This is a genomic window from Frigoribacterium sp. PhB118 (assembly GCF_003751725.1).
Taxonomy (GTDB): Bacteria; Actinomycetota; Actinomycetes; order Actinomycetales; family Microbacteriaceae; genus Frigoribacterium.
The window spans coordinates 1-461373 of record NZ_RKID01000001.1; the positions used below are offsets into that span (position 1 = coordinate 1).

403 protein-coding genes, 7 tRNA genes, 1 rRNA gene and 6 pseudogenes (1 of these 417 only partly in view) are annotated in these 461373 nt (G+C 70.2%); 192 read left to right on the forward strand and 225 right to left on the reverse strand.

Annotated elements, in window-relative coordinates:
* The first annotated feature begins 154 nt into the window (after positions 1–154).
* The 21 genes and pseudogenes from rrf to EDF21_RS00105 all read left to right on the forward strand — a co-directional run bounded on the left by rrf (position 155) and on the right by EDF21_RS00105 (position 21783).
* Positions 155–271: ribosomal RNA gene (gene rrf / locus EDF21_RS00005) — 5S ribosomal RNA — on the forward strand.
* 788 nt (positions 272–1059) lie between these two features.
* Complete coding sequence (locus tag EDF21_RS00010; RefSeq protein ID WP_199736164.1) at positions 1060–1911, forward strand: hypothetical protein; 852 nt, start codon at positions 1060–1062, stop codon at positions 1909–1911.
* Positions 1904–2908 carry an HAD-IIA family hydrolase gene (locus EDF21_RS00015; RefSeq protein WP_233568298.1) on the forward strand — a complete coding sequence of 335 codons (1005 nt, stop codon included), beginning with the start codon at positions 1904–1906 and terminating at the stop codon, positions 2906–2908. The genes EDF21_RS00010 and EDF21_RS00015 overlap by 8 nt, the downstream gene beginning before the upstream one ends.
* Positions 2909–2956: 48 nt before the next feature.
* Positions 2957–3175 carry a hypothetical protein gene (locus EDF21_RS00020; protein ID WP_123569907.1) on the forward strand — a complete coding sequence of 73 codons (219 nt, stop codon included), beginning with the start codon at positions 2957–2959 and terminating at the stop codon, positions 3173–3175.
* Entirely contained in the window at positions 3172–3987 is an 816-nt protein-coding gene (locus EDF21_RS00025) for a TlyA family RNA methyltransferase (protein ID WP_123570738.1), read from the forward strand. Before EDF21_RS00020 ends, EDF21_RS00025 begins: the two co-directional genes overlap by 4 nt.
* 5 nt (positions 3988–3992) lie before the next feature.
* On the forward strand, positions 3993–4976 hold the full coding sequence (locus tag EDF21_RS00030; RefSeq protein ID WP_233568379.1) for an NAD kinase: 984 nt from the start codon (positions 3993–3995) through the stop codon (positions 4974–4976).
* Positions 4973–6694 carry a DNA repair protein RecN gene (recN, locus tag EDF21_RS00035; RefSeq protein ID WP_056044880.1) on the forward strand — a complete coding sequence of 574 codons (1722 nt, stop codon included), beginning with the start codon at positions 4973–4975 and terminating at the stop codon, positions 6692–6694. The genes EDF21_RS00030 and recN overlap by 4 nt, the downstream gene beginning before the upstream one ends.
* 51 nt (positions 6695–6745) lie before the next feature.
* Complete coding sequence (locus tag EDF21_RS00040; RefSeq protein WP_123570739.1) at positions 6746–8455, forward strand: CTP synthase; 1710 nt, start codon at positions 6746–6748, stop codon at positions 8453–8455.
* The gene (locus EDF21_RS00045) at positions 8452–9024 is read left to right on the forward strand and encodes an NUDIX hydrolase (RefSeq protein WP_123569909.1); all 573 of its coding nucleotides are present in this window, start codon (positions 8452–8454) and stop codon (positions 9022–9024) included. The genes EDF21_RS00040 and EDF21_RS00045 overlap by 4 nt, the downstream gene beginning before the upstream one ends.
* A gap of 49 nt (positions 9025–9073) precedes the next feature.
* Complete coding sequence (gene xerD, locus EDF21_RS00050) at positions 9074–9997, forward strand: site-specific tyrosine recombinase XerD (protein ID WP_123569910.1); 924 nt, start codon at positions 9074–9076, stop codon at positions 9995–9997.
* A 197-nt stretch (positions 9998–10194) separates the two neighbouring features.
* Positions 10195–11094: a ParA family protein gene (locus EDF21_RS00055; RefSeq protein ID WP_056044876.1), complete on the forward strand. Its 900-nt coding sequence runs from the start codon at positions 10195–10197 to the stop codon at positions 11092–11094.
* On the forward strand, positions 11078–11932 hold the full coding sequence (locus EDF21_RS00060) for a ScpA family protein (RefSeq protein WP_123569911.1): 855 nt from the start codon (positions 11078–11080) through the stop codon (positions 11930–11932). Before EDF21_RS00055 ends, EDF21_RS00060 begins: the two co-directional genes overlap by 17 nt.
* Positions 11922–12560 carry an SMC-Scp complex subunit ScpB gene (gene scpB / locus EDF21_RS00065; protein WP_056044874.1) on the forward strand — a complete coding sequence of 213 codons (639 nt, stop codon included), beginning with the start codon at positions 11922–11924 and terminating at the stop codon, positions 12558–12560. Before EDF21_RS00060 ends, scpB begins: the two co-directional genes overlap by 11 nt.
* A pseudogene (locus tag EDF21_RS16930) lies at positions 12550–13344 on the forward strand (pseudouridine synthase); the annotation flags it as partial. The gene scpB and the pseudogene EDF21_RS16930, both read left to right, overlap by 11 nt.
* Positions 13345–14930: 1586 nt before the next feature.
* Positions 14931–16028, forward strand: a complete 1098-nt coding sequence (locus EDF21_RS00075; RefSeq protein WP_123570740.1) for a prephenate dehydrogenase — start codon at positions 14931–14933, stop codon at positions 16026–16028.
* A gap of 134 nt (positions 16029–16162) precedes the next feature.
* Positions 16163–16840 (forward strand): (d)CMP kinase, encoded by a 678-nt coding sequence (cmk, locus tag EDF21_RS00080; RefSeq protein WP_056044916.1) that lies wholly within the window; start codon positions 16163–16165, stop codon positions 16838–16840.
* A gap of 48 nt (positions 16841–16888) precedes the next feature.
* Entirely contained in the window at positions 16889–18358 is a 1470-nt protein-coding gene (gene der / locus EDF21_RS00085) for a ribosome biogenesis GTPase Der (protein ID WP_369794368.1), read from the forward strand.
* Positions 18359–18523: 165 nt separating this feature from the next.
* The gene (locus tag EDF21_RS00090) at positions 18524–18832 is read left to right on the forward strand and encodes a hypothetical protein (protein ID WP_148053604.1); all 309 of its coding nucleotides are present in this window, start codon (positions 18524–18526) and stop codon (positions 18830–18832) included.
* A gap of 86 nt (positions 18833–18918) precedes the next feature.
* The gene (locus EDF21_RS00095; RefSeq protein WP_148053605.1) at positions 18919–20622 is read left to right on the forward strand and encodes a hypothetical protein; all 1704 of its coding nucleotides are present in this window, start codon (positions 18919–18921) and stop codon (positions 20620–20622) included.
* On the forward strand, positions 20615–21163 hold the full coding sequence (locus EDF21_RS00100) for a hypothetical protein (RefSeq protein ID WP_148053606.1): 549 nt from the start codon (positions 20615–20617) through the stop codon (positions 21161–21163). The genes EDF21_RS00095 and EDF21_RS00100 overlap by 8 nt, the downstream gene beginning before the upstream one ends.
* A 53-nt stretch (positions 21164–21216) precedes the next feature.
* The gene (locus tag EDF21_RS00105; RefSeq protein ID WP_233568299.1) at positions 21217–21783 is read left to right on the forward strand and encodes a hypothetical protein; all 567 of its coding nucleotides are present in this window, start codon (positions 21217–21219) and stop codon (positions 21781–21783) included.
* 358 nt (positions 21784–22141) lie between these two features.
* Here the strand turns inward: EDF21_RS00105 and EDF21_RS00110 are convergent, their stop codons facing one another.
* The gene (locus EDF21_RS00110; RefSeq protein WP_123569915.1) at positions 22142–22594 is read right to left on the reverse strand and encodes a helix-turn-helix domain-containing protein; all 453 of its coding nucleotides are present in this window, start codon (positions 22592–22594) and stop codon (positions 22142–22144) included.
* A gap of 54 nt (positions 22595–22648) precedes the next feature.
* On the opposite strand from EDF21_RS00110, the gene EDF21_RS00115 reads away from it, so the two are divergent.
* The gene (locus tag EDF21_RS00115) at positions 22649–23872 is read left to right on the forward strand and encodes an MFS transporter (protein WP_123569916.1); all 1224 of its coding nucleotides are present in this window, start codon (positions 22649–22651) and stop codon (positions 23870–23872) included.
* 520 nt (positions 23873–24392) lie between these two features.
* Here EDF21_RS00115 and EDF21_RS00120 read toward each other — a convergent pair.
* Genes EDF21_RS00120 through EDF21_RS00130 form a run of 3 tightly spaced genes read right to left on the reverse strand, consistent with a single transcriptional unit; the run spans position 24393 to position 27510 of the window.
* Entirely contained in the window at positions 24393–25415 is a 1023-nt protein-coding gene (locus EDF21_RS00120) for an ABC transporter permease (protein ID WP_233568300.1), read from the reverse strand.
* Positions 25412–26476 carry an aliphatic sulfonate ABC transporter substrate-binding protein gene (locus EDF21_RS00125; protein WP_123569917.1) on the reverse strand — a complete coding sequence of 355 codons (1065 nt, stop codon included), beginning with the start codon at positions 26474–26476 and terminating at the stop codon, positions 25412–25414. The genes EDF21_RS00120 and EDF21_RS00125 overlap by 4 nt, the downstream gene beginning before the upstream one ends.
* Positions 26473–27510 carry an ABC transporter ATP-binding protein gene (locus tag EDF21_RS00130; RefSeq protein WP_123569918.1) on the reverse strand — a complete coding sequence of 346 codons (1038 nt, stop codon included), beginning with the start codon at positions 27508–27510 and terminating at the stop codon, positions 26473–26475. Before EDF21_RS00130 ends, EDF21_RS00125 begins: the two co-directional genes overlap by 4 nt.
* Before the next feature lie 180 nt (positions 27511–27690).
* Here EDF21_RS00130 and EDF21_RS00135 point away from each other — a divergent pair.
* The 4 genes from EDF21_RS00135 to EDF21_RS00150 all read left to right on the forward strand — a co-directional run bounded on the left by EDF21_RS00135 (position 27691) and on the right by EDF21_RS00150 (position 34549).
* A tRNA-Pro gene (locus EDF21_RS00135) sits at positions 27691–27767 on the forward strand.
* Positions 27768–28492: 725 nt separating this feature from the next.
* Positions 28493–29368 (forward strand): HEPN/Toprim-associated domain-containing protein, encoded by an 876-nt coding sequence (locus EDF21_RS00140; protein WP_123569919.1) that lies wholly within the window; start codon positions 28493–28495, stop codon positions 29366–29368.
* Positions 29369–29429: 61 nt separating this feature from the next.
* Complete coding sequence (locus EDF21_RS00145) at positions 29430–31724, forward strand: hypothetical protein (RefSeq protein ID WP_199736168.1); 2295 nt, start codon at positions 29430–29432, stop codon at positions 31722–31724.
* Positions 31725–31975: 251 nt separating this feature from the next.
* Positions 31976–34549, forward strand: coding sequence for an AAA family ATPase (locus EDF21_RS00150; RefSeq protein WP_199736170.1), 2574 nt, complete (start codon positions 31976–31978; stop codon positions 34547–34549).
* Positions 34550–34605: 56 nt separating this feature from the next.
* Here the strand turns inward: EDF21_RS00150 and EDF21_RS00155 are convergent, their stop codons facing one another.
* From EDF21_RS00155 to EDF21_RS00170, 4 genes are all read right to left on the reverse strand, one after another.
* Complete coding sequence (locus tag EDF21_RS00155) at positions 34606–34884, reverse strand: transposase (protein WP_123569921.1); 279 nt, start codon at positions 34882–34884, stop codon at positions 34606–34608.
* A 529-nt stretch (positions 34885–35413) separates the two neighbouring features.
* Positions 35414–36256, reverse strand: coding sequence for a hypothetical protein (locus EDF21_RS00160; protein ID WP_199736172.1), 843 nt, complete (start codon positions 36254–36256; stop codon positions 35414–35416).
* Positions 36257–36307: 51 nt separating this feature from the next.
* Entirely contained in the window at positions 36308–36832 is a 525-nt protein-coding gene (locus tag EDF21_RS00165) for a GrpB family protein (protein ID WP_148053607.1), read from the reverse strand.
* Between the two features lie 134 nt (positions 36833–36966).
* The gene (locus EDF21_RS00170; protein ID WP_199736174.1) at positions 36967–37455 is read right to left on the reverse strand and encodes a GNAT family N-acetyltransferase; all 489 of its coding nucleotides are present in this window, start codon (positions 37453–37455) and stop codon (positions 36967–36969) included.
* Positions 37456–37632: 177 nt separating this feature from the next.
* On the opposite strand from EDF21_RS00170, the gene EDF21_RS00175 reads away from it, so the two are divergent.
* Complete coding sequence (locus EDF21_RS00175) at positions 37633–37986, forward strand: hypothetical protein (protein ID WP_123569924.1); 354 nt, start codon at positions 37633–37635, stop codon at positions 37984–37986.
* A 21-nt stretch (positions 37987–38007) separates the two neighbouring features.
* On the opposite strand, the gene EDF21_RS00180 is transcribed toward EDF21_RS00175, so the two are convergent.
* The 7 genes from EDF21_RS00180 to EDF21_RS00215 all read right to left on the reverse strand — a co-directional run bounded on the left by EDF21_RS00180 (position 38008) and on the right by EDF21_RS00215 (position 51061).
* Positions 38008–38451, reverse strand: a complete 444-nt coding sequence (locus tag EDF21_RS00180) for a hypothetical protein (RefSeq protein ID WP_148053608.1) — start codon at positions 38449–38451, stop codon at positions 38008–38010.
* Positions 38452–38621: 170 nt separating this feature from the next.
* Positions 38622–44444 carry a DUF4011 domain-containing protein gene (locus EDF21_RS00185; RefSeq protein ID WP_233568381.1) on the reverse strand — a complete coding sequence of 1941 codons (5823 nt, stop codon included), beginning with the start codon at positions 44442–44444 and terminating at the stop codon, positions 38622–38624.
* A gap of 112 nt (positions 44445–44556) precedes the next feature.
* A complete protein-coding gene (locus EDF21_RS00190) occupies positions 44557–46704 on the reverse strand; it encodes a nuclease-related domain-containing DEAD/DEAH box helicase (RefSeq protein ID WP_123569927.1) in 2148 nt (715 codons plus the stop codon).
* 8 nt (positions 46705–46712) lie between these two features.
* Positions 46713–48077 (reverse strand): exonuclease domain-containing protein, encoded by a 1365-nt coding sequence (locus EDF21_RS00195; protein WP_158612817.1) that lies wholly within the window; start codon positions 48075–48077, stop codon positions 46713–46715.
* Between the two features lie 114 nt (positions 48078–48191).
* Positions 48192–49652 carry a hypothetical protein gene (locus EDF21_RS00200; protein ID WP_123569929.1) on the reverse strand — a complete coding sequence of 487 codons (1461 nt, stop codon included), beginning with the start codon at positions 49650–49652 and terminating at the stop codon, positions 48192–48194.
* Positions 49645–50622, reverse strand: a complete 978-nt coding sequence (locus tag EDF21_RS16605; protein WP_158612818.1) for a hypothetical protein — start codon at positions 50620–50622, stop codon at positions 49645–49647. Before EDF21_RS16605 ends, EDF21_RS00200 begins: the two co-directional genes overlap by 8 nt.
* A 127-nt stretch (positions 50623–50749) precedes the next feature.
* Positions 50750–51061 carry a hypothetical protein gene (locus EDF21_RS00215; protein WP_123569931.1) on the reverse strand — a complete coding sequence of 104 codons (312 nt, stop codon included), beginning with the start codon at positions 51059–51061 and terminating at the stop codon, positions 50750–50752.
* 515 nt (positions 51062–51576) lie between these two features.
* Between EDF21_RS00215 and EDF21_RS00220 the strand changes: the two genes are divergently transcribed.
* Genes EDF21_RS00220 through EDF21_RS00245 form a run of 6 tightly spaced genes read left to right on the forward strand, consistent with a single transcriptional unit; the run spans position 51577 to position 60334 of the window.
* The gene (locus tag EDF21_RS00220; RefSeq protein ID WP_123569932.1) at positions 51577–53271 is read left to right on the forward strand and encodes an ABC transporter substrate-binding protein; all 1695 of its coding nucleotides are present in this window, start codon (positions 51577–51579) and stop codon (positions 53269–53271) included.
* Positions 53268–54341, forward strand: coding sequence for an ABC transporter permease (locus tag EDF21_RS00225; RefSeq protein WP_123569933.1), 1074 nt, complete (start codon positions 53268–53270; stop codon positions 54339–54341). The genes EDF21_RS00220 and EDF21_RS00225 overlap by 4 nt, the downstream gene beginning before the upstream one ends.
* On the forward strand, positions 54338–55369 hold the full coding sequence (locus EDF21_RS00230; RefSeq protein ID WP_233568301.1) for an ABC transporter permease: 1032 nt from the start codon (positions 54338–54340) through the stop codon (positions 55367–55369). Before EDF21_RS00225 ends, EDF21_RS00230 begins: the two co-directional genes overlap by 4 nt.
* Complete coding sequence (locus EDF21_RS16940; protein ID WP_158612819.1) at positions 55366–57459, forward strand: ABC transporter ATP-binding protein; 2094 nt, start codon at positions 55366–55368, stop codon at positions 57457–57459. Before EDF21_RS00230 ends, EDF21_RS16940 begins: the two co-directional genes overlap by 4 nt.
* Entirely contained in the window at positions 57456–59684 is a 2229-nt protein-coding gene (locus EDF21_RS00240; RefSeq protein WP_233568302.1) for a CocE/NonD family hydrolase, read from the forward strand. The genes EDF21_RS16940 and EDF21_RS00240 overlap by 4 nt, the downstream gene beginning before the upstream one ends.
* Positions 59681–60334 carry a TetR/AcrR family transcriptional regulator gene (locus tag EDF21_RS00245; RefSeq protein WP_233568303.1) on the forward strand — a complete coding sequence of 218 codons (654 nt, stop codon included), beginning with the start codon at positions 59681–59683 and terminating at the stop codon, positions 60332–60334. Before EDF21_RS00240 ends, EDF21_RS00245 begins: the two co-directional genes overlap by 4 nt.
* Positions 60335–60351: 17 nt before the next feature.
* Here EDF21_RS00245 and EDF21_RS00250 read toward each other — a convergent pair whose 3' ends face one another.
* Both EDF21_RS00250 and EDF21_RS00255 read right to left on the reverse strand, forming a co-directional pair.
* The gene (locus EDF21_RS00250; RefSeq protein ID WP_123569934.1) at positions 60352–61662 is read right to left on the reverse strand and encodes an ABC transporter permease; all 1311 of its coding nucleotides are present in this window, start codon (positions 61660–61662) and stop codon (positions 60352–60354) included.
* Entirely contained in the window at positions 61659–62354 is a 696-nt protein-coding gene (locus EDF21_RS00255) for an ABC transporter ATP-binding protein (protein ID WP_123570745.1), read from the reverse strand. Before EDF21_RS00255 ends, EDF21_RS00250 begins: the two co-directional genes overlap by 4 nt.
* A gap of 180 nt (positions 62355–62534) precedes the next feature.
* On the opposite strand from EDF21_RS00255, the gene EDF21_RS00260 reads away from it, so the two are divergent.
* Together EDF21_RS00260 and EDF21_RS00265 are read left to right on the forward strand one after the other, a co-directional pair.
* Positions 62535–63788 carry a sensor histidine kinase gene (locus EDF21_RS00260; RefSeq protein WP_123569935.1) on the forward strand — a complete coding sequence of 418 codons (1254 nt, stop codon included), beginning with the start codon at positions 62535–62537 and terminating at the stop codon, positions 63786–63788.
* The gene (locus EDF21_RS00265) at positions 63785–64507 is read left to right on the forward strand and encodes a response regulator transcription factor (RefSeq protein ID WP_123569936.1); all 723 of its coding nucleotides are present in this window, start codon (positions 63785–63787) and stop codon (positions 64505–64507) included. The genes EDF21_RS00260 and EDF21_RS00265 overlap by 4 nt, the downstream gene beginning before the upstream one ends.
* A gap of 98 nt (positions 64508–64605) precedes the next feature.
* On the opposite strand, the gene EDF21_RS00270 is transcribed toward EDF21_RS00265, so the two are convergent.
* Genes EDF21_RS00270 through EDF21_RS00280 form a run of 3 tightly spaced genes read right to left on the reverse strand, consistent with a single transcriptional unit; the run spans position 64606 to position 70792 of the window.
* Positions 64606–68061: an ATP-binding protein gene (locus EDF21_RS00270; RefSeq protein ID WP_123569937.1), complete on the reverse strand. Its 3456-nt coding sequence runs from the start codon at positions 68059–68061 to the stop codon at positions 64606–64608.
* A complete protein-coding gene (locus EDF21_RS00275) occupies positions 68058–69062 on the reverse strand; it encodes a DUF4194 domain-containing protein (RefSeq protein WP_123569938.1) in 1005 nt (334 codons plus the stop codon). Before EDF21_RS00275 ends, EDF21_RS00270 begins: the two co-directional genes overlap by 4 nt.
* Positions 69059–70792 (reverse strand): DUF3375 family protein, encoded by a 1734-nt coding sequence (locus EDF21_RS00280; RefSeq protein ID WP_158612820.1) that lies wholly within the window; start codon positions 70790–70792, stop codon positions 69059–69061. The genes EDF21_RS00275 and EDF21_RS00280 overlap by 4 nt, the downstream gene beginning before the upstream one ends.
* Before the next feature lie 144 nt (positions 70793–70936).
* Between EDF21_RS00280 and EDF21_RS00285 the strand changes: the two genes are divergently transcribed.
* Positions 70937–72400, forward strand: coding sequence for a hypothetical protein (locus EDF21_RS00285; protein ID WP_158612821.1), 1464 nt, complete (start codon positions 70937–70939; stop codon positions 72398–72400).
* 45 nt (positions 72401–72445) lie between these two features.
* Positions 72446–73420, forward strand: coding sequence for a RimK family alpha-L-glutamate ligase (locus EDF21_RS00290; protein WP_123569941.1), 975 nt, complete (start codon positions 72446–72448; stop codon positions 73418–73420).
* A 216-nt stretch (positions 73421–73636) separates the two neighbouring features.
* Here EDF21_RS00290 and EDF21_RS00295 read toward each other — a convergent pair whose 3' ends face one another.
* The 3 genes from EDF21_RS00295 to EDF21_RS00305 all read right to left on the reverse strand — a co-directional run bounded on the left by EDF21_RS00295 (position 73637) and on the right by EDF21_RS00305 (position 76592).
* Positions 73637–74053 (reverse strand): hypothetical protein, encoded by a 417-nt coding sequence (locus tag EDF21_RS00295; protein WP_123569942.1) that lies wholly within the window; start codon positions 74051–74053, stop codon positions 73637–73639.
* 181 nt (positions 74054–74234) lie between these two features.
* Positions 74235–76028 (reverse strand): DEAD/DEAH box helicase, encoded by a 1794-nt coding sequence (locus EDF21_RS00300; protein WP_056044815.1) that lies wholly within the window; start codon positions 76026–76028, stop codon positions 74235–74237.
* A 60-nt stretch (positions 76029–76088) separates the two neighbouring features.
* Complete coding sequence (locus tag EDF21_RS00305; protein ID WP_123569943.1) at positions 76089–76592, reverse strand: hypothetical protein; 504 nt, start codon at positions 76590–76592, stop codon at positions 76089–76091.
* A gap of 107 nt (positions 76593–76699) precedes the next feature.
* On the opposite strand from EDF21_RS00305, the gene EDF21_RS00310 reads away from it, so the two are divergent.
* On the forward strand, positions 76700–77554 hold the full coding sequence (locus tag EDF21_RS00310) for a site-specific DNA-methyltransferase (protein WP_123569944.1): 855 nt from the start codon (positions 76700–76702) through the stop codon (positions 77552–77554).
* On the opposite strand, the gene EDF21_RS00315 is transcribed toward EDF21_RS00310, so the two are convergent.
* Complete coding sequence (locus EDF21_RS00315) at positions 77551–79287, reverse strand: threonine/serine exporter ThrE family protein (protein ID WP_233568304.1); 1737 nt, start codon at positions 79285–79287, stop codon at positions 77551–77553. The two genes, EDF21_RS00310 and EDF21_RS00315, sit on opposite strands and share 4 nt — an antisense overlap.
* A 130-nt stretch (positions 79288–79417) precedes the next feature.
* Complete coding sequence (locus EDF21_RS00320; protein WP_056044812.1) at positions 79418–79966, reverse strand: hypothetical protein; 549 nt, start codon at positions 79964–79966, stop codon at positions 79418–79420.
* A 113-nt stretch (positions 79967–80079) separates the two neighbouring features.
* Between EDF21_RS00320 and EDF21_RS00325 the strand changes: the two genes are divergently transcribed.
* A complete protein-coding gene (locus tag EDF21_RS00325; protein ID WP_123569946.1) occupies positions 80080–81201 on the forward strand; it encodes an SDR family oxidoreductase in 1122 nt (373 codons plus the stop codon).
* A 61-nt stretch (positions 81202–81262) separates the two neighbouring features.
* Here the strand turns inward: EDF21_RS00325 and EDF21_RS00330 are convergent, their stop codons facing one another.
* Positions 81263–82735, reverse strand: a complete 1473-nt coding sequence (locus tag EDF21_RS00330; RefSeq protein ID WP_123569947.1) for an APC family permease — start codon at positions 82733–82735, stop codon at positions 81263–81265.
* A gap of 192 nt (positions 82736–82927) precedes the next feature.
* On the opposite strand from EDF21_RS00330, the gene EDF21_RS00340 reads away from it, so the two are divergent.
* Together EDF21_RS00340 and EDF21_RS00345 are read left to right on the forward strand one after the other, a co-directional pair.
* On the forward strand, positions 82928–84583 hold the full coding sequence (locus tag EDF21_RS00340; RefSeq protein WP_370274411.1) for a molybdopterin-dependent oxidoreductase: 1656 nt from the start codon (positions 82928–82930) through the stop codon (positions 84581–84583).
* Positions 84584–84681: 98 nt separating this feature from the next.
* Complete coding sequence (locus tag EDF21_RS00345; RefSeq protein WP_056044807.1) at positions 84682–84981, forward strand: putative quinol monooxygenase; 300 nt, start codon at positions 84682–84684, stop codon at positions 84979–84981.
* A 28-nt stretch (positions 84982–85009) separates the two neighbouring features.
* Here EDF21_RS00345 and EDF21_RS00350 read toward each other — a convergent pair whose 3' ends face one another.
* Complete coding sequence (locus EDF21_RS00350; protein WP_158612822.1) at positions 85010–88453, reverse strand: DEAD/DEAH box helicase; 3444 nt, start codon at positions 88451–88453, stop codon at positions 85010–85012.
* Positions 88454–88794: 341 nt separating this feature from the next.
* On the opposite strand from EDF21_RS00350, the gene EDF21_RS00355 reads away from it, so the two are divergent.
* Entirely contained in the window at positions 88795–89637 is an 843-nt protein-coding gene (locus EDF21_RS00355; RefSeq protein ID WP_233568305.1) for an HAD family phosphatase, read from the forward strand.
* Positions 89634–92141 carry a glycoside hydrolase family 65 protein gene (locus tag EDF21_RS00360; protein ID WP_056044802.1) on the forward strand — a complete coding sequence of 836 codons (2508 nt, stop codon included), beginning with the start codon at positions 89634–89636 and terminating at the stop codon, positions 92139–92141. Before EDF21_RS00355 ends, EDF21_RS00360 begins: the two co-directional genes overlap by 4 nt.
* A gap of 89 nt (positions 92142–92230) precedes the next feature.
* On the opposite strand, the gene EDF21_RS00365 is transcribed toward EDF21_RS00360, so the two are convergent.
* Positions 92231–93763 carry an MFS transporter gene (locus EDF21_RS00365; protein ID WP_123570747.1) on the reverse strand — a complete coding sequence of 511 codons (1533 nt, stop codon included), beginning with the start codon at positions 93761–93763 and terminating at the stop codon, positions 92231–92233.
* A 75-nt stretch (positions 93764–93838) separates the two neighbouring features.
* Here EDF21_RS00365 and EDF21_RS00370 point away from each other — a divergent pair, with 75 nt between their 5' ends.
* Both EDF21_RS00370 and EDF21_RS00375 read left to right on the forward strand, forming a co-directional pair.
* Positions 93839–94495 (forward strand): TetR/AcrR family transcriptional regulator, encoded by a 657-nt coding sequence (locus EDF21_RS00370; protein ID WP_056044801.1) that lies wholly within the window; start codon positions 93839–93841, stop codon positions 94493–94495.
* A gap of 97 nt (positions 94496–94592) precedes the next feature.
* Positions 94593–97127, forward strand: a complete 2535-nt coding sequence (locus EDF21_RS00375; RefSeq protein WP_123569951.1) for a carboxylate--amine ligase/circularly permuted type 2 ATP-grasp protein — start codon at positions 94593–94595, stop codon at positions 97125–97127.
* 52 nt (positions 97128–97179) lie between these two features.
* Here EDF21_RS00375 and EDF21_RS00380 read toward each other — a convergent pair whose 3' ends face one another.
* The gene (locus EDF21_RS00380; protein ID WP_123569952.1) at positions 97180–97536 is read right to left on the reverse strand and encodes a hypothetical protein; all 357 of its coding nucleotides are present in this window, start codon (positions 97534–97536) and stop codon (positions 97180–97182) included.
* A 146-nt stretch (positions 97537–97682) separates the two neighbouring features.
* Between EDF21_RS00380 and EDF21_RS00385 the strand changes: the two genes are divergently transcribed.
* A complete protein-coding gene (locus EDF21_RS00385) occupies positions 97683–98450 on the forward strand; it encodes a hypothetical protein (protein WP_056044796.1) in 768 nt (255 codons plus the stop codon).
* 21 nt (positions 98451–98471) lie between these two features.
* On the opposite strand, the gene EDF21_RS00390 is transcribed toward EDF21_RS00385, so the two are convergent.
* Together EDF21_RS00390 and EDF21_RS00395 are read right to left on the reverse strand one after the other, a co-directional pair.
* Positions 98472–99185: a response regulator gene (locus tag EDF21_RS00390; protein WP_056044794.1), complete on the reverse strand. Its 714-nt coding sequence runs from the start codon at positions 99183–99185 to the stop codon at positions 98472–98474.
* Positions 99182–101020 (reverse strand): sensor histidine kinase, encoded by a 1839-nt coding sequence (locus EDF21_RS00395; RefSeq protein WP_123569953.1) that lies wholly within the window; start codon positions 101018–101020, stop codon positions 99182–99184. Before EDF21_RS00395 ends, EDF21_RS00390 begins: the two co-directional genes overlap by 4 nt.
* 173 nt (positions 101021–101193) lie before the next feature.
* Here EDF21_RS00395 and EDF21_RS00400 point away from each other — a divergent pair, with 173 nt between their 5' ends.
* The 3 genes from EDF21_RS00400 to EDF21_RS00410 all read left to right on the forward strand — a co-directional run bounded on the left by EDF21_RS00400 (position 101194) and on the right by EDF21_RS00410 (position 105591).
* On the forward strand, positions 101194–102768 hold the full coding sequence (locus EDF21_RS00400; protein ID WP_123569954.1) for a cation:dicarboxylate symporter family transporter: 1575 nt from the start codon (positions 101194–101196) through the stop codon (positions 102766–102768).
* 205 nt (positions 102769–102973) lie between these two features.
* Positions 102974–103975: a zinc-binding dehydrogenase gene (locus tag EDF21_RS00405; RefSeq protein WP_056044789.1), complete on the forward strand. Its 1002-nt coding sequence runs from the start codon at positions 102974–102976 to the stop codon at positions 103973–103975.
* Positions 103972–105591 (forward strand): NAD(P)/FAD-dependent oxidoreductase, encoded by a 1620-nt coding sequence (locus tag EDF21_RS00410; RefSeq protein WP_123569955.1) that lies wholly within the window; start codon positions 103972–103974, stop codon positions 105589–105591. Before EDF21_RS00405 ends, EDF21_RS00410 begins: the two co-directional genes overlap by 4 nt.
* 74 nt (positions 105592–105665) lie before the next feature.
* On the opposite strand, the gene EDF21_RS00415 is transcribed toward EDF21_RS00410, so the two are convergent.
* Both EDF21_RS00415 and EDF21_RS00420 read right to left on the reverse strand, forming a co-directional pair.
* Positions 105666–107789: an ATP-dependent DNA helicase RecQ gene (locus EDF21_RS00415; protein ID WP_123570748.1), complete on the reverse strand. Its 2124-nt coding sequence runs from the start codon at positions 107787–107789 to the stop codon at positions 105666–105668.
* A gap of 102 nt (positions 107790–107891) precedes the next feature.
* Complete coding sequence (locus EDF21_RS00420) at positions 107892–108413, reverse strand: DoxX family protein (RefSeq protein WP_056044783.1); 522 nt, start codon at positions 108411–108413, stop codon at positions 107892–107894.
* An 80-nt stretch (positions 108414–108493) separates the two neighbouring features.
* Between EDF21_RS00420 and EDF21_RS00425 the strand changes: the two genes are divergently transcribed.
* On the forward strand, positions 108494–109525 hold the full coding sequence (locus EDF21_RS00425) for an alcohol dehydrogenase catalytic domain-containing protein (protein WP_123569956.1): 1032 nt from the start codon (positions 108494–108496) through the stop codon (positions 109523–109525).
* A 6-nt stretch (positions 109526–109531) separates the two neighbouring features.
* Here EDF21_RS00425 and EDF21_RS00430 read toward each other — a convergent pair whose 3' ends face one another.
* Positions 109532–109723: a hypothetical protein gene (locus EDF21_RS00430; protein ID WP_123569957.1), complete on the reverse strand. Its 192-nt coding sequence runs from the start codon at positions 109721–109723 to the stop codon at positions 109532–109534.
* 60 nt (positions 109724–109783) lie between these two features.
* Here EDF21_RS00430 and EDF21_RS00435 point away from each other — a divergent pair, with 60 nt between their 5' ends.
* The gene (locus tag EDF21_RS00435) at positions 109784–110167 is read left to right on the forward strand and encodes a cupin domain-containing protein (RefSeq protein ID WP_123569958.1); all 384 of its coding nucleotides are present in this window, start codon (positions 109784–109786) and stop codon (positions 110165–110167) included.
* On the opposite strand, the gene EDF21_RS00440 is transcribed toward EDF21_RS00435, so the two are convergent.
* The 3 genes and pseudogenes from EDF21_RS00440 to EDF21_RS00450 form a co-directional block, all read right to left on the reverse strand.
* Positions 110168–110782 carry an NAD(P)H-dependent oxidoreductase gene (locus tag EDF21_RS00440; protein WP_123569959.1) on the reverse strand — a complete coding sequence of 205 codons (615 nt, stop codon included), beginning with the start codon at positions 110780–110782 and terminating at the stop codon, positions 110168–110170.
* A pseudogene (locus EDF21_RS00445) lies at positions 110779–111033 on the reverse strand (alpha/beta hydrolase); the annotation flags it as partial. The gene EDF21_RS00440 and the pseudogene EDF21_RS00445, both read right to left, overlap by 4 nt.
* A 123-nt stretch (positions 111034–111156) precedes the next feature.
* Positions 111157–112698 carry a PucR family transcriptional regulator gene (locus EDF21_RS00450; RefSeq protein WP_158612823.1) on the reverse strand — a complete coding sequence of 514 codons (1542 nt, stop codon included), beginning with the start codon at positions 112696–112698 and terminating at the stop codon, positions 111157–111159.
* A gap of 120 nt (positions 112699–112818) precedes the next feature.
* On the opposite strand from EDF21_RS00450, the gene gabT reads away from it, so the two are divergent.
* From gabT to EDF21_RS00480, 6 genes are all read left to right on the forward strand, one after another.
* Positions 112819–114174 carry a 4-aminobutyrate--2-oxoglutarate transaminase gene (gene gabT, locus EDF21_RS00455; RefSeq protein ID WP_123569962.1) on the forward strand — a complete coding sequence of 452 codons (1356 nt, stop codon included), beginning with the start codon at positions 112819–112821 and terminating at the stop codon, positions 114172–114174.
* Positions 114175–114299: 125 nt separating this feature from the next.
* Positions 114300–115724, forward strand: coding sequence for an NAD-dependent succinate-semialdehyde dehydrogenase (locus tag EDF21_RS00460; RefSeq protein ID WP_233568382.1), 1425 nt, complete (start codon positions 114300–114302; stop codon positions 115722–115724).
* A 92-nt stretch (positions 115725–115816) separates the two neighbouring features.
* Positions 115817–117256: an aminobutyraldehyde dehydrogenase gene (locus EDF21_RS00465; RefSeq protein ID WP_123569963.1), complete on the forward strand. Its 1440-nt coding sequence runs from the start codon at positions 115817–115819 to the stop codon at positions 117254–117256.
* 53 nt (positions 117257–117309) lie between these two features.
* Complete coding sequence (locus tag EDF21_RS00470; RefSeq protein WP_123569964.1) at positions 117310–118719, forward strand: NAD(P)/FAD-dependent oxidoreductase; 1410 nt, start codon at positions 117310–117312, stop codon at positions 118717–118719.
* Positions 118716–119651 (forward strand): universal stress protein, encoded by a 936-nt coding sequence (locus EDF21_RS00475; RefSeq protein ID WP_123569965.1) that lies wholly within the window; start codon positions 118716–118718, stop codon positions 119649–119651. Before EDF21_RS00470 ends, EDF21_RS00475 begins: the two co-directional genes overlap by 4 nt.
* Positions 119648–121201, forward strand: a complete 1554-nt coding sequence (locus tag EDF21_RS00480) for an APC family permease (RefSeq protein ID WP_056258763.1) — start codon at positions 119648–119650, stop codon at positions 121199–121201. The genes EDF21_RS00475 and EDF21_RS00480 overlap by 4 nt, the downstream gene beginning before the upstream one ends.
* A gap of 43 nt (positions 121202–121244) precedes the next feature.
* Here EDF21_RS00480 and EDF21_RS00485 read toward each other — a convergent pair whose 3' ends face one another.
* Positions 121245–121898: a TetR/AcrR family transcriptional regulator gene (locus EDF21_RS00485; RefSeq protein WP_123569966.1), complete on the reverse strand. Its 654-nt coding sequence runs from the start codon at positions 121896–121898 to the stop codon at positions 121245–121247.
* Between the two features lie 110 nt (positions 121899–122008).
* Here EDF21_RS00485 and EDF21_RS00490 point away from each other — a divergent pair, with 110 nt between their 5' ends.
* The 4 genes from EDF21_RS00490 to EDF21_RS00505 are packed head-to-tail and all read left to right on the forward strand — an operon-like array spanning position 122009 to position 128413.
* On the forward strand, positions 122009–123346 hold the full coding sequence (locus EDF21_RS00490; RefSeq protein WP_056044890.1) for an extracellular solute-binding protein: 1338 nt from the start codon (positions 122009–122011) through the stop codon (positions 123344–123346).
* On the forward strand, positions 123343–124305 hold the full coding sequence (locus tag EDF21_RS00495) for a carbohydrate ABC transporter permease (RefSeq protein WP_056044767.1): 963 nt from the start codon (positions 123343–123345) through the stop codon (positions 124303–124305). Before EDF21_RS00490 ends, EDF21_RS00495 begins: the two co-directional genes overlap by 4 nt.
* Positions 124302–125273, forward strand: a complete 972-nt coding sequence (locus EDF21_RS00500; RefSeq protein ID WP_082059946.1) for a carbohydrate ABC transporter permease — start codon at positions 124302–124304, stop codon at positions 125271–125273. The genes EDF21_RS00495 and EDF21_RS00500 overlap by 4 nt, the downstream gene beginning before the upstream one ends.
* The gene (locus EDF21_RS00505) at positions 125270–128413 is read left to right on the forward strand and encodes a glycoside hydrolase family 2 TIM barrel-domain containing protein (RefSeq protein WP_123569967.1); all 3144 of its coding nucleotides are present in this window, start codon (positions 125270–125272) and stop codon (positions 128411–128413) included. Before EDF21_RS00500 ends, EDF21_RS00505 begins: the two co-directional genes overlap by 4 nt.
* Before the next feature lie 123 nt (positions 128414–128536).
* Here EDF21_RS00505 and EDF21_RS00510 read toward each other — a convergent pair whose 3' ends face one another.
* Both EDF21_RS00510 and EDF21_RS00515 read right to left on the reverse strand, forming a co-directional pair.
* Positions 128537–129250, reverse strand: coding sequence for a bifunctional 2-polyprenyl-6-hydroxyphenol methylase/3-demethylubiquinol 3-O-methyltransferase UbiG (locus tag EDF21_RS00510; RefSeq protein WP_123569968.1), 714 nt, complete (start codon positions 129248–129250; stop codon positions 128537–128539).
* Complete coding sequence (locus EDF21_RS00515; RefSeq protein WP_123569969.1) at positions 129247–130266, reverse strand: NAD(P)/FAD-dependent oxidoreductase; 1020 nt, start codon at positions 130264–130266, stop codon at positions 129247–129249. The genes EDF21_RS00510 and EDF21_RS00515 overlap by 4 nt, the downstream gene beginning before the upstream one ends.
* 80 nt (positions 130267–130346) lie before the next feature.
* On the opposite strand from EDF21_RS00515, the gene EDF21_RS00520 reads away from it, so the two are divergent.
* A complete protein-coding gene (locus EDF21_RS00520) occupies positions 130347–130964 on the forward strand; it encodes a helix-turn-helix domain-containing protein (protein WP_123570750.1) in 618 nt (205 codons plus the stop codon).
* Between the two features lie 76 nt (positions 130965–131040).
* Positions 131041–134556, forward strand: a complete 3516-nt coding sequence (locus EDF21_RS00525) for a TM0106 family RecB-like putative nuclease (RefSeq protein ID WP_123569970.1) — start codon at positions 131041–131043, stop codon at positions 134554–134556.
* 31 nt (positions 134557–134587) lie between these two features.
* On the opposite strand, the gene map is transcribed toward EDF21_RS00525, so the two are convergent.
* Positions 134588–135364, reverse strand: a complete 777-nt coding sequence (map, locus tag EDF21_RS00530) for a type I methionyl aminopeptidase (RefSeq protein ID WP_123569971.1) — start codon at positions 135362–135364, stop codon at positions 134588–134590.
* A gap of 80 nt (positions 135365–135444) precedes the next feature.
* Here map and EDF21_RS00535 point away from each other — a divergent pair, with 80 nt between their 5' ends.
* The gene (locus EDF21_RS00535; RefSeq protein ID WP_123569972.1) at positions 135445–135744 is read left to right on the forward strand and encodes a helix-turn-helix transcriptional regulator; all 300 of its coding nucleotides are present in this window, start codon (positions 135445–135447) and stop codon (positions 135742–135744) included.
* Positions 135745–135819: 75 nt separating this feature from the next.
* Here EDF21_RS00535 and tmk read toward each other — a convergent pair whose 3' ends face one another.
* Positions 135820–136476, reverse strand: coding sequence for a dTMP kinase (gene tmk / locus EDF21_RS00540; RefSeq protein ID WP_123569973.1), 657 nt, complete (start codon positions 136474–136476; stop codon positions 135820–135822).
* Between the two features lie 291 nt (positions 136477–136767).
* Positions 136768–137232 (reverse strand): DIP1984 family protein, encoded by a 465-nt coding sequence (locus tag EDF21_RS00545; RefSeq protein WP_123569974.1) that lies wholly within the window; start codon positions 137230–137232, stop codon positions 136768–136770.
* Positions 137233–137416: 184 nt separating this feature from the next.
* Here EDF21_RS00545 and EDF21_RS00550 point away from each other — a divergent pair.
* Positions 137417–137989 (forward strand): annotated as a pseudogene (locus tag EDF21_RS00550) (recombinase family protein); the annotation flags it as partial.
* Between the two features lie 49 nt (positions 137990–138038).
* Here the strand turns inward: EDF21_RS00550 and EDF21_RS00555 are convergent.
* From EDF21_RS00555 to EDF21_RS00565, 3 genes are all read right to left on the reverse strand, one after another.
* Positions 138039–140354: a P-loop NTPase fold protein gene (locus tag EDF21_RS00555; RefSeq protein WP_158612824.1), complete on the reverse strand. Its 2316-nt coding sequence runs from the start codon at positions 140352–140354 to the stop codon at positions 138039–138041.
* A gap of 167 nt (positions 140355–140521) precedes the next feature.
* Positions 140522–140920 carry a hypothetical protein gene (locus tag EDF21_RS00560; RefSeq protein ID WP_123569976.1) on the reverse strand — a complete coding sequence of 133 codons (399 nt, stop codon included), beginning with the start codon at positions 140918–140920 and terminating at the stop codon, positions 140522–140524.
* Positions 140921–141046: 126 nt separating this feature from the next.
* Entirely contained in the window at positions 141047–141700 is a 654-nt protein-coding gene (locus EDF21_RS00565; RefSeq protein WP_158612825.1) for a DUF2625 family protein, read from the reverse strand.
* A gap of 357 nt (positions 141701–142057) precedes the next feature.
* On the opposite strand from EDF21_RS00565, the gene EDF21_RS16455 reads away from it, so the two are divergent.
* On the forward strand, positions 142058–142324 hold the full coding sequence (locus EDF21_RS16455) for a hypothetical protein (RefSeq protein ID WP_137847065.1): 267 nt from the start codon (positions 142058–142060) through the stop codon (positions 142322–142324).
* 140 nt (positions 142325–142464) lie between these two features.
* Positions 142465–143526 (forward strand): hypothetical protein, encoded by a 1062-nt coding sequence (locus EDF21_RS00570; RefSeq protein WP_148053610.1) that lies wholly within the window; start codon positions 142465–142467, stop codon positions 143524–143526.
* A 43-nt stretch (positions 143527–143569) separates the two neighbouring features.
* Here EDF21_RS00570 and EDF21_RS00575 read toward each other — a convergent pair whose 3' ends face one another.
* A complete protein-coding gene (locus EDF21_RS00575; RefSeq protein ID WP_148053611.1) occupies positions 143570–144268 on the reverse strand; it encodes a hypothetical protein in 699 nt (232 codons plus the stop codon).
* 234 nt (positions 144269–144502) lie between these two features.
* On the opposite strand from EDF21_RS00575, the gene EDF21_RS16615 reads away from it, so the two are divergent.
* A complete protein-coding gene (locus EDF21_RS16615) occupies positions 144503–144652 on the forward strand; it encodes a hypothetical protein (protein WP_158612826.1) in 150 nt (49 codons plus the stop codon).
* 964 nt (positions 144653–145616) lie between these two features.
* Here EDF21_RS16615 and EDF21_RS00580 read toward each other — a convergent pair.
* Positions 145617–146084, reverse strand: coding sequence for a hypothetical protein (locus EDF21_RS00580; RefSeq protein WP_199736176.1), 468 nt, complete (start codon positions 146082–146084; stop codon positions 145617–145619).
* A gap of 99 nt (positions 146085–146183) precedes the next feature.
* On the opposite strand from EDF21_RS00580, the gene EDF21_RS00585 reads away from it, so the two are divergent.
* From EDF21_RS00585 to EDF21_RS00600, 4 genes and pseudogenes are all read left to right on the forward strand, one after another.
* On the forward strand, positions 146184–146681 hold the full coding sequence (locus EDF21_RS00585; protein ID WP_123569981.1) for a helix-turn-helix transcriptional regulator: 498 nt from the start codon (positions 146184–146186) through the stop codon (positions 146679–146681).
* A 35-nt stretch (positions 146682–146716) separates the two neighbouring features.
* Positions 146717–147124, forward strand: a pseudogene (locus EDF21_RS00590) (GNAT family N-acetyltransferase); the annotation flags it as partial.
* A gap of 131 nt (positions 147125–147255) precedes the next feature.
* Positions 147256–147780, forward strand: coding sequence for a DUF427 domain-containing protein (locus EDF21_RS00595; RefSeq protein WP_123569982.1), 525 nt, complete (start codon positions 147256–147258; stop codon positions 147778–147780).
* 33 nt (positions 147781–147813) lie between these two features.
* A complete protein-coding gene (locus tag EDF21_RS00600) occupies positions 147814–148254 on the forward strand; it encodes a membrane protein (protein WP_043594883.1) in 441 nt (146 codons plus the stop codon).
* A 47-nt stretch (positions 148255–148301) separates the two neighbouring features.
* Here the strand turns inward: EDF21_RS00600 and EDF21_RS00605 are convergent, their stop codons facing one another.
* The gene (locus tag EDF21_RS00605) at positions 148302–148892 is read right to left on the reverse strand and encodes a hypothetical protein (RefSeq protein ID WP_056044955.1); all 591 of its coding nucleotides are present in this window, start codon (positions 148890–148892) and stop codon (positions 148302–148304) included.
* Positions 148893–149179: 287 nt separating this feature from the next.
* Here EDF21_RS00605 and EDF21_RS00610 point away from each other — a divergent pair, with 287 nt between their 5' ends.
* Complete coding sequence (locus EDF21_RS00610) at positions 149180–150778, forward strand: MFS transporter (RefSeq protein ID WP_123569983.1); 1599 nt, start codon at positions 149180–149182, stop codon at positions 150776–150778.
* On the opposite strand, the gene EDF21_RS00615 is transcribed toward EDF21_RS00610, so the two are convergent.
* The 8 genes from EDF21_RS00615 to EDF21_RS00650 form a co-directional block, all read right to left on the reverse strand.
* A complete protein-coding gene (locus EDF21_RS00615) occupies positions 150775–151317 on the reverse strand; it encodes a hypothetical protein (RefSeq protein ID WP_123569984.1) in 543 nt (180 codons plus the stop codon). The two genes, EDF21_RS00610 and EDF21_RS00615, sit on opposite strands and share 4 nt — an antisense overlap.
* A 20-nt stretch (positions 151318–151337) precedes the next feature.
* Positions 151338–151817, reverse strand: coding sequence for a heme-degrading domain-containing protein (locus EDF21_RS00620; protein WP_123569985.1), 480 nt, complete (start codon positions 151815–151817; stop codon positions 151338–151340).
* A gap of 124 nt (positions 151818–151941) precedes the next feature.
* Positions 151942–153165 carry a glycosyltransferase gene (locus tag EDF21_RS00625; protein WP_123569986.1) on the reverse strand — a complete coding sequence of 408 codons (1224 nt, stop codon included), beginning with the start codon at positions 153163–153165 and terminating at the stop codon, positions 151942–151944.
* A 47-nt stretch (positions 153166–153212) separates the two neighbouring features.
* Positions 153213–154088 (reverse strand): patatin-like phospholipase family protein, encoded by an 876-nt coding sequence (locus EDF21_RS00630; RefSeq protein WP_123569987.1) that lies wholly within the window; start codon positions 154086–154088, stop codon positions 153213–153215.
* A 104-nt stretch (positions 154089–154192) separates the two neighbouring features.
* The gene (locus EDF21_RS00635; RefSeq protein ID WP_123569988.1) at positions 154193–155242 is read right to left on the reverse strand and encodes an MBL fold metallo-hydrolase; all 1050 of its coding nucleotides are present in this window, start codon (positions 155240–155242) and stop codon (positions 154193–154195) included.
* A gap of 109 nt (positions 155243–155351) precedes the next feature.
* A complete protein-coding gene (locus EDF21_RS00640) occupies positions 155352–156383 on the reverse strand; it encodes an NADPH:quinone reductase (protein WP_123569989.1) in 1032 nt (343 codons plus the stop codon).
* Between the two features lie 124 nt (positions 156384–156507).
* The gene (locus tag EDF21_RS00645; RefSeq protein WP_123569990.1) at positions 156508–157470 is read right to left on the reverse strand and encodes an acetylxylan esterase; all 963 of its coding nucleotides are present in this window, start codon (positions 157468–157470) and stop codon (positions 156508–156510) included.
* 61 nt (positions 157471–157531) lie between these two features.
* Positions 157532–158575, reverse strand: coding sequence for an LLM class flavin-dependent oxidoreductase (locus tag EDF21_RS00650; protein ID WP_123569991.1), 1044 nt, complete (start codon positions 158573–158575; stop codon positions 157532–157534).
* Positions 158576–158641: 66 nt separating this feature from the next.
* On the opposite strand from EDF21_RS00650, the gene EDF21_RS00655 reads away from it, so the two are divergent.
* Positions 158642–159043, forward strand: coding sequence for a hypothetical protein (locus EDF21_RS00655; RefSeq protein WP_123569992.1), 402 nt, complete (start codon positions 158642–158644; stop codon positions 159041–159043).
* Between the two features lie 254 nt (positions 159044–159297).
* Positions 159298–159915 carry a TetR/AcrR family transcriptional regulator gene (locus tag EDF21_RS00660; RefSeq protein WP_123569993.1) on the forward strand — a complete coding sequence of 206 codons (618 nt, stop codon included), beginning with the start codon at positions 159298–159300 and terminating at the stop codon, positions 159913–159915.
* A 12-nt stretch (positions 159916–159927) separates the two neighbouring features.
* Here the strand turns inward: EDF21_RS00660 and EDF21_RS00665 are convergent, their stop codons facing one another.
* Positions 159928–161250, reverse strand: coding sequence for an MFS transporter (locus EDF21_RS00665; protein ID WP_123569994.1), 1323 nt, complete (start codon positions 161248–161250; stop codon positions 159928–159930).
* Positions 161251–161391: 141 nt separating this feature from the next.
* On the opposite strand from EDF21_RS00665, the gene EDF21_RS00670 reads away from it, so the two are divergent.
* The 4 genes from EDF21_RS00670 (at position 161392) to EDF21_RS00685 (ending at position 164946) form a co-directional block, all read left to right on the forward strand.
* Positions 161392–162249, forward strand: coding sequence for a LysR substrate-binding domain-containing protein (locus EDF21_RS00670; protein WP_043594893.1), 858 nt, complete (start codon positions 161392–161394; stop codon positions 162247–162249).
* An 82-nt stretch (positions 162250–162331) separates the two neighbouring features.
* Positions 162332–162736 (forward strand): hypothetical protein, encoded by a 405-nt coding sequence (locus tag EDF21_RS00675; protein ID WP_123569995.1) that lies wholly within the window; start codon positions 162332–162334, stop codon positions 162734–162736.
* 113 nt (positions 162737–162849) lie between these two features.
* Complete coding sequence (locus tag EDF21_RS00680; RefSeq protein ID WP_199736178.1) at positions 162850–164319, forward strand: NCS2 family permease; 1470 nt, start codon at positions 162850–162852, stop codon at positions 164317–164319.
* Between the two features lie 144 nt (positions 164320–164463).
* Positions 164464–164946 carry a VOC family protein gene (locus EDF21_RS00685; protein ID WP_123569996.1) on the forward strand — a complete coding sequence of 161 codons (483 nt, stop codon included), beginning with the start codon at positions 164464–164466 and terminating at the stop codon, positions 164944–164946.
* A 31-nt stretch (positions 164947–164977) separates the two neighbouring features.
* Here EDF21_RS00685 and manD read toward each other — a convergent pair whose 3' ends face one another.
* From manD to EDF21_RS00700, 3 genes are all read right to left on the reverse strand, one after another.
* Entirely contained in the window at positions 164978–166216 is a 1239-nt protein-coding gene (gene manD / locus EDF21_RS00690) for a D-mannonate dehydratase ManD (RefSeq protein ID WP_123569997.1), read from the reverse strand.
* A 136-nt stretch (positions 166217–166352) separates the two neighbouring features.
* Positions 166353–167213: an aldo/keto reductase gene (locus EDF21_RS00695; protein ID WP_123569998.1), complete on the reverse strand. Its 861-nt coding sequence runs from the start codon at positions 167211–167213 to the stop codon at positions 166353–166355.
* Between the two features lie 11 nt (positions 167214–167224).
* The gene (locus EDF21_RS00700) at positions 167225–168073 is read right to left on the reverse strand and encodes an EI24 domain-containing protein (protein ID WP_199736180.1); all 849 of its coding nucleotides are present in this window, start codon (positions 168071–168073) and stop codon (positions 167225–167227) included.
* A 121-nt stretch (positions 168074–168194) separates the two neighbouring features.
* Here EDF21_RS00700 and EDF21_RS00705 point away from each other — a divergent pair, with 121 nt between their 5' ends.
* A complete protein-coding gene (locus tag EDF21_RS00705) occupies positions 168195–169199 on the forward strand; it encodes an aldo/keto reductase family protein (protein WP_056044991.1) in 1005 nt (334 codons plus the stop codon).
* 94 nt (positions 169200–169293) lie between these two features.
* On the opposite strand, the gene EDF21_RS00710 is transcribed toward EDF21_RS00705, so the two are convergent.
* The 3 genes from EDF21_RS00710 to EDF21_RS00720 form a co-directional block, all read right to left on the reverse strand.
* Positions 169294–169842: a YbhB/YbcL family Raf kinase inhibitor-like protein gene (locus tag EDF21_RS00710; protein ID WP_123570000.1), complete on the reverse strand. Its 549-nt coding sequence runs from the start codon at positions 169840–169842 to the stop codon at positions 169294–169296.
* Between the two features lie 73 nt (positions 169843–169915).
* Complete coding sequence (locus tag EDF21_RS00715; protein ID WP_123570001.1) at positions 169916–170779, reverse strand: aldo/keto reductase; 864 nt, start codon at positions 170777–170779, stop codon at positions 169916–169918.
* A gap of 13 nt (positions 170780–170792) precedes the next feature.
* On the reverse strand, positions 170793–171764 hold the full coding sequence (locus EDF21_RS00720) for an aldo/keto reductase (protein ID WP_123570002.1): 972 nt from the start codon (positions 171762–171764) through the stop codon (positions 170793–170795).
* 62 nt (positions 171765–171826) lie between these two features.
* Between EDF21_RS00720 and EDF21_RS00725 the strand changes: the two genes are divergently transcribed.
* The 4 genes from EDF21_RS00725 (at position 171827) to EDF21_RS00740 (ending at position 174915) form a co-directional block, all read left to right on the forward strand.
* A complete protein-coding gene (locus tag EDF21_RS00725; RefSeq protein ID WP_123570003.1) occupies positions 171827–172234 on the forward strand; it encodes a TIGR02611 family protein in 408 nt (135 codons plus the stop codon).
* A 70-nt stretch (positions 172235–172304) separates the two neighbouring features.
* A complete protein-coding gene (locus EDF21_RS00730; RefSeq protein WP_123570004.1) occupies positions 172305–173252 on the forward strand; it encodes a J domain-containing protein in 948 nt (315 codons plus the stop codon).
* An 89-nt stretch (positions 173253–173341) separates the two neighbouring features.
* Positions 173342–173728, forward strand: a complete 387-nt coding sequence (locus EDF21_RS00735; RefSeq protein WP_123570005.1) for a VOC family protein — start codon at positions 173342–173344, stop codon at positions 173726–173728.
* 209 nt (positions 173729–173937) lie between these two features.
* On the forward strand, positions 173938–174915 hold the full coding sequence (locus EDF21_RS00740; protein ID WP_123570006.1) for an NUDIX domain-containing protein: 978 nt from the start codon (positions 173938–173940) through the stop codon (positions 174913–174915).
* A 60-nt stretch (positions 174916–174975) separates the two neighbouring features.
* Here the strand turns inward: EDF21_RS00740 and EDF21_RS00745 are convergent, their stop codons facing one another.
* Complete coding sequence (locus tag EDF21_RS00745; protein ID WP_123570007.1) at positions 174976–176466, reverse strand: S1C family serine protease; 1491 nt, start codon at positions 176464–176466, stop codon at positions 174976–174978.
* Positions 176467–176698: 232 nt separating this feature from the next.
* On the opposite strand from EDF21_RS00745, the gene EDF21_RS00750 reads away from it, so the two are divergent.
* From EDF21_RS00750 to EDF21_RS00760, 3 genes are all read left to right on the forward strand, one after another.
* Positions 176699–177187 (forward strand): FHA domain-containing protein, encoded by a 489-nt coding sequence (locus EDF21_RS00750; protein ID WP_056045006.1) that lies wholly within the window; start codon positions 176699–176701, stop codon positions 177185–177187.
* 2 nt (positions 177188–177189) lie between these two features.
* On the forward strand, positions 177190–177888 hold the full coding sequence (locus EDF21_RS00755; RefSeq protein WP_056045008.1) for a MerR family transcriptional regulator: 699 nt from the start codon (positions 177190–177192) through the stop codon (positions 177886–177888).
* A gap of 154 nt (positions 177889–178042) precedes the next feature.
* Positions 178043–178591 carry a MerR family transcriptional regulator gene (locus tag EDF21_RS00760; RefSeq protein WP_056047373.1) on the forward strand — a complete coding sequence of 183 codons (549 nt, stop codon included), beginning with the start codon at positions 178043–178045 and terminating at the stop codon, positions 178589–178591.
* Between the two features lie 91 nt (positions 178592–178682).
* Here EDF21_RS00760 and EDF21_RS00765 read toward each other — a convergent pair whose 3' ends face one another.
* Positions 178683–179495 (reverse strand): ParA family protein, encoded by an 813-nt coding sequence (locus EDF21_RS00765; protein ID WP_054146774.1) that lies wholly within the window; start codon positions 179493–179495, stop codon positions 178683–178685.
* Between the two features lie 160 nt (positions 179496–179655).
* Here EDF21_RS00765 and def point away from each other — a divergent pair, with 160 nt between their 5' ends.
* Positions 179656–180153 carry a peptide deformylase gene (gene def / locus EDF21_RS00770; protein WP_123570008.1) on the forward strand — a complete coding sequence of 166 codons (498 nt, stop codon included), beginning with the start codon at positions 179656–179658 and terminating at the stop codon, positions 180151–180153.
* On the opposite strand, the gene EDF21_RS00775 is transcribed toward def, so the two are convergent.
* Complete coding sequence (locus EDF21_RS00775; protein WP_123570009.1) at positions 180154–181992, reverse strand: long-chain fatty acid--CoA ligase; 1839 nt, start codon at positions 181990–181992, stop codon at positions 180154–180156.
* 101 nt (positions 181993–182093) lie between these two features.
* Here EDF21_RS00775 and EDF21_RS00780 point away from each other — a divergent pair, with 101 nt between their 5' ends.
* The 3 genes from EDF21_RS00780 (at position 182094) to EDF21_RS00790 (ending at position 185191) form a co-directional block, all read left to right on the forward strand.
* Positions 182094–183047: an ROK family glucokinase gene (locus EDF21_RS00780; RefSeq protein WP_123570010.1), complete on the forward strand. Its 954-nt coding sequence runs from the start codon at positions 182094–182096 to the stop codon at positions 183045–183047.
* A 30-nt stretch (positions 183048–183077) separates the two neighbouring features.
* Positions 183078–183767 (forward strand): 1-acyl-sn-glycerol-3-phosphate acyltransferase, encoded by a 690-nt coding sequence (locus EDF21_RS00785; protein ID WP_123570011.1) that lies wholly within the window; start codon positions 183078–183080, stop codon positions 183765–183767.
* A 95-nt stretch (positions 183768–183862) separates the two neighbouring features.
* Entirely contained in the window at positions 183863–185191 is a 1329-nt protein-coding gene (locus EDF21_RS00790) for a class II 3-deoxy-7-phosphoheptulonate synthase (protein ID WP_056047376.1), read from the forward strand.
* A gap of 112 nt (positions 185192–185303) precedes the next feature.
* Here EDF21_RS00790 and pknB read toward each other — a convergent pair whose 3' ends face one another.
* Both pknB and EDF21_RS00800 read right to left on the reverse strand, forming a co-directional pair.
* Positions 185304–187262, reverse strand: coding sequence for a Stk1 family PASTA domain-containing Ser/Thr kinase (gene pknB, locus EDF21_RS00795; RefSeq protein ID WP_123570012.1), 1959 nt, complete (start codon positions 187260–187262; stop codon positions 185304–185306).
* Positions 187263–187349: 87 nt separating this feature from the next.
* Positions 187350–188696 (reverse strand): LysM peptidoglycan-binding domain-containing protein, encoded by a 1347-nt coding sequence (locus EDF21_RS00800; protein WP_233568308.1) that lies wholly within the window; start codon positions 188694–188696, stop codon positions 187350–187352.
* Positions 188697–188889: 193 nt separating this feature from the next.
* Between EDF21_RS00800 and EDF21_RS00805 the strand changes: the two genes are divergently transcribed.
* Complete coding sequence (locus tag EDF21_RS00805; RefSeq protein WP_123570013.1) at positions 188890–189246, forward strand: Rv2175c family DNA-binding protein; 357 nt, start codon at positions 188890–188892, stop codon at positions 189244–189246.
* 56 nt (positions 189247–189302) lie between these two features.
* Here the strand turns inward: EDF21_RS00805 and EDF21_RS00810 are convergent, their stop codons facing one another.
* Positions 189303–190424, reverse strand: coding sequence for a polyprenyl synthetase family protein (locus EDF21_RS00810; RefSeq protein WP_056045023.1), 1122 nt, complete (start codon positions 190422–190424; stop codon positions 189303–189305).
* Positions 190425–190534: 110 nt separating this feature from the next.
* Between EDF21_RS00810 and EDF21_RS00815 the strand changes: the two genes are divergently transcribed.
* The 21 genes from EDF21_RS00815 (at position 190535) to dnaE (ending at position 214847) form a co-directional block, all read left to right on the forward strand.
* Positions 190535–190933 carry a DUF3040 domain-containing protein gene (locus tag EDF21_RS00815; protein ID WP_123570752.1) on the forward strand — a complete coding sequence of 133 codons (399 nt, stop codon included), beginning with the start codon at positions 190535–190537 and terminating at the stop codon, positions 190931–190933.
* A gap of 274 nt (positions 190934–191207) precedes the next feature.
* Positions 191208–191639 carry a division/cell wall cluster transcriptional repressor MraZ gene (gene mraZ, locus EDF21_RS00820; protein WP_055973040.1) on the forward strand — a complete coding sequence of 144 codons (432 nt, stop codon included), beginning with the start codon at positions 191208–191210 and terminating at the stop codon, positions 191637–191639.
* 101 nt (positions 191640–191740) lie between these two features.
* Positions 191741–192691, forward strand: coding sequence for a 16S rRNA (cytosine(1402)-N(4))-methyltransferase RsmH (gene rsmH / locus EDF21_RS00825; protein ID WP_123570014.1), 951 nt, complete (start codon positions 191741–191743; stop codon positions 192689–192691).
* A complete protein-coding gene (locus EDF21_RS00830; protein WP_056045028.1) occupies positions 192688–193341 on the forward strand; it encodes a hypothetical protein in 654 nt (217 codons plus the stop codon). The genes rsmH and EDF21_RS00830 overlap by 4 nt, the downstream gene beginning before the upstream one ends.
* A gap of 74 nt (positions 193342–193415) precedes the next feature.
* Positions 193416–195182 (forward strand): penicillin-binding protein 2, encoded by a 1767-nt coding sequence (locus EDF21_RS00835; RefSeq protein WP_233568309.1) that lies wholly within the window; start codon positions 193416–193418, stop codon positions 195180–195182.
* 14 nt (positions 195183–195196) lie between these two features.
* Complete coding sequence (locus tag EDF21_RS00840) at positions 195197–196747, forward strand: Mur ligase family protein (RefSeq protein ID WP_056045031.1); 1551 nt, start codon at positions 195197–195199, stop codon at positions 196745–196747.
* Positions 196744–198150 (forward strand): UDP-N-acetylmuramoyl-tripeptide--D-alanyl-D-alanine ligase, encoded by a 1407-nt coding sequence (gene murF, locus EDF21_RS00845; protein WP_123570015.1) that lies wholly within the window; start codon positions 196744–196746, stop codon positions 198148–198150. Before EDF21_RS00840 ends, murF begins: the two co-directional genes overlap by 4 nt.
* Positions 198147–199250 (forward strand): phospho-N-acetylmuramoyl-pentapeptide-transferase, encoded by a 1104-nt coding sequence (gene mraY, locus EDF21_RS00850; protein ID WP_043594922.1) that lies wholly within the window; start codon positions 198147–198149, stop codon positions 199248–199250. The genes murF and mraY overlap by 4 nt, the downstream gene beginning before the upstream one ends.
* Positions 199247–200812 carry a UDP-N-acetylmuramoyl-L-alanine--D-glutamate ligase gene (murD, locus tag EDF21_RS00855; protein WP_123570016.1) on the forward strand — a complete coding sequence of 522 codons (1566 nt, stop codon included), beginning with the start codon at positions 199247–199249 and terminating at the stop codon, positions 200810–200812. The genes mraY and murD overlap by 4 nt, the downstream gene beginning before the upstream one ends.
* The gene (gene ftsW, locus EDF21_RS00860; RefSeq protein ID WP_123570753.1) at positions 200769–202076 is read left to right on the forward strand and encodes a putative lipid II flippase FtsW; all 1308 of its coding nucleotides are present in this window, start codon (positions 200769–200771) and stop codon (positions 202074–202076) included. The genes murD and ftsW overlap by 44 nt, the downstream gene beginning before the upstream one ends.
* Positions 202073–203188 (forward strand): glycosyltransferase, encoded by a 1116-nt coding sequence (locus tag EDF21_RS00865; protein WP_123570017.1) that lies wholly within the window; start codon positions 202073–202075, stop codon positions 203186–203188. The genes ftsW and EDF21_RS00865 overlap by 4 nt, the downstream gene beginning before the upstream one ends.
* Positions 203185–204615: a UDP-N-acetylmuramate--L-alanine ligase gene (gene murC / locus EDF21_RS00870; protein WP_056045036.1), complete on the forward strand. Its 1431-nt coding sequence runs from the start codon at positions 203185–203187 to the stop codon at positions 204613–204615. Before EDF21_RS00865 ends, murC begins: the two co-directional genes overlap by 4 nt.
* 367 nt (positions 204616–204982) lie before the next feature.
* Positions 204983–205804, forward strand: a complete 822-nt coding sequence (locus tag EDF21_RS00875; protein ID WP_233568310.1) for an FtsQ-type POTRA domain-containing protein — start codon at positions 204983–204985, stop codon at positions 205802–205804.
* Between the two features lie 138 nt (positions 205805–205942).
* Positions 205943–207103, forward strand: coding sequence for a cell division protein FtsZ (gene ftsZ, locus EDF21_RS00880; protein WP_043594926.1), 1161 nt, complete (start codon positions 205943–205945; stop codon positions 207101–207103).
* A gap of 6 nt (positions 207104–207109) precedes the next feature.
* The gene (locus EDF21_RS00885; RefSeq protein WP_123570019.1) at positions 207110–207808 is read left to right on the forward strand and encodes a YggS family pyridoxal phosphate-dependent enzyme; all 699 of its coding nucleotides are present in this window, start codon (positions 207110–207112) and stop codon (positions 207806–207808) included.
* 37 nt (positions 207809–207845) lie between these two features.
* Complete coding sequence (locus tag EDF21_RS00890; RefSeq protein ID WP_123570020.1) at positions 207846–208370, forward strand: cell division protein SepF; 525 nt, start codon at positions 207846–207848, stop codon at positions 208368–208370.
* Between the two features lie 93 nt (positions 208371–208463).
* Positions 208464–208766 (forward strand): YggT family protein, encoded by a 303-nt coding sequence (locus tag EDF21_RS00895; RefSeq protein ID WP_056045042.1) that lies wholly within the window; start codon positions 208464–208466, stop codon positions 208764–208766.
* Positions 208767–208911: 145 nt separating this feature from the next.
* A complete protein-coding gene (locus tag EDF21_RS00900) occupies positions 208912–209688 on the forward strand; it encodes a DivIVA domain-containing protein (protein WP_123570754.1) in 777 nt (258 codons plus the stop codon).
* 4 nt (positions 209689–209692) lie between these two features.
* Positions 209693–210364, forward strand: a complete 672-nt coding sequence (lspA, locus tag EDF21_RS00905) for a signal peptidase II (RefSeq protein WP_123570021.1) — start codon at positions 209693–209695, stop codon at positions 210362–210364.
* A complete protein-coding gene (locus tag EDF21_RS00910) occupies positions 210361–211284 on the forward strand; it encodes an RluA family pseudouridine synthase (RefSeq protein WP_123570022.1) in 924 nt (307 codons plus the stop codon). Before lspA ends, EDF21_RS00910 begins: the two co-directional genes overlap by 4 nt.
* 98 nt (positions 211285–211382) lie before the next feature.
* Positions 211383–214847 carry a DNA polymerase III subunit alpha gene (gene dnaE, locus EDF21_RS00915; RefSeq protein ID WP_123570755.1) on the forward strand — a complete coding sequence of 1155 codons (3465 nt, stop codon included), beginning with the start codon at positions 211383–211385 and terminating at the stop codon, positions 214845–214847.
* Positions 214848–214912: 65 nt separating this feature from the next.
* Here the strand turns inward: dnaE and EDF21_RS00920 are convergent, their stop codons facing one another.
* A complete protein-coding gene (locus tag EDF21_RS00920) occupies positions 214913–215431 on the reverse strand; it encodes a flavin reductase family protein (protein ID WP_123570023.1) in 519 nt (172 codons plus the stop codon).
* A 33-nt stretch (positions 215432–215464) separates the two neighbouring features.
* Here EDF21_RS00920 and hisD point away from each other — a divergent pair, with 33 nt between their 5' ends.
* The 3 genes from hisD (at position 215465) to EDF21_RS00935 (ending at position 218390) form a co-directional block, all read left to right on the forward strand.
* Positions 215465–216775, forward strand: coding sequence for a histidinol dehydrogenase (gene hisD, locus EDF21_RS00925; protein ID WP_123570024.1), 1311 nt, complete (start codon positions 215465–215467; stop codon positions 216773–216775).
* 83 nt (positions 216776–216858) lie between these two features.
* Positions 216859–217341: a transcriptional regulator NrdR gene (gene nrdR, locus EDF21_RS00930; protein ID WP_054146163.1), complete on the forward strand. Its 483-nt coding sequence runs from the start codon at positions 216859–216861 to the stop codon at positions 217339–217341.
* The gene (locus EDF21_RS00935) at positions 217338–218390 is read left to right on the forward strand and encodes a quinone-dependent dihydroorotate dehydrogenase (RefSeq protein WP_255416424.1); all 1053 of its coding nucleotides are present in this window, start codon (positions 217338–217340) and stop codon (positions 218388–218390) included. Before nrdR ends, EDF21_RS00935 begins: the two co-directional genes overlap by 4 nt.
* A gap of 87 nt (positions 218391–218477) precedes the next feature.
* On the opposite strand, the gene EDF21_RS00940 is transcribed toward EDF21_RS00935, so the two are convergent.
* Entirely contained in the window at positions 218478–219056 is a 579-nt protein-coding gene (locus tag EDF21_RS00940) for a DUF3043 domain-containing protein (protein ID WP_056045052.1), read from the reverse strand.
* Between the two features lie 41 nt (positions 219057–219097).
* On the opposite strand from EDF21_RS00940, the gene EDF21_RS00945 reads away from it, so the two are divergent.
* From EDF21_RS00945 to EDF21_RS00965, 5 genes are all read left to right on the forward strand, one after another.
* Positions 219098–220513 (forward strand): dipeptidase, encoded by a 1416-nt coding sequence (locus EDF21_RS00945; protein ID WP_056045053.1) that lies wholly within the window; start codon positions 219098–219100, stop codon positions 220511–220513.
* 131 nt (positions 220514–220644) lie between these two features.
* Positions 220645–221007 (forward strand): iron-sulfur cluster insertion protein ErpA, encoded by a 363-nt coding sequence (gene erpA / locus EDF21_RS00950; RefSeq protein WP_043594936.1) that lies wholly within the window; start codon positions 220645–220647, stop codon positions 221005–221007.
* A 282-nt stretch (positions 221008–221289) separates the two neighbouring features.
* Positions 221290–222147 carry a cytochrome c oxidase subunit II gene (gene coxB / locus EDF21_RS00955; RefSeq protein ID WP_082460210.1) on the forward strand — a complete coding sequence of 286 codons (858 nt, stop codon included), beginning with the start codon at positions 221290–221292 and terminating at the stop codon, positions 222145–222147.
* Positions 222148–222158: 11 nt separating this feature from the next.
* On the forward strand, positions 222159–223904 hold the full coding sequence (ctaD, locus tag EDF21_RS00960) for a cytochrome c oxidase subunit I (protein ID WP_082460211.1): 1746 nt from the start codon (positions 222159–222161) through the stop codon (positions 223902–223904).
* A gap of 5 nt (positions 223905–223909) precedes the next feature.
* Positions 223910–224326: a cytochrome c oxidase subunit 4 gene (locus EDF21_RS00965; protein WP_054146161.1), complete on the forward strand. Its 417-nt coding sequence runs from the start codon at positions 223910–223912 to the stop codon at positions 224324–224326.
* 1502 nt (positions 224327–225828) lie between these two features.
* Here the strand turns inward: EDF21_RS00965 and EDF21_RS00975 are convergent.
* From EDF21_RS00975 to EDF21_RS00990, 4 genes are read right to left on the reverse strand one after another with little or no spacing between them, the layout of a single operon-like run.
* Complete coding sequence (locus tag EDF21_RS00975; protein WP_043595069.1) at positions 225829–227439, reverse strand: cytochrome bc complex cytochrome b subunit; 1611 nt, start codon at positions 227437–227439, stop codon at positions 225829–225831.
* A gap of 47 nt (positions 227440–227486) precedes the next feature.
* Entirely contained in the window at positions 227487–228554 is a 1068-nt protein-coding gene (locus EDF21_RS00980) for a ubiquinol-cytochrome c reductase iron-sulfur subunit (RefSeq protein WP_123570025.1), read from the reverse strand.
* Positions 228555–228591: 37 nt separating this feature from the next.
* Entirely contained in the window at positions 228592–229407 is an 816-nt protein-coding gene (locus tag EDF21_RS00985) for a c-type cytochrome (RefSeq protein WP_056045057.1), read from the reverse strand.
* Between the two features lie 21 nt (positions 229408–229428).
* Positions 229429–230073, reverse strand: coding sequence for a heme-copper oxidase subunit III (locus EDF21_RS00990; RefSeq protein WP_082460212.1), 645 nt, complete (start codon positions 230071–230073; stop codon positions 229429–229431).
* Positions 230074–230179: 106 nt separating this feature from the next.
* Between EDF21_RS00990 and trpD the strand changes: the two genes are divergently transcribed.
* Entirely contained in the window at positions 230180–231235 is a 1056-nt protein-coding gene (trpD, locus tag EDF21_RS00995) for an anthranilate phosphoribosyltransferase (RefSeq protein ID WP_123570026.1), read from the forward strand.
* Positions 231236–231314: 79 nt separating this feature from the next.
* Here trpD and glpK read toward each other — a convergent pair whose 3' ends face one another.
* The gene (gene glpK / locus EDF21_RS01000) at positions 231315–232835 is read right to left on the reverse strand and encodes a glycerol kinase GlpK (protein ID WP_056045060.1); all 1521 of its coding nucleotides are present in this window, start codon (positions 232833–232835) and stop codon (positions 231315–231317) included.
* Between the two features lie 157 nt (positions 232836–232992).
* Positions 232993–233730 (reverse strand): MIP/aquaporin family protein, encoded by a 738-nt coding sequence (locus EDF21_RS01005; RefSeq protein ID WP_123517649.1) that lies wholly within the window; start codon positions 233728–233730, stop codon positions 232993–232995.
* 198 nt (positions 233731–233928) lie between these two features.
* On the opposite strand from EDF21_RS01005, the gene dhaK reads away from it, so the two are divergent.
* From dhaK to dhaM, 3 genes are all read left to right on the forward strand, one after another.
* Positions 233929–234930, forward strand: coding sequence for a dihydroxyacetone kinase subunit DhaK (gene dhaK, locus EDF21_RS01010; RefSeq protein WP_056045061.1), 1002 nt, complete (start codon positions 233929–233931; stop codon positions 234928–234930).
* A 79-nt stretch (positions 234931–235009) separates the two neighbouring features.
* Entirely contained in the window at positions 235010–235660 is a 651-nt protein-coding gene (gene dhaL / locus EDF21_RS01015) for a dihydroxyacetone kinase subunit DhaL (RefSeq protein WP_056045063.1), read from the forward strand.
* Positions 235661–235662: 2 nt separating this feature from the next.
* Positions 235663–236349: a dihydroxyacetone kinase phosphoryl donor subunit DhaM gene (gene dhaM, locus EDF21_RS01020; protein WP_123570027.1), complete on the forward strand. Its 687-nt coding sequence runs from the start codon at positions 235663–235665 to the stop codon at positions 236347–236349.
* 48 nt (positions 236350–236397) lie between these two features.
* Here dhaM and EDF21_RS01025 read toward each other — a convergent pair whose 3' ends face one another.
* The 5 genes from EDF21_RS01025 to EDF21_RS01045 all read right to left on the reverse strand — a co-directional run bounded on the left by EDF21_RS01025 (position 236398) and on the right by EDF21_RS01045 (position 243185).
* Positions 236398–237162, reverse strand: coding sequence for a pyrimidine reductase family protein (locus tag EDF21_RS01025; RefSeq protein WP_199736182.1), 765 nt, complete (start codon positions 237160–237162; stop codon positions 236398–236400).
* Positions 237159–238100 carry a dihydropteroate synthase gene (folP, locus tag EDF21_RS01030; protein ID WP_233568311.1) on the reverse strand — a complete coding sequence of 314 codons (942 nt, stop codon included), beginning with the start codon at positions 238098–238100 and terminating at the stop codon, positions 237159–237161. Before folP ends, EDF21_RS01025 begins: the two co-directional genes overlap by 4 nt.
* A complete protein-coding gene (gene folE, locus EDF21_RS01035; protein ID WP_123570028.1) occupies positions 238093–238680 on the reverse strand; it encodes a GTP cyclohydrolase I in 588 nt (195 codons plus the stop codon). The genes folP and folE overlap by 8 nt, the downstream gene beginning before the upstream one ends.
* A gap of 12 nt (positions 238681–238692) precedes the next feature.
* Entirely contained in the window at positions 238693–239193 is a 501-nt protein-coding gene (locus EDF21_RS01040; RefSeq protein ID WP_123570029.1) for a hypothetical protein, read from the reverse strand.
* 395 nt (positions 239194–239588) lie between these two features.
* Complete coding sequence (locus EDF21_RS01045; protein ID WP_123570030.1) at positions 239589–243185, reverse strand: P-loop NTPase fold protein; 3597 nt, start codon at positions 243183–243185, stop codon at positions 239589–239591.
* A 330-nt stretch (positions 243186–243515) separates the two neighbouring features.
* Here EDF21_RS01045 and EDF21_RS17200 point away from each other — a divergent pair.
* Positions 243516–243677: pseudogene (locus EDF21_RS17200) on the forward strand (MerR family transcriptional regulator); the annotation flags it as partial.
* A 235-nt stretch (positions 243678–243912) separates the two neighbouring features.
* On the opposite strand, the gene EDF21_RS01055 reads toward EDF21_RS17200, so the two are convergent.
* Genes EDF21_RS01055 through arsB form a run of 5 tightly spaced genes read right to left on the reverse strand, consistent with a single transcriptional unit; the run spans position 243913 to position 247978 of the window.
* A complete protein-coding gene (locus EDF21_RS01055) occupies positions 243913–244428 on the reverse strand; it encodes an N-acetyltransferase family protein (RefSeq protein ID WP_370274416.1) in 516 nt (171 codons plus the stop codon).
* On the reverse strand, positions 244425–245768 hold the full coding sequence (locus EDF21_RS01060; RefSeq protein ID WP_123570031.1) for an FAD-dependent oxidoreductase: 1344 nt from the start codon (positions 245766–245768) through the stop codon (positions 244425–244427). The genes EDF21_RS01055 and EDF21_RS01060 overlap by 4 nt, the downstream gene beginning before the upstream one ends.
* Positions 245765–246436: an arsenate reductase ArsC gene (locus EDF21_RS01065; RefSeq protein ID WP_123570032.1), complete on the reverse strand. Its 672-nt coding sequence runs from the start codon at positions 246434–246436 to the stop codon at positions 245765–245767. Before EDF21_RS01065 ends, EDF21_RS01060 begins: the two co-directional genes overlap by 4 nt.
* Before the next feature lie 23 nt (positions 246437–246459).
* Positions 246460–246870: an arsenate reductase ArsC gene (locus tag EDF21_RS01070; RefSeq protein WP_055811500.1), complete on the reverse strand. Its 411-nt coding sequence runs from the start codon at positions 246868–246870 to the stop codon at positions 246460–246462.
* A gap of 22 nt (positions 246871–246892) precedes the next feature.
* Entirely contained in the window at positions 246893–247978 is a 1086-nt protein-coding gene (gene arsB, locus EDF21_RS01075) for an ACR3 family arsenite efflux transporter (RefSeq protein ID WP_123570033.1), read from the reverse strand.
* A gap of 85 nt (positions 247979–248063) precedes the next feature.
* On the opposite strand from arsB, the gene EDF21_RS01080 reads away from it, so the two are divergent.
* From EDF21_RS01080 to EDF21_RS01095, 4 genes are all read left to right on the forward strand, one after another.
* Positions 248064–248414 (forward strand): metalloregulator ArsR/SmtB family transcription factor, encoded by a 351-nt coding sequence (locus EDF21_RS01080; RefSeq protein WP_123356741.1) that lies wholly within the window; start codon positions 248064–248066, stop codon positions 248412–248414.
* 82 nt (positions 248415–248496) lie between these two features.
* A complete protein-coding gene (locus EDF21_RS01085) occupies positions 248497–249612 on the forward strand; it encodes a DUF3644 domain-containing protein (protein WP_123570034.1) in 1116 nt (371 codons plus the stop codon).
* A 368-nt stretch (positions 249613–249980) separates the two neighbouring features.
* Positions 249981–250157 carry a hypothetical protein gene (locus tag EDF21_RS16620; RefSeq protein WP_158612827.1) on the forward strand — a complete coding sequence of 59 codons (177 nt, stop codon included), beginning with the start codon at positions 249981–249983 and terminating at the stop codon, positions 250155–250157.
* A gap of 63 nt (positions 250158–250220) precedes the next feature.
* Positions 250221–251057, forward strand: coding sequence for a type IV toxin-antitoxin system AbiEi family antitoxin domain-containing protein (locus tag EDF21_RS01095; protein WP_123570036.1), 837 nt, complete (start codon positions 250221–250223; stop codon positions 251055–251057).
* A 515-nt stretch (positions 251058–251572) separates the two neighbouring features.
* Here the strand turns inward: EDF21_RS01095 and EDF21_RS01100 are convergent.
* Positions 251573–252424, reverse strand: coding sequence for a metallophosphoesterase (locus EDF21_RS01100; RefSeq protein ID WP_123570037.1), 852 nt, complete (start codon positions 252422–252424; stop codon positions 251573–251575).
* Entirely contained in the window at positions 252415–253086 is a 672-nt protein-coding gene (locus EDF21_RS01105) for a hypothetical protein (protein WP_123570038.1), read from the reverse strand. Before EDF21_RS01105 ends, EDF21_RS01100 begins: the two co-directional genes overlap by 10 nt.
* A 96-nt stretch (positions 253087–253182) precedes the next feature.
* Between EDF21_RS01105 and EDF21_RS17205 the strand changes: the two genes are divergently transcribed.
* A complete protein-coding gene (locus tag EDF21_RS17205) occupies positions 253183–253419 on the forward strand; it encodes a helix-turn-helix transcriptional regulator (protein WP_123570039.1) in 237 nt (78 codons plus the stop codon).
* A gap of 197 nt (positions 253420–253616) precedes the next feature.
* On the opposite strand, the gene EDF21_RS01115 is transcribed toward EDF21_RS17205, so the two are convergent.
* The 5 genes from EDF21_RS01115 to EDF21_RS01135 all read right to left on the reverse strand — a co-directional run bounded on the left by EDF21_RS01115 (position 253617) and on the right by EDF21_RS01135 (position 258193).
* Positions 253617–254615 (reverse strand): hypothetical protein, encoded by a 999-nt coding sequence (locus tag EDF21_RS01115; RefSeq protein WP_233568312.1) that lies wholly within the window; start codon positions 254613–254615, stop codon positions 253617–253619.
* Between the two features lie 532 nt (positions 254616–255147).
* Positions 255148–255495 carry a helix-turn-helix transcriptional regulator gene (locus EDF21_RS01120; protein ID WP_123570041.1) on the reverse strand — a complete coding sequence of 116 codons (348 nt, stop codon included), beginning with the start codon at positions 255493–255495 and terminating at the stop codon, positions 255148–255150.
* Positions 255492–256625: a site-specific integrase gene (locus EDF21_RS01125; protein WP_123570042.1), complete on the reverse strand. Its 1134-nt coding sequence runs from the start codon at positions 256623–256625 to the stop codon at positions 255492–255494. The genes EDF21_RS01120 and EDF21_RS01125 overlap by 4 nt, the downstream gene beginning before the upstream one ends.
* A 322-nt stretch (positions 256626–256947) precedes the next feature.
* The gene (locus EDF21_RS01130; protein WP_233568313.1) at positions 256948–257412 is read right to left on the reverse strand and encodes an NUDIX hydrolase; all 465 of its coding nucleotides are present in this window, start codon (positions 257410–257412) and stop codon (positions 256948–256950) included.
* A 13-nt stretch (positions 257413–257425) separates the two neighbouring features.
* Entirely contained in the window at positions 257426–258193 is a 768-nt protein-coding gene (locus tag EDF21_RS01135) for an SDR family oxidoreductase (RefSeq protein WP_056045077.1), read from the reverse strand.
* Between the two features lie 123 nt (positions 258194–258316).
* Between EDF21_RS01135 and EDF21_RS01140 the strand changes: the two genes are divergently transcribed.
* The 4 genes from EDF21_RS01140 to EDF21_RS01155 all read left to right on the forward strand — a co-directional run bounded on the left by EDF21_RS01140 (position 258317) and on the right by EDF21_RS01155 (position 261210).
* The gene (locus EDF21_RS01140) at positions 258317–258796 is read left to right on the forward strand and encodes an NfeD family protein (protein WP_123570043.1); all 480 of its coding nucleotides are present in this window, start codon (positions 258317–258319) and stop codon (positions 258794–258796) included.
* 4 nt (positions 258797–258800) lie between these two features.
* On the forward strand, positions 258801–259940 hold the full coding sequence (locus EDF21_RS01145) for an SPFH domain-containing protein (protein WP_123570044.1): 1140 nt from the start codon (positions 258801–258803) through the stop codon (positions 259938–259940).
* Positions 259940–260728 carry a glycerophosphodiester phosphodiesterase family protein gene (locus tag EDF21_RS01150; RefSeq protein ID WP_233568314.1) on the forward strand — a complete coding sequence of 263 codons (789 nt, stop codon included), beginning with the start codon at positions 259940–259942 and terminating at the stop codon, positions 260726–260728. The genes EDF21_RS01145 and EDF21_RS01150 overlap by 1 nt, the downstream gene beginning before the upstream one ends.
* Before the next feature lie 116 nt (positions 260729–260844).
* Positions 260845–261210 (forward strand): RNA polymerase-binding protein RbpA, encoded by a 366-nt coding sequence (locus tag EDF21_RS01155; protein ID WP_043594952.1) that lies wholly within the window; start codon positions 260845–260847, stop codon positions 261208–261210.
* A gap of 84 nt (positions 261211–261294) precedes the next feature.
* Here the strand turns inward: EDF21_RS01155 and lnt are convergent, their stop codons facing one another.
* The 9 genes from lnt to EDF21_RS01200 all read right to left on the reverse strand — a co-directional run bounded on the left by lnt (position 261295) and on the right by EDF21_RS01200 (position 271607).
* On the reverse strand, positions 261295–262923 hold the full coding sequence (gene lnt / locus EDF21_RS01160; protein ID WP_123570045.1) for an apolipoprotein N-acyltransferase: 1629 nt from the start codon (positions 262921–262923) through the stop codon (positions 261295–261297).
* 74 nt (positions 262924–262997) lie between these two features.
* A complete protein-coding gene (locus EDF21_RS01165; protein ID WP_123570046.1) occupies positions 262998–265493 on the reverse strand; it encodes an RNA helicase in 2496 nt (831 codons plus the stop codon).
* A gap of 4 nt (positions 265494–265497) precedes the next feature.
* Positions 265498–266253 (reverse strand): twin-arginine translocase subunit TatC, encoded by a 756-nt coding sequence (gene tatC, locus EDF21_RS01170; protein WP_056047397.1) that lies wholly within the window; start codon positions 266251–266253, stop codon positions 265498–265500.
* Positions 266254–266331: 78 nt separating this feature from the next.
* Positions 266332–266625 carry a twin-arginine translocase TatA/TatE family subunit gene (gene tatA, locus EDF21_RS01175; RefSeq protein ID WP_123570047.1) on the reverse strand — a complete coding sequence of 98 codons (294 nt, stop codon included), beginning with the start codon at positions 266623–266625 and terminating at the stop codon, positions 266332–266334.
* Between the two features lie 104 nt (positions 266626–266729).
* On the reverse strand, positions 266730–267722 hold the full coding sequence (locus EDF21_RS01180) for a YafY family protein (RefSeq protein WP_056047399.1): 993 nt from the start codon (positions 267720–267722) through the stop codon (positions 266730–266732).
* The gene (locus EDF21_RS01185; RefSeq protein ID WP_123570048.1) at positions 267715–268737 is read right to left on the reverse strand and encodes a YafY family protein; all 1023 of its coding nucleotides are present in this window, start codon (positions 268735–268737) and stop codon (positions 267715–267717) included. The genes EDF21_RS01180 and EDF21_RS01185 overlap by 8 nt, the downstream gene beginning before the upstream one ends.
* A gap of 24 nt (positions 268738–268761) precedes the next feature.
* Entirely contained in the window at positions 268762–269691 is a 930-nt protein-coding gene (locus EDF21_RS01190; RefSeq protein ID WP_056045089.1) for a hypothetical protein, read from the reverse strand.
* A 106-nt stretch (positions 269692–269797) separates the two neighbouring features.
* Positions 269798–270847, reverse strand: a complete 1050-nt coding sequence (locus EDF21_RS01195; RefSeq protein ID WP_056045090.1) for a tRNA (adenine-N1)-methyltransferase — start codon at positions 270845–270847, stop codon at positions 269798–269800.
* Between the two features lie 67 nt (positions 270848–270914).
* Positions 270915–271607: an HAD family phosphatase gene (locus EDF21_RS01200; RefSeq protein ID WP_233568315.1), complete on the reverse strand. Its 693-nt coding sequence runs from the start codon at positions 271605–271607 to the stop codon at positions 270915–270917.
* Positions 271608–271728: 121 nt separating this feature from the next.
* On the opposite strand from EDF21_RS01200, the gene EDF21_RS01205 reads away from it, so the two are divergent.
* Positions 271729–272640, forward strand: coding sequence for a proteasome assembly chaperone family protein (locus tag EDF21_RS01205; protein ID WP_056045092.1), 912 nt, complete (start codon positions 271729–271731; stop codon positions 272638–272640).
* Positions 272641–272698: 58 nt separating this feature from the next.
* On the opposite strand, the gene EDF21_RS01210 is transcribed toward EDF21_RS01205, so the two are convergent.
* The 5 genes from EDF21_RS01210 to EDF21_RS01230 form a co-directional block, all read right to left on the reverse strand.
* Complete coding sequence (locus EDF21_RS01210) at positions 272699–273394, reverse strand: response regulator transcription factor (RefSeq protein WP_123570049.1); 696 nt, start codon at positions 273392–273394, stop codon at positions 272699–272701.
* Positions 273391–274737: a sensor histidine kinase gene (locus tag EDF21_RS01215; RefSeq protein WP_158612829.1), complete on the reverse strand. Its 1347-nt coding sequence runs from the start codon at positions 274735–274737 to the stop codon at positions 273391–273393. The genes EDF21_RS01210 and EDF21_RS01215 overlap by 4 nt, the downstream gene beginning before the upstream one ends.
* A gap of 130 nt (positions 274738–274867) precedes the next feature.
* Positions 274868–276130: a cysteine--1-D-myo-inosityl 2-amino-2-deoxy-alpha-D-glucopyranoside ligase gene (mshC, locus tag EDF21_RS01220; RefSeq protein WP_123570051.1), complete on the reverse strand. Its 1263-nt coding sequence runs from the start codon at positions 276128–276130 to the stop codon at positions 274868–274870.
* Complete coding sequence (locus EDF21_RS01225; RefSeq protein ID WP_056045103.1) at positions 276127–276969, reverse strand: undecaprenyl-diphosphate phosphatase; 843 nt, start codon at positions 276967–276969, stop codon at positions 276127–276129. The genes mshC and EDF21_RS01225 overlap by 4 nt, the downstream gene beginning before the upstream one ends.
* A gap of 28 nt (positions 276970–276997) precedes the next feature.
* The gene (locus EDF21_RS01230; RefSeq protein ID WP_123570764.1) at positions 276998–278326 is read right to left on the reverse strand and encodes a M20/M25/M40 family metallo-hydrolase; all 1329 of its coding nucleotides are present in this window, start codon (positions 278324–278326) and stop codon (positions 276998–277000) included.
* Between the two features lie 109 nt (positions 278327–278435).
* Between EDF21_RS01230 and EDF21_RS01235 the strand changes: the two genes are divergently transcribed.
* Positions 278436–278520 (forward strand) — tRNA-Leu (locus tag EDF21_RS01235).
* 129 nt (positions 278521–278649) lie between these two features.
* On the opposite strand, the gene EDF21_RS01240 is transcribed toward EDF21_RS01235, so the two are convergent.
* Positions 278650–279600 (reverse strand): ferritin-like domain-containing protein, encoded by a 951-nt coding sequence (locus EDF21_RS01240; RefSeq protein ID WP_043594964.1) that lies wholly within the window; start codon positions 279598–279600, stop codon positions 278650–278652.
* Positions 279601–279777: 177 nt separating this feature from the next.
* On the opposite strand from EDF21_RS01240, the gene EDF21_RS01245 reads away from it, so the two are divergent.
* From EDF21_RS01245 to EDF21_RS01260, 4 genes are all read left to right on the forward strand, one after another.
* Positions 279778–280707 (forward strand): alpha/beta hydrolase fold domain-containing protein, encoded by a 930-nt coding sequence (locus EDF21_RS01245; protein WP_123570052.1) that lies wholly within the window; start codon positions 279778–279780, stop codon positions 280705–280707.
* Positions 280708–280762: 55 nt separating this feature from the next.
* Entirely contained in the window at positions 280763–281740 is a 978-nt protein-coding gene (locus tag EDF21_RS01250) for an aldo/keto reductase (RefSeq protein ID WP_056045111.1), read from the forward strand.
* Between the two features lie 97 nt (positions 281741–281837).
* Positions 281838–282125, forward strand: coding sequence for a BatC protein (locus EDF21_RS01255; RefSeq protein WP_123570053.1), 288 nt, complete (start codon positions 281838–281840; stop codon positions 282123–282125).
* Between the two features lie 120 nt (positions 282126–282245).
* Positions 282246–283577 (forward strand): NAD(P)/FAD-dependent oxidoreductase, encoded by a 1332-nt coding sequence (locus EDF21_RS01260; RefSeq protein WP_123570054.1) that lies wholly within the window; start codon positions 282246–282248, stop codon positions 283575–283577.
* A 90-nt stretch (positions 283578–283667) separates the two neighbouring features.
* Here the strand turns inward: EDF21_RS01260 and EDF21_RS01265 are convergent, their stop codons facing one another.
* Positions 283668–284240, reverse strand: coding sequence for a TetR family transcriptional regulator (locus tag EDF21_RS01265; protein ID WP_123570055.1), 573 nt, complete (start codon positions 284238–284240; stop codon positions 283668–283670).
* Positions 284241–284320: 80 nt separating this feature from the next.
* Here EDF21_RS01265 and EDF21_RS01270 point away from each other — a divergent pair, with 80 nt between their 5' ends.
* The gene (locus tag EDF21_RS01270; RefSeq protein WP_199736184.1) at positions 284321–285778 is read left to right on the forward strand and encodes an MFS transporter; all 1458 of its coding nucleotides are present in this window, start codon (positions 284321–284323) and stop codon (positions 285776–285778) included.
* Here EDF21_RS01270 and EDF21_RS01275 read toward each other — a convergent pair whose 3' ends face one another.
* Complete coding sequence (locus tag EDF21_RS01275) at positions 285779–286990, reverse strand: MFS transporter (RefSeq protein ID WP_233568316.1); 1212 nt, start codon at positions 286988–286990, stop codon at positions 285779–285781.
* An 82-nt stretch (positions 286991–287072) separates the two neighbouring features.
* On the opposite strand from EDF21_RS01275, the gene EDF21_RS01280 reads away from it, so the two are divergent.
* From EDF21_RS01280 to EDF21_RS16625, 11 genes are all read left to right on the forward strand, one after another.
* Positions 287073–288461: an LLM class flavin-dependent oxidoreductase gene (locus EDF21_RS01280; RefSeq protein ID WP_056045128.1), complete on the forward strand. Its 1389-nt coding sequence runs from the start codon at positions 287073–287075 to the stop codon at positions 288459–288461.
* 242 nt (positions 288462–288703) lie between these two features.
* Complete coding sequence (locus tag EDF21_RS01285) at positions 288704–289354, forward strand: ABC transporter permease (protein ID WP_233568317.1); 651 nt, start codon at positions 288704–288706, stop codon at positions 289352–289354.
* On the forward strand, positions 289341–290603 hold the full coding sequence (locus EDF21_RS01290) for an ABC transporter ATP-binding protein (protein WP_056045134.1): 1263 nt from the start codon (positions 289341–289343) through the stop codon (positions 290601–290603). Before EDF21_RS01285 ends, EDF21_RS01290 begins: the two co-directional genes overlap by 14 nt.
* Positions 290604–290677: 74 nt before the next feature.
* A complete protein-coding gene (locus EDF21_RS01295) occupies positions 290678–291388 on the forward strand; it encodes an ABC transporter permease (protein ID WP_249407948.1) in 711 nt (236 codons plus the stop codon).
* Positions 291385–292398, forward strand: a complete 1014-nt coding sequence (locus tag EDF21_RS01300; RefSeq protein ID WP_123570057.1) for a glycine betaine ABC transporter substrate-binding protein — start codon at positions 291385–291387, stop codon at positions 292396–292398. Before EDF21_RS01295 ends, EDF21_RS01300 begins: the two co-directional genes overlap by 4 nt.
* Before the next feature lie 695 nt (positions 292399–293093).
* Positions 293094–294665, forward strand: coding sequence for a sugar transferase (locus EDF21_RS01305; protein ID WP_123570058.1), 1572 nt, complete (start codon positions 293094–293096; stop codon positions 294663–294665).
* A gap of 77 nt (positions 294666–294742) precedes the next feature.
* Positions 294743–296005 carry a glycosyltransferase family 4 protein gene (locus tag EDF21_RS01310; protein WP_056045142.1) on the forward strand — a complete coding sequence of 421 codons (1263 nt, stop codon included), beginning with the start codon at positions 294743–294745 and terminating at the stop codon, positions 296003–296005.
* On the forward strand, positions 296002–296799 hold the full coding sequence (locus tag EDF21_RS01315) for a CDP-alcohol phosphatidyltransferase family protein (RefSeq protein WP_233568318.1): 798 nt from the start codon (positions 296002–296004) through the stop codon (positions 296797–296799). Before EDF21_RS01310 ends, EDF21_RS01315 begins: the two co-directional genes overlap by 4 nt.
* Complete coding sequence (locus EDF21_RS01320; RefSeq protein WP_158612830.1) at positions 296796–298244, forward strand: hypothetical protein; 1449 nt, start codon at positions 296796–296798, stop codon at positions 298242–298244. Before EDF21_RS01315 ends, EDF21_RS01320 begins: the two co-directional genes overlap by 4 nt.
* A 146-nt stretch (positions 298245–298390) precedes the next feature.
* The gene (locus EDF21_RS01325) at positions 298391–298831 is read left to right on the forward strand and encodes an adenylyltransferase/cytidyltransferase family protein (protein ID WP_056047412.1); all 441 of its coding nucleotides are present in this window, start codon (positions 298391–298393) and stop codon (positions 298829–298831) included.
* Between the two features lie 91 nt (positions 298832–298922).
* Entirely contained in the window at positions 298923–299489 is a 567-nt protein-coding gene (locus tag EDF21_RS16625) for a hypothetical protein (RefSeq protein ID WP_158612831.1), read from the forward strand.
* On the opposite strand, the gene EDF21_RS01335 is transcribed toward EDF21_RS16625, so the two are convergent.
* The 4 genes from EDF21_RS01335 to EDF21_RS01350 all read right to left on the reverse strand — a co-directional run bounded on the left by EDF21_RS01335 (position 299438) and on the right by EDF21_RS01350 (position 304143).
* The gene (locus EDF21_RS01335) at positions 299438–299692 is read right to left on the reverse strand and encodes a hypothetical protein (RefSeq protein ID WP_056045153.1); all 255 of its coding nucleotides are present in this window, start codon (positions 299690–299692) and stop codon (positions 299438–299440) included. The genes EDF21_RS16625 and EDF21_RS01335 overlap by 52 nt on opposite strands.
* Positions 299693–299710: 18 nt before the next feature.
* Positions 299711–301567, reverse strand: coding sequence for a DEAD/DEAH box helicase (locus EDF21_RS01340; RefSeq protein WP_056045156.1), 1857 nt, complete (start codon positions 301565–301567; stop codon positions 299711–299713).
* An 11-nt stretch (positions 301568–301578) separates the two neighbouring features.
* Entirely contained in the window at positions 301579–302862 is a 1284-nt protein-coding gene (gene dinB, locus EDF21_RS01345) for a DNA polymerase IV (protein ID WP_056045159.1), read from the reverse strand.
* Between the two features lie 78 nt (positions 302863–302940).
* Complete coding sequence (locus EDF21_RS01350) at positions 302941–304143, reverse strand: acyl-CoA dehydrogenase family protein (RefSeq protein ID WP_233568319.1); 1203 nt, start codon at positions 304141–304143, stop codon at positions 302941–302943.
* A gap of 22 nt (positions 304144–304165) precedes the next feature.
* Between EDF21_RS01350 and EDF21_RS01355 the strand changes: the two genes are divergently transcribed.
* Entirely contained in the window at positions 304166–304954 is a 789-nt protein-coding gene (locus EDF21_RS01355) for an SGNH/GDSL hydrolase family protein (RefSeq protein WP_056045163.1), read from the forward strand.
* A gap of 8 nt (positions 304955–304962) precedes the next feature.
* Here EDF21_RS01355 and EDF21_RS01360 read toward each other — a convergent pair whose 3' ends face one another.
* The gene (locus tag EDF21_RS01360; protein WP_158612832.1) at positions 304963–306195 is read right to left on the reverse strand and encodes a D-alanyl-D-alanine carboxypeptidase family protein; all 1233 of its coding nucleotides are present in this window, start codon (positions 306193–306195) and stop codon (positions 304963–304965) included.
* 8 nt (positions 306196–306203) lie between these two features.
* Positions 306204–307031 (reverse strand): RNA methyltransferase, encoded by an 828-nt coding sequence (locus tag EDF21_RS01365; RefSeq protein WP_123570062.1) that lies wholly within the window; start codon positions 307029–307031, stop codon positions 306204–306206.
* Positions 307032–307134: 103 nt separating this feature from the next.
* Between EDF21_RS01365 and EDF21_RS01370 the strand changes: the two genes are divergently transcribed.
* On the forward strand, positions 307135–307977 hold the full coding sequence (locus tag EDF21_RS01370) for an NAD-dependent protein deacetylase (protein ID WP_056045171.1): 843 nt from the start codon (positions 307135–307137) through the stop codon (positions 307975–307977).
* 28 nt (positions 307978–308005) lie between these two features.
* Positions 308006–308653 carry a histidine phosphatase family protein gene (locus tag EDF21_RS01375; RefSeq protein ID WP_123570063.1) on the forward strand — a complete coding sequence of 216 codons (648 nt, stop codon included), beginning with the start codon at positions 308006–308008 and terminating at the stop codon, positions 308651–308653.
* Positions 308654–308701: 48 nt separating this feature from the next.
* Here EDF21_RS01375 and EDF21_RS01380 read toward each other — a convergent pair whose 3' ends face one another.
* Positions 308702–309790, reverse strand: coding sequence for a glycosyltransferase family 1 protein (locus EDF21_RS01380; protein WP_123570064.1), 1089 nt, complete (start codon positions 309788–309790; stop codon positions 308702–308704).
* Positions 309787–310692, reverse strand: coding sequence for an alpha/beta fold hydrolase (locus tag EDF21_RS01385; RefSeq protein ID WP_233568320.1), 906 nt, complete (start codon positions 310690–310692; stop codon positions 309787–309789). The genes EDF21_RS01380 and EDF21_RS01385 overlap by 4 nt, the downstream gene beginning before the upstream one ends.
* A 70-nt stretch (positions 310693–310762) precedes the next feature.
* Here EDF21_RS01385 and treS point away from each other — a divergent pair, with 70 nt between their 5' ends.
* Together treS and EDF21_RS01395 are read left to right on the forward strand one after the other, a co-directional pair.
* A complete protein-coding gene (gene treS, locus EDF21_RS01390; protein WP_056045180.1) occupies positions 310763–312502 on the forward strand; it encodes a maltose alpha-D-glucosyltransferase in 1740 nt (579 codons plus the stop codon).
* A gap of 54 nt (positions 312503–312556) precedes the next feature.
* Positions 312557–313279, forward strand: coding sequence for a 3'-5' exonuclease (locus EDF21_RS01395; RefSeq protein WP_052505248.1), 723 nt, complete (start codon positions 312557–312559; stop codon positions 313277–313279).
* 182 nt (positions 313280–313461) lie between these two features.
* Here EDF21_RS01395 and EDF21_RS01400 read toward each other — a convergent pair whose 3' ends face one another.
* The 3 genes from EDF21_RS01400 to glgA form a co-directional block, all read right to left on the reverse strand.
* Positions 313462–313710 (reverse strand): type B 50S ribosomal protein L31, encoded by a 249-nt coding sequence (locus EDF21_RS01400; protein ID WP_043594989.1) that lies wholly within the window; start codon positions 313708–313710, stop codon positions 313462–313464.
* A gap of 118 nt (positions 313711–313828) precedes the next feature.
* Positions 313829–314614 carry an ABC transporter ATP-binding protein gene (locus EDF21_RS01405; RefSeq protein WP_056045184.1) on the reverse strand — a complete coding sequence of 262 codons (786 nt, stop codon included), beginning with the start codon at positions 314612–314614 and terminating at the stop codon, positions 313829–313831.
* A gap of 10 nt (positions 314615–314624) precedes the next feature.
* On the reverse strand, positions 314625–315809 hold the full coding sequence (glgA, locus tag EDF21_RS01410; protein WP_123570768.1) for a glycogen synthase: 1185 nt from the start codon (positions 315807–315809) through the stop codon (positions 314625–314627).
* A 47-nt stretch (positions 315810–315856) separates the two neighbouring features.
* On the opposite strand from glgA, the gene EDF21_RS01415 reads away from it, so the two are divergent.
* Complete coding sequence (locus EDF21_RS01415) at positions 315857–317098, forward strand: glucose-1-phosphate adenylyltransferase (RefSeq protein ID WP_054146106.1); 1242 nt, start codon at positions 315857–315859, stop codon at positions 317096–317098.
* Between the two features lie 53 nt (positions 317099–317151).
* On the forward strand, positions 317152–317790 hold the full coding sequence (gene serB, locus EDF21_RS01420; protein ID WP_123570066.1) for a phosphoserine phosphatase SerB: 639 nt from the start codon (positions 317152–317154) through the stop codon (positions 317788–317790).
* Positions 317791–317848: 58 nt separating this feature from the next.
* Here serB and fabG read toward each other — a convergent pair whose 3' ends face one another.
* Positions 317849–318559, reverse strand: a complete 711-nt coding sequence (gene fabG / locus EDF21_RS01425) for a 3-oxoacyl-ACP reductase FabG (RefSeq protein ID WP_056045191.1) — start codon at positions 318557–318559, stop codon at positions 317849–317851.
* 205 nt (positions 318560–318764) lie between these two features.
* Here fabG and EDF21_RS16950 point away from each other — a divergent pair, with 205 nt between their 5' ends.
* From EDF21_RS16950 to EDF21_RS01440, 3 genes are read left to right on the forward strand one after another with little or no spacing between them, the layout of a single operon-like run.
* Positions 318765–319139 carry a DUF3099 domain-containing protein gene (locus EDF21_RS16950; RefSeq protein WP_233568321.1) on the forward strand — a complete coding sequence of 125 codons (375 nt, stop codon included), beginning with the start codon at positions 318765–318767 and terminating at the stop codon, positions 319137–319139.
* Positions 319139–319375: a hypothetical protein gene (locus tag EDF21_RS01435; RefSeq protein WP_056045199.1), complete on the forward strand. Its 237-nt coding sequence runs from the start codon at positions 319139–319141 to the stop codon at positions 319373–319375. Before EDF21_RS16950 ends, EDF21_RS01435 begins: the two co-directional genes overlap by 1 nt.
* Entirely contained in the window at positions 319372–320223 is an 852-nt protein-coding gene (locus EDF21_RS01440; protein WP_123570068.1) for an SURF1 family protein, read from the forward strand. Before EDF21_RS01435 ends, EDF21_RS01440 begins: the two co-directional genes overlap by 4 nt.
* An 89-nt stretch (positions 320224–320312) precedes the next feature.
* On the opposite strand, the gene EDF21_RS01445 is transcribed toward EDF21_RS01440, so the two are convergent.
* Positions 320313–321911 (reverse strand): ABC-F family ATP-binding cassette domain-containing protein, encoded by a 1599-nt coding sequence (locus EDF21_RS01445; protein WP_056045204.1) that lies wholly within the window; start codon positions 321909–321911, stop codon positions 320313–320315.
* Between the two features lie 148 nt (positions 321912–322059).
* Here EDF21_RS01445 and EDF21_RS01450 point away from each other — a divergent pair, with 148 nt between their 5' ends.
* Entirely contained in the window at positions 322060–322665 is a 606-nt protein-coding gene (locus EDF21_RS01450; RefSeq protein WP_056045207.1) for a biotin transporter BioY, read from the forward strand.
* A gap of 100 nt (positions 322666–322765) precedes the next feature.
* Here EDF21_RS01450 and EDF21_RS01455 read toward each other — a convergent pair whose 3' ends face one another.
* The 5 genes from EDF21_RS01455 to sufB are packed head-to-tail and all read right to left on the reverse strand — an operon-like array spanning position 322766 to position 326877.
* The gene (locus EDF21_RS01455) at positions 322766–323098 is read right to left on the reverse strand and encodes a metal-sulfur cluster assembly factor (RefSeq protein ID WP_043594998.1); all 333 of its coding nucleotides are present in this window, start codon (positions 323096–323098) and stop codon (positions 322766–322768) included.
* 2 nt (positions 323099–323100) lie between these two features.
* Positions 323101–323886, reverse strand: coding sequence for a Fe-S cluster assembly ATPase SufC (gene sufC / locus EDF21_RS01460; RefSeq protein WP_056045210.1), 786 nt, complete (start codon positions 323884–323886; stop codon positions 323101–323103).
* A gap of 13 nt (positions 323887–323899) precedes the next feature.
* On the reverse strand, positions 323900–324232 hold the full coding sequence (locus EDF21_RS01465; RefSeq protein ID WP_123570069.1) for a non-heme iron oxygenase ferredoxin subunit: 333 nt from the start codon (positions 324230–324232) through the stop codon (positions 323900–323902).
* Entirely contained in the window at positions 324232–325458 is a 1227-nt protein-coding gene (gene sufD / locus EDF21_RS01470) for a Fe-S cluster assembly protein SufD (protein WP_123570070.1), read from the reverse strand. The genes EDF21_RS01465 and sufD overlap by 1 nt, the downstream gene beginning before the upstream one ends.
* Positions 325459–326877, reverse strand: a complete 1419-nt coding sequence (sufB, locus tag EDF21_RS01475) for a Fe-S cluster assembly protein SufB (protein ID WP_056047429.1) — start codon at positions 326875–326877, stop codon at positions 325459–325461.
* Positions 326878–327176: 299 nt separating this feature from the next.
* Between sufB and EDF21_RS01480 the strand changes: the two genes are divergently transcribed.
* Positions 327177–328145, forward strand: coding sequence for a heme A synthase (locus EDF21_RS01480; protein WP_233568322.1), 969 nt, complete (start codon positions 327177–327179; stop codon positions 328143–328145).
* Between the two features lie 17 nt (positions 328146–328162).
* On the opposite strand, the gene EDF21_RS01485 is transcribed toward EDF21_RS01480, so the two are convergent.
* Positions 328163–328597 (reverse strand): GNAT family N-acetyltransferase, encoded by a 435-nt coding sequence (locus EDF21_RS01485; protein WP_123570071.1) that lies wholly within the window; start codon positions 328595–328597, stop codon positions 328163–328165.
* A 4-nt stretch (positions 328598–328601) separates the two neighbouring features.
* The gene (locus tag EDF21_RS01490) at positions 328602–329525 is read right to left on the reverse strand and encodes a heme o synthase (protein WP_123570072.1); all 924 of its coding nucleotides are present in this window, start codon (positions 329523–329525) and stop codon (positions 328602–328604) included.
* A 281-nt stretch (positions 329526–329806) separates the two neighbouring features.
* Here EDF21_RS01490 and tkt point away from each other — a divergent pair, with 281 nt between their 5' ends.
* From tkt to pgl, 6 genes are all read left to right on the forward strand, one after another.
* Positions 329807–331900: a transketolase gene (gene tkt / locus EDF21_RS01495; RefSeq protein WP_043595005.1), complete on the forward strand. Its 2094-nt coding sequence runs from the start codon at positions 329807–329809 to the stop codon at positions 331898–331900.
* A 28-nt stretch (positions 331901–331928) separates the two neighbouring features.
* On the forward strand, positions 331929–333056 hold the full coding sequence (tal, locus tag EDF21_RS01500) for a transaldolase (protein ID WP_056045222.1): 1128 nt from the start codon (positions 331929–331931) through the stop codon (positions 333054–333056).
* Positions 333053–334648 (forward strand): glucose-6-phosphate isomerase, encoded by a 1596-nt coding sequence (locus EDF21_RS01505; protein ID WP_123570073.1) that lies wholly within the window; start codon positions 333053–333055, stop codon positions 334646–334648. Before tal ends, EDF21_RS01505 begins: the two co-directional genes overlap by 4 nt.
* Before the next feature lie 113 nt (positions 334649–334761).
* Positions 334762–336297, forward strand: coding sequence for a glucose-6-phosphate dehydrogenase (gene zwf / locus EDF21_RS01510; RefSeq protein WP_123570074.1), 1536 nt, complete (start codon positions 334762–334764; stop codon positions 336295–336297).
* A complete protein-coding gene (locus EDF21_RS01515) occupies positions 336294–337247 on the forward strand; it encodes a glucose-6-phosphate dehydrogenase assembly protein OpcA (RefSeq protein WP_123570075.1) in 954 nt (317 codons plus the stop codon). The genes zwf and EDF21_RS01515 overlap by 4 nt, the downstream gene beginning before the upstream one ends.
* A gap of 15 nt (positions 337248–337262) precedes the next feature.
* The gene (gene pgl, locus EDF21_RS01520; RefSeq protein WP_123570076.1) at positions 337263–338033 is read left to right on the forward strand and encodes a 6-phosphogluconolactonase; all 771 of its coding nucleotides are present in this window, start codon (positions 337263–337265) and stop codon (positions 338031–338033) included.
* Positions 338034–338144: 111 nt separating this feature from the next.
* On the opposite strand, the gene EDF21_RS01525 is transcribed toward pgl, so the two are convergent.
* The 20 genes from EDF21_RS01525 to polA all read right to left on the reverse strand — a co-directional run bounded on the left by EDF21_RS01525 (position 338145) and on the right by polA (position 362414).
* A complete protein-coding gene (locus EDF21_RS01525; RefSeq protein WP_043595011.1) occupies positions 338145–338501 on the reverse strand; it encodes an RNA polymerase-binding protein RbpA in 357 nt (118 codons plus the stop codon).
* A complete protein-coding gene (secG, locus tag EDF21_RS01530) occupies positions 338501–338752 on the reverse strand; it encodes a preprotein translocase subunit SecG (RefSeq protein ID WP_043595012.1) in 252 nt (83 codons plus the stop codon). Before secG ends, EDF21_RS01525 begins: the two co-directional genes overlap by 1 nt.
* A gap of 106 nt (positions 338753–338858) precedes the next feature.
* The gene (gene tpiA, locus EDF21_RS01535) at positions 338859–339647 is read right to left on the reverse strand and encodes a triose-phosphate isomerase (RefSeq protein ID WP_123570077.1); all 789 of its coding nucleotides are present in this window, start codon (positions 339645–339647) and stop codon (positions 338859–338861) included.
* Positions 339641–340852: a phosphoglycerate kinase gene (pgk, locus tag EDF21_RS01540; RefSeq protein WP_123570078.1), complete on the reverse strand. Its 1212-nt coding sequence runs from the start codon at positions 340850–340852 to the stop codon at positions 339641–339643. Before pgk ends, tpiA begins: the two co-directional genes overlap by 7 nt.
* Before the next feature lie 63 nt (positions 340853–340915).
* The gene (gap, locus tag EDF21_RS01545) at positions 340916–341920 is read right to left on the reverse strand and encodes a type I glyceraldehyde-3-phosphate dehydrogenase (RefSeq protein ID WP_043595015.1); all 1005 of its coding nucleotides are present in this window, start codon (positions 341918–341920) and stop codon (positions 340916–340918) included.
* A gap of 170 nt (positions 341921–342090) precedes the next feature.
* Positions 342091–343071, reverse strand: coding sequence for a DNA-binding protein WhiA (whiA, locus tag EDF21_RS01550; RefSeq protein WP_123570079.1), 981 nt, complete (start codon positions 343069–343071; stop codon positions 342091–342093).
* A 68-nt stretch (positions 343072–343139) separates the two neighbouring features.
* Positions 343140–344021: an RNase adapter RapZ gene (gene rapZ, locus EDF21_RS01555; protein ID WP_056045245.1), complete on the reverse strand. Its 882-nt coding sequence runs from the start codon at positions 344019–344021 to the stop codon at positions 343140–343142.
* 40 nt (positions 344022–344061) lie between these two features.
* On the reverse strand, positions 344062–345984 hold the full coding sequence (gene uvrC / locus EDF21_RS01560) for an excinuclease ABC subunit UvrC (RefSeq protein WP_123570080.1): 1923 nt from the start codon (positions 345982–345984) through the stop codon (positions 344062–344064).
* Positions 345981–348932 (reverse strand): excinuclease ABC subunit UvrA, encoded by a 2952-nt coding sequence (gene uvrA / locus EDF21_RS01565; protein WP_123570081.1) that lies wholly within the window; start codon positions 348930–348932, stop codon positions 345981–345983. The genes uvrC and uvrA overlap by 4 nt, the downstream gene beginning before the upstream one ends.
* A 70-nt stretch (positions 348933–349002) precedes the next feature.
* Positions 349003–349917: an SDR family NAD(P)-dependent oxidoreductase gene (locus tag EDF21_RS01570; RefSeq protein WP_056045248.1), complete on the reverse strand. Its 915-nt coding sequence runs from the start codon at positions 349915–349917 to the stop codon at positions 349003–349005.
* Positions 349907–351973 carry an excinuclease ABC subunit UvrB gene (gene uvrB / locus EDF21_RS01575; RefSeq protein WP_043592809.1) on the reverse strand — a complete coding sequence of 689 codons (2067 nt, stop codon included), beginning with the start codon at positions 351971–351973 and terminating at the stop codon, positions 349907–349909. The genes EDF21_RS01570 and uvrB overlap by 11 nt, the downstream gene beginning before the upstream one ends.
* Before the next feature lie 10 nt (positions 351974–351983).
* Entirely contained in the window at positions 351984–352634 is a 651-nt protein-coding gene (gene coaE, locus EDF21_RS01580; RefSeq protein ID WP_056045251.1) for a dephospho-CoA kinase, read from the reverse strand.
* A gap of 78 nt (positions 352635–352712) precedes the next feature.
* The gene (rpsA, locus tag EDF21_RS01585) at positions 352713–354161 is read right to left on the reverse strand and encodes a 30S ribosomal protein S1 (protein ID WP_043592805.1); all 1449 of its coding nucleotides are present in this window, start codon (positions 354159–354161) and stop codon (positions 352713–352715) included.
* A 168-nt stretch (positions 354162–354329) separates the two neighbouring features.
* The gene (locus EDF21_RS01590) at positions 354330–356021 is read right to left on the reverse strand and encodes a DUF885 domain-containing protein (protein WP_123570082.1); all 1692 of its coding nucleotides are present in this window, start codon (positions 356019–356021) and stop codon (positions 354330–354332) included.
* Between the two features lie 125 nt (positions 356022–356146).
* Complete coding sequence (locus tag EDF21_RS01595; protein WP_043592801.1) at positions 356147–356416, reverse strand: HPr family phosphocarrier protein; 270 nt, start codon at positions 356414–356416, stop codon at positions 356147–356149.
* 26 nt (positions 356417–356442) lie between these two features.
* Positions 356443–356907, reverse strand: coding sequence for a PTS sugar transporter subunit IIA (locus EDF21_RS16955; protein ID WP_056045258.1), 465 nt, complete (start codon positions 356905–356907; stop codon positions 356443–356445).
* A 2-nt stretch (positions 356908–356909) separates the two neighbouring features.
* Positions 356910–357218, reverse strand: coding sequence for a PTS lactose transporter subunit IIB (locus EDF21_RS16960; protein WP_054146078.1), 309 nt, complete (start codon positions 357216–357218; stop codon positions 356910–356912).
* A gap of 47 nt (positions 357219–357265) precedes the next feature.
* Positions 357266–358462, reverse strand: a complete 1197-nt coding sequence (locus EDF21_RS16965; protein ID WP_056045261.1) for a PTS mannitol transporter subunit IICB — start codon at positions 358460–358462, stop codon at positions 357266–357268.
* Positions 358463–358575: 113 nt separating this feature from the next.
* Positions 358576–359337, reverse strand: coding sequence for a DeoR/GlpR family DNA-binding transcription regulator (locus EDF21_RS01615; RefSeq protein WP_056045263.1), 762 nt, complete (start codon positions 359335–359337; stop codon positions 358576–358578).
* 404 nt (positions 359338–359741) lie between these two features.
* Positions 359742–362414, reverse strand: coding sequence for a DNA polymerase I (polA, locus tag EDF21_RS01620; RefSeq protein WP_056047436.1), 2673 nt, complete (start codon positions 362412–362414; stop codon positions 359742–359744).
* A gap of 186 nt (positions 362415–362600) precedes the next feature.
* On the opposite strand from polA, the gene EDF21_RS01625 reads away from it, so the two are divergent.
* The gene (locus EDF21_RS01625) at positions 362601–362954 is read left to right on the forward strand and encodes a PaaI family thioesterase (RefSeq protein ID WP_233568385.1); all 354 of its coding nucleotides are present in this window, start codon (positions 362601–362603) and stop codon (positions 362952–362954) included.
* Positions 362955–363012: 58 nt separating this feature from the next.
* Here the strand turns inward: EDF21_RS01625 and EDF21_RS16630 are convergent, their stop codons facing one another.
* Entirely contained in the window at positions 363013–363618 is a 606-nt protein-coding gene (locus EDF21_RS16630) for an ANTAR domain-containing response regulator (RefSeq protein WP_043592796.1), read from the reverse strand.
* Positions 363619–363657: 39 nt separating this feature from the next.
* Between EDF21_RS16630 and EDF21_RS01635 the strand changes: the two genes are divergently transcribed.
* Positions 363658–363743: transfer RNA gene (locus EDF21_RS01635), tRNA-Leu, on the forward strand.
* Between the two features lie 292 nt (positions 363744–364035).
* On the forward strand, positions 364036–364239 hold the full coding sequence (locus EDF21_RS01640; RefSeq protein WP_043592793.1) for a cold-shock protein: 204 nt from the start codon (positions 364036–364038) through the stop codon (positions 364237–364239).
* A 124-nt stretch (positions 364240–364363) separates the two neighbouring features.
* Here the strand turns inward: EDF21_RS01640 and EDF21_RS01645 are convergent, their stop codons facing one another.
* The 40 genes and pseudogenes from EDF21_RS01645 to EDF21_RS01840 all read right to left on the reverse strand — a co-directional run bounded on the left by EDF21_RS01645 (position 364364) and on the right by EDF21_RS01840 (position 409515).
* Positions 364364–364990 (reverse strand): hypothetical protein, encoded by a 627-nt coding sequence (locus EDF21_RS01645; RefSeq protein ID WP_123570083.1) that lies wholly within the window; start codon positions 364988–364990, stop codon positions 364364–364366.
* A gap of 85 nt (positions 364991–365075) precedes the next feature.
* Positions 365076–366524: a pyruvate kinase gene (pyk, locus tag EDF21_RS01650; protein WP_056045267.1), complete on the reverse strand. Its 1449-nt coding sequence runs from the start codon at positions 366522–366524 to the stop codon at positions 365076–365078.
* A 78-nt stretch (positions 366525–366602) separates the two neighbouring features.
* Entirely contained in the window at positions 366603–368060 is a 1458-nt protein-coding gene (locus tag EDF21_RS01655; RefSeq protein ID WP_123570084.1) for a glutamate synthase subunit beta, read from the reverse strand.
* Entirely contained in the window at positions 368053–372630 is a 4578-nt protein-coding gene (gene gltB, locus EDF21_RS01660) for a glutamate synthase large subunit (protein ID WP_056045274.1), read from the reverse strand. The genes EDF21_RS01655 and gltB overlap by 8 nt, the downstream gene beginning before the upstream one ends.
* Positions 372631–372918: 288 nt before the next feature.
* Positions 372919–373920, reverse strand: coding sequence for a prolipoprotein diacylglyceryl transferase (gene lgt / locus EDF21_RS01665; RefSeq protein WP_233568323.1), 1002 nt, complete (start codon positions 373918–373920; stop codon positions 372919–372921).
* Between the two features lie 86 nt (positions 373921–374006).
* On the reverse strand, positions 374007–374822 hold the full coding sequence (gene trpA, locus EDF21_RS01670; protein ID WP_056045280.1) for a tryptophan synthase subunit alpha: 816 nt from the start codon (positions 374820–374822) through the stop codon (positions 374007–374009).
* Positions 374819–376027, reverse strand: coding sequence for a tryptophan synthase subunit beta (gene trpB / locus EDF21_RS01675; protein ID WP_056045283.1), 1209 nt, complete (start codon positions 376025–376027; stop codon positions 374819–374821). The genes trpA and trpB overlap by 4 nt, the downstream gene beginning before the upstream one ends.
* Before the next feature lie 2 nt (positions 376028–376029).
* Positions 376030–376803, reverse strand: a complete 774-nt coding sequence (gene trpC, locus EDF21_RS01680) for an indole-3-glycerol phosphate synthase TrpC (protein ID WP_123570085.1) — start codon at positions 376801–376803, stop codon at positions 376030–376032.
* Positions 376804–377019 (reverse strand): annotated as a pseudogene (locus EDF21_RS01685) (DUF6704 family protein); the annotation flags it as partial.
* Positions 377020–377163: 144 nt separating this feature from the next.
* A complete protein-coding gene (locus EDF21_RS01690) occupies positions 377164–377808 on the reverse strand; it encodes a Trp biosynthesis-associated membrane protein (RefSeq protein ID WP_123570086.1) in 645 nt (214 codons plus the stop codon).
* Positions 377808–379340, reverse strand: coding sequence for an anthranilate synthase component I (locus tag EDF21_RS01695; RefSeq protein WP_369794370.1), 1533 nt, complete (start codon positions 379338–379340; stop codon positions 377808–377810). Before EDF21_RS01695 ends, EDF21_RS01690 begins: the two co-directional genes overlap by 1 nt.
* Entirely contained in the window at positions 379333–379749 is a 417-nt protein-coding gene (gene hisI / locus EDF21_RS01700; protein ID WP_123570087.1) for a phosphoribosyl-AMP cyclohydrolase, read from the reverse strand. Before hisI ends, EDF21_RS01695 begins: the two co-directional genes overlap by 8 nt.
* An 81-nt stretch (positions 379750–379830) precedes the next feature.
* The gene (gene hisF / locus EDF21_RS01705; protein WP_123570088.1) at positions 379831–380637 is read right to left on the reverse strand and encodes an imidazole glycerol phosphate synthase subunit HisF; all 807 of its coding nucleotides are present in this window, start codon (positions 380635–380637) and stop codon (positions 379831–379833) included.
* Positions 380638–380639: 2 nt separating this feature from the next.
* Positions 380640–381479 carry an ATP phosphoribosyltransferase gene (hisG, locus tag EDF21_RS01710; RefSeq protein ID WP_123570089.1) on the reverse strand — a complete coding sequence of 280 codons (840 nt, stop codon included), beginning with the start codon at positions 381477–381479 and terminating at the stop codon, positions 380640–380642.
* A 64-nt stretch (positions 381480–381543) separates the two neighbouring features.
* Entirely contained in the window at positions 381544–381807 is a 264-nt protein-coding gene (locus EDF21_RS01715) for a phosphoribosyl-ATP diphosphatase (RefSeq protein WP_043592769.1), read from the reverse strand.
* Positions 381804–382469: a ribulose-phosphate 3-epimerase gene (rpe, locus tag EDF21_RS01720; RefSeq protein WP_056045300.1), complete on the reverse strand. Its 666-nt coding sequence runs from the start codon at positions 382467–382469 to the stop codon at positions 381804–381806. The genes EDF21_RS01715 and rpe overlap by 4 nt, the downstream gene beginning before the upstream one ends.
* 9 nt (positions 382470–382478) lie before the next feature.
* On the reverse strand, positions 382479–383849 hold the full coding sequence (locus tag EDF21_RS01725; protein ID WP_123570090.1) for an RsmB/NOP family class I SAM-dependent RNA methyltransferase: 1371 nt from the start codon (positions 383847–383849) through the stop codon (positions 382479–382481).
* Positions 383846–384835 carry a methionyl-tRNA formyltransferase gene (gene fmt / locus EDF21_RS01730; protein ID WP_123570091.1) on the reverse strand — a complete coding sequence of 330 codons (990 nt, stop codon included), beginning with the start codon at positions 384833–384835 and terminating at the stop codon, positions 383846–383848. The genes EDF21_RS01725 and fmt overlap by 4 nt, the downstream gene beginning before the upstream one ends.
* A gap of 15 nt (positions 384836–384850) precedes the next feature.
* Entirely contained in the window at positions 384851–386926 is a 2076-nt protein-coding gene (locus EDF21_RS01735) for a primosomal protein N' (RefSeq protein ID WP_233568324.1), read from the reverse strand.
* 2 nt (positions 386927–386928) lie between these two features.
* Positions 386929–388161 (reverse strand): methionine adenosyltransferase, encoded by a 1233-nt coding sequence (metK, locus tag EDF21_RS01740; protein ID WP_123570092.1) that lies wholly within the window; start codon positions 388159–388161, stop codon positions 386929–386931.
* 120 nt (positions 388162–388281) lie between these two features.
* Positions 388282–388548, reverse strand: a complete 267-nt coding sequence (gene rpoZ, locus EDF21_RS01745) for a DNA-directed RNA polymerase subunit omega (protein ID WP_056045308.1) — start codon at positions 388546–388548, stop codon at positions 388282–388284.
* Positions 388549–388625: 77 nt separating this feature from the next.
* On the reverse strand, positions 388626–389540 hold the full coding sequence (gene gmk, locus EDF21_RS01750; RefSeq protein WP_056045311.1) for a guanylate kinase: 915 nt from the start codon (positions 389538–389540) through the stop codon (positions 388626–388628).
* Positions 389528–390382, reverse strand: coding sequence for an orotidine-5'-phosphate decarboxylase (pyrF, locus tag EDF21_RS01755; protein WP_056045314.1), 855 nt, complete (start codon positions 390380–390382; stop codon positions 389528–389530). The genes gmk and pyrF overlap by 13 nt, the downstream gene beginning before the upstream one ends.
* Positions 390379–393654 carry a carbamoyl-phosphate synthase large subunit gene (gene carB, locus EDF21_RS01760; RefSeq protein ID WP_123570093.1) on the reverse strand — a complete coding sequence of 1092 codons (3276 nt, stop codon included), beginning with the start codon at positions 393652–393654 and terminating at the stop codon, positions 390379–390381. The genes pyrF and carB overlap by 4 nt, the downstream gene beginning before the upstream one ends.
* Entirely contained in the window at positions 393654–394838 is a 1185-nt protein-coding gene (gene carA / locus EDF21_RS01765) for a glutamine-hydrolyzing carbamoyl-phosphate synthase small subunit (RefSeq protein ID WP_123570094.1), read from the reverse strand. The genes carB and carA overlap by 1 nt, the downstream gene beginning before the upstream one ends.
* The gene (locus EDF21_RS01770) at positions 394831–395352 is read right to left on the reverse strand and encodes a hypothetical protein (protein ID WP_123570095.1); all 522 of its coding nucleotides are present in this window, start codon (positions 395350–395352) and stop codon (positions 394831–394833) included. Before EDF21_RS01770 ends, carA begins: the two co-directional genes overlap by 8 nt.
* Entirely contained in the window at positions 395349–396719 is a 1371-nt protein-coding gene (locus EDF21_RS01775) for a dihydroorotase (protein WP_123570096.1), read from the reverse strand. The genes EDF21_RS01770 and EDF21_RS01775 overlap by 4 nt, the downstream gene beginning before the upstream one ends.
* The gene (locus EDF21_RS01780; protein ID WP_123570097.1) at positions 396716–397672 is read right to left on the reverse strand and encodes an aspartate carbamoyltransferase catalytic subunit; all 957 of its coding nucleotides are present in this window, start codon (positions 397670–397672) and stop codon (positions 396716–396718) included. Before EDF21_RS01780 ends, EDF21_RS01775 begins: the two co-directional genes overlap by 4 nt.
* The gene (pyrR, locus tag EDF21_RS01785) at positions 397669–398262 is read right to left on the reverse strand and encodes a bifunctional pyr operon transcriptional regulator/uracil phosphoribosyltransferase PyrR (RefSeq protein WP_123570098.1); all 594 of its coding nucleotides are present in this window, start codon (positions 398260–398262) and stop codon (positions 397669–397671) included. The genes EDF21_RS01780 and pyrR overlap by 4 nt, the downstream gene beginning before the upstream one ends.
* 121 nt (positions 398263–398383) lie before the next feature.
* Positions 398384–398794, reverse strand: coding sequence for a transcription antitermination factor NusB (nusB, locus tag EDF21_RS01790; RefSeq protein WP_043592748.1), 411 nt, complete (start codon positions 398792–398794; stop codon positions 398384–398386).
* A 3-nt stretch (positions 398795–398797) separates the two neighbouring features.
* Positions 398798–399361 (reverse strand): elongation factor P, encoded by a 564-nt coding sequence (gene efp, locus EDF21_RS01795; RefSeq protein ID WP_043592746.1) that lies wholly within the window; start codon positions 399359–399361, stop codon positions 398798–398800.
* An 85-nt stretch (positions 399362–399446) separates the two neighbouring features.
* A complete protein-coding gene (gene aroB, locus EDF21_RS01800) occupies positions 399447–400535 on the reverse strand; it encodes a 3-dehydroquinate synthase (RefSeq protein WP_056045338.1) in 1089 nt (362 codons plus the stop codon).
* Positions 400532–401011 (reverse strand): shikimate kinase, encoded by a 480-nt coding sequence (locus EDF21_RS01805; RefSeq protein WP_123570772.1) that lies wholly within the window; start codon positions 401009–401011, stop codon positions 400532–400534. Before EDF21_RS01805 ends, aroB begins: the two co-directional genes overlap by 4 nt.
* A 32-nt stretch (positions 401012–401043) precedes the next feature.
* A complete protein-coding gene (aroC, locus tag EDF21_RS01810; RefSeq protein ID WP_123570099.1) occupies positions 401044–402249 on the reverse strand; it encodes a chorismate synthase in 1206 nt (401 codons plus the stop codon).
* A gap of 98 nt (positions 402250–402347) precedes the next feature.
* On the reverse strand, positions 402348–403691 hold the full coding sequence (gene mltG, locus EDF21_RS01815) for an endolytic transglycosylase MltG (RefSeq protein ID WP_123570100.1): 1344 nt from the start codon (positions 403689–403691) through the stop codon (positions 402348–402350).
* Between the two features lie 3 nt (positions 403692–403694).
* Positions 403695–404204, reverse strand: coding sequence for a Holliday junction resolvase RuvX (gene ruvX, locus EDF21_RS01820; protein ID WP_123570101.1), 510 nt, complete (start codon positions 404202–404204; stop codon positions 403695–403697).
* A gap of 8 nt (positions 404205–404212) precedes the next feature.
* Entirely contained in the window at positions 404213–406885 is a 2673-nt protein-coding gene (gene alaS / locus EDF21_RS01825; RefSeq protein WP_056045351.1) for an alanine--tRNA ligase, read from the reverse strand.
* 56 nt (positions 406886–406941) lie between these two features.
* A complete protein-coding gene (locus EDF21_RS01830) occupies positions 406942–407133 on the reverse strand; it encodes a hypothetical protein (protein WP_056045353.1) in 192 nt (63 codons plus the stop codon).
* Positions 407134–407256: 123 nt separating this feature from the next.
* Positions 407257–407886, reverse strand: a complete 630-nt coding sequence (gene rpsD / locus EDF21_RS01835) for a 30S ribosomal protein S4 (protein WP_043592736.1) — start codon at positions 407884–407886, stop codon at positions 407257–407259.
* A 219-nt stretch (positions 407887–408105) separates the two neighbouring features.
* Complete coding sequence (locus EDF21_RS01840; protein WP_123570102.1) at positions 408106–409515, reverse strand: replication-associated recombination protein A; 1410 nt, start codon at positions 409513–409515, stop codon at positions 408106–408108.
* Between the two features lie 65 nt (positions 409516–409580).
* Between EDF21_RS01840 and EDF21_RS01845 the strand changes: the two genes are divergently transcribed.
* The 3 genes from EDF21_RS01845 to EDF21_RS01855 all read left to right on the forward strand — a co-directional run bounded on the left by EDF21_RS01845 (position 409581) and on the right by EDF21_RS01855 (position 412435).
* Positions 409581–410372: a peptidylprolyl isomerase gene (locus EDF21_RS01845; protein ID WP_123570103.1), complete on the forward strand. Its 792-nt coding sequence runs from the start codon at positions 409581–409583 to the stop codon at positions 410370–410372.
* 89 nt (positions 410373–410461) lie between these two features.
* Positions 410462–411691 carry a DUF349 domain-containing protein gene (locus EDF21_RS01850; protein WP_123570104.1) on the forward strand — a complete coding sequence of 410 codons (1230 nt, stop codon included), beginning with the start codon at positions 410462–410464 and terminating at the stop codon, positions 411689–411691.
* A gap of 102 nt (positions 411692–411793) precedes the next feature.
* Positions 411794–412435 (forward strand): hypothetical protein, encoded by a 642-nt coding sequence (locus EDF21_RS01855; protein WP_123570105.1) that lies wholly within the window; start codon positions 411794–411796, stop codon positions 412433–412435.
* Here the strand turns inward: EDF21_RS01855 and EDF21_RS01860 are convergent.
* The 15 genes from EDF21_RS01860 to EDF21_RS01930 all read right to left on the reverse strand — a co-directional run bounded on the left by EDF21_RS01860 (position 412414) and on the right by EDF21_RS01930 (position 427562).
* A complete protein-coding gene (locus tag EDF21_RS01860) occupies positions 412414–414558 on the reverse strand; it encodes a bifunctional (p)ppGpp synthetase/guanosine-3',5'-bis(diphosphate) 3'-pyrophosphohydrolase (protein ID WP_233568386.1) in 2145 nt (714 codons plus the stop codon). The genes EDF21_RS01855 and EDF21_RS01860 overlap by 22 nt on opposite strands.
* A 237-nt stretch (positions 414559–414795) precedes the next feature.
* Positions 414796–415146: a rhodanese-like domain-containing protein gene (locus tag EDF21_RS01865; RefSeq protein WP_123570106.1), complete on the reverse strand. Its 351-nt coding sequence runs from the start codon at positions 415144–415146 to the stop codon at positions 414796–414798.
* Positions 415143–416153: a protein translocase subunit SecF gene (gene secF / locus EDF21_RS01870; protein WP_123570107.1), complete on the reverse strand. Its 1011-nt coding sequence runs from the start codon at positions 416151–416153 to the stop codon at positions 415143–415145. The genes EDF21_RS01865 and secF overlap by 4 nt, the downstream gene beginning before the upstream one ends.
* Positions 416153–417916 (reverse strand): protein translocase subunit SecD, encoded by a 1764-nt coding sequence (secD, locus tag EDF21_RS01875; protein WP_056045374.1) that lies wholly within the window; start codon positions 417914–417916, stop codon positions 416153–416155. The genes secF and secD overlap by 1 nt, the downstream gene beginning before the upstream one ends.
* A 96-nt stretch (positions 417917–418012) precedes the next feature.
* The gene (gene yajC, locus EDF21_RS01880) at positions 418013–418426 is read right to left on the reverse strand and encodes a preprotein translocase subunit YajC (protein ID WP_123570108.1); all 414 of its coding nucleotides are present in this window, start codon (positions 418424–418426) and stop codon (positions 418013–418015) included.
* Between the two features lie 79 nt (positions 418427–418505).
* Positions 418506–419531, reverse strand: coding sequence for a Holliday junction branch migration DNA helicase RuvB (gene ruvB / locus EDF21_RS01885; RefSeq protein WP_056045381.1), 1026 nt, complete (start codon positions 419529–419531; stop codon positions 418506–418508).
* A complete protein-coding gene (gene ruvA / locus EDF21_RS01890; RefSeq protein WP_123570109.1) occupies positions 419528–420142 on the reverse strand; it encodes a Holliday junction branch migration protein RuvA in 615 nt (204 codons plus the stop codon). The genes ruvB and ruvA overlap by 4 nt, the downstream gene beginning before the upstream one ends.
* Positions 420139–420714, reverse strand: a complete 576-nt coding sequence (gene ruvC / locus EDF21_RS01895) for a crossover junction endodeoxyribonuclease RuvC (RefSeq protein ID WP_043592720.1) — start codon at positions 420712–420714, stop codon at positions 420139–420141. The genes ruvA and ruvC overlap by 4 nt, the downstream gene beginning before the upstream one ends.
* 9 nt (positions 420715–420723) lie before the next feature.
* A complete protein-coding gene (locus EDF21_RS01900; RefSeq protein ID WP_056045387.1) occupies positions 420724–421485 on the reverse strand; it encodes a YebC/PmpR family DNA-binding transcriptional regulator in 762 nt (253 codons plus the stop codon).
* A 38-nt stretch (positions 421486–421523) separates the two neighbouring features.
* On the reverse strand, positions 421524–422129 hold the full coding sequence (gene pdxT, locus EDF21_RS01905; protein ID WP_123570110.1) for a pyridoxal 5'-phosphate synthase glutaminase subunit PdxT: 606 nt from the start codon (positions 422127–422129) through the stop codon (positions 421524–421526).
* Positions 422130–422151: 22 nt separating this feature from the next.
* The gene (pdxS, locus tag EDF21_RS01910; RefSeq protein WP_123570111.1) at positions 422152–423066 is read right to left on the reverse strand and encodes a pyridoxal 5'-phosphate synthase lyase subunit PdxS; all 915 of its coding nucleotides are present in this window, start codon (positions 423064–423066) and stop codon (positions 422152–422154) included.
* Positions 423067–423089: 23 nt separating this feature from the next.
* Positions 423090–423674, reverse strand: coding sequence for an HIT domain-containing protein (locus EDF21_RS01915; RefSeq protein WP_370274424.1), 585 nt, complete (start codon positions 423672–423674; stop codon positions 423090–423092).
* Positions 423675–423676: 2 nt separating this feature from the next.
* Positions 423677–425614 (reverse strand): threonine--tRNA ligase, encoded by a 1938-nt coding sequence (gene thrS, locus EDF21_RS01920; RefSeq protein ID WP_199859613.1) that lies wholly within the window; start codon positions 425612–425614, stop codon positions 423677–423679.
* Between the two features lie 194 nt (positions 425615–425808).
* Positions 425809–426258, reverse strand: a complete 450-nt coding sequence (gene sufU, locus EDF21_RS01925; RefSeq protein ID WP_123570113.1) for a Fe-S cluster assembly sulfur transfer protein SufU — start codon at positions 426256–426258, stop codon at positions 425809–425811.
* Positions 426255–427562, reverse strand: a complete 1308-nt coding sequence (locus EDF21_RS01930; protein ID WP_123570774.1) for an aminotransferase class V-fold PLP-dependent enzyme — start codon at positions 427560–427562, stop codon at positions 426255–426257. Before EDF21_RS01930 ends, sufU begins: the two co-directional genes overlap by 4 nt.
* Before the next feature lie 222 nt (positions 427563–427784).
* Between EDF21_RS01930 and EDF21_RS01935 the strand changes: the two genes are divergently transcribed.
* Positions 427785–429011: a cobalamin-independent methionine synthase II family protein gene (locus EDF21_RS01935; protein WP_123570114.1), complete on the forward strand. Its 1227-nt coding sequence runs from the start codon at positions 427785–427787 to the stop codon at positions 429009–429011.
* Between the two features lie 78 nt (positions 429012–429089).
* Here EDF21_RS01935 and EDF21_RS01940 read toward each other — a convergent pair whose 3' ends face one another.
* The 4 genes from EDF21_RS01940 to EDF21_RS01955 form a co-directional block, all read right to left on the reverse strand.
* Complete coding sequence (locus tag EDF21_RS01940; RefSeq protein ID WP_123570115.1) at positions 429090–429893, reverse strand: amino acid ABC transporter ATP-binding protein; 804 nt, start codon at positions 429891–429893, stop codon at positions 429090–429092.
* Positions 429883–430548, reverse strand: coding sequence for an amino acid ABC transporter permease (locus EDF21_RS01945; RefSeq protein WP_056045410.1), 666 nt, complete (start codon positions 430546–430548; stop codon positions 429883–429885). Before EDF21_RS01945 ends, EDF21_RS01940 begins: the two co-directional genes overlap by 11 nt.
* Before the next feature lie 2 nt (positions 430549–430550).
* A complete protein-coding gene (locus EDF21_RS01950; RefSeq protein WP_123570775.1) occupies positions 430551–431405 on the reverse strand; it encodes an amino acid ABC transporter substrate-binding protein in 855 nt (284 codons plus the stop codon).
* Positions 431406–431557: 152 nt separating this feature from the next.
* Entirely contained in the window at positions 431558–432304 is a 747-nt protein-coding gene (locus tag EDF21_RS01955) for an NRDE family protein (RefSeq protein WP_158612833.1), read from the reverse strand.
* A gap of 178 nt (positions 432305–432482) precedes the next feature.
* Here EDF21_RS01955 and coaBC point away from each other — a divergent pair, with 178 nt between their 5' ends.
* Positions 432483–433820, forward strand: coding sequence for a bifunctional phosphopantothenoylcysteine decarboxylase/phosphopantothenate--cysteine ligase CoaBC (gene coaBC / locus EDF21_RS01960; protein WP_123570776.1), 1338 nt, complete (start codon positions 432483–432485; stop codon positions 433818–433820).
* Positions 433817–435316, forward strand: coding sequence for a serine/threonine-protein kinase (locus tag EDF21_RS01965; protein ID WP_123570117.1), 1500 nt, complete (start codon positions 433817–433819; stop codon positions 435314–435316). The genes coaBC and EDF21_RS01965 overlap by 4 nt, the downstream gene beginning before the upstream one ends.
* Before the next feature lie 147 nt (positions 435317–435463).
* Here EDF21_RS01965 and EDF21_RS01970 read toward each other — a convergent pair.
* The 3 genes from EDF21_RS01970 to EDF21_RS01980 form a co-directional block, all read right to left on the reverse strand.
* Positions 435464–435535: transfer RNA gene (locus EDF21_RS01970), tRNA-Val, on the reverse strand.
* An 81-nt stretch (positions 435536–435616) separates the two neighbouring features.
* A tRNA-Cys gene (locus EDF21_RS01975) sits at positions 435617–435690 on the reverse strand.
* A gap of 66 nt (positions 435691–435756) precedes the next feature.
* Positions 435757–435828, reverse strand: a tRNA-Gly gene (locus EDF21_RS01980).
* A gap of 174 nt (positions 435829–436002) precedes the next feature.
* Here EDF21_RS01980 and EDF21_RS01985 point away from each other — a divergent pair.
* Positions 436003–436075 (forward strand) — tRNA-Val (locus tag EDF21_RS01985).
* Positions 436076–436198: 123 nt separating this feature from the next.
* Positions 436199–437893 (forward strand): glycoside hydrolase family 13 protein, encoded by a 1695-nt coding sequence (locus EDF21_RS01990; RefSeq protein WP_123570118.1) that lies wholly within the window; start codon positions 436199–436201, stop codon positions 437891–437893.
* A gap of 144 nt (positions 437894–438037) precedes the next feature.
* Here EDF21_RS01990 and EDF21_RS01995 read toward each other — a convergent pair whose 3' ends face one another.
* The gene (locus tag EDF21_RS01995; protein ID WP_123570119.1) at positions 438038–439318 is read right to left on the reverse strand and encodes an ammonium transporter; all 1281 of its coding nucleotides are present in this window, start codon (positions 439316–439318) and stop codon (positions 438038–438040) included.
* 221 nt (positions 439319–439539) lie between these two features.
* Positions 439540–440556 (reverse strand): cell division protein ZapE, encoded by a 1017-nt coding sequence (gene zapE, locus EDF21_RS02000; RefSeq protein WP_123570120.1) that lies wholly within the window; start codon positions 440554–440556, stop codon positions 439540–439542.
* Between the two features lie 176 nt (positions 440557–440732).
* Between zapE and EDF21_RS02005 the strand changes: the two genes are divergently transcribed.
* Genes EDF21_RS02005 through EDF21_RS02015 form a run of 3 tightly spaced genes read left to right on the forward strand, consistent with a single transcriptional unit; the run spans position 440733 to position 442824 of the window.
* Entirely contained in the window at positions 440733–441632 is a 900-nt protein-coding gene (locus EDF21_RS02005; protein ID WP_123570777.1) for a sulfurtransferase, read from the forward strand.
* Positions 441629–442072: a SufE family protein gene (locus EDF21_RS02010; RefSeq protein WP_123570121.1), complete on the forward strand. Its 444-nt coding sequence runs from the start codon at positions 441629–441631 to the stop codon at positions 442070–442072. Before EDF21_RS02005 ends, EDF21_RS02010 begins: the two co-directional genes overlap by 4 nt.
* Complete coding sequence (locus EDF21_RS02015) at positions 442069–442824, forward strand: dihydrofolate reductase family protein (protein WP_123570122.1); 756 nt, start codon at positions 442069–442071, stop codon at positions 442822–442824. Before EDF21_RS02010 ends, EDF21_RS02015 begins: the two co-directional genes overlap by 4 nt.
* Here EDF21_RS02015 and EDF21_RS02020 read toward each other — a convergent pair.
* The gene (locus tag EDF21_RS02020) at positions 442782–444026 is read right to left on the reverse strand and encodes a S9 family peptidase (protein WP_233568326.1); all 1245 of its coding nucleotides are present in this window, start codon (positions 444024–444026) and stop codon (positions 442782–442784) included. The genes EDF21_RS02015 and EDF21_RS02020 overlap by 43 nt on opposite strands.
* Positions 444027–444135: 109 nt before the next feature.
* Between EDF21_RS02020 and EDF21_RS02025 the strand changes: the two genes are divergently transcribed.
* The 4 genes from EDF21_RS02025 to EDF21_RS02040 all read left to right on the forward strand — a co-directional run bounded on the left by EDF21_RS02025 (position 444136) and on the right by EDF21_RS02040 (position 449509).
* The gene (locus EDF21_RS02025; protein ID WP_123570123.1) at positions 444136–444732 is read left to right on the forward strand and encodes a DUF3000 domain-containing protein; all 597 of its coding nucleotides are present in this window, start codon (positions 444136–444138) and stop codon (positions 444730–444732) included.
* Between the two features lie 43 nt (positions 444733–444775).
* Positions 444776–446110: an HRDC domain-containing protein gene (locus tag EDF21_RS02030; protein ID WP_123570124.1), complete on the forward strand. Its 1335-nt coding sequence runs from the start codon at positions 444776–444778 to the stop codon at positions 446108–446110.
* 73 nt (positions 446111–446183) lie between these two features.
* The gene (locus tag EDF21_RS02035) at positions 446184–447389 is read left to right on the forward strand and encodes a thiolase family protein (protein WP_123570125.1); all 1206 of its coding nucleotides are present in this window, start codon (positions 446184–446186) and stop codon (positions 447387–447389) included.
* Positions 447386–449509, forward strand: coding sequence for a 3-hydroxyacyl-CoA dehydrogenase NAD-binding domain-containing protein (locus EDF21_RS02040; RefSeq protein WP_123570126.1), 2124 nt, complete (start codon positions 447386–447388; stop codon positions 449507–449509). The genes EDF21_RS02035 and EDF21_RS02040 overlap by 4 nt, the downstream gene beginning before the upstream one ends.
* A 79-nt stretch (positions 449510–449588) precedes the next feature.
* On the opposite strand, the gene dxs is transcribed toward EDF21_RS02040, so the two are convergent.
* From dxs to dut, 5 genes are all read right to left on the reverse strand, one after another.
* Positions 449589–451535, reverse strand: a complete 1947-nt coding sequence (dxs, locus tag EDF21_RS02045; protein ID WP_056045446.1) for a 1-deoxy-D-xylulose-5-phosphate synthase — start codon at positions 451533–451535, stop codon at positions 449589–449591.
* A gap of 127 nt (positions 451536–451662) precedes the next feature.
* Positions 451663–454479: an aconitate hydratase AcnA gene (gene acnA, locus EDF21_RS02050; RefSeq protein ID WP_123570127.1), complete on the reverse strand. Its 2817-nt coding sequence runs from the start codon at positions 454477–454479 to the stop codon at positions 451663–451665.
* Between the two features lie 151 nt (positions 454480–454630).
* Positions 454631–455389 carry a DUF3159 domain-containing protein gene (locus tag EDF21_RS02055; protein WP_123570128.1) on the reverse strand — a complete coding sequence of 253 codons (759 nt, stop codon included), beginning with the start codon at positions 455387–455389 and terminating at the stop codon, positions 454631–454633.
* A gap of 6 nt (positions 455390–455395) precedes the next feature.
* Positions 455396–456034 carry a DUF3710 domain-containing protein gene (locus EDF21_RS02060; RefSeq protein ID WP_123570779.1) on the reverse strand — a complete coding sequence of 213 codons (639 nt, stop codon included), beginning with the start codon at positions 456032–456034 and terminating at the stop codon, positions 455396–455398.
* 77 nt (positions 456035–456111) lie between these two features.
* The gene (gene dut / locus EDF21_RS02065) at positions 456112–456573 is read right to left on the reverse strand and encodes a dUTP diphosphatase (protein ID WP_199736188.1); all 462 of its coding nucleotides are present in this window, start codon (positions 456571–456573) and stop codon (positions 456112–456114) included.
* A gap of 30 nt (positions 456574–456603) precedes the next feature.
* Here dut and EDF21_RS02070 point away from each other — a divergent pair, with 30 nt between their 5' ends.
* Positions 456604–457068, forward strand: a complete 465-nt coding sequence (locus EDF21_RS02070) for a DUF3093 domain-containing protein (protein WP_233568327.1) — start codon at positions 456604–456606, stop codon at positions 457066–457068.
* Here the strand turns inward: EDF21_RS02070 and EDF21_RS02075 are convergent.
* Entirely contained in the window at positions 457043–457336 is a 294-nt protein-coding gene (locus tag EDF21_RS02075; RefSeq protein ID WP_043592858.1) for a DUF4193 domain-containing protein, read from the reverse strand. The genes EDF21_RS02070 and EDF21_RS02075 overlap by 26 nt on opposite strands.
* Before the next feature lie 198 nt (positions 457337–457534).
* On the opposite strand from EDF21_RS02075, the gene sepH reads away from it, so the two are divergent.
* Complete coding sequence (sepH, locus tag EDF21_RS02080) at positions 457535–458689, forward strand: septation protein SepH (protein ID WP_123570129.1); 1155 nt, start codon at positions 457535–457537, stop codon at positions 458687–458689.
* 28 nt (positions 458690–458717) lie between these two features.
* Here the strand turns inward: sepH and EDF21_RS02085 are convergent, their stop codons facing one another.
* Complete coding sequence (locus EDF21_RS02085; RefSeq protein WP_123570130.1) at positions 458718–459848, reverse strand: alkaline phosphatase family protein; 1131 nt, start codon at positions 459846–459848, stop codon at positions 458718–458720.
* Positions 459849–459909: 61 nt separating this feature from the next.
* Here EDF21_RS02085 and EDF21_RS02090 point away from each other — a divergent pair, with 61 nt between their 5' ends.
* On the forward strand, positions 459910–461373 hold the 5' portion of the coding sequence (locus tag EDF21_RS02090) for a DNA topoisomerase (ATP-hydrolyzing) subunit A (RefSeq protein WP_123570131.1). Its footprint extends 1050 nt past the window's final position; only the first 1464 of its 2514 coding nucleotides appear in the window; its start codon is at positions 459910–459912; its stop codon lies beyond the right edge, outside the window.

Sequence of the window (461373 nt, forward strand, 5' to 3'; positions counted from 1 at the left end):
TCCCTGTAGAGGTGGGGGAAAGCTGCTTGCGTCCACTATGTGGTTCCCGAAATACGGTCGGGAACAACTCAACAGACAAGTCGCCACATCTGTAACGGATGGGGTGCATGGTCTGAAACAGACTTCACCACCAGTGATGGTGTGTGGTAAATGTTTCGGCGGCCATAGCGAGAGGGAAACGCCCGGTCACATTCCGAACCCGGAAGCTAAGACTCTCAGCGCCGATGGTACTGCAAGGGGGACCTTGTGGGAGAGTAGGACACCGCCGGACTCCTTTTAGTGCGAACAGCACACGAAACACCAGAAGAGCCGCCCCAGTTGGGGCGGCTTTTCTGCGTTACGGGACGAATCTCGCCCAGCCGAACCGCGCCTCCTGCAGTCGTGGTCGCTTTGGTAGAGTCGACCCTTCACAACTCGACAGCTGGCAGAGAACAACAGAGGAGCACTTCGGTGACTGATCGCGACGACGACGACCGCAAGGACGGCCCACGCCGTCCCTCCTCGGGCTCTGGCAGCGGGGGAGCGAACCGCGGTGGGGGCACAGGCCGGCCCTCGTTCGGTGACCGGAGTCGATCCTCGAGCGATCGCCCGGCTGGCGGGCGTCCCCCGCGCGGCGACCGTCCTTCCGAGGGACGACCCACCAACGGACGTCCCAGCGGGGGACGACCCTCGAGCGGCGGCCCACAGCGCGGGGATCGTCCGTCCTACGGTGATCGGCCGCAGCGCGGGGATCGTCCCTCGCATGGTGACCGGCCTCAGCGGGGAGATCGTCCGTCGTCCGGCGACCGTCCGCAGCGCGGTGGTCGCCCGGGTGGCGACGATCGTCGCGGAGCAGGGCCTCGTGCCGGTTCGACGGGACGTGGCGATCGTCGAGAGGGCTGGACGCCCCGCGAGACCCCGGAAGACCGTGACCCGTTCGGCATCAAGTCGGTCCGTCCGGCGCAAGAGGTCGCGCACGTCCCGGATGACGTCGAGCCCCGTGATCTCGACAAGGTCGCCCGTGGTGAGCTCAAGACGCTCAGCAAGGAGAACGCGGACTGGGTGGCCAAGCACCTGGTCATGGCTGGTCGTTTGATCGACGAGGACCCGGAGGAGGCCCACAAGCACGCCCTGTCGGCAGGACGTCGGGCCGGGCGCATCTCCGTCGTCCGCGAGACGATCGCCATCACGGCCTACCAGGTGGGGGACTACGCCCTCACCCTCCGCGAACTACGCACCTACCGTCGCATCTCGGGCCGTGATGACCAGTTGCCTCTCATGGTCGACAGTGAACGGGGTCTGGGTCGTCCCGAGCGGGCGCTCGAGCTCGGGCGGTCCGTCGACGTGTCGACACTCGACGTCCAGGTGCGCGTCTCACTGGCCATCGCGATGTCGGGTGCACGTCTCGACCTCGGCCAACCCCAAGCTGCTCTGGGCGAGCTCGAGATCCCCCAACTCGACCGGACGAAGGCGTTCAGCTACAGCCCGGCCCTCTTCGCCGCCTACGGCACGGTCCTCGAGGATCTTGGTCGCCCCGACGAGGGCGAGAAGTGGCTCGAACTCGCCGACCGGGCCGAGGACGCTCTCGCGGCTCTCGAACACGGTGGCGCCGACGGCGAGACCGTGGAGATCGTCGAGGAGGACGTCGAATTCTCGGACGAACGACCCGTCGTCCTCGACGAGCCCGCTGAGCTGACCACCGAAGAGTCCGATGAACCCACGTCTGACGAGTCCGGTGAGCCGGCACTCGGCGAGCCCGGCGAGGTGTCAGCGGAGCCTCAGGGCGGCACCGACGACCTGGACGGACCCGAGCAGCGTCCGGACGACCAGACGGACGAGCAGCACGATGAAGAGCAGGGCCAGCACGATGAGACTGCCGATCCCGAGACGGCCCCGCAGGGCACGGACCACGCCGACGACGACCGTGCCTGACGCGATCACGCCCCTCGACGGCGTCGACACCGTCCTCGCCGACCTCGACGGGGTCGTCTACCGGGGGCGGCACGCCATCGAGCACGCGGTCGAGAGCCTGACGGACCTGGCTCGCACCCGTCGGGTCGGGTACGTCACGAACAACGCGTCGCGGACCGCCGAGACGGTGGCCGGTCAACTGGCCGGTTACGGACTCGAGGTGGGCGCGGACGACGTGGTGACGTCCCCGCAGGCCGCTGTGCGCCTCCTCGTCGATGCCGTGCCCGCCGGCTCGACGGTGCTGGTCGTCGGCGGCGAGGGCCTGACGTCGGTGCTCGAGGCCGAGGGCTTCGTCGTCACCCGTTCGGCCGACGACGCGCCCGCGGCGGTCGTGCAGGGTTTCAGCCCCGACGTCGGATGGGCGCAGCTCGCCGAGGCGTCCTTCGCCTTGCACACGGGCATCCCGTGGATCGCGACGAACACGGACTGGACGATCCCGCAGGAGCGTGGTGTCGCGCCCGGCAACGGAACGCTGGTGTCCGCGGTCCACACGGCCGTCGGGCGCCTGCCCGTGACCGCCGGCAAGCCCGAGACCCCGATCTTCACCGCGGCCGTCGAGAGGTTCGGGGCGACGAAGGCCGCGTTCATCGGGGACCGGCTCGACACCGACATCGTCGGCGCGAACGCCGCGGGACTCGTCTCGATCCTGGTGCTGACCGGCATCGACGGCGCGAAGCAGGTGCTCGCCGCCGACGCGAAGTCCCGGCCGGACTTCATCGTCGGCGACCTCCGTGAGTTGGACCAGCCGTACCCCGACACCGTCGAACACGACGAAGAGGACGTGCACGTCGTCACGGTCCGTGGGGCGAGCGTCGCCGTCCGCGGTCACGTGGTGCGGGTGTTGTCCGACGGAGGCGACCCCGTCGACCTGCTGCGCGCGGGGGCCGCCGCGGTGTGGGGGACAGGCAAGGCCATCTACGGGCTCGACGTCGACCCGAAGCTGCACGCCGACGGCTGATCGCTCCCGACCCGACCGTCAGGGGCGGCGGCTAGTCTGGACGGCACCATGAGCGACCATCCCGACGCGACCGTCCGCGGCGACACCGACCTCGACGTCGTGGACGCCGGAGACCGTCAGGAGGCGCAGGTGGCGTCCGCCGAGCAGCTGTCGGGCATCGAGTCCCTCCCCTTGTCCTCGCGGGCCGAGGCCTTCGCCGCGATCCACGACGAGCTCCGCGCCGTGCTCGAGGGCACCACCGACGACATCGGTCAGGGCGGTCGATGACGGCCGCCGAAGCGCCGGGGGATCGACTCGACTCGGTTCTCGCCCGGCGTGGTCTCGCCCGGTCACGGACGCATGCCGCCCGCTTGTTGTCGGACGGATTGGTGACCGTCAACGGCGTGGGAGTGGTCAAGGCGTCCGCTCGGGTGGGCGAGTCGGACGACGTCGCCGTCGCCGGCCTCGACCACTACGTGAGTCGTGCGGCACACAAGCTCCTTGGCGCGCTGGACGCGTTCGGGGTCGACCCCACGGGCCGGACGGCCCTCGACGTCGGAGCGTCCACGGGCGGGTTCACGCAGGTCCTCCTCGAGCGCGGGGCCGAGCACGTGGTCGCCCTCGACGTCGGCCACGGTCAGTTGGCCAACCCGGTTCGTTTCGACCCGCGGGTCACGATCGTCGAGGGCGAGAACGCGCGGTACCTGACGGCCGAGCGGTTCGCGGCGTTGACGACCCGTGCCTCCTCGGTGTCGCTCGTGGTGGCCGACGTGTCGTTCATCTCGCTGACGATGGTGCTCCCCGCACTCGTGGCGAGCGTGGGTGTGGACAACGACTTCGTCCTGCTGATCAAGCCGCAGTTCGAGGTCGGCCGACAGGGCGTCCGTGAAGGCCTCGTGCTCGACCCCGTGCTGCGGAACGAGGCCGTCACCACGGTGTTGTGGGCCGCCCACGACCTGGGGCTCGGCACGGCCGGGCTCATCTCGTCCCCGATCGTCGGCGGCTCGGGCAACCGCGAGTACTGTGTGCACTTCTCGGCCTCGGTCGGGACGAATCCGACAGAATGGCTCAGCACGGCCGACAGCTTGACGAGAGGGTGAACGACATCTCTTCGACCCGACACATCCTGGTCGTCTCGCACACGGGGCGTCCCGACTCCATCGACGCCGCCCTCGAGGTCTGCGGGCTGTTGGGCGACGCCGGTGTGGTTCCCGTCCTTCCCCGCGACGAGTGGGACGACATCCGTCGGGCACAGCCCACGGCCGCCATCGACGACGTCGAGATCCTGTTCGACGGCGTGGCCTGTGACGACCTCGAATGCGTCATCGTCCTGGGTGGCGACGGCACGATCCTCCGTGCCGCCGAGTTGATCCGCGGTACCCGCGCTCCCATCGTCGGCGTCAACCTCGGCCACGTCGGGTTCCTGGCCGAGAGCGAGCGCGACGAGATGGCCGACACCGTCGCCCGCGTCCTTGCGGCCGACTACGAGGTCGAAGAGCGGTTCGCGCTCGACGTCAAGGTCACCAACGGTGACGAGGTCGTCTACGAGACCTGGGCCATGAACGAGGCCACGGTCGAGAAGGCCTCACGCGAGCGCATGCTCGAGGTCGTCATCGAGGTCGACGGTCGTCCCCTGTCGTCGTTTGGCTGCGACGGCGTGGTCATGTCCACGCCGACCGGCTCGACGGCCTACTCGTTCTCGGCCGGCGGCCCGGTGGTGTGGCCTGCCGTGCAGGCCTTGCTGCTCGTGCCGCTCAGCGCCCACGCTCTCTTCGCCCGACCACTCGTCGTCGGGCCCGACTCGGTGCTCGCCGTCGAGGTGCTGAGCCGCACGGACGCTCGCGGCATCCTGTGGTGTGACGGTCGCCGCGAGCACGACCTGCCCCCGGGGGCCCGGGTCGAGTGCAGCCGCTCCGACCAGCCCGTGCGACTGGCCCGCCTGCGGACGGGCCCGTTCACCGATCGCCTCGTGGCCAAGTTCCAGCTCCCCGTCACGGGCTGGCGCGGACCGGCCACCGTCGAGGACGTCGCCGTCGGGGCCTCCATCACCCCGACCACGTCCGATCCGGCCCGCGAGGGCGACCGATGATCGAAGAGATCTCGATCCGCGACCTCGGCGTGATCGGTCGCGCGACCCTGCCGCTCGGCCCCGGATTCACGGCCGTCACCGGCGAGACGGGGGCGGGCAAGACCATGGTCGTCTCGGCGCTCGGCCTGCTGCTCGGTCAGCGTGCCGAGAGCGGCGTCGTCCGCTCGGGCAGCCCCCAGGCCGTCGTGGACGGCCGCTGGCTGGTCCCTGCCGAGGGGGCCATCGTCGAGCGCGTCCGGGACGCGGGCGGCGACGTCGACGACGGCGAGCTCTTCCTCAGTCGTGTGGTCTCGGCCGAGGGACGTAGCCGTGCGGTGGTCGGCGGACGCACGGCCCCGATCGGCGTGCTCGGCGACCTCGCCGACCACCTCGTGGTGGTCCACGGCCAGTCCGAGCAGATCCGACTGAAGTCCGCTGCCGCCCAACGCGCGGCCGTCGACGCGCACGGCGGGGCCGCCCTCGCCGAGGCCGCCGCACACTACCGTGGCGCGTACGACGCCTGGCTGGCCGCCCGAGCAGAACTCGACGAGATCACCCGCGACCGCGACGCCCGACGTGACGAGGCCGACACCCTGCGGGCCGCGATCGACGAGATCGAAGGCCTCGCCCCCGTGGCCGGCGAACTCGACGAGCTCGATGCCGCGGCCGAGCGACTCAGCAACGCCGAAGACCTCAGGCTGGCAGCCGGCCTCGCCCACGAGGTGCTCTCGACCGACGCGGTCGACGGGACCCGCGACGTCGTCTCCCTCGTGGAGGAGGCACGCCGTCAGATCGAACGCGTCGCCCCGCACGACCCGGCGCTCGAGCCCATCGCCGACCTGCTGGCCGAGGTCAGCGTGCAGGTCGGCGAATCCGCCTCCCGCCTGTCGAGCTACCTCGGCACCCTCGACGCCGACGTGGCCGTCGAACTCGAGTCGGTGCAGACCCGGCGCGCGGACCTCGCCGGGCTCGTCCGCAAGTACGGCCCCACCCTCGACGACGTCATCCGCCTCCTCGACGACGGCAGCCGACGCCTGGTCGAGCTCGACGGCGACGACGACCGCCTCGCGCACCTCGACGACGAGGTCGCCGAGCTGCGGGCCGAGGCCGAACGACGGGCGGGCGTCCTCGGGGACCTGCGCCGCGCCTCCGGGGCCGACCTCTCGACGCGGGTCAGCGCCGAGCTGAGCGCCCTCGCCATGACCGGTGCCGAGATCGTCGTCGAGGTCTCGCCTCGGGACGAGCTCGGGACGAGCGGCGGCGACGTCGTGTCGCTCCTGCTGAGGCCGCACCCCGGCAGCGAGCCCCGCCCCCTCGGCAAGGGCGCGTCCGGCGGCGAACTCTCGCGCGTCATGCTCGCGCTCGAGGTCGTCATGGCCGGGTCGAGCGACGTGCCCACCTTCGTCTTCGACGAGGTCGACGCTGGCGTCGGCGGTTCGGCCGCGATCGAGATCGGCCGACGCCTGGCGGCGCTCGCCGAGCGGGCACAGGTCATCGTGGTGACGCACCTGGCCCAGGTCGCCGCGTTCGCCACCAACCACCTCCGCGTCGTCAAGGACGCCTCGGGCGAGGTGACGGCGAGCAGCGTGCACCAGCTCGAGGGCGACGAGCGCGTCGCCGAGATGGCCCGGCTGCTCTCGGGACTGCCCGACAGTTCCAGCGGTCTCGAGCATGCCCGTGAACTGCTCGAACTCGCCTCGTCGGCCCGACGACCGGCCACGGCCGACACACGTTCGTAACAGGCGTGGTCTGTCGGAACGGCTCGGTGTGACATAGGATGGAATCCCGTGGTGAACGTTGAGAACTCGGGTCCAGATGCCAGCACGACGAAGCACATCTTCGTCACCGGAGGCGTCGTCTCCTCCCTCGGAAAAGGCCTGACGGCCGCCAGCCTGGGCAATCTGCTCACGGCCCGCGGGTTGCGGGTCGTCATGCAGAAGCTCGATCCGTACCTGAACGTCGATCCGGGCACCATGAACCCGTTCCAGCACGGTGAGGTCTTCGTCACCGACGACGGCGCCGAGACCGACCTCGACATCGGGCACTACGAGCGGTTCCTCGACATCGACCTCGGCCAGTCGGCGAACGTCACGACGGGGCAGATCTACTCGACCGTCATCGCGAAGGAACGCCGCGGTGAGTACCTCGGTGACACCGTGCAGGTCATCCCGCACATCACCGACGAGATCAAGCGGCGCATGCGTCAGCAGGCCGACGACGACCCCAAGCCCGACGTGATCATCACCGAGGTCGGCGGCACGGTCGGCGACATCGAGAGCCAGCCGTTCATCGAGGCCGCTCGTCAGGTGCGCCACGAGCTCGGTCGCAAGAACGTCTTCTTCGTGCACGTCTCCCTCGTGCCCTACATGGGCGCGTCGGGCGAGCAGAAGACCAAGCCGACCCAGCACAGCGTCGCGGCCCTGCGCTCGATCGGCATCCAGCCCGACGCCCTCGTGCTGCGCAGCGACCGTCCGGTCAGCGAGAGCAACAAGAAGAAGATCGCCCTGATGTGCGACGTCGACGAGGACGCCGTGGTCAACGCGAAGGACGTCGCGAGCATCTACGACATCCCGGCCATGCTGAACGACCAGGGGCTCGACGCGTACATCATCGACCACCTGGGCCTCGGCGAGAAGGCCGGCGAGGTCGACTGGTCGGGCTGGCAGCCCGTCTTGACCGCCGTCCACGAGCCGAAGCACGAGGTCACGATCGGCCTGGTCGGCAAGTACATCGACCTGCCCGACGCCTACCTCTCGGTCACCGAGGCCCTCAAGGCCGGCGGGTTCGCACACCAGACCAAGGTGTCGCTGACCTGGATACCCTCCGACGACTGCGAGACCGCCGAGGGCGCCGCGAAGGCCCTCAGCAAGGTCGACGGCATCTGCGTGCCCGGTGGCTTCGGCATCCGCGGCATCGAGGGCAAGCTCGGCGCGCTGCGCTTCGCGCGCGAGAACAGCCTGCCGGCGCTCGGCCTGTGCCTCGGCCTGCAGTGCATGGTCATCGAGTACGCGCGCAACGAGGCCGGCCTGACCGGCGCCTCCTCGTCCGAGTTCGACCCCGACACCGAGTACGCGGTGGTCGCGACCATGGCCGAGCAGGTCGACATCATCGCCGACGGTGACCTGGGCGGCACCATGCGCCTCGGCCTCTACCCGGCCGCGTTGACGCCGGGCTCGCTCGCCGCCGACCTCTACGGGTCCGAGCTGGTGTCCGAGCGTCACCGCCACCGCTACGAGGTCTCGAACCAGTACCGTCAGCAGATCGCCGACGCGGGCCTGCGCTTCTCGGGCACCTCACCCGACGGCACGCTCGTCGAGTACGTCGAACTCGACCGCGACGTCCACCCGTTCTACATCGGGACGCAGGCCCACCCCGAACTGCGGTCCCGCCCCAACGACGCGCACCCGCTGTTCGCCGGGCTCGTGGCGGCGTCGCTCGAGCGCCACGATGCGAGCAAGCTGTTCGCCGACGAAGCCGACGCCGCCGAGGTCGTGGCGTGACCGACACGACCGGTGAGCCGCTCGCCGACGAACCGGCATCGCCGACAATCACGAAGTCCGAGGTCGTCTTCGAAGGCGCGGTCTGGAACGTCAAGCGCGACACCGTCGACTACAACGGCTCGCCGATGGTGCGCGAGTACGTCGCGCACACCGGTGCCGTGGCGGTGCTGGCCATCGACGACCAGCAGCGCGTGCTCGTGATCAAGCAGTACCGGCACCCGATCCGCTCCCGCGACTGGGAACTGCCCGCCGGCCTGCTCGACGCCGAGGGTGAGAGCAAGCTCGACGCCGCGAAGCGCGAGCTCGCCGAAGAGGCCGACCTGCAGGCGACGAACTGGGACGAGCTCGTCTCGTTCCACACCACACCCGGCGGCAACGACGAGATGGTCACGGTCTTCCGGGCGACCGGCGTCGGCGCCACGGCGGACGCGTTCGAGCGGAGCGACGAAGAGGCCGACATCGAGAAGCGCTGGGTCTCGCTCGACGAGATCGTCGACGGAGTGCTGGCCGGCCGGCTGCACAACTCGATCCTCAGCATCGCGGCGCTCGCCGCGGTCGCGTCCCGCTGAGGCGTGCGTCGCCGAGGTGGCACGGCGGTCCCGGCCGTAGCCTGACCTCGTGACGATCGAGGAGGCGCTGGACAGGTACCTGAGACACGTCTCGGTCGAGCGTGGCCTCAGCCCGAACACGACCGCCGCGTACCGCCGCGACCTCGTCCTCTGGCGAGCGCACCTGGCGGAGGCCGGACGGCGCACCCTGGACGAGGTCGAGGCCGCGGACGTCGCGACGTTCCCCGCGGCTCTCGCGACCCGCGCCGAGAAGCCGCTCGGCGCCTCCTCGGTGGCCCGGGTGTTGTCGTCGGTGCGCGGTTTCCACCGCTTCGCGCTCGAGGAGGGGCTGGTCGCGGTGGACGTGGCAGCCACCACCCGGCCGCCCAAGCTGCCGAGTCGCTTGCCCAAGGCGATCTCGGTGGGTCAGGTCGAGGCGCTGCTCGCCGCGACGGACGGTGACGAACCGACCCGGCTGCGCGACAAGGCCCTGCTCGAGCTGCTCTACGCGACGGGGGCACGCGTGAGCGAGGCCGTGTCGCTCAACGTCGACGACGTGATCGAGGGCGACGTCGTGCGCCTGTTCGGCAAGGGCAACAAGCAGCGCGTCGTCCCGCTCGGCAGCTACGCGCGCCGGGCTCTCGACGCCTACCTGGTGAGGGCCCGACCGGTGTTCTCGCCGCGGGGAGACCCGACGCCCGCGCTGTTCCTCGGCACGCGCGGGGCCCGGGTGTCCCGGCAGAACGCGTGGCTGATCATCCAGGCGGCGGCCGACCGGGCGCAGCTCGGCGTCGAGGTGTCGCCGCACACGTTGCGGCACTCGTTCGCGACGCATCTGCTCGAGGGCGGGGCCGACGTCCGGGTCGTGCAGGAGTTGCTCGGGCACTCGTCGGTCGCGACGACGCAGATCTACACGCTGGTGACGGCGGACGCGCTGCGGGACGTCTACTCGACGGCGCACCCGCGCGCCCGGTGGGCGTCGTCACCCGCGTGACGACCTGGCGACGACCCGGCGACGACCCGGCGACGACCCGGCGCCCACCAGGCGGGGACCCGAGGCCGACCCGGCCCCGATCCGGCCCCGACCTGGCGCTGACCAGGCAAAACCCTCAAGCAAGGCATGAGGCTTCCTGGTGACGGGCCGGGCGCGGCAGCCCGTCGGCGTCGGGGGGCGCCGGTACTCTCGTACCCGTGAGCACCAAGCCGACCTCGAGCACCCCCGCCCTCTTCGAGAGCGCTCCGGCGACCGTCCCCGCGAACGGCCCCACCGGGCGCCCGCGCACCGAGTTCCCGACTCCCGCGCCCCTGTCGAGCCACGGCCCGGCCCGCATCATCACCCTCTGCAACCAGAAGGGCGGCGTCGGCAAGACCACCACGACGATCAACCTCGGTGCCGCGTTCGCCGAGTACGGCCGTCGCGTGCTGGCCATCGACTTCGACCCGCAGGGTGCGCTGACGGCCGGCCTCGGCGTGCAGTCGCACGACCAGGCCACGATCTACGACCTGATGATCGGTGCCGTGAAGGACGCGCACGACGTCATCGTGCCCACCCGCGTCGACAACCTCGACGTCATGCCGGCCAACATCGACCTCTCCGCCGCCGAGGTGCACCTCGTCAACGAGGTCGCCCGCGAGCAGATCCTCGCGCGCATCCTGCGCCAGGTCAGCGACGAGTACGACGTCGTCCTGATCGACTGCCAGCCCTCGCTCGGCCTGTTGACCGTCAACGCCCTCACCGCGGCGCACGGCGTGCTCATCCCGCTCGAGTGCGAGTTCTTCGCCCTCCGCGGCGTCGCCCTGCTCGTCGAGACCATCGAGAAGGTGCGCGACCGGCTCAACCCCGCGATCACCCTCGACGGTATCCTGCCGACCATGTTCGACTCGCGCACGCTGCACAGCCGCGAGGTGCTCGAACGCGTCGTCGAGGCGTTCGACGACCAGGTGCTCGAGACCGTCATCGGCCGCACCGTTAAGTTCCCCGACGCCTCGGTCGCCGGCACCCCGATCACCAAGTTCGCCCCCGAGCACCCGGCGGCGCAGGCCTACCGCCAGCTGGCCCGAGAGCTGATCGCGCGTGGTGCCGCGGCCTGAGTCGGCGACCGCCGAGGCCGGCGCCGACGAGACCGCCCTCGCGGGCCCGGAGGTCTCGCCGGGCTTCGAGGTGCGGCTCGAGAACTTCAGCGGGCCGTTCGACCTGCTGCTCTCGCTGATCAGCAGGCGTGAGATGGACATCACCGAGGTCGCCCTCAGCGCCGTGACCGACGAGTTCCTGTCGTTCCTCCGTCGCATCGACACCGACGAGAACCTCGACCAGGCCAGCGAGTTCATCGTCGTCGCGGCCACGCTGCTCGACCTCAAGGTGGCGGGGCTGCTGCCCCAGGGCGAGCTCGTCGACGCCGAGGACGTCGCCCTGCTCGAGGCGCGCGACCTGCTCTTCGCCCGGTTGCTGCAGTACCGGGCCTTCAAGCAGGCCGCCGAGTGGTTCGCGCAGCACGGCGCTGCCGAAGCGGCGCGTCACGCCCGCTCGGTGCGGCTCGAACAGAAGTACCGCGTCACGACCCCCGAGCTCGTCTGGACGCTCTCGCCCGACGACTTCGCGGCGCTCGCCACCCTCGCACTGACGCCGCGCGAGACACCCACGGTCGGCCTGGACCACCTCCACGCCCCCCTGGTCAGCATCCGCGAGCAGGCGGCCGTCGTCGTGGCGCTGCTCCGTCGTGGGACGGTCCTCACCTTCCGCCAGCTCGTCGCGGGAATCGACGAGAAGGGCGTCGTCGTCGCCCGGTTCCTCGCGCTGCTCGAGTTGTACCGCCACGCGTCCATCTCGTTCGAGCAGGTCGAGCCGCTCGGTGAACTCAGCGTGCGCTGGGTGGCCGAGACCTGGACCGAAGAGAACCTCGCGGCGCTGGGGGCCGACTATGAGGGCTGACGCGACCCGCGCCTCCTCGGCCGTCGACACGGCCGACGACGACGTCGTCCAGGACGTCGACGAGTCGCCGTCGTCACCCGATGCCGTCGCACGTCGTCTCGAGGCGTTGTTGATGGTGGCCGACGAGCCGCAGTCGCTCGTCGACCTGGCGACCGCCGTCGGCGCCCCCGTCGCCGCGGTGCGGCAGGCGATCACGACGCTCGTGGCCGATTTCGACGGTGTCGACGGCACGATCCGACGGGGTTTCGAGCTGCGTGAAGTCGGTGGCGGCTGGCGATTCTACGTCCGTGACGAGCACGATCCGGTCGTGCGCGATTTCGTGCTGACGCAGAACCCGACGAAACTGTCCTCAGCGGCTCTCGAGACGCTGGCGGTCATCGCCTACAAGCAACCCATCACCCGCAGCAGCATCGCCCAGATCCGGGCGGTCAACGTCGACTCGGTCGTCCGTACGCTGTTGGGTCGCGGTCTGATCACGGAGTCGTCCACCGACCCCGAGACAGGCGCCATCAACTACGAAACGACAGGCCTCCTCTTGACCCATCTCGGCATCAACTCGCTCGATGAGCTGCCGCTCATCTCGCCCCTGCTCTCGGACGGCCAGGGGGGGTTCGACGATGTCGCGTAGTCAGTTCTCCTCCGACGACTCCGAGCTGGCCTCGGGCGAGCGCCTGCAGAAGGTCATGGCGGCCGCGGGCGTGGCCTCGCGCCGGGTCAGCGAAGACATGATCGCCGCCGGGCGGGTGACGGTGAACGGCAAGGTCGTCACCGAACCCGGCCGCCGCATCGACCCGACCAAAGACAAGATCGTCGTCGACGGCAGCGCCGTGCAGCTCGACGCCACGCGTCGTTACGTCATGCTCAACAAGCCGGTCGGCATCGTCAGCACCCTGAGCGACGAGAACGGCCGGCCCGACCTGCGTCAGTTCACCGAGCAGTACGAAGAGCGCCTCTTCAACGTCGGCCGCCTCGACGTCGAGACGAGCGGCCTCCTCGTGTTGACCAACGACGGCGAGCTCGCGCACGTTCTCGCGCACCCGTCGTTCGGCGTCACCAAGACGTACATCGCGAAGGTCAAGGGCGTCGTCACGCCCGCCGTGCTGAACGAGCTGATGACCGGCGTCGAACTCGACGACGGCCCGATCGCGGCGGACAAGGCGACGCTCGTCGCCGGTGGCGCGGGTCTCTCGCGTTCGTCCGACTCGTCGCTGATCGAGATCACCCTGCACTCCGGGCGCAACCGCATCGTCCGTCGCATGCTCGAGGCCGTCGGCCACCCGGTCATCGACCTCGTGCGCCGGTCGTTCGGCCCGCTGCACCTCGGCACGCTCAAGGTCGGCCACATGCGCTCGCTGACCAAGGTCGAGCTCGGGGCCATCCTCACCATCTCGCGCGACGCCACGGCCGACTCGACGGTCGACGCCGCCCCGATCACCGAGAGCCCCGACGCCCCCGTCGACGAGGCCGACGTCGTCGAGCTGGCCCTCGCCGACGACGAGGTCGAGAAGGACTACTACGACGAGGACGACGAAGAGTACGACCCCGCGACCGATGCCCGTGCCGAGCGTCGCCGTGCCGCGGCCCGTGACCAGGCCGAGTCGACCTCGCGCCGGGCGCAGGTCCGGCGAGAGCAGGAGGCGCGCCGCGGTCAACGCGACGAGAGCCCGACCCGAGGTGGGTACCAGGGCAACCGGCACGACGGACGCTCGGGCGATGAGCGTCCCGTGCGCGGCTACCAGGGCAACAACGACGACGGTCGCGGACGCGAGGGACGACCGGCTCGCACCGGTTACCACGGCAGTGACGAGCGTCCCGCTCGCGGCGGGTACCAGGGACGCGACGACCGCGCTGGATCTCGTGGTGGCTACCAGGGCCGCAACGACGACGGCCGCGGCGAGTCTCGTGGTGGCTACCAGGGGCGGAACGACGACGGCCGCGGGCGCGACGAGCGTCCGGCCCGTGGCGGGTACCAGGGACGTGACGACCGCGGTGGAGCACGACCGGGGTACCAGGGCCGCAACGACGACGGCCGCGGTCGTGACGATCGCGGTGGGTTCGTGTCACGCGACGATCGCGGCTCGCGCGGCGGGTTCGTCTCGCGCGACGACCGTGCGCCGCGAGGTGGCGGAGACCGTCCGCTGAGCCCTGGTGAAGAGCGCGCGGCGGGGTACCCGAACCGTGACGCCAACCGCGACCCGCGCACCGGACGCCCCTCGGGCATCCGTGCCGGCGGCAAGGCGACCAACCGCGGATGGGTCGACCGCGGCGCAGCGGAGCGGGGCGAAGACGACCGTGGCGCGCGTGACGACCGTCGTGCCGGTGCCGGTGCCGGTGCCGGTGCCGGTGGCTACACGGGTGGGCGCGATTCGCGCGACGACCGTGGGGGCTCGCGTGGCGGGTACCAGGGCCGCGACGACCGGAGTGGACGTGACGATCGTGCCGGTCGTGCCGGTCGTGACGACCGTGGTGGTTCGCGCGGTGGGTACCAGGGTCGCGACGACCGTGGTGCGTCGCGTGGCGGCTACCAGGGACGAGAACAGCGTGACGACCGCGGAGACTCGCGCGGTGGCTACCAGGGTCGTGACGACCGCGGTGGCTCGCGCGGTGCCGGCTACCAAGGTCGTGACGACCGCGGAGACTCGCGCGGTGGCTACCAGGGTCGCGACGACCGTGGAGGCCGCGACGGGGCGCGCAGCGGCGGCTACCAGGGCCGTGAGCAACGCGACGACCGCGGGGGTTCGCGCGGCGGACCCGCCCGTGGCCCGCGCGACGACCGCGGAGGCCGCGACGACCGCGGAGGCCGCGACGACCGTGGCGGTCGCGACGACCGCGGCGGCGACCGTCCGTACCGTGGCCGACCCGACGCCGGGGGACGTGGTCCCCGAGGGGGCGGACGGTCGTGACCGACGCGCACCGCGCCTCCTCGTCCGACGACGCCTTCGGGTCTGACGCGCTCCTCGCTCACGCACCGTCGGCCGACCCTTCGACGGTCGGCGTGCTGACGGCGGGCAGCCGCCGGCTGGCAGGCCAGGTGCGCATCGTCGGTTCGGGTCTGCTCGGTGCCAGCATCGGTCTGCGTCTGCGCCAGCACGGCGTCGACGTGATCCTCGACGACGTGTCACCGGCGGCGCGCAGCCTCGCCGTCGACTACGGCGCCGGGCGGCCCCCGGCCGACGGCGACGCCCCCGGGCTCGTCGTCGTCGCCGTGCCGCCCGACGTCACCAGCGACATCGTCGCGCGCGAACTCGACGCCTGGCCCGAGGCGCTCGTGACCGACGTCGCATCGGTCAAGGTCGCCCCGCTCGCCGAGTTGCGTGCGCGCGGCGCCGACGTGTCGCGGTACATCGGATCGCATCCCATGGCCGGCCGCGAACGCGGGGGAGCCGTCTCGGCTCGCGCCGACCTCTTCGTCGGCCGCCCGTGGGTCATCGCGGGGCACGACGACATCACGTACCGTCGGGCGGCCGCCGTCGAAGACCTGGCGCTCGACCTCGGAGCGACCCCGATCGAGATGACGCCGGAGGAACACGACGCCGGCGTCGCCCTCGTCAGCCACGCGCCGCAGGTCGTCGCCTCCCTCATGGCGACGCGTCTGCGCGACGCACCCGACGCCTCGCTCGGCCTCGCCGGTCAGGGCGTCCGGGACGTCACGCGGGTCGCGAGCAGCGACCCGGCGCTCTGGACGCAGATCCTGGGGGCGAACGCCTCCCGCGTGGCCGTCGTGTTGCGCGACCTGCGCGCCGACCTCGACCGCGTCGTCGAGGCCCTCGAGGCACCCGACGCGCCGGGCAGTCGCCGCGCCGTCGCCGAGAGCATCGGCGCCGGCAACGTCGGCGTCGCCCGTCTGCCCGGCAAGCACGGGCAACAGACCCAGTTCAGCTCGGTGATCGTCATGGTCGACGACACTCCCGGGCAACTGGCCCGCCTGCTCACCGAGATCGGTGAGATCGGCGTCAACCTGGAAGATCTGCGGCTCGAGCACTCGCCGGGCGCGCAGGTAGGACTCGCGGAGGTATCGATCGTGCCCGAACAAGAAGACCGACTCGTCACCGAACTCGAGACCCGGGGTTGGACCGTCGTGGGGGCGTTCGCGTGAGCGGCGACCAGGGCGGCACGAGCCCCGTCGGCTCGTCGGACGTCGACCCCGAGCGCTCGCCGGGTGAGCACGGCGTCGGAGGTCCCGCCGGCGAGGCCCACGTCGAAGAGTTGCGGGCCGAGACCGCCGAGGCCGTGCACCGCCACGTGGTCGTGGCCGTCGACGGGCCGGCCGGAAGCGGCAAGTCGAGCGTCAGCCGCGCCTCCGCAGCTTCCCTCGGCTTCGACTACCAGGACACCGGGGCGGCCTACCGGGCCTTCGCCTTGCACGCGCTCGACAGCGGCGTCGACCTCGACGACGCCGAGGCCGTCATCGCGACGCTGCCGACGTTCCACTACGCGATCGGGATCGACCCGGCCCGCGCCTCCTCGGTGACGATCGGTGGTCGCGACGTCACCGACGAGATCCGCACGCCACGCGTGACGACCGCCGTCAGCCACGTGGCCAAGCTGCCCGAGGTCCGCCGCTTCATGGTCGACCTGTTCCGCCGCATCATCGCGTCGACCGACAAGCCGGGCATCGTCACCGAGGGGCGCGACATCACGACCGTCGTCGCACCGGATGCCCAGGTCAGAATCCTGTTGACCGCGAGCGAAGCCGCTAGAATGGCCAGGCGTTCGGCCGAGGTGACCGGGCAGAGTGCCGAAGAGACAGCTCGGCAGCTCTCGACCCGCGACCGGCTCGACAGCAAGGTCGTCGACTTCATGACCGCCGCACCCGGCGTCTCCACCGTCGACTCCACCCAACTCGACTTCGACCAGACCGTGCAGGCCGTGGTCGAGCTCGTGCGAGCGAGCACCCCCATTTCTTAAGGAAGCCCCATGGCAGACGACGACAAGTACCCCGAGCTCGACGAGCAGATGGTTGACCGCATCCAGACGATGCCCGACGAGGACGCCGACCAGCGCGCCCGAGCCCTCCGCGCCGGCCTGACCGACTACGACCTCGACGAGGGCGACATCGACGTCCTCGAGGGGGCCGACTGGGACCCCGACGCACTCACCTACGCCCCGGCCCTGCCGGTGCTGGCGATCGTCGGCCGACCGAACGTCGGCAAGAGCGCCATGGTCAACCGCATCCTCGGGAGGCGCGAGGCCGTCGTCGAGGACAAGCCCGGCGTCACGCGCGACCGCGTCTCGTACAAGGCCGAATGGGGCGGACGCCGCTTCACGCTCGTCGACACCGGCGGATGGGAGCCCGACGCGATCGGCATCGACCGCTCGGTCGCGATGCAGGCCGAGATCGCGGTCGACCTGGCCGACGCCGTGCTGTTCGTCGTCGACGTCAACGTCGGGGCGACCGCCACCGACGAGGCCGTCGTGCGGATGCTCCGTGCCTCGCACAAGCCGGTCATCCTCGTCGCCAACAAGAGCGACGACGCCCGGAAAGACCTCGAAGCCGCGTCACTGTGGTCGCTGGGGCTGGGCGAGCCCTTCCCCGCGTCGGCGCTGCACGGTCGCAACGTCGCCGACCTGCTCGACCTGTGCATGACCAAGCTGCCCGCGGTCTCGACCGTGGCCAAGCAAGAGATCGGCGGCCCTCGTCGCGTCGCGATCCTCGGTCGACCGAACGTCGGCAAGAGCTCGCTGCTGAACAAGGCCGCGGGCGAAGAGCGCGTCGTCGTCAACGAGCTCGCCGGCACGACCCGTGACCCCGTCGACGAGCAGGTCGAGATCGCCGGTCGCGTGTGGACCTTCGTCGACACCGCCGGCATCCGCAAGCGCGTCCACCTGCAGCAGGGCGCCGACTTTTACGCGTCGCTGCGCACCTCGGCCGCGCTCGAGAAGGCCGAGGTCGCGGTCGTCGTGATCGACGTCACCGAGCAGATCTCGACGCAGGACCTGCGCATCATCGACCTCGTGCTCGAGTCGGGTCGCGCGCTCGTGCTCGCCTTCAACAAGTGGGACCTCCTGGACGACGACCGTCGTCGCTACCTCGAACGCGAGATCGAGCAGGACCTCGACCACGTGTCGTGGGCCCCGCGCGTGAACATCTCGGCCCGCACGGGTCGTCACCTCGAGAAGCTCGTGCCCGCCCTCGAGCTCGCGCTCGAGTCGTGGGACACCCGCATCCCGACCGGCAAGTTCAACGCCCTGCTCGCCGAGCTCGTCGCCGAGCACCCGCACCCGCTGCGGTCCGGCAAGCAGCCGCGCATCCTGTTCGGGACCCAGGCCGCGAACCGCCCGCCGACCTTCGTGCTCTTCACGACCGGGTTCCTCGACCCGCAGTACCGTCGCTTCATCACGCGACGCCTGCGCGAGATCTTCGGCTTCGAGGGGACGCCCATCACGGTCAACATGCGCGTCCGCGAGAAGCGCAAGCGCCCGTAGTCCTTCTCCCGTGCCCGTCCCGTCGACGGAACGGCACCGCCCGCAGGCTCGCCTGTGGACTGAACGCCCGGTTGTGGATCGTTTCCACACCGGGCGTTCTGCATTGCTAGGGTGGCTCCCATCGGCAGCGATATGTGAATGTCGCATGATGGAGGGCGAGGGTGCATGGCAGACCTGGTGGTGAACGAGAAGACGTTGACGTCGGTTGCTTGGCGGGTGTCGACGGCGGCCGTCGACGCCGAGGTGTCGGCGACGCTGACGCTCGGGTCGGCGGCCGACGTCGGCTCACCGAGCGTGGCGGGGGTCCTCGACGAGGCGACGGGACAGCTGGTGAGACGGGCGGGGTTGGCCGTCGAGGCGATCCAGGCGGTGGGCGACTTCACGACGACGTTCGTGCGCGAGTTCCAGCAGGTGGAGTCGCGGCTCGCCGCCGGCTTGCCGGTGGGCGACCTGGCCGGGGTGGGGTCCAAATGACTGCCGACGCCGACCCGGGGGTCGGGTCGGTCGAGGGCATCCGGCAGCTCGCGACGACGAGGCGGACCGAGGTCGACGATCTCGAGGTGGCGGCCTACCGGTTGGCCGAGGCGGCGAGCTGGGGTGCCGAGTGCTGGCGGGGACGCTCGGGCGAGCAGTTCGTCGCGTCCATGACGGAGGTGTCCGCCGAGGTGACTGCTGTGGCTCGGGGCCTCGAGCACCACGCGGCGGCGCTCGAGGCGTACGCGGTCGACGTGTCGTTGATCCAGGGGTCTCAGCAGACCCTGGAGGCGCGGCGTGCGATGGCCGAGCAGAACATCCTCTCGACGGGGGTCGCGCTGAAGACGGTCATGCGCGAGGCGCAGGAGGCGGCACAGGGCGACCTGTTCGGCCTCGTCGTGGAGTCCGAGTACCGCTCGGGTGAACGGTCGACCTTGCAGCGTCGCATCGACGACGAGCAACGCGAGCTCGAGGTCGTCGCGGGCTTGTGGGCCGACCTGGTCGAAGAGCGGGCTGCGGCCGATCGTCGGTGCGTCGCCGCGCTGCAGAGCCCCGAGGCGATGGGGTCCCTGCCGCAGGTCACCGGGGAGGCCCTGGCCGCGGGGTCGTCCGAAGAATTGCTGGCGCTGCTGGCAGGGCTCTCGGCCACCGAGCTGACGATGTTGCTCGAGCAGCACCCCGAACTGGTCGACGAGGCGTTCCTGGCCGATCCCGAGCGGGTGCGGGCCTGGTGGGACGAGCTCGGCCAGCAGGGTGCGCGAAACGCTGATGGGCTGACCGCGGTGCAGGTGGCACTGGTGCGAGGGGCTCCGGCGATCATCGGGGCCCTCGACGGTCTGCCGCCGTCGGTGCGGGTCGCGGCGAACGTGTTCAACGCGAAGCGGCGGATGGCCGAGATCGACGAGATGGTGGGGCCGATCGGGCGGCGGGGGCTGCAAGGCGACGATGAGCTGCTGGCCGCACTGGCGCGCGAACGCGCGTACCTCGCCGACGCTGTGGCGAAACCACCGCACGTGCAGCTTTATCTCATCGACCCCTCGAAGAGCCGAATCATCGAGATGATCGGCGAGTGGAACGACCAGACGAGGACGGTGCTGGCCTACGTGCCGGGGACGTTGACGAACATGGACTCGTTCTACGGGAAGAACGGAAGTCTGCAGCAGATGGCGAAGTGGCTGGAGGCGAATGATCCGGATGGAACGTCCGTGGCGTTCGTCTTCAAGGACGGGGTCTTCCCGGGTGGCGCCGAAGGCAGCAAGAACCCGGCCGAATTCGTCGGGGCTTTCGCGCAAGCCAACGACCCCGAATTCGCGCGCGAGACGAGCAAGGCGCTGTACGACTTCCAGCGGGGGCTGGCCGTGGATCCGATCAGAACGGAACCCGGATACCGCGACGTGGCCATCGGGCACAGTTGGGGGTTGGCGAACATCACGTCCGCCGAGGTCCATGGGGCTACGTACAACAAGGTGATCTCCCTCGCGGGGGCCGGGATGCCGCCGGAGTGGGAGCCGCGAGCGGGCACGACCTACACCGACTACAGCTACTGGGACTTCCTGATGGAGGCCCAGTCAACCGGTGGTGTCTGGGGCGGGCGGAACCCGAACCGGTCCGACGACTTCGACTCGCGTGGGTACTACCAGAGTCCGCATGACGTGGAACTCGAGCAGACCGGGGCAAGCTACACCCCGGTCTGGAAGCTGGACGACAACCATGCGCTCGTCGCTCGATCGAGTGACGACAATGCACCGGTGCGCGATGCCTTGAGGCGGGAGCTGTTCCCTGATGGCTAAAACCAAGGCGAGATTTATCGCGATTCGGTGTGCAGCCGTGATTGCAGTGTTGTCCAGCTTGGTCGCGGGTTGCGCCCAAGAGACCCCGGAGGGGCTTGAGCAGATGAAGTACATAGACGAACAGACCGATCGAGTGGATCTCGCGGCCTTGAAACGCGACATCATGGTGACTCAACGAGACCTGGCGTCCATGGGCGGCGCGGAGGGCATCGTGGGCATCCTGGAGCCAGCCGACGGGGTCCTGATGTCGTGTTCCGAGGGTCGACACCAATGGACCGGGTCGACGACTATCGAGTACGCCGAAGCCCCAGAACAAGAGGCGTACTTCTCCCTCGTGGAATCAGAACTGGCTGACTCTGCGGACTTCCGGACCGAGCGGGTCTTTACGCCTGATGGCAGGGACGAATGGCTCGTAGTGTGGAGCACAGATGGAACTCGCTACTCCATCACGGTCTACACGGGCCGCTCGAAGGTCCAGGTGTCGTCGAGTTCGTGGTGCTTCACGCTGCAGCCCGGGCAGGCAGAGGGTGGTCAGTTCTGAGGGCGGAGTAGGGCACCATTGGTGTTCGTGAGACGAGCGGACGGGGTGCGAGGGTGACGGGCGCTGGGCTGTGGCACCGCGCCTCCTCGGGGGCGGGGTTGTCGGCCGCGGCCGACCGGGTGTGGCAGCGGCTGCAGCTCGACCGGCTGGCCGGGGGGCGTCACTCGGGCTACGTCATCCACGAGGACATGCAGCGGCACCCGCGCACGGTCCGTAGCTTCGTCGGCATCCGGTGGCTCCTGTTCGGCGAGACCGTCGTCGGGCTCACCGCCATCTTCATCGCCGCCGTCCTCACCAGCCGAGGCGAACACGTGCCGTGGGCCGTGTGGTTCCGCTCCACGGTCGTCCTCTTCATCACCGCCTCGCTGTACGTCTTCGCGTGGCGCGCCCAGCTCGGCTACTACTGGGCCTACTCGCGCCTCCGCCTGTTCAGCCGCATCTTCCCGATCGTGACGCTGATCATCGCGACCATCCCCGGGCTCTACCCCGGGTGGATGGTCGTCGAACAGATCGTCTTCTCGCTGCTGATGATCGGCATCGGTGACCTCCTCACGAGCGACCACATGCGCGCGGCCTTCCCGCGACCGGCCAAGCCCGGCGCGGTCGACAGCACGGGCTGAGAGTCCGGACTCCTCTCGCCACACCACGAGATAAACACCCCGCCATTCGATTCCATGGCGGGGTGTTTATTTCGTGGTGGGCTGGCGGGGCGGAGGGCTCGCGGCCGGGCGGCGGGCTCGGAGACGGGGCGGAGGGCTGGCTGCCGGACGGGCGACCGGCGCGCTGACGGACGGGCTGCCGGTGCGCTGACGGGCGGGCAGGCGGGGCGGAGGGCTCGCTGCCGGGTGGCGGGTTCGGAGGTGTGTGGAGGGCTGGCTGCCCGACGGGTGACCGGCGCGCTGCCGGGAGGGCTGGCTGTCGGACGGGCGGGCTGCCGCGCTGACAGGCGGGGCGGTCGCCGACCCGAGGAGGCGCGGGTCAGGCGCCCGCGCGCGGTACCATCTCGACGTCGGCGGGTTCGACCTCGCGGCCGTCGCCCGTGACGAACGCGACCCGCACGGGCTCGCCCGAGCCGGCGACGCTGAACCGCCGTGCGGCGCCGTCGGGGTGCGGATCGTGCTCGTCGCCCCAGACGGCGAGGGCGGCCAGCACGGGGGAGAGGTCGCGGCCGGCGTCGGTCAGCAGGTACTCGACGCGCTCTCGGGCCCCGTCCTCCCGGTAGGTCGAGCGCTCGAGCACGCCGGCGGCGACGAGCGACTCGAGCCGGGCCGTCAGCACGTCGGGCGACAGGCCGAGCCGCGCCCGGAACTGCGAGAACCGGGTGTGCCCGAGCAGTGCCTCCCGCACCACGAGCAGGGCCCAGCGCTCGCCGAGCAGGTCGAGGCTGCGCGCGATGCCGCAGCGCGGGTCCAGGGGTCCACGAGAAGCCATGCCGACAGTCTACCTCGATAGGCTTTTCGTATCCAGGGTGCTAGCGTCGCCGTCATGCCCCGTGACTTCGCTGCCTCCGTCCGTCCCGACGGGCCGGACCGGCTCGCGTTCTGGACCTGCGCCTCCGTCCTCGCCCTCGCCTTGTGGACGAGCGGCGCCGCGACGCCTGTCTACCCGCTCTACGCGACCGACTGGCAGCTGACGCCGTTCGTCACGACCGCGATCTTCGCCGTCTACCCGCTCGTCCTCGTCGTCGTGCTGCTCGTCTTCGGCAGCCTCAGCGACACGATCGGTCGGCGGGCGAGCATCCTGCTCGGCGTGAGCGCGTCGATCGTCGGCGTGCTGCTGTTCGCGCTGGCACCGGACGTCGGCTGGGTGCTGATCGGCCGCGCGTTCATGGGCCTCGGCGTCGGCCTGTCGCTCAGCCCCGCGACCGCCGCGATGATCGACATCGCCGGTCCCGTCAACTCGGCGCGCACCGGAGCCATCAGCACCGCCTCCACCGCCGTGGGCCTCGTCTTCGCGACGCTGCTCGGCGGAGCGCTCGTCCAGTACGCGCCCGAACCGCTGCACCTCACCTACTGGGTTCTGCTCGTCGTCGAGGTGGGCGTGCTCGTCCTCGTCTGGCGGCTGCCGCGGGACCGGGACGCGCTGGCCGGGCGCTGGAGGCCACGGTGGCCGAGCGTGCCGCGCGCGCTCCTCGGGGCGGTGGGCGCCGCAGCCGTCTGTGTCAGCGCCTCCTACGCTCTCGGGGCCGTGGTGCTCTCGCTCGGTGCCGAGATCGGCGTGACGCTGATCGGCAGCGACAACGCGTTCGTCACCGGCGCGGTGATCGCCCTGTCGATGGTGGTCATCGCGGTCGTGGCGCTGGCGTCACGACGCGTCCCGGTGGTCGTCGCCGTCGTCGTGGCCGCGGGGGCGACGGCGCTCAGCTTCACGGCACTGGTGCTGGCCGCGGCGCAGCAGTCGTTGGGGCTGTTCCTGGCGTTCTGCGTGCTGTCGGGAGTCGGCTACAGCCTCTTCTTCGCGTCGGGGCTGGGGATCGTGTCGCGGTTCGCTCCGGAGCACCACCGGGCGGGGACACTGTCGGCCGTGTACCTCGTCGCCTACCTGGTGCAGGGGGCGACTGCCTTGTGGCTCGGGGCGCAGGCGACCCGCGGAGGGCTCGAGAGCGCCGTCGACGTCGGGGCCCCGGCGATCGTGGGGCTGGCGCTCGCGGCGATGGTCGCGGTCGTGATGGTGATGCGCGGGCGGGAGCGGCGGCGGGTGGCGGCGTAGGGGGCGACGTGCGGCCAGCGGCGGCCGGCGGCGGGCAGCGGGCGGCGGGCGTCGGTCGCGGGGCGGCACAGTTTGCAGCCGGCAGCACAGCCCACAGCCCGTGGGCCGCGGGCCGCGGGCCGCGGTCGGCGGTCGGCGGTCGGCGTTCAGCACAGCTTGCGGTGGTCGGCACAGCCTGCCCGCGTAGGTCCCGCTATAGGACGGCAGGGAGCGGAGCGCAGGAGGCGCGGGCCGGGCAGGGTGCGCGGCGTCCGGACGGGGCGAAGGTAGGAGGCGCGGGCCGGGCGGGGTGCGCGGCGTGCGGACGGCAGGTGCTCGGCTTGCCTCACGCCACGAGGTACACATGCCGCCACGCGATGTCGTGGCGGCGTGTGTACTTCGTGGCGGGGTGGGGCGGGCCACGACGCCAGGAAGTGGTCACAGCGCCAGGCTTAGTCCTGGCGCAGTGACCACTTCGTGGCGTCATGCCCGGGCGGCGCGGCAGGCGGTCGCCCGCCGCCCGCCGCCTGCCGCCCGCGGCCTACCGCCAGCGCCGCAGCGCTACGCGCTGCACGACGTTCAGCACGGTGTCGCTCAGCGTCCCGAGCAGCGCCAGCAGGACGATGGCGAGGAAGATCCGGTCGACGCGTCCGTTCGACTGCGACTCGGTCAGCAGGAAGCCGAGGCCCATCGACGACGCGATCAGCTCGGCCGCGACCAGGAACAGCCACGCCTGCGCCAGCGCCAGCCGCAGCCCCGACACGAGCGAGGGCAGCACGGCCGGCAGCTGCACCCGGGTGAAGAGCGACACCCGCCGCAGGCCGTAGGCGCGCCCCGCCTCGACGAGCTGCGGGTCGACGTGCCGCAGCGACCCCGCGACCGTGGTGAAGACGGGGAACGCCGCACCGATCGCGATCAACGTCACCTTGGAGTCCTCGCCGATGCCGAGGTACAGGATCAGCAACGGCACCCAGGCCAGCGACGGCACCGCGCGCACGGCCGCGATCGACGGCGCGAGCAACGCCTCGCCCACCCGCGACAACCCGACGACGGCGCCGACGACCAGCCCGATCACGGACCCGACCACGAACCCGATCAGCACCCGCTGCACCGAGATGGCGACGTAGAGGCCGAGCTGACCCGTGGCGGCGAGGTCGACTCCTGCCCGCGCCACGTCCGCGGGGGACGGCAGGCGGTACGAGGGCACTCCGCCGACGGTGGTGGCGAGCACCCAGGCGGCGAGCACGGCGGCCGGCAGGAGCACCCCGAGCAGTGCCAGGCGGCGGGGAGGGGTCGCGCCCGGGGTGCCCGGGCGTCGCGGCGCGGGCGACCCGGACGAGGAGGCGCGGCGTCCGTTCTCGGCGGCCCGCGCCTCCTGCGGCCGGGACGAGGAGGCGCGGTGGGCGTCGGACGCGACCCGCGCCTCCTCGAGGGGGGTGCCGGTCACGGCGTGCGTGACGTCGCCGCGCCGGGCTCCGGCGACGACGGTGCCCGAGCCGCGCGTCGCTCCGGAGCGGACGACCTGGCGGGCGTCCGCCTCGCGGCTACTGAGGTTGTCACTCACGAGGTGGACGCGGCCTTGGCGTAGCTGTCGTCGAAGAGCGAGTCGAGGGCGGCGTCGACGTCGTCCTGCGAGGGGACGTCGCCCGACTCGACCAGGATCGGGCCGACGGTCTCGAGGACGGCGCGCTGGTCGGCTCCGGGGGCGGGGTCGATGTCGAGGTGGGTGCGGTCGATCACCGTGGTGGCGACGGCGGGGTCGATCGCTGCGGCCTTCGCGAGGATCGCGGCGGTTTCGTCCGGGTTGTCGAGTGCCCAGGCGCGGGCCTTCTCGTACGAGTCGACGACGACCTGCGCGACGTCGGGCGACGCCTCGAGGAACGACTCGGTCGCGTTGAGGAACCCGTAGCTGAGGAAGTCCACGTTGCGGTAGAGCAGCTTCGTGCCCGACTCGGCCTCGCTCGCGGCCATGATCGGGTCGAGCCCGGACCAGGCGTCGACGCTGCCGTTCTCGAGGGCGGCACGTCCGTCGGCGTGCTGCAGGTTCTGGATCGTCACGTCGGAGGCGCTGAGGCCGGCCTGGTCGAGCGCCTGCAGCAGGAAGAAGTACGGGTCGGTGCCGGTGGTCGCCGCGATCGTCTTGCCGCGGAGGTCCGCCACGTCGGTGATGGTCGAGTCGCCCGGGACGACGAGCGCCGACCACTCGGGCTGCGAGTACACGTCGATCGTCTTGATGGGGGAGCCGTTCGAGCGGGCGAGCAGCGCGGCCGAGCCGGCGGTCGAGCCGACGTCGACCGCTCCGGCGCGCAGCAGCTCGTTGGCCTTGTTCGAGCCGGCCGACTGGGTCCAGTTGACGGTGACTCCGTCGCCGAGGGCGTCCTCGAGGTAGCCCTGGTCCTTCACGACGAGGCTGAGCGGGTTGTAGGTCGCGAAGTCGATGTCGAGGGTGTCGGTCGACCACTCGCCGTCGCTCGCCCCGGAGCCGCCTGCCGCGTCGGCCGCGCCGGTGCCGGCGTCCTCACCCGCGACGCAGCCGGTGAGGAGGAGGGCGCTCGCCGCGGCGAGGGCGAGACCGCCGGCCCAGGAGGCGCGGGTGCGGGTGGTGGGGGAGGTGCGGAAGGTCATCGGTTCGTCTCCGTGCTGTCGGGGGCGGTGCGGTGGTCTGCGGGGGTCGGTGCGGGTGCGGTCTCGGTACGGGCGCGTCCGGCGGTGGCCGTCGCGGTCAGCGTGCTGGTGGTCGAGTTGCCGGCGTGCACGCGGTGGACGCCGAGGTCGGCGAGCAGCTGGAGGCGCAGTTCGGCCAGGGCGGGGTCGTCGCGGTCGCGGGGTCGGTCCCCGGGCACGGTGACGATGCGTCGGATGCTGGGGGCGCCTCCTGCGGTGTCGGCGTGCGCCGCGCCTCCTGCGGTGGTGTCGGCCGCGCCCGTGGCGCCGACGAGCTGCGGCTGCTGCTGCTGCGAGAGGTCGGCGAGGACGACGATGCGGTCGGCGAGGTAGAGGGCTTCGTCGACGTCGTGGGTGACGAGCAGGACGGTGGTGGGTTCGGCGCGGTGGATGTCGAGCAGCAGGTCGTGCATGCGGAGGCGGGTGAGGGCGTCGAGGGCTCCGAACGGTTCGTCGAGCAGCAGCACCTTGGGGGCCCGGGCGAGGGCGCGGGCGAGGGAGGTGCGTTGGGCCATGCCTCCGGACACCTGGCGGGGGCGGAGGCCGGCCGAGCTGCCGAGCCCGACGAGGTCGAGCAGCTCGGTGATGCGGGCGCGGCCAGCGGCCTTGTCGGGTTTGCTGCCCGTGCTGCGCCTGCCGGCCTCGGCGCGCTCGCTGCGCCTACGGGCCTTCGGCAGGCCGAGTTCGACGTTCTGGCGGAGGGTGCGCCAGGGCAGGAGGCGCGGCTCCTGGAACGCGATGGCGCAGCGTTGGTCGGTGGGCCGGGTGGGGGAGTCGTCGATGTCGACGGTGCCGGAGTCGGGCTGGTCGAGGCCGCCCACCTGGCGCAGCAGCGTCGACTTGCCGCAGCCGGAGGGTCCGACGATGGCGATGATCTCGCCGGCCTCGACGTCGAGGTCGAGGTCGTTGAGGACGGGGCGCTCGCCGAAGTGCCTTCCGACGCCGCGCAGACGGATCGGCAGAGCCGAGGAGGCGCGGGTCGTCGAGGTGGGCATGTCACGACGGTAGGTGGGCGGGGTGCCTGCCGTCCCGTGGGGTGTAACGGGGCGAAACACTCCGTTCGGTCCGCCCTGCGCCCGGCTCGGTCTCAGGCACACCGATTCATCGGCTATAGTTGTGGGGTTGCCTCGGTCGGGGCAACACCAAGACCTGGGTTGAAATTCGAACCCGGATCTCGGGCTGTGGCGCAGCTTGGTAGCGCACTTGACTGGGGGTCAAGGGGTCGCAGGTTCAAATCCTGTCAGCCCGACCATTGGGGCGAGTTAGTAATCGTCTTGAGAACTGTTCACAACAAAGAAGCCCACCGAGAATCTCGGTGGGCTTCTTTGTTGTCATCGGGCTCGTGCTGGGATGCGCGGCACTTGTCGTTGCTTTTGCGAAACGCGCGAGGCGCGCGCGCTCGGTCCCAGGCGCGACAAGTACCGCCACATCAGTATGGCGTCGGCTATGGCGACGCTGTCGCCCTAGCCGATGCGTCTCGTATGCCGTCACGACGGCACCAGCTCCTGCGGAAGGGGCCAGCGTAGGCAGTTCAGCGATCAGCCGTGTGTTCGACGTTGGCGAGCGGTGGATATCGCCGATCGGATGGGCGTACCTCGCAGCAGGGTGCAAGAACGCTAGGTAGATCTTGCCTACGTCCGCTTCTTGACCGTCGGCTGGCGGGTTGCGCCGCGCGAGCCGCCTTCTCTGCGGCTTTTTGCTGTCTGAGTTCGAGGTCCGGTGCACCGCCGGGGAGGGTCCCCGTGTAGGTGTTTCCTCTCGCTCGCGTTTGCGGACGAAGTCGCAGATCCTGCGGATGTTCATTGCAGCGAGCAGGAACGTCATGAAGATCTGGGCGGCCGCGAAGCCTGGGACCTGGCGGCGTGAGTCGTCGTGGAGGGGCGTAGCCGCGGCAAGCCGACGAAGCGGGCCAACCTCGGGCTCTGACGAATGGTCCGCTGCCGCAGATGGGTCGAGAAACGATGCGAGGATCTGCTCGTGGGCACGGAGATCACGTTGTCGCTGAACGGCGTCGAAATTGACTATGGCAAGAACCGCTACTGGAAGAGCCATCATTGGCTCTTCCCGCCGGGGAGTCTCACCGACATCGAGTATCGCTACGCGAACGACGAGGTTGAGACGCAGCCCGGCTTTCAGACCACCCTGAACGAGGCCGGCTTCCGACTCCGCCACCTGGGTTACTCCCTTCAAGAGACGAAGACCAAGTTCGACGCCGCGGTAAGCCGGTGGAATCGGACAGCTGACCTCCAGCTCACCTTCGAGGACTTCCGTACTGCTCTCACCAGCATCGACTTCGGCACGCTCACCTCAGCGGACCTGGCGCCATTAATCTGGGACTTCCGCGCGTACGTTAGGAGCCTGCTCTCGGCTTGGGATACGAATGAGGCAGGGCTCGAAGACTTCATCGCAAGCCTCGACTTCGCGATCACCCTCCGAACGCTCGCAGACCGCCCAGCAAACGGCTCGCTCGCGCTCCGGTGGCACCATCAAGACTTGGTCGAGAGCGGCTGGGTATCGCTCGATGACCTGACCGACATCGACCGGCAAGCGTTCGTCATCGACCACACCATGCTCTACGGGCGCCTGCAAGACCACGCCGACAAACCGACCGTGAAGGGGTTCGACTCCTGGCTCGCAGGCTACGGGTTGCCCAGGGCTACGCCGTACGTGAAGGTCAACCCGGACGGCACCGTGACACCAGAGGTGACGACCCTTCCCACCGCGGTCCGCAACATGATCCATCACCCGGAGAACCCCAATAACGTGCTGTCGGATGCGGATCTGCATGAGAGCGTCGAGAGTCTTCTGCGAGTCGTGATGGCCCTTCCAACTCCGCTTCCCGGGCTCACCTAGCACCCCGTGTCGTCGTGAACCTCCCCTCGCGGGTGCTGCGACTCTGGTTGAATCAACCTCGATGCCCGGGCCTGACTACGAACTCCACAAGCTCGGCTGGCGAGCCTTCCAAGACCTCTGCGCTGTCGTTCTCCAGGAGACCCTGGGGCAGACCTTCACCGCGTTCGCTGACACGAACGACGCCGGTCAAGATGGTGCCTTTCATGGCCTATGGGCAGCGCCTGGAGACCAGGTGGTCACGGAACTCGAAGACTTTGCCACGACCGCGATGCCCGTCGTCGTGCAATGCAAGTTCAGCGTCGAGCCGTCAGGCACGCTATCGCCGGGAGACCTCGCAGACGAATTTGCCAAGATCGAAGCGTTGCACGCTCGTGGGCTCTGCGACGGCTACATGGTGTTGACGAACCTGCGCGTCACCGGCCGGACACAGGCTTGGTTCGCGGAGGAAGTGCGCAAACGTGGCCCCAAAGTTGCGGCGATTCTTCCCGGCGGCTGGATCTGCACGCAGATTGAGATGAACTGGAACCTGCGTCGGTACGTACCGCGTGTCTATGGGCTCGGCGACCTCACGAGCATCCTGGACGAGCGCAGGATGCGCCAGGCTCGCGCACTTCTCACAAGCTTGACCCGAGAACTGGAAACCTTCGTCCCTACCGGCGCGTACCGAGGCGCAAGTGACGCCATCACCGAGCACGGGTTCGTATTGCTACTTGGCGAACCTGCCAGCGGGAAGTCGACCATCGCCGCGATGCTCTGCATGACTGCGCTCGACAACTGGCAATGCGATGTGATGCGCGTCGATGGCCCGGATGAGCTCCTTGTGCACTGGAACCCCGACGACCCCCGGCAGATGTTTTGGGTCGACGACGCTTTCGGCAGTATCCGACACGAACCGCACCTAACCGACGCCTGGGTACGACGGATGCCCGAGGTCATGGCGGCAGTCGATCACGGCGCTCGCGTGCTGATGACAAGCCGCGACTACATCTACCGCGAAGCGCGCCCGAGGATGAAGGAGTACGCCTTCCCTCGGCTGAAAGAGCATCAGGTTGTCATCGACATCACCGCCCTGAGCCTCTCCGAGAAGGAGCAGATGCTCTACAACCACTTGAAGGCAGGCGATCAGGCGGCCGGGGTATTGGACGAGTGGCGACCACACCTGCTCACGGTCGCGGCCGCAACTCGATTCCAGCCGGAGGTGGCGCGACGTCTGTCCTTACAAGACTTCGTGCCCGCCTCCGGGCTGAAGGGCGAGGCCGCGCTGGTGTCATACTTCGAGCATCCGAATGAGTTTTTGGTCGACGTGCTCGACGGCCTCGATCCTGCGCAGCGCGCGGCACTCGCAGCGGTCTACCTCTCGGGCGGAGAACTCCTAGCGCCGTTCGCGCCAGACGAACGGCTGATAGCAGCGGTGACGTCTCTGGGCGCAACAGTCGCCGAGACAGCCCGCGCCTTCTCGGCCATAGAAGGCACCTTCCTGTCCCAAAACGTGAGAGCGGACGGAAACACTGTCTGGCGCTTCCACCACCCGACGATCAGAGAAGGCTTCGCTGCTTCCGTTGCCCGTGACATCTCCACGCTGTCGGTCTATCTCGAAGGCATGACGGTCGATGAGCTTGTCTCCCAACTCGACTGCGGTGGCCCGAACCAGCGGGGGACGCTGGTCCAGGTCCCACCCGCCATGTATCGGCTGATTGTCCCGCGCGTCCCTGTCCCCGAACGGCGGGAATGGTCGAGAGGCCCCCGAGCGTGGTTCCTACAAACACGGTGTTCCGACGAATTTCTGCGCATGTGGGCGGATGCGCACCAGGACGCGCTACCCGGCATGGCCGAGTTCGGGATGATGGTGGACGCAATGTGGGAGCCCGCTGTCCTGAGCCGACTCAACGAAGCTGCGGCCTTGCCCGAAGAGGTGCGCCGCAAAGCGGTCGAGCGGATCGTCGAGTACAGCATCGACGACCTCGACCCGGCTTGGGCAGACTCATCCCTCGCCGGTCTCCTCACCGCACAAGAACGCGCAGACCTGCACAGACGAGTTGAAGAAGACGTGCTGCCAGAGCTGGAGCAGCGCATCGACACCCATGTCGACTCGATCATCAGCGACATGACCAAGGAGCAGCTATACCAAACTCCACGCGACTATGTCGCCGCCATTCGAAGCGCCTTCCCCGAGAGCCCGGATGTTCTCGCACTTTGCGACCGCGCAGAAGAACACATCAACAACCGTGCGTTCAGCGACGAGGACGAAGACGAGCTGCCCGCTGAGAGCTCGGGATTGGCGGCGCCGGCTCGACCTGCCTCCGGTGAGATCTCCAGCCAGCGCGATCCATTCGAGGACGTCGCCGCCGGCCACTGAGCTACAGCGTCGCCGCCGAGGCGCACCTGATCGTGCGGCCGGAGTCTGGTGTGCAACCGCATTGGGCGCGGCATCGTCGACCGTGTCGGACCACATGGCTAGCATTGGGACAACGGATGAGCGCCCGCTGCGGCGCAGAGTAGATCGCGAGGAGGTCATGAGGGACACCATCGGCGCGGGCCGTCAAGACCGATCACTGCTGATGCGCCGCGGGAGGGCTGCGCGTTATGACTACACCGACTGAAGCCGAAGTGGCAGAGTCGACTGAGCCAGCCGAGCTCATTGATCCGCGGGCACAACTCGCCGAGTGGGCGAACGCCAACGACGAGTGGGTGCGCCTGCTTGTCGCCGAAGTGATCGCCACCGGACGCCCGGTCGGAACCTCCGTGGTCGACAAGGCCTACCTGCTGTTCCGACAGGAGAAAGCGCTCGACAAGCGGGAGCTTCCAGCCGTTCCACTGCTCAACATCGAGGCTCGCCAGGACGAGTCGGCACCGCCCCTGTTGTTGACCCGGCTCTCCGAGGTACGTGGTGTCAACGCGCTGGTGGCGGGTGTAGCGATCGAGCCCCACGAGGGCCTGACGATCCTCTACGGGGAGAACGGAACCGGCAAGACGGGCTACTCCCGCATCTTCAAGGCTCTGGCCAACAGCCGTACCGCCGACACGATCCTCGGCAACATCGATGCCGGCACCTCGGAAGCACAGTCCGCCAAACTTGAATTCAAGCTCGGCGACGACGCTCAGACTCTGATCTGGACGGGCGAACTGGGGGTGTCGCCTTTCACGCGCATGTCGATCTTCGACAGCCCCGCCGTGCGCACCCACGTCGACGAGGACCTTGACTACGTCTACACCCCGGCCTCGCTGGCCCTGTTCAAAGACGTCACGACTGCGATCCAGGCAGTAGCAGCTCAGATCGATGCGGCGATCTCTGAGCTTGGTTCGAGCGGCTCGGCGCTGCTCTCCAGATTCCAGCGCGGATCGACCATCTATCCGCTGATCGAGACCCTCGGTGCTTCCACCGAGCTTGCCGACCTCAAGGCCAAGGCCAAGAGCGGGGATGACGTCGATCGAGAGCTCGATGCTTTGACCCAGGGCGTTGCGGCCCTGCGCGCCAACACCATGGGTGCCCAGATAACCGGCCTCAAGAGCGAGCAGCGAGTCCTGTCAGAGGCAGCGACCGCGGCTGAAGCTCTGCTGGGCTTCGAGCAGGCCAAGTACAACGACGCACTGGCAACGCGCGCGCAGCTCACGACCGATCTCGAGACGTTCCGCCGCGAGCTTTTCGCCGCCGCGGACCTGCCTGCTGAGCCCGACGACACCTGGAACGACTTCATCGAGGCCGGCGAGACGTACCGCCAGCATCTCGTCGAGGTTGAGGCGCACGATGCAGACCGCTGCCTCTATTGCCGCCAGCCTCTGCTCGATCCGGCGCGTGATCTGCTCACTCGCTACTCGACGTACCTTGAGGACAGGATCTCAGCCGACATCCGTATCACCGACACCACGCTCGATGGCTACAGGCGGCAAGCTGCCGCGCTCCAAGGCAACGAGATGGCGTCGTTCATCCAGCAATACAAGGACGCCGATCCAGGCGAGCGCCCGACCTACTTCACTCAGGTTGAAGCAATCGAAGGCGCACGAAGCACCGCCGCCACGGCAGTGGCCGCCAGCCAAACAGCCAGCATCGAGATCGCCGATCTCGTGGCCAAGCCTCGCGCCGAGGTCGACACTGCGCTGACCACCGTGGGCAACAGCATCACGGATCTGGAGACCTTGCAGAAGGGCCGAACCGAGGCGCTGGCTGAGAGGCAAGCAGAGCTGCTCGAACTCAGCGACGCCATCGAGTTGGGTAAGTCCTGGGCGGTGATCGAGACGCAGGTCAAAAGCGCCAAGGAGGCCGATCGCCTCAAAACGCTCAAGCGCCCGCTGCCTGGCCTCGGCCGCTCCGTGACCGCGCTCGCCAAGACCGCCAGCGACCAGCTGATCAACCAGAGCTTTGATGCGCTGTTCCTCGAGGAGTGCGAAGCCCTCCGTACCCCGTCCCTAAAGGTCCAGTTCGTCGGGCGAGAGGGCAAGGCGCAGCGCCGCAAGGTGCTGAGCGGTAAGCACAAGCCGTCCAAGGTGCTGTCCGAGGGCGAACAGAAAGTCTTAGCGCTCGCAGATTTCCTCGCCGAGGCTCGCCTCGCAGGCATCACGGCGCCTGTCATCTTCGACGACCCGGTATCCAGCCTCGACCACCGTCGGATCAAGGAAGTTGCCCAGCGCATCGCCCGCCTGGCCGACGACAACCAGGTCATCGTCTTTACCCACGACATCCTGTTCGCCACGACGCTCCTCGCCCTGTTCGAGAAGTCCAAGCGGTGCGCCTACTTCCAGATCACTGACGAGAGCGGCAAGGGCAAGGTGTCCCGCGCCACAGGACCGCGCATCGACTCTTTGAACGCGATCAAGGGTCGGATTAACAGCACCATCCAAGCCGCCAAGCAGTTGGACGGCGAAGCCCGGGATGCGCTAGTCCACACCGGCTACAGCCATCTTCGTTCCTGGTGCGAGGTCTTCACGGAGGACGAGCTGCTCAAGGGCGTGACCCGCCGGTATCAGGCCAACGTCCAGATGACGACGCTCGGCAACATCAACGTCGACAAGCTCGGCGAGATCATCCCCAAGGTCAGCGAGATCTTCGAGGAAGCCTGTCGGTACATCGACGCCCACTCCCAAGCCCTCATCACTCAGGGCGTCAGCCCTACTCTCGCCGGACTCGAACAACACTGGGTCGAGCTTCAGGAGCTCAAGAAGCTGAACGAAGGCAAGGCGGCGTGAGCCTGTTGATATTCATGTAGCGGGAGGTCCGCCCTGATTCCCGGATGGTGCGCTTGCTACAGATACGCCGCTGCACGACGTCGCACCTCGAACTCCTGCTCGAGGAGACGGTAGCGCTGACGCAACTCGCGGATCTCAGCATCTCGACCACCCAGCAGCGGCGCACCGGTGTCAACGGCTGTCTTCTCGGCGCCCGAGCAGGCGAGCCACTTCGTGAGTGTCCTCGGGTGGACCCCGAAGTCGCCAGCAATGCGCTTGATCGACACGCCGGGCTCGCGGTTCTCCGCGACACGCACCACGTCATCGCGGAACTCCTTCGGATAGGGCTTGGGCACGATCGCAACCTTCCGGGCCCACCGTCCCGGGCAAGCCAGATCAGATGTCACCTATCCGTGCAGCAGACCCCTCAGCAGTCCCGACATCTCGTCGATGATCATGGGGACCGGGATCGCATCGGTGGCGTGGGTCGGGTGCTGCCCGTATTGCGCAGACACTGGTCACGCGACGACAAGTCCCCGGCTGGTGTGGTTCGAAGACCCCGACTGATGCAGAGCGGGCGCGATCGCTCACGATTGAGGCTCCTTCGATGCGTCCGGATCGACGTCACGGCAGCCTGGCGCTTCCACACTGCTCCGCAAAATGCTCGGTCAGAGAGTCGTTCTCGGTTGCGCTGCCCGAGCCAGAGGATACGATCGGGGTCGTTAGACGATACGGGCTCGTCCGACGCCTCCGTCCGCCGCGCCACCCCCAGGATCTACAGGTTCTTAAGACAGCCCACCATTAGGCCGTGTGATCAGCGACCGTCGGTAAGGCCAGGTCTAGGCCGCGATGGCGATCGCTTGTCTCCGAACTATCGCCCTCCACTCATGCCGCCCATGTCTTCGGGAGCGCGACCCCTCGAGTGAGACGTGCCCATCGCTCTCGTACCCCATGGGGGAGATCGGGACTATGTCTCAACGGTGACGGTATGACTGCATGGCTGACAAGCCGGATCTGGAAACGTGGTTGGTCGATGCTCCGCACGGGGCTGACGGCTGGGCGCATTATGTCCGCCTGGCTAAAGCCATATGGCGTAAACATGAGCTTGACCTGTGGCGATCTGGCGACTTTTTCTACACCTGGCAACAGCGGGCGCGCCGCGTCGTACTCGGCGTCGACGTCGAGGGCGGCCAGCTCGTCGGGTGTGCCGTCGGTGAGGCGCCGGACGTGCTCGAAGGCGGCGAGCCACGGGGCCGGGTCAGGGGTGGCGGCGGTGCGGGGGCGGCCGCGCGCGGCGGCGTGTGCCTGCTCGCCTTCGCGTGCGAGATCGCGTTCGCGTTCGCGTTCGACCAGCGTGATCGCCTCGTCGAGGTACCAGAGCAGCTCGTGCAGCCTCCGCACGAGCGGGAACGTCGAGAACATCGCCTCACGGGTCGCGGTGTCGTCACGCCACGAGCGCCCGGCGAACGTCTGCCGGCTGACCTTCTGGCCCGCCCCGAAGCAGTCGAACACCGTGCAGCCCTTGAACCCGCGCTCGCGCAACTGCGGGTGGATGCGGCACCCGTCGTGCTCGTCCAGGTTCGTGCAGGGGTCGCCGGCCGGCTTGTCGAACGGGAAGTCGGCGCTCTTCGTGAACGCCAGGGCCACGCAGCACAGGCCGAAGCAGTTGGCGCAGTCGGCTCCGAGGTCGGCGCGTCGGCCCAGCTCGATCCGTGTGCGGGTGCTCATCGGATCAACGGTAACGGGCGCGGTGGGCTGGGGTGGTCGAACGGGGGCGGCTCATTTGTCCCACACCGTCACCGCAGGGTGACCACGAGCCGCTCGCTCATCGGTGACGAGGTCGGTGATCAGCGCGGTCTTGGCGGCTGTGTAGGCGCGTCCGTCGTCCAGGCCGGCAAGCGCCTCCTTCAGGGTCGCGTAGTGCCGTCGCGCGACCGGGTCGCGCAGCAGGCGGTCGCGGAACAGTCGCTGGTTGCAGGCGTCCCATTGGTCGGGGCGGAAGACGTGGAGGATGTGCGTGCGGCGCGCTCCGTCCAACCGGACGTAGACCGCGTGGGTCTTCGGGCCCGCTGCGTGTCGTTCGTAGCCGAGGTCGATCAAAGCGGCACCGAGGGCGAACGGGTCGGTGCCGGGAGACGAGCGGGCGGCGACGTCGATGATCGGCTTCGCGAGGAGGCCGGGGACGGCCGTGCTGCCGATGTGCTCGACGGCGTCGACCCGGGTGCCGAGGGCGATCGCGAGACGCTCGGCCTCGCGGCGGTAGTCGTCGGCCCAGGTGGGGGAGTGCGGCTGCAGATCGACCATCGGGGCGATCGTACGGGGTGTCACTCTCGGCGGCGCGGGGTCGAGTGGTCGCGGATCGTCGTTCGCGCAAAGAGGAAGGAAGATTTGGGACCCCTCGATGACCGGTGGGGCGGGCGTGGACCGACCCGCGCCTCCTAGGGGGTCGTCGGGCGGAGGTCGGCGAGGGCGCGCGACCAGGCGACCTCGCGGGCGAGCTGGCCGGTGGCGCGGAAGAGCTGCACCTGGTGTGTGTCGGGGAGGGCCGCGGCGAGGGTGTCGCGGTCGGCGGGGGTGAAGCCGAGCTGCTGCCAGAACGGTCCGGAGCGGCGGGAGAAGAGCCAGGCGTGGCGGGCTCCGTGCGCGGCGGCGTCGGTGAGGGCGTGGCGGGCGAGACGGGAGCCCGCGCCGCGCGTGCGGGCGGTGGGAGCGACGGCGACGCTGCGGATCAGGGCGTGCCGGCCGTCGGCGCTCAGCTCGTAGCCGGTGCTGCCGACCACCGTGCCGGTGGCGTCACGGTCGACCCAGAGCCGGAGGCGCGGCGTGGGGGAGTCGAGACCGGCGAGGGTGAGGTCGGCGGCGGCGAGGAAGGCGCGGAGGTCGGCTCGGGCGTCGTCATCGGTCGGGGCGATGGGGACGAGGGGCATGGTCGCCATTCTTCCGGGGCTCAGGGGACTTGTCGGGATCGAGTGGGCGGAAGATGTCCTTCGAGGGCGACGGAAGGACGTCTTCTGCCCGGTCGACGCGGCGGGGGTGGGCCACGGCGGATCAGAACGGGCCGCGCGGGGGAGTCGCGTGAGCCGTCGCCGACCTAGCGTGGAGAGATGCCGATAGTCGTCCCCTTCATCATGTTGGCCGCGTGCGCCGTCGTCTTCGGCACGACGCTCGCCGCCGCCCGCGGCCGGCTCGGGGTGAACCACCTCGCTGGCATCCGGTTACAGCACGTGATGGCGTCACCCGAGGCATGGCAGGCCGGGCACCGGGCGGCACTCGTCCCCATCACGGTCACCTGTGCGCTCACGGCGGGGGCGGCGTTCGTGCCCGTCGTCGTGGGAGGGCTGACCGAGGGCGCCCAGGGGGCCTGGGTCATCGGCAGCACGGTCGTCCTGCTCATCGGAGCGCTCGTCAGCGCAGGGGTGGCGAATCGAGCGGCCGGGGACGTGCTCGGTTCGTCGTGATCGTGTGACCCGAGGCGCTGGTCACGGCACGACGTCGAGCGTGACGGCAGGATCGCGTCTCGGCACTCCCATCTCCGCAGCAGCCGACGCGTAGGCGCGGTACGTCTCGGCGTAACGGTTACGTGCTGCGCGCGCGGATGCGACGTCCGACGGCCTCTCGACGTACGTCTCGTATCCGATGGTCCGACGCTCGTCCTCCTCGGCGGAGACTGCCATCGACCACCGCCAGATGTCCACGCTGCCTGGGGTCGGGAATTGCGTGAGAAGGACTTGTGCGGGAACCGGGACGATCGGCGGAGGTGTCGTGCGAGGTCGGACGAACAGCACGCGGAACAGCGTGCCCCACAGGCCGATGACACATCCACCCAGCAGCCCGACCACCAAGTTGGCGCCGCCGTCGACCGATCCCCATAGGGACCGTACGACGACGAAGCCGAGGGCCCCCGCCGTCGCGACGATCGCCATGCCGAGACCGAGATGCGTGATGAGTCGCAGACGAGAGCGTCGCCGGACGGCCAGAGGATCGTAGAGGCGACGCCAGCGGGGCAGCGTCTGATCCGTGACGCCGTCCCGATCCACGTAGACCAGGCCGTCCGGAGCGGTGAAGACGGGCAAGCCGAGCCGGGGCGCCGTCGTCACCGCGCCGGAACGGACGTGACGAGCCTGTCGAGGACACCCTCCCGATCAGCGAGCCACTCGGGCAACCACACACGCTCGACGGCGGGCCAGTGCATGAGCCCGCCGAGCACCTCCACGGGGAGGGCATCACGATCGGCGACCGTACCGCGCTGGGCCCAGCCAGGGCCGTCGAGGAGGACGGCCGTGGTCGCCCCGCCCGGCTGACCGGCGGGGGAGACCGCGAGGTCGACCTTGAAGTCGGACAGCCCGACGTTCGTCCGGACCTCGAGACCTCGAGCTCGGAGAGCCTCGGCGAGGTCCTCGCGGTGCAGATCCGTGCTGGTGGCCGCACGAGCGGTCGCGAGGACGTTCTCGGCTCCACGCAGCGCCAGCTCGAGGTAGGCCCGGAGATCTCGGATGCCCCGCGAGGTCGTCTCCTCTGCACGCAGGTCACCAGGATCGAAGCTCGAGAACAGGATCACCTGACGACGAGCTCGGGTGATCGCGACGTTCAGTCGACGCTCCCCGCCGAAGTTGGTCAAAGGCCCGAAGTTCAGGGGCAGGACGCCCTTGTCGTTCGCGCTGAACGCCGTCGAGAACAGGATGGTGTCACGCTCGTCCCCCTGGACGTTCTCGAGGTTCTTCACGAACAGTCCGTCGGTCGACGCGTCGAGAGCGTCCATGATCCGGTCGTCACCGGCATCGCGCAGCATCGACTCGATGAGGGTCCGTTGCTGGGCGTTGAACGTCACGACGCCGATCGAGGGCGTGCCGGTCGGGTCCGCCGCAAAGCGGTGACGGATCTCGGCGACGATCGCCTCGGCCTCGACCTGGTTCGTCCGCAGGGTCTTGCTGGGGCCCGACCGGAGGAACGTCCCCTGGACGCGCCGGAGCGTGATGCCGTGACCCCCGACGCCGTCGTCGACGGAGCCGTGTGCGGGAGCCGGGAACGACGTCAGTCGGTCCTCGTAATAGTTGCGGTTGCTGAACGCGATGAGGGACTCGTCCTGGCTGCGGTAATGCCAGGAGAGCCACCGGCTCTCGATGCGTGCCTGCTTGCACTCCGCCAGGATCGACTCCTCGTCCCGCGCGAGGACGTCCTCGATCTGGGCCTCGGCGTCTTCGTCATCGATGGTCGCCTCGGCGAACGACGTCGGTGGCATCTGCTTGCTGTCGCCGACGACGACCACGGAGGTCGCTCGGCCCATGGCGCCGACGGCATCCGCGACTCGGACCTGTGAGGCCTCGTCGAAGACGACGATGTCGAAGAGTCCTGCCTTCGCCGGGAAGAACCGTGCGACGGAGTCCGGGCTGACCAGGACGCAGGGGGTGATCTCGGCGACCAGATCGCCGTACGTGGTCATGATGTCGCGAACGCTCATGCGCCCACGCATCTTGGCCACCTCGGCCACGAACTTTCCGGCCCGACCTTGGGCCGTCTGCTGGTCGAACTCTCGTCTACCGATCAGCTGGGCCGGTATGGCCCGGGGAAGCTCCGCCCTGATGTCACGAGCAGCCGAGGTGTAGCGCTCGATCGACCTTCCTTGTCCGGCAGCATCGAAATCGTCCAGTCCGGTGGCGCGGGCACGTTCGTGCCTGCTGGCCGTCGCGAACCCGCGTTCGAAAGCGTCACTCGCTTCGTCTGCGGGCAGAGCGCCCGAGATCACCGTCGAGTACGCGTCGAGCAGCCCGAAGTCCCTGAGGGGGGCGACGGCTCGCCGCCATCGCACCCAGTTCGGCAGGCTCACGCCGGTGGGCTGGAGGGGGTCGCGCCCTGTGCGCGTCGACATCCATCGTTTCAGGAACGGCTGCGTGCCCGTCCAAGCAGCCCAGGACACCGGCGTCGTACCCGAAGCGTTCATCAGTGACTCCGTCGCGTCCGCGAGGCGGGTCGCTCGGGAGGCTGCTTCCGGAACCGGCGCCTGCCGGCCGACCGTGATCCGCTCGAGGGCGACGCGGAAGACGCGCCCCGAGGACTCGCCGGTGTCGGCATCGGTCACCGTCGACAGCCACTCGAGCCAGGAGATCTGTGAAGCGACATGTGAGCGATCGGCCTCGATGAGGGGATTCCAGCCCGGCCACACCGAGAGCCCGGGGACGACGTCGATCTGGGCGGCGAGGTGGCGGACGGACTCCCGGAGGACGACGAAGCGGGCGGTCAACGCGGGCAGGGTCGCGAGGTCGACGGTGACGCCGGGTCGGGTCACGTGAGCGAAGGACTCCGCCACGGCGCGGCGCCTCTTCTTCCGCCCGAAGAAGCCGGAGGAATGAGCGACGGTCGCCTCGTGCGCGATCCGGTCGAGGTCGAGTGCCAGGACATGGGGCTGGACGACGGTGAGCACGTCACCGAAGGCTGGACCGACCCCGTCGAGTTCACCGAGCAGCCGGCGGGTCTCACCCTGCCACGTGGATGTCCGCGCCTCGGCGAGCACCGCGTGATCGACCCCAGCGCTGCCGAGGGTCGCCGCCAGGGTACGGAGCTCGTCAGACGTCGACACGGTGCCGAGCGCCTCGGTGAGAGTGTCGTCGGCTGTTGCGGCACCGAGCGCCTCGTCGAACCGGGTCACGAGGGAGAGCAATGCCACTTCGTCGAGGGCGTCGTCCGAGCCGACGTCCACGAAGGCCCAGGAGTGCTCGGCTGTCGGCCGCGCCCTCCCCGCGTGGTCGGCCAGCTCGCGCAAGGCCGTGCGCACGACGTGGAGGTCGGCGACGGACGCCGTGGCGGCGAAGTGCTCCGGAACGGGCAGCTCGAAGGGAGTGTGCGCCTGCACGAGTTCGGCCACATGGGCGGTGTAGAGGCTGTGGCCCGAGGCGTTGACGTCGTGCACCTGGGCGGCATAACGCGCCAGCCGGCGACGGGCCGACTCCATCGTGTCGGTCGACCGCGCGAGTCCCTCGGCATCTGCCGACGCACGCTGCGCCAAGGACGTGCGGAGGTGCTCCCTCAGGGGAGCAGGCTTGCTGCCCTTGTCATGGAGGTCGAGGGTGAACGGCCCGAGGCCGACGCTCGCGAGTCGCCGCTGTACGACCTCGAGGGCTGCCCGCTTCTCGGCGACGAACAGGACCTTCTTGCCGTCCGCGATGGCCCGAGCGAGGAGGTTGGTGATGGTCTGTGACTTGCCCGTTCCCGGAGGGCCCTCGAGCACGAATGTCCGCCCGGCCGATGCGGCCGCGACGGCCTCCGCCTGTGACGAGTCGGCGGACACGGGGAGCTTCGCGAGAAGCGCGTCGAGGTCGACCGCCACCGGCGCGTGAGGATCACCGTCGGTCGACACCGACGCGTCGACGAACGGCTCGGTGGGGGACTCGATGAGGTGACGTACGAGGTCGTTGCCGGCCAGCGCCTCCCAGTTGTCGTCCAAGTCTTTCCAGAGTCGGAACTTCGCGAATTGGAGGAGCGCGAGGTCCACGGTCGGTTCGACGTTCGCCTCGATGCCCGACTCGAGGACGGCGAGCCGGGTCTCGGTCAGCACCCGCTGGATGTCGATGCCCGACGCGTCGGTAGCGGGGTCGGCGAGGGCCGGGATGCGGAGGCCGTGCTCCGCCCGGAGCTTCTCGAGCAGGCAGTAGTTGGGCGTCGAGGCCCCCGCGTCGTCGAGGACGACCTGGTAGCCACCGGACTTTCCCTTGGCACGAAGCGTGACGGGGACGAGGATCAGCGGGGACCGGACGGTCTTGTCCTTGACCTTCCAGACGAGCGAGCCGATGGACACGTAAAGGTTGTTGGCGCCGGTCTCGTCGAGGACGGTCTTGGCCTTGTACGCGAGTGCTCTGAGCAGTCGCGGGTACGCCTCGGTCGAGGCGTCCGTGTACAGCTGGTGCTTGGTGTGGAACAGATCGGCTCGGCTGTCCGACGGCAGGTCACGTCCCCACCGGACGCCTCGCTGGGTCTCGACCGCGGGGAGGGCATCCGACGGCAGGAGCTCGAAGGCTTTGCCCCCGTTCAGGTAGTCCTCGAACTCGGCCAGACCTTCTTCGGCCACGTGGAGGGGGAACCGGGCACGGTCGGCGAAGTTGATCAACCGGTTGCGGAGGCTGAGGTCGAGGAGGGCGTTCTTCCAGCGCTGGACGCGGGCAGGCACGGGGGTGGTGTCTGCGGGGCCGGAATCGTCAGGACGCTGTTCGGGCACGTACGCCACGGGCCGGGAGTGCACGGCCTGGTAGTCGACGACGACCACGGTGCCGTCTTCCGCTGCGACTCGAGCGGGAAGGGGATAGATGCGGCTGCTGCGAGCCTGGTAGACGTCGGTGATGCCGACGACACCGTCGAGGTCGCCCGACAGATGTTGTTCGAGAGGCGCACGTCGGACGTCGTGGAAGCCGACGTCGGCCGAGTCCTCGGTGAGCAAGGTCGTCTCGACGACCCGCGCGTAGTCCGTTCGGATCAAGTTCGGCAGTGCGAAGGCACTCGTGGTCGCCGGGCTCGCCAACGATGTCTCTTCGCGCCAGTAACCCAGGAAGGCGTGACCCTCGACGACCACGAGCAGGGGGCGGATGCCGACGCGCTCGAGTGCCGCGGCCAGGGTCACCGTCGTGTCGAGGCAGGTGCCCAGGCGTCCGACGAGCACTTCGTGCGGCGTTCGGACCTTCTGGCCGTCGTCCGACCAACTGGCCGGAGGCGTGCTGTACCGGATGGACCGACCGCGCATGGCGGTCATCAATGCGTCGACGGTCACGTCCACTCGTTCGGGGCCCTGTTGGTAGCCGACGAGTGCGCCGCTGCCGGTGGTCCGGGCGAGTTCGTCGGCGGCCTCGGACACCAGGGACTCGAGAGCAGGGTGGTTCGGTTGGACGTGGGCAGCGAGCATCTCGAGAGACATCAGCGTCGGGCGCGCGAGCCACTGGTTCGCGGCCAGCAGGAGCACCTCGACCGTTCCTCGACCGAGCTCGACGTCATCGTGGGCCACGGTGACGACCACACGAGCGGGCCGTGCCTCTTCGACGCCGAGCATGACCGACGGGTCGACCTTGATGTCGAGCTGCGGGACCAACGTCTCCGACCCTGCGACGAGATCCACGAAGTACTCGGTCGGTGCCCCGATCGGTCCCAGCGCGGACTCGATGCCCACGGTCAGACGGGCACCACGAGCGGTCGTCGTCGGGCTCGTCAGGGTGATGTCGGAGATGACCGTCAAACCGTTGTGTGCCATCGCATAGCTGATGACGGGGGCACATGAAATGGTCACCGTCACCGAGGACGGCGTGGTCGAGCGGGTGTCCTCGGTGGGAGAGGCGTCCGGAGCGCCGGGGGGCGGTGTCGCGCCGGTCGACCGCGGAGCGATGACGGGTTGCGGGGTGGGGACCCGAGGCGGTGTCTGCGGAGGAGGGCTGAACGCCAGGGGGGCGACGACATCGGGGGCCGGAGCCGGTGCGTCGACCGGTAGGGATTCTGCCGCGGGAGCCGGGGCAGCCATGCGCACCTGGAGGTCACGGCGCAAGCCGGCAAGGGTCTCGCCGGCCTCGACCGCACCGCAGATGACGAGCAGGCGCTGGGCCGAGTCGACGGCGCGGTAGGCGTCGTCGTCGCTGAAGGAGCCGTTGTGGGCCCACGCGTTGCGGACCTCACGCAGTTCCCCGGCGAGACGCGTGCCGGCACGGCCCAGAACGGTCTCGAACGGGCGCCCCAGAGCACCGAGCGGCTCGGTCATGGTTCGGAGGACGACCTGGAGGTCGGTTGCGGCGTAGGTCCCCCCGACGCGTCCGGCCGCCTCGTCACGTCGTTCGAGCAGTGTCGTCCAGCCCATCCCTGGCAACAGATGGGGCGAGAGCGTTCTCGACACGAACGGTTCGAGGGCGCGAGCGAGCTCGGTGACTGCTCGTCCGACGAGTTCGTGGTTCATGGTGCTCACGTGCGCCTCCCGGTGCGGTGTGCGGAAGACCTCGTCGATCGTCTCGTTCGACGATCCACCCTCGTTCCCCCTGGTGCTGCAGTCATCGTGCCATGCGGTGCCGTCATCGGCGGACGGAAGAGTCGGCGCCGGTCGGCTCGCCCGGCATCGCGCGCGTACCGACCCACAGGCCGTCACGCGCTCGCGTCATCGCCACGTACAACTCGCGCCGGTCGAGGTCGCGGCGCTCGCGGTCGGTGTCCGAGGCAGGTACCGGACTGCTCCCCAGCAGCGTGCTGTCGACCCGAGCGAGCAGCACCTGCTTGAACTCGAGACCCTTGGCGCGCTTGACGGTACCGACCTTGACGGCGTCGACGGGGCGGCCGTCGTAGCGCTCGAGCATGAGGACGGGGATGCCTGCCGTGACCAGCGCCTCCTTGGCTTTGGTCACCTGCCAGTGCGTCGTCGCCAGGACGCCCACGTCGCCCCACGACGTGCCGACGAGCCGGGTGACCTCCCGTACGCGCTCGACGAGCGCGGTGTCGTGGGACGCCCAGGAACGATGGCGGTCGAGCACGGGCCGTGGTCCCGACCGCGTCACCGTCTCGACGCCGTCGATGCGCTGACCCGTCCCCTCGATGTCGTTGTACTCGTCGCCGGCGACGACGGTGTTCGCGAAGGCGAGGATCTCGGCCGTGTTTCGGTGGTTGACGTCGAGCACGACACCGCGGCCGCTGAGAGAGATGCCGATCTCGGACAGTGTGTAGCCACCGGGGTAGATCGTCTGCTGACCGTCGCCGATCAAGGTGAGCCCGTCGGGCCGGTCGCCTACCAGGGAGTGCAGTAGCGACACCATCGCGCACGTGAGATCTTGTGCCTCGTCGACGATGACCGCCCCGTATCGTTCGAGGGGCTGGGCGCGAAGGCTGTCTCGAGCCATCAGGATGACGTCGGCGAAGTCGTGAGCGTTCCGTCGGCGGAGTCCGCGGTCGTAGCGCTCGAACAGAGACCAGACGTCACGGCGCTGCTCGATCGTCAGACGGTGGCGTCGCCCGACCCGCGCAAGGTCGGCGTACTGCTCGAACGTGCGGATGCCGCGTCCCTTGATGACATGGTCGATCTCGTCACGCCAGTAGCGTGACGTGGTCGCCGACGAGTCGAGCGCACCGCCCCGGCCCCCGGCGGCCCACGCCTCGGCGAAGGCAGAATCGGCCGCCTTCGCGTCGAGTCGCACGGTGCAGCCCCGCTCGGCCAAGAGGTCGAGAGCGAAGCCGTAGATGCCGCGGAAATCCACCGAGTCGGACGTGTCGGGCGCGAGGCGGACGAGCAGGTTCCCGAGGACGGCCGGCAGTGTCCGCACGAACGTCGTGAAGAGCACGCGGGTGCTACCGCTCCGGGCCAGGTAAGCGGCACGGTGGAGGCCGACGACGGTCTTGCCCGTCCCGGCCGACCCGCGGATGCGGGCAGGACCGTTGAAACTGCGACGGACGAGCTTGGCCTGGGCCGGATCGAGGAACGACATCCATTCTTCGATCGGTGCCGCAAGGATGCTCTCCAGTAGTGCAGCATCGATCTTGACGTCCCGGTCGTCCTGAGTGTCGACGGTCGAGGCCTCGGTCGGCACGAGCTGTTCGTCTCGGTGCGGGAGGATCGGCTCGGGCACCGTGACGTCGACGACCGTCGTCGAAGTGAGAACGGGGAAGTGGTCGAGCACGCGGCGGAGGACGGTGTCGACCTGCTGCGAGGTGAGCCGGTTGCCGGGCGACGCGAGGTGGGCGAGAGCGTCGCGCTCGCCGACGACCGTCACAGGCCCCACGGACTCCCGGATGCCCTTCTGCCCGGCGAGCACCGCGACGGCGTGCACCTCGGTCGGCGCCAGACCGACCTCCGCCAGTATTCCCTCAGTGTTGTAAGCGAGGTCGGCGAGTGATGCGAGATCGTCGGTGACGTCGGCCTGTCCCCGGAAGATGCGACCGTCTTGGATCGACACCTCCCGCCACGCCTTGGTGTCGACGATGTGGACACCCGACGGACCCACCACGATCAGGTCGACCTGGGCGCTCCGGCTTCCGGGCCAGGCGCGGTCGGGCAGCAGGTGGTAGCCGAACGCGCCGAGTCGGGCGAGTTCCGTGGCGACACGCTTCTCGGTGACGCCGGCGAGGCCGAATCGAGCAGCGGCGTCTCGCGCGCGGGCCGCCTCCCGTTCGTGCGCTGCGGCGAGCGCCTGTTGGCGGTGTGCTTCGTCGGTGGCCGACCTGCCTGCTGCTGCCACGACCCCACCTACGCCGACTGGAGGAGGGCCCGCAGGGCGTCCTCGCCGACGATGGGGATGCCGTATTGACGTGCCTTCTGCGCCTTGCCCGACAGGCTGTCCGGGTCGGCGGCGACCAGGAGCGTCGTCTTCTTCGTGATGCCTGGCTTGACGACGATGCCCATCGAGGTGAGCGTCTGCTCGACGCTCTCGCGCGGTTCGTTCATCTCGCCGGTCAGGACGACGAGGTCGCCTGGTCCGAGACGCATCGCAGCGGTACCCGACTCCGCGGCGTCGGCAGGGGCGGCTTGGTCGGCCACGGCGGCCTGCGCAGCACTCGCGCTCAGAGCGGCGTCTCGGATGTCGGGCGCGATGTCGAGCATGATGGCCACCGCCGTGATGTCTGCTCGCTCGTCCTCGTTGAGGACGCCGTCGGCCCAGGCCGCGTCCACGAGACCGTCGAAGTACTCGTGGTGGAGCTCGGAGCGGCGCGCCGGGCTGACGCCGATGGCCTCGCCGAGGCTACGGAGTTCGTCGGTCTCCGAGACGGAGAGGAACCCGTCCGAGAGGGCACGGTCGACGACCGCGAGGTAGTCGAGTTCGCGACCCGTTCCGGCGACAGGTGGCAACCGGTCGGTCGTGAGGTCGAGGAACGACGTCGCTCTCGTGGCCCTGGGTGACGCCGCGATGACTGTGTCCGCCACGGCGCGGCTGGTCGTGCCGGCCCAGTCGGGCGCGAGGGAGGCGCGCGTCCCGTCGGCAAGGTCGGTCGCGCTTCTTCGGCGGGAGACCCACGCAGAGGACGACACCCCTGGACGACGCGCCGGCCAGGCGGCGCTCGCCGCGTAGTCACCCCACTGGCCCCACCAGGACGACTGGTCGCGCCCGAGCTCGAGGTAGGCGGCGAGGAGCTGCGCGGTCGCCCGAGCGTCGGCGAGCGCCTCGTGGGCATCGACCAGGGGGATGTCGAAGGCCGCGCAGCAGTCCGCGAGCTTCCGCCCGGAGCCGGGCAGGTAGGTCGTGGCGAGCTTCATCGTGCAGAGCGCTCCCTCGTCGGCGACGGGCGACGTCATGCCCAGACGGGACAACTCCGCCCGGAGGAAGGTCGTCTCGAACCGGGAGTTGTGGGCGACGAGAACGCGTCCGCGCAGGTGGTCGACGAAGTCGTCGGCGACGTCCGCGAACGTCGGCGCCTCCTTGACGTCGGCCCCGCGCAGCTGGTGGATGTGGGTGGGGCCGAGGTCGCGTCCCGGGTTGACGACGGTCTCGAACGAGTCCTCGATCGTGCCGTCAGGTGCGACGTTGACGATGCCGATCTCGATCACCCTGTGGTGGTACTGGGGCGAGAGCCCGGTCGTCTCGAAGTCGATGACGGCGTAGCCGTTGTGTGCCATGTTCGTTCCCCTGATCACGATCTGCCCCCTGGCGACAGGTCCATGAACCATGCTCACATGTGTTGGAGGCCTGGGAGGGCATCGACGTCACCCAGTTGTGGGGACTGGTGCACGTCAGTCCAGGAAGAAACGACGTGCTTTCGCTCGGCTGTCCAAGAGATCCTCGGGCTTCACGCCGACTGTCGATGCGAGCTCGATCGAGCCCTGAACCGCGGTCAGCACGTCGGGCGAGAAGGCACGCTCGAGAACCTCGAAGTAGTCCGACAGGCTCGCGGTCAGCTCGTCGATGAGCTGTGCGTAGTCGGCACTCAGCGACTCGTCCAGCTCGCGCTGAGCGCGGGCGTAGCCAGCGATCAACGCCATCTCGCGCGCGGACAATGAGGTGCGTGCGGCCTGGTACATGACCGTGCCGATCGTGTTCCCGATGACGGCGCCGAGAACCGGTACGGGGATGAGCGTCTGACCGATGAGGGACGACAGTGCGCTGACGGCCGTGTCGAGACAGAAGAGTTCGCAGTTCTCGATGAACTGCAGCTCGTCGATCTCACCTCGGCGGAGCTCATTCGCCAGCTCCGCCATGCCGACGGCGCTGGTGACGATCGAGCTGGCGACTGCCGAGGACGTCGCGGTGAAGTTCGTGAGCGAGTAGATCGTCAGTCCTCGGACGCTCCCCTTGGCGGCACCGAGGCCGGATACCCCCGCGATGTCCACCCAGTCGTCGGCCGTGAAAGCCCGCAGCTTCTTGCCGTCGCGCCGTTTCTGGACGACGGCCAGGACCAGGGCGGTCCCACCCTCCACGGCGGCGCTTAGCAGCGTCGCCTGGATGCCTTCTTGCAGGCCCGGTCGACTGTCGTCGTGGAGATCACGGCGTCTGCCCTCGTCGGTCTGCTTCAGGGAATCCTTCTCGGACTGCAGAGTCTCCTCGTAGGCGCCTCGCTGCGCCTCGCGGTAGTCCAGGTGGGACGGCTCGAGAGAATCGATGTCGACCGCGCCGGAGCCGAAGAACGTCTGGACCCGTTTCCAATCCGAGAGAGACGGGCCGTCTCCGCTGCGTGAGAGGGTGGTTGCGGCAGTCTCGGGGGTCATGGCGTGCAGGTCTCGGATCACATCGAAGTGATCCCGAGGAATCTGGTAGCGCCCCCCGTTCTTGACGTAGTCGGGGTATCTCTGGAGATGTTCGGTGATGGCGCCGAGTCCGAGGCGCCCACCTGCAGCCACGAATTTCTGCTGGATCGCCACGCCTTCACGCAGCAGGTCCACAGGACCGTTGTCGTTGACCCACTGATAGACGGGCTCGGCACCGACGATCCGGCGCTGCGCATTGCCGATGCCGACCTCGGCGACCTCGGCGATGAACCCGTGCATCCCCTTCGTTCCGCCACGGTTGGTGGTGACGACCTCGAGATCGATCTTCTTGACGGCCTGGTCGATGATCGAGAGGGCGTCGCGGAGGTTCTCGCCTTGTCGGGCCAGACCGCTCAGCAGGGTGTCGAGTCGCAGTTGGTTCAGATGGCCGATCCATGCGGCGACCGCCTGTTCTTGGTTGCTCTTCGCCAGACGGCGGGCGTCAGTCACCGTCCGGGCCTTGCTCGAGTCGCTTCCCGAGCAGGGCTGCGCAAGCCTTCGTGTTGTTGACCAGCGCAGCCAATTGGTCTTGCCTCGAAGGAGGAAGCGCCAGGTAGTCGGTGTCGAATGCGGCCAAGGCTTCGCCGTACAACCGCGCCAACGACAGTCGGATGGACGTCGTCTTCTCAAGGAGATCGGCGATCTCCGCGTCCATGCGTCTCACGATCGTGGTGTTCCTCTTGACCGCGGTCAAGGCCTCTTCTCGCGCCTCTCGATTCTCCAGTTTCTTTTTGGTCAGCAGGGCGATGGATGCGAGGAGCCCTGCTCCGGCGATGGTCCAACCGACAGGTCCGGCGAGTGCGAGCAGCGCACCTCCGGCTGCCGCGCCGCCCCCTCCTGCGGCCAAGGTTCCTCCACCGAGCCAGGCGAGGGCTGCGTTGGTCGCGGCGACCCCGGAAAGAGTGGAGATCGCCGTTCCGGTGGACGCCGTGCCGAACGTTGTGGCCACCCACAGTGCTGCTGTGGGGGCGAGGCTCGCGACAGCGGCGCCTGTGGCGAAGCCTGCTCCGGCGCCCATCGCCGACATCCGAGCGGCGTCAAGGTCTTTCCGGGCGAAGTCCTCGGCTGCGAGGAACTCCTTCTTGTCCACGTCGATCTGCTCGAAATCGGCCTCGAACGTCTTCGGGGTGTTGGCGACGCTGTTGACGAGCAGTTCGACGAAGTCGATTAGGTCCGTCGATCGTTCACGTTGTCCCAGGAGAGCGAGGCCCTTGTCGTTCATGAGCGTGAAAGCGTCGTTGTACTCGGCGATGGCGTCCTCATAGGGATCGTTCTTCTTGGCCCCGATCCTCTCGACGGTGTCGACCGCGACTTCTCTGAGATCGTCTGCCTGCTCGACGACCTTGGCCGACGCGTCGCGAGCGAACTTGCCGATCTCGCCGACCGTCCTGAACAGGTTGTCTTTGGCTCTCTCCGGCATGCGTGGTTCAGTCATCGTGCCCCCGATTCGTCTGTGGACAATGGTCCTGGAGTGAGGTTACCGACCGGGGGTGTCATCGCGACGTGGTCGCGCAGTCACCTTGCCGCAGCGATGCCGGCCCGGACGATCATGAGGCGCGACCACCGCGATCGGGACGCGCGCTCACCAGCCGGTGCACGAGCATCACCACCAGCAGCGCGACCGCGAACCCGATCGAGAGGACCGCGATGAGCAGCAACGGGCCGCCGACCGTCTGCACCCCGTCGAACCCGTCGAAGCCGTCTGTCGACGAGACCGCGACGTACCTGACCGGCGCGGACGGACGGGTGAACGTCCACCACGTGAAGGCCGTGTCCGAGAGGAAGGCGAACACCCCGACAAGCCCGAAGGCGAGAGCGGGTCGCCCCAGCGCGAGGCGGGGCGTGGTCGGGGTGGCCATGAGCTGAGACTAGGGCGCGGTCCGGCTCCGGACCGAGTCCCGCTTCGAGGGGCACGCCGGTCCTCCGGGGCCGATCGAGCCGGGCGAGTGGGCAGAAGATGCTGCCCGGCGGTCCTCGACGAGCAGGTTCTGCCCACTCGAGCCGTCGCGAGGGTGACGGGCGCGGGCGGGCCGACCCGCGCCTCCTGCTCGGACGTCGCCCTGCGAGTCGATCGAGTGGTCCGACAACGTTCTTCGTGGGGCGGGGAGGGACGAGTGGGGACCACTCGACCGAGACGAGAGGGCGAAGCCGAGGAGGCGCGGGTCGCGTCGGCGAGGCGCGCTCGTGTAACGAGTGGGTGAAGACTGCAGCCCGTGCACGCTGCCGCACGGGCACGCCCGCATCCGCGACGGGGCGCGGAGAACGGGGGCTGCGGGGGAGTCCCGAGCCGCGCCTCCGGGGCTCCGGCGAGCTGGCCGCCGCCGCGAACCTCCCTTATCGTTCACCCGAACGATAAACGGAAGGCCATCCCCGCATGACACCGATCGTCCCCGAACACCGACACGCGCTCCGCCCGGCGCGAGCCGCCGACGGCAGCGCGGGCCCGAGCAGCGCAGACCGCGGCGCACGCCCGAGCAGCGCAGACCGCAGCACGGGCCCGAGCCGCCGCACCGTCCTCGCCGGCGCCGCAGGGCTCGCCGGCCTCGGCCTGCTCACCCTGGCCGGCTGCACGCCCGCCCGCAGCACCCCGACCATCCCCGAGGCCGCCGCCACCGGCACCCCCGCCCGCGGCGGACGCCTGCGCATCGCGCGCCCGGCCGCCTCCGCCGCCGAGACCCTCGACTCCGCCAGCTCGCTCTCGGCCTACGAGTACCTCGGCGCCCTCTACAACCGACTCGTCAAGCTCGATGACGCCGGCGTCACCGTGCCCGACCTCGCCGACGACTGGTCCGCCAACGCCGACGGCACGAGCTGGACCTTCCGCCTGCGCGAGGGCGTCCGCTTCCACGACGGCCGCCGCTTCACCGCCGCCGACGCGATCTACTCGATCGAGCACATCCTCGATCCCGACACCGCCTCACCCCAGGGTGAGGTGCTCGCCGCCATGATCGGCCCCGGCGGCATGACCGCCGTCGACCCGCTCACCCTGCGCTTCGACCTGCTGACGCCGAACGCCGAGTTCCCCTCGCTGCTCACCGCGTACCAGTGCTACATCGTGCCCGAGGGCAGCGCCGACCCCAGCCAGGGCGGCGGCATCGGACGCACCGGCATCGGCACCGGGCCGTTCCGCCTGTCGAGCTTCGAGCCCGCGGGCACCGGCAGCGTCGAGGCGTTCGAGGACCACTTCGCCGGCCGGCCGGTGCTCGACGGCATCGACTTCTTCTCGATCCAGGACACCACCGCCCGCGTCAACGCCCTGCTCGCCGGCCAGATCGACCTGATCAGCCAGACCAACCTCGACTTCGCCACCGCCCAGGTCGTCAGCGCCTCGGCGGGCGCCACCGTCGCCCGCGCCCCCGACGCCCAGTGGTACACGATCCCGATGCTCGCCACGAGCGCCGAGTTCAGCGACCCGCTCGTGCGCCAGGCGATGAAGCTCGCCTACGACCCGCAGGCGATCGTCGCCACCGCCCTGCAGGGCACCGGTTCGCCCGGCTGGGACAACCCCGTGCCTCCCTCGCAGGCCGTCTGGCTCGACGACCAACGCGCCTACGACCCCGACCAGGCCCGCGCCCTGCTCAAGCAGGCCGGACGCGAGGGGCTGAAGACCGAGATCTACACCTCCAGCTACGAATCCGTCTTCACCCCGATGGCGGTCGCCTACCGCGACGCCGTCCGCGACGCGGGCATCGACCTGACCGTGCGCAATGCCTCGTCGGACTCGTACTACACGCAGATCTGGATGCAGAAGCCGCTCATGGTCAGCTACTGGTTCACCGGTCGCCCGATCGACCAGCTGCTCAACCAGATCTTCCGCACCGGCTCGTCGTACAACGAGAGTGCCTGGTCGAACCCGACCTTCGACGGCCTGCTCGACGACGCCCGCGCCGAGATGGACGACACCCGCCGCATGACGCTCTACCAGGACGCGCAGCGCATCGTCGTCGAGGACTCCGCCGACATGACCCCCATGTTCGGCGACCGCCTCGTCGGCCTGTCCCGGAACGTCCTGAACTACCGCGAGTTCGGCTTCGAGTTCGACTACCTGCAGATCGGACTCCGCGCATGAGCCCCACACCGACCGCCAGCCGCCCGAGCACCAGCGGCTCGGCCGCCGGCGGCACGACCGCCAGCCGCCCGGGCGCCGGCGGCCCGCACCCCACGTCCCCGCTCGCCGCGACCCTGATCGTCGTCGCCCGCCGCGTCGGCACGGCCCTCCTCACCGTGCTGCTCGCCTCGTTCTTCGTGTTCTTCGCGGTGCAGGCCCTGCCCGGCGACGTCGCGCAGCAACTGCTCGGTCAGGACGCCACCCCCGACGCCGTCGCCGCCCTGCGCGAGACGCTCGGCCTCGACCAGAACGTCTGGGTCCGCTACGGCCAGTGGCTGCTCGGTGCGGCGCACGGCGACTTCGGCGTCTCACTGGTCAGCGGCCTGCCGGTCGGCCCCGACCTGCTGATCGCTTTCCGCAACAGCATGCTGATCGCGCTGCCCGCCATGATCGTCGGCGTCACCCTGTCGCTGACCCTCGGCGTCATCGCGGGGGTGCGCCGCGGCCGTCCGAGCGACCACGCGATCTCGCTGATCAGCCTGGTCGTCATGAGCGTGCCCGAGTTCATGGTCGCCACCGTGCTCGTGCTGCTGTTCGCCATAGCACTGCCGATCTTCCCGGCGGTCGTGCTGCGCGGCCAGGACGCGACGGTCGCCGAACTGCTGCCCAGCATCTGGCTGCCCGTCATCGTGCTGACCCTCGCCATGGCCGCCTACATCGTGCGGACCGCCCGCTCGTCGACGATCGACGTGATGGCGAGCGAGTTCGTCACGACGGCCGAGCTCAAGGGCCTGTCGACGCGTCAGGTGGTCTGGCGTCACGCCGTGCCGAGCGCCCTGCTGCCGACGCTCAACGTCGTCGCGCTGAACGTCGCCTGGCTGCTCGGCGGCGTCGTGGTCGTCGAGAACGTCTTCAACTACCCGGGCATGGGCAAGCTCATGCTCGAGTCCGTGTTCAACCGCGACCTGCCGACGATCCAGGCGATCGCGGTCGTCAGCGCCCTCGTCTACGTGGTGTGCAACCTCGCCGCCGACCTCATCGCGCTCGCCCTCGACCCGAGGCTGCGCACCCGACGGAAGGCCCGCTCATGAGCCCCGCACGCGACCGGACCCCGCCCGCCGACAGCGGCCAGGGCGACATCGGGCACCACACCGCCGAGGAGGCGCGGGTCGCCACGACCGCGGACCCCGCGACCCCGGGCGCGCAGGTCGGCGGCCCGGCATCGGCCGGGCCGCAGGCCGCGGGCGGCTGGCCGAGGCGACTGCGCGCGAGCGCGACGTCCCTGACCAGCAGCCTCAGCGCCTCCTCGGCCTTGAGCATCGGGCTCGGCCTGATCGCCCTGCACGTCCTCCTGGCGCTGCTCGCCCCGGTGCTGACCGGCCACGACCCGGTCGCCACCGACTCGGGAGCCGCCCTGACCGGCACCAGCTGGTCGCACTGGCTCGGCACCGACCAGTACGGCCGCGACATCTTGTCTCGCACGCTGAACGGCGGCCGGTACGCACTCGTCGTCACCTTCCTCGCCACGACGATCGCGGTCGGGATCGGCACCGTGCTCGGTTGCGTCACCGCCTACGCCGACAACTGGTTCGACGAGGTCGTCATGCGCATCGTCGACGCGCTGCTCAGCGTGCCGTCGATCCTGGCGCTGCTCGTCGTCGTGACCGTGTTCGACTCGGGCCTTTGGGTGATCGTGCTCGCCGTCACCGTCATCTACGCGCCGGCCGTGACCCGCGTCGTCCGCGGCGCCGCCCGCACCGTGATCACGCAGGACTACGTGACCGCCGCCCGCGCCCGCGGCGAGAAGCCGCTGAGCATCGTGTTCCGCGAGATCGTGCCCAACGTCACCGACGTGGTGCTCGTCGAGTACGCGATGCGCGCCTCCTGGATCGTGCTGCTCATCTCGACCCTGTCGTTCCTCGGGTTCGGCGCCAATCCGCCGACGCCCGACTGGGGCCTCATGGTGCAGGAGAACCGCACAGCCCTCACCGTCGTCCCGTGGGGCACGCTCGCTCCCGTCGTCGCCCTCGCCACGCTCGTCATCGGGCTCAACCTCAGCGCGGACGGGCTCAGCAAGTCGCTGGGCGTCGACCGCGCACAGAAGGGGGCGGTCTCGTGAACGAGCCCCTCACCACCGCCGGTACCACCGCAGGAGGCGCGGGTCGCCCCGTCGACGTCGCCCCCGATCCCGTCGTCCGCGTCGACGACCTCTCCATCTCGTACGCCGCCGGTCGCCGCGAGGTGCCGGTCGTGCGGGGCGTGAGCTTCGCTGTCGCCGCCGGACGCGCGCTCGGCCTGGTCGGCGAGAGCGGCAGCGGCAAGTCCACCGTGGCCCGCACCCTGCTCGCGCACCTGCGGCGTGGGTCGCGGGTCGTGTCGGGCAGCGTCCGCGTCGCCGGGGACGACGTCTTCGCCCTCGACGAGCGGGCGCGCCGGGCCCTGCGCGGTGGCACGGCGGCCCTGGTCGCCCAGAACGCCGGCCAGGCGCTGACCCCGTCGATGCGCGTCGGACGTCAGCTGCGGGAGGCGCTGGAGAGCCACGGCCTGCCCGGCGGCGACGACCGCGTGCTCGAACTCGTGCGTCACGTCCGGCTGCCCGATCCCGAGACGATCGTGCGGCGCTACCCGCACCAGCTGTCAGGCGGGCAGCAGCAGCGCGTCGCGATCGCCATGGCCATCGCGGCCCGGCCGAAGCTGCTGGTGCTCGACGAGCCGACGACCGCCCTCGACGTCGTGACGCAGTCGGCCGTCCTCGAGCTGATCCGCGACCTGGCCGTCGAACTCGGCATGGCGATCGTGCTGGTCAGCCACGACCTCGGCGTCGTGTCGACCATGGCCGACGAGATCGCCGTCATGCACGAGGGCAGGATCGTCGAGCACGCGCCGACCGCGTCGCTCTTCGCGGACCCGCAGCACGAGTACACCCGCGAGCTGCTCGCGAGCATCCCGCGCGTGCACGCCGACGCCGCCGCACCGCGTTCCGTGCACGGCACCGCGACTAGTCGGGGTGTGCAGCACGAAACGCGGCGCGACGAGCGTGCAGCACCCGCGGCACCTGACGCACCCGCCGCACCGCGTTCCGTGCACGACACCGCGACTAGTCGGGGTGTGCAGCACGAAACGCGGCGCGACGCGGACGCCGCACCCGCAGGAGGCGCGGCGCAGGACCCGGAGACGGCATCCGGCACCGCGCTCGGCGAGGTGGTGGCCGACGCCAGCGCACCGCGTTCCGTGCACGGCACCGCGACTAGTCGGGGTGTGCAGCACGAAACGCGGCGCGAAGCGGACGACGCACCCGCAGGAGGCGCGGCGCAGGACCCGAGGACCGCACCCGCCACGGGGCCGGTCGTCACGGCGAGCGACCTCGTCGTCCGGTACGGGCGTGGCCTGCCCGCCGCGGTCGACGGCGTCTCGTTCACCATCGGCCGCCGCGAGACCCTCGCCGTCGGGGGGGAGTCCGGCAGCGGCAAGTCCACGCTCGCCACGGCCCTCGCCGGGCTGATCCCCGCCGAGTCGGGCCGGTTCGCCTTCCACGGGGCCGACGGGGTCGAGAGCGACCTCACCCGGCCCGTCGCCGGGCGCACGGCGACGCTGCGCCGGTCGATCCAGCTGATCTTCCAGAACGCCGACACCTCGCTCAACCCCCGCCGCACGGTCGGCGCCGCGATCGCCCGACCGTTGAAGCTCTTCACGGGCGAGTCGAGCCCCGAGCGCGTCGCCGAGCTGCTCGTCGAGGTCGGCCTGCCGCCCGAGTTCGCCTCGCGCCTGCCCGCGCAGCTCTCGGGCGGCCAGCGCCAGCGCGTCGGCATCGCCCGGGCGCTCGCCGCCGGCCCCGAGCTGATCATCGCCGACGAGATCACGACGGCGCTCGACGTCCGCGTGCAGGCCGGGGTGCTCGACCTGCTCGCGGGGCTCCGCGACGAGAAGGGGCTCAGCTGCCTCTTCATCAGCCACGACCTCGCGGTCGTCCGCGGCGTCGCCGACCGGGTCGCCGTCATGACCGGCGGCCGCATCGTCGAGGTCGGCCCGACCGAACGCGTCTTCCAGGGGCCGAACCACCCGTACACGCGCACCCTGCTCGACGCCACGCTCGACCCGGGCACGACCGAGCTCCCCGACGTCGGCGACGCACGGCCCCGCTGGCGGGACGCCGACGGCTGGGACGACCACGGCCGCGGACACCACGTGAAGCGCTGGGAGGCGATGTGAGCACGAGCGGCCGACCCGACCCGGGCCCCCGACGCGACGAGCGGGGGGACGGCGCACGCGACCCGCGCCTCCTGGGCGACCCGCGCCTCCTGCAGGAGCCCGCGTGGGCCGGGGGAGTCCGCACCCTCGGAGCCCCGCGCGCCGACCTCGCCGACGCCCCCGGGCGGCAGGATTCCGACCGCCCGCACGGCAGCGGCCCGCTCGAGGTCGAGGTGCGCGACGAGTGGGTGCCGATGCCCGACGGGACGCGACTGCACGCCCGCATCTGGGCCCCCGTGGTCGACGAGCCCGTGCCGGTGCTGCTCGAGTACCTGCCCTACCGGCTCGACGACTGGACGGCTCCGCGCGACAGCGAGCGGCACCCCTGGTACGCCGCGCACGGCTACGCGTCGGTGCGGGTCGACATCCGCGGCACGGGGTCGAGCGACGGCCTCTTCGACGACGAGTACTCGGTGCAGGAGCTCGACGACGGCATCGCCCTGATCGAGTGGCTCGCCGCCCGGCCCTGGTCGACCGGAGCGGTCGGCGCGTTCGGCATCTCGTGGGGCGGGTTCAACGCGCTGCAGCTCGCCGGGCGGGCTCCGGCGGCCCTCAAGGCGATCGTCACCGTCTGCTCGACCGACGACCGCTACGACAACGACGTGCACTACATGGGCGGCGCCGTGCTCGGCATCGACATGGCGTCGTGGGGCGGCACGATGTTCGCGTTCAACTCGCGCCCGCCGAGGCCCGAGGTCGTCGGCGCCGACTGGGTCGCCCGGTGGCGCGAACGCCTCGAACACAACCGCCCGATGACGACCACGTGGCTCTCGCACCAGGAACGCGACGACTACTGGCGGCACGGCAGCGTCTGCGAGGACTACTCGGCGATCACGGCCGCTGTCCTCGCCGTGGGCGGCTGGGCCGACCCGTACCGCGACGCCGTGCTGCGGCTGGTCGAGAACGTCGACGCACCGGTCAAGGGCATCATCGGGCCGTGGTCGCACCAGTACCCGGACCGCGGGCTGGCGCCCGGCCCGGGCATCGGGTTCCTGCAGGAGACCCTGCGCTGGTGGGACCGCTGGCTGCTCGACTGCCCCAACGGCGTCGACGCGGAGCCCGCGCTGCGGGCCTGGATCAACGACTCCGAGCCGCCGGCGACGTACTACGCCGAGCGGACCGGGCGGTGGGTCGCCGCCTCGACCTGGCCCGCTCGCGAGTCCGAGGACCGGGTCGTGCCGCTGGACTCTCTGCGTGGCGGGGCGGACGGCCCCGTCGTCGTGCGCTCGCCGCAGAGCACCGGGCTCGACGCGGGGCGGTTCTTCCCGTTCGGCAACGCGACCGACCTGCCGCCCGACCAGCGCGCCGAGGACGGCCGCTCGGTCTGCTTCGACCTGCCGGTCGTCGCCACGCTCGACGTGCTGGGCAGCGTCGTGGCCGACCTCGCCCTGACGAGCGACGTGCCCGACGGCACCGTGATCGTGCGCTTGTGTGACGTCGCCCCCGACGGTTCGTCGACCCTCGTCACCCGCGGCGTGCTCAACCTCAACAAGCGGAACGGACGCGAGCGCGCCGACGACCCGATGGAGGCGCGGGTCGAGCAGATCGTGCGCGTCGCCCTGGTCTCGACGGGGCACTCCTTCCCGGCCGGCCACCGCCTCCGCATCGCCGTGTCGAGCGCCTACTGGCCGTGGGTCTGGCCGCACCCGGTCGAGGCGACCCTCACGCTCGACCCGACGCGCAGCAGCGTGACGCTGCCCGTGTGGACGCGCGGGCCCGGCGACGGGTCGGCGGAGCACCCGGTCGACGACGGCGTCGCGTTCGAGGCGCCCGAGCGGGCCGAGCCCCTGGCCGTCCGCGCCCTGCCGCCGGCCACGGACCTGCCGCAGCGCAGCGTCTCGCACGACGTCGGCACGGGCGAGTGGGTGCTCGACGTCGACCCCGGCTACGGCGGCGGACGCGAGTACCCCGACGGCCTGGTCTTCACCGAGGACAGCCGCGAGACCTACCGCATCGTCGACGGCGACCCGCTGTCGGCGTCGGCCGAGTCGCGCTGGGCGATCGGACTCGAGAAGCCGACCTGGAAGGCGTGGCTCGAGACCACGTCGCGCGTCACGGCCACGGCCGAGGCGTTCCGGGTCGAGAACACCGTTCGCGCCTGGGCCCGGGACGGCGGGCCCGGGGCCGAGACGGTGCTCGTCGCCGACCGGACCTTCGACGAGCTCGTGCCCCGGACGTCGGCGTGAGCGGCGCGGGCGACGGCGGCGTGAGCGGCGTGGCCACCGGCGGCGCGGGCGTGCGGCAGAAGCCGGTCGTCCGGCGGGCGTCGATCGTCGAGGCCGCCCGTGAGGTGATCGTCCGCGAGGGCATGGGCGCGACCCGGCTTCGCGACATCGCCGCCGCGGCCGGGGTCTCGGTCGGCACCGTGACCTACCACTTCGACGGCGTCGCCGAGATCCTCAACGAGGTCGTCGTGCTCGAGACCGCCCGGTTCTACTCGTCGATCATCGAGGCGGTCGACGTCGAGCCCGACCCGGTCGTCGGGGTGCGGATGCTCGTCGAGCCCCTGTTCGCCGACACCGACGCGACCGACGAGCACTGGCGGCTCTGGTCCGACTACTGGACGGCCGTGGCGCGCAAGCCCGCCGTCGCCGCCGAGTACGTCGAGCGCATCCGCGTGTGGGAGGCCTGCCTGACCCGCACGCTCCGCCGCGGGATCGAGCAGGGCCGGTTCGCGACGGCCGACCCGTCGGCGCTCGCCCTCAAGCTCGCGGCCTACAGCGACGGCCTCGCGACCCAGCTCGCCCAGAAGGCCCCCGGCCTCACGCCCGGCCTCGCGCTCGACTGGATGTGGACGCTGCTGGAGCACGAGACCGGGGCGTCCTTCCGGGGCTGACCCGCGCCTCCTCGGCCTCACTCGTAGCGCAGCGACTCCACCGGGTCGGCCTTCGCGGCGCGCGCGGCGGGCAGCGTGCCGGCCAGGAACGCGATCACCATCACCACGACGATGATCAGCGCGATCGACACGGGGTCGAACGCGATCAGCGTCAGCCCGGGCAGGTTCGACAGCAACGACCCGGCCAGGGCAGCGCTGACCAGGGTGCCGGCGATCATCGCGACGCCGACGCCGATCGCACTGCCGAGGAACCCGATGAACGCCGCCTCGAGGCTGAACAGGCCGAACACCTTGCCGCTGCCCATGCCCATCGCCTTCATCAGGCCGATCTCGCGGGTGCGCTCCTGCACGCTCATCAGCAGCGTGTTGACGATGCCGAAGCTCGCCGCGAGCAGGGCGATGATCGCGAAGGCGTTGAGCACGAGCACGATGCCGTCGATCACCGTCGTGAAGGTGCCCAGCTGGTCGGCGACGGTGGTGCCGGTGTAGCCCGCGGAGGCGAGACGGTCCTCGAGGTCGCTCACCTGCCCGTCGGACGCGTCCGCGGCGAACCGCACCGTGGCCTGCGCGTAGCGGTCGACCTGGTCGGCGGGCAGCCCGACGTTCTGCGCGTCGAACAGGGCCGTGCCGAGCGCCGCGTTCGGGGTGACCGCCGCCCCGGCGGGCGAGGCGATGCTCTCCTCGGCGACGCCGACGACGGTCGCGGTGACGGTGTGCTGCGTGCGCGTGGCGTCGGTCACGGCGAGCGTCACGGACCGACCGACGGCCGCCTCGTCGTCCGCGAACCCCAGGGGGCCGACGTACGACGTCGGGACGACCACCTGCAGGTCGGTCGCGTCGTCGTCGGGCTGGGCGCCCGCCGTCAGGGTGAGCTGCTGTCCCGGCGCGAGGGCGCTCGCCGAGACGACGTACTTCGTCCCGCTCTCGCCCTCGACGTAGTCGGTCGCGAGCGACTCGGTCGGCTGCACGGCCAGCACGCCGTCGACGCCCTCGAGGGTCGTCACGTCGTCCGGGGTCAGGGCGACGACGGTCGCCCCGGGGGCACCGAACCCGCCCGCGGCGACGGTGTCGGGGTCGTACTCGGTCGGGCCCGAGTTCGCCCCGCCGAGACCCTGCGCGTCGTCGGAGGCCTTCGTGACCGTCATCGTGTCGGACGAGCCCACGGCCGAGACCGTGTCGTCGATGTAGGCGTTGATGCCGGTGCCCAGCCCGCTCGTCAGCGTCAGCGTGAAGGCGCCGACGAAGATCGCCAGGACGGTCAGGATCGTCCGCGTCTTCGACCGGAACGTGTTCGAGACGGCGGTCAGCAGCAGGTCGAGGGTCGTCATGCCGCCACCTCGGTCTCGTCGTCGACGATCAACCCGTCGCGGATCACGATGCGCCGGTCACAGCGCGCCGCGAGCTCCTCGTCGTGGGTCACCACGATCAGCGTGATGCCGCTCTCGCGGTTCAGCGAGAACAGGATGTCCTCGACGACCGCCCCGGTCGCCGTGTCGAGGTTGCCGGTGGGCTCGTCGGCGAAGATGATGCGCGGGTCGTTGACCAGCGCGCGCGCGATCACCGTGCGCTGCTTCTGACCACCCGACAGGTTCAGGCCCTTGTTCTTCGCCTTGTCGGCGAGCTCGAGCTGCTCGAGGGCCGCCAGGCCGCGGCGACGGCGTTCGCCGCGGGGCACGCCCGCGATCTTCATGGGCAGCACGACGTTCTCGAGCACCGACGAGCTCGACGTGAGGAAGAACTGCTGGAACACGAAGCCGAACGTCTTGTTGCGCGTCCGGTTGAGGCGCCCTCCCTTGAGCGTGCTCGTGTCGACGCCCTCGAGCTCGACGGTGCCGGTCGTCGGGGCGTCGAGCAGGGCGAGCACGTGCATCAGGGTCGACTTGCCCGAGCCGCTCTTGCCGACGATCGCGACGCTCTCGCCCTCGGCGATGTCGAAGCTCACCCCCTTCAGGGCCTCGAACCGGTTCGGGCCGCGCCCGTACGAACGGTGGACGTCTCGGACCGAGATGATCGGCGCCATGGTGCTCCTGTCGCTGACGGCCCCGGTGTCTCCGGGGCCGAGACCCACCCTCGCGGGCCGCGCCGACCGGGTCGTCCCCCCACCGCGGACACCTGCCGGCCGTCGAGTACCGCACCTGCGGTACGCGACGTCGGGCCAGAGGGGGACTCGGCCACCGCCGTTCCAGGGCACGATGGGGTCATGACGACGACGGACGGCAGGAGGCGCGAGCCCGCCTACCCGCGACCTCGCGTCCCCTGGTGGCTGGGCGACACGCTCGCCGCGGTGCTCGTCGTCGGTGCGGCGTTCGCCCCCTTCCCCGTCGCGGGGTTCCGGCCGACCGGCGGGCTGGCCGTCGCGGTCGTCCTCGCCCCCGTCGTCCTGCTGCCGTTCCGTCGTCGACGCCCCGTCCCGGTGCTCGCCGCGATCGTCGGCCTGTTCGGCATCGCCGCCCTGCTCGGCACGCTCGCACCGGGCGTCGTCCTCGCCACCGGCATCGCCGTCTTCGCCGTGGCCGCGCGGACCCCGCGCCGCCGCACCATCGTCGTGACGGTCGTCACGGTCCTGGCCGTCGCCCTGCTCGGCCTGCTGGGGGTGGGGGGACGCGTCGTCGACCTGCCCGTGGTCCAGTTCACGCTCCTGGTCGCCTTCGCCGCCGCGGCGGGCGACGCCAGCCGCTCCCGACGGGAGTACATCGAGGCCGTCACCGAACGCGCCGAGCGAGCCGAACGCACCCGTGAGGCCGAGGCCTCGCGCCGGGTGGCCGAGGAGCGGTTGCGCATCGCTCGCGACCTGCACGACGCCGTCGCCCACCAGATCTCGGTGATCAGCCTCAACGCGGGCGTCGCGTCGTCGGCGATCGAGACGCGACCCGAGAAGGCGGTGACGGCCCTCGCGACCATCCGCCGCGCCTCCCGGACCGTCCTCGGCGAGATCGGCGACCTGCTCGAGGTGCTGCGCGCCGGGGACTCCGAGCGGGTCGCGTCGCCGCAGCCGGGCCTCGCACGACTCGACGAGCTCGTGGCAGGGTTCGCCGACGCGGGCCTCGTCGTGAGCACGCGGGTCGAGGGCCCGCTCGCCGCGGTCACGGGCGCGGTCGACCTCGTCGCGTACCGGGTCGTGCAGGAGGGGCTGACGAACGCCGGCAAGCACGGTGCCGAACACCGTGCGCACGTGCTCGTCGCTGTCGACGAGCACGAGGTGTCGGTCGTGGTGACGAACCCCGTGCCGGCGTCGAAGGACGCGCCCGAAGCGGTGGACGTCCGTGGCGGGTACGGGCTGCTCGGTCTGCGCGAACGCGTCGCCTCGGTGCGGGGCGTCGTCGAGACCGGGCCGACGCCGGGCGGCTTCCGGCTGGCGGCCGTGCTGCCGGTGACCCGTGGGGTCGACGTGGCCGGTTCGTCCGGCTCGGCCGGCTCGTCCGCCTCGTCCGGTGGGAGCGGGGGAGCCTCGTGACGACCGTGCTCGTCGTCGACGACCAGCCGCTGATCCGTCAGGCCGTGACCGACATCCTCGACGGCGAGGACGGGGTCGAGGTCGTGGGCGACGCCGTGAACGGCCGGGAGGCGGTGATGCGGGCGTCGGCCCTGCGTCCGGACGTGGTCGTGATGGACATCCGCATGCCCGAGCTCGACGGCATCGGCGCGACGGCCGAGATCTGCGCCGACCCGCTGCTCGCCGGGACGAAGGTGCTCATCCTCACCACGTTCGAGGAGGACGAGTACCTCGTCGCCGCCCTGCGCGCCGGGGCGAGCGGGTTCATCGGCAAGGGCGCGGAGCCCGACGAGATCGTCCGGGCGGTGCGGGCCGTCCACGCGGGGGAGTCGCTGCTGTCGCCCGTCGCGACCCGCAGCCTCATCGAGAAGTACGTGCTGCCGAATGGCGGCGGGGCGGGATCGGTCCCGGGGACGACGTCGTCAGGGGAGTCGTCGTCGGGGGCGTCGTCGCCGGCCGTGCCGGCCGGGCTCGCGCACCTCACCGACCGTGAGCGCGAGGTGCTGCTGCTCGTCGCCCGGGGTCGCGCCAACGCCGAGATCGCCGGCGACCTGGTCATCTCGCCGCACACCGCGAAGACCCACGTCAACCGCATCATGACCAAGCTCGACGCCCACGACCGGGCGCAGCTGGTGATCCTGGCCTACGAGACGGGCTTCCTCGCGCCGGGCGCCGCGTAGCGGCCTTCCCTGCGTCCGAGTGGGCCGAACATGTCCTTCCCGGGCGTGCGGAGGACATCTTCTGCCCACTCGGACGGAGGGGGACGAGGAGGCGCGGGTCAGGCGAGCGCGGCGGGGTCGAGACCGTGCTGCTCGACCTGGATCGCCTGCCGGATGGTCAGCGGGTAGATGCGCGACAGCTCGGGGTTCGACGGATCGCTCGAGATGTACGCCACGCTCTCGACGTGCTGCTCGAAGGCGTTGACCTTGTCGCGCGGCGCGCCCACCACGAGCTGGAAGCCCAGGGAAGTCAGCGCCGCCAGGGCCCGACCGGTGTACTCGGCGTCGGCCTTGACGAAGCCCTCGTCGAGGACGATCGGCGCGTAGGTCGGCACCCGGTCGGTGCCGTCTCCCAGCCGGAACCGCAGGGCGGCCCCCAGCACGAACGCGATGAGCTCCTGCCCCTCGCCGCCGGACTTGCCGGCCACGCCCTCGTGCACGATCTGCGTCCCGTCGGCGCGGGTCTCGATCGCCCGGAACTGGTAGTGCTCCCGTGCGTCCAGCACCCGGCGGCGCCAGGCGTCACCGACCTTCGACTTCTCCTCGAGGTGGGCGAGGTCGCGGCGGAGCCTCAGGAACCGGCGCTCGACCTCGGACGCGTCCCGCGCCTCCGGGGCCCGCACGTCCGAGGCGCGTCCCTCGGACGTGCCCCCGCTCCCGGCCCCGCCCGTGTGCTCGCGCAGCGTCCGCTTGAACTCGAGCAGGTCGCCGTTCGACACCGGCCGCGGCTCGATGTCGAGCGTCGAGCCCTGCCGGAACTCGATCGACCGCAGGGCCTGCGAGATGGGGCGGACGCCGCGGCGGATGACGTGGCCGTCCTCCTCGATCTGGACGAGCAGCGCCCGCAGGCTGTCGCCGACGTCGCTGCCGGCCCTCTCGAGCCAGCGCTGTCTCGCGTGCGGCAGGTCGTCCTCGACGAGCTGCCGGTGGATCGCCCGGACCGCCGGCAGGCTCTCGATCGTGGCGTCGATGCCCGCGGTGCGGTCGAGTTCGAGGTACCGCTCGAAGACGACGACGAGCGTCGACTCGGCGTTCGCCCGGTCGCGGTCGTGCGCGTCGACCTGGGCCCGCAGCTGGGACGCCGCGTCCCGGTACAGCCGCACGACGTCGGTCGCCTCACGCGGTGCCGCGAACGGCAGCGGGGCGAGGAGTGCCCGCTCGTCGTCGGTCAGGGGGTCGGCGTCGGCGGCGTCCGCGAACTCGTCCTCGATGTCGACGAGCGTCGCGTGCTTCTCGTCGAGCTGCGCGAGCACCTGGTCGATCTCGGCCAGGCGGCGCGTCGCGGCCGAGCGGTCGTCGTCGTGCTGCGCGGCCTCGGCCTGCAACGTGGCCAGTTCGGGACGCTCGACGGCGATGCGGTCCAGCTGGGCGCGCAGGTCGTCGAGCCTCGCCTGCGCGGGGGCGGTGTCGAGCTCGTCCCAGGTGAACTCCTTCGCGCGGGCGACGGCGTCGGCGACGCGGCGGCGTTCGACCGCCTCGGCCTCGATCGCGTCGTACTCGCCGCGGACCCGGGCCAGCACGGCCTCGAGGTCGACGATCTCGTCGCCGAGCTCGGCGATCCGGGCCGCGTTGTCGAGCCCGATCCACGAACGGGTCGACCGGTCGTCCTTGATCACGCGGTCGCGCGAGCCGGTGCGGAGGCCGCGCCGGGTCACGGCACCGCGGGTGCCGGACGGGCGCGGGCCGCCGAGGTCGTCGGGACCCTCGACGCAGAGCACGCTGCGGTCGGCGACGAGCTCGTCGTGCAGCCAGCCACGGAACGGGCTGGCCGGGTCGAGCCGCACCATGGCGGGCACGGTGCGGTCGACCGGGGTGAGCGTCGGATCGGCCCCGGTGGTCGCCGGCACGAGCGTGACGCGTCCCCGCACGTCGTTCTCGTCCACCCAGCGGCGCACGGCGTCGAAGTGCGCGCGGTCCACGAGGAGGTGCGTGGCGAGGTCGCCGAGCACGCGCTCGATCGCGACGGCCCACCCGGCGTGCTCGGGCGCGACCTCGAACAGCTCGCCGGCGTAGGGCAGCTCCGACACCGGCACGCCCGCCCCCTCGGCGATGCGCCGGCGTCGCTCGATCGCGTCGTCGGGCACGTTGCTGCGGCGCTGTTCGAACGACCGCTTCTGCTTCTCGAGGGCGGCCAGCGAGCGCTTCGTCTCGCCGATGCGGGCGGCGAGGTCGCTGCGGGCGTCGGCGGTCGCGGCCCGGGCGGCCGCGTCGTCGGCCGCGAGGCGGTCGGCACGTTGCCCGAGCGCGGCGAGTTGTTCGTCGTCGCGGGGGAGGGACGCGCCGGTCCCGTCGAGCGCGGTGGCGAGCCGGCCGCGGGTGCGCTCGACGGCGGCGAGCTCGGCCTCGGCGGCGGCCACGTGCTCGCGGAGCGACTGCGTGGGGTCGCCCCCGAGCTCGCTGATCCGCGCCAGGGCCTGTTCACGGGACCGGAACGCGAGCTGCTCGTCCGCCTGGGCGCGCCTCCGGCGTTCGCCCTGCTCGCGCTTCTCGGTCGTGACGCGGTCGACCTCGCCGCTGACCCAGCTGCCGACGCGTTCGGCCAACCAGACGCGGAGGCGGCTGGGCCCGTCGTCGTCGACCAGCAGGCGGCGCTTGGCCGAGCCGTCGCGTCCGGCGAGCTCGTACCGGTCGGCGAGCGTCGGCACGGCCTCAAGCACGTCGAGCTTCTTGCGGGTCGTCTCGAACACGTCGTAGAGCGCCGAGGCCTCGCGGTAGGTGGCGAGCGTGGTCTCCCAGCGGCTGAGCGCCTGCGGCTGCACGAGAACGAACTGCTTGAACAGGTCGTCGATCGAGAACACGCCCTTGGACGCCTGCGCCCGACGCAGCAGGGTCAGGGCCTTGAGCTGCGACTCGTCGCTGCCGCCGATGCCGAGCTGACCGCACAACCGCACCCGCAGCTCGGGCTGCGACGAGGTCGCGAGGTCGTGGGCGGGGTCGAGCAGGCGGGCGAGGGAGCCACGGGTCAGGGGGTTCTGGCTCGTGCCCTCGCGCGTCACCTCGGCCAGGCGGCTGAGGTCGAAGCGACCCTGCACGAGGAGGTAGACGCTCGCCTGGGTGACGTCGTCCTGGCTGGCGGTGTCCTCGCCGATCCAGGCGACGCGGACGGCCGTGACCGTCTGGCCGAGCTCGGTGGACCAGGTGATGGCCGCACCGCTCGGGAACGCCTGGCCGAGCGGACGCAGGAACCGCGTCGTCGTGCGGTCGGAGGCGGCGTCGCGGACCTCGTCGGTCTTGCCGCGCGCGTAGCTGTAGACGGTGCGCTCGGACCGCTGCCGGCTGTCGTCGCGGGCGGCGCGGTTGAACTCCTGCGGGTTGGGCATGATGACCGCGGCCATCGCGTCGAGCACGGTCGACTTGCCGCGGCCGGTCGGGCCGAGGATGGCGATGCCGCCGCGACCCACGGGCATGCGGTGCAGGCCGGCGTAGCTGCCCCAGTTGAGCAGCTGCACCTGCTCGATGCGGTACTGGCCCGAGTGGAACATGCCGAGGTCGGGCGGGGTGTCGGCGATGCTCATGCCTGGGGTGCTTCCGGGTCGGTGTCGGTGCCGGCGTCGTGCGCCGGCTCGGGCTCGAGGTCGAGGTCGAGGTCGAGGTCGAGGTCGAGCGGGACGGCGGTCGGGTCGGGTTCGGCGTCGGGGGTGTCCTCCACCGTGTCGGCGGGGTCGTCGTCGGCGGGATCGGGATCGGGTTCGACCTCGACGGCGGGCTCGTCGGCGTCGGCGCCGGCATCGGCGTCGACCTCCGCTTCGGCCGCGTCCGCGTCGGCGGGGGTACCGACCTCGTCCTCGTCGGTCGGGTCGCCCTCGACGCCCGCCGCCTCGAGGTACACCCGCTCGAGGTGCGCGAGTCGGTCGGCGGTCATCAGCGGCACGATCGCGGGCGAGACCACGAACAGCTCGGGGTCGTCGGGCTCGGCCGTCAGCAGGTCTCGGGCGACGAGCGCGGCGATGGCGGCGTCGACCCGGCGGCGGGCGCGCACCTCGTCGGAGCCCGAGTCGTCGTGGTACCGACCGAGGAACTCGGCCACGGCGTCCTTCGAGATCACGATCGCCTCGTCGAGCCCGTCCGTGAAGGCGTGCTCCCGGCGGGCGAAGACCATCAGCAGCGAGGCGTCCCGCGACAGCGGCTTCTCGCGGCGCAGCAGCACGGGCACGTCGTCCTCGCCGCCCTGTCGCTTGAAGGCGACCTCGTGGTCGTGGTCGACGACCAGCACCAGGAACAGCTCCTCGAGCCGGGCCCGGATCTCGGGCTCGTGGGCGAGCAGGCCGGCCCAGGCCTCCTGCTGCCGGGCGCGGGACACGAACCGGTGGGTCAGCAGCGTGACGAGTGCCTTGCGTCCGGCCAGCGGCAGCGCGTCCGGCACGCCACCGGCCGCCGCGTCGTCGGCGTCGCCGTCGTCGAAGGCATCGCGGGAGGCGCGCGCCGAGTCGTCGGCGGAGGTGGCGGTCGCCTCGGCCGAGGAGGCGCGGGTCGCCTCGTCGACGCCGGTCTCGTCCGAGGGGGCTGCGGGGCTCATGCGAGGTCCTTCGTGCTGGTCGTGCCGGTCGTGCGGTCGGGGGCGTGGGGCTCGACGCCCGGCTCGGCCCCGGGCGGCCCCGCGGGGTCACGCCGGAACACGAGGCGGGGCAGCGTGACCTGCCGACCCGCGCCTCCTGACGTCGTGGGGTCGGCGGGATCGCCGACGAGCTCGACGGTCTCGGTGTCGTCGCCGACGACGCCGCGCTCGAGCGCGAGGTCGAGCATGCTGAGGACGAGCGCGAGGCGGCGGAACCCGGGCTCGGTCGCCTGGTAGACGTCGACGCTCGTGACCTCGTCGCGGTCGACGAGCAGCCGGTCGATCGTCGCCGACACGGCCGCCGTGCTCGTGCCCGAGGTGAGGCGGAGGGCGGCCCGGTCGGCCTCCGGCAGGGACGCGTCGCCGATGGTCACCTGCACGTCGACCGTCGGCCGCGCACGGTCGGTGTGCAGCTGCACCTGGCTGACGTCACGGACGTCGAGCGCCCCGAGGCCGAGCCCGTCGCCGTGCTCGACGGGCAGCATGGCGTGGCCCGGCCGGCGCTCGGCCCAGACGCCGCCCGCGTGAAGCGCCCGGTCGGCGAGGGTGAGCAGGCGCTGCTGCTGGTCGGAGCCCGACCGGCTGAGGAAGCGCCGCAGCGAGGACGTCCACCGGCCGTACGTCTCTTGCACGCTCTGCTCTTCGGCGAGCAGCGACGAGATGAGCGACTCGAGCTGCGTGCGCTGCCGCTCGGTGAGCTGTGCGGCCGCGTCGGGCTGCGCGAGGACCTTCTCGATGTCGGCGCGCATGACGTCGATCCCGCGCGACGACAGCATCTGGGCGAAGCCGCGGTAGGCGCGTCCCTCGGGGGTCTGCTCGAGCAGGTCGTTGTCGCGCAGGTACTGGTCGACGAGCGCGCCCTTGCCGACGTGTTCGGACGAGGCCCGGCGCGCGACCTCGCGGTGCCGCTGCTCGACCATGGCGCCGAGCTGGCGGAAGTCCTCGGGCAGCGACGCGGTCAGACGCACCACCTCGCGGACCTGACGGCGCAGCACGTCGGGAGCGCTGGGTTCGGTGCCGTGCCGCTCGATCTCGGCCTTGCGGCGCTCGAGCTCGGCGATCTGCTCGTCGAGCCGGGAGAGCTGCGACTCGCGGCTGGGGTCGGCGAGGCCCGCGAGCTGCCCGACGGCGTGGGCGATGCTGCCGAGGCGGGCCTCGCTGACGGCGTTGTCGCGCTCGACGAGGTCGCGCACGAGGCGCAGCGCCTTGAGCGCATGCGGCGACAGGCGGTACTCGGCACGGGCGTCCGGTCCGGAGGCGCGGGTGCGGACGAGCCAACGGCTCTCGACCCAGCTGCGGCAGTACTCGGCCGGGGTGGTCTTCTGCTCGGTGGGGGCCGGCGTGGCGACGGGCGTCGGGGACGCGGGCCGCGCCTCCTCGGAGTCCCGCTCGGTCGTCGCCCGCTCGGACGCCGGGTGCTCGGGGGCGGCCTGCTCGGACGCCGCCTGCTCGAGCGCGGCCTGCTCGGACGCCGCCTGCTCGGCCGTGTTCTGCTCGAGGGCGTCGGCGACCTGTCGGTGGAACCAGTCGGCCGACACCGGACCCTCGGCGTGTTCGAGGTGGCGGGAGAAGAGCGGCAGCATCCAGCGGGCGTTGTAGCCGCGGAGCAGGGCCCAGGTGGGGTCGTCTTCGTACGCCGCGCGCACGTCGTCGCGGCTCAGGGCGTCGTCGTGCCCCGACGGGTGGTTCACCAAGCAAGACCTCCGGCAGTCGTCGGACGACGATACCAACTGGTGACGCTCCGCTCGGCGACGGTGTCGCTCCTCGTCCGCAGCGGCCAGGATGGGGGGATGGGGATGGGCATGGGGATGGGCATCAGGTCGAGGCGGGGCGTCGTGGCGACCGTCGTCGTGGCCGTCCTCGCCCTCGCCGCCGGATGCGCCAGCTCGAGTGACCTGCTCCAACGGTTCGAGTCGCTCATGGACGGTGTCGGCGGCGTGGTCGAGATCGAGTCGGCCGGGAGCGACTCTCCCCTCGGCGTCGCGGAGGCCCAGGCCACGGTCGTGGTCGAGGACGACCTCTCCGACGACGACCTCGAAGCCGTCGCCGAGCGCATCAGGCCGTTCGTGGCCCGCAACGTCGGCGACTCCTCCGGCTGGCGGTTCGTCGACGTCCGGCGAGGCACCGTCTCGTTCGAGGTGCTCGCCGACGAGGGCGACACGGCGGCCCAGCTCGACCTCGCGCGTCGCGTCGCGGACGACGCGGTCTTCGCCGAGGTGTCCCTCGCCACGCACGCGTTCGGCGAGGACGGGGCGACCGGGGACGACTCGCCTCGGCAGGGGTTCGGGATCACGGTGGTCCCCTCGGACTCGTCGGACGTCGTCTCGGCCTGGCAGCGGGCACGCTCCCTTCGGGACGCCGCGGCCCAGCTGGCCGACGTCGACGTGACGGCGTGGAGCCCGGACACCCGCCGGTTCGTGACCGAGAACGTCTCCGGGTTCCCCTCGGTCCTCGACGATCCCGCGACGTCCGACGTCGTCCTCGACGCCGCCGACCAGGCCCGTCTGCTCGACGCCGTGGGGGCTGCAGATCTCGGGGCCGGGCGGGTAGAGGTCCTGCCGGAGGGCATCCGGGTCGACCTCGACACACCGAGCGTCACGGGTCACCACTCGCGCGACGAGGTGGCGGAGGCGTCCCCGCGAGCGGCACGGATCGCCGGCGTCCTCGTCCGGATGTCCGAGGTGCCCGGCACCTCGATCGGCTTCGTCTCGTCACCGGACGAACGGCGAGAGCTCGACGGCGACCTGTCCGCCGCCGAGTCGCTGGTGGACGTCGTCGCGTCCGACACGGTCACCTACTCGGCGATCAGCGCCCGGTCGGTCGAGGTATGGACGTCGGGGCTCGAGGGCGTCGTGCCCGCGATGCAGGCCATCGGTGGTTCCGCGGCCGTGTCCGGGATGGACGAGATCCGCGTCTCGTCCGGTGCAGCCGACCGCAGGGGTCTCTCGTTCTCGGGTCGGCCCGAGGCACTCGTCGTGCTCGCCACCGTCACGGGCGCCATCGTGGCCGCACCCCGGATCGAAGGCGTGGCCGTGACCGCCACGGAAGGCCGCATCAGCATCGAGCTCGACGACGACGCCGCCGCCACCGACGCCGCCACCGACGCCGCCCTGGCGGACGTCGTCGGCGCGGTTCGGACGGCACCGGCCGGGACCGTCGTGACGTTCCGGCGAGACGTGCGCGGGGCGGCCGACCTCGCCACCGAGACGGTCGGCCAGGCCGCGACGGGCGAGTGCTCGACGCTCGCCGACGACGATGCAGCACTGTGCGCGATCGTCCGGTCCGCATGGGGCGCGTGATGGTCGGTGCTGGCACCCCGGGCCCGAAGGGTGCACGATCGAACGATGACCTCGCCGATCGACCACGCCGACCCGACACCCGTCGTGCACGTGCTGCACGACAACGCCGAGTGGCTGCCGCCGCTCGTCGCCGCGCTCGACGCCGCGGGGGTGCCCCACCGCGAGCACCTGCTCGACGGGACGTCCTTCGACCTCGCGGCCGCGCCTCCTGAAGGGGTGTTCTGGTCGCGGCTGAGCGGCTCGGCCCACACGCGCGGCCGGGGGACGGCCAAGGAGGTCGCGCGAGCGACCCTGCGCTGGGCCGAACGGCACGGGCGCCGGACCATCAACGGCAGCGGTGTCGTCGAACTCGAGGTGAGCAAGGTGGCGCAGTACCTGGCGCTGGCGTCCGCCGGGTTCGACGTCCCCGCGACGACCGCCGTGTTCGGCACCGCCGACCTCAAGGCCCGGGCACGCGAGCAGACGCTGCCGTTCATCACGAAGCACAACCAGGGCGGCAAGGGCCTCGGTGTGCGGCGCTTCGACGACCTCGACTCGTTCGACGCGTACGTCGACGGGCCCGACTTCGAGGTGCCGGTCGACGGGATCACCCTGCTGCAGGAGTTCCTGCAGGCCGCGGAGCCCTTCAACACACGCGTCGAGTTCGTCGGCGGGCGCTTCGTCTACGCGGTGCGCGTCGACACCTCGGCCGGCAGCTTCGAGTTGTGCCCCGCCGACGCGTGCGTCGTGCCCGACGGTGCCGACCCGGCCACGTTCGCGCCGTTCGCGGTGCGCCCGTCGGTCACCGCGGAGCACCCGCTCGTACGGCGTCTCGAGGCTTTCGTCGCCGAGCACGGCATCGAGGTCGCCGGCATCGAGTTCATCGAGACCGTCGACGGCCGCTCCGTGCCCTACGACGTCAACACGAACACCAACTACAACCCGGACGTCGAGCGGTCGTCGTCGGTGCCGGCCGCCGCGACGCTCGCCGCGTGGCTGGGCGAGGTGTTGGCGGCGGAGTACGCCGCGACCCCGGCCTAGCGCCGGTCACGTCGACACCGCCGGGCTCCGTCGACGACGTCATCCAGCCACGGTACCGACCCGGGGCCGCGCGTCACCCCGGGCCGTGGGTGAGCCGTCCCTGGTGCCCGCCCGGGGTGAGCACCGATCGAGTGGGCAGAAATGGTCCTTCGTTGGGCCGGGAAGGACCGTTTCTGCCCACTCGACGAGCACGGCCCGAGCCGACGTCGAACGGGGTCAGAGACGTCCAGGAGGCGCGGGCGGCGCCGGCGACGTCACCAGCGCCACGGCCGCGAGGCCGGTCAGCACGACCGCACCGATCGTCACGGGTGCGAGCGGCCCGGCGAACGCCGCCGCGAGGCCCTGCGTCGTGCCGAGGCCGACGACGAGATGGCCGATCACCAGCAGCACGAGGCCGAACGCGGCACCCAGCAGGCTCACCCGGGCCAGGTCGTGCAGTCGGCGGGAGTCGTCGGCGAGGCGGCGCGTGCCCGGCGTTCCCGGCAGGCCGGCCGAGAGCCGACGTCTCATCTGGCCGAAGAGCACGAGCGCGACGACCGACAGCAGCAACGGAATGGCACTGCCGATCGTGAGGGCGGTCTGCACGACGCCGAACAGCGCGTCGGTGCCACCGGGGGAGGGCGGGGTGCTCATCGGACTCCGTTCAGCGGGGACGGTGGGTTCACGGGCGAGTTCGTGGTGGACGGGCGACTCAGCGGACCGGGGACGACGAACTCGCCCGTGCGCGACCGCTGGTCGCCGACGAACCGCCCGGACACGACGACGCCGACCAGGCGGGAGCCGGGTCGGCGTCGTGGGCCGTGCGGCCGGGTGTCTAGTAGCGGGGCTTGCGGGCGGGCCGCTCGCCACCCTGCGACCGGTCGGGGCGGTCGTCGCGGCGGGGCGCGCCTCCTCGGCGGTCGGGCTTGATCTCGATGAGCTTGCCGCTGATGCGGGTGTCGCTCAGGCGGTCGAGCATGTCGCTCGAGACGTCCGAGGCGAGCTCGACGACCGAGAAGTCGGGGCGGATCTGGATCGCCCCGAAGTCGTCGCGGCTCAGACCGCCCTCGTTCGCCAGGGCACCCACGATCTGACGCGGCTCGACACGGTGACGGCGACCGACCTCGATGCGGTAGGCGGTCATCGGCTTCGACGTCCGCGGGCCACGCTCACGGCGCTCGCCCCGGTCGTCGTCGCGACCAGCGCGCGGGGCGCGGTCGTCGCGCTCGCGCAGCGGACGCTCGTCGCGCTGCGGGCGCTCGTCCTTCGGGTCGAGCAGCAGGGGCGTCTCGCCCTGGGCGACCACCGCGAGTGCGGCGGCGACGTCGGCCTCGGGCACGTCGTGGTGCTCGACGTAGTGGCTGATGATGTCGCGGAACGCCGAGATGCGGCTGTCCTGCGACAGGGCCTCGGTGATCGCGTCGTCGAAGCGGGTGAGGCGCGTGCTGTTGACGTCCTCGACGGTCGGCAGCTGCATCTGCGTGAGCGGCTGGCGGGTGGCCTTCTCGATCGCACCCAGCAGACGACGCTCGCGCGGCGTGACGAAGCTGATCGCGGCGCCGCTCCGACCGGCACGCCCGGTGCGGCCGATGCGGTGCACGTACGACTCGGTGTCGATCGGGATGTCGTAGTTGACGACGTGGCTGATGCGGTCGACGTCGAGACCGCGGGCCGCGACGTCGGTCGCCACGAGGATGTCGAGCTTGCCGCTCTTCAGCTGGTTGACCGTGCGCTCGCGCTGGGCCTGGGCGACGTCACCGCTGATCGCTGCGGCCGAGTAGCCGCGGGCGCGCAGCTTCTCGGCGAGGGTCTCGGTCTCGCTCTTCGTGCGGACGAAGATGATCATGCCCTCGAAGTTCTCGACCTCGAGGATGCGCGTGAGCGCGTCGACCTTCTGCGGGTACGACACCATCAGGTAGCGCTGGGTCGTGTTGACCGAGGTCGTGGTCTTGGCCTTGACCGTGATCTCTTCGGCGTCGTTCAGGTACTGCTTCGAGATGCGACGGATCTGCGGCGGCATGGTGGCCGAGAACAGGGCCACCTGCTTGTCGTCGGGGGTGTCGGCGAGGATCGTCTCGACGTCCTCCGCGAAGCCCATCTTCAGCATCTCGTCGGCCTCGTCGAGCACCAGGTACTTGAGTTCGCTGAGGTCGAGGGTGCCCTTGGCGAGGTGGTCCATGATGCGACCGGGCGTGCCGACGACGACGTGGACGCCGCGGCGGAGCGCGCTCAACTGGACGCCGTACGCCTGGCCGCCGTAGACGGGCAGGACGTGGACCCCGCGCATGCCGGAGGCGAACTGCTCGAACGCCTCGCAGACCTGCAACGCGAGTTCGCGCGTCGGCGACAGCACGAGGGCCTGCGGCTTCTTGGCCGACACGTCGAGGCGCGAGAGGATGGGCAGGGCGAAGGCCGCGGTCTTGCCGGTGCCGGTCTGCGCGAGCCCGACGACGTCGCGGCCGTCGAGCAGGGTGGGGATCGTGGCGGCCTGGATGGCCGAAGGGGTCTCGTAGCCGATCTCGCGGATGGCCTTCAGGACCTGGTCGCTCAAGCCCAGATCGGCGAACGTCGGCGTCGTGTCGGCTTGCTCTGTGGCGTCGCTCGGGGCTTGCTCGGTGGTGTCACTCATGGTGCAACGGTAGCTTGTCCGGGCCCTCTGCTGTTGCTCCCGCCCGCGAGGCGGGCCGAGTCAGGTCGGTGCGAGGGGCAGCACCGTCGCGACGAGCGTGGTCACGACGACCACCGTGGTCAGCGCGGAGGTCGCGACGGCGAGTCGGCGCAGGGCCCGGGACCGGCCCGGCCGTCGTCCGACCGTGGCCGACGCGAGGGCCGTCACGGCGAAGGCCGCCGAGGTCAGGCCGACCACGGGCGTCGACGCCCGGCGACCTCGAGCGAGGCCGAACGGGAACCCGGTGGCTCCCTCGTCCAGCTCGCCCCAGCCCCACGCGACGTACCCGGCGGCGGCGACCGCCGACAGGGCCAGCGCGAGTGCGGGCTGGTGGGGGATCGGCTCGCGGTGGACGGAGACGCTCGGCGGGCCTCGTCGAGGGGGACGCCGGGGGCGGAGGATCGGGTCGCCGGGGTCGAGGGTGTCGTCGAGCAGGAGTCGGCCCCGACGGCGGAGCACGATCACCTCGTCGACCGGACGGGGTTGCCGCGAGTCCGGCTTCTGCTCCTTCGCAGGGGGTGACACGGTCGTTAGCCTACCGGTCGTCAGTCGAACGGACGGGCCTCCGTGTCGGCGGCCCGAAGTAGTCTTCTCGACGACCGATCCCGCCCCGCGACACCCCGAAGGACGATGTGCAACCGACGTACCGCACCGCCAGCGGTCGACTCTTCCAGGCCGACTGCCTCGAGGTCCTCGCCGAGCTCGACGACGAGTCCGTCGACCTCGTGTTCGCCGATCCGCCGTTCAACCTGGGCAAGGTCTACGGGGCGGGCATCGACGACTCGCTCGACGAAGACGCCTACCTGGCCTGGTGCGGTCGGTGGATCGCCGAATGCGTCCGCGTGCTCCGGCCGGGCGGTTCCTTCTACCTGTTCAACCTCCCTCGCTGGAACATCGAGCTGGGCCACGTGCTGAACGGCGAGGGCATGACCTTCCGTCACTGGGTCGCTGTCGACATCAAGTACGGTCTGCCGATCCCCAACAAGCTCTACCCGTCGCACTACTCGCTGCTCTACTACAGCAAGGGCAAGCCGTCGCGCTTCGTCCGTCCCCGCCTGCCGATCCAGGTCTGCCGGCACTGCGGCCGGGACATCAAGGACTACGGCGGCCACCGCAGCAAGCTGCACCCGGACGGGATCAACCTGACCGACGTCTGGCTCGACATCCCGCCCGTGCGACACCGGGCGACGAAGACCCGCGGGGCGAACGAGCTCAGCGAGAAGCTGCTCGAGCGCGTGTTGACCATCAGTTCCGAGCCCGGCGACCTCGTCCTCGACCCCTTCGGCGGGTCGGGCACCACCTACGCCGTGGCCGAGAAGATGCACCGACACTGGATCGGCGCCGAGATCGGCGATGTCCAGCCGATCATCCGCCGCCTCGAGGGCGAGGACGCCCAGGTCGAGCTGCCGGGGCGCGGCGATACAGGACGCGGCGACACGGGCCGTGGCGACGCCGGGCGCGGGGTGACCGCCGGGGCCGAGCGCTAGCCGTTCGAGGTCGCCGCGTCTGCCGGGGGCTCTGCGGATCGGACCGGAGTCGAGAGAGCGACCCCGGGCAGGCGGGGTGCCGTGGGGTCCGCGAGGCGCGGGCGTTCAGGGGTGGGGCTCGGCTTCGAGACCGTCTCGGTGGCCGACGGCACCACGGGGATCGGTGCGGTGGGCGTGGGCGCGGGCGACGCGACCGACGGCTCCGCGACGGGTGCCTCCGCGGCGACCGTCGGGACGATGATGCTGATCGGCGTCGTGTCCGTGTGGACCGACTGCACCCGCACGCGCTTGGCCCGGCGCAACCACCGGCGCGCGCCCGGGGTCGCGAGCAGGCTGCCGAGCACGAGTCCCGCGCCGATCGCGAGGGTCGTCAGCATCGAGAACACGAAGTCGACCTCGGCGCCGTCGTTGCCGGCCATGAAGTTGAGCAGCGACGACGCGACGGCGAGCGACGGCAGCAGCGATCCGCAGAACGCCGGCACGGCGATGACCGTCGCCGCCGTCCGCAGACGAGCCGCAGCCACGGTCGAGAGCGCTCCGAGCAGGGTGGCCGCGACGAACGTGGCCCCCATGAGCGGCAGGCCGAGCTGGCGCAGGGTGAAGAGCGAGAGGTTGCCGATCAGGGCGACGCCGATCGTGATCGGGATCATGCGGGCGGTCGACCCCTGCGCGATCGAGTTGGCCGACGCGGCGGCGAAGCTCGAGATGAGCGAGAGCCAGAGCGGCAGGGCCTGCAGGGTGATGTTCGTCGGGTCGACCTCGATGTCCGCGAACCGTGCGGTCACGGCGAGTCCGGCCGGGATGCCGCACACGACCCCGGCGACGATCAGCCCGATCACCAGGGCGCGCCCGACCGCCATCGACCGGAAGCCCGAGATCGCGTCCTGGGCCCAGGTGACGATCGTGGGGTGCGGCAGGACGAGGACGACCACGGCCGCGACCAACGCCGCCGCGCCTCCCGGGGTCAGCAGCCCCGCCCAGATGCCGAGCGTGCCGAGTGCGGCGGTGGACGCGGCCTGCAGGCCGATGACGAAGAACTGGGGGATGCCGCGGGCAGTCAGCCCCCGGCCGGACGTCATGATGCCGATCATCACCACGAACGCGCCGACGGCGGCCTGCCACGTGCCGCCGGCCTGCAGCGTCACGGAGACGCCCAGCAGACCCATCGCCAGGTCGGTCAGCCACGACGGCCACCGGGGCGGGGACTTCAAGACCTCGACGAGGCCGGCCACCGCCTCGGTCATGTCGCGGTCGTCGTGCAGCAGGTCGTCGACGATCTGGTAGACCCTCGACAGCCGGTGCAGGTTCGAGCCCTCGGCGTAGATGACCCGGGTCTTGACCAACGGGTTGACGCCGGCCGGGGCGTACTGGATGGTGATCGCCGTGCCCGTGATGTCGAGTTCGAGCGGGGCCAGGTTCCACTTGGTGCTCACGGCCACGATCGCGACCTCGGTGCTGCGGACGTCGGCACCCGACGACAGCATGACGTCGCCCAGGTCGAGGCAGAAGTCGACGATCTGACGAGGCGAGTAGAGGTCGCCCCCGATGCCGTGCTCGGGCGTCGTGCCCTCGTAGATGGTGCCGCGCAGTCGCGCCCGGACGTCGCGCAGTTCGTGCTGGTTGACCAGTCGTGACTGGGCGGGCCCCTTCGGCCTGCCCTTCGGGGCCTTGGGCACCCGCGGCGGTCGGGGCTTGACCGGGGTGGGCCGCTCAGGGCGCCTGGTGTCCGACACGCTGACCTCTTCCTCGCTCACGACCGGCGGGCCGGAGCACCGCCGAGGCGGTCCCCGCGGACCCGTCCGTCGAGTCTAGGAGGCGCGGTGCCGGACGTCCGATCCCGTCCCGTCGAGCAGGTCGTCGCCCCTAGGACGCGTGGTCGGCGTCGTCGTCGTCGCCGCGCTCGGCCCGCGCCTCGCCCGCGTCGCCCCGCTCACGTCCGGCGTCGGCCATGTCGCGGCGACCGTGGTCCGCACGCGTGGGGGCGTCGTCGCCGTCCCGCTCGGCGGCGTGCGCTCGGGCGTCGCGTTCGGCCTGTGCGACGAGCTCGGGGTCGTCGTCCATGTCGTCCTGCCCGCCGGCGAACGGCGACTGCGTCTGGGCCACGATGGCCTGCGAGGTCGAGCCGAGGATCACTCCCGGGTCGACACCCTTCTCGTGGGCGAGGGCGGCGGTGAGGCCGGCCGCGAGGCTGCCGCCAGCGGTGCCGAGGGTCGCCATGACGTCCTCCTGTCGAGGCGTCAGCGGTTCGTCGGTCAGCTCGGCGACGACCTCGCGGAGGTTCTCGTCGCTGGCCTCGACGGCCTCGGGGTCGCCCTGCGTGATGGCCGCGGCCTGGGACACGATGGCGAGCGCGAGGGCGGCCGCCTCGTCTTCGGGCGTGCGACCGGTGGGCTCGTTCGTGTCCTGATCCATGGGGCGACCGTACGCCCGGGCCTCTTGAGGCCTGTCAGGCGGGATGGGCGGGGTACGTCGGTGTGGACGCGCCGGCCGGGAATGCCGGGAGGCGCGATCGGCTTGGACCACGGATGAGCACCACCGAGACCCCCCAGACCGACAGCACCCGGCCCGCCGCCCCGACGGTTCCGGGCACCGCCCTCGTGGTGGGCGCCAGCGGCATCACCGGCACCGCCCTCGTCGAGCAGTTGACGCGCGAGGGGTGGGACGTCCTGGCCCTCTCGCGCCGCGCCTCCTCGTCCGACGGGGTGACGGGCATCGCCGCCGACCTGACGAGTGCCGAGAGCCTGCGCACGGCGCTGGCGGACGCGAAGCCGACCCACGTGTTCTTCGCCGCCTGGCAGAAGCGCGACACCGAGGCGGAGAACATCGCGGTGAACGGCGCCATGGTCCGCGACCTGCTGGCCGCCCTCGACCACGCCCCCGTGCGACACGTGTCGCTCGTCACCGGGCTGAAGCACTACCTCGGCCCGTTCGAGGCCTACGGCACGGGCGACATGCCCGACACGCCGTTCCACGAGGACGAGGAGCGCCTGCCCTACCCGAACTTCTACTACGCGCAGGAGGACGAGCTCTTCGCCGCCGCCGAGCGCCAGGGGTTCACCTGGTCGGTGCACCGCTCGCACACCGTCATCGGGTTCGCCGTCGGCAACGCCATGAACATGGGGCTGACCATCGCCGTGCAGGCCGCGCTGAGCAAGCGCCTCGGCCGCCCGTTCACGTTCCCGGGCAGCGAGACGCAGTGGAACTCGCTCGTCGACGTCACCGACGCGGGCGTCCTCGCCGAGCAGATGATCTGGGCCGCGACCGACCCCGCCGGTGCGGACGAGCCGTTCAACGTCGTCAACGGCGACGTGTTCCGCTGGCGCTGGCTGTGGCCCCGCCTGGCCGGCCACCTCGGCATCGACCCCGCGCTCGTCGAGGGCTTCGAGGGCGAGCCGCGTCCGCTCGAGCAGCAGATGGTCGGCCTCGAGCAGGAGTGGCGCGACCTCGTCGCCGAGCACGACCTCGCCGAGCCCGACCTGTCGCGCGTCGCCTCGTGGTGGCACACCGACGGCGACCTCGGTCGCGACATCGAGGTCGTCACCGACATGGGCAAGGCCCGCGACGCCGGGTTCACCCGGTACCGCCGCACCGAGCAGGCGTTCGTCGACCTGTTCGAGCGCTACCGCGCCGCCCGCCTGATCCCGTAGGCCCCGATCCGCCGAGGAGGCGCGGTGCCGGTGGCGAGACCGGCGCCGCGCCTCCTGCCGTCTACGCCCCGGGGTCGGCGCGCTCGGCGTCGGCGATCGCGTCGATCGGCACCGGCTTCCCCCGCCGCGACACGAAGGTCACGAGCCAGAGGACGACGCCGATCGCGAGCAGGCCGCCGGCGATCGTGTACTGCTCGGCGCCGCGACCGGAGGACACCGGCAGCACCAGCCAGAGGCAGGCCACGACGCCGACGATCGGCAGGACCGTGCCCGCGCGGAAGTGTCCGTGCGACACCGTGTCGCGACGCAACACGAGGACGACGACGTTGACCAGGGCGAACACCGTCAGCAGCAGCAGGGACGTCGTGCCGCCGAGCACGGCCACGATCGGGGACTCGGGCGAGAGCGAGACGTAGCCGATCAGCACCAGGCTGAGCGCCGTCGTGAAGACGATCGACGCCCACGGGGTCTGCCGCTTCCGGTGCACCCTGCCGAGGAAGCCCGGCAGCACGCCCTGCTTGCTCATGCCGTAGAGCAACCGGCTCGCCATCATCATGTTGATCAGGGCGCTGTTGGCGACGGCGAACATCGAGATGTACGGCAGCAGCCCGCCGATCGGGAAGTCCGGGGCGGCGGTGTTCACCACGGTGACCAGGGGGGTCTCGTTGTCGGCCAGGTCGCCGATCGGCACGATCGCCACGGCGCAGATCGAGACGAGCACGTAGATCACGGCGGTGATGCCGAGGCCGGTCAGCATGACCCTGGGGAAGACGCGGCTCGGGTCCTTGGTCTCCTCCGCCATGTTGACCGAGTCCTCGAAGCCGACCATGGCGAAGAAGGCGAGCGACGTCGCGGTGCTGACGCTCAGCAGCAGCGACTTGTCGCCCGGCGTCTCGAAGAGCACCACCTGGCCCCAGTCCGCGTTGCCGCCGGCGATGAACCAGAACCCGATCAGGATCACCATGACGAGGCCAGACAGCTCGATCAGGGTGAGGACGACGTTCGCCTTGACGCTCTCGCTGACCCCGCGGAAGTTCACGGCCATCACGAGCAGCATGAACGCCATCGCGATCAGCATCACCGCCGAGTTCGACAGGTCGACGCCGATGCCCGCCGCCAGGTTGGCCGCGAACGCCCGTGACGCCGTCGACGCGCTCGTGATGCCCGAACACATCACCACGAAGCACACGATGAACGTCACGAAGTGGATGCCGAACGCCTTGTGCACGTAGAGGGCCGCGCCGGCGGTCTGCGGGTACTTCGTCACGAGCTCGAGGTACGAGAACGCCGTCACGAGGGCCACGGCGAACGCGATCAGGAACGGCAACCACGCCGCACCGCCGACCTCGGCCGCGACCTGCCCGGTCAGGGCGTAGACGCCCGTGCCGAGGATGTCGCCGACGATGAACAACAACAGCAGCTTCGGGCCGATCGCCCGCTTCAGCTCGGTGGGGCTCTCGCCCGTGTCGGTCGTGGGCGGCTGCGCCTGGTTCGCGGACCGGGGGTTCGGGGGCTGCTGGTTCGTCGTCGACATGCTGACCTCCGGGGCGCATCGGTGTGTCTCGGGCGTTCCGGTCATCCTGCTCCCGCCGGAGCGGCAGCGGAAGAGGCGGCCGGACATCGTCACACCCCCGACACAGAGGCGGCGTCCGCCCGACACCAGGAGGCGCGTCCCCGGTCGCCGGGACGCAGGCGGTTCCCGAGCCACGCGTCGTACCCTGAGCCCATGTCGGTCCGCCTGTCCCCACCCGAGTCGTCGACGTCCGGCCCCGCACCGACGCCCGGCCCCACCGACCCGATGACCCCCCGCGCCGCCGGGCTGTGGGCCACCCTCGCCGGCATCGTGTCGATGGCCGCGTTCCTCGCCGCCGCCGAGGTCGTCGCCCTCGTCACCGGGCCCACCGGCAGCCCGCTCTTCGCCGTCGGCTCGGCCGTCGTCGACCTCGCCCCCGCCGGCGTGAAGGACGCCATGGTGTCCCTGTTCGGCACCGGCGACAAGGCCGCCCTCTTCGTGCTGATGGGCGTGCTGCTCGTCGTCATCACCGGCGCGGCCGGCTACGGCGAGTACCGCCGCCAGCCGATCGGCAAGATCGCCTTCGTGGCGGGCGGGGCGCTCGCCGTGATCGCGGTCCTGACCCGCGCGGACGCCGGCCAGGTCGACGCCATCCCGAGCCTCGTCGGCACCTTCGCCGCCGTGCTGCTGGTCGACAAACTGGCCTCGCGCCTCCGTCGGTGGGTCCGTTCGACGTCGGCCGGGTGGGCGGAGCAGACCCAGCCCGTCCCGCCGCTGCGCGGGCCAGGGCTCGAACGCCGGTCGTTCCTCACGTACACGGTCGTGGCCGGCGTGGCCGCCGTCGTCGTCGGCACGGGGGCCCGCGTCGTGAACGCCGGCCGGGCGAACGCCGCGGCCCTGCGGCGTGCCCTGACGCTGCCCCGCGCGAGCGTGACCGAGGCCGCGGTCCCGGCCGGCGCCTCCTTGGACGTCGAGGGCATCACGCCCTACGTCACGCCCGCCGCCGACTTCTACCGCATCGACACGGCCCTGCAGGTGCCGTCGATCGACCCGGCCGACTGGAGTCTGCGCATCCACGGCCTGGTCGATCGCGAGGTGACGATCTCGTTCGACGAGCTGCTCGCCCTGCCGCTCGAGGAGCACATGGCGACCCTCAGCTGCGTCTCGAACGACGTCGGTGGCGACCTGATCGGCAACGCGCTCTGGCTCGGCTACCCGATCCGCTCGCTGCTCGAGCGCGCGGGGCCGAACGGTGGCGCCGACATGGTGCTGTCGCGCAGCATCGACGGCTTCTCGGCCGGTACGCCGCTCGACGTGCTGCAGGACGACGGCACGGACGCCCTGCTCGCGGTCGGCATGAACGGCCAGCCGCTGCCGATCGAGCACGGCTTCCCGGTGCGGATGGTCGTGCCCGGCCTGTTCGGCTACGTGTCGGCGACCAAGTGGGTCGTCGAGATGGAGGTCACGCGGTTCTCCGACGCCCAGGGCTACTGGACGCCTCGCGGCTGGGACGCCCTGGGGCCGGTCAAGCTCGAGTCGCGCATCGACGTACCCCGCGACGGGGCATCCGTCGACGCCGGCACGGTCTCGATCGCGGGGGTGGCCTGGCAGCCGCACACGGGCGTCGAGGCGGTCCAGGTGCGGATCGACGGCGGCTCGTGGCTCGACGCGACCCTGGCCGACTCGGTCTCGGCCGACACCTGGCGCCAGTGGGTCCATCGCTGGGACGCCGGGGCCGCGGGCTCGGGGTCGCACACGATCGACGTGCGGGCGCAGGGCGCGGACGGCACCTGGCAGCGCGAGCAGTACGTCCAGCCGGCTCCGAACGGGGCCGAGGGCTGGCACCGCGTGACCGTCGAGGTCGCCTGACCCGGCGGACGAGGAGGCGCGGGTGCCAGGGTGGGAGGTCGCGGCCCGTCCGCCGCGCGGCCCGCTCCCGGGGCCGCCGCCCGATCGAAGGGACCACCATGTCCACCACCGTCCACCTCGAACTGCACGTCGACCCCGCCCGGCTCGACCTCGCCCACGAGATCGCCCGCGAGACCCTCGTCGCCACGCGCGCCTGGCCCGGCTGCCAGGGGCTCGAGGTGCTGATCGACGACGCCGACCCGTCGGTCATGATCGTCGTCGAGACGTGGGCCTCGTCGGCCGACCACGACGCCTACGTCGCCTGGCGCGCCACGCCCGAGGGGGCCAACCGCCTGCCCGAGGTCTTGCTCGCGCCGCCGACCACGCGGACCTTCGCCGAGACGGTGTCGCTGGCCTGACGCCCGCCTCGGCCCGGCCCGGCTCGGGTCAGGCGTCGAGCAGGCCGCGGATGTCGTCGGCGGTGAGCACCGCGCTGAACACGGCGTCGTCGTCCATCACGGCGTCGAAGAGCTGCGACTTCTGGGCCTGGAGGGCCAGGACCTTCTCCTCGATGGTGTCGTTCGCGATCATCCGGTAGACCATCACGTTGTCGGTCTGCCCGATGCGGTGCGTGCGGTCGACCGCCTGGGCCTCGGTGGCCGGGTTCCACCACGGGTCGAGGATGAACACGTAGTCCGCCTCGGTCAGGTTGAGCCCGAACCCGCCCGCCTTCAGGCTGATGAGGAACGCGGGTGCGTCGCCGGTCTTGAACCGGTCGATCACCTCGGCCCGACGTCGGGTCGACCCGTCGAGGTACTCGAACGCGACGCCACGCTGGTCGAGCCGGGCGGCGACCTTGTGCAAGAACGTCGTGAACTGGCTGAAGATCAAGGCGCGGTGCCCCTCGGCGACCACGTCCTCGAGTTCGTCGAGCAACTGGTCGAGCTTCGCCGAGGGGATGTCGGCGTAGGCCTCGTCCACGAGTGAGGCGTCGAGCGAGAGCAGGCGCAGCAGGGTGAGCGACCGGAAGACGATGAACCGGTTGCGGTCGAGGTCGTCCATCAGGCCGAGCAGCTTCTGTCGTTCACGCTGCAGGAAGGCGTCGTAGAGGTCGCGGTGCGCGGGGTCGAGGTCGACGCGGAGGACCTGCTCCTGCTTGGCGGGCAGGTCGGACGCGACCTGTTCTTTCGTCCGGCGCATCATCAGCGGTCGGATGCGCCGGCGGAGCTTCTGGAGCAGGTCGGGCGCCTCGCCCGTGGCGATGGGCTTGACGTAGTCGTCGGCGAAGCGGACGCTGCTGCCGAGCAGTCCGGGCGCCACCACGTGCAGCAAGGACCACAGGTCGGTCAGGCTGTTCTCGAGCGGCGTGCCGGTGATGGCGAGCTTGAACGGCACGTCGAGGTCGACCGCGCACCGGTGGGCCTGCGAGGCACGGTTCTTGACGAACTGTGCCTCGTCGAGGATCAGCCCCGCCCACCCTTCGGCCTGGTAGGCGGCGAAGTCGAGGCGGAACAGGGCGTACGAGGTGACGACGACGTCGGCACCCCGGGCGAGGTCGTGCACCGAACCGCGTCCGCCCTTGGCCTGCGTGGCGGTCACGGCGCGGACGGTCAGCCCTGGTGTGAAGCGGGCGGCCTCGGCCACCCAGTTCGACACGACCGACGTCGGGGCCACGACGAGGAAGGGCGCGGGAGGAGCGCCGGGACCGTCGGCCGCGGCCGGGGCCGCCTCTGCTGTGGCCGTGGCCGGTGCCGGGTCCGCGGCGGCTGCCGGGCCGCCTGCCCGCACCCGTTCGGTCTCGCGCACGTGCGCGACGAGGGCGAGCGTCTGCAGGGTCTTGCCGAGGCCCATGTCGTCGGCCAGCACCCCGCCGAGCCCCTGCTCGTGGAGGAAGGCGAGCCAGGCGAACCCCTCGTGCTGGTACGGGCGCAGGGTCGCGTCGACCGTGGCCGGCACGGGGGTCGCCGTGGCGGCCGCGAGGCCGCCGGCGTCGGCCAGGGCCAACAGCCCGCCGACCGACCGCTGCCACTCGGCGGCGGGCACCGTCTCGTCGGCGAGTTCGTCGAGCTCGGACCAGAGGCTGGCCTGGTAGCGGTTGATGCGTGGCGCGACCTCCCATTCGTCGAGTGCCGACGCCTCGTCGATGAGCCTCTTGAGCTCGTCGAAGGCCGGGTGGTCGAGGGACAGGTACGAGTGGTCGACCAGCAGCAGCTTCTTGCGCCCCTTCGCGAGGGCGGTGATGAGCGGCGTGAAGGGCACGGTCCGTCCCTCGACGGTGACCAGCACGCCGAGGTCGAACCAGTCGCGCTTGTCGGTCGGCATCGTGGTGATGGTCAGTCGGGGCTCGTCGGTCAGCTCGTGGTAGTCGGGCCGCGTGCCGACGAGGTCGACCTGCACGTCGGGTCGCGCCTCGAGTGCCGGCAGCGTGCCGGTCGCGAACTCGGCTGCGGTCACCCCCTTCAGCACCTGGTCGCGGGGGACGACGTCGAGCTCGGCCAGGTCGGGGACGGGGGAGTGGGCCGTCAGCGGTCGGGGTGCCCCGTCGATCGTCCACCGCCAGGTCAGGCGGATCGTCTGCCCCTTCTCGAACCCGACGGTGAGCGTCAGCACGGGCGGCACGATCGTCGGGAACTCGATCGACGCGTCCGAGCTGACGACGTCGACGCGCCGGCGGAGGGTGGGGTAGTAGTCGCGGAGGAACTCGTCGGAGTCGGCGGCCGGGACCACGACCTCGGGCGTGATGGTCAGCAACCGCCGTTGCTCGTCGTCGAGCGGCCCCGCGGTCGGCGCGAGCGTGAAGGTCGGTGCGGGTTCGTGGGCGACGCACCACACCCCGTGGTCGGCGATGACGCCGGTCGACTCCGCGCGACGGGCCACGCCGTCGACGGTGACCCCGGCGGTCAGCAGCATCGAGCCGTCGTCGCCCCGCACCGCGTCGACCGTGACGCGGGCCTCGTCGCCGACGACGACGTCGGTCGCGCGCTTGCCCGTCACGAGCGAGATGCCCAGGCGACCGGCCTCGGCCAGCAGCGGCCACAGCAACGGGCTGGCGAAGTCGTCGACGAACAACCAGTCGGCGTCGCCCGGCGTGTAGGTCGAGACCGCCGACCGGTGGAGCGCCGCGAACTGGCCGAACCAGGCGTGCTGATCGGGCTCGATGGCCAGCCGGTTGAGCTGGTACGGCAGCGACGTCCAGGTCAGGTTGCCGCGCACCCAGTTGCCCGTGCCGCTCAGGGTGACCGGCCGCACGCCGAGTCGCTGCACCGTCGGTCCGCCCTGCCGCCGGGCCGAGGGGGCGACCGCGCGCCCCCGGGTCGAGTGCGCCCGGTCGCGCAGTTCGAAGAGCAGACCCATGCGCGTCGTCCGGACCGAGGAGGCGCGGGTCGGCTGCCCGATCGCCCCCACCGTCGACCGCCAGTCGCTCGCTCCCGTGCCGGACCGGGCCGCCCCGAGCGCGGTCACGCCCCCGGTCGTCAGTTCGTCGACGGTGGGGGCCGGGGCGCTGCGATCGGCCACGGCCCGGGAGTTGCTCTGCAACAGCGTCGCCGCGACGTGCTTGCAGTCGCCGCCGATCGGGCAGGTGCAGCGGCTGCGGACCGGGCGGCTGTACTCGCCGCGGGTCGCCATCAGGTCGACGACGACCTGGTAGGGCGTCGACTCGGCCCCTCGGACGGTGCCCTCGAGGCGCTCGTCCGCGGGGTGCCAGGCGATGTCGAGCACGGCTCCGTCGCGGACGTATTCTTTCGCCCGGTTGAAGGCACGCGGCCCGACGAGCCGGATGACGTCGACGGCGTCGACCATCGGCACGGCCGTCGAGTGGACGGGGCCGTCGGCGTCGCCGTCACCGGCCGGGAAGCCGTCGTGCACGTCGAACTCGTCGCCCAGGTCCATGCCGCCCATGATGTCAGCCGCCGCCGACACCTCCGGCTCCCTCCCCAGGTGTCGTGGTCCTCCCCGGGATCGTCCGCCGGCCCCCGTCGTCCCGCCCCCAGGGCGTGCGTCGTCCACACCCCCGGACGCGTGGCTAGGTGTCGGGGCGCAGCGGTGCCACACTTGACCCGTGGGGCCCACCCCGCACCACCCCGTCGGCACAGCAGCTGGCCCGCACCACCCGCTCGTCCCGTCGCCCCGCGTCATCGTCCTGCCCGAAACGTTCCCGCCTCACCGGCACCGAGCCGTCGTCGCCCCGGTGCCTCTCACCCTGCCCGCACGCTCGAAGGGATCGGCACCCCGTGTCCATCGCCACGCCCCGCGACGCCTCGCGCCTCTCGCACCTCCGCGCCCTGCTCTTCGACCTGGACGGCGTCCTGACGCCGACCGCCGAGGTCCACATGCGCGCGTGGGCCCGCCTCTTCGGCGACTACTTCGCCGCGCACGACCTCGCGCCCTACACCGAGGCCGACTACTTCGAGCACGTCGACGGTCGGCCCCGTTACGACGGCGTCCGGGCGATGCTCGCGGCCCGCGACGTCGTCCTGCCCGAGGGGTCACCCGACGACGACCCCGAGGCCGAGACGGTGTGCGGTCTCGGCAACCGCAAGAACGCGGCCTTCGCCGCCGAGCTCGCCGAGAACGGCGTCACGCCGTACCCGGGGTCGGTGGCCTTCCTCGACCGGGCCCTCGCCGAGGGCGTCCGGGTCGCCGTGGTCTCCAGCTCGCGCAACGCCGTGCCGGTGCTCGAGGCCGCGGGCCTCCGCGACCGCTTCGACGTGATCGTCGACGGCGTCGTGGCCGCGGCCGAGGGCATCGCCGGCAAGCCCGCCCCCGACACGTACCTCGAGGGCGCCCGCCGCCTCGGCCTCACCGCCGACGACTGCGTCGTCGTCGAGGACGCGCAGTCCGGCGTCGAGGCCGGTCGCCGGGGTTCCTTCGGCCTCGTGCTCGGGGTCGACCGCGGCACGGGCGCGCAGACCCTGCTCGACTTCGGGGCCGACCTGGTGGTCGACGACCTCGGCGAGCTGGTCGAGGCGCTCGACCGAACCCGCGCCTCCTCGGCTCCGAATCCCGACCAGGCGACACCGGGCACCCCCTCGACCAGCAGCAGCACCACCGGCACCACGGAGGCACAGTCGTGAACCACATCACGTCCGACCCGCTCGACCGCTCGCGGTTCCCCGTCGACGAGTGGGCATTCGTCGAGGACGAGTACATCCAGGGCGACGAGGGCCTCACCGAGACCGTCTTCGCGGTCGGCAACGGGTACCTCGGCCTCCGCGGCAACCCCGACGAGGGGCGCGGCGGTCACTCGTTCGGCACCTTCGTCAACGGATTCCACGAGACCTGGCCCATCCGGCACGCCGAAGAGGCCTTCGGGTTCGCCCGGGTCGGCCAGACGATCGTCAACGTGCCCGACGCGAAGGTCATCCGCCTCTACGTCGACGACGAACCGTTCGTGCTCTTCGAGGCCGACATCCTCCGCCACACGCGACGCCTCGACTTCCGCGACGGCGTCCTCACCCGCGAGATCGACTGGCGCACGCCCTCGGGCAAGCGCGTCCTGGTGACCAGCCGCCGCCTGGTCAGCTTCGAGGACCGTCACCTGGTCGTCATCGAGTACGAGGTCACGATGCTCGACTCGTCGGCGTCGCTGCTGATCTCGAGCCAGATCCTCAACCGTCAGGACATGGGCGACCAGTACCACGCCGGCATGCGGGCCGCGGCCGAGGCGTTCGACCCGCGCAAGGCCGAGTCGTTCGACGACCGGGTGCTGCAGCCCGTGCTCAACCGCAACGGCGGCACGCGGGCCGTGCTCGGCTACCGCACGACGAACTCGGGCATGACGATCGCGGTCGGCGCCGAGCACCGCATCGAGACCGACGCCGAGTGGGACCAGTCCTCGCAGATCGACGACGACATCGCCAAGCACGTCTACCGCGTGAAGGCGCAGGCCGGCCAGAAGGTCCGCCTTACCAAGACGATCACCTACCACACGAGTCGCGGCGTGCCGCCTCGCGAACTGGCCGACCGGTGCGACCGCACCCTCGACCGGGCCGCCGAGACGCCCACGGCCGAGATCTTCGAGCACCAGCGCGCCTGGCTCGACGACTTCTGGCAGCGCAGCGACGTCCAGGTCGCCGGCCAACCCGAGATCCAGCAGGCCGTCCGCTGGAACCTCTTCCAGCTCGCGCAGGCGACGGCCCGGACCGACGGTCAGGGGGTCGCGGCCAAGGGCGTGACGGGGTCGGGCTACGGCGGACACTACTTCTGGGACACCGAGATCTACGTCCTGCCGTTCCTGACGTACACCTCGCCCAACGTGGCCCGCAACGCCCTGCGGTTCCGTCTCGGCATGCTCGACGCCGCCCGTGACCGGGCCGTCGAGTTGAACCAGCGCGGCGCGCTGTTCCCGTGGCGCACCATCAACGGGCTCGAGTCGAGCGCGTACTACGCCGCCGGCACGGCCCAGTACCACATCGACGCCGACATCAGCCACGCCCTCAGCCAGTACGTCCAGGCGACCGGCGACGAGGACTTCCTGCAGAGAGGTGCCGTCGACATCCTCGTCGAGACGGCGCGACTGTGGGCCGACCTCGGCTTCTGGCGCTCGAACGGCGACCAGCGGTTCCACATCGACGGCGTCACCGGGCCCGACGAGTACACGACCGTCGTCGACGACAACCTCTACACGAACGTCATGGCGCGCGCGAACCTGCGGGCGGCCGTCCGGGCGGTCACCCGCCTGAAGGACGACTCTCCCGTCGCGTTCGACCGGATGGTCGACCGCCTCGGCCTCGAGGAGCACGAGATCACGGGGTGGCAGCTCGCCGCCGAGGCGATGCACATCCCGTACGACGACCACCGGGGCATCCACCCGCAGGACGCCCAGTTCCTCGACAAGGAGCTCTGGGACCTCGAGGCCACCCCGGCGAACAAGCGACCGCTGCTGTTGCACTACCACCCGCTGGTCATCTACCGCTTCCAGGTGCTCAAGCAGGCGGACGTCGTGCTCGCGCTCTACCTGCAGGGCGACGAGTTCACGCCCGAGCAGAAGCTGCGCAACTTCGAGTACTACGACGCGCTGACGACGGGCGACTCGACCCTGTCCGGCGTCGTGCAGTCGATCATCGCGGCCGAGGTGGGCCACCACCAGCTGTCGCAGCAGTACTTCCTGTCGTCCCTGTACGTCGACCTGGCCGACCTGCACAAGAACACGTCCGACGGCGTCCACGTGGCGTCGACCGGCGGCATCTGGAGCGCGCTGGTCAACGGATACGGCGGCATGCGCGACTGGCTCGGCTCGATCACCTTCGACCCGCGCCTGCCGGCCGACTGGGACGAGCTCTCGTTCCGCGTCGCGATCAAGGGCAGCCGCGTGCGCGTCGACCTCGCCCAGCACGAGATCGTCTTCACCGTCGAGACGGGCGACGCCGTGACGTTGTCCGTCCGCGGCGACGAGTTCCGGGTCACACCCGAGGCTCCGGTGCGGGTGGCCCTCGAGGGTCAGGGGCCGCGCATCACGACGCGCGTCCCCACGACGAGCGACCTCCGCGGGCTGATGCGCGCCGACGGTTCCGTCATCACGGCGTCGATCCCGACGATCAGCGTCGACCGCTACGACGAGGACGAAGCCGCGTCCTGACCGACGCGACGTCCGTCGCCCGGACGCCCCGCGCCTCCCCGGCCCCCGAGGGCTGAGGAGGCGCGGGTCGTCCGGGCGAGGGGGTCGCGTCAGTGCACCGGGACCGGTGCGTCCACGGCGGGCGAGGCCGACGCGTCCACGTCGTCCGACTGCGGGACGCGGCGTCGGAACAGCAGGGCCGCGATGACCGCGCCGACCGCGAAGAACCCTGCTCCCCACCAGTACGCCGTGGCGTAGCCGGTCACGGCGGCCTCGGCCGCGACGGCCCCGGTCGCGGGCAGGTGGTCGGCCACGTAGTTCGCGGCCGCGGTCGCCGCCAGGGTGTTGAGCAGTGCCGTGCCGATCGACCCGCCGACCTGCTGGCTCGTGTTGACCATGGCCGAGGCGACGCCCGCGTGTCCGCGGTCGACGCCGAGCGTGGCGGTCTGGATCGACGCGGGCATGATCGAGCCCATGCCGAAGCCCAACACCATCAGGGCCGGCAGCACGTTGGCGGCGTACATGCTCTCGAGGTCGAGCCGGGTGAGCAGCAGCATGCCGACCACGCCGAGGGTCATGCCGAACGGCACCATGATCTTGGGCCCGAAGCGCGGTACGAAGATGTTCGTCGACAGCTGGGCCGCGAGGACGAGCATCGCGATCATGGGCAGGAAGGCCAGGCCGGTCTTGGTCGGCGTGTACCCGAGCGAGGTCTGCAGGTAGTACGTCACGAACAGGAAGATGCCGAACATGCCCGCACCCGCGATGGTCACCGACGCGTAGGCGGCACCCCGGTTGCGGTCGAGCACGATCGACAGGGGCAGCAGGGGGTGCTCGGCCTGGCGCTGCCACGCGACGAACGAGGTGAGCAGCACGACGGCCGCCGCCAGGAAGCCCCAGGTCAGCGGCGAGTCCCAGCCCTGCGTCTCGGCGTTCGAGAAGCCGTAGACGAGCGAGAAGAGCGCGCCGGAGACGAGCAGCGTGCCAGGCACGTCGAGCTTGGGTCGCGGTCCGGTGCGGGTGACGTGCGACACGAAGATCGCGGCCCCGACGATCGCGACGGCGGCGATGACGACGTTGATGTAGAGGTTCCAGCGCCACGAGGCGTACTGGGTCAGGAACCCGCCGAGCAGCAGGCCGATGGCTCCGCCGGCACCGGCGATCGCCCCGAAGACGCCGAACGCGCGGGCGCGCTCCTTCGGGATCGTGAAGGTGGTGGTCAAGACGGCGAGGGCGGTGGGGGCGAGCAGGGCGCCGAACGCGCCCTGCAGGGCGCGGGCGAAGACGAGCAGCCCGAAGGTGCCGGCCGCACCGCCGAGGGCCGAGGCGAGGGCGAAGCCGATCAGGCCGATGATGAACGTGCGCTTGCGGCCGATCAGGTCGCTGACGCGGCCGCCGACGAGCAGCAGGCTGCCGAAGGCGAGCGAGTAGGCGGTGATGATCCACTGCCGGTCGCCGTCCGAGAAGCCGAGGTCGGTCTGGGCGGCGGGCAGCGCGATGTTCACGACGGTCGAGTCGAGGACGACCATCAGTTGGGCGAGGGCGACGGTGGTGAGGGTCCACCAGCGCCGGGACGGCGGCGGGGTGGCAGAGGACGAGGAGACGCGGGTCGCGCCGTCAGGGGAGGTGGAGGCCTGAGACATGAGCGCGAGCATATACGAGTCTCGCGAGTTTCGGATACAGGCAGTTTCGTAAACATCCGAGGTAGAGTCGCCCCCATGACCGACAGGGAAGGCGTGGCGACGACGCCCGCCGAGACCGACCCCGCGACCCCCTCGCGACCGGGTCGCAAGCGCGACCACAGCCGCGACCCCGAGATCCTCCGGTGCACCATCGACGTGCTCGCCGAGACCGGTTTCGAGGGCATGACCATCGAGATGGTGGCCGCTCGCGCCAAGGCCGGCAAGGCCACGCTCTACCGCCGCTGGGCCTCGAAGGGCGAACTCGTCGTCGACGCGGTGGCCTGCCTCAAGCAGGGGGCCGTCGACCTCGACGGCCTGCCCGACACCGGCACGCTGCGCGGAGACCTCCTGGCGATGATCAAGCCGCACAGCATCGACGACGCCGAGAAGAAGATGCGGGTCATGGCGGGCGTCGTGACGATGCTCTCGACCACGCCCGAGCTGGCCGAGGCCGTCGACGCCGCGATCGTCCAACCCCGTGCCGAGGCCAACCGCCTGCTGCTGCGCCGCGCCCTCGAGCGAGGCGAGATCGCGGCCGACACCGACATCGAGGCACTCGCCCTCGTCACCCCGTCGATGGTGTCGTACCGGGTGCTCGTCCTCCGCAAGCCCGTCGACCGTGACTACCTCGTCGGGCTCATCGACGGCGTGCTGCTGCCCGCCGCGGGGGTGCGCCAGACCGCTCGGGTCTGACTCCGAGGCCGACGGGGCCGCGCCTCCTCGTGACCCGTTCATGTGAAATCCTCATGAAGAGGCGGGCAGAACCGGGCCACGCCCGTACTGTGCAGGCATGAGCGCTGAGCTGACGCTGGGGGCGGAAGAAGAACTGCACCTGATCGACCTCGAGACGGGGCGTCTGTCGGCCAGGGCGCCGCACCTCCTCGCCCGGTTGCCTGCCGACCGCTACGGGGCCGAACTGCAGCGCACCACGATCGAGACCAACGTCCCGGTCGTGACCACGCTCGACGACCTGCGGCGCGAGATCCTGACCCTTCGTCGGGACCTCGTCGAGGTGACGACCGCCGAGGGGCTCGCCATCGGCGCCGTCGGCACGGCCCCGCGCAGCGAGGTCGCCGACTTCGAACTGACCACGACCGGGCGCTACGGGCGCATGCACGAGCAGTACCGCCTGCTCGTGGACGAGCAGCTGATCTGCGGCCTGCAGATCCACGTGGGCGTCGCCGACCGCGACCTCGCCGTGGACGTCGCCGGGCGGATCGCCCCGGTGCTGCCCGCCCTGCTCGCCCTGAGCGCCAGCTCGCCCTACCTCAACGGCCAGGACACCGGTTACGCGAGCATCCGCTCGCTCATCTGGCAACGGTGGCCGAGCGCCGGGGCGACCGGCCCGATGGCCGACGCCGCCGAGTACGACCAGCTGCTCGCCGACCTCATCGGGTCGGGCGTGATCGCCGACAGCGGCATGGCCTACTTCGACGTCCGGCCCTCGAGCCACGCGCCCACCCTCGAGCTGCGCACCTGCGACGCCTGCCCGCTGGTCGACGACGCGGTGCTGATCGCCGGCCTCTACCGCGCCGCGGTGCGCCGGGCCGAGACGGACGTCGAGGCCGGCCGCCCCGCCCGGCACCGGGCGGCGCCGCTGCACCGGGCCGCGATGTGGCAGGCGGCGCGCAGCGGGCTCGCCGGCGAGCTGCTCGACCTCGAGCAGCACCCCTCGCGGTTGCCCGCGGCCGAGGCCGTTCGGCAGCTCGTGACCCGGCTGCGGCCACAACTCGAGGAGTTCGGCGACTGGCAGACCGTGTCCGACCTCGCCGAGGCCACGCTCGCCCGGGGCAACTCGGCCGACCGGCAGCGCGCCGCCTTCGCCGAGAGGGGACGGCTCGACGACGTGGTCGACCTGGTCGTCCGCGAGACGCACGGCCCCGCCGCCGGGCTCGACGACCCGGCGCCGACCCTCGTGGGGTACCGGTTCCGTGCCGGCGACGAGGCGATCGGCCCGGGACTCCACCCCCGCCCGGCCTACCGGGACGTCGCCGGCTTCTTCCAGCAGCTCGGCGCGACCGAGGCCCGCGCCCGCGCCGTCGCGCGGGACGCCTGGTGCGAGCGGGCCGGTCTCGGGTTCGGCGTCGGCGGCGACCACCGGGCGTTCCACTGCGACCTCGTGCCCCGCATCGTCACGCGGCACGAGTGGAGCCGCCTCGAGGCCGGCCTGACCCAGCGCGCCCGGGCGATCGAGGCGTTCCTCCGCGACGCCTACGGTGAGCGCCGGGTCGTCGCGGACGGCGTGCTGACCCACGAGCAGGTCGTCGGCGCGGCGGGGTGGCGGACCGAGGCCACCCGGCTGCCCGCGGATGCCGTGCGCGCGGCGGTGCAGGGTTTCGACCTCGTGCGCGACGAGCTCGGTGGCTGGCGCGTGCTCGAGGACAACGTCCGGGCACCGAGCGGGGCCGCGTTCTCGATCGCGGTGCGACGGCTGCTCGACGAGGTGGTGCCGGACGCTCCGCGGCCGGCGGGGCTGCTCGACCCGACGAGCGTGTTCTCGGTGCTGAGGGCGACGCTGCTGGCACACACCGCGCCTCCTCGGGGCGGGGGCGAGCCGGTCGGCGCGCTCCTCAGCGAGGGCCCCGCGAGCCCGGCCTGGTACGAGCACCGTACCCTCGCCGAGGGCGCGGGGCTGCTGCTGCTGCAGGCCGACGACGTCGAGGTCCGGGAGGCGCGGGTCGTCGACCGCAGGACCGGCGCCGTCGTCGACGCGCTCTACCTGCGGCTCGACCGCGAGCTGGTCGACGTGCACGCGCCGCACGACCCGTTGCTCGGCGAGCACCTGATGGACGTGGCGGCGGCGGGCGGCGTCGTGCTCGCCAACGCCCCCGGCAACGGGCTGGTCGACGACAAGGCGATGTACTGCGCGGTACCCGACCTCATCTGGTACTACCTGGGCGAGCGTCCGCTGCTCGAGTCGGTGCCGACCTACCGGACGGGCGACCCGGCCGAGCGGCTCGCGGTGCTCGACCGGGTGGGCGAGCTCGTCACGAAGCCGGTCGACGGCGAGGGGGGTCGCGGCGTCCTGATCGGCCCCTCGGCCAGCGCGGCGGTCGTGGCCGAGCGTCGGGCCGAGATCGCCCGGGACCCGTCCGGCTGGGTCGCGCAGGAGGTGGTGACGTTGTCGTCGCACCCGACCCTGACCCCGACCGGGCTGCAGCCCCGGCACGTCGACCTCCGCTGCTTCGTGTACCTCACCGGCACCGGGGCGGGCGAGAGCGTGCTCGCCGACCTGGCGCTGACCCGCGTGGCGCCCGAGGGCAGCATGATCGTCAACTCGTCCCAGGGCGGGGGCGCGAAGGACACCTGGATCGTGGGCGTCTGACCCGTCGGCGTGCCCGAGGGAGGCGCGGTGTCGGCCCGTGCCCCGTCACCGGTCAGAAGGGCCCGGCGGCCTTCGCGATCGCCTCGAACAGGGCGGTCGTGTCGTCGTCGCGGCGCTTGACCGACGTGCCGATCGTGCCGCCGGGGGAGTGGACCTCGGCCGAGACTCGGCTGCCCTTGTCGGACGCGGCGAAGTCGAGCCTCACGGTGTCCGTGCCGCTGGCCGACGCCGACCGACGCAGAAGCGTGGCCCCCGTCTCGTCGGCGTCGCGCAACGAGAACGTGGGGCTCGCCTGCAGTGCTCGACGCACGAGGCCGGGCAGCATCGCCACCGGCAGCTTCAGGTCGAGCGTCGCTCGGGTCACCTCGGGGTCGCCTCGGACGATCTGGGGTCCACGCGTGTCGGCCATGGTCGGAGCGTAGTGCCGACGGACGGCTCCGTCGATCACCCCGGGCGTGCGACGCCGTCGCTGCCGCTGAGGAGCCGCGTCGGGGTCGCAGCGGGCACCGCCGCCGCACCCGGGCCTCACCCGGCCGGCCGCCCTACGCTGGACCGATGCCGAGCCCCGACCCCTCCGACCCCCGCCGTCCGTCGAGCCGTCGCGGCCCGTCGGGCACCGCAGCACTCACCTGGGGAGTCGTGCTGCTCGCCATCGCCGTCGTCGGGTCGCCCATCGGCGCGTCGGTGCTGCTCGTCGGGCTCGTGGCGCCCGGTCGGCAGTCGTCCGTCGACGTCGTGGTCGCCCTCGCCGTGGTCGCCGTCCTCGTCGCCGGCGGCATCGTGCTCGTGAGGATCGGTCTGGGACAGCGCCGTCGAGCCCGGCTCGAGAAGGTCGTCGACCGGGCCGCCCCGCCGGCGGGACCGACGCCGGTGACGCGGCCCGCGCCTCCTCGGGTGGCTCCCGGCAGCGCGGCACCGGTCGTCGTGCCGCCCCCTGTGGTCGACGCGACGCCGGTGCGGACCACGGCCGTCGTGGTCGACGACCCGGTCGCCCTGTGGCGCTCGGCGTTCCGACTCGAGGCCTGGTGGTTCGTGGACCGCGGCACGGCCGGGGCCTCGAGGCCCTTCGCCGTCGTGGACGAGGGCACCCCGACCCTGCTCGCCTTCACCTCGCCCGAGCGCGCTCGGGACGCCGCCCTCGCCCGCGGCCTCGACGCGTCGTCGGCCGACCGGCTGGTCTGGCGCGCGCCCGCCGACTTCGTGGCCGACGTCGGCACCTACACGCGTGCCGGGTTACGGCGTCTCGCCCTCGACCCCGACCAGCACGGGGCATCCGGCACCCTCGCGGCGCTGCCCGAGATCGCACGGCTCGTCCGGCGCTGACCCGCAGGACAGGCCGTCCGCTCAGTTCCAGCGGTAGCCGTGCTCGGGTCGGCCCGGGCTGCCGTACCGGGGCTCGCGGGTCGCCGCCCCCGTGTCGGCGAGGTGCTCGAGGTACCGGCGGGCGGTCACCCTCGACACCCCGGCGGCGTCCGCCACCTCGCCCGCGGACGGTGACCCGCCGCGACGCAGCACCGCCACGACCTGCTCGAGCGTGGCCGGCGCGAGGCCCTTGGCCAGCGTCGGTGCCGGTGCCCGGCGCAGGGTGGCGAACCCCGAGTCGACGTCCGACTGGGTCACCTGTCCCTGCCCGGTCGCCAGCGACTCGCGGAACGCCCGGTAGGCCCCGAGCCGGTCGGCGAACGTCGCGAAGGTGAACGGCTTGATCAGGTACTGGACGATGCCGAGCGACACCGCGGTCCGCACGACGGAGGCGTCCCGTACGGCCGTGATCGCGATGACGTCCACGCTCGAGCCCGCCGCCCGCAGGGCCCGGCAGAGCTGCAGACCGTGCGTGTCGGGCAGGTTCATGTCGAGCAGCACGAGGTCGAGACCGCGCCCATGGGGACCGCCGAGAGCGCGGACCGCGTCGAGGGTCTCGCGTCCGTCCCGCGCCCGGCCGACCACCTCGAAGCCGTCCAGCCGGTCGAGGTACGCGACGTGCGCCTCCGCGGTCAGGGGCTCGTCCTCGACGACGAGCACGCGGACCCGGTCGACGGACGAGGAGGCGCCGGTCACGACCGCACCCCACCCCGACGTCGGGCGGTGGTGTCGACGTCGTCCGGCCGCCGGTCGGGCAGCAGCACCGAGAAGGTGGTCCCGTCGGGTCCCGTGGCGACGTCGAGCCGACCTCCGACCCGACCCACGGCCTGACGGACGAGCGCGAGGCCGATGCCGCGTCCGCCCGCCGACGTCGGCTTGGTGCTGAACCCCCGCCGGAAGGCGAGCTCGACGTCGCCGAGCCCCGGGCCGTCGTCCTCGACGTCGAGCTGGACGCCGCCCTCGACCCGGGCGACGGTCACCTCGACCCGGGGCGGGCGGGCCGGGCGGCCGGTGGGATCGGGGGAGGGGGTCGGGGCGTCGAGGGTCGGGGCGACCGCGTCGAAGGCGTTGTCGACGAGGTTGCCCAGGATCGTGACGAGGTCCCCGGGCTCGACGTCGATCGTCCCCAGGTCGGGCTCGACGTCGACGCGCAGGTCGATCGACCGTTCGCGGGCCTGTGCCGCCTTGCCGAGCAGCAGGGCGGCGAGCGTCGGCTCGTCGATCGCGGCCACGACCCGGTCGGCGAGCCGCTGGCCGAGGTCGAGCTCGTCGGCCGCGAACCGGAGGGCCTCGTCGCCACGCCCGAGCTCGATCAGCGACACGATCGTGTGCAACCGGTTCGAGAACTCGTGGGTCTGCGAGCGCAGCGCGTCCGAGAGGGTGCGCATGGTCTCGACCTCGCCGGTGAGGTGGGTGAGCTCGGTGTGGTCGCGCAGGGTCGTCACGGTCCCGAGCGTGCGGCGGGAGCGTGGGCGGGCGGTGCCGGTGACCGGTGCCGCGCCTCCTGACGGTGTCGCGCCTCCTGACGGTGTCGCGCCTCCTGACGGTGTCGCGCCTCCTGACGGTGTCGCGCCTCCTGACGGTGTCGCGCCTCCTCGTCCGGTCGAGGGCGTCGGGTGGGTCGGGCCCTCGGTGGGTTCGGTGACCTCCTGGTTCACGACCAGCACGCGGTCGTCGGTCACGTGCACCTCGTCGGAGGCGCGGCGTCCGGAGGCGAGCAGCTCGCGCAGCGAGTCGGGCAGCTGCAGGTCGGTCAGCGGGACGGGAGCGGCGATGCCCCCGGGCGGCAGGTCGAGCAGCTCGGCCGCCTGGTCGTTGTAGAGCGTCAGTCGGCCGCGGTCGTCGACGAGCACGAGACCCTCGCGCACGGAGTGCAGCACGCCCTCGTAGTACGCGAACATCCGGGCGAGTTCCTCCGGACCGCGGCCCCAGGTCACCCGCCGCAGGTACCGGCTGAGCAGCCACGAGACGACGCCGCCGAGCACCACGGTCGCCCCGGCGGCCGCGAACACGAGCGGCAGCCGCTCACCGACCGACTGCGTGATGGTGTCGACCGTGACCCCGGCCGACACGAGGGCGACGACCTCGCCGTCGCCCTCGATCGGCACGACCGCGCGCACCGACGGGCCGAGGGTGCCGGCGTAAATCTCGGTGAACGACTCCCCGCGGAGGGCCGGGGCGATCGTGCCGACGAACGGGCGGCCGATCTCGTCGGGGTCGGGGTGCGTCAGGCGCGTGCGGTCGGGCCGCATGATCGTGACGAAGTCGGTCGACGTGTCGCTCATCAGGGCCACGGCGTAGGGCTGCAGACGGGCGCTCGGATCGGACGTCCCCAGCGCGTCGACGACGTAGGGGTTGTCGGCGATCGAGGTGGCGAGCGCCAGGCATGCCCGTGCCGCCGAGCGATCGGCGTCGTCGCGGGCCGACCGGATCGTCCAGGCCGTCGCCAGCAGGGTCACGGCGACGACGAAGACCACGAGCAGGGCGAACAGCCGGGTGGCGATGCTCCACCGGGTGGGGTCGACGGTCATCTCGGGCGGGCTCCTCGCTGCGCTGCGGCCGGCGTCCATCATGACGCACCACCGGCGCGACCAGTATGACCACAACGTCGACGTCCACCCGGCGACCGACGAGAGTCGCGGCGACGAACCCCGCACGACCGTCGACGACGACGCCGCCGGTCACGAGCTCGAGGAAGACCCCCATGGCAAAGACGCACAAGGGCCCGCAGACCCCCACACCCGGCGGAACGACGACGGGCGGCGTCCGCCCCCGGCGCCGGATCGACCGCTCGCACTGGCTCTACATCGCGGTGATCGTGGCCGTCGCGGCCGGCATCGTCGTCGGCCTCACGGCACCCGAGGTCGCCGTGCAGCTGAAACCGATCGGCACGGCCTTCGTGTCGCTCATCTCGATGATGATCGCGCCGGTGATCTTCTGCACGATCGTGCTCGGCGTCGGCTCCATCGCCAAGGCCGCGACCGTCGGCAAGGTGGGCGGGCTCGCGCTCGGCTACTTCATCGCGATGTCGACCTTCGCCCTGGCCATCGGCCTCGTGGTCGGCAACCTGATCCACCCGGGCGAGGGCCTGATGATCGGCTCGACCGGATACGAGGCGCCCGCCGCCGAGGAGGCCGGTGGCACGGCGGGCTTCCTGCTCGGCATCATCCCCGAGACGCTGGTGTCGTCGCTGACCAGCGGCTCCATCCTGCAGACGCTGTTCGTGGCCCTGCTCGTCGGCTTCGCCCTGCAGCGCATGGGCGATCGGGGCGCGACGATCCTCGAGGGCGTCCGCAACCTGCAGGTGCTGGTGTTCCGCATCCTCGCGATGATCATGTGGGTCGCCCCGATCGGCGCGTTCGGTGCGATCGCCGCGGTGGTCGGCGAGACCGGCGTCGCCGCCATCGTGGCGCTCGGCACCCTGATGGTCGCCTTCTACATCACGTGCATCCTCTTCGTCGCCGTCGTGCTCGGCACGATCCTCAAGCTCGTCACGGGCGTCAACATCTTCCGGGTGATGAAGTACCTCGGACGCGAGTACCTGCTGATCGTCTCGACCTCGTCGAGCGAGGTCGCGCTGCCCCGCCTCATCGCCAAGATGGAGCACCTCGGCGTCTCGAAGCCCGTCGTCGGCATCACGGTGCCCACCGGCTACTCGTTCAACCTCGACGGCACGGCGATCTACCTGACCATGGCGTCGCTCTTCATCGCCAACGCCATGGGCACGCCGCTCAACGTCGGCGAGCAGGTCTCGCTGCTGCTGTTCATGATGATCGCCTCGAAGGGTGCCGCCGGGGTCACGGGTGCCGGCATCGCCACCCTGGCGGGAGGCCTGCAGGCACACCGCCCCGACCTGGTCGACGGCGTCGGCGTCATCGTCGGCATCGACCGGTTCATGTCCGAGGCGCGCGCCCTGACCAACTTCACGGGCAACGCCGTCGCGACGATCCTCGTCGGCACCTGGACCAAGCAGATCGACAAGGACCGCGTCGAGACCGTGCTGTCGGGTCGTGCGCCCTTCGACGAGGCGACCATGAACGCGGACGGTCACGGCGCCTCCTCGGGGTCGGACTCGGACTCGGGCTCGGGCTCCGCTTCGGCCGGCCCGGCCGCCGCGCGCCTGCTCGACGGTCGCGCGGGTGGGCTGGGCTCGCTCGAGGGCACCTCGCCCGACCGCATCTCGACCGGCTCGCTGCACGCCATGGTCGGCACCGACGGTCGGCGGGCCGACGAGCACCTCGCCGACGCCGCCGCGGACGACGAGCCCCGTCGCGCGTAGGACCCGCCTCGGACCCCGGATCGTCGCCGAGACCCCCGTGCGTGCGCGGGGGTCTCGGCGACGTCCCGGGGTCTCGCCGTCGGCCCGCCGACCCGCGGCGGGTGCAGCGTGCAACATCCGTGTCGGAGGCGTACCGTCGCACCCGATGTGCGGTCACGCCCCGCGGTCAGAGCCGACCGACCGGGCCCCGCAGGACGGAGCCACCATGCTCGCCGGACGCCTCGACGTCAGCACCCGCCACTTCTCGGTCACCGAGGTGCCCACCCCCGACGCCGGCCCGGGGCAGGTGCGCATCGCCGTGGCCGCGGCCGGCGTCTGCCTGAGCGACGTGCACCTGATCCAGGGGTCGCTCACGCCGCTGCACCTGCCGGGCGACACCGTCACCCTCGGCCACGAGGTGGCCGGCACGGTCGACCAGGTGGGCGACGGCGTCACGCACGTCGCCGTCGGCGACCGCGTGCTGCTGCAGGCCGGCGAGGAGCGCGACGGCCAGGTCTTCACCCGTGGCGTCGACTACGACGGCGGGTGGGCCGAGTTCGCCGTGGCCCGCGCCGACACGGTCGTGAAGATCCCGGACTCCCTGCCGTTCGAGCAGGCCTGCTTCATCCCCGACGCCGTGTCGACTCCCTGGGCTGCGCTCACCACGACCGCCGACACCCGGCCCGGCACGGCGGTCGGCGTCTGGGGCGTCGGCGGCCTCGGCGCCCACGCCGTCCAGCTGCTCTCCCTGCTCGGCGCCGCGCCGATCGTCGCGGTCGACCCCCTGCCCGGTGCCCGGGCCCGGGCGCTCGAGTTCGGTGCGGACCTCGCGCTCGATCCCGCCGACCCGGACTTCGCCGTGGCGCTCGGCCGGGCGACCGGTGGCCGCGGACTCGCCCGGGCCTTCGACTTCGCGGGGGTGCCCGCCGTGCGCGAGCAGGCCATCGCCTGCCTCGGCTACCGGGGACGGTTGACGCTCGTCGGCCTGTCGGACCAGCCAATCACGATCACCGACGGCACGAAGTTCAGCTTCCTGCAGCAGCAGGTCCTCGGCCACTACGGCTCCGAGCCCGCCGACGTCACGACGCTCGTCGCGCTGACGGCCCGGGGGAGGCTCGAGTTCTCCCGGTCGGTGAGCGCGACCGTGCCCCTGGCCGAGGCCGAACGGGCGGTGCAGATGCTCGAACGCAAGGAAGGCGACCCGATCCGGATCGTGCTGGTCCCGTGAGCGACGCGACCCGCGCCTCCTCGGTCCCGGGCGAAGGCGACGACCGCCCCGCCGGTGGTGACGACCGCCCCGCCTGGGGAGGCGTCGAGCACGTCGACCTGCTCGTCGTCGGCGCCGGCCTGTCCGGAGTCGGCGTGGCGGCGCAGCTCCGCCGGGACTTCCCCGGTCGCAGCCTGGCCGTCGTCGAGGCCCGCGCGGCGATCGGCGGCACCTGGGACCTCTTCCGCTACCCGGGGGTCCGGTCGGACAGCGACATGTTCACCCTCGGCTACGGGTTCCGACCCTGGCGCGACGCGCGGGCGATCGCCCCGGGCGAGGCGATCAGGGAGTACGTCCGGGACACGGCCGACGAGACGGGCGTCGCCGGGCTGATCCGGTTCGGGCACCGCGTTGTCGCGGCCGACTGGTCCTCCGCCGAGGCCCGGTGGACCGTCATGATCGAGGTCGCGAGCGCGGTGGCAGCGGCCGCGTCGTCCGCCGCCGGCGAGGAGCCGAGCGCAGGAGGCGCGGGTGCCGCCCCGGCGGCTCGTCGCGTCACGATCACGTGCTCGTTCTTGTTCGTCTGCTCGGGGTACTACCGCTACGACGAGGGCTGGTCGCCCGCGTTCCCGGGGCAGGACTCGTTCGCCGGACGCGTCGTGCACCCCCAGCACTGGCCGGAGGACCTCGACGTGAGCGGCAAGCGCGTCGTCGTGATCGGATCGGGGGCGACGGCGGTGACCCTGGTGCCCGCCCTCGCCGAGAGCGCCGAGCAGGTCACCATGCTGCAACGTTCGCCGACCTACGTGTTGTCCCTTCCCTCGCGCCGGAAGGAGCCCCGCGCCTGGCGTCGGCTGCTGCCGCAGGCCGTCGACGACCGGCTGATCCGGTGGCGCAGCATCGGCATGGCGTTGCTCAGCTTCCAGACGAGCAGGCGCTCTCCCGAGAAGATGAAGGCGTTCCTCCGGGCGCAGGTGGCCCGGCGCCTGCCGGACGACTTCGACGTCGACCGGCACTTCCAGCCGAGCTACGACCCGTGGGACCAGCGTCTCTGCATCACCCCGGACGGCGCCCTGTTCCGGGCGTTGCGCTCGGGATCGGCGTCGATCGTGACCGACGAGATCGACTCGTTCACGGCCGACGGCATCCGGGTCGCGGGTCGCGACGGCCAGCGGGCACACGAGTTGCCCGCGGACGTCGTCGTCACGGCGACTGGGCTCAACCTGTTGCTGTTCGGCGGCATGCGGTTGTCGGTCGACGGGGTGGAGGTCGACCCGGCGACCCGGCTGACCTACAAGGGGTTCATGCTCTCAGGGGTGCCGAACCTGGCGTTCGCCATCGGGTACACGAACGCGTCGTGGACGCTGAAGATCGACCTCGTCGTGCACTACGTCGCCCGGCTGCTGCGTCACGCCGATCGTCACGGGTACCGGTCGGCCGTGCCGATCGCGCCGGAGCGGCCCGGACCGACGAGCCCCCTGATCGACCTGACGAGCGGGTACGTGTCGCGCGGGGTGCACCTGATGCCCCGGCAGGGATCGCGGTCACCCTGGCGGATGCACCAGAACTACCCTCGCGACGTCTGGTTGATGCGGCACAGCACCCTGACCCGGGACGGCATGCGGTTCGAGCGCTGAGCGGGCCTCGGCGGTCTCGCGTCGGACGACGCGGTGGCCCGCCGGGGACGATGCGGTGGCCCGCCGCGGACGACTCAGCCGACCACCGCGAGGGCGAAGGGCAGCACGGCGGGGGCACCGGCGCGGCGCAGGTCGCGTCCGGCCACCGTGAGCGTCCAGCGGCTGTCGACCAGGTCGTCGACGAGCAGCACCGGCCCGGACACGTCGGCGAGGGCCGCGGCCAACTCGGGGCCGACCTCGAAGGACTGCCAGACGTCGGCCAGACGGTAGACGCTGTTGCCGCCCTGGCCGCGGCCCGCCGAGGGGCGGGCGCTGCCGAGCGTGCCGAGCAGCGGCAACCGCCCGACGGTGCTGATCGCCTCGGCGAGCGACCCGACGAGTTGCGGCCGTGACGTCGACGGCATCGCGACGACCCCCACCGGGCGTTCGGCCCACGGCCACTCCTTCAGGACGCGCACGACCCCGTCGAGCAGGTGCTTCGACAGGGGAGCGTCGGGGGCCGTCGCCGCGAAGACCTCGCGGAGGGTGTTGCCCCACCCGAGGTCGGTCAGTCGGGCGAGCGCCCGACCCGGTTCGACCCGTTCGCCCTCGGGGATCTTGCCCTTGACGGCGACCCCGGCCCGGTCGGCGCCCGTGGGCCACTGGGCCCGGGGGTCGATCTCGACGCCGACCCGGTCGAGGGTGCTCGCGGCCGAGGTCGCCGCCTCGCCGGCGATGTCGGTCGGGTACCAGGTGCCCGCGCAGACGTCGCACCGCCCGCAGGGCTCGGCGGCCGGATCGTCGAGGTCGACCTGCAACATCTGCATGCGGCAGGACTCGCCGCGCTCGAACGCGAGCATCGACTCTTGCTCGGCGACCCGGGCCGCGGCGATGCGGTCGTAGCGTTCGGCGTCGTAGACCCAGGGTTCGCCCGTGCTCACCCAGCCGCCCTGGACCCGACGGACGGCACCGTCGACGTCGAGCACCTTGAGCATCAGTTCGAGCGGGGTGCGCTTGACGTCGACCCGCGCCTCGAGGGCTGGCGTCGACAGCGGCGTCTCGCCCAGCTCGGCCAGCACGGCCGCCGCCCGCGCCTCGGAGGGCATCGAGGCCGTGGCGAAGTACTGCCAGATCTCGGCGTCCTCGGTGCCGGGCAGCAGCAGCACGTCGGCGTTGTCGGTGGCGCGACCCGCACGGCCGATCTGCTGGTAGTACGCGACGGGCGACGACGGCGCGCCGAGGTGGATCACGAAGCCGAGGTCGGGTTTGTCGAAGCCCATGCCGAGGGCGCTCGTGGCGACCAGTGCCTTGAGGTCGTTGCCCTTGAGGCGCTGTTCGAGCTGTTCGCGTTCTTCGGGGTCGGTGCGGCCCGAGTACGACCGCACGTCGTGCCCGGCCTCGCGCAGCAGGCGGGCGGTGTCGTCGGCGGCCGAGATCGTGAGCGTGTAGATGATGCCGCTGCCGGGCAGGTCGGCGAGGTGGCTGAGCAGCCAGCCGAGTCGGTCGCGCGAGGTCGGCAGCTGCAGCACCCCGAGCCGCAGGGAGGCGCGCGCCAGCGACCCCCGGATCGTCAGCACCTCGTCGCCCGGCCCCACGGCGAGTTGCTCGGCGACGTCGGCCACGACGCGGGCGTTGGCCGTGGCCGTCGTGGCCAGGACGGGCACGCCCGAGGGCAGGGTGCGGATGAGGTCGGCGAGGCGACGGTAGTCGGGCCGGAAGTCGTGGCCCCAGTCGGAGATGCAGTGCGCCTCGTCGACGACGAGCATGCCGAGCCGGGCGATGAGGACGGGCAGCTGCTCGTCGCGGAACCGCGGGTTGTTGAGTCGTTCGGGGGAGACGAGCAGCACGTCGATCTCGTCGTCGACGAGCTGCTGCTGGACGTCGGACCACTCGTGGGCGTTCGCCGAGTTGACCGCGACGGCCCGGACCCCGGCCCGGGCGGCTGCGGCGACCTGGTCGCGCATCAGGGCGAGCAGGGGGGAGACGAGCAGCGTCGGGCCGGTGCCCCGTCGACGCAGCAGCAGGGTGGCGATGAAGTACACCGCCGACTTGCCCCAGCCGGTGCGCTGGACGACGAGGGCTCGACGACGATCGGCGACGAGCGCCCGGATGGCCTCGAGCTGGCCGTCGTGGAAGACGGCGTCGTCGCGCCCGGTGAGCGCCCGCAGCAGGTCGAGTGCCTCGGCGTCGATGTCGGTCGCGGTGCTCGTCGGTGTCATGGCCCCATGCTCGCAGAGGCCACCGTCACCCGCCGGACGGACGGAGGGCGCGACCACCCGACGTCGGGGGTCGCGCCCTGGGGACGAGACGAGGGAGGCGGGTCAGCCCGCCGAGGAGTCCGAGCCCGGCTCGGCCGGGGGAGTGGCCCGCTTGCCGAGCTCGACCGCCACGAACGAGGCGACGACGCCGGCGACGAGCGCGAAGACCGTTCCGCCGGCACCCCACGACTTCTTGCCGAAGAGCTGGTCGACCGACGGCCCGCCGGGGCCCGAGGCCAGGGCGGCGGCGGCGGCGATCAGGACGGCGTTGTACTCGTAGCCGCCCTCGGTCACCCACGGGCCCTTGGAGAGGTGCACCTTGCGGACGGCGGTGACCATCGTGCCGACGATGCCGGCGGCGGCGAGCGGGGTCGCCGCGCCGAGGGCGAGGGCGGCACCGCCGGCGGTCTCGGTGACCGCGACCAGACGGGCGTTGCGGGCGGCGGGGTGCATCCCCGTGCCGGCCATCATCTGCTCGGTGCCGGCGAGTCCGGGACCGTCGAAGGCGCCGGTCAGCTTCTGGAGTCCGTGGCCGACGAAGAAGCCGCCGACGGTCAGGCGGAGGAGGGTGGATGCGAGGCTCATGCACCGTTCCTACCCGGTGTGGGCCGTCGCCGTCCGCGGCGGGGAGCCTCCGGTCCGCCCGCTCGTGTCAGGATCGGGGGATGCGCGCCGTCCAGTACGACCAGTTCGGGTCGATCCCGACCATCGTCGACCTCCCGGCACCCGTGCCGCCCGCCCACGGCGTCGTGGTCCGCGTCGCGGCCACGGGGGTGTGCCGGAGCGACTGGCACGCCTGGAGGGGTCACGACGACACGGTGCGCCTTCCCCACGTGCCGGGCCACGAGTTCGCGGGCGTGGTGACGGCGGTGGGTGCCGACGTCTTCCGGGTCGCCGTCGGCACCCGCGTGACCGCCCCGTTCGTCTTCGCCTGCGGCACGTGCGACGAGTGCCGTGCCGGTGCCACCCAGGTGTGCTCGCGTCAGCAGCAGCCCGGCTTCACCCTTCCCGGCTCGTACGCCGAGTCGTTGGTCGTCCCGCACGCCGACGTGAACGTCATCGCCCTGCCGGACGAGGTCGGCTTCGTCGAGGCGGCGGCGCTCGGCTGCCGCTTCGGCACGGCGTACCACGCCCTGCACGCCCGGGCCCGCGTCCGGGCGGGTGAGTGGGTCGCCGTCTTCGGCTGCGGCGGAGTGGGCCTCTCGGCGGTCGCCGTGGCGGTGGCCGCCGGTGCTCACGTCGTCGCGTCGGACATCTCGCCCGCCGCCCTCGAACGGGCCGCCGACCTGGGTGCCGAGACCGTCCCCATGGACGACCTCGCCGTCGACCGGGTCCGAACCCTCACCGGCGGAGGCGCCGACGTCGCCCTCGACGCGTTCGGCAGCCGGGTGACGTCCGCGGCGTCCGTCGCGTCCCTCCGTCCGCGGGGTCGACACGTCCAGGTGGGCCTGCTGCTCGACGACGAGGCCGCCCCGGTGATCCCGATGGGGCGGGTGATCGCCGACGAACTCGAACTGTTGGGCAGTCACGGCATCTCGGTGGGCGAGTACGCCGCGATGCTCGACGACGTCGTCGCGGGCCGACTGCGTCCGCAGGAGTCCATCGGTCGGATCATCGCCTTCGACGACCTGCCCGACGCCGTGGCCGCCATGGACCGACCGGCGACCTCCGCCGGCATGACGGTGGCCGTGTTCTGACCCGATCTACCGCAGTCGTCGAAGGTTGGTGACGCTCAGCCAGATCAGGCAGAGCATGCCGATCAGCGTGAAGTACGACCCCGACTTCCCCGGATCGAGGACGATCAGGACCATCGAGGCCGCCGCGATCGTCACGGCGACGGCGAGGAGGATGCGCCACGTGGTGCGGCCCGTCGGGGGCGGGGGATTCGACGTCATGCTCCATGCTGTCATCCCTCCCCGGCGTCCGCGAGGGGCCCGGCACGGGAGGATGGCCCCATGACTGCACTCCAGGGAATCGACGTCGCGGCCGAACTCCGCCAGGTGACCCAGCACTGGACGCCTCGGGTCGTCGGACGGGTCAACGACCAGTACGTCAAGGTGGCGAAGCTGCTCGGCGAACTCGTCTGGCACGCGCACGACGCCGAGGACGAGATGTTCCTCGTCGTCTCGGGCACCCTGCGCATCCAGCTGCCCGACGACGTCGAGGTGGTGCTGACCCCGGGCCAGTTCCACGTCGTGCCCCGGGGCGTGCAGCACAACCCCGTCGCCGACGACGAGGTCGAGATCGTCCTGATCGAGACCACGACGACGGCCCACACGGGTGACGTCGTCGTCGAGCGCACCGTGCCCGTCGACCGTCAGGTCGGCGACTTCCGCTGACTACGACGCCGAGGAGGCGCGGGGCGCGTTCCCGAGGACGGCACGGGCCACCGTGTCGACGGCCTCGTCGACGAGTGCGTTCCGAGCTGCGGCGTCGGCTCCCTCGGACTCGTGCAGGACGATCGTCGCGCCGCGTCGGGCGCCGACGTAGTCCACGATCCCGTGCTCGATCTGCGTCCGCATGGCGGTCTCGTAGCCATGTCGTTCGTACGTGCCGGCCGAGTCGCCGGCCACGCCGAGCAGATGGACGGTCAACCGTCCGAGCATGCGGCGCGTGCCACCCTCGGGGTCGGTCGCGAACGCCCACCCGTTGACGAAGACCCGGTCGATCCAGCCCTTCATCAGGGCGGGCATCGACCACCAGTAGACGGGGAACACCAGGACGAGGTGGTCGGCTCGGTCGATCTTCTCCTGTTCGCGCACGACGTCGGAGGGAGCTTCCCCGTGACCACGGTAGGCCTCACGGTCCGCCGGACCGAAGCGCGGGTCGAAACCCTCCGCCGCCAGATCGGCCAGCTCGACAGAGTCCGCTGGCAGGGCCTCCTGCAGTCGCCGGGCGAGGCCGGCGGTCAGAGAATCGCGATCAGGGTGGGCGGTGACGATGAGCGTGTTCACGGCAACCAGTCAAGCCGGTCCCGCTGAGCAGCCGTCGGCAGGGCAGGCTCGCTGCCGCGGGTCCACTCCGCGACGAGTTGGACGGTGTGGGCGAACTCGGCGAGGCCGGGCCGGTTCAAGAATGCGTGGCGGGTGTCCGGCAGCACGTGGTGCTGCACGTCGGCCCCTGCCTCGGCGAGCTCTGCGGCGAAGAGGTCGCCCGAAGCACGCATGTTGTCGCGCTCGGCGTTCATCACGAGGGCCTGGGGAAAGCCCGAGGGGCTGTGACCGCCGGGTCGGGCCGGGCTCCACGGCCGACCCCGGCCAGGGCTCGTACCACCGGACGGGCACGGCGGGGGCGTCCGCGCTCGCCGAGGAGACGAGCGGCGCCGTCGTCACGAGCTGGACCCGCGTGCCCCTGCGGCTTCGAGCAGGGCCCAGAGTTCGGCCCGCTCGGCGAAGTCGTCGAGCGAGACGCCGAGGGCGTGCTCGACCTTCGCGATGCGGGCCCGCAGGCTGTGTCGGTGGAGTCCGAGCACGCGTGCCGCGGGGTCCCAGGCACCGTTGTGCTCCAGCCAGGTCCGGCAGCAGGTCAGCAGGTCGTCGCCGTCGGACAGGTCGACGACCGCGGCCAGCCGGACCGATGCGATCGCCGCGGCTTCGTCGGTCCAGAGCGCGGCGACGAGGCCCGACGCGGCGATGCGGGCCCAGGTGACCACCGCCTCCGTGTCCGCGGCGCTGGACGAGACGGCCGCAGCCAGGGCGCGTTCGGCCTGGGCCAGGGCCCCGGCGAGTCGGTCGTGGTGGGTGGGGTCCGAGACGCCGATCCGCACGTCGTGGGCGGCTGCGAGTGCGACGAGGTCGAGGGCGCCCGGGGTCGCCATCACGACCAGACGGTCGTCGAGGGGGGCGACGAAGACGTCCGAACGGCCGGCCGCGAGCCGTTCGAACGCCTCCGTGGCCCGGGTCGAGCTCGCGGTCGAGGGTCGGATCAGCGCCACGAGGACGGCTCCCTCGACGAGGCCGACCCCGACGGCACGGGTGATGGCTCGCGCGGTGTCGACCTCGCCCGAGACGAGCAGCGACCAGACCTGACGCCACAGTTCGCGCTGGCCACGGATGCGTGCGGCGTCGCGTTCGAGGGTCGTCTCGGCGAGCGCGACCACGCTCGTGACGACGGCGCGCGCGGCCAGGTCGAGATCGTGCGTCGTGGTCACCGTCAGCACGCCGCGGAGGTCCTCGCGGCGGCCGAGGGTCTGCAGCGTCGTGACCGCGATGGGCGAGGTGAGCGTGCTGCCCGCGCGAGCGCCTCGACGCAGCAGCCGACCCACCTCGTCGTCGGCGAGCGCCGCATCGTCCGCGCGTCGTGCGGCGGCACCGTCGACCTTGGCGACGATCCGTGGCAGGCCCTCGTCCCCGTACAGCACGACCGACCCGCCCAACTGGTCCGCGAGCACCTGCAGGACCGAAGTGAGACCCCCCTCGCCGATGGCGGCGACCGAGACGGCGCGCTGGGCCCGCAGCGTCCACCGGTCCCGCGCCCGCGCCTCCTCGGCCAGTCGGTCGGCGGCCCAGCGGACGACGGCGATGAACGGCGTCCCATAGGGCACCTCGACGACGGGGACTCCGCGGGCCGACGCGGCCACCACGAGCGCGACGGGGGTGGACGGGTGCCGAACGCCCGTGCCGAAGCCGAGGGCGACGACGCCTCGGGCCACGAGACGGTCGACGTAGGCGTCGTAGTCGACCGGTCCCGCGTCCTCGTCGAACTGGGTGCCCGTGGTGAGCAGCATGGTGGCGTCGTCGAGGAACGGCGAGGGGTCGTCGAGGTCGGAGGAATGCACCCACGACAACGGCTCGTCGAGCCGGGTGGTCGGGTCGAGCAGCCGGAGGCCCAGCGGCTCGTGGCGGACGAGGGCTCGGACCGTGGGTCTCATGGGATGACGATACCCGTCGAGTGCCAGATCGGCAGACGACGGGACGGATCGGGACATTCAGGCACTTCAGGAGGCGCGGCACCCGTCCCTAGAGTCGCCGCAACGTCGAAGGAGCAGTGCATGACCACCACCACCGTCTCGATCCCGCGCGGGGGCCCCGGCCTCGAACAGCGCCGACGACTCGTCACCGAGATCCCCGGCCCCCGCAGTCGCGAGCTCATGGATCGCAAACGGATCGCGGTCGCCGCGGGCGTCGGGGTCAGCCTGCCCGTCTTCACCGAGGCAGCGGGCGGTGGGGTCCTCACCGACGTGGACGGCAACTCGTTGATCGACCTCGGTTCGGGCATCGCCGTCACCGGTGTGGGCAACTCGGCGCCCGGTGTCGTGGACGCGGTCGTCGAGCAGGTGCAGCGCTTCACCCACTCGTGCTTCATGATCACCGCCTACGACGGCTACGTCGCCGTCTGCGAGGCCCTCAACCGGCTGACCCCCGGCGATCACGAGAAGCGCTCCGCCCTCTTCAACACCGGTGCCGAGGCCGTCGAGAACGCCGTCAAGATCGCGCGGTCGTACACCGGGCGCTCGGCGGTCGTCGCGTTCGACCACGCGTACCACGGACGCACCAACCTGACGATGGCGCTGACGGCCAAGGCGATGCCGTACAAGAGCGGTTTCGGCCCGTTCGCCCCCGAGATCTACCGGGCACCCCTGTCGTATCCGTACCGTGACGGAGGGGTCACGGGTCGAGAGGCCGCCGCTCGCGCCATCCAGCAGATCGAGAAACAGGTGGGTGCCGCGAACCTCGCCGCCGTGGTCATCGAGCCCATCCAGGGCGAGGGCGGCTTCATCGTGCCCGCCCCCGGCTTCCTGGCGGCCCTGGTCGAGTGGTGTCGGCTCCACGACGTCGTCTTCATCGCCGACGAAGTGCAGACGGGCTTCGCCCGCACCGGTCGGATGTTCGCCAGCGAGCACGAGGGCATCGTCCCCGACCTGGTCGTCACGGCCAAGGGAATCGCGGGCGGCCTGCCGCTGTCGGCCGTCACGGGCCGTGCCGACATCATGGACGCCCCGCACGTCGGTGGGCTCGGCGGCACCTACGGCGGAAACCCCGTCGCGTGCGCCGCGGCACTCGCCGCGATCGAGGCGTACGAGCACGACGGACTCGTCGAGCGTGCCGCCCAGATCGGTGACCTGCTGCTCGAGCGGTTGCGTGGCCTCCAGGCAGACGACCCACGCATCGGCGACGTCCGCGGTCGCGGAGCCATGATCGCCGTCGAACTGGTCGACCCGTCGACCGGCGAGCCCGACGCCCAGCTCACCGGTCGGGTCGCGGCCGCGTGCCACGCTCAGGGGGTCATCGTGCTCACCTGCGGCACCTTCGGCAACGTCATCCGGTTCCTGCCCCCGCTCGCCATCGGCGACGACCTGCTCCACGACGGCCTCGACGTCGTCGCCGCGGCCCTGGCGAGCTCGTGACGGGCACGGTGTCCGTGCACGGCCGGTCCGTCACCCCCGAGCGGCAGGAGGTGCGCAACCCGAACACGCGCCTCCTGCCCAGCCCCCCGCCGGGGCGGCTCCCGGTGCTGCCCCGTGAGACCGCCGTGTTCGTCGAGGGCGACCACCGCGCATCGTTCGAGCGTGGCACGACGACGTTCCCGGTCCACGACCCTGCCACCGGCGAAGTGCTGGCACATGTGGTCGACCAGTCGCCCGCCGACGCCGTGCGCGCACTCGACACGGCCGTGGCCGCTGCCGACGCCTGGGCTGCCACGCCGTCTCGTGCCCGCGGTGAGATCCTGCGCCGGGCCTTCGACCTGCTCGTGCAGCGGCGAGAAGAGTTCGCCCTCCTCATGACTCGGGAGATGGGCAAGCCCCTGGCCGAGGCCCGGGGCGAGGTCGCCTACGGCGGGGAGTTCCTCCGGTGGTTCGCCGAAGAGGCCGTCCGCATCGACGGGCGCTACGGCCCGAACCCCGAAGGCACCGGCACGATGATCGTCACGCACCGCCCGGTGGGCCCGTGCTACCTCGTCACTCCCTGGAACTTCCCGCTCGCGATGGCCACGCGCAAGATCGCTCCGGCCCTGGCCGCCGGCTGCACCGTGGTCGTCAAGCCCGCCGAGCTCACGCCGCTCACGACGATCGCCTTCGTCGAGCTGCTGCGCGAGGCCGGACTGCCCGACGGCGTCGTCACGGTGCTCACCACGACCGACGCTCGCGGGGTGACCGGCCCCCTGTTGGCCGACCCGCGCCTCCGGAAGCTCTCGTTCACCGGGTCGACGGCCGTGGGCAAGGCGCTCATGGCCCAGTCGGCCGAGAACGTCCTGCGGACCTCGATGGAGCTCGGTGGCAACGCACCCTTCGTCGTCATGGCCGACGCCGACCTCGACGCCGCCGTCGACGGTGCGATGCTCGCGAAGTTCCGCAACACCGGTCAGGCCTGCACGGCAGCCAACCGGCTGCTCGTGCACGAGTCCGTCGCAGACGAGTTCGTGCGGCGGCTCGCCGACCGCGTCCGGGCGCTCGTCGTCGGCGCCGGGACCGACGACGGGGTCACCATCGGCCCCCTGATCGACGACCGTGCCGTCGAGTCGTGCGCGGCCTTCGTCGACGACGCCGTCGCCCGAGGTGCCCGCGTGGTGGTCGGCGGTGGGCCCCTCGGCGGTCCCGGTTCGTTTTTCGCCCCGACGGTGCTCTCCGACGTGCCCCGCGACGCCGCCCTGATGCACGACGAGATCTTCGGTCCGGTGGCCCCCGTGACGACCTTCGTCGACGAGGACGACGCCGTGCGGCTCGCGAACGACACGCCCTACGGCCTCGTCGCCTACCTCTACACGACCGACCTCGCCCGCGGGCACCGACTGCTCGGCCGCCTCCGCGTCGGGATGCTCGGCGTCAACACCGGCCTCGTGTCGAACGCCGCCGCGCCGTTCGGCGGAGTGGGCCAGTCCGGCATCGGTCGCGAAGGCGGGCGCGAGGGCATCCACGAGTACCTCGACACCACGTACGCGCTCGTGCCGAACGGCTGAGACCCCGCCGCCCGGCCCGGCGTCCGCCCTTGCCGCCCGACGTCGCCCACCGCCATCATCGACCGCACGATCCGCACCACCGAGAGGACACCATGGCGACCCTGCAGAACTTCGTCGACGGCGAGTTCGTCGACGCCCACGGCACCGAGACCATCGACGTGGTCTCGCCCGTCACCGAAGAAGTCGTCGCGACCTCCCCGGTGTCGGACGACGTCGACGTCGACCTCGCCGTCGCAGCCGCGGCCCGGGCCTTCCCCGGCTGGAGTCGAGCCACCCCGTCGGTTCGTCAGACGGCCTTGCTCGCCTTGGCCGACGCCCTCGACGCGCACAGCGACGCACTCGTCGAGGCCCAGCACCGCGACACCGGCCAGCCGAAGGCGATCATCGCGGCCGAAGAGGTCGCGGTCGGGGCCGACCAGCTGCGGTTCTTCGCCGGCGCCGCACGGCGGCTCGACGGCATCGCCAGCGGCGAGTACCTCGACGGGTTGACGTCGTCGGTCCGACGCGAACCCATCGGCGTCGTCGCCCAGGTCACCCCCTGGAACTACCCGCTCATGATGGCCGTCTGGAAACTGGGCCCTGCGCTCGCCGCAGGCAACACCGTCGTGCTCAAGCCGAGTGACACCACCCCGGAGTCCACGCTCGTCCTCGCCTCGCTGACCCGGGGCATCCTGCCCGACGGGGTCCTGAACGTCGTTCTGGGTGATGCCTCGACGGGCCAGGCCCTGGCCGAGCACCCCGTGCCCGGGCTCGTCGCCATCACCGGCTCGGTCCGGGCCGGCGTCGCCGTGGCGAGTTCGGCGGCGCAGCGGGTCGCCCGCGTCCACCTCGAACTGGGTGGCAAGGCCCCTGCCGTGGTCTTCGACGACGTCGACGTCGACGTCGTGGCACCGCAGCTCGCCGAGGCCGCCTTCTTCAACGCCGGGCAGGACTGCACGGCCGTGACGCGCGTCATCGTGCACGAGTCGCTCCACGACGACCTCGTCGACGCTCTCGTCCGGGCGGCCGAGGCGACGACGACCGGCGTGGCGGCAGGCGACGGTGCCTCGTACGGCCCCCTCAACAACGCGCGTCACTTCGCTGCGGTCAGCGCCGTCGTCGAGGCCCTGCCCGAACACGCCACGATCGCGACCGGTGGGTTCCGCGTGGGCGACACCGGTTTCCATTACGCGCCGACGGTCGTCACGGGCGTCCGACAGGACGACGCCGTCGTGCAGGACGAGGTGTTCGGCCCCGTGCTCACCGTCCAATCGTTCCGGACGGCCGACGAGGCCCTCGAACTGGCGAACGGAGTGCCCTACGCCCTGGCCTCGAGCGTCTGGACCGACAGCCACACCACGGCCGAACGCTTCGCCCGCGACCTCGACTTCGGCTGTGTGTGGATCAACACCCACATCCCGCTGGCCGCCGAGATGCCCCACGGCGGGTTCAAGCGCTCCGGCTACGGAAAAGACCTGAGCGCCTACGGCCTCGAGGACTACACCCGCGTCAAGCACGTGATGAGCGCGCACTCCTCGCCCCGCGCCTCCTGATCGACGACACCCCCACCCGCAATAACGACCACGACCACGACGGAGAACACACCATGACCGAGACCCTCACCAGCGACGTCGTCGTGATCGGCGCCGGGGCCTCCGGGCTCACCGCCGCCACCGACCTGCGGGCGGCCGGCCTGACGGTCACCGTGCTCGAGGCGCGCGACCGCGTCGGCGGGCGACTGCGCACCGAAACCGTCGACGGGGCGATGCTCGAGCTCGGCGGCCAGTGGGTCTCGCCCGACCAGACCGCGCTCATCGAGACCCTCGGCGAGCTCGGGCTCGAGACCTACTCGCGATGGCGCGACGGCGAGAGCGTCTACGTCTCGCCCGACGGCACGGCCTCGCGTTTCACCGGCGACATCTTTCCCGCATCGGACGAGACCAAGTCCGAGATCGAGCGGCTCATCGCCGTCATGGACGAGCTGGTCGCCGAGGTCGACGTCACCGCGCCGTGGGCGCACCCGCGCGCCCGCGAGTACGACCACGTGTCGTTCGCCGCGTGGCTCGAGCAGCAGACGGACGACGTCGAGGCACGCGACAACATCGCTTTGTTCATCGCCGACGCCATGCTCACCAAGCCCGCCCACGCCTTCTCGTTGCTGCAGGCCCTGCAGATGGCCTCGAGCGCCGGCAGCTTCAGCAACCTCGTCGACGCCGACTTCATCCTGGACAAACGCGTCGTCGGGGGCCTCCAGAGCGTGCCGCTCGCCCTCGCGGCTGGGCTCGGCGACGCGGTGCACCTCGGCCAGCCGGTCGAGACCCTCGAATGGTCCGATGCGGGTGTCGTCGCCACGACCTCCGACCTGCGGGTCGAGGCCCGGCACGCGGTCGTCGCCGTGCCGCCCAACCTCTACTCGCGCATCGACTACGTCCCGGCCCTGCCGGCCCGTCGTCTGCACTGGCACCAGCACGTCTCGCTCGGTCTCGTCATCAAGGTCCACGCCGTCTACGAGACCCCGTTCTGGCGTGACGCGGGCCTGTCGGGGACGGCCTTCAGCCCCTACCAGGTCGTGCACGAGGCCTACGACAACTCGAACCACGACGACCCCCGCGGCACCCTCGTCGGCTTCGTCAGCGACGAGAAGGCCGACCGCCTGCTCGCGTTGCCCACCGACGAGCGGCAGCGCGTGATCCTGGAGTCCCTGGCCTCGTACTACGGCGACCAGGCGTTGCAGCCCGCGGTCTACTTCGAGAGCGACTGGGTCAGCGAAGAATGGACCGGCGGAGCCTACGCGACCAGCTTCGACCTCGGCGGTCTGTCGCGCTGGGGCCACGACCAGCGCGTTCCGGTCGGCCCGATCCGGTTCTCGTCCAGCGACATCGCCGCCGAGGGGTTCCAGCACGTCGACGGGGCGATCCGCGTCGGCCACGAGGTCGCCGCCGAGATCGTCGCCGACCTCGCCGACGACGCGGCGCCGGTCGAGCCCGCCGGCCAGGCGGTCGGTGACCGGCCGTGAGGTCCGTCGTCGTCGGCTACCTCGACACTCCCGCCGGGCACGACGCCCTGGCCCTCGGCGTGGCGCTGGCGGGCACCCTCGACCTTCGCCTCGACCTCGTCCTCGTCCTGCACGACCAGGGTCGACCCTCGCTCGTCCCGGTGGGGCCGAGCTACGAGCGTCACCTCGACGACCTCGCCGCGGGATGGCTCGAGGAGGCGCGAGCCGGGCTGCCCGCCGGCGTCACCGCGTCGACGCACCTCGTCCGCGCCGAGACGTTCGCCGAGGGGCTGCTGAGTGCAGCCGACGACCTCGGTGCCGAGGCCGTCGTCATCGGAGCGGGCAAAGAGGGCGCGTTCGGGCGACCTTACCTCGGCAGCGTCGGAGGAGTCCTCGTGCACACCGCCTCCGTGGGGGTCGCCATCGCCCCGGCGGGTTTCGCCGGGCGGGGCATCGCGTCGTTCGGACACGTGACGGCGGCCGTGGGCACCCGGCCCGGGGCGCGCGCGGTCGTCGACACCGCGGTGGCCGTCGCGTCCTCGGCGCACCTGCCGGTCCGCCTGGTCTCACTCGTGCCCCTCGACGACGTCGGCGAGGGAGGCCGCGACGAACGGTCGCGGGCACTCCGCGAAGAGGCCCGACAACACGCGGAGCGCATGCGTGACATCGCCCTCGAGTCCGTCCCCGACTCGGTCGACGTGTCGGTCGAGATCGCTCCCGGGCCGCGGATCGGCGACGCGATCCGGGCCCTGGCATGGCACGCCGACGAGATCGTCTTCGTCGGCTCGAGCCGCCTCGCCCAGCCCCACCGGCTGTTCCTGGGCAGCGTCGCCGCGAAGATCGTCCGCGGCGTCCCCGTCCCCCTCGTGGTGGTTCCCCGTGACCACGATCCCCGCACGACCCGACACGATGCCGTCCTCGACGGCACCGGCGACGAAGGGACCACCCCGTGAGCATCCTCAAGAAGTCCGGAGTCACCGCCGACCAGACGCTCTCGTCGAAGGGGCTCAGCGCCGGCAGCGTCGGCCTGATCGGGGCCGTCGTCATCGGCATCTCGTGCATCGCGCCCGCCTACACGTTGACCGGTGCGCTCGGGCCGACGATCGCCCAGGTCGGCACCCACCTGCCCGCGATCTTCCTGGTCGGCTTCATCCCGATGCTGCTCGTCGCCTTCGGCTACCGCGAACTGAACAGTGCCATGCCCGACAGCGGGACGTCGTTCACCTGGGGCGTCCGTGCCTTCGGCCCGTGGGTCGGCTGGATGGCGGGCTGGGGGCTGGTCGTCGCCACGATCGTGGTCCTGAGCAACCTGGCGGGCATCGCGGTCGACTTCTTCTACCTGCTGCTCGGTCAGCTCTTCTCGAACCCGGCGATAGCCGACCTGGCCACCAACCCGTTCGTGAACGTGGTCACCTGCCTGGCCTTCATGGCCGGGGCGACGATCATCTCGTACCGCGACATGCAGACCACGCAGAAGGTGCAGTACTGGCTCGTCGGGTTCCAGCTGGTCGTGCTGGTCGGGTTCGCGATCGTGGCGTTCGTCCGGGTGGGCGGCGGTTCGGCGTTCGACGCCACCGCCGTGTCGCTCGACTGGTTCAACCCGCTGACCGTCCCGACCTTCTCGGCCTTCGCCGCCGGGCTGTCGCTGTCGATCTTCATCTTCTGGGGCTGGGACGTCACCCTGACGATGTCCGAAGAGACCAGCGGTTCGCGGACGACCCCCGGGCGCGCGGCCACCCTCACCGTCGTCATCATCGTGCTCGTCTACCTGCTCGTCTCCCTCGCGTCGATGACCTTCGCCGGTCTCGGCAGCACGGGCGTCGGCCTTGGCAACCCCGACATCCAGGGCAACGCGTTCTCGGCCCTCGCCGGCCCCGTGCTCGGCCCCCTCGCGATCCTCATGTCGCTGGCGGTGCTCAGCAGTTCGGCCGCCTCGCTCCAGTCGACCTTCGTGTCACCGGCCCGCACCCTGCTGGCCATGGGGCACTACGGTGCCCTCTCGCCGAAGTTCGCCCGCATCTCGCCCCGGTTCTTCACCCCCGGGTACGCCACCCTCGCGTCGGCCGTCGTCGCCAGTGGCTTCTACGCCGTGATGCGCTTCATCAGCGAGGACGTCCTGTGGGACACCATCACCACGCTCGGCATGATGATCTGCTTCTACTACGGCCTGACCGCGTTCGCCTGTGTCTGGTACTTCCGCCGGCAGTGGCGCTCCGGCCTCCGCAACCTGTTCTTCCAGATCGCGGCACCGCTCGTCGGCGGGATCATCTTGGCGGTGCTCTTCGTCACGACCCTGGTCGACAGCATGGACCCCGACTACGGCAGCGGCTCCAACATCGGCGGCGTCGGCCTCGTCTTCGTGCTCGGCGTGCTCATCCTGGTGGTGGGCGTCGTCCTCATGCTCGTCAACGCCCGTCTGCGGCCGGCGTTCTTCCGTGGCGAGGGGCTGCGAGCCGGCGTCGCCGGTGACGAGCGCGAGGGACAAGCAGCCCTGCCCGAGTGACGGACCCCCGGGCGGCGTCCGTCCAGACCAGTGGTGGCGTCGATCACTCGGGCACGATCACCAGCTCGAGGTAGTCCTGCAGCTGCTGCACCACGTCGATGCGGTCGGGGTCGAGCAGCCACTGCACCTGGATGCCGTCCCACAGGGCCACGAGCCCGGACGCCGCCCGGTCGGGGTCGACCCCGGGGCGCAACCGACCCCGCGCCTCCAGCGCTCGCAGGGCGTCGCCGTACTCGTCACGCAGACGCTCGAAGCGCTCACGCACGTAGTCGCTGCCGGGGTTGCCGGTCGTGACCGCCTCGCCCGCCAGCACCGCGTAGAGCGCGATGAGTCCGGGCACCGTCTCGTTGTGTCGCGCCTGCCCGAGGACGGTCCCGATCAGGTCACCCCGGTCGGGAGGCTCGGCCGAACGGTCTGAGACCGTGTCGCGACGTTCGAGCACCGCGAGCAGCAGCGCGCTCTTCGACGGGAAGTAGTGCAGCAGGCTCGTCTGACTCATGCCGACGACGTCCGCCACGTCACGGAGCGACCCGCCGACGTAGCCCTTGGTGGAGAACACCTCGAAGGCCGCCTCGACGATCGCGAGCCGGCGTTCGGCCGACTTCGCGTACGGGCCGCGACGCGTGGGACGAGAACCGTCGGCACCACCCGCGGGCGCGCCTCCTGGGTCGCTCGTCGTCGAGCCGGTCGTCGTCATGATCGGCCACTCTACGACCTCCCGGACACCTCGCCCGTGAAATTCGAGCGACCACTCGAATTTGTGTTAGCGTCGCTGACGCCACGGCCCCACGACGAAGTGAGATGAACATGAGCCCGATTTCCCGACGGCAGTTGCTCGGCCTGGGGGTGACCGCCGGCGCCACTGCCATGCTCGCCGGCTGCGCCACGCCCGGGACGACCTCCGTGAACTCCCTGCCGACCATCCCCGCGGCCGACGGCCCGGTCAAGCTCCAGTACTGGGCCTGGCTCAAGGGCCTCGACCAGGTCACCGCCTTGTACAACAAGAGCCAGTCGCGCGTCCAGGTCGAGACCGTCTTCATCCCCGGCGGCAACGCGGGCGGCTACCAGAAGCTGTACTCGGCGCTCGCCGCGGGGGCCGGGCCCGACATCGCCCAGGTCGAGCTGCGCTCGCTGCCCGAGTTCCTCCTCGCCAACGGCGTCGTCGACCTGAAGCGCTACGGCGCCGACCAGTACGCCGACCTCTACGACCCCACGCTGTGGAACCAGGTCAGCTACACCGACGGCGTCTACGCGATCCCGCAGGACAGCGGTCCGATGGGCATGTTCTACCAGCCCGCCGTCTTCGACACCGTCGGCGCCGGCGTCCCCGCCACGTGGGACGAATGGGCCGCGGTCGGCACCGAGCTCAAGGGGGCCGGCGTGCTGATGGACTCCTTCCCGCTCGCCGACGCCTCGCTGTTCGCCGCCTACGCCACCCAGGCCGGTGCCTCGTGGCTGCGCGCCGAGGACGACGGCTGGGTCATCGACATGACCGACGAGGCGACCCTGACCGTCGCCCGGTTCTTCGACAAGGCGATCGACGACGGCATCGTCACGACCGCCTACGGCGCCTACACGCCGGCCTGGTTCTCGGCCGCCAGCGCGGGCACGATCGCCTCCGTCGCGACCGGCTCGTGGGGTGACGCCCTGATCGAGGGCGTCAGCGGCGCCGAGGGCAAGTGGAAGTGCGCCCCGCTGCCCACCTGGCAGACCGGCTACGCGTCGAGCTTCCTCGGCGGCTCGACCGCCGCGATCCTCGCGAACAGCCAGCACCCCCAGGAGGCGCTGGACTTCGCCGTCTGGATGACCACGACCCCCGAGGGCATCAACGCCCTCATCGAGTTCTGCGGCATCGGTTGGTCGCCGGCCCGCGACGTCGTCGGCTCGCTGCGCGAGCAGCCCAGCCCGTTCTTCAGCGGTCAGAACTACAACCAGGAGGTCTTCGTGCCTGCCACGAAGGAGTCCTCGCAGAACCAGGACTGGAGCTGGTGGCCCATCACCCAGCAGTCCTTCAACATCCTGAGCGACGGGTTCCGGGGCAAGGCGTCGGGCGGCACGCTCGTCGACGCCGTGGCCCAGGCCGAGAAGGACATCATGGCGGTCTTCCAGAACAAGGGCCTCACCATCCGGAAGGCGAACGCATGAGCGCCGCGACCGACACCAGGCCCGACGCGGCGACCGACTCGACCCGCGCCTCCTCGGGGCCCCGCCGCAGCAGCTCGAAGGGCGCCGTCAAGCGGGCGCCCTGGGTGCTGCTCGCGCCGTTCCTGGCGCTCTTCGCCCTGACCTTCGTGATCCCGATCGTCATCGCCCTCTTCTCGAGCTTCACGAAGGTCACCCGCAGCGGCCTGTTCGGCGAGGGCGGCGTGACCAGCGGCTTCGCCGGCTTCGACAACTACGCCCAGGTCATCGGCGACCCCAACTTCGTCGCCTCGATCGGCCGCATGTTCCTGTTCGGCATCGTCCAGGTGCCGGTCATGCTGATCCTCTGCACGGTGCTCGCGCTGCTGCTCGAGTCGGCGTCGGCGAAGTGGCCGGGCGTGTTCCGCGCCGCGTACTTCCTGCCGTACGGCGTGCCCGGCGTCATCGCGACCATCCTCTGGTCGTTCCTGTACGTGCCCGGTCTCAGCCCGATCATCGACATCGGCGAGGTCTTCGGCGTCACCCCCGACTTCCTCGGGGCGAACACCGTGCTGTGGTCGATCGCGAACATCGTGACCTGGAGCTACACCGGCTACAACATGCTGATCATCATCGCCCAGCTCAAGTCGATCCCGGTCGAGCTGTACGAGGCCGCCAAGGTCGACGGTGCGTCGTCGTTGCGCGTCGCGTTCAGCATCCAGCTGCCGCTGATCCGACCGGCCCTGCTGCTCACCGCCGTCTTCTCCATCATCGGCACCCTGCAGCTGTTCGCCGAGGCCCAGGTGCTGCAACGCGTCTCGCCGGCGATCGACAGCCAGTACACGCCCAACCTCAGCGCGTACACCACGGCCTTCGCCTACAACGACTACAACGTCGCGGCCGCCCAGTCCGTGCTGATCGCCCTCGTCGCGTTCGCGCTGTCGATCACGTTCCTCAGCATCACGAACAGGAAGCAGAAATGAGCCTCTCGACGAAGGGCGCCGAGCACGCCACCGAGACCGAGTCCATCGTGACGGCCCAGGGTCGCGGCCGCGGCGCCGAGAAGCCCGCCCGCCGCCGCGCCCGGAGCGCCGGCCCCGACCGCACGGCCGGACGCTCGAAGGCGTCCACCATCATCGTCACGGCCGTCCTGGTCGTGGTGGCGCTGTACTTCCTGGTGCCGGTCTACTGGGTCGTCGTCGCGGCGACCAAGACCACGCCCGACCTGTTCGGCACGTTCGGCTTCTGGTTCGCCCCGACCTTCTCGCTCTGGGACAACCTCGGCCAGGTGCTGACCTACGGCGACGGCATCTTCGTGCGGTGGGTGCTCAACTCGGTGCTCTACGCCGGCGTCGGAGCCCTGATCGCGACGTACTTCGCCGCGGCCGGCGGCTACGCGCTCGCCAAGTACGAGTTCCGCGGACGCAACGTCGTCTTCGGCACCATCCTCGGTGGCGTGCTCGTGCCCGGCACCGCCACGGCCCTGCCCCTCTTCCTGCTGTTCAGCCAGATGGGCATCGCCAACACCTACTGGAGCGTGCTGCTGCCGTCGCTCGTGTCGCCGTTCGGCCTGTTCCTCTGCCGCATCTACGCGCAGGCCACGGTCGACACGTCGCTCATGGAGGCCGCCCGCCTCGACGGCGCCAGCGAGCTGCGCATCTTCCACACCCTGGGACTGCGCATCCTCACCCCGGCGCTCGTCACGGTGTTCCTGTTCCAGCTCGTGGGCATCTGGAACAACTACTTCCTGCCCCTGGTCATGCTGAGCGACGTGGACAAGTTCCCCGTCACGCTCGGCCTCAACAACTGGCTCAGCCAGACCGACCGCCTGCCCGAGTTCTACCAGCTGACGACCGGCGGCGTGCTGCTGTCGATCATCCCGCTGGTCATCGCCATGGTCGTCCTCCAGCGCTTCTGGCGCGGCGGCCTCACCGAAGGAAGCGTCAAGTGACCCCCAGCACCACACCGTCCACCGTCTCCGCCGACTACCTCACCGACACCGGCCCGGGTCAGGGTGGCCGCACCCCGGCGCGGTCGTGGCTGCACACCGACGCCCCGACGCTCTCCCTCGACGGCACCTGGTCGTTCCGCCTGCTGCCCGGCGCCCCCGGCACGCTGGGCGGCCGCGGCGTGCTGCCCGAGGGCGAGCCCGTCGACGGCGTCGGCGCGGTCGACCTCGACGAGTCGTCCTGGGGCGAGATCGAGGTGCCGTCGCACTGGGTGCTCGGCGGCGACGGTTCGCGCGGCGCCCCGATCTACACCAACGTGCAGTTCCCGTTCCCGACCGAGCCGCCCTTCGTGCCCGACGCGAACCCGACCGGCGACCACCGCCGGACGTTCGAGCTGCCGTCGTCCTTCGACGGCGCCGAGCGCGTGCTGCTGCGGTTCGACGGCGTCGAGTCGCGCTACGTGGTGTGGCTGAACGGCGTCGAGATCGGCATGGGCGTCGGCAGCCGCCTCGCCCAGGAGTTCGACGTCACCGACGCCCTGCACCCGGGCGAGAACGTGATCGCGGTGCGCGTGCACCAGTGGTCGGCGTCGAGCTACGTCGAAGATCAGGACCAGTGGTGGCTGCCCGGCATCTTCCGCAGCGTCACGCTGCAGGCCCGCCCGGTCGGCGGCCTCGACGACGTCTGGCTGCAGACGCCGTTCCACGGCACGGCCGGTCAGGGCGAAGGAGGCGCGGCGATCGTCCCCGAGATCACCGCCGGCGAGGCCGCCTACCCGGTCACCCTCTCGGTGCCCCAGCTCGGCGTCGAGGTGACCTGGGCCACCCCGGCCGACGTCGCGCCCGTCGCGCTCGACGCGGTCGAGCCGTGGTCCGCCGAGACCCCGCGCCTCTACGACGCGACCGTCTCGAGCGCGGGCGGCGCCGAGACCGTCTCGCTGCGCCTCGGCTTCCGCACGGTCCGCATCGTGGGCGACCAGTTCGAGGTCAACGGCCGCCGCGTCGTGTTCCACGGCGTCAACCGCCACGAGACCCACCCCGACCGTGGCCGCGTCTTCGACGAGGAGTGGTCGCGCCGCGACCTCGCCCAGATGAAGCGGTTCAACGTGAACGCGATCCGCACGTCGCACTACCCGCCGCACCCGCGCCTCCTCGACCTCGCCGACGAGCTGGGCTTCTGGGTCGTCCTCGAGTGCGACCTCGAGACGCACGCCTTCGAACGCCAGGAGTGGATCGGCAACCCCAGCGACGACCCGGACTGGCACGACGCCTACGTCGACCGCATGGTGCGCACCGTCGAGCGCGACAAGAACCACCCGAGCATCGTCCTCTGGTCGCTCGGCAACGAGGCGGGAACGGGTCACAACCTCGCGGCGATGGCGGCGTGGACCCACGCCCGTGACGGGGGCCGTCCCGTGCACTACGAGGGCGACTACACGGGCGCCTACACCGACGTCTACTCGCGCATGTACTCGTGGATCGACGAGACGCGCGCCATCGGGTCGGGCGACGAGTCCGTCCCGCTGCTGGGCTGCACGCCGGCCGAGGCCGCGCGCCAGCGCTCCAAGCCGTTCCTGCTCTGCGAGTACGTCCACGCGATGGGCAACGGCCCCGGCGCGATCGACGAGTACGAGGACCTGGTCGACGCGTACCCGCGCCTGCACGGCGGCTTCGTCTGGGAGTGGCGCGACCACGGCCTGCGCACGCACACGGCCGACGGCGTCGAGTACTTCGGCTACGGCGGCGACTTCGGCGAGGTCGTCCACGACGGCAACTTCGTCATGGACGGCATGGTGCTGAGCGACGACACCCCGTCACCGGGCCTCTACGAGTGGGCCCAGGTCGTGGCCCCGATCCGCCTGCGCTTCGAGACGCCCACCGTCGACGGTCGACCGGGGCTCGTCGTGTCGAACCTGCGGCATTCGGCGAGCGCCTCCGACGTGGTCTTCCGCTGGGTCGCGTCACACGACGGCGAGGAGGTGCGCTCGGGCACGCTCGACGTGGTCGGCCTCGACGGCGGCGCCCTGGCCGCCCACGAGACGGTCGTCGTCCCGCTGCCCGAGGTGCCCGTGTCGGGCACCGGCGAGACGTGGTTCACGGTCACCGCCGAGCTGGCCGACGCCACCGTGTGGGCGGACGCGGGTCACGTGCTCTCGACCCAGCAGCTCGACCTCACGCCGGCACCGGTGCCGGTCGCGACACCGCGCCCCGCAGTCGTGGGTGACGTACGCGACCGCGTGGCCCGCGCCTCCTCGGGGCGCGTCGAGCTCGGTCCGGCCGTCTTCGACGACGGGCGACTGGTCTCGCTGGCCGGGCGCCCGGTCGACGGCGCCCGCCTCGAGCTGTGGCGCGCGCCGACCGACAACGACCGCGGCGAGTGGCTGACGCCGAAGGACCGCGACCGCGACGTGATGCGCAACCGCCACCGCGTCGACCTGTACGAGGTCGGCGTGCTGCCCAGCTCGCAGGACACCTGGCTGCTCGCCGGGCTCGACCGGATCACCGCGCGCGTCGAGTCGGTGAGCGTCGCGCCGGACTCGGTCCGGGTGCGGACGCGCTACGCCGCGGCCGACACGCGCAACGCGGTGACGACCGACGAGCAGTGGCAGCTCGTCGGTGACGACCTCTGGCTGTCGGTCGACATCGTCCCGACGGGGTGGTGGGACATGGTCTGGCCCCGAGTCGGCGTGCGCTTCGACCTGCCGGGCGACGTCGACCACGCCTCGTGGTTCGGCACCGGTCCGCGCGAGTCCTACCCCGACAGCCGTCACTCGGCGTTCGTCGGACGCTACGAGTCGGGCATCGACGACCTGTCGGCCGGGTACGCCCGCCCACAGGAGACGGGGCACCGCAGCGACCTGCGCACGCTCGACCTCGGCCCCGCCGGTCGGCCGTGGCTCCGCGTCGAGGCGGTGCCGAGCGCCACGGGTGGACGACCCGGCTTCACGCTGAGCCGCCACACGGCCCAGCAGATCGGCGTGGCCGAGCACCCGCACGAGCTGCCCGCGAGTGACCGCACCCACCTGTACCTCGACGCCGCCCAGCACGGCGTCGGGTCGCGGGCGTGCGGGCCGGACGTCGCGTCGCGGCACGTGCTGCGTCCGGGCGCCCACCAGCTGCGCCTGAAGTTCAGCGCGCTGTAGCGGGCCGACCCCGCCGAGGACGGGCGGGTCCGTGCCGGGCGGGCGTCTCAGGACGCCCGTGCCGGACGGACCCGCCCGTCCTGCGTGCGGCCGCGTCCGCGTGCCGCCCGGGCGGCGCCGACCTCAGCCGTCCCGGCGCGTGGCGCGGACGACCACGTCGGCCACGTGCCAGACCTCACCGTCGGGGCCCGTCATGTCACGCGGGCGCACCTCGGCGACGTCGACCCGCCACGAGTCGGGGGAGAGCCCGCCGACCACCTCGCCGACGGTGAAGAGCATGCCCGGGTCGCCGTGCTTCCCGGCGCCGCCCGGCAGGGCGTCGACGTCGTGGCCGACGATCAGCAGGGTGCCGCCCGGTGCCACGCCGTCGGCCAGTGCCGGGAACAGCCGCTCGCGGTCGGTGGGCGGCAGGTGCATGAAGTGCGCCGTGACGAGGTCGAAGGAGGCGCGGGTCGGGCTCCACTCCGTCAGGTCCGCCTGCTGCCAGGTGAGGTGGGCCGGGTCGACGTCCTCCTGCTCGCGGGCCAGCGCGGCCGCCTTGTCGAGGGCGTTCTGCGAGATGTCGACGCCCGTGACCCGCCAGCCCCGCGAGGCGAGCCAGAGGGCGTCGCCGCCCTCGCCGCTGCCGACGTCGAGTGCGCGACCGGGGGCCAGCTGGGCGACCTCGGCGACGAGGGCGGCGTTGGGGCGTCCGCTCCAGGCGCGGCCGGGCTGCCCGTAGCGGTCCTCCCAGTAGTCGCGGTCGAAGACGGGGTGGGCGTGCCCGTTCCCGTGTCGCTCTTGCTCCTGCTCGGGCTCGTGGTGGTGCTGCTGCTGCCCTCGCTCCGCCTCGCTCATGCGTCGATCCTCTCCCCGGTGCGCAGGGCGGCGACGGCCGCCGCGACCTCGTCCGTCACCAGGTCCATGTTGATCGCTGCGCCGGCCATCGTGCCCGCCGCGGCCGCCGCGACGACCTGCGCCATCGGCTCGGTGACGTTGCCGGCGAGCCAGACCCCCGGCACGGCCGATCGGCCGGTGAGCGGCTCGATCGTGGCGAGGTGGGTGCCGACGCCGGCGGGGTGCTCGGTCGCCTCGAGCCCGAGGTCGGCGAGGAAGTCCGCCCGCGAGCGCACCCGGGCCATGACGGCCAGGGCGCCGACGTCGACCGTGCGACCGTCGTCGAGCGTCACGCCGGTGAGGGCGTCGTCCTCGACCCGGAGGCGCGCGACCGGGCCGTCGACCACGCTGACCCCGCGGGCCCGCAACTGCTCGGCCTGCTCGTCGTCGGGGGTGAACGAGGCGTTGGTGAACAGGACGATCTCGCGGCTCCACTGCCCGAAGAGCAGGGCCTGGTGCATCGCGAACGGGCTCGTGGCCAGCACGCCGATCACGCGGTCCTGCACCTCCCAGCCGTGGCAGTACGGGCAGTGCACGGCGTCGCGGCCCCAACGCTCGACGAGGCCGTCGACGGCGGGCAGCTCGTCGACGAGGCCGGACGTCACCAGGAGGCGCCGGGCACGCACCTCGGACGCGTCACCACCCCTGCCGGTGACGGTCACGACGAAGGGGGCGACGGGGTCGTCGTCGCGACGGACGCCGGTCACGGTGCCCGACGTGATCGCGCCTCCGTACGCCCCGACCTCGGCGCGACCGAGGCGGGTGAGCTCGCGCGGGGCGACGCCGTCGCGGGTGAGGAACGCGTGGACGCCCTCGGCGGGAGCGTTGCGGGGCCGGTCGTCGTCGACGACGAGCACGGTGCGGCGGGCGCGGACGAGCGACAGGGCGCCGCTGAGTCCGGCGGCACCGCCGCCGATCACGACGACGTCGTGGACGACGTCGTGGACGGCGCCGACCGGGTGGGTGTTCTGGTTCATGGTGTGACCTCCTGACCCGATCCTGCGACCTGGATCGTCGGGCTGGCAATCCAAGTTGCCGAAGTGGCAAGATGACCGGCATGGACCACCCCACGAACGCCCCCGGTGCCGACGCCCCGAGCACCGACGACGTCCTCGCCGCGGTCGGCCCGCGCCTCCGTGCCCTGCGCGCGCGGCGCGGCGTGACCCTCGCCGAACTGGGGGAGCGGACCGGCATCTCGGTCAGCACCCTGTCCCGGCTCGAGTCCGGGCTTCGACGGCCCACCCTCGAACAGCTGTTGCCGCTCGCCCGCGAGCACGGGGTTCCGCTCGACGACCTCGTCGGCGCGCCCGAGACCGGCGACCCCCGCGTGCACCTCAAGCCCCGGCAACAGCACGGCATGACGGTCGTGCCGCTCTCGCGCGGCGGCGGCGCGATCCAGGCCTTCAAGATGGTGATTCCTGCGGACTCGCCTCGGAGCGAACCCGTGCTCCGCACGCACGAGGGCTACGACTGGCTGTACGTGCTGCGCGGACGCATCCGGCTCGTGCTGGGCGACCTCGACCTCGTGCTGCCCGCCGGCGAGGCGGCCGAGTTCGACACGCGCACGCCGCACTGGTTCGGCCGGGCCGACGACCGGGCCGTCGAGGTGCTCAGCCTGTTCGGTCGGCAGGGCGAGCGGCTGCACCTGCGGACCGCGCCCGGCTCGCCCGCGTGAGGCGTCCCGGGGTGTCGGTGGCGCCTCCTAGGCTCGGGGCGGGCGTCCAGGCCGCGTCCCGACAGAAGGAGTCCGCGTGTACCTCGACGACGACCGGGTGGTCACCAGCCCGTCCGACCTGACGACCTGGGCCGCGTGCGAGTGGTCGTTCCTCCGACGGCTCGACGCGAAGCTCGGCCGGGTCGACGCCGTCGCCGACGCGTCCGACGACATGCTCGACCGCACGGCCCGGCTCGGCGACGCGCACGAGCTGCGGTACCTCGAGGCGCTGCGGGCGACCCGTGACGTCGTCGAGTTCGACCGTCCGGCCCCGTCGGGCTACGCGGCGGCCGCCGAGGAGGCGCGGCTCGCCATGGCCTCCGGGGCCGACGTGCTCTTCCAGGCGACGTTCTTCGACGGATCGTTCATCGGCTTCAGCGACTTCGTGGTGCGCACCGACGACGGCACCTACGAGGTCTACGACACCAAGCTCGCCCGCCACGCGAAGATCCCCGCGCTGCTGCAGGTCGCGGCCTACACCGACCAGATCCGCGCGCTCGGACTGCCGTCGGCCGACACCGTGCGCCTCGTGCTCGGCGACGGCAGCGAGAGCGTGCACGACGTCGCCGACGTGCTGCCGGTCTACCGGGTCCAGCGTGACCGGCTGCGGGCCGCCCTGGCCGAGCGGCTCGCCGCCGAGGGTCCGCTCACCTGGGGCGACCCGGGCGTCACCGCCTGCGGGCGCTGCACGGCCTGCCAGGCCCAGGTCGACGAGCACCGCGACCTCGTGCTCGTCGCCGGCCTGCGCGGCGAGCAACGTCAGCGGCTGCACCTGGCCGGCGTCGCCACGATCGACGAGCTCGCCGGGTCGGACGGGCCCGTCGCCGGCATCGGGGCGACGGCCCTCGCCCGCCTGCGGGGGCAGGCCCGGGTGCAGCTCGCCACCGAGCGCGACCACACCGGCGCGCCCGCGGTCGAGGTCGTCGACGCCGACGCCCTGCGGACGATCCCGCGGCCCGACGCCGGCGACGTCTTCTTCGACTTCGAGGGCGACCCGCTCTACACCGAGGGCGACGGGCGGGCCTGGGGCCTCGACTACCTCTTCGGGCTGGTCGAGGCCGACGGCACCTTCCGGGCCTTCTGGGCGCACGACTTCGCGGGCGAGCGGCAGGCGCTGATCGACTTCCTCGACTACCTCTCCGAGCGCCGCCGGCGATTCCCCGACCTGCACGTGTACCACTACGCCTCGTACGAGCGCAGCCACCTGCTCTCGCTGGCGGCCCGCCACGGCGTCGGCGAGGACGCGGTCGACGACCTGCTCCGCGACGGCGTGCTCGTCGACCTCTACCCGGTCGTGCGGCAGGCGTTGCTCGTCGGGTCGCACAGCTACTCGCTCAAGAAGCTCGAGCCGCTCTACATGGGTGACGACCTCCGGCAGAGCGACGTCAAGACGGCCACCGCCAGCATCACCATGTACGTCGACGCCATCGCCGAGCGCACCACCGGCGACGCGGCGCGGGGTGACCAGATGCTCGACGAGGTCCGCGACTACAACGAGTACGACTGCCGGTCGACCCTGCGGCTGCGCGACTGGTTGCTCGAGCTGGCCGACCGGCACGGCACCCGGGGCGACGACCCCGACGGCCCGACCGCGCCCGACCCGCTCGAGCTCGCCCGCGTGCCCCGCGAGCCGAACCCGGTCGCCGTGGGCCTCGCGGCGCACGTGGCCGACGTCGACCCGCTCGACCGCACCCCCGACCAGACGGCCATCGCCCTCGCGGCGTCGGCCATCGACTACCACCGCCGCGAGGCCAAGACGTTCTGGCAAGAGCACTTCGACCGCCTCCGCAATCCGGTCGACGACTGGGCCGACACCCGCGACGTGTTCGTGGTCGAGACGGCCTCGGTCGAGCGCGAGTGGCAGAAGCTGCCCCGGGCCCGCAAGCTCAGCCGCGAGGTGCGGCTGCGCGGCCGCCTCGCGCCCGGCAGTCGCCTGGGCGAAGGAGGCGCGCCCTACGCCGTCTACGACGCCCCCGTCCCGCCCGGGGTCGCCTCGCTCGGCCCCGGGCTGCGGGGTGCCGTCGGGTCGACGGTGGTCGAGGCCGGCTCGAACGGCGACCGGCACGAGGTCGTGCTGCTCGAGCGCGTCACCGGCGACGACGACCGGCACGACGCGTTCCCGGTCGCGCTGACGCCCGCCGCGCCTCCCCGAGCCACTCCCCAGCCCGAGGCGATCGCCGAATGGGGTGGGCACGTGCTCGACGCCCTGCCCGAGATGCTGCCCGACCCGGCGTTCGACCTGCTGCGGCGGCAGCCGCCGCGTCGGCGGTCGGGTGGCGGGCCCGCACCCGTGGTCGGGAACGACACCGTCTCGGCCGTCGTCGAGACCCTGCTCGACCTCGACCGCTCGTACCTCGCCGTCCAGGGTCCTCCCGGCACGGGCAAGACCTACGTCGGTTCGCGGGTCGTCGCCCGGCTGGTGCGTGAGCACGGCTGGCGTGTCGGGGTCGTCGGGCAGTCGCACGCCGTGGTCGAGAACGTCCTGCGGGCGGCGATCACGGCCGGGGTCGATCCCGAGCGCGTGGGCAAGGTGCCGAAGTCGGGCACGACCGCCGAGCAGGCCGACGAGCAGCCCTGGCGTGCCCTGAAGTCCGGCGGTGAGGCCGCGTTCCTCGCCGAGGCCGACGGTGGCGCGGGCGGTGCCGGGGTCGACGGCGGCGGGCAGGCCGTGGGGGCCGTGTTCGGGGCGACGGCCTGGGGGTTCGCCAACGCCGACAAGGTGGCCCGCGCCTCCCTCGACCTGCTGGTCGTCGACGAGGCCGGGCAGTTCTCGCTCGCCTCGACCGTGGCGGCCTCGGTCGCCGCGACGCGGTTGCTGCTGCTCGGCGACCCGCAGCAGCTGCCGCAGGTCAGCCAGGGCAGCCACCCCGAGCCGGTCGACGAGTCGGCCCTCGGCTGGTTGGCCGACGGCCACGACGTGCTGCCGGCCGAGTACGGCTACTTCCTCGCCACCACCTGGCGCATGCATCCGGCGCTGTGCGCCCCGGTCAGCGAGCTGTCCTACGGCGGGGCCCTGACCGCCCATGTGTCCGACCGCCGGCTCGAGGGCGTCACACCCGGCCTGCACGTCGAACCGGTGACGCACGTCGGCAACACCACCTCGTCGGTCGAGGAGGCCCGGGCGGTCGTCGAGATCGTGCGGTCGGTCGTCGGGCTCGACTGGTCGGACGCCGACGGCACCCGGCCCCTGACCGCGGCCGACGTCATCGTCGTCGCGCCGTACAACGCCCACGGCGCCGTGCTGCGCGAACACCTCGACGCGGCCGGCTTCGACGAGACGCCCGTCGGCACGGTCGACCTGTTCCAGGGGCAGGAGGCCGTCGTGGCCGTCGTCTCGCTGGCGGCGTCGAGTGCCGCCGACATCCCGCGCGGGCTGGACTTCCTGCTGATGCCGAACCGGTTGAACGTGGCCTTGTCGCGGGCGAAGTGGGCGGCGTTCCTGGTGCACTCCCCGCTGCTCGCGACGGGCTTGCCCACCTCGATCGCGGGGCTCGGGCTGCTGAGCGGGTTCCTGCGCCTGACCGGGCAGGGCCAGCCGGCCGTCGAGGGTTGAGCCGGTCCGTGCGGAGGGGCTGGCGGTCGGGCTAGCGGACGGGGCGCCGCGTCAGCACCTCGGCGCCGTCCTCGGTGATGGCGATCGTGTGCTCGCTGTGGGCCGTCCGGCAGCCCGTCGCGCTGCGCAGCGTCCAGCCGTCGGCGTCCGTGACGAGCTCGTCGGTGTCGGTCATCACCCACGGTTCGAGCGCGAGCAACAGCCCGGGCCGCAGGCGGTAGCCCCGCCCCGGGCGCCCGGTGTTCGACACGTGCGGGTCCTGGTGCATGGTCGAGCCGATGCCGTGGCCGCCGAACTCGACGTTGATCGGGTAGCCCGCGTCCGACAGCACCGAGCCGATCGCGTGCGACAGGTCGCCGATGCGCGCCCCCGGCCCGGCCGCCGCGATGCCGGCCTCGAGCGCCCGCTCGGTCGTCTCGATCAGGCTGACGCTCTCGGCCGGACGGGAGTCGCCCACGACGAAGCTCACCGCCGAGTCGGCCGCCACCCCGTCGAGCACGACGGCGAGGTCGAGCGTCAGCAGGTCGCCGTCGACGAGTCGTCGGTCGTGCGGCAGCCCGTGCAGCACGGCGTCGTTCACGGCCGTGCAGACGTAGTGGCCGAAGGGGCCCCGGCCGAACGACGGCGCGTAGTCGACGTAGCACGAGACCGCCCCGGCCTCGTCGATCATCGTCTGGGTCCACGAGTCGACGTCGAGCAGGTTCGTGCCGACGGTCACCCGGTCGCGCAGCGTCTGCAGGATGGTGCCGACGAGTGCGCCGGTCGCCCGGGCACGTTCGATCTCGGAGGGGTTCAAGATCTCGATCATGGGTGTCCTGCCGTTCGCGTGCCGAAGATCATCCCGGTAAAGGTATCCCAGTCGGGCCGTCGGCGCACTACGCTCGGGGCATGGTCCGTCTGCCGCTCACGCCCGCCGAGATCGAACGCGGTCGCCGCCTCGGGGTGCTGCTGAGGCGGGCCCGTGGCTCCCGGCCGATGCTGCAGGTCGCCCTGGACGCCGGGCTGTCGCCCGAGACCCTGCGAAAGATCGAGACCGGTCGCGTGGCGACGCCGGCCTTCTCGACCATCGCCGCGATCGCCGCTGTCGTCAGCATCTCGCTCGACGACGTCTGGGCCGAGATCACGCGCGACGGAGCCGGGGGAGCAGCGGACGCACCGTCCGTCGTCGACGCGGCCCGCGCCTCCTGACCCCGTCGGGGTGTCGCTCACGTGCCGGGGCGAGCGTCCCGTCGTGACGGCTCGGTGACCCGAGGAGGCGCGGTGTCAGCCCTGCGGGCGCGCCAGCGACCCGAGGTCGAGCCGGGTCGAGACCTCGTGCCAGACGGCGTCGGCGAGTTCGTCGGTCGAGCGGTCGGCGTCGACCGTGACGACGACCTCGTCGGCCTGCTCGATGGCCTCGGCGTAGCGTTCGCGGGCTGCCCGGAGTCGCTCGTCGACCTCGAACCGGTCGGTGGTCGTGCGTCCGCTGGCGAGGCGCTCGAGGGCGACCTCGGGCGAGACGTCGAGGTAGATCGTCAGGTCGGGCAGCATCAGGTCGGTGCTGATGGAGTTCGACGAGGCGATCCAGTCGCTGCCCACGTCGGACGCCTGGTAGGCCTGTGACGACAGGTGGTACCGGTCGCAGAGGACGGTCGTGCCCCGCTCGACGATGCCGAGCATGCCGTCGTGGGCGTTCGTGATGTGGTCGAGGCGGTCGGCGACGAAGAGCGACGCGATGACGCGGTCGTCCAGGTCGACCCGGCGGTTGAAGCCGTTGCGGATCAACGTGCCGACGGGGCCGGTGGTCGGCTCGGCCGTCTGGTGCACCGGCACCCCCGCGTCCTGGAGACGGGCGGCGAGCAGGCGCGCCTGCGTCGACTTGCCCGACCCGTCGATGCCCTCGAACACGATGAACGCCCCACGGGCTGCCTGATCCGTCACCCGGCGAGCCTATCGATCGTCGCCCCCGTCGCGGGACGGACCGCGACGCGGACGTGTGCCGACGGAGGCAGCCCCAGGAGGCGCGGTGAGGTCCCCGATCCCGCCCTCGACGTCTCCGGTCAGCACACGGTGGTGAACGATGCAGGGTGCGCGGTCACCGGTGATCGGTGCGGGGCTGAGTGGTGACGACGTGAGTCGTAGCGCTGCCCTCCGCGCCTGCAGGGTGACCGGGATGACCGCCGGTCGCGGTTCGTGCTCGCCCCGGTGACGTCTACCGACTCACCGCGCAGGTCAGTTCTGCAGTTCGGCCTCCCAGTTGGTCTTCTGGATCTCGACGTCGAGTTCGCGGAGGTCCTTGGCGACGGCGTCGGCACGGTCCCGCAGCTCGGCGACCGGGAGGGCCGAGAACATCCGTAGCTCGCTGTGGAGCTGGCGGTAGCCGCCGGAGGCGCCGCGGGCCGCGTCGGAGGCGGTCACGAGCAGGGCGTGGGTGGCGCGCAGGGTCTCGCGGCGGGCCAGGGCAGCGGTCATCGTGCTGCCGTCGGCGAGGGTCGTGCGGGCGTTGGTGAGGTTGATGCGCACGACGAGCGACTCGAGGGCGGCGAGGGTGTCGACCGCCTGGCGCAGCAGCTCGGCGGCGTCCTCGGTGGGCTCTTCGCCCTCCTGGTAGCGGGCGTTCGCGGAGACGCGGTCACGCAGCTGGTCGACCCGGCGCTGGGCGTCGGACCGTTGCAGGAGGGCTTCGGCGAGCTTCATGATGAGAAATCCTACGCACGTCGGGTGCGCGGCGCGTCGTGCGTGTCGCCGGCGCCCGGTCGCCGGTCGTTCATCGGGACACCTTTTCGAGCTGTTCTCGGCCGGTTGAGGCCAAGTGGCGTCTGGCCTGCGGATTCGCGTATGCCTGTCCCGCAAAAATGCCCGGTGACGGGGGTTTGAACGCTACAGCCGTTCGAGCTCATCGGATGCGCCCTCGGGGCAAGATCTCGCAGCACAACGTGACGGTCTGGCAGCGTTCTGTGTTGACGATCAACACGTGCGTGTTGACCACGGCTTGACGGGGACGACTCGAGCGCGGCCTGGCCTCCGCGAGGCGCTGGCTGCGTGCCGTGCCGGCGACGTCCTCGTGGTCACGAAGCTCGACCGTCTCGCCCGCTCGCTGCGTGACGCGACCGACATCGCGGATGAGCTGACGAAGAAGGGCGTTGCCCTGAACCTCGGGGGAGCGGTCTACGACCCGACCGACCCTGTGGGCCGGCTGCTGTTCAACGTCCTCGGGATGGTGGCCGAGTTCGAAGCTGACCTGACCCGGGCCCGCACCCGCGAGGGCATGGCGATCGCAGAGGCCGCCGGCAAGCTCCGCGGCCGCAAGCCCAAGCCGACCGCCTCGCAGGAGAAGCACCTCGTGCAGCTGCACCGCACCGGCGCCCACACCACCAGCGAGATCGCCGAGCTGTTCGGTGTGGCTCGACGGTCTACCGAACTGTTCAACGCGCTAGCACCTAGAAATAGGTAGTCGTGCTCCTACGTACCTCGAGGTCGGGCGGGCCTCCGGTCGTCGACGTCTAGAGCTTGAGGGCAGCAATGCTTCGAAGGGCGACGTCCCTACGCTGTAAATCACTAAGGGAACGTTCGGGCAGGTCATCTGTCTCATAGTCAGGAAGGGACTCTGGCGCTGGTAGATCCGCCACCAAGGAGCTAGTGAGCGCAGAGCCCATGGCAAATCGAAACTCTTGCTCGCGAAAGGTCACTTCGTAGGTTGTCGACGATCCGACCCATTCGGAGAAGCCCACGAACGCCATAGCGACTCTCAAGAACGCTTCTCCGTCCGTGATCTTCTCCTCCAGAAAACCCCCCAAGTCCTCGCGACCAGTGAGCCAGATGAGGAATGAGGTCATGGCGATCAACTCCGGGCGCTCAACGACGCTGTCCACGTTCTCTCGCTCAACTTCGGCAAGCCAAGTAGTCGCCACCTCCTGGTATACCGGCCAGAATTCTTCCGGGTCCTGGCGGAGAAGTCGGCGAACGTAGTAGGCGCTGTACGTCAGTTGCTCGTACCCATAGCGTGAGATGAGGTCCGCTGAAGTAGTAAGACGAGTTTCAAGAGCGAGAAAAATCTCCCTGTTTAGCCACCGGTCTAGCCCTGAACGTCGCCCATCGTCGCGCTGTGGGCGTTGCTCCAGGTGTGCCAGAACGCCATCGATGAGTTCGAGCGTTTTTACCGAAGTGGCGAAACTGGATTGCCGCACCCGGTTGATGGATTCGAGGGCCAGGGCTGCCCTATCTTCATCATCTGCAATGAGGTTTTCTCTTAGGTCAACGACGTCGGGGTCAAGTGGCTGATTTGCCTCAAGCGCTTTCACGGCCCGGCCAATCATCAGATCACTCACGTCGTCTCCGGGCACGCCAATGAGGAAGTAGCGGTCGAAAAAGCGGGCGTTGCACATTCGCCATTGCCTCCCCGAGAAAGCCCCTCGAAGGCCCGGCGACGTGAAAATGAATCGCACGGCGGCTTGCGCAGGAGCAAAATCGGCGTGATCGATGAGGCTGGTCAGGAGTCGATCGCGCCGTTCTTCCACTTCCTTGTCGCCGTCTTCCCGCCAGCCCAGGTAGGTCTCGGGGTGCAAGCGAATGTGATCCCACAAGCGGTGGTGGGTTACGCGAATCCAAGTCAGAGCGATGAAGTCGAGAGCGTCGACTTCAGCTCCGGCAACGAGGGCCTCCAAACTGGTGATCTGCTCGCGCAGTCGTTGCGCGGCTCGTGGTGTTTCCAGCCCCATCGCAAGGATAGAGACCAGTTTGTCCTTTTCGTCGGCATAGACGGCGCGGCCAGGTCCATCACGCGGTCCGTCTTGGAGGTGCTCTACTATCTCGCGAGCCCACCGGCGGCGGGCCACCTTAGGAACAGGAGGAAGTTCGAAGGGGTACTGGACGATTTTCTCCGTGTATTCAGAACTGTGACCCCCAGACCCGCTTTCAGTGAGCAACTTCTCGATACTGCTTTGGTCGTAGGCGAGCAGGTAATGCACATTCGTGAATCGTCCTAGCAATCGAACGACTCGGAATAGGGCCCGTAATTCATCCGCGTCTAAACGGTCGACATCGTCGACGACGACAAGGACTCTTTTGTCCTGACTAGCGATGGCCTGACTGATCTGTCCAAATTGGGTATGCCACGGTGGTCTAGCCGCGAAATCGGTCAAGAGGCTTTCAGCGACCTTTGATGCCGCATCGCCAACGGCCGGAATAAGGCCCAATGCTGGAAGGCCGTACCGCGAGTACTTGGCAAGACTGTCTTTGACGGTCTGGGACTGAGGGAAGGCGGTAGCCAGAGTCGCAAGAAACTCGCCCGTTAGCGATGCCGTGTCGGAAGCAGACCACGGGGTGAAATCGACAACGGTCCATCCAGGTAGGTGAGTTCTTATTTCCTTGATGAGACTTGACTTACCGCTTCCCCATGGCCCGACCAAGCCGAAAACCGTCGAGCCCTGGCCTATTACACAGGCGTCGATGCGGCCACCAACAACTTGAGCGAAACCAGCACGTCCGTCGATATCGGAGAGGGAACCTGGTTCGTCGCTCCACAAAGGGCCTGCACCGCTTTTTACCGCCCCTGCGTCAGGGTCTGACGGCTCTTCTGACTCAAGCCCGCGGTCAAAAACTTTGTCTGCTCGGTACCAGACCATGACGCCCGCGAAGACAAGTGCGGCGGAAAGAGAGCGGGCGACCCAGGCCACCCACGCAACGCCCTGCGCGATCGGGCCGGTAAGAACGGGGGCAAGGACGGCGGGAAGAGAGCGGGCGGCCCAGGCCACCCACGCAACGCCCTGTGCGATCGGGCCGGCAATAACTGGGGCAAGGAGCATCACTATGCCGGCCACGACGAGAGCGATAGCTAGGCGTCGGCGTCTGCGTCGGCGGGCTCCGTGAGGTTGCATGTGCGCATTGTGACACCGCTGCCCCCTGTATGGCGGTGGCGTGGGTGGTGCCCGGAAGGGGATCGGCTACCGGGAGGCCGCCGAGCGGCCGCGGCGCAAGCCGCAGCGGCCTACGTGAAAAGCGCCAGGGGAAGCGACACCACGAAACACACGGGCGGCACGATCGCGATGCCACCACAGACGCCGGCCCATCGGCCAGTGCGGCCGCCTAGCGCTCCGGCGATGAGCGCGAGCACAATCGAGGCGACCAGCAGGAATGGCACGGCGAACCAGACCATTGAGGTCCACTCTGCGGCGGAGAACCAGAGCCACGAACCCTCGGCGCAGGCCGTGACGAAGCAGACGATCAGGGTCAGCGGGGCGAGCAATCGAGCCCGACCGGTCGGCTTGGACTCGGCGGCGGGGCCGCCTTCCGACCAGGCATACGAGTCAGCGAGGGAGTCACGGTGGGGGAGCGCTGCCACCTCCGCCTCAGCCCGGCGGAGCAATTCGCGGTCCGCGTCGTTCATGCCCTGACCCTAGCGCTGGCGTGGCCACCGGCCGCGTTAGCGCCCCCGAATTTGCCTCGCATCCTCGATGACTCGACTCCAGAGCGTGTCCGATAGGGGATCCGTCTCCGGCACGGCCTCGGATGCCTAGGACCAAGAGACGGGCACTCCGCGGCCGAGTCCGAGCTGCGCGGCGACGTCGTTGTACATGCCCAGCAGCTCCGCCATGGGAACAGCCTGCTTGCTGGCACTGCCCACGTCCTTGCCCTCTGCCGTGAAGGGGTAGGGGTAGAGAGACAGGCCCTGCTCCGGGCGCAGATCGGCGAGGTCGTCCTGCCATCCCGGCCAGCGGAGGGACTGGTAGAAGCTCACGGTCGCTCCAGCGAGCATCCTGGTCACGAAGTCGGCGTGGCCGACCTCGAGGTCTTCCCAGCACAACGAGTCGACCGAGAAGTGGTGGACGGAGCCATCACCTCGGCCCAGGGCTCCACCGTCCAGGGCGAAAGCGCCACCGAGGACGTCGTGAGCGACGACGAGCAGCCCGGGGGTCCCGGCACTTGCCTCGTCGAGACCGGGAAGACCGTCCTTTTCCGAGCTGCCTCCGAGGAGGCGCAACCATCCATCGTCGACGAGGACGCCGGAAGTATTGCTAGCGAGCGCACCGAGGTAGGAGCTCGCCCCGAGTCCCAGCGTCGCCGCGGTCGAAGAGTGCTCGTGTGGCGGGCGGACTACGACGTTCACGGGTGAGGCTGCGATGAGCTGCGTCAACTCCAGCCATGCGTCATCTCCGGGGGTGGTCATGCCTCGATCTTGGCTGACGTCATGGCCAGCTGTAAGCCTGCGGGGCGAGGAGGCGCCCGATAGGGGATCGGCCATCGGCCATCGTCTGTCAGGATCTGCCCATGATCTCGCGCATAGCCATAGTCCCTGTCGTGCTCTTCGTCGGCGTCGCTGGCTTCGTCTTGGGCTGGAACGGATGGGTCGTGGGGACCATCGGTTTGTTCTTCGGTGTTGCTGCGGTCGGTGGTGACTCCCTTGTGGAGCGGTCACGCCGCCGACAAGTCGGCAAGGCGTCTGATGCGCCTCGTCTTGGTGCCCGATAGGGAATAGGCCATCGGTCGCGACTGCTCGGGTCGAAGAATGAGTTTTACTCGTGGCATGGGTAGTCACTCCGGGGTTCCGGCATCAGGCGAGCAGCGTGTCCCGATCGAGCAGGCTCTTGCGGGCTTAGAAGTCCATCCACTGGAGGAAGGCGAGACGGCCATTGAGGCGTTCGTGCTTGTGAAGACCCTAAATGCCGTGGGGGAAGCGACGTGGGCCTACAGAACGACAAACAGGCTCAACCGCGAAGAACTGCTGGGGGCTCTGACGGTTCAGGTCGCAGTTCTTACAAAAGAGATGCGCGACGAATGGGATGACGACTGAGTCCCTGACAAACGCGCTTTGCGTCGACCTGAGTTAGTGCCCGATGGGGGATGGTGCAGCGGCCGTTTCGACGCGTGATGGACGCGAAGGAGTCAGGTTCGGTGGCCCAGGGGATTGCTTGGATTCTCTAGTGTTGCGGCATGGCTGACCTCCCTTCGATGGAAACACTCGCGGAGATATCCACGCATTGGGGTCAGCGTTGGTCGCCGGCGCCGCCTGGTTCGGTGGAGGACTACCGCTTCGGCAGTGGGGTCCTCTTGGAGTTCGACAGGCTCCCGGCCTTGCATCAGCATGCCGAGCAGGCCATGCAATACGCCGAGATCATCTTCCGCGACCTGACGCTTCTTCGAGCCCTGAGGCAAGGCGCATCCGACGCCAGCGTCTTCGTCTCGACTTTTGCGTGGTCTCGTGGACCGGAGCCTGAGGATCGTGACTCGTGGCTCAAGCGTTTCCTCCCGGCACGCCTATGGCAGTCGGACATCAGCGTGACGTGGATGGCCGATCCAAACTTTGCCGAAGAGCTCCCCATCTACGAGCACACGTACGTCACCCAGCTCGGACTAGACGATCCTGGCCTTGCTGCCGCGTTGGCGCTGTCCTCAGGGATGGATGGGGAATCGTTGGCGATCTACCCGTCAGATGCCTCGTGGGTGTTCACCCAAAAGGAGGACGGGGCCTTTGTCCGGACTGACGGGGACAGAGCTGCCGAATTGGTGGCTCAGTTCCCTGAATGGGTCGGGCGGGCAACCCACGTGAGGCCATCGAATGCCCGCTTGGAAGATCAACGCGACTGGCAGATCGATTTCTCGTATCTTGACGAGCGGACTGCTTCGCGCATCCTGGACATGGCAGAGACCCAGGGGCTTCTGGAATGGCCAGCAGGTGGACGCCTCGTTGATCCTCGAGACGATCACAAGCTGGCCCTCTCTCGAGAGCAGGGGCAGCGCCTCCGAGTGCTCGCTACTGATGCGCCGGGCCTCGTCGTGGACGACTTCACGGGCGAAGGGCGCGAGATGACCCCGGCCATGGTGCGGGAGGAGATCGAAGAAGGACAGGACCCCCTGGCGGGTCTCGACGAGTTCATCGACGAAGTGGCCTACCGTCATCCCGCCGAGGCCAAAGACGGCCATCTTCCGAAGCGTTTCTGGAGCCCACGGCACAGTTACGACGGCATCGACGGATCGGATCTCGCGTCTACCTGAAACACGCAAAAGTCCGAGGGCCCGGCGTCTTAAAAGGGGATCGTCATGCGGGGCTCGATGTCGGGCGTCGGTTGATGGTGTCGCCGTTCCAGGAGAGGTCGGAGTCCTCCGTGACCTGGTAGACCTCGAAGCGGTCGTCGGTGAGGATCGATTCAATGAGTGGTTGGGAGCCGGCGACGATGGTGGAGTCCCAGTCGATTTCGGTGGCGAGTACCCATGCGTGATCCTCCGGCCAGAGCAATTGCGGTGGTTCGTCGCTTCGGAAGCCGATGCGTGGACCCCAGCCAGGCGTTGCCAGCTCCGCAGTACCGGTGTGCGCCAGAACGTAGTCGTAACGATCGATGGCGACCGATCGGCCGACAAGGCTCTGGCCGGTGCCGCCGACCCAGTACGCCGCGAGGGCGTCGTCTGGTGTCGCGGTCTGGACCCTCAACAACGGCGCGAGGGCTGCCAGAACTTGCGGGTCGAGGTGCCCGATATCGCTGGTTCCACCCCGTGGCTCATCAAGGTCAAGTAGCCGCTCCCACTGGACGAGAGGGTGCATCACTTTGCCAGCCGCGGTGGCGACGTCGGACCATCGGCGGTGTTCCCAGCGGCCGTCTCCCGTGGGTCGGGGGTGGAGGATGCGCGCGTAGGCCTCGAAGCCGTACCCAGCGACGGAGCCGACCCTCGCCCACCCTCTGACGCGGTGCATCCGCGGCCCTAGCCAAGCAGCGCGTTCGACATCATCGATGATCTTCATGCTCGCGACCCTGCCACGCGTGCAAAGCCGTGCCAAGGACGAGTAGTTGTTCAGGGGCTGCGCCGCGTCAGCAGATACACCCTCGGGACGGCGGGCCGCATTAGGCCGCATTAGGCAGTACCTTCCGAAGAGTGTCGTCCACAGCCGACCTTTCGGCCCGCGAGGTTATTTCTCTTGATCGATACGGAGCCACAGGTGCCCTCCAACGTTCCTCGCTTGAGAAAGCTCATGGGCGTGGCCACGATCTTCTATGTTCTGGCTGCCGCCCTGTTCATCGCCAAGGTCTTCAGTGACCTGCCAAATCTGCTCATGCTCCTAGGCGTGGGACTGATCGTGATCGGCATCTACTTCAATGTTCGAGCCATGGCTGAGATGCGACGCTAGAAACCGTTCCTTCACGAAACCGACCTAGAGGGGAACGTAGAAGGCTGCTTAGCGTGGGCGTCGGGACCGAGCAAGAAGGACAGCCCCGTAGATCACCGCGCCGAGGCCGATTGGTATCAGGAAGAACTCGAGTCCCTTCGTTAAGAAGCTGACGCGGCCACTGAGGATGATGGCCCACCAGGCAATTCCACCCAGAATCGCCGCAAGGCCCATCACGATCCAGTAAACCGGTCGCGGATCGCGACCATCGGGCAGCTTGTCGTTCCACACACGCTCAGGATGGCAGATCGCCACCTCACCTCAGCCCGTCTCCGCTGGTAGGTGCCCGATAGACGATGGGCCACGGGGCGCGGCTCGCCTCGGGGGTGTAGTGACGGCTGAAGCGGGCCGGCGAGTTCGATAGTCACGACCATCCCGTCGACGAGGCACTTCCGCGGCGCGGCTTCGGTACATGATTACGCGTGGCGTTATGGGCGCAGGGTCAGCTCCGCTTGGATGCTTGAGACCTGCCCGTTGAACGGGTGCGGAGAGAGGTGTTGGGGGCATGTGGAAGTGGCGTGTGTCGGGTGGCTGCGTCGTCGTTCTGGGCATCGCCACGCTGGTGGTCGGCCTATGGCTTACGGATACTTGGCTCTCAGGTGATCTCGTATCCACCGGCCGAGGTCACCCACTCTTGGTCGTCACGACTGGTGGGCTGTTCGCGTGGTTAGGTATCGGTCTTTTCACCCACCCGACGCGGGCAGCAACACGGCTGACTCGTGGCGATGAAATCATGGCTCGAGCTCGACGAGCGCATGCAACGGCACAGCAGGACGCGGCTCGACGCGCGCGGCGGAGGGCTCGCTCAGCTCGGTGGCCATTCAGGTGGTTTGTTCGCGGTTAAGGCGTGCTGCCCGGCAAGGGATCGTTCATTGGATCGATTCGTTCCTGCGGTGCGGCGTGGAGTGAGAGTGATTTCTCGCCTCTACGACTTCACTGTCACGAGGAAGCGCCTGTTGCGCTCGTTGACGAGTTCGCCCGACCACGGTGTCTCGAGATGCCCGTCGTCCTCGTCGTCAAATCCGCGCAGGGCCGCGCCGCTGGGAACGCGAAGAATTGGTGTCGCGGAGCCATCCTCAGCAAGCACGAGGATGTCCACGACCCGACCGCGGATACGAGTTTCGATGGGGGAGTCGTGGTGGGTCTCGATCAACCGCACTTGTCCGTCCGCGTCCCGCCAACGAAGACAGCCCAGGTCGACTACATCGTTGCGTTCGATCGCCGGGCCGCAACATTCGTGCTCCCAATCGCCCACTTCGACTGTGACTTTCAAGGGTGCTCCTTCCGTGGCTCGTGTCTGCACGTTAGCGGAGCCAAAGCTGGTGCCCGTTAGTCGATCGCTGACCGGACCCGATCGGAGACCGCCGAGGACTGCTGCGGTGGAGGTGATCATCGGGACGGGGTGCCCGGAGGTGCTCTGTCGTGAAGGTGTCGGGTGTCTGTCGGGTCCGTGTCGTGGACCTCGGGGCTGGTCGTTCTTAGTGTGAGGTGCATGAACGAGACACGGATCGTCGATCTCCGGACCCAGATGGGTTGGACCCAGGAACGCCTCGCAGACGCGAGCGGCGTGACCGTCCGCACCGTCCAGAGGCTCGAGGCGGGCAATGACGGGAGCCTCGACACGCTGTCGCGGGTGGCGAAGGCCTTCGGCGTACCAGTCCGTGACCTCTTCGTCACCGTCACCGAGGACGACTACGGCCGCTCGGTCACCGCCCTCGACGAGCGGACGACTCGCCAGCAGGATCGGCGAGGCCGGGTCGAGGACGGCTTCCGAGCCCTGTACTACGGCGTGGGCGTGCTCTTCACGATCACCGTGGTCGTCGCAGTCGCCACCGACGTCGTGCCGAACGTCGTGATCTTCTCGATTCCCGCCTACTGGATCGCCGGGTGGTTGCTGTCGATGTTCTTGTTCCTCGTCGTCCTCAGCCCCCGCCTGGACCGCGCCTATCCCCTCTCCCGTGCCGCCACGGATGAGGCGACGAGCGGGTAGCCACAGCGTGTCGCTGGGAACTCGAAGCGCGTTACCGCCGTCAGTCGACGGGTCAGTCCGGAGAGGGACGTGCCGGGTGGCTGAACTGGATCATGCGATCTACTGGCGGTGGGCCGGCCGTCGGATTCGTCCAGGCGACGCTCACACGCGAGGCCGCTGACCTCGTCGCTGATCTCGCGTGGCTGGTCACGGCCTCGGAACAGGGTCGCGGTCTCGCCGGGGAGGCGGCGACAGCCGTCGTGACGTGGCTGACCTCGCTGGGTGTCGGGCGCCTGCAGGCCTACGTCCACCCCGACCACGAGGCGTCAGCCCGGGTGGCCCGTCGGCTCGGGCTCGTACCCACGTCGACGGTCGTCGACGACGAGATCCTCTGGGAAGCCGTCGTCGCTCCCAGGGCACAGCGGCACGAGGGCGTCCGTCAGTCGATCGTCCAGCGGGGGTAGGTGCGGATCGGCCGTCGGGCATCAGCCTCGTGGTGGAGTCGGCGCTCGTCCGGCCACCCCAACCGGCCACGGGGGCGACGGCTGCGGGCGACCCGGTGCGGCGTCCCAGCCCCGCGGCGCATCATGAGGCCATGCCCGCCTTCCGCCGCCCCTCCCGTCCGTCCCACTCCGTCCGCGTCGAGCCCGGCCCCGGGCAGGAGTCCGTGTGGGACTACCCCCGCCCGCCGCGCGTCGAGCCCCGCACCGAGCGCGTCGTCGTCCGTCTCGGCGGCGTCGTGGTGGCCGACACGACGGCCTCGATCCGCGTGCTCGAGACGAGCCACCCGCCCGTCTACTACCTGCCCCGCTCGGACTTCGCCGCAGGTGCCCTGTCGCGCGCCGAAGGGCGAAGCCTCTGCGAGTTCAAGGGCCAGGCCGGCTACCTCGACGTGACCGGCGGGGGAGTCGTGGCGCGCCGCGCCGGCTGGTCCTACGCCGAGCCCTGGCCGGGCTTCGAGTCCCTCGTCGACCACGTCGCGCTGTACCCGGGCGCCATGGACTCCTGCGAGATCGACGGCGAGGTGGTCCAGGCGCAGGAGGGCGACTTCTACGGCGGCTGGATCACCGCGAACCTGGTCGGCCCGTTCAAGGGCGCACCCGGCACGATGGGCTGGTAGGGACGAGGGCCCCGACAGGAGGAGACTGGACGGATGTCCAGACGACCCCGCCCCCGCCCCACGTCCCTCGCCCGCACCCTGGGCCGCATCGCCCTCGGTGGCGCCCTGGTCTTCGCCGGCACGAGCCACCTCACGTTCGCCCGCGAGCCGTTCCAGGCCCAGGTGCCCGAGTGGTTGCCGCTCGACGACGACTTCGTCGTGCTCGCCTCCGGCGTCGTCGAGATCGGCATCGGCGCGGCCCTCGTCGTCGCCCCCAAGCACCGCGTGACCGTCGGATGGGTCGCCGCGGCGTTCTTCACCGCGATCTTCCCCGGCAACATCTCGCAGCTCGTCACGCACACCGACGCGTTCGGCCTCGACACCGACGGCAAGCGCGCCTTCCGCCTGATCTTCCAGCCGCTGCTCGTCCTGCTGTCGCTCTGGTCGACGGGCGCCTGGCGCGACCGTCGCAGCATCGGCCGTCGCGCCAAGTAGTCACGGTCGGGCCCGACACGACCGGCCCCGACCCGAGGAGGCGCGGCTCAGCTCGACAGCGCCGCCACGACCACCTCGGCGTCGGGGAACCACTTCGTGTAGTGGTCGGGGTCGGCATTGACCTGGACGGCGTGCGCCGCCTGGGTCGGGGTCAGGTCCTTCCAGCCCGGGATGGCCACGAGCTTCGTGAAGAAGCTGGTCGCCGCCGTGTAGGGGTCCATCCGCTGCTCGTAGGTGCCCCACTGGCCGTTGTCCCGTTGCTGGAAGAGCCCTCGGCTGTCGGGCCCGACGGCGTCGCCGTAGTCGATGTTGCGGAGGCTCGACTCACCCATGGCGGTCATCACCCCGATGGCCTGGGTGTGCTCCCCGATGCCCTGCGCCCGGGCGGCCAGCATGATGTACGCGGCGTTCACCAGCCGGTCCTGGCAGTACCCGGCGACCGGCCCGGCCGGCACCTCGATGTCGCCGACCATCACCGGGTCGACCTCGGGGCAGGCCGGCACGGGCGTCGACGTGATCGCCGTGACGTCCTCGTCGCGGGGTGCCGTGAGCGCCGAGACGACCATCGCGACGGCGACGACGAAGGCGACGAGCCCCACGCCGAACACGACGGAGACGGCGATCAGCACGCGGCGCACGGCGGGCCTCCTGGGGGTCGGGTGGGGTGGCGATCAGCGGGCGGCGACCGGCACGGAAGTCGTCGTCGAGGATAGGCGATCCGCTCGGCAGTTCGTCCCGCGTCGGCTGGGGGGTGGGTGTGCCTCCCTCCGAATGCCCTGGCAATCCGCCGCCGACATGCCGGTAACGTTGCCCGCCGTCGACCCGACCACTCGGGCCGCGGCAGCCGGGCACCGCCCCTCCGCAGCTCGATCGCCGCGGCGCCCGTTCCTGCGACCGGCGCCCGAGATCCAGAGGAACGTCGTTCATGGGAACCCCACCCACCCCTGCCCGCGAGACCCATCCCGACCGCCCGACCCGCGCCTCCGGACGGAGGCGCCCGCGGCGTCTGCGCGTCGACGACGTCACCGTCGTCGACCCGGCCATGATGAAGCGCGCCATCGGCGGCACCGTCGTCGGCAACACCATGGAGTGGTACGACGTCGGCGTCTACGGCTACCTCGCCGTCACGATGGGCCGGGTCTTCCTGCCCGAGGCCGACCCGTCGCTGCAGATCCTCTTCAGCCTCGGCGTCTTCGCCTCGACCTACGTCGCGCGTCCGCTCGGCGGGGTCGTCTTCGGCCGCCTCGGCGACCGGGTCGGACGTCAGAAGGTGCTCGCGACCACGCTCATCCTGATGGCGGGCGCGACCTTCCTGATCGGCGTGCTGCCCGACTTCGCCGCGATCGGCGCCATCGCCCCGATCGCCCTCGTCGTGCTCAAGCTGCTGCAGGGCTTCTCGACCGGTGGTGAGTACGCCGGGGCGACGACGTTCGTCAGCGAGTACGCACCCGACAAACGGCGCGGGTTCTTCGCGAGCATCCTCGACCTCGGCAGCTACCTGGGCTTCGCGCTCGGCGCCGCGGTCGTGTCGGTGCTGCAGCTGCTGACCACCGAGCAGCAGATGCTCGACTGGGCCTGGCGCCTGCCCTTCCTGCTGGCAGGCGTGCTCGGCGTCGTCGCCATCTACTTCCGCCTGAAGATCGAGGAGTCGCCCGCGTTCCAGGCGACGCAGGACGCTCAAGAGAACAAGGTCGGCGAGATCGCCGACGCGCAGGGCCGTCCGCGCAACACCCTCGCCCTCGTCCGGCAGCACTGGCGTCCGATCGTCATCGCGATCGGCCTCGTCGCCGCCTCCAACACCGTCGGCTACGCGCTGACCAGCTACATGCCGACCTACCTGACCGACTCGCTCGGCTACGACCCGCTGCACGGCACGCTGCTGACCATCCCGGTGCTCGTGCTGCTCGCCCTGCTGCTGCCCGTCGCCGGGCGTCTGAGCGACCGCATCGGCCGACGTCCCGTCATGTGGCTCGGTGCCGCATCGGTGCTGCTGCTCGCCCTGCCCGCGTTCCTCCTGATCGGCGTGGGCAGCATCGCGACGACCCTCGCCGGGCTGTCGCTGCTCGCCGTCAGCGTCGCGCTCTGGGTGTCTAGCCAGGCGTCGTCACTGCCCGCGCTCTTCCCGACGGCGAGCCGCTACGGCGCGATGGGCGTGTCGTACAACGTCGCGATCGCCGTGTTCGGCGGGACGACGCCCCTGATCATCCAGGCGCTGCTGCAGGCGACCGGCAACGAGCTCGTGCCGGCGTTCTTCCTGATGGCGACCTCGCTGGTCGGTGCCGTCGCGGTGTGGTTCATGAAGGAGTCGTCGCAGCGCCCGCTTCCCGGCTCGATGCCGAGCGTGGCCACCGAGGCCGAGGCGCACGAGCTGGTCGAGACGCAGGACGCCAACCCGAACATCGACCTCGGCGACCTGCCCTTTCTCGACGCCGAGCCCGCCCAGATCGTCGACCCCACCGAGCCTGACGAGCCCGCGACGACGACCGCGTCCGCTGCGTCGCCCTCGCGGGGGACCGTGCGCTAGAGCAGTTCGGCCCGATCGGCGAGGTACGCGGCGAGGTCGCGGACCTCGCCGATCGCCGTGCCCCACCGCACGAGGGCGTGCCCGTCGCGGACGAGGAGGCGCTGCTCGCCGCCCTGCAACGCCGCGGTCGACAGGTCCACCGGCTCGTACCCGTAGTTGACGACCTCGCCCTCGGCGAAGTGGCCGCGCACGGCCGCCCGCCGTTCGGCCTTGCGCTGCTCGACCTGGGCGGACAGGTGCTGGGAACGGGTCGGCGTGACCGCCCGGGTGATGCGTCCGGTCTCGAAGACGCGGCCGTCGGTGCCGAGCAGCAGCACGCCGAGTCGCCAGGCGCGCCCGGCGGGCTCGAGCGACTCGGCGGTCTTCACCACGACGATGCGCCGGGCGGGCTTGTGGCGGGCAAGGGCCTCGGTGCGCGCCCCGCGCGCGGCCAGGTCGGCGGCCGCCTGCTCGACGAGGGTGCGGAGCGAGGCGGCCGCCTCGTCGTCGGATGGGGACTCGGGGGCCGGCACCGCGCCGCCTGCGGTCGGGTCGTCCACGTGATGCTCGGGCGGTGGGCTCAGGCGTCGTAGCCGTGGTCGAGGAAGTCCTCGATCACGTCGACGACGAACGCGTGGTCGTCGGCCTGCGGCAGGCCGGAGACGCCGGCCGAGCCGACGACGCCGACGCCCGTGACCCGCACGGGGAACAGCCCGCCGTGCGCCGCGTAGAGGCCGGTGTCGAGGCGCGACTTCTCGTCGAACGTGCCGCCCTGCACCCGGAACGACTCGCCCACCCGGTACGAACTCTGCCCGTAGCGCTCGACCACGCGGGCCTTGCGGTCGAGCCACTCGTCGTTGTCGAGGCTGCTGCCGGGCAGGGCCGCGTGGAACGCCCGCTGCCGACCGTGCCGCACGGTGACCGCGACGGCGAGGTCGCGGCGTCGGGCCTCGGCCAGGAGGTGCGCGCCCAGGTCGAGGGCGACGTCGAGGGTGAACCGCCGGAAGACGAGGCGCTCTTCTTGTTCGATGAGGGTCTGGAGCAGGGTGTCGTCGGTCATCGGTGGCCTCCTGGGGTGGTCGGGCGAGCTGGTGGGTCGGCACGGGCGCGCGGCGGCGCGCCGTCGCGGGACGACCCGAGCCTAGGCCCGGCCCCCGTCAACGGGCTGGTGGCGCCAGGCGGGGTCAGGCCGAGGCCGCGGCGCAGGGTGACCCCTGGCGGGCGAGCGACCCGCAGTAGACCCCCACGAGGTCGTCGGCCGAACGCGACCACGGGTGGTCGAGGGCGTGGGACCGGGAGGCGCGCGAGAGCCGGTCGCGCAGCCCGGCGTCCGCGAGCACCTGCGTCATCGCCCGGGCCCAGGCCTGCGGGTCGCGCTGCGGCAGCACGATGCCCGTGACGCCGTCGACCACCGACTCGCGGAGGCCGCCCGACGCCGCGGCGATCACCGGGACCCCGCTGGCCGCGGCCTCGAGCGCGATGAGCCCGTAGGTCTCGGAGTGGGAGGGCACGAGCACGAGGGCAGCGTCGCGCAACAGTGCGGCGAGGCCGGGCCGTGATCGCGGGCCCAGGAAGTGCACGGTGAGGTCGAGGTCGTCGCTCAGGGCGCTCAACTCGGACTCGTACCCGGCGAACTCGGTCGAGGCGCCTCCGGCGATGACGAGGTCGGGGCGCACCTCGGCGGGGACCGCCGCCACCGCGCGCAGGGCGAGGTCGGGTGCCTTGAGCGGTTCGAGTCGCCCCGCCACGACGACGTACGGGCGGCCCGGGGCGGTCCGGCCCGCCTCGGCCGGGTGGAAGAGCTCGCCGTCGACGCCCGGCAGGACGACGTGGACGCGGTCGGGCGAGCCGCCGAGACGGGAGGTGACGGTCCCGGCCTCGGCGTGGCTGATCGCGACCACGGCGTCGGACTCGCGGGCGAGCCGTTCTTCGCCGGCGATCCTGCCGGGGGACTCGGCGCGTTCGCCGTGCGAGAGGGGGGTGGAGTCGTGGGCGGCGATCGAGTGGAAGCTCTGCAGGTGGGGCACGCCGAGGGCACGGGCGACGGGAAGCGCGGCCATGCCCGAGAACCAGTGGTGCGAGTGGACGACGTCCCACGGGCCGAGCTCGGCGAGCCGGTCGCGGAACTCGTCGACGTAGAGCTCGTTGCGCCCCTTCGTGACCGGTTCGGCCGGGCCGGCGTCGAGGAACCGCAGCGTGACGCCGGGGGCGAGGGCCAGGCTCGCCGGCTCGTCGGGCGAGGACCGGCGGGTCAGGATCTCGACCTCGTGGCCCGCGGCGCCGAGCGCCTCGGCCTGGTTGCGGACGACGACGTTCATGCCGCCGACGTCGCCCGACCCGGGCTCGGCACCGGGGGACGTGTGCAACGACACGAGGGCGATGCGGAGCGGGGAGGAGGCGGTGGTCACTTCCCGAGGGTACCGGCCCACCGCCCCCGCGGTCTGCGCGTCGCCGGTCAGGCGACCCCGCCCGCCCAGTAGGCCCGGACGTCGTCGAGCACGGCCTCGGCCTGTCGGCGGCCGGCCTCCGCCGCGGGGCGGCGGGTGGTCGTCGCGAGGACGTCGGTGCCGAACGCCTGCAGGGACTCGGCGTCCGCCTGGACGACCAGCACGTCCCGGCCGGCGGTGCGGCGCGCCTCGACGACCTGCGGCAGCGTGGGCCCGAGCGGCGAGACGTCGAGCTCGGGTCCGCACGACAGCACGAGCACCCGGTCGTAGTCGTCGGCGAGGTCGGCGTTGGTGCCCGAGCGCACGCCGCCGTCCATGGTCGGGCGGCCGTCGACGTCGACGGTGGGCCAGACGACGGGCACCGAGCAGCTCGCGGCCACGGCCCGGTAGAGGTCGACGTCCGAGCCGGCGTCCAGCGGACGGAACGAGCCGTCGGTGGCGTCCACGGTGCAGACGGTCAGGGCCGCGTCGGGCCAGGCCGCGCCTCCGAAGCGCTCCCGCATGGCGGTGACGAGTTCGGGTTCGTCCGCGACCACGGGCGTCTCGCGCGCCAGGCCGCCGATGCGGGCCCGCGCCTCCTGCTGGTCGGTCGCCCCGGCGAGGGCCTGCCCGAGGGTCTGCTGGAACACCTCGGGGTCGATCGAGCCCGAGGGCAGCTCGGTCACGGCCTCGAACTGCTCCCGCAGGCCCTCGTCGACGCGGCCGAGCCGCACCATCGTCCCGACGACCGATCCGGCCGAGGTGCCGACGACGAGGTCGGCCTCGTCCACGGGCACGCCCGCCTCGAGCAACCTCGACAGCACGCCGAGCTCCCAGGCGATGCCGGTGATGCCGCCACCGCCCAGGACGAGGGCGGTGCGGGTGGGGGTCGTGGTCGTGCTCATGTCTCTCCTCGGTCGTGGTGGCGGTCCGGGCAGGAGGCGCGGTGCGTCCCCCGGGGCCGCGCTCGACACTAGGCCGGTCACCTCGCCACGTCCTCGGGCGGGTGTCAGGCGGAGCGCAGCTCGTCGGCGCGGCCGAGGTCCTGCACGTGCCACTCGGTCTGTGCGAGGGCCGAGCCGAGCCGGTAGCCGTGCAACGAGGCGATGCCGCCGCTCCACGACATCCGCTCGGCGACCTGCCACACCGTCGGCCGGTCGAGCGCGTCCAGGGCGGCGGCCGCGTCACGGCTGCGGTCGGCGCGGTGCGCGATCAGGGCCTCGGCCCGTGCGCGGAGGCCGACGAAGCGGTACTCGTGGCCGGGGCACACCTCGAGGGCGTCGGGGCCGGCGACGTCGAGCGCCACCATGCGGTCGAGCGAGGCGAGGTAGTCGGTCAGCGGGTTCTCTCCCGTGCGCCCGCCGAGGCCGATGCCGGGGTTGATCCGCGGCAGCACGTGGTCGCCCGTGAAGACGAGTCGCTGCTCGGGCTCGACGAAGCAGAGGTGGCCCGCCGTGTGGCCCGGGGTGTGCACCGCACGCAGCAGCCGTCCCGCGACGGGCAGCACGTCGCCGTCGCCGAGCAGCAGGTCGGCGGTGAGCGCGGGCAGGTGGCGACCCGACCCCCACGACGCGACCAGCGCCTCCTGGTCGTCCCGGGGGGCGCCCCACCGGGCGATGTCGGCGTCGGCGGCCGCGGCGTCGGACGGCCGTTCGCCCAGCGCGCGCTGCTCGGCGGCGTGCAGGGCGATCCGGGCGCCGGAGGCCCGACGCAGCGCCTCGGCTCCGCCCAGGTGGTCGGCGTGCAGGTGGGTCACGGCGATCAGGTCGACGTCGGCCAGCGAGTGGTCGACGTCGGCGAGGGCGCTCTCGAGGCGGTCGAGGTTGGCCTCGACTCCCCACCCGGGATCGATGACCGTCAGGGCGCCGTCGGAGCCCTCGACGACGTAGCCCAGCGAGTGGTCGTCGACGCCGTCGCCGAACTCGAACGCGACCGACCAGACGCCGTGCCGGACCTCCTCCACGGGCGGCAGCGCGCCGCGACGGACGGCGTCGGCCTGCACGGGGCTGAGCGGGACGGGAGGGGCAGGAGGCGCGGGTCGGCTGGTGGCGTCGGTCACCCCGCGAGCCTAGCCAGCGCCGCCCGCACCGACCCGCGTCCGGCGAGGCGGCGCCGGGCCATGCGCAGCCCGTCGTCGACGCGGCGCCGGACTACGCGGCGCCCGTCGTCTACTCGGCGGAGACCTCGATCAGCACCTTGCCGACCACGTCGCCCTCGACGGCCTCGTGGGCGGCGGCCGTGTCGGCGAGCGGGAAGGTGTGCAGCGGCAGGCCGGCGGCCTCGCCGATCGGCAGCACGCCGTCGCGCAGGGCCGCGGTGACGTCCTCGACGGCGGCCTGCAGCGCCTCCTCGCCCACGGTGTAGAGCAGGACGAACTGGAACCGGGTGTTCGTGATCATGTTCGCCCGGATCGGGATGGTCGTCGTGTCGCCGCCGTTGTCGGCGTAGATCGCGACGGAGGCGCGGTGGGCGACGACGTCGGCCAGCAGGTCGGCGTTCTGCGAGATGGCGACCTCGACGACGACGTCGACGCCGGCGGGGGCGATCTCGCGGATGCGGGCGGCCGCGTCGTCCGTGCGGTAGTTGACGACGTGGTGGGCACCGGCGGCCGTTGCCAGGGCGGCCTTCTCGCCGCTGCTGATGGTCGTGACGACGGTGGCCCCGGCCCAGCGGGCGAGCTGGATGGCGGCATGACCGACCGCACCCGCGCCTCCGGCGACGAGGACGACGGCGCCGTCGAGGCTGCCGGGGGTCAGGCGGCTCGGGCCGTCCTCCCACACGGTGAGCGCGCGGTGGGCGGTCATGGCGGGGACGCCGAGGCTCGCACCGACGTCCAGGCCGACGCCCTCGGGCAGCGGGACGACGCGGGACGCGGGCAGGACGGTGAACTCCTGCGCGGTGCCGGTGGGGCGCTGGTGGGCCGAGAGGTAGGTCCAGACCCGGTCGCCGACCGTCAGGCCGGTGACGCCCTCGCCGACGGCGTCGACGACGCCCGAGCCGTCCTGGTTGGGCGTGACCTCGGGGAACGGCAGCGACTCGCCGGGCCCACCGCCTGCGCGGGACTTCCAGTCGGTGGGGTTGACGCCCGAGAACACGACGCGCACCCGCACCTCGCCGGCGGCGGGTTCGGGCAGGTCGCGGTCGACGAGCTGCAGCACGGTGGGGGCGGGTCCGGTCTCGGAGTACACGATCGACTTCATGCCCGGAGCCAACCAGACCCGGCCCCGCCGTGTTCCCTCCCGGGACGCCACCGAGTGGACACGGCACCGCTGCACGTCACGGTGTCGTGCCCACTCGACGGCGTCGTGTGGTGCGCGGGCCGGCTCAGGCCCCGGCGCCGCGGAACAGGGCGAGCGCCAGCAGGTCGTCTTCGAACCCGCCGCCCTCGTGTCCGTTGTACGGCCAGACCGTGACGTCGGCCGCCCCGGCGTACGCGTGGAACGCGCCGAACACCGTCGACGGCGGGCAGGTCGGGTCCATCAGCGCCGTCGTGAACAGGGCCGGGGCCGTGGCTCGCCTCGCGAAGTTGACGCCGTCGAAGTACGCGAGGACGTCGTGCACCGAGGAGGCGCGGTGCCGGTGGACCGCCAGGTAGCGTCCGATCTCCTTGTACGGGTCGGCGTCGGTGATGACGGTCGCGCGCCGGAAGTCGCAGAGGAACGGCACGTACGCCGCGACGGCGGCGAGGTCGGGGACGAGCCCCGCCACGGCGAGGGCGATGCCGCCGCCCTGGCTGCCGCCGACGACGGACACCCGGGAGGCGTCGACGACGTCGAGCCCGCGCGCGGCCTCGACGGCGCGGACGGCGTCGGCGAACACCCGGCGGTAGTAGTACGTCTCGCGCGAGTCGATGCCCCGCGTCATGACGCCGGGGTGGGCCGGGCCCGAGCCGTCCGGGTCGGGGGTGGCGCCGAGGCTCCACCCCGAGCCCTGGCCGCGGGTGTCCATCTGCAGGTGAGCGAAGCCGGCCGACGACCAGAAGAGGTTCTCGACGGCGGCGCCGCGACCGCCGCCGTAGCCGACGAACTGCACGACCGCCGGCAACGGTCCCTCCGCCCCGGCGGGCACGCGCAACCAGGCCCGCACGGGCTGACCCGCCCATCCGGCGAACGTCACGTCGTACACGTCAACCGTCGTCAGCCCCGTGTCGACCCGGTCGACCCGCAGGTCGAGTGGGTGCGCCCGCGTCTCGGCGAGCGTCGTCGCCCAGAACTCGTCGAAGTCGTCGGGGTCGGTCTGGGTGCTGCGGTACTCCCGCAGGGCGGGTTCGGGCAGGTCGGTGAACATGCCCCCTTGTCTACCGCAGCCCGCGACGACAGCCGAGGAGGCGCGGTGCAGGAGGCACGGCTCAGCTCGCGCGGGCCAGGTTCGGCACCCAGCCGAACGCGGGCGCGACGTGGTCGGCGACCGTCTGCAGCAGACGGGCGTTGTAGGCGACCCCCAACTGGTTGGGCACCGTCAGCAGGATCGTGTCGGCGTCCCGGACTGCGGCGTCGGCGGCCAACAGCTCGGCGATGACGTCGGGTTCGCCCACGTAGCTCTTGCCGAAGCGTGACTGCACGCCGTCGAGCAGGCCGACCTGGTCCTGCGAGTCGGCCTGGGCGCGGACGCCGAAGTAGCGACGGTCCTCGTCGGTGGTGATCGGGATCACGCTGCGGCTGACGGACACCCTCGGCTCACGGGCGTGCCCGGCGGCGCGGTAGGCCTCCCGGTACAGCGCGATCTGCTCGGCCTGCAGCTCGTCGAAGGGCACCCCCGTGTCCTCGGTCAGGAGGGTGCTGCTCATCAGGTTCATGCCCTGCTCGCCGGTCCAGACGGCCGTCGACCGGCTGCCGGAACCCCACCAGATGCGCTCGCCGAGGCCGGGGGAGTGCGGCTCGACCGAGAGCCCGTGCGACCAGCCGGTCATCTTGGGGTCCGACTCGGCGACGTCTGCGCCGTCGATCGCCGCCCGGAACGCCTCGGTGTGCCGGCGGGCGAGGTCGGCGTCGCTCTCGCCGTCGAGGGGGACGTGGCCGAAGGCCTCCCAGCCCCGCAGGGCGGGCTCGGGTGATCCGCGGCTGACGCCGAGCTGCAGACGCCCCGCGCTGATCAGGTCGGCGGCCGCCGCCTGCTCGGCCATCGAGAGCGGGTTCTCGTAGCGCATGTCGATCACGCCGGTGCCGAGTTCGATGCGGGTCGTCCGCGCGGCCATCGCCGCGAGCAGCGGGAACGGGTTGGCGGCCTGGCGCACGTAGTGGTGCACGCGCACGGCGGCCACGTCGACGCCGATCTCCTCCGCGGCCTCGGCCAGCTCGATCGACTGGACCAGCGCCTCCCGGGCGGTCGGCGTCGCCGAGCCCCGCACGTCCTGGTAATGGCCGAACGACAGGAACCCGATGCGCTTCTTCATGACCGGGCGAACCCCCGACGTCGCCCGGCCATTCCGTCGGGCGGCCGTGCTGGGTAGCGTGGTGCCGTGGAGAACCGCTTTCGCATCGAAGGTGACGACCTCGGCATCGACCTGCGCGCCTCCTCGGTCACGCTCGGAGACGACGGCGTCGTGGACGCCCGCATCGTCGCGGGTCGGGTGCCCGAGGTCGCGGACTGGTCCGACGAGCCGCCGTCGCTGGTGTTCTGTGACGTGCCCGTGAAGTTCGACGGTGCCACCTTCGGCGCCACGGTCGACGACGACCTGCTCGACGAGCACGAGATCGTCTTCCGGCTCGGCGAGAACCTCGACGTGCACGGGGTGCTCAGCCTCGGTGCCGGCGACCGGCTGCGCTTCGTGGGCACCACGCACGTCTCGGGCGAGCCCAAGGCCTGGCGCCTCGACGTCTCGATCGGCTTCGGCGGATCGGCGCGGCGCACCGCGATCTGACGCGGCTCGCGGTCGACGCCGGGAGGCGCGGGTCGTGCCCCTTCGACGGCCCCCGACGACGGGTGGGGTGCGGGGTGCGCGACCGGCCTGGGGACGTGGTGAGGGTCGGACGGTCGCGCACCGCGCGGTCTCCTGATGCTTCGGGTTCACCAGGCGATCACGATGGTAGCGCCTGGATACCCGTCGGTATGCGCCTTCTCCGGGGGCGGCGCGGGTGACTTCTGAGGATCACCCGCACCCGTTAGGGTCGCAGCATGGCCACCACCTCCGGGGCTCCGATTCCCCGCATCCCACGAGCCGAGGTCAAGCAGCGGCTGCTCGACGCGGCGGCCGAGCTGTTCTCCCGACGCGGGGTGCACGCGACCACCCTGGACGACGTCGCGCGGGCCGCCGGGTTCAGCAAGGGTGCGGTCTACTCGAACTTCTCGTCGAAGGACGACCTGGTCCGCAGCCTGATGCGTCGCGAGACCGACGGCGCGCTCGGCGCCCTCGAGGGCATGTTCTTCCCGGGCACCTCGCTCGACCAGCTGCCCGAGAAGATCGGCACGGCGTTCGCGCCCTACGGCCCCGGGCAGGTCGAGGACTTCGCGTTGATGAGCGAGTTCCGCGCGCACGCCCTCTCGCATCCCGAGGTGATGGCGGACTTCGTCCGTCAGCGCCGCGAGGTGCTCGACGCCCTGCACGGCCTCGTCGAGGAGGTCTTCCAGGGGCAGACCGTCCCCGTGACCGGTCTCGAGTCGCGGACGCTCGCCCGCGTCCTCATCTGCATCACGCTGGGCGTCGCCTTCGACTGGCCCGCCACGGGTGAGCAGGCGGCCGGCGACGTCATGGGCGACGTCGTCGCCGCCCTCACCCGCGGCGTGACCCCCTGACGCCCGCCCGGCCTAGCGCTGCTCGATCGTGACGACGGGCACGTGCCAGCGGGTCCGCACCTGGAGGGTCAGCTGACCCCGCCGGGCGAGCACCAAGGCCGTCACGGCGGCGGCGACGGCCGGCACGCCGCCCGAGACGATCATGCCGACGTGCGTGCCGAAGGTCTCGACGATCACGCCCATCAGCGGTCCGCCGATCGCCTGGCCGCCGAGCAGCACGAGGATGTACAGCGACATCACGCGCCCCCGGATCGCGATGTTGCTCGACATCTGCACCAGCTGGTTCGCGGCCGTCAAGAACAGCAACGACGCGAGCCCGACGCCGACGAGGACGACGGCGAACGGCACGAGCGAGGGCATGGAGCCGGCGACGGCCTGCAGCACGCCGGTGACGAGCACGCCCAGCACGATGGTGCGCAGCCGGATAGTCGCGCGCCGCGTCGACAGCAGGGCGCCGGTGAGGGCCCCGACGGCGATCATCGAGTTGAACAGGCCGTACCCGCCGGGGCCCACGTCGTAGACGTCCGCCGCGAACGACGCGAGCAGCACGGGCATCGTGAGGCCGAACACGGCGTAGACGCCGACGAGCAGCACGGGCACGACGATCGTCGGCTTCGAGCGGGCGTAGGCGAGGCCCTGCCGCAGCTGGCCGCGGCCTCGTGCCGACGAGGCGACCCGGGTCATCTGCGCGGTCCGCAGCATCGTCAGCATCACGACGACCACGAGGCAGGCGACGCCGTTGACGACGAACGCCCACCCCGCGCCGACCGCCAGCAGCAGCACGCCGGCGATCGCGGGGCCCACCATGCCGCCCAGCTGGAACACGCTCGAGTTGACGCTGATCGCGTTGCGGAGGTGGGTGTGGCCGACGAGCTCGGTGACGATCACCTGTCGGGCCGGGTTGTCGACGACGGTGACGAGGCCCGTGGCGAAGGCGATGGCGAAGACGTGCCAGGCCTCGACGACGCCCGCCAGGGTCAGGGCGGCGAGCCCCAGGCTGAGCACGGCGAACACGCTCTGCGTGACGAGCATGAGGGCGCGCTTCGAGAAGCGGTCGACGATGACCCCGCCGAGCAGGCCGAAGAACAGCATCGGGGCGAACTGCATCGCCACGGTGATGCCCACGGCGGTCGCGCTGCCGGTCAGTTCGAGCACGAGCCAGTCCTGGGCGATGCGCTGCATCCACCCGGCGGTCATCGCCACGACGTTGCCGGCCGTCCAGAGACGGAAGTTCGGCACGCTGAGGGCGATGAAGGTGTGCCGCCACGGCGGGCGGGTCGTGCTGATCGGGAGCGGGGCGGTCGGGGGGAAGTCGGTGCGGGGCGGGGCGGACATCACGTTCCTGCGCTGGTGGTTCGGTTCACGGTCTGCACCAACGGTAGGGCCGGCCTGGTCATTCGGACCCCGGTGGGGGATGATCAATAACATTGGCTTCGTGAATGACGAGGCCCGAGACCCTTCGACGGAGGAGGCGCGGTGTACGACCCGACGCTGCTCGCGACGTTCCTCGTCGTGGCCGAGACGCGCAGCTTCACCCGGGCCGCGCAGCGCCTCGGCATCAGCCAGCCGACGGTCAGCCAGCAGGTCGGCCGGCTCGAGAAGGCCGCGGGCCGCACGCTCGTCGCCCGCGACACCCGGGACGTCCGACTGACCGACAACGGCGACGCCATGGCCGGCTTCGCGCGCACGATCCTCGCCGCGCACGCCGCCGCCGAGAGCTACTTCAGCGGCTCGGCCATGCGGGGCCGCCTTCGCTTCGGGGCCGCCGACGACCTCGCCATCACCCAGCTGCCGCGCATCCTGCGCCACTTCCGCCAGCTCTACCCGCAGATCAACCTCGAGCTCACCGTCAACCAGTCCGCGCCGCTGCGCCGTCGTCTGGCCGCGGGCCACCTCGACCTGATCTTCGTGAAGCAGACCGCGGGCGAGTCCGACGAGGGCACGCGCGTCGCGGGCGACGCCATGGTCTGGATCGGCCAGGAGAAGCTCGTCGTCGAACCCGGCCAGCCCGTGCCGCTCATCGCCTACCAGGCGCCCAGCCTCAGCCGGCAGATGGCCATCGACGCCCTCGAGCGCGCCGGCCGCACCTGGCGGATCACCTGCAACACCCGTGACGTCAACGGCGTCCTCGCCGCCGTGCGGGCCGGCATGGGGGTCGCCGTGTTCCCGTTCTCGCTGATCCCGACCGACCTCGTCAAGGTCAGCGACCGGTTCTCGCTGCCCACCCTCGGCGACGTCGACTACGTGCTCGTCGCCAACCCGGGTGCCGCCCGTGAGCCCGTCGACGCCCTCATGTCGGCCATCACCAGCCGGGGCGTCAGCCGCGCCGTCTGACCCGGTCCGACGGGACGCACCGGTCAGCCACTCCGGCGCGCCGCCCCCGCCCGACCCCGGGAGGCGCGCGCAAGATGGTCGCATGAGTCACCGCCCCACACGCCGTCAGAAGTCCGCCGCCCGTCGGGACGCCCGCGTCCTCGCCGCGATCCTGGGCGGTTCCGGCCTCCTGCACCTCGCCAAACCCGCGGTCTACGACGCGGTCGTCCCGAGGAGCGTCCCGGGCCCCGCGCGGTTCTGGACGATCGGCTCGGGTCTCGCCGAGGTCGGCATCGCCGCCGCCCTCCTCGCCCCGCGCACGCGTCCGGTCGGCGGGCTCGCCGCCGCCGCGCTCTTCGTCGCCGTCTTCCCGGCCAACGTCTCGATGGCCCTCCGCGCCCTGACGAGCGAGCGGGCCACGACGGCTCGCCGGGTCGTCACCCTCGTGCGGCTGCCGTTGCAGGTGCCGCTGGTGACGCGCGCGCTCGGCGTGCACCGCGCCTCCTAGGCGTCCGGGCGCGTCGGCGGTCGCGGAGCGGGGTCGTTGCTGGGTGAACCCGGGGCACGCCCTATCCTGTTCTCTTCCCCCTCGACATCCGATCTCACCGGAGACGCATCGCCATGGCCACGAACGCCCCCGTCACCACCCCGCCGAGACCCGGAGTCGGGGGCACCCTCGACCGGTTCTTCGAGATCACCCATCGCGGCTCGAGCTGGGCCCGCGAGATCCGGGGCGGCGTCGTCACCTTCGTCACGATGGCGTACATCGTCATCCTGAACCCGTTGATCCTCGGCGGCTTCAGCGCCGACCAGGCCGCCAAGGACGTCGCCGGCAACTGGCTGCAGAACGGTCAGGTGGGCGCGGTCACGGCCCTCACCGCGGGCGTCATGACGATCCTCTTCGGAACCGTCGCGCGCCTCCCGTTCGCGTTCGCCGCCGGACTCGGCATCAACTCGTTCCTGGCCGTCAACGTCGTGCAGGACGTCACCTGGCCCGAGGCCATGGGTCTCGTGGTGATCAACGGGCTCGTCATCACGATCCTCGCCGTGACCGGTCTGCGCAGCATGATCTTCACCGCGGTGCCCGCAGCGCTCAAGACCGCGATCACGGTCGGCATCGGCCTGTTCATCGCGTTCATCGGCCTGGTCGACTCGGGCTTCGTGCGCACCAGCGGGACGTCGTCGCCGCCGCTGCAGCTCGGTGACTCCGGCTCGGTGGCGACCCTCCCGACCATCACCTTCGTCATCGGCCTGCTCGTCATCGGCGTGCTGATGGCCCGCAAGGTGCGGGGGGCGATCTTCATCGGCATCGTCGCGTCCACCGTCATCGCCATCGCCCTGCAGGCGATCTTCCAGGTGCCGCCGTCGAACGGCCAGAACCTCGACGACTGGAACCTCAACGCCCCCGTGCTGCCCACCCAGATCGTGGCCCTGCCCGACCTCTCGCTGGTCGGCCAGTTCAGCTTCGGGGCCTTCGCCCGCATCGGCGTGCTGTCGGCGGTCATGCTGGTCTTCACGCTCGTCTTCACCAACTTCTTCGACGCCATGGGCACGATGACCGGCCTGGCCAAGGCCGGCGACGTCGCGGACGCCGACGGCACCTTCCCCCGCCTCCGCTCGGCCCTGATCGTCGAGGGCGTCGGCGCGGTCGCGGGCGGTGCGACGAGTTCGTCGTCCAACACCGTGTTCGTCGAGTCGGCCTCGGGCATCGGTGAGGGCGCCCGGACGGGCTTCGCCTCGGTCGTCACCGGTGCGCTGTTCCTGCTCGCCATGTTCTTCACGCCGCTGACCCAGGTCGTCCCGCTCGAGGTCGCCGCCTCGGCGCTCGTGATCGTCGGCGCGCTCATGGTGTCTCAGATCAGCCAGATCGACTGGACCGACTTCTCGGTCGCCCTGCCGGTGTTCCTGACGATCATCACCATGCCGCTGACCTACTCGATCGCGAACGGCATCGGCGTCGGCTTCGTCAGCTGGGTTGTCGTGCGGGCGTTCGCGGGCAGGGCGCGCACGATCAGCCCGCTGCTCTGGATCGTCGCGGCGGGGTTCCTCGTCTACTTCGTGCGCGGCCCGATCGAGGCGCTGATCGGCTAGGCGTCCACCGGGACGTCACGACGTGCCGCTCGGCGTTCCGGGCGCGCGGCACGTCGTGAGGCCTCGTGCGGCGATCCGCTCCGCAGTACGCTGACCGGCAGCAGGCGGCGACGGCGCCGCCTGCCCACCCCGAGGAGGCGCGTCATGCCCCGCATCACCCCCACGCTCTGGTTCGGTCGTGACGTCGAGACCGCAGCGGACTTCTACGTCACCCTGTTCCCGTCGTCGCGCGTCACCGACGTGTCGCGCTATCCCGACGACTTCCCCGACGCAGCCACGGCCGGTCAGGCCCTCGTCGTCGACCTCGAACTCGACGGCCAGCCCTACCGCCTGCTGAACGGCGGCGACGGAGGGCCGAGGCCGACCGAGGCCACGTCGTTCTCGATCTCGGTCGAGTCCCAGGACGAGCTCGACCACTACTGGGACGCCTTCGCGGCCGACGGCGGACAGGAGGGGCGGTGCGGCTGGGTGACGGACCGCTGGGGCTTCTCCTGGCAGGTCGTCCCGTCGGTGATGGACCGCTACCTCGGCGGGCCCGACCCCGAGGGCGCCGCCCGGGCCATGACCGCGATGATGGGCATGACGCGGTTGGTCATCGCCGAGCTGGCGGCGGCCTACGAGGGGTAATCGGCGCGCTCGCCCGCGCCGCGCCTCCTCGTCACCAGTCGTGGACGGTCCCGTCCGCCAGACGGTTGTAGGGCAGGTAGGCCTGCGCGTACGGGAACGCCGCGGCGGCCCGCTCGTCCAGCTCGACCCCGATGCCGGGCTGCTCACCCGGGTGCAGCATGCCGTCCTCGAACGTGAAGCTCTGCTCGAAGACCTCGTCCGTCCTCGCGCCGTGCTTCATGTACTCCTGGATGCCGAAGTTGTGGATCGCGAGTCCGAGGTGCATCGCGGCCGCCATGCCGACCGGTGAGATGTCGGTCGGACCGTGCATGCCCGACTTGATCTGGTACTGCGAGGCGTACTCGAGCACCTTCTTGAGGTGGGTGATGCCGCCCGTGTGCGTGACGGCGCTGCGGACGTAGTCGATCAGCTGCTCGCGGATGATCTGCTGGTAGTCCCACACGGTGTTGAAGATCTCGCCGATGGCCAGCGGGGTCGTCGTGTGCTGCCGGACGAGTCGCAGGGCCTCGGGGTTCTCGGCCGGGGTGACGTCCTCGAGCCAGAAGAGGTCGAAGGGCTCCAGGCTCTTGCCGAGTCTCGCCGCCTGGATCGGCGTCATGCGGTGGTGACCGTCGTGCAGCAGGGGGATCTCGGGGCCGAACTCGTTCCGCACCGCCTCGAACACGGTGGGCACGTGCCGCAGGTACGAGCGGGTGTCCCAGTCCTCCTCGTTCGGCAAGGCCCCGCGTTGGGCGGGCTCGTGGTCGTAGCGCACGCCGCTGTTGGCGTCGAAGGTGGCGTTCGAGGCGATGCCGTAGATCGACTTCAGGCCGGGCACCCCGGTCTGCACGCGGATGGCTTTGTAGCCCTGTTCCTGGTGGTCTCGGACGCTGTCGAAGAGCTCCTCGAGGTCCTTCCCCGAGGCGTGGCCGTAGGTCAGCAACCCCGTGCGCGAGGCCCCGCCGAGCAGCTGGTAGAGGGGCAGGCCGGCGACCTTGGCCTTGATGTCCCAGAGGGCGACGTCGACCGCGGCGATGGCGGCCATCGTGACCGGCCCGCGCCGCCAGTACGCGCTGCGGTAGAGGAACTGCCAGGTGTCCTCGATGCGGGCCGGGTCGCGCCCGATCAGCAGGGGCACGACGTGTTCGGTCAGGTAGGCGACGACGGCGAGTTCGCGCCCGTTCAGGGTGGCGTCGCCGAGGCCGGTGACGCCGTCGGAGGTCGTGATCTTCAGCGTCACGAAGTTGCGGTCGGGGCTGGTGACGATCACGTCGGCTCTGTCGATGATCATGCGGTGTCCTCTGGAGCTCGCGTCCGGGTGACGTCGATGTCACCCGGGCTGGTCCCTCCACTCTGGCGCATGCGCGAGCGCGAGGCGAGCCCGTCGGGGGCACGCGCGGGCGCGAGGCGAGCCCGGGAGGCGCGGGTCAGCGCATCTCGAGCGGCACCCTGGTCGTCGGCGCGGGGAACGCGCGCTCGAGCTGCACGAACGCCTGGTCGTCGAGGTCGACGGCCAGTGCGGCCGCGTTCTCGAGGGTGTGCCCGGCCGTGCCCGCCTTGACGGCGACCATGAGGTCGGGCACGAGGCGCAGCACCCAGGCGAGGGCGAGCTGCGCCGACGAGACGCCGAGATCGGTCGCGACCTGCTCGAGCACGGGGTGACCGAGCAGTTCGCCGCCGTCGACGGGGGAGTACGAGGTGAGCGGCACGCCGTGCTCCCGCGCCCAGGGCAGCAGGTCGAACTCGGGTCCGCGACGGGCCAGGTTGTACAGGACCTGGTTCGTCTGGACGTTCTCGCCACCGGGCACCGAGAGCAGCTCGTGCAGGTCCTCGACGTCGAAGTTGCTGACGCCCCAGCCTCCGATCGCGCCCTCGGCGACCAGCGCCTCCAGGGCCTCGACGGTCTCGGCGAGCGGGTGGCGCCCCCGCCAGTGAAGCAGGTAGAGGTCGAGGCGGTCGGTGCCCAGGCGCCCGAGGCTGGCGTGGCAGGCCTCGACCGTGCCCCGGCGCGAGGCGTTGCCCGGCAGCACCTTGCTCACCAGGAACACCTCGTCGCGCCGGCCCGCGATCGCCTCGCCGACCAGCTGTTCGGACCGCCCGCCGCCGTACATCTCGGCGGTGTCGATCATGGTCAGGCCGGCGTCGAGGCCGGCCCGCAGGGCGGCGACCTCGTCGGCGCGGCGCCGCGGGTCGTCGCCGATGTTCCAGGTGCCCTGGCCGAGGGCCGGGACGACGCGCCCGTCGGGCAGGGCGACGGCGGGATTGGTCGGTGTCGCGGGGGTGGTCATGCCCGGGGATGCTAGTCGTCGCGCGGGGAGGGTGTGACCGGGCCCGCCGTGCTCGGTCCCGTCGTGGTCGGGCCTGCCGTGGTCGGGCCCGTCGTGGTCGGGCCCACCGTGCTCGGCCCCGTCGTGACCTCGCGGGCCAGCAGGGTGGCCGCGGCGACGGCGGCCGGCATCACGAGCACGGCCCCGAGGGGGACGAAGAACAGGAGGTAGGTGGCGGTGCCCAGCCCCAGGGTGCGCGCCCGGTTGACGGCGAGTCCACGGCGGCGCTCGGCGAGCGAGCGGCCCCGGGCGTCGAAGGCGTACCCGGTGAGCTCGACCGCCAGGAACCATCCGCCGGTCAGGGCGCCGAGCACGGGGACGACCGTCTGGCCGAGCACCGGGACGAACCCGCCGACGAACAGGAGGACGCCCACGCCGGCCGTGGCCAGCAGCAGTCGGAGCGAGTCGCCGGCACTCCGGGCGAGCCCGCGCCAGAAGCCCCGGTCGACGTCGGCCGGCGGGTCGCCCTCTCGCTCCTCGACGCGACGCCAGATGCGCTCGTAGAAGGGATCGCCGACGAGGAGCGTGACGGCGGTGAACGCGACGACCGCGAGCAGCACGGCCAGGGCCGCGACGGCCAGAGCTCCGCCGAGACGCACGAGGGTGCGGGACCACTCGGGCCACCCGTCGGCGAACGGCGTCAGGGTGCGGGCCAGGTCGTCGGCGGCGAGCCCCACGCCCACGAGGGCCGCGGCGAAGACCGCACCCACGACGAGGGCGGGCACCGCGCCCAGCAGCATGAGCCGCGGGGACGTCGCCCAGAGGCGCAGGCCCCGGCCGAGCAGGCCCACCCCGCCGAAGAACTCCCCGATCACCGACACGGGGCGAGCGTACCGAGTGCCGGAGGCGCGGGTGCGGTCGGACGACGCGTCACGGCGCGGGGGCGGCGCGTAGCGTCGACGGCGTGCCGCATCGAGGCGGCACCACCGAGAAAGGTCGTCCATGAAGTTCAGGTACCTCGGCAACAGCGGGCTCAAGGTCAGCGAGCTCACCTACGGCAACTGGCTCACCCACGGGTCCCAGGTGGAGAACGACACGGCGACGCGCTGTGTCCGAGCGGCTCTCGACGTCGGCATCAGCTCGTTCGACACGGCCGACGTCTACGCGAACACGCAGGCCGAGACGGTGCTCGGTGAGGCGCTGAAGGGCGAGCGGCGCGAGTCGCTCGAGATCTTCACCAAGGTCTACGGTCCCACCGGGCCCAAGGGCCACAACGACACGGGCCTCAGCCGCAAGCACGTCACCGAGTCGATCAACGGGTCGCTGAAGCGCTTGCAGACCGACTACGTCGACCTCTACCAGGCCCACCGGTACGACGTCGAGACGCCCCTCGAGGAGACGATGGAGACCTTCGCCGACCTGGTCCGCCAGGGCAAGGTGCTCTACATCGGGGTCTCGGAGTGGAACGCCGAGCAGCTGCGCGAGGCGCACGCCCTGGCTCGCGAGCTGAAGATCCAGCTCGTCTCGAACCAGCCCGAGTACTCCCTGCTCTGGCGCGTCATCGAGGACGAGGTCGTCCCGGCCTCGGCCGAACTCGGCATCTCGCAGATCGTCTGGTCTCCCGTCGCCCAGGGCGTCCTGACCGGCAAGTACACCGTCGGTGCCGAGCTGCCAGCGGGCAGCCGGGCCACCGACCAGAAGGGCGGAGCGGGCATGATCGAACGCTGGATGCGCGACGACGTCCTCGACGCCGTGGCCCAGCTCGAGCCGATCGCGTCCGACCTGGGGCTGACCCAGGCGCAGCTGTCGCTGGCGTGGGTGCTGTCGAACGAGAACGTCGCGTCGGCGATCATCGGGGCGTCGCGTCCCGAACAGGTCGAGTCGAACGCGAAGGCGTCGGGCGTCACCCTCGAGGCCGACGTCCTGTCGCGCATCGAGTCGATCTTCGATGGCCTCGCCGAGACGGACCCGCGCAAGACGCAGATGCCGGCCGGCCGCGAAGCCTGATCGGCCGTCGCCCGACGCGACGACGCCCCGCCACGAGATCGTGGCGGGGCGTCGTCGTGCGTCGGCTCGGCGTGCGACCGCTCAGGCCCCGGGCTCAGGCCCCGGGGACCTCGAACGTCGCGGAGATCACCGCGCGGGCCAGCGTGTGGAAGTGCAGGTTGAAGCCGAGGTAGGCCGGGCTGGCGGTCTCGTCCACCCCGATCTTCTCGACGTCGAGGGCGTGCACCGCGACGAAGTACGTGTGCGGTCCGTGGCCCTCGGGCGGTGCCGCACCGACGTAGCGGGCGAGCCCGCCGTCGTTCTTCAGCTGGAGGGCCCCCTCGGGCAGGCCCGAGCCCTGGTCGTCACCCGCACCGGAGGGCAACGACGTCGTGTCGGCGGGGAGGTCGGCCACGGCCCAGTGCCAGAAGCCCGAGCCCGTCGGGGCGTAGGGGTCGTAGACCGTCACGGCGTAGCTCTTGGTGCCCTCGGGGGCGCCGGACCAGCTCAGCTGGGGGCTGGCGTCGTCTCCGCCCGGGCCCATGATGCCGCTCACCTGCGCGCGCTGCAGCTCACCCCCGTCGGTGAGGTCCGTGCTCGAGAGCTCGAACCCGGGCACGATGCCGATGATGTCGTAGGGGTGGGTCAGGTTGGCGTCGGCCATGGCTGTCTCCTGTTCGTCGGGGATGGTCGTGACGGTGCGCCCGCCCCGAGGGGCGGGCGCACCGGGTGTGCGATCAGGCGGCGTCGAGCCGCTGGATCTCGTCGGTCGAGAGCTTGATCGACGTCGCCGTCGCCGAGTTCATGATCGTCTGCGGTCGGGTCGACCCCGGGATCGGGATGACGAGTTCGGACTTGGCGAGCTCCCAGGCGAGCGTCAGCACCTGCGGCGTGACCCGCCGGGCGTTGGCGATCTCGGCGAACACGGCGTGCTTCGTTCCGAGCTCACCGGCGTTCGTGATGCCGCCGAGGGGGCTCCACGGCAGGAACGCGATGCCCATCTCGTCGCACAGCGCGAGTTCCACCTCACTCGACCGGAACGCGGGCGAGTACTGGTTCTGCACCGACACGAGTCGGTCGTCCAGCACCTCGTTCGCTTCGCGGATCTGGTCGGGCGTGGCGTTCGAGATGCCCGCCATGCGGATGACGCCCTCGTCGAGCAGCTCCACCAGGGCGCCGATCGAGTCGGCGTAGGGCACCGCCGGGTCCGGCCGGTGGAACTGGTACAGCCCGATCGTCTCGACGCCCAGCCGCTTCGCCGAGGCCTTGGCGGCCTCCTTGAGGTAGGCCGGGTCGCCGTTCTGCGCCCACGCCCCCGCCTCGGGGCGGAGGTGTCCACCCTTCGTGGCGACGAGCACCTGGTCGGTGTCGGCGTGGTAGCTCTTCAGCGCCTTGGCGATGAGCAACTCGTTGTGCCCGACCTCGTCCTTGCCCGCCTGGTGGTAGGCGTCGGCCGTGTCGATCAGGGTGATGCCCTGCTCGAGTGCGGCGTGGATGGTCGCGATGCCCTGCTTCTCGTCGGGTCGGCCCTCGATCGACAGGGGCATGCCGCCCAGGCCGATCGCACTGACCGTCACGTCTCCGATTGTCCTGGTCTTCATGTCGTCCTCCGGTTCACCACGCGTAGTCCTCGGGCGACGTCTCGTGCCCGGGGAAGATCTCGTCCAGCCGCGCCAGCGCGGCCTCGTCCAGCTCGACGTCGACGGCGGCGACCGCCGACTCCAGTTGCGCCATGGTCCGTGGGCCCGTGATCGGCCCGGTGACGCCCGGCTGGTGCAGCAGCCAGGCGAGGGCGACCTCGCCGGGCGCGTGGCCCAACTCGCGGGCGAACGCCTCGTAGGCCTCGAGCTGGTCGCGGTGTTCGGCGACGTACTCCGCGCTCCGCCCCTCGAGTCGTCGTGAGCCCTCTTCGGTCTTCTCGATGACGCCGCCGAGCAGACCGCCGTTGAGCGGCGACCACGGGATCATCCCGAGACCGTAGTGACGGGCGGCGGGCAGGGTCTCGCGCTCGACGTCCCGCACGATCAGGTTGTAGATCGACTGTTCGCTCACGAGGCCGCTGAAGTGACGTGCCTTGGCGGCTTCCTCGGCCTGCGCGATGTGCCAGCCGGCGAAGTTGCTGCTGCCGACGTAGAGGACCTTGCCCTGCTGGACCGCGACCTCCATCGCCTGCCAGATCTCGTCCCACGGCGTCTCGCGATCGACGTGGTGGAACTGGTAGAGGTCGATGTGGTCGGTCTGCAGACGCGTCAGGCTCGCGTCGAGCGCTCGACGGATGTTCAGGGCGCTGAGCTTGCCGTCGTTGGGCCAGTCGCCCATGTCGCCGTACAGCTTCGTGGCGAGGACGGTCTTCTCCCGTCGCCCGCCCCCACGGGCGAACCACCGACCGATGATCTGCTCGGTGATGCCTTCGCCCTTCTCCCAGCCGTAGACGTTGGCCGTGTCGAAGAAGTTGACGCCGAGCTCGTGGGCCCGGTCCATGATCGCGTGGGAGTCGTCTTCCGTGGTCTGGGGCCCGAAGTTCATCGTGCCGAGGACGGCCCGTGAGACGGACAACCCTGTGCGTCCGAGGTGTGTGTAATCCATGTTCCCTGGCTACCCCCTCCCGGGCCGTGCTGCTCACAGGAACGCCCCCTAACGTCGCCGTCATGGACGAGCAGCCCGAGAGCCCGGACGGCGTGCCCCTCGACGAGCGTCGCGGGGCCGGTCCGCACCGCGGTGCTCGGCGCCGTGCCCTGCGCGACGGTCACGCGAGGATGCGCCTGAGGCTCGACGCGCACCCTCGGCTCCGGTTGCTCTACAAGATCGGCGTCGGGGTGCTCGGAGCCCTGATCGTCGTCGTCGGCCTCATCCTGGTCCCGCTGCCCGGACCCGGTTGGCTCGTCGTCTTCCTCGGGGTCGCCGTGCTGGGTACGGAGTTCCCGGCCGCCCACCGCATCACCCTGTGGGTGCGTCGACTCGTCGGCCGCGCCCGTCTCCGGTGGCGGGCGTGGCGGGTCGCCCGGTCGGCGCGGCGGGCGTCGACCGTGAAGCCCTCGGCCGCCCCGTCGCGGTGAAGCACAGGGCCCACACGGTCCCGGCGGCCGTCGACCGGACGTCCAGCGCACGTTCGGTAAAATCGCCGTCGTGACGCCCAGCCCCGCCTCCGCCACGCCCTACGAGGTGCTCGGCGTGCCGTCGACGGCGTCGACCGACGACCTCCGTCGCGCCTATCGACGGCTGGCCCGCCAGACCCACCCCGACCTCGGCGGCACCGCCCAGGCGTTCCGCGACGTGCAGCACGCGTGGCAGCAGGTGGGCACGCCCGAGGCCCGCGCCTCCTACGACCAGGGGTCGGCGTCCCGGAGCACCGCCCCCTCGGGCAGCGCGCGGTCCGCGGGCTCGAGTGCCCCCGGCTGGTCACCCCCGCCCCGGGAGCCGGCTCGCACCGATTCGAAGCCCAAGGCCCGGGTGCACGGCCACCCCGGTGGTGCGAACCGCGAGCGGTACCTCGGCCTGATGCGCGAGTGGGTCGGTCGGGGAGTCCCGCTCGACGATCCGTACGACGAGCGCCTCGTCCGGAGCGCGCCTCCCGAGATCCGTCACGTGCTCGCCGACGCGATGGCCGAAGAGGCCACCGTCGCGGCCGTCACCGACCTCGGCATCGGTTTCACCATCTGGAGCGACGTCGACGCGGGGGTCGAGGGCAAGCTCGACCACGTCGTGCTGGGGCCGTCGGGCCTCTTCGCCATCCAGTCCTCCGACTGGGGCAGCGAGGTGCAGGTGTCGCGGGGCGAGCTCGTCGGCAGGGGCATCCCCGCCGACGAGGAGCCCGTCCGCGACCTCACGCGTCAGGCCCGCGCCGTGCGACGGGAGACCCGCGTGTCGTTCACGGCCCAGTTGATCGTGGTGCCCGACGACGACTTCGGGCCCGCCCTCGAGAAGGTCGGGCGTCGTGCCGGGGGCACCTGGGTCGTGCGTCGCTCGCTGCTGCCGCAGGTCCTGCGTCACGGTCCCGAGCTCGGCGACCGCACGAGCATCTCGGACGTCTTCGAGGTCCGGGCCCGGCTGCAGCAGGCCATCCGGTTCGTCTGACCGGGGCTGGCGCCCGGGCCCGGCAGGGTCCACGCTAGGGGCGAGACGTCGGCGTCCGTCGGCCGTCCCGCGTCAGAGAGGGGCCACCCGTGTTCCGTCCTCGGTCCGGCTACTCCGGGTTCAGCGTCGACGACGTGGCGGCCGCCACGTCCTTCTACCGCGACGTCCTCGGCCTCGAGATCGAGGTCCTCGTCGACGGTCAGATGTTCCGGCTCCGCCTCCCGGGAGGCGCGGCGTGGGTGTTCGTCTACGGCAAGCCCGACCACGCCCCCGCCTCGTACACCGTCCTCAACCTCGTCGTCGACGACCTCGACGCCGCCCTCGACGCGCTGGCCGAGCGGGGCCTCGAACCGCTCCACCTCGGCGGGTACTCCGACGAGCGGGGCGTCATGCGGGGGCGCAGCGTCGACCTGGGCCCCGACATCGCCTGGTTCACCGACCCGGCGGGCAACGTCTTCTCCGTCCAGCAGCCCTGATCGCCCGGTCCGACGCGCGAGCCGGGGAGGCGCGGTGCCGGACCCGGGGGAGGGCTGGCCCGACATCGGGTTCCGGGCCAGCCCCAGGTGTCCCTTCGGAACTGCCGCACCCATCGGTTTGGTCGCCCGCCACCGCGTCGACCGGTCGACGTGACGTCGTGCGCACGACGCGGCCACCGCCTCCTCGTCCCTGTGGCAAGCTCGACCGTGTGAACACGCACGAGCCCGCGGACGGCTGGGTCGAGGCCCCCGACGGGCGTCGGTTCTGGGGCCGTGCCGGTGCCGCGGGCCTGCTCGTCCTCGACCAGGACGACCGGGTGCTGTTGCAGCACCGGGCCGACTGGAGCCACTTCGGCGGCACCTGGGGGCTCCCCGGCGGAGCCCGCCACCACGACGAGAGCGCGGTCCAGGGCGCTCTGCGCGAGAGCGGCGAAGAGGCGGCCGTGCCGGCCGACGCGCTGCGCCTGCTGTTCGCCGCCGAGCTCGACCTCGGCTTCTGGTCGTACACGACCGTCGTGGCCCGGGCCGTGCGCCCGTTCGAGCCCGTCGTCTCGGACGCCGAGAGCATCGCCCTGAGCTGGGTGCCCGTCGACGAGGTGGCCGACCTCCCGCTCCATCCCGGATTTGCCGCGTCGTGGCCGAGGCTCCGATCCGAACTCGGGGGCCGGGTGCACGTCGTCGTCGACGTTGCGAACGTCCTCGGCTCACGTCCCGACGGATGGTGGCGCGATCGGGTCGGTGCCACGACCCGATTCCTGGAGTCCCTCTCGCGGGGTGCCCGGGACGGAGTGGCCGAGGCGCTCGTCGCACCCGGTGGCGGCGGGACCCCCGCGGCGACGGGTCGGCCGGACGCCGACGACTCGCCGACGGACGCCGCGGCGTTCGCGGACGGCTCCACCGGCGAGCCTCCCGGCGCGCCCACCTGGCGGTGGCCGGACGTGACGGCCGTGGTCGAGGGCGAGGCCCGTGCCGTCGGTGGATCGTTCCCCGGCCTGACCGTCGTCCGGGCCGAGGCCGACGGCGACTCGGCGATCGTGGCCCGCGTGCACGACCTGCGGGACGTGTCCGGCGTGCCGCCGCGCGTCGTCGTCGTCACCGCCGACCGGGGCCTCGCCGACCGGGTCCAAGCCCTCGGGGCCACCCTCGTGCGTCCAGGCGCCCTCCGCCGCGCGGTCGGCCTCGACTGACACGGGCGAACGGCCCGCTCCACCGGTCGGTGGAGCGGGCCGTTCGCGTCCGGTCCCGGGTCAGGCGGCGGGGCCGTCGCCCAGCGTGACGGTCGCGGTGTGGGACGCGCCCGTCGTGTCGGTCCAGGTGACCGAGACCTGGTCACCCGAGTCGTGCGCCTGGATCGCGGCGGTGAGTGCGGACGCGTCCGCCACGGCCGTGCCGTCGATCGCGGTGATCACGTCCCCGGCGACCAGGCCGGCCGACGCCGCCGCGCTGCCCTCGACCGTGCCGGCGATCGTGACGCCGCCCGCGGTGCCGGTCGCCGTGCTCGAGATCTGCGCGCCGAGGAAGGCGGGCAGGCCGATCTGCACGGTCGGGCTCCCCGTGCCCGACTGGATCTGCTTGGCGATGGCCAGGGCGTGGTCGATCGGGATGGCGTAGCCGGTCACCGTCGACGATCCCTGCGAGGCGGCCGTCACGATGCCGACGACGTCGCCGTCACCGTCGCGGAGGGGACCGCCGGAGTCGCCCGACACCACGTCCGCATCGACCTCGATGAGACCGGACAGCGACTCGGTCCCCGATCCGGACTCGCTCTGCACCGTGATCGACTGGTCCGTGGCGAGGACGGTGCCCTGGGCGGTGACGAGGTCGCCCGTGCCCTCGGCGTTGCCCGTCGAGTGGACGACGTCCCCTGTTGCGACGTCGCCGGACGCGTCGAAGCTCACCGGGGTGAGGCCCGTCGCGTCCTGCAGCTTCAGCACGGCCACGTCGTTCGTGGCATCCGTGCCGACGACGTCGGCCGTGTAGGTCGTACCGGTCGACTCGACGGTCACCTGGATGCTGGTCGCGCCCTGCACGACGTGGTTGTTCGTCAGGATGAGCCCTCCGGAGGTCAGGATCATGCCCGTGCCGGCGGATTTGTACGAGGCGTCGTAGTTCAGCGTCGACACGATGGTCACGACGCCGGCCGTCTCCTCGGCGGTGGCCGCGGTGGCGCTGGTCTGGGTCGAGGTGCCCTGCGACGAACCGTCCTGCGACGACCCGTCCTGGGGGCTCGAACCCCCGAAGGGCGATGCCGGGTCGCTCGATCCACCTCCCGGCCGCGTGAGCTGGGGGAGCAGCTCGAGCGCCTGGCGTTCGCTCGCCGCCTGGGCCGCCGCGGTGCCGGCGGAGCGACCGGCGGCGTAGGCGCCGCCGCCCGCCGCACCCGCGACGATGACGACGGCGGCGGCCGCGCCGGTGAGGGCGAGCCACTTCTTCGAGCGGCGCGGCTTCGGGGCGCCGCCGAAGGCCGGGGGCACCGTGCCGTCAGCGCCGTCGCCACCCCGCACCGTCGACGCGCCGGCCGCCGCGTCGTAGGCCTGGTGGGCGTCGTCGCGGGCCATCCAGGTGAGAGCCGCCGACGCGTAGCGTGCGTCCGACGCGCCGGTGACGTGGGGGAGCGTGTGGGCCTCGGCGGGCTGCTCGACGCCCTCGCCGGCAGGCGGGGCGGTCGACGGGGAGGGCGTCACGGGCGTGGCGTCGTTCGGGGTGCCGGTCGTGTTGTCGCCGTCTCGGTCGTTCATGGTGTGCCTCCTGTGGCGGTGGTGGTGACGTGGGGTCCATGGAACGGCGTGACCCCAAGAGATCCCTATGACCGGACCGTGAGGCGGTGGGGAGTCCCATGAGGAGGCGCGGTGAAGGGAGCCGAGATCGCCTCACCATCGCGCGCACCGCCGTCCGCGGGGTCGGTCCCCGAAATCGGTTCCCGACGAGGGTCGGAGTTCCGATACGCTGGGACGCCAAAGGAGGTCCACGATGGCAGAGCCCGCCAACCCGGCACCCGGCGAGCAGGACCGCGCTCCCGGCGCCCCTCGCGAGGTCGACACGACCCTCAGCTTCAACGAAGAGTTCCAGGCGCAACTGGCCGCTCTCGAGAGCGGCGTGTCCACCGACGAGCGTGACGCCGTCGCCGCACTGCCTTCGGGCTCCGCGCTGCTCGTGGTCCGTCGTGGCCCCAACATCGGCGCCCGGTTCCTCCTCGACTCGGACGTCACGGTCGCCGGACGTCACCCCGAGGCCGGCATCTTCCTCGACGACGTCACGGTCAGCCGCAAGCACGCCGAGTTCCGTCGCGAGGGCAGCACCTTCAGCGTGCGCGATCTCGGGTCGCTGAACGGCACCTACTTCGACGGCGTCCGCATCGACGAGGCCCGGCTCTCCGACGGAGCCGAGGTCCAGGTCGGCAAGTTCCGCCTCACGTTCTACGCATCGCGGGTCGACCTCGCGAACCTGGCGATCAAGTAGTCGTGCCCCGCACCGCCACCGCCCGGTCGTCGCAGACCGGGCCGTCCGACCTGCTGACGATCGGGCAGGTCCTCTCACGGCTCAAGCCCGAGTTCCCCGACCTGTCGAACAGCAAGCTGCGCTTCCTCGAAGAGCGCGAGTTGGTCACCCCGGTGCGCACCCCGTCCGGCTACCGCAAGTTCTCCCCAGCGGACGTCGAGCGACTCCGCTTCATCCTCGGTCTGCAGCGCGACCACTACCTGCCGCTCAAGGTCATCAGACAACACCTCGCCGACCTCGACGCGGGCCGGCCTGCGTCCCTCCCGTCCGGGGCGGCGCCCGTCTCGATCCTGACCCACGGTCGGCGACTCGGTCGCGACGAGTTGCTCCGCGAGACCGGCGCCACGCCTGCCCTGCTCGACGAGGCCGTCTCCGCGTCTCTCCTCCCGTCGGCGGGGCACTACGGCGACGAGTCGATCTCGGTGTTGTCGGCCCTGGTCGAGCTGGGCAGGTCGGGCATCGAGCCTCGTCACCTCCGGACGGTCCGGGCCTCGGTCGACCGCGAGCTCGGCCTCATCGAGACGGCCCTCGCGCCACTCGCCCGGAAGCACGACGCGGCCTCCCGGGCGCGGGTCGCCGAGCTCTCGCGTGAGCTCGCGGCGCAGGTCGACGTCGTCCGGTCGGGGCTCGTCCGCTCGGCTCTCGGGCGACTCGACGCCTAGACGTCTGCCCTCCGGGCGAATATCCTCGACACGCCGACCCGTCGATGCGAATGTCGCCCAGGCAGCTCCCCGTTGTGGGTACCGTGAGTCCTGTACAACCATCAACCCGATGTTGAACGTTGAGCTCCGGAAGTAGAACGTGGAAGGCAACAGCATGAGTGAGTCAGGTTCCTCCGAGGAATCCCGCTACGAGCTGGGTCTGCTCTTCACCGACGGCCTGCCCGAGCACGACGCCGACAGCGGCTACCGCGGTACGGTCGCGGCCAAGGCCGCCGGCATCAGCTACCGCCAGCTCGACTACTGGGCCCGCACCGAACTCGTCGAGCCGACCATCCGCGGCGCGGCCGGCTCCGGTTCGCAACGCCTCTACGGGTTCCGCGACATCCTCGTCCTCAAACTCGTCAAGCGCCTCCTCGACACGGGCATCTCGCTCCAGCAGATCCGCACGGCCGTCAACCAGCTCCGTGAGGCCGGGGTGAACGACCTCGCCCAGACGACCCTGATGAGCGACGGTGCGAGCGTCTACCTGTGCACGTCGGACGACGAGGTCATCGACCTCGTCAGCCGCGGTCAGGGCGTGTTCGGCATCGCCGTGGGCAAGGTCCTCCGCGAGGTCGAGTCGAGTCTCGTCGAGATCGACAGCACCCCCGCCGCCGATCCCTCCGACGAGCTCGCGGCGCGACGCGGCACCCGAGCCAGCTGACCACACCTCGACCGCGAGTGGCGGTCGAGCACGACGAAGGCCCCGCACGAGATCGTGCGGGGCCTTCGTCGTGTGCAGCTGGGACCGGAGGTCAGCGGGCGGCAGGCTCGGCGTAGTCGCCGATCTTGGCCGTCCGCATGATGCGTTCGAGGAGCTGGTCGAAGTTGCGGGCCATCTCCTGGGCGCTCTCACCGGGCCAGGCGTGCAGCGGCTTGGCGGCACCCTGTGCCTGTTGCAGCGACGTACGCTCGGGCAGCTGGGGTGACAGGACGAGGGGGCCGAACATGTCGCGCAGCTCCTTGATGCGGAACTGGTGCTCGAGGGACTGAACCCGGGCCCGGTTGACGATGATGCCGAGGGGCTGGAGGCGCGGTGACAGGCCTCGACGGATCTCCTCGATCGCCCGGAGCGCCCGGTCGGCGGCGGCCACGCTGAACAGACCCGGTTCGGTGACGACCGTCACGCGGTCGGATGCGGCCCAGGCCGTGCGCGTGAGGGCGTTGAGCGACGGGGCGCAGTCGATCAGGACGAGGTCGTAGTCGGCCTCGACGTTGGCGAGGGCCTCTTCGAGCTTCCAGATGTCGCGGATCGACGGGTGCGGACCGTCGAAGTTGATGGCCGACGGGCTGCCGATCATGACGTCGACCTTGCCCTGGCGGCCCTTGGTCCACCCGCTGGGGGCGATCGCCGCCCGGACCGTCTTCTCTTTGGGCGACGCGAGGACGTCCGCGACGTTGAGGTGGCCCGAGACCGTGATGTCGAGGCCGGTCGAGACGTCGGACTGGGGATCGAGGTCGACGACGAGGGTCCTGAGACCTTTGGCGAAGGCGGCCGACGTGAGTCCGAGCGTCACCGTCGTCTTGCCGACGCCCCCTTTGAGAGAGCTGACGCTGAGTACATGCACGACACAGACGATACCTTCACTACTGTTGAATCACCCAACAGCCACGTCGATGCGGCGTGCGTCGGCTTCTGCGAAGCGACAGCACCAGCCCACCCGTCGTCGTTACGGTGTCGCGACCCGTCGTCCGCACCACACCCCGACCCACCCCAGGAGGCGCGCCGTGAGCGTGAGACCCATCCGCCTGTTCGGCGATCCCGTCCTTCGATCGGCGTCCGACCCCGTGACGGTCGGCGATCCTCGGCTCGCGTCCCTGGTCGAGGACCTCCTCGACACCGTTCGCGAGCCGGGACGAGCCGGGGTCGCGGCCGCCCAGATCGGCGTGTCGCTCCGAGCCTTCAGCTACAACGTCGACGGTGAGGTCGGATACGTCCTCAACCCCGTCGTCGTCGAGGTGTCCGGAGAGAAGACCCTCGTCGACGAGGGGTGCCTCTCGGTGCCGGGGTTCTGGTTCCCCACCCCCCGCTACGAGTACGCCCGTGTCGTAGGGGTCGACCTCGACGGCCAGGAGGTCGTGCTCGAGGGCACCGGACTCATGGCCCAGGCCCTCCAGCACGAGACGGACCACCTCGACGGGACGCTCTACGTGCTCACCCTCGAACCCGAGACGAAGCGCGAGGCCATGCGAGAGATCCGCGCCGCCGACTGGTGGCGCGCCTGATCACCGTCCCCGGGCGGTGACCGTGCGCACCGACTCGGTGTCGGGGTGGGCGGTGTAGATGTCGGCGATCTGCTGGGCGAAGTCGTTCAGCACGACGGCACGCTTGACGCTCATCTTGGGCGTGAGATGCCCGCCGGCCTCGGTGAACTCGACCGGCAGGATCTCGAACTTGCGGATCGACTCGGCGCGCGACACGGCGGCGTTCGCACCGTCGACGGCTCGTTGGACCTCGGCGCGGACCTTGGGGTGCCGGGCGGCCTCGGCCAACGGCATGTCGGCGGCCTCACCGGCGTTGTTCAACCACACCGGCAGCATCTCCGTGTCGAGGGTGACGAGGGCCGCGACGAACGGCCGCTGGTCGCCCACGACGACGACCTGGCCGACCAGCGGATTGGCCCTGATCGGGTCCTCGAGGGCCGCAGGGGAGACGTTCTTGCCTCCGGCGGTGACGATGATCTCCTTCTTGCGACCGGTGATAGTCAGGTAACCGTCGGCGTCGAGCGAGCCGAGATCGCCGGTGCGGAACCAGCCGTCGTCGAGGACCTCGGCCGTGGCCTCGTCGGCCTTCCAGTACCCCGCGAAGACGTTGACGCCCTTGACGAGCACTTCTCCGTCGGCGGCGATCGTGATGCCGACGCCGGGGAGTGCCGGGCCCACCGTTCCGATCTTGAACTTGGAGACGAGGTTAACGGCCGCAGGCGCCGTGGTCTCCGTCAGTCCGTATCCCTCGAGGATGCGGATGTCTAGACTCCGGAAGAAGTGACCGAGTCGCGTGCCGAGCGGAGCCGAACCCGAGACGGCGTAGCTGATGTTGCCGCCCATGGCCTTCTTGAGCTTGCTGTAGACCAGGCGGTCGAACAGTGCGAAGCGGAGCTTGAGTCCCAGGGGCACGGTGCCCTCGTCGAGCGCGCGACTGTGGGCGATCGCGACGGCCACGGCCTGCCGGAAGATGCCGCCCTTGCCCCCGGCCTCGGCTTTCTGCTCGGCCGAGTTGTAGACCTTCTCGAAGACGCGGGGGACCGCGAGCAGGAAGCTCGGCTTGAAGGAGGCCAGCGACGGTAGCAACTGCTTGGTGTCCGCCTGGTGCCCCACCTTCACGCCGGCGTGGACCGACATCACGGCGATGAAGCGCGCGAAGACGTGCGCGGTCGTCACGAACAAGAGGGTGGAGGAGCCGGGTGCCACGACGTCGCTCATGGCGACGGCGGCGTTCCGGCTCGTCTCGACGAAGTTGGCGTGGGTGAGCACGCAGCCTTTGGGGCGGCCGGTGGTGCCCGACGTGTAGATGATCGTCGCGACGTCCCCGGCGACGGCCGCGCTCCGGCGGCGTTCGAGTTCGTCGTCGGAGACGTCGACACCGGACGCGGCCAGCTTGTCGAGGTCTCCGAGGTCGACCTGCCAGACCCGTGTCACGGCAGGCAACTCGGGGTGCACCTCGTCGAACCGCGAGAAGTGGTCCGCGGTCTCGACGATGACGGCCACGGCCTCGGAGTCGCTGAGGTTCCAGTGGACCTGTGCCGGCGACGACGTCTCGTAGACGGGGACGAGCAGGGCGCCTGCGAACCAGGTCGCGAAGTCGATGAGCGTCCACTCGTAGCGCGTGCGGCACATCAGGCCGATCTTGTCGCCCGGTTCGACGCCCGCGGCGATCAGGCCCTTCGCGAGTGCGCGCACCTGCTCGAGGAACCGAGCTGCCGTGATGTCGCGCCAGCCACCTCGTCCGTCCGGCACGGAGAAGAGTGGTTCGTCGGGCGTGGCCGCCGCCCGCGCGAGCAACAGGTCGGTGGCGTTCGCGGACGGGTCGGCGGGGACGGCGGGGGGGACGATGTGTTCGTTCACGGCAGCTCCTTCGGTACCGAACGATGGTCCGACCACCCTAACGCGGCCTCGCAGGAGCGGGTGCCCGAGGTGGAGGGTCGTCGAGGATAGACTCGATCCTCGTGCAGGCAATCGGAATCGACATCGGTGGGACGAAGATCGCGGGCGGGGTGGTCACCGAGTTCGGCGAGATCGTCGACGAAGAGCGCGTGGCGACGCCCGCGGGCGACGCGGGCGCGATCGTCGACGCGGTCGTCGAGATGGTCACCTCCTTGCAGGCACGCCACCCCGACGTCGCCGCCGCCGGTGTCGCGGCGCCCGGCTTCATCGACGCCGCACAGTCGACCGTGTACTACACGCCCAACATCGCGTGGCGCAACGAGCCCCTCCGGGCCCGGCTGTCCGAACGGCTCGACCTGCACATCACCATCGACAACGACGCCAACGCCGCCGGCTGGGCCGAGTTCCGGTTCGGGGCCGGTCGTCTCGCCAGCGACATGACCATGCTCACCATCGGCACGGGGGTGGGCGGTGCCATCGTGGCGCAGGACCGCCTCCTGCGCGGAGGATTCGGCACGGGTGGCGAACTCGGCCACATGCGCATCGTGCCCGACGGTCTGCCCTGCGGCTGCGGGGCCCGTGGGTGCATCGAGCAGTACGGCTCGGGGCGCGCACTGCTGCGCATCGCCGGTGAGGTGGCCGACGAGGGCGGCCTCGGCCGCGGTCTCGCGGACGTCCGCACGGCGAAAGGCGGCGAGCTCTCCGGTCACGACGTCAGCTTGTTGCTGCAGTCCGGTGACGACGGTGCCGTCGAGGCCCTGCGCCGCCTCGGGACCTGGCTCGGACAAGCCGCCGCGTCGCTGAGTGCGATCCTCGATCCGCAGGTGTTCGTCTTCGGCGGCGGGGTCGCGCAATCGGGCGAACTGCTGCTGGCACCCGTCCGCGCGGCCTACCTCGAGCACCTGCCCGCTCGCGGTTACCACCCCGAGCCCGAGTTCGTGATCGCCGAGCTGGTGAACGACGCGGGGGTCGTGGGCGCCGCCGACCTCGCCCGCCTCCACGCCGGCGACCGCTAGACTCTCGACGCCCCGACGAGAGGAGCACCGATGCTCTACTGGTTCCTGAAGACGATGGTCGCGAGTCCGCTCGTCCTGTCGATCTTCCGACCGTGGGTCAGCGGTCGTGAGCACGTCCCGGCCTCGGGTGCCGTCATCTTCGCGAGCAACCACCTCTCGTTCGTCGACTCGATCTTCCTGCCGCTCGCCCTCGATCGGCGCATCTCCTTCCTCGCCAAGAGCGACTACTTCACCGGCAAGGGCGTCAAGGGGTGGGCCATCCGACTGTTCTTCACGGCCACGGGTCAGCTCTCCATCGACCGGTCCGGGGGCAAGGCCTCCGAGGCGTCGCTGGCGACGGGCCTGTCCGTCCTCCGTCGCGGCGAGCAACTCGGCATCTACCCCGAGGGCACCCGCAGCCCCGACGGCAAGCTGTACCGCGGTCGGACGGGCGTGGCGCGCATGATCCTCGAGGGTCACGTGCCCGTGATCCCCGTCGCCATGATCGGAACCGAGAAGGTGATGAAGACCGGTACCAAGATCCCTCGCCTGCACCGGGTCGGGATCGTGTTCGGTGAACCCCTCGACTTCAGCCGCTTCGAGGGCATGGAAGGCGACCGCTTCATCCTGCGGTCCATCACCGACGAGATCATGTACGAGCTCAACGCCCTCAGTGGCCAGCAGTACAGCGACGTCTACGCGACCAGCGTCAAAGAGAAGCGCCCGACCCTTTCGCGGTAGGCTCGCCTGTCGAGGTCGTTCGGCCTCGAGACCGTCAAGTGGCAAGGAAGACCGTGGCCCAGCTCACCGAACCGTTCGTCGTCACCGATCCCGACGTGATCGACGGTCTCGACCATTGGCGCACGCTCCCCATCAAGCAGCAGCCCACCTGGCACGACGGTGCAGCCGTCGAGGCCGCCTCGGCCGAGCTGTCCACCCTGCCTCCGCTCGTCTTCGCCGGCGAGGTCGACACGTTGCGTACCAGGCTGGCGTCGGCGGCCCGGGGCGAGGCGTTCCTGCTGCAGGGTGGTGACTGCGCCGAGACCTTCGCGGGAGCGACCGCGGACCAGATCCGCGACCGCGTCAAGACCATCCTGCAGATGGCCGTCGTCCTCACGTACGGCGCGTCCGTCCCCGTGATCAAGATGGGCCGCATGGCCGGCCAGTTCGCCAAGCCGCGCTCGAGCGACACCGAGACCCGGGACGGCGTCACCCTGCCGGCCTACCGCGGTGACATCGTGAACGGCTACGACTTCACCCCCGAGTCCCGACGTGCGGATGCCTCGCGGCTCGTGAAGGGCTACCACACTTCCGCCTCGACCATCAATCTGATCCGGGCCTTCACGCAAGGCGGGTTCGCCGACCTCCGCCAGGTGCACAGCTGGAACCAGGGCTTCGCCCGCAACCCGGCCAACGCCGAGTACGAGCACCTCGCCCGTGAGATCGACAAGGCGATCCGGTTCATGGAGGCGGCGGGGGCCGACTTCGACGAACTCAAGCGCGTCGAGTTCTACACGAGCCACGAGGGCTTGCTCATGGACTACGAGCGCCCCCTGACCCGCATCGACTCGCGCACGGGTACGCCGTACGTGCTGTCGTCGCACTTCGTGTGGATCGGCGAGCGGACCCGCGACCTCGACGGTGCCCACGTCGACTTCCTCTCCCGGGTGCGCAACCCGATCGGCGTCAAGCTCGGCCCGACGACGACGGCCGACGACATGTTGCGCCTCATCGACAAGCTCGATCCCGAGCGTGAGCCCGGGCGCCTGACCTTCATCACCCGCATGGGGGCAGGCACCATCCGGGATGCCCTGCCTCCCCTCCTCGAGGCCATCAAGAAGGCCGACGCGACGCCCCTGTGGGTCAGCGATCCGATGCACGGCAACGGTCTGACGACGCCCACGGGCTACAAGACCCGGCGCTTCGAAGAGATCATGGACGAGGTCAAGGGGTTCTTCGAGGCACACCGTGCCGCGGGCACCCACCCGGGCGGAATCCACATCGAGCTGACCGGCGACGACGTCACCGAGTGCCTGGGTGGTTCCGAGCACATCGACGAGGCGACGCTCGCCACCCGCTACGAGTCGCTCTGCGACCCCCGCCTCAACCACATGCAGTCGCTCGAACTGGCCTTCCTGGTGGCCGAGGAACTCGCGGCCGACTGAGCCCGGTCGACACGGCGACGGCCCCGGGACCCTCGGTCCCGGGGCCGTCGCCCTGTCGGTGCCCTCGACCTCAGAGCTCGTCGGTGCCCTCGGCCTCAGGGGAGGCCGGGACTCATTCCACCCGGTACGTGAGCGTGATCGTCGCACCCTTGGTCGCGGTCAGGCCGGCGACGGGGTTCGTCTCGGTGACCGGCAGGCGGGCCTCCCAGTCGTAGAACGCACACGTGAAGGCCGTGCAGGTCGGGTAGCTCACCCGGAAGCCGAGACCCTGCAACTGGGACGTGGCCGCGTCGATGGTCTTGCCTCGGACGTCCGGGATGGTGATGGGCGGCGGGCCCTTCGACACGACGAGGTTGACCGTGTCGCCGTGTCGGAGCGGCCCCTCGGCCTGCTGTTCGTATCGGATGACCTCCCCGGAGGCGACCGCATCGCTGAATTCCGTTCCGCTCTCCACACCCGTCAACTGTGCCCCCGCGAGAGCGCCCTGCGCGTCCGCCACCGAGAGGCCCGCCACGTCCGGGACGGGGCCGAGCGAGACGGTGAGCGTCACGGGTCGTCGTTCTCCGTACTGGGCTGCTCCGGCGAGATCGACCGGCGTGTCCGCGTCGTCCACGCCACTGATCCCGAGGACGGTGCCGGCGGCCGACTCGTCGAACTGGCTCGACGTCGGCTGCAGCGTGAAGTCCGAGAGCGCTTCGGTGGCCGCGGTCTCGGTGTCGCCGACGACGGTCGGGACCGGGAGTTGCCGGGGCCCCTGGGAGACGACCAGGGTGATCGTGGACCCCTTCTGCACACGGGTCGTGGCGTCGGGGTCCGTGCGCGCGACCTGGCCCGAGGGCACCACCGGGGAGAAGTCCGTCTGGGGATCGGGGGCGACCACGAAGCCGGCCGACGTGAGGGCGGCCGTCGCCGCGTCCGGTGCCCGTCCTGACACGTCGGGGACGGACGCCTGCGCCCCGGGACCCGAGCCGAACCACCAGCCGGTCCCTCCGGCGAGCAGCGCGACCGCGACGACGACGGCCATGAGCACCCGTCCCCGCCGCCGACGACGGTCGGCGACGGCCGCGAGCGTCGTGGCGGCGTCGTCGGGTGCGGCCTGGACCGGCCCGGTCCGGTGTCGCGCCTTGGGCAGGATCTGCGTCTCGCCCGTGCCGCCGGACGGCAGGACGGAGGTCGCGCCCGCGGCAGGGAGCACCATCGTCCGGTTCGCGGGTGGTCCCGAGGGATCGGCCAGCACCCGTTGCACGTCGAGCAGTTGGTCGAGCAGGGCCCGGGCGTCTCTCGGTCGCTGTTCGGGGTCGCGAGCGGTCGCCCAGAGGACGAGCTCGTCCAACTCGACCGGCACGCGGGGGTTGGCGGAGCTCGGGGTGGGGACCGTGTCGTTGGCGTGCTGGTAGGCGATCTGCATGGGCTGGTCGCCCTTGTAGGGCTGCTCGCCCGTGAGCATCTCGTACATCATGATGCCGAGCGCGTAGATGTCGCTGCGGGTGTCGGCGATGCCACGGGTCACGAGCTCGGGGGAGAGGTACGCGATCGTCCCCAACAGCGCGGCACCCGTGGCGGTGTTGGCCGTCGCGGCCCGCGCCAGGCCGAAGTCGCCGATCTTGATGCGTCCGTCGTCGGCGAGGAGGACGTTCTCGGGCTTGAGGTCGCGGTGCACGATGCCCGCGCGGTGGGCGGCGGCGAGACCGGCGAGGACGGCTTCGAGGATGTCCATCGCCTGCTCGGGCGTCAGCACCTTGTGGTCCTGCAGGAGTTCGCGCAACGTGATGCCGGGCAGGTACTCCATCACCAGATACGCCGACTCGTCGTCCTGGCCCTGGTCGAAGACGTTGACGACGTTGGGGTGGGCCAAGCGGGCGGCCGAGCGCGCCTCCTGGATGAAGCGCTCCTTGAACGACGCGTCGTCGGCCAGGTGGCCGTGCATGATCTTGATCGCCACGCGGCGTTCGAGTCGCAGGTCGGTGGCCAGGTACACGGTGGCCATGCCACCTCGGGCGATGCGCGAACGGACCTCGTACCGGCCCTCGATGAGACGGCCGATCATCGGGTCAGTCTGGTTCACGCTCACCTTCGTGATTTTACGGACCGAGGGCCGTGCGGGTGTCCCAACTCACCGCACGGCGGGAAACCGCCCGGCAGGTGGGTCGTCCGGGGTTCAGCGCAGGGTCGCGAGCCAGGTGGTGGCCGGAGCTTCCCACTTGGCGTAGGCATCCGGGAACGCCGAGTACTGGACGGCCTGGGCCGCCTTCGTCAGGGACATCGACTGCCACCCCTTGACGTCCAGGAGGCCGCGCGTCTTGCCGGTGTTGGGGTTGCTCGCGCCACCGAAGAAGAGCTTGGTCGCGTGCACCGGGTCGCGTAGCTGCGCGGGGGTGCCCCAACCCGTGCTCGGACGCTGTTGGAAGAGGCCGAGGGAGTCACGGTCGCCGTGGTCGAGGTTGCGCAGGCTGCTCTCCTGGGCGGCCGCGGCCAGGGCGATCACGATCGCACGGTCTCCGACCCCGAGCTGGCGTCCGACCGAGATGATGACCCGGGCGTTGGCGGCCTGCTCGGCGGTCAACGTCGCGCTGACGCCCAGCGGTGCGGCCGACGTCGACGCGACGACGGTCGTGGCGGTCGGCGCGGATGCGCCGGGGAGGGTGAGGGTCTTGCCGGCGTAGATGGTGCTGGTGAACGAGAGGCCGTTCGCGGCGAGGAGGGCCTTGACGCTCGTCCCCGACTTCGAGGCGATCGAGGCGATGGTGTCGCCCCGCTGGATGACGTAGCTGCCCACCGCGGGCCCCCCGGCGGGGGCCGGTGTCGGGGCGGCGGCGGAGGCGCCCGTCGGGACGGTCAGGGTCTGGCCCGGGTAGATGATGCTCGACAGTCCCAGCCCGTTCGCCTGGATGAGCGCGCTGGTCGTGACGCCGTGCGCACGCGCGATGGAACTCAGCGTGTCCCCACGGACGATGACGTACCGGCCGCCCGTCGCCTTGGCCGGGGCGGGCGCGGCGGACGGCTTGGCTGCGGCGCTCGTGGCGGCGCTCAGGCTCAGGGTCTGGCCCGGGAAGATGGTGGACTTCCAGCTGAGGCCGTTGAGGGCGAGCACCGACGCGGTGCTCAGGCCGAACGAGCCGGCGATGCTCGCGACCGTGTCGCCCGACTTGACGGTGTACGTGGCGGGGGCCGCGCCGAAGACCGTGGCGGAGGTCGCGGCCGTCTCGACCGTGGCCGCGGTCTTCTGCTCGGGCGCGGACAGTCGAGGAGGCAGCACGGGACGCGGTGACGCGTCGGGCTTCTTCGTCGGGTTCTGGTCGAGGGCGAACACGGGGCCCGTGACGCCCATGCTGAGGGCCATCGAGCCAGCCAGGACGATCGGGACGGTGTTGAGCATCGACCGGGCCATGCGGGAGAGGGGCTTGCGCCCGTCTCCGCCACCGAGGGGGCCGAAGGCGCTGGTCGACCGGGCGTCCTGGGTCGTCACGGACTCGGAGTCGGGGCGGGCGGAACTGACGTCGTTCATGGGCTGATCCTCGGTTCGGGGGCGGGGACACGGTCGCTGGGTGATCGGTGAGCCGCGGTGCCACGTCGTCCAAAGTTGGCACACGTGGATATCCAAGTCAATCAGCGTGACGGATGTTGCGCATGTGACTCGACCCACGTGAGGGAGACGAGGAGGCGCAGCGAGGGCCACGAACCCGTGGCAAGGTTGTGGCGTGACCGATCTCTCTCAACGCCCCTGGTTCGCCGACACCGAATGGCTCACCGTGCCCGACCTCGTCGAGCGGCTCGGCCTCGGCGTCAGCCGTGTCCGGCGCCTCCTCGAGGAGCACGTCCTCGTCGGGACCCGCGTGGACGGCGTCACGAAGGTGCCATCCGTCTTCCTCGACGGCTCGGAGCCGAGGCACGACCTCCGGGGCACCCTGACGGTCCTGTCGGACAACGGGTTCGACGACGACGAGGCCCTCGACTGGATGCTGTCCCACGACGAGGCCCTCGGCACGAGCCCCGTCGCCGCCCTCCAGGCCGGACGCAAAGCCGAGGTCCGGCGCATCGCGCAGAGCCTCCTCTAGCCCCGATCCGCGCCTCTGGCGGCTGCCGGTCCTCGGCCGCCCTGGCGCAGAGGGCGTCAGGAGGCGCGGCGCGTGACGGTCTCGGCGAGTCGCGTCAACTGCGTCCGGGCCGACGGCGCGAGTCCCGACCTCTCGAGTGCGTGGACGGCACGCTCCACCTGATCGGTGATCGTCTGCTCGACGGCGTCGACGGCACCGCTGTCGCGGAGCGTCGCCTGGAGCATGCTGATCTGGTCGTCGTCGAGTTCGGGGTCACCGAGGAGTTCGTCCAGCAGGCGGACGGCCCCGGGGGGCAGGGCTCGGCGGGCCGTCGCCACGAGGACGGTGCGCTTGCCCTCTCGGAGGTCGTCGCCCGCGGGCTTTCCCGTGACCGAGGGATCGCCGAAGACACCGAGGAGGTCGTCACGCAGCTGGTAGGCGATGCCGAGGGGCAGCCCGAAGTGCCGCAGGGACTCGAGGGCTGGCCGGTCGGCCCCGGCCATGGCCGCGCCGACGGTCAGCGGGGCTTCGACGCTGTACTTCGCCGACTTGTAGACGATGACGCGCTGGGCACGCGGCAACAGCTGCACCTCGTCGACCGTCCGCCAGGCGTTCTCCTCGAGGATGTCGAGGTACTGGCCCACCGTGACCTCGGTCCGCATCCGGTTGAGCTCGAGGCGGGCCGCGCGGGCGGCGTCACGGGACGGGAGGGAGTCCAGGGCCTCGCTGAGGAGCTCGTCGCTCCACGCCAGGAGGAGGTCTCCCATGAGGAGGGCTCCCGAGCGACCGAACGCCTCAGGGGACCCGAGCCAGGCCCCCTCGCGGTGCAGGGACTCGAAGCGCCGATGCGCCGCCGGGAGTCCGCGGCGCGTGTCCGAGTTGTCCATGATGTCGTCGTGCACGAGCGCGGCGGCGTGGAAGAACTCGAGCCCCGCCGAAGCGGTCATGACGGCGTCGATCTCGCGTTCGTCGCGGGGCTCCCCGAGGGGATCGAATCCGGTGTCGAGCCCGGCGACGGACTGCCAGCCCCAGTAGCAGAACAGAGCCCGGAAGCGTTTCCCGCCGCGGAGCAGATCGCCCGAGTAAAGGGAGAAAGGATCGAGGTCGGGAGCGATGCCCATGAGGGCCGGTCGCTGACGCTCGAGGAACCGATCGATGCGCTCTTGAACGACGTCCACTAACCGCGTACTCTCAGCCACGCTGCCTAGCCTAGCGATAGCTGTCGGGCATACACTCGCAGCTACTCATCGCGTCGATCCCGAGGCTCCCGCCTCGCGCTTGAGAGCCCGTGCTCGAAGGGAACACCAAGATGCCACTTTCCGAACAGGAGCAGCGGCTCCTCGAAGAGATGGAGCGGAGTCTCTACAACAACGACTCCGACTTCGTGGCGACGGTCGGGACCCGCGGCGCCAGACCCAACTACACGCTGGTCGTGGTCGGGGTCCTCGGGGCGCTCGTCGGAATCGCCGTGATCGTCGCGGGCGTCATCTTCCGCCAGCCCTTGATCGGCGTGGCGGGGTTCGTGGTCATGCTCGCCGGCGTGTTGTTCGCCATCGCGCCCCCCAAGCGGAAGGGGTCCTCGACGGCCTCGATGCCGTCGGCTCCCCGTTCCTCCACCTCCCGCCCCGCGCATCCCGCCAAGGGGGGCCTGATGGATCGGCTCAACGACCGGTGGGACCGCCGCCAGGACGGCGACGAGCGCTCCTAGGCGCCACCAGCACCACGACCACAGGGGTCGGCCTTCGGGCCGGCCCCTTTTTTGGTGCGCCCGTCCACCCCGCGGGAGGCGTGCGACACGCAGGACGCGCCTCCTCGTGGTCCTTTCCCTCCACCGTCCTCCACCCGTGTGGCCCCCGAACTGGAGCGGATCGCAGGCCGGACGCGCGGCGGAGGACCCGCCTTTTCATTGTCTGGTGGTGGGTTGTGGAGTAAAGTGGAGGTACGTGCCACAGACGGGGTGCGGGGCGAGGGGAGACGGGCGCATGTTCCTCGGCACCTATTCGCCCAAGCTCGACGAGAAAGGGCGCATCATCCTCCCCGCGAAATTCCGTGACGAACTGGCTTCCGGCCTCGTCATGACCCGCGGGCAAGAGCGGTGCGTGTACGTCTTCAGCCAGCGCGAGTTCGAAGACATGCACTCGCGCATCCGTCAGGCGCCCGTCACGAGCAAGCAGGCCCGCGACTACATGCGCCTCTTCCTCTCGGGCGCGAGCGACGAGATCCCCGACAAGCAGCACCGGGTCACCATCCCGGCGACACTGCGCGAGTACGCCGGCCTCGGCCGTGACCTCACCGTCATCGGCGCGGGAAACCGTGCCGAGATCTGGGCCACCGACGCCTGGAACACCTACTACGAGGCCCAGGAGGCCGAGTTCGCCAACACCACCGAGGAGGTGATCCCCGGGCTCTTCTAGCCCGTGGGCCCCGACCCTCAGCCGTCAGCCCTGGCGCACCTTCCCCGGTGCCAGGTCCCGACGGATGGGGATCAGGGCCGACGAGCACAGCCCGTGTCGTCATGGCCGATCAGATCCACACCCCCGTCCTCCTCGAGCGGACCCTCGAACTCCTCGCCCCGGCCGTCTCGCGTCCCGGCGCCGTCGTCGTCGACTGCACCCTCGGCATGGGTGGCCACAGCGAAGCGATGCTGCAGGCCTTCCCTGAGCTCACCGTCGTCGGCCTCGACCGCGACACCGAGGCACTCGCCCTCGCCGGCGAGCGGCTCGCACCCTTCGGCGACCGGGCTCGCCTCGTGCACACGACGTACGACGGCATCGCCGACGCGCTCGACGACCTCGATCTCGACACCGTCGACGCGGTGCTCTTCGACCTCGGCGTGTCGTCCCTGCAGCTGGACCGGGTCGAGCGCGGTTTCTCGTACTCCAAGGACGCGCCCCTCGACATGCGCATGGACCCCACCTCGCCCGTCACGGCGGAGCGCGTCCTCGCCGAGTACCCCGAGAGCGAGCTCAGGCGCATCTTCTACCAGTACGGCGAAGAGAAGCTGGCTCCGCGCTACGCCCGGCGGATCGTCGAGCACCGGGCCGACTCCCCGCTCACCCGCAGCGGTGAGTTGGTCGACCTCCTGATCGCGGCGACGCCCATGGCCCTGCAACGTGCCGGTCACCCTGCCAAGCGCGTGTTCCAGGCGCTCCGCATCGAGGTGAACGGCGAGCTGGCCTCGCTCGAGGCGGCCGTCCCGGTCGCCCTCGACCGTCTCGCCGTCGACGGGCGGATCGTCGTCCTCGCCTACCAGTCCCTCGAAGACCGTTTCGTCAAGCGGGAACTCGCCGCTCGGACGACCTCAACGGCGCCGCAGGGCCTCCCGGTGGAGTTGCCGGAGCACCGTCCCGACTTCCGCCTCCTCGTCCGAGGGGCCGAGCTGGCTTCCGACGCCGAACGCGACCTCAACCCCCGAGCCAAGCCCGTGAGACTGCGCGCCGCTGAACGAATCCGGAGAAAAGCATGAGCAGCAACCTGGCCATCGCGACCCCGTCGAGCCGTCCGCAGCCGTCGTCGACCCCGACGGCGCGCCCGGTCGAGATCGTCACGAGTCGGTCGCAGCGACGGGCCCGTCCGAAGATCGCCTACGCGCTGATCGCGACGGCGGCGCTGTTCGTCCTCCTGCTGGCCCAGCTCGCCATCAGCATCGCCTTGAGCGACGGCGCCTACAAGATCTCCGACCTGCAGGCCGCGAAGACCGAGCTCGTCCGCGACCAGCAGAAGTTCAGCGAGCAGCGCGACGTGCTGTCCTCGCCGCAGAACCTCGCCGCCAACGCCGACGAACTCGGCATGGTCCGCAACTCCAACCCCGTCTACCTCGATCTGGCCACGGGCGCGGTCCACGGCTCGCCCGCCCCTGCGGCGGGGGCGGACGAGGCGACGTCCGGCAACCTGATCCCCAACACCCTGCTCGAGGGCGTCCCGCTGACGACCAAGGCCCCCGCGACCGCCGCCGACGGCACGGCGACCACCGACTCCTCCGCCTCGTCGGTCGGTGCTCCGACCACGGCGGGCGCCGTGGCCGTTCCGACCGACGCAGGCGCGGCGGACGGGGGATCGGCCGGCGAGTCGGTAGCGTCGGGCGCGAACGAGCTGGCGGCTCCGCAGACCCGCTAGCGGCGTGCCGTGACCGGTACATCGAACGACGACAGCGGGTCGGGCAGGCGCCCGGCCGCGGTGAGGAACCTCTCGTGAAAGCAGCTCCCCGAAGCCGCCGTCTCCGCGCGACGCTGGCGATGGCGCTGATCATCGCGCTCGTCGGCGTCTTCGTGGTGCGCCTGGCGGACATCCAGCTCGTGCAGGCGGCCGAGCTCAACGAGCAGTCCCAGAACAAGCGCGAGATCGTGCAGACGACCTACGGCGATCGGGGCGACATCACCGACGTCGACGGCACCGTGCTCGCCGGCAGCGTCACCCGGTACAACATCACGGCCGCTCCGGCCTTCGCCACGACGGCCAAGGTCAAGGGCGACGACGGCACGACCACCGAGCTGACGGTCGACCAGGTGGTCGAACGCATCGCCGAGATCACCGGGGGTGACGCCGCGACCATGACGAAGGCGTTGACCACCGACCCCGAGGCGAACTTCGCGTACCTGGTCAAGGGCGTCGACGTCGACGCGTTCCGCGAGGTCCGCGAGATGGACGTGTCATGGGTGTACTTCCAGCGCCAGGCCGCGCGCACCTACCCCAACGGCGCGGTGGCAGGCAACCTCACGGGCTTCATCGGCACCGACGGGCCGCAGGCCGGACTCGAGCTCAGCCAGGACGCGTGCCTGGCGGGCACCGACGGCTCGGAGACCTACGAACGCGGAGCCGACGGCGTCCAGTTGCCCGGCAGCACCGTCACGACCAAGAAAGCGGTCGCCGGGGGCACGCTGCGTCTCACGGTCGACAGCGACCTCCAGTACATGACCCAGCAGGCGCTGGGCGAACAGGCCGAGGCCATCGGGGCCGAGTCGGCCACGGCCGTCGTCATGAAGGCGAGCGACGCCTCGCTGCTCGCGGTCGCCGACTACCCGGCCGTCGACCCCAACGACGTCAACGGCACCGCCGTCGACGACCTCGGCAGCAAGGCCTTCACCTACTCGTACGAGCCGGGTTCGACCTTCAAGGCGATGACCGCCGCCATGCTGCTCGACTCGGGCAAGGCCGATCCCGCGACGCGGGCGACGGTGCCGTACTCCCGCACGTTCCCCTGGGGCGGCGAGATCCACGACGCCACCTTCCACCCGACCGAGAACCTCACGCTGACGGGCATCCTGCGCGACTCGTCGAACGTCGGCATCTCCCTGCTCGGCCAGTCGCTCTCGGCCCAGCAACGTCACGACTACATGGTGAAGTTCGGTCTGAACGACCCGACCGGCGTGGCCTTCCTCGGTGAACCCACGACGGGCATCCGGCCGGCCTCCCAGTGGGACCAGCAGACGAGCATCAACACGATGTTCGGACAGGGCGTCTCGACGACCGCCATCCACATCGCGAGCATCTACCAGACGCTGGCCAACCACGGCACCCGGTTGCCGGTCAACCTCGTCGCCGGGTGCACCGCCCCCGACGGCACCGTCACCGACGCGCCCTCCGCCGAGGGCACGAGCGTCGTCTCGCCGTGGGCCGCCGACACGACCGTCAACATGCTCGAGAAGGTCGTCAGCGACGGCGACCTCAAGGACGTCCTGTCGATCCCCGGCTACCGCGTCGCGGCCAAGACCGGCACCGCCGAGGTCGCGCGGTCCGACGGAACCGGCTACGGTTCTGACCGCATCGTCTCGGTGGCGGGCATCGCTCCGGCCGAGAACCCGCAGTACGTCGTCGTCGTGACCTTCACCAAGCCCAGTACCATCAAGACGTCGGCCGCTGCGGCGCCGACCTTCAACAAGATCATGTCCCAGGTCCTCGAGATGTATCGGGTCCCTCCGTCGACGGAGCCGGCACCCAGCCTGCCCGAGACCTGGTGAGAGAAGAGGATTCTTTGAGCGCCCGGATCCCCCCGGTCCTTCGACCGGAACATCCGTCGGCGAGGTCACTCGCCCAACTGGTCAGCGAGTTCGGACTCGAGCACGAGGGTTCCCTCGACGGCATCGAGATCACCGGCATCACGCTGAGCACGGCGGACCTCCACCCCGGCGACCTGTACGTGGGCGTGCCCGGCGCGCACCGGCACGGAGCCGAGTTCGCCGACCAGGCACGTGACGGCGGCGCGGTCGCGCTGTTGACCGACGCCGCGGGGGCCGAGCTGGCCCGGTCCAGCGGTCTCCCCGTCGTCCTCGTCGACTCGCCCCGGGCGGCCCTCGGCGAGCTCTCGGCATGGATCTACCGCACCGACAGCGACGACGCACCCCTCCTCCTCGCGGTCACCGGCACCAACGGCAAGACCAGCACCTCGTACCTGCTCGAAGGCGTCCTGCGACAGCTGGGCCTCGTCACCGGCCTCAGCAGCACGGCCGAGCGCCACATCGGCGACCTCACCGTCGTCAGCCGCCTCACCACCCCCGAGGCCAGCGAGATGCACGCCCTGCTGGCCCGCATGCGCGAGAGCGAGGTGCGCGCGGTGGCCGTCGAGGTCAGTGCCCAAGCACTCAGCCGCAACCGCGTCGACGGCCTCGTCTTCGACGTCGCCGCCTTCACGAACCTGAGCCACGACCACCTCGACGACTACGCCGACATGGAGGAGTACTTCCAGGCGAAGTTGCCGCTCTTCCAGCCCGACCGTGCCCGTCGTGCCGTGGTCTCGCTCGACTCTCCCTACGGACAGCGCGTGGTGGACAACGCGCGCATCCCCCTGACGACGATCACGATCCTCCCCGACGTCGAGGCCGACTGGACGGTCCAGATCCTCGACGAGCAGGCCGCCTACACCGAGTTCCGTCTGTCGGGCCCCGAGCAGCGTTCGCTCGTGACGCGCGTGCCGCTGATCGGGTGGCACATGGTCGCGAACGCGGCCCTGGCGATCGTCATGCTGGTCGAGGCGGGCTTCGAGCTCGAGGCCATCGGCCAGGCGCTCGACGCCGACGGCGGCATCGTCGCGTACCTGCCCGGGCGCACCGAGCGGGTGTCCGGCGACACCGGCCCGAGCGTCTACGTCGACTTCGGCCACAGCCCCGACGCGTTCCTGACCACCCTGGCCGCGGTGCGCACCTTCACACCCGGCAAGGTCATCATGCTGTTCGGCGCGGACGGCGACCGCGACACGACGAAACGCGGCGAGATGGCCCGGGTGGCCGCGGCCGGTTCCGACATCCTCGTCGTGACCGACCACCACCCCCGTTTCGAAGACCCGGCCTCCATCCGCAAGACGCTCGTCGACGCCGCCCGCGAGGCGTACCCCGAGCACGAGATCCACGAGGTGAGCCCGCCCGAGGCGGCCATCCGGGCGGCCGTGGCCCTGGCCCGAGAAGGCGACTCGATCCTCTGGGCCGGTCCAGGCCACCAGGACTACCGCGACATCCGTGGTGAGCGCACCCCGTACTCCGCTCGCGACGAGGCCCGTGCCGCCCTGCGCGAGGCCGGGTGGTCCGAGTGATCGCGCTCACGCCTCGCCAGATCGCCGACATCACCGGCGGGCGCCTGGTCCACCCCGAGGAGGCGCGGGTCGCGACCCCGGTCGACGGCACGGTCGAGACCGACTCGCGTCTGGTCACCCCGGGGTCGATCTTCTTCGCCCTGCGCGGTGAGGTCACCGACGGGCACCTCTTCGTCGATGCCGCCACGTCGAACGGCGCCGCCCTCGTGGTCGCCGAGCGCGAACTCGAGACGACCGCACCGCTCGTCGTCGTCGACGACGGGGTCGTCGCGCTGTCCCGACTCGCCGCCGCCGTCGTCGACCACGTCCGGCGCCTCGGACGCTTGAAGGTCGTCGGCGTCACGGGTTCCAACGGCAAGACGAGCACCAAGAACATGCTCCGCGCGGTACTGGGCGACGTCGCGCCGACCGTCGCCCCCCAGGGGTCGTTCAACAACCACGTCGGTGCCCCGATCTCGATGCTGCGCATCGACGAGACCACCGAGTACCTCGTCGTCGAGATGGGTGCGAGCGGCCCGGGCGAGATCGCCCGGCTCGTCGACATCGCCCGTCCCGACACCGGGGTCGTGCTCAAGGTCGGCCTCGCCCACGCGGGCGGCTTCGGCGGCATCGAGGGCACCCGTGCGGCGAAGGCCGAGATGGTGACCGACCTGCCCGCCACGGGGACGGCCGTCCTCAACGCCGACGACGACCGCGTCGCCGGCATGGCGGCCGTGACGGCCGCACGGGTCGTCACCTTCGGTCAGGGTCCCTCGGCCGACTACCGGGCGTCCGACATCGACGTCTCGGCGTCGGGCACCTCCTTCACCTTCGAGCACGGCGACGTGAGCCGCCGGGTAACGCTGCGCATCCTGGGCGAGCACCACGTGATGAACGCCTTGGCGGCCCTCAGCGTCGTCGGCGAATGGGGCGTCGACCTCGATCGGGCCGTGACGGTCCTCGAGGGCGTGACACGGGCCGAGCGCTGGCGCATGGAGGTCCTGGACGCGCCCGGCGGCGTGACGGTCGTGAACGACGCCTACAACGCGAGTCCCGACTCGGTCGCCGCGGCGTTGAAGACCCTCGCCCAGATCACCGGCCCCGACCACCGATCGGTGGCCGTGCTCGGCGAGATGGCCGAGCTCGGCGAGTACGCGCGTGACGAGCACGACCGCGTCGGCCGCCTGGTCGTCCGGCTCAACGTGGGCCAACTCGTGGTCGTCGGCCACGAGGCACGACACATCCACATGGCGGCGGGCCTCGAAGGCTCGTGGGACGGAGAAAGCGTGCTGGTCGACACGATCGACGAGGCGTACGACTTCTTGCAGGGCACCCTGCGAGCCGGGGACGTCGTCCTCGTGAAGTCGTCCAAATCGGCCGGCCTGCGCCTCCTGGGTGACCGCCTGGCCGGGGTGACCGCATGATCGCGCTGCTGATCGGCGGCGGGTTCTCCCTCGCCTTCACGCTGCTGATGACGCCGGCGTTCATCAAGCTCTTCCACCGTCTCGGGTGGGGCCAGTTCATCCGTGACGACGGCCCGCAGTCGCACCACACCAAGCGCGGCACGGCGACCATGGGCGGCATCGTCCTGATCATCGGCACCGTGCTCGGCTACTTCATCGGTCACCTGGTCGGCGGGGACGAGCTCACCCTCAGCGGCATGCTCGTGCTGTTCATGATGGTCGGCCTCGGCGTGGTCGGGTTCCTCGACGACTTCCTCAAGGTGCGCAACCAACGCAGCCTCGGGCTCGGCGGGTGGGCGAAGATCGCCGGGCAGGTCGTCGTGGGGGCGGTGTTCGCCGTCCTGGCACTCTCGTTCACGAACGATCGCGGGCTCGCCCCCGCGTCGACGATGATCTCGGGCCTGCGCGACATCCCCTGGCTCGACTTCATGTTCTTCGGCACCATCGTCGGGGGCGGGCTGTTCCTGATCTGGGTCGTCCTGATCACCGTCAGCACCTCGAACGGCGTGAACGTCGCGGACGGCCTGGACGGTCTCGCCACGGGCGCCTCCATCCTCGCGATCGCGTCGTACATCTTCATCGGCTTCTGGCAGAACAACCAGCTCTGCACGAGCGTGCGCCTCGACGAGGCCACGCGGGCGGCCTGCTACCAGGTGGCCGACCCGCTCGACCTGGCCGTGGTCGCCGCCTGCATCTGCGGAGGCCTCATCGGGTTCCTCTGGTGGAACACCTCGCCTGCACAGATCTTCCTGGGCGACACCGGTTCGTTGGGCCTCGGCGGGGCGCTGGCCGCCCTGGCCATCCTCAGCCGCACCGAACTCCTGCTCGTGCTGATCGGTGGTCTCTTCATCGTGGTCACCGGCTCGGTGATCCTGCAGCGGGCGTACTTCAAGATCACGAAGGGCAAGCGGATCTTCCTGATGAGCCCCCTGCACCACCACTTCGAACTCAAGGGCTGGGCCGAGGTGACCGTCGTGGTCCGTTTCTGGATCATCGCCGGGCTCTTCGTCGCCGCCGGCGTCGGCACCTTCTACCTCGAATGGATCCTCCGCACCTCATGAGCGACGGCAGCACCGCCCCCCTCGCCGAGCGGCTCGCCGGGCTCGACAGCTGGCACGCCGACTGGTCGGGCCTGCGCGTGGCCGTCCTCGGGCTCGGCGCGACCGGCTTCTCGGTGGCCGACACCCTGGCCGAACTGGGCGCCGACGTCCTCGTCGTGGCCCCCGCGGTCGACGCCGACAAAGCCGAGCTGCTGCAGCTGATCGGGGCACGTCTCGACGAGGTCGAGTCCACCGACACACCGTCGGCCACGCTCACGGCCTTCGACGCGCACCTCGTCGTGGCCAGCCCGGGCTTCGCCCCGCACCACCCCCTGGTCCGCTGGGCCGTCGACTCGGGGACGGCCGTGTGGGGTGACGTCGAGCTGGCCTGGCGCGTACGCGACAAGGTCGAGCGCGTGGCCGAGTGGGTGCTCGTCACCGGGACGAACGGCAAGACCACGACGACGCAGCTGGCGTCGGCGATGGCCGGCGCCGACGGTCGCCGCGTGGCGGCCTGCGGCAACATCGGCGTCCCCGTCCTCGACGCGGTGCGCGACCCCGACGGCTTCGACCTGTTCGTCGTCGAGCTCTCGAGCCACCAACTGCACTACCTGCCGACCGGGGGAGCCGGTGCCCTCAGGCCCCGGGCCTCCGTGTGTCTCAACCTCGAGGCGGACCACCTCGAGTGGCACGGCGGGGCGGACGCCTACCGTGCCGCGAAGGCCAAGGTGTACGAGAACACGGTCGTGGCGTGCGTCTACAACAAGGCGGACGAGGCGACCCTGCGCATGGTCGAGGAAGCCGACGTCGAGGAGGGCTGCCGCGCCGTGGGCTTCGGCCTCGACGCCCCGGGGCCCAGCGAGGTCGGCATCGTGACCGGCGACGGGGTCTCCGTCCTGGCCGACCGCGCCTTCCTCGCCGAGCGCCACACGCGAGCGCTCGAACTGACCACCCGGGAGGCCCTCGAGGGCGTCGGCCTCGGCGCCGACCACCTCGTCGAGGACGTGCTCGCCGCCGCCGCGCTCGTGCGTGCCGTGGGCGTCGCTCCCGTCTCGATCCGCGACGCCCTCGCCGGTTTCGCGGTGGACCACCACCGCACCGAGGTCGTGGCCGAGTCCGGCGGCGTGACCTGGGTCGACGACTCCAAGGCGACGAACCCGCACGCCGCGCGCGCCTCCCTGACGTCCTTCCCGTCGGTCGTCTGGATCGTCGGAGGCCTGTTCAAGGGCGTCGACGTCGAGCCGCTCGTCCTCGAGTCCACGGACGCCGTCCGGGCGGCCGTGTTCGTCGGCGTCGACCGTGAGCCGCTCCGCCGGGCCTTCTCCCGACACGCGCCCGGCATCCCCGTCTTCGAGGTCGACGCCACCGACACTGGGCAGGTGATGCCGACGGCCGTGCGCCTCGCCGCGAGCGTGGCCCGTCCCGGGGACACCGTGCTCCTCGCCCCGGCGGCGGCGTCCATGGACCAGTTCACCGACTACACGGCCCGAGGGCGATCCTTCGCCCGGGCCGTACACGAACACTTGAGGGGTGACGTCGATGGCCAACCCGCCGTCCAGCCTCCCGCGCCGTCGGCCGACTGAGTCGAGCCGCACGCGCGGCGGGCCCGTCCGACCGACCGACGACGCCTCGAGCGGCCTGGGTTCCTCGAAGCGCACCGCCGGCGCCGTCGTCCGTGTCAAGAAGCTCTTCGCCGCCGAGACGGGCTCGTACTTCGTCATCCTCGGGACGACGTTGTTCATGGTCGTGCTCGGGCTGGTCATGGTGCTCTCGTCGTCCTCGGTCGAGCAGTACATCTCGTCACGACACACGTCGTTCTTCGGCGCGTTCATCCGACAGGGCACGTACGCGGCCGTGGGCATCCCGCTCATGCTCATCGTGTCCCGGCTGCCGGTGTCGTTCCTCAAGCGCTGGGCGTGGCACGTCCTGGGGGCGACCATCGTCCTGCAACTGCTCGTCTTCTCGCCCCTCGGCTACGAGATCGGCGGCAACCGCAACTGGATCGACCTCGGCTCGTTCACGGCGCAGCCCTCCGAGGCCGTCAAGCTCGCGTTGGCGATCTGGCTCGGCATGATCCTCTCGGTCAAGCGCGACCTGCTCGACGACTGGAAGCACCTGGCGATCCCGCTCGTGCCCGTGGCCGGCGTCGCGATCGGCCTCGTCGTGCTCGGTGGCGACCTCGGGACGACCATGATCATGCTCCTGCTCGTCTTCGCGGCCGTCTGGTTCGCCGGCGTCCGGCTGCGCTACCTGCTGGCGCCCCTCGCGTTCCTCGCGGTGGTCGTGCCCCTGATCGCCCAGGGGTCGAGTTCGCGCAACTCACGCATCGCCGCGTGGCTGTCGGGTTGCTCGGACTCGAGCCAGTACCAGGCCGAGTGCTGGCAGACCCTGCACGGAACGTGGGCGCTGGCCTCGGGGGGACTCTTCGGCGTCGGTCTCGGCAACTCGAAGTCGAAGTGGTCCTGGCTGCCCGAGGCCGACAACGACTTCATCTTCGCCATCATCGGCGAAGAGCTCGGATTGATCGGAGCGATGGTCGTGTTGGCCCTCTTCATCGTCCTCGCCGTCGGTTTCGTCAAGATCATCCGCCGGACGAACGACCCCTTCGTCCGTGTGACGACCGGGGCCATCACGGCGTGGATCATCGGTCAGGCGCTCGTCAACATCGCGGTCGTGCTGGGGCTGCTGCCCGTGTTGGGCGTCCCCTTGCCGCTGATCTCGGCCGGTGGATCGGCGTTGATCGTCACGCTCGTGGCCATCGGCGTCGTGCTCTCGTTCGCCCGGGTGCCCGAAGAGTCCGCGACGCCGCAGGGGCTCCCGCGACAGCGGGTAGGGTCTCTGCGGTGACGACGTATCTCCTCGCCGGCGGTGGCACCGCCGGGCACGTGAACCCCCTCCTCGCCGTGGCCGATCGGCTCCGCCGGCGCGAACCCGACGCGACCGTCCTCGTGCTCGGCACCGCCGAGGGGCTCGAGGCACGGCTCGTCCCGCAACGCGGGTACGAACTGCTCACCGTGCCGCGGCTGCCCTTCCCCCGCAAGCCCTCCGCGGCGGCGCTGCGATTCCCCGGCCGACTCGCCGGCGCGATCGACGGCATCCGGTCCTTGCTCGCGCAGCACGACGTCGACGTCGTCGTCGGATTCGGCGGCTACGCAGCCGCCCCGGCCTACGTCGCGGCCTGGCGGTCGAAGGTGCCCGTGGTCGTCCACGAGGCCAACGCGAAACCCGGCATGGCGAACGTCCTCGGCTCGTTCCTCTCGTCCCACGTCGGCGTCGTCTTCCGCTCCACCCGACTCCGGGGCGGACGGCAGGTCGGCATGCCGTTGCGCGACGAGATCGAGTCCCTCGACCGACGGGCCCACCGCGACGAGGCCGTCGCGGCCTTCGGTCTCGACCCCGCGCGGCCGACCCTGCTCGTCACGGGTGGTTCGACCGGTGCGCGGCGGTTGAACGAGACCATGTCGAGGGCGGCCGTCAGCGTGCTCGGCGCCGGCTGGCAGATCCTGCACATCACGGGTGAGAAGTCCGATCTCACCTCGACGGACCTCGACGGCCACCACCTCCTCCGGTACTGCGACCGCATGGACCTCGCGCTCTCGGCGGCGGACTTCGTCGTCTCCCGGGCCGGCTCGGCCACGGTGAGCGAGCTCACCGCGCTCGGGTTGCCCTCGGTGCTCGTCCCGTACCCGGTGGGCAACGGCGAGCAGCGACACAACGCCACCGACGTCGTCGGTGCCGGGGGAGCACTGCTCGTCGCCGACGCCGACTTCACGCCCGCCTGGGTCGAGCGCACGCTCGTCCCCCTGCTGCTCGACCGGGCCGTCGTGGCGGACATGGCCGTCCGCGCCGCCTCGGTCGGGGTGCGCGACGGAACCGACCGCACGGTCGACCTCGTCCTCGACGCCGTGGGCCGCGCCTCCTCGTCCTCCCCGAACCCCGACCTCAGCGAGACATCATGATCAAACCCGACCTCGACCAGCCGATCCCCGCCGAACTCGGTGCCGTCCACTTCGTCGGCATCGGCGGTTCGGGGATGAGCGGCATCGCCCGGGTCTTCCTCGCCGCCGGCCACCGTGTCACCGGGTCGGACGCCCGCGACAGCGCGGCCGTCGAGTCGCTCCGGGCGGCAGGCGCCGAGATCGCGATCGGCCACGACGCGGCCAACGTCGGCGACGCCGACACGCTCGTGGTGACCGGCGCCCTCTGGCAGGACAACCCCGAGTACCAGCTCGCGCTGTCGAAGGGACTGCCCGTCCTGCACCGCTCGCAGGCGCTCGCCTGGCTCGTCGGGCAGCAGCGGCTCGTCTCGGTCGCCGGGGCGCACGGGAAGACCACGTCCACCGGCATGATCGTCACCGCCCTGCTCGCCGCAGGGCACGACCCGAGCTTCGTGAACGGCGGGGTCATCCAGTCGTTGGGCGTCAGCGCCCGTGGCGGTGACGACGACCTGTTCGTCGTCGAGGCCGACGAGTCCGACGGCTCGTTCCTGCTCTACGACACCTCGGTCGCCCTGATCACGAACGTCGACGCCGACCACCTCGACCACTACGGCTCGCACGAGGCGTTCGACGACGCCTTCGTCCGGTTCGCGTCGGCAGCGCGCGAGTTCGTCGTCGTCTCGAGCGACGACGACGGTGCCGTCCGTGTCACCGAACGCCTCGACCACCCGCGCGTCGTGACCTTCGGCGAGGCCGCCGACGCCGACGTCCGCCTGAGCGACGTCGCCACGACCGGTCCGGTCTCGTTCACCCTGCACGCCGAGGGTCGTTCGTGGCCCGTGCAGTTGCGCGTGCCCGGGCGGCACAACGCCGTCAACGCCGCCGGTGCCTTCGCGGTCCTCGTCGGCCTGGGCGTCGACGCGGAGGCCGCCATCGCGGGTCTCGAGACCTTCGGCGGCACCGAGCGGCGGTTCGAACTGCACGGCGTCGTGCGGGGCGTCAGCGTGTACGACGACTACGCCCATCACCCCACCGAGGTCGCCGCCGCGCTGCAGGCGGCGCGTTCCGTGGTCGGCGACGGGCGCCTCATCGCCGTGCACCAACCCCACCTCTACAGCCGCACGCGGATGATGGCCGGCGAGTTCGCCGAGACCTACGAGCGACTCGCGGACCACACCATCGTGCTCGACGTGTACGGCGCGCGCGAGGACCCCGAGCCCGGCGTCACCGGCGCGCTGGTGTCCGAACGCTTCGCCGACCCCGACCGCGTCGACTTCGTGTCCGACTGGCAGGCCGCGGCGGACCGGACGGCCGAGGTCGCTCGAGAGGGCGACTTCGTCATCACGCTCGGCTGTGGCGACGTCTACCGCATCGTGCCGCAACTGCTCGGCTCACTCGACGCGGCCCACGAACCCGTCGTCGCCGTCGCGGAGGACTCCGCGGAGTGACTCGTCACGACAGGTCCGTGGTGTCGGGGGCCCTCCGATGAAGCGGCCCGACGGATTCGACGAACCAGAACACACCCCGACTCCTCCGGCGGCGCCCAACCGACGCCGTCGGGGACGGGACCCGGAGGCCACCGGGCCCGTCCCCGTCGTCGGTGCCTCGCGGCCTCCCCGAGGTGCTGCCGGTGACTCGCGGGCGGCCGACGCCGACGCATCCGATCCGTCGTCCCCGTCGTCGCTCAAGGGCCGCCTCGGGTCGATCACCGGAGCCCCCGCGGCCTGGCGGGACCGCCTGACGAAGCCCTCGACCTCCGACGCGAGCGATCACCCCGGGCGGGTCGCACCTCGGGGCTCCGAGCCTCCGCGCATCGTGGCACCCGACGGCACGGCCGCCGAGGCCAAGTCGCGAGCCGTCGCGGCACGCCGGCAGGCGCGTCGGGCGTCGAGCGAACGGAGGCGCATCGAGCGCGTCGAGGTCCGTCGCTTCACGCGTCGCAGCCGACACCGTCGGGCGACCCTGGTGTCGCTCGGGGCCGTCGTGCTCCTCCTCGTCGCGTCCGTCGCGGTCGCCGTGTTCACGCCGCTCCTGTCGTTGCAGACCATCCGTGTCGAGGGGACGGACCGCGTCGACGCCGCGGCCGTGCAGACCGCCCTCGACGGGCAGCTCGGCACGCCCCTCGCCCTCATCGACTTCGACGAGGTCACCCGCGAGCTCGGGGCGTTCCCCCTGATCGCCAGCTACGTGACCGAGACCGCTCCGCCCCACACGCTCGTCGTGCGCATCCAGGAGCGGCAGCCCGTCGCCACGGTCGCCGCGGGGGAGGGGTTCGACCTCGTCGACCCGGCTGGCGTCGTGGTCCAGACGCTCGACGCCCGGCAAGAGGGAGTACCCCTGGTCGACGTCGGGGGAGCAGCCCTCGACGGCCCCGCGTACCGTTCGGTGGCCGAGGTGCTGCTGGCCTTGCCGGTCACGTTGCGTTCGACCGTCGACACCGTGACGGCGTCGACGGCCGACGACGTGACCCTGCAACTCACCTCGGGTGAGCGGGTCGTCTGGGGCAGCGCCGACGAGTCGGCGAAGAAGGCCCAGGTGCTCACCGGACTCATCGCCGACCAGGCCCGGCGCGACCCGGGCGCGAGCGTCGAGTACGACGTGTCCGCGCCCGACAACGGGATCATCAGGACGAGATGAGAGGGTGTGTTCGCGACACGCTGGCCACCCTGGCGACAGCGCCTGCGGCGCACCCATACCTTGTGACTGCAGAACTTGCATACCATGTACAACTTTAACCTTCAACTGCAGAGTTAAGGTTCAAGCGGAGGCCCGGACGTGACAACGAACCATAACTACCTAGCCGTGATCAAGGTCGTCGGTGTCGGCGGCGGTGGCGTCAACGCCGTCAACCGCATGATCGAACTCGGGCTCCGCGGGGTGGAGTTCATCGCCATCAACACGGACGCCCAGGCGCTGCTGTTGAGCGATGCCGACGTCAAGCTCGACGTCGGTCGCGAACTCACCCGGGGCCTCGGCGCCGGTGCCGACCCCGAGGTCGGGCGCCGCGCGGCGGAGGACCACGCCGAAGAGATCGAGGAAGCCCTCGCGGGTGCCGACATGGTCTTCGTCACGGCCGGCGAGGGCGGTGGCACCGGCACGGGCGGGGCCCCGGTCGTCGCCCGCATCGCGAAGTCGATCGGCGCACTGACCATCGGTGTCGTCACCAAGCCCTTCGGCTTCGAGGGCAAACGCCGTCAGGCCCAGGCCGAAGCCGGCGTGGCCGCCCTGAAGGACGAGGTCGACACCCTCATCGTCGTCCCCAACGACCGCCTGCTGGAGATCAGCGAACGCGGCATCAGCATGGTGGAGGCCTTCGGCACGGCCGACCAGGTGCTCCTCGCCGGTGTCCAGGGCATCACCGATCTGATCACCACGCCCGGTCTCATCAACCTCGACTTCGCCGACGTCAAGTCGGTCATGCAGGGCGCCGGTTCGGCCCTCATGGGCATCGGATCGTCGCGGGGCGCGGACCGCGCCATCAAGGCGGCCGAGCTGGCCGTGGCGTCTCCGCTCCTCGAGGCGAGCATCGACGGCGCACACGGGGTGTTGCTGTCCATCCAGGGCGGTTCCAACCTGGGCATCTTCGAGATCAACGACGCGGCGCGCCTGGTGCAGGAGGCCGTCCACGCCGAGGCCAACATCATCTTCGGTGCCGTGATCGACGACACCCTCGGTGACGAGGTCCGCGTGACGGTCATCGCGGCGGGGTTCGACGGTGGTGAGCCCTCGACGAAGGTGAAAGATCGCCGGTCGAGTTTCGTCGACTCCGACGGCCCCACGGCGACCTCGGTCGCCGGTGTGTCGGCCATCGCCGACAGCGGGGCGACGCACGAGCCCGCCGCGTGGAAGCGGCCCGAAGAGCCCGCGACCCAGGCCGTCGACCCGGCCTTCGACGACGGTGACGACGACCTCGACGTCCCGGACTTCCTCAAGTAACGACGAGTGACCGATCCGACGAGTGTCGACGGCGACCTGGGCGAGCGTCTCGCCCGGGTCGCCGCGGCCGTCGATGACGCCTGCACCGCTGTGGGACGCTCTGCGGGCGAGCTCACGACGATCGTCGTCACGAAATTCCATCCGCCCGGGCTCATCAGGGCGTTGTACGCCCTCGGGGTCCGTGACGTCGGCGAGAACCGACACCAAGAGGCCCAGGCGAAGGCCGCCGAGCTGGACGACCTCGACGGACTCCGATGGCACTTCGTGGGCCAGTTGCAGTCGAAGAAGGCGCGCCAGGCCCGGCGCTACGCGAACGCCGTCCACTCGCTCGACCGTGACTCGGTCGTCGATGCGCTCTCGGACGACTCCGGGTCCCTCGTCGACGGATTCGTCCAGGTCAACCTGACCGACGACCCCGGCCGCGGGGGAGTGGCCGAGCACGAGGTCGAGCGGCTCGCCGAGCGGGTGCTCTCGACCCCGGGGCTGCGACTGCGCGGCGTCATGGCCGTGGCCCCCCTGGGTGAGGAGGCGTGTCCGGCCTTCGCGCGCCTCCGTGCGGTCTCCGAGAGGGTGCGGTCCCTCGAGACCACTGCCGACGCGATCTCGGCCGGCATGTCTCCCGACTTCGTCGAGGCCGTCGCCGAGGGCGCGACACACCTACGGATCGGCACGGCAATCACGGGTTCTCGCCCCGATGCTCGTTAATGTCGGTCCTGACGATCCACTGACTCGGAGGAACACCATGGCCAACCCGCTGCGCAAGACGATGGTCTATCTGGGCCTCGCCGACGAAGAGCTCGAGTACGACGAGCAGCCTCACGAACGAGCGCAGCCCCAGCAGTCGCCGCGACCGCAGGCGGCCGCCCAGGCTCCGGCTCCCGTCGCCCCGGTCCACTCGGCTCCCGCCGCCCCCGCGCCCACCCGCGCCCCCGTGACGCCGCTGCGTCGCTCCTCGACCCCGAAGAACACGGTGCCCCACGACATGAACGAGATCCTGACGGTCCACCCCCGCGAGTACAAGGACGCCCAGGCGATCGCCGAGAGCTTCCGTGACGGCATCCCGGTGATCATCAACCTGTCGCAGATGACCGAGGCGGACGCCCGTCGTCTGGTCGACTTCGCCAGCGGTCTCTCGCAGGGGTTGTACGGCAAGATCGAGCGCGTGACCAACAAGGTCTTCCTGTTGTCGCCGGCGCACATCGCGGTGAGCGGTGATCAGGCTGAGGTAGAATCCGACATCGAAGCGTCGTTCTTCGCCCAGTCGTGACGAGTCCGTCGTCGCGGCTCCTCTGCGTCGACGTGACGACCTGCCCGTCCGCGAGTCTCCTCGCGCCGACTCGTGTGAGCTGATGACCCCCCGATGATCACTTACCTGATCGCCACGATCGCGTACTACGCGTTGCTGATCTTCTTCCTGCTCATGTGGGCTCGCTTCGTGCTCGACCTCGCGCAGTCGTTCAGCCGCGGGTGGCGCCCCAAGGGGCCGGTGCTCGTCATCGCCGAAGTGGCCTACACGGTGACCGACCCGCCCATCCGCCGCGTGCGGAAGATCCTGCCCCCCGTGCGCCTCGGATCGGTCGCGCTCGACTTCGGCTGGAGCATCATCATGCTGGCCGTCATCATCCTGATGAGCGTCGCCTCCGGGCTCCGCACCTTCGGCTGACCACGTCGTCCGTGGACGACAGGGTAGGCTCACTGCAGCGCCCGAACGGCACGATCCCGGCCCGACCGGGCCCCGCTCCTCTACGGTGTAGAAGAACGACCCAGACCACGATCACACGATCCAACAGATGCACGAGGTGACGGCAATGGCTTTGACGCCGGAAGACGTAGTCAACAAGCGGTTCCAGCCGACGAAGTTCCGCGAGGGATACGACCAAGACGAGGTCGACGACTTCCTCGACGAGGTCGTCGCCGAGCTGCGACGTCTCAACCAGGAGAACGACGAGCTGCGTCAGCGCCTCTCGTCCGGCGACTCCGCCCCCGTGGCGCAGGCCGCTCCCGTCTCGGCTCCGGTGGCCAGCGCGCCGGCTCCTGCGTCGGCACCGGCTCCCGCGTCGGCCCCCGAGGCCGTCGAGCCCGAGCCGGTCGTCGAGTCCGAGCCCATCGTCGCGGCCCCCGCCGCCGTCGCGTCCGCTCCGGCCTACTCCGCCCCCGCGGTGTCCGAGGCCGACGAGACCAGCAGCACCAACAGCCTGCTGCAGCTCGCTCGCCGTCTGCACGAAGAACACGTCCGCGAGGGCGTCGAGAAGCGCGACCAGCTCATCGCCGAAGGCCACGCGACCGCGGCTCGTCTGGTGTCCGAGGGCGAGGCCCGCCAGCGTGAGGTCGTCGCCGAGGCCGAGACGAAGTCCCGCGACATCATCGGTGCCGCCGAGACCCAGCAGCGCGAGATCCTCGACCGCCTCAACACCGAGCGGTCGAGCGTCGAGCGTCGCATCGACGACCTGCGCTCGTTCGAGCGTGACTACCGCTCCAAGCTCAAGAGCTACATCGAGGGTCAGCTGCACGAGCTCGACGGCGAGGGCACCGGCGAGGCCGGTCGGCCCACTCCGGCCAGCGCCCAGGGCTTCGGCTCGAACTAAGGACTTGTCGAGCGACAAGCCCGCCACGAAGGCCAGCGTCCGCGTTCTCGCGACGCTGGCCTTCGTCGCTGTCGTGGCCTACGGCCTCGACCAGGGCACCAAACTGCTGGTCACCCGGACTCTCGTCGAAGGAGGTTCCGTCGACGTCGTCGGCGAGTTCTTCCAGTTGCACTTCGTCAAGAACCCCGGTGCCGCCTTCTCGTTCGCGAGCGGGTCGACGTGGATCTTCTCGATCGCCGCCGCCGGCGTCGCCGTCGCGATCCTGGTCGTGGCCCGACGCATCCGATCGCTGGCCTGGTCGATCATGCTGGGCATGCTGCTCGGCGGCACCCTCGGCAACCTGACGGACCGCCTGCTCCGAGAGCCGTCGTTCGGCCAGGGGCACGTGGTCGACTTCATCTACTTCCCCTCCCTGCTGCCGGCCATCTTCAACGTCGCCGACGTCTTCATCGTGTCCAGCATGGGATTGCTCCTCCTGCTCACGCTGCTGGGCATCGGGCTCGACGGCACGCGCACGCCGAGCACAGGCAAGTCGGCTCGACCGGCGGGCGACGGTCGCGACGGCGACCCTCAGGTGGCCGGCTCCACGGCCGTCGGCGACCCGGGCACGTCCGGTGACGAGCCCGGCGGTCCCGTCGACACGACGCCTCCTGCCGATCACCGGAGCGCCTCGTGAGCGAGACCCGCGCCCTCCCGGTCCCCGACGGGCTCGCCGGCGAACGTGTCGACGCCGCCCTGGCCAAGCTTCTCGGCTTCAGCCGGACCTTCGCGGCCGAGGTCGCCGCCTCGGGCGGGGTGACGGTCGACGGGCGCACGGTCGGCAAATCGGACCGGCTCGAGGCCGGTGCGTGGCTCGACGTCACATGGTCACCGCGTGAGGCACCGGCCGTGGTCGCCGTCGAGGTGCCCGGCATGGCGGTCGTCCACGACGACGACGAGATCGTGGTCGTCGACAAGCCGGTCGGAGTCGCAGCACACCCGTCGGTGGGCTGGACGGGACCGACGGTGCTCGGCGGACTCGCCGCCGCGGGCTTCACCGTGTCGACCTCGGGGGCGTCCGAGCGTGCCGGCATCGTGCACCGCCTCGACGTCGGAACGAGCGGCCTCATGGTCGTCGCCAAGACCGAGCGGGCCTACACCCTGCTCAAACAGGCCTTCCGCGAACGCACCGTCGAGAAGATCTACAACGCGGTCGTCCAGGGCCACCCCGACCCGTTGACCGGGACGATCGACGCACCCATCGGGCGGCATCCGTCGTCCGACTGGAAATTCGCCGTGGTCGTCGACGGCAAGCCGTCGGTCACCCACTACGAGACCGTCGAGGCGTTCCCGTCGGCGTCGCTGCTCGAGATCCACCTCGAGACGGGTCGGACCCACCAGATCCGCGTCCACATGGCCGCCCAGCGACACCCGTGCGTCGGTGACGCGACCTACGGCGCCGACCCGACGCTGTCGGCGACCCTCGGTCTCACGCGGCAGTGGCTGCACGCCGTGCAGCTCGGATTCCGGCACCCCGGCACGGGTGAGCCGGTGGTCTACCGCTCGACCTACCCCACCGACCTGCAGCACGCCCTCGACGTCCTCCGTCACGGTTAGGCTGTTCCCCTAGTCGCCAGATCCACCACCAGACGAGGAGCCCCGTGGCCTCGAGCAAAGACTCATTCGTCCATCTGCACGTGCACAGCGAGTACTCGATGCTCGACGGCGCCGCCCGGGTCAAACCGTTGGTCACCGAGGCCGCGGCACAGGGCATGCCCGCGGTGGCGGTCACCGACCACGGCAACGTGTTCGGTGCGTACGACTTCTGGAAGACGGCGACCGAGGCGGGCGTCAAACCCATCATCGGCACCGAGGCCTACATCACGCCGGGCACGCACCGGGGCGACAAGACTCGCGTGCGCTGGGGTGACGGTGGACGCGACGACGTGTCGGGCTCCGGTGCCTACACGCACATGACGCTGTTGTCCGAGAACACCACGGGCATGCACAACCTGTTCCGGCTCTCGTCCCGGGCCTCCCTCGAGGGCTACTACTTCAAGCCGCGCATGGACCGCGAGCTGCTCTCGCAGTACTCCGAGGGCCTCATCGCGACGACCGGCTGCCCGAGCGGCGAGGTCCAGACCCGCCTGCGGCTCGGCCAGTACGACGAAGCACTCAAGGCGGCCTCCGACTTCCGCGACATCTTCGGCCGTGAGAACTACTTCGCCGAGATCATGGACCACGGGCTCGGCATCGAGCGGCAGATCATGGGCGACCTGTTGCGCCTGGCGAAAGACCTCGACCTGCCCCTCGTCGCGACGAACGACCTCCACTACACGCACGAGCACGACGCGACCAGCCACGCGGCTCTCCTCTGCGTCCAGTCCGGCTCGACGCTGAACGACCCCAACCGGTTCAAGTTCGACGCCGACGAGTTCTACCTCAAGTCCGCCCAGCAGATGCGGCATCTCTTCCGCGACCACCCCGAGGCCTGCGACAACACGCTCCTCATCGCCGAGCGCTGCGACGTGCAGTTCAACACCTCGGCCAACTACATGCCGCGTTACCCGGTGCCCGAGGGTGAGACCGAAGAGACCTGGTTCATCAAAGAGGTCGAGAAGGGGCTCGTGTACCGCTATCCCGCGGGCATCCCGGACGACGTGCGCAAGCAGGCCGAATACGAGATCGGCGTCATCACCGGCATGGGCTTCCCCGGCTACTTCCTCGTGGTCGCCGACTTCATCAACTGGTCCAAGGAGAACGGCATCCGGGTCGGTCCGGGCCGTGGTTCGGGGGCCGGCTCGATGGCCGCCTACGCCATGCGCATCACCGATCTCGATCCTCTGCGCCACGGTCTGATCTTCGAGCGGTTCCTCAACCCCGATCGCGTGTCCATGCCCGACTTCGACGTCGACTTCGACGACCGTCGTCGCGGCGAGGTGATCCAGTACGTCACCGAGAAGTACGGAGACGAACGCGTCGCCCAGATCGTCACGTACGGCACCATCAAGGCCAAGCAGGCCTTGAAAGACAGTTCACGGGTGCTCGGGTTCCCCTTCGGCATGGGTGAGAAGCTCACCAAGGCCATGCCCCCCGCCGTGATGGGCAAGGACATCCCGCTCACCGGCATCTTCGACAAGCAGCACGAGCGCTACAAAGAGGCCGGCGACATCAGGACGGTCGTCGAGTCCGACCCCGAGGCCAAGACCGTCTTCGACACGGCGTTGGGGCTCGAGGGCCTGAAACGTCAGTGGGGCGTGCACGCCGCAGGCGTCATCATGTCCAGCGATCCGCTCATCGACATCATCCCGATCATGAAGCGCGAGCAGGACGGGCAGATCGTCACGCAGTTCGACTATCCGGCCTGCGAGTCGCTGGGCCTGATCAAGATGGACTTCCTGGGGCTGCGCAACCTCACGATCATCAACGACGCCCTCGACAACATCAAGACGAACCGCGGTTTCGACCTCGTGCTCGAAGACCTCGAGCTCGACGACCGGGGGGCCTACGAGTTGCTGGGTCGCGGCGACACGCTCGGGGTGTTCCAACTCGACGGCGGGCCCATGCGCGGGCTCCTCCGGCTGATGAAGCCCGACAACTTCGAAGACATCTCGGCCGTCATCGCGCTGTACCGCCCGGGGCCCATGGGCGCGAACTCGCACACGAACTACGCGCTCCGCAAGAACGGCGCGCAAGACATCACCCCGATCCACCCCGAGCTCGAAGAGCCGCTCAAAGAGATCCTGTCGACCAGCTACGGCCTCATCATCTACCAAGAGCAGGTCATGGCCATCGCGCAGAAGGTCGCCGGCTTCTCGCTCGGTCAGGCCGACATCCTCCGGCGGGCCATGGGCAAGAAGAAGAAGTCCGAGCTCGACAAGCAGTACGCCGGGTTCGAGCAGGGCATGTTCGACAACGGCTTCTCGCCCGATGCCGTCAAGATGCTCTGGGACATCCTGCTGCCCTTCTCGGACTACGCCTTCAACAAGGCGCACTCCGCGGCGTACGGCGTCGTCTCGTACTGGACGGCCTACCTCAAGGCCCACTACCCGGCCGAGTACATGGCCGCCCTGCTCACCAGCACGGGGGACTCCCGCGACAAGCTGGGTCTCTACCTCAACGAGTGTCGCCGCATGGGCATCAAGGTGCTGCCACCCGACGTCAACGAATCCATCGGCTTCTTCGCGGCCGTCGGCGACGACATCCGCTTCGGCATGGGTGCCGTGCGCAACGTCGGCTTCAACGTCGTCGACCATGTCATCGCCGCGCGCAAAAAAGAGGGGGCGTTCACCTCGTTCCACGACTTCCTGCGCAAGGTGCCGCTCCCCGTGGCGAACAAGCGCACCGTCGAGTCGCTCGTCAAGGCCGGCGCATTCGACTCCCTGGGGTCGACGCGGCGTGCCCTCGTCGAGATCCACGAGTCCGCCGTCGAGGCGTCGGTCAGCGAGAAGAGGGCCGAGGCGAACGGTCAGGTCGGCTTCGACTTCGACTCCCTGTGGGACGAGCCGCAGGACGTCCAGCACGTGCCCGAACGTCCTGAGTGGTCCAAGCGCGACAAGCTGGCCTTCGAGCGCGACATGCTGGGCCTGTACGTCTCCGACCACCCGCTCGCGGGCCTCGAGCTCCCCTTGGCCAAGCATGCCCAGACGACGGTCACCGACATCCTGGCGAGCGACCCCGCGACCATCGACGGCGAGACGGTCACGATCGCGGGGCTCATCACCAGCGTGCAGCACCGGGTCGCACGCAACTCGGGCAACCCCTACGGGATCATCACCGTCGAGGACTTCGGGGGCGAGATCTCCGCCATGTTCCTCGGCAAGACCTACCAAGAATTCGGGCCGTCGCTCGTCGGGGACTCGATCATCGTCCTGAAGGGTCGGGTCAGCGTCCGCGACGACGGCATGAACATGCACGCCGCGAGCATGTTCATGCCCGATCTCGGTGTCGGCGTGAACCACGGGCCGCTGCTCCTGCAGATGCCCGAGCACCGGGCGACGCACGACACGGTCACCGAGCTGGCAGCGGTGCTCGGGCGTCACGCCGGCGGCACCGAAGTCCGTCTCCGACTCGTCAAGGGCGAAGCCGCACGGGTCTTCGAGATCCCCATGCCGGTCGACGTCACGGCCGACCTGTTCGGCGAACTGAAGAGCCTGCTGGGCCCCGGCTGCCTCGTCTGAGGTGGCCGGTGCTCCGGCGGGTCCTGGTGCCCTGACCGGTTCCGGCGCCCGGCACCCGTTCGGCGTCAGTCCTCGAGGTGGACCGGTCTCAGGTACCGACGGTCGTGGTACAGCAGGGCGTCGTCGTCCTCGCCCACCCCGCCGGTTCCGATGCGCACGACCACGACGGCGTTGCCGTGGACGGGCATCCGCTCGACGATCGTCCCGGTCATCCACGCGGTCACGCCCGTGAGCAGAGGTACCCCGTTCGGACCGTCGGTCCAGTGGTCGCCCGCGAAGCGTTCGGCGGCGGGTCCCGCCATGCGGCGGGCGAGGTCGCGGTTGCGCAGGCCGAGCAGGTGCACGATGACCTGGTCCGTCTCCGAGACGGCGGGCCACGAGCTCGCCGTCCTGGCCATGTTGAACGTCGCGAGGGGCGGCACGGCGGCCAGCGACGCCAGCGACGTCGCCGTGAACCCGACCGGTGTGCCCTCGCCGTCACGCGCCGTGACGATGGCCACGCCCGCGGCGTGTCGTCGGAAGGCCTCCTTGAACACCTCGAGAGAGTCGTCGGGCCGCGGAGCAGCCGCGTTGTCGTCCGTCATGCTCCCGACCCTACTGACTAGGCTGGACGGGCCATGATCCAGACCACAGATCTGCGCGGTCTCGCGCCGACCCACGCCCAGCTGCTCGACCTCGTCCCCCGGTCCCACGCCGACGTCGGGGCCGCGACGGACGCCGCCCGGCGTCTCGTCGACGACGTCCGCGAGCGGGGTGCCGCTGCCCTTCGTGATCAGGCGGCACGTTTCGACGGCGTCCGCCCCGACACCCTCCGCGTCGCGACGCAGACCATCGACGACGCCGTCGCGGCCCTTGACCCCCTGGTCAAGGAGGCGCTGGTCGAGTCGATCGCGCGCGTCACGCAGGCCAGCCGCGCCCAGGTCCCGTCGCCGACCACGACCCGACCCGCGCCGGGTGCGGTCATCGAGCAGCGGTGGCAGCCCGTTACACGCGCCGGGGTCTACGTCCCCGGCGGCAAGGCCGTGTATCCCTCCAGCGTCGTCATGAACGTCGTCCCCGCACAGGTGGCGGGGGTGTCGTCGATCGCCCTCGTGTCGCCCGCGCAGCGCGAACACGGCGGGGGAGTGCACCCCGTCATCCTCGGTGCCGCCGGCCTGCTCGGCATCGACGAGGTCTACGCGATCGGAGGTGCCGGAGCGATCGGCGCGCTCGCCTACGGCGTTCCCGAGCTCGAGCTCGAGCCGGTCCAGGTCATTACCGGTCCCGGCAACAACTTCGTCGCCGCCGCGAAGCAACTCGTGCGCGGTCGTGTCGGCATCGATTCGGTGGCCGGTGCGACCGAGATCCTCGTCATCGCGGACGACTCGGCGGACGCAACGTTGGTCGCCGTCGACCTCATCAGCCAGGCCGAGCACGACGAGGAGGCCTCGGCCGTCCTCGTGACGGACTCCGCGCCCTTCGGCGAGGCCGTCGTCGCCGAACTGACCAGGCTCGTGCCCCGCACCCTCAGCGCCGCCCGGGTCCGGACGGCCCTCTCCGGTCGGCAGTCGGCGGTGGTCCTCGTCGACGACCTCCGGCAGGCTGCTGCCTTCAGCAACGCCTACGGCCCCGAGCACCTCGAGGTCCAGACCCGTGACGACGACGCGGTCCTGGCCGACATCACCGATGCCGGAGCGATCTTCGTGGGGCCCGACACGCCCGTCAGCCTGGGTGACTACCTCGCCGGGTCGAACCACGTCCTGCCCACCAGCGGTCAGTCGCGCTTCTCGTCGGGGCTCGGGGCGTTCACGTTCCTCCGACCACAGCAGATCGTCCGGTACGACGCCGAGGCCCTGGGTGCCGTGGCCGAGCGGCTCGTGGCGTTGTCGAACGCCGAGCTGTTGCCCGCCCACGGCGAGGCCGTCGCGGCTCGGTTGTCGCGCCCCTGAGCCGGGCGGGGCCTCCGCGATCCGGTGCTCGGGTGGCCCTGGCGTCCGACGTCGAGCCCGCCGTCCGATAATCTGGCCGCACCATGTTCTGCCCCTTCTGCCGCCACCCCGACTCACGAGTCGTCGACTCCCGGACCAGCGACGACGGCACGTCGATCCGACGTCGGAGGCAATGCCCCAACTGCGGTCGTCGGTTCAGCACGACCGAGACCGCGAGCCTCAACGTCGTGAAGCGCAACGGCGTCCTCGAACCGTTCAGTCGCGACAAGATCATCTCGGGTGTCCGCAAGGCCTGCCAAGGGCGCCCGGTGACGGATGGCGATCTCGCCGTGCTGGCACAGAAGGTCGAAGAGGCCGTCCGGGCGAGCGGTGCGTCGCAGATCGAGGCGAACGACATCGGTCTGGCCATCCTCCCTCCGCTCCGCGACCTCGACGAGGTGGCCTACCTCCGGTTCGCGAGCGTCTACCAGGCCTTCGACTCGCTCGAGGACTTCGAGGCCTCGATCGGACAGCTGCGCGAAGAGCACGCGTCCCGGCCGCTCTCCACCCGATCGGTCGACGAGTGAGGACCCCGTACCGCGCCCTCTTCGACGTCGTCTTCGCGAAGATGGACCCCGAGGACGCCCACCACCTCGCCTTCCGGGTCATCAAGGCGATCCCCAAGCTGGGCCTCGCCGGCCTCGTCGGGCGCTTCACGGCTCCGGCCCCGTCCCTGGCGGTCGACGCGCTCGGACTCCACTTCCCCTCGCCGTTCGGTGTCGCAGCCGGTTTCGACAAGGACGCCAAGGGCATCGGCGGCCTCGGCGCTCTCGGGTTCGGGCACGTCGAGGTGGGGACGGTGACCGCTCGACCGCAGCCCGGCAACGAACGACCTCGTCTCTTCCGACTCGTTCCCGACCTCGCGGTCGTGAACCGCATGGGGTTCAACAACTCCGGGGCCCACGCGGCGGCCCTCGAACTCAGCCGGGCTCGGTCGGCTCCGTCGCGGCCGGTGATCGGCGTCAACATCGGGAAGAGCCGCGTCGTCGACGTCGACGACGCGATCGACGACTACCTGGCCAGCACGCGCCTCCTGGCTCCTCTGGCGGACTACCTCGCCGTGAACGTCAGCTCGCCGAACACCCCGGGGCTCCGCGGGTTGCAAGAGCTCGAGAGGCTCGCTCCACTCCTCGAGGCCGTGCGCGACGCCGCCGGGCACACTCCGGTGTTGGTCAAGATCGCTCCCGACCTCGACGACGACGGCGTTCGTCGGATCGGTGCCCTCGTCACCGAGCTCGGCCTCGCGGGCGTCATCGCGACCAACACGACGGTGTCCAGGGAAGGCCTCGCCACCGAGGGGGCGGTCGTCGAGGCCGCCGGAGCCGGCGGTCTGTCGGGTGCCCCGCTCGCCGTCCGGTCGTTGGAGGTCCTCAAGTTGGTCCGTGAGTCCGTCCCGAGCGGCATGTGCGTCATCTCGGTCGGTGGGGTCTCGAGCGCCGCCGACGTCGACGCGAGGCTCCGGGCCGGGGCCACGCTCGTGCAGGGCTACACGGCGTTCCTCTACCGCGGGCCCCTCTGGGCCCGACAGGTCAACCGGGGGCTCGTCGCCCTGGATCGGCGCCGACGCACCACCTGACGAACCACGCGGTCGGCGAGGTCGAGAACGCGAAACGGCGCCACCCACCGGGGGTGACGCCGTTCGTCGTACGGGGAGCCGCGTCCGCTACGCGGTCGGGTACTCGCCGCGCTTGACCTGCGGCTTCGGCAGGCGCATGGGCTTGAGCTGCATCGCGCGCATCGCCGCGTACCAGCGGTTGCCCTTCCGGACGTTCTCCGCGCCGTACTTGGCAGCGAGCTTGCGGTTGACGCTCCGGCCGACGATCAGGCAGTCGACGACGGCGAGGGCGAAGAATCCCCACAGCACGAGCAGGGTGATGGACTGGATGGCCGCAGACTGCACGAGCGTCATCGCGATGACGACGACCATGATGGGGATCATGGCCTCGCCGACGCTGTAGCGGGCGTCGACGTGGTCGCGGATGAAGCGGCGCTGCGGCCCCTTGTCGCGGTCGGGCAGGAAGCGCTCCTCGCCGTTCGCCAAGCCGACGCGGGCGCGGTCACGCTGTTCGGCGAGACGGGCACGCTGGGCCTTCTGGGCTTCTTTGCCCGAGGCCACCAGGGGCCTCTGGTTGGCGGCTTCGCGCTCGCGTCGCGTGGGCGTCGGGCGACCCTTGCCGACCGCGGTCGACTCGGGCTCGGCGACGGTGGTCGTCTCGGTCGTCTTGCTGTCTGGCTTGGCCACGGGAGATCCTCAGGGTTGTCCGAGTTCCTAAGATTACCTGCATGAGCGACTCGCAGCATCCCGTCCGACCGACCGATCCCCGTACTGTCAGCGAACTCGCGGAGGCCGTGCACGCGGGTCTGCCCGCGACGATCGCCGACCTGGGTGCCCTCGTGCGCATCCCTTCCGTCTCGTGGGACGCCTTCGACCCCGAGCACGTGAGACGTAGTGCCGAGGCCGTGGCCGCCCTGGTCGAGGGGACGGGCCTCTTCGACGAGGTGACCGTGAGCCGGGCGCCGATCGGCGAGGGCGGCCCCCTCGGCCAGCCCGCCGTGCTCGCCCGACGCCCGGCCCGCGAGGGCAAGCCGACCGTCCTCCTGTACGCCCACCACGACGTGCAGCCGCAGGGCGACGACGCCGACTGGGACACCCCTCCGTTCGAACCGACCGTGAAGGGCGACCGGCTGTACGGGCGTGGGGCGTCCGACGACAAGGCCGGCGTGATGACGCACGTCGCGGCGCTGCGCGCGGTGCACGAGGTGCTCGGAGACGACCTCGGTGTCGGCGTCTCGTTGTTCATCGAGGGCGAGGAGGAGTTCGGTTCCCGCTCCTTCGCCGACTTCCTCGTGCAGCACGAAGACGAGCTCCGTGCCGACGTCATCGTCGTGGCCGACTCCGACAACTGGAGCACCACCGTCCCCGCCATCACCGTGGGCCTGCGCGGCAACGTGACCTTCCGCCTGACCGTCCGCACCTTGGCCCACGCCTCCCACTCCGGCATGCTCGGCGGCGCCGTCCCCGACGCCATGCTGGCCATGGTCAAGCTCCTCGCGACCCTGCACGACGACGACGGCAGCGTCGCGGTCGCCGGGCTGACGAGCCGCGAGGCCGACCACCCGGAGCAGAGCGAGCAGCAGCTGCGCGACGAGAGCGGCCTGCTCGAGGGGGTGACCCCCATCGGTCGGGGACCGATCCTGAGCCGGGTGTGGTCGCAACCGTCGATCACCGTGACGGGCATCGACGCCCCGTCGGTCGCCAACGCGTCGAACACCCTGAGTCCCGAGGTGTCCGTCCGCATCAGCGCCCGCATCGCTCCCGGGCAGACCGCCGAGGACGCCTACGCCGCTCTCGACGCGCACCTGCACGCGCACGCACCGTTCGGCGCCCACGTCCAGATCGACGACGTCGACCGGGGTGACCCCTTCCTGGTGGACACCACGGGCACGGCGATCGCCGACGCGACCGTCGCGATGACCGAGGGGTGGGGCGAGGCCCCGGTCCAGACGGGCATCGGCGGGTCGATCCCGTTCATCGCCGACCTCGTGCGCACGTTCCCCGAAGCCCAGATCCTCGTGACCGGCGTCGAGGACCCCGACACCCGAGCGCACAGCCCGAACGAGTCCCAGCACCTCGGAGTCCTCCACCGGGCCGTCCTCAGCGAGGCGATCCTGCTGGCGCGCCTCGACGCGAGGGGCTGACCGGTCCGCCCGCGCCTCCCCACCACCGGCGACGCCCGGGGAGGCGCGGGTCCGGAACAAAACGAGGCTTCGGCTGGTTACACTGGTCGACGACGAGTGCCCCGCACTCGACCCGGCCCGAAGGAGGCACCATGACCGACATCGCAACCGCTCCCGTCGACGCGAAGGCGCACGGCGTGACGATCACGTCCACCGCCGCGGACAAGGTGAAGAGCCTGCTCACGCAAGAGGGTCGGGACGACCTTCGCCTCCGCGTGGCGGTCCAGCCCGGCGGCTGCTCGGGACTCATCTACCAGCTGTACTTCGACGAGCGCATGCTCGACGGCGACGCGACCGTCGACTTCGACGGCGTCGAGGTCATCGTCGACAAGATGAGCGTCCCTTACCTCGACGGTGCGGCCATCGACTTCGAGGACACCATCCAGAAGCAGGGGTTCACCATCGACAACCCCAACGCGCAGGGCAGCTGCGCCTGCGGCGACAGCTTCCACTGATCGTCGAGGGGCGGCTCCGGTCGTCGAAGGACGACTCCGGGCCGTCCGTCGCGGTTGAGCCGGCGTCACCGAGGGGACCATCCGACAGGGTGGTCCCCTCGGTCGTACCACGACGGTTCTCGCTCGACGTCGAGAGGCTTCCGGCGCGTGCCGTGCGTTGGGGAGGCGAACCTGCGAGTAAGCTAGGCAGGTCCCCGTCAACACTGGGAACACCCCCACTGTCGTGTCATCCGAGAGGTAACAGTGCGTTCTAACCGCCGTCTTCGTTGGGCTGCCGCCCCCATGGCAGTCGTCCTGGCTCTCGTGCTAGCGGGGTGCACCACCGACCAGCTCCAGGGGTGGCTGCCCACCACCGCGGGCACGACCAACCACGTGGACCGTGTGATCGGACTCTGGGTCACCTCGTGGATCGTCCTGCTGATCGTCGGCGTGATCGTGTGGGGCCTGATCATCTGGGTCTGCGTCGCTTACCGGCGTCGCAAGGGCCAGACCGGCCTCCCGGTCCAGCTTCGCTACAACATGCCGATCGAGATCTTCTACACCGTCGTCCCCCTGATCCTCGTGCTGGGCTTCTTCGCCTTCACGGCCCGCGACCAGGCTGCCATCGAGGCACCCACCGCGAGCCCCGACGTCAAGATCGACGTCTACGCCAAGCGCTGGGCGTGGGACTTCAACTACATCGACCAGCAGAACGAAGACGAGAGCGTCTACTACCAGGGCATCCAGGCGCAAGAACTGGGTGACGGCACGATCGACGAGAGCCAGCTCCCCGAGCTCTACCTCCCTGTCGGCAAGACGGTGCAGATCGACCTCAAGTCCCGCGACGTGGCTCACTCCTTCTGGATCATCGACTTCCTCTACAAGAAGGACACGATCCCCGGCAAGACCAACTCGATGTACTTCACGCCCGAGAAAGAGGGCACGTTCAGCGGCAAGTGCGCCGAGCTGTGCGGCGAATACCACTCGTTGATGCTGTTCAACGTCAAGGTCGTGTCCCAGTCCGAGTACGACCAGTACATCCAGTCGCTCGATGCCGAGGGAAACACCGGCCTGCTGGGCGACCAGTACAACACCAACACCAACCAGCCCGGCACCGAGGCTCCCGCCAACGCCGCCGGCACCGAAGACTCCGAGAAGTAAGGCACGGTTCGATGAGCTCAGCCACCGCCACCCGTCCCACCACCGGCGGGACCTCGTCCGGTCAGAACTTCGGCGCCACGAAGGTCGGCCGCAAGGGCAACGTCGTCGTCAACTGGATCACGTCGACCGACCACAAGACGATCGGGTACATGTACCTGATAACGTCTTTCCTCTTCTTCTGCCTCGGTGGGGTGATGGCGCTCATCATCCGCGCCCAGCTCTTCGCACCGGGCCTCGAGATCGTGGCCACGAAAGAGCAGTACAACCAGCTCTTCACCATGCACGGCACGATCATGTTGCTCATGTTCGCGACCCCGCTCTTCTCGGGATTCGCCAACGTGCTCATGCCGCTGCAGATCGGTGCACCGGACGTCGCCTTCCCCCGCCTGAACGGCTTCGCGTTCTGGCTCTACTCGTTCGGCTCGATCATCGCCGTCGCCGGCTTCCTCACCCCGCAGGGTGCCGCATCGTTCGGCTGGTTCGCCTACGCACCGCTGAGTGACACGACGTTCTCTCCAGGGCTCGGCGGCAACCTGTGGGTGTTCGGTCTCGGCCTCACCGGCTTCAGCACGATCCTCGGTTCGGTGAACTTCATCACGACCATCGTCTCGATGCGCGCTCCGGGCATGACCATGTGGCGCATGCCGATCTTCACCTGGAACACCCTGATCACCTCCATCCTGGTGATCATGGCGTTCCCCGTGCTGGCGGCCGCACTGTTCGGCCTCGGGTTCGACCGCGTCTTCGACGCGCAGGTCTTCAACCCCGCGAACGGTGGCGCCATCCTCTGGCAGCACCTGTTCTGGTTCTTCGGTCACCCGGAGGTCTACATCATCGCCCTGCCGTTCTTCGGCATCGTGTCCGAGGTGTTCCCGGTCTTCAGCCGCAAGCCGATCTTCGGGTACAAGACGCTCGTCTACGCCACCATCTCGATCGCCGCCCTGTCCGTCACCGTGTGGGCCCACCACATGTACGTGACCGGCTCGGTCCTGCTGCCCTTCTTCTCGCTGATGACCATGCTCATCGCGGTGCCCACCGGCGTGAAGATCTTCAACTGGATCGGCACCATGTGGCGCGGTTCGGTGACGTTTGAGACGCCCATGCTCTGGGCCATCGGATTCCTCATCACGTTCACCTTCGGTGGTCTCACCGGCGTCATCCTGGCCTCGCCCCCGCTCGACTTCCACGTGTCCGACACGTACTTCGTCGTGGCTCACTTCCACTACGTGGTCTTCGGTACCGTCGTCTTCGCGATGTTCTCCGGGTTCTACTTCTGGTGGCCGAAGTGGACCGGCAAGATGCTCAACGAGCGTCTCGGCAAGATCCACTTCTGGATGCTGTTCGTCGGTTTCCACACCACGTTCCTCGTGCAGCACTGGCTCGGCGTGATGGGCATGCCCCGTCGCTACGCCACCTACCAGCCGGAAGACCACTTCACGTGGATGAACCAGCTCTCGACCATCGGCGCCATGTTGCTCGGTGTCTCGATCCTGCCGTTCCTCTACAACGTCTACATCACGGCTCGTCGTGCGCCCAAGGTCGAGGTCAACGATCCCTGGGGTTACTCTCGCTCGCTCGAGTGGGCCACCTCGTGCCCGCCGCCGCGACACAACTTCACGTCGATCCCGCGCATCCGTTCGGAGTCGCCGGCATTCGACCTCAACCACCCCGAGGCCGGACTGCCCGTCGGCATCGGGCCGGTGAAGGATGCCCCTGACGCCCCCACGTACGACGCGTCCAGCGAGAAAGTGAAGTAGACCTGATGAAGACCAACGCGACGCTGTTCTGGATCCTCGCGATCTTCTTCTTCCTCATGTGTGCGGTCTACGTGCTCTGGAGCCTGCTCGACACAGGTCAGGTCGAATGGGCCGGTACGCTCGGCATCGGTCTGGCCGGCATGCTCGGAGCATTCCTGGCGTTCTACATGGGCCGCTCGCACGCGACCCAGGGAGGCGAGCTTCCCGAGGACCGTCTGGACGCCAACATCGACGACGGTGACCCCGAGATGGGCTTCTTCAGCCCCTGGTCGTGGTGGCCAATCATCTTGGCCGCCGGTTGCAGCCTGATCTTCCTGGCGCTGGCCGTCGGCATGTGGATCATCTACATCGGTGCGGCCCTGACGGCCGTGGCCTTGGTCGGTTGGGTCTACGAGTACTACCGCGGAAACTTCGCACACTAACACCACTGCTCCCTCGAGTGTGAAGGGCGTCGGTCTTCGGGCCGGCGCCCTTCGTCATGTTGGCAACAGGGGTGGTGGCCAGAGGTGAGGGGTACGAGTCTGAACCGGTGAGCGGGCCGCCGGGCGTCTCGTCCTCGCGTCCGGGACAGGCCGCCCTGGGCCGGTCCAGACGATCAGTCTGGACATCTTGTGAGCGATGCTTAGTCGCTAGTCGCTAGTCGCTAGTCGCTGGTCGCTGGTCGCTGGCTGCTGGCTGCTGGCTGCTGGCTGCTGGCTGCTGGCTGCTGGCTGCTGGCCGCTGGCTGCTGGCCGCTGCCTACGGGCTGCTGGCCGCTGCCTACGGGCCCCAGGCCGATGCCTACGTGCCCCTGGCCGCTGCCTATGGGCCGCTGACCGCTGGTCGTTGCCAAGCGCTGGTAGACAAGCGCCGGTAGCCGGAGCCTTTCTGTGGCAGTGCCTGGGCCTGGCCTTGTGCCTGTGCTGTCCCTCTGGCTCCGCATGCGTCCGTACCGGCGGCGACGGTACAGGATTCCCCTGCTCCACGCGGCTGGCTTGGGTTCGACCGCAGGGCCGGGTTTCGGTCATCAGGGTGTCCTCCGCGGTCGCGGTCGCTCCTGGTGCTGGTCGACGCGCGGTCCTGAGACGCGGGGAAGCGGCCAGGGGCGAGAAGTAGGCGCCATGGCCCCGAGGCTCTCGACGACGTGAGTGAGGCCGGGGGAGTGCTGGCCCGGTCTACGGTCGCCGTTCTCGCCCAGCCGGGCCTGACTCTGGGTCTGGTCGAGCCCCGGATGCATCGTCGACTGTCCCTGCCAGGAAGAGGCGGCGCAGGGACGTGCGTGGGATGCCACAGGAGTGCCGTGCTGATGGGAACGTGGGCCGTGTCCTCGGGGACGACAGCGTCAGCGTGAACGAACGTGACGGACTCACGCGGTCGTCAAGCTGGGGAATGGTGAGCACGCCCCTTGAGGGACCTGACATCGATCCTCCGTCACCGCAGCGAGTGGTGAGCGAGCGAGGCAGAGTCATCCTGGGGCCTCGCATGGAGCGGGCACAGGGAGCACACGAGGTCGAGAATCCGGGCGGTGATCGCCACCGCCGACCGTGACAGGCGCTCAACCGAGGGTATGACGTCGTGGCTGAGAACCTGGCCGCAGGCCGCGGTGATGTACCGATCACCCTGGCCGGGATCACTGTGTCAACTCCGTGCAGGACTGGAGGAGTCATCATAGCCAGGTACCACGCAGCATCGTTCGGAGGAGGCCCGCTCGTGCGGTCGGCCGGGATGTCTCAGCCTCGACGGTTCTGAGGAAGATGCTGTCGCGGCGTCTCGACACTCGATCCGATGACGTCCAGAGGGGTTGTCGCCGGAGATCCCATCTCACCCAACGGTTGGACTCATCGGCTGCGCGAGCGTGGGCCGACTGGACTGCCGTGAGCCACCCCGGGAATGCCGAAGGCCCGGCCGCACACGATGTGCGACCGGGCCCAGGGGCTACCGAAGGTCAGTGTCCTTCGTCGTGGTGCGATGCCTCGATCTCGGAACGCTTCACCGGGGCGATGCGGTCCTCGAAGAAGAACGACGACGCTGATGCTCGGGCCCGCTGCAGAGCCGTGATCTTGCCGTTGGCGTTCGGTCGGACCATGAGGGGCTCGTACTCGTTGAAGTCGAGCAGGCGCCAGCGCTCGTACTCGTCGAGCTGCTCGTGCACCTCGATGTACTCACCACCCGGCAGTCGAACGATGCGTCCCGACTCGTAACCGTGGAGAGCGATCTCACGGTCCTTCTTCTGAAGGGCGAGGCAGACCCGCTTCGTGACCCAGAAGGCGATGAAGGGCCCGATGATCAGGGCTGCCTGGCACGCGTGGATGACGTAGTTCAGCGACAGGTGGAAGTGCGTCGCCATGATGTCGGAGCTCGCCGCTGCCCAGAGGCTGGCGTAGAACACGATGCCGGCGGCGCCGATCGCGGTGCGCGTCGGAGCGTTGCGAGGCCGGTCGAGGATGTGGTGCTCGCGCTTGTCACCGGTCACCCAGGCCTCGAAGAACGGATACAGCAGGACGACGACGATGAAGAGACCCAGGACCGTGATCGGCACGAGGATGTTCATGGAGACCGTGTAACCGAAGGCGACGAACTCCCAGCCCGGGGGAACGAGTCGAAGGGCACCGTCGGCGAAACCGATGTACCAGTCGGGTTGCGTACCTGCCGACACGGGGGAGGGGTCGTACGGGCCGTAGTTCCAGATGGGGTTGATCGTGAACAGCGAGGCGATCAACACGATGACGCCGAAGACGATGAAGAAGAATCCACCGGCCTTCGCTGCGAACACGGGCATGACGGGCACGCCCACGACGTTCTGGTTCGTCTTACCGGGGCCGGCGAACTGCGTGTGCTTGTTGATGATGAGCAACAGCAGGTGCACGCCCAGGAGGGCGATCAACAGTGCGGGCAGCAGCATGATGTGCAGCGAGTAGAACCGGCCGACCATGTCGGTACCCGGGAATTCTCCACCGAACACGAGGTACGAGATCCAGACGCCGATCACGGGGATGCCCTTGATCATGCCGTCGATGATGCGGGCACCGTTGCCGGAGAGGAGGTCGTCGGGAAGCGAGTATCCGGTGAAGCCCTCGGCCATCGCGAGGATCCAGAGCGTGAAGCCGACGACCCAGTTGATCTCGCGGGGCTTGCGGAACGCGCCGGTGAAGTAGACGCGCAGCATGTGCAGCATGATCGCGGCCACGAACAGCAGAGCGGCCCAGTGGTGGATCTGGCGGAACAGGAGGCCGCCACGGATGTCGAACGAGATGTCGAGCGTCGAGGCCATCGCCGCCGACATGTTGAGGCCCTTGAGCGGAACGTACGAACCGTTGTAGTTGACCTCAGCCATCGAGGGCTGGAAGAAGAACGTCAGGAACGTGCCCGAGAGCAGGATCACGACGAACGAGTAGAGAGCGACCTCGCCCAACATGAACGACCAGTGGTCGGGGAAGATCTTGCGACCCACCTCTTTGACCAGGCCGGACATGCTCGTGCGCTCGTCGATGTAGTTGGCCGTCGCGCCGAGGAATTTGTTGGTCTTCGTCGGTGCGAAGGCAGGGGCCTTGCCGATGTTCTCGGACGTGGCCGGTTCGGCACCGTGTGCCGGGGTGGTGGTGATCACTTTTCGCGCTCCCAGAAGCTCGGGCCCACAGGTTCGTGGAAGTCGCTCTGCGCGACGAGGTACCCGTCGGCGTCGACCGTGATGGGCAGCTGCGGCAGGGGGCGCTTGGCGGGCCCGAAGATGACTTCGCAGTTGTTCGTCACGTCGAACGTGGACTGGTGGCAGGGGCAGAGCAGGTGGTGTGTCTGCTGTTCGTAGAGGGCCACGGGGCACCCGACGTGCGTGCAGATCTTCGAGTAGGCGACGATTCCGTCGTACTGCCAGTCTTCGCGTCCCTCGGCCGGGTTGAGGTCTTCCGGCTTCAGGCGCATGAGAAGGACGGCCGCTTTGGCTTTCTCTTCGAGCAGGTGTTCTGATTCGTTGAGGTTCTCGGGGATGACGTGGAACACGGAACCGAGGGTGACGTCCGACGCCTTGATGCGGGTCCCGGAGGGGTCGGCGGCGAGGTGCATGCCTTCTTCCCACAAGGTGTGGCGGAGGACCGCGTTGGGGTCTTCCGCAGGTGCGAGGTCGCGGAACAGAACCACGGCGGGGAGGGGCGTCGCGACGATAGCGCCGATCAGGCTGTTGCGGATCAGCGAACGACGACCGAAGCCGCTCTCGTGATTGCCCAGTGCGAAGACCTCGACGGCCTTCTCACGCGTCGGCTCGGAGCCACGCGTGTCGTGGCGCATCTCGGTGATCTCTCGCGCCGGCATGAGGGTCTTGGACCAGTGCACCGCACCGATTCCGACGGACAACAGACCGAGGGCGATCCCGAGGCCCAGGAACAGGTTGTTCAGGCGGACCGAGCCGGAGTCACCCGACGTGATCGGGAAGGCCACGTACGCGCCGATGGCCGCGATGCTGCCGACGATCGACAGGAAGAAGAACAGGCTGACCTGACGCTCCGCACGCTTCTCGACCTTGGGGTCGATGTCGGTGACGCGGTCGCGGTGGGGCGGTTCACCCGGGTTCTGGAACACGTCGGACGTCACGACCGCCGTGCCGGCCGAGACCTGTCGAGGCTCGCGCTTCTCGACAGCCGAGCCCGCCGTGGGGGCCTCGTCGTCGTGCTCTGCCATTGATTCTGCCTTTCGTGAAGTACGGAGAGAACGCGGGTCAGTTCGACCGGGCGGTCAGCCAGATGGTGATCGCGACGATCGCACCGAGCCCGAAGATCCAGATGAAGAGACCTTCGGCGACGGGGCCGAGGCTCCCGAGCTCGAATCCACCCGGCGACGGGTTGTTCTCGACGTACTTGAGGTACGTGATGATGTCGGCCTTGTCTTGGGGCGACAGGTTGAGGTCGTTGAAGACCGGCATGTTCTGCGGGCCCGTCTGCATGGCCTCGTAGATGTGGTGGGCGGTGACGCCGTCGAGTGCGGGGGCGAACTTGCCCTGGGTGAGCGCGCCACCCGCACCGGCCACGTTGTGGCACATGGCGCAGTTGATGCGGAACAGCTCGGCGCCGTTGGTCGTGTCGCCGTCGGCCTGGAGCAGCGACTCGTCGGGGATGGCCGGACCCGGGGCGAGGGAGGCGACGTAGGCGGCCATGGCGGCGACCTGCTCGTCGGAGAACTGCGTGGGCTTCTGTTCGGCCTGAGGACCGTTCACGGCCATGGGCATGCGACCGGTGCCGACCTGGAAGTCGACCGACGCCGCCCCGACGCCGATCAGGCTGGGACCGCTGTCGGTGCCGGCGGCGCTCAGACCGTGGCAGGTCGCACAGTTCGAGGCGAAGAGCTTCTGACCCTCGTCGATGCTCTGCTGCGACGTGGCGGTGGCGCTGCTCTCGTCTGCCGAGGCGGTCGAGGAGAAGAGCGCGTAGGCACCGCCCGTGGTGAGCAGACCGACGAGCAGGAGGGAGGCGGTGGCGACGGGGCCGCGACGGCCAGCCTTCTTGGTGCGTCGGGAGGACGAGGTTCTGGAGAACATGCTGTGCAGACGATCCAATGCCTATTTGAGGAGGTAGATGACGATGAAGAGGCCGATCCAGACGACGTCGACGAAGTGCCAGTAATACGACACGACGATGGCCGTCGTGGCCTCTTTGTGCCCGAAGTTCTTGACTGCGTAGGCACGACCGATGGTGAGCAGGAAGGCGATGAGGCCACCGATGACGTGGGCGCCGTGGAAGCCGGTCGTCATGTAGAAGGCCGAGCCGTAGGCGCTGGAGCTGAGGGTGACGTGCTCGGAGATCAGCGTCGCGTACTCGAACACCTGGCCGCAGACGAAGACCGCGCCCATGGCGTAGGTGAGGAAGAACCACTCGACCATGCCCCAGCGGCCGACCTGGAACAGGCGGCCGGTACGGTGCGGCTGCATGCGCTCGGCCGCGAACACGCCGAACTGGCAGGCGACCGAGGACAGCACCAGGGTGATGGTGTTGGTCAGCGCGAACGGCACGTTGTGCAGCGCCGTCTGGTCGGCCCACAGGCCCGGAGACGTCGAGCGGAGCGTGAAGTAGATCGCGAAGAGGCCGGCGAAGAACATGACCTCGCTGCCGAGCCACACGATGGTGCCCACGGCAACCGTGCTGGGTCGATTGACGACGGGGCCGCCAGAAGGTCTCGAGAGAGAGGTACTTGTCACGAGGTCCATTATGCCTGGTAAGTCGCTTTGGGTTTGCGCTCGAAACCCCGGGTCGGGAATTTCCCTTGACGCCGAGACATCGGAGCCGCCCGTGCTCCGCCGGTAGCCTGGGCGCATGACCTCCGAGCTCACCTGGCCCCTGATCATCGACGCGCTCCTCGTCGGTCGCGACCTCTCGATCAGCGAGGCGACGTGGTCGATGGAGCAGGTCATGACCGGCGACGTCACCCCGGCCCAGCTCGGGGCCTTCCTCGTGGCCCTGCGGGCCAAGGGGGAGACGGTGGACGAGATCGTGGGGTTCCGCGACGCCGTCCTCGCCCACGCCGTGGCCCTGCCGGTCGACAGCATGGCCGTCGACATCGTCGGCACGGGCGGAGACCGTTTCGGGACGGTCAACGTCTCGACCATGGCCTCCGTCGTCGTGGCGGCCACCGGCGTGCCCGTCATCAAGCACGGCAACCGGGCGGCGAGTTCGTCGTCCGGTTCCTCGGACGTCCTGTCGGCCCTCGGCATCGACCTGACCATCGGCGCCGACCGTGTGGCCGAGGTCCTGCGCGAAGCCGGGCTGACCTTCGCCTTCGCGGCCGCCTTCCACCCGGGCTTCGGCAACGCCGCCGCCGTGCGGCGTGAGATCGGCGTCCCGACGGTCTTCAACTTCCTGGGGCCCCTCGTGAACCCGGCACGACCCGAGGCGAGTGCGGTCGGCGTCGCGTCGCTCGACAAGGTGCCGCTGATCGTGGGCGTGTTCCAGACCCGGGGCGCGACGGCGCTCGTGTTCCGCGGCGACGACGGCCTCGACGAGTTGACCACCACCGGTCACAGCCACATCTGGGAGGTCACCGGAGGCTCGGTGACCGAGCACGACCTCGACCCGCTCGAGTTGGGCATCCCGCGGGCGCGCATCTCCGACCTCGTCGGCGGCGACGCGGCGTACAACGCGGCCGTCGCCCGCGAGGTGCTGGCGGGGGAGCGCGGCCCCGTCCGCGACATCGTGCTGCTCAACGCGGCGGCCGGACTGGTCTCGTACGGGCTGGCCGCGGACCCGGGCCAGCGCGAACGGCCGCTCCTCGCCCGCTTCCGGGAGCAGCTGGACGTCGCGGCCCGCGCCGTCGACTCGGGGGCGGCGATCGCGAAACTGGACCAGTGGGTGGCGGCGACCCGCGCCTCCTGAGACGAACCGTGCCTCCTCGTCCTCGGACGGGCGCACGACGAAGGGCCCGTCCGATCGGACGGGCCCTTCGCGCGGAGGATCAGTTGACGTCGTCGTCGACCCAGTCGAAGGTCTTCGTGACGGCCTTCTTCCAGAGACGGAGCGTGCGGTCACGCTCGTCGGCGTCGATGTTCGGCGTCCAGCGCTTGTCCTCCTGCCAGTTGGCACGGAGGTCGTCGAGGGTCTCCCAGAAGCCGACCGCGAGACCGGCCGCGTAGGCCGCTCCGAGCGCGGTGGTCTCGGCGACCACGGGACGGACGACCGGGACGTCGAGGATGTCGGCCTGGAACTGCATGAGCGCGTCGTTGGCGGTCATGCCACCGTCGACCTTGAGCTCGGTCAGGTCGACACCGGAGTCGGCGTTGACCGCGTCGAGCACCTCGCGGGTCTGGAACGCGGTCGCCTCGAGGGCGGCGCGGGCGATGTGGCCCTTGTTGACGTAGCGGGTGAGGCCGACGAGGGCGCCACGCGCGTCGGACCGCCAGTAGGGCGCGAACAGACCCGAGAAGGCGGGCACGAAGTACACTCCGCCGTTGTCCTCGACGGTCTTGGCGAGCTCCTCGACCTCGGGGGCGGAGCCGATCATGCCCAGGTTGTCGCGCAGCCACTGGATCAGCGAACCCGTGACCGCGATGGACCCCTCGAGGGCGTAGTGGGGTGCGGCGTCGCCGAGCTTGTAACCGAGCGTCGTGAGCAACCCGTTCTTCGAGTGGACGATCTCTTCGCCTGTGTTGAAGATCAGGAAGTTGCCGGTGCCGTACGTGTTCTTCGACTCGCCCTGGTCGAAGGCGGCCTGGCCGAAGGTGGCGGCCTGCTGGTCGCCGAGGATGCCGGCGATGGGCACCTCGCGCAGCAGGCTCGAGGCCTCGACCGTGCCGTAGACCTCGGACGAGCTCTTGATCTCGGGGAGCATCGACCTCGGCACGTCGAAGGCCTCGAGGATGTCGTCGCGCCACTCGAGCGTCTCGAGGTCCATGAAGAGGGTGCGCGAGGCGTTCGTCACGTCGGTGACGTGGACGCCGCCGTCGGTGCCGCCGGTGAGGTTCCAGAGGACCCAGGTGTCGGTCGTGCCGAAGAGCAGGTCGCCCGCCTCGGCCTTCTCGCGGGCGCCCTCGACGTTCTCGAGGATCCAGACGACCTTCGTGCCCGAGAAGTAGGTCGCGAGCGGCAGGCCGACGATCGGCTTGAAGCGCTCGACGCCACCGTCGGCGGCCAGGCGGTCGACGATGGACTGCGTGCGGGTGTCCTGCCAGACGATGGCGTTGTAGACGGCCTTGCCGGTGGTCTTGTCCCAGACCACGGCGGTCTCGCGCTGGTTGGTGATGCCGACGGCCTTGATGTTGTGGCGCGTGATGTCGGCCCGGGAGAGGGCCTGACCGATGACCTCGCGGGTGTTCTCCCAGATCTCGGCGGGGTCGTGCTCGACCCAGCCGGCACGGGGGAAGATCTGCTCGTGCTCTTTCTGGCCGGTGGCCACGATCGAGCCCGAGTGGTCGAAGATGATGGCGCGGGTGCTGGTCGTTCCCTGGTCGATGGCCAGGATGTAGTCGGTGTCGCTCACGGGTGGAACTCCTTCGTCGTTGATGGATGCGGCTCGCACGGAGGCCCGGGTCGGTCCAGTGGAGCGGACGGGCCCGAGCCTCTGCGGGGAGCGGGTGGATCGATGGGCGTCGGACGGCTCGGGGGAGCCGGCCTCGGCCGATCAGCGGGTCGCCGGGTCAGGCGGCCAGGGGGAGGAGCGGGAAGGACAGCAGTGCCGCGAGGGCGCCGCCGACGAGGGGGCCGACGACCGGCACCCAGGCGTAGGACCAGTCGCTGCCGCCCTTGCCCTTGATGGGCAGGAAGGCGTGGGCGATGCGCGGGCCGAGGTCGCGGGCCGGGTTGATGGCGTAGCCCGTGGGACCACCGAGCGAGGCGCCGATGCCGACCACGAGGAGTGCGACTGCCAGGCCGCCGAGCGGGCCGAGGTTCGCGGCGTTCGGGGAGGCGCCGTTGGTGATGGCGATGATCGTGAAGACCAGCACGAAGGTGCCGATGATCTCGGTGACGAGGTTCCAGCCGTAGTTGCGGATGGCCGGGCCGGTCGAGAACACGCCGAGCTTGGTGGCCGGGTCGGGCTCCTCGTCGAAGTGCTGTTTGTAGGCCAGCCAAACGACGACCGCACCGATGATCGCACCGACCATCTGCGCCGCGACGTAGACGAGGAACGCGGCGAACGTGATGTTGCCGAGGATCAGCTGGGCGATGCTGACGGCCGGGTTGAGGTGCGCCCCGGACGAGTACGAGGCCAGGATGCCGACGAAGACCGCGAGGCCCCAGCCGAAGTTGACCATGAGCGTGCCGCCGTTGAAGCCCTTCGTCTTCGTCAGGGCGACGTTGGCGACGACTCCGCCACCGAGGGTGAGCAGCAATGCGGTGCCCACCGTTTCTGAAAGAAAAATCAATCCCAGGTTCACGTCGACCTTCCTTGTCGTACGGCGGGGCGACAGTGCACCCGCGGTGAGCGTGTGTCAACACCTTAGTGCGGTGATCACACGTGATGAGAAGGAAAGATCCGGTGATTGCACATATGTGCATCAGGGGGTGCCGGGAGTAGGTTGAGCGGCAGCCTGGTGCACCAGAGCACCGTTCCCGGCGCCGAGAAAGGGACTTCGATGAAGAAGCTCATCAACGATCCGTCCGACGTCGTCGCCGAGGCCGTGGCCGGCTTCGGCGCGGCTCACGCGGACCTCGTGGTCGTCTCGCACGACCCGACGTTCGTCCGCCGATCGGCGGCTCCCGTGGCCGGCAAGGTCGCGATCGTGAGCGGCGGCGGCAGCGGTCACGAACCGTTGCACGCGGGGTTCGTCGGCTTCGGCATGCTCTCGGCCGCCGTGCCGGGTCCGATGTTCACGTCGCCCACGCCCGATCCGATCGTCGCCGCCACGCAGGCGGTGGACGCCGGAGCGGGCGTCCTCTACATCGTCAAGAACTACACGGGCGACGTTCTCAACTTCGAGACGGCTGCCGACCTCGTGGAGGCCGAGGGCATCCAGGTGCGCTCGGTGGTGGTCGACGACGACGTCGCGGTCAAGGACTCCCTCTACACCGCCGGTCGCCGAGGCGTCGCCGGCACGGTCGTGGTCGAGAAGACCGCCGGTGCCGCGGCCGAGCGGGGCGATTCGCTCGACGCCGTCGCCGAGGTGGCCCGACGCACGAACGCGGCGACCAGGTCGATGGGCGTCGCCCTCACCGCGGGCACCGTCCCCCATGCCGGTGAGCCGAGCTTCACGCTGGCCGACGACGAGGTCGAGATCGGGATCGGCATCCACGGCGAACCGGGCCGAGAGCGCATCCCGCTCGAACCGGTCGACGCCATCGTCGACCGGCTGCTCGACGCCGTCACCGACGATCTGGGACTCGCCTCCGGCGAGCGGGTGCTGCTCTTCGTCAACGGCATGGGCGGCACGCCGCTCGTCGAGCTCTACATCGCCTACCGTCGTGCGGCCGAGGCCCTCGAAGCACGAGGAGTCGAGGTGTACCGCAGCCTCGTCGGTTCGTACGTCACCTCGCTCGAGATGCAGGGCATGTCGATCACGGTGACCCGCCTCGACGACGAGCTGGCCGAGCTCTGGGACGCCCCGGTCGAGACCGCGGCCCTGCGCCGGGGCCGGTAGGCGTCCGCGTGGACGCCGAGAGCAGGGCACGCCGCGCCGCATCACCGAACCACTGCACGATGAGAGGAACGACCACCGCATGACACTCGACGCCACCTGGACCCGGGCCTGGATCGACCGGACGGCCGACGTCGTCGCCGCCCACCACACGGCCCTCAGTGAACTCGACCGCCAGATCGGCGACGGCGACCACGGCGAGAACCTGTCCCGCGGCTTCACCGCCGTGCGCGCCCGGCTCGCCGACCTCCCCGCCGACGCGACGCCCGGAGCAGCCCTCAAACTCGTCGCCACGACGCTCATCTCGACGGTCGGTGGCGCGTCGGGCCCCCTGCTGGGCACGGCGTACCTGAAGGGGTCGGCGGCCCTGGGCGACGCCACGGAGCTGGACGCGGAGGCGCTGGTCGCCTTCCTGACCGCGGCCCGCGACGGTGTCGTGCTGAGGGGCAAGGCCGAGGTCGGCGACAAGACCATGATCGACGCGTGGACCCCGGCCGTCGACGCAGCAGCCGCCGCAGCTGCGGACGGTGCCTCGCCCGCAGGCGTCCTCCGTGCCGCAGCGGACGCCGCGGCGACCGGTGCCGCCTCGACCGAACCCCTCGTCGCCCGCAAGGGCCGAGCCAGCTACCTCGGCGAGCGTGCCGTGGGTCACCGCGATCCCGGCGCGCAGTCGTCGTCCCTCATCATCGCCGCCGCGGCCGACGCCGCGGACGGCTCGAGCAAGGAGTCCTGAGCATGCCCACCATCGGAATCGTCGTCGTCTCGCACAGTGTCAAGATCGCCGAGGGCGTGGTCGACCTCGCTCGCCAGATGGCCCCCACGACCACCCTCGTGGCCGCCGGAGGGACGGACGACGGGTCCATCGGCACCAGCTTCGACAAGATCTCCGCCGCCCTGGCCGAGGCCGGGCGGGGCGGCGGGGCGGTCGTGCTCTGCGACCTCGGTTCCGCCATCCTGACGAGCGAGACGGCCGTCGACTTCCTCGACGACGCCGACAAGCAGCGGGTGCTCATCGCCGATGCGCCACTGGTCGAGGGAACGGTCGCCGCGGCCGTCTCCGCCGAGACCGGGGGAGACCTCGAGGCCGTGGCGGCGGCCGCCCGGACGGCCACCGGAGTCGCCGACGCGCACGCCGACGAGCGCGACCTCCGAGGTGGCGACGCCGTCGAGCGCTCGGCCGTCCTCGTCAACGCGTCGGGGCTGCACGCCCGTCCCGCCGCCGACCTCGTCACGCACGCGTCTCGGTTCCAGGCCGACGTCACGGTCAACGGCGTCGACGCCAAGAGCCTGCTCCGCATCATGGGGTTGAACGTGGGCGTCGGTTCGGCGGTGGCCGTCATGGCGACCGGTCCCGACGCCGCGGCCGCCGTGGACGACCTCATCGCCTTGATCGAAGGCGGTTTCGGCGAGAAGGCGAGCTGATCGCCCGCGGAGCCCGCGCCTCCTGACCTCGCGTCGCGCGGCCGCGACCTAGCGCCGTCGCGACCATTTCGTGAGGAGCATGTCGCCCGACACCAGGACGTGGTCGAGGGCGAGGCCGCGGAGGGCCATCTCGTCGCGGGCCGCGACGATGCGCGGGCCGGCTCCGCCCTCGAGGTTGGGCGACACGGTGAGGCACAGCTCGTCGACGACGTCGGCGGCGACGAGGTCGCCGAGCAACGCCGGGCCTCCTTCGGTGTGGATCTGGGGAAGCCCTCGCTCGACCAGGACCCGGACGAGGAGGCGCGGGTCCACCCGGTCGCGACCGCACGACACGACGTCGGCGACCTCGTCGAGTCGGGCCCGAGCCGCGCGAGGTGCCGCGTCGTGGGTGAGCACCAGGGGGCGGACCGGGGCGTCCGCGAACACGCCGCTCGTCGGGTCGAGGCCGAGTCCGCTCGAGACCACGGCGAAGACGGGATGGTCGGACAGGCCCGCGGCTCGACGCCAGGCGACGGCCTCGTCGTCGAGTCGCATCGGGCCGTAGCCCTCGTCGCGGACCGTGCCCGCCCCGACCACGACCACGTCGCAGAGTCGGCGCAGCAGGTCGAAGACGAGCAGGTCGGCCGGCCCGCCCAGGTCGCGCGTCCTGCCGGCCGCCGTCGCCGATCCGTCGACGCTGGCGACGAAGTTCGCCCGCACGGACGGCGTCGTCCGGTCGTGGGGCCGGTGGAGCTCGACGAGGTCGTCGATCGTCAGTGCGCCACGGCCGACCGGGGGAGCGGGGTGCAGCTGCACGAGGGTGGTCGCGGTCACGAGGCGTCCTCGTCGAGGTTGTGGCGCTCGACGAGGGGGTCCCGCCAGCCGAGGATCGCCTCGATCATCCGGACGGCGTCGACGCTGGCCCGGACGTCGTGCATGCGGACGATGCGTGCGCCCTGCAGCACGCTCACCGTGGCCGCCGCGAGCGAGCCCGCCAGGCGGTCGGGCTTGTCGCGACCGAGCGACTCGCCGACGAAGTCCTTGTTGGACACCGCGGCGAGCGTCGGGTGACCCAGGGCCGCCACCTCGGACAGGCGCCGGGTGAGTTCGAGCGAGTGCCGGGTCGTCTTGTTCAGGTCGTGCCCCGGATCGACGACGAGTCTGTCGTCGGGCACGCCGTGGGCACGGGCGACGTCGACCCGCCGCGCGAGGAACTCGACGACCTCGGTCACGACGTCGCCGTAGTGCGGACGGGGATGCGGACGCCGTGGTGCCGCCAGGCTGTGGGTGACGACGAGCGTGGCCTCGCTGTCGGCGACCACGTCGGCCAGGCGCGGATCGTGGAGCCCCGTGGTGTCGTTGACGACGTGCGCCCCGGCGGCGATGACGCGTTCGGCGACCTCGGGGCGGAAGGTGTCGACCGAGATGACGACGTCGGACCGGCTCGCGAGCGCCTCCACCACGGGCAGCACCCGGTCGAGTTCGTCGGAGGCGGACAGCTCGGGCCCGGGCGCGAAGGGGACGCCCCCGATGTCGACCCAGTCGGCGCCCGCCTCGGCCGCGTCCACGGCGGCCTCCACGGCGCGGTCGAGGGCGAAGGTGGCGCCACGGTCGAAGAACGAGTCGGGCGTGCGGTTGACGATCGCCATCACGGCGACCTGGTGCGAGAAGTCGAAGGTCCGCGACCCGATGCGGCGGCGGGGGACGAGGAGGGGCGGCACGGCGAATCCGGCGGGGTCGGCCGCGGGGGAGGGAGCGGCCGCCTCAGCCACGGGAGGTGCCGATCAGGGCGACCGCCTCGGCCCGCGCCGACGGCGTGGACAGGACGCCCCGGCTCGCGAGCGTCACCGTCGTGCTGCCCGTCTGACGGGGGCCCCGGGTCGTGACGCATCCGTGCGAGGCGTCGAGCACCACGAGGACGCCGTCGGGGCGGGCGCCGGTCTCCACGGCCTCGGCGATCTCCTCGCCGAGCCGCTCCTGGAGCTGGGGGCGCGAGGCGACCGCGTCGACCACGCGGGGGAGCGCACCCAAGCCGACGATCGTCTCGCCCGGGACGTAGGCCACGTGAGCGACGCCGACGAAGGGCAGCAGGTGGTGCTCGCACACCGACCGGAACGAGATGTCGCGAACGATCACGACCTCGCCCAGCTGGTGCGCTTCGGCCGGGACGGTGGCCTGGCGGACGAGTTCGGCCGCGTCGACCGTGAGCCCCGAGAAGAACTCGGCGTAGGCGTCGGCCACGCGTCGGGGGGTCGACTCGAGCCCGGGCCGGTCGACGTCCTCACCGATCGCGGCGAGCAGTTCGAGCACGGCGGCCTCGATGCGGGGCCCGTCGATCGGCGGAGGAGTCATCGCACCATCCTCTCAGGCGGAGGGGCCGACCGCGCCGTCCGTGCTGCTCCCGAGGTCGACGGCGGTCTCGCGGGGGAGCGCCTCGTGGTGGCGCCGTCCGTGGCTGCGCCGCGCCTCCTTCATCTCGGCCTCGAAGAGGTGCTTCTTGCCGTCCGCCAAGGAATCACGTACGTTCTTCTCATGGTCGCGGAAGGCGGCGTAGTAGCCGTCGTCGTAGTCCTCGACGAGTTGGTAGGTCCAGCGTCCCTCGGCGACGTTGCGACCGACGAGGTCCCGGTCCAGCAGGTCGGCGATCTCGTCGTGCCCGGCCCGGCGCAGAGATTCGACGGCATCGCCGAGGGCGAGGTCGGCCTTGCCGGTCAGTCGGTGGAATCCGTAGAGGAATCCACGGGCCTGCTCGACGATCTCGAGCGCGGCGGAGAGCTCGCCGAGCGCCGCGACGGTGTCGTCGTCGAGCCCGTGGGGTCGGCGATGCGCGTCGTCGGGCGGTGTGGGGGTCGTGTCGGTCGTCATGCGACCAGGAAACTCCGAGGAGGCGCGGCGTGCGTCAGCGGGGAGCGCTTCCGCCGCCCCTCTCTAAGTAACTGGATAAGGGCCTTATCGCAATCGGGCCATGGGGGCATGGACTGTTGTCTATTAGCCTCGAGCGGCGGCCGGAAAGTCAATTAATCGACCAGAAGAGCCTCCTTGGTTCTGAGGTGTGCCGGCGAAAATGGTCTTCAGGTAGAGAAACCGGTGGGAAAAGCGGGGGACAACAAAGCGTTAAACGCGGCAAGTTACTGGCTCGATGGGCTGCCTTCGCGCATCCCCTGACGAACGGGCTGAGGCTCGCGATCGCTTATACACGCAGGTAGCAACGACCCGTCACCCAGCTCGCTACCGGGCTGCCTCGCGGGAGCACGCCCGAGCTACTTCCGTGGGCCGAAGATCTGCTTACGAATAGACGACTTCTTGGCGATATATCCACTGCGTGCAAGCCAGCTCTTATCGCGCTGGGGAATGTAAGATTCCGCGGCCTCTGCCCAGTCAGTGAACTGGGGCCTGAGCGTCGAGACGGTGCTTCGCGACCAGACGGGATCGTAGGCCTTGATTAGCCTCACACCCAAGGGCATTTCGGTCCGCTTTCCCTCAAGTGCCATGCCCTTTACGAGTGCTTGCGCGACACCGCCTGCGTCGCCGTCGACAGGCAGTGCGAGGAGCCTGTCGAGGGCAGCCTCCCGCGTTGATCTCGATCCGGCGTCCCGCACATCTGCAGCCGCCTTCTCGTACACGTGAAGAGGTTGACCGCGGCGACTAAGAGCCCGGAGAGTTTCGGCTGTCGCGCCCACTCCGATCAATAGTTGCCAAGCTTCGGCCCGGCGGTCCGAGGTGACACGCTCACCAAACGTCGTCCATGCCGCTGCTGAGAAGGTCGTCGCTTGAAGAAGTACTCGATACTCTGCAGTGGTTGGTGTAGTCCCTAGCCAAGCGTCAGCAATCTGCTTTCTGTGGGCCGTGCCATCGAGTGCTCGTATGGCGTTGGCGGGCGGCGACTGGGACTTGATGCCCGCGGCCAAGGCTCGCTCCTGGGCCGCAAGCAGCACGCGAAGTGAACGGTGGGAGTAGTCCTCAGTCCAAAGTTGCGCCTGGAATAGGCCGTCTGCGACGTGGGCCGCCTCGGTGGGGTCTAGCGCTTCAGCAGCGTTGAAAATCTGCTCGACTGACGCGTCCTCTTCCTGCGCCGAAGTGACCGCATCGACGAAGAGGCGAACGCGAGCCTCGGTGGTCTGTGTAAGGGGGTCTCTAAGCAGGTCAAGGGCGTCCAGAAGTCTGGCCAGGTACTCGAAGCGGTCATCTGTGTATTCGTCCCATCCCGGCTCGATCGCACCCATCACTTTGATCAAGAGCGTCTCGCCAGATACAGGATCTGAGGGAAGTGACGCCAGCCGGAAGGCGTTGTGCGCTCCGTTCGAGCGGGTGGCCACGTCTTTATTGCTCGTCGCTCGGTCCACAACGGCATCAAGAGCTTCAGCTTTCAACCCGGCTTCGACCCAGGAAGTGCTTGAGAGAAGGTTGCGCCAGCGTCCCGCGGCGAGGTGAGGCAAGGCTGCGATTGCGGTCAGGAGATGCGCATTTGCAGCTTCGGCATACCCCGCTTCAATGGTTTCCCGGATCAGGCGGTCATGAACGTCCAAGTGCCAGCTGGTTCCATCATGGGCGCGACGCAGAGCGTTTAGAACACTGCGGCGCGCACCGCTCTCCGGGGGGAGCTGTGGCCAGACCCCCAACACGGTCTCTGTCGCAGCGCGAACCTGTTCTCGTTCCTCTTCGAACCGCTCCGACAGGAGTGCGTTCTGGGCTTCCGCTTCTTGGCGCGCAGCAGCAGTCGCCACTGCTGCTTCGACCGTGACAGGCTCGGCTATGGATAGGCCCGCAGCTAGTTCATTGACCTCGTCATCGTTCAGCGCAGAGGAAGGTCTGTTTCCCTGTCGTCGCAGGACAGCGGCGACAGCCGCGGGCAGTCGGGCCGCCCTGCCGAGAGACTGCCCCAACACGGCCGGTTCGATGGAACGCCAATCTTCAGGCGTCAGGTCCTCCACAAACCGTGAAACAACGGCTTCGACGGCGGCATCCGAAAGCTTCGCGGCCGCATCGAGAAGCTGCGTGGAACTGTCGTCGCTGTATGACACAGCGACAGCCCTTGCGTACCCCTCCAAGCTCGTCTGGCTGTGTCCCTTGAGCCCGCCAGACATGCCAGCCTGAAGGTTCGACGCAGTTGAGATAGAGATCGACGGTAGCTCGGTAGCAAGTTCGCCAGCCAGTACGCGAAGGCTAAGTGCAATCTGGGACGACTCAGGTTCCGCTTGTTCCAAGATGTGGTCAATAGCCAGCGCGCGATCTCCTACGGAAGCTAGGGAAAGGGCTTCGACCACATCTTTTCTCGGAAGGTCCGCCGCGAGAAGGACCTCGTTGTATACGTCTGGGTCCTCGAAGTGAAGCAGGTTCCCGTCCGAGTGCATCAAGATCAAATCAACCCGCGGCTCGGGCGCCCCCATTTCGCGCAGGCGACGCAGGTATCGGCTGAGGTTGCGCTGCAAATCTCGGGCCACGCCGCTCGAGTCGCGGCTCTTGACTACCTGGTCAAGCTCGACATCACTCGGCTCCCTCGTGTCTGCGCCGTGGTATTGGTCGAGCAGCTCCTTGATCTCCGGCCGAGTGGGTTCCTCTTCCCTGTACAAGAAACGCATGAGTGACGGGGCCCGTTCGATATCGGCCATCAACTTCGGGAACTCAGTCTGCAGAACGGTCAGGACGGCTATTTCTTCAGCCCTGTGAAGCCAGTCGAAGCCGAGGCTTTCGAAGAGGCGCGCGTTCACTGCGAAGTCGTTAAGTAGGACCTTCGTCCGGCGGGGACTTGCCAGGTGCATAGGCGAGAGAACGGCCACCACGCGGTCAAGGAGGCCATCTTGGTATTCCTTTAGTTGAGCCCAGACCCCGCCGCGGTCTCGAACCAGCGACAGAGCGTATCGGCGGAACGTGTGGGGAGGCTGCGGTGGCAGGGCCAACTGGAATTGGAAGATCTTGTCGAGATACTCACCACTCGTCCGGTAGTAGGGGGAAATGGACTGACTAGGGGCGGCGTGCTCCATTTCTTCAGCGATCGTCGTCGCGATGGCCGCGCGATCAAAAGCCACCACAAAGACGCATCGATCGTGGCCGAGAAAGGTTCGAAGTCCCTCCAGGGTTGCCATGACGTCCTTTTTCCCGCACCTGTCCAGTTCGTCGATGAAGATGACGTAGCGACGTTTGGGATCAGTGCTGAGCAGCTTGTTGAAGAGCACGCTGAACTGGGCGACGTGGCTTGGAGTCGATTTCGAGACGGTGACCTTGGACAGCTCAACGAGAGTGGCGCTGACAGCCAGCAAGAGACTTGAACTGACTGCAAAACCGGACCATGCGCCAACGTTCCGTAGCCAAGCGTTGACGAAATTGGGGCTGGGTTCGTTCATGGCACCCAGAGCCGTCCATGCGAGAGGCAGAAGGAGGAACAGGAAGACCAAGATCGCAGCGGCGATCAGTGCCGGGCCTTTGCCTCCACGGACACCCTTAATAAAGGGGAAGCTTACTTGCGTTGTTGCTTGGAAGAGCTGGTCCGAGACCGTGCGATCAGCATTCGGTATTTGCCGCGCAAGTTCGCTTAGAAAGTTCGTGCGAAATCCGTCTCCGGCGTTCTTCCAAGCATCGAACGTAATGTGAAGAGCTTTGGAGGGACCGGACTTTAGTTCTTCCCCAAGAAGCTCGTTGAAGCTGCTCTTACCAGCACCCCACGGGCCAAAAAGCGCGATGTTGGCCTTGCCGTTTGCCGAGGTTGCTAGCTCGGCAACTTTCCTCGCTATCACGCGGTGGTGCAGGAGGTCCTGGCTGTCGGCGATCGGATTTTTCCCCGAGCCTCGTAGGGGTTCATCAGGCACTAGGTCGCTCGCTGTAAGTCGCGCCGCGTTTGCGGTGGCGTCCGATGTGCTCATGCGATTAGCTGACGCGCGACCCCGGGCAGAGTCAGAGCGCAGCTACCTCCCCTGACATGACCGTACTGGCCTCTACGACCTTCTTTGCCCATGCCGGGCAAAATGACTCCCCTCAAGAGTCGTGGGCACGCATGTGTTGGGACCGCCCGGAGTAGGTCGCCAGCTCTGACAGTAGGCGACCTTAGTGAAGCCCGGGGGCGTAGCGCCCACGGTCAGTAATGTCGGTGGGTTAGTCGTCACCGTTTCGATGACACGGGAAGGTACGTGAGTGACGGTAGAGGTTCGAGCCGCTTGAAATTCAAGCGGCGTCGGCAGCTCTAGGGTCGCGGTGTGCGAATCTCCGAGGTCAGTAGGCGCAGCGGCATCCCCCCAACGGCGCTCCGGTACTACGAGTTCATCGGGCTCCTGACCCCTGCACGAGCCTCGAACGAATACCGGGACTACAGCTCGGACGTTCTCAACCGGCTCGATGTGATTGAGGCCAGTAAGGAACTCGGTCTGCCCTCGATCAGATCAGGTCACACCTCAGCACCATGGAATCGACGTCCTACACCGGCGTCCGGGAAGCGCTACGCCCACTACTTGCCGAGTAGGTACGGCAGATCGAGGAGAAGCAGGCGCGCCTCGACCGGCTCCGGTCGCGTCTCGCTCGTGCCGAGCACGATCTCGCCGAGTGCCCTGACCGGTCTGAGCGGTGATCGACCGAGTGCGTCTTCCGCACTAGCGCCTAAGAGGGATCGGTGGGTGAGCGTCGTTCGATCAGAACGGTGTCGCGCCACACGCCGACATAAGGGCCTGCTTCGGAGCGTGCGATCCGTTCCCGCGTCCCAATTCGGCGGAACCCCGCCCGGTCGTGGAGGGCCAGGCTCGCCCCGTTCTCGGGGAAGATCGACGACTGAACGGTCCAGATGCCCGAGGCATCCACCGAGTTCAGAAACGAAGCCAGCAGATCCCATCCGATTCCTCGTCCCTGGGCCGCCGCGGCGACGTAGACCGAGTGCTCGACGACACCTGCATACGCAGGCCTGGCCGACGTCGCAGACGCCGCCACCCAGCCGAGCACGGTGCCCGTGGTGTCCTCGACGGCGACGAACCGTTGCGCGGCGAGCTTGCCGGCATCGAACGCCTGCCAGGTCGGGGTGCGGGTCTCGAAGGTGGCGTTACCGGTGTTGATGCCCTCTTGGTAGATGCGCTCGACGGCGGGCCAGTCGTCCGGGGTCATGGCCCGGACGGTGACGCTCACGAGCAGCACCCACCTGCTGCCGGGCCGTCGACGGCGCACCCGGAGGCGTCCGGGAGGTTCGTCGAGCAGACACCCGTGTCGGGAAGTTCGAGCTGCACCAGGCGGGCGGCTTCGTGGTTGCCGGCGAGTTCGTCGGCTATGGAGCGGACCTGTTCGTAGCCGGTAAGGAGCAGGAACGTCGGGGCACGGCCGTAGGACTTCACGCCGGCGATGTAGAAGTTCGGCTCCGGGTGCCCCAGCTCTGCGACCCCGTGCGGGTAGACCGTGCCGCAGGAGTGCAGGTTCGGGTCGATCAGCGGTGCGAGCTGCCGGGGTGCTTCCACGATCTCGTCCAGGGACACCCGGACCTCGCGGAGCATGTTGAGGTTGGGGCGGAACCCGGTCGCGTTCACCACCACGTCCGCGGCGACCGTCAGGGGGTCACCGCGTCGACGTCCGACGAGCTGCACGTCGTCGTCGGTCTTGGTGACGTCGTCGACCTCGAACCGGTCGACGAGGGCGATCGCGCCGGCACGGACGAGGTCGCGGACGGCGCTGCCGAGGTCGCCGCGGCCTTCGAGCTGGTCGGCTGCGGAACCGTAGACCCGGGCGGGGGTGCTGCTGCGGATCGCCCACGTGATCGTCGTCCCGGGGGCTTCCTTGGCGAGGGCCGCGAGCTTGATGAGGGTGTTCGCGGCCGAGTGGCCGGCGCCGACGACGACCGTGTGCCGGCCGGCGAACCGGTCCCGGTCCTGGCCGAGGACGTCGGGCAGGGCGTGGCTGATGCTGCCGGCGACGTCGTCGCCGTGGGAGAGGCCGACCCCGGAGGAGGTGAGGGTGTTGGGGGTCGTGTAGGTGCCGGAGGTGTCGATGACGGCGCGGGCGAGTTCGTCGCGCACCTCGCCGTCGTGGTCGAGGCGCAACAGGAACGGCGTCTCGGCACGACCGGTGGAGCGGGTGCGGTCCATGCCCTGTCGGGACACCGCGACCACCCGGTGCCCATACCGGATGCAGCCCGACAGCTCAGGGGTCGCGGCGAGGGGTTCGAGGTAGTCGCGGACGAAGTCAGCGCCGTAGGGAAGCTTCTTCGCTGCCGGGGCCTCCCAGTCGGTGGTGTCGAGCAGGCGCGCAGCGGCCGGGTCGACGAGGTGCTCCCACGGGGTGAACAGGCGCGTGTGCCCCCACGCACGGACCGCCGTCGCGGCACTCGGGCCAGCTTCATAGATCACGACGTCGATACCGCGTTCGAGGAGCTGCGCGGCGGCCGCGAGGCCCACGGGGCCGGCGCCGATAACGGCGACGGGGAGCCCGGCGAGGGTGGATGCGTCGGTACGGGGCGGGACAGAGAGGGTGAGGCTCATGCGGGGAGGCCCTTCGATTCGATGCCGAGTTCGGTCAGGAGCGATTCGACGAGCTTGCGGACGTCGTCGCGGATGAGACGCACCTTCTCGATAGGGAGCCCTGCGGGGTCAGTGAGGTGCCAGTCACGGTAGGTCTTGCTGGGGTAGATCGGGCACGCGTCGCCGCAGCCCATCGTGATCACGACGTCGGCAGCCTGCACGACGTCGTCGGTCAGCGGCTTCGGGAACGCCTCGTCAAGGTCGAGGCCCAGCTCCCGCATCGCTTCCGCGACGACAGGGTGGAGGTCCCGGGCCGGCAGGGACCCGGCCGAGCGGACGTGGACGGCACCGCCCGAGAGGACGTTGGTGAACACGGCTGCCATCTGGGAGCGGCCGGCGTTCTGCTCGCAGACGAACAGCACCTCCGGCACCGTCCGCTCGATCGCCCCGGTGGCCTGCCCGAGGGCGGTCAGCCGGTCGACGGCGAACCGGGTCGCGTTGGTGGTCAGGTGCGCCCGGACCTGCGCTGTGCGAAGGAGCGCCGTGTAGGACTCGAGCACGTACCGCTCGATGGTCTCGGGCCCGAAGATGCCCTCGAACCGGGTGGTGAGGTCGCCCGCGGCACGCTTGAGTGCGTCCTCGGGGAAGGCAAGGCCCGGCAGGCCGCGCCTCGTGGTCAGGTCCGTCATCGTTGTCTCCTCGCAGCTCAGGGTTAGGCGGTCGCGGGTGCGATTTCGGCCAGGAGGGCCTGGATGCGGCCCTTGATGTCGTCGCGGATGGGGCGGACGTCCTCGATGCCGCGGCCGGCGGGGTCGGTCAGCTCCCAGTCCTCGTAGCGCTTGCCGGGGAAGATCGGGCACGCGTCGCCGCAGCCCATCGTGATCACGACGTCGCTGTCCCGGACGGCCTCGGTGGTGAGGACCTTGGGCTGGTTCCCGGCGATGTCGATGCCTTCTTCGGCCATGGCCTGGATCGCAATCGGGTTGATCTGGTCCTTGGGCTCGCTGCCGGCGGAGAGGACGTCGACGCGGTCGCCGGCGAGGGCCTGCATGTAGCCGGCGGCCATCTGGGAGCGGCCGGCGTTGTGGACGCAGACGAACAGGACGGTGGGCTTGGTGCTCATGACGGGTTCCTTCGGGTGGGTGTCAGACCCGTTCAGCGACGCGCGCTGCCGGGGCGGGGGAGGGGAACAGGCGTGGCCGGAGCCACAGGGACAGGTACACCAGCGCCACGAGCGCCGGGACCTCGATCAGGGGGCCGACGATGCCGGCGAGGGCCTGGCCGGAGGTCGCCCCGAACGTGCCGACCGCGACCGCGATCGCCAGCTCGAAGTTGTTCCCCGCGGCCGTGAACGCCAGCGTCGCCGTCCGCTCATAGGCGAGGCCGATCGCCCGTCCGGTGAAGAACGCGACGAGGAACGTGACGGCGAAGTACACCAGCAGCGGCACCGCGATGCGGATGACGTCGAGGGGCCGGTCGACGACTTGCTGGCCTTGGAGGGCGAACAGCATCACGATCGTGAACAGCAGGCCGTAGAGGGCGAAGGGTCCGATCTTCGGCAGGAACCGTGTCTCGTACCAGGTGCGCCCCTTGGTCGCTTCCCCGATGCGGCGGGAGAGGTAGCCGGCGAGGAGGGGGATGCCGAGGAACACCAGGACGCTGAGGGTGATCGACCAGATACTGAACGACGCGCTCGTTGTGGGGAGCCCGAGCCAGGCGGGGAGGATCTGGAGGTAGAACCAGCCGAGGCCGGCGAATGCGACGACCTGGAACACCGAGTTCAGGGCCACGAGGAACGCGGCCGCTTCTCGGTCGCCGCAGGCGAGGTCGTTCCAGATCAGCACCATGGCGATGCACCGGGCGAGCCCGACGATGATCAGCCCCGTTCGGTACTCCGGCAGGTCGGGGAGGAACACCCATGCCAGGGCGAACATCAGCGCCGGCCCCACGACCCAGTTCATCACCAGCGACGACACCAGGAGGCGCCGGTCGCCGGCTACGGCGCGGGTATCGGAGTAGCGGACCTTCGCCAGCACCGGGTACATCATCACCAGTAGCCCGACCGCGATCGGGACGCTCACCTGTCCCACCTGGAACGAGTGCAGCAGCTCACCGAACGCCGGGACGAACACCGCCAGCAGCAGCCCCGCGCCCACGGCGGCGAGAATCCACAGGGGGAGGAAGCGGTCAGTGGTCCCGAGCCGGGCAGGCGCGGTTGGGGTGGTCGTCATGCAACTCCATAGATCGATGAGTGTCGATGTGTTGAGCCTGCCCCAACCCATCGACGACTGTCAATCTGTGTGGAAGAGTGTTCACATGCCCGTTGCCGAACTCCTGCCCCTCACGGACGTGACCGCGTGCTGTGCACCGCTGGCCCGTGAGGCGATGGACGCGGAGAACGCCGAGAAGCTGGCCCGCAGCCTGAAAGCGATCGCCGACCCAGCCCGGCTCCGGCTCATATCGATGGTCGCCGCGCATGAGGGGGCCGAGGCATGCGTCTGCGACCTCACCGAGCCCCTAGGGCTCAGCCAGCCCACCGTGTCGCACCACCTAAAGGTCCTCGTCGACGCCGGCATCCTTACCCGCGACAAACGCGGCATCTGGGCGTACTACGCCCTTGTCCCCGGGGCTCTCGACTCTCTCGGGAAGCTCCTCGTCACCGCGTAGGTCCTTACACCCCCGCGCGTCCGGTAGCCGATCATCTGACGGACGCCGGGGGCAAGCAGAACGACGACATAGGCTCACTTCCATGGCAGCGCGGCGTCGATGGTGGCACACCCTCCAATCCTCAAAGGCTGAGGTGTTGTTGGCCGTTGACCTCTACAACCGGTCCGGCAATGAACGACAGCTAGAGGCCTTCATCGTCCACATGAATCTGGGTTGGATGAAGCTCCTTCAGGCACGGACTGAGCAGGCCGGTGGGGATTTGATCGTCAAGGATGAACGCGGCTGGCGAAAGAAGCACCCCGAGGGTGGCTACTTGTACAAGCCTCTGCGGACCTTGCTCGCAGAACAGCTTGTCGAGACTGACCCGCGACGAAGCAACATCGTCTTCTTTCTGGGGCTCCGCAACCAGATCGAGCACCGGCATGAAGCTAAAATCGCGGCCCTTGTCGCGGGCCGAACGCAAGCCCTCCTCATCAACTATGAGCAGACACTCGTCGAGTGGTTTGGCCAGGCCGAGGCGCTTGGATCAGAGCTTCGCTTTCCCCTGTTCGTTTCCACGATCACCGGAGACGCGGCTGAGGCGGTCAAGTTGGTGAGAGCACAGGTGCCGAAGGGAGTTCTGGACTGGGTGCAGGACTTCGACGCAAGCCTCGATCCCGGCCTCAGCGCAGATCAGCGCTTCGACTTCCGCGTCTACCTCATTTCCCACACCGGTCCTAAGAGTGAAGCTGACGCGTCGATGACGTTCATTCGCGAGGAAAACCTGACGGACGAACAGCGAGCCTCCGTGGAGCAAGTGCGGACCATCATCCGGGAGAAGCACGTGCCGGTCGAGGACCTAAATCGCTACAAGGCCAGCGAGGTAGTGGAGCAAGTAGCGGAGCGGCTCGACGCGGACTTCAACAGCTACATGCACTCCCAAGCCTGGAAGGCATTTGGTGTGCGACCGGCTCCTGGTGCCAGCGATCCTGCTCAAACCAAACCCCAGTTTTGCGTCTACAACGCCACCTTCAAGCAGTACAGCTACACGCCGGCTTGGGTCGAATACCTCGTCCGGCACCTCTCCAACGCTGCCGAGTACGACATGGTGCGGGCGTGGCGCACCCCTGTAGCTGACGATGACGGGGAGATGCCAGCCTCTACTTCTGCTGCCTCTGACCCTTCCCTGGCGCCCGCGCCGGCGGCTCCTGTCTCCTGAGATCAGCAGCAGAGGAATGACGGAGGAGCCCCGTACTCTTCCGCCGTGGGCGTTCGAGGATCAGGTGAGGTCGCGGCGAAAATTCTGCGCCGGCCGATCCCAACGCACCCGTACGCGGTGCCGCCGGCACCGGGACAGTTCGGTGTCTGGCAAGTCCGCCGGGTGCGCTCTGCACCCCTTGGGTACGTCCTCTCGCGCCCCGAGCTGGGCGGCATTGGCTACCACTGCTACGCCCACGGCCGAGACGATGCCGGCGGCCGGCCCTGGTTACGACGAGAGGACAGCCTGAACAGCGCCGTCGCGTGGATGATCCAGCACGAGGCCGAGCTGTCGGCCTTGACGGGCCGCCTGCGCCCCGAGCCGGACGAGTGGCCATCGTGATGAAAGGTATGCCAGTGCAAGAGCTGGTTCGTCAGGCACAATTCCTGGGCGACAAAAGGGCCGACGCCGCGGCCGTCGAGGTAAAAACTCCGACGCAGGCCGACGCGACTAAGTGCGCCACGCCCCACAAGGAGCGCATCGTCACCTGGGTTGCTTCCTATTGAGCTTGGGAGGGCTGTCAGCTGGAGCATGACTCTCATCGTGTAGCTGAGTGATACTCTCAAAGCATGAAGCCTGCTTCGATCGCACGGCGCATCGCTGACATTGCAGGCACCCAATGGGGAATGATCACGACTGCTCAAGCACGCGTGCACGGTGTCGCCCGATCGAACCTTGCCTATCGCGTTCGAGCCGGCGTGCTGGAGCGCACTGACCACTACGGCATCTACCGCCTCGCCGCGGCCCCGACGAGCCCATTGGATGATCTCCGCGCAGCATGGCTGTCCACAAACCCCGAGGCGCTCGCGCCCGAACGTGTAGCAATGCCCCGCCCTGACGCCGTTGTCGCCTCCGCCGCCGCTGCAAGGATCCACGGCATGGGTGACGTTTACCCGGCCCCCTACAGGATCATCGTCCCGGGCCGCCGCCAGAGCGGCGCAGGTGCCGTCTCCTATTCCTGGCGCGATCTCGACCCCCGCGACATCGAAATTGTCGACGGGCTGCCCGTCACCACTCGCGAGCGGACCATTGCCGATCTGCTTAGTGACGAGGGCGATGTCTCCATTGCGGCAGATGCACTGCGTGATGCGCTACGGAATGAGTACGACCTCGACGAGACGCGACTGGCGCAACTGGTCGCCCCTCGCGCGGAACGCCTCGGGCGCCCGGCTGGCGACGGTGTTGGCGCCCTCGCGTACCTGATGGCTACGGCGGAGATGGACCCCGTGTCCGTAGCAAGACGGGCATTGGATCGTGTTCTGGGCTCCACTGCCCCGCTGCCCGGCCTTCAGACTCTTTTCGACCAGTTAGTCGCAGGTATCCCTTCGCTGGCGGCGACGCGGCCAGCTGTAGCTTTCGACCTGGCGAGCACGGTGGACTCTGAACTAGCCCGCCCGGGACCTTAGGACCGACTTTGACACGGCTTCCCCTGGCCAGGAATGGATGAGACGCAGGCGACGGTTCTAGGCTGTACATTTTCGGCGCGCCTGTTCGTGGTCTTGCTTGCGCCTTGCACGTTCGCGTTTTGGTTACGCTGCCGACCGTGTTCTGCGTCCCTCGGCTAAGTCCCTTCCCGCCACGAAGTGCGCAGGATCTGCTAACGACGCGCTGCCCACTGCCGGAATCTTGCCCACGGCCACACCGAGCTTGGCGAGCGGATTGTCGCACAAGGGTAGTCGAGTAGATCAGTCAGGACGGGCGCGAGGTTGGTTCCTTGCCGAACTGGTTGCACCCCGAGCCACCTGATTTGGCCTTTGTCCCCAACCAACACTGGGGGATCATTTCATCCGGCGGGCCGCAGCCGAGGCAGCGTCCGGAAGAGGCCCCCTGGACGAACATTTCCGGTGGCGGACATCTGCTTCTATAAATCTATAGTTCCGCTTAAACAAGGCCGAGATCGATGTCGTTTCGCCACGAGGTGCTAGGCAAGCCACGTCCAGGACAGGTCGCCGAGGTCGAGAATTCCCACATTGCCGTCCACTTCGTCGGCCGCCAACGAGTAGACCCGCCGGTCATCGGGTAAGCGACGCTCGGCTTTCACGTGCATATGGCCGTGGAAGAGGATGCGGGGCATTGTCCGATGCCAGACGTCGGTGACCATGCTCCGCGATCGACTGGACGCTCGAAGGCCTTCCTCAGAGAAAAGACGAAGATTCGGGTTGGCTAGGACGCGGTCAACTTTGGCGGTACCTCCGTTGACCGCCTCGTGGGTAAGCAATACATCTACTCCCCGCGTGCTTCCGGCCAAGTCGGCTTCCGCTCGAGTTGGTTCCTCTTCAGGCCACCAGTCCTTACCCCTGACTCTCTTCTCCTGGTCGGGAGAAGCGGCACCCCCAAACGAAAGGAACGATCTGCCGCCAAGCGAGAACTGGTAGCCCCGGGGCAAAAAGGCGACTGACTCAAGATGAGGTACGGAGTAGGGGGTGTTCGGCTCCTCGGCGAAGCGGGGCGCCAATCGCTCCCAGTTGTCATGGTTTCCAGGTGTGACCAGCATGCGTCGGACGCCGTACTCGCGCATAGCCTCTGCCAGAAACTTTCTATAGGCAGCCCAAGGCTTTTCCGATCCCAAATTGAAGTCCCCGAGATGGAGGAACGTCACCACCTCGGGGGAGTGCAGATGCACCAATCGCATCGCTCTTCGAGCGGCTGCCCGGTTGCTATGCCAATCGCCGGCTATGGCGACGAATCTTTCCTCGAAGGCCCCTCCAGACGTAACCGCGGCTGCAGCCGCGTGCGTTGCCAGCGGGGTCCGTGCCTGATGGCTCAAGCCCATTCGCTGACTCGGTTCGCGACTTCGCAAGATTGCTCAAGGTCTGCCTCCAGGTAGCGGAGCAGTACGGCGGCGACGGCGCTCGGCGCCCCTCCAGCTAGCAAATACTCTCTTGGGCTGACCTCGCGACCTCGAATACTTGGAAGGGCGGGGCAACTCAGGGTCATCAGGGACCTGACGAGGCCTGGGTTCGCGTCGCCCGGAATGGCTGCGACGACGATCCTCAAACGATCACTAATAAACCCCCGGGGGAATCCATCGCGGTCGTAGACGAACTGCCACCTCGGAAACTTGAGACTTGCCTCGCCGTACGCCCACAAGTGACCGTCGCGAACGAACGCGCGTAGTTGTGAGGCTGGGAAGCCCATGCCTCTCTGGAGGTCCTGTAGCTCGAATGCTTCGACGGCTTCGATTCCCACGGATCGCGACAGGACACTCATCATGGCCTCTCGCGAAAAGCCAATCTGGCCAGGGTGCGGGAGGTCGTAGGCGCCCAGCCACTCCAGCTGCAGATGGCGCATGTCCAAATCCAGTTGGGAAGGCTTAGCGAGAGCCCGGTAGAGGGCTGCTAGTTCGGCAACCGTGCGATCCAGGGGAAGACCTAGCCCCTCTATCGCCTGCTCCAGGTCGCGAAATTGCTCCGCCACCGCGCTCGTGTTCGACATGGGGCCAAAATAGCGTCCTTTTGGTCGTCGTGCTACAGGGCTAGCGGCTGCAAGGTCGGAGCAGTGTCAGCCCATCGAGAACCAAACGTGACCGCCATGAGACTGGCGTTCTCACGCAAGAGAAAAGTTGAGGGGCTCTCTTACGATGTCGTCGCTGAGCGATCGGGGATCGCTCGACGAACCGTGCAGCGCCTCGAAAATGGAGAACGTGAGGGGCAGTTGCGAACATGGTTCCATCTTGCGAATGCCGTTGATTTAAGTTTCGAAGACCTTGTTCGGCATCTCTACGAGGGGGACCCTGCGGACGCCATCGCACCTCACGCCCACGAATGAGTGAGTGTCCGGGCGGTGAGGCTCAAGGCGAGCCCTTACGGGGCCCCTGCGAGGATCAGGCCGATTACTCGTGAGGTAGCGGCTGCGTCTGGCACTCGCGCAGCAGTTATTCATCCAGGGTCGCGCCGCGGTCGGCGGGTTCTGCCGGCCATCCCTAACACCTGAACTCGACCGGCTCCCTATTCCGACTTGACCCTTTAGCCACGCAGCGGAGGTCCGACCGGTGGGGTGCCTCGCTCCACTGCGTAGTGGGGATTTTTTGCCGCTACGTACGACATCCATGGGATGGTCGCCGCCGTGGCGTGTCGGCTCAGAGTGGACCTGCTGTAGCCAAGCATCTTGCCCAGAGACTTGGGATCCACCTCCGCGACCAGATCTTTCAGGGTCGCGTTCCTGATTCCTTGCACGTCCATGCCCAAATTTCGAAGCTTTCCCAGCAATGTGTTAGGAGAGCGCGGCTGACCAGCTCTTGACCCGGGAAACAGCCAACGCGTGCCGGTGTTTACCGTCTGCTGCCCTTCACGTGCCTGGATGTGCGACCAGAACAAGGGAACAAATTCTTCGGGGACAGGCGCCTCTTCGGAGCCCAGCTTGAGCGTCATGCCGGTAGGGCGAACGATGAGATCATCAACTGTCAGACGCGAGAGCCTGCCAATTGGAGTGCCGTAAAGGAGGAAGATCAGTCCGGCAACCCGAATCGACACTCCTACGTTCTCGGCCTCCATGAGGAGGCGAATGAACGCGAGTCGCTCGTTCTGCGTCAGTAGGGGAGTGGCCTGAGCTTCCCGGTGCTTGACGTCAACCCCCTTGACCGTCTGTTCCTTCGACATGTAGCGAACAAAATTACGGATGTGCGTTCGTGTGGAAGTCCCCTCGGCTAGGTACTGGTCGATGTGGACTTGGCTCATCTGCGACGCGAGGCAACCGTGTTCTTCGCGAAGCCACTTCAGGAACTTTCCTGCTTCGGTGATTTCCTGTTTCGCACTTCGAGTCGCGTAGTTCATGTTCGTCGACTGTGCACTCGCCTCCTTCAGGCGCCTGAGGTGGTGCCAACGGGCGAATCGCTCGATGGGGGAGTGGATCTCTGGTGTCGAGGAAAGTTGGTCGAGCCGCCTGGCGAGCCATTGCTCAAAGACAGCGAGTTCGGGGTCACCCTGATCCGGGAGGATGTGGTGATGCACAAGGATCGCCCGCATGTGTCTCGCAGACGGCTTGTCGACTAGGCCATCGAAGGCGGCGTGAGTGAGTTCGATCGCACGATTGCCTATTAGGCGCAACAGATTTGCGGAAGGGCTATCTGCGGGTCGCATCCACGTGTAAATGCTTTCGGGTCGATCTGCGTTGGCTAGCACTTCCACGAGCCGTCTAAGGCGGAGGTCGGGAGGGCTATTGGGCTTGAGAAGCGCTGTTAGGTCGCGACGCAAGACGCAGGTGATGCAGGATTTATCCCGAAAACGTTCTGCTTCTCGGCCGCATGCGATGCAAGTCAGCTCTGTGGAAATGCCCGCACACTCACGGCAGATGGAGAGGCCATCGGACGCGCGTCCGGGAAGCATGTGGTCTTTGCCGCAGGAGGGGCAGACGCCATATGTGTGAACGGCTTCAGTAAAGCAAATGCCGCAGATTTGGCCGTCTGGCCAGCGCACGCGAATCTTGTCCGTCGCTCGGTCGCAGCGACCACAGGTAAATCCTGTGCCTTCGCTCCGCGGGCGCCCCCTGGGTCTGAAGTCACTCATCCTGATTACCGCGATCCACGCGTGCCCTGACCGGCCTATAGGCCTCGAGCAAGGGTACGTCGGTACTTTGCCCCACGGCGGCCGGACGGTGTTTCGTCCTGATGTCTGCGGCCGTGTACGTAAGAAGGTCGTTCGGCTCAACGTTGAAAATATCGCAAAGAGAGACAAATACTTGGAACGAGATGCGGTCCGGATTTTGAGACACGAGCCGATAGATCTGTGACTCCGACAGCGTGATACCCCGTTCGTGCAGGGGTTCCACTAGATCCCGGCTATTGCGCATGCCTGCCCTCGCCATCAGCTCCCGGACGCGAAAATTCCAGTCGATCTGTCGGTTCATGGTGTCGTCCTTCCTGACGGTCTCTTCGGTTTCAATAGCAGTTTGCCCTTACTCTGCAAAACCGTCTTCGTCAGAACGCGCTCCAACTGTTTGTGGGCAAAGTCCGCGGAGGGCAGGGTGTAAATCGTGGTCGTCGACGTGTGCGCATGCCCGAGTTGCATGGATATGAACTTCTCGTCGTAGCCCTCGATCGTGATCATGTGAGTCGCGTAGGAGCGCCTCAGACCGTGGATGTCCAACCCCGCCGGCAAATCAAGTGCGGAGGTGTAGGCGTGTAGGCGGGCCAGGAGATCCCCCTTGCTCACGAGCCCTCCTGTGGCGGTTGGAAACAAATACCTATCCGGAACACCCATCCGGGGGAGTCCACTTGCCACCCACTCCGCAACAGCTTCGGCGGCCCAGTCAACGAGGCTGAGAACCGAGCGTTGCTTCTTGCCGGACCCTTTCTGAGCTTTGCCGTGTCTCACCCTGAGGATGCCGTAGTCGCCGAAATAAGGCGCCTTGCCGCTTCTCGAAAAGTCGGACACCTTCAGCTTCCTCAGTTCATCGTGGCGGAGGCCCCATCCGTAGCAAACCTTGAAGGCGACCGCATCTCGCCATGCGGCCATGGCACCCTTGCGCTTCGCTCGGGCAATGCGCTGGACCTCCAGGTCAGCGAAGTCAAAGAACGCTTGTAGCTCGTCCAGTTCAAAAGCGCGTTTCTCCGGCCCTGAGACGCCGTCGAAGACGTGCTTGGTCTTGTTGAGATCGGTGATGATCTGGGACATCACCGTCCCAAACAGATGCTCGCATTTCGCATTCCAAGGGTAGGACTCGCTGGTCGCGTAGTCCAGGAAGAGTTGAATATCACTCTGGTATGCCCGTGCTGTGGCGGGCGCACGGTGTAGGACGTTGCGCAGGTGAGAGAAGAAGTCGTCCGCGTCCTGGGGTGTCCACTCCCATGGAAATTTCCCGGCGAAGTCAGCAAAGCGCAAGACGCAATTGGCTCGGCGCCTGATCGTTTCGGGCCCGAAGCTCTTAGCTGCTTGCGAGTTGGCCCACCCCTTCAGTATTTCGCCGAAGAAGGCGTCCCTATCCGCGCCGCGATCCGGCACTGGCAGAAAGGCGAGCCCACCCAATTTGTCAACCACGTGCGCTCCTCAGCCGTCTGCAATTTATGCATTCTAAGAGCGTATTGCGCAGATCGCAAGAGAAAAAGGCTGGTCAACCGGCGGCTCGCGCGGCACCGATTGAGGGAGTTCGTGGTGCGAAACCTTCCGTAGCCGAAGGGCCCCTTCGCCGGAAAATTTGCTGATCAAAGGTTCACCCCGTCCTGGGTGGGGGTGCATATCGGACTGCCGTCTAAGACTAGAAAACGCAGATACCGTTCTTACTACTTGACATAATGTGCATTATCAGTCACACGCGGTGGCGCCGGAAGGGGTGCACGGTGGCTCGGGTGGCGCCCCGCCCTCACGCCCCGGACGACTCGGCCAGCACCCGACGCAGCAGCTCGGCCAGGTCGCCGGGTTCGACCGGCTCGTCGGTGGTCGCCAGCTCGTCGAGGGCGAACCAGCGCGACTCGACGATGTCGACGCGCTCGTCGTCGGTCCAGTCGTCGTCGACGACCTCGAAGTGCGGCAGGCGGACGACGTAGAACTCGGCGTGACCGTGCGTGTGGTCGGCGTCGTCCCAGGACACCTCGAAGTCGTCCACGCGCACGACGTCACCGACCTCGGTGACCACCTGGCCGGTCTCTTCGTGCAACTCGCGGATCGCCGCCTCGACATGGGTCTCGCCCGGGTCGACCCCGCCACCCGGCGTGATCCAGCGAGCAGAGCGACTCGTGTCGGGCGCCACCGTCTTCATCAGCAGCACGCGGTCGTCGTCGTCGAGGACGAGGAGGCGCGAGGTCGGTCGGACGATGCGCTCGGTCACGAAGGGGCCCGTCTCAGACGATCGGGGCGAAGTCGCTGGTGTCGCCCACCAGGCGGGTGTGGTCGGCCGGGACGGGGTCGACGGCGGCCGACGCGACCTCGGCGGCGAACTCCGCGACGTTGTACAGCTTGCCCGCGCTCTCTTTCCGCGACGAGATGGCACCGGGGTTCGAGCGTTCGAGCAGGGTCGCCGTGATCGTGCCCTCGATCATGTCCCCCGAGACCACGACGAACTCGACGCCCGCGGTCTCGAGCTGCGGCAGCATCTCGCGCAGGGCGTCCTCGCCGGCACGCTTGCTGAGGGCGACGGGGAGGTACTCGGGCATCGTCTCGGTCGTGCGGATGAAGTGCGCCTGGTGGCTCGTGACGAAGACGACGCGCGACCCCGGGGCGAGCAGCGGCAGGGCCGCGGTCAACAGCGCCACCTGGGCGTCGCGGTTGAGCTTGAGCGCGTAGTCCTCGGCCATGCCCGTCTCCATGCCGCCCGAGGCGTTCATCACGAGCACGTCGAGGCCGCCCCAGGCGTCACGCACCGTGTCGAACATCGCCGCCAGGCTGGCCTCGTCGGTGAGGTCGGCCCCGATGGCGATCGCCTCGCCGCCCGCCTGCTCGATGGTCGAGACGAGCTGCAGTGCGCGCTTCTCCTTGTTGCGGTAGTTCACGACGACCTTGGCTCCGGCCTCGGCGAAGTAGCGCACGGTGTCGGCACCGATCCCCCGGGACGATCCGGTGACCAGGACTCGGGCTCCGGCGAGGGACTCTGCGGCGAGGGGGTTGGACAAGGCGTGCTCCAGACTGTGCGGGGATCGATCGGCCCGTGGACCGGACTCGACCCTACCAATCCCCCTCGTCATCGTCAGGGGCGGGTGATAGTTTTCATAACAGGGGAACGAGAGAAGGTCGACGTGGACGTCTTGAACGATTACGCATGGGTCGCGTGGATCGCGCTCATCCTGGTGTTCGTCATCGTCGAGGTGACGACGCTCGAATTCACCTTCCTCATGCTCGCCATCGGCAGCGTCGGCGGTCTGCTCGCCGGCCTCTTCGGTGCCCCGTGGTGGCTGCAGGCGATCATCGCGGCCGTCCTCGCGGTCCTGTTGCTGTTCACCGTGCGGCCGCCGTTGCTGCGGGCGCTCCGCCGCGGGGGCGATCCGACCCCCAGCAACGTCGAGGCGCTGCTCGGGCTGCGCGGCACGGTCGTCGTGCCCATCGGCTCCGACCCCGGCCAGGTCAAGCTGTCGAACGGCGAGACCTGGACGGCCCGCGTGCTGTCCTCCCCCGCGACGTCGGCAGGCGCCGACCTCGCACTCGACACCGGGGCCCCGGTCGTCGTGACCGCCATCGAGGGGTCGACCGCCTTCGTCGCCCCCGCAGAGAGGTCCTGAAGCCATGGACACCATCAGTGCCGGAACCGTCGTCACGATCGTGGTCGTCGCGATCGTCGTCGTGCTCGTCCTCGTCATCCTCTTCCGCTCGGTCCGCATCATCCCGCAGGCGAGTGCCGGCGTGGTCGAACGTCTGGGGCGGTACCACAAGACCCTCTCCCCCGGGCTCAACCTGCTGGTGCCGTTCATCGACCGCGTGCGGCCGCTGATCGACATGCGCGAGCAGGTCGTCTCGTTCCCGCCGCAGCCCGTCATCACCGAGGACAACCTGGTCGTCTCGATCGACACGGTCGTGTACTTCCAGGTGACCGACGCCCGGGCAGCCACCTACGAGATCGCCAACTACCTCGGGGCCGTCGAACAGCTCACGACGACCACGCTGCGCAACGTGGTCGGTGGGTTGAACCTCGAGCAGGCCCTCACCAGTCGCGACAACATCAACGGCCAGTTGCGCATCGTGCTCGACGAGGCCACCGGCAAGTGGGGCATCCGGGTCGGCCGCGTCGAGCTGAAGGCCATCGATCCGCCCCTGTCGATCCAGGACTCGATGGAGCAGCAGATGCGTGCCGAGCGCAACCGTCGCGCCGCCATCCTCACCGCCGAGGGCACCAAGCAGTCCCAGATCCTCGAGGCCGAGGGGTCGCGGCAGTCGTCGATCCTCAAGGCCGAGGGCGACGCCAAGGCCCAGGTGCTGCGGGCACAGGGCGAAGCCGAGGCCATCGCGACGGTCTTCAACGCCATCCACGCCGGCGACCCCGACCCGAAGCTGCTCGCGTACCAGTACCTCCAGACCCTGCCGAAGATCGCGGACGGCTCGGCCAACACGATGTGGATCATCCCGAGCGAGTTGACCGAGGCCCTGAAGGGCATCGGGCAGGGCTTCTTCGCCCCGCGCGACCCGAACGCCCCGGGGTGGACCCCGACCGAGGCCCCCAAGGTCTCCGAGATGGACGTCACGCCCGACCTCGCATCGACCGTCGACCTCGAGGCCGAACCGGACCTCGGCTTCCCGACCGTCACCACGCCCGGTGAGACCGGCTCCGGTGTCGGTTCCGGAGGCGCGGGTGCGGCCGGCGCCGATCGGCCGGCTCCCGGAGCGAGCGCGTCGGACACCGGGCCGACCACTCCTCCGGCGACCTCGTAGTGCCGTCCGCTCCCCCGGTCTCGGCCGGCTGGTTCGCTCCGGCCGGCCCCCGGGTGTTGGCGCATCGCGGCCTGGCCGTCGACGCCCCGGAGAACACGATGCTGGCGTTCGCCCTCGCCGTGTCGGCCGGGGCGACGTACGTCGAGACCGACGTGCACGCCACGCGCGACGGCATCGCGGTGATCAGCCACGATCCCGACCTGACGCGGCTCGCGGGACGCGAGCAGCGCCTCCTCGACCTCGACCTCGCGGAGGTCAAGATGGTCCGGCTTAACGGTGAGCACGAGATCCCCACCCTCGACGAGGCGCTCGACGCCTTCCCCGAGACCCGGTTCAACATCGACCTCAAGTCGGACGAAGCCGTCGCGCCGGCCGTCCGAGCGATCGCCCGCGTCCGGGCGACGGATCGCGTCCTGGTGACCTCGTTCGACCACCGGAGGCGTCTGCGGGCGGTCCGGGCGCTGCCGGGAGTCGCGACGTCGGCCTCGTCCCGGGGCATCGTCGCGGCGGTGGCCGGAGGCCTCGTCCCGCTCCCCCGCCTCCGGCGATCGCTGGTGCGGCGCGCCCTCGTCGGGTGCCGGGCCGTCCAGGTCCCTGAGCGCAAGGGCCCGGTCCGCATCGTCACGGCTGCGCGCGTGGCCGAGTGGGCGGCCCTGGGCGTCGAGACGCACGTGTGGACCGTCAACGAGCCTGCCGACATGGTGAGGCTGCTCGACCTGGGCGTGCACGGCATCGTCACCGATCGCGCCGACCTGGCGCTCGACGAGGTGCGTCGGCGCGCCGTGTGACCCTGGCCCGAGACTGCCCGGGCACTGTGAAGGGACTGTGAAATCGCACGGCTCGGAACGGCGGAGGTCCAGAACGGGTTACAACGGGTGATTGCAACGCGAGAGGAGACCACACAATGGCAGATCGCAGTTTGCGCGGAATGAGGCTCGGCAGCCAGAGCCTGCAGAGCGAAGAGGGCGTGGAGTTCTCGCCCCGCAAGAAGGCCGTTTACCAGACGACCGACGGTCAGACGTTCGACATGGTGTTCGCTGCGGACGCCGAGATCCCGGACATCTGGCAGTCACCCAAGAGCGGCCAAGAGGGTCGTTTGCTCTCGGCCGACGGCAAGCCCGTCGAGATCGACGCCGGAGACGTGAAGGTCCCCCGGAGCCACTGGGACATGTTGCTCGAGCGACGCAGCCGCGACGAGCTCGAGGAGCTCCTCCAAGAACGACTCGACTTCCTCAGGGCCCGCAAGGGCCAGCACAAGATCGGCGCCTGACGACCCGTCCGGCAGCGATCCGACGAGAAGGCCCGACCACCTCACGGTGGTCGGGCCTTCTCTCGTCTCGGCGGGGCCGGACCGTCAGTCGACGACCCGCCACCGCGGCAGGATCTGGTCGGGTGCCTCGTCGAGCCGGCGTCGACGAGTGGAACGCCGGGTCCCGATGAAGAGGCGCGACAGCAGCAGCATCGCGAGACCGAAGAACGACACGAGGAATTCGATCGCCCGACTCGCCACGACGGCGGGCGTCGTCCCGGTGCCGAGGTCGACGACCGCCACCATCGTTCCGGGCTCGTAGTCGGGGATGCTCGCCGTCGTACGGCCCGAGGCGTCGATGGCCCGCGTCGAGGCGACGGTCGAGACGTTGACGAGGGGACGCGCCGTCTCGATCGCCCGCAGGCGTGCGATGGCGAGCTGTTGCTCGTTCTCGTCGGTCTGCCCGGGACGGGTCCCGAAGTCGGCGTTGTTCGTCTGGCCGATGATGACCTGCGCGCCCTCGTCCATCATGTTGGTGATGAGCTGGTCGTCGACGATGTCGAAGCAGATCGAGATCCCGGCACGGAAGTCACCGAGGTCGAAGACCTCGTCCCGCGTGCCCGGCGTGTAGTCCCGCCCGATGAGGTCGATCAGGTCGGGAGCGAAGGGCCGCCAGAAGGCGCGATCGGGGACGTACTCCCCGAACGGGACCGGGTGCTTCTTGTCGTACTGGTCCGCCACTCCACCGTCCGACCAGAGCAGGGACGAGTTGTGGACGGTCTCACCGTCGTCGCTCTCGGTGATGACGCCCGACACGAGGGGGGCGTCGTAGCCACGGGAGATCGCGTCGAAGACGTACTGGCCGGTGGCGTCGCGGGTGGGATCACGGTCGCTGCCTCCCTCGGGCCAGACGATCATGTCGAGGGAGCGCTGGTCCTCCGGCAGCCGTGCGAGCTGGGCCTGCAAGTCGCTCATCGCGAGGACCTGGGCGTTGGTCAGGTCGCCGTACTGCCGGTCGGCGAAGTAGCCGGCGTCGCCGTCGCCCTGGACGGCGGCGATGGTGGCGGTGCCCGAGGAGTGCGTCGGCCAGTGCGGCACCGCGAGGGCGGCGACCACGACCGTGGCAGCGGCGAGCACGCGGGTCGAACCCCGGACGGTCGTCTGCAGGGCGAGCTGGATCAGTGCGGCGACGATCGCCACCATGAGGAACGACAGCCCCGAGATGCCGAGCCAGGCGACGAGACCGGCGAACGGGCTCTCGGACTGGCTGAGAGCCACGCGACCCCAGGCGAAGCCGCCGTAGGGCCAGTTGCCGGCGACGAACTCACGGAGCGTCCAGAGCCCCCCGACGACGACGGGCAGGAGGACCGTGCGGCCCAGGGTGCCGGGCCAGATGAGCGGGACCCAGCGGTACGCGAGGGTGATGAGCATCGCCCCGGCGGCGAAGAAGAGCGCCTCGAGGGTCGACAGCGCGGCCCAGGGGACGACACCGAGGAAGAGCGTCGCCCACGAGATGTGGATCAGGTAGAAGGACAGGCCCGCCACGAGCCCGACCAGGAAGGAACCGCCGAGCGACCGGCCCCGGAGGGCCACCAGCACGAACCCGATGCCGACGAAGGTCAGCGGCCAGACGTCGCCGTCCGGGAAGCCGCCGTCGAGGACGGCGCCGGCACCGAGGGCGACGATCAGGGCGAGCCAGAGGGGCAGTCGGACGTCGGTCGCTCGGGAAGACACCCCGCGATTCTAGGTGGCGGCGTCTGGGAGGCCGGTCGTCCTCGGCGGACGTCCGGCCTCGTCGGGGAGGAGGGTCAGGGGCCGACCGCGGTATAGGCCACGATGCCGCGACGGACGGCGTCGAGCGCCTGCCGGGCCGTCGGACCGACCGGCAGGTCCCCCACGACCGACAGCTGGTCGAGCAGGTCGATCGTCTGCTTCGTCCAGCGGACGAAGTCGCCGGCGGCGAGGTCGGCGTCGTCGAGCACCGAATCGAGTGCGGCACCGCGGGCCCAACGGTGCATCGCGAGGGCGAGACCCGGTGCCGGGGGCTGGCTGCCCGGAAGGTGGTGCTCGTGCTCGAGGTCGTCGAGTTCCGCCCAGAGCAGCTGCGTGGCGTCGAGCGCGGCACGGAACTCGCCGCGAGGCAGGAATCGCTCGGAGAGCTGGCCTTCGTCCCGACGGGGCTCGTACACGAGGGTGGCCGCCATGGCCGCCATGGACGGCACGTCGAGCATGTTCCACACACCGAGGCGCAGGCTCTCGGCCACGAGCAGGTCGCGATCGCCGTAGATGCGCCGCAACGTGCGACCGGTCGGGGCGACGGTGACCTCGACGTCCCGCGGGACGCGACCCGCCCCTCCTGCGTTCGTGCCCGTGGGGACGAGGTAGCCGCGGTCGAGCAACACGTCGGTGACCCGGTCGAAGACCTTGGCGACGGCGCCGGTCCGACTGCGGATCTGCGCCGACAGTTGGTCGGTCTGCTTCTTCAGCTTGAACCAGCGCTCGGACCAGCGGGCGTGCTGTTCGCGCTCCGGACAGGCATGGCAGGGGTGCGTCCGCACCTGCCGACGCAGTTCGCCGATGCGACGCTGACGCTTGTCGCGCTCGGCCCGCGACTGCGAGTCGGCCCGGGCCGCCCCCTGCTTCTCGAGGTCGCCGACCTCGCGACGCAGCATCGTGTACTCGCCGAAGTCACCCAGGTGGCACTCCATCGACGCGGCGTAGCCGTCGAGTGACTGCTGCTGCGATCGCACCTTGCGGGCCAGGTCGACGACCGAGCGGTCGGCCTGGAACTGTGCGAACGACGTCTCGAGCACCTCGCGGGTGCGGGATCGCCCGAACTGCTCGATGAGGTTGACGGCCATGTTGTACGTCGGCCGGAAGCTGCTGTTCATCGGGTAGGTGCGCCGCGAGGCCAACGAGGCGACGGCCTGCGGGTCGAGACCCTGCTGCCACTGGATGAGCGAGTGGCCCTCGACGTCGATGCCCCGGCGACCGGCACGACCGGTCAACTGGGTGTACTCGCCGGGCGTGATGGGCACCCGAGCCTCGCCGTTGAACTTCTCGAGCTTCTCGAGCACGACCGTGCGGGCCGGCATGTTGATGCCGAGCGCCAGCGTCTCGGTCGCGAACACGACCTTGACGAGCTTCTTCTGGAAGAGCTCTTCGACGACTTCCTTGAAGGCCGGCAACAGGCCGGCGTGGTGGGCCGCCACACCTCGCTCGAGCCCGTCGAGCCACCGCCAGTAGCCGAGGACCGCGAGGTCTTCGTCGCGCAGGGTGCGACAACGGGCCTCGACGATCTCGCGGATCTCACGACGCTGGTCGGCGGTCGTGAGACGGATGCCCGACCTCAGCACCTGGGACACGGCCTGGTCGCAGCCGACCCGGCTGAAGACGAAGAAGATGGCGGGGAGCAGGTTCTGGTCGTCGAGCATCTCGACGATCTTCCAGCGGTCGAGGCGACCGGGACCGCCCTGCGTCGGAGGTACGACGTGGCCCCGGGGGCCGGTCCGACCCACCGAGTGGCCGTCTCGACGACCACCGCTCCGCCCGCCGCGTCGACCGAGCGAGGTCGCGCGCAGGAGCTCGGGGTTGACCCGGTTCGTCGCGGCCTGCCCCGAGGAGTCGAAGAGGTCGAGGAACTTGCCCCCGACCAGGACGTGTTGGTCGAGGGGCACGGGACGGTCCTCGGAGACGATGACCTCGGTGCTCCCCCGGACCGTCTGGAGCCAGTCGCCGAATTCTTCGGCGTTCGACACCGTGGCGCTCAACGAGATGAGCCGCACGTCGAGCGGCAGGTGGATGATGACTTCTTCCCAGACCGCGCCGCGGAACCGGTCGGCCAGGAAGTGGACCTCGTCGAGGACGACGTACCGCAGGTCGGTCAGCATCTCGGACCCGGCGTAGATCATGTTGCGGAGCACCTCGGTCGTCATCACGACGATGCGCGCCCGGGAGTTCACGTTCGTGTCACCGGTGAGCAGCCCGACCTCGGACGCTCCGTACTCGGCCACGAGTTCTTGGAACTTCTGGTTGCTCAGTGCCTTCATGGGTGCGGTGTAGAACACCTTGGCCCGCGGGTCCTGCATGGCGAGGTGGATCGCGTACTCGGCCACCAGGGTCTTGCCGGCGCCGGTCGGTGCCGCGACGAGGACGCTGTCGCCCGCTTCGAGGGCGGCGCACGCGGCGAGCTGGAACGGGTCGAGGGCGAAGCCGAGACGGGACCGGAAGGCCTGGAGCTTGGGGGTCTTGTCTCGCGTCTTCGCCGCGGCGAAGCGTTCCGCGGGACTGAGGTCGGGGCTCACCGGGTCACCCCGCCGCGAGTTCGGCGTCGAGCGCGGCTGCCCGCTTCGCGACCCGGCGGTCGTGCAGCCAGGCGACGCCGGCGGCGAGGAAGAACAGCACGATCATGGGGATGGCCAGGAGGAACATCGAGAAGATGTCGGCCGACGGGGTCGCGATCGCGGTGAACAGGACGATGACGAGGATGGCCACCCGCCAGCCCTTGACGATGGCGGCGGCCGAGACGACGCCCACGAAGTTCAACAGCACCAGGAACACCGGCATGACGAAGGCGATGCCCACGGCGAGCACCAGCTTGAGGACGAAGTCGTAGTAGACCTTCGACTCGATGATCGTCGCGTCCTGGGTGTCGACGAAGCCGGTCATGACCTCGACGATGTGGGGCAGCACGTACCATCCCGCCAGGCAGCCGCCCAGGAAGAGCGGGATGGCGGTGCCGATGAAGCCGACGGCGTAGAGCTTCTCTTTGCGCACGAGGGCGGGAACGATGAAGGCCCAGACCTGGTACAGCCAGACGGGACTCGAGATGACGACGCCGACGGTGACCGCGATCTGGAGCTTGAGGTCGAAGGCGCCCGTGATGTTCGAGTAGTTGAGGGTGGTCTCACCCGTGCGTGCCGCCGCGATCGCCTCGACCGGCGACCTCAGGGCGTCGAGGACGAAGGGCGCGAGGAACCAACCGGCGACAGCAGCCAGGATGAGGGCCAGGGCGGAGATGAAGAGTCGCTTGCGCAACTCGAGCAGGTGTTGCCCGAGGGACATCTTGCCGTCACGGCCTCGGCTGCGGCCCGTGCCCCTCCCCTGGGTGCTGTCGCCACGAGTCGTCGTCGTGGCCACGCGTCAGGACTTCGGCGGGACGTCGCGGTTCGGCGACGGGTACGAGTCGTCGACGCGTCGTGCGGTCGGACCGTCGGTGTACCGGGCGGACGAGTCGTCCGGACGACGGACGGGACGGTTCTCGAGGTCGTCGTCGACGGCCGACTCCTTCTTGTCGCTGTTGACCTCGTTCTTGAAGATGCGCATCGACTGGGCGATGCTCTTCGCGAGGGCCGGGAGCTTCGGCGCACCGAAGAGCAACAGGACGATCGCCAGGATGATGATCAGGTGCCAGCCTGAGAGCGCGTTTCCGAACATGATGGGGTCTCCTTGCGGGGCAGGGTGACGTCCACTCTACCGTGCGGCCTCGTCTGCGGCAGGCACGGCGCAGGCGATGCACAGGGCGTGCCGCAGCCGGACGTTCAGGGAGTGACGGACGGGTCGACGTCGTAACGCTCGATCGCCCGACGCGCCCAGTCGGCCACGGCCGAGCGCGCCGACTCGGGCCCGACGACCTCGGGGTGACCCGGGAGTCCCGCCACGAGGCGACAGAGCGTGCCGAGTCGGTTGACGCGCAACCGGAGGCGCACGCGGTCGTGCGGGAGGGGTTCGGGTTCGTCGGGACCGTAGTCCGCGAGGAGCGGCGCCGCGGCGGCGTCGAGGTCGAGCACCACGACCAGGTCGTCCGGAGACCCCTCGAACAGCGTCTCGGGCAGGGTGACGTCGTCGGCCCGGTGAGCGATCGGAGTCGCGGTGAGCGCCGGGGAGGCGATCCGGTCGAGTCGGAACGTCCGGGGAGCCTCGCGCAGGTGGTCCCAGGCCCTGAGGTACCAGTCGGCGTCGACCGACTCGACCCGCAGCGGGTCCACCCGCCGTCGTTCCGCGACCCCCCGGGTGCCGCGATAGTCGAACTCGAGCTGGACGCCCGCCTCGACCGCCCGGCCGACGAGCCCCAGGACCTCGTTCGTCTCGGACTGGTCGACGGCCACCTGGCTCGGTTCGCTGGACGCCCCACGCGACAGCTTGCTCATCAGTGTGGCGATGGCCGCGCGGTCCGCGTTCTCGGGCAGCGACGAGAGGTACTGCAGGCCCGCGATGAGGGCGGCGGCTTCGCGGGCGGAGAACCGTGGCGAGTCGTCGATGGCGACGAGGTTGGTCAGCACGATGACGTCGTTCTGCTCGAAGTCGTCCCACGCGATGTCGAAGAGGTCGCCGTGCTGGTACTGCGTCGTCTCGCCAGGGACGCCCGAGACGGCGATCAGCTCGACCGCACGCCGGATCTCGCCCACGCTCACGCCGAAGTGCGCGGCCGCCTCGGCCACGCTGACTCGCTCGTGGTCCATGAGCCACGGGACGAGCGACAGCAGGAAGGCGAGCTTGTCGGCCGCGTGGAGGGCACCGCGGGGCTCAGCCACGGGCACCCCCGTCGACCGGGCCGGTGGTGTGGGCGGCGAGCACGGCCTCGAGGCGGGTGCGCACCAGGGCACGGAGACCGTCGGGTTCGACGACGGTGACCTCGGGACCGAAGGAGGCCAGCTCGTCGGCGAGCAGGTTGTCGTCGGTCCAGTGGACGAGGAGCGTGTCGGCATCGAGACGGGTCGTGCCACGGCGCTTGCCGAGTCGGGTCTCGGCGTCGGACAGGGGCTCGACGCGGACGGTCGCGGTGCGATCGCGCCAGACCTGCTCGAGGTCGGCCAGCGCGCGCTCGGCCGTGGCGTCGTCGGGTCTCGTGTACGGGGTGGTGGTCAGCTGGACGGGGCCGACGACACGGGACAGGAGGAAGGTCTTGAGTGCCCCCGTGCCGACCTCGACCGCCGACACCAGCCACCGGCCCTGGTGCTGCACCAGGGCTGCCGGGGCGACCTCGCGCCGGCGGGCGGACTCGTCACCGGGCTTCAGGTAGTCGAACCGGACGACGACGCCCCGGTCGAGCGCCGTCCGCAGCGGCTCGAAGGCCGCGTCGCGGGAACGGAGCCGAGGGGCGTACTCGAGCTCGGGAACGCTCGCCGCGCCGCCGAGCGAGCGCAACTTGAGGAGTGCCCGTCGGGACTCGTGCGAGAGCGACCCCTCGCGCCACACCATCGCCGCCAAGGTGAGGAGGGCGGTCTCCTCGGACGAGAACGAGATGTCCTCGGGCAGCTCGTACGCGCCCCGCGGGATGCGATAGCGGAGTGCCTGGTTGTTGCCTGCCGCCGCCGGGTCGTCGATCGTCTCGAGGGGGACGCCCAGTTCGCGGATGTCGTCCTTGTCCCGCTCGAACTGCCGCTCGAGCGCGGCGTTGTCACCCGAGCGCGAGTACTTCTGGCGGTACCCCTGGACGGTCGACAGGATCTCGGTCTTGCTCAACCCGGAGTCCGTCGCGAGCAAGGCCAACACGAGGCTGAAGAGTCGCTCTTCGACGGGGACGCGGGGGGTGCGGGCAGTGGGCACGGCGACCGGCTCAGCAGGGCCGGGTCATCGGATCGCCCCGAGCACGTCGAACACGTACACGTAGGCGGAGCCACCGCTGTCGGACGTCGCGGGGAGCACGACCATGACCTGCGAGCCGACCTGCTGGCCCACCAGGGCCGAGCGGATGTCGTCGGGGATCTGCTCGTCGCCGAGGTCGACCGGCGTCGCCGAACCGCCGTTGGTCCAGGTCGACCCCGCGACCGTGGACGGCTGGCTCCAGGTGACGGCCGTGAACTGCACGACGGCGGAGTCGTCGGCGGTCAACGTAGGACCGTGCCCCTTGCGGACGAGGTGCACGACCTCGTCGGTGGGGGCGTCACCCGCGGGGATCGTGATGCCGGGTGCACCGTCGGGGGCGGTGACCACCGCGGGCAGGCCGTCCGCGCCGAGCTGGAGGGCCCCGTCGGCCTTCGCGAGGAACGCCCGCTTGACGTCGACGACGGCGACGTAGGCGGCGTCGGGATCGTCGTTCGGGGTCGACGCGGCGCCGTTGATCGATGCCGAGAGGTCGCTGGCCTTGACGGCGACCGCGACGCGCGACCCCACCGTGGAGCACTCCAACGCGTCGACGAGCGGGGCGAGCGTCTGCCCGCCCACCGTCAACGGGACGTTCGTCGAGCCGTCGTAGCCGCTGTCCTCGAGTTCCTGGCCCGTGCTGCCGTCGAACAGGGTGTAGTCGATGACGACCGGGGTGCCGTCGACGAGTCGCTGACCGTCGCCCTCGATGAGCGTCGAGACCTCGGTCTTCTTGGTCACGATCGGCGTCGGCACGTCGACGTCGGGCTTCGTGCCGAAGTCGCCGGTCGCGGTGACGACCGAGGCGGCGTCACCCGTGGGAGGGCAGCCGGCGGAGCCGGGGCCGGCCGTGCTCGAGCAGGCCGTCATCGAGGCGAGCAGGCCGACCGTCACGACGAGGGCGGGGATCTTGCGCACGGGGACTCATTTCGTGGAGGCGACCGGGGGGTCGGGTGGGGCGACCGGTCGGGTCGTTCGGATGCGGGGACAGCTTAGCGGGGGTGGTCGGAGCCCTCGACGATGCTCAGGCCGGGGTGGAACCGGTCGACGTGCCGTCGGCGCCGGCTCCGTCGGTGGTGCCGTCGACGGCCTCGGTCGCCGCGATCGCGGCCTCGGCCGCCGTCCGGGCCTGGCGTGCCGTCTTGCGCAGCTTCTTGTCGCTGGCCGACCGCTCGCCGAGTGCGCCGGGCGTCCAGGCCTCGACGTCGGCATCGCTGTAGTCGGACTTGGAGGGGCGTCGTTTGAGCTGCGGGAGCACCGCTCCCGGTGCCAGCCGGCGGGCGGTGAGGAGGAAGCCGGTGTGCCCGATCATGCGGTGGTCGGGGCGGACGGCGAGGCCCTCGACGTGCCAGCCGCGGACGAGCGTCTCGGACGCGTCGGGCTCGGTGAAGGCCTCGGAGGCGCGCAGGGCCTCGGCCGTGCGCGAGAGCTGTGTCGCGGTGGCGACGTAGCAGATCACCAGACCGCCCGGCTTGAGGGCGTCGGCCGTGACGTCGACGTTCTCCCACGGCGCGAGCATGTCGAGCACGACCCGGTCGACCGTCCCGTCGGGCATCGCCGCGGGCAACTCGTCGGCCAGGTCGCCGACCGTGACCGTCCAGTTCTCGGGCTCGGCACCGAAGAAGCTCGCGACGTTGCCCTCGGCGACGTCGGCGAACTCCTGTCGGCGCTCGAAGGACGCCAGGCGACCCTCGGGGCCGACGGCCCGCAGCAGCCAGAGCGACAGCGCACCCGAACCCACGCCCGCCTCGACGACCGTCGCGCCGGGGAAGATGTCGGCGAACGCCACGATCTGGGCGGCGTCCTTCGGGTAGACGATGGCCGCGCCCCGGGGCATGGACATCACGAAGTCGCTCAGCAGCGGACGGAGGGCGAGGTACTCGTCGCCCGTCGTGCTGGGGACGACGGACCCGTCGGGCAACCCGACGACGTCGTCGTGCGCGATCATGCCGCGGTGCGTGTGGAACACGGCGCCCGGGGTCAGCACGATGGTGTTCATCTTGCCCTTGGGGCCCGTGAGCTGGACCTTGTCGCCTTCGACGAAGGGGCCGGACTGGCGGCGGAACGCGGTCATGCGAGGGTGCTGCTTTCGATCGGGTCGCACCCCGAGGGGTGCAGGAGGCGCGGCGTGCGCACCGGGGTCAGGAGTCGGAGGTCGCCTGGTCGCGGACGGCACGGCCGGCCCGGTGCAACGCGCGGAGGTCGTCGACCGTGGTGCCGACGAGGGTGTCGCGGCGGATGTAGGGCCCGTCGTCGGCGAGCGGTGCGTGGTGCTCGACGCCGATCGCGACGGTGCCGGCGGCGACGGCCGAGGCCAGGCCGGGCGTGCTGTCCTCGATGGCGATGCAGTCGGCGGGGTCGACGCCCAGCAGGGCGGCGCCCCGGAGGTAGGCCTCGGGGTGCGGCTTGGCGTGCTCGACGTCGTCGCCGGCGACGATCGCGTCGAAGGCCTCGAACTCGATGGCGTCGACCATGAACTGGGCCATGCGGCGGATGGACATGGTGACCAGGGCGGTCGGGACGCCTTCTCGGCGGAGCTCGGCGAGGAGTTCCTTCGCCCCGGGACGCCACGGGATCTCGACCGCGGCGCGCTCGAGGACCGCGGTGGTCAGGCGGTCGATGATCTCGTCCTCGGTCAGGTCGACCCCGTGGGACTGCAGGACCCGGGCGGACTGCCACAGGCCGCTCCCGATCATGGCGTCGCCGTCCTCACGGCTCCAGGTGCCGCCGAACGACTCGACCAGTTCGACCTGGCAGAGGAACCAGTACGGTTCGGTGTCGACGAGGGTTCCGTCCATGTCCCACAGGACGGCGGCAGGCAGGGTTTCGGTCACGGCGGACCAGTCTACCGGGCCTGGTCGACGTGGCCTCCCGGCCCGCGCCTCCTGGTGGCGGTCACGGTCTATCGTGGAGGGTCAAGCGCCGGACGCCCTTCCGGCACGGTGAGGACACAGGTTGACGAACACGTCGGATTTCGCTGCGGGACGCCTGCTGGTGGTCGCCTTCGAGGGCTGGAACGACGCCGGCGAGGCCGCCAGCGGCGTCGCGCGCAGCCTGGTCGAGACCCTCTCGCTCGAACCGGTGGCCGAACTCGACGGCGAACGGTACATCGACTACCAGTTCAACCGCCCGCAGGTGGGGCTCGACGACGACGGGGTGCGAACCCTCGTGTGGCCGCGCATCCAGCTGCACGCGGCCGCCGACGCCGCGACGGTCCTCCCCCGCGACCCGTCGTCGCCCACCACCGAGGTGCTCGTGCTGCTCGGTGCCGAACCGTCGCGGAGCTGGCGCGGCTTCGCCGCCGAGATCGTCGACCTGATCGACGTGCACGACGTCACGGGCGTGGTGTTCCTCGGGGCCATGCTCGCCGACGTCCCCCACACGCGGCCCATCTCGGTCTTCGTCAGCAGCGAGAACGAGGCCGTCCGCGACGAGTACACCCTCGAGCGCAGCACCTACGAGGGACCGGTGGGCATCTTGTCGGTCCTCGCCGACGCCGTCGAGGCCGCGGGCGTGCCGACCCTGTCGATCTGGGCCTCCGTCCCCCACTACGTCCACAACGCCCCGTCGCCCAAGGCGACGCTCGCGCTCATCGAGAAGCTCGACGAGCTCTCGGGCGTGACGATCCCCCGCGGCGAGCTCGCCGCCGAGTCGACGGCCTGGGAGTCCGGCATCGACGCCCTCGCCGCCGACGACGAGGACATGGCGGGCTACATCGAGCAGCTCGAGCAGGCCCGCGACACGGTGGACAGCCCCGAGGCGAGCGGTGAGGCCATCGCGCAGGAGTTCGAACGGTACCTCCGTCGGCGCGACGGCAAGGGCGGGGACGGACGACCGGACGACCCGCGGTACCCCCCGGTCCCCTGACCGGTCCGCCGGCGACCCGTCAGGAGGGGCGGGGTGGGGCCCGGTACGAGGGCCCCGGTCAGGTGGCGGGCCCGCCCGGGACCGCGACGCCGTTCTCGTAGGCGAACACCACGGCCGCCGTCCGGTCGCGGAGGCCGAGCTTGCCGAGCACGTTGGAGACGTGCGTCTTGACCGTGGCCTCGCCCAGGAACAGCCGGCGGGCGATCTCGGCGTTGGAGGCCCCCGATGCCAACCGGTCGAGCACCTCGCGTTCGCGTTCGGTGAGGGTCGCCAGTGCGGGGCTGGGGACGACGACGCGCGTCGTCGCGGGGTCGCCCACGGCGCGTTCGACCACGGCACGGGTGAGTTGGGGCGAGAGCAAGGCGTCTCCGCGGTGGACGACGGCGATCGCCTCGATCAGGTCCTCCGGCGTGGCCGTCTTGAGCAGGAAGCCGCTCGCCCCCGCCTGCAGGGCCCGGAAGACGTAGTCGTCCCGGCCGAAGGTCGTCAGGACGAGGATCGCCGGGCCGCCCCCGGATGACTGCGCGAGGATGCGGCGCGTGGCCTCGAGCCCGTCGAGGACGGGCATCTCGATGTCCATGACGACGACGTCGGGGCGGAGCCGCCGGACGAGGTCGACGGCCTCGAGCCCGTCGCAGGCCTCGCCGACGACGCGGACGTCGGGTGCGGTGTCGAGGATGATGCGGAAACCCGTGCGGACGAGGTCCTGGTCGTCGACGAGCAGGACGGAGACGGGGGCGGTCGTGTCGGTCATGGTCTCTCGGAGGGTTCGGCGGCGGTGACGTGGTCGAGGGGGCGGGCGTCGGCGCAGGCGTTCACGGGCAGGACCGCGCACACCCGGTAGCCCCCGCGCGAGCGGGGGCCGAGCTGGAGCTCGCCCCCGTGCAGGTCGACCCTCTCGCGCATGCCCCGCTGGCCGAGTCCGGGGCCGGTCGCCGTCGATCCCTGCGGGATACCCGCGCCGGGATAGGGCATGGGGCCGGGACGACCGTCGTCGACGACCTCGACCTCGATCGTCCGGTCGCCGTAGCGGAGGTGCACCTCGGCGAGGGAGGCGTTGCCGTGCTTGAGGGTGTTGGTCAGGGCCTCCTGGGTGATGCGGTACAGGGTGACCCCGATGCTCTCGGGGACGTCGCGGGCGTCGCCGTGCACCGAGAACCGGACGTAGAGGCCCAGGGCTCGCGTGTCGGCCATGAGTTCGGGCAGGGCGCCGAGGCCCGAGGGGCCGGACCCGGCCTCGCCGTCCCGCGACCGCAGGACGGACAGCAGGCGGTCCAGCTCGTCGATGGTCGTCCGCGCCGTGCCCTCGACGGCCGAGAGGGCGCCTCGTGCGATGTCGGGCCGGTCGAGCGTCCGCCGGGCGGCGCCCGCCTGGATGCCGATGACGGCCACGTGGTGGGCGACCACGTCGTGCAGCTCGCGGGCGAGGCGGGTGCGTTCTTCGTTGATGGCCCGATCGGCGACGAGCTCGTGGGCGGCGCGCAGCTCGACCCCCGTGCGTTCGAGGGCGTGGAGCCGGGTGGCCGACACTCGGGCCGCCCGGCCGAACGCGATGGCCGTGACGAGGACGATGCCGTTCGACACGAGCGTGTAGGCGATCGTGGCGAGGGTCACGGGGTCGGGTGCCTCGGCGTCGGACACGTAGACGGAGTGCAGCCACACGCCCAGCCAGACGAACATGACCGCGGTCACGACGACGCTGACGACGAGCGCACGGCCGCGCCGGGCGGCCCAGGCGTTCGCGGTGAAGATGACCACGAACTCGACGATCGACGGGGTGAGGGTGTCGGGGTAGCCCCTCAGCTGGGCGGCCAGGAACACGGCCGACACGACGACGAGGACGGCCACGGGACGCTGCCGTCGGAAGGCAAGCGGTGCACAGAGGCCCAGGAGCCACAGCACGCTCTCGAGGGTCGAGGGCGAACCCGCCCCCTCGGCGTCCTCGACGATGACGGCGCTGAGCCAGAGCGTGACGAGGCCGAGCGCCGCGGTGAGGGCGGTGATCCAGAGGTCGACGCGGGTGTCGCGTCGGGTGAGCGGCCGGCGGGCGTCGCCCGGCGTCGCGGCCGGGGCCGGGGCGGTCGTCGACGTCTCCACGCCGACCATCGTAGGGCAGACGGGCGTGCTGATTGAGGAAGACTCATGCATGCGCATGGAGAACGGGATGGACGACCCGTTTCGTCCGGGTGCCGGGACGGACCGGTCGCCTCGGCGCCGTCGGCGGCGTTCAGGCGCGCAGGTCGATGCCCAGCAGCGCCTGCACGGCGTCGACGTCGACCTCGGACGGGGCCGTTCCCCGGGCCACGACGGCGTCGACGGCGTCGAGGGCCGAGGGCGTGTCGAGGTCGTCCGCCAGCGACGAGCGCAGGCCGACGACCAACGGGGTGGGGGCCGGGACCGGCACCGCGCCTCCTGCTCTCGTGGCGGCCCAGGCGAGCCAGCGCTCGAGACGACGTTCGGCGGCGACGAGGTCGGCGTCGAACCACTCCCAGTCGGAGCGGTAGTGGTGCGCCAGGAGGGCGAGCCGGACGGCGCGGGGGTCGCGGCCCGCGGCGACGAGCTCGCTGACCTTCACGAGGTTGCCGAGCGACTTGCTCATCTTCTCGCCCTGGTAGCCGACCATCCCGGTGTGCGTGTGGTGGACGGCGTAGGGGCGGCCGGTGAGGGCCGTGCCGTGCGCCGTGCTCATCTCGTGGTGCGGGAACACCAGGTCGCTCCCGCCGCCGTTGACGGTGACGGGCACGTCGAGGTGCTGCTGGGCGATGACGGTGCACTCGATGTGCCAACCGGGTCGGCCGGCGCCCACGGTGGTGGGCCACGACGGCTCGTCGTCGCGGGCCGCGCGCCAGAGCAGCGGGTCGAGGGGGTCGCGCTTGCCGGCGCGATCGGGGTCGCCGCCGCGCTCGGCGAAGAACCGGGCCATCGTCTCGGCGTCGTAGCGACTCTCGAGCCCCAGGTGCCAGTCGGTGTCGCGCTCGGCGGCCCGGACGTCGAAGTACAGGTCGTCGCCGGCGCTCGAGGCATCGGTCGGCACGGGGTACGCGAGACCCCGTTCGAGGAGGCGCGCCACGGCGTCGGCGACGTCGGTCACCACCTCGGTCACCGCGACGTAGTGCGTCGGCGGCACCACGGCCAGGTGCTGCATGTCGCTGCGGAAGAGGTCGGTCTGGCCGTCCGCGAGCTCTCGCCAGTCGACGCCGGTGGCCGTCGCCCGCTCGAGCAGCGGATCGTCGACGTCGGTCGTGTTCTGGGCGTAGACCACCTCGACCCCGGCGTCGCGCCAGACGCGCAGCAGGGTGTCGAAGGCCAGGTAGGTCGACGCGTGACCCAGGTGGGTGGCGTCGTACGGAGTGATGCCGCACACGTAGAGACCGGCCCGCGACCCGTCGACCTCGGTCGGGTGCACCGTGCCGGTCGACGTGTCGTGGAGCGCCGGGAGGTCTCCCAGGCCCGGGAGGCGCGGGACGTCGGGTTCTGCCCAGGACCTCATGCGGCCACCACGCCCGTGCCGAGCAGGACGAGCAGGACGACGCCGAGCACGATGCGATAGGCCACGAACGGGGCGAAGCTGCGGCGCGAGATGTAGTTCATGAAGAACGCGATGACGACGAAGCCGACGACGAACGCGACGACCGTGGCGGCCAGGGTCTCGCCCAGCGAGTAGGGCCCGGGGTCGCTGAAGCTCTGGACGAGTTCGTAGAGACCGCTGCCGAAGACGGCGGGCACGGCGAGCAGGAACGAGAACCGGGCGGCGGCGGGGCGCGTGTAGCCGAGTGCGAGTGCCGTGGTCGTCGTGGCACCCGACCGCGAGACGCCGGGGAAGAGCGCCAGCACCTGGGCGACGCCGACGGCGATGCCGTGGCCGTAGCGCATGTCCTCGAAGCGCTCGGTCTTCTTGCCGAGACGATCGGCCAGTCCGAGAAGGACGCCGAACACGATCAGGACGATCGCCACGATCCAGAGCGAGCGGAACACCGTGCGGATGTACTCCTGCGCGACGTACCCCACGAGCACGATCGGGACGGTGCCGATGATGACGAGCCAGCCCATGCGGACGTCGGGGTCGGTGCGGGGGATCTTGCCGGTCACGCCCGCGAACCAGCGCGAGACGATGCGGGTGATGTCGCGCCGGAAGTAGATGACGACCGCGAGCTCGGTGCCGAGCTGCGTGATCGCCGTGAAGGTGGCGCCCGGGTCGAACTCGGCCGCCGCCCCGGGATCGCTGAAGAACAGGCCGACGAGCCGCAGGTGGGCGCTCGACGAGACGGGGAGGAACTCCGTGAGGCCCTGGACGAGGCCGAGCAGGAGTGCCTGGAGGAGATGCTCCACGCGGGTGACCCTTCTGGTGCGGGGGTTGCTAGTACGTCGACAACAAGTCCCGCAGGACGCGACTGCCAAAGGATAGTGCGTCGAGCGGGACCCGTTCGTCGACGCCGTGGAACATGGCCGGGAAGTCCATGCCCTCGTCGAGCCGGAGCGGGGCGAAGCCGTACCCGGCGATGCCGAGCAGGCTGAGGGCCTTGTTGTCGGTGCCGCCCGAGAGCAGGTAGGGCAGGACGGGTGCCCCCGGGTCGTGCCGGTCGAGGGTGGCGGTGATGGCGTCCACCAGGGGCCCCGAGAAGGGCGTCTCGAGCCCGATGTCGGTGTGCATCGTCTCGATCTCGACGTCGTCGCCGATCAGGGCCCGGACCTCGGCGAGCACCGCCGCCTCCTGCCCCGGCATGCACCGGATGTCGACCAGGGCCTCGGCCGTGTCGGGCACGACGTTGTGCTTGTAGCCGGCCGTCAGCATCGTGGGGTTGGTCGTCGTGCGCAGCGAGCCGCGGATGAAGCCCTTGGCGGTGCCGGTGCGCAGGACCAGTTCGTCGGGTGCGACCTCGTGCACGTCGACGTCGAGGATGCGGGCCACCTCGCCCAGCAGGGCGGTCGTCGTGTCCGTCAGCACGATCGGCCACTGCTGGCGGCCGAGGACGGCCACCGCCTCGGCCAGGCGCGTCACGGCGTTCGCCTCGATCATCTGCGAGCCGTGCCCGGCGGTGCCCCGAGCCCTGAGCTTGATCCAGATCAGGGCCTTCTCGCCCGTCTGCAGCAGGTACGAGCGTCGACCGTCGATGAAGGTCGAGTAGCCACCGACCTCGCTGATCGCCTCGGTGGCGCCGTCGAACAACCCGGGGTGTTCCTTCACCAGGAAGTGCGAGCCGAGGACTCCCCCGGCCTCCTCGTCGGCGAGGAAGCCCAGCACGAGGTCGCGGGCCGGTCGTTCGCCCGCCCGCAGGATGTCGCCGACGGCCGTCAGCATCATGGCGTCCATGTTCTTCATGTCGACGGCGCCGCGCCCCCAGAGCATGCCGTCGCGGACGACGCCGCCGAACGGGTCGACCGACCAGTTCGCGGGGTCGGCGGGCACGACGTCGAGGTGGCCGTGCACCACCAGTCCGGGCTTCGCAGGCTCGGCGCCCTCGACCCGGGCGATCACGCTGACCCGGCCGGGTTCGGACTCGAACAGCTGCGGCTCGAGGCCGAGGTCGCGGAGGGCCGCCTCGACGTACTCGGCGGCATCCGCCTCGCCGTTCGACCGCCCACCGCCGTAGTTCGACGTGTCGAACCGGATGAGGTCGCGGGCGATGCGGGCCGTCTCGTCGAGCTCGGGCTCGGTCGGGCCGGTGCTCGTGGGGGTCGTCGTCATGCGCCCCACGCTACCTGCCGCGCCGCTCACGCCGACGGACGTGGCCGTGGTCACGAGGGCCCTCCGAGCCGTGCTAATCTTTCGTGTCGGCTTCGGTCGGCACCATCCAGTCCGGGTGGCGGAAATGGCAGACGCGCTAGCTTGAGGTGCTAGTGCCCGTATAGGGCGTGGGGGTTCAAGTCCCCCCTCGGACACTCGAAAGAGTCTCTCTCGAGAGATGTTTCACCAGATCTGTGTTGAGACAGATGCTTGTTCGCAAGCGACGGAAGGCCCGCACACCCCGGTGTGCGGGCCTTCCTTGGTTCTCGGGCCCTCGTCGGTCGTCAGACCGCGCTGCCGGGGTTGCCGCTGGCGACGATCGAGCCGTTGATGCCCTGCGGGAAGAACCCGCCCTTGTCGATCTGGTTCGGCGTCAGGTACACGACGTTGAGCACGCGCTCGGCGGTCCGTCCGTAGACGATGGCGTTGGCGTCGGTCGGCACGAGGTTCTGGACGCCACCGAGGGTCAGGCCCTGGTCGTCGTCCGTCGACCCGTCGAGGGAGTCGCGGGCGTCCGAGATCTTCGTCGCGGGCACCTGCAGTCCCTTGGCGTTCAGCGTGGTGCGGATGATGCCCGCGTGGTACGCCTCGACCGCGAGGATGCCGGCGGCCGCGCCGAGGTAGGTCTTGTTGTAGATCAGGGGCGCGGCGCCCTTGTAGGCGGTCACGCCGACGTCCTCGAAGATGAACGCCCCGAGCAGGAAGTTCTCCTCCGAGGCGAACGGGTCGAAGGTCTGGCCCGGTGTGATGACCCCCGCCGCGAGGGCCGCCGCCGTGAAGCTGCTCTGCAGGTCGATCGCCGGTCGCGACACCTTCGCGCCGCCGAGTGCCGACCGCAAGAAGGAGACGTGCGCCTTCTCGTCCGCCGCGATCTCCTGCGCGATGCGCTTGACGATCGTGGTCTTGAACGGCACGGGTGCGCCGCCGACGACGCCGCCCTGGGGGTCGATGCCCGTGATCTGGTCGGCGGGCAGCCCCGAGCCGGTGACGGCCCGCAGGTAGAACTCCGCCTCGAGGTACTCGAGGTTGAGTGCGAAGTTGAGGATCGTCGCATCACTGATCACCTCGTCGGAGGGCGACACGGCGGCCGCGGACTGGGCGGGCAGCGTCGCGGCGACCGCGGCGAGCCCCGTGCCGAGGCCCGTGACCCCGGCGGCGGCGAGCAGCCGTCGTCGATCGATCGGGGTCTCGGCGCTCCGGGAGATGGCACTGCTGATGAAGCGTGTGTCGAACATCGTCGTTCCTTCGGGTGTGTTCGTGCAGCGAGGTGTGCCGTCGGTGCGCGCTCCCAGATGACGGCACCGGCGACGTCGGGGTCGGGTGACCCGTTCGGGGGACAAGCTAGCCCCCTCGCCTCCCGTCCGGTAGCCCCCGCCTCCCCTGGTCGTCCCCGGCGCCCGTAGGGTCGGGTCATGTCGCTCTCGATGGCCGCGACGCGTGCTCTTCTGCGCCTCCGGCTCCGCCTCCGCCCCCGCTCGACCGAGTCCGAGGACTCGCTCGTCCGCTCGGTCGCCCGTCAGGGCTCCGCCGCGCCGGTCACGCGAGCGGTGCACCGCGTCGCGACCGTCGAGGAGGCGCGGGTCGGTGGTGAGCGCGTCGTCACGCTCCGTCCGCGTCGGGCCCCGAGCGGCGTCCACGTGGTCTACCTGCACGGCGGTGCCTACGTGCACCCCGTCCTGGCCACGCACTGGAACCTGCTCGCGGGTCTCGTCCGCGCCTCCGGGGCCGTCGTCACGGTGCCCCTCTACGGGCTCGCCCCGGCCCACGACGTGGACGACGCGCTGCCGCTGCTGGACGCCGTCCTCGAGGACGTGCGACGCGCCTCCCCGTCCCGCGTCGTCGTGGCCGGCGACTCGGCGGGCGGGGCGCTCGCCCTCGTCGCGGCCATGGGGGGACGCGACGCCGGCCGACCGGCACCCGACGCGCTCGTGCTCTTCTCCCCGTGGGTGGACGCCCTGCTCGACTCCCCCGCGATCGACGAGGTCGCACCGCTCGACCCGATGCTCGCCCGCGACGGTCTCGTCGCCGCGGGTCGGTGGTGGGCCGGCGACCGTGATCCGGCCGACCCCCTCGTCAGCCCGGTGCGCGGCGACCTCTCGGGTCTCCCGCCCGTGTTCGCCTACGCCGGGGATCGCGACCTGCTGACGCCCGACGTGAAGCGGCTGGCCGCCGGCGTGACCGCGGCGGGTGGACGCGTCGAGCTGCGGCTGTACCGCGGTGCCTTCCACGACTTCGTCGGCGCGCCCTGGACCCCGGAGGCGCGGAGGGCGCTCCGACACGCCGCCTCGGTGATCCGTGGGGACGCGTCGATCGCGGGCCGGACCGCGCCGCCCCGCGCGTAGGGTCGCAGTCGGCGCGGGCGTCGGTGCCCCGCCTCGACGACGAGAGGTGCCACACATGGAGTACGCACGACTGGGCACGAGCGGCCTGACCGTCTCGGCGGTGACCCTGGGGTGCATGAGCTACGGCGTGCCCGACCGCGGGACGCACGAGTGGAGCCTGCCCGAGGACGAGAGCCGCCCGTTCATCTCGCGGGCGCTGGAGCTCGGCATCACGACCTTCGACACCGCCGACGTCTACTCGGACGGCACCAGCGAGGAGATCGTCGGACGGGCACTGCGGGACTTCGCGACCCGCGAGGAGGTCGTCCTGGCGACCAAGGTGCACGGCCGGATGCGTCCCGGCCCGAACGGGGCCGGGCTCAGCCGGGGGCACGTCATGAGCGCGATCGACGACAGCCTGCGCCGGCTCGGCACCGACTACGTCGACCTGTACCAGATCCACCGCTTCGACCCCGAGGTGCCCGTGGAGGAGACGATGGAGGCGCTCCACGACGTCGTCAAGGCCGGCAAGGCCCGCTACATCGGCGCCTCGAGCATGTGGGCCTGGCAGTTCGCCTCGATGCAGCACGCGGCCGACCTCGGGGGCTGGACGCGTTTCGTCTCGATGCAGGACCAGTACAGCCTGATCCAACGCGAGGAAGAGCGTGAGATGCACCCCTATTGCCTGGACCAGGGGGTCGGCGTGCTGCCCTGGTCGCCCCTGGCCCGCGGGAAGCTGACCCGGGACTGGGACGCCACCACGGCCCGGACCGAGACCGACCGCTTCGGTCAGACGCTCTACAAGCAGCGCGAGGACGGTGACCGCCTCGTGGCGCAGGCCGTCGCCGACGTCGCGGAGGCGCGGGGCGTGCCTCGCGCACAGGTCGCGTTGGCCTGGGTGCGGCAGCAGGACGCGGTCACGTCCCCCATCGTCGGTGCCACGAAGATGCAGCACCTCGACGACGCCGTGGCCTCGGTCGACCTGTGGCTCACCGACGACGAGCTCGACGCGCTGGAGTCGCCCTACGTGACCCGCGAGAACGAGGGGTTCTGACGACACGGCCCCGCCCGGTCGACCAGCACCACGTCGGTCTAGGGTGAGCCGCACGGGCGGCGACGACGCCGACCGACCTCGACGAAGGGCAGCACCCATGGGCAGCGACGCCAACCACCACGAGCACGACCGGCCGAGCACCGGCGGACCCGCCTCGGGCGAGGACGGCTCGTACGTCGACGACGACCTCGACGGCGGCGCCCGCACGCGCGGGCCGCACGACGGCGAGGCCGACGGCACCTACACCGAAGAGGCCGGCACGAGCGAGGCCGACGGGTCGTACGTCGACGCGCAGGTCCCGGACGAGCCGGCCGCCGACGGCGGTCCCCACGACGGCGAACCGGACGGGTCGTTCACGCAGAGCGACCTCGACGGCGGTCGCTGACCCCACCGGCCGACGCGTGGCCGTGCCCGGCCCGGCCCCCGAGGGGTGCCGGGCCGTTCGGCGTGTGGCGTTCCGGCAGGCTGCCCCGGGGGTACGGTCGTCTGAGGGAGGAACACATACATGACCAAGCGAATCGTAATTCTCGGCGGCGGTTCCGCCGGGCTCACCACTGCACTCGAACTGCAGAAGCGACACCCACCCCAGGCGGCGAGCATCACACTCGTCGACCAGGCCCCGTACTTCACCTACCAGCCGTTCTTGCCCGAGGTCGCCGGTGGCCACATCGCCGCGCGCGACGTCACCGTGCCGCTGCGCAAGACGCTCAAGCGCACGAAGGTCGTCGAGGCGTCGGTCACCGGGCTCGACAGCGAGGCCAAGAAGGTCACCGTCACGAGTGCGGACGGCGAGTCCAGTGACATCGCCTACGACCAGTTGGTCGTCGCCCTCGGCGCCGTCACCCGGACCTTCCCGACCCCGGGCCTGGCCGAGAACGGCGTGGGCTTCAAGAGCGTCGAAGAGGCTCAGTACGTCCGTGACCGCATCCTCGGCAACATCGCCGAGGCGGCGAGCGTCAAGGACCCGGCCGTCCGCCGCAAGCTCCTCACCGTCGTCTTCGTCGGTGGCGGCTACACCGGCGTCGAGGCCCTCGCCGAACTGTCCGACGCCGCGAACTCCGCCGTCGACACGTTCCCGAACCTGTCGCGCGACGAACTGCGCTTCGTGCTCGTCGAGGCCCTGGACCGCGTCGCCCCCGAGGTCGGTCCCGAGCTCTCGAAGTGGACCCTGGGCCAGTTGCGCGGTCGAGGCATCGACATCCGCCTCAAGACGACGATGCCCTCGTGCGTCGACGGCGACGTCGTGCTGAGCGACGGCGAGACCATCCCCGCCGGCACGATCGTCTGGACGGCCGGCGTCAAGCCGAACCCGGTGCTCGGCGACATGGGCCTCCCCCTCGGCCCGAAGGGGCACGTGAACGTCAGCGCGACCCTGCAGGTCCAGACCGAGGACGGCCAGAAGCTCGACGGCGTCTGGGCCCTCGGCGACGGCGCGCAGGTCCCCGACCTGCTGGCCGAGAAGCAGCCGGCGTACTACCCGCCGAACGCGCAGAACGCCGTGCGCCAGGCGGTCACCGTGGCCGACAACGTCATCGCGACCCTGTCGGGAGAGCCCGTCAAGGAGTACCGACACGAGTCGCTCGGCACCGTGGCGAGCTACGGCATCGGCAAGGGCGCGGCCAGCATGTTCGGCCTCCAGCTGAAGAACGTGCCGGCCTGGATGGCCCACCGTGGCTACCACCTGTACGCGATGCCGACGCTGAACCGGAAGTTCCGCATCCTGTCGGGCTGGGTGACGAACTTCGTCGGCGGCCGCGACACGACCCCGCTGGTGGGTCTCGGCGACCCGCGTGCGGGATTCCTCAAGGTGACGCCGAAGGTCGACGCGAAGAAGTAGTAGCGACCGACCTCGAGAAGGAGGCGCGTCCCGGGTGACCGGGGCGCGCCTCCTTCGTCGTCGGTGCGGTGGAGCGGCCCGGGGCCCGGCTCAGGCCGTGGTGAGGCGCCGCACGGCCTCGCGCACGATCTCGCGTTGCAGGGCGGGGTCGAGCACCACGCCCGGATGCGCCTCGCCGAGACCGGGCAGGTTCTGCCAGGCGCAGGCGAGCGACATGACGAGGGCGAAGATGTCGTCGCTGCTCCAGGAGACCGTCACGGCGGGGTCGCGGCGAAGGCGGTCGAGCTGCGACAGGGCGGCGTCTTGGACCGAGCGCAGGGTGGGCACCGAGGCCTCCCAGTCGTGCTCGCCCTCGAGCCGGGCCCAGGCGAGCAGCCGGTTGTGGTCGGGGTGGGCCTGCATGTGGTCGAAGACGGCGAGGGCGAACTCCTCGACGCTCGCGGCAGGGCGGGACGCGGCCTCGCCCATGGTCTCGAAGGTGCCGTTCAGGACGGTCGTGAAGAGCGACCGCTTGTCACCGAAGTTTGCGTAGAGACGCTCCTTGCTGCAGCCGGCCTCGGCTGCGATGCGGTCGACGCGCGCCCCGGCCAACCCGTGTCGAGAGAACTCGGCGGTCGCGGCCTCGAGGATGGCTCGACGGGTCTCGGCGGCATCGGTTCGCATCGGATCACCGTAGCCGACTTACGAACCAACCAACTAGTAGGTAGGGTAGTTCGTCGTCCCCCAGAGAAACAGGTACCGCAGTGACCACCGTCGCCCCCGCCCCCACCGAGACGCGTTCGTCGCGCCGTTGGTGGGTGCTCGTCATCGTCGCCCTCGCGCAACTCGTCGTCGTCCTCGACGGCACCATCGTCAACATCGCCCTGCCCGACGCCCAGGCCGACCTCGGCCTCAGCGACGAGAACCGCCAGTGGGTCGTGACGGCCTACGCGCTCGCATTCGGCGCGCTGCTGCTGCTCGGCGGTCGGATCGCCGACTTCTGGGGGCGCAAGCGCACCTTCATCGTCGGGATGGTCGGCTTCGGAGCCGCCTCCGCGTTCGGCGGGCTCGTGCAGACCGGTGGTGAGCTGATCCTCGCCCGCGGCCTGCAGGGCGTGTTCGCGGCCCTGCTCGCCCCCGCGGCCCTGGCCGTGCTCACCACCACCTTCGCGTCGGGTCGCGACCGGAACACCGCCTTCGCCGTCTTCGGTGCCATCTCGGGCGCCGGCGCGGCCGTCGGGCTCGTGCTCGGCGGCGTGCTGACCGAGTTCGTCAGCTGGCGCTGGTGCCTGCTCGTCAACGTGCCGATCGTGCTCGTCGCCATCGTCGCCGCCGCCTTCGTCGTGAGCGAGAGCCGGGCCGAGGGGCGGAACCGCCTCGACGTCGTCGGCACGATCGTCGTCGCGGCCGGCCTCGCCAGCCTCGTCTACGGCTTCACCCGGGCCGAGGACGGCTGGGGCTCGGCCGTCGTCGTCGGCTTCATCGCCCTGGGGGCCGGTCTGCTCGCCCTGTTCGTCGTCGTCGAGCGACGGAGCGACCACCCGCTGCTGCCGATGCGCGTGCTCGCCGACCGCGTCCGTGGCGGAGCCTTCCTGGTGCAGTTGATCGTCGGGAGCGTCATGATCGGCGCCCTGCTCTACCTGACCTTCCACCTGCAGATCGTTCTCGGCTTCGGCCCGCTCGAGGCGGGGCTCGCCAGCCTGCCGATGACGCTCGTCATCATGGTCTGCGCCCCCCTGCTGACGAAGGCGCTGCCGATCGTCGGCCCTCGCCCGATGATGATCGTCGGGCCGCTCGTCGCGGGGGCCGGGCTGCTCTGGCTCGCCACGCAGATCACGGCCGACGGCTCGTACGCCGTCCAGGTGCTGCCGGCCCTGCTCGTCATGGGCGTCGGCCTCGCCGGCGTCTTCGTGCCCATGCAGAACCTGGCGCTCAGCCGGGTCGCGCCGCACGACGCCGGTGCCGCCAGCGCGACCTCGAACGCCATGATGCAGATCGGCGGATCGATCGGTCTCGCCGTCTTCACGAACCTGTACGCGGGGGCCGTCGCGTCCTCGACGTCGACGGTGGGCGGGCCGCTCGGCCCGCTGGTCGACGGCTACTCGGTGGCCTTCCTCGCCGCCGCGGTCGCCATGCTGCTCGCCGCGCCGATCTCGTTCTTCCTCATCCGCGGCCGCAAGGAGGACCTGCTGCCCACCGAGGCGCCCGTGCACCTCGGCTGATCAGGCCGGGGTCGGCGTGCCGGTGGCGGTCCGGGGCAGGCGGATCGCCGCCCCGGCCGCCACGGCCAGCAGGACGGCCGCGACGCCGAACGCCGCGGGGTACGAGACCGTGTCGACGAGCAGGCCCGCGACGAGCGGCCCGGCGATCGCCCCCACGTCCGAGCACATCGAGAAGATCGCGACGGGACGACCACCGCGGGCCCCCGCGGCGTCGCCGACGAGTGCCGCGGGCGCGGTGCCCATGAACGCCGTCGCCACGCCGTAGACGCAGAGCAGGGCGCCGAGCGTCCAGACGTCCGGGGCGAGGGACACCGCGAACAGGGTCACGGCCGCCACCGCGAACGAGCCGATCACGGCCGGTCGACGGCCGACGGTGTCGACGAAGCGCGCAGCCGGTGCCAACGCGATGGTCTGGGCCACCGCCGACGCGGCGAAGAGCAACCCCGTCCAGGCCGTCGGTCCGCGCAGGACCTCGACCACGAGGACGGGGACGAGGGCGCTGCGCACCCCGAGCGACGACCAACCCTGTGCGAAGTTGGCCACGCACGCGGTCCGGAACCGCACGTCGCGCAGCACGACCCCGAGGGGCACCGGAGGCGCGGTGACGGTCGTCGAGGAGTGCTGCGGTGCCCGGCGCAGGAGCACGACGCCGACCAGGCCGGCCACGGCGAGCGTGCCCGCGTAGAAGAAGAACGGCGCCGTCAACGAGATGGTCGCGAGCAGCCCGCCCAGGGCCGGACCCGCCATGCCGCCGACGAGGAACCCGCCCTGGTAGAAGCCGACGGCCCGGGCCCGGAGCGACGGGTCGGTCGCGCCGAGCAGCAACGTCATCGCCGCGATGCTGAACATGGCCGAGCCGATGCCGCCCGCCCCCCGGAGCAGGAGGAGCTGCGGGTAGGTCTGGGCGAGCCCGGCGAGCCCGCTCGACAGCGCCACGATGCCGATGCCCACCGAGAGCACGACCCGCTCGCCCATCAGGTCGATGAGTCGACCCACGAACGGGCTCGCCACGAGGCGCATGAGGGCGAAGGCCGAGAGGACGGCACCCACCAGGGCGTGGTCGACGCCGAAGCTGCGGGCGTAGACCGGCAGGACCGGGACGACCACCCCGAAGCCGACCATGACGAAGAAGGCGATCACGCCGAGGACGTACACGTCGCGGGTGAGACGGGGGCGGTCGACGTCGGTGACGTGGCGGCGGAACGGGAGCACCGACACAGGCTACGGGGCGCGGAGTGTGACCTCGTGTGTCGGCGAGGACGACAGCACGGGCCCGGGTCGTGATGATGGCCTCATGACTCGACGAATCCGGTTCAACGCCTTCGACATGAACTGCGTGGGGCACCAGTCCCCCGGTCTCTGGCGGCACCCCGACGACCGCTCGGCCGACTACACGAAGCTGAGCTACTGGACCTCCCTCGCGCGCCTCCTCGAGAAGGGCGTCTTCGACGGGCTCTTCATCGCCGACGTGCTCGGCACGTACGACGTCTACGGCGGCAACCACGACGCGGCGTTGCGCAACGGCACCCAGACCCCGGTCGGCGACCCGGTGCTGCTCGTCTCGGCCATGGCCGCCGCGACCGAGCACCTGGGCTTCGGCATCACCGCCGGCACGGCCTACGAGCACCCCTACCCGTTCGCCCGGCGCATGTCGACTCTCGACCACCTGACGGAGGGGCGGATCGGCTGGAACGTCGTCACCGGCTACCTGCCGAGCGCCGCCCGCAACATGGGGGCCGACGACCAGCTCGACCACGACACCCGGTACGACCAGGCCGACGAGTACCTCGAGGTCCTGTACAAGCTGTGGGAGGGGTCGTGGGAGGACGACGCGGTCGTCCGCGACCGTGAGTCCGGCGTCTTCACCGACCCGGCCAAGGTGCACGAGATCGGGCACGACGGCACCTACTACAAGGTGCCCGGCATCCACATCGCCGAGCCCAGCCCTCAGCGCACCCCCGTGATCTACCAGGCGGGTGCCTCGCCGCGGGGCATCCGCTTCGCCGCCGGCAACGCCGAGTCGATCTTCGTCGCGGCCCCGACCAAGGAACGCCTGGCCGCGACGGTCGGCAAGATCCGGGACGCGCTCGAGGCCGCGGGCCGCGACCGCTACTCGGCGCGCATCTACACGTTGCTGACGATCATCACCGACGCCACCCCCGAGGCCGCCCGGGCCAAGCACGACGAGTACCGGCGCTACGCCTCGCACGAGGGCGCCCTGACGCTCATGTCGGGCTGGATGGGCGTCGACCTCTCGACCTACTCGCTCGACGACCCGGTGGGTGACGTCGAGAGCAACGCCATCCAGTCGGCCCTCGCGAACTTCCAGGCGCAGGCGGGTGACACGGGCGCGGAGTGGACGATCCGCGACATCGCCGAGGCGGCCGGGATCGGCGGTCTCGGGCCCCGCATCGTCGGGTCCGGCGAGGAGATCGCCGACCAGCTCCAGGAGTGGGTCGACGAGACCGACGTCGACGGGTTCAACCTCGCCTACGCCATCACTCCGGGCACGTTCGAGGACGTCGTCGAGCACGTGATCCCCGTGCTCCAGGCCCGGGGCGTCTATCCCACCGAGTACGAACCGGGCACGCTGCGGCAGAAGCTGTTCGGGCGCGGAGACCGGTTGCCGGACGAGCACCACGGGGCGCGGTACAAGGTCTCGACCGGAGCCCGCGTCGGCTGACGGAGGCCCTGCGGGGCAAGGATCTGAGGATCGTTACAACGGCGTGTCGGCGAAAGCCGACACGCCGTTCCCATCGGGGCTTTCGTTCGTCGGATTTGATAACGGCAGGCGACTCTAAGGCTCCCGGAAGGGTGGTCGGCGACATGACGCGGCGTGGGGGCCGTGGTTAGTGTGGACGCCGGTCGCCTCTCGGGGAAGCGACGATTCGGACTGATGGTCGTTGCTCAGAGGAGATGGTCTGCTTGGCGTGGGATTTCGTGGTGGACCGGTGGAGCCAGATCTGGTTCGCCTCATGGCAGCACTTCTCACTCGTGGTGCAGTGCCTCGTCCTGGCGGTCGTCGTCTCGGTCGGCCTCGCCGCCCTGGTGCACCGCAACCCGACGCTCTACGCGCTGGCCAACGGGGTGTCGGCCGTGGGGCTGACCCTTCCGTCGTTCGCGCTGGTCGGCCTGCTCATCCCGTTCGCGGGGTTCGGCGTCGCGCCGTCGGTCATCGTCGTCACGTTCTTCGCCGCACTGCCGATCCTGCGGAACGCCGTCGTGGGCCTGCACGAGGTCGACGGTTCGCTCGTCGAGTCGGCTCGCGGCATCGGCATGGGGCGCTTCCGGACCCTGGCGACCGTCCAGATGCCCCTCGCCTGGCCGATCATCCTCACCGGCGTGCGCGTCAGCGCGCAGATGGTGATGGGCATCGCCGCGGTCGCGGCGTACGCGCTCGGCCCGGGCCTCGGCGGCTTCATCTTCTCGGGCCTGTCCCGACTGGGCGGCGCGAACGCGCTCGCCTCCGTGGTCACGGGCGTGGTGGGCGTGGTCCTCCTCGCCCTCGTCCTCGACCTCCTCCTCGTCGGCCTCGGCCGCCTGACCATCTCGAGAGGCATCCGTGTCCAGAACTGACCCCACCCGCGCCTCCTCGTCCCCCTCGGACGAGGTCTCGGGCCGCAGCATCACCCTCGACCAGGTCACCAAGCGGTACCCCGGCCAGGCCGAGCCGGCCGTCGACGGCATCACGCTCGAGATCCCGGCCGGCAAGATCGTCATGCTCGTCGGACCGTCGGGGTGCGGCAAGACCACGACCCTCAAGATGATCAACCGGCTGATCGAGCCCACCGAGGGGCGGATCGTCCTGGACGGCGACGACGTCACCTCGATCGACGGCGACGAGTTGCGCCGCCGCATCGGCTACGTGATCCAGGCCGGCGGGTTGTTCCCGCACATGACCGTCGGGGCGAACATCGCCATCGTCCCGAAGATGCTCGGTTGGTCGAAGGAGCGCATCGCCGCCCGCGTCGACGAGCTGCTCGAACTCGTGTCGCTCGATCCGGCCACGTACCGCGACCGTTACCCGCGTGAGCTCTCGGGTGGTCAGCAGCAGCGCGTCGGCGTCGCGCGGGCACTGGCGGCGGACCCGCCCGTGTTGCTGATGGACGAGCCCTTCGGTGCCGTCGACCCCATCACCCGCCAGCGCCTGCAGGACGAGCTGATCAACATCCAGCACGAGCTGCAGAAGACCATCGTCATCGTCACCCACGACTTCGACGAGGCCGTGAAGCTCGGCGACTGGATCGTCATCTTCTCCGAGGGCGCGCACATCGTGCAGTACGACACCCCGGAGCGCATCCTCGCCGAGCCGGCGAACGAGTTCGTCGAGAACTTCATCGGGTCGGGGGCCGGCCTCAAGCAGCTGACGCTGACGCGCGTCCGTGACGTCGACCTCGCCGAGGCCGTCGTCGCCCGAGCGGGCGACTCGGCCGCCGACGTCCTCGCCCGGGTCGAGGCCGCCGGCCACGGCCACGCGGTCGTCGTCGACGACCGGGAGCGCCCCGTCTCGTGGCCCTCGCGCCGCCAGCTCGGCCGTCTCGACGTGCTGGGCTCGTCACCCGACGCCGACCTGCCGGTCATCGGCAGCGGCGCCACCCTCAACGACGCCCTGGACACGATGCTCGTCTCGAGTGCCGGTGCGGCCCTGGTCACCGGTCGACGCGACGCCTTCATCGGCGTCATCACGGTCGAGGTCGTCATGGAGGCCATCACGCGGGCGCGCGCGTCGGCCGCCGAGGCCCACCACGACGCTCCGGTGGGCACCAACACGGGCTCGTTCGACGTCGTGCCGGGAGCCCCCGTCGACGAGAAGGACGCGGCGTGACCGCCTCGGTCGCCCCGGCCTCGGTCGGCGGACGCTCGTCCGGCCGGCGGAGGCCCCGCCCGGCGTGGCTCGGACTGCTCGTGCAACCCGTGGCCGTGTTCGCCGTGTTCGCGGCATTCGTCGCGTGGTTGACCACGGCCGACCTGACGACGGCCGAACGGACCACCCTCAACCCCTCCGACCTGCTGGCCTACACGGGCGAGCACCTGGCGTTGACCTTCGTCTCCGCGGCGATCGTCCTCGTCCTCGCCATCCCCCTCGGCGTGCTGCTCACCCGGCGGCCGTTCGTGCGCATCAGCGGTCCCGTCCTGGTCCTCGCGAACTTCGGCCAGGCCGCGCCGGCCATCGGACTCATCGTGCTGCTCGCGTTCTGGCTCGGCTTCACGTTCTGGGCTGCGGTCGTCGCCCTCGTGCTCTACGCGGCACTTCCGGTGCTGCGCAACACCATGATCGGACTGCAGAGCGTCGACGCCCGCCTCGTCGAGGCCGGTCGGGGCATGGGGATGAGCGCGTCGTCCGTCCTGCTCAAGGTCGAGCTGCCGCTGGCCGTCCCCGTGATGCTCTCCGGCATCCGCACGGCCCTCGTGCTGCTCGTGGGGTCGGCGGCCCTCGCCACGTTCATCGGTGCCGGCGGCCTGGGGCTGCTGATCACCACCGGGGTCAACCTGTTCCTGCCGCGGGTCCTCGTCTCCGGGGCCCTGCTCATCGCCCTGCTCGCCCTCTTGATCGACTGGCTGGGCCGTGTGGTCGAGTACGTCGCCCGTCCGAAGGGACTCCGCGCATGACCGTCTCCCGCCTCCCCCGACGACTGCGTCGCGCCTCCTCGTCCCTCGCCGTGGTCGGCGCCGCGACGCTCGCCCTGACCGGGTGCGGCCTGCAGCCGGCGACAGCGTTCGTGCCCGCCGTGGCGCCCGGCTCGATCCGAGCCGTCGAGGGGTTGCCCGACGACGCGGCGATCACCGTGACGGCGAAGAACTTCACCGAGCAGTTGATCCTCGGGAAGATCGCCGTGCTCGCCGCGCAGGCCGCGGGCTTCGAGGTCACCGACATGACGAACGTGCCGGGGTCGGTGGCGGTGCGACAGCTGATGCTCGACGGGACGGCCGACATGACCTACGAGTACACCGGCACCGCCTGGCTGACCTACCTCGCCGAGGCGGAGGGCATCCCCGACCAGCAGGAGCAGTACGAGGCCGTCCGCGACGCGGACGCCGACAACGGCCTGACCTGGCTCGAGCCCGCGCCCCTCAACAACACCTACGCCATGGCGGTCCGGGCCGAGGCCGTTCCCGAGCTCGGCGACATCACGTCGCTCTCCCAGATCGCCGACCTGCCCGTCGAGCAGCGCACCTTCTGCGTCGAGGCCGAGTTCAACTCGAGGGCCGACGGGTTCGCCCCCATGCTCGCGGCGTACGGGCTCGAACTCGGCGCCGCCGACGGTGTGCCGACGAGCAACGTGAGCATCCTGGACACGGGCACGGTCTACACCGCGACCGACCGGGGCAGCTGCAACTTCGGCGAGGTCTTCACGACGGACGGTCGGATCGACTCGCTCGACCTCGCCGTGCTGGAGGACGACCAGGGCTTCTTCCCCGCCTACAACGCGGCACCCGTCCTCTCGACGGCCACCCTCGAGGAGTACCCGCAGCTGGCCGAGGTGTACGACGAGATCTCGCCGGCCCTCACGGACACCGAGATGCGACGACTCAACCTGGCGGTCGACGTCGAGGGTGAAGAGCCCGCCGACGTGGCCTTCGACTGGATGGTCGAGCAAGGATTCGTCACCCGTCCGTGACACGCGGACGAGGGTGATTGTGACGGGTGATGCGCCCCCCGGCCGAAGGGCCGGGGGGCGCTGTCCGTCTGTACCCCACCTGCGCTGCAGACACCAGGGGTGACGAGAGATGAACGACACCTGTCGGGGTGATGAACGGCACGGACGGCGGCGTGTCGACCGTCGGGCCGGGCGTGGTGTCACCGGTCTGAACAGGACTTTTGCGTGTCTCACGCCGCGGGCCACCCTCTGCCTGGAACGGGACGCGCCGTGGCCGCGCTTTTCACGGCTTCTTGTCACCCCCGCACGGGTGACATCGCGGTGTCCGAGGGTCACCCGTTCGGGTGTCGGCAACAGGGGGGACACGATCGCCCCCGAACGGGGGGTCTTGTTAGACTCCTGTCGCGGGTGCCCCCCGAACTAGAGTCACAGCATCCTCCTGGTCGACCCGAAATCACCAGGAACCGAGAAACCCGACCCTCTCCACCGGGAGCATCTGCTCCCGTCACCGCACCGACCCGAATCGTGCGTCGAGCAGACCCGCTGCCCGGCGCGCCCGTCGCCGCCCGGCCGACGTCGCGCACCCTCGTGACGTCCGTGCTCCGGCGCGACGCCTGGGCGGTCGATCGAACCCGAACCTCGATCGACCGCCCGCCACCGCCCCCGTCGTCACCACCGACGTGGGCGTGCCGTCGCCTACCCGAACCCGAGACCCGATGTCCAGCACGCAGAGCGAACTCCGCTCACTCCTGGTCGGACCGTCGTCACCCCGACGGATCGACCCCCCGTTCGACCTGACCGAGTCGGACGGCCCCCTCGCGTCGCCCGCCGCGACACACGACGCCGAGTCCGGCGCCGCCTGGGCTCGCCGCTACCGGCGCCGGCTCCGCCTCGTCGACACGGCCGTCCTGACCCTGAGCATCGTCGGTGCCGTCGTGGTGGACGCCGCGAGGGCCATCGCCGCCGGTCGGGGCTCGGACGCGTCCACCCTGATCGAGTCGGTGGGTTCTCCCGTGCTCCCTGTCGTCGTCGGGCTGGTCTGGACCTTCTGCCTCACGCTGCACCGCACCCGCGACCTCGCGGTCGTCGGCAGCGGCGTCGTCGAGTACAAGCGCCTCCTCACGGCGAGCGTCTGGGCCTTCGCCGTCGTGGCGATCGGGTTCGCCTCGGTCGGCCACATCGGCGGCGAGGGCTACTTCCTGGTGGCGCTGCCCGTCGGCGGTGCCGGCCTGGTCGTCGGCCGGTGGACCATGCGGCGCTGGCTCGAACGCCAGCGGGCCAAGGGCCACTACCTGTCGAGAGCCGTCATCGTGGGATCGCGCGACGACATCGCCGACGTCGTCCGTCGCATCGACAAGACGAGCGGTGCCGTGTACGACGTCGTCGGGGCGGCCGTCCCGGACGCCGACCCGAGGGGCATCGTCGTCGGAGGCCGCACCGTCCCCGTGGTGGCGGACCTCGACGGCGTCCCGCGTGCGGTCTGGCGCCTGGGCGCCGAGAGCGTGATCGTCGCCGGCGAACCGGGTCGTGGCCGGGAGTACCTGCGCGACCTCGGATGGTCGCTCGAAGGACGAGCGACGGAGCTCGTCATCGCCTCGCGACTGACGAACGTCGCCGGGCCCCGCATCCACTACCGCCCGGTCGAGGGTCTCCCCCTGATGCACGTCGAGCTGCCGCAGTTCGACGGCCCGCGACACGCCCTCAAGCGTCTGTCCGACCTCGCGCTGGCGTCCGCCGCGCTCGTCGTCCTCGCGCCGGTGTTCGCCGTCGTCGCCCTCGCGGTGCGGCTCGACGGTCCCGGCCCGGTGCTGTTCCGTCAGCGCAGGGTCGGCCGTGACGGGCGCACCTTCGAGATGCTGAAGTTCCGCTCCATGGTCGTCGACGCCGAGAGCCGGCTCGCCGGCCTCGCGCAGGCCGACGAGGGAGCCGGCCTGCTCTTCAAGATGAAGTCCGACCCGCGGGTCACCCGCGTGGGTGCCGTCCTCCGTCGGTGGTCGCTCGACGAGCTGCCCCAACTGTGGAACATCGTCCGAGGCGACATGAGCGTCGTGGGGCCCCGGCCGCCCCTCCCTCGCGAGGTCGAGGGGTACGAGGACCACGTCCACCGACGCCTGTACATCAAGCCCGGACTCACGGGCATGTGGCAGGTGAACGGGCGCAGCGACCTCAGCTGGGAGGAGAGCGTCCGCCTCGACCTCTACTACGTCGAGAACTGGTCGCTGACGGTCGACTTCGTCATCATGTGGCGCACCGTCCGGGTCCTCTTCGAGCACCGGGGAGCGTATTGACCCCCACCAGCAGCATCCGAGACCACCGCGGGCCGTTCACGGGCCCGGACCACGCTCACGACGACAGGGGAGAGAGCATGTCCGTCGACATCAGGCACTACCGGGACCGCGAGTCCGCACCGGCGACGACCGCCGCACCGATCCTGCGGGAGGACGCCCGGACGGGCGTCGACCTGCCCGAACTCCCCCGCCGCCGGAGGGGATCGCGGCGCAGCCGGGTGCTGCTGGTGCACTCGTCCGACGAGATGTACGGCTCGGACCGGATCGTCCTCGAGGTGGTCGGTGAGCTCGCCGCCCGTGACGACCTCGACGTGACGGTCTGGCTGCCCTCCGACGTGTCCGTCGGGCCCCTGGGCCCGAGGCTGCGCGAGCTCGGGGCGCGCGTCGAGCGCACGCCCCTCCCGATCCTGCGCCGGACCCGGCTCGGACCGCTCGGACTCGTCCGCCTGGCCCGCGACGCGGCGCGCACGGCGCTGAGACTGTCCGGGCGCCACTTCGACCTCGTCTACTGCGCCACGAGCGCCTGCCTGATCGTCGCGCCCGTCGCCCGGGCCATGGGCGTCCGCCGCGTCGTGGGGCACCTTCAGGAGCCCTGGAGCGACGGGGACCGTCGAGGCCTCCGTCCCCTGGCCCGCGCCTGCACCTCGTTGGTCGCCGTGTCTCGGTCGGTGCTCGACTCGTCCGGCCTCTCGGAGGACTCGCGCGCCGTCGTGGTCCACAACGGCGTCTCGGACCGCTCGATCGCCGTCACCGACCGTGCCGAGGGTCGCGCGCCCCAGTACGTGGTCGCGAGTCGCTGGAACGGCCACAAGGGCCACGCGACGCTCCTGACGGCCTGGAACGCGGCAGGCTGCCCCGGGCAACTCGTCATCCTGGGCGGCCCGCCGGCCGTCGGCTCCTCCGTCGACGTGCCCGGTCTGGTCGCGGCGATCGTCTCGCGACCCGAGACCGTCACCGTCGTGGGAGAGGTCGACGACGCGTCGCCCTACCTCCGCGACGCCGACGCGGTCATCCTGCCGACCGACACCCTCGAGGGCTTCGGACTCGTCACGCTCGAGGCGTTCAGCCAGGGGCGTCCCGTCATCGCCAGCCGCTCCGGCGGCCCCGAAGAGGTCGTCGACGAGGGTCACACGGGCTGGCTCTTCGACCGTCGCGACGTCGACGGCCTGACCGAGATCCTGGCGTCGATGGACGTCTCCACCCTGGCCGTCGCCGGGCGCCACGCCCGCGAGGCCTACCTCCAGCGGTTCACACCGGAACGCATGCGTCGCCGCATCGGCGCGGTCGTCACCCGCGAGCTGCACACGGCCGACGTCGACTCCCTGGCGGTGGCCTCGTGACCGACGCCCCCGCGACCGCCGAGGCGACCTCGGCCCGGCCCGCCGTGCCCCGTGCCGTGCGTCCCGCCCTCGCCGCGCTCGCGTCGGCCCAGAAGCCGTCCACGGGTGCGCCCGCCTATTCGCGCTTCGTCAACCGCCGACTCGGTCGATGGGCCGCCGCGGTGGCCTACACCGTGGGTGCCACGCCGAACCAGGTCACGGCGCTCAGCGCCGCGTGCACCTTCGCCGGCATCGCGGTCCTCGCCTTCGCGCCGTCCGGCATCGGGACGGCCCTGGCCGTCGTCCTGCTGCTCGTCGTGGGTTACGCCCTCGACTCGGCCGACGGACAGGTCGCGCGCCTCCGGGGCGGCGGCAGCCCCGCGGGCGAGTGGCTCGACCACGTCATCGACGCGACCAAGATCGCGGTGTTGCACCTGGCGGTCTTCGCGTCGTGGCTCCGTGAACCGGAGGGTCGCGAAGCCCTGCTGGCCGCGCCGCTCGTCTACCAGGTCGTGGCGACGGTGGCGTTCTTCGCCATAGTCCTGACCGACCAGCTCCGCCGGGCGGAGGCGGCCCGGACCGGCGTCGCCGCGCCCGTCGGACGTCGCACGGGACTGCTCTACTCGCTGGCGGTCGTCCCGACGGACTACGGCCTGATGTGCCTCGCGTTCGTCTTGTTGGCCTGGCCGCCGGCGTTCACCGTCGTCTACCTGGCGCTCCTCGTCGCGAACGCCGGCTACCTCGTCCTCGCCCTGCCGAAGTGGTTCCGCGAGCTGAAGTCCCTGACTCCCCCGTCGATCGGTTCGAGGTCGTGAGGCACGAGGTCGCCCCGGTCCGTCGTGCCGTCGCGGGGGGTCTCGGTCGCGCCGTCTCGCGCCATGCCGCGCTCATCGGCGTGGCGGCGCTCCTCGGGGTGGCCGCGGGCGTCGGCGCCTCGCAGCTCGCTCCGGCCGACTGGCGCGCCGAGGCGACGCTCCTCGTCCGGGTCGAGTCCCCGGGCTCGGGCCTCGCGGCCCGCGGTCAGTTCGCCCAGCAGCGCGTGGCGTCCTACGCCGAGCTCGGCACGAGCCCGGAAGTCCTCGGACCGGTCGCGGCCGACCTCGGCCTGCCCGTCGACGAGCTCGCCGAGCGGGTCTCGGTGGTCAACCCGGACGGCACCGCGGTCCTCCGCGTGCAGACGACGGCCGGAACGCCCGACGGGGCCGCCTCGCTCGCCGACGACGTCGCCGAGAGCCTCTCGGCGGTCGTGGATCGCGCCGAATCGGACGCCGGGTCGGACGGTCAGACCGTCGCGCTCGACCTCACCTCCCCCGCGGCCGTCCCGACGACGCCCGACGAGCCGGGCCTCGCGCTGACGGTCCTCTCGGGTCTCCTCGCCGGCCTGGCGGTCGGTCTCGCCGGCGCGCTCGTCCTGGCCCGTGCCCGGCCCACGGTCGACACGGTCGACGACGTGCGCCGCATCACGGGGCTGCCGGTCGTGGGGCAGCTCCCGGGGGCCCTCCGGCAGGGCGACGACCCGGTGACCGGAGCCTCGTCCGCCCGGACCCGCACGGCCTTGCGCGAGGTCGTGCAGAACACGAGGGCCCTCCGGGGTGGCTCGCTGCCCGCCACGCTCCTGCTGGCCCGGACGGACTCGGTCCGCGAGGCGGTCGGCGTCGACGGCGGCCTCGCACGCGCCGTCGTCGAGCTCGGCGCCACGTGCGCCCTGGTCCAGTCCGACTTCGACACCCGCACGCTGTCCCGTCCCTCGACGGTGCCCGTGGGCGCCGTGCCCGAGGAGGTCGAGGCCGATCGGCACGGCTACGACCGCGTGCCGGTGTCCGACGGGGTCGTCGCGTCGTCCCGTCACCTGGTCCGTTCGGGAACCCACGCCTTCTTCGCCGCCCTGCGCGAGGACTACGACGTCTCCGTCGTCCAGGCCTCCAGCGACTCGCACCCGCTCGCGCTGCGCAGCGTGACCGACGAGGTGGACGGCGTGCTGCTGGTCGTCCGGTCCGGGGTCACGACGGTCGAGTCCCTCCGGAGCCTGAGCGCCGAGCTCGTCAGCCTGGACGTGCAACCCGTGGGCGTCGTGCTGACCGGGGTGCCCCCGTGGCGCCGGGTCCTGGTGCGTGCCACCTGGCTCGACGACGACGTCCGTCACCCCGTCGAGGAACCCGCGCCCTCGTTCAGCATCGCCGACCTCGTGGACCACGCGGGCGCCGCCCGCCCGCTGCAGGATCTCCCCCGCCTCCGACGCCGGCCCGGTGCCCTGTCGTGAGCACCTCCGAGCACCACCCCGACGAGAGGACCACACCCGTGGACGTCATCCCCACCCCCGCCACCGGCCTCGCCCTCGACCCCGTCGACGGCGGGAGCGGACGAGGAGGCGCGGGCCGGGTCGGCTACGCGGCCGGCGCCTTCGACCTGTTCCACATCGGCCACCTGAACCTGCTGCGGCACGCGTCCGCGCAGTGCGACCACCTCATCGCCGGCGTCGTGTCCGACGAGATGTTGCAGGTGACCAAGGGCATCTCCCCCGTCGTACCGCTCGCCGAACGGCTCGAGATCGTCCGCCACATCGACGTCGTGGACGGCGTCCACGCCGAGACCGTGCCCGACAAGATGGACGTCTGGCGCGAGCTCCGCTTCGACGTCTTCTTCAAGGGCGACGACTGGCGGGGCACCGAGAAGGGCCTCCGGCTCGAGCGAGAGTTCGGGGCGGTCGGGGTCGAGGTCGTCTACTTCCCGTACACCATGAGCACGTCCAGCACGGTGCTCCGCAGGGCGCTCCGGGCACTGTCCGGGGCGCCGGGCCAGGGCGGCGAGACGGTCGCCGTCGGCGACTCCGTGCGACTCCAGGGCTGATCGATCCTCCCCAGCCCCGCGTCGATCCTCGTCGATCGATGCGGCTGGGGAGAACCGTCCGGGAGCGGTGGCGGCCCGAGATGCTCGACCCATGACACTCACCTCGGTCCTCGACACCACCCTCGACCGCCCTCCCGCCGACCCGGTCGCAGCCTTCGCCGCGTCCGATCCCGGACGCGTCCCCGATCCGCACGCGCCCGTCCAGGACGTCGACGACCTCGTCCGCCACGTCGAGGCCATCGTCCCGTCGGCGGTGCGTCGCCAGCTCTGGACGTTGTTCTTCGACGACGACAACGTCCCCCTCCCCCTCATGGTGCCCCTCGAGGGCATCCCCGAGGTGCCCGACACCGCCGCCCTCGACCACTACGGCGATGCCCTGGCCGCCGTCGCCACGGAGTTCGGCGCCGCGACCGTGGCGTTCGTCCTCGAGAGGGTCGGCGCCGCGTCGCCCCGTCCCTCGGACCGCCGGTGGGGTGACGGCCTCCGGGCGCTCGGGCGAGGACGGCCCTTCGAGGTCAGACCGGTGCTGCTGTGCGGCGACGAGGGTGTCTCGACGCTCGGCCCGAGCGGGGGCACCAGGGTGTGCCCGGCCCCGGACGGCGTCCCTCAGGCGTCCTCGAGGCCCGTCCGCCTGGTCGACATCGTCCGCCTGCCCTGACCCCGCTCGCGGTCGACGAGTCGCCACCAGGCGGTCTCGGCGAGCTCGGGGGACGTGTAGACGCCCAGGCGGGCCGGCTCGGCGTCGGTCGGGCTCCACCGGCTCAGTCGGTAGCCGCCGCCGAAGCGCTCGACGACCGCCTCGGGTGCCCCCTCGGGGTCGGCGCGCACGGTCCACCGGTCGGGGACGTTCTCGTCGAGCATCGGTCGATCGTACCCGGGTCAGGCGCGCTGGCCGAGGCGGCCGCGCAACACGTCGATTCGCTTCTGGATCTGTTCGGTGCTGGCCTGAGCGACGGACGGGCCCCCGCTGATGCGCCTGAGGTCTGCGTGGATCAGCCCGTGCGGTTCGTTCGAGTGCCGCGACCAGATCGACACGAGCCGGCTGAGCTCTTGCCGCTGCTCTTTGATGGTCTGGTAGAGGGGTCGGGCCTCGTCGACCGGAGCGGTCGTGGGCAACCCGGTCTTCGGAGCCCGTCGTGCCTGGGTGGCCTGCCGCTGCCGCAGCAGGTCGCGGACCTGGTCGGGCTCGAGCAGACCGGGGATGCCGATGAAGTCGAGTTCTTCGAGGCTGCCGATCTCGCCTCCGGTGCCGAACTCGCCGCCGTCGTAGAGCACCCGGTCGAACGAGGCCTGCGAGTCCAGGGCCTCGAACGGTTGCTGCTCGAGGAGGCTCGACGCCTTCTCGTCGCGGTTGGCCGCGGCCATCATGTCTTCTTCGGGGGCGAACAGGCCGTCGTCGGCGTCGGTGGGTCGGTCGAGCGCGTGGTCGCGCTGCAGTTCGAGCTGGTTGGCCAGGGCCATCAGGCTGGGCACGCTCGGCAGGAAGATCGACGCGGTCTCGCCCCGTCGGCGGGCTCGGACGAACCGTCCCACGACCTGGGCGAAGAAGAGCGGCGTCGAAGCCGAGGTGGCGTACACGCCGACGGCGAGACGCGGGACGTCGACGCCCTCGGAGACCATCCGGACCGCGACCATCCAGCGGCTGTCGCCGTCGGAGAAGGCCTGGATGCGGTCGGAGGCGGCCTTCTCGTCGCTCAGGACGACGGTGGGGCGTTCACCCGTGAGCTTCTGCAACACGGCTGCGTACTGCCGAGCCGCGGTGTGGTCGGTGGCGATGACGAGACCCCCCGCGTCGGGCACGCCCCGGCGCACCTCGGTGAGGCGCTTGTCGGCCGCCGAGAGCACGGCCGGGATCCAGTCGCCCTGCGGCGACAGCGCCGTACGCCAGGCCTGGGCCGTGATGTCTTTCGTCACGGCTTCGCCGAGGGACGCGCTCATCTCGTCGCCCATCCGGGTGCGCCAGCGCATCTGGCCGGCGTACGCCATGAAGAGGACGGGTCGCACCACCCCGTCGGCGAGGGCACGGCCGTAGCCGTAGGAGTAGTCGGCCCTCGAGGTGCGGATGCCGTGCTCGTCCGGGGCGTACTGCACGAACGGGATCGGAGCCGTGTCGGACCGGAACGGGGTGCCCGTCAGCGAGAGACGGCGGGTGGCCCCGGTGTAGGCCTCCCGGATGCCGTCGCCCCAACTGAGCGCGTCGCCGCCGTGGTGCACCTCGTCGAGGATGACGAGGGTTCGACCGGCCGTCGTGATGGCCTTGTGCACCTCGGGCTTCATGCCGACCTGGGCGTAGGTGACGGCGATGCCGTGGTAGTGCCGCCCGAAGGTGCCGTCGGCGTTCTTGAACATCGGATCGAGGCGGAGGTTGACCCGGTCGGCGGCGTCGGCCCACTGACGCTTCAGGTGCTCGGTGGGGGCGACGACCACGACGCGGTCGACCTCGCCGCGGGACAGGAGTTCGGTGGCGAGGCGGAGGGCGAACGTCGTCTTGCCGGCGCCCGGTGTGGCCGCCGCGAGGAAGTCCCTCGGCATCGTCGAGAAGTAGAGCTCGAGGGCGTCGGCCTGCCACGCGCGCAACTTGCTGGCGGTGCCCCAGGCGGCCCGCTCGGGGAACGCGGGCGAGAGGTGTTCGGCGGCCGAGTTGCCTGCCGAGACGCCGACGTCGAGAGGGTCGGACGAGAGGCCGTCGAGGTGCTGCTCACCCCCGGCGGGGTCGGATGCGTTGGCGGTGCTCACTCGAACCGAGTTTACCCTCGACCGGCGTCGTCGACGGACGCGGCACCCGCATCTCGACCGGAGGCGCCGGGTCGACGCCGCGAGGTGCCGAGCAGCGAGGCCGGCGTCAGCATGGCCGAGCCGAACTTGGCCCGGAGGGCGTCCATGGTCGACTCCGCCTCGCGCCAGTCGGCGTCGTCGTCCCACAGGCCGAGCGAGTCACCGCCCGTCCCCTCGCTGAGCTGCTCGACGCGCACGCCGACGAGCCGGATGCGTTCGTGCTGCTTGCCCGTGGCCTCGTAGAGGGACACGACCTCGTCGTAGATGCGTCGCCCGAGGTCGGTCGGGTCGGCGAGCGTCCGGGACCGCGTGATCGTCACGAAGTCGGTCGTCCGCAACTTGAGCACGACCGTGCGACCGCTCACGCCCGCGGCCCGCAGACGGGTGCCGACCTTGTCGCTCAGGCGGAGGAGTTCACGTCGGACGACGACGGGGTCGACGACGTCGGTGCCGAACGTGTTCTCGTTGCCGACGCTCTTCTCGGCCGTCTCGGTGTGGACGCTGCGGGGATCGCGACCCCACGCCAGGTCGTGCAGCTTCGCGCCCGCGGCTGGCCCGACCGCATGGACGAGCATGTCGAGAGGGGCCGAGGCGACGTCGCCGACCGTTCGGAGGCCGCGGTCGAGCAGCACCTGTTCGGTCTTGCCGCCCACGCCCCAGAGCGCGCTGATCGGCCGCGGGTGCAAGAAGGCCAGGGTGTGGCGGTGCGGTACGAGCAGGAGCCCGTCGGGCTTGGCGACGCTCGACGCGAGCTTGGCGACGAACTTGGTCGACGCGGCCCCGATGCTGCAGTGCAGCCCGGTCTCGGCGTGGACCCGACGACGCAGTGCCGTGGCGATCTCGAACGGCGAACCCATCAGGCGGATCGACCCGCTGACGTCGAGGAACGCCTCGTCGATGCCGAGGCGCTCGACCAGGGGCGTGACGTCGTCGAACATCGACATGACTCGTGAGGACCAGTGCTGGTACTTCTCGAAGTGCGGTTCGAGCACGACGGCCTGCGGGCAGCGACGCAACGCGATCGCCATGGGCATCGCCGAGTTGACGCCGTACTTGCGGGCCTCGTAGGTGGCGGCCGTGACGACCGACCGGTCGGAGCGGTGCCCGATGACCACGGGTCGGCCCCGGAGCTCGGGGTGGTCGAGCAACTCGACGGACGCGAAGAAGGCGTCCATGTCGACGTGGAAGATCGGCGCGGTCGCGTCGTCGGTCGGCACCGTCGTGACGATCCGCCCGCTGCCGTCTTGTTTGCTCACCGGAGCATCCTCACACGCGCCACCGACATCGTCGTCGCCCGGGGTGCGGCCCCCGGTGCGGCCGCGTGCGTCGACCCGTCAGGAACCCGGTCCGAGGAGCGCCGCCGCGATGGTCGCGTGCGCCGAGTCGGTGTTCGACGGGTGGAAGCGTCCGGCGAGGACGTCCCGTTGCAGGCGCCCGAGCTCGGAGGACGACCGGTACGAGGACCCCCCGGCCACCGTGACCGCCTGCTCGACCACCGCGCGGGCCGTCCCGGTGGCGCGCGTCTTGAGCCCGACGACGAGGCGAGGCCAGTCGGCCCCGTGGTCGACGAGTTCGTCGACGTCGCGGGCGACCCGGTCGACCTGCGGCTCGAGTCCGTCGACCGCCAGTCCGGCGTCGGCGACGCGCCAGCGGACGACGGGGTCGAGCGCCCTCGCCGCTCCTCCGGCACGCCGCGAGGTCGTCCCGAGTGCCGACTCGACGGCGAGCTCGAGGGCCCGGCGGGCGATGCCCCGGTACACGGCGGCGACGGTCGTCTCGAAGACGGCGAAGACCGCGAAGACGAACGGGTCGTCGCTCGGGCCGACGGGCAGTCGACGGACGATGCGTGAGGCGGGCACCTCGACCCCGGTCAGCCGGGTCGTGTGGCTCTGCGTGGCGCGCATGCCGATGGTGTCCCAGTCCCCGAGCGAGGCGTGGCCCGGCTGCTCGCGCTGGACGAACCCGTGGACGAGGGCCGGCGCCTCCGGGTCGGAGTCGTCCCGTCCGAAGACGCCGAGGCGCGTCCAGACCGGCGAGAGCGACGTGGAGACCTTGGTGCCGGTGAACCGGTAGCCGCCGTCCCCCGTGGGTTCGGCCGAGGTCACCGAGTCGGACAGGACGAGGTCGTTGCCGGGCTCGCTCACCCCGAAGGCGAAGACCTCGTCGTGCGCGGCGTCCTCGAGGACGAGGTCGAGCGAGTCGTCGCCCCGGGCGTGCAGCACGGCCGCGCACCCGGTCCAGACCAGGTGCATGTTGACCGCCAGCGCCGTGGCAGGGGCCGCCGCCGCGAGGCGTGACTGCAGGGACGCGACCTGCTCGAGTCCGAGACCCGCGCCTCCTCGGTGCTCCGGGACGAACGCCCTCAGGTAGCCGCGCTCGCGCAGCTCGGCGAGGTCGTCGTGGGGGAACGTGTTCTCGCGGTCGTGGTCGGCGGCCCGCCCCCGGAAGCGCTCGAGCAGCTCGTCGGGCAGCAGCTCGCCGGGCGACCAGGAGGCGCGGGTCGGGTCGGACGGAGGGGCGGGCTTCGGTGCGGGCACGCGTCGAGAGTAGTTTGGTGGCATGAGTCAGCAACACCCGTGGTCCCGTTACGTCGCCCTCGGCGACTCGTTCACCGAGGGGATCGGCGACCCCGAGGAGCGCTCCCCCGGGGGGCACCGGGGCTGGGCCGACCGCGTCGCCGAGGTGCTGGGCTCCTCGACCGAGGACTTCGCCTACGCCAACCTCGCCGTCCGGGGCCGCCTGCTGAAGCAGATCATCGACGAGCAGTCCGAGGCCGCGCTCGCCCTGCGGCCCGACCTCATCTCGGTCTCGGCCGGGGGCAACGACATCATCCGTCCCGGCACCGACCCCGACGAGGTCGCCGCGGGCTTCGAGGGACTGGTCGCACGACTGCGGTCCGACGGTGCCACGGTCGTGGTCTTCACCGGGCCCGACATCGGCCTCACCCCGGTCCTCGGTCGTCTCCGCGGAAAGGTCGCGATCTACAACGAGCACGTCCACGCCATCGCGCTGCGACACGACGCGGTGGTCGCGGACATGTGGGCGTTGCGTCAGCTCGTCGACCCACGGATGTGGGCGCCCGACCGGTTGCACTTCAGTCCCCTCGGCCACCACACGATCGCGCGGATGGTCCTGCAGGCCCTCGCGGTCGAGAACGACCTCGCGCCCTACGAGCCCGAGCCGCTCGAGCGTCGCCCCTGGCGCAACGCACGGGCCGACGACATGGGCTGGGCCCGCGAGTACCTCGTGCCCTGGGTGGTACGGCGCATCCGGCACCAGTCGTCGGGCGACCTGGTCCGGGCCAAGCGACCGGACGCCGTCACCGTGGTCCACCGCACCGACGACTGACGCTCGGGTCAGAACACCTCGTCGGGATGCGTCAAGCGCCACCAGGCGCCCGGCTCGCCGATGCCCGCGTCGAGTTCGAGGGGCACGACGTGCCGTTCTCCGTCGACGGTGAAGGTGACGTCGCCCACGCGCGTCCCGACCGGGGCCGCGCCCACGTCGTCGGTCTCGACCGACGCCTGCACGGTCTCGTCGCCCCAGACGAGGACGGTGGCGTCCTCCGCGGCCACCGCTCGGGCCTCGTCGCCCCAGGGCAGTTCGTAGTCGGCGAAGGCGTCGCCGCGGCTGGTCAGCGTGATGGTCCGGAAGCCCTCCGCGACGCTCGCGAGCAGGGCCTGCACGTCGCGGTCCAGCTGGTCGTGGTCGACGCCGCCGAGCATGGCGCCCACGACCGTGACCCGTCGCCCGCCGATCGTGTAGTCCGCCGCGAACAGCAGGCAGGCGCCGGCCTCGTCGAGCGTCCCCGTCTTGATGCCGACGACGCCGTCCAGCCCGAGCAGTTCGTTGCTGTTGCTGATCTCGCCGATGCCGGGCACGGACGTCGTCGCCGTGCCGACCGTGCGGGCGACGTCGGGGTCGGCCAGGGCCAGTCGGCCGAGTGCGATCAGGTCGGTCGAGGTGCTCGTGTTCTGCGGCGACAACCCGGTGGGTTCGACGAGCGTGGTCGACGAGAGGCCGTGGCCGTCGAGCCAGGACCGCGCCGCGTCGACGAAGGCCTGGTCGCTGCCGAACGCCCACCGGGCCAGCACCTCGGCGTAGTTGTTGGCGGACTCGATCAGCATGACCTCGAGCACCTGCCGCTCGGTGAGGACCTGCCCGGCCGCCATCGGTGCCACCTTGCCGTTCCGTGCGCGGTACGCGTCGACCAGGGCCGCCTCGGCCGGGCCGAAGGTGAGGGACGGGCCGTCACCGCCGTCGAGGGGTTTCTCGTCGAGGACGACGAGGGCCGTGACCACCTTGCTGATGCTCGCGATCGGACGGGGTCGTTCGTCGCCGCTCGTCGTCAGGCTGTCGTCCCAGCCGATCGCCTCGACCGCCGTCGCGCCGTAGGCGGGGAAGGTCAGGTCGGGAGCCTCCTCGGCCGGTGCGGCGTACGAGGCGACGTCCGCCGCGGCGGGCGCCAGCGGGCTGAGCAGTGCCAGGGGGACGTAGCCGCCGACCGCGACGACCAGGGCGAGCAGCGCGACCACGCCCACGCGCCTCCGGACCACGCCGGGTCGACGACGCCCGTCGACTCCGGTCACGCGACCGGTCACGCGACCGCCGCCGACCCGTCCGCCGGCAGACGCAGGGCCCAGAGGGCCACGGCCGAGGCGGCGGCCACGTTGAGGCTGTCGACGCCGTGCAGCATCGGGATGGTCACCACCGTGTCGGCGGCCCGCAGGGCGGCCCGGCTGAGCCCGTCGCCCTCGGTGCCGAGCAGCAGGGCGACGCGGTCCGGAGGCGCGGCCGCGTAGGCGTCGAGGGTCACCGCGTCGTCGCTCAGCGCCAGGGCGGCCACCTCGAACCCCGCCTCGCGGAGCAGCCCGGCACCGGCCGGCCACTCGGGGAGGCGCGTCCACGGGACCTGCAGCACGGTGCCCATGCTGACGCGGACGCTGCGCCGGTAGAGCGGGTCGGCGCAGCGCGGGGTGATCAGGACGGCGTCCGCCCCCAGACCGGCGACGGCCCGGAAGATCGCGCCCACGTTCGTGTGGTCGACGATGTCCTCGAGCACGACGACGCGCCGCGCGCCGTCGAGCACCGACTCGACCGTCGGCAGCTCGGGACGGTGCATGGCGGCGAGGGCCCCCCGGTGCAGGTGGTAGCCGGTCAGCGTCTCGAGCAGGGCCGCGTCGCCGACGAAGATCTCGCCCTCGTGGTCGGCCACGAGGGGTTCGATGTCGGGCAACCACCGATCGGTCATCAGCACCGACCGGGGCACGTGGCCCGCCCGCAGCGCCCGCTCGATGACCTTGGTCGACTCGGCGATGTAGAGGCCGCCCTCCGGCTCGGACACGCGCCGCAGCGCGACGTCGGTGAGCCGGTTGTAGTCGGCGAGTGCCTCGTGGTCGAGGTCGGTGATGCGGGTGACGTGCACGGTGCTCCACGGGGGACGGCCCCGGCGGACGGGCGACCGCTGGAATCGAATCGGAGGGGGACGCGTTTAGGCTAGCGTCACCGCACCCGAAGGAGCCCCACCCGTGTCGAACGCCCCCGCGGCCCCCACCGACGAGCAGGCCCTCGAGGCCGCGGTCGAGGCCCTCCGCGGGCGCCGCGTGGCCGTGCTCACCGGGGCGGGGGTCAGCACCGACTCGGGCATCCCCGACTACCGGGGCGAGGGCGCTCCGCCCCGCAACCCCATGACCTTCCAGCAGTTCCTCTCGAGCGAGAGCTACCGCAAGCGCTACTGGGCCGGCAGCCACCTCGGCTGGAAGTCCTTCCGTGCCGCCGGGCCCAACGAGGGGCACCGGGCGCTGGCCCGGCTCGAGGCCGCCGGCGTCACGAACGGCGTCATCACCCAGAACGTCGACAACCTGCACGTCCGCGCCGGGTCGCGCCGGGTCGTCGACCTGCACGGCACCGTCGACCGCGTCGTCTGCCTCACCTGCGGGCAGGCGTTCGCCCGCGACATGGTGGCGGCCCGCCTCGCCGCCGAGAATCCCTGGATCGACGAGCCCGACCAGGTGCGGCTCGCCCCGGACGGCGACGTCGAGGTGCACGACATCGACGCGTTCGTCGTGCCGACCTGCACGGTGTGCGGCGGCCTGCTCAAACCCGACGTCGTGTTCTTCGGCGAGTTCGTGCCCACCGAGCGGTTCGCCGAGGCGCGCTCGATGGTCGTCGGCGCCGAGGCGCTGCTCGTCGCTGGCTCCTCGCTCGTCGTCAACAGCGGCATCCGCCTGCTCGACCAGGCGACGCGCCGCAAGCTGCCCGTGGTCGTCCTGAACCGCGGCGTCACCAAGGGCGACTCGCGGGCCACGGTTAAGCTGGACGCCGGCACGTCGGAGACCCTGGCGGCCCTGGCCGAGCACCTGGGCGCCTGACCCCCGGGCCGTGCCCACCGGAGGAACGATGACGCTCTTGTACCTGGTCCGCCACGGCGAGACCGACTGGAACCGCGCCCGGCGCATCCAGGGCTCCACCGACATCCCCCTGAACGACCTCGGTCGGTCGCAGGCCCGAGAGACCGGCGACCTGCTCGCCCGGCGTCGGTTCGACGCCGTCGTCGCCAGCCCTCTGTCGCGCGCGGCCGAGACCGGGTCCCTCATCGCCGAGCGCCTGGGCCTGGCCGCGCCCGAGCTCGTCCCCGAGGTCGCCGAGCGTCGCTACGGCGACGCCGAAGGGCTGACCGGCGAGCAGGTCGAGGCACGGTTCCCCCACGGCACCCCGGTGCCCGGTCGTGAGAGCCGCGGGGCCCTCGTCGCACGGGTGCTGCCCGCCCTCGCCGCGATCGCGGCACGGCACGGCGACGGCTCGTCCGTGGTCGTCGCGACGCACGGCGCGGTCATCAGGGCGGTCGTGAACCACGTCTCCCCCGACACCGACGCGCACCTGGGAGTGCCCATCCGCAACGGGTCCGTCCACTCGTTCGAGTTCACGGGCGACGCCCTGACGCTGCGGGAATTCGACGACCCGATCGAGGTCGAGTCCGAACGCGCCGGCACCTACTCGTTCGAGTACCAGAACCCCCTCGAGCGCGACGCCGCCGAACCGGCCTGAGCCGCCGGCCCCGGCCGCCGACGGGTCAGCGTCCCGGGCGCCGGTGGGTCAGCGTCCCGGGCGTCGACGCCGGTGGCCGCCCGCTGCGGCGACGTCGGCCAGCAGGCGCAGCAGCACGTCGGCCGAGTCACGCCAGCTGAACCGGGCGGCCTGCTCGACCGACGCGGCCGAGCGCGCCTCCCACTCGCCCTCGAGTCGTCGGACGGCGGCGGCGATCGACGCGGGCGACGACGGGTCGAAGTAGAGCGCCGCGTCTCCGCCGATCTCGCGGAAGATCGGGATGTCGCTGACCACGGCCGGCGTGCCGAGGGCCATGCCCTCGACGAGCGGGATGCCGAAGCCCTCGGCGCGCGAGGCCGTCACGACGGCCGTCGCCCCCAGCAGGGTCTCGCGGTACTCGTCGTCGCTCGCCCCGTCGTGGAAGACCAGCGACCCGGCGGGTGCCAGGGCCGTCAAGGAGGCGCGCTCCGCCCCGGACACCCGGCTCATCAGGTGCAGTCGGTACCCGTCGAGCAACGGCAGTGCCCTGGCCAGCGCGGCCACGTTCTTGTACGGCATGAACGACCCCATGTAGACGAGGTCGCGGCTCACCGGCGCGGTGCGGGGCTCGACGGGGTCGACCGGGTCGGCCGCGTTGTACACCACCGTCACGGGGCGCCGGGTCAGGCGGTGACGACGCATCTCGTCCCGCGTCGTGCGGCTCACGGTGACGACGGCGTCGGCCCGGTTCAGGAGCACCCGCTGCGGCCACCAGGCCAGGTGGTACAGCCGCCAGAGCAGCTTGATCGGCCAGGCGAACTCGGGTGGCGGCGTGCGGTTCGTGTAGTAGATCAGGTCGTGCAGGGTCAGGACGAGCGGGTACCGGCGTCCGGCAGATCCCATGGTCTGCATGGGCGACCAGACGACGTCGGGGCGCAGCGTGTTCACCTGCCGGGCCACGAGCGGCTCGAGGACGCTCGTGGGCGCGCTGACGAGCAGGTGGGGTGCGTCGGGCAACGCGTGGAGCTGGCGGGGGTCGCTGACCAGCATCGTCACCTCGTGGCGCTCGGCCAGCGCCGACACCACGCCGGCGCTGAAGCGGCTGATGCCGTCGTGGCGTCCGACGCGGACGTAGCGGCAGTCGACGACGATCTTCATCGGACGAAGGCCTCGATCGCGGCGGCGGCCTGGCGCGGCTTCTCGTAGTGGATCAGGTGGCCCACGCCCTCGATCACGTCGAGCGTGGCGTCGGGGAAGAGCGCCTGCAGTCGGTGCTGGGCGGGCAGGGCGGTGATGTCGTCGCGGTCGGCGGCGACGAGCAGGGTGGGCACGCTGATGCGGGCGGCGTACGTGCTCACGTCGCTCGAGACCGATGCGCGGAACGCGTCGAGCACCACGCGACGGTCCGAGAACCGCGAGAAGAAGCTGTCGTGCTGGTCGTGGATCCACCGGCGCAGGGCCCGGTCGTGGGTCTTGACCATGGCGAGGCTGGTGAACCTCGTCACGGCCGCGTTCTGCAGCACCTGCTGGCCGGCACGTTCGGGCAGGGCCGCGCCGGCCCAGTAGTAGAAGACGGCCAGACGCGTGACCACGCCGCGAGGGCCCTGCAGGGCGGGGGCGGCGATCGGGTTGACCAGGATCAACCGGGAGGCGCGGAGCCCGTCGGCCACCGCGGCCGACGTGACGATCGAGCCGAACGAGTGCCCCAGCACCACGACGTCGTCACCGAGCGAGAGGGTCGCCACGAACGCGGTCAGCCAGCGCGCGTACGCCGCGACGCTGTGCTCGCCGTCGAGCGGGGTCGACTCGCCGAAGCCCGGCAGGTCGGGCATGACCACCCTCACGTGGTCGAGGTGCGCCACGACCGGTTCGAGACCGTGGTGGTCGCCCCGGAAGCCGTGCACCGCGACGACGGTGACCCGCGCCTCCTGCCCCTCGGGCGGCTCGTACGTCCAGTAGCGGGTGAGGCTGCCGGCGACCTCGACGGCGTCGTCGCGCACCGGTCGGGCGTCGAGGCGGGCACGGTAGGGCGACTTCACGCGCGGGGGTCGGACGATCACGAGCCCGAGTCTACGAGCGACGCGCTGGTCGGAGTGCGCGTCCCGGGGCGCGCGCCCGTAGGGTGGGCGGGTGAGCTTCACTGCCCCGATCCAGCAGCCCGGACTGACCCTCGACCCCAACTGGCACCGCCGTGCGGTGTTCTACGAGGTGATGGTGCGGTCGTTCGTCGACAGCAACGGGGACGGGGCGGGCGACCTCCAGGGTCTGCTCACCCGCCTCGACTACCTGCAGTGGCTCGGCGTCGACGCCCTCTGGCTGCCGCCGTTCTTCCAGTCGCCCCTGCGCGACGGCGGGTACGACATCCAGGACTACAAGGCGATCCTGCCCGAGTTCGGCACACTCGACGAGTTCCGCGACCTGGTCACGAAGTCGCACGAGCGCAACATGCGCATCGTCATCGACATGGTGCTGAACCACACCAGCGACCAGCACGAGTGGTTCCAGCAGAGCCGCGAAGACCCCGAGGGCCCCTACGGCGACTTCTACGTCTGGCGCGACACCGACGACGAGTACTCGAACATCCGCGTCATCTTCGTCGACACCGAAGAGTCGAACTGGACGTTCGACCCGGTGCGTCGTCAGTTCTTCTTCCACCGCTTCTTCTCGCACCAGCCCGACCTCAACTTCGAGAACCCCGCCGTCCAGGAAGCGGTCTTCGACGTCGTCCGTCACTGGCTGGCGATGGGCGTCGACGGGCTCCGCCTCGACGCGATCCCGTACCTGTTCGAGACCGAAGAGGGCAACGGCGAGGGCGAACCGGCCACGCACGAGTTCATCAAGCGTCTGCGCGCCATGGTCGACGAGGAGTTCCCGGGTCGCGTGCTCATCGCCGAGGCGAACCAGTGGCCCGCCGAGACGGCGGCGTTCTTCGGCACCGAGGACGAGCCGGAGTGCCACATGGCCTTCGACTTCCCGGTCATGCCCCGCATCTTCTACTCGCTGCGCGCCCAGAGCGCCGACGAGCTCAAGCGCATCCTCTCCGAGACGACCGAGGTGCCCCCGGGCGCGGCCTGGGCCGTCTTCCTCCGCAACCACGACGAGCTCACCCTCGAGATGGTCAGCGAGGAGTACCGGCAGGCGATGTACGGCTGGTACGCGTACGACCCCCGCATGCGCTCGAACATCGGCATCCGTCGTCGCCTCGCTCCTCTGCTCGACAACTCGCGCGCCGAACTCGAACTCGTCCACGCGCTGCTCTTCTCGCTGCCCGGCAGTCCGTTCCTGTACTACGGCGACGAGATCGGCATGGGCGACAACATCTGGCTGCCGGACCGCGACTCGTCCCGCACGCCGATGCAGTGGACGCCCGACCGCAACGCCGGCTTCTCGACCGCCGACCCGGGCAAGCTCTTCCTGCCCGTCGTCCAGTCGCTCGTCTACAACTACAACCTGGTCAACGTCGAGAGCCAGCTGGCGCAGTCGCGGTCGCTGCTGCACTGGGTCCGCAACGTCATCCACGTGCGCAAGGCCCACCCGACCTTCGGCCTCGGCACCCTCGAGGTGCTCGAGACGAACCAGGAGTCCGTCCTGTCGTTCGTCCGGTCCTACGAGGGGGCCGGCACGCAGTTCGGCGACTCGGCCGAGGACATCCTCTGCGTCTTCTCGTTCGGTCACAACCCGACCTCGGTCGACATCGTGGCCCCGCAGTTCGCCGGGCGCACGTTGGTCGACCTCTTCGGCGGAGCGCAGTTCCCCTCGTTCGACGACGAGGGCAAGGTCACCCTGACCCTCGGCACGCAGGCGTTCTTCTGGCTGCACGTCGGCGACGTGCCCGTGGCGGCGGCACCCGCTGTCGGTGGCGCCTCCTAAGCTCACAGGGTGACTGACACCGACACGACCGGCACCGCCCCCGACCTCGCGGCCGTGGGCGAGCCGCCGGCCGCCTGGTGGCAGGCCCTCGGCGTCTTCGACCTCGAGACGACGGGCATCGACGTCGAGACGGCCCGGATCGTCACCGCGCACGTCGGCCTGATCGACGCCACCGGTGCGACGGTCGCACACGGCGAGTGGTTGGCCGATCCGGGCGTCGAGATCCCCGAGCAGGCCAGCGCCGTCCACGGCATCTCGACCGAGCGGGCCCGAGCCGAGGGGCGACCGGCCGCCGAGGTCGTGGCCGAGATCGTCGCGGCCATCCGTGCCGTCTTCGCCCGCGGCGTGCCGTTGGTCGTCTACAACGCGCCCTACGACCTCACGCTGCTCGATCGTGAGGCCCGCCGCCACGGTGTCGAACCTCTCGGCGAGGTGGGCGAGATCGGCTGCGTCGTCGATCCGCTCGTCATCGACAAGGCCGTCGACACCTACCGCAAGGGCAAACGCACCCTCGAGGCCGCCGCGGCCGTCTACGGCGTCTCGCTCGACGACGCCCACGACGCCGGGGCCGACGCCATCGCCGCCGGCCGTGTCGCCCAGGCGATGGCCAAGCGGTATCCCGATCGCCTCGACGTGCCCGTGACCGAGTTGCACGACCTCCAGGTCGGGTGGTGCTCGACCCAGGCCGAGAGTTTCCAGCAGTACATGCGCCGTGCGAAAGACCCCACCTTTACCGCCCACGGTGACTGGCCGCATCGCCCCCTGCCGTTCGCCTGAGCACGAACGCGGCACCGCGCCTCCTGGGCTCACCCGCGCCTCCGCCTCCTGGGCTCGCCCGGGCCTCCTGCGGTGCGGTGTCCTGTCGGCGTCCACCCTCTCGGTCGGGCACCCTCACCCGGGCGCACGAAAGAGGCGGCCCACCGAAGTGGACCGCCTCTTTCGGGCGTGTGGGCTGTGGCCTACTTGCCGAAGTTCTTGTAGCGCGAGTTGAACTTCTCGACGCGACCGGCCGAGTCGAGGATGCGCTGCTTGCCCGTGTAGAACGGGTGCGACTCGGACGAGATCTCGACGTCGATGACCGGGTAGGTCTCACCGTCGAGCTCGATGGTCTTGTCGCTGGTCGTCGTGGAGCGCGTGAGGAACGTGGCGCCCGACGCGAGGTCCCGGAAGACGATCTGCTTGTACTCGGGGTGGATGTCGGTCTTCATGATTGTCCTAGGTCTATCGAACGAGTGATGATGGTGAGTTCAGGAGGCGCATGCAGCATCGCTGCGGGCCAGCTATCAACGATACCAGACCGACGGCCCGGATCGTAGGAGGCGCGGTTCAGCCCGCGGCGCGGGCCGAGTACCGGCCCCCGTCGGACTCGACCCGCAGTTCGACGCCGAACGTGGCGCCGAGGGTCTCGGCCGTGATGACCTCGTCGAGGGGGCCGGCGGCCACGACGGAGCCGTGGTCGAGCAGCAGGGCGTGCGTGAATCCCTTGGGGATCTCCTCGACGTGGTGGGTCACCATGACGATGGCCGGAGCGCCCTCGGACGAGGCGTAGCCCGAGAGCATCTGAAGCAGCTCTTCGCGGGCGCCGAGGTCGAGGCTCGCGGCCGGCTCGTCGAGCAGCAGCAACTCGGGGTCGGTCATGACCGAGCGGGCGATCTGGACGCGCTTCTGCTCGCCGTCGCTCAGCTCGCCGAAGGTACGGTCCGAGAGGTGGTCGAGCTTCCACTCGTCGAGCACGCGGTGCGCCCGACGGACGTCGACGCCCTCGTACTCTTCGTTCCAGCGCCCGGTGACCGAGTAGGCGGCCGTCAGGACGACGTCGACGACCTTCTCCTTCGCCGGGATGCGCCGGGCGATGGCCGTCGAGGCGAAGCCGATGCGTGGCCGCAGGTCGAACAGGTCGACGGAGCCGAGGTCGGAGCCGAGGATGCTGGCCTCGCCCGAGGACGGGTGGCTCTGCGCGGCGGCGACCTGCAGCAGGCTCGTCTTGCCGGCACCGTTCGGGCCGAGCACGACCCAGCGCTCGTCGGAGTCGACCGTCCAGGTCAGTTTGTCGACGACGGCTGTGCCGCCTCGGACGATCGAGACATCGGTGAGCTGCAGGACGGTAGGCATGGTCCTCAGCCTAGTTGAGCAGGCCCTCGTAGATCCCCAGCGTCTGCTCGGCGATCCGCGACCACGAGAACTCTTCTTCGGCCCTCATGCGGCCGGCTCGTCCCATGAGGCGGGCGAGTGCCGGGTCGGAGACGACCTCGGTGAGGGTGGCCGCCAGGTCGGCCACGAAGCGGTCGGGGTCGACCGGGGTGCCGGTGCCGTCCTGCACCTGGTCGAGGGGCACGATCCGGCCCGTCAGACCGTCCGCGACGACCTCGGGGATGCCGCCCGTGTCGGACCCGACGACAGGAACGCCGCAGGCCATCGCCTCGAGGTTGACGATGCCGAGGGGTTCGTACACCGAGGGGCAGACGAAGGTGGTGGCGGCGCTCAGCACCGCACTGAGCTGGTGACGGGGCAGCACGGTGTCGATCCACACGACACCGGTGCGCTCCTCTTGCAACTCTCGGACGAGACCCGTGACCTCGGCCATGATCTCGGGGGTGTCCGGCGCGCCGGCGCAGAGCACGAGCTGCACGTCGGCCGGCAGCAGCTTGGCCGCGCGCAGCAGGTACGGCAGGCCCTTCTGGCGGGTGATGCGACCGACGAAGACGACGGAGGGGCGGTCGGGATCGATGCCCAGGCTGCGGACCAGCTCGGCGTCGTCGACGCGCTTCCAGCCGTCGAGGTCGATCCCGTTGTAGACGACCTGGACCTTCGACTCGTCGATCGACGGGTAGGAGCGCAGGATGTCGCGGCGCATCCCGTCGCTGACCGCGATGACGCGGTCGGCGGTCTCGTAGGCCTGACGCTCGATCCAGCTCGAGACGCGGTAACCGCCTCCGAGCTGTTCGGCCTTCCAGGGTCGGAGCGGTTCGAGGCTGTGGGCCGTCAGGACGTGCGGGACCCCGTGCAGCATCTGGGCCAACTGGCCGGCCGCGTTCGCGTACCAGGTGTGGCTGTGGACGACGTCGGCTCCGGCCACGTCCTGGGCCATGCTGACGTCCACGCCGAGGGTGCGCAGCGTGGCGTTGGCCTGGTCGAGCTGGGGCAGGTCGGGGTACCCGGTCGTGTCGGGTTCGGGGTCGACCTCGCCGAAGGCACGGACCTGCACCTCGACGCCCTGACGCAGGGCCTTGACGAGTTCGACGACGTGGACGCCCGCTCCCCCGTAGACGTTGGGCGGGTATTCCTTGGTGATGACATCGACTCGCACGTGGTTCACCGTAGTCGTGCGACCGCGAATCGTGCCATTCTGGCCCCATGGCATCAAAGAAGATCTTCGGCATCGTCCTGGCTGGTGGCGAGGGCAAACGCCTGATGCCGCTGACCGCCGACCGCGCGAAACCCGCTGTCCCGTTCGGTGGCAACTACCGTCTCATCGACTTCGCCCTGTCGAACCTGATCAACTCGGGTCTCCGGCAGATCGTCGTCCTGACCCAGTACAAGTCGCACAGCCTCGACCGCCACGTGTCGCAGACCTGGAGCATCGAGGGCCTGCTGGGTGCCTACGTCGCCTCGGTCCCGGCACAGCAGCGGCTCGGCAAGCGATGGTTCGCCGGCAGCGCCGACGCGATCCTGCAGAGCCTGAACCTCCTGCGTGACGAGAAGCCCGACATCGTCGTCGTGGTGGGTGCCGACCACGTCTACCGCATGGACTTCTCGCAGATGATCGAGGCGCACATCGCCTCGGGCGCCGGGGTCACCGTCGCCGCCATCCGTCAGCCCATCTCGCTGGCCGACCAGTTCGGCGTGATCGAGGTCGACTCGGACGACCCGACCCGCATCGGCCGGTTCCTCGAGAAGCCGACCGACGCCACGGGCCTGCCGGACTCCCCCGACGAGATCCTCGCGTCGATGGGCAACTACGTCTTCGACGCGGACGTCCTGATCGACGCCGTGCTGCGCGACGGCGAGAAGCCCGACTCCAACCACGACATGGGCGGGGACATCGTCCCCGACTTCGTCTCCCGGGGCGACGCGGCGGTGTACGACCTCAACCGCAACGAGGTGCCCGGGTCGACCGAGCGCGACCGCTACTACTGGCGCGACGTCGGCACCATCGACTCGTTCTACGACGCGCACCGCGACCTGATCTCGGCCCTGCCGATCTTCAACCTCTACAACACCGACTGGCCGATCTTCAGCCAGCAGCTCAACTCGCCCCCCGCGAAGTTCGTCCGCGACGGCCACGGCAACCTCGGCACGACGATCGACTCGATCGTGTCGCTCGGCTCGTTGCTCTCGGGAGCGCACGTGGAGCGCAGCGTCCTGGGGCCATGGTGCACCCTCGACAGCGGCTCGCGGGTCGTCGACTCGGTGGTCTTCGAGCGGGCCCACGTCGGCCCGAACGCCGTCGTCAACCGGGCGATCCTCGACAAGGACGTCGTCATCGCGGCCGGCGCCTCCGTCGGCGTCGATCCCGAGGCCGACCGGGCCCGCGGGTTCACCGTCACGCCCTCCGGCATCACGGTGGTCGGCAAGGGCGTCCGGGTCGACCAGTAGACGCCCGGAGTCACACGAGCGGCGCGGTGCGTCGGCGGCCCTAGGCTGTCGGCGTGCCGCGTTTCCTCATCGTCCTCGACGTCGACTCCACCCTGATCGAGGACGAGGTCATCGAACTCCTCGCCGACGCCGCCGGCTCCCGGGCGCACGTCGAGGACGTGACCTCCCGGGCCATGGCCGGCGAGCTGGACTTCGCCTCGAGTCTCGCCGAGCGCGTCGCGACCCTCGAGGGTCTGCCCGAGTCGGTCCTCGCCGAGGTCCGAGCGCACCTCACGCCGACCCGCGGCGTCCGTGAACTCGTCGACGGCGTCCATGCCGCCGACGGTCTGGTGGGCGTCGTGTCCGGTGGGTTCCACGAGACCCTCGACCCGCTCGCGGACGACCTGGGGCTCGACTTCCGCCGGGCCAACCGCCTCGAGCTCCGTGGGGGCAGGCTGACCGGACGGGTCTCCGGTCCCGTGATCGACGCGCACGCCAAGGCCGCCGCTCTTCGCGGATGGGCCGAGGAGGCGCGGGTCGACCTCGCGCACACCGTCGCGGTCGGCGACGGGGCCAACGACCTCGAGATGATGGCCGTGGCAGGGCTCTCGGTGGCGTTCAACGCCAAGCCGCGGGTCCGGGAGCGCGCCGACGTGGTCGTCGGGACGAACGACCTGTCCCAGGTGCTGCCCCTGCTCGGGCTCCGGGGCTGAGCCACCGGACGGGGCGGGCGCCCGTCGGTGGTCGACCCGCGCCTCCTGCCCGGTGGGCCTAGTGGCCCATGCCGAGGCCGCCGTCGACGGGGATCACGGCACCCGAGATGTAGGCGGCGTCGTCGCCCGCGAGCCACGTGATCGTCTTCGCGACCTCGGCCGTCGTGCCGTACCGGCCGGCGGGGATGCTCTTCTTGTACTCGGCCTGCTGAGCCTCGGGCAGGACGGCGGTCATGTCGGTCTCGACGAAGCCGGGGGCCACCACGTTGGCGGTGATGCCGCGGGCACCGAGCTCGCGGGTCAGGGAGCGGGCGAAGCCGACGAGGCCCGCCTTCGAGGCCGCGTAGTTGGCCTGACCCGGTCCGCCGTAGAGGCCGACCACGCTCGACACGAGCACGATGCGGCCGAACCGGGCCTTGAGCATGCCCTTGGACGCCCGCTTCACGACGCGGAAGGCCCCACCGAGGTTGGTGTCGACGACCGAGGTGAAGTCGTCCTCGGTCATGCGCATGAGCAGACCGTCCTTCGTGATGCCGGCGTTGGCCACGACGACCTCGACCGGGCCGAGCTCGGCCTCGACGGTGCTGAAGGCCGCGTCGATCGAGGCGGCGTCGGTGACGTCGGCGACGACGGTCAGCGTGCCCTCGGGGCCCTGACCGCTCCGGGCGGTGACGGCGACGCGGTGTCCCTGGGCGACGAACTCCTCCGCGATGGCGAAGCCGATGCCTCGGTTGCCGCCGGTGACGAGGACGGTGCGGGGCGTGGTCATGGGTGGTCTCCTCGGGGGCGATCTCGACGGCCACCGCTCGGTGCGGCGGACTCACGGCGAACCTGTGATCGGCAGGCCGCCGACCAGCCTACTGTCGGACCCGGGTCTTAGGATCGAGGCGGTCCCCCGGACGTCTGGTCCCCGAGATCGATCCGGCACCCGTCCGTGGTGCGTCCACCCTCCTCCCGACATCGAGGTGTGCCCCGTGAAGGCCTCGAACACGATCACGTCCCTGCCCCCCTCCCCCACCGACGACCGGCACTCCCGCATGGTCAAGTACCTGGTGGCGATGGGCATCAGGTTGGTCTGCATCGCCCTCTGCTTCGTCTTCCCCCTCGGGTGGTGGACGTTGTTGCCCGTCATCGGTGCCGTCGTCATCCCGTACATCGCCGTGGTGTTCGCCAACGTCGGTCACGAGTCCGGCGACGCGGTCGAGAGCCCCGGCGGCATCGAGCTGTACCGCGAGCCCCAGGCGCCGTTCCGACCGACGGTGGTCGACGGCGACGCCGGTCCTGCGGGCCCCGCCGACCCGTCCGACGACGATCCCGGCGAGCCCGACCACGATCGGTCCACCGTCTGATGCTCGGTCTCGATCCCGTCGGCGTCCAGTGCTCTCGCGCCTCCTGTCGAGCCGAGGCACGGCATAATGTCCACTGGCGCAACCCCAAGATCCACGGCATCGACCGGGTCAAGGTGTGGTCGGCATGCGACGAGCACGTCGACTTCCTGCGCGAGTTCCTCGCGGCACGTGACTTCCCGGTCGTCGTGACGGGGGTGTCAGAGGTCGTCGAACAGGTCGGAACGGAGGCGCGGTGACGAACATCCGCTTCGCCCTCTCACGCAGATGGCTGGGCTACCTCGCCGTCGCCGTCGCGTTCGCGATCATCTGCGTGTTCCTCGCGCACTGGCAGTGGTCCCGACACGACGAGAAGCTCGCGGTCGTGCACCAGCTCGAGCAGACCTACGACGCCGACCCGGTCCCCCTCCACCAGGCCCTGCCCGAACTGTCGTCCTACGACGCGGCCCAGGAGTGGCAACCGGTCGAGATGACGGGGCGCTACCTCACCGACGACGAGTTGCTGGTCCGCAACCGTCCGCTCAACGGCCAACCCGGCTTCGAGGTCCTCGTCCCGTTCCGCACCACCCAGGGCGACGTCTTCGTGGTGGACCGCGGTTGGGTACCCACCGGCAACGCCCAGGACTCCCCCGACGTCGTGCCCGCGCCTCCTTCGGGCGACGTCACCGTGGTCGCACGCCTGAAGCCGGGCGAGCCGGCACTGGGCGACCGCACGGGCGTCCCCGGGACGAACCAGATCGCGACCATCCAACTCAGCGAGGTCGAATCGCGAGTCGGGCAGCCCGTCTACTCGAGCGCCTACGGTCTGGTCGTCAGCGAGAGCCCCGCGCCGGCCACGGCACCCGTGCCGTCCTCGAAGCCCGAGATCGACACCGGTCTGAACCTGTCGTACTTCGTCCAGTGGCTCATGTTCGCGGTCGGTGCCTTCGGGTTCCTGTTCTACGTGTTCCGCCAGGAGTACCGCAACCAGAACGCGGACGACGACGAACTAGTCGAACGCGAGGCAGAACGCCAGCGCCGTCGTGACGCCCGACCCCGCCACGACAACGACGTCGAGGACGAGATCCTGGACGGCGCCCACCGCTGACCGGACCGCCGGCCGGGCCCGGGTGGACCGGGGCCCTACGGCACCCAGGGCCGGGAGCCTGGGGCCTGGGGCTTGGGCCGGTGCCCGGGTCAGGCGAGGTTGATCAGGTCGGAGTAGTCCGGGGTCCAGTGGTCCTCGGTGCCCTCGGGCATGATCAGCACTCGCTCGGGGTTCAGGGCCTCGACGGCACCCTCGTCGTGGCTCACCAGGACGACGGCCCCCTCGTAGTTGCTCAGGGCGTCGAGGATCTCGAGTCGGCTCGCGGGGTCGAGGTTGTTGGTGGGCTCGTCGAGCAGCAGGACGTTCGCCCCCGAGACGACGATCATGGCCAGCGCCAGTCGGGTCTTCTCGCCGCCGGACAGCACGCCGGCCGGCTTCGCCGAGTCGTCGCCCGTGAAGAGGAACGAGCCCAACACGCGTCGCGCCTCCATCTCGGTGATGTTCGGAGAGGAGGACACCATGTTCTCGAGGACGCTGCGCTTGACGTCGATCGTCTCGTGCTCCTGGGCGTAGTAGCCGACCCGCAACCCGTGGCCCGGTTCGAGCTGCCCGGTGTCGGGAGCGTCGACCCCGGCGAGGATGCGGAGCAGCGTCGTCTTGCCCGCACCGTTCAGGCCCAGGATGACGACCTTCGAGCCGCGGTCGATGGCGAGGTCCACGGCCGTGAAGATCTCGAGGGAACCGTAGCTCTTCGAGAGGTTCGAGGCCATCAGCGGCGTCTTGCCACACGCGACCGGCGTCGGGAAGCGCAGCTTCGCCACGCGGTCGACCGCGCGGACCTCGTCCAGTCCCGAGAGGAGCTTCTCGGCCCGAGCCACCATCTGGTGGGCCGCAGCGGCCTTCGACGCCTTGGCGCCGAACCGGGCCGCCTGCTTCTGCAGGGCCGAGGCCTGCTTCTCGGCGTTCGAGCGCTCTTTCTTGCGGCGCTCCTCGTCGGCGGCGCGCTGTCGCTGGTAGTTCCGCCAACCCATGTTGTAGACGTCGATCGCCTGTCGATTGGCGTCCAGGTAGAAGACGCGGTTGACGACCTCCTCGACGAGTTCGATGTCGTGGCTGATCACGATGACGCCGCCCTGGTAGGTCTTCAGGTACTCGCGCAGCCAGACGACCGAATCGGCGTCGAGGTGGTTCGTCGGCTCGTCGAGGATCATCGTGTCGGCGGCCGAGAAGAGGATGCGGGCCAGTTCGATGCGCCGGCGCTGGCCACCCGACAACGTCGACAGGGGCTGGTCGAGGATGCGGTCGGGCAGGCTGAGGTTGCTCGCGATGGAGGCCGCCTCGGCCTCGGCCGCGTACCCGCCGAGCGCGTTGAACTGGTCGTCGAGGTCGCCGTAGCGCTTCATGGCGCGGGCGGCGACGGCGGGGTCGGGGTCGCCCATGGCCAGGGTCGCTTCCTGGATGCCGAGCAGCAACTGGCCGAGACCTCGGGCGTCGAGGATGCGCGTCCGGGCGAGGTCCTCGGGGTTGCCGCTGCGGGGGTCCTGCGGCAGGTAGCCGATCTCGCCGGAGCGTTCGATCTTGCCGCCCGTCGGGAGGGTCTCGCCGGCCAGCGTCTTGGTCATGGTCGTCTTGCCGGCGCCGTTGCGGCCGACGAGGCCGATCTTGTCGCCCCGGTCGACCCGGAACGAGACGTCGGCCATGAGGAGGCGCGCGCCGACGCGGATCTCGAGATCGTGCACGGAGAGCACAGCAGATGTCCAATCGATTGGTGAGGAGTCCACAACGGGGCCCGGAAGGGGGCCGCCCATAAGATGGGGACGTCGTGTGGAGAGGGTCGCAGCACTGCGCTGCCGACCAGCCGCTCGGCCGATCAACCTACCCATTCTAGGAGTCCCCATGACGAACACTGCCGCATCGACCTCACGGCCGGTCCTCGCCGACCGTCTGGTGGCCCGGGGCGCCGCCGCCGACGTGGCCCTCGTCCTCGGTGGAGTCGCCGTCGTCTCGGCGCTCGCGCAGGTCCAGGTGCCGCTCTGGCCGGTGCCCGTCACGGGACAGACGCTCGGCGTCATGCTCGTCGGCGCCTCCCTCGGGGCCCGTCGAGGGGCGCTGTCGTTGGCCACCTACCTCGTGCTGGGAGTCGCCGGCCTGCCGATCTTCGCCGAGTTCTCGGGCGGTCCCCTCAGCGTCCTCAAGCCGAGCTTCGGCTTCGTCATCGGATTCGTCGTGGCGGCTGCCGTCATCGGCTGGCTCTCCGAGCGCGAGTGGGACAAGAAATGGTGGCGTTCTGCCGCCGCGTTCTTCCTCGCGAGCCTGATCCCCTTCGCCGTGGGCCTCCCCTACCTGGCCGTCGTGCTCGGATCGCTGGGCCTGCCGAACGACCTGCCGAGCGTCCTCGCCGCCGGTCTGTACCCGTTCATCGTGGGCGGGATCGCCAAGTGGCTGATCGCGGCGGCGGCCCTGCCCCTCGCCTGGCGTGCTCTGAAGCGCATCGGCGACTAGCCGCCTCCCGCTCCCTCGGCGTGCTCGGCGAGGGACGCGACGACGAAGCCCCGCCCCTCTCGGAGGGGCGGGGCTTCGTCGTGTCGTCGTCGGGCGACTCTCAGATGGAGAACCCGATGGCTCGCATCATGTCGCGTCCGTCGTCCGTGATGCGGTCGGGGCCCCACGGCGGCATCCACACCCAGTTGATGCGGAACGCGTCCACGACCCCGTCGAGGGCGTTGGCCGTGTCACCCTCGATGACGTCCGTCAACGGGCAGCCTGCACTCGTGAGCGTCATGCTGATGATGAGGGCGTTCTCGTGCTCTTCGTCCATCGCCAGGTCGTAGATGAGACCGAGGTCGACGATGTTGACGCCCAGCTCGGGGTCGACGACCTCTTTCAGGGCCTCGATGGTCTGGTCGAACTTCTCGGGGCTGAGTGCGACGGCCATGGTCAGACCGCCGAGGTCGCGGCGGCCTCGGCGGCGGCGGCCGTCACGTACCGGTCGTAGCCCTCGTTCTCGAGACGGTCGGCCAGCTCGGGGCCGCCCTCGTCGGCGACGTGGCCGTCGACGAAGACGTGGACGAAGTCGGGCTTGATGTAACGGAGGATGCGCGTGTAGTGCGTGATGAGCAACAGACCGAGGCCGGTGTTGGCCTTCGCGCGGTTGACACCCTCGGACACGATCTTGAGGGCGTCGACGTCCAGACCGGAGTCGGTCTCGTCGAGGACGGCGAACTTCGGCTTAAGCAGTTCGAGTTGCATGATCTCGTGGCGCTTCTTCTCGCCACCCGAGAAACCCTCGTTGACGTTGCGCTCGGCGAAGGCCGAGTCCATCTTGAGGGCGGTCATCGACTCGCGGAGGTCCTTGATCCAGCCGCGGATCGCGGGGGCCTCTCCGTCCAGGGCCGTCTTGGCCGTCCGGAGGAAGTTCGAGACCGTGACTCCGGGGATCTCGACTGGGTACTGCATGGCGAGGAAGAGGCCCGCCTTGGCACGCTCGTCGACGCTCATCTCGAGCACCTCGCGCCCGTCGAGCAGGATCGATCCGCCGTCGACGTTGTAGCGGGGGTGGCCGGCGATCGTGTAGGCGAGCGTCGACTTGCCCGAGCCGTTGGGGCCCATGACGGCGTGGATCTCGCCCTCGTTGATGGTGAGGTCGACGCCCTTGAGGATGGGCTTGGGGCCGGCGTCGGTGTCGATGCTGACCTTGAGGTCACGGATCTCGAGAGTGGACATGCGTTCTGTTCCTTTACTGTGCGGCGTCGGTGGAGGTCGAGGTGGTGTCGACGTACACCTCGCCGTCGATGACGGAGACCGAGAAGACCGGTACGGGTTCGTAGGCGGGCAGCGTGAGCGGCTTGCCGGTGGTGAGCTCGAACTTCGAGCCGTGGGCCCAGCATTCGAGGGTGTCGTCCTCGACGAAGCCCTCGGAGAGCGAGATGTCGCCGTGGGTGCAGGTGTCGCCGATGGCGTGGATGGTGCCGGCGCTGTCCTTCACGACGGCGATCGCGACGCCGTCGACGACGACGCGGTGGGCCTGGGAGGGGCTGACGTCGTCGACGCCGCAGACCTTCGTCACCATCAGGCGATCGTCTCGGTCGAGGTCGCCTCGCCCGCGGCCAGTTCGACCTCGATGGCGTCCACGAGGCGGGTCTGCAGGTCGGCGTCCCCGATCTTCTGGATGACCTCGACGAGGAATCCGAGGACGACGAGGCGACGCGCCTCGTGCTCGGAGATGCCGCGCGACTGGAGGTAGAAGAGGTGCTCGTCGTCGAAGCGACCCGTCGCGCTGGCGTGACCGGCGCCTTCGATGTCGCCGGTCTCGATCTCGAGGTTCGGGATCGAGTCGGCACGCGTGCCCTCGCTCAACACCAGGTTGCGGTTCTGCTCGTAGCTGTCGGTGCCGGGAGCCGTCCGACCGATCAGGACGTCGCCGATCCACACCGTGCGGGCACCGGCGCCCTGCAGGGCGCCCTTGTAGTTCACCCGGCTCCGCGTCTTGGGGGCGTCGTGGTTCACGTATACCTGCTGTTCGAGGTGCTGACCGGCGTCCGCGAAGTACACGCCGTAGAGCTCGGCGTCCGCGCCCTGCTCGGCCAGGTGGGCCGACGGGTTGACACGGACGACCGAGCCGCCCAGGCTGACGACGAAGTGCTTCAGCTGGGCGTCGCGCCCGATCCGGGCGTGGTGGCTCGCGAGGTGCACGGCGTCGTCGTCCCACTCCTGGAGGGTGACGACGGTGAGGTGCGCGCCCTCGTCCACGACGATCTCGACGTTCTCGACCAGCTGGGCCGATCCGGTGTTGCGGAGGACGACCATGGACTGGCTGTTGGCCTTGGCGTGGATCAGCGTGTGACCCGCCCGTGGTGCACGGTCGAGTCCCGAGCGGCCGATGGTGATGGCCGACGGTTCGTCGCCGTCGAGGGACACGACGAGCACCTTCTCGACGCTCGACCACGCGTTGGCGGCGGCCTTGTCCTCGGGAGTGCCCGCCATGCCGACACGGGAGTCGGACCGGTCGACCCATTCGACGGTCGCGCCGGGCGTCTCGCGGGCCAGGTAGGCGTAGGGCGAGCCGTCGAGGTCTCCGTCGATCAACGGACGGAGGCGCGACACCGGACTGAGCTTCCAGTCCACCTCGCGACCGGTCACGTCGGGGAACGCCGTGGGGTCGACCGAGGTGAACCGCTCGGAACGCGTCTGGACGGGCACGAGGCCCCAGCCGCCGTCACTGTGGGCACCCGCGCCGTGCTGGACGCCCGGCGTGGTGGTGGGCTCTGGTGTGGTGGTGGGTGCTGCGGCGGACATCTAGCCGACTGATCCTTCCATGCTCATCTCGATGAGCTTGTTGAGTTCGAGCGCGTACTCCATCGGGAGTTCGCGGGCGATGGGCTCGATGAAGCCACGGACGATCATGGCCATGGCCTCGTCTTCGGCCATGCCGCGTGACATGAGGTAGAAGAGCTGCTCTTCGCTGACCCGCGACACCGTCGCCTCGTGACCGAGCTGGACGTCGTCGACGCGGATGTCGATCGCGGGGTATGTGTCGGAACGAGAGATCGTGTCGACGAGCAGGGCGTCACAGCGGACCGTGTTGGCCGCGTGGTGGGCGGCCTCGTCGACTCGCACCTCGCCACGGTAACCCGCGCGACCGCCGCCTCGCGCGATCGACTTCGACACGATGGACGATGTCGTGTAAGGCGCCATGTGGATCATCTTCGCGCCGGCGTCCTGGTGCTGACCGGGGCCCGCGAAGGCCACTGACAGGGTCTCGCCCTTGGCGTGCTCACCGACCAGGTAGATGGACGGGTACTTCATCGTCACCTTCGAGCCGATGTTGCCGTCGATCCACTCCATGGTGGCGCCCTCGTGCGCGATCGCCCGCTTGGTGACCAGGTTGTACACGTTGTTCGACCAGTTCTGGATCGTCGTGTACCGCACTCGGGCGTTCTTCTTCACGATGATCTCGACCACGGCCGAGTGCAGGGAGTCCGATTTGTAGATCGGGGCCGTGCAGCCCTCGATGTAGTGGACGTAGCTGCCCTCGTCGGCGATGATCAGCGTCCGCTCGAACTGACCCATGTTCTCGGTGTTGATGCGGAAGTACGCCTGGAGCGGGATCTCGACGTGGACGCCCTTGGGCACGTACACGAACGAGCCGCCCGACCACACGGCGGTGTTCAGTGCGGCGAACTTGTTGTCGCCGGCCGGGATGACCGTGCCGAAGTACTCCTGGAAGAGTTCGGGGTGCTCGCGCAGCGCGGTGTCGGTGTCCATGAAGATGACACCCTGCTGCTCGAGGTCCTCGCGGATCTGGTGGTAGACCACCTCGGACTCGTACTGGGCGGCGACGCCGGCGACGAGGCGGTTGCGCTCGGCCTCGGGGATGCCGAGCTTCTCGTAGGTGTTCTTGATGTCGTCCGGCAGCTCGTCCCAGGTCGTCGCCTGCTTCTCGGTCGACCGGACGAAGTACTTGATGTTGTCGAAGTCGATGCCCGACAGGTCGGCACCCCACGTCGGCATGGGCTTGCGTTCGAACAGCGTCAGGCCCTTGAGCCTGTTCTTGAGCATCCACTCGGGTTCGCTCTTCAAGTTCGAGATGTCGGTGACGACCTCGGGTGACACCCCTCGGCGCGCCGAGGCGCCCGCGGTGTCGGAGTCGGACCAGCCGAACTCGTACTGCCCCAGGCTCTCGAGCTCGGGTCGATCGATCAACACGTCTGACATGACTACCTCTTTCTCTGCCGGACCGAACACGGGTCGGCCGAACGGCATTCCCCGGGTGGTGGAGCGGCCCAGCTGCTCGCCCTGCGAGTCGAACACGTCGGCTGTCGCCGCTCCGTCCGTCGACGCTCGACATGATCGAGACGTCAGGTGGCGTTGCTTAGACTGTTGATGAAGGCCGCGTCCCGCTTCTGCGGATCTCACGTCCTTCGGATGTCTCCGTCGACACCCTGCCGGGTCGTGTTCCTGAACCCGTTGATTCTACAGGGCCGACCGCCGAAAGTGACGAAAGGCAGCAAGTCGTGAGCAACGCACAGGTGGGCGCCACCGGAGTCCTGACCCGAGCCTGGTCGTGGCTCCCCACGACCGTCGATCGCCGGGTCCGTTTCGTCGCGTGGGCGTCGTTCGTCTGCCAGGTGCTGCTGATCGGCACGGGAGGTGCGGTGCGGCTCACGGGATCGGGGCTCGGCTGCCCCACCTGGCCACGCTGCACCGCCGACTCCTTCGTCAGCACGCCCGAGATGGGCATCCACGGGGTCATCGAGTTCGGCAACCGCCTCCTGACCTTCGTGCTCACGCTCGTCGTCATCCTCGCCTTTCTCTTCGTGCTGCGGATGCGGAAGGTCCGCCGCGACTTCTTCTGGCTCACCCTCGTCCAGGGCCTGAGCATCCCCTTCCAGGCCGTGCTCGGGGGGATCACCGTCCTCACCGGTCTGAACCCGTACATCGTCGGGGCACACTTCGTCGTCTCGATCGCCCTCGTCGCCCTCACCACCACCCTGCTCTGGCGCGTGTACCGCGGGCCCCGTGGGCACCACGCCGCCACTCCGCGTGGTTATGCGCGACTCGTCCACGTGACGGCCGCCGTGGTCGGCTTGACCGTGATCGTCGGCGTCCTGACGACCGGCTCCGGCCCCCACGCCGGCGATGCGGCGACCCCCCGCAACGGCCTCGACCCGGCGATCATGGACCACGTCCACAGCTGGCCGGCCTACGCGACCCTCGCTCTCACCCTGGCGGTCCTCGCCTGGACCCTCCAGGCGGGCCTCCCCCGTCGGTTCCCCGTGGCCCTGCTGGGCGTCGAACTCGTCCAGATCGCCGTCGGCATCACCCAGGCGCGCTCCGGACTGCCGCCCCTGCTCGTGGGGAGTCACATGGTCCTGGCCGCGCTGCTGGTGGCCGCGACGACCGCCGTGGTGCTGTCGCTGCGCAACGACCAGGCTCCCGACGAGGTCGAGCCGATCGTCGAGGCGGCCGCCGCCCGCGTCTGACCCGGGCGACCGGGGGTCTAGCCCCGGCGCATGACGGTGTCGACGTCGTCCTGCTCGACGACGACGAAGCCCGTCCGCTCGTAGAGCGACACGGCTCGGCTTCCCGTGAGCACGTCGAGGGTGACCGACCCCGTGGTGACCGAGTCGATCGCCTGCGAGAGGAGGGTCGTCCCGATCCTGTGACCCCGCGCCTCCTCGACCAGGTAGAAGTGACGGAGCCAGGTCGTGTCGCCGTCCGGGTGAAGCGCGATGCAGCCGAGGAGGCGCTGGTCGCCTTCGACGACTCGTGTCTCGTCGGCCACGTACTCGCGGACGAATCGAGCCCGGTGGCGGGCCGGGTTCCAGATGCCGAGCCTCTCGAACTCGGGTCGCAGCACCACGAGCTTGAGAGCGGTCAGCTGTTCGAGGTCGTCCGGGCGCGCCGGACGGACGGTCCAGTCGGACGGCCTCACGGGATCAGAACGGCAGCAGGGGGTCGACCCCGACGGCGACGAACAGGAGCGTGAGGTACGTGATGGAGCTGTGGAAGACGCGCATCGGACGGACCTCGGCGACGTGCTGGATGGCCCGGCTGTAGAGCCGGTGCGACTCCCAGACGAACCAGGCCCCGCTCGCGAGTGCCACGACGGTGTAGAGCACGCCCATGCCGGCGACGGGGACGAGGATCAGGGAGCAGACCACGGTGGCCCAGGCGTAGAGGATCACCTGCAGGCCGACGATCGACCGGCCGCGCACCACGGCGAGCATGGGAACGTCGGCCGCGGCGTAGTCGTCGCGGTACTTCATCGACAGTGGCCAGTAGTGCGGCGGCGTCCAGAGGAAGATGACCATGAAGAGGATGACGGCCGACCAGGACAGGTCGTTCGTGACGGCGGCCCAGCCGATGAGCACCGGCATGCACCCGGCGATGCCGCCCCACACGATGTTCTGCGGCGTGCGGCGCTTCAGCCAGAGCGTGTACACGACGACGTAGAAGAGGATCGCCCCGAGCGACAGCGCCGCCGAGAGCAGGTTGACCGTCAGGCCGAGCCAGACGATCGACGCGACGCCGACCACGTACGAGAAGATCAACGCCTCGCGGTCGCTGACCTCGCCGGTCACGAGCGGTCGACCCTGCGTCCGCTTCATGATGCGGTCGATGTCGCGGTCGATGTAGCAGTTGAAGGCCGAGGCCGAGCCGGCGCTCAGCGCCCCACCGATCAGCGTCGCGGCGACGAGCCACAGGTTGGGGATGCCCCCCTGGGCCAGGAACATCGTCGGCGCCGTGGTGACGAGCAGGAGCTCCATCACGCGGGGCTTCGTGAGGGCGACGTACGCCCGAGCCTTGCGACGGAAGCCCCGGGGTGACGTGTCGGGGCGGATGTCAACGGCTGCGGTCATGAGTCCTCTAACGAGACGAACGGTTTGCCCAAGGAGTCTAGGCGATGAACGTCGACGCTGACGGCGAACCCTCGGCCGATGCGGACGGGCGAAGGGGGTTCGTCCCTATACTTACAGGTGCTTGCCAGTCGTACGCCCTCTCGGTCCCGAATCACCGGACGAACCGTCCCGATCTCCGCCCCGGCGTGTGTGCGACCCAGCCGACGACGTCTCGGCAGGCGCACGTCAGCGCGGGAGCGAATCGACCCCGCGCAGTTCGCATCAAGAAGGGTCAACTTCCAGTGGCAGATCTGCAATGGGAATCCATTGACAACAAAGCAGTAGACACGGTCCGCGTCCTCGCGGCCGACGCGGTCGAGAAGGTCGGCAACGGTCACCCCGGCACCGCGATGAGCCTGGCGCCCGCCGCGTACCTGCTCTTCCAGAAGGTCATGCGTCGTGACCCGAGCGACAGCACCTGGATCGGTCGCGACCGGTTCATCCTGTCCGTCGGCCACAGCTCGCTGACGCAGTACATCCAGTTCTACCTGGGCGGCTACGGTCTCGAGCTCGACGACCTCGAGGCCCTGCGCACCTGGGGCTCGAAGACCCCCGGCCACCCCGAGTACGGCCACACGGACGGCATCGAGATCACCACCGGTCCGCTGGGCCAGGGCTTCGCCAGCTCGGTGGGCTTCGCCTACGCCGCCCGTTTCGAGCGCGGCCTGTTCGACCCCGACGCCGCCCCCGGCACGAGCCCCTTCGACCACTTCGTGTACGTCATCGCCGGTGACGGCGACATGCAAGAGGGCGTCACGAGCGAGGCTGCGTCGCTGGCCGGGCACCAGAAGCTCGGCAACCTCGTCGCCATCTACGACTCGAACCAGATCTCGATCGAGGACGACACCAACATCGCCTTCACCGAGGACGTCCACAAGCGCTTCGAGTCCTACGACTGGGACGTCCAGGTCGTCGACTGGAAGAAGACCGGCGAGTACGTCGAGGACGTCGCCGAGCTGCACGACGCCATCGAGAAGGCCAAGGCCGTCACCGACAAGCCCTCCCTGATCATCCTCAAGACGATCATCGGCTGGCCCTCGCCCAAGAAGCAGAACTCCGGCAAGATCCACGGTTCGGCCCTCGGCGCCGACGAGGTCGCCGGCCTCAAGTCGGTCCTCGGGTTCGACCCCGAGAAGTCCTTCGACGTCGACCCCGCCGTCCTCGAGCACACCCGCAAGGCCGTCGAGCGCGGTCAGGCCCAGCACGCCGAGTGGGACGAGAAGCTCGCCGCCTGGGCGTCGGCCAACCCCGACAAGAAGGTCATGCTCGACCGCATCCTCGCGAACGAGCTGCCCGAGGGCGTCGAAGAAGCGCTCCCCGTCTTCGAGGCCGGCAAGGACGTCTCCACCCGCGCCGCCTCCGGCAAGGTCATCAACGCCCTCGCCGGCGTGGTCCCCGAGCTCTGGGGCGGGTCGGCCGACCTGGCCGAGTCGAACCTGACGACGATCACGGGCTCGAAGTCGTTCGTCCCCACCGAGTGGTCGACCGACGAGTGGAGCGGAGACCCCTACGGTCGCGTTCTGCACTTCGGCATCCGCGAGCACGCGATGGGCGCCATCCTCAACGGCATCACGCTGCACGGCAACACGCGCCCGTTCGGTGGCACGTTCCTGATCTTCAGCGACTACATGCGCCCGGCGGTCCGCCTCGCGGCACTGATGAAGTCCCCGGCGATCTACGTCTGGACCCACGACTCCGTGGCCCTGGGCGAGGACGGTCCGACGCACCAGCCGATCGAGCAGCTCGCGTCGCTCCGCGCGATCCCCGACCTCGACGTCGTGCGTCCCGCCGACGCCAACGAGACGGCCTGGGCCTGGGCGACGATCCTCGAGCGCCACCACGGCCCCGCCGGCATCGCGCTCAGCCGTCAGAACCTGCCCGTCTTCGAGCGCGGCACCGGTGACGCCGAGGGTGACACCTTCGCGTCGGCGAAGAACGTGGCGAAGGGCGCCTACGTCCTGGCCGAGGCACCGGGCGGAACGCCCGACGTGATCTTCGTCGCCACGGGTTCCGAGGTGCAGATCGCCGTCGAGGCCCGTGAGGTCCTGCGCGGCGAGGGCATCAACGCCCGCGTCGTCTCGGCACCGAGCATCGAGTGGTTCGACGAGCAGAGCGACGAGTACAAGGAGGCGGTCCTCCCGGCCGCCGTCAAGGCCCGCGTCTCGATCGAGGCTGGTGTGGCCATGCCGTGGCGCGGCATCGTCGGTGACGCCGGTCGCAGCGTGTCGATCGAGCACTTCGGTGCTTCGGCCGACTACAAGACGCTGTTCAAGCAGTTCGGCATGACGACCGAAGCCGCCGTCGCCGCCGCCAAGGACTCGATCGCCGCTCTCTGAGCGACGACGAAGGAAAGAGAAGAACACCATGACCGATTCCAACACCGCACAGCTGTCCGCCGCAGGCGTCAGCATCTGGCTCGACGACCTCTCGCGTGAGCGCATCAACGCGGGCGGCCTCCAGAAGCTGATCGCCGAGCGCAACGTCGTCGGCGTCACCACCAACCCCACGATCTTCGCGTCGGCTCTCGCCAAGGGCGAGGCCTATGACGACCAGGTCGCCCTGCTCGCGAAGACCGGTGTCAGCGTCACGGACGCCGTCTTCGAGATCACGACCGACGACGTCACCCGCGCCTGCGACATCTTCCGCGAGCTCTACGACACGACGGACGGCTTCGACGGCCGCGTGTCGATCGAGGTCGAGCCCGGTCTCGCGCACGACGCGCAGGGCACCATCGACCAGGCGGTCAAGCTCGCCGCCAAGGTCGGTCGCCCCAACGCCCTGATCAAGATCCCCGCGACCGTCGAGGGCCTCGAGGCCATCACCGCCGTCATCGCCCAGGGCATCAGCGTCAACGTGACCCTGATCTTCAGCCTCGAGCGCTACCGCGCCGTCATCAACGCGTACCTCACGGGTCTCGAGCAGGCCAAGGCCGCCGGCATCGACATCACCGAGATCCACTCCGTCGCCTCGTTCTTCGTGTCGCGCGTCGACACCGAGATCGACAAGCGTCTCGACGCGGTCGGGACCGACGAGGCCAAGGCCCTGAAGGGCAAGGCCGGCGTGGCCAACGCCCAGCTCGCCTACGAGGTCTACCAGCAGGCCTTCGACACCGAGCGGGCCAAGGGCCTCCTCGCCGCCGGTGCCAACAAGCAGCGTCCCCTCTGGGCTTCCACCGGTGTCAAGGACCCCGCCGTCCTCGACACCACGTACGTGGTCGAGCTCGTCGCCCAGGACGTCGTCAACACGATGCCCGAGAAGACGCTCGAGGCGACCTTCGACCACGGTGACGTCCGTGGCGACACGATCAGCGCCTCCTACGCCTCGGCCAACGAGACCATGGACGCGATCGCGGCGCAGGGCGTCTCGTACGACGACGTGACCGAGGCCCTCGAGAAAGAGGGCGTCGAGAAGTTCGTCGTCTCGTGGAACGAACTGCTCGACACGGTCACCGCTGCCCTCGAGGCCGCCAAGCCCGCCGGGGAGTCCAAGTGACCATCACCATCGCTGCCAGCGGCGACGCCGCACAGGCGGTCGAGACGGTCGTCCCGCAGCTCGTGAGCGACCTCGTCGCCTCGGGCATCACGGCTCAGAACCCCACCCTGTGGGGCCCTGACGCCGAGGACGAGTCCGCCAAGCGTCTCGGCTGGACCGAGGCCGTCGTGGTCTCGACTCCGCTGCTCGACGAGATCGACTCGCTCCGGGACGAGCTCGCCGCCAAGGGTGTCGACCACGTCGTCCTCGCGGGCATGGGTGGATCGTCGCTCGCGCCCGAGGTCATCACCCGCACCTACGGCGTCGAGCTCACCGTGCTCGACGCCACGGAGCCCGGTCAAATCCTCACGGCCCTCGCCGACCGTCTCGAGCGCACCGTGCTCGTGGTCTCGTCGAAGTCGGGTTCCACCGTCGAGACCGCCAGCCAGCGCAAGACCTTCGAGAAGGCGTTCACCGACGCCGGCATCGACCCCGTCGAGCGCATCGTCGTGGTCACCGATCCCGGATCGCCCCTCGACGGGCAGGCCCGTGAGGCCGGTTACCGCGTCTTCAACGCCGACCCCAACATCGGCGGGCGCTACTCGGCCCTGTCGGCGTTCGGCCTCGTGCCGTCCGGCCTGGCCGGCGCCGACATCCGCGAGCTGCTCGCCGAGGCCGACGCCGTCACGGTCGAGCTGGCCCAGGACCGCGCCGACAACCCGGGTCTCGTGTTGGGTGCCGTCCTGGCAGGCACCTCGCCCCTGCGCGACAAGATCGCCATCGTCGCCGACGGCACCCACATCGTGGGGTTCCCGGACTGGGCCGAACAGCTCATCGCCGAGTCGACCGGCAAGCAGGGTCGCGGCCTGCTCCCCGTCGTCATCGGCACCTCCGCCCCCGAGATCACGGCGGGGCTGCACGACGTGCAGGTCGTCCGTCTCGTGGCGAACGCCGACGAGACCCGTGAGGTCGCGCCCGGCGAGGTCGAGATCTCGGGTTCGCTCGGTGGCCAGATCATGGTCTGGGAGTACGCCGTCGCCGTGGCCGGGCGTCTGCTCGACATCAACCCGTTCGACCAGCCCGACGTCGAGTCGGCCAAGGTCGCGACGCGGGCGTTGCTCGACGACCGTCCCGAGCCCACTCCCCCGGCCTTCACGGCCGAGGGTGTCGAGGTCCGCGAGGTCGGAGGAATCGAGCTGGGCGACTCTCTCGAGTCCGCCGTGGCCGCGCTCCTCTCGCACCTGAGCGACGACGGCTACGTCTCGATCCAGGCCTACGTCGACCGCGTGGCGAACCCGCAGCTCGAAGAGGTCCGTGACCTCCTCGCGATGCGCACGCAGCGTCCCGTCACCTTCGGATGGGGTCCGCGCTTCCTGCACTCGACGGGTCAGTACCACAAGGGTGGGCCGGCCAACGGTGTGTTCCTGCAGATCACGCAGGTCCCCGCGACCGACCTCGAGATCCCGGACAGCCCGTTCACGTTCGGGCAGCTCGTGCAGGCCCAGGCCGCCGGTGACGCCAAGGTCCTGGCCGAGCACGGCCGTCCCGTGCTCACGCTGACGGTGACCGACGTGGCGGCCGCGCTGCCGGTCATCACCGCCGCACTCCGCTGAGCCGAAAGGGCCGGCGTCCCCAGGGGCGCCGGCCCTTTCGCCTTGCCACCGGTGTTCCCGGCCGGCTCCGCCCGTCCCGACCGGAACACCTTCGAACCACAGAACGGAACATCATGTCACCGGTGCCGATCACGCCGGAGTCCAACCCGCTCCGGTTGCCCTCCGACCGACGTCTCAACCGCATCGCGGGGCCCAGCGGTCTCATCATCTTCGGTGTGACGGGTGATCTCTCCCGCAAGAAGCTCATGCCTGCCGTGTACGACCTGGCCAACCGTGGTCTGTTGCCCCCCGGGTTCGCGCTCGTCGGCTTCGCCCGTCGTGAATTCGAGGGCCAGGACTTCGAACAGGTCGTGTACCAGGCCGTCAAGGAGCACGCTCGCACGCCGTTCGACGAAGACGTCTGGCGTCAACTCAAAGAAGGCTTCCGTTTCGTCCAGGGGGTCTTCGACGACGCCGACGCGTTCGCTCGACTCAAGGACACCATCGAAGAGCTCGACCGTGAGCGCGGGACGATGGGCAACCACGCCTTCTACCTCTCGATCCCGCCCAAGGCGTTCCCCATGGTCACCGAGCAGCTGCGCAACTCGGGCCTCGCCGAGGAGAAGGACGGTGCGTGGAGACGCGTCGTCATCGAGAAGCCCTTCGGCAGCGACCTCACGACGGCCCGCGAGCTCAACGCCGTCGTCGAGACCGTCTTCGAGCCCGACAGCGTGTTCCGAATCGACCACTACCTCGGCAAAGAGACGGTGCAGAACCTCCTCACGCTGCGGTTCGCCAACCAGATGTACGAACCCCTCTGGAACTCCAACTACGTCGACCACGTGCAGATCACAATGGCCGAGGACATCGGCGTCGGCGGCCGCGCCGGTTACTACGACGGCATCGGCGCCGCTCGTGACGTCATCCAGAACCACCTCCTCCAGCTCCTCGCCCTGACGGCGATGGAAGAGCCGGTCACCTTCGCCGCCCGTGACCTCCGGGCCGAGAAGGAGAAGATCCTCTCGGCCGTCCGCCTCCCCGCCGACCTCGCCGCGGGAACCGCGCGGGGTCAGTACGCCGGGGGGTGGCAGGGCGGAGAGAAGGTGCTCGGCTTCCTGGACGAAGAAGGCATGAATCCCGAGAGCACGACCGAGACGTTCGCCGCCATCAAGCTCGAGATCGCGACCCGGCGGTGGGCGGGAGTCCCCTTCTACCTCCGGGCCGGAAAGCGTCTCGGCCGTCGCGTGACCGAGATCGCCGTCGTCTTCAAGCAGGTGCCCGAGAACATCTTCGGCACGCAGACGTCGCTGGGGCAGAACGCCCTCGTGATCCGGGTCCAGCCCGACGAGGGAGTGACCCTCCGGTTCGGGTCCAAGGTGCCCGGGATCGGCACGCAGGTCCGTGACGTCACGATGGACTTCGGATACGGGCACGCATTCACCGAGGCGAGCCCGGAGGCCTATGAGCGCCTCATCCTCGACGTCCTCCTGGGCGACCCGCCCCTGTTCCCCCGGCACGAGGAGGTCGAGCTCTCCTGGAAGATCCTCGACCCGATCGAGGAGTTCTGGGCGACTCAGGGTCAGCCCGAACAGTACCGACCCGGCACGTGGGGACCCGCCTCTGCCGACGAACTCATGGCCCGTGACGGCCGTACCTGGAGGCGTCCGTGATCGTCGACCTGCCCGACAGCACCATCAGCCGCGTCCAGAAGACGCTGGTCAAGATCCGGGAAGAAGGAGGCGCGGTCGCGCTGGGGCGAGTCCTCACCCTGATCATCTCCACCCGTCTCGGTGACGAGGAGGAAGCCATCGAGGCCGCGAACGACGCCTCGCGAGAGCACCCCATGAGGGTCATCGTCGTCTCCACGTCAACCGACCTCGATCTCGACGAGGTCGACGGGCGACTGGACGCGCAGATCCGGGTCGGCGGCGACGCCGGTGCCAGCGAGGTCATCCTGCTCCGGGCCTACGGAGAGACCGCGAGCGACGAGGAGGGGCTCGTGACCGGGCTCCTGCTGCCCGACGCTCCCGTCGTCGCCTGGTGGCCGAAGACCGCTCCCGCCATCGTCTCCGAGTCTCCCCTGGGGCGCATCGCGCAACGGCGGATCACGGATGCGGCGAGCCAGTCCAATCCACGCCAGTCGATCATCGACCTCGCCCGGAGCTATGCTCCCGGCGACACCGACTTCGCCTGGACCCGGCTCACCCTCTGGCGGGCGCAACTGGCTGCCGTGCTCGACCAGCCGCCTTACGAATCGGTCACCGAGGTCGGCGTCTCCGGCGCACCCGATTCTCCGTCGACGTTGCTCCTGGCCGCTTGGTTGCGTCTGCAGCTCCAGGTACCCGTCGACGGTGAGCTGACGACCCGGGCGACGGGATCGAGCGGCATCCACGGTGTCCAACTGGTCCGCGCCTCCGGGTCCATCGTCCTCGAACGCTCCCTGGACGACGTGGCGACGCTCACCCAACCGGGTCAACCCACGCACGACCTCGCGCTGCCACGCCGCTCGCTGCGCGACTGCCTGGCCGAGGAACTCCGTAGACTCGACCCCGACGACCTGTTCGGGAACGTCGTGAGACACGGGGTCGGCCAACTGAGCGAACCCGTCCAGAGCAACTAGAGCAGATAGAGAACCGTGACGAACGAACGCCGGGTGCTGGTCCACCCCGACAAAGAATCGCTGGGTGCCTCCGTGGCCGCCCGCTTCATCACCAAGATCATCGACGTGCTCGAAGAGCAGAACTACGCGTCGGTCGTCGTCAGCGGTGGCTCGGTGAGCACCCTCGTGCTGGCGGCCATCAACGCGTCGCCGGCTCGTGACAGCGTCGACTGGTCGAAGGTCTCGATCTGGTGGGCCGACGAGCGCTGGGTCCCCGCAGGGGACGCGGACCGAAACGACACCCAGGCCGGCATCGACCTGCTCGACCACATCGGGTTGCTGCCCGAGAACGTCCACCGATTCGCTGCGGTCGGCGACTTCGACGACGTCGAGGCGGCCGCCGACGCTTACCGGAACGAGTTGCTGCAGCACGCACAGGCCGACGACGCGGCCCCCCGCTTCGACATCACGCTCCTCGGGGTCGGTCCCGACGGTCACGTCGCCTCGTTGTTTCCGGACAAGGCACAGATCCGTCAGCTCGAGCCGACCGTGCTCACGATCGACGACTCCCCCAAGCCCCCGCCCGTACGCCTCACGTTGAGCCTGCCGGTCATCAACAACTCCCAGCGCGTCTGGATGATCCTCGCCGGAGCCGAGAAGGCTTCGTCGCTGGGGCTCGCCCTGGCGGGTGCCGGCGCAGACCAGGTGCCGGTGGCAGGGGTCAAGGGACGCAAGCGGACGGTCTTCTTCGTCGACCAGGACGCGGCGGCTGAGGTCCCCGAGAACTTGATCGCCTCCACCTACTGAGTCCCGCCGCGGGCGCACCGACGCCGGCATGACGAAGGGCCCCGCAGCTCACGGCTGCGGGGCCCTTCGTCATGATTGGTGTGGAGACACCGGGAGGCGCGATCGGCTGGGTCAGGCCTTGCCGCGTCGGACTCGCAGCTGCTGAAGAGCCTCTTCGAGCAACTGCTCGGCTTCTTCTTCGGTCCGTCGCTCTTTGACGTACGCGAGGTGCGTCTTGTACGGCTCGAGCTTCGCGACCGTCGGCGGGTTCGCCTTGTCGCGCCCTGCCGGCAATCCACTCGAGGGTGAGTCGACGGTCTCGGGGATCTCTTCGTCGGGCACGTTGGCCGCGAAGTGACGGACGACCTCGTTGCCGAGGGCATCCCAGTACGAGATGGTGATCCGCTCGGCGTGGAAGCCGCGATCTTGCTCACCCATGGGACCTGCGCCGACGCGCGAGCCGCGGATTGCGCTACCGCCAGAGGCCATCAGCTGACCGCCGCGAACTTGGTGATGAGGCCCAGGACCACGATGCAGGTGATCCAGACGAGACCCAGGAAGACCGTGATGCGGTTGAGGTTGCGCTCGGCGACGCCGGACGCCCCGAGGTTGCTCGTGACGCCACCGCCGAACATGTCGGAGAGACCGCCACCACGGCCGCGGTGGAGCAGGATGAGGAGGGTCAACAGGAGGCTCGTGATGCCGAGCAACACCTGCAGGATGACCTGGAGAATTTCCACGTAGGACCTTTCGATGCGGTGAGACCGCTGAACAGTATAACCGCGAGAGGCCGTCGCCCCGGCAGGCCGAGTCGGAGGGGCGCCGACGGGCGACGCACCCGGCCCGTCAGACGCCGACGTGCGCCTGGAAGCGGACGATGTTGGCGAACTCGGACACGTCGAGGCTCGCCCCACCGACGAGGGCTCCGTCGACGTTGGGCTCTCGCATGAACGATGCGATGTTCGTGGACTTGACCGAGCCGCCGTAGAGGACGCGGGTGGTGGCCGCGGCGTCCGGACCGACGATCTCGACCAGGGCCGCCCGCAGGGCCGCGCAGACCTGCTCGGCCTGCTCGGCCGTGGCAGCCTGCCCGGAACCGATGGCCCAGACGGGCTCGTAAGCCACGACGATCTCGGCGGAGGTCGGCACCTGGGCGAGCGCCGCGCGGAGCTGGGCGACCGGCACCGCGCTGGGGCCGTGCTGCTCGAGATCGTCGGCCGTCTCACCGACGCAGACGACGGGGACGAGGCCCGAGCGGTGCGCGGCGGCGACCTTCGTCGCCACGACCTCGTCGTCCTCGGCGTGGAGCGTCCGACGCTCCGAGTGACCGACCAGGACGTAGCGCACGTCGAGCTTGGCGAGGAACTGCCCCGAGATCTCGCCCGTGTAGGCACCCGAGTCGTGAGCGGACAGGTCTTGGGCACCGAGAGCCAACTCGAGCTTGTCGGCGTCGAGCAGCGTCTGCACGCTTCGGAGGTCGGTGAACGGCGGGAACACCGCGGTCTCGACCGCGTCGAAGTCGTGCTTGGCGTCCTTGAGCGACCATGCGAGCTTCTGGACGAACGCGATCGCCTGCAGGTGATCGAGGTTCATCTTCCAGTTGCCGGCGATGAGGGGCGTGCGTGTGGTCACCATCCGAGGACCTCCAGTCCGGGGAGTCGTTTGCCCTCGAGGAACTCGAGGCTGGCTCCACCGCCGGTGGAGATGTGGCCGAACTGGTCGTCGGAGAACCCCAGGGCACGAACGGCCGCGGCCGAGTCGCCGCCGCCCACGACCCCGAGACCGGAGACCCGGGTCAACGCGTCGGCGACCTTCTGGGTGCCGTGTGCGAAGGCGGGGAACTCGAAGACTCCCATCGGACCGTTCCAGAAGACCGTGGACGACGTCTGGACGGTCTCCGCGAAGCGCGCGGCCGTCTCGGGGCCGATGTCCAGGCCCAGGGCCTCGGAGCCCAGAGCAGAGGATTCGATGCCGTCCGAGGCGACCACCGTGTGCTCGGCGTCGGCGCTGAAGGACGAGGCGACCACCACGTCGACGGGGAGCACGAGGTTGACGCCCCGGCGCGCGGCCTCGTCGACGTAGCCGCGGACCCGGTCGAGCTGGTCCTTCTCGAGCAGGCTCTTGCCGACGGGGAGTCCCTGGGCGGCGAGGAACGTGAAGAGCATCCCTCCACCGATGAGCAGGTTGTCGACCCGGGGAAGGAGGTGCTCGATGACGCCGAGCTTGTCGGAGACCTTCGAGCCGCCGAGGACGACGCTGTAGGGGCGCGTGGGGTTCTCGGTCAGCTTGTCGAGGACCTCGAGTTCGCGCGAGATGAGCGTCCCGGCCGCACTCGGGAGGAGCGCGGGCAATTCGTACACACTCGCCTGCTTGCGGTGCACGACCCCGAAGCCGTCGGAGACGAAGACATCACCGAGCTCGGCCAGGCGTGCGGCGAACTCCCGACGCTCGGACTCGTCCTTCGACGTCTCGGCAGCGTTGAAGCGGAGGTTCTCGAGGACGACGATCTGGCCGTCGGTGAGGTCGTCCACTGCTGCGGCGGTCTCGTCACCCACGGTGTGCGCGGCGAAGCCGACGCTCTTCCCGAGGAGTTCGCTGAGGCGTTGGGCGACCGGTCGGAGGCTGTACTCGGGCTTGGCCTCGCCGTCAGGGCGGCCGAGGTGCGAGATGACGACGACCCTGGCCCCCTGGTTGATCAGCAGGTCGAGGGTCTCGAGGGAGGCACGGATGCGTCCGTCGTCGGTGATCTCGCCGTCCTTCAGAGGGACGTTGAGGTCGCATCTGACGATGACGCGTCTGCCCGACAGGGGACCGAGGGAATCGAGGGTGCGCAGGCTCATGGGTTCGTTTCGGGTTCGGAGGACGGTACCCCGGCCCGTGAGGGCCGGGGCACCGAGGTCGGACTAGAGGCGGTCGGCCACGTACTTCGTCAGGTCGACGAGACGGTTCGAGTAGCCCCACTCGTTGTCGTACCACGAGGTGATCTTGACGAGGTTGCCGATGACCTTGGTCAGGCCCGAGTCGTAGATCGACGAGTGCGGGTCGGTCGTGATGTCGGTCGACACCAAAGGGTCTTCGGAGTAGGCCAGGATGCCCTTGAGCTCACCCTCGGCGGCGGCCTTGTAGGCGGCGTTGATCTGCTCGACCGTCACCGGCGTGCTGGTCTCGAGGGTCACGTCGGTGATCGAGCCGGTGGGCACGGGCACTCGCAGGGCGTAACCGTCGAGCTTGCCGGCGAGCTCGGGGATCACGAGGCCGATGGCCTTGGCGGCGCCGGTCGACGTCGGGACGATGTTGAGCGCAGCGGCACGGGCACGGCGGGGGTCCTTGTGCGGACCGTCCTGCAGGTTCTGGTCGGCCGTGTACGCGTGGACCGTCGTCATGAGACCGCGTTCGACGCCGAAGTTGTCCAGGAACACCTTCATCAGGGGGGCCAGGCTGTTCGTCGTGCAGGACGCGTTCGAGATGATGTGGTGGTTGGCGGGGTCGTAGATGCCCTCGTTCACACCCAGCACGATGGTGGCGTCGTCACCGGTGGCCGGAGCCGAGATGAGGACCTTCTTCGCGCCGGCGGTGATGTGCTTGCGTGCGTCCTCGGCCTTCGTGAAGAAACCGGTCGACTCGACGACGATGTCGACGCCCAGCTCGCCCCAGGGCAGGTTGGCGGGGTCGCGCTCGGCCAGGACCTTGATCGGCTTGCCGTCGACGACGATCGAGTCGCCGTCCAGCTCGACGGTCGCGTCGAGACGTCCCGTGATCGAGTCGAACTTGAGGAGGTGCGCGAGGGCGGCGTTGTCGGTCAGGTCGTTGACGGCGACGATCTCGATGTCGGTTCCCTTGGCGAGCGCCGCGCGGAAGTAGTTACGGCCGATGCGACCGAAGCCGTTGATGCCGATCTTGACGGTCAATGAAACTCCTGATGATCAGGCGTCGTGGGGACGCGTGGAGGGTGTGGGCGACCAGGCCCGTGGCGACGCCCGAACTCTCGATGACCTCGGGTCGGACACCGCTTACGACAGTAGCAGCAGCCCTCCGGAATTCGTCCTCCGGTGACGTCGTGAAGACCCTCCGCCGCCCCTCAGTCGAGGTCGAGGTCGTGCGGCAGGTTGGCGTCCGTACCCGGCAACCCCAGGTCGCCGGCCTTCTTGTCGGCCATGGCGAGCAGGCGACGGATCCGACCCGCGACGGCGTCCTTGGTCATCGGGGGGTCGGCGTGGTGGCCGAGTTCGTCCAAGCTGGCGTCGCGATGGGCCAGTCGCAGCTCGCCCGCGTACTTGAGGTGCTCGGGGATGTCGTCGCCGAGCAGTTCCATCGCCCGGTCGACGCGGGCGCACGCGGCCACGGCGGCCTGGGCCGACCGTCGCAGGTTGGCGTCGTCGAAGTTGACGAGTCGGTTCGCCGTCGCGCGCACCTCGCGGCGCTGGCGCATCTCTTCCCAGTCGGTGACGCTCTTCTCGGCGCCCATCACCTTGAGCATGGTGCCGATGGCCTCGCCGTCGCGGATGATGACCCGGTGCACGCCGCGGACCTCTCGGGCCTTCGCCGCGACGCCCAGTCGGCCAGCGGCCCCGACGAGCGCCATGGCGGTCTCGTTGCCGGGGCACACGACCTCGAGCGAGGCGGACCGACCGGGATCGGTCAACGAGCCCTGCGCGAGGAACGCCCCTCGCCAGATGGCGGCGAGATCGTCGCGCGAGCCGGTCGTGAGCCGGTTCGGCAGGCCACGGACGGGTCGTCGGCGGGCGTCCATGAGCCCGGTCTGACGGGCCAGCGTCTCACCGGCCTCGTGGACCCGGACGAGGAACCCGGGGGTGCGGCGTGAGCCGGAAGGAGCCGTCATCGCGACGTCGCTCCTGGCTCCGTACAGCTCGGCCAGGTCCCTCCGGACCCGTCGGGCGATGAGCGCGGAATCGAGTTCCGCCTCGACGGCGATCCGACCGGAGATGAGGTGCAGTCCCCCGGCGAAACGGAGGACGGTGGCGAGCTCAGCGGCCCGGATCGTCGTCCTGCTCACCTCGACGCGGGCGAGTTCTTCTTTGACGTCGGCAGTCTGGGCCACTCCGGTTGTTCCTTTTCGTCAGGTCGAGGTGTCGTCGGTGCACGGGCGTGCTGAAGCACCTCGGTGGGTCATTCTCGGCCGAGGTCGCGGTGTTTCACGCTGACGGCCACGCCGGGGAGTCCACGCAGACGCGCCGCCAGTTCACCCACGAGGGTGACCGATCGATGTTTGCCCCCGGTGCAGCCAATGGCGATCGTAGCGTGTCTCTTGTTCTCACGCTGATAGCCCGACAAGACGGGGACGAGCGAAGCGGCGAAGGCGTCGACGAACTCCCGGGCCCCGTCCTGCTGCATGACGTACGACGTGACCGGCTCGTCGAGCCCGGACTGCTGCCGGAGCGCGGGCACCCAGAACGGGTTGGGGAGGAACCTCGCGTCGCCCACCATGTCGGCGTCGGTGGGCAGGCCGTACTTGAACCCGAAACTGAGGACGGTCACCTGGACCCCGGCGCGGTCGGACTCGGCGAACTTCTCGGAGATCGTCGTGGCCAACTGGTGGATGTTGAGTTCCGACGTGTCGATGATCACGTCGCTCGTCTCGCGGAGCTCTTCCATGCGCGCACGCTCGGCGAGGATGCCGTCGAGCAAGGTGCCGTCACCCTGCAACGGGTGCGGTCGCCGGACCTGCTCGAAACGCCGGACCAGCGCCGCGTCGGTCGCGTCGAGGAACAGCACCCGCACCTTGCTGGGCATGCTCGCCCGCAAGGTGCGCACGGCCTCTTGGGCCTCACTGAAGAGGCGTCCCCCGCGGACATCGACCACGGCAGCGATCTTGGGGAGCGAGTCCCCCGCACGTTCGGCCAGGTCGAGCAGCGGTCGCAACATCTGCGCCGGCAGGTTGTCGACCACGTACCAGTCGAGGTCCTCGAGGGCGTTGCCGACGGTCGACCGTCCGGCGCCGGACATCCCCGTCACGATCAGGACCTCTTGCTGTTCGCTGACGTCGCTCATGTCGGTGGTGTCCTCCGGGTCGGCATGCGGTGCATCGAGTCTAGGCGGGGCTCGTGGGGGGCACGACGTCGTCGGCCGCCACGTCGTCGGCCGCCACGTCCTCGGCTCCGCGAAGCCGCTCGACGACTGCGGCGGCGAGCGTCGGGCCGATGCCGCGGATGGCCGAGATGTCCGCTGCCTCGGCATCCTTCAACCGCTTGACCGAGCCGAAGTGCTTCAGGAGCACGGCCACCCGGGAGGGCCCCAACCCCGGGATCTCCGCGAGCTGCGTCGAGATGTCGCGCTTGCGACGCTGTCGCTGGTGTGTGATCGCGAACCGGTGCGCTTCGTCGCGGATGCGTTGGATGAGGAACAGCGCGTCGCTGTTGCGAGGGAGGATGACCGGGAAGTCGTCGTCGGGCAGCCAGATCTCCTCGAGCCGTTTCGCGATCCCGCAGAGCGCGATGTCCGTGACGCCGGCGTCGTCGAGTGCTCGTCGGGCCGCCGCCACCTGGGGTTGTCCGCCGTCGACGATGAGGAGGTTGGGGCGGTAGGCGAACCGTTTGCGTTGCTCTCCCACCTCCTCGACGGGAGCGAGTTCGTCGTCGAGGCGAGAGAGACGGCGGCTGAGCGTCTGGTAGATCGACTCGGTGTCGTCGGTCGACCGGGGGATGTTGAAACGCCGGTACTGGTCCTTCCGCGGCAGGCCGTCCTCGAAGACCACCATCGAGGCGACGATGTTCGTGCCCGAGAGGTGGGACACGTCGTAGCACTCCATGCGCAAGGGCGCGTCGCTCATGCCGAGGGCCTCCTGGATGTCGGCCAGGGCGGTCGACCGGGTGGCGAAGTCGGCGCTGCGACGGGTCTTGTAGAGCATGAGCGACTGCTGCGCGTTGAGGGTCGCCGTCTGCATCAGGTTGGCCTTCTCGCCGCGCTGTGCCGTGTGGATCTGGACCCGTCCCCGCCCGCGGAGTGTGCTGAGCACGCTCTCGAGGGCGTCGTTGTCGTCCGGCGTCTCGGTCACGACGATCTCGCGGGGAAGCTCGGCGCCGGCGGTGTAGATGCCCTGCAGGACCTGCTCGACGAGGTCGCCGGTCGAGATGTCGATCTCTTTGTCGACGACCCAGCCGCGGGAACCACGGATACGACCGCCCCTCACCGTGAAGAGCTGGACGGCGGCCGCCAGCTCGTCCTCGGCGAGGGCGTAGAGGTCGAGATCGACGTTGTCGCGGAGGACGACCGCCGACTTGTCGAGCACGGCCTCGAGGGCCTGGACCTGGTCGCGGTACGTGGCCGCGTCCTCGAAGCGCTGCTCGACGGCGGCCGTCTTCATGGAGCGCTGCAGGTCGGCGATCACCCTCTTGTCGTAGCTGCCCATGAACTTGACGAACTCGTCGACGATCGCCCGGTGCTCGTCGATCGACACCTTGTGCGAACACGGCCCCCCACAACGACCGATCTGCCCCGGGAAGCAGGGCTTGCCCGTCTGCATGGCCTTCTTGTAGCTGCTGTCGGAACAGGTCCTGATCGGGAAGACCTTGATCATCAGGTCGATGGTGTCGTGGACGGCCCAGATCTTCGGGTACGGCCCGAAGTACTTGGCCCCCTTGATGCGCGGGTTGCGCGTGACCATCACCCGAGGGGCCTCGTCGGCCAGGGTGACGGCCATGAACGGGTAGGTCTTGTCGTCGCGGAACTTGACGTTGAAGGGCGGGTCGAACTCTTTGATCCACGTGTACTCGAGCTGCAGGGCCTCGATGTCGCTGCCCACCACGGTCCATTCGACGGATCGAGCGGTGAGGACCATTCGTCGGGTGCGTTCGTGCAGCGACGGAAGCGGTGCGAAGTAGTTGCTCAGCCGGGCCCGGAGGTTCTTGGCCTTGCCGACGTACAGCACCCTCCCCCGCTCGTCACGCCAGCGGTAGACGCCGGGGTCGGTGGGGATCTCGCCCGCTTTCGGACGCCAGGAGACGGTGTTGCTCATCGTGCTTCGACGGCCTCCCGGCGTCGCGTCGACGTGGCCTTCTTCTTCTGCACCCGCGGCACGGTGTGACCCGACTCGAGGATCTCCTTCAGGAAGACGCCCGTGTGGCTCTCGGGCACGGTCGCGAGGTGCTCGGGGGTTCCGGTGGCGATGACGGTGCCGCCACCCGCACCTCCTTCCGGGCCCATGTCGATCAGCCAGTCGGCGGACTTGATGACGTCGAGGTTGTGCTCGATCGTGATGACGGTGTTGCCCTTCTCGACCAGACCGTTCAGCACGAGCAGGAGCTTGCGGACGTCCTCGAAGTGCAGGCCGGTCGTCGGTTCGTCGAGCACGTAGACGCTGCGCCCGTTGGAGCGCTTCTGCAGCTCGGTCGCGAGCTTCACGCGCTGCGCTTCGCCCCCGCTCAGCGTGGTGGCGCTCTGGCCGAGTCGCACGTAGCCCAGGCCGACGTCGACCAGCGTCGACATGAAGCGGGAGATCGCCGAGATGGGGGCGAAGAACTCGGCGGCCTCGCTGATCGGCATCTCGAGGACCTCGGAGATGTTCTTGCCCTTGTACCGCACCGCCAGGGTGTCGCGGTTGTACCGCGCACCACCGCACACCTCGCAGGCGACGTAGACGTCGGGAAGGAAGTTCATCTCGATCTTGATCGTGCCGTCACCTGCGCAGTTCTCGCAGCGGCCGCCCTTGACGTTGAAGCTGAACCGGCCCGGCAGGTAGCCGCGGGCCTTCGCGTCGGTCGTCTCGGCGAAGAGGGTACGGATGCGATCGAAGACACCCGTGTAGGTCGCCGGGTTCGAGCGCGGGGTGCGACCGATCGGCGCCTGGTCGACGTGGACGACCTTGTCGAGGGCGTCGAGGCCCGTGACCCGCGTGTGCTTGCCGGGGATCTGACGGGCTCCGTTGAGCTGGTTGGCCAGGACCTTGTACAGGATGTCGTTGACGAGCGAGGATTTGCCCGAGCCGCTGACGCCTGTCACCGCGACGAAGGTGCCCAAGGGGAAGTCGACGGTGACGTCGCGCAGGTTGTTGGCCTTGGCGCCCACGACCGAGATCATGCGCTTCTTGTCGACGGGGCGACGGCTGGTCGGGGTCTCGATGGAGCGCCGCCCGGCGAGGTAGTCGCCGGTGTACGAGTCGGTGTTCGCGACGAGGTCCTCGTAACTGCCCGAGTGCACCACCGTGCCGCCGTTGACGCCGGCACCCGGGCCGATGTCGACGACCCAGTCGGCCGTCTTGATGGTGTCTTCATCGTGTTCGACGACGATCAACGTGTTGCCGAGGTTCTTGAGTTTGACCAGCGTGTCGATGAGTCGGCGGTTGTCACGCTGGTGGAGGCCGATGCTCGGCTCGTCGAGGACGTAGAGGACTCCGGTGAGACCCGACCCGATCTGGGTCGCGAGGCGGATGCGCTGGGCTTCTCCACCGGAGAGGGACCCCGCGGCGCGGGCCAGGGAGAGGTACGTGAGACCCACTTCCAGCAAGAACTCGAGTCGGACCCGGATCTCACGCAGCACCTGGGCCGCGATGCGCGCCTCGCGGGTCGTGAGGGTGAGGCTGTTCATGAACCCGAACGCGTCGGCGAGGCTGAGTTCGGACACGCTCGCGATGTCGTGCCCGTCGACCAGGACGGCGAGGACCTCGGGCTTGAGCCGCTTGCCCTTGCAGACGACGCACGGGATCTCGCGGAGGTAGGACGCGTAGCGCTGGCGCTGCGTGTCGGTCTCGGCCTCGGCGTACTTGCGCTCGATGTAGGGCATGACACCCTCGAAGCCCGTCGAGTAGGTCATCTCTCGGCCGAAGCGGTTGCGCCACTTCACGGTGACCTCGAAGTCGTTGCCCTGCAGGACGGCCTGTCGGACCTTCTCGGGCAGCTCGTGCCAGGGCGTCTTGAGGCTGAAGCCCAGATCACCGGCCAAGCCCTCGAGGAGCTTCTGGAAGTAGTTGTAGAGCCCCTTGCCGGATTGGGTCCAGGGCAGGATGACTCCGTCGGCGAGGCTGAGCTCGGGGTCGCCGAGCAGCAGGTCGGAGTCGACCGACATCTTCGTGCCGAGTCCGGAGCACTCGGGACAAGCGCCGAAGGGGGCGTTGAACGAGAACGTGCGGGGTTCGATCTCGGTGAGCTGGACCGGGTGGTTGTTCGGGCACGAGAGCTTCTCGGAGAACGTCCGGTACTTGCCGGCCGCGCCCTCGTCGGTGTCGACGAAGTCGATCGTGACCAGGCCGTCCGTCAGGCGCAGGGCGGTCTCGAGCGAGTCGGTCAGACGGGTCAGCGCCTGGTCGGAGGCGACGAGGCGATCGACCACGACCGAGATGTCGTGCTTGATCTGCTTCTTCAGCTTGGGCGGCGAACTGAGCTGGATCTGCTCACCGTCGACGATGGCCCGGGAGTACCCCGTGGACGCGAGCTCGGCGAACAGGTCGACGAACTCGCCCTTCTTCTGCGAGACCACGGGGCTCAGCACCTGGTACCGGATGCCCGACTCGAGGGTCATGAGCTGGTCGGCGATCTGCTGCACGCTCTGCTTGCTGATCTTCTCGCCGCAGACGGCGCAGTGCGGAACGCCGATGCGTGCCCAGAGGAGGCGCATGTAGTCGTAGATCTCGGTGATCGTGCCGACCGTGGACCGCGGGTTGCGGTTCGTGGACTTCTGGTCGATGGAGACGGCCGGGCTCAGGCCCTCGATGAAATCGACGTCGGGACGGTCGACCTGACCCAGGAACTGCCGCGCGTAGGCCGACAGGGACTCGACGTACCGACGTTGCCCCTCGGCGAAGATCGTGTCGAACGCCAGGGACGATTTGCCCGAGCCGGACAATCCGGTGAAGACGACCAACGAGTCACGTGGGATCTCGAGGTCGACGTTGTTCAGGTTGTGCACTCGGGCACCCCGGACGCTCAGCGTGGAGGAACCTTCTACAGGTGAGATGGACACTCTTACCATTCTGTCGATGTGGACGACACTCGTCGTCGTGGCGGGCGGGCCCGCGGGAGGTGCAGCCGGCGGCGCGGGGTCAGGGGGCCGGGGACGAGACGGTCGGATGGACGCCCGTCAGGCCGGCGGACACCTGCCACAGACGCGATGCCACCGACTCGTCACGGCTGTGACGTTTCGCGGGCACGCGGGCCGGAGCGCCGGTCAACTGGAACCATCCGGCCGGACCCCAGTATTCCCCGCCGTGGACGTCTTCGCCCACGAGGGCGTGGACGAGAGGCTCTGCTCCGACCTCCTTGCCCTGGGAGAAGACGTGCATCATCGAGGTGAGGACGGCGGGAGGGCGGCGGGGCTCGACGACGGGCGGGCGCGGGTCGCTGAGCGAGTCCCACGAGAACCCCGGGTGGGCGACGACGCTGGAGACCGAGGATCCGGCGGCCCGGAGGCGACGGTCGAGGTCGAAGCCGAAGGTCATGACCGCGAGCTTGGAACGTGCGTAGGCGACCGCGCCGGAGTAGCTCGAGACCATCATGGGATCGTCCAGGTCGAGTCGCACCCACCGATGGCTGATGCTTCCGAGGTGCACGACTCGAGCCCGCCCTGCCGACTCGAGGGCCGGCATGAGGTGCGAGACCAGGGCGAAGTGGCCGAGATGATTGGTGCCGAACTGGAGCTCGAACCCGTCGGTCGTCGTCTGACGCCGACGGGAGCCGACGACGCCGGCGTTGGCCAGGAGGCCGTCGACCGGTCCGCCGGCGGCGATGGCGGATGCACCCGTGCGGACCGACGCGAGGTCGGCCAGGTCGAGGGCGACCGTGTCGACGTCCGCCCCGGGCACGCGGCTGCGGAGGAGATCGGCGGCCCGCACGGCCCTCTCGGCGTCGCGGGCCGCGAGGACGACCTGGTGACCGGCCGCGACGAGCCGCTCGGCGGAGTAATAGCCGAGCCCTGCGGTCGCACCCGTGACGACGACGCGTCGACGATCACCGGGCATGACCGGCCGCCTCCATCTGTCGCAGATCTTTCTTCAGGTCGGCGACCTCGTCGCGGAGCCGACCGGCCAACTCGAACTTGAGCTCGGCCGAGGCCTGCAGCATCTGCTCGTTGAGGTCGGCGATGATCGCTTCGAGGCCGTTCGCGGCGCTGGCGGCCTTGCCCTCGCGGCGGAGGTTCGGCGTGGGGGCGCGCTTGCCACCCTGGCGATCCGCGAGGAGGCGTGCGGTGTCGGCACCTTCTCGGGCCAGGACCTCGGTGATGTCGGCGATCTTCTTGCGGAGCGGTTGGGGGTCGATGCCTCGCTCGAGGTTGTAGGCGACCTGCTTCTCTCGACGACGATCGGTCTCTTCGAGCGCCTGTTTCATCGAGTCGGTCATCACGTCGGCGTACATGTGGACCTGACCCGAGACGTTTCGTGCCGCACGGCCGATTGTCTGGATGAGTGACGTGGACGAACGGAGGAAGCCCTCTTTGTCGGCGTCGAGGATCGCGACGAGCGACACCTCGGGGAGGTCGAGGCCCTCACGGAGCAAGTTGATGCCGACGAGCACGTCGTAGACGCCCTGCCGCAGTTCGGTGAGCAGTTCGACCCGCCGGAGCGTGTCGACGTCGGAGTGCAGGTAGCGGACTCGCACTCCGGCCTCGGTGAGGAAGTCGGTGAGTTCTTCGGCCATCTTCTTGGTCAGGGTGGTGACCAGGACACGTTCATCGATCTCGACCCGTGTGCGGATCTCTTCGAGCAGGTCGTCGATCTGGCCCGCGGACGGCTTGACCACGATCTCGGGATCGATGAGCCCGGTGGGTCGGATGATCTGCTCGACGACGCTGTCGGTGATGCCCAGCTCGTACTTGCCGGGCGTCGCCGAGAGGTAGACCTTCTGGCCGACCCGGTCGAGGAACTCCTCGAACTTGAGGGGTCTGTTGTCGAGGGCGCTGGGAAGCCGGAAGCCGTGGTCGACGAGGGTGCGCTTGCGCGAGGCGTCGCCTTCGTACATGGCGCCGATCTGGGGCACGGTGACGTGCGACTCGTCGATCACCACGAGCAGGTCGTCCGGGAAGTAGTCGAGCAGGCAGTGGGGTGCCTCGCCGGGCGACCGACCGTCGATGTGCGCGGAGTAGTTCTCGATGCCGTTGCAGAAGCCGATCTGTTCCATCATCTCGAGGTCGAAGGTCGTGCGCATGCGCAGGCGCTGGGACTCGAGGAGCTTTCCCTGCTTGTCGAGCTCGTCGAGGCGGGTGGCGAGTTCGTCCTTGATGGTGCCGATGGCGCGGTGCATGACATCTGTGCCCGCGACGTAGTGCGAACCGGGGAAGACCGAGACGGCGTCCATCGTCTTGACGACGTCGCCCGTAAGCGGATGGAGGGCGTACAGCGCCTCCACCTCGTCGCCGAACATCTCGATGCGGATGGCCAGTTCTTCGTACATCGGGATGATCTCGATCGTGTCTCCCCTCACGCGGAAGTTGCCACGGGAGAAGTCGATGTCGTTCCGCTGGTACTGCATCGAGACGAACCGCCGGATGAGCGTCTCGCGATCGATCCGCATGCCGACCTGGAGGGCGATCATGGCCTCCATGTAGCCCTCGGGGGTGCCGAGCCCGTAGATGCAGGAGACCGTCGAGACGACGATGACGTCGCGTCGGCTCAGCAGCGAGTTCGTCGTCGAGTGCCGCAACCGCTCGACCTCGGCGTTCACCGAGCTGTCCTTCTCGATGAAGGTGTCGGTCTGCGGGACGTAGGCCTCGGGCTGGTAGTAGTCGTAGTACGAGACGAAGTACTCGACGGCGTTGTTCGGGAAGAGCGATCGGAACTCGTTCGCCAACTGGGCCGCGAGCGTCTTGTTGTGGGCGAGCACGAGCGTGGGCCGTTGCACCTGCTCGACGAGCCAGGCGGTGGTCGCCGACTTGCCCGTTCCGGTGGCGCCGAGCAGGACGACGTCGGTCTCGCCGGCGTTGATGCGCCCCGCCAGTTCGGCGATGGCGGCCGGCTGGTCGCCACTGGGTTCGAATTCGCTGATGACTTCGAACGGGCGCACACTGCGGGTCGGTTCCATGGATTCCAGCTTAGGAGGGACCACCGACACTCGTGTCGTGGGAGGCCGCCTGCTTCGCCGCTGACAGCGAACGCAGACGGTCGTAGAGGTCGTCCGCCTGTTCCAGCGTGCTCTCGAGCGAACCGGAGGAGTCGACGACGAGGTCCGCCACGGCGAGCCGCGTCCGGTCGTCCGCCTGCGCGTCCACGCGACGCCGCGCCTCCTCGTCGTCCATCCCGCGGAGCTCGACGAGTCGCCTCAGGCGGACCTCGCGCGGGGCGTGCACGACGACGACCACGTCGAAGCCGTCGGTCCCCCGCGATTCGACGAGCAAGGGCACGTCGTAGACGACGACGCGACCCGCGTCGTCCGCGACGGCGTCGGACATGCGCCGGACCGAGAGCTCGTGCACGGCCGGGTGGGTGATCCCTTCGAGGTCACGGCGTGCAGCGGCATCGGCGAAGACGATCGCCCCCAGGGCGGCTCGGTCGAGGGAACCGTCGGGCTGCAGGACGTCGGACCCGAAGCGGGCGACGACGGCCTCGAGTCCGGCGGATCCGGGCTCGACCACCTCGCGGGCGAGGGCGTCGGCGTCGATGTGCGCCGCGCCTCGTTCGGCGAGTCGACGGGCCACGACCGATTTGCCGGCAGCGATGCCACCGGTCAATCCACAGACGAACACGACGTCGAGACTACGCCGGAAACGCCGGAAGGCGGCTCCCCCGAGGGGGAACCGCCTTCTGGTCGAGACCGGAGGGACTCAGTTGTTGTTCGACAGCTTCTCGCGCAGAGCGGCGAGCGACTCGTCGTCGGCGAGGGTGCCGGCGCCCGAAGCGGACTCGGCCGAGAAGGACGAACCCGTGGGAGCGTCGAACGTCGTCTCTTCGACGAGCGAGGCAGCGACCTGCTTCTTGTGGGCTTCCCAGCGCGCCTGGGCGGCAGCGTAGTCCTGCTCCCACTTCTCGCGCTGCGAGTCGAAGCCCTCGCGCCACTCGTTCGTCTCGGGGTCGAAGCCCTCGGGGTACTTGTAGTTGCCCTGGTCGTCGTACTCGGTGAGCATGCCGTAGAGCGCCGGGTCGAACTCGGTGCCCTCGGGGTCGACGCCCTCGTTGGCCTGCTTGAGGCTCAGCGAGATGCGACGGCGGTCGAGGTCGATGTCGATGACCTTGACGAACACCTCGTCGCCGACGGCGACGACCTGCTCGGCCAGCTCGACGTGCTTCGCCGACAGCTCGGAGATGTGCACGAGGCCCTCGATGCCGTCGGCCACGCGGACGAACGCACCGAAGGGGACGAGCTTGGTGACCTTGCCCGGAGCGACCTGACCGATCGCGTGCGTGCGGGCGAACACCTGCCACGGGTCTTCCTGGGTGGCCTTGAGCGAGAGCGACACGCGCTCACGGTCGAGGTCGACCTCGAGGATCTCGACGGTGACCTCCTGGCCCACCTCGACGACCTCGCTGGCGTGCTCGATGTGCTTCCAGCTGAGCTCCGAGACGTGCACGAGGCCGTCCACGCCGCCCAGGTCGACGAACGCACCGAAGTTGACGATCGACGAGACGACGCCCTTGCGGACCTGGCCCTTGTGGAGGTTGTTGAGGAAGGTCGTGCGGCTCTCGGACTGCGTCTGCTCGAGCAGGGCACGGCGCGACAGGACCACGTTGTTGCGGTTCTTGTCGAGCTCGAGGATCTTGGCCTCGATCTCCTGGCCCAGGTAGGGGGTGAGGTCGCGGACGCGGCGCAGCTCGATGAGCGATGCGGGGAGGAAGCCACGGAGGCCGATGTCGACGATGAGGCCACCCTTGACGACCTCGATGACCGTACCGGTGACGACGCCGTCGGCGTCCTTGATCTTCTCCACGTCGCCCCAGGCACGCTCGTACTGAGCGCGCTTCTTGGACAGGATCAGACGGCCTTCTTTGTCTTCCTTCTGGAGGACGAGGGCCTCGACCGTGTCGCCGACCTCGACGACCTCGGTGGGGTCGACGTCGTGCTTGATCGAGAGTTCGCGCGAGGGGATGACGCCCTCGGTCTTGTAGCCGACGTCGAGGAGGACCTCGTCGCGGTCGATCTTCACGACGGTGCCCTCGATGAGGTCGCCGTCGTTGAAGAACTTCAGGGTCTTCTCGACCGCGGCCAGGAAGTCATCAGCGGATCCGATGTCGTTGATGGCGACCTGCTTGGGTGCCTTGGTCGTTACGGTTGTCATGTAGTTAGTGCTCCAGTACGGGCATGAATCGGGCCGTGCTCGTCCCTCGAACGGTGTTCGGGAGGGTGTGTCGAACGCGGCGTGCGGAAATGTCGACGCAGATAGCGCTCGGTAATCTTAGCGCGGCGCCGCAGGTGTGGGCAACGGCGTGTCGCGGGTCGCGCCGACTCACGCGAGCAGTGCCCGCCTGAGCGTGTCGAGCCCGACCCCGCCCAGCTGAAGGGCGTCGCGGTGGAAGGCCTTGACGTCGAAGGTGGCGCCGTCTCGACGGGCGCGTTCGGCACGGAGGTCTTCCCAGATGCGCTGACCGACCTTGTACGACGGCGCCTGCCCCGGCCAGCCGAGGTACCGGTCGACCTCGAAGCGCACGAACTCGGTGTCCATGTTGACGTTGTCCGACATGAAGGCGAAGGCATTCGTCGCGTCCCACCGCCCGCCACCGCCGGGGAACGGCTTGCCGAGGTGGACCCCGATGTCGAGCACCACACGCGCGGCACGCATGCGCTGACCGTCGAGCATGCCCAGCCGGTCGCCCGGGTCGCCGAGCCAACCGAGCTCGTCCATCAGCCGTTCCGCGTACAGGGCCCAGCCCTCGGCGTGCCCCGAGGTGCCGGCCAGCTGGCGACGCCACGTGTTGAGCGTGGCCCGGTTGTGGACGGCCTGACCGAGCTGGAGGTGGTGGCCGGGGACCCCCTCGTGGAAGACCGTCGTCGTCTCGCGCCACGTGCCGAAACGGGTGACCCCCTCGGGCACGGACCACCACATGCGGCCCGGACGCGAGAAGTCGTCGCTGGGGCTCGTGTAGTAGATGCCGCCGTCCTTGGTCGGTGCGATGCGGCACTCGAGCCGGCGGACCGGCTCGGGGATGTCGAACTGGTCCCGACCCAGCTCGGCGACCGCGCGGTCGCTGAGCTCCTGCATCCAGGCGCGGAGTGCGTCGGTGCCGTCGAGCTGGCGTGCGGGATCGGCATCGAGCAGCTCGATGGCCCGGGAGACCGACGCCCCGGGTTCGATCCACCGGGCGACCTCTTCTTGTTCGGCCGTCATCCTGGCGAGCTCGTCGATCCCCCACTCGTAGGTCTCGTCGAGGTCGACCGTCGCTCCGAGGAACCGTCGCGAGTGCAGGGCGTAGGCGTCGCGCCCGACGGCGTCGTCGGCCGTCGCCGCGGGGAGCAACTCGTCGAGCAGGAAGCGTCGGAGGTCGACGTAGGCCTCCGCCGCCGACGAGGCGCCCGACGAGAGGTCCCGGCCGAGCGCCGTTCCGGGTTCGGTGCCGTCACCGAGCCGGGCGTCCCGCACGAACTCGGCGAAGAAGCCGTCGTCGGCACCGATGCGGGCACACTGCTCGGCCACCTTCTCGACCTGGCGCCGGGCGGGGGTGACTCCCCCGGCGATGCCCGCGCGCAACGTCTCGACGTACTGGTCGACGGCGGTCCGTACCCGGCCGAGGCGGGTCGCGACGTCGACCCAGTCGCGCTCGGAGGCGGTGGGCATGAGGTCGAACACGTCGCGGATGCCCTGGGCGGGTGACGCGATCACGTTGAGGTCGCGCAACTCGAGGCGCTGTTCGGCGTAGAGCAGCTCGAGCTCGAGCTCGCTCGTCAGGTCGTCCCGGGTGACCCGGTCGACGTCGTCCACGGGGGTGGTGGCCCGCAGTTCGGCCAGCGTGGCCCGGACGGCCTCGACGCGTCGGGCATGACCGTCGGGCGAGTAGTCGCCGTACTCGCCCGTCCGGCCCTCACGGCCGATCCAGGTCGCGGTCGTGGGGTCGAGCTCGCAGAGGGTGTCCACCCAGCGTTCGGCGACCCCGTCGACGGGGGTGGGCGTGCGAGGGGTCGGCGTCGTCGCGGCATCGGTCATGCCGACGAGCCTAGTGACGCAGGAGGCGCGGTGCAGGGGGCCCCGCACCGCGCCTCCTCGGCTCCCACGACGAACGGGACGCCCGCCGACTCTCGTCGGCGGGCGTCCCGTTCTGGTGTCGGTACCTACTCTTTGTCGAGGTCGGTCGCCAGGAGCGCGACGAGTTCGTCGAGGGCGGCCTCGGCGTTGTCGCCCTCGGTCGCGACGACGACCTCTTCACCGTGGCCGATGCCCAGCGAGAGCACGCCGAGGATGCTGGCGGCGTTGACGCTCTTGCCGGCCGCGGAGGTCAGCGTGACCTTGGCGCCGGTCTTGCCGGCGGCCTGGCTGAACAACGAGGCGGGGCGGGCGTGCAGCCCGACGCTCGAGGCGATGGTGACGGAACGTTCTGGCATGTCTTCTCCTCTGGAGGGGGTGGGGATCAGTCGTCGTCGTCGGTCGACGCGAGCAACTCGTAGACCTCGGCGGTCGTGGTCGACCCGCGCAGGGCGGCGGCCTTGTCGGGGTCCATCAGGATGCTGGCGAGCTGGCTGAGGATGGCGATGTGGCCGTTGCCCTTGGCGGCGATGCCGACCGTGACCGAGACCTCGTTGCCGTCCCAGTCGACCGGGGTCGGGAACCGCAGCACGACGAGGGCGTCCTCTTTGACCGAGTCCTTGCCGGCGAGGGTGCCGTGCGGGATCGCCACACCCTCGCCGACGTAGGTGGACACCGAGTTCTCGCGCTCGAACATGGCGTCGACGTACGACTCGTCGATCGCACCCGCGTCGATCAGGGCCCGACCCGTCTTGCGGATGGCCTCGTCACGCGAGGCGGCGACCTCGTCGAGTCGGATGGACGACTCCGCGAGGAGCGCCGAGAGCTCGGGTGCCTGCTGGTCGGTCATCGTCAGACCTCGACCGTCGAGCCGTCCTGGATCGCCTTGACGACCTTGGCGACGTTGGGGTCTCCCATGAACAGCTGGAACGGCACGACGGGCACGTTCGGCACGACGCCGCGGGCACGCTCGGCGAGGTTGTTCTGGGTGACGACGACGTCGGCGTCCGACGGGATCGACGCGACGGGCGAGTGCTCGACGGTGACACCGCTCTTCTTCAGCTGCTTCTTGAGCGTGGACGCCAGCATGACGCTGCTGCCCATGCCCGCGTCGCACGCGACGATGAGTTTCTTGATGCTGGAACCGTCGAGGGTTGCCATGACCTTCTCCTTGTGTGGTGGTGGTGCTGACTGGTGGTGCGGGCGGGCTAGGCGGTGGGTGCCGCGGTGCCCTTGCTGGTGGCCTTGTTGGCCGCGGTGGCGGCCTGGGCGTCGGCGAGAGCCTGCTCCTGTGCGGCGGAGTCCTCGGCACGGGCCTCGCGGTTCTCCTTGCGACCGAAGCCCATGAGGAGGGACGAGACGACGAACGAGACGGCCGCCGAGAGCAGGATACCCAGGTAGATCGGGAGAAGGTCCCCGCGGGCGGCGACGAGCGTGTAGGCGATGATGCTGCCGGGCGAGGCAGGGCCGACGAGCCCGACGTTGAACAGGGCGAACGTCGCGATGCCGGTCGCTCCACCGAGGACGGCGGCGACGAGCAGGATCGGCTTCATCAGCACGTACGGGAAGTAGATCTCGTGGATGCCCCCGAAGAAGTGCACGATGATCGCGGCCGGGGCCGAGGGGCGGATGGCGCGCGGACCGAAGAAGAGGTACGCGAGGAGGATGCCGAGACCCGGGCCGGGGTTCGACTCGAGCATGAAGAGGATCGACTTGCCGGCCTCCTGCACCTGCGTGCCACCGAGGGGGGTGAGGATGCCCTGGTTGATGGCGTTGTTGAGGAACAGGACCTTGGCCGGCTCGATGATGATCGACGCCAGGGGCAGCAGGCCACGGTCGACGAGGAAGCCGACGGCGCCGCCGAAGACGTTCGTGATCGCGGTGGTGACCGGGGCCAGGCCGAAGAAGGCGAGCACGCCCATGGCGCCACCGATGATGCCGAGCGAGAAGTTGTTGACGAGCATCTCGAAGCCGGACTTGATGCGGCCGTCGACGAGCTTGTCGAACTGCTTGAGGACCCAGGCGGCGAGCGGGCCGACGATCATCGCGCCGAGGAACTGGGGCACGTCGGTCGCGACGATGACGCCCATGACGGCGACGGCGCCGATGACGGCACCGCGCTGACCGTGGACCATGCGACCACCCGTGTAGGCGATCAGGATCGGCAGCAGGTACTTGATGATGGGACCGACGAGGCCGGGCCACGGGGTGCCGTCGGACATCTCGCCGAAGCCGCCGAGCTGGGGCACCGGCGTCCAACCGGTCTGGATGAACAGGGCCGTGATGAGGCCCCAGGCGATGAAGGCGCCGATGTTCGGCATGATCATGCCGGCCAGGAAGCCGCCGAAGCGCTGGACGCGCGCTCGGGCTCCCGTACCGGTGACGGTGGGGGTGAATTCGGACATGGTGACGACTTCTCCTTGTTTCTCTCAGCGACGAGAGGGGTGTGGGGTGATGGAGGTGGTGCGAGGTGCTGTGGTGCGTCGGGAGGGAACGAGGGGGGCCGGTCGGGGTCGCGTCATGCGATCACGACCCGGGGGCCGGCCTGTTCGACGTCGTCGGCCAGCTCGGCGTCCACGCCGGAGTCGGTGATGACGGTGTCGACGTCGGTGAGCGGTGCGACCTTGGCGAAGTCCTCGCGACCGAACTTGGTGTGGTCGGCGAGGACAACTGTGCGTCGTGACGCGGCGATGAGCGCGCGCTTGACCCGCGCCTCCGCCAGGTCGGGGGTGCTGATCCCACGCTCCACCGAGACGCCGTTCGTCCCGATGAACGCGACGTCGGCGAAGACGTCGGCGATCTGGGCCCGCGTCCAGTCCCCCACCGCGGAGTACGTGCGGGTGCGGATGAGGCCGCCGAGCAGGTGGAGCGTGACGTTCGGTCGGCTGATGAGGATGGTGGCGACGGCGAGCGAGTGGGTGACCACGGTCAGCTCCCGGTCGAGGGGCAGGAGTTCGGCCAGACGGATGGTCGAGGTGCCGGCGTCGACGATGATCGAGCCGCCGTCGGGCAGTTCGTCGAGGGCGGCCCGGGCGATGCGCTCCTTCTCGGACGCGGCCGTTCCCTCCCGGTCGACCACGGGAGGCTCGATGCCGAGGCGCTCGACGGCGATGGCGCCTCCGTGGACGCGGCGGAGGACGCCCCGGCGCTCGAGGGCGGTCAGGTCGCGGCGCACGGTCTCGGGCGCGACCGAGAGCTCTCGTGCGAGACCGGCCACCTCGACTCGGCCCCGGGACAGGGCCGTGTCGAGGATCTGCTGGTGACGCTCCGGTGCGTACATGGGAGACCTCGTCGTCGGACTGCACGGCCGCCTCGGGGGCTGACCGGTGGTGCGGAAGTGCGGAAGGAGTTCAACTGTTGTTGATCTGCGCTTATATAAGTCCGTTTGTGTGGCCCGGTCAAGTCTGTACCGCGTGTCGTGTCCGTTTGTGCCCGAGTGGGGCGTCGATTGGCTGCCCGATGGGCAACCGATGCCCGATGAACGGGCAGCACGTGCCCGAGCGGGGCCGCTCGGGCCGGGTCGTAGGACCCCGGGGACAGGAGGCGCGCGCAGAAGGGCAGGACGGACCGTCTCGGCGACGTGCGACGGGCGACGGGCGACGCGCGACGTGCGACGTGCGACGTGCGACGTCGCCGAGATGGACCTCAGGGTCCGTGGCCGTTCGGCGCCGCGGCGCCCGGGGCTCAGTGGGCCGCTGCGTCCCAACTCTCGCCGAGGCCGACGCTGACGTCGAGCGGCACGCGCAGGTCGGCCGCCCCGCTCATGCGCCGACGCACGATCTCGCGCACGTCGTCGACCTCGCCCGGTGCGACCTCGACGATGAGTTCGTCGTGCACCTGCAGCAGCACGCGCGACCCCATCTCTCGCTCGTCCAGTTCGGATCGGACACCGAGCATCGCGATCTTCATGATGTCGGCGGCCGAGCCCTGGATCGGGGCGTTCAGGGCGGCCCGCTCGGCGTTCTCGCGCAGGACGCGGTTCGGGGACTTGAGGTCGGCGAAGGGGCGGCGCCGACCGTAGATGGTCTCGGTGTAGCCGTCTTCGCGCGCCTGCTCGACGACGTTGCGGAGGTACTCCCGTACGGCACCGAACCGGGCGAAGTAGTCGGTCATGAGCTGGCGTGCCTCGGCGGTCTCGATGCGCAGCTGCTTCGACAGGCCGAAGGCGCTGAGCCCGTAGGCGAGGCCGTAGGACATGGCCTTGACCTTCGTGCGCATGGCCGGGCTGACGTCGGCGGGTTCGACCCCGAAGATGCGGGCACCGACGAACCGGTGCAGGTCTTCGCCCTCGTTGAACGCCTGGATCAGCCCCTCGTCGCCCGAGAGGTGCGCCATGATGCGCATCTCGATCTGCGAGTAGTCGGCCGTGAGGAGCGTCTCGTAATCGGGACCGTGCACGAACGCGGCGCGGATCTCGCGACCGACGGCGGCCTTGACCGGGATGTTCTGGAGGTTCGGGTCGACGGACGAGATGCGCCCGGTCGTCGTGCCCGTCTGGTCGTACGTCGTGTGGATGCGCGCGTCGTCGGCGATCGACTTCTCGAGGGTCTCGATGATCTGGCGCAGCTTCGTCGCGTCGCGGTGCTTCAGGAGCAGGTCGAGGAAGGGGTGCGGGTGCTTCTCCTGCAGATCGGCCAGGGAGGCGGCGTCGGTCGAGAAGCCCGTCTTGGTCGCTCGGGTCTTGGGCATCTGGAGTTGCTCGAACAGCACCTCTTGCAGCTGCTTGGGTGAGCCGAGGTTGACCTCGCGTCCGATCTCGGCGAACGCCGCCGCGGCCAGTTCGCCGGCCTGTTCACCCAGACGGAGCGAGAGCGCCTTGAGCGTGTCGCGGTCGGCGGCGACACCGGTGAGTTCCATGTCTCCGAGCACCGGCACCAGGGGCAGCTCGATCTCGGTGAGCACCCGACGGGAGCCCTCGTCGAGGGCGGCAACCAACGACTCGGACAATCGGAGGACGTACCAGGCCTCGGAGGCCACGTTGACGTCGTCGTCCGCCGACACGAGCTGGTTGGGATCGCCGACGGGCAGCGTTTCTCCCAGTTGCTCGTAGACGAGGTCGGACAGGGCGAACGAGGTGCGGCCCGGGCGCAGCAGCCAGGCGGCGATCCGCGGGTCGCCGGCGATGCCCGTCAGCGTGAGGCCGGCCCGCGACAGCGCCTTGTAGGCGCGCTTCGCGTCGTGGACCACCTTGGGCGTGGCGTCGTCCAGCCAGGCCTCGAGGGCCACGTAGTCGCCGCGACCCGCGGCCCAGGGCACGTACGCCGACTCGTCGAGGGACGAGATGCCGAGCCCGACGATGCCGTCCGCGCCGTACTCGACCGTGAGGCCGACGGGCTTCTCGGGGTCGGACGCATGCTTCTTCAGCCAGAAGGCCAGTTCTTCGTCGATGAGGGTCCGGACGACGGGGAGGCCTTCGGGGGCCGCCGTCACCGCTGTCTCACCCGCGTTCGCCGCGGAGGGCTCGGTCGATCCCGACAGGGCCAGGACGCGCTCGAGCAGGGTGCGGAACTGCAGTTTGTCGAAGAGCTCTCGGACGGCCGCCTCGTCGATCGCCCGGCGCTCGAGGTCACCCGGCCCCACCGGGAGCTCGACGTCGGTCACCAGCCGGTTGAGCCGGCGGTTGCGGATGGCGTTCTCTTTCTGCTCGCGGAGCTTCTGCCCGACGACGCCCTTGATCTCGTCCGCACGAGCGATGATCTCGTCGAGACCCCCGTAGAGGTTGATCCACTTGACGGCCGTCTTCTCCCCCACCTTGTCGATGCCGATGAGGTTGTCGCTCGTCTCGCCGACGAGAGCGGCGACCTCGGGGTACTGGTGGGGTTCGATGCCGTATCGCTCGAAGACCTTGTCGCGGTCGTACCGGGTGAGTTCGCTCACGCCGCGGGCCGAGGGATAGAGGAGGGTGACGTCGTCGTTGACCATCTGGATGGCGTCGCGATCGCCGGAGACCACCAGGACCCGGTACCCGTCGTCGCGACCGCGGCTCGCCAGGGTCGCGAGGATGTCGTCGGCCTCGAAGTCCTCTTTGGTGATCGTGGTGATGCCCATGGCGTGCAACGCCTCTTGGAGAAGCGGTATCTGGCCCACGAACTCGGGCGGGGTCTCGGACCGCGTGCCCTTGTACTCGGGGTACTCGCGGGTGCGGAAGGAGAAGCGAGAGATGTCGAAGGCGACGGCCAGGTGCGTCGGTTTCTCGGCCTTGAGCAGGCTGAGCAGCATCGAGATGAAGCCGTGGATGGCGTTGGTGTGCTGACCTTCGCGGTTCACGAAACTGTCGACCGGGAGGGCGTAGAAGGCCCGGAACGCCAGGGAATGGCCGTCGATGACCAGGAGGGTAGGCTTCGTGTCGTCCGTCACCACGTCAGCCTAGCGGGCACCCCCGACACCGTCGCCGGGCGCCCCGGTCCGATCCACCGGAGAACCATGAGCACTCCGTCCGCCGTCCCGAACGACGCCGAGAGGACCGTCGCGTCGGACGCGTCCCTGAGCGATGCCGCCGTCGAGTTGTTCCGACGACGGGGTGTCGGTGCCCTGGCCGAGAAGATGGGCATCGTGATCGACGAGATGAGCGCCGAGCGTGCCGTGGGTCGGATGCCCGTCGACGGCAACACCCAACCCGTCGGCATCCTTCACGGCGGCGCGCACGTCGTCCTGGCCGAGACCCTCGGGTCCGTGGCGGCGAACGTGCACGCGGGAGCGGGACGCGTCGCGATGGGCATCGAACTGAACGCGAGCCACAGCCGCTCGGCGGCGACCGGGTGGGTGACGGGCACCTGCACGGCCATCCATCTCGGTTCCACGCTCACGACGCACCAGGTCGTCATGACCGACGATCGCGGTCGGCTGTTGTCGACGGTCCGCATCACGAACTTCCTCACGGACGCCCGCGACCGGTGAGCCGACGAGAGAAGGCCCGCCCCGATCGTCGGGGCGGGCCTTCTCTCGTCGCGGACGACTACTTCTTGGCGCTCAACTGTTCGATGATCGCCTGGGCCACGTCGTGCATCGTCAGGCGGCGGTCCATGGACGCCTTCTGGATCCATCGGAAGGCCTCGGGTTCGGTGAGCCCCATCTTCTCGTTGAGGAGCCCCTTCGCCCGGTCGACGAGCTTGCGGGTCTCGAAGCGCTCGACCAGGTCGGCGACCTCGGCCTCGAGGGTGATGATCTGTGCGTACCGCGAGAGGGCGATCTCGATCGCGGGCAGCAGGTCGTTGGGGGTGAAGGGTTTCACGACGTAGGCGAGGGCGCCTGCCTCGCTCGCCCGCTCGACGAGCTCTTTCTGGCTGAACGCGGTCAGGAGGACGACCGGCGCGATGTGCGCCTTCGAGAGCCGCTCGGCGGCGGAGATGCCGTCCAGTTGGGGCATCTTGACGTCCATGATGACGAGGTCGGGGCGCAACTCGGTGGCGAGGGCGACGGCGGTCTCGCCGTCCCCGGCCTCTCCCACCACCTCGAAACCGTTGTCGCGGAGGATCTCGACGATGTCGAGGCGGATGAGGGACTCATCTTCGGCCACGACGACGCGACGGGGTGCTGCTGGGGTTGCTTCCTGGTCACTCACGACGTGAAGCCTACGGTATTGTCGACCTGGTTGTTGTGCGCCGGATTGGCGGAATGGCAGACGCGGAGCACTCAAAATGCTCTGTCCGTGAGGGCGTGTGGGTTCGAGTCCCACATCCGGCACCAGCCCCGGCGCGAAGCCGACCGACGAGATGTGGCTCTCCTTGCCTCGTCCGGTCATCGGGCCGACACACCGACACGAGTTCTGCTCAGAGGGTGTGTTCGTGGGCATCCGTGCACTACGCTGATGGAACTGGTTGTTGTGTTACGCATTTGTATCTCGCGACGTGCCGAAGGCCTCCTCTCACCGAGAGGGGTTCCGACGGTGGCGTCGTTCTCAGAGGGAGCGGACAAAAAGGCACCGCGACGAGCGATCTCGAAATCGAGATCGACAACTCTGATTGAAGGAACAAGAAAAATGGCAACAGGCACCGTTAAGTGGTTCAACTCCGAAAAGGGCTTCGGCTTCATCACCCCCGACGACGGAACCACTGACGTCTTCGCGCACTTCTCCGCGATCGCCGGCGACGGCTACCGCAACCTGGAAGAGAACCAGAAGGTCGAGTTCGACACGGCTCAGGGCAACAAGGGCCTCCAGGCCGAGAACATCCGCGTCATCTGACTCGGTGGCGTCCTCGTGACGCCGTCAGTCGGCGGGCTCGCCCGCCACTGAACCGAAAGCCCCGATCCGCTCCGGCGGGTCGGGGCTTTCTCCGTTCCCGTCTCGGGTGGGAGGGTCGGCCATCTCACGGCAGGGGAAAGCCGAGGAGGCGCGCCACCGGCTCGTAGTCCCGGCTCGCAGTCCGGTAGGCGCTCTCCCATTCGGCGATCCGTGCTCCGGCCTCCCTCGGGTCGGTGAACCGGTCGTCCTCGCCGCCACCGGCGACGAGGGCTTCCCGCGCCTCGCGGTATCGGCTGGTCAAGGTCGCCCAGAGGACCAGTTCGTCCCCGGTGGAGTCCTCGGGCGCCGCCCGGGCGACGTCCCACGGCACCTCGACGGCAGGCAGAGGTCCTTCCGGTGGACTCGGCGCCGCGGTCCCACGAGCTTGGTCACCCGCCCCCTCCTGGAAGATCGTCCGGGTGCCGATCGCCAGCACGGCCCCGACCGCGGCGCCGAGGACGAAGATCAGCGAGAGGGCCCAGAGGCCGTCGACCCGCCACACGGTCGCCGCCACTCCCCCGAGGAACGAGCCGCCCACGAGGGCACCGAGAGCTGCCCACCGGCCCACCCCCGCGCCTCCTCGGCTGGTCTCTCGGATCTCGGGGCCGAGGCTGCGACGAGTCTCGACCACACCGTGACCGCTCCAGGACGGCACCACGTACAAGCGGGCCTCGAACTCGAAGCACGAGGGATGACGGGCGTCCACGGACATGCCGTGAGCGTACGCCCCGCCGACACGACGAAGCCGGGGCGATCCGAGGGGATCGCCCCGGCTTCGCCAGGGGTGTCGCGGTGCGTCAGGGCTGCGACGCGTAGGCCGGAGCGGCCTCCCCGTGGGCGTCACCCACGCGGTGCACCCGGAGATCGTTCGTCGAGCCCGCGATCCCGGGAGGGGACCCGGCGATCACGATGACCTTGTCGCCCGATTCGGCGAGGTCGTTGCCGAGCAGGATGTCGTCCACCTGCGCGAACATGGCGTCGGTGTGCGTGACGGTCTCGACCAGGTAGGACTGGACGCCCCAGCTGATCGCCATGCGGCGTCGGATCGCCTCGTTGGGTGTGAAGGCCAGGATGGGGATCGAGTGACGCAGGCGCGACATGCGACGCACCGAGTCACCCGATTCGGTGAAGACGCAGAGGAACTTCGCCTGGACGAAGTCGGCGACGTCGGCCGCTGCCAGGGTGATGGCGCCGCCCTGCGTGCGCGGACGCGTGCCGAGCGGAGGGATGCGCTCGAGCCCGTGCTCTTCGGTGGAGGCCACGATGCGCGCCATGGTCTGCACCGTGATGACCGGGTACTCGCCGACGCTCGTCTCGCCCGAGAGCATGACCGCGTCGGTGCCGTCGAGGACGGCGTTGGCGACGTCCGAGGTCTCGGCGCGGGTCGGGATCGGGCTCGAGATCATGGACTCGAGCATCTGGGTGGCGACGATGACCGGCTTCGCCATGCGACGCGAGAGCTCGACCGCGTGCTTCTGCACGATGGGCACGGCCTCGAGGGGCAACTCGACGCCCAGGTCGCCACGGGCGACCATGATGCCGTCGAACGCGTCGATGATGGCCTCGAGGTTGTCGACGGCCTGGGGCTTCTCGATCTTCGCGTAGACGGGGACCTTGCGGCCCTCTTCGGCCATGATCTCGTGCACGCGCACGACGTCGTCCGCGTCGCGCACGAACGACAGGGCGATCAGGTCGGCGCCGAGTCGGAGACCCCAGCGGAGGTCGGCCTCGTCCTTGTCGGAGAGGGCGGGCACGTTGACCGCCACGCCGGGGAGGTTGATGCCCTTGTTGTTCGACACCGTGCCGGCGACGACGACCTCGGTCGTGACGACGGTGCCGTCGGTCTCGAGGACGCGGAGCTTGACGCGGCCGTCGTCGATCAGGAGCGGGTCTCCCGCCGTGACGTCGTCGGGGAGGCCCTTGAACGTCGTGCCGCAGATCTCCTTGGAACCCAGGATGTCGTCCGTGGTGATCTTGAACACGTCGCCGACCTCGAGGTCGTGCGGACCGTCGGCGAACTTGCCGAGGCGGATCTTGGGGCCCTGCAGGTCGACGAGGACCGCGACGGCGCGGCCCGAGTCGGCCGACGCCTGGCGGACGTTCGCGTAGACGCCTTCGTGGACGTCGTAGCTGCCGTGGCTGAGGTTCATGCGGGCGACGTCGACGCCGGCGTCGATGATCGCCCGGATGTCGTCGTAGCTCGACGTCGCCGGCCCGAGGGTGGCGACGATCTTTGCGCGTCTCATGTGTTCCGTTCGTGTGGGGGGAAAGGGGGTGGGACGACTACAGCCCGACTCCCACCCTATTCCCGTCGGATGGCCGGATCAGACCGAGATGGACCGATCGGTGGGCTTCACCGGGAAGGGCAGCACGGTCTGGCCCTCGAGGTAGGCGTCGACGGCGGAGGCCGTGGCGCGGCCCTCGGCGATCGCCCAGACGATGAGCGACTGACCGCGCCCGGCGTCGCCGGTCACGAAGACGCCGGGTTCGCCCGTCTCGTAGGTGGCACCGCGCTCGAGGGAGCCGCCACCGTCGAAGGTGAGCCGCAGCTGCTCCTCGATGGTGTCGCGCTCGGGTCCCGTGAAGCCGAGGGCGAGCAGGACGAGGTCGGCGGGGACCTCGCGCTCGGTGCCCGCCTTGGGGACCCGTCGCCCGTCGACGTACTCGGTCTCGGCGACGCGGATGGCCCGCACCTCGCCGACCTCGTTGGTCAGGAACTCGACCGTCGACGCGAGGTAGACCCGCTCGCCGCCTTCTTCGTGGGCGCTCGACACCTCGAACAGCGTGGGGAACATCGGCCACGGCTGTGCCTCGGGGCGTTCTTCCGGGGGCTGCTGGCCGATCGCGAGGTTGGTCACCGAGAGGGCACCCTGCCGGTGGGCGGTACCGATGCAGTCCGCACCGGTGTCGCCGCCGCCCAGCACGACGACGTGCTTGCCCTCGGCCGTGATCTGGTCGGCCACCGTGTCGCCCGCTCCGGCCCTGTTCTGCTGCACGAGGTAGTCCATGGCGAAGTGGATGCCGGACAGGTCGCGTCCCGGGATCGGCAGATCACGGGGAACCGTCGCGCCCGTCGCGACGACCACGGCGTCGTAGCGGGCCCGGAGGTCGTCCCAGGCGATGTCCCGACCGATCTCGACCCGGGCGCGGAAACGCGTGCCCTCGGCCTGCATCTGGGCGATGCGCTGCTCGATCTGCTTCTTCTCCATCTTGAAGTCGGGGATGCCGTAACGCAGCAGGCCACCGATGCGGTCCTCGCGCTCGTAGACGGCGACCGTGTGGCCGGCACGCGTGAGCTGCTGGGCGGCGGCCAGCCCGGCGGGGCCGGAACCGACGACGGCGACCGTCTTGCCCGTCAGGCGCTCGGGCGGGTGCGGGGTGACCCATCCGTTGGCGAACGCCTGGTCGATAATCGAGACCTCGACCTGCTTGATCGTCACCGGGGGCTGGTTGATGCCCAGGACGCAGGAGGACTCGCACGGCGCGGGGCAGAGACGACCGGTGAACTCCGGGAAGTTGTTGGTCGCGTGCAGGCGCTCGACGGCCTGACGGCCCTCTCCACGCCACATGAGGTCGTTCCACTCGGGGATCAGGTTGCCGAGCGGGCAGCCCTGGTGGCAGAACGGGACGCCGCAGTCCATGCAACGGCCCGCCTGACGTCGGAGCTCGCCGCTCTCCTGCTGCTCGTAGACCTCTTTCCAGTCCATGAGCCGGACCGACACGGGTCGGCGCTTGGGCAGCTCGCGGGTCTGCGTCTTCAGGAAGCCTTTGGGGTCAGCCACCGGTCACCTCCAGGATTCTCTTCCATGCTTCGTCGCCATCGGGGTCGAGACCCTCGTCGACGGCCGTCTGCCGGGTGGCGAGGACGGCGGCGTAGTCGCGGGGCAGCACCTTCACGAACTCGGCCACCGTGGCGTCGAGGTCGTCGAGCATGTGCTCCGCCACGGGTGACCCGGTCTCGGCGAGGTGCCGGCGCAACAGGTCGGTCAGGATCTCGACGTCGGCGCTGCCGAGGGGGTGGAGTTCGAGTTCACCCGAAGCGAGCGCCTCGGCGTTGACCCGTTCGGGCTTGAGCCGGTGCACGTAGGCCGTCCCTCCGGACATGCCTGCTCCGAGGTTGCGGCCCGTGTCGCCGAGGATGACGGCGAGACCGCCCGTCATGTACTCGAGCGCGTGGTCGCCCACGCCCTCCGCGACCGCGCTGGCCCCCGAGTTGCGGACCAGGAAGCGCTCCCCCACGATGCCCCGCAGGAACATGCTGCCCTGGGTCGCGCCGTAGCCGATGACGTTGCCGGCGATGACGTTCTCCTCGGCGGCGAAGGCGCTGCCGCGGGGCGGACGCACCACGACGTTGCCGCCGGAGAGGCCCTTGCCCACGTAGTCGTTGCTGTCGCCCTCGAGGCGCAGGGTGATGCCGGCGGGCAGGAACGCACCGAGCGACTGACCGGCCGAACCACTGAGGTTGATCTCGATGCTGCCGTCGGGCAGGCCGTGCTCACCGTGTCGCAGGGTGACCTCGTGCCCGAGCATGGTGCCGACCGCCCGCTCGGTGTTGCGGATCGGGAGCGTGATCTCGACGTGCCCACCGTTCTCCAGCACGTCGGCACTGCGCTCGATCAGCTGCACGTCGAAGTGCTCGTCGAGGCCGTGGTCCTGCGAGGTGCGGTTGCGTCGGGGCTCGTCGTCGGAGAACGTCGGACCGACCAGCACCGGGGCGAGGTCGAGACCCGAGGCCTTCCAGTGGTCGACGGCGCGGTCGACGTCGAGGACGTCCGTCCGGCCGATGGCCTCGTCGAGACTGCGGAAGCCCAGCGCGGCGAGGTACTCGCGCACCTCCTGTGCGAGGAACTCGAAGAAGTTGACGACGAACTCCGGCTTGCCGGAGAAGCGGGCACGGAGCTCGGGGTTCTGGGTCGCCACACCGACCGGGCAGGTGTCGAGGTGGCAGACCCTCATCATGATGCAGCCCTCGACGATCAACGGCGCCGTGGCGAAGCCGAACTCCTCGCCGCCGAGCAGGGCGGCGATGAGGACGTCGCGGCCGGTCTTCATCTGACCGTCGACCTGGACGACGACACGCTCGCGCATCCCGTTCAACATGAGGGTCTGCTGGGTCTCGGCGAGGCCGATCTCCCAGGGCGTGCCCGCGTGCTTGAGCGAGTTCAGCGGGCTCGCGCCGGTGCCCCCGTCGTGGCCGGACACGAGCACGACGTCGGCCAGGGCCTTCGTGACCCCTGCCGCGACCGCGCCGATGCCGGACTGGCTCACGAGCTTGACGTGGACGCGGGCCTTGGGGTTGGCGCGCTTGACGTCGAAGATCAGCTGCTTGAGGTCCTCGATCGAGTAGATGTCGTGGTGCGGCGGCGGCGAGATGAGACCGACGCCGGCCGTCGCGTGACGCGTTCGTGCCACCCAGGGGTAGACCTTCGTCGGCGGGAGCTGACCGCCCTCGCCCGGCTTGGCGCCCTGGGCCATCTTGAGCTGGATGTCGGTGGCGTGCGTCAGGTACATGCTGGTGACCCCGAAGCGCCCGGAGGCCACCTGTTTCACGGCGCTGCGGCGCTCCGGGTCGAGGAGGCGGTCGACGTCCTCTCCGCCCTCGCCGGTGTTGGATTTGCCGCCGAGGCGGTTCATCGCGATGGCGAGGGTCTCGTGCGCCTCCTGCGAGATCGAGCCGTAGCTCATCGCCCCCGTCGAGAACCGCTTCACGATCGACTCGATGGGCTCGACCTCGTCGAGCGGGACGGCCGGGCGGACGCCGTGCTTGAGCCGGAACAGCCCGCGCAGCGTCATCAGCTGCTCGGCCTGGTCGTCGACGAGCTTGGTGTACTCGCGGAAGATGTCGTAGCGGCGGGTGCGCGTGGCGTGCTGCAGCCGGAACACGGTGTCGGGGTTGAAGAGGTGCCGGGGACCCTCGCGGCGCCACTGGTACTCGCCGCCGGTGGCCAGCCGCTCGTGCGCGATGACGGAGCCGTCGCTGGGGTAGGCGCTCGTGTGTCGCTGCTTGTTCTCGGCCGCGATGACGTCGATCCCCACGCCTCCGAGCATCGACGAGGTACCGGTAAAGTACGTGTCGACGAACTCCTGGCTGAGGCCCACGGCCTCGAAGGCCTGCGCCGCGGCGTAGCTCGACACCGTCGAGATGCCCATCTTCGACATGATCTTGAGCACGCCCTTACCGAGAGCCTTGATCAGGTTGTGCACGGCGTCCTCGGGGCTCAGCCCGGTGATCATCCCGGCCCTCACGAGGTTCTCGCAGGTCTCCATCGCGAGGTACGGGTTGACCGCGGACGCGCCGTAGCCGATCAGCGTGGCCACGTGGTGCACCTCGCGCACGTCACCGGCCTCGACGATCAGGCCGACCTTCATGCGGTTCTCGGTGCGGATCAGGTGGTGGTGCACCGCAGCGATCATGAGCAGCGACGGCACCGGGGCGAAGTCGGCGTTCGAGTCGCGGTCGGAGAGGACGATGAACTCGGCACCGGCCTCGATCGCGTCGTCCACCTCGTTGCACATGGCGGCGATGCGCTTCTCGAGTGCCCGCGGGCCCTTGTCGGCGCGGTACAACCCGCGGATGGTCGACGTCTTGCGGGACCCGGGGCTCGGGTCGATGTGCTGGATCTTGGCGAGCTCGTCGTTGTCGATGACCGGGAAGTCCAGGATCACCTGGCGGGCGTGCTCGGGGGTCGCAGCGAGCAGGTTGCGCTCGGGACCGAGACCCAGCTTGAGCGACGTGACCACCGACTCGCGGATGGAGTCGAGCGGCGGGTTCGTCACCTGGGCGAACTGCTGCGTGAAGTAGTCGAACAGGAGGCGCGGGCGCTCGGACAGGACGGCGATCGGCGTGTCGCTTCCCATGGCACCCAGGGGCTCCGCGCCGGTCTTCGCCATCGGCGTCAACAGGATGCGGACCTCTTCTTCGGTGTACCCGAAGGTGCGCTGACGGCGGGTGACCGACGCCGGGGTGTGCACGATGTGCTCGCGTTCGGGCAGCTCCGAGAGGTGGATGCGCCCCTCGGCGAGCCACTCGCCGTAGGGCGCGGCCGTGGCGAGGTCGCGTTTGATCTCGTCGTCCTCGATGATGCGGCCGGCCTCGGTGTCGACCAGGAACATCTTGCCGGGGCGGAGCCGTCCCTTGCGGACCACCTTGGCGGGGTCGACGTCGATGACGCCGATCTCGCTCGCGAGGACCACGAGGCCGTCGTCGGTGACGAGGTAGCGGCCCGGCCGCAGGCCGTTGCGGTCGAGGGTGGCGCCGACGTGCGTGCCGTCGGTGAACGTGATGGCCGCGGGGCCGTCCCACGCCTCCATGAGCATCGAGTGGTACTCGTAGAAGTCGCGCAGGGTGGGGTCGATGTCGACCTGGTTCTCCCACGCCTCGGGGACCATCATCATGACCGCGTGCGGCAGGGACCGGCCGGTCAGGCTGAGCAACTCGACGACCTCGTCGAACGACGCCGAGTCGCTCGCCCCGGGGCTGACGATGGGGAGGATGGGCTTCAGGTCGCCGATGAGCTCGTTCTCGAGCTGGGACTGCCGGGCACGCATCCAGTTGCGGTTGCCCCGGACCGTGTTGATCTCGCCGTTGTGGGCGATCATGCGGAACGGCTGTGCCAGCGGCCACGACGGGAACGTGTTCGTCGAGTAGCGCGAGTGCACGATCGCGAGTTTCGAGGCAAAGCGCTCGTCGCTCAGGTCGGGGTAGAACGGCTCGAGCTGAAGTGTGGTGACCATGCCCTTGTAGACCATGGTCCGGCTGCCCAGAGAGGTGAAGTAGGCCGAGAGTTTGCGCTCGGCACGCTTGCGCAGCCGGAACGCCTGGCGGTCGAGCGCGACGCCGGCGAGCGGGACGCCGTCGGCGTCGTGGTGCCTGCTGGCGACGAAGAGCTGCTCGAAGGCGGGCATCGCGTTGCGCGCCAACGTGCCGAGTTCTTCGGGGCGCACGGGGACCTCGCGCCAGCCGAGGACGTCGAGGTGCTCGAGGTCGGCGATGCGCTCGATGCCCGTCTTCAGCTCGGAGCGCTCCTGCTCGTCGAGGGGCAGGTAGGCGATGCCCACCGCGTACTGGCCGGCCGGCGGCAGGTCGAAGTCGACCTCGTGGCGCAGGAACTCGTCGGGCACCTGGCAGAGGATGCCCGCACCGTCCCCGGTGCCGGCGTCGGAACCCACGGCACCTCGGTGCTCGAGGTTCCGGAGGGCCCGCAGGGCGGTGTCGACGATGTCGTGACCGGGGGTTCCACGGAGGGTCGCCACCATGGCGAGGCCACAGGCGTCCTTCTCGTTGCGCGGGTCGTAGAGGCCGCTGGCCTCGGGGACCGTGCTGAACTGCTGGTGTGCTGGCGTGAGAGCCATGGAATCCGTCCTCACGAAGAGATCCGACAGGGGGCGGGACGACGTCGGCCCGAGGTGCCTGACGGGGCCGGCTTCTGTGGGCGGCCCCGACTCGGCGGGAGAGGTCGGCTCGTGGCGACCGTGGGCGTGCACGCCGGCGGGAGGGGCCGACTGCGCTCGATCTTACGAGGCGCGGGTGCGTGCACGGGACCGTGTCGCGGGCGGATCGTTCGCACCGGGATGGGGTGGAGGGGATCGGGCGCCACGACGGTGGGGCGCCGGGCCCGCGGTCGTCGTGGAGTGGACGACCTAGGGACGCGGTGAGCGATCGGTGTTGTCGTCCGATGCGCCGACGGTGACCAACTCGGGTTCGTCGTTCTCCGTGTACGTGCCGTCAGAGTCTACAGCAGCCGCCCGCTCGCTCGGCGCACGGCCGGGCACGTAGGGGCCGGGGACCGTGCCGGTGTGGCGGCGGGAGGCGAGGACGAAGAGGACGATCCCGAGGACGATGGCGAAGAAGCTCATCCAGACGTTGGTGCGGATGCCGAAGAAGAGCAGGCTGGGATCGGTGCGGATCGACTCGAACCAGGCCCGTCCGATGCCGTACCAGACCAGGTAGAAGGCCAACGACCGACCCCACTGCATGGGGGCCTTCTTCTCGAGGAGCACGAGGATCGCGACGCCGGCGAGCATCCAGACGATCTCGTAGAGGAAGGTCGGGTGGAAGAGCGTGCCCTCGGGCAGGCCGGTGGGGTAGGCGGCGTTCGTGGACTCGATCTCGAGGCCCCAGGGCAGGTCGGTCGGCATGCCGAAGAGCTCGTGGTTGAACCAGTTGCCGAGGCGTCCGAAGGCCTGCGCGACGAGCAGGCCGGGGGCGAGGGCGTCGGCGAAGACCGTGAACCGGAGACCGGTGAAGCGGCAACCGAGCCAGACGCCGACGGCACCCAACAGCAGGGCGCCGTAGATGGCGAGGCCGCCCTCCCACACGAAGAGGACGTGGATGTACTGGTCGGGCGAGGAGAAGTAGTCCGCCGGGTGGGTGATGACGTGGAACAGGCGTCCCCCCGCGATGCCGAACACCACGGCCCAGATGGCCACGTCGATGACGATGCCCTTCTCCGCCCCCTGCCGGTTCAGACGGTGGTTCGTGATGACCACCGCTGCGACGATGCCGACGAGGATGCAGATCGCGTAGGCGTGTATCCGCAGCGAGCCGGGCAACGACGCCCCGAAGGTCGAGTTCAACCAGGCGGTGACGTCGAAGTACTGCCAGGCGGCCGACGGGCTCGGGATGCTCAAGGGAACGAACACGGGCGTGATGCCTTTCGGAGGGGGTGCGGAGCGTCGGTCACCCGACGGGTGACGACTCTAGCGCGAGGGCGTCGGACCCGAGGGGGTCAGGAGGCGGAGGGGGCCGCGCCGGACGACAGGTCGGCGGAGACCTCGGCGAGGCGTTCGACCCCGCCGTCGGCGAGGGCACGGACGAAGGCCGAACCGATGATGGCACCGTCGGCGTAGTCGAGCACCTCGCGGACCTGCTGGGCCGTGGAGATGCCGAGACCGACGCAGGCGTTCTCGACGCCCACCTCGCGGAGTCGGGCGACGAGGGTGCTCGCCGCCGCGTCGACGTCGGTTCGGGCTCCTGTGATGCCCATCGTCGAGACGGTGTAGACGAAGCCGCGACTACTGGCCACGGCCTGCCGGAGGCGCGAGTCGCTGGACGACGGAGCGGCCAGGAACACCCGGTCGAGGTCGGCGGCCTCGGCCGCGGACATCCACGCGTCGGCCTCGTCGGGGATGAGGTCGGGGGTGATGAGCCCGGCACCGCCCGCGGCCGCGAGGTCGTCGGCGAACCGCTGGACGCCGTACTGCTCGACCGGGTTCCAGTAGGTCATCGGGATGACCGGGGCGTCGACGCGGGAGGTGATCTCACGGATCGCCGTGAAGACGTCGCGCACGCGGAACCCCTCGGCGAGGGACCGCTGTGTGGCTGCCTGGATGACCGGGCCGTCCATCACGGGGTCGGAGTACGGGATGCCGAGTTCGATGACGTCGATGCCGTTCTCGGCCATCGCCACCGCGGCCTCGATGCTGGTGTCGAGATCGGGGAACCCGACCGGCAGGTATCCGACGACGGCGCCGCTCCCGGCGTCTCGCCGGGCCCGGATCGCGTCGCCGACCTTGCTCGTCCCGGCGGGGACTGCGGCGGTCACAGCTGCTGTGCCTTCTCGTCGAGGACGCCGAAGTACCGGCTCGCGGTCGAGACGTCCTTGTCGCCACGGCCGCTGAGCGAGACCAGGATCGTCCAGTCGGGGTGCTCCAGACCGAGCTTGATCGTGCCCGCCAGGGCGTGTGCCGACTCGATCGCGGGCATGATGCCCTCGGTCTGCGAGAGCAGTCGGAAGGCCTGCATCGCCTCGTCGTCGGTGATCGGCTGGTACTCGGCCCGGCCCGACTCGGACAACCAGGCGTGCTCCGGGCCGACGCTCGGGTAGTCGAGGCCCGCGGAGATGGAGTGGCTCTCGAGCGTCTGACCGTCTTCGTCCTGCATGAGGTACGACTTGGTGCCCTGGAGGTTGCCGATGCGGCCGAGGGTGATCGACGCCGCGTGACGGCCCGTCTCGACGCCGTCCCCGCCGGCCTCGAAGCCGAACAACCGCACCGAGGGGTCGTCGAGGAACGCGTGGAAGATGCCCATGGCGTTCGAGCCGCCGCCGACGCAGGCCGTCACGGCGTCGGGCAGTGCTCCGGTCAGGTCGAGGACCTGCTGGCGGGCCTCTTCGCCGATGATCTTGTGGAAGTCGCGCACCATGGCCGGGAACGGGTGCGGACCGGCGACCGTGCCCAGCACGTAGTGCGTGGTGTCGACGCTGGAGACCCAGTCGCGCATGGCGTCGTTGATGGCGTCCTTGAGGGTGCGGGAGCCCGTCGTGACCGAGACGACTTCGGCTCCGAGCAGGCGCATCCGCGCGACGTTGAGCGCCTGGCGCTCGGTGTCGACCTGCCCCATGTACACGACGCACTCCATGCCGAAGAGGGCGGCGGCGGTGGCCGTCGCGACGCCGTGCTGACCGGCTCCGGTCTCGGCGATCAGGCGAGTCTTGCCGAGCTTTCGGGCCAGCAGCGCCTGTCCGAGCACGTTGTTGATCTTGTGGGACCCCGTGTGGTTGAGGTCTTCACGCTTGAGGATGATGCGGGCACCACCGGCGTGCTGGGCGAACCTCGGAACCTCGGTGATGATCGACGGCCGGCCCGTGTAGGTGGCGTGGAGAGCCGTCAGCTCGGCGGCGAACTCGGGGTCGACGGCCGCGGCCTTGTAGGCCGCGTCGAGCTCGTCGAGGGCGGCCACCAGGGACTCGGGGACGAAGCGACCCCCGAACGAACCGAAATACGGACCTGTCTCGTCGCGCAGTGCCATGGTCAGACCTCCAGGAAGCGGGTGATGGCGTCGGCGGGGTCGCCGTGGGTCACGAGGGCTTCGCCCACGAGCACGACGTCGGCACCGGAGCGACGGTAGTGGGCGACGTCGTCGGGCGACGAGACCGCCGACTCGGCGACGCGGGTGACGCCCGTCGGGATCGAGTGCGACAGGCGACCGAAGAGGTCCCTGTCGAGTTCGAAGGTCGTGAGGTCGCGGGCGTTGACGCCGAGGACGGTGGCACCGGCGTCGAGGCCGCGCGACACCTCGTCGGCGGAGTGCGCCTCGATGAGTGCGGTCATGCCCAGTTGCCTCACGAGGTCGTGCAATTCGAGGAGGCGAGGCTGTTCGAGCCCGGCGACGATCAGCAGCACGAGATCGGCACCGGCCGCCCGGGCCTCGAACACCTGGTACGGGTCGGCGATGAAGTCCTTGCGGAGGACGGGCACGTCGACTGCGGTGCGAACGGCCTCGAGGTCGGCGAGGGAGCCCTTGAACTTCCGGCCCTCGGTGAGGACGCTGATCGCGCTCGCTCCCCCGGCCGCGTAGGAGCGGGCCAGAGACGCCGGGTCGGCGATGGTCGAGAGGTGGCCCCGTGACGGGCTGGCGCGCTTCACCTCGGCGATGACCTTGACACGGTCGCCGGGGGCGAGGGCGGTGCGGGCGTCGAGTGCGGGCTCACGAGAGAGCGCCGCTGCCTCGACGGCGGCGAACGGGAGGGACTCGCGGCGTGCTGCGGCGTCGGCCACGGCACCCGCGTAGAGGTCGTCGAGCACCTAGTTGTGGGCCTTCGGCACGTAGCGGTGACCACCGACGCCGTAACCGGCCTTCTTGAGCACGAGACCGACGATCAGTCCGACGACGACCAGGCCGGCCGACGCCCAGACGATCCACGGGACGTCGAGGAAGAAGGCCAGCGTGCCGATGGCGAAGCCGACCAGCATGATGACGACGGCGGTCCAGGCGGCGGGCGAGTTGCCGTGCCCGAGGTCGTCGGCCGTCTCGGTGTCGCGGCCCTTCGAGCCGGAGTCGACCTTCGCGGGGGCGTTCGCGAGGGGCGCGTCGCCACCGGACGGGGTGCTCGTCGTGTTCGTGCTCACAGTGCTCCTTGGATCAGGTCGGTACGAGGGCTGAGTCTACCGGGTACGACCCGGCTCGGTGGGGCCCGACCCGCCCCCGTCGAGGTGCGCCGGGTCGTCGGTGGGATCGTCGCCGCCCGACAGCGCGTCCCAGGCGGCCGCCGGATCGGCCGAGGGATCCGTGGCGACCAGTCGCGTGGCGGAGTACTTGCGGGTGGCCTGGGGCCAGGCGCCCGCGAGGAGCACGGTGGCGACTCCGAGGAGCGCAGCGAGGACGCCGGCCACGAGCCCGAGCCAGGGCCAGGCCGTGGGCTCGACCGAGGAGACGATGGCCCGGATCGAGTCGGTGCCGTCGACGCCCGTGGCGGTCGTCACGGCGCTCCCCGAGGCGCGCACGGGGTCGGCCAGGGCGGTCGACGTCGTGACGACCACGCTGACGCCCAGTGCCACCTGGAGAACCCCCAGGACGACGCGGAAGACGCGGCCGGCGATCGTGAGCGCCCCGAAGAGCGCCAGGCTGGCCAGCGACAGGGCGGACAACGGCGCACCGGCGACGTCACCGGCGACGTCGAGCGGGAGGTCTCCGCCCTGGGGGGAGGCGACGACGACGTGGAACCAGTCCTGCGTCCAGGACAGCAGGGCGAGTCCCGCGAGCAGGATGCCCCCGAGGATCGTCGTGAGCTTCAGGCGACGAGCGGGCATCAGCGGAGCCGTGCCATGGCGTTCGCGACCGCGACGGCACGCAAGGGGGCCGCGGCCTTGTTGCGTGCCTCCTGGTTCTCGGCGACCGGGTCGCTGTCGGCGACGAGACCGGCACCCGCCTGCACGCGGGCCACGCCGTCCTGCAACAGGACGGTGCGGATCGCGATCGCGACGTCGGCCGAGCCGGCGAAGTCGAAGTAGCCGACCACTCCCCCGTAGACGCCCCGCTGGGCGGGCTCGAGCTCGTCGATGATCTCGAGGGCCCGGGGCTTGGGAGCACCCGACAATGTGCCGGCCGGGAAGGTGGCACGGAACGCGTCGATGGCGTCCTTGCCGGGAGCGAGGTCGCCCTCGACGCTCGAGACGAGGTGCATGATGTGGCTGAACCGTTCGACCTGCATGAACTCGGTGACCTCGACGGTTCCCGGCGTGCACACCTTGAGCAGGTCGTTGCGGGCGAGGTCGACCAGCATGAGGTGCTCGGCGCGTTCTTTCTCGTCCGAGGCGAGTTCGTCGGCGAAGCGCTGGTCCTCGTCGGGCGAGGCTCCGCGGGGCTTCGACCCGGCGATGGGATGCGTGTAGGCCCGCCGGCCGTCGACCTTGACCAGCGCCTCGGGCGACGAGCCCACGATCGTGTACGGCCGGCCCTGCACGTCGTCGAGGGTCACCAGGTACATGTACGGGCTCGGGTTGAGCGTCCGCAGCACCCGGTAGACGTCGAGCGGCTCGGCCGTGACCTCGTGGTCGAAGCGCTGGGAGACGACGACCTGGAAGACGTCGCCGTCGTGGATGAACTGCTTCGACCGCCGGATCGCGTGCGCGTACTCGTCGTCGGTCGAACGCCGGGTCGGCGTGGCCTCGATCGTCAGGTCGACGTCGGACAGGAACGCCTCGCTCGGGGCCGCGAGTCGGGATTGGAGGTCGTCGAGTCGGGACTGCGCGTCGGCCCACAGGACGTCGGGCTCGTCGGTTCCGTCGTTCAACGCGGTGGCGACGAGCAGGACGGCACCCGTGCGGTGGTCGAGGGCCACGAGCTCGGACACGAAGCTGAGCGCCTGGGAGGGCACCGTGAACTCGGCCGGCGGCGCGTCGGGAAGGTGTTCGAGCTCGCGCACGGCCTCCCAGCCGATGAACCCGACGAGGCCGCCGGTGAGGGGCGGCATGCCGTCGATGCGCGGGGTCGCCCACCGATGGTGCAGGGCGGAGAGCACCTCGAGGGGACGGCCGACGGCATCGCCCAGCGCCCGGTCGCGGTCGATGCCGTAGTCGATCCAGCGGGCCTCGCCGTCGTCGGTCGTGAGCACGCCGAACGACGAGACGCCGACGAAGGACCACCGGGACCAGATCCCTCCCTGGGCCGCCGACTCGAGGAGGAAGCTGCCGGGCCTGCCGTCGGCGAGCTTGCGGTACACCCCCACGGGCGTCTCGCCGTCGGCGAACAGGTCGCGGACGACCGGGACGACCCGGTGCCCGGCCAGCCGCTCGTCGAACTGGGCCCGGGTCGTCGAGGTGCGGATCGGGGCGTCAGCCACGGAGGCCTCCGGTGGGGTCGGTGTCGCCGGACGGCAGGGACGAGGAGGCGGTGGCCGGCTCGAGCGGGTCGACCTCGAAACAGGAGTGCGAGCCCGTGTGGCAGGCGGCGCCGATCTGTTCGACCGTGACGAGCAGCACGTCGTCGTCACAGTCGAGGGCGGCGGCGCGGACGAACTGCGCGTGACCGGACGTGTCGCCCTTGCGCCAGTACTCCTCTCGAGAGCGGGACCAGAAGGTGACGCGCCCCTCGGTGAGGGTGCGGCGGAGCGCCTCGGCGTCCATCCACCCCATCATGAGCACGTCTTTCGTGCCCTCTTGTTGGATGATGGCGGGCAGCAGGCCCGACGCGTCGAACCGGGCACGGGCGACGACGGGCTCGACCGTCTCACGCGTCAGCTGGTCGGTCATGGTGTGCTCCTCGATGCGATGCGATGCGATGCGATGCGATGTCGGCTGGTCGGCTGCGGCCCGGTGCGGTGACGGCCCGCCTCAGCGGACGACGGCCCCCGACCGGGCCAGCTCGTCCTTGACCTGGCCGATGGTGAGTTCGCCGTTGTGGAAGACCGACGCCGCGAGCACGGCGTCGGCACCCGCCTCGATGGCCGGGGCGAAGTGCTCGAGCCGACCTGCCCCTCCGGACGCGACAACCGGCACCCGGCTGAGCTCGCGAATGGCGCGGACGAGTTCGAGATCGAAGCCCTGCTTGGTGCCGTCGGCGTCGATCGAGTTGACGAGCAACTCACCCGCCCCGCGTTCGATGGCCTCACGCGCCCAGGCGAGCGCGTCGAGGGTCGTCTCGGTGCGACCGCCGTGGGTCGTGACGACGAAGCCGGAGGGGGTGCTGCTCGAACGCTTGACGTCGAGCGAGAGGACGACCGCCTGGGCTCCGAACCGGTCGGCGATCTCGCCGATCAGGTCGGGCCGCGCGATGGCGGCGCTGTTCACGCCGATCTTGTCGGCCCCCGCCGCCTGCAGCCGGGCGACGTCGTCGGTGGTGCGCACGCCGCCCCCGACCGTCAGCGGGATGAAGACCTGCTCGGCCGTCGCTCGGACGACGTCGTAGGTGGTCGACCGCTCGTCGACCGTGGCGGTGACGTCGAGGAAGGTGATCTCGTCGGCACCCTGCTCGTAGTACGTGCGGGCCAGCTCGACCGGGTCGCCCGCGTCGCGCAGGTCGAGGAAGTTGACGCCCTTCACCACGCGGCCGGCGGCCACGTCGAGGCACGGGATGACCCGGACGGCGAGGGAGGCGTCGGCGGCGACCGCGCCGGGGACGACCGCGTCGTCGGCGGTCACGGCTACAGCCTCGCGGCGTGGATCGGGCTGACCAGGATCGCCCGGGCGCCGAGGTCGTAGAGGGCGTCCATGACCTGGTTGGTGTCGGACCGCGGGACCATCACGCGGACGGCTGCCCAGTCGCGGTCGTGCAGCGGGGAGACGGTGGGCGACTCCATGCCGCCGGCGACGGCGGTCGCGGCGTCCAGCTTGTCGACCGGGACGTCGTAGTCCATGAGGACGTACTGCCGGGCCACGAGGACGCCCTGCAGGCGACGGTGGAGGACCGCCAGACCGTCCACCTCGGCGTCGGACGAGATGAGGACGGCCGTCGACTCGAGGATGACCGGCCCGAAGATCTCGAGCCCGGCCGCACGCAGGGTCGCACCGGTCGACACGACGTCGGCCACGGCGTCGGCGACGCCCAGCTGCACGGCGCTCTCGACCGCTCCGTCGAGCGGCACGAGGGTCGCGGTGACGCCGTGGCTCTCGAGGAACGAGCCGACGAGACCGGCGTAGCTCGTGGCGACCCGGGTGCCCTGCAGCTGGCGGAGGTCGGCGAAACGGCCGGGAGGGCCCGCGAAACGGAAGGTCGAGCCGCCGAAGTCGAGGGGAGCGACCTCGTGTGCGGGCGAGTGCGAGTCGAGCAGCAGGTCGCGACCCGTGATGCCCACGTCGAGGGCGCCCGACCCCACGTAGGTCGCGATGTCGCGCGGGCGGAGGTAGAAGAACTCGACGCCGTTGCGCGGGTCCTCGACGTGGAGGGTCTTGGGGTCTCGGCGACCGGTGTAGCCGGCCTCGGCGAGCATGGCGGAGGCGGTCTCGCTGAGCGATCCCTTGTTGGGCACTGCGACGCGGAGCATGGGGTTCTCTGTCTGCTGGGGCGCCGCGCGAGCGGCGTGACGAACGGGGGTGACGGAGGCCGACTCAGAGATGTCGGTAGACGTCGGCCGGGGTGATGCCCTTGGCGATCATCATGACCTGCAGGTGGTAGAGCAGCTGGGAGATCTCTTCGGCGGTCGCGACGTCGCCCTCGTACTCGGCGGCCATCCAGACCTCGGCGGCCTCTTCGACGATCTTCTTGCCGATCTGGTGCACGCCGGCGTCGAGTTCGGCCACGGTGCCCGACCCCTCGGGCCGGTCGCGGGCCTTGTCGCTGAGCTCGAGGTACAGGTCGTCGAAGGATTTCACGACGTCAAGGCTACCGTCGCGGCGGCCGCCCGGAGTGCAGCGATGTTGTCGACGGGCGACCCGCCGTAGACGGCGGACCCGGCGACCACCGTGTCGGCACCGTTCTCGACGGCCGTGACGATGGTCTCGGTCGTGATGCCGCCGTCGACCTCGAGCCACACGTCGAGCCCGGAGGCGCGCACGGCCTCACGGGCACGGGCCAGCTTGGCCATCGTCTCGGGCATGAAGGACTGCCCGCCGAAGCCCGGCTCGACCGTCATGACGAGGATCATGTCGTACGCGTCGAGGGTCTGGAGGTAGGGCTCGAGGTCGGTGCCCGGCTTCACGGCGACGGAGGCGCGGGAGCCGTTGCTGCGGATGGCCTGCGCCGTCGAGACGGGATCGGACGCCGCCTCGGCGGAGAAGGTCACCGAGAAGGCGCCCGTCTCGGCGTAGCGGGGTGCCCAGCGGTCGGCGTCGTCGATCATCAGGTGCAGGTCGAGCGGTACGGGGCTGACCTCGCCGAGACGCTGCACGACGGGGAGTCCGAGGGTGAGGTTGGGCACGAAGTGGCCGTCCATCACGTCGACGTGCACGAGGTCGGCGGTCGAGATGCGCTCGAGGTCGCGCTCGAGGTTCGCGAAGTCGGCCGAGAGGATGCTGGGGCTGATGCGGATCGACACGGGACGAGCCTACCGTCCGGCACGTTTCTCGATCAGGGCGACGAACATGGCGTCGGTGCCGTGACGGTGCGGCCAGAGCTGGACGAACGGTGCCGACGCCAGGTCGACGGCGCGGCCGGCGATGCGCTCGACGCCGGCCGTCGCGTCGAGCAGGACGAGATCGTCGTCGCGGCCTCGGAGGCCCGCCTCGACGACTCCGCGCGTCTCGGCCGTGTGCGGGGAGCAGGTCACGTAGGCCAGGACCCCCCCGGGCGCCAGCGCGTCCAGGGCGCTGGCGAACAGGCGCGACTGGAGGGCCGTGAGCTGACCGACGTCGGCCGGCTGCTTGCGCCACCGGGCCTCGGGTCGCCGCCGCAGGGCCCCGAGGCCGGTGCAGGGCGCGTCGAGCAGGATGCGGTCGAAACCTCCTGGCCGTTCCGCCCCGAAACGGGTGGCGTCACCCTCGAGGACCTCGACGTCGCCCGGGACGGCCTCGAGCGCCTGTCGGACGAGCCCCGCCCGTGCCGGGACGAGCTCGTTGGCGACGAGGTGGGCACCCGCCCGAGCGGCCTCGGCACCGAGCAGGGCGGCCTTGCCGCCGGGTCCGGCGCACATGTCGAGCCACCGTTCTCCGGGTGTGGCGGGGCGGTGTCGACTGAGGAGGAGCGCGGCGAGCTGCGACCCTTCGTCCTGCACGCGGGCACGCCCCTCGCGGACGGCCGTCTGCTGGGCCGGATCGCCCCCACCACTCGTCGCCGCCAGTGGCGACAGGCGCCCGCTCGGGGCGCCGAGCTCGGACACCTCGGCGAGCCCCGGCAGGGCGACGAGGCTGACCTTCGGGGCGTCGTTGTCGGCCGACAGCAGATCGACGAGCTCGCCCTCCCGCCCCTCGGCGGCCAGCGAACGACGGAACGCCCGCACCACCCAGGCGGGGTGCGACCACTCCGCGGCCAGACGGTCGTCGTCCCCGGTCGTGTCGGCGAGGACGCGCTCGCGCCACTCGTCGGGCGTGGACCGTGAGATGGTGCGCAGCACGCCGTTGACGAATCCAGTGCCCGATCGGCTGCCCACCTGACGTGCGAGCTCGACGCTCTCGTCGACGGCCGCGTGGACCGCCACGCGCGTCGAGAGGAGCTGGTGCGTGCCGAGTCGGAGGACGTCCAGCAGTGCCGGGTCGATCGCGTCGGTGCCCCGACGGGCGGCCAGCGCGATGACGCGGTCGTAGTAGCCCCGGAGGCGCAGGGTGCCGTAGGTCAGTTCGGTCGCGAGCCCCGCGTCCTGGGCTCCGAGACGGGCCCGGACGATGCGCTGCGGCAGCAGGAGGTTGGCGTAGGCGTCGTCCTGCTCGACGGCCCGGAGGACGTCGAGGGCGACCTGGCGGGCGGGTTGGACTCGGCTCATGAGGTGCTCTTCGGCTCGGTGTCGGTGGTGATGTCGATGTCGGCCGGGACGGGCGGGGTGGGCGGGGTCACGCGACGGTCGACCCCACGGGGCAGCCCCCGCCACCAGTCGGCCGCCGACATCTCTTTCTTGCCCGCCGGTTGCACCCGGACCAGCTCGACGGGCGAGGAGGCGGTGCCCAGCAGCACACGGCGGCCCCGGGACTCGAGGCGACCGGCCTCGAGAGGTGCCTCGTCGGTCGACGTCGTCCGCGCCTCCGTGATCTTGAGGCCCGAGCCGTCGAGGTCGACGCGGGCGCCGGGCTCCGGCGTGACGCCTCGGAAACGGGCGATCACCTCGGTCGCCGGTCGCGAGGCGTCGAGGACGCCGTCGGCGAGGGTCAGCTTGGGGGCGAGCGTGACCGCGCCGGTCTGGGGCGTCGCCGTGGCCGTGCCGTCGGCGAGGCGGTCGACGACGTCGACCAGCAGGCCGGCACCGGAACGCGCGAGCTCGGCGAGGAGCTGGCCTGCGGTCTCGGTGCCGTCGAGGAGGCGCTCGAGGGTGCCGTAGACGTCCCCCGCGTCGAGCTCGGGGACGAGCTGGAACACCGCGGCGCCCGACACGGCGTCGCCCGCCATGAGCGACCGCTGGACGGGGGCGGCGCCGCGCCAGGCGGGAAGGAGGGAGAAGTGCAGGTTGACCCAGCCGAGCCGGGGGGCGCCGAGGAGGGGCTCGCGGAGCAGGGCTCCGTAGGCCACGACGACGCCGAGGTCGGGATCGAGTCCCGTGAGCTCGGCCGTGACCTCCGGCGTGATGCGGCGGGCCTTGACGACGCGGAGACCGAGGCGGTCGGCCTCGACGGCGACGGGGGTGGGGGTCAGGACGCGTCTGCGTCCCTGGGGGGTGTCGTCGCGGGTCAGCACGGCGACGATCTCGTGAGGACCGTCGGCGAGGGCGGTGAGCGAGGGCACGGCAGCGGCGGGGCTGCCGGCGAAGACGAGGCGCATGGGGTTCCTGGCGGGTCAGTCGGCGAACGGCTCGACGTCGTCGAACCGCACTCTGAGTGTAGGGACGGCCCGCGCACGCTTCTGACCGAGCGCCTTGCGTCGGTCCGTGGCCGCCCGGATGACCTGGGAGCGGAGGGCCAGCGCCACGTCGTGACCGCGCGAGTAGTCGAAGCGGACGATGGCGCGGACGCCGGCGGACTCGACGTCCACCGGGCCGAGGGTCTCGGCACGGACTTCGTCGGGAAGGTCGTCGAGCGCACGCGCGACGGTGTCGACCGTGCCGGTCACGGTCGCCACTCGGACGGCCGGGGGGAAGCGCAGGACGCGACGGTCGGCGAGCTCCGAGGAGACGAAGCGGGCGAGCTCCCACGTCGCGAGGGCGGAGGCGATGGCGCCACCCACCCCGACCAGCACGACCGGGGCGCGACGTGCGGCCAGGGCCGTGGCGTTGGCCCACCAGCGGAGGCAGTCCTCCGCGACGCGGAGGCTCTCTCGGGCGAGCATGCGCTCACCGTCGAGCAGCAGCACGGCTCGGTAACCGCCGGGGGCGATCGGCTCGGCCCCGCGGGTCGCGACGACGATCGCCGGGTCGGCGTCGACGTGGGTCAGGGCCCTCGCGCCGTCCGAGACGATGACGCGCACCCCGGGGAACGCCTTGCCGAGTTCGTCGGCCGTCCGCGACGCGCCGGTGCCGACGGCCCGCATGCGCGTTCCCTCGCAGGTGCGGCAGTGCCACGAGACGGCCAGGGCGCCACACCAGGCGCAGGCCGGGGTCACCCCTCGCTCGCGTTGCTGGAGGGGGCCGTTGCAGCGCAGGCAGCGTGCCGTGTCGCCACAGTCGACGCAGGCCAGGCGTGGCGAGTAGCCGGGCGAGGCCACCTGGATCAGGACCGGTCCGTGCTCGACCGCGGCCCGCGCCTCGGCGTAGGCCGAGGAGGGGATGCGGGCCTGCGCGGCGAATCCGTCCGTGGCGGCCTGACGGACGGTCGGCACGACCCGGGGCTGGTAGCGCGGATCGGGACGCACCTCGGCCAGGAAGCCGATCTCGACCAGGCGCTGCACGTCGGTGCTGCGGGAGTGGCCGAGGAACACCAGGGCGCTGTCTTGTTGGGCCTGCCGGAGCAGCGCGGTGTCGCGGGCGTGCACGTACGGGGCGAGCGGCTCGCCGAAGGACGGGTCACCGTCGTCGAACACCACGACGACCCCGAGCCTGGCCGAGGGGGCGAGCAGGACGGACCGGTTGCCGACGACGACCACGGGCTCGTCGCCTCGGGCACGGAGGAGCGCTCGGTAGCGGTCGGCGTTCGACTGTCGGGAGTCGAGCCGGACGACGCGGTCGGGCGGGAGGACGGCGGCGAGGGCCTGGAGGACGTGCTCTTCGTCGCGGTAGTCGGGGACGGCGACCACGGCGTTGTCGCCCGCGCCGACGGCGACCGCAGCGAGCTGGGCGGCCGTGAGGGCCCAATGACCCACCCATGCCCCGTCGGGCAGTTCGACCAGCAGCGGAACGGCGTCGACCGCCGCGCGACCGCGGGCCGCAACGAGCCCGGCGAGGTCGGTCGACCGATAGCCGACGACGACCGGGACGGGTTCGGGGTGGGCGTCGGCGTCGTGGTCGGGAGTCGAGGGTGCCACGGGAGCCACGGTCGGGGCAGTGGGGCCGGTGGGGCCGGAGGCCGGTGAGGACGAGTTGTCGGCGGCGGCCAGGTGGGCCTTCTCGACCCGGACCTGACGCGGTGGGATCGCGAGCCGCACGACGTCGCTGGCCGATCCGCCGGCCCGGTCGGCCACGGCGCGCGCGAGGCGCCACACCTCGGGTGCCAGGACCGACACGGTCGACACGACGTCCTCGATCTCGGACAGGTCGCCGCCGTGCTCGGACGACGACGCGACCTCGACGACGAAGCCGTCGGCGATGCGCCCGGCGGAGCGGAGCGGAACCTTGACGCGGATGCCCGGGGCGATCTGGTCGCGCAGCCGCTCGGGCACGGCGTAGTCGAACAACCGGTCGAGTTGCGGCAGCGGCGATTCGACCATCACCCGGACGACGCGCGGCACGCTGTCGACGGGGACGTCGGCGACCGCCGCCACGGTCAGAGCCCGGCGGCGGCCCGGAGGGCGTCGACGCGGTCGAGCGCCTCCCAGGTGAAGTCGGGCAGGTCGCGACCGAAGTGGCCGTAGGTCGACGTCGCCGCGTAGATCGGCCTCAGCAGGTCGAGGTCGCGGATGATCGCCGCCGGGCGGAGGTCGAACACGCTCTCGATGGCGGCCGTGATGACGTCGTCGCCGACGTGCCCGGTGCCGAAGGTCTCGACGTAGAGGCCGACGGGTGCGGCCCGCCCGATCGCGTAGGCCACCTGGAGTTCGAGCCGGTCGGCGAGGCCCGCGGCGACGGCGTTCTTGGCCACCCACCGCATGGCGTACGCGGCGGACCGGTCGACCTTCGAGGGGTCCTTGCCCGAGAACGCGCCCCCACCGTGACGGCTCGCCCCGCCGTAGGTGTCGACGATGATCTTGCGGCCGGTGAGTCCGGCGTCGCCCTGCGGGCCGCCGATCTCGAACCTGCCGGTCGGGTTGATGATGAACCGGGTGTCCGTGGACGAGAACCCTGCCTCGTCGAGGACGGGGCGGATGACGTGCTCGATGACGTCGGACTCGAGCTGAGCGCTCGAGACCGCAGGCGAGTGCTGGGTCGACAGGACGACGGTGTCGACGGTCGTGGGCACGACCCCGTCGTAGCCGACCGTCACCTGCGTCTTGCCGTCGGGCCGGAGGTAGTCGAGGGTGCCCGACTTGCGCACGGCCGCCAGTCGCTCGGCGAGCCGGTGGGCCAGCCACACGGGGAGCGGCATGAACTGGGGGGTCTCGTTGGTGGCGTAGCCGAACATGATGCCCTGGTCGCCGGCACCCTGGCGGTTGAGCAGGTCGTCGTCGCCGCCACGCGCCTCGAGGGCGGTGTCGACGCCCTGGGCGATGTCGGGCGACTGGGACCCGATCGACACCTCGACGCCGCAGGTACGGCCGTCGAAGCTCACGGCCGACGAGTCGTAGCCGATGCCCACGATGAGGTCGCGCACGATCGTGGGGATGTCGACGTAGCCCTTGGTGGTGACCTCGCCGGCCACGTGCACGAGTCCCGTCGTGACCATGGTCTCGACCGCGACCCGGCTGGCGGGGTCGACAGCCAGCAGCGCGTCGAGGATGCCGTCCGAGATCTGGTCGCAGATCTTGTCGGGGTGGCCCTCGGTGACCGACTCGGAGGTGAAGAGTCGAAGGGAGGTCGATGCCGTCGGGGCGGGGCCGGTCGTCGTGTCGGTCGGGGTCACGGTGTTCCTCTGGGTGTCGTTCTGGGTGGGGACGCGATGAGGCCCCGCGGGATGGACTCCCGGGGGCCTCGTCAGATGATAGGACCGACCACCGTCAGAGGGGCTGGTCGTGTCGCCCCGCTACTCGGAGGGGACGGCGAGCGGCTTCACCTCGAGCTTGTCCTCGTTGATCTCGTGCATCGCGACCGACAGGGGCTTGTCGTCGATGGAGCTGTCGACCAGGGGGCCGACGTTGTCGAACAGGCTGCCCTCGTGCAGGTCGGCGTAGTAGTCGTTGATCTGACGCGCGCGCTTGGAGGCGAAGATGACGAGTGCGTACTTCGACTCGACCTTCGACAGCAGCTCGTCGATGGGGGGATCGATGATGCCCTGGTTCTTGTCGGCCATTGGTTGCTCCTCGTGTCGATGGGGGACGGTGCCGGCTCCGCTCGGGACGAGCGTGGGCACCAAGATGGGGGCGCGGGTCACGCGCGGGTGCGGCCCGGTTCGGGCGCAGTCATCAATTCTACGACCTCCCGGGCCGCTTCGGCCACGTCGTGGTTCACGACACGCGCGTCGAACTCGTCCTGGGCGGCCAGTTCGACCTTCGCGGTCTCGAGTCGGCGTTGCTGTTCGGCAGCGTCCTCGGTACCCCGACCGATGAGTCGACGGACGAGTTCGTCCCAGGTCGGGGGCAGCAGGAACACGAGCACGGCCTCGGGCATCGCGGCCCGGACGAGTCGAGCGCCCTGCAGGTCGATCTCGAGCAGCACGCTGCGCCCCTCGTTCAACGCGGCGTCCAACGGAGGGCGGGGCGTGCCGTAGCGGTACGAGTTGTGCACCGTGGCGTACTCGAGCAGTTCGCGGTCGCGGATCATGCGGTCGAACTCCGCGTCGTCCACGAAGTAGTAGTGGACCCCGTCGACCTCGCCGGGTCGCGGGGCACGGGTCGTCGCCGACACGCTGAGATGCACGTCGGGGTAGTTCTCGCGGATGTAGGTCGAGACCGTGCCCTTGCCCACGGCCGTGGGGCCCGCCAGGACGACCAGCCGGGACCGGAGGCGCCCCTTCGACTCGCGGACGGCCAGCCAGTCGCCGAGGATGCGGCGTTGCCTCACCCCGAGTCCGCCGACGCGCTTCGACTCGGCGATGCCGAGCTCGGTCATGATGCGGGCGACGCGGGTCGGACCGATGCCCGGGATGCTGGTCAGGAGTTCGCGGACCCTGAGCGACCCCTCGGGGCTCGTGGGTTCACCGGCCCAGGCGGACTCCGCGACGTCGAGGGCGCTGCGGGTCCGGGAGGCGACGGCGTTCTTGACGGCGGCGCGACCGCGACGCGCGGCCACGGCGGCTCGGGCCGCCGCGGCACGGTCGACGGGAGGCGGGGTCAGACGAGGCACGAACGCACCTCGTCGGCATCACGACGGACCGCGTCGGCGAACCCTTCCGGACCCGCCGAGAGGAGGGCTCGGGAGGCGGAGACGAGCACGGCACCGGCCGCGGGGCCGAAGAGCCGCGGCAGGTCGGCATAGGTCGCGCCCTGGTGGCCGAACCCCGGGGCGAGCACCGGCGTCGTCGTCAGTCGGGCGGCGTCGATGCCGTAGTCGTCGAGGTCGACGGTCGCGCCGAGCACGAGGCCGACGCTGCCGAACGGAGCGTCGCCCGCCGTCTGGTTGTCATGGAGCACGTCGTCGACGATACCGCTCGCGACGGTGCCCTCCGCGCCGTGGTCGTCCGTCCGGACGGCCGTCTGGGTGGCGAGGGCCTCGACGTTGGACGTCGCGGCCAGCACGAAGACGCCGGCGCCGACGGCCCGTGCCCGGGTGACCAGTCCGGTCATGGAGTCGAAGCCGAGATAGGGCGAGACCGTCAGCGCGTCGACCCGCAGCGGTGACGACGCGTCGAACCAGGCCTCGCCGTAGGCGTCCATCGTCGAGCCGATGTCGCCCCGCTTCGCGTCGCCGATCTGCACCAGGCCCCGCTCGCGACCGGCCTCGAGGACGTCTTCGAGGGCTGCGAACCCCGCGGAGCCCCACCGTTCGAAGAACGCGACCTGCGGTTTCACGATCGTCGCCGAGCCGACCAGACCGTCGAGGACGCGTAGGCCGAACTCACGGACACCCGAGGCGTCGGACGGCAGGCCCCACTGGTCGAGGAGATAGGGATGCGGATCGATGCCGACGCAGAGCGGACCGGTCGCGGCGAAGGCCGCCGCGAGCCGGTCGCCGAACGACGAGCTCACCGTCGGGCCGCCCGGGCGAGGCCGTAGTCCTGCAGGCTCGTCACCTCGAGGTCGCTCTGGACGGCCTCGATCGAGGCGACGGCCGCACCGAGCTGGGCGATGGTCGTGAAGAGCGCCTTGTCGGCTGCGACCGTCGCCGCACGGATCTCGTAGCCGTCGGCCCGGGCGCTCGAGCCGCTCGGGGTGTTGATCACGATGTCGACCTCGTCGGCGTTGATCAGGTCGACGACCGAGTGGCCTCCGGCGCTGAACTTGTCGACGGTGTCGGCGTGGATGCCGTTGCGGACGAGGACGGTGGCCGTCCCCTCGGTCGCCAGGATGCGGAAGCCGAGCTGCTGGAGGCGCAGCACCGGCAACACGATGGCCCGCTTGTCACGATCGGCGACGCTGACGAAGACGGTGCCCGAGGTGGGGAGGCCGCCGTACGCCGCCGTCTGGCTCTTCGCGAACGCCCGGGGGAAGTCGCGGTCGATGCCCATGACCTCGCCCGTGGAACGCATCTCGGGGCTGAGGACGCTGTCGACGACCTGGCCCTCCTTCGTGCGGAACCGCTTGAAGGGGAGCACGGCTTCCTTCACCGAGATCGGCGAGTCGAGGGGGACGTCCGAGCCGTCCTGCTCCGGCAGCAGGCCGGTCTCCACGAGGTCGCGCACGCTGTGGCCGACCATGATGAGCGAGGCCGCCTTGGCCAACGGGATGCCGAGGGCCTTCGAGACGAAGGGCACCGTGCGGCTCGCCCGGGGGTTGGCCTCGATGACGTAGAGCACGCCGGCCGCGATCGCGAACTGCACGTTCAGCAGACCGGACACGCCGATGCCCTTCGCGATGGCGAGGGTCGCGTCGCGGACGCGGTCGATCTCGCCCTTCCCGAGCGTGACGGGCGGAAGGGTGCAGCTCGAGTCACCGGAGTGGATGCCAGCTTCCTCGATGTGCTCCATGATGCCGCCGACGTAGAGCTCGGTGCCGTCGTAGAGCGCGTCGACGTCGATCTCGACGGCGTCGTCCAGGAACCGGTCGACCAGCAGGGGTGCCTCCGGTCCGATGATGGCCTGGTCGGCGACCCGCTCGAAGTAGTCGGCGAGCGAGGGGCTGTCGTAGACGATCTCCATGCCGCGGCCACCGAGCACGTACGACGGGCGCACCAGCACCGGGTAGCCGATCTCTTCGGCGACGGCGACGGCGCTGTCGTAGTCGGTCGCCGTGCCGTTGCGCGGCGCGAGCAGGCCGGCGGCGTCGAGGATGCCCTGGAAGAGGCCTCGTTCTTCGGCCGAGTCGATCGCGTCGGGCGTCGTGCCGAGGATGGGCACGCCCGCGGCCTCCAGGCCCTTCGACAGGCCGAGGGCCGTCTGGCCGCCGAGCTGCACGACGACGCCGACGAGCTCGCCGCTGGCGCTCTCGGCGTGGACCACCTCGAGGACGTCCTCGAGGGTGAGCGGCTCGAAGTACAACCGGTCGCTCGTGTCGTAGTCGGTCGACACCGTCTCGGGGTTGCAGTTGATCATGATCGTCTCGAACCCGGCGTCGCTCAGGGCGAAGCTCGCGTGGACGCACGAGTAGTCGAACTCGACGCCCTGCCCGATGCGGTTCGGCCCGGAGCCGAGGATGATCACCTTGCGGCGATCGCTGGCCACGACCTCGGTCTCGGCGTCGTAGCTCGAGTAGTGGTACGGCGTCAGCGCGGGGAACTCCCCCGCGCAGGTGTCGACGGTCTTGAAGACGGGACGCACGTCGAGGGCGTGCCGGTGATCGCGGACCTGCTGCTCGGAGAGACCGCGCAACTGGCCGATCTGGTCGTCGCTGAAGCCGTGGTCCTTCGCGAGCACGAGCACGTCCGCGTCGAGCTCGGCCGCCGCGGCGACCTGCTCGGCGACCTCGTTGATCAACACGACCTGGTCGATGAACCAGGGGTCGATCTTCGTGGCGTCGAAGACCTGCTCGGCGGTGGCGCCGGCCCGCAGGGCCTGCTGGACGGTGACGATGCGGCCGTCCGTGGGCGTCGACGACAACGCGAGCAGCGCCTCCTCGTCTCCGGGCTCGCCCTGCCAGTGGAAGCTCGAGCCACGCTTCTCGAGCGACCGGAGCGCCTTCTGCAGCGCCTGCGTGAAGTTGCGGCCGAGGGCCATGGCCTCGCCCACGCTCTTCATCGTCGTGGTCAGCGTCGTGTCGGCCGCCGGGAACTTCTCGAAGGCGAACCGGGGCACCTTGACGACGACGTAGTCGAGCGTCGGCTCGAAGGAGGCGGGGGTCACCTTCGTGATGTCGTTCGGGATCTCGTCGAGACGGTACCCGAGGGCGAGCTTCGCCGCGATCTTGGCGATCGGGAAGCCGGTCGCCTTGGACGCCAGGGCGCTCGAGCGCGACACGCGGGGGTTCATCTCGATGACGATGACGCGGCCGTCCGCGGGGTCCACCGCGAACTGGATGTTGCAGCCGCCCGTGTCGACGCCCACGCGACGGATGATGTCGATGCTGATGTCGCGCAGGTTCTGGTACTCGCGGTCGGTCAGGGTGAGCGCCGGGGCGACGGTGATCGAGTCGCCGGTGTGGACTCCGACGGGGTCGACGTTCTCGATCGAGCAGACCACGACCGTGTTGTCGGCCGTGTCCCGCATCATCTCGAGCTCGTACTCCTTCCAGCCGAGGATGCTCTCCTCGAGGAGCACCTCGGTGGTCGGGCTCTGGTGCAGGCCGTCCGTGACCATGCGGACGAGCTCGTCACGGGTGTAGGCGAAGCCCGACCCGAGCCCGCCCATGGTGAACGAGGGCCGGATGACCAGCGGGTACCCGAGGTCCTCGGCGTACTCGACGGCCTGGTCGACCGTCGTGGCGATGTACGACTTGGCGACGTCGGCACCGGACTCGAGCACGAGCTTCTTGAAGAGCTGGCGGTCCTCGCCCTTCTGGATGGCCTCGACCTTGGCGCCGATCAACTCGACGCCGTGCTTGGCGAGGATGCCTTCTTCGTCGAGGGCGATGGCGGCGTTCAGGGCCGTCTGCCCGCCGAGGGTGGGCAGGATCGCGTCGGGGCGCTCCTTCATGATGATCGCCTCGAGCACCTCGGACGTGATGGGCTCGATGTACGTCGCGTCGGCGAAGTCGGGGTCGGTCATGATCGTGGCCGGGTTCGGGTTGACGAGGATGACCCGGACCCCTTCTTCACGCAGCACGCGGCACGCCTGGGTGCCCGAGTAGTCGAACTCGGCCGCCTGGCCGATGACGATCGGCCCGGAGCCGATCACGAGGACGGAGTTGATGTCGTCACGCTTGGGCATCAGTTGCTGCTTTCGATGTCGGAGCCGAAGTCGACGGCCTGGCCGTTCGTGCGGGCGACGACCGCCTCGCGGAAGCGGTCGAAGAGGTGGTTGCTGTCGTGGGGGCCCGCGGCGGCCTCGGGGTGGTACTGCACCGAGAACGCGGGGATGTCGAGGGCACGGAGGCCCTCGACGACCTGGTCGTTCAGGCTGTAGTGGCTGACCTCCACCCGGCCGAAGCCGGCCGGGGAGTCGAGGACACCGTCGATGGGTGCGTCGACCGCGAAGCCGTGGTTCTGGCTGGTGATCTCGACCTTGTTCGTCGTCTTGTCGAGCACGGGTTGGTTGATGCCGCGGTGGCCGAAGGGCAACTTGTACGTGCCGAAACCCAGGGCCCGGCCGAACAGCTGGTTGCCGAAGCAGATGCCGAAGTAGGGCAGCCCGTCCCGCAGGGCACCCTGCAGCAGTTCGACCTGGGAGTCGCTCGCCGCCGGGTCGCCCGGGCCGTTCGAGTAGAAGAGGGCGTCGGGGGCGAGAGCACGGAGCTCGTCCAGGGTCGTGGACTGCGGCAGCACGTGCACCTCAAAGCCGCGCTGCGCGAGGTAGCGGAGCGTCGAGGTCTTCACGCCCAGGTCGAGCACCGCGACGGAGCCGATGCGGTCGCCCTCGGCGTGCAGGACGTACGGCTCGACCGTCGACACCTGGCTCGAGAGGTTGAGGCCGCGCATGTCGGCCCCGGCGGTGACGAGGGACAGCTGCTCGTCGGGGTCGAGCTCCGCGTCGGGACCGCTGAAGACCCCGCCCTTCATCGAGCCGACCTCGCGCAGACGGCGCGTGACGGCGCGGGTGTCGATGCCGCGGATGCCGACGATGCCGTCGGCGACGAGCTGGTCGTCGAGGCTGCCCTGCGCCCGGTGGTTCGAGACCACCCGGCTCGCGTCCCGCACGACGTACCCGGCGACCCAGATGCGGCGTGACTCGGGGTCGGTGTCGTTCACGCCCGTGTTGCCGATGTGCGGTGCCGTCATGACGACGATCTGCCCGGCGTACGACGGGTCGGTGAGGGTCTCCTGGTAGCCGGTCATGCCGGTCGCGAAGACGACCTCGCCGAGGGTGCGTCCGACGGCGCCGTAGGCACGACCCGTGTAGCGGGTGCCGTCGGCGAGGACCAGCACGGCCCTCTCGGTGGTGGAGGCGTCAGTCAATGGTCTTCTCCTTGGTGGTGCCGGCCCCGGGGGCCGTGGGGACGAGGGGGCGGATCGCGGCGACGACGGGTGCCGGGTCGTCGGTGATGCGCAGGTAGGTGTCGAGGTCGACGTCGCCGAGGCGCCAGCCGACGACGACGAGGCCGTCCCGCTCGACGACGCGGTCGATTGTCCAGGTCGCACGGTCGACCCCCCGCAACGAGGAGGCGCGGATCAGCACGGCCGGTTCGCCCGCGATCTCGAGGCGCACGCCCTCGGCGTGGACGGACACGATCGCCCGACCGCGGAACCCGAGGCCGTGCACGACGACGCGGTCGAGCGGGTCACCGCCCCGTGACGTGGCGACGTAGAGGGCGTCGACGGCGAGGACGGGGGCCGAGAGGTCGTCGGGCGCCCGGTCGGGCGCGGGGATGTCGGACTGACGCCGCCCCCTGGCGCGCCAGGAGCGGGCCATCAGACCGATCAGCAGTCCGACGCCGACGAGGATGAGCGCGGCGATGATCCACTGGCTCATCGGGCGGGCGTCCCCTCGGAGGCGGCGAGGGCGGCGGCGCTGTCGACGAGTCGAGCCGCGTGGGCGACGACCTCGCTCTCGACGACGTTCCCGTCGACCACCGTCGCGTAGCCCTGGTGGAAGGTCGCCCGCACCTGTCCGGGCAGGACGCGACCGAGGTAGGGCGAGTTGCGGCTCTTGCCCGCGAGGTGCTCGGTCGAGAACGTGCGGGTCACCCCACGATCGTAGAGCGTGAGCTCGGCGGGCTCGCCCACGGCGAGGGGACGGCCGTGGCCCGCGACCTGCCCGATCTCGGCCGGGGCGATCGACATGACGCGGGCGACGTCGGCCCAGCCGACGAGCCCGGTGTCGACCATCGTGTGGTGGACGACCGACAGGGCCGACTCGAGGCCGACCATGCCGTTCGCGGCCGCATCCCACTCGCAGCACTTGGCCTCGGACGTGTGCGGGGCGTGGTCGGTGGCCACGATGTCGATCGTGCCGTCGGCCAGGGCGGCACGCAACGCCTCGACGTCTTCCGAGCGACGCAGCGGCGGATTGACCTTGAACCGTGAGTCGTAACCCGACACGAGGTCCTCCGTCAGCAGGAGGTGGTGCGGCGTCACCTCGGCCGTGACCTCGATGCCGCGCGACTTGGCCCAGCGGATGACCTCGACGCTGCCCGCCGTCGACACGTGGCAGACGTGCAGTCGGGCGCCGACGTGGTCGGCGAGCAGGACGTCGCGGGCGATGATGGCCTCTTCGGCGACCGCGGGCCAGCCTCCCAGGCCCAGTTCGGCCGACAGTGCGCCCTCGTTCATCTGGGCGCCCTCCGTGAGCCTCGGCTCCTGGGCGTGCTGGGCGAGGACTCCCCCGAACCCCTTGATGTACTCGAGGGCCCGACGCATGAGCAGCGGGTCGGCGACGCAGGAACCGTCGTCGGAGAAGACCCGGACGGCGGCCCGCGAGCGGGCCATGGCACCGATCTCGGAGAGGTGGGTCCCCTTCAGCCCCTGGCTCACGGCACCGATCGGGCGGACGGTCACGAAGCCGGCCCGCTCCCCCAGCGCCTGCACCTGTTCGACGACCCCCGCGGTGTCGGCCACCGGCGACGAGTTCGCCATGGCGTTGACCGCGGTGTACCCGCCGGCGGCCGCTGCGCGGGATCCGGTCAGGACGGTCTCGCTGCCCTCGCCCCCCGGCTCGCGCAGGTGGGTGTGGAGGTCGACGAGGCCGGGGAGCAGGAGCAGGCCGTCGGCGTCGGTGACCGTCGCACCGGCGGCGGTGAGGCCGGTGCCGAGTTCGGCGACGACGCCGTCACGGACGACGACGTCGGTGCGGGTGCCGTCGACGGTCTCGGCGCCCCGGATGAGGTGGGTGGTGGTCACGATGCGTCCTCCCGGTCGCCGGCGAGGGTGAGGTAGAGCACGGCCATGCGGACGGCCACGCCGTTCGTGACCTGCTCACGGACGGTGGACCGCGGCGAGTCGGCGGCCTCGTCGCTGATCTCGAGGCCGCGGTTCATCGGGCCGGGGTGCATGACGAGCGTGGACTCGGGCAGAGCCCGGAACCGCATCGCACCCAGCCCCCAGGACCGGGCGTACTCGCGGGGATTGGGGAAGAACGCGTCGTTCATGCGCTCCTGTTGGATGCGCAGCATCATGACGACGTCCGGTCGCACCTCGGCCAGGGCCTCGTCGAGGTCGTAGCGGACGGAGACGCCGAAGCGGCTGACGTCCACCGGGATCAGCGTGGGAGGCGCGACCACCGTGACGTGCGCCCCGAGCGTCCGCAACAACCACGCGTTGGAACGGGCCACCCGCGAGTGCAGGATGTCACCGACGATCATCACCTCGACGCCGTCGAGGTCGCGCCCCCGGCTCGCCGCGCCGTGGACGCGCCGGCGGATCGTGAACGCGTCGAGCAGGGCCTGCGTGGGGTGTTCGTGGGTGCCGTCGCCGGCGTTGACGATGCCGGCGTCCACCCAGCCGCTGTCGGCCAGCACACGAGGTGCGCCGCTCGACGGGTGGCGGATCACGATGCCGTCGGCCCCCATGGCGGCGAGGGTCTGGGCCGTGTCCTTCAGGGACTCGCCCTTGGAGACGCTCGACCCCTTGGCGGCGAAGTTGATGACGTCCGCACTGAGCCGCTTGGCCGCGGCCTCGAACGAGATGCGCGTGCGGGTGCTGTCCTCGTAGAACAGGTTGACGACCGTGATGCCGCGGAGCGTCGGCAGCTTGCGCACCTCGCGGGTGGCCACGTCCGCCATGTCCTCCGCGACGTCGAGGACGCGGATCGAGTCGTCGCGCGAGAGGTCGGCGGTGCTGAGCAGATGCCTCATCGGTTCGCCCCCGGGGTGGTGACGGGCGCGGAGGCGGCACCCGCGCCTCCTGCGGTCGTGGCGTCGTCGATGGCGACGAGTTCGTCGTCGTCGACGCCGTGCAGTCGCACGAAGATGCGCTCGACGGTCGAGGTCGGCAGGTTCTTGCCCACGAAGTCGGCACGGATGGGCAGTTCTCGGTGGCCTCGATCGACGAGGACCGCGAGGCGAACGGCCCGGGGTCGGCCGATCGAGCTCAGGGCGTCCAACGCGGCACGGATGGTACGCCCCGAGTAGAGGACGTCGTCGACGAGGACGACGGTCTTCCCGTCGATGCCGCCGGAGGGCACCGAGGTGGGTCGGGGCGACCGGGTGGGCTGGCGCCGGAGGTCGTCCCGGTACATCGTCACGTCGACCGACCCCACGGGAACGGTGCTGCCCGAGATGGACGAGAGGATCGCGGCGAGCCGGTCGGCGAGCACGACCCCCCGCGTCGGGATGCCCAGGACGACCAGGTCGTCGGCACCTTTGTTCGACTCGAGGATCTCGTGCGAGATGCGCGTGAGGGCACGCGCGATGTCAGCCTGACTCAGCACGGTACGGGTGCTCAATCGGACCTCCTTCCCCGCCTCTCGGGACGGAATTTAAAGGATGTCGGTGTGGGTCGCTCAACCCTAGCGGTTCATCGGACGCCCGACGAGCCGGCCGGCGACGACGGCGGCCGGTCGGCGGTCAGTCCGCAGTCGCGATCCGACCGAGCAGTCCGTTGACGAACGAGGCGGAGTCGTCGGTGCTGAGGGTCTGGGCCAGTTCGACGGCCTCGCTGATCGCCACGGCGTCGGGGATCTCGTCGTTGTGACGCAGCTCCCAGATGCCGATCCGGATGATGCCGCGGTCGAGGGTGGGCATGCGCGCGAGGGTCCAGCCCTGCGAGTACGTCTCGATCAGTTCGTCGATCTCGTCGCGGTGGTCGATGACGCCCTGCACGATGTCGCGCGCATAACCCCAGCTCGAACCCCGCTCGGGCTGGTCGAGGGCCCGCTGGGTCTCGGCGACGAGCGCATCGGTCATGCTGATCTGACGGATGTCGGCGACGTACAGGACGTCGAGGGCGCGCTTGCGCGCCTTGGTGCGTGCGCTCACCGACTAGTCGTTGACGCGGCCGAGGTAGCCGCCGTCGCGGGTGTCGACCTTGACCTTGGTGCCGGTCTCGAGGAACAGCGGCACCTGGATCTCGTAGCCGGTCTCGACGGTGGCGGGCTTCGTCCCGCCGGTCGAGCGGTCGCCCTGGAGGCCGGGCTCGGTGTACGTGACCTCGAGGATGACCGAGGCGGGCAACTCGATGTACAGCGGGTCGCCGTCGTGCAGGGCCATCTGCACGTTCTGGTTCTCGAGCATGAAGTTCTTCGCGTCGCCGACGATCGTGGCGGGCACGTTGATCTGGTCGTAGTCGCTCGTGTCCATGAACACGTAGCCGTCGGCCTCGGCGTAGAGGTACGTGTACTCGCGACGGTCCACGTTGGCGAAATCGATCTTGGTGCCGGCGTTGAACGTCTTGTCGACGACCTTGCCCGACATCACGTTCTTCATCTTGGTGCGGACGAACGCGCCACCCTTGCCCGGCTTGACGTGCTGGAACTCGATGACGTTCCAGAGTTGACCGTCGAGGTTGAGGACGGCACCGTTCTTGATGTCGTTGGTAGTCGCCATGCGCGGATGATCCGTTCGGGGTGGTGGGAGGTCGGCCGGAATCGGCCATCGTCGAGTGTAGCGGACGCCCCGAAGGGCCGAAGGGCTACGAACCGATCTCTTGGTACGCCGCGAAGAGCAGGCTCTGGTCGGGCCCCTGCAGCACGGTGGGCCGACCGATCTCGTCCAGGACGATGAAGCGCAACAGGCCCGCGCGCGCCTTCTTGTCCCGTTGCATGGTGGCGAGCAGGGTGTTCCAGCGCCCGAGCGGATACGACACGGGAAGGGTCAGCGACTCGAGGATGCGGCGATGACGGTCGACCGCCTCGTCGGACAGTCGGCCGGTCAGGCGGGCGAGCTCTGCGGCGAACACCATGCCCACCGACACCGCGGCCCCGTGGCGCCACTGGTAACGCTCGGCGTGCTCGACGGCGTGGCCGAGGGTGTGGCCGTAGTTCAGGATCTCGCGCAGGCCCTGCTCGGTGAGGTCTTCGCCCACGACGCGGGCCTTCAACCCGATCGCCAGTTCGACCACCCGCCGGAACTCCGGCGTGGTCGGGTCGGTCGCCCGGTCGACGTCCGCCTCGACGATGTCGAGGATCTCGGGTTCGGCGATGAACCCGACCTTCACGACCTCGGCGAAGCCGGCGAGGATCTCGTTCTTCGAGAGCGTGTCGAGGTGGTCGAGGTCGGCCAGCACCGCCACCGGCGGGTGGAAGACACCGACGAGGTTCTTGCCCTCGGCCGTGTTCACTCCGGTCTTGCCACCGACGCTCGCGTCGACGAGCCCCAGCACGCTGGTCGGCATCTGGACCAGCGGGACGCCTCGGAGCCAGGTGCCGGCGACGAAGCCCGCCAGGTCGGTGATCGCCCCGCCGCCGAGACCGATGACGGCGTCGGTGCGGGTGAAGTCGGCCTGGCCCAGCACCTGCCAGCAGAAGGCGGCGACCTCGACGCGCTTGGCGTCCTCGGCGTCGGGCACCTCGGCGATGAGGGCCTCGTAGCCGGCCGCCACGAGGGCGTCGCGCACCTCTCCGGCCTTGCGGCCCAAGGTGGGGGCGTGGACGATCAGGACCTTCTTGGTCTGCGGGTGCAGGACCGCCGGCAGGTGGCCGGTGAGGCCCCGACCGATCAGGACGTCGTACGGGGCGTCTCCCCCGACGTGGATGGTGGTGGTGTCGGTCGCGTCGGTCATGCGGTGCCTCTCTCGGAGTCGAGCCAGGTCTCGATGTCGTCGACGACGGTCGAGACGGGTCGGTTAGACGTGTCGAACACGGCGGACGCCAGTGCCCGGTAGACCGGATCGCGCTCGGCGGCGATGGCCCGCCAGGCCTCGATCCCGCCTCTCTGCAGCAGCGGCCGGGTGCTCCCGGCCAGCCTCGACTCGACGGCCTCCGCCGTCACGGTCAGCAGGACGACGGGCAACCCGGACAAGGAGGCGCGCGTGCGTTCGTCGAGGACGGCTCCCCCACCCAGCGACACCACCCCGTCGCCGGTCAGGGCCTCGACCACGGCCTCGTGTTCGAGTGCCCGGAAGTGGGCCTCGCCGTGACGGTCGAACAGGTCGGCGATGGGCCCGTGCCGCCGGACGACGAGACGGTCGCTGTCGACGAACGGGACGCCGAGACGACGGGAGAGCTTCTTGCCGATGCTCGTCTTGCCCGCCCCCATGGGCCCGATCAGGACGACCGGCCGCGCGACCGTCACTCGGCGGCGGACGCCGGCTGAGTCCGCAGGTTCTCGGGGATGGCGTCGAGGTAGCCCCGCAGGTTGCGCGCCGTCTCGCCCAGCGAGTCGCCGCCGAACTTCTCCAGGATCGAGTTCGCGAGGACGAGGGCGACCATCGACTCGGCGACGACGCCGGCGGCCGGGACCGCGCAGACGTCCGATCGCTGGTGGTGCGCCTTGCTCTCTTCGCCGCTCGTGACGTCGACGGTGGCCAGCGCCCGGGGCACGGTCGCGATGGGCTTCATGCCGGCACGCACGCGGAGGACCGTGCCGGTGCTCATGCCCCCCTCGGTGCCGCCGGCTCGGTCGGTGTCACGCGAGATGACCCCTCCCGTGCGGTGGAGCTCGTCGTGGGCGACGGAACCGCGCCTCCGGGTGGTCTCGAAGCCGTCGCCGACCTCGACTCCCTTGATCGCCTGGATGCCCATCAACGCGGCGGCCAGCTGCGAGTCGAGACGACGGTCCCACTGGACGTGCGAACCGAGCCCGGGCGGCACCCCGTAGGCGAGCACCTCGACGACGCCGCCCAGGGTGTCGCCGTCTTTCTTGGCGGCCTCGACCTCGTCGACCATGAGGGCGCTGGTCGCCTGGTCGAAGCAGCGCAACGGGTCGTCGTCGAGACGGTCCACGTCCGTCGGGACGGGCACCGGGCTGCCGTCGGGCACGCGCACGGGCCCGATCGACAGGGTGTGGCTGACGAGCTCGATGCCGAGCTCGGCGAGGAACGACCGGGCGACGGCTCCGAGCGCGACGCGCGCTGCCGTCTCGCGTGCGCTCGCCCGCTCGAGGATGGGACGGGCCTCGTCGAAGTCGTACTTCTGCATGCCGACGAGGTCGGCGTGGCCGGGACGGGGTCGGGTGAGGGGTGCGCTCCGCCCCCGGGAGGCCTCACTCACCTCGACGGGCTCGGGGTTCATCACCTCGACCCACTTCGGCCATTCGGTGTTGCCGATCCGCAGGGCCACGGGGCTGCCCATGGTCAAACCGTGACGGACGCCGCCCGAGATGTTGAGTTCGTCCTGCTCGAACTTCATGCGGGAACCGCGGCCGTAGCCCAGTTTGCGTCGGGCGAGGTCGGCACGGATCGCGTCGAGCGACACCGGCACGCCGGCCGGCAGCCCTTCGAGGACGGCGACGAGCTCGGGCCCGTGAGATTCTCCAGCGGTCAACCAACGAAGCATGGTGTCGATCTTCCCACAGAGAGAGGGGCCGACCGACCGTGTGACGGTCGATCGGCCCCTCGGGACCGGTGGGTCTGCCCAGGGGTCCCATGGGTCGGTCACTGGTACTCGGGGTGCTCCCGCATCCAGGCCTGCCACTGCTTGACCGCGGCCTGGTGCTCCGCGAACGTGGTCGAGAACGCCGTCTCGCCCGAGTCGAGATCGACCGTGACGAAGTAGAGCCAGGTCCCGTCGGCCGGCTTGAGGGCGGCGTTCAGGGCGAGATCACCGGGGTTCGAGATCGGCCCGACCGGCAGACCCTCGTGGACGTAGGTGTTGTAGGCGTTGTTCGCGTCACCGCGCTCTTCGTCGGTCGTCGTGACCCGGTGGGTGTTGCCGGTGCCGTAGGCCACCGTCGCGTCGGACTGGAGGAGCATGCCCTGGTCGAGACGGTTCTGGAAGACCCGCGCGACCTTCGGGTAGTCGTCGGCCAGACCGGCCTCTTTCTGGACGAGCGACGCGAAGACGATGGTGTTCTGGTAGTCGGCGGGCTGTGCGCCGGCGGACTGCAGGTGCTGGGTCATGGTCGTCACCATGTCCTGCAGGTAGTCGTGGGCGGTCTTGCCCGGGTCGAGTTCGTAGGTCGCCGGGAAGAGCCATCCCTCGAGGCTCGTGGCCTCGGCGGGCAGCCCGAACGTCGTGTAGTCCGCAGCGGCGGCCTGGACGTCGGCGATGGGGATCGACGTCGCGGTGGCCAGGAGTTCGTAGACGTCCGCCGCCACGGTCCCCTCGGGGATGACGACCTTGTTGGTGATGCGGTTGGCGCTGTCCTGCAGTGCATCGAGGGCCGACTGGGCGCTCATCTGCTGCTGCAGGGTGTAGGTGCCCGGTTGGAAGGTCATCGACGGGTTGGACAGGAGGAGCGAGTAGGCCGACTCGTAGCTCTGCGTGACGCCCGCGTCCGCGAGGTTCTGCGCGATGTCGGAGCCGACCTGACCCGAGACGATGGCGAACTCGACGGGCGTGCCGTTCCCGCTGCCGGCGTAGTCGGCTGGTTCGTCGTCACCCGTGAACTTGGCGATCAGGGGCTGCACCTGCCCCCAGGCGGCGGCGACGCCGGCGGTTCCGCCGGCCAGGACGAGCACGAGGATGGACGCGAGGACGATCGGGCCCTTCTTGGAACGCCGTTCACGCGGTTCGCGCGTCGTGCGTCCGCGGGTGCGGTCACCCCCACCGTCGGAGGGGGGAACGACGCCGGGTTCGGTCTGTCGCTCGCGCTCACGCTGTTCGCGGCGGGACAGGGCGGGGGCGTCGACGTGGGTGGTGCGGCGGAGGGGTGCACCGTCGGCGTCGCCCGGTCGACCGTCACCCGGATCACCCCGTCGTCGTCCGGAGGTGTCGGCAGGGCGGTCGTTCTGGGGTTGGGACGCGAAGATGTCGTCCCAGTCGGGTTCGTCGGCCACGAATCACTGTCTCTCGTCGGTGGCGGGCGCGGCACCGTCGCCGCTCGCCTCTCGGGTCACGTCGACCATCCGCCCGGGCGGTCGACCGCTCGAGCGCTCGAGGTCGAGCGCGTGCTGGACGATGATAACAGCGGCCACTTGGTCGATGACGGACCGCTGGCTCCTGCCCTTCCGGCCCGATGCTCGGAGGGCGCCCTGGGCGCTCACGGTCGACAGGCGCTCGTCGACGAGGCGCACGGGCACGGCCACGGCCCGGGCGACGGCCGCGGCGAAGTCCCGCGCGTCCTGGGTGGAGGCCGTGTCGCGACCCGAGAGGGCGATGGGCAGCCCGACGATCACCTCGAGCGCGTCGAGTCCGGCGACCAGGTCGCGGACGGCACCGATGTCGGCCACGCCGTCGGCCGAACGCGCCAGCGTCTCGACCGGGGTGGCGAGCAGACCGTCGGGATCGGTGCGGGCGACACCGACCCGGGCCTTGCCCACGTCGATGCCGATCCGGACTCCGCGCCGCACGAGCGTCCTCAGGACCCGAGCTCGGCGACGATGCCGGCCAGCGCGGTGGGGATGGCCGAGACGTCGGATCCGCCGCCCTGGGCGAGGTCGTCCTTGCCGCCGCCCCCGCCACCGAGAGCCGCGGCGGCGCCCTTGGCGAGACGGCCGGCCTTGACGCCGGCCTGACGCGCGCCGTCCGTGGTGGCCACGATCACGGCGGGCTTGCCCGCGACGTCGGCTGCCAGGGCGACGACCGAGGCGCTGGACGCGCCCAGGCGTTCGCGGACCGACAGGGCGAGCGACCGCAGGTCGTCGGTCGAAGCGAGCGACCCGACCGATTCGGCGACGACCGTGAGGTCGCCGATCCGACTCGCCGTCTCGGCCAGCGCCGGGACGCGGGTGGCGAGGCGGGCGGACTCGAACTCGGCGATCTTCTTCTCTGCCGTCCGGAGGCTCGTGACCAGGTCGCCGATGCGGTCGGCCAGCTGATCACGGGGAGTCTTGAGCGACGAGGTCAGTTGGGACACGAGAGCCCGCTCGGCGGCGAAGTCACGGAATGCGTCCATGCCGACGAGGGACTCGACGCGGCGGTTGGTCGACCCCACCGAGCTCTCGCTGACGAGGTTGATGAGGCCGACCTGCGAGCTGGTCGAGACGTGGGTGCCCGCGCAGAGCTCGCGCGACCAGGGACCACCGATGTCGACCATGCGGACCGTCTCGCCGTACTTCTCACCGAACAGCGCCATGGCGCCCAGCGCGCGGGCGTCGTCGAGGGGCATCTCGCGGGTGACGACCTGCAGGTCGTCGCGGATGGCGTTGTTCGCGATCTCCTCGATCTCGGAGCGTGTCTGCGGGCTCAGCGCCTGGTTCCAGTTGAAGTCGAGCCGCATGTATCCGGCCTTGTTGTACGACCCCGCCTGGTGCGCCTCCGGGCCGAGCACCTCCCGGAGGGCGGCGTGGATCAGGTGCGTCGCCGAATGCGCCTGCGTCGCGCCGCGGCGGTAGGCCGGGTCGACCACGCTGGTCGCCGTGTCGCCGACCCCCACCTCGCCGGACGTCACCTGGACGCGGTGGCTGATCAGCCCCTTGACGGGCTTCTGCACGTCGAGGACCTCGAGGTCGAAGCCCACGCCGACGATGCGGCCCGAGTCGGCTTCTTGACCGCCGGACTCGGCGTACAGAGAGGTCTCGGCGAGGATCACCTCGGCGATGTCACCCGCCACTGCCCGGTCGACGTCGGCCCCGTCGACGATCAGGCCCAGCACGCGCGTCTCGGTGTCGAGCTCGTCGTAGCCGGTGAAGACCGTCTCGCCCTGGGCCCGGAACGCGCTGTAGACGCTCAGGTCGGCCAGGGCCACCTTCCGGGACTTGGCATCGGCCTTCGCCCGGGCACGCTGCTCGGACATGAGTCGGTCGAATGCCTCGCGATCGACCGTCAGACCGCTCTCTTCCGCGATCTCGAGCGTCAGGTCGATGGGGAACCCGAAGGTGTCGTGCAGGAGGAACGCCGTGTCGCCCTGCAGCTGCGGGGTCGTGCCCGCCGAGGCACGCTGCTTCGTGTCGTCGACGGCGATGTCGAGGATGTTCGTCCCGGCGGCCAGGGTGCGGAGGAAGGTCTCCTCCTCGGCGTAGGCCAGGCGCGAGATGCGCTCGTAGTCGGTCTCGACCTCGGGGTAGGCGGCCTTCATCGCGTCGCGGGACTCGGGGAAGAGCGAGGGGAACGTGGGGCCGTCGACGCCGAGCAAGCGCATCGACCGGACCGTGCGGCGCAGGAGGCGGCGGAGGATGTAGCCCCGACCCTCGTTGGACGGGCGGACCCCGTCGGACATCAACATGAGCGAACTGCGGACGTGGTCGGCGATGACCCGCATCCGCACGTCGTCGTCGTGGACGGCTCCGTATCGCCGTCCCGACAGCTCGGCGGCCTTGTCGAGGACGGGGCGCACCTGGTCGATCTCGTACATGTTGTCGACGCCCTGCTTGAGGAACGCCACGCGCTCGAGACCCATGCCGGTGTCGATGTTCTTGTTCGGCAGCTCGCGGACGATGTCGAAGTCGACCTTCGAGCGCACGTTCTCGATCTGGTACTGCATGAACACGAGGTTCCAGATCTCGACGTAACGGTCGTCGTCCGTCGCCGGGCCACCGTCGGCACCGTAGGCGGGACCACGGTCGAAGAAGATCTCCGAGCACGGACCTGCGGGCCCCGGCTGGCCGGTGTGCCAGTAGTTGGAGTCCTTGCCGAGTCGCTGGATGCGCTCGTCGGGCAGACCGGCGACCTTCTTCCAGAGGGCGATGGCCTCGTCGTCCTCTTCGTACACCGTCACCCAGAGGTCGTCGGGCGAGAACGCGAGTCCTCCGTCGGCCTCGCTCGAGGTCAGGAGCTCCCAGGCGTAACCGATCGCCTCTTCCTTGAAGTAGTCGCCGAACGAGAAGTTGCCGTTCATCTGGAAGAACGTGCCGTGCCGCGGCGTCTTGCCGACCTCTTCGATGTCGTTGGTGCGGATGCACTTCTGGACGCTGGTGGCACGCGGGTACGGCGTCGGGACGAGCCCCGTGAGGTACGGGATGAACGGGACCATGCCCGCGACCGTGAAGAGCAGGCTGGGATCGTCGCTGACCAGGGACGCGGACGGGACGACGGTGTGGCCCCGATCGCCGAAGTAGTCGAGCCAACGGCGGCGGATTTCGGCGGTCTGCATGGTTCTCCCGAGGGTGGGTTGGTCGTGTGTCAGGACGAGGAGGCGCGGCGGCGCACTCAGGACTCGTCGCGGTCGGAACGCAGTTCGGCTTCGCGGGCCTTGTAACCGTCGACCACGGCGGCACGGAACGACTTCACGTTGCCGTCGAGGTCGCCGAAGAACTGCTGACCCCGAGATGTCTTGTTGAACTGGTGGGCGACGGCGAAGCCGCCGACGACACCGACGGCGAGCAGGAACAGGCTCTTCACGGGGACTCCTCTTGGGGCTGGTGCCGCGACGTGCGAGCGCGACGACTCGACAGCTTACCCGGCCCCGGGAACGCGAAAGGAGCGGGCCACGACCGTGGCCCGCTCCTGACGGGGTGACGAGTTCTAGCGCGCGGCGTAGTACTCGACGACGAGCTGGACCTCGCAGGTCACCGGGACCTCGACGCGCTTCGGGCGACGCACGAGGCGGGCCTGCAGCTTGTCGATCTCGACCTCGAGGTAACCGGGCACCTTGGGCAGCAGGTCGACGTGACCGCCGGCCGCGGCGACCTGGAAGGGCTCGGTCTTCTCGCTGCGCTCCTTGACGTGGATCATCTGACCCGGCTTGACGCGGAACGACGGGCGGTCGACGAGCTTGCCGTCCACCAGGATGTGGCGGTGGACGACCATCTGACGGGCCTGGGCCGTCGTGCGGGCGAAGCCGGCACGGAGGACGAGGGCGTCGAGACGGGTCTCGAGGAGCTCGACCAGGTTCTCACCGGTCAGGCCCGAAGCCTTGCGAGCCTCGTTGAAGACGATCTTGAGCTGGGCCTCGCGGATGCCGTACTGGGCGCGCAGGCGCTGCTTCTCACGCAGACGGACGGCGTAGTCGCTGTCGGTCTTGCGCTTGGTGCGGCCGTGCTCGCCGGGAGCGTAGGGGCGCTTCTCGAGGTAACGAGCAGCCTTCGGGGTCAGGGCGATGCCGAGGGCACGCGAGAGACGGGTCTTGCTGCGGGTACGTGACTTGGTGGACACTTGTTCCTTTTTCTTGTCGATGGTTCGTCAGGGACCGCCCCAGCGCGCGAGCGCCGGGCGGCGTAACAAGAGGGGTGAGTGCCGCGGTGGCGACCGGCTACAGGTCGTCGCACCTTGATCGGGTCGTCGTCAGCAGCCGCGCGTCGACGCCCGAGAACAGGCAACCCCCCGAGCATACAGGAGCCCGGGCGCCGATGCGAGCAGCCAGCGATCGTGGCGTCAGTGCCCCCGGGTGATCCGGCGCAGCTTCTCGAGACGGGCCGCCACGTCGCGTTCGTTGCCGTTGGCGGTGGGATCGTAGTACTCGTGGCCGACGAGTTCGTCGGGGAGGTACTGCTGCTCGACCACCCCGAACTCGGAGTCGTGGGCGTAGCGGTAGCCCTTCCCGTGGCCGAGGCGTCGGGCCCCGGGGTAATGGGCGTCGCGCAGGTGCTTGGGCACGCGGCCCGCCTTGCCGGCCCGGACGTCCGCGATCGCGGCGTCGAGGGCGGAGTAGGACCGGTTCGACTTGGGTGCGGTCGCCAGGTAGACGACGGCCTCGGCCATCGGGATGCGTCCCTCGGGCATGCCGATCATCTGCACGGCGGTCGCGGCCGAGACCGCGACGGTGAGTGCGTTCGGATCGGCCATGCCGATGTCTTCACCGGCCGACACGATGATCCGACGGCAGATGAAGCGGGGGTCCTCACCCGCCTCGATCATGCGGGCGAGGTAATGGAGCGACGCGTCGACGTCGGACCCCCGGATGGACTTGATGAAGGCGCTGATGACGTCGTAGTGCTCGTCGCCGTTGCGGTCGTACCGCAGCAACGCCCGGTCGACCGACTGGGCGACGATCTCCGACGTGATCGTCGGACGGTCGTCGTCGGGATCGTTCTCGTCGTACTCGGCGTCGGGGTCGAAGTCGGCGTCGGACGCGTCGTCGGCCGAGGCCGTCGGCACCGCGTCGGCCTCGAGCTTCGTGGCCCACGCCGACTGGGCGGACGCCTCGAGGGCCGTGAGCGCACGTCGGGCGTCACCGGAGGCCAGTCGGACGATGGTGGCCAGGGCTTCGTCGTCGAGGCGCACGGATCCGTCGAGACCGCGGGGGTCGCCGACCGCCCGCTGAACCAACTGGGCCAGGTCGTCGTCGCTGAGCTGTTCGAGCGTCAGCAGGAGCGAACGGGACAGCAGAGGCGTGATGACCGAGAAGGACGGGTTCTCGGTGGTGGCGGCGATGAGGATGACCCAGCCGTTCTCGACGCCGGGCAGCAGGGCGTCCTGCTGCGCCTTGGTGAAGCGATGGATCTCGTCGAGGAAGAGCACGGTCGTCGTGCCGTAGAGGTCCCGGTTCGACAGGGCCTTCTCCATCACCTGTCGGACGTCCTTGACTCCCGCGGTCACGGCTGACAGCTCGATGAACTGTCGGCCGGAGCTGCGGGCGATGGCCTGGGCGAGGGTGGTCTTCCCCGTACCCGGCGGACCCCAGAGGATGACGGAGACGGCCCCCTGGTCGGCACCCGTGTCGGACGCCAGGGTGACCAGAGGCGAGCCGGGCCGCAAGAGGTGCCGTTGACCGGCGACCTCGTCGAGGGTGGTGGGACGCATGCGGACCGCGAGAGGGGTCGAGCTCTGCGGGAGCGGGCTCATGGTGACCCATGCTAGACCGGCCCTCCGATACAGTGCAGGCTGGACATCACCGAGCTGGAGGACCCGTGGCACCGAGCAAGAACCCGGACCGTGAGAGCCGGGACCGGCTCCGCAGGTACACCGCTCGTCAGCAGGTGCACGCGACGCAGGTCGCCCGACGCCGTCGGGACAACGTCCTCGCCGTGACCGCCGTCGTGGTCGTGGTCGGAGTCGCGGCCGTGTCCCAGGTGTTCTGGTCGACCAGCGGTCCCGGTGCCCCCGCGGCCGCTCCGTCTGACGCGCCCAGCGCCTCCTCGACGCCCGCCGCCGGCGAGAACGTCGGGGACGTGCCCAGCGAGGCGATCGCCGACGGCCGCTCCTGGACGGGCGGCCTCACGCTCAACGACGGCGTCGAGCTCGGGATCGAACTGGACGGGGCGAAGGCCCCGCAGGCGTCGAGCGTCGTCATCGACCTCATCCAGAAGGGCTTCTACACGGGGACGACCTGCCACCGCATGAGCGACGCCGCGACGGCGAAGTTCATCCAGTGCGGGTCCGCCAACGGCGACGGGACGGGCGACGCCGGTTTCACCTTCGGCCCACTCGAGAACGTCCCGTCGGACGGCGTGTACCCGACGGGGACGATCGCCATGGCTCGGAGCACCGACCCGTACTCGCAGTCGACGCAGTTCTTCATCACCTACGGCGACACCACCCTCGACGGCTCGACGGGTGGTTACGCCGTGGTCGGACGCGTCACGAGCGGACTCGACCAGCTCGAGGCGCAGATCACGGACGCGGGCCTGGCTCCCGGTACGAGCGAGACCGACGGCGCTCCCGTCGTGCCGACGACGATCACGGGCGCGACCATCGAGTAGTCCGCCGCGGTCCGCTGTGCAATAGGCTGAGCACCCATCGTGGTGGCCTGTCCTGGTCCCGCGACGAGCACGTTCAGCAAGGGATAAAAGTGGCTACTGACGATCAGGCACCCTGGGGCCGCGTCGCCGACGACGGCACGGTCTACGTCCGCGAGGGCGACGGCGAACGCGCCGTGGGGCAGTACCCCGACGCGACGCCCGCCGAGGCTCTCGCGTACTACGAACGTAAGTTCATCGAACTCGCCGGGCAGGTGACGTTGCTCGAGCAGCGCATCAAGCGCGGCGCATCGGCGGGCGACGTCGTCAAGACGGTCACCCACCTGCGCGAGCAGCTCGTCGAACCGAGCGCGGTCGGGGATCTCGAGGCCCTGCGCCTTCGGGTGTCGGCACTCGACTCCACGGTCGACGAGCTGACGCAACAGCAGAGCGCCGAGGCACAGAAGGCCCTCACCGAAGCGGTCGCCTACCGCACCGCTCTCGTCACGGAGGCCGAGGCCCTGGCGGCCCAGGACCCCGCCCGCGTCCAGTGGAAGCAGGTCACGGCCACCCTCGACGACATCTTCGCCCGGTGGCAGAAGCATCAACAGGACGGTCCTCGCATCCCGAAGGGCGAGGGCAACGACCTCTGGAAACGATTCCGTGCTGCGCGCACCACCATCGACCAGCACCGCAAGGCCTTCTACGCCGAACTCGACGCGACCCACCGTGACGCTCGTCAGCGCAAGCAAGCCCTCGTCGAATCGGCCGAGGCCCTGGCGCCGAAGGGTGTCGACGGCATCTCGGCCTACCGGGGGCTGCTCGACGACTGGAAGCGCGCCGGCCGCGCCGGGAAGAAGTACGACGACGCCCTCTGGTCGAAGTTCAAGCGTGCAGGCGACGTCCTCTACGCAGCCAAGTCCGAGGTCGTCGCGCAGGACACCGCCGAGTACGAGGGCAACCTCGAACAGAAACTCGAGCTGCTCACCGAGGCCGAGAAGATCCTGACGGTCACGGACCGGGTCCCGGCGCGCGAGGCCCTCACCTCGATCCAGCTGCGATGGGACGAGATCGGTCGCGTTCCTCGCGAGCAGGTCCGGGTGGTCGAGGATCGCCTCCGCAAGGTCGAGTCCCACGTGCGTCAGCTCGACGAGCAGTTCTGGGAGAAGAACAACCCCGAACGCCAGGCACGGTCCCAGGGGCTCGCGAGCCAACTGCACGACGCCATCAGCAAGCTCGAGGACGAACTCGCGACGGCCGAGGCCAGCGGCGACGCTCGTCGTGTCAGAGAGGCTCGTGAAGCTCTGGACGCCCGGAAGGTCTGGCTCGACGCCCTGGGCTGACCGTCAGGGGCCGACCGCCCACCGACGTCGCGAACCGTCCGATTCTCCACAGGGAGGGCCGGGCGGTTCGTCGTCGTCGGCAGGGTCGGCCAGGCTGGGTGCATGCCTGCTCGTCTCCCCCTGGTCCTGACCCACGACGACCTGCCCGAACCCGAACTGCGTGCGGCTGCACTGGACGGGCAGGTCTACGCGGTCGGTGGCTCGTGGCGCAGCGTCGCCGAGATCGACGACGCCGGGGGCCGGGCGATCGCGATCGGGATCGCCCTCGGTGCCGGAGTCGTCGCGGCCGAACGGAGTGCCGCCTGGGTCTGGGGTGCCCGAGGCCCGGCACCACTCCCCCACTCTGGTCTGGTGGTGTCGCCGGCGCGGGTGAAGCATCGTGGTCGGGGTTCGATCGTCCGACAGGTCGTCATCGACGAGGGCGAGATCGTCACCGTCCATGGTGTGGCCGTCACCACACCGGCCCGGACCGTCGTCGACCTCGCTCGCTGTGAGGGCTGGGCGTCTGAGGACGAGACGGCCGCCCGGGACGTCGCCTCCCAGCAGGCCGTGACGTACGCCGACGCGATCGCCGTCCTCGATCGACGTGGACGGCTCCCCCATCGAACGCGAACCGTGGAGCGACTCGGTCGAGTCTGTCCAGCCGGCGCCGACGCGGCCCTCGTCGACGACGAGGTGCGACGAGACGCAGGCCCACCCGGTCCGTCGGAGGAGGCAGCGTCTCAGCCGGCGCTGACCCGGTAGACGTCGTACACGGCGTCGATGCGTCGGACCGCGTTCAGGACGCGATCGAGGTGGGTGGTGTCACCCATCTCGAACACGAAGCGGCTGAGGGCCAGGCGTTCGTCAGAGGTCGAGACGCTCGCCGACAGGATGTTGACGTGGTGCTCGCTCAGGACCCGGGTGACGTCCGACAGCAATCCGCTGCGATCGAGGGCCTCGATCTGGATCTGCACCATGAACACGCTCTTGGACGACGGAGCCCACTCGACCTCGATCATCCGCTCGGGCTCTTTCAACAGACCCTGGACGTTGTGGCAGTTCGCCTGGTGGACGCTGACGCCCTGGCCGCGGGTCACGAATCCGACGATCTGGTCGCCCGGCACGGGCGTGCAGCACTTGGCGAGTTTCACCAGGATGTCCGGGGCTCCTCGGACCAGCACGCCCGAGTCGCTGTTGCGCAACGGCCGTGCTCGACCTTGGCTGGGGAACTCGAACTCGCCTTCGTCGACCTCGGTCTGCGTGTGGACCGCGGCGAGGATCTTCTCGATGACGGACTGGGTCGAGATGTGGCCCTCGCCGACGGCCGCGTAGAGACTCGACACGTCGTCGTACCGCATGGTGGCGGCGACTTCGGCGATGCTGTCCTGGGTCATCAGCTTCTGGAGCGGCAGGTTCTGCTTCCGCATGGCACGGGCGATGGCGTCCTTGCCCTGCTCCATGGCCTCGTCGCGGCGTTCTTTCGTGAACCACTGCCTGATCTTGTTCCGGGCGCGGGGGCTCTTGACGAAGGCGAGCCAGTCCTGGCTCGGCCCCGAGTCGGGATTCTTCGAGGTGAAGACCTCGACGACGTCGCCACTCGACAGGACGCTCTCGAGGGGCACGAGGCGACCGTTGACCTTGGCGCCCATCGTGCGGTGTCCGACCTCGGTGTGCACGGCGTAGGCGAAGTCGACCGGGGTCGCTCCCGACGGCAGGCCGATGACCTTGCCCTGAGGCGTGAAGACGTAGACCTCCTTCGCGCCGATCTCGAAACGGAGGCTGTCCAGGAACTCACTGGGGTCCGCCGTCTCGGCCTGCCAGTCCGAGATGTGGGCGAGCCAGGCCATGTCCGTCTCGGTCTTCGCTCCGCCCTGGTCGTCGCGCCCGCCGTTCATGCGCTGCTTGTACTTCCAGTGGGCGGCCACGCCGAACTCGGCCCGCTGGTGCATCTCGTGCGTGCGGATCTGGATCTCGACGGGTCGCCCCTTGGGACCGATCACGGTCGTGTGCAGCGACTGGTAAAGGTTGAACTTCGGCGTGGCGATGTAGTCCTTGAAGCGGCCGGGGATCGGGTTCCAGCGGGCGTGGATCGATCCCAACACGGCGTAGCAGTCGCGGAGCGAGTTGACGAGGATGCGGATGCCGACGAGGTCGTAGATCTCGTCGAACTCCCGACCCCGGACGATCATCTTCTGGTAGATCGAGTAGTACTGCTTGGGTCGACCCATGACGTCGCCGCGGATCTTCGTCGACTTGAGGTCGGACTTGACGGCGTTGATGACGTTCTGCACGAACTGCTCGCGTTGCGGCGTGCGCTGTTTGACCAGGTTGTCGATCTCGACGTAGAGCTTGGGGTGGAGCACCGCGAACGAGAGGTCCTCGAGCTCCCATTTGATGGTCTGGATGCCGAGCCGGTGCGCCAGGGGGGCGTAGATCTCGAGGGTCTCGGTGGCCTTGCGGTTCGCTGACGCCGACTCGACGAAACCCCAGGTCCGGGCGTTGTGCAGCCGGTCGGCGAGCTTGATGACGAGGACCCGGATGTCTTTCGACATGGCCACGACCATCTTCCGGACGGTCTCGGCCTGAGCGCTGTCGCCGTACTTCAGCTTGTCGAGTTTGGTGACCCCGTCGACGAGCATCGCGATCTCGTCCCCGAAGTCGCGCTGGAGCATCGCCAGCGTGTAGTCGGTGTCCTCGACGGTGTCGTGCAGCAGTGCAGCCGCGACGGTCTTGGCGCCGATGCCCAGGTCGGCGAGGATCTGCGCCACCGCGACGGGATGGGTGATGTACGGTTCGCCGCTCTTGCGCAGTTGCCCCGTGTGCGCCTTCTCGGCCACCGAGTAGGCCCGCTCGATGATGACGATGTCGGCCTTGGGATGGTGCATGCGCACGGTCTTGATCAAGCGGTCGACGGCGCCCGCCGGTTGGCTGCGCGAGAAGAGTCGAGGCAGGAGCGTCCGCAACGAGGCCGTGTTCTGACCGCCGGGCGTCTCGGGCGGTGCGGAGTTGTTCCGTGTGGTGATCTCGGTCACGGCTGCACCTCGTTCTCTCGGGTCGGAGCGCCACCGCCGGCCGTCGTGGTCGGACGTGGACTCCGTGGGGTCAAGGGTACCCGTCGGCCGTCAGTCGACCGACGCCCCGGGGTGGCCGTCGTCTGCAACGACCGTGCCCCCCGCGTCCCGCCAGGCGAGCATCCCACCGACGACGTTGCGGGCGTCCACGCCGATGCCTCGGAGGGCGTCCGTTGCGCGAGCCGACCGCATGCCGGAGTGGCAGACGACGAGGACGGGGCGGTCGGTGGGGACCTCCCCGACCCGTTCGTTCAGCTCGGACAGTGGGATGGACGTCGCGCCGGGCGCATGACCTTCATCCCATTCGTGCGGTTCTCGGACGTCGAGCACGTAGGTGCCGTCGGACAGGGCGTCGATGGCGGCGTCGGCCCCGATCTCGGGTCGACGGTGGTCGCCGATCATGCGCCCACCGTCTCGTCGACGGTGAGGGGCTCGGTCTTCTGTGCCTCGAGCTTGCGGGCATCGCGTTTCGCGATGTCTGGCTCACGGAGGCGGAGCGTGGCGTAGAGCGGTGAGGCGATGAAGATCGTCGAGTAGGTACCGACCAGGATGCCGATGAAGAGCGCCAGGGAGATGTCTCGGAGGGTGCCCGCCCCCAGGACGAATGCCCCGATGAAGAGGATCGCCGCGACGGGGAGGAGCGCCACGACGGACGTGTTGATCGACCGGACCAACGTCTGGTTGACGGCCAGGTTCACGGACTGTCCGAACGTGCGTCGTGAGCCCTCGCCGTCGTCGGCGGTGTTCTCGCGGATCTTGTCGAACACCACCACGGTGTCGTAGAGCGAGTAGCCGAGGATCGTCAGGAAGCCGATGACCGCTGCCGGGGTGACCTCGAAGCCGACGATGCCGTAGATGCCCGCGGTCAGCACGAGGTCGTGCAGCAGGGCTGCCATGGCGGCCAACGACATCTTCCAGGTTCGGAAGTACAGCGTCATGCCGATCGCGGCGAGGATCAGGAAGATCACGAGACCCTTGATGGCCTGGCTCGTGATGTCGGCACCCCATGAGGCACCGATGAAGGACGAGGTCACTCGATCGTCGGGGACGTCGTACGCGGTGGCCAACGCCGCCGCCACGTCGTTCGTCTGAGCGGCTTCCAGCTGCGAGGTCTGCACGCGGATCGTGTCGGTGCCGACCTGGGTGACCCGCGGGTTCGAACCGGGTACGACCTCGTCGACGGTCGTCGTGGCGACGTCCTGGTCGAGTTCGGCCGGCTGGGCGACCTGGAACTCCGACCCGCCCGTGAACTCGATGCCGAAGTGGAAGCCGCCGCGGAGGAACGGGACGGTGACCGAGATGAGGATGACCAGGGCGGCGATCCAGTACCAGCGGCGGCGGTGACCCACGATGTCGTACGACCGGGCACCCGTGTAGAGGTCGTTGCCGAATTTCGAGAAACTGGCCATCAGGAGTCCTTCTTCCCTTCACCGGCGGTCGACGAGTCGACGCGCTCGGTGTTCTTCTCGGCGGCTTTGCGCTCGGCGATGGTCTGACGCTTGACGGCCTCGCGACCGCCCGCTTGCTTGCGGCCGACGACGGCCGGGGTTCGGAACTGTGCCCGCCCCCGGTAGACGGCGCCGAGGGCGCGTGGGTTGAGCCCGCTGAACGAGTGGCCTTCGCCGAAGAACCGCGTCCGGGCGATGAGCTGGAGCATGGGGTGGGTGAACAGCGAGACCACGATCAGGTCGATCACCGTGGTGATGCCCAAGGTGAGCGCGAAGCCCTTGACGTTGCCGACCGCGAGGATGAAGAGCGTGATGGCCGCCAGGAAGTTCACCGTGTCGGACGCGATGATCGTGCGGATGGCGCGCTTCCAGCCCGATTCGACGGCGCTCTCGAGGATGCGACCGTCGCGGAGTTCGTCCCGGATGCGTTCGAAGTAGACGATGAAGGAGTCGGCCGTGATGCCGATGGCCACGATCAGACCGGTCACCCCCGCCAGCGAGAGGCGGTAGCCCTCTCGCCAGGACAGGATGGCGATCACGAGGTAGGTGAGCACGGCGGCGATGACCAGCGACAGGACGGTCACGAAGGCGAGGGCCCGGTACTGGATCAGCGAGTAGATGACCACCAGGATCAGGCCGATGAGGCCGGCGATCAGACCGCTGATCAGCTGGGTCTGTCCGAGGGTCGCGGTGATCGTCTCGTTGCTCTGGACCGAGAAGCTGAGCGGGAGGGCACCGAACTTCAGCTGGTCGGCGAGGGTCTTCGAGGAGTCCTGCGTGAACTGGCCCGTGATCTGGGCCCGGCCGTCGGTGATGGCGGCGTTCGCGGACGGCGCCGTGATGACCTGGTTGTCGAGGGTCACGGCGAACTGGTTCTGCGGCGCCTGCAACGAGACGAGGCGCGAGGTGACCTGGGAGAACCGGTCGGTGCCCTGGCCGTTGAACTCGAGGTTCACGGCCCAGGTGTTCGTCGAGTTGCCCTGCGAGTCGGCGGCGAGGCCGTTCGTGGCGTCGCTGATGTCGGAACCCTGCACCTCGACCGGGCCGAGGATGTACTTGGCCGTGCCGTCGGTGGAGCAGGTGACCAGTGGCTCGTCGTCACGGGCCGTGGCCAGGTCGTTCTCGGCCGCGCAGTCGTAGTTCTGGTAGAGGTCGGCGAGTTGGGGGGTGATCCACGCCAGGTCGGACGCGTTCGTCGGGGACGCGGTCGGCGTGCTCTCGAGCTCGGGGTTGGGGGTGTAGGGCGTGGCGCTCGGGCTGGCAGTGGCGCCGTCGCCTTCTCCGCCGACCGCGGCGTTCGAGACCGCCTCGGTGTAGAGCACGGGGCGGAAGGTCAGCTTGGCCGACGCCTCGATGCGTTCGAGGGTCGCGTTGTCGGGTCGTCCGGGGATGGACACGACGATGTTCTGCGTGCCCTGCTTGGTGATCTCGGATTCCGAGACGCCGGCCGAGTCGATGCGCTGCCGGATGATCGTGACCGCCTGGTCCAGCTGCTCCGACGACACCGTCTCGCCGCTCTGGAGCTGGGCCGCCAGGGTGATCTGCGTGCCGCCCTGCAGGTCGAGGGCCAGTTCGGGCACCCAACTCGCTCCGTTCCACCACCCGTCACGACCGGAGTCGTTCAGGAACGTGGCCGTGCCGTTCAGGGCCGTGAGGCCGGCGATGATGACCAACAACCAGGTCAGGGATCGTATTGCTTTCTTCACCGGCGTCGAGCGTGCCACGGAGGAACTCTGCTTTCTCATGGGAGCGCGCGCTCACGTGGAGCGCGCGCCGTGGATCGGACCCGGCCGCGCCAGGCGGCCGAGGCGGTCGTCGGGTCAGGCCTTGGTGTCGGAGTCCTTGGCGACCGTCGAGTCGACCGGGGCGGACGTGGCGCGTTCACCGAACTCGGGAGCGTCGTCGATGACGCGGTCGTGCTCGGTGGAGCCGTCGGCCAGCGAGTCGGCGTCGTCGGCGACGGGCTCGTCGATGACCGGTTCGACGACGCGACCCAGGGTCTGACGGTGGACCTTGAGGACGGTGCCGGGCGAGACCTCGACCTCGGCGACGTTGTTCTCGTCGTCGATGGAGACGACGGTGCCGTAGACGCCGAACGAGAGCATGACCTCGACGCCGGGGACGAGCTTGTTCTGCAGTTCGGCCTGCTGACGGTCGCGCTTCTTCTTGTTGCGGAACATGAAGACGACGAGGACCACCAGGAGGAGGACCATGATGAGGGTTGCGGGATCCATGCGGAACTCCCTTTCGCTGTTGGGGGTGTGGGCCGAGCGGGACTCGCTTCAGCGAGCGAAGGCCTCGGACCTGCAGGAATTATAGGTCATCGCCGAAGAGCGCCCCTGAGGCGTGCGCCAGACCGAAGTGCCGCCAGGCCTCGGGAGTGGCGATGCGTCCCCGCGGCGTGCGGGTGAGCAGGCCCACCCGGACGAGGAACGGCTCGACGACCGACTCGATCGTGTCGGCCTCTTCTCCCACCGAGACCGCAAGGGTGTTGAGGCCGACGGGTCCGCCGCCGAACCGGGTCAGCACCGTGCGGACGACCTCACGGTCGAGCCGGTCGAGCCCCAGCGAATCGACGTCGTAGAGATCGAGCGCTTCGCGCACGGTCGTCAGGTCGGCATCCCGCCCGTGGACGAGCGCGTAGTCGCGGACGCGTCGGAGCAGGCGGTTCGCGATGCGAGGCGTGCCCCGGCACCGTCCGGCGATCTCGGCCAGGGCGGCACCGTCGATGACGATGCCGAGGAGGGACGCCGCCCGGCGGAGGACCTCGGTCAGCTCGGCCTCGTCGTAGAACTCGAGGTGCGCCGTGAAGCCGAACCTGTCGCGCAGGGGGTTGGGCAGCAGTCCGCTGCGGGTGGTCGCACCGACGAGCGTGAAGGGCGACAACTCGAGGGGGATGCTGGTCGCTCCTGCCCCCTTGCCCACCATGATGTCGATCCGGTAGTCCTCCATCGCGAGGTACAGCATCTCTTCGGCCGGCCGTGCCATGCGATGGATCTCGTCGATGAAGAGCACCTCCCCCGGCACGAGCGCGGAGAGGACCGCGGCCAGGTCGCCCGCGTGCTGGATCGCGGGACCCGACGACATCCGCAACGGCCGAGCCCCTTCGTGGGCCACGATCATGGCCAGGGTCGTCTTGCCGAGCCCGGGCGGTCCGGCGAGCAGGATGTGGTCGGGGGTGCGGCCCTGCATCGTCGCGGCCTTGAGCAGCAGCTCGAGCTGGCCCCGCACCTTGGACTGCCCGACGAACTCGCCGAGCGAGGTGGGCCGCAGCGCCCCTTCGAAGGCCAGCTCGGCCTCGGACTCGAGCGTGGGACGGGTCAGGTCGTCGTCGCTCACGCTCGGGCCCCGGTGGACTTCTGCGGACCGAGGTGACCGAGTGCGGCACGCAGCAACTGCGGCACGGCCACCGCGACGGCGTCGCCACGATCCGCCACGACGGCGTCGATGGCGGCCTGCGCCTCACGGTCGGACCACCCGAGCCCGACCAACGCGACGAGCACGTCGGCAGCCGTCGTCGACGCCGCCGTGACGGTCGGCGCGGTCGGTGCCACGTCGAGCTTGCCGGTGAGCGAGAGGACGATGAGCTTGGCCGTCTTCGGCCCGATGCCCGAGACGCGTCGGAACGCGGCGTCGTCGTCGTCGGCGACGGCGGTGGCGACCTGATGGGGCGTGAGCGTCGACAGCACGCCCTGGGCCGACTTCGGGCCGACGCCGGTGACGCTGCGGAGCAGGTCGAAGACCTCGAGTTCTTCGCGGTCGGCGAAGCCGAAGAGCGAGAGGTCGTCTTCTCGGACGATCAACGCCGTGTGGACGAGCGCCTGCTCGCCGACGCGGACCGTCAGTGCGAGCTGTGGGGTGACCGAGACGCGAAGGCCCACGCCGCCGACCTCGACCACGACCGATGTGCCGGACGCGGACAGGACGGTACCGCGGACACTGGAGATCATGCCCCCAGCCTAGGAGTGCGCACCGACTTCTCGGCGTCGCGCCACGCTCGCTGGGCCGGCGTGAGGGAACCCGAGGAGGCGCGGGCAGCGACGGGCGCACCCCGCCAGGCATGGCAGATGGCCAGGGCCAGGGCGTCGGCGGCGTCCGCCGGCCGGGGCGCCTCGGCCAGCCCGAGCAACCGGGCGACCATCGTGCCGACCTGCTTCTTGTCGGCCGACCCGTACCCGGTCACGGCAGCCTTCACCTCGGACGGCGTGTGCAGCGTGACGGGGATCTCGCGTTCGGCTGCGGCACGCAGGGCGAGGCCGCTGACCTGTGCCACCCCCATGACGCTGCGGACGTTCTGTTGGGCGAAGACCCGCTCGATCGCCATGGCGTCCGGCCGGTGCTCGTCGATGAGCGCCTCGAGACCGCGACCCAGGGCGAGGAGACGCAACTCGAGGGCGAGGTCGGGGGCGGTGCGGATGACCTGCACGTCGACCAGGGTCGCACGCCGCTGGGCGTCGACCTCGACCACCCCGACCCCGCATCGGGTGAGCCCGGGGTCGATGCCGAGCACCCGGAGCGTCACCGCGGCGGCCTATTCTTCGTCGTCGAGCGCGGCCTGCACGTCGGCGGGGACGTCGTGGTTCGCGTAGACGTTCTGAACGTCGTCGTCGTCGTCGAGGGCGTCGATGAGTCGGAAGACCTTGCGTGCCGTCTCGAGGTCGACCTCGATCTTGAGCCCGGGCACGAACTCGATGTCGGCCGAGTCGTAGTCGATGCCGGCGTCCTGGAGGGCCGAACGGGCCGGGACCAGGTCGGAGGCCTCGGTGACGATCTCGAAGCCTTCACCACGATCGGTGACCTCTTCGGCTCCGGCGTCGAGGACGGCGGCGAGGACGTCGTCTTCGGTGAGGTCGTCCGTCTTCATGACGGCGATGACGCCCTTGCGGCTGAAGTTGTAGGCCACGCTGCCGGGGTCGGCCATGGTGCCGCCGTTGCGCGACATCACCGTACGGACGTTGGCGGCCGCGCGGTTCTTGTTGTCGGTGAGGCACTCGATCAACAACGCGACGCCGTTGGGGCCGTACCCCTCGTACATGATCGTCTGGTAGTCGACGCTCTCGCCGCTGAGACCGGCACCGCGCTTGACGGCCCGGTCGATGTTGTCGTTGGGGACCGAGGTCTTCTTGGCCTTCTGGACGGCGTCGACCAGCGTGGGGTTGCCGGACATGTCGGCCCCGCCCTGCTTGGCCGCGACCTCGATGTTCTTGATGAGCTTGGCGAACGACTTGGCACGTCGACTGTCGATGACGGCCTTCTTGTGCTTGGTCGTTGCCCACTTGGAATGCCCGGACACGGTGCTCCTTCAGACTGCTGACGTGGATCGCGACGAGTCTACCGCGACGCCCGCGCGCGGGCCTTGTCGAGGAACCGCGAGTGGAACCGCAGGTCGTCGGTGACCTCCGGGTGGAACGAGGTGCCCATCAGAGGGCCTTGCTCGACGGCGACGACCCGGCCGTCCTCGAGGACGCCGATCGCCGTCGCGGCCGGCCCGACCGCGTCGACCACCGGGGCGCGGATGAACACCGCGTGCACGGGTGGACCGTCGAGCACGGGGACGTGGACGTCGGTCTCGAACGAGTCGGTCTGGGAGCCGAACGCGTTGCGCCGGACCGAGACGTCGAGGCCCCCGATGCTCTGCTGGCCGGGGATGCCGTCGACGATGCGGTCCGCGAGCATGATGAGGCCAGCGCAGGTGCCGTAGACGGGCAACCCCGACCCGATCGCCCGTCGGAGCGGCCCGTCCAGGTCGAACGTCCGCGACAGCTTGTCCATGACGCTGGACTCGCCACCCGGGATCACCAGACCGTCGATCTCGTCGAGCTCGGTGGCTCGGCGTACGGGGACGGCCTCGGCCCCCAACGAGGTCAGGACGGCCAGGTGTTCACGGAAATCGCCTTGCAGGGCCAGGACGCCGACCCGGGGCGTTCGTTCGGGCATCACCGACGATCGACCCCCGAGGTCACCAGCCGCGCTCGGCGAGGCGGTGCGGTGCGGGGAGGTCGGGCACGTTGATGCCGACCATCGCCTCGCCGAGACCGCGCGACGCGTCGGCCACGACCTGGGGGTCGTCGAAGAAGGTGGTGGCCTTGACGATCGCCTTGGCACGCTCGGCGGGGTTGCCCGACTTGAAGATGCCCGAACCGACGAAGACGCCGTCGGCACCGAGCTGCATCATGAGAGCCGCGTCGGCGGGTGTCGCGACGCCGCCCGCGGTGAAGAGGACGACGGGGAGCTTGCCGGTCTCGGCGATCTCTTTCACGAGCTCGAAGGGAGCCTGCAGTTCTTTCGCGGCGACGTAGAGCTCGTCGGACTTGAGCCCACGGAGCTGGGCGATCTCTTTCGAGATCGTGCGGATGTGCTTGGTGGCCTCGGACACGTCACCGGTGCCGGCCTCGCCCTTGGAGCGGATCATGGCCGCGCCCTCGGTGATGCGACGCAGCGCCTCGCCCAGGTTGGTGGCCCCGCAGACGAAGGGGACGGTGAAGTTCCACTTGTCGATGTGGTTGACGTAGTCGGCCGGGCTCAGCACCTCGGACTCGTCGATGTAGTCCACGCCGAGGGTCTGGAGGATCTGGGCCTCGACGAAGTGGCCGATGCGGGCCTTCGCCATGACGGGGATCGAGACCGCCGCCACGATCTCGTCGATCATGTCGGGGTCGCTCATGCGGGCGACACCGCCCTGGGACCGGATGTCGGCGGGAACGCGCTCGAGGGCCATGACGGCCACGGCCCCGGCGTCTTCGGCGATCTTCGCCTGCTCGACGTTGACGACGTCCATGATGACGCCGCCCTTGAGCATCTCGGCGAGACCGCGCTTGACGCGGCTCGAACCGGTGGTGGAGGACTGGTGGGAGGCAGGGGTCGTGTCGCTCATGATGGCCCCTATCTTAGGCCCGATCAGACCGCCGACGCCGCCGTCGGCGTCGTGCCGTCGCCGTCCCTCGGCCAGGCCTCGGAGACCGCGACGCGGACGTCGCCGAGCAGCTGCGTGACGGCCTTCGTCTGAGCGATGATCGGGAAGAAGTTCGAGTCGCCGCCGTAGCGCGGCACCACGTGTTGGTGCAGGTGGGCCGCGATGCCGGCTCCGCCGACCTGCCCCTGGTTCATGCCGATGTTGAAGCCCTGCGCGTGGGACACCTGTGTGAGGACCCGCATGGCGGTCTGGGTCAGGGACGCGATCTCGGCCACCTCGTCGGAGGTGGCGAGGTCGTACGTGGAGACGTGCCGGTACGGGCAGACCAGCAGGTGCCCCGGGTTGTAGGGGTAGAGGTTGAGCAACACGTAGGCGTGTTCGCCCCGAGCCACGATGAGCGCCTCGTCGTCCGACCTCGAAGGGGCACTGCAGAACGGGCAGGAGTCGTCGTGGGCGCCCTGGCCCGCCTCGACGTAGACGGCGCGGTGCGGCGTCCAGAGTCGCTGGAACGCGTCGGGGACCGCGGCGAAGTCGGCGGAGGACTCGGCCGCGGACCCGTCGGCGACCACGCTCAGACCTGGGCCTTGGTCTCGATGGCCGCGACGATCTTGGCGATCGCCTCGTCGAGCGGCACGCCGTTCTCCTGTGAGCCGTCCCGGTAGCGGAAGCTGACGGCCCCGGCCGCGCGGTCGTCCTCGCCGGCGATCAACTGGAACGGCACCTTGGCCTTGGTGTGCGTGCGGATCTTCTTCGGCATGCGGTCGTCGCTGTGGTCGACCTGCGCCCGGACGCCGACCTCGCGCAGACGTGCCACGACGCCGTCGAGGTAGTCGCCGTACTCGTCGGCGACGGGGATCGCCACGACCTGGACGGGCGCCAGCCAGACCGGGAAGGCCCCGGCGTAGTGCTCGGTGAGCACGCCGAAGAAGCGCTCGATCGAACCGAACAACGCCCGGTGGATCATGACCGGACGCTGACGCGACCCGTCGGCAGCCGTGTACTCGAGGTCGAAGCGCTCGGGCAGGTTGAAGTCGAGCTGCACCGTCGACATCTGCCAGGTGCGTCCGATCGCGTCACGTGCCTGGACCGAGATCTTCGGCCCGTAGAACGCCGCGCCGGCCGGGTCGGGTACGAGTTCGAGGCCGGTCTCTTCTGCGACCTGCCTCAGCGTCGCCGTCGCCTCGTCCCAGGTGGCGTCGTCGCCCACGTACTTCTCGGGGTCCTTGGTGGACAGCTCGAGGTAGAAGTCGTCGAGGCCGTAGTCGCGCAGCAGGCTGAGGACGAAGTCGAGCGTGCCCTTGAGCTCGGCCGCCATGTCGTCACGGGTGGTGAAGATGTGCGCGTCGTCCTGGGTCATGCCGCGCACGCGGGTGAGCCCGTGGATGACGCCGGACTTCTCGTTGCGGTACACGGTGCCGAACTCGAACAGGCGCTGTGGCAGGTCACGGTAGGACTTGGCCGACGAACGGTACGCCAGGATGTGCATCGGGCAGTTCATCGGCTTGAGGTAGTAGTCCGCACCCTGGCGGGTGATCTCGCCCTCGTCGTTGCGTGCCTCGTCGAGGTGCATCGCCGGGAACATGCCGTCCTTGTACCAACCCAGGTGGCCCGAGGTCTCGAACAGGGCCGCCTTGGTGATGTGCGGCGTGTAGACGAACTCGTACCCGGCCTTCTCGTGGCGCTCGCGCGAGTAGTCCTCCATCTGGCGACGGATGATGCCGCCCTTCGGGTGGAAGATCGCGAGACCCGAGCCGATCTCGTCGGGGAACGAGAAGAGGTCGAGCTCGGCGCCGAGCTTGCGGTGGTCGCGCTTGGCGGCCTCCTCGAGCCGGGCCTGGTAGGCGCGCAGGTCGTCCTTGGTGGGCCACGCCGTGCCGTAGATGCGCTGCAGCTGGGGGTTCTTCTCGGACCCGCGCCAGTAGGCGGCCGCCACGCGCATCAGCTTCGTGGCATTGCCGAGGAGGCGCGTGCTGGGCACGTGGGGACCGCGGCAGAGGTCGAACCAGACGACCTCGCCGGTCTTCGGGTCGAGGTTGTCGTAGACCGTGAGCTCGGCCCCGCCCACCTCGACCGACTCGCCGTCGGCGCCGAGCTCGTCGGCCGACCCGCCCTTGAGCCCGATGAGCTCGAGCTTGAACGGTTCGTGGGCGAGCAGCTCGCGGGCCTCGTCGTCGGTCACGACGCGACGACGGAAGCGCTGGCCCTGACGGATGATGCGCTCCATGCCCTTCTCGATGGCCTTGAGGTCGTCGGGGGTGAAGGGCTCCGCGACGTCGAAGTCGTAGTAGAAGCCGTCGGTGACGGGCGGTCCGATGCCGAGCCTGGCCTCGGGGTTGATCTGCTGCACCGCCTGGGCCATCACGTGCGCAGCCGAGTGCCGGAGGATGGCCAGGCCGTCGGGCGAGTCGATCGTGACCGGCTCGGCCACGTCGCCCGCGTGCAGTTCGGTCGCGAGGTCGCGGAGCTCGCCGGACACGCGGACGGCCACGACCGACTTGTCGGTGAACAGCTCGGAGCCGGTCGTCGTCGCGGTGGCCTCGACGGCCGAGAGGCCGGTCGCGGCTGAGGAGGCGGTCGGGTCGATGTCGGTCTGGTCGGACACGGCGGTGGTTCCTATCGTCGAGGGGCGGGGACCACTTTAGTCGCCGACCGACCGCCGACCGGTCGACCAGGGCCTCGACGGGCGACGAGGCCCTGGTCGGCTCAGACGGCGCGCAGTTCGGTCGAACAGGCCTCCGCCGCGACCCACGCGAGCATGCCGCACTTCACCCTCATGACGAACTTCGAGACCCCGTGGAACACGACCGCGTCGCCGAGGACCTCGTCGTCGGGCTCCCCGGCGCCCCGGGACCGCATCATCTCGCGGAACTCCCCGACGAGTGCGTCGAGCTCGGTCAGCGTGCGACCCGGAGCCAGCTGCGCCAGCACCGAGGCGGAGGCCATCGAGATGCTGCAGCCGGCGCCCTGCCAGCGGAGGTCGGCGATGCGGTCGGTCCCGGGCTCGAGGGCGACGCGGACGGTGATCTCGTCACCGCAGGTCGGGTTGCGTTCGTGGTGCTGCGCGTCGGCCCCGGGCAGCTCGCCGTCGCCGTGCCGCGCCTTGGCGTGGTCGAGGATGACCTGCTGGTACAGGCCGTCGAGGGCGGCGCTCACCGCGCCTCCTCGGCCTTCTCGTCGACGGGCTCCGGGCCGACGACGCCGAAGTAGCCGCGGACCTCGGCGACCCCGGCGACCAGCCGGTCGACCTCGTCGCTCGACGAGTACAGGTAGGTGCTGGCCCGCGTCGTGGCCGTCACCCCGAGACGACGGTGCAGTGGCTGGGCGCAGTGGTGGCCGACCCGCACGGCGATGCCGCGCGCGTCGAGGAACTGGCCGACGTCGTGGGCGTGCACCCCGTCGACGACGAAGCTGGCGAGTCCCGATCGCGGCACGCCGGCGGGCGGGCCCACGACCGTGACGCCGTCGACGGCCTCGAGGCCGCGGACGAGCAGGTCGGCGAGGGCCTCCTCGTGGGCGCGCACCCGGTCCATGCCGACGGCGTCGAGGTAGCGCACGGCCTCGGCCAGGGCGACGGCCTGGGACACGGGCTGCGTGCCGGCCTCGAAGCGCTGCGGAGCGGGGAGGTACTCGGAGCCCTCCATCGTCACCGTCGTGATCATCGAGCCGCCGGTCCGGAACGGCGGCAGGGCGTTCAGCAGTTCGGCCCGGCCGTAGAGGACGCCGATGCCCGTGGGCCCCAGCATCTTGTGGCCCGAGAAGGCGGCGAAGTCGACGTCGAGGTCGTGGAGGTCGACGGGGCGGTGCGGGACCGACTGGCAGGCGTCGAGGACGACGAGGGCGCCGACGTCGTGCGCCAGCGCCACCAGCTCGGCGACGGGCGCGACGAGGCCGGTGACGTTCGAGACGTGGGCGAAGGCGAGGAGGCGCGTGCGGGGTCCGATCACGGTGGCCGCGTCGGCGGTGGTCCAGGTGCCGTCGCCGCGGACCGGCACGAATCGCAGGCTGGCACCGGTCGTCGCGGCGAGTTCTTGCCACGGGACGAGGTTCGCGTGGTGTTCGGCCTCGGTGACGACGATCTCGTCGCCGGGCGCGAGGGCGAAGCGTCGCGCGGCCTCACCACCCCGCCCGTGCGTCGCGTTCGCGACGCCGTACGCGACGAGGTTGAGGGCGTCGGTGGCGTTGGAGGTCCAGACGATCTCGTCGACGTCGGCACCGACGAAGCGGGCGACCGTCTCGCGTGCCTCTTCGTAGGCCTCGGTCGACAGGGCGGCGAGCGTGTGGGCGCCCCGGTGCACGGCCGAGTTCGTCGTCTCGAGGAAGCGCCGCTCGGCGTCGAGCACGGACGCCGGCCGTTGGGCGGTCGCCCCCGAGTCGAGGTAGGCGAGCGGCTCGCCGTTGACGTCCTGCCCGAGGAGCGGGAAGTCGGCGCGCAGACGGCGGGCGTCGTCGTCGGACAGCCCCGGACGGTGGGTGGATGGTGCGGAGGAGGTGGTGGTCACGGTGTCCCTTCCCGTCGATCGTACCGAGGCCCCCCGAGGGGCCCGGCTCCGGCCTACACGGGACGCAACGGACGACGGCCGCCCGGTGTTCCCGAGCGCACGGCTGTGACGTCCCGTGTCGTGCCCGTCGCACTCGTCCGGGGTCGGGGGCCAGAGTGGTGGCGACGAACGGAGCATCCCATGACGACCACCCCCGGCCGCATCGAGACCACCCACGCGGGAAGCCTGCCGCGCACGCCCGAGCTGATCGCCGCGAACGACGCGCGCGCCCTCGGCGAGGACGGCTTCACCCTCGAGCGCACCCCCGAGTTCGACGCCCTGCTGACCGACGCCGTCGTCGATCTCGTCCGGCGCCAGAGCGATCTCGGCATCACGATCGTCGGCGACGGCGAGTACGGGAAGGCCATGACGAGCGCGGTCGACTACGGCGCCTGGTGGTCGTACTCGTTCCAGCGCGTGAGCGGTCTCTCGCTGACCGGGTCGGACATCTTCAGCCAGCCGGCCGTGCGGTCCTCGCCCGGCGACGTACGACTGACGTCGTTCCCCGACCGCCGAGACTGGCGGGCCTTCCACGACGCCTACACCGACCCGACCTCGGGCATCGGCACGGGCTCGGGTGCCACGCCGTTCCCGAGCACGACGGGACCCCTGGCCTACGTCGGACACGCCGCCATCGCCTCGGACATCGCCAACCTGAAGGCCGGGCTCGAGGCGAGCGGTTCGACCTCGGGATTCCTCACGTCGTTGTCCCCGGGCAGCGGTGCCCGCATCGCCAACGACTTCTACGCCACCGAGGAGGAGCACATCTGGGCCTGGGCCGAGGTGCTGCGCGCGGAGTACACGGCGATCGTCGAGGCCGGCCTGACCGTCCAGATCGACGACCCCTCGATCGCCGAGAACTGGGACCAGATCAACCCGGAGCCGAGCGTCGAGGACTACCGGGCGTTCACCCGCATCCGCGTCGACGCGCTCAACCACGCCCTCCGCGGCCTGCCGCCGGAGCAGGTGCGCTTCCACCTCTGTTGGGGCTCGTGGCACGGTCCCCACACGACCGACGTCGAGTTCCGTCACATCGTCGACCTCATGCTCGAGATCGAGGCCGGCTCGTACTCGTTCGAGGCGGCCAACGTCCGTCACGAGCACGAGTGGAAGCTCTGGCGCGACGTCGAGCTGCCGACCGGCAAGACGATCGTGCCGGGCGTCGTCAGCCACGCCACGAACGTCGTCGAGCACCCCGAACTCGTGGCCGACCGCATCGAACGGTTCGCCTCGCTGGTCGGCCCCGAGAACGTCGTCGCCTCGACCGACTGCGGCCTGGGCGGTCGCATCCACCCGCAGATCGCGGTGGCCAAGCTGGCCTCGCTCGGCGAGGGCGCGCGCATCGCCTCGCACCGCCTGTTCGGCTAAGCGTCCCGGACCGCGTCGACCCGCGCCTCCTGGTCCCCGATCGAGGAGGCGCGGGTCGCGCGTCGCGCGGACGTCCCGTCAGTCGTCGAGCGGCTTGAGCACCCGTTGCAGGAACTGCTGCGTGCGGGCCTCGCGGGGGCGGGACAGCACGTCGGCGGGACGGCCCCGCTCGACGACGACGCCGGCGTCCATGAAGAGCAGCTCGTCGGCCACGCGGCGGGCGAACTCGAGCTCGTGGGTGACGACGATCATCGTCCAGCCCTCGTCGGCGAGTTCCTTCACGACGGTGAGCACGTCACCGACCAGTTCGGGGTCGAGGGCAGAGGTCGGCTCGTCGAAGAGCAGGAGTTCGGGCCGCAGGGCGAGCGCGCGCACGATGCCCACGCGCTGCTGCTGGCCGCCCGAGAGCTCGGCCGGGTAGGCGTCGGCCTTCTCGGCGAGGCCCACGCGCGCGAGGAGTGCCTCGGCCTCGGCCCGCGCCTCCTTCGGATCGCGTCCCTGGACGCGCACCGGTCCCTCGACGACGTTCTGCAGCACCGTGAGGTGCGGGAACAGGTTGAAGTGCTGGAACACCATCGACGAGCGGTCGCGGAGGGCGAGCAGGTCGCGCTTGCCGACCGTGGTGCCGAAGTCGATGGAGCGGCCGTCGGAGAGCGTGACGACTCCCCCGTCGGGCACCTCGAGGCTGTTGAGCGACCGCAGCACGGTCGTCTTGCCCGAACCCGAGGGCCCGATGATGGCGACGACGCGTCCGCGGCGCACCTCGAGGTCGATGCCGCGCAGCACCTCGTTCGCGCCGAACGCCTTGTGCAGCCCGCGGACGGTCAGCACGGGGGCACCGGTCTCGTCGGCCGGCCGGGGCGGGGTGACGTCAGCGGGCAACGTGGCGGTCCAATCTCTTCTCGAGGGCGTCCTGCCCGAACGACAGGATCAGGCAGATCACCCAGTAGACCAGGGCGGCCTCGAGGTAGATCAGCAGGAACTGGTTCGAGACGGTCGCGATCTGCTCTGCCTGACGGAACAGCTCGACGACGAGGATGACGCTCGCCAACGAGGTGTCCTTGACCAGGCTGATGAAGGTGTTCGACAGCGGGGGCACCGAGACGCGCGCCGCCTGCGGCAGGATGATCCGCCGGAGGGCGAGCCCCCGCGACATGCCGATCGTGTGGGCGGCCTCCCACTGGCCCTTGGGCACCGAGAGGATGGCCGCGCGGATGACCTCGGCCGCGTACCCACCGACGTTCAAGGAGAACGCGATGATGGCGCTGGGCCACGGATCGAGCTTGACGCCGATCGACGGAAGGCCGTAGAAGACGACGAAGAGCTGCACGAGCAGCGGCGTGCCCCGGATGATCGAGATGTAGACCCGGGCGATGCCCGCGAGCGCCGCCTTGCCCGACAGGCGCATCAGCGCGATGACGACGGCGATGACCAGCCCGATCGCCATCGATGCGAAGGCGAGCGGGATCGACGCGACGAGCGCCCCCGACACGATCGGCCAGAGCGACCGCCAGAAGAGGTCGAGGGAGGACTGCACGCCTACTCGCTGACGTCCTGGCCGAAGTACTTCTCGCTGATCGACGACAGCGTCCCGTCGGCCTTGAGCTCGGCGAGGGCGTCGTCGATCGCCGACACGAGGTCGTCGCTGCCCTTCGTGGTGACCAGGGCCGAGCGCGAGACGTCGTCCGTGGTCGCCGCGATCTTGATGCCGGCGGCCTGGTCGGGGTTGGTCTTGACGTAGTCGAGGAAGGTCAGTTCGTCGTTGACGGTCGCGTCGATGCGACCCTGCTCGAGGAGCGCGACCGACTGGGCCCAGCCGTCGACGACCTGCACGTCCGCGCCCGCGTCCTTGGCGGTCGTGTAGAAGTTGCTCGACTGCGACTGGGCCGTCGTCTTGCCCTCGAGGTCGGAGAGCGAGGTGATGTCGGTGTTGTCGGCGGCCGTGATCACGACACCGCGGCTGACCGTGTAGGGCGTCGAGAAGTCGTACGTGGCCTCACGCTCGTCGGTGATCGAGATCTGGTTGGCCACGAGGTCGAAGCGGCCGGCGGTGAGTCCGGCGAGCAGGGCGTCGAACTGCGTCTCCTCGAAGGCCGGGGTGACGCCGAGCTTCTCGGCGACGGCCGTGGCGACGTCGACGTCGTAGCCGGTCAGCGCGCCGGCCCCGCCCTCGTGGTAGGTGAAGGGCTGGTAGGTGCCCTCGGTGCCGATGACGAGCTCGCCGGCCGCCTGGATGTCGGACAGGCTCTTCGCCGCGCTCGTGTCGGCGGTCGCGCTGCCGGTGGACTGGACGACCCCGTCGGTGGAGGCGGGCGCGCAGGCGGCCAGGGCGACGGCGGCGGCGGCGACGACGCCGACGGAGGCGAGGCGACGGACGGTGCGGACGGCGGTGATCTTCACGAGGGTTCCTTTGCTGCGGCTCGGGGGTCGGACGAGCCTCCCGACACTAACGCCGCGGGGGCGGGCGTGATTCCCGATGACTTCCCGTGACGTGACGGCCCCGGGCCGGGCGTCGTCGCACACCCGTCGGCGTCGCCACGCGCCCGTCAGCGTCGCGCGATCGCCTCCGCCACCGAGGGGGCGCCGTCGAGCCGCACGTGACGGTGGGCCACGTCGTCGGCCGAGACGGCGACGGTGCTCAGCGACAGCGAGTGGAAGAGGCGTCCGTCGACCAGGTCGGCCCGCACGAGCGCGTCGTCGTCGTCGGTCGGCAGCGCGCTGCTCTCGCGCAGCAGGTCGAGCCACGGCGTCCAGCTGCCCTCGCCCTCTTCCGCCGTCGGCAGCGGACCGGTCGGAGGCGCGACGTCACGGAACCGGGGCAGCCAGCGGTCGACGCGCGGCACGGACCGGTCGTCGGGGGCGGCGTGCGTGAGCAGGTGCACCCCGGGGGCGAGGCGGGCCGTCTCGGTGGCGGTGCCGTCCCAGACGGAGTGCACCGCGCCTCCTGCGTCCGCCGTGAGCAGGTTGAAGGTGCGGGTCGTCTGCGGGCCGTCGGGCAGGACGCCGTCGGCGGCCGCCCAGAGGGGCAGGGCACCGCGGGTGGTCCATCCACCGGGCGGTGACGCGGGGGCCTCGTGACGGTTGAGCACCACGCTCGCCCGGCTCGGGCCCCGGGCGGTCGCCAACCAGGCCCCGCCCGCCTCGCGGTCGTGCACCCCGGTCACCCGCTCACCGAGGCCGGGCCACCAGGCGCCGGGCTCGTCCCAGGGGCGGTCGGGCGACTCGTCCCGGAGCCCGAGGAAGACGACGGGCCAGGGCGCGTCCGGCTGGACGGCGACGACGACGGTGCACATGGGGTCCTCAGGGTGGGGGCTCGTCGGGGCGGGTGCCGACGCTCGACCGCGGGATGCGGCATCGTGGTGGGCAACGCTACCGACCCGGCACCGGGTCGGCCGACCGACGCATCGATCGACGAGGCCCACCGTGACGCACGACCACCCCCGCTCCTCCCCCGCCGACGCCCCGCGTCGCCTGTCCGTCGTCGTCGGCGTCTCGGGCGGCATCGCGGCGTACAAGGCCGTCGGGGTCGTCCGCGGCCTCGTGCTGCGGGGACACGACGTCCACGTCGTGCCGACCGAGGCCGCCCTGCGCTTCGTCGGGGCGCCCACCTGGGAGGCCACGAGCCGCAACCCCGTGCACACGTCCGTCTTCGACGACGTCGCGGAGGTGCGGCACGTGGCCCTGGGGCAGCGCGCCGACCTGATCGTCGTGGCCCCCACGACCGCCCACACCCTGGCGAAGATCGCCCACGGCCTGTCCGACGACCTGCTCGGCACGACGATCCTCGCGAGCACCGCGCCGCTCGTCGTCGCGCCCGCCATGCACACCGAGATGTGGCGGAACCCGGCGACGGTCGCGAACGTCGACCTGCTGAGGTCGCGCGGGGTGACCGTCGTCGGGCCGGACGACGGGCCGCTGACCGGGGGCGACGTGGGGCCCGGCCGGCTCAGCGAACCCGACGAGATCGTCGCCGCGGCACTCGCCCTCGTGACCGGCCCGGGCTCCCTCGACGCCCCACCCGCCGCCGTCCCGGGGGCTGGGGACCAGGAGGCGCGGGTCGGTGACCTGGACGGCCTCCGGTTGGTCGTCTCGGCCGGCGGCACGCGTGAGCCCCTGGACCCCGTGCGGTTCGTCGGCAACCGGTCGAGCGGTACGCAGGGGGCGGCGCTCGCCCTCGGGGCGGCCCGCCGCGGTGCCCACGTCACCGTCGTCGCGGCCGCACTCGACGGAGCCGTGCGGCAGACGCTCGAGACGGAGGGGACGATCGACGTCGTCGAGGTCGGCACCGCCCTCGAGCTCGACGCCGCGATGGGCGAGCACGCCCCGGCGGCGGACGTCGTGATCATGGCGGCCGCGGTGGCGGACTACCGGCCGTCGTCGGTGGCCGACGGGAAGATCCGGAAGGACGACTCGGGCGACGAGCTGACCGTCCGTCTCGTCCGGACCCCGGACGTCCTGGCCGGGCTCGTCGCCCGTCGGGCCGTGGGGCAGGTGGTCGTCGGCTTCGCGGCCGAGACGGCCGCCGACCGGGACGAACTGCTCTCGCTCGGGCGCGCCAAGCAGCGGCGGAAGGGAGCGGACCTGCTCGTCCTCAACACGGTGGGCTGGACGACCGGCTTCGGCAGCGACGACACGGCCGTCGTCGTGATCGACGCCGACGGTGACGTCGTGTCCGAGGCCGAGGGGTCGAAGACCGCCGTGGCCGAGACGGTGCTCGACGCCGTGGTGTCCCGTCGGGTCGCGAGTCGGGGGTCGGGTGGCGGCACTCCTCCCGTGCTCCCCGGCGCGTCGACGGGAGCGGGCGCATGAGCCCCCGCGAGCAGGCCGATCCCCGCCTCGGCACGACCGTCGGCGGTCGCTACCGCCTCGACGCGATCGTCGGGCGCGGAGGCATGGGGGCCGTCTACCGGGCGAGCGACCTCGAGCTCGGCCGGGTCGTCGCCGTCAAGCTCTTCTCCTCGGACGGGCACGACGTCCACGACCTCAGCCGCCAGGTCAGCGAGGTGCGCCTCCTCGCCTCCCTCAACCACCCGGGGCTCGTCACGCTCTACGACGCCCGGGTCGAGGGCGACGGCCACGACGACGACGCCTACCTCGTGATGGAGTACGTCGACGGCCCCACCCTGCAGACCGTGCTCGCCGACGGTCCGTTGTCGCACGCCGAGGCCGCGGCGTTGCTCGGCGACGTCGCGGACGGCCTGGCGGCGGTGCACCGCGCCGGCGTCGTCCACCGGGACGTCAAGCCCGCGAACATCTTGCTCGCCGCGCCGCACCACGAGGGCGACCCCCGACGGGCCAAGCTCGCCGACTTCGGCATCGCCTACCTGATCGACTCGACGCGGGTGACGGCCACGGGAACCCTGATGGGCACCGCCGCCTTCGTCAGCCCGGAGCAGGCCGAGGGGCGTCCGCCGGCCCCCGCGTCCGACGTCTATTCGCTCGGGTTGGTGCTGGTCGAGGCGCTGACCGGGCGGCGCGTCTTCACGGGGTCGGTCGTCGAGTCGGTCATGGCCCGTCTCACCCGCGACCCCGAGATCCCGGCCTCGATCGGCTCGGGGTGGGCGGAACTGTTGACGCGCATGACCGCGCGAGCACCCGACGACCGTCCGGCCGCCGCCGAGGTCGCCCGAGCGGCCCGCACGCTGGCCGTCGAGGGCGCCGGGTCGACCGATGCCGTCACGCGCGTCATGGCCGCTCCCGACGTGCCGACGGCTGCCCTGCCCGGCGGCGACGCCCCCACTCGCGTCCTGCCCCGGGACGATGCCCGCACGCCGGTGTTCGGGGCCGGGGCGGCCTCCCGCGCCGACGCCACGGACCTGGTCGCCGACGTCACGGCGGACGACGGGACCCGGAAGCGTCGGCGTTGGCCCCTCGTGCTGGCGGCGATCGTCGTCGCCGGGCTGCTGGCGGCGGGCATCGGTTGGGCCGCCACCCGCGACGGTGGGACGGTCGACCCGACGGAGAGCACGAGTCCGAGCGTCGAGACGGATCCCTCGACGACGCCGTCCGAGTCGTCGGACGTCGACTCGCCGTCACCGTCCGACGACTCCACCGACGAGTCACCGGCGGACCCGGCTCCCTCTGACGAGGTGAGCCCCACCCAGGAGGCGCCGGTCGAGCCGACGACGCAGCCGACCGTCGACCCCGTGACGCCCCCGACGGTCGACGTCCCTGGCGTCGACGTCCCCGGAGGGAACAGCGGGCCCGGCAACAGCGGCAACGGCGGCCCGGGCACCAACGGGAACGGGAACGGGAACGGCCGGGGCAACGGGGTCGGTCTCGGGACGGGGACCGACACCCCCTAGGCGGATGCCGCGGGACGTCACGACCCGTCGCTCGCATCGTGAGGTGGGCGACAGGTCGTGGCCTCTCGGCAGGAGAGGCGGGCCACCCGTGAGAGAAGAAGCCCGGACATGACGAAAGCCCCGGCCGAGGCCGGGGCTTTCTGTGTGTGAGCGATACTGGGATCGAACCAGCGACCTCTTCCGTGTCAGGGAAGCGCGCTACCGCTGCGCCAATCGCTCATGTCTCAACGATCCGAGAATCTTCCCTCGAACCGCACTATTCAATTGCAACATCGAGTCTAGACCTAGGTCTAGATCGAATGGAGGTGGAGACGGGATTTGAACCCGCGTGAACGGCTTTGCAGGCCGGTGCCTCGCCTCTCGGCCACTCCACCATACGAGTAGCCCCCCAGAGGGAGGCCACCAGTCGGTGGACCACCCTCTGGTGAGCATTACACTCGAGCGGATGACGAGATTCGAACTCGCGACCCTCACCTTGGCAAGGTGATGCGCTACCGCTGCGCCACATCCGCATTTCGCTTTGCATTTCTGCGTGCAAAAGAACAATACCCACACCCCGGGGCAGAAACCAAATCGAGGGAAGTTCGTGTCTTGATCGATCACGGGGCAGCTCACGACGGTGACCTCGACGACCGGCCGAATGGCGTTCGAGCACCGCGATGCACTAGCATCGTCGAGTCCCACCCGGGCGATTGGCGCAGTTGGTAGCGCGCTTCCTTCACACGGAAGAGGTCATCGGTTCGAGCCCGGTATCGCCCACGATCACCATCGAAAGGCCCTGCTCCTGCAGGGCCTTTCGTCGTTCCTGGCCCGCGATCCCCGGCCGGTGCCGCGGTCGGGGCATCGACGCCGCCCGCTGCCGAGACGTGGCATCCTCGCCCCATGACCGACTCCCCCACCTCCCGCGCCGCCGCGACCCGCCCCACGCCCGTCCCCGACGCCGACTGGTGGCGGCAGGCCGTGGTGTACCAGGTGTATCCGCGCAGCTTCGCCGACGCGAACGACGACGGCATCGGTGACCTGGCCGGCGTGACCTCGCGCGTGCCGTACCTGCAGCGGCTCGGGGTCGACGCCGTCTGGCTGAGCCCCTTCTATCCGTCCCCGCTCGCCGACGGCGGGTACGACGTCGCCGACTACCGCGACGTCGACCCCCGCCTCGGCACCCTCGACGACTTCGACGAGATGGTCGCCGCCCTCCACTCGGCCGGGCTGAGGGTCGTGGTCGACATCGTCCCGAACCACACCTCGAGCGACCACGAGTGGTTCCGTGAGGCGGTGGCGTCCGAGCCCGGCAGCGCCGCCCGTGGCCGGTACGTGTTCCGGGACGGCCTCGGCGAGGGCGGAGACACTCCCCCGTCGACCTGGGTCTCGAACTTCGGCGGTGGCGCCTGGACCCGCCTGCAGCGCCCCGACGGCACGCCCGAACAGTGGTACCTGCACCTGTTCGCCCCCGAGCAACCCGACCTCGACTGGAGCAACCCCGAGGTCCGCACCGACTTCGAACGCACGCTGCGGTTCTGGTCGGACCGTGGCGTCGACGGATTCCGGGTCGACGTCGCCCACGGGCTCGCGAAGGACCTCACCGAGCCCCTCCGCGACGCGGCCGAACGTCAGGTCCTGCCGGTCGACGGCAGCGATCCGCTCTACGACCGTGACGAGGTGCACACGATCTTCGAGGGGTGGCGCCGGGTCCTCGACGAGTACGACCCGCCCCGGAGCGCCGTGGCCGAGGCCTGGGTGCAGCCCGAGCGGGTGCCGCTCTACGCCCGCCCCACCGAGCTCGGCCAGGCCTTCAGCTTCGCCCTGACGCGCGCCGACTTCGACGCCGACCAGTACCGGACCATCATCGCGTCGACCCTCGAGCAGGCGGCCGTCAGCGGGGCGACGAGCACGTGGGTGCTCTCGAACCACGACGTCGTCCGTCACGCCACGCGCTACGGCCTGCCGAAGGGGCAGGACCTGGACGCCTTCGTGCTGAGCGACGGTCGCCGACCCACTCTCGACCCCGATGCGGGCCTCCGTCGGGCCCGTGCGGCGACGCTGCTCATGCTCGCCCTCCCGGGTTCGGCCTACGTCTACCAAGGAGAAGAACTGGGCCTCTTCGAGGTGGCCGACCTGCGTCCCGACGACCTGCAGGACCCGGTCTGGGTCCGCACGGGCCACCGGCGCAAGGGTCGGGACGGCAGCCGGGTGCCGCTGCCCTGGGACACGAGCGAGCCCGCCCTGGGCTTCGGGGACCACGCCCCGCACCTGCCGCAACCCGAGTGGTTCGAGGACCTCGCCGTCTCGGTGCAGGACGACGAGGACGAGTCCACGTTGTCGATCTACCGGCGCGCCCTCGCCCTCCGCCGCGAGCTGCAGAGGGGTGAGGCGTTCCTCTGGGCCGACGGCACCTCAGAGGACGTCGTGCACTTCTCCCGCCACGAGGGGTGGCACTCGCTGACGAACTTCGGCGGCGGCCCGGTCGACCTGCCCACCGGGGCACGCGTCCTGGCCTCCAGCGAGCCGTTGCACGACACGCTCGCCGGCGTCACCGAGGTGCCGGGCGAGACCACGGTCTGGTTCTCGCTGACCTGAGACCCGGGCCCGGTCCGACCGGGCGACCACCCGCAGGAGGCGCGGTGCGACGCGGTCGCGCACCGCGCCTCCTGCCTTCTGCCGCGGCCTGGACGCAGAACGGCCCCGGTCCGAGGACCGGGGCCGTTCGTCGTGCGAGGTGGGTCAGGCGCGCGAGTTCTCGAGGACGTAGCCCTCTTCACCGTGCAGGGCGAGGTCGATGCCGGCCACCTCGTCCTCGTTCTTCACGCGGAAGCCGATGGTCTTCTCGATGACGAAGCCGATGACGAAGGCCAGGACGAACGAGTAGAGCATGACGGCCAGGGCCGAGAGGGCCTGGATGCCGAGCTGCGTGAAGGTGCCCGAGAAGATGAGGCCGGTGTCGTTCGCGAAGATGCCGAGGTAGAGCGTCCCGATGAGGCCACCGACGAGGTGGATGCCCACGACGTCGAGGGAGTCGTCGAACCCGAGCTTGAACTTGAGGTCGATGGCGAGGGCGCAGACGGCACCCGCGACGACGCCGAGGACGACGGCCCATCCCGGGGTGAGGGCGGCGCAGGCCGGGGTGATGGCGACGAGGCCGGCGACGGCACCCGAGGCGGCGCCGACCGAGGTGGCCTTGCCGTCCTTGAGCTTCTCGACGACCAGCCAGCCGAGCACGGCGGCGGCCGGCGCGGCGATGGTGTTCAGGAACGCCAGGGCGGCCACGCCGTCGGCCGCGAGCTCGGAGCCGGCGTTGAAGCCGAACCAGCCGAACCAGAGCAGCCCGGCACCCAGCAGGACGAAGGGCGGGTTGTGCGGCTTGTCGGCACCCTTGGCGAAGCCGACGCGCTTGCCGAGGACGAGTGCCAGGGCGAGGGCCGCGGCACCGGCGTTGATGTGGACGGCCGTGCCGCCCGCGAAGTCGATGACGCCCATGGCGGCGATCCAGCCACCGACGGTGTTGCCGTCGGCGTCCTTCGTGAAGTTGAAGACCCAGCTGGCGACCGGGAAGTAGACGACCGTGGCCCAGACGCCGGCGAAGATCATCCACGCCCCGAACTTGGCGCGGTCGGCGATGGCGCCCGAGATGAGGGCCACCGTGATGATCGCGAAGGTGGCCTGGAAGGCGGCGAAGGCGATCGTCGGGTAGGCGCCGGTCGGGTCCAGGCTGTCCTCGAAGGCGGCGCCGAGGCCGAGGTTCGCGACGTCGAGGCCGATCAGGCCCTGGATGCCCACGAAGCTCTCGCTCCCACCGGGGATCGAGGTCGGGTTGCCGAAGGCGATCGCATAGCCGAAGAGCACCCACAGGACGCCGATGAGGCCCATCGCGCCGAAGCTGAGCATCATCATGCTGATGACGCTCTTGGCCTTGACGAGGCCGCCGTAGAAGAAGGCCAGGCCGGGGGTCATGAGCAGCACGAGTGCCGCGCAGATCAACATGAAGGCGGTGTTGCCTTGGTCCATGGGTGGGTCACCTCTCGAGTTTCGGAGCCGGGGAGGCACCGACGTCGAGGTCGACCGTGTGGGTTCACGGGCTGTGGTGACGAACGCTCTCGTCCGGTGCGGCCCCCAGTGTCGCGGGGAGAGGTTTCGGGCCGTGTGCGGGATTGTTTCCCCGATGTAACACGATTCGGGCGCAGGTAAACAACGTGTTACCGGATGCCCGGTGCGGGGTCGGGATCTCGTCAGAGCGAGGTCAGGGCCACCAGGCGCGACACGGCGCGCAGGTACTTCTTGCGGTAGCCGCCGGCGAGCATCTCGTCCGAGAAGACCTGGTCGAGGGGCGTGCCCGAGGCGACCACCCGGATCTGCGCGTCGTACAGGCGGTCCACGAAGGCCACGAGGCGCAGGGCGTCCACCTGGCTCGTGAGGACGTGGACGTCACGCAGCCCCACCGCGTCGAGGTCGTCGACGAGCTTCACGTACTTGCTGGGGTGGACCGTCGCGAGGTGGGCGACCACCCCGTCGAAGTCGTCGAGCGACACGGTCCCGCCGAGGCCGGCCGCCGCGGCGTCGACGTCGTCGACCACGTGCGCCCGGGCCTCGACCTCGCGACGTCGGTAGTCGTCCCCGTCGATGCGCAGGGTGAGGAACTTGTCGCTCAGCCCCTGGATCTCGCGGAGGAAGTCGGCGGCGGCGAACCGGCCCTCACCGAGGGCGTTGGGCGGCGTGTTCGAGGTGGCGGCGATGCGCGTGCCGTCGTCGGCCAGGTCGCCGAGCAGTCGGGTCATCATCATGGTGTCGCCCGGGTCGTCGAGCTCGAACTCGTCGATGCAGACCAGGGCGGCGCCCTTCAGCTGCGACGCGGCCCCGGCGTAGCCGACGGCGCCGACCAACGCGGTGTACTCGATGAAGGTGCCGAAGTACCGCCGGCCGGGCGTGCGGTTCCAGAGGGCGGCGAGCAGGTGGGTCTTGCCCACGCCGAAGCCGCCGTCGAGGTACAGGCCGGGACGCACGGCCGGGGCAGCCGGCTTCTTGCGGAACAGGCCCCTCCGCGGCGCGTCGGGACCCGCGCCTCCGAACGCCGTCACGGCGGCCACCGCCTCGGCCTGGGAGGCGAAGGCCGGGTCGGGCCGGTAGTTCTCGAGCGAGGCCTCCGCGAACTGACGAGGAGGCACGAGTTGCGTCACGATCTCGGCCCCCGTGATCGTCGGGGTGCGGTCGCTCAGCGAGACGAGGGTGCTGACGGATTCGGGGGGCATGGGCGCGGCCTCGCGGTGGGGTGGGCGGGGATCTGTGTCAGAGTCGTACGGTTCCCGGGCGACGGTCACGCGGCATGCGTAACCTCGACGGGGCCGACCAGAGGCGATCCTACGCCGCCGGGCACCACGCGTCGCCCGGCGTCGGCTCCACCCCGACCCCCGCACAAGGAGACACCATGGCCGTCGAGCACGACACGTCCGCCCGCTTCGGCGAGTACGCCCATCCCGAGCGTCTCGTCGGCACCGAGTGGCTGCAGCAGCACCTCGGCACCCCCGGGCTCGTCGTCGTCGAGTCCGACGAGGACGTCCTCCTGTACGAGACCGGCCACATCGCCGGCGCCGTCAAGATCGACTGGCACCTCGACCTCAACGACCCGGTGCAGCGCGACTACGTCGACGGCGAGGGCTTCGCCGCGCTGATGAGCCGCAGCGGCATCACGCGCGACAGCACGGTCGTCATCTACGGCGACAAGAACAACTGGTGGGCCGCGTACGCGCTGTGGGTCTTCTCGCTCTTCGGGCACGAGGACGTCCGTCTGCTCGACGGTGGCCGCGCGAAGTGGGAGGCCGAGGGACGCGACTACACGACCGAGGCGCCCGAGGTCGAGGCCACCGACTACCCCGTCGTCGAGCGGGACGACAGCGTCATCCGCGCCTACAAGGACGACGTGCTGGCGCACCTCGGCAAGCCCCTGATCGACGTGCGTTCGCCCGAGGAGTTCTCCGGCCAGCGCACCACGGCCCCGGCCTACCCCGACGAGGGCGCCCTGCGGGCCGGTCACATCCCGAGTGCCCAGAACGTGCCGTGGGGCAAGGCCGCGGCCGACGACGGCACCTTCCGGCCTCTCGCCGAACTCGACGCCATCTACCGCGACGGGGCGGGCCTCTCCGACGGCGACGAGGTCGTCGCCTACTGCCGCATCGGTGAGCGGTCGAGCCACACCTGGTTCGTCCTGACGCACCTGATGGGCTTCGAGGACGTGCGCAACTACGACGGCTCCTGGACCGAGTGGGGCAGCGCCGTGCGGGTCCCCATCGTGCAGGGCACCGAGCCGGGCGAGGTGCCGGCCCGGTGACCGACGCGGCCCTGCCCGAGGCGCTCGTCGAGATCCGCGAGGAGTTCCTCGCCCTCGACGTGCGGAACCGTCTTCAGTTGTTGCTCGAGTTCTCGAACGAGCTGCCCGAGCTGCCCGCCCGGTACGCCGACCATCCCGACCTGCTCGAACGGGTGGTCGAGTGCCAGTCCCCCGTGTTCCTGTTCGTCGAGGTCACCGACGGCCGGGTGCACCTGCACGCGACGGCACCGCGCGAGGCGCCGACGACCCGGGGCTTCGCCTCGATCCTCGCCCAGGGGCTCGACGGGTTGACCGTCGAGCAGGTGCTCGACGACGTCCCCGACGACTACCCGCAGACGATCGGCCTGACCGAGGCCGTGAGCCCGCTGCGCATCCGCGGCATGACCGCGCTGCTCGGCCGCGCCAAGCGTCAGATTCGCGAACGGACCGCCGTCGCGTGACGCTCCGGGTGCTGCACGCCCTCGGACGTCCCGGCGACGTCGGGCTCGAGCTCGAGATCGACGAGGACTCGACCCCCGACCGGATTCGCGAGCTGTACGCCCCGCCGAGCGAGACGTGGCTGCGACTCAACCTGATCGCGGCGGTCAGCGGTGACGCCGCGGGGTCCGACGGCACCTCCGAGACGCTGAGCAACGCCACCGACCGCACGATCCTGGCCGCCATCCGCTCGCTCGCCGACGGTGTCCTCGTCGGTGCGGCGAGCGTGCGCGCCGAGGGCTACCGGGTGCCGAAGTCCTCGCGACTCGTCGTCGTCACGGCGTCGGGCGACCTCTCCGGCCACCGGATGGACCCGGCCGAAGCCGAGCGGGTCGTCGTGGTCTGCCCCGAATACGCGCGGGCACGGGTCCGCGAGACCCTCGGTGAGGCGATCTGGGCGGCCGCCCGCGTTCTGACGGCGACCGACGACGGCGGCCGGTTGGAGCCCGCCGCGATCCTGCGGTGCCTGCGCGAGCAGCGCCTCCGTTCGCTCGTGTGCGAGGGCGGTCCCTCGCTCGCCGGGCAGTTCCTCCGGGACGGGCTCGTCGACGAGCTGTGCCTGTCGACCTCGCCGGTCGTGATCGGCAGCGGCCTGCCCGTCTTCGGTCGCGAACGTTTCGACCCGGCGTCGCTCGTGCTCGGCCAACTGCTGGTCGACGAGCAGAGCACGCTCTACGCGCGGTGGTCGGTGGACGGTGGACCCGCGAGTCGGTGACGGTCGAGCCATCGACCGATCGCCCCCTCGAACCGCTCGGGGTCGAGGTTCCAGAGCTTGGTGTGCCGGGCGACGTCGAACACCTCGAAGGTCACGATGTCGGGCCGCGCCTCGGCCAGCGCGTGTGACGCGGTGGACGGCACGAAGCCGTCGTCGTCGCTGTGCAGCACCAGCACCGGGAGGTCGAGCTCGCCCGCGCGTGAGACGAGGTCGAGCTGGTCGAAGTCGATGGGCTCGGCGCTGCCGGCCAGCCGGCAGAGCAGGGGCGACCCCAGGAGGCGCAGCACCAGACCCTGGACGATCCCCGGCACCCGCATGGCCGCGCCCTGGTAGGCGAGCGTCGTCCGCCAGTCGACGACGGGCGACTCGAGCACGAGACCCGAGACGGCGCCGCGCAGGGTGGAGCGGGTGGCGGCCTGCAACACCAGCGCCCCACCCATGGACCAGCCCATCAGCACGACGGACGTCGCCCCGTGGTCGAGGGCGAACCGGATCGCCGCCTCGACGTCGCGCCACTCGGAGTCGCCCAGGGCGTAACGGCCGTCGGGCGAACGGGGCGCCTCGCCGTCGTTGCGGTACGACACGAGGAGCGAGGTGAAGCCCTCTCGCCGGAAGACCGGTGCCGCACGGATCGTCTCGGCGCGCGTCACCCCGCGACCGTGCACCCCGATCATCCACGGGCCGTCGAGCCCGCCCTCGGCGGGGACCAGCCAGGCGGGCGCCGGACCGACCTCGGTCTTGACCACGACCTCGTCGGCCGTGAGGCCCGCGTCGTGCGGCGTCGGGTACAGCCAGCCGCCGATGCGACCCCGGTGGGCGCGCCGCAGGCCGGATGCCTCGACTCCTTCGACGCCCCCGGCGCCGTCCCCGTGTTCGACCCGACGTTCGACGTGCCGGCCGTCGTCGTGCACCACCTCACCGATGCGGGCGTGCCCTCGGCCCCGGTCGTACCAGAAGCTGTAGCGACCGGGGAGGCGCGTGTCGGGCGTCGAACGCAGGGTGATCGTCCCGGCCACGGCGTCGTGGGCCTCGATGCGCACGTCGTCGCGTCGCCTCCGGGCAGGGGTGACGATCTTCCGGGCCATGGCGACGATCCCCGAGACGATGGCTGTGGACGACACCACCACGGTGCCCCCGACCGCGATCGAGACGACGGCGAGCGGGCCGACGCCCCGTCGACCGGTGGATGCGGGGCGGTTCACGGGCGGCTCCTCGGACGGCGTGAGGCGGGTCGAGGAGACCTGTGGATCTGCTGAGCCGGGCGCGGCGTGCCGCGGGGGTCGCCCTCGGGATCGACCCTAGTCTTCCAGGGTGTCCGAGATCCCCCCGACGTCGACCCGCCCGCCCGCGTTCGCCGCGGCCGTCGAGTCCGTCCACCGTGCCGCCGCGCGGGATGCCCTCGCCGTGACCGAGATCCCCGCTCCGAACGGCCTCGCCCCTCACGCCCTGGCCCTCGCCGGGGACGTCATCGGCGCGTCCGGTCGCCCGGACGCCGACCTCGGCACCGGACGCTTCGTGCTGCTCTACGACGACGACGAACCCGAGGCCTGGGGCGGACCCTTCCGGGTCGTCGGCTTCGCGCAGGCGCCCCTCGAGACCGAGATCGCCCTCGATCCGTTCGTGGCCGACGTCGCGTGGTCTTGGCTCGTCGACAGCCTCGACGCCCGCGGTGCCGTCTACGACCGGGCATCGGGCACCGCCACCAAGATCCTCTCGACCGGATACGGTGAGCTGGCCAACCACGGTGACGGGGCCCAGCTCGAACTCCGGGCGTCCTGGAGCCCCGCCACCACCGACCTGGCCCCGCACATCGAGGCCTGGAGCGAGCTGATCTGCACGCTCGCCGGCCTGCCCCCGACCGTCGAGGGCGTCACCCTCCTCGCCTCGAGGCGGGTCGGACGAGACTGAACCACCGGAACAGAACAGCGCCCCCGGAGAGAACAGCGGAGACATGACCACAGCGACACCAGACGAGGCCGCACCAGACGCGGCGGCGGCCGACGCGGCAACACCCCACGGCTCCGAGCCGCGCGACACCCGCCCCCGGGTCTCCGTCCGACCCGTCGTCGAGACCGCCGACTCGCAGCACGGCGAGGTGACCGTCATCGACGACCGCGAGGGGTACCTGGCCGCCGTCGAGGCGATCCGCGCCGGGACCGGGCCGGTCTCGATCGACGCCGAGCGCGCCTCCGGCTATCGCTACTCGCAGCGGGCCTACCTCATCCAGGTGTTCCGACGCGGCTCGGGGGTGTTCCTCCTCGACCCACCCGCCATCGGCTCGTTCGCCGAACTGCAAGCCGTCATCGGCGACGAGGAGTGGGTGCTCCACGCCGCCAGCCAGGACCTCGCGTGCCTGCGCGAGGTCGGCCTCGATCCGAGCCGGATCTTCGACACCGAACTGGGTGCGCGCCTCGCCGGGCTCCCCAAGGTCGGGCTCGGAGCCGTCGTCGAACAGCTCCTGGGCGTCCACCTCGCGAAAGAACACAGTGCCGCCGACTGGTCGACGCGACCGTTGCCGCAGAGCTGGCTCGTCTACGCGGCCCTCGACGTCGAGCTGCTCGTCGACCTCCGGGACGCCATGGAGGCGGTCCTCGCGGACGCGGGCAAGCTCGAGATCGCGCGCCAGGAGTTCGACGCGACCCTGAGGCGGGAGGCAAAGCCCGCGAAGGTCGACCCGTGGCGTCGACTGACCGGGCTGCACAGCCTGCGCGGGTCCCGGTCCCTCGCCGTGGCTCGTGAACTCTGGCAGGCTCGGGACGACTACGCGCGCGAGATCGACACGGCCCCGGGCCGTCTCGTCCCGGACTCCTCGCTCCTGGCCGCCACGAAGGCGATGCCCACCGACAAACGGTCCCTCGCCGGCATCAAGGAGTTCGTCGGCCGGGCCAGTCGCAGTGAGCTGGACCGCTGGTTCGCGGCGATCGAACGCGGCCGTGAGACGACGGACCTGCCCTCGCACCGGGGGCCGGCGAGCGACACCCTCCCCCCGCCCCGATCGTGGGCGGACAAGAACCCGCTGGCCGACGCGCGCTACAAGGCCGTCCGCCCCAAGGTGACCGAGATCGCCGAGGGGCTCGACCTGCCGGTCGAGAACCTGCTCACACCCGAGACCCTGCGCCGGCTGGCCTGGGACCCGCCCATCCCCTTCGATGCACCGACCATCGCGGCCGCACTCGTCGAGCTCGGTGCGCGGACCTGGCAGGTCGAGGCCGTGGCCGAGGTGGTCGCCGAAGCCTTTGTCGACGCCCACCAAGAGCCCGAGGCGACGGGCGACGGCGCTTCGTAGGATTGCTCGAACGATTCTCGGGCCCCCGGCGTCGTCCCTAAGATCAGGACCAGATCCTGACACTGGAGGCACTGTGGCCGAGAGCAACGATGTCGTGTTCGTCGACGGGGTACGCACCCCGTTCGGTCGGGCCGGCGACAAAGGCATGTACTGGCAGACCCGCGCCGACGACCTGGTCGTCAAGGCGATGAAGGGTCTGCTCGAGCGAAACCCGTCCCTACCGCCCGAACGCATCGATGACGTCGCCATCGCGGCGACCACGCAACAGGGCGATCAAGGCCTCACGCTCGGACGCACGACGGCGCTCCTCGCGGGTCTCCCCCAGTCCGTGCCCGGGTACGCCATCGACCGGATGTGCGCCGGCGCCATGACGAGCGTGACGAGCGTCGCCGGCGGCATCGCCTTCGGCGCGTACGACGTCGCCCTCGCCGGCGGGGTCGAGCACATGGGGCGCCACCCCATGGGGTTCGCCGCCGACCCCAATCCGCGCTTCGCCGCCGAGAAGCTCGTCAGCGGCGAGGCCCTGAACATGGGCAACACCGCGGAGCGCATCCACGACCGGTTCCCCCAGCTCACGAAGGAGCGCTCCGACCGGTACGCCCTGCGATCGCAACAGAAGCTCGCAGCGGCCTACGACGCCGGCCAGATCCAACCCGACCTCGTCCCGGTGGCCATCAAGACGGACCAGGGCTGGGGGCTCGCCACCCGTGACGAGGCGCCTCGACCCGAGACCACGATGGAGGGTCTCGCCGGGCTGCGCACTCCCTTCCGGCCGCACGGCCGCGTCACGGCGGGCAACTCGTCGGGTCTCAACGACGGGGCGACGGTCAGCTTGATGGCGTCGGGTGCCGCGGCGAAGGAACTCGGGCTCACCCCCAAGATGCGCCTCGTCAGCTTCGCCTTCGCCGGCGTCGAGCCCGAGATCATGGGCATCGGTCCCGTGCCGTCCACCGAGAAGGCCCTCCGCAAGGCCGGGCTGTCGATCGACGACATCGGCCTCTTCGAACTGAACGAGGCGTTCGCGGTGCAGGTCCTCTCCCTGCTCGACCACTTCGGCATCGACGACGACGACCCGCGCGTGAACCCCTGGGGCGGGGCCATCGCCGTCGGTCACCCTCTCGCGTCCTCGGGCGTGAGGCTGATGATCCAGCTCGCCCGCCAGTTCGAGCAGCACCCCGAGGTGCGGTACGGCCTCACGGCCATGTGCATCGGCCTCGGCCAGGGCGGCAGCGTCATCTGGGAGAACCCCCACTACTCGAAGAAGGCGGCACGCGCATGAGCACGGCGACCGAACAACTGACCGAGCTGTCGGCCGACGAGGTCGTCACGCACTCTTACGTCCGCGACGTGCCGTTGCCCTCCGGCGGCCTCCTGGCCCTCATCACCCTCGACAACGGACGCGACCACACCCGGCCGAGCACGCTGGGGCCCGCGACGCTGCACGAGTTCGGCGCGACCCTCGACGCCGTCCGCAGCCGCGCCTCCTCGGGTGAGATCGCGGCGATCGCCGTCACCGGCAAGCCGTACTTCCTGGCGGCGGGTGCCGACCTCAGCAAGGTGAGCGCCATCCCCAGCCGCGAGGTCGCCCGCGAGCTCGCCCGGCTCGGCCACGCCGTGCTCGGCAAGCTGCACGACGCCCCGGTGCCCACGTTCGTCTTCGTCAACGGGCTCGCCCTGGGCGGTGGCGTCGAGATCGGGCTGCACGCCGACTACCGCACGGTCGACTCGTCGGCCGCCGCCATCGCCCTGCCGGAGGTCTTCCTCGGCATCATCCCCGGGTGGGGTGGCGCCTGGTTGTTGCCGAACCTGATCGGCATCGAGAACGCCCTCAAGGTCGTCATCGAGAACCCCCTGAAGAACAACCGCACCCTGAAGCCCGCCCAGGCGCTCGAACTCGGCATCGTCGACGCGATGTTCGGCCCCGCGTCCTTCCTCGAGGACAGCATCCGGTGGACCGACGGCGTGCTGACCGGCCGCGTCGGCGTCAAGCGGCCGAACGTCCCGGGCAGGCTCGAGCGTGCCGTCAAGTGGGACGTCGCGATCTCGGTGGCGCGCAAGTCGCTCGAGTCGAAGATCGGCACCGTCGCGAAGTCGCCCTACGCCGCCCTCGACCTGCTGAAGGCCGCGAAGAACACCGACCGGACGACCGGCTTCGCGGCCGAGGACGAAGCGCTGGCCGACCTCGTGGCAGGCGACCAGTTCCACGCCAGCATGTACGCCTTCGATCTCGTCCAGAAGCGGGCCAAGAAGCCCGCCGGTGCGCCCTCCCCCGACCTCGCCCGGAAGATCGGCAAGGTGGGCATCGTCGGGGCCGGACTCATGGCGAGCCAGTTCGCGCTGCTCTTCGTGCGCCGTCTGCGCGTCCCGGTCGTCATCACCGACCTCGACCAGGCTCGGGTCGACGCGGCACTCGCCCGCATCAGAGGCGAGATCGACGAGTTGGAGGGCGGGGGTCGGATCTCGCGGGACGAGTCCAACCGCCTCAAGGCGCTCATCACGGGCACGACCGATCTCGCCGACTTCGCCGACGCCGACTGGGTCATCGAGGCCGTGTTCGAAGAGCTGTCGGTCAAACAGGAGGTGTTCGCGAACGTCGAGGCCGTCGTCTCGGACACGACGGTGCTGGCGACCAACACGTCGTCGCTCAGCGTCGAGCAGATCGGGGCTCGCCTCGCCCACCCCGAGCGACTGGTCGGATTCCACTTCTTCAACCCGGTCGCGGTGATGCCCCTCGTCGAGGTCGTCAAGGCCCCGGCGACCGACGACGAGACGCTGAGCACGGCGATGGTGACGGCGAAGGCCCTGCGGAAGAACGCCGTCATCACGGCCGACACCCCGGGGTTCGTGGTCAACCGCATCTTGGCCAAGCTGCTGGGCGAGGCCATGCACGCCGTCGAGACGGGGACGCCGTTCGAGGTCGTCGATCGGGCGACGGCGCCGTTCGGCCTCCCGATGACGCCGTTCGAGTTGCTCGAGCTGGTGGGACTGACCGTCGGGGCGCACGTCCTCGACACCCACCATGCCGCCTTCCCCGACCGGTTCTTCGCCAGTGACGGACTGCACCGCCTGGCCGAGCACGGCACGATCTTCGAACGCGACTCGAAGGGCCGTCGCAAGGGATTCGACAAGAAGGCCGTCGCCCTCGCCGCCGGACCGGGAACGGCCCTGACCGACGACGAGTTGCGCGTCCGCATCGAGGACGGTCTCGCCGACGAGGTCGGGCGCATGCTCGACGACCACGTCGTGGCCGCGGCAGAGGACATCGACCTCTGCCTGATCCTCGGCGCCGGGTACCCGTTCCAGATGGGCGGGGTCACGCCGTACCTCGACCGGGTCGGTGCCTCACGTCGGGTGCGGGGACGCGACTTCCACGAACCCGCGATCCACGGCGTCGAGTAGACCACCCACGCCGAACGCCCCGTCTCGAGAGGGACGGGGCGTTCGACGTCTGTCGTGCGGCGTGACACCGCACCGGGGCTCAGTCGTGCCGGGCGTCCTCGTGCCGGGATGCGGCAGCGGTCTCGTCCAGTGGCCTCGCCACCGGGATTCGGCTGCCGAGCACCTGGGCGACGACGTCGCGAGCGATGTGCTGCGGCGTGAGGCCGGCCTCGTCGAGGATCTCGGCCCGGGACCCGTGTTCGAGGAACTCGTCGGGCAATCCCAACTCGGTCACGGCCGTGTCGACGCCTGCGCCACGGAGGTCCTGTCGCACACGGGTGCCGATCCCGCCCACCCGCACGCCGTCCTCGATCGTGATGACGAGCCGGTGGGCCGCGGCCAGCTCGATGATGCTGGCCGGGACGGGGACGACCCATCGAGGGTCGACGACCGTGGCACCGATGCCCTGGGCCTCCAGTCGCTCGGCGACCTCAAGTCCGATGCCGGCCATCGGGCCGACGCAGACGATGAGGACGTCGTCGCGGCCGGTGCGTCGCAGCACCTCGACACCGTCCTCGAGTCGTTCGACGGCGTCGTGCTCGACGCCGACGGCGCCTTTCGAGAACCGGATGACGGTGGGCGCGTCGTCGACCGCCACGGCCTCCCGGAGCTCTTCGCGTAGTCGCGTCGCATCACGAGGGGCGGCCAGACGGATGTGCGGCACGATCTGCAGGAGGGCGAGGTCCCACATGCCGTGGTGGCTCGGGCCGTCCGGTCCGGTCACACCGGCGCGGTCCAGCACGAAGGTGACCCCGGCCCGGTGGAGGGCGACGTCCATCAGCACCTGGTCGAAGGCGCGGTTCACGAAGGTGGCGTACAGCGCGACGACGGGGTGCAGTCCACCGAACGCGAGACCCGCGGCACTCGTGACCGCGTGCTGTTCGGCGATGCCGACGTCGAAGACCCGTTTCGGGAACCGTTCGGCGAGCTTGTGCAGGCCCACCGGACGCAGCATCGCCGCCGTGATGCCGACGACCTTCTCGTCGTGCTCGGCGATGTCGACGATCTCGTCGGCGAAGACCGACGTCCACGACGGCGAGGTGGCCGCCTCGAGGGGTTCGCCCGTCTCGGGGTCGATCTGCCCGACCGCGTGGAACTGGTCGGCGACGTCGGCGCGCGCCGGATCGAATCCCCGGCCCTTCTCGGTGATGGCGTGCACGATCACGGGCGCCCCGTAGTTCTTCGCCTGGAGCAGCGCTTCTTCCATGGCGACCTGGTCGTGACCGTCGACCGGCCCGATGTATTTGATGTCCAGGTTCGAGTAGAGGGCCTCGTTGTTCGTGAACCGGCTCAGGAAGCCGTGCAGACCACCCCGGACGCCGCGGTAGACCGCACGACCCGGATGTCCGAGTCGGTCGAAGACTGCCCTGCTGCCGACGTGGAGCTCGCGGTAGGCCTGGCGGGTGCGGACCGTGTTGAGGAAACGGGCCATTCCTCCGATGGTCGGGGCGTAGGACCGGCCGTTGTCGTTGACCACGATGGTGAGGCGACGGTCGTTGTCGTCGCTGATGTTGTTCAGGGCCTCCCACGTCATGCCCCCGGTCAAGGCACCGTCTCCCACGACGGCGACGACGTGGCGATCGTCGCGGCCCGTGAGCTGGAAGGCCCGGGAGATGCCGTCCGCCCACGAGAGCGAACTCGAGGCGTGCGAGCTCTCGACGATGTCGTGCTCGGACTCGGACCGCTGCGGGTAGCCGGCGAGACCGCCCCGGAGCCGGAGCCCCGAGAAGTCCTGACGACCGGTGAGGAGCTTGTGGACGTACGACTGGTGGCCGGTGTCGAAGACGAAGGCGTCGTGCGGCGAGTGGAACACCCGGTGCATGGCCAACGTCAACTCGACGACGCCGAGGTTCGGCCCGAGGTGGCCCCCGGTCTTCGACACTTCGGTCACGAGGAACCGGCGGATGTCGGCGGCCAGTTCGACCATCTGTTCGTTCGTCAGGCGGTCGAGGTCACGAGGCCCCGTGATCGTCTGCAGCAGGCTCATGCTGGCCTTCCCTCTCGGCCCTCTCGGGCATCCCGCCAGTCTAGGCACGCGACCGGCGAGAACGCCGTGCGACCCCCGGACGACGCGGGCGATCGTCCGGGGGCCTGGTCACTGCGGGGTCCGTCGCTCAGACCAGGCTGCGCAGGACGTACTGCAGGATGCCACCGTTGCGGTAGTAGTCGGCCTCGCCGGGGGTGTCGATGCGTACGACGGCGTCGAACTCGACCGGCTGCTTGCCCGCGGGCGAATGGGTGGTGGGGGTCGCCGTGACGTGGACCGTCTTCGGCGTCGTGCCCTCGTTAAGCTGCTCGATGCCGACGATGTCGATCTGCTCCGTGCCGTCGAGACCGAGCGACTCCCAGCTCTCGCCCTGCGGGAACTGCAGGGGAACCACTCCCATGCCGATCAGGTTCGACCGGTGGATGCGTTCGAAGCTCTCGGTGATGACCGCCTTGACCCCGAGCAGGCTCGTGCCCTTCGCGGCCCAGTCCCGGGACGAGCCCGAGCCGTACTCCTTGCCGCCCAGGATGACCAAGGGCGTGCCCTGCTCCTGGTAGCGGGCACTGGCGTCGTAGATGAACGACTGCGGCCCCTCGGCCTGGGTGAAGTCGCGGGTGTAGCCACCCTCGACCCCGTCCAGCAACTGGTTCTTGAGACGGATGTTCGCGAACGTGCCCCGGATCATGACCTCGTGGTTGCCGCGACGGGACCCGTACGAGTTGAAGTCCTTGCGGTCCACGCCGTGCTCGTCGAGGTAGTGGCCGGCCGGGCTGTCGACCTTGATCGACCCGGCGGGGCTGATGTGGTCGGTCGTGACCGAGTCGCCGAGCTTGGCCAGCACGCGGGCGCCCTGGATGTCGGTCACCGGCGTGGTCTCGATCGTCATGCCCTCGAAGTACGGAGGTTTGCGCACGTAGGTCGACTCGGAGTCCCACTCGAAGGTGGCGCCCGTCGGGGTCGGCAGGGAGCGCCAGCGCTCGTCGCCGTCGAACACCCCGGCGTACTCGTGGGTGAACATCCCCGTGTCGATGGACGAGTCGATCGTCTGCTGCACCTCGGCCGCGTCGGGCCAGATGTCGCGGAGGTAGACGTCGGAGCCGTCGTCGGCGGTGCCCAGGGCGTCGTTCTCGAAGTCGAAGTTCATCGACCCGGCGAGGGCGTACGCGATGACCAGCGGCGGGCTGGCGAGGTAGTTCATCTTGACGTCGGGGTTGATGCGACCCTCGAAGTTGCGGTTGCCCGACAGGACGGCCGTGACGGCGAGGTCGTTGTCCTGCACCGCCGTGGAGATCTCGTCGAGCAGCGGGCCCGAGTTGCCGATGCAGGTCGTGCAGCCGTAGCCGACGGTGTAGAAACCGAGGTCCTCGAGATAGGTGGTCAGGCCGGCCTTCTCGTAGTAGTCCGTGACGACCTTCGACCCGGGCGCGAGGGTCGTCTTGACCCACGGCTTGGCCTTGAGCCCCTTCTTGCTGGCGTTGCGGGCGAGCAGGCCCGCGGCGAGCATGACGGAGGGGTTCGACGTGTTCGTGCACGACGTGATGGCCGCGATGGCCACGGCGCCGTGGTCGAGCGTGAAGGTCGAGCCGTCGCCGAGTGCCACGGAGGTGGGCTTGGAGACCTTGGCCGGTGCGTGCGACGTGTGCGAGATCGAGTGCGGCTGGGCGTCGTCGTCGTCCTCGGCCGTGAAGCCGATCGGGTCGGAGGCCGGGAACGTGCCCTCGACCGCGGCGTCGACGTGCGAGTGGTCCGTCGTGGCGTAGTTCTCGAGGTCGACCTCGAACTGCGACTTGGCCTCGGTGAGTTCGATGCGGTCCTGCGGACGCTTCGGCCCGGCGATGGACGGGACGACCGTCCCGAGGTCGAGCTCGAGGTACTCGCTGAACACGGGTTCGGTCGAGGGGTCGTGCCACAGGCCCTGCAGCTTGGAGTACTGCTCGACGAGGTCGATCTGCTCCTCGGAGCGCCCGGTCAGACGCAGGTAGTCGAGGGTCACGTCGTCGATCGGGAAGATCGCCGCCGTCGAACCGAACTCGGGGCTCATGTTGCCGATGGTCGCCCGGTTGGCCAGGGGCACCTCGGCGACGCCTTCGCCGTAGAACTCGACGAACTTGCCGACGACGCCGTGCCGGCGCAGCTGCTGCGTGATGGTGAGCACCACGTCGGTCGCCGTCACGCCGGTCGGGATCGAGCCGGAGAGCTTGAAGCCGACGACCTTGGGGATCAACATCGACACGGGCTGACCGAGCATCGCGGCCTCGGCCTCGATGCCCCCGACGCCCCAGCCGAGCACGCCCAGGCCGTTGACCATCGTCGTGTGCGAGTCGGTGCCGACGAGGGTGTCGGGGTACGCCTGCAGCACTCCGCCGACCTCGCGGCTGTAGGTGACCCGCGCCAGGTACTCGATGTTGACCTGGTGGACGATGCCGGTGCCCGGCGGGACGACCTTGAAGTCGTCGAAGGCCGTCTGCCCCCAACGGAGGAACTGGTACCGCTCGCCGTTGCGCTCGTACTCGATCTCGACGTTGCGTTCGAGCGCGTTCTCGGAGCCGAAGAGGTCCGCGATGACGGAGTGGTCGATGACGAGCTCGGCCGGTGCCAGCGGGTTGATCTTGGTCGGGTCTCCGCCGAGCTCGGCGACGGCCTCTCGCATGGTGGCGAGGTCGACGATGCAGGGCACCCCCGTGAAGTCCTGCATGACCACGCGCGCCGGCGTGAACTGGATCTCGGTGTCGGGCTCGGCGGTGGGCTGCCACGAGCCGAGGGCCCGGATCTGGTCACCCGTGACGTTCGCACCGTCCTCGGTGCGGAGCAGGTTCTCGAGCAGGACCTTGAGGCTGAATGGAAGCTTCGAAGAACCCTCGACCGCGTCGATGCGGTAGACCTCGTAGTCGGTGGACCCGACCGTGAGGGAGTTCTTCGAGCCGAAACTGTTGATTGCAGACACGTGCCGTCTCCCTTGCTGACTACGCCCTCATCTTGGCCGGTGCGCGCGACGCCCACCAGCGAGGTCAGCCTAAGTCCGCGGGGTGTCCCCGGGGCCGATCCCAGCGATTTGTCTCGATGTCGAGACAAAACATAGCACCAGGAGGCGCGGGTCAGGCCGAGGGGCCGCGCGCGTCGTCCGCCGCCTCGCGTCCGCGGTAGACCGTCCGCACGAGGAGCCAGGTCACCCAGAGCAACCCCGCGTAGAGCGGCACGCCCATGACGAGCTTGAGCGTCCCGAGGAGAGCGACGTCCCCGGCCAGCCACAGCGGCACCTGGACGGCGAGGCGGGCGGCGAACAGTCCGGCCCACAACCAGGTGGCCAGGACGAGGACGCGTCGTTTCGCCCGGTCCCCCCGCCAGCCCGTGCCGTCGTTCGTGAGGAGTCCGACCACGATGCCGATGAGCGGCCAGCGCACGGCGATGCTGACGAGCATCGCGGCGAGCGACGCGGCGTTGATCAGGAGGCCGGGCACGAAGTTGTTCTCGGCACGGCCGGAGAGCAAGGCGATCCCCGCGGAGAGGGCGATGCCGAAGACGCCCGCGAGGGCCTGGGCGACCGGACCGCGCTGGACCGCGCGCGCGACGACGAACGCCACGGCCAGGACCAGCGGGATGAGGACCGACGGGACGACGTCCTGCGTGATCGTGTAGACGAACACGAAGCCGAGCCCGGGCACGATGGACTCGACGAGCCCCCGCACCCCGCCGATGGCGGTGAGCAGCGCCGACGCCGTCGGGACCTCGCCGGGGGCGACCTGGCCGATGCCGGCCCGTCGGGCGGCGGCCTGCAACTGGGCCGCGAGCGACACCCGGGGGTCGTCGAGCGGCGACGGATCAGCCGGATCGGGCCGGTCGTCGGACGCGGACACGTCGGGTCAGACGACCGAGGGCGTGGTGCCCGGGGCGTCGGTCGGGCCGGCCTTCGGCATCGACAGCGGGATCAGCTCGCGCGGAGGCATCGGGGTCGTCCCGCGGACCACGACGATGCTGCGGAAGAGTTCTTCGATCTTCTCGGCAGCGTCGCCTTCGTGAGCCGCGTCGCCCGCGATCACGCCGCGGAGGAACCAGCGGGGCCCGTCGACGCCGATGAAGCGTGCTCGCCGGGTCGTGCCGGGGTCACCGCCCATCACCGGGATCTCGGCGCGGACCTCGGGACCGAAGGGCCCTTCGACCTCGGCCGTCGTGCCGCCCTGCTTCTCGATCTGCTCGCTGATCTGACCTCGGATCTCGTTCCAGAGTCCCGTCGTGCGGGGCGCCGCGAACGGCTGGACCTGAAGCGTCGACTTGGCGAAGTCGAGGCCGACGGCGACGACCCTCTTGCTTCCCTCTTCGACTTCGAGTCGGAGGTGGAGCCCTTCGCGGGGCAGGATCTTGACGCCACCGAGATCGACGTACGGGCGGACGGGGTTGGCCTCGGTCTCGTCCAGCGGGCCCACCTCGGAGCGGTCCGCGGGTGCCGACTTGGAGTCGTCGAACACCTCGACCTCGGCATCGTCGAGGGACTCGATGTCGATCTCGACGTCGGCGACGTCGGCCGACTCGACGTCGATCTCGACTGCGGCCAGTTCTTGCTCGCGGCGTTTGGACTTCCTCACGCGGTGCCTCCTGGGTTGTTTGCGTATCCGGTGGATCCGTGACCGTCGACCCCTCGGACGCTCTCGGGGAGCGTCGCGACGGGGACGAAGGTCGCGCGGACGACCGGCATGATGACGAGCTGGGCGATCTTGTCACCGACGGCGACGTGGTGCTCGGCCTCGAGGTCGGTGTTGAGCAGCGAGACCTTGATCTCTCCGCGGTACCCCGCGTCGACGGTGCCCGGGGCGTTCACGACGGTGATGCCGTGCTTGGCGGCGAGGCCGCTGCGGGGCATGACGAACGCGGCGAAACCCTCGGGAAGGGCGATGGAGACGCCCGTGCCGACCAGGGCGCGGTGGCCGGGCCTCAGCACGAGGTCCTCGGTCGAGACCAGATCGGCGCCGGCGTCGCCCGGGTGGGAATACACGGGCACCGACATCGCCTCGGCGGCGATGAGGACGTCGAGGGTCTGGATCACGTGTCGAGGGTAGTGCAGAAGTCTGGTCGAATGGACGTCATGAACCCCTACCGTGAGCGCCTGCTCCCGCCGCTCTCCGTCTTCGTGGCCTGCGCGCTCCTCGTCCCCGCCACCCTCCTGGTCTTCCTGCCGATCAACTCGACGGTCGGCGTGGTGATGGCCGTCGTGTTCTACGCGGCCGCCGTCGTCCTGCTCGTCCTGACCTCGCCCGTGCTGACGATCGACGACGATGGCTTCACCGCGGGGCGGGCCCGTCTGTTCGCCCACGAGATCGGTGACGCCGAGGGCTTCACCGGCGCCGACGCGACACGAGAAAGAGGGCCCCGGCTCGACGCGCGAGCCTGGACCCTCTTCCGGGGGTGGGTGCGACCGGTGGTCAAGATCTCGTTGACGGACCTCGACGACCCGGCGCCCTACTGGTTGGTGTCGACCCGTCGACCCGACGAGGTCGTGCGACGGTTGGAGGCGATCAGGCGGCGCACTCCCGGCAGATAGCGCCCAGCTTGGTCTCGTGGTCGAGCTGCGAACGGTGCTTGACCAGGAAGCACTCGACACAGGTGAACTCGTCGACCTGCGGGGGGAGGACGACGACGTCGAGGTCGAGGTCCGAGAGGTCCTGCCCGGCGAGCTCGAACGAGCCCGGGTTGTCGGCGTCGTCGTCGACGACGCCGGTCATCTTGTCGGGGACCCTTTCTTTGAGCCCCTCGATCGACTCCGAGCCGTCGTCGTCGTTCTTGCGAGGTGCGTCGTAGTCGGTGGCCATGCCCATCCAGTTCTTCGGTGATTCGTGTGCCCGATTCGGCGGGTGCAGTTTGCATCACTCGTTGTCGAATAGCAAACCAGTTCCCACGGCCTTTCAGCCGCCTCGGAAGAACTGACGGCACGCCCGTCGTATTCCCGTGAGAAAGGCCGCCGACGTGCGACTCTTGGCACCGGATCACGACGGTGAAAGGCGTGGAAAATGCAGGATCTCAGGGTCATAGGCGTCCAGAGCGGAGCTCTGCTCGTCGCCACCGACGCCGGTGGCGAGTACCGCCTTCCCGTCACCCACACCCTCCACTCCCAGCTGAGGGCGGCAAGCCCCGGTGACGCCCCGGTCGAACGGAAGGCACCGCCCCGCGAGATCCAGGCCTTGGTCAGGGCTGGCAAGACCCCTCAGCAGGTGTCCGACCTGACCGGCGCCGACCTCGACTACGTGCACCGGTTCGAAGGGCCGGTCCTCGCCGAGCGCGCCTTCGTGCTCGAGAGCGCCAGGGCCGTCCCGGTGTCCGTCGACGACGACGCGGCGTCCGGTGTGCAGGCGACCACCTTCGGAGCCGTCATCGACGAGCGACTGGACGGTGCCGAGACCTCGCAGCGCGACTGGAGTGCCTACAAGGACGCCGAGCACGGCTGGGTGGTCCACCTGGCCTTCGTCACGCACGAGGTCGAGCGCGACGCGACGTGGCGCTTCGACCCGAAGAAGTCGGTCCTCGCCCCCCTCGGCGGCGACGCCCACCGCCTCTCGCAGCACGGCGAGGACGTCGGTCCACTCGTCCCTCGTCTCCGGGCCGTCTCCCGTGAGCCGCGCCACGACGACACCTCGGGCCGTTTCGACAGCGGCGCCTTCCTGGTCGAGCAGGCCGACGCGGTCGAACTGCTGGCCGAGACCGCGACCGACCGGTTGCGTCCCGGCGTCCGCAGCACCGCCTCCTTCGCCGCCGCCAACCGGGCACCCGACGACGAGAGCGGGCACGACCAGACCGCGGACCTCCTCGAGGCGCTGCGACGCCGACGCGGAGAACGCGAGGCCGCCCGGTTCTCCGACGACGACGGGCGCCCGGACCACCAGGCCACCGGGGCGATCCGCGTGATCGACGTCCCCCTGGACGACTTCGACCTGCCCGAAGGGGCCACCAAACCCACACCCGTGCTGCCCGACCGGTCGACCCGAGGTGACGCCCCGGCGGGCGACGCACCGGTCCAGCCCACGGGCATCCGGGGCAGCCGGGGACGCGCTGGCCGACGCGAGATGCCCAGCGCGGCCCAGTCGACCAAGAAGGCGCGGGGGCGCACCTCGATGCCGAGCTGGGACGAGATCGTCTTCGGAGCGCGTACGGACGACGACCCCGCCTGACCCTCCTGGCCCGCCCCGGCGGCCACGATCACCGCCGGTAGGCGCCGAACGTCCTCAAGGGCACGAGCGTCTCGTCGTCGGACCACGATCCGTGGTGACCGACCATGGTTCCCGGAGCACCACCGCGATCTCGTCCGTCGTAGTAGGCGACGCCCCGCCGGGCGGCGACGATCACGTCGCCGATGCGGGGCAGGACCGCCGGGTCCACGGCCCCGAACCAACCGGCGTCGACGGCCTCCGACCGGGACAACACCCAGGCTCGGTCGCCTTCGGCTGCTCGCCACGCGTCGAGCACCGCATCCCGGCGGCCCTCGTCGGCATCGGGCTCGAGGTGCAGTTGCAGGCAGCGGGGCTCCCCCGCCACGTGCCTCACCCCGTCGACCAGGGCGGGCATGCCCCCGAAGACGATGCGCCTCCGTTCGGCCACGTCGACGATGCCGTGGTCGGCCGTGACGATCACCCCGACGTCGGGCGCGACCGAGGCCTCCAGCCTCCGGACCTCGCCGTCGACGCCTTCGAGGGCATCGATCCATTCGTCCGATTCCCAGCCGGCACGGTGAGCGATCATGTCGAGCTCGGGGACGTAGAGGTACACCAAGGAGGCGCGGGTCGAGTCGACGAGCATCGCCGCGGTCTCGAAGCGGTCGGCCACGCTCTCCGCCACGTCGTAGGTGGCGCCCCGGAGGATGGCCTCGGTCAGGCCGGACGAGCGGTAGCGCTTGGGGCCGACGGCGTGGGACTCCACGTCGGTGGCCGTCTCGAACAGCGTGGGACGCCGCTGCCACTCGTCGGGCCGCATGCGATCGTCCCACCCCGAGAGCTGCTTCACCACTCGATCGTTCTCGGGGTCGAGAGCCGAGTAGCCGACGAGGCCGTGCTCGCCGGGGAGTGCCCCGGTCGTCAGCGTCGTGAGCGCCGCGGCGGTGGTCGTGGGCCACCCGGACCACAGGCTGCCCTTCACCCCCGACAACGTCCGGGCGTGGCCCCGACGGGCGCCGAGGGCCGCCTGGCCGAGACCGTCCACCAGGACGACCACCGCGGCCCGCGCGGCGGGCAGGCGGAGCGCGTTCGGTTCGCCCCGCAGGGACGCGAGAGTCGAGGGCACCACGTCGGCCAGGCTCACGGCCCCACGGGGGCGCGCCGGTACGATGGAGGACACCGGCCCCAGTCTGGCACAGCGACGATCGGGTGCCCCGTCCACCCCGATCCGTGAGAAGTGCATGACCACCACCGAGAACACGAGCAGCTCCGACCACGGCGAACGCATCGAGGACATCGACGTCTCGCTCGAGATGCAGGGGTCGTTCCTCGAGTACGCGTACTCGGTCATCTACTCCCGAGCGCTGCCCGACGCCCGGGACGGCCTCAAGCCCGTCCAGCGTCGCATCCTCTACCAGATGTCGGAGATGGGCCTCCGGCCCGACAGGGGCCACGTCAAGAGCGCGCGCGTCGTCGGTGAGGTCATGGGCAAACTCCACCCGCACGGCGACACCGCGATCTATGACGCCATGGTCCGTCAGGCGCAACCCTTCACCATGCGGGTGCCGCTCATCGACGGGCACGGCAACTTCGGCTCGCTCGACGACGGGCCCGCCGCACCGCGGTACACCGAGGCTCGTCTCGCCGAGGCGTCGCTGGCCATGACCCAGGGACTCGGCGAGGACGTCGTCGACTTCGTCCCCAACTACGACAACCAGTTGATGCAGCCCGAGGTGCTTCCGGCGGCCTTCCCGAACCTGCTCGTGAACGGTGCGAGCGGCATCGCGGTGGGCATGGCGACCAACATGGCGCCCCACAACCTCGTCGAGGTCGTCGGTGCCGCCCGGCACCTGATCGACCACCCCGACGCCAGCCTGGACGACCTGATGGCTTTCGTGCCGGGTCCCGACCTGCCGACCGGCGGCACGATCGCCGGGCTGGCCGGGGTCCGCGACGCCTACGCCACGGGTCGGGGCAGCTTCAAGACCCGGGCGCGGGTCGGCGTCGAGAGCATCACCGCACGGAAGAACGGCCTCGTGGTCACCGAGCTGCCGTACCTCGTGGGGCCCGAGAAGGTGATCGAGAAGATCAAGGACGGGGTGCAGGCGAAGAAGCTCACCGGCATCACGGACGTCACCGACCTGACCGACCACAAGCACGGTCTCCGTCTCGTGATCGGCATCAAGACGGGTTTCAGCCCCGAGGCGGTCCTCGAGCAGCTCTATCGCTACACCCCGCTCGAGGACGGCTTCAGCATCAACAACGTCGCCCTGGTCGAGGGACAGCCGCGGACCCTCGGCCTGAAGGAGATGCTCGAGGTCTACGTCGCGCACCGCCTCTCGGTCGTCACGCGTCGCAGCCGCTACCGGCTGGCCAAGAAAGAGGACCGCCTCCATCTCGTCGAGGGCCTTCTCGTCGCCATCGTCGACATCGACGAGGTCATCCAGGTGATCCGGACGAGCGACGACACGCCTGCCGCCCGGGCACGCCTGCGCGAGGTCTTCGACCTCAGCGAGATCCAGGCCGAGTACATCCTCGACCTGCAGCTGCGCCGTCTCACCAAGTTCAGCCGCATCGAACTCGAAGCCGAACGCGACGAGCTGCTCGCGGCCATCGCCGACCTCAAGGACCTGCTGGCCGACCCTGCCCGCCTCCGGGCCCTCGTGTCCAGCGAGCTCGGCGAGATCGCCGAGCAGTTCGGCACG

Bases quoted from the DNA above. Each gene is read 5' to 3' on its own strand.
- EDF21_RS00010 (WP_199736164.1), top strand. From the start codon at position 1,060: ATGGCTGGTCGTTTGATCGACGAGGACCCGGAGGAGGCCCACAAGCAC.
- EDF21_RS00020 (WP_123569907.1), top strand. From the start codon at position 2,957: ATGAGCGACCATCCCGACGCGACCGTCCGCGGCGACACCGACCTCGAC.
- EDF21_RS00025 (WP_123570738.1), top strand. From the start codon at position 3,172: ATGACGGCCGCCGAAGCGCCGGGGGATCGACTCGACTCGGTTCTCGCC.
- recN (WP_056044880.1), top strand. From the start codon at position 4,973: ATGATCGAAGAGATCTCGATCCGCGACCTCGGCGTGATCGGTCGCGCG.
- scpB (WP_056044874.1), top strand. From the start codon at position 11,922: ATGAGGGCTGACGCGACCCGCGCCTCCTCGGCCGTCGACACGGCCGAC.
- der (WP_369794368.1), top strand. From the start codon at position 16,889: ATGGTTGACCGCATCCAGACGATGCCCGACGAGGACGCCGACCAGCGC.
- EDF21_RS00090 (WP_148053604.1), top strand. From the start codon at position 18,524: ATGGCAGACCTGGTGGTGAACGAGAAGACGTTGACGTCGGTTGCTTGG.
- EDF21_RS00100 (WP_148053606.1), top strand. From the start codon at position 20,615: ATGGCTAAAACCAAGGCGAGATTTATCGCGATTCGGTGTGCAGCCGTG.
- EDF21_RS00110 (WP_123569915.1), bottom strand. From the start codon at position 22,594: ATGGCTTCTCGTGGACCCCTGGACCCGCGCTGCGGCATCGCGCGCAGC.
- EDF21_RS00115 (WP_123569916.1), top strand. From the start codon at position 22,649: ATGCCCCGTGACTTCGCTGCCTCCGTCCGTCCCGACGGGCCGGACCGG.
- EDF21_RS00125 (WP_123569917.1), bottom strand. From the start codon at position 26,476: ATGACCTTCCGCACCTCCCCCACCACCCGCACCCGCGCCTCCTGGGCC.
- EDF21_RS00130 (WP_123569918.1), bottom strand. From the start codon at position 27,510: ATGCCCACCTCGACGACCCGCGCCTCCTCGGCTCTGCCGATCCGTCTG.
- EDF21_RS00145 (WP_199736168.1), top strand. From the start codon at position 29,430: ATGCCCGGGCCTGACTACGAACTCCACAAGCTCGGCTGGCGAGCCTTC.
- EDF21_RS00160 (WP_199736172.1), bottom strand. From the start codon at position 36,256: ATGAGCACCCGCACACGGATCGAGCTGGGCCGACGCGCCGACCTCGGA.
- EDF21_RS00165 (WP_148053607.1), bottom strand. From the start codon at position 36,832: ATGGTCGATCTGCAGCCGCACTCCCCCACCTGGGCCGACGACTACCGC.
- EDF21_RS00170 (WP_199736174.1), bottom strand. From the start codon at position 37,455: ATGCCCCTCGTCCCCATCGCCCCGACCGATGACGACGCCCGAGCCGAC.
- EDF21_RS00175 (WP_123569924.1), top strand. From the start codon at position 37,633: ATGCCGATAGTCGTCCCCTTCATCATGTTGGCCGCGTGCGCCGTCGTC.
- EDF21_RS00180 (WP_148053608.1), bottom strand. From the start codon at position 38,451: ATGGCGATCGTCGCGACGGCGGGGGCCCTCGGCTTCGTCGTCGTACGG.
- EDF21_RS00185 (WP_233568381.1), bottom strand. From the start codon at position 44,444: ATGAACCACGAACTCGTCGGACGAGCAGTCACCGAGCTCGCTCGCGCC.
- EDF21_RS00195 (WP_158612817.1), bottom strand. From the start codon at position 48,077: ATGGCACACAACGGCTACGCCGTCATCGACTTCGAGACGACCGGGCTC.
- EDF21_RS16605 (WP_158612818.1), bottom strand. From the start codon at position 50,622: ATGCCGGAGAGAGCCAAAGACAACCTGTTCAGGACGGTCGGCGAGATC.
- EDF21_RS00215 (WP_123569931.1), bottom strand. From the start codon at position 51,061: ATGGCCACCCCGACCACGCCCCGCCTCGCGCTGGGGCGACCCGCTCTC.
- EDF21_RS00220 (WP_123569932.1), top strand. From the start codon at position 51,577: ATGACACCGATCGTCCCCGAACACCGACACGCGCTCCGCCCGGCGCGA.
- EDF21_RS00225 (WP_123569933.1), top strand. From the start codon at position 53,268: ATGAGCCCCACACCGACCGCCAGCCGCCCGAGCACCAGCGGCTCGGCC.
- EDF21_RS00230 (WP_233568301.1), top strand. From the start codon at position 54,338: ATGAGCCCCGCACGCGACCGGACCCCGCCCGCCGACAGCGGCCAGGGC.
- EDF21_RS00250 (WP_123569934.1), bottom strand. From the start codon at position 61,662: ATGACGACCCTCGACCTGCTGCTGACCGCCGTCTCGAACACGTTCCGG.
- EDF21_RS00255 (WP_123570745.1), bottom strand. From the start codon at position 62,354: ATGGCGCCGATCATCTCGGTCCGAGACGTCCACCGTTCGTACGGGCGC.
- EDF21_RS00260 (WP_123569935.1), top strand. From the start codon at position 62,535: ATGACGACGACGGACGGCAGGAGGCGCGAGCCCGCCTACCCGCGACCT.
- EDF21_RS00270 (WP_123569937.1), bottom strand. From the start codon at position 68,061: ATGAGCATCGCCGACACCCCGCCCGACCTCGGCATGTTCCACTCGGGC.
- EDF21_RS00275 (WP_123569938.1), bottom strand. From the start codon at position 69,062: ATGAGCCCCGCAGCCCCCTCGGACGAGACCGGCGTCGACGAGGCGACC.
- EDF21_RS00290 (WP_123569941.1), top strand. From the start codon at position 72,446: ATGACCTCGCCGATCGACCACGCCGACCCGACACCCGTCGTGCACGTG.
- EDF21_RS00295 (WP_123569942.1), bottom strand. From the start codon at position 74,053: ATGAGCACCCCGCCCTCCCCCGGTGGCACCGACGCGCTGTTCGGCGTC.
- EDF21_RS00300 (WP_056044815.1), bottom strand. From the start codon at position 76,028: ATGAGTGACACCACCGAGCAAGCCCCGAGCGACGCCACAGAGCAAGCC.
- EDF21_RS00320 (WP_056044812.1), bottom strand. From the start codon at position 79,966: ATGGATCAGGACACGAACGAGCCCACCGGTCGCACGCCCGAAGACGAG.
- EDF21_RS00325 (WP_123569946.1), top strand. From the start codon at position 80,080: ATGAGCACCACCGAGACCCCCCAGACCGACAGCACCCGGCCCGCCGCC.
- EDF21_RS00330 (WP_123569947.1), bottom strand. From the start codon at position 82,735: ATGTCGACGACGAACCAGCAGCCCCCGAACCCCCGGTCCGCGAACCAG.
- EDF21_RS00340 (WP_370274411.1), top strand. From the start codon at position 82,928: ATGTCGGTCCGCCTGTCCCCACCCGAGTCGTCGACGTCCGGCCCCGCA.
- EDF21_RS00345 (WP_056044807.1), top strand. From the start codon at position 84,682: ATGTCCACCACCGTCCACCTCGAACTGCACGTCGACCCCGCCCGGCTC.
- EDF21_RS00350 (WP_158612822.1), bottom strand. From the start codon at position 88,453: ATGGACCTGGGCGACGAGTTCGACGTGCACGACGGCTTCCCGGCCGGT.
- EDF21_RS00365 (WP_123570747.1), bottom strand. From the start codon at position 93,763: ATGTCTCAGGCCTCCACCTCCCCTGACGGCGCGACCCGCGTCTCCTCG.
- EDF21_RS00370 (WP_056044801.1), top strand. From the start codon at position 93,839: ATGACCGACAGGGAAGGCGTGGCGACGACGCCCGCCGAGACCGACCCC.
- EDF21_RS00375 (WP_123569951.1), top strand. From the start codon at position 94,593: ATGAGCGCTGAGCTGACGCTGGGGGCGGAAGAAGAACTGCACCTGATC.
- EDF21_RS00380 (WP_123569952.1), bottom strand. From the start codon at position 97,536: ATGGCCGACACGCGTGGACCCCAGATCGTCCGAGGCGACCCCGAGGTG.
- EDF21_RS00385 (WP_056044796.1), top strand. From the start codon at position 97,683: ATGCCGAGCCCCGACCCCTCCGACCCCCGCCGTCCGTCGAGCCGTCGC.
- EDF21_RS00395 (WP_123569953.1), bottom strand. From the start codon at position 101,020: ATGACCGTCGACCCCACCCGGTGGAGCATCGCCACCCGGCTGTTCGCC.
- EDF21_RS00400 (WP_123569954.1), top strand. From the start codon at position 101,194: ATGGCAAAGACGCACAAGGGCCCGCAGACCCCCACACCCGGCGGAACG.
- EDF21_RS00405 (WP_056044789.1), top strand. From the start codon at position 102,974: ATGCTCGCCGGACGCCTCGACGTCAGCACCCGCCACTTCTCGGTCACC.
- EDF21_RS00415 (WP_123570748.1), bottom strand. From the start codon at position 107,789: ATGACACCGACGAGCACCGCGACCGACATCGACGCCGAGGCACTCGAC.
- EDF21_RS00420 (WP_056044783.1), bottom strand. From the start codon at position 108,413: ATGAGCCTCGCATCCACCCTCCTCCGCCTGACCGTCGGCGGCTTCTTC.
- EDF21_RS00425 (WP_123569956.1), top strand. From the start codon at position 108,494: ATGCGCGCCGTCCAGTACGACCAGTTCGGGTCGATCCCGACCATCGTC.
- EDF21_RS00430 (WP_123569957.1), bottom strand. From the start codon at position 109,723: ATGACGTCGAATCCCCCGCCCCCGACGGGCCGCACCACGTGGCGCATC.
- EDF21_RS00435 (WP_123569958.1), top strand. From the start codon at position 109,784: ATGACTGCACTCCAGGGAATCGACGTCGCGGCCGAACTCCGCCAGGTG.
- EDF21_RS00450 (WP_158612823.1), bottom strand. From the start codon at position 112,698: ATGAGACCCACGGTCCGAGCCCTCGTCCGCCACGAGCCGCTGGGCCTC.
- gabT (WP_123569962.1), top strand. From the start codon at position 112,819: ATGACCACCACCACCGTCTCGATCCCGCGCGGGGGCCCCGGCCTCGAA.
- EDF21_RS00465 (WP_123569963.1), top strand. From the start codon at position 115,817: ATGGCGACCCTGCAGAACTTCGTCGACGGCGAGTTCGTCGACGCCCAC.
- EDF21_RS00470 (WP_123569964.1), top strand. From the start codon at position 117,310: ATGACCGAGACCCTCACCAGCGACGTCGTCGTGATCGGCGCCGGGGCC.
- EDF21_RS00485 (WP_123569966.1), bottom strand. From the start codon at position 121,898: ATGACGACGACCGGCTCGACGACGAGCGACCCAGGAGGCGCGCCCGCG.
- EDF21_RS00490 (WP_056044890.1), top strand. From the start codon at position 122,009: ATGAGCCCGATTTCCCGACGGCAGTTGCTCGGCCTGGGGGTGACCGCC.
- EDF21_RS00495 (WP_056044767.1), top strand. From the start codon at position 123,343: ATGAGCGCCGCGACCGACACCAGGCCCGACGCGGCGACCGACTCGACC.
- EDF21_RS00500 (WP_082059946.1), top strand. From the start codon at position 124,302: ATGAGCCTCTCGACGAAGGGCGCCGAGCACGCCACCGAGACCGAGTCC.
- EDF21_RS00510 (WP_123569968.1), bottom strand. From the start codon at position 129,250: ATGAGCGAGGCGGAGCGAGGGCAGCAGCAGCACCACCACGAGCCCGAG.
- EDF21_RS00515 (WP_123569969.1), bottom strand. From the start codon at position 130,266: ATGAACCAGAACACCCACCCGGTCGGCGCCGTCCACGACGTCGTCCAC.
- EDF21_RS00520 (WP_123570750.1), top strand. From the start codon at position 130,347: ATGGACCACCCCACGAACGCCCCCGGTGCCGACGCCCCGAGCACCGAC.
- map (WP_123569971.1), bottom strand. From the start codon at position 135,364: ATGATCGAGATCTTGAACCCCTCCGAGATCGAACGTGCCCGGGCGACC.
- EDF21_RS00535 (WP_123569972.1), top strand. From the start codon at position 135,445: ATGGTCCGTCTGCCGCTCACGCCCGCCGAGATCGAACGCGGTCGCCGC.
- EDF21_RS00545 (WP_123569974.1), bottom strand. From the start codon at position 137,232: ATGAAGCTCGCCGAAGCCCTCCTGCAACGGTCCGACGCCCAGCGCCGG.
- EDF21_RS00560 (WP_123569976.1), bottom strand. From the start codon at position 140,920: ATGAACGACGCGGACCGCGAATTGCTCCGCCGGGCTGAGGCGGAGGTG.
- EDF21_RS00565 (WP_158612825.1), bottom strand. From the start codon at position 141,700: ATGACCACCCCCGGAGATGACGCATGGCTGGAGTTGACGCAGCTCATC.
- EDF21_RS16455 (WP_137847065.1), top strand. From the start codon at position 142,058: ATGGGTAGTCACTCCGGGGTTCCGGCATCAGGCGAGCAGCGTGTCCCG.
- EDF21_RS00570 (WP_148053610.1), top strand. From the start codon at position 142,465: ATGGCTGACCTCCCTTCGATGGAAACACTCGCGGAGATATCCACGCAT.
- EDF21_RS00575 (WP_148053611.1), bottom strand. From the start codon at position 144,268: ATGAAGATCATCGATGATGTCGAACGCGCTGCTTGGCTAGGGCCGCGG.
- EDF21_RS00580 (WP_199736176.1), bottom strand. From the start codon at position 146,084: ATGATCACCTCCACCGCAGCAGTCCTCGGCGGTCTCCGATCGGGTCCG.
- EDF21_RS00585 (WP_123569981.1), top strand. From the start codon at position 146,184: ATGAACGAGACACGGATCGTCGATCTCCGGACCCAGATGGGTTGGACC.
- EDF21_RS00595 (WP_123569982.1), top strand. From the start codon at position 147,256: ATGCCCGCCTTCCGCCGCCCCTCCCGTCCGTCCCACTCCGTCCGCGTC.
- EDF21_RS00600 (WP_043594883.1), top strand. From the start codon at position 147,814: ATGTCCAGACGACCCCGCCCCCGCCCCACGTCCCTCGCCCGCACCCTG.
- EDF21_RS00610 (WP_123569983.1), top strand. From the start codon at position 149,180: ATGGGAACCCCACCCACCCCTGCCCGCGAGACCCATCCCGACCGCCCG.
- EDF21_RS00620 (WP_123569985.1), bottom strand. From the start codon at position 151,817: ATGACCGACGACACCCTGCTCCAGACCCTCATCGAACAAGAAGAGCGC.
- EDF21_RS00630 (WP_123569987.1), bottom strand. From the start codon at position 154,088: ATGAGCACGACCACGACCCCCACCCGCACCGCCCTCGTCCTGGGCGGT.
- EDF21_RS00640 (WP_123569989.1), bottom strand. From the start codon at position 156,383: ATGAAGTCGATCGTGTACTCCGAGACCGGACCCGCCCCCACCGTGCTG.
- EDF21_RS00645 (WP_123569990.1), bottom strand. From the start codon at position 157,470: ATGTTCACCGACCTGCCCGAACCCGCCCTGCGGGAGTACCGCAGCACC.
- EDF21_RS00650 (WP_123569991.1), bottom strand. From the start codon at position 158,575: ATGAAGAAGCGCATCGGGTTCCTGTCGTTCGGCCATTACCAGGACGTG.
- EDF21_RS00660 (WP_123569993.1), top strand. From the start codon at position 159,298: ATGGCCACCACCTCCGGGGCTCCGATTCCCCGCATCCCACGAGCCGAG.
- EDF21_RS00665 (WP_123569994.1), bottom strand. From the start codon at position 161,250: ATGTCCGCCCCGCCCCGCACCGACTTCCCCCCGACCGCCCCGCTCCCG.
- EDF21_RS00675 (WP_123569995.1), top strand. From the start codon at position 162,332: ATGAGTCACCGCCCCACACGCCGTCAGAAGTCCGCCGCCCGTCGGGAC.
- EDF21_RS00680 (WP_199736178.1), top strand. From the start codon at position 162,850: ATGGCCACGAACGCCCCCGTCACCACCCCGCCGAGACCCGGAGTCGGG.
- EDF21_RS00685 (WP_123569996.1), top strand. From the start codon at position 164,464: ATGCCCCGCATCACCCCCACGCTCTGGTTCGGTCGTGACGTCGAGACC.
- manD (WP_123569997.1), bottom strand. From the start codon at position 166,216: ATGATCATCGACAGAGCCGACGTGATCGTCACCAGCCCCGACCGCAAC.
- EDF21_RS00695 (WP_123569998.1), bottom strand. From the start codon at position 167,213: ATGACCACCCCCGCGACACCGACCAATCCCGCCGTCGCCCTGCCCGAC.
- EDF21_RS00705 (WP_056044991.1), top strand. From the start codon at position 168,195: ATGAAGTTCAGGTACCTCGGCAACAGCGGGCTCAAGGTCAGCGAGCTC.
- EDF21_RS00710 (WP_123570000.1), bottom strand. From the start codon at position 169,842: ATGGCCGACGCCAACCTGACCCACCCCTACGACATCATCGGCATCGTG.
- EDF21_RS00715 (WP_123570001.1), bottom strand. From the start codon at position 170,779: ATGAAGACCAGGACAATCGGAGACGTGACGGTCAGTGCGATCGGCCTG.
- EDF21_RS00720 (WP_123570002.1), bottom strand. From the start codon at position 171,764: ATGGATTACACACACCTCGGACGCACAGGGTTGTCCGTCTCACGGGCC.
- EDF21_RS00725 (WP_123570003.1), top strand. From the start codon at position 171,827: ATGGACGAGCAGCCCGAGAGCCCGGACGGCGTGCCCCTCGACGAGCGT.
- EDF21_RS00745 (WP_123570007.1), bottom strand. From the start codon at position 176,466: ATGAACGACCGAGACGGCGACAACACGACCGGCACCCCGAACGACGCC.
- EDF21_RS00750 (WP_056045006.1), top strand. From the start codon at position 176,699: ATGGCAGAGCCCGCCAACCCGGCACCCGGCGAGCAGGACCGCGCTCCC.
- EDF21_RS00760 (WP_056047373.1), top strand. From the start codon at position 178,043: ATGAGTGAGTCAGGTTCCTCCGAGGAATCCCGCTACGAGCTGGGTCTG.
- EDF21_RS00785 (WP_123570011.1), top strand. From the start codon at position 183,078: ATGCTCTACTGGTTCCTGAAGACGATGGTCGCGAGTCCGCTCGTCCTG.
- EDF21_RS00800 (WP_233568308.1), bottom strand. From the start codon at position 188,696: ATGAACGACGTCAGTTCCGCCCGCCCCGACTCCGAGTCCGTGACGACC.
- EDF21_RS00815 (WP_123570752.1), top strand. From the start codon at position 190,535: ATGCCACTTTCCGAACAGGAGCAGCGGCTCCTCGAAGAGATGGAGCGG.
- mraZ (WP_055973040.1), top strand. From the start codon at position 191,208: ATGTTCCTCGGCACCTATTCGCCCAAGCTCGACGAGAAAGGGCGCATC.
- rsmH (WP_123570014.1), top strand. From the start codon at position 191,741: ATGGCCGATCAGATCCACACCCCCGTCCTCCTCGAGCGGACCCTCGAA.
- EDF21_RS00830 (WP_056045028.1), top strand. From the start codon at position 192,688: ATGAGCAGCAACCTGGCCATCGCGACCCCGTCGAGCCGTCCGCAGCCG.
- mraY (WP_043594922.1), top strand. From the start codon at position 198,147: ATGATCGCGCTGCTGATCGGCGGCGGGTTCTCCCTCGCCTTCACGCTG.
- murD (WP_123570016.1), top strand. From the start codon at position 199,247: ATGAGCGACGGCAGCACCGCCCCCCTCGCCGAGCGGCTCGCCGGGCTC.
- ftsW (WP_123570753.1), top strand. From the start codon at position 200,769: ATGGCCAACCCGCCGTCCAGCCTCCCGCGCCGTCGGCCGACTGAGTCG.
- murC (WP_056045036.1), top strand. From the start codon at position 203,185: ATGATCAAACCCGACCTCGACCAGCCGATCCCCGCCGAACTCGGTGCC.
- EDF21_RS00890 (WP_123570020.1), top strand. From the start codon at position 207,846: ATGGCCAACCCGCTGCGCAAGACGATGGTCTATCTGGGCCTCGCCGAC.
- EDF21_RS00895 (WP_056045042.1), top strand. From the start codon at position 208,464: ATGATCACTTACCTGATCGCCACGATCGCGTACTACGCGTTGCTGATC.
- EDF21_RS00900 (WP_123570754.1), top strand. From the start codon at position 208,912: ATGGCTTTGACGCCGGAAGACGTAGTCAACAAGCGGTTCCAGCCGACG.
- dnaE (WP_123570755.1), top strand. From the start codon at position 211,383: ATGCTCGACGGCGCCGCCCGGGTCAAACCGTTGGTCACCGAGGCCGCG.
- EDF21_RS00920 (WP_123570023.1), bottom strand. From the start codon at position 215,431: ATGACGGACGACAACGCGGCTGCTCCGCGGCCCGACGACTCTCTCGAG.
- hisD (WP_123570024.1), top strand. From the start codon at position 215,465: ATGATCCAGACCACAGATCTGCGCGGTCTCGCGCCGACCCACGCCCAG.
- nrdR (WP_054146163.1), top strand. From the start codon at position 216,859: ATGTTCTGCCCCTTCTGCCGCCACCCCGACTCACGAGTCGTCGACTCC.
- EDF21_RS00945 (WP_056045053.1), top strand. From the start codon at position 219,098: ATGAGCGACTCGCAGCATCCCGTCCGACCGACCGATCCCCGTACTGTC.
- erpA (WP_043594936.1), top strand. From the start codon at position 220,645: ATGACCGACATCGCAACCGCTCCCGTCGACGCGAAGGCGCACGGCGTG.
- coxB (WP_082460210.1), top strand. From the start codon at position 221,290: ATGGCAGTCGTCCTGGCTCTCGTGCTAGCGGGGTGCACCACCGACCAG.
- ctaD (WP_082460211.1), top strand. From the start codon at position 222,159: ATGAGCTCAGCCACCGCCACCCGTCCCACCACCGGCGGGACCTCGTCC.
- EDF21_RS00965 (WP_054146161.1), top strand. From the start codon at position 223,910: ATGAAGACCAACGCGACGCTGTTCTGGATCCTCGCGATCTTCTTCTTC.
- EDF21_RS00980 (WP_123570025.1), bottom strand. From the start codon at position 228,554: ATGGCAGAGCACGACGACGAGGCCCCCACGGCGGGCTCGGCTGTCGAG.
- EDF21_RS00985 (WP_056045057.1), bottom strand. From the start codon at position 229,407: ATGTTCTCCAGAACCTCGTCCTCCCGACGCACCAAGAAGGCTGGCCGT.
- EDF21_RS00990 (WP_082460212.1), bottom strand. From the start codon at position 230,073: ATGGACCTCGTGACAAGTACCTCTCTCTCGAGACCTTCTGGCGGCCCC.
- trpD (WP_123570026.1), top strand. From the start codon at position 230,180: ATGACCTCCGAGCTCACCTGGCCCCTGATCATCGACGCGCTCCTCGTC.
- dhaK (WP_056045061.1), top strand. From the start codon at position 233,929: ATGAAGAAGCTCATCAACGATCCGTCCGACGTCGTCGCCGAGGCCGTG.
- dhaL (WP_056045063.1), top strand. From the start codon at position 235,010: ATGACACTCGACGCCACCTGGACCCGGGCCTGGATCGACCGGACGGCC.
- dhaM (WP_123570027.1), top strand. From the start codon at position 235,663: ATGCCCACCATCGGAATCGTCGTCGTCTCGCACAGTGTCAAGATCGCC.
- folE (WP_123570028.1), bottom strand. From the start codon at position 238,680: ATGACTCCTCCGCCGATCGACGGGCCCCGCATCGAGGCCGCCGTGCTC.
- EDF21_RS01040 (WP_123570029.1), bottom strand. From the start codon at position 239,193: ATGACGACCGACACGACCCCCACACCGCCCGACGACGCGCATCGCCGA.
- EDF21_RS01045 (WP_123570030.1), bottom strand. From the start codon at position 243,185: ATGAGCACATCGGACGCCACCGCAAACGCGGCGCGACTTACAGCGAGC.
- EDF21_RS01060 (WP_123570031.1), bottom strand. From the start codon at position 245,768: ATGAGCCTCACCCTCTCTGTCCCGCCCCGTACCGACGCATCCACCCTC.
- EDF21_RS01065 (WP_123570032.1), bottom strand. From the start codon at position 246,436: ATGACGGACCTGACCACGAGGCGCGGCCTGCCGGGCCTTGCCTTCCCC.
- EDF21_RS01070 (WP_055811500.1), bottom strand. From the start codon at position 246,870: ATGAGCACCAAGCCCACCGTCCTGTTCGTCTGCGTCCACAACGCCGGC.
- arsB (WP_123570033.1), bottom strand. From the start codon at position 247,978: ATGACGACCACCCCAACCGCGCCTGCCCGGCTCGGGACCACTGACCGC.
- EDF21_RS01080 (WP_123356741.1), top strand. From the start codon at position 248,064: ATGCCCGTTGCCGAACTCCTGCCCCTCACGGACGTGACCGCGTGCTGT.
- EDF21_RS01085 (WP_123570034.1), top strand. From the start codon at position 248,497: ATGGCAGCGCGGCGTCGATGGTGGCACACCCTCCAATCCTCAAAGGCT.
- EDF21_RS01095 (WP_123570036.1), top strand. From the start codon at position 250,221: ATGAAGCCTGCTTCGATCGCACGGCGCATCGCTGACATTGCAGGCACC.
- EDF21_RS01100 (WP_123570037.1), bottom strand. From the start codon at position 252,424: ATGGGCTTGAGCCATCAGGCACGGACCCCGCTGGCAACGCACGCGGCT.
- EDF21_RS01105 (WP_123570038.1), bottom strand. From the start codon at position 253,086: ATGTCGAACACGAGCGCGGTGGCGGAGCAATTTCGCGACCTGGAGCAG.
- EDF21_RS17205 (WP_123570039.1), top strand. From the start codon at position 253,183: ATGAGACTGGCGTTCTCACGCAAGAGAAAAGTTGAGGGGCTCTCTTAC.
- EDF21_RS01115 (WP_233568312.1), bottom strand. From the start codon at position 254,615: ATGCGGGCGATCCTTGTGCATCACCACATCCTCCCGGATCAGGGTGAC.
- EDF21_RS01120 (WP_123570041.1), bottom strand. From the start codon at position 255,495: ATGAACCGACAGATCGACTGGAATTTTCGCGTCCGGGAGCTGATGGCG.
- EDF21_RS01145 (WP_123570044.1), top strand. From the start codon at position 258,801: ATGGACACCATCAGTGCCGGAACCGTCGTCACGATCGTGGTCGTCGCG.
- EDF21_RS01155 (WP_043594952.1), top strand. From the start codon at position 260,845: ATGGCAGATCGCAGTTTGCGCGGAATGAGGCTCGGCAGCCAGAGCCTG.
- tatC (WP_056047397.1), bottom strand. From the start codon at position 266,253: ATGTCCCTCGGGCAACACCTGCTCGAGTTGCGCAAGCGACTCTTCATC.
- tatA (WP_123570047.1), bottom strand. From the start codon at position 266,625: ATGTTCGGAAACGCGCTCTCAGGCTGGCACCTGATCATCATCCTGGCG.
- EDF21_RS01195 (WP_056045090.1), bottom strand. From the start codon at position 270,847: ATGACCGCGTTCCGCCGCCAGTCCGGCCCCTTCGTCGAAGGCGACAAG.
- EDF21_RS01210 (WP_123570049.1), bottom strand. From the start codon at position 273,394: ATGACCGACACGACCGCCCCCGTCTCCGTCCTGCTCGTCGACGACCAG.
- mshC (WP_123570051.1), bottom strand. From the start codon at position 276,130: ATGAGGTCCTGGGCAGAACCCGACGTCCCGCGCCTCCCGGGCCTGGGA.
- EDF21_RS01230 (WP_123570764.1), bottom strand. From the start codon at position 278,326: ATGACGACGACCCCCACGAGCACCGGCCCGACCGAGCCCGAGCTCGAC.
- EDF21_RS01240 (WP_043594964.1), bottom strand. From the start codon at position 279,600: ATGTTCGACACACGCTTCATCAGCAGTGCCATCTCCCGGAGCGCCGAG.
- EDF21_RS01245 (WP_123570052.1), top strand. From the start codon at position 279,778: ATGTCGCTCTCGATGGCCGCGACGCGTGCTCTTCTGCGCCTCCGGCTC.
- EDF21_RS01250 (WP_056045111.1), top strand. From the start codon at position 280,763: ATGGAGTACGCACGACTGGGCACGAGCGGCCTGACCGTCTCGGCGGTG.
- EDF21_RS01255 (WP_123570053.1), top strand. From the start codon at position 281,838: ATGGGCAGCGACGCCAACCACCACGAGCACGACCGGCCGAGCACCGGC.
- EDF21_RS01260 (WP_123570054.1), top strand. From the start codon at position 282,246: ATGACCAAGCGAATCGTAATTCTCGGCGGCGGTTCCGCCGGGCTCACC.
- EDF21_RS01265 (WP_123570055.1), bottom strand. From the start codon at position 284,240: ATGCGAACCGATGCCGCCGAGACCCGTCGAGCCATCCTCGAGGCCGCG.
- EDF21_RS01280 (WP_056045128.1), top strand. From the start codon at position 287,073: ATGACTCGACGAATCCGGTTCAACGCCTTCGACATGAACTGCGTGGGG.
- EDF21_RS01300 (WP_123570057.1), top strand. From the start codon at position 291,385: ATGACCGTCTCCCGCCTCCCCCGACGACTGCGTCGCGCCTCCTCGTCC.
- EDF21_RS01305 (WP_123570058.1), top strand. From the start codon at position 293,094: ATGTCCAGCACGCAGAGCGAACTCCGCTCACTCCTGGTCGGACCGTCG.
- EDF21_RS01310 (WP_056045142.1), top strand. From the start codon at position 294,743: ATGTCCGTCGACATCAGGCACTACCGGGACCGCGAGTCCGCACCGGCG.
- EDF21_RS16625 (WP_158612831.1), top strand. From the start codon at position 298,923: ATGACACTCACCTCGGTCCTCGACACCACCCTCGACCGCCCTCCCGCC.
- EDF21_RS01335 (WP_056045153.1), bottom strand. From the start codon at position 299,692: ATGCTCGACGAGAACGTCCCCGACCGGTGGACCGTGCGCGCCGACCCC.
- EDF21_RS01355 (WP_056045163.1), top strand. From the start codon at position 304,166: ATGAGTCAGCAACACCCGTGGTCCCGTTACGTCGCCCTCGGCGACTCG.
- EDF21_RS01375 (WP_123570063.1), top strand. From the start codon at position 308,006: ATGACGCTCTTGTACCTGGTCCGCCACGGCGAGACCGACTGGAACCGC.
- EDF21_RS01380 (WP_123570064.1), bottom strand. From the start codon at position 309,790: ATGAAGATCGTCGTCGACTGCCGCTACGTCCGCGTCGGACGCCACGAC.
- EDF21_RS01400 (WP_043594989.1), bottom strand. From the start codon at position 313,710: ATGAAGACCGACATCCACCCCGAGTACAAGCAGATCGTCTTCCGGGAC.
- EDF21_RS01405 (WP_056045184.1), bottom strand. From the start codon at position 314,614: ATGCCTACCGTCCTGCAGCTCACCGATGTCTCGATCGTCCGAGGCGGC.
- EDF21_RS01415 (WP_054146106.1), top strand. From the start codon at position 315,857: ATGGCATCAAAGAAGATCTTCGGCATCGTCCTGGCTGGTGGCGAGGGC.
- fabG (WP_056045191.1), bottom strand. From the start codon at position 318,559: ATGACCACGCCCCGCACCGTCCTCGTCACCGGCGGCAACCGAGGCATC.
- EDF21_RS01435 (WP_056045199.1), top strand. From the start codon at position 319,139: ATGCTCGGTCTCGATCCCGTCGGCGTCCAGTGCTCTCGCGCCTCCTGT.
- EDF21_RS01450 (WP_056045207.1), top strand. From the start codon at position 322,060: ATGACGAACACTGCCGCATCGACCTCACGGCCGGTCCTCGCCGACCGT.
- EDF21_RS01455 (WP_043594998.1), bottom strand. From the start codon at position 323,098: ATGGCCGTCGCACTCAGCCCCGAGAAGTTCGACCAGACCATCGAGGCC.
- sufC (WP_056045210.1), bottom strand. From the start codon at position 323,886: ATGTCCACTCTCGAGATCCGTGACCTCAAGGTCAGCATCGACACCGAC.
- EDF21_RS01465 (WP_123570069.1), bottom strand. From the start codon at position 324,232: ATGGTGACGAAGGTCTGCGGCGTCGACGACGTCAGCCCCTCCCAGGCC.
- sufD (WP_123570070.1), bottom strand. From the start codon at position 325,458: ATGTCCGCCGCAGCACCCACCACCACACCAGAGCCCACCACCACGCCG.
- sufB (WP_056047429.1), bottom strand. From the start codon at position 326,877: ATGTCAGACGTGTTGATCGATCGACCCGAGCTCGAGAGCCTGGGGCAG.
- EDF21_RS01490 (WP_123570072.1), bottom strand. From the start codon at position 329,525: ATGACCGCAGCCGTTGACATCCGCCCCGACACGTCACCCCGGGGCTTC.
- tal (WP_056045222.1), top strand. From the start codon at position 331,929: ATGACCGATTCCAACACCGCACAGCTGTCCGCCGCAGGCGTCAGCATC.
- zwf (WP_123570074.1), top strand. From the start codon at position 334,762: ATGTCACCGGTGCCGATCACGCCGGAGTCCAACCCGCTCCGGTTGCCC.
- EDF21_RS01525 (WP_043595011.1), bottom strand. From the start codon at position 338,501: ATGGCCTCTGGCGGTAGCGCAATCCGCGGCTCGCGCGTCGGCGCAGGT.
- tpiA (WP_123570077.1), bottom strand. From the start codon at position 339,647: ATGGTGACCACACGCACGCCCCTCATCGCCGGCAACTGGAAGATGAAC.
- pgk (WP_123570078.1), bottom strand. From the start codon at position 340,852: ATGAGCCTGCGCACCCTCGATTCCCTCGGTCCCCTGTCGGGCAGACGC.
- rapZ (WP_056045245.1), bottom strand. From the start codon at position 344,021: ATGAGCGACGTCAGCGAACAGCAAGAGGTCCTGATCGTGACGGGGATG.
- uvrC (WP_123570080.1), bottom strand. From the start codon at position 345,984: ATGAGCAACACCGTCTCCTGGCGTCCGAAAGCGGGCGAGATCCCCACC.
- uvrA (WP_123570081.1), bottom strand. From the start codon at position 348,932: ATGGTAAGAGTGTCCATCTCACCTGTAGAAGGTTCCTCCACGCTGAGC.
- EDF21_RS01570 (WP_056045248.1), bottom strand. From the start codon at position 349,917: ATGCCCGGTGATCGTCGACGCGTCGTCGTCACGGGTGCGACCGCAGGG.
- uvrB (WP_043592809.1), bottom strand. From the start codon at position 351,973: ATGGAACCGACCCGCAGTGTGCGCCCGTTCGAAGTCATCAGCGAATTC.
- rpsA (WP_043592805.1), bottom strand. From the start codon at position 354,161: ATGACAACCGTAACGACCAAGGCACCCAAGCAGGTCGCCATCAACGAC.
- EDF21_RS01590 (WP_123570082.1), bottom strand. From the start codon at position 356,021: ATGACCGATGCCGCGACGACGCCGACCCCTCGCACGCCCACCCCCGTC.
- EDF21_RS01595 (WP_043592801.1), bottom strand. From the start codon at position 356,416: ATGCCAGAACGTTCCGTCACCATCGCCTCGAGCGTCGGGCTGCACGCC.
- EDF21_RS16955 (WP_056045258.1), bottom strand. From the start codon at position 356,907: ATGACCGACCAGCAGGCACCCGAGCTCTCGGCGCTCCTCGCGGAGTCG.
- EDF21_RS16960 (WP_054146078.1), bottom strand. From the start codon at position 357,218: ATGGCAACCCTCGACGGTTCCAGCATCAAGAAACTCATCGTCGCGTGC.
- EDF21_RS16965 (WP_056045261.1), bottom strand. From the start codon at position 358,462: ATGTCCGAATTCACCCCCACCGTCACCGGTACGGGAGCCCGAGCGCGC.
- EDF21_RS01615 (WP_056045263.1), bottom strand. From the start codon at position 359,337: ATGTACGCACCGGAGCGTCACCAGCAGATCCTCGACACGGCCCTGTCC.
- EDF21_RS01625 (WP_233568385.1), top strand. From the start codon at position 362,601: ATGGGCATCGTGATCGACGAGATGAGCGCCGAGCGTGCCGTGGGTCGG.
- EDF21_RS01640 (WP_043592793.1), top strand. From the start codon at position 364,036: ATGGCAACAGGCACCGTTAAGTGGTTCAACTCCGAAAAGGGCTTCGGC.
- EDF21_RS01645 (WP_123570083.1), bottom strand. From the start codon at position 364,990: ATGTCCGTGGACGCCCGTCATCCCTCGTGCTTCGAGTTCGAGGCCCGC.
- pyk (WP_056045267.1), bottom strand. From the start codon at position 366,524: ATGAGACGCGCAAAGATCGTCGCCACCCTCGGGCCGGCGACGTCGAGC.
- gltB (WP_056045274.1), bottom strand. From the start codon at position 372,630: ATGGCTCTCACGCCAGCACACCAGCAGTTCAGCACGGTCCCCGAGGCC.
- trpB (WP_056045283.1), bottom strand. From the start codon at position 376,027: ATGGCACTGCGCGACGAGACAGGTCCGTATTTCGGTTCGTTCGGGGGT.
- EDF21_RS01690 (WP_123570086.1), bottom strand. From the start codon at position 377,808: ATGCCCGCTCGTCGCCTGAAGCTCACGACGATCCTCGGGGGCATCCTG.
- hisI (WP_123570087.1), bottom strand. From the start codon at position 379,749: ATGACCGACCAGCTGACGCGTGAGACGGTCGAGCCCGTCGTCGCCCGT.
- hisG (WP_123570089.1), bottom strand. From the start codon at position 381,479: ATGCTCCGCGTCGCAGTGCCCAACAAGGGATCGCTCAGCGAGACCGCC.
- EDF21_RS01725 (WP_123570090.1), bottom strand. From the start codon at position 383,849: ATGAGCCGAGTCCAACCCGCCCGCCAGGTCGCCCTCGACGTCCTCCGG.
- fmt (WP_123570091.1), bottom strand. From the start codon at position 384,835: ATGCGCCTCGTCTTCGCCGGCAGCCCCGCCGCTGCCGTGCCCTCGCTC.
- rpoZ (WP_056045308.1), bottom strand. From the start codon at position 388,548: ATGGCCGACAAGAACCAGGGCATCATCGATCCCCCCATCGACGAGCTG.
- carB (WP_123570093.1), bottom strand. From the start codon at position 393,654: ATGCCCAAGCGTGACGACATCAACTCCGTCCTCGTGATCGGCTCCGGG.
- EDF21_RS01770 (WP_123570095.1), bottom strand. From the start codon at position 395,352: ATGAGCCAGTGGATCATCGCCGCGCTCATCCTCGTCGGCGTCGGACTG.
- EDF21_RS01780 (WP_123570097.1), bottom strand. From the start codon at position 397,672: ATGAGGCATCTGCTCAGCACCGCCGACCTCTCGCGCGACGACTCGATC.
- efp (WP_043592746.1), bottom strand. From the start codon at position 399,361: ATGGCGACTACCAACGACATCAAGAACGGTGCCGTCCTCAACCTCGAC.
- aroB (WP_056045338.1), bottom strand. From the start codon at position 400,535: ATGACCGACGCGACCGACACCACCACCATCCACGTCGGGGGAGACGCC.
- EDF21_RS01805 (WP_123570772.1), bottom strand. From the start codon at position 401,011: ATGGGGGCGGGCAAGACGAGCATCGGCAAGAAGCTCTCCCGTCGTCTC.
- aroC (WP_123570099.1), bottom strand. From the start codon at position 402,249: ATGCTTCGTTGGTTGACCGCTGGAGAATCTCACGGGCCCGAGCTCGTC.
- alaS (WP_056045351.1), bottom strand. From the start codon at position 406,885: ATGCAGACCGCCGAAATCCGCCGCCGTTGGCTCGACTACTTCGGCGAT.
- EDF21_RS01840 (WP_123570102.1), bottom strand. From the start codon at position 409,515: ATGAGCCCGCTCCCGCAGAGCTCGACCCCTCTCGCGGTCCGCATGCGT.
- EDF21_RS01855 (WP_123570105.1), top strand. From the start codon at position 411,794: ATGCCTGCTCGTCTCCCCCTGGTCCTGACCCACGACGACCTGCCCGAA.
- EDF21_RS01860 (WP_233568386.1), bottom strand. From the start codon at position 414,558: ATGCACCATCCCAAGGCCGACATCGTCATCATCGAGCGGGCCTACTCG.
- EDF21_RS01865 (WP_123570106.1), bottom strand. From the start codon at position 415,146: ATGATCGGCGACCACCGTCGACCCGAGATCGGGGCCGACGCCGCCATC.
- secF (WP_123570107.1), bottom strand. From the start codon at position 416,153: ATGGCCAGTTTCTCGAAATTCGGCAACGACCTCTACACGGGTGCCCGG.
- yajC (WP_123570108.1), bottom strand. From the start codon at position 418,426: ATGGATCCCGCAACCCTCATCATGGTCCTCCTCCTGGTGGTCCTCGTC.
- ruvA (WP_123570109.1), bottom strand. From the start codon at position 420,142: ATGATCTCCAGTGTCCGCGGTACCGTCCTGTCCGCGTCCGGCACATCG.
- pdxT (WP_123570110.1), bottom strand. From the start codon at position 422,129: ATGCCCGAACGAACGCCCCGGGTCGGCGTCCTGGCCCTGCAAGGCGAT.
- pdxS (WP_123570111.1), bottom strand. From the start codon at position 423,066: ATGAGCGACACGACCCCTGCCTCCCACCAGTCCTCCACCACCGGTTCG.
- EDF21_RS01935 (WP_123570114.1), top strand. From the start codon at position 427,785: ATGACGACCACCCCCGGCCGCATCGAGACCACCCACGCGGGAAGCCTG.
- EDF21_RS01955 (WP_158612833.1), bottom strand. From the start codon at position 432,304: ATGTGCACCGTCGTCGTCGCCGTCCAGCCGGACGCGCCCTGGCCCGTC.
- EDF21_RS01965 (WP_123570117.1), top strand. From the start codon at position 433,817: ATGAGCCCCCGCGAGCAGGCCGATCCCCGCCTCGGCACGACCGTCGGC.
- EDF21_RS01990 (WP_123570118.1), top strand. From the start codon at position 436,199: ATGACCGACTCCCCCACCTCCCGCGCCGCCGCGACCCGCCCCACGCCC.
- EDF21_RS01995 (WP_123570119.1), bottom strand. From the start codon at position 439,318: ATGGACCAAGGCAACACCGCCTTCATGTTGATCTGCGCGGCACTCGTG.
- zapE (WP_123570120.1), bottom strand. From the start codon at position 440,556: ATGCCCCCCGAATCCGTCAGCACCCTCGTCTCGCTGAGCGACCGCACC.
- EDF21_RS02005 (WP_123570777.1), top strand. From the start codon at position 440,733: ATGGCCGTCGAGCACGACACGTCCGCCCGCTTCGGCGAGTACGCCCAT.
- EDF21_RS02030 (WP_123570124.1), top strand. From the start codon at position 444,776: ATGACCACAGCGACACCAGACGAGGCCGCACCAGACGCGGCGGCGGCC.
- EDF21_RS02040 (WP_123570126.1), top strand. From the start codon at position 447,386: ATGAGCACGGCGACCGAACAACTGACCGAGCTGTCGGCCGACGAGGTC.
- dxs (WP_056045446.1), bottom strand. From the start codon at position 451,535: ATGAGCCTGCTGCAGACGATCACGGGGCCTCGTGACCTCGACCGCCTG.
- EDF21_RS02070 (WP_233568327.1), top strand. From the start codon at position 456,604: ATGGACGTCATGAACCCCTACCGTGAGCGCCTGCTCCCGCCGCTCTCC.
- EDF21_RS02075 (WP_043592858.1), bottom strand. From the start codon at position 457,336: ATGGCCACCGACTACGACGCACCTCGCAAGAACGACGACGACGGCTCG.
- sepH (WP_123570129.1), top strand. From the start codon at position 457,535: ATGCAGGATCTCAGGGTCATAGGCGTCCAGAGCGGAGCTCTGCTCGTC.